We start from the raw sequence: 461373 nt of genomic DNA on the forward strand, positions 1-461373 counted from the left end.
ACTGGCGTATACTGCTTCAAATAATTCTGGGTACTTGCCTTTCTCTGCGGCAACAAGACTTTGTGTTTTATTCCCCTGTTCATCGATTAATGTCAGTTTCCCAGCCTTATTTCTATCTTCCAGTGCATAAGATGGGTCAGTCGGTTTCATGCCTTTTAATAGCTGGGCTTCCTGTACGTCAGTACGATCTTTTATGAAACTCCCATTGGTGCCATGCAGTACAAAAGCGGGTTGCGCATCTGTAACCAGCATGTTTGCATGCACAAACACGTTTACACTGTCGGCATAACTTAAATGGATGCTAAAGTAATCGTCTACCTGTGTACCTACACGGTTCTTTCCTAAAATCTTGTGGAAACTTAAAGGCTTGCCAAAAATGCTGATCGCCTGGTCTAACAGGTGTGGCCCCAGGTCGTATAATAAACCACTTGCTGGAATTGGTTCTTCTTTAAAGGTTTTAGGTCCAATTTCATTGCGGTAACGGTCGTACCTAAAATGCACTTCGTTTAATTTCCCTAAACTTTGCTGTTCAATCACCTTTTTAACGGAATTAAAATCACTATCCCAGCGGCGGTTTTGAAACACAAATACCTGTTTTCCCACTTTTTTAGCCAGATCAAATACTTCCAGTGCTTCAGCTACTGTTGCAGCAAAAGGTTTTTCGACCAAAATATGTTTCCCCTTTAACAAGGCACGTTTGGAATAATCCACATGGCTGAAATTGGGCGTATTAATGACCACCAGTTGTATGGCCGGATCATCCAGTAACTCATCTACACTGTTATAGCTGATCAGCGAAGGGTAATCCTGTTGCGCCTTTTTTTGATTCCTTTCGGTAATGGCATGCAATTTAAAGCCCGGATGAGCTTCTAAGAAGGGGGCATGAAATACTTTTCCTGACATGCCATAGGCCAGAAGGCCAGTTATAATTACGCTATCCATGTGCTAAAAATACGAAATACAAATTCGATAACTGTATCTTTGGGCCATGAAGCCAGCAGAAATTCATGCCAAATGGAAAGTTCTTCAGCAAAAAATAGCTAAGGAATTTGATTCGGATGTACCGGACCTGAAAGTCATTTTATTTTTAATCGGCGTTCAGGAATTAGGTAAGGGTCCCGGAAAATACAGTAAACGCCAAAAGGAAGAGCTGATGCATATCGCTACCTGTCGTTTATTAAGTGAAATGGGTTTTTATGAACTGGAAGGCCTGGATCAGGATGGTTGGCCGCACTGGAAACTGGTAAAACCGGTTCCCTCTTTTGCCATGATGCAACAGGAACTCCTGCTAATGTCATTAGCGATCGACTATTTTGAAGACATCTACGGTACAGCATAGCCTAAACGAAAACAATAAAAACCCGGTGTACCAAGGTACAACGGGTTTCGTTTTTATAGGTAGATGGTAATGTGTTAATCTTATCCTTGTTGTTTAGCTTCAGTTTTAAGCTCATCATTCGCTACAATAACAATTTCTACACGACGGTTAGCCGCACGGCCAGTCTCAGTAGTATTATCAGCAATCGGCTCATTAAATCCTTTTCCTAAAGTTGTTAATCTTGCACTTGGTACACCTTGTGCAACAGCATATGCTTTAACTGCAGCTGCTCTTCTTTCAGAAAGGCTCATGTTGTAACTTGCTGCTCCTTTATTATCTGTATGTCCAACAATTTTAATGTCAGTACCAGGGTATTCGTTTAACGATGCTGCTAAAGTTTTAACATTGTCTTTTGCAGCCGTTTTTAAGTTCGAACTATCAAAGTCGAACAAAATACCACTATCAAATTTTACAATGATACCTTCACCTTCACGAATTACTTCTGCACTAGGAATGGCATTTTGAATTTCTGCAGCTTGTTTATCCATTCTTTTACCAATGAATCCACCTGCTGTACCACCAACGGCACCACCAATAATGGCACCTACTGCTGTATTACCAGCTTTTTTACCAATGATAGCACCTAAAACACCACCAGCTGCTGCACCAATACCAGCACCTTTTTGGGTTTTTGTTAAACTATCACATCCTGTTAGTCCCATAGCACCTATAGCTAAAGCAATGCTAAATGTTGCTATTTTAAATTTTGAAGTAATCATATTCTATGTTGTTTGTTTCACTCGATTATACTACACCGTAGTCAAACGGGATGCCAACTCTAATTCTGGAGCAATATCCATGCTTTAGCATTAAAGAAGTGGAATTCGGTGATTAAAGTGGGGGTATCGAAACAGTTATTATGACCAGTATTCTGTACAATTTTAGTCTGCAAAATACGCTTCCAGCTCCTTTAACGTGTTTTCGGTCCTTTGTATATCTTTAATCACTACCCCTTTTTCCATCAGAATAATACGGTTGCAAACGTCTGTAACATGGTTTAAATCGTGACTTGAAATTAATGTGGTGAGGTGTTGATCTTTTTTAAGATTCCTTAGCAAGGTTTTCAACCTGATTTGCGTGGTCGGATCCAGGTTAGCAAAAGGTTCGTCCAGAATCAGCAGTTCAGGATTTTGCATTAATGCGGCAGCAATACCCACCTTATTCTGGTTCCCTTTAGAAAAGTCGCGAATGTACTTGCCACTTTTCATGATTTCACCATTAAAGAATTCCTCATATTGTTGCAAGTTATTGACTACATGTGCCACACTTTGTCCATGCAGACTGCCGGTAAACACAAAATATTCCTCGGGGGTGAGGTAATCAATCAAGAATCCTTCATCCAGGAAAGAAGCAGTATAATTTTTCCATTGATCATCTTTCGCTACGTTTTGCCCTTTAGAAGTAATTTCACCCTCATTTGGTCTGATTAAGTCAAGCAGCATGCGGAACAGGGTTGTTTTCCCGGCGCCATTATTTCCAATAACACCAATGGTATCACCAGCATTGATGTGCAGGTGCTCAATATCAACCACTGTACGGTTGCCATAGGTTTTCTTTAAGTTCTTAATTTCAATCATGCTTAGCGTTCTCTAAAGCCTTGGGCTATGTTATATTTTCTTTTTTTCAATGCTTTCACCAGGAAGTCTACCCAAAAGCTTCGTGTAAATATACCGGCCAGGCCTAATGCGGCTACGCCGGCAATGCCAAGGTAGGGGTTCCCAATATGCGACAGCGGTATGTAAATCAAGTAGGGCAATAGCAAAACGGGCAAAGACATTAACATGGATGTGGTGCCTACACCCTGCCAATTGAAACTTGACCCACTGCTCAAATCAATGTATTTATAGTTCCTAGTGGCCATATAAAGCACCAGCACGGAGGCCACACCAATACTATAGAGGTAGCCTGCCAGTTGTATCATTACAATTTTCCAGCTGATGAGGCCGTATAAACTCACTACAATGGTAAGCACGGTAGAGGATAAGGTAAACAGCAAAAATTTACTTTGAATAAAAGTTTTTAGGTTAATTCTGTTGGCCATCAATCCGTCGAATTCCGAACTTTGCCAGCCAAACATAAATTGGCCATATAACAGAATCATGTTGCCCGTCATAAAGATGCCTGCAAAAAGCATCATGCCAAAATCATCATTCTCCAACCGCTTGCCATTGTAAAACAAAAAGCCATAAAACACAAATAGCAATCCTTTTGACACCGTGGATTTTGACCGTTTGTTTCTTAGAATCAACTTAATTTCCATGGCGGCCAGCGTGCCTACATCTCCAAAACGATCTAAAAAGGGATAATCGGTAGCTGTTTTTCTTTTCTCGCCAGTGCTTAATTCCTGCACATACAGGTGATTTTTAAGGTAACTGGCGTTCCAGCTAAACATGGCAATAGCCAGGATGGGGAAAATGATGCCGATTGCGGGTTGGGCTGTTATGAACTGGAAAATGAGGTTTGATACCGCTGCAATAGAAAATACCTGATAATATTCAAGAGCGGCTAAACTAAACAGCAGAATCAACAGACCAAATACAAAGGGCATGTTTACCATCGACAGTCGTTTGATGTATAAAGCCAGGTAGTTGTTAAAAAGGGCCAGGGAAAATATGGCCAGGGCATACATGCCTCCAGTTAATGTGCCATAGTCTTCGCTGATGTTGACGAGGCAAAAAGGAAAAAATAGTACTATTGGAATGAGGTTAAAGGCGTTGAATAAAGCCCGGATATTTAAAAAGCTGACCAGTTTGTTTTTACGAATGTTAAGGTGCAGGTAAGGCACAATGGATAAAGTAGGTAATTCCTGCAATTGTAAACGCATTAAAAAGTCAACAGCAAAATAATAAAGTATCAGTCCGTTAAAAGTAACGATAGGATCTACTGCCGGAACCAGGCGTGGCAATAAGTCTTCTAAAGCCATGCCGATAAATGTGGCACTGGCTAATATCCAGAGAACCAACAGGCCGAGGAAGATTTGTATTGCAATGCTACTGCCTTTGCCGCTGGAGCGTAAAAAGCTAGTCCATTGGTGACTTAAAAATGTGAAGAGCATATGGTTTAGTAGTTATATTTTGATTTCCAGTTTTGTCGCAGTTTCTCTCTCAATTTATCCTCAGCCGGGTTTTTGCCGGGATCGTATAGCTTGGTGCCGCTCAATTGTTCCGGAAGGTATTCCTGTGGAGAGAAATTACCCTCATAACCATGTGAATATTGGTAGTCTTTTCCATAGCCAATATTTTTCATCAGTTTAGTAGGTGCGTTACGCAGGTGCAAGGGCACGGGTAAATTGCCTGTTTGTTTAACCAGCGACTGTGCTTTGCTGATGGCTTCGTAAGAAGCATTGCTTTTTGCAGAGGAAGCCAGGTAGGTAACTGCCTGAGAGAGGATGATCCTCGATTCGGGAAACCCAATGACATTAACAGCCTGGAAACAGTTATTGGCTAACAGCAAAGCGTTTGGATTGGCATTGCCTATATCTTCGGAGGCCAGGATCAATAGCCTGCGGGCAATAAATAGTGGGTCTTCACCACCTTCAATCATGCGGGCCAGCCAGTAAACGGCGCCATTAGGGTCGCTGCCACGGATAGATTTGATAAAGGCAGAAATGATGTCATAATGCTGTTCGCCAGCCTTATCATACAGAGCAAGGTTTTGCTGCGCATGAACCATCACATTTTCGTTGGTCAGCACCAAAGTGTCGCCGCCAATGCCGTTCACAGCAATCTCCAAAACGTTCAACAGTTTACGTGCATCGCCACCAGAAAGGCGCACTAAGGCTTCGTGTTCCTTAATGGTAATGTTTTTTTCTTTCAACAGCACGTCCTGTTGCAGGGCAGTATGTAAAAGACCTACAAGCTCATCTTCTTCTAGCGATTTCAAAATATATACCTGAGCGCGGGAGAGTAAGGCCGAGATGACTTCGAAAGAGGGGTTTTCGGTTGTGGCACCAATTAAGGTGACTAAACCTCGCTCAACGGCACTCAACAGGCTATCCTGCTGTGATTTGCTGAACCGGTGGATCTCATCAATAAACAAGATGGGTAATCCCAGGAAACTGTCTTTGAGTTGAGCTGCTTTATCGATGACCTCCCTAATGTCTTTAACGCCTGAATTAATAGCACTCAGGTTAAAAAAGGGTCGGTCGAGGGTTTGGGAAATGATATACGCCAGGGTAGTTTTGCCTACACCCGGCGGGCCCCAGAAAATCATGGAAGGCAGTTGTCCGCTATGGATTGCCTTCCTTAATACGGCATCAGCACCTACCAGGTGCTTTTGGCCAACGTACTCGTCCAGGTTTTGGGGACGCATACGTTCAGCTAAAGGTGGTAAGTTTTGCATGACGTAAATATATTAAAAAGGATTACATCGCTTTCTTTTTATGCCAAACTTTCTTTTGTTGCGGTCTGCGGTTTTTAGCTGCCTCCGGGCGGTGTACCGCTTCAATGGCCGCTATTTTTTCGGGTAATTCCTGAGGAACAATTTTACGTTCAATCAGTTTCTCGATGCTTTCCAATTTACGTTTGTCACGTGAATTCACCAGGGTAATCGCTGTGCCTTTAGTTGCTGCCCTTGCGGTACGGCCAATGCGGTGAACATAATCTTCCGCATCATGAGGAACATCAAAATTAACCACCAGGTCAATACCCTCCACATCAATACCCCTGCTTAACACATCGGTACCAATTAAAATTGGCAGTTGTTTGTTTTTAAAAGTCTGTAGGATACTCTCTCTTTCTTTTTGATCAAGATCAGAGTGAAAAGCTTCGGCTTTCAAGCCTAAACCCCTGAACACCTTGCCCAGGTTTTTTACTTTTTCCTTAGTTGATGCAAAAACGATAATGCTTTTGTAACCACCGTTTCTAAGCAAGTCGGTTAATAGTGGCACCTTCTGGTCATCATGCACCATGTATATCTGCTGGTCAATACCTTCTGCAGGTTTAGAAATAGCTAAACTGATTTGCAAAGGGTTTTTAAGCAATTTAGCCGCCATGGTTCTGATTTTTGGGGGCATGGTTGCTGAAAACATCACCGTTTGCCTAACTTCCGGAAGGAAAGAAATGATTTTCATGATGTCATCGTAAAAACCCATGTCGAGCATACGATCCGCTTCATCAAGCACCAGGTGCTTCAATTGATCGAGCTTTAACAAGCCAGATGAAAGGTGAGAGATCAGCCGCCCGGGGGTAGCAATAATCAAATCTACACCATCCCGCATGGAACGTTTTTGTTGCTCATAAGCAATACCGTCACCTCCACCGTAAACGGTGAGGGAACTGATGTTGGTGAAATACGAGAGTGCTTCTACCTGTAAGTCTATTTGTTGGGCCAGCTCCCTGGTAGGAGCTAAAATCAGGGTATTGTTATGTCTGTCTGGCGTTTCACTAATCATATTCATGATTGGTAAAAGGTAGGCGCCGGTTTTACCCGTACCTGTTTGCGCACAGGCTATTAAATCTTTTTTATCTAATATTATTGGGATCGCCTGTTCCTGTATGGGGGTGGCGCTGCGAAATCCCATGGCCAGTAAGCCCTCTAATAATTGAGGGTTAAAATTAAAATCTTTGAAATCCAATGTACTTGTTATTGTTACTGTATTCTATAAAAGTAACTTAAATATTTATTTATTCCTATCAGCATAGCCAAACACTTTCTGCAAAAGTGTGGTTGAACGGGCATTTATATTGTTTCTGATCTGCAATTCTTCTTGTGCAATCTGAATAAACATTCCCTCCAGGGCTTTCTGTGCTACATATTCCGACAAATCAGGATTCACAGATTTAACCAGGGGCAAGGTGTTGTATTTTGTTGCCGCATCGGTCCAATATTTTGTAGCACCTACTTTATTTAAGCTGTTGGCTACAACCGGTTTAAACTTTTCCATCAGCTGTGCAGTAGTCACTCTTTTGAAATAATTGGTTGCTGCATCTGAGTTTCCCAGCAAGATATTGGTAGCATCCGTTAAAGTCATTTGTTTAATGGCGGCAGTAAAAATTGGCTTTGCTTCTTTAGCGGCATCTTCTGCTGCACGGTTTAAGCTGGTCACCACATTATCAGCTAAAGAACCTAAACCCAGGGTTCTTAAGGTTTTCTCTACTTTCTGTGCTTCCTCGGGGAAAGCTATCCTGATGGCCATGTTCCCTAAAAAACCATCTTTAGCAGCAAGTTTGTCGGCACCAGCTGCCGTTCCCAGCTCTAAAGCTTGTTTTATGCCCAGGGCAATTTCTGTTGTACTTGGATTAGCGGTAGAAGGAAATTGTTTTAAAATGTTACCTAGTTGTGCCTGACTTTGAACGTCGCATCCGGTAGATAACAACAGACAGCCGCCAAGGAGGCAAATGTAGACTTTGTTCATGTTGTGTTTTTGCGGTGGAGTTAGCAAATCTCTGGCCAAGCGCTAAATCTTTCAGAAAATATAATTATACTTGATCAATTAACTCCGCGATATCAATGTTTATTAAAACAGACAAACGTCATCCCGTACCAGAAGATTCCTGGTTGCTTGCTCAATATAAAGCAAGTGGCGACCTCGAGTACCTGGGCGAACTGTACAACCGTTACATGCACCTGGTGTATGGGGTTTGTTTAAATTATTTCAAAGATGAAGAGCAGAGCAAAGATGCAGTAATGCAAATTTTTGAAGAACTGGTGATCAAATTGCAGAAACATGAGGTGCAAAACTTCAAAAGCTGGCTGCATGTTTTGGCCAGGAACCATTGTTTAATGGCCATTCGTAAATCGTCAAGAAATCCAACGGTATCATTGGAAGATACTTTTGTGGAAAACGGCAATTTTGTGCATCTTGATCTTGACGATGCAAAGGAGCAGCAGCTCAGCGTAATGGAAAAATGCATGGAAGCCTTGCCAGAAGAACAACGCAAAAGTGTGGATCTGTTTTACCTGCAGGAGAAATGTTATAAAGAAATCGCTGAACTGACCGGGTACGACTTAATTAAAGTAAAGAGTTATATCCAGAATGGGAAGCGGAATTTGAAAAATTGTATCGAAAAAAATAGCAGTGAATAAAGATTGGTCTACAACAGCAATTTTAGAAGATTACCTGAATGGTAATCTTGCGCCACAGGACATGTACCAGGTGGAACGCCAGGCAATGGAAGATCCTTTTGTGGCTGAGGCGCTTGCGGGCTTAACTGCCAATCCCGATGGCCTGCAGTCAATATCTCTGCTGCAAAAACAATTGCGGGTTAGGGTGGCGCAGCAAAAGACCCATCAGAAGGAAAGTGTAGTTACCTGGCAGCGTTTAAGTATTGCGGCTGCAGCTGCGGTATTGTTCATTACTGTAGGTATTGTGTTCTGGATGAAAAATAATGTAAACCGGGATGAACTGGCAAAACAACAAGCGGCTACAGTAACTGAAACTACTTACGTGACTACGGCACAGCCTGTAGGGGGCTATCCGGCTTATCAAAAATATATAGAAGCTAACAATAGGTTGAAAGCTAACAAAGCAAATGCACAGGTGAGCCTGACATTCCTGGTGGTTAATGGAAAGGCTACAGGAATTGAAGTGCTGAAATCACCCGGACAGGCCTATACAGATGAAGCGATCAGGCTGGTAAAGGATGGTCCGAATTGGGAACTAACCACCAATAGCAATAAAGTAAGCCTGAGTATCGGCTTTTAAAACCTGAACATATTATACAAAAAAACCGCAGACCAAATAGGCTGCGGTTTTTTGTATAATATGGAAACGATATTCGTTAAACAAAGAATACGTGAACAATGGTAAAGATGATGCCTGCTAAAGCAGCCGATACAGGAATGGTTAATACCCATGCCCAAAGTAAACTTACCGTAACACCCCAACGTACTGCAGATACCCTTTTTAATAAACCAACCCCAACAATGGAACCGGTAATGGTATGTGTTGTAGAAACCGGAATACCAAAGTGCTCTGTAATACCCAGGGTTACCGCACCTGCAGTTTCTGCAGCTACCCCTTCAAAGGCGTTCACTTTCGTAATTTTAGAACCCATGGTTTTAACAATCTTCCAGCCACCACTCATGGTGCCCAGGGCAATAGCCGCATAACAGGAAATTGGGATCCACTCCGGCATGGCATCGCCGTTGTTTAACACATTTCCTGCAACCAGGGAAACATAAATAATACCCATTACTTTTTGTGCATCGTTACCACCATGAGTAAAACTCAAAGCTGCAGATGATACCAGTTGCAATCTTTTGAACCACTTTTCTGCCACGGAAGGCCGCGCATTTTTGGAGATATGCAAGATGATGATGGAAATGACGACCGAAATGATCATACCTATAACAGGTGCAAGCACAATAAAAGCGACGACCTTAAAAATAGGGGCAAAATCAATTGCCAATAGCGCATTGTCACCCATAGAAAGGGCTTTCGACATGCCCGCACCAGCGAAACCGCCAATTAAGGTATGTGATGAACTGGATGGAATACCAAACCACCAGGTAAATAAATTCCAGATGATGGCGGCCAGCAGGCCTGACAAAATCACCTCCAGGGTGATGTAGTTTTCGACCACCGTTTTTGCGATGGTATTGGCTACTTTGTGATCTGTAAAATAAAAATAAGCGGCAAAGTTGAAAACTGCAGCCCAAAGTACCGCTTGAAAAGGGGTAAGTACTTTAGTGGAAACAACTGTTGCAATAGAATTTGCTGCATCATGGAAGCCATTGATATAATCGAATGCAATAGCCAGAATAATTACAACGACCAATAAGGTAGTTATCATTTGTTTGAAGTTTAAGCGTTCTTAACCAAGATAGATTCCAACACGTTCGCTGCATCTTCACATTTATCTGTTGCAAGCTCTAAGGTTTGCAAAACTTCTTTTTGTTTGATCAACTCAATGGCATTGGTCTCAAATTCAAACAAACGTGCAATAGCCAAATTGCAGATGTAATCTGCCTGGTTTTCGCCACTGTTAATCCTTACACAGGCATCAGCAATGACACGGATGTTTTTGAAACTTCTCAGCTCTTTAATAGCTTTCTCTAAATCGGTACACATTTCAACCAGCAATTCTGCCAGTTTAATCATGCTATCGCCAATTTTAACAATGTTATATAATTCTATGTTCGTTGCAGATGCGTGAATATAATCAGCAATATCATCAACGGCACTCGCTAAGGAGTGGATATCTTCGCGGTCGAAGGGAGTAATAAAGTTTTTGCTTAACTCCAGGAAGATCGAATGGGTAATTTCGTCGCCTACATGTTCCAGGCGCTCTATTTCTTTAATGTGTTCTTTTCTTTTTTCCAGATCTGACGTGTTTAACGCAATCAATAACGCTTCTGAAATCTTAACTGCGTTATTGGCAGCTTGCTCAAATAGGGGCTGGAATTTTTTGTCTTTAGGTGTAAAGAACTTAAAAATATTGTTCATCTGTATGTTTTTGTCTCTTTAATGAGTTTACCTATCAGGGCTTTCTTACCGGTAAACACAAAAAATATTTTACAAAAGTAGGATTGCAATGTTAAGTTAATGTTAAGTATTCGTGTATCTGAAATTATTGTTAATTTAACTTGCCTTAGCTAGCGTAAAAGCAAAGGTGGTCCCGATTTGTTGTGTGCTTCTCACCGAAATGATCTGCTGGTGTGCTTCCAGAATATGTTTAACAATGGCTAAACCCAATCCGGTTCCGCCAATTTCTCTGGAACGGTGCGAATCAATGCGATAAAATCGCTCAAACAACCTGGGTAGGTATTTTTCGTCAATACCAATCCCATCATCAGTCACTTCAATCAGGTACTGGTCGTGCAATTCAAAAATTTTAACGGCAGTAGAACCATTATCCTTCCCATATTTTAATGAGTTTTGGATCAGGTTAACCAATACCTGCCTTATTTTTTCTCTATCTGCACTCACCATGGCCGGATGGGTGTATTTTTCTTTAAAAAAGAGTTTTACATTTTTGATTTTGGCTTTATCTTCCATTGATTCCATCACTTCTTTAGCCAACAGCACAAAATCAAATTTTTCATAGTTAATAGGTATCTCGCCGGTTTCTAATTTTGAAATAGAATCCAGGTCGGTAACCAGGAAACTCAAACGGTCTACATTTTTTTGTGCTTTTTTTAGAAATTTCTCTGCACGTTCGGGATCATCATACATGCAATCTTCCAGCGCTTCAATATAACCTTGTATGGCAAATAGCGGGGTTTTAAATTCATGAGAAACGTTAGATAAAAATTCCCTTCTAAACTGTTCCTGGTTTTTTAATACGTCTATTTCTAGTTTCTTAGCGCCTGCCCATTCTTTTACTTCCTGCTCTACGTCGTTAATAGGGTCGTTGCTAACGTATTCTCCAAGGGCATCTTTTAAATCCTTACCTAGTTTAAGGTTGTGGATTAACTTGTAAATCAGTTTGACTTTGGAGTAGATGTATTTTTCTAAAAGGTAGTAGAATACAATAAAGCTGGTGACGAAAGAAATTCCAAAAGAGATCATCATGTAATACCAACTGTTTTGAAAATGGTAATTGACCAACCCAATGGATAGCGCTACAGCTAGCGCTGTAATGGTTACTAAAACACTTAACTTCATACTAGCAATTTACAAGATTATTTGATACTGGCCTAAGTAAAGCAAATTAATTAGCTAAGAGAATAATTGTGAAGTGGTTAATTGTGTAATGTTGTATACTTTTATGTAAATTTAGGCATGAATTCTTTCCTGACGCTCGTTAAAAAACCTCTGCAAAAAACGCTTGCAAAGGTTAATAATCCCATTCAACATGCACAAATTACGGTATTCTATTATGTGTTCTTGATGAACGTTGTTAAAGTTGGGGTATTAATTCCGAGTTATCTTGCTGAACAGGCTTACCAGCAATTAGGTTTTAGTGTCATTGGTTTAGCATTCATCTTATTTATCATCAGCTTTTTACTGAAAAAACCCGAATACCTGAATGAACTTATTCATCTGGTATTAATATTAAAGATCGCCATGCTTATTGGAGGCACTATTTTTTATGGTGGTAACCTGACCTTATTAACTATACAGGATATTTTCATGGTATGTATGTGGAGCTTTTATGCATTAAAAGATAAGTGGGGCTTTCATTATGCCTGGATCGCCACCATTCCCTTATTTTACCCGATTATCGTGCAAGGGGCGGTTTATATGCCGCTTGGGATGTCAGAATTCTCTTCCATCCCCTTCATCATTGTCCTCCTTATCAACTTTTTTATCATCTTTTTTGCGCATTATTTTTACAGTAACTTTTTATATGATACCATTGAAAGTAAGGAAAAACTATATGTAGCACTAGAGGATGCGAACAAAAAGCAAACCTTGTTTTTTTCTAATATGTCGCATGAATTAAGGACCCCCTTGAATGTGGTTATTGGTATGGCCAACCTGTTAATTGATGGGAACAAGAATAAAGAACAGAAAGAAAACCTGGATATCCTTAAATTCTCGGCGGAGAACTTGTTATCACTGATCAATGATATATTGGATTTAAATAAATTGGGTACAGGACATGTAAAGTTGGAAGCCATCCCTTTTCAATTGAAAGAACTATTGGATAACGCTTGTGCGGGTTTAAGAATAAAAGCGATGGAAAAGGACTTGTACTGCAGGTTGGTGCTGTCGCCAGATTTAGCGGGTGTTAATGTATTGGGAGATCCTACGCGCCTGCTGCAAATTGTATTTAACCTGGTAGGAAATGGCATTAAGTTTACTAAAAAAGGTGGTGTTGAAATTAACGTGCGCAAAGGAGTTGCAGAGGAGGGTAAGGTATTATTGCACTTTAGTATTAAAGATACGGGCATAGGAATGAGCGCCACTCAACAGCAACATGTGTTTGATCCTTTTACCCAGGCAGACGGGGATACTACCAGAAAGTTTGGTGGTACAGGTTTAGGACTTTCCATTGTTAAACAGTTGCTAGGCATGCACCAGAGTGAGGTGGTGCTGATGAGTGAGCTGAACGCCGGTGCAACCTTTGCTTTTGACCTTGAATATCCTTTAGCTGGAGAGGCAATACAACCGGTTATGGGGCCACGTTCAGAAAAGCCGGATATCAATGTCTCGGATTTAAAGATCCTGCTGGCAGAAGATAACATGATGAACATTTTGTTCATGAAAAAATTATTAGTGCGTTGGGGCATCACGCTTGATGTGGCTGCAAATGGATTTGAAGTGCTGGAGATGATGGAGCGTAATGATTACGACCTGATTTTGATGGACATCCAGATGCCAGAAATGAATGGTTATGAAACCACGATGAAAATCCGGGAGCTGCCCGACTTGCAAAAGGCTGGTATTTACATTATAGCTTTAACGGCCTCCGTAGCTGACGATGTATATGCCAAAGTAGTGGAAGCGGGGATGAATGATGCGCTAAGTAAACCCTTTAAGCCAGAACAACTATACGAAAAGCTGCAGCATGTGCAAGCGGTAGAAGCTTAATGTTTTTCGGTCAGGTATTTCCAATAGCGTTTCGGAACATGCTGTACGTGAAGTTTAGTATTTTTTCTGGCCACAATATTCGTGCTCTTAAAATAGGTACGCCAGAGCTCACCATACATCGCTTCAGGTTCTGATAGCAGGTTGTCGGCTGGTTTTTTTAACCGGTGCCTGTCCTCCGGAGGGATGTGGATTTCCGTCACATCCTGTAGGTCGTAATGTAATCCGTAATTCCTTTTTAAATCATAAATAATCCATTGCTGGTCGGCATAGCGTGCTTTAAAGTGTCCCATGATCAATGGTAAGACATTAAAATCCGGGTCGATCCCACAATAGTAATAACCGTCTGCGGTTTGCTGAAAGCGAATAAAGGCTTCCATGCGGTGTTTCTCCCGTTCTACTTTTTTAGCGAGTTGGGTTACCGCCAATACATGGGCGTTGCCATAGTTATTTTCGGCGCCGGGAGGGTTTTGGAATATGGTACAACTAAATTCAAACAGGTGTGTGAGCGCCTCTGGTTGTTCAGATAGGTAACAACAGTAAAAACGCCTTAACCAACCCTTACCTAATTTCTTTTGCAAGGCTTTCCATACACGGTCGGCTTTTTTAGCATCATTTTCCACTTGAAAGGAAATGTTAAAGGCATCTGGCTGGTACAGCTTTTCTGTGGTGAGCGTAATTTGACCAGGCTTACGCTCAAACCATTCAAAAACGGCACAAAGTAAACCTTCCAGACTACCATCAAATACATAAATCATCTTAAAATAAGATCAGTTGTTGTGTGTCGTTTTTCAGATATTTGCTGCTGCTTTCGGCTAAAATAAAAGATTTAATCTGTGTGCTTTGAAAGTCTTTAAGTTGATAAGGCGTATCGGCGCATTTGATAAAGTGTTTTGCACGGTTATAGGCGATGCCAATCTTCTGTAGCTGGTCGATACGCAGTTTGCCAAATTTACGGGCCTGCACAATTTTCTTGGCAGATCCAACCCCGATACCGGGTACACGGAGAATCGTTTTGTAATTGGCTACATTAATGTCTACGGGGAAGTGTTGCAGGTTGCGCAAGGCCCAGCTTAGTTTAGGATCGATGTCAATATCTAAATGGGGGTTTGCGTCATTCAGGAGCTCATTGACATTAAAGCCGTAAAAGCGCATAAGCCAGTCGGTTTGGTAAAGTCTGTTTTCGCGGATCAATGGGGGTTGGGTGCCTAACAGCGGTAAACGATTATCATTGCTAATGGGCACATACCCGGAATAGTAAACCCTGCGCAGCGAGAAGTTTTTGTAAAAGGCCGCTGCCGTATGCATAATGTCTTTGTCGGTTTCCGGTGTAGCACCAATTACCATTTGTGTACTTTGCCCCGCAGGCACAAAAAGAGGGACACTTTTAATCAGCTTTTTCTCGTCCTTGAACTGCACAATCTGGTTTTGTACAAAACCCAGGGGTTTAATCACGTCGTCATGGCTTTTCTCTGGCGCAAGCAATTTTAAGCCAATTTCTGTAGGCATTTCCAGGTTAATGCTCATCCGGTCAACATAGAGGCCAGCCTCCCTGATCAAATCTTCACTTGCACCTGGTATCGTTTTTAAGTGGATATAACCATTGTAACGTTCTTCGAGGCGCAGTTTTTTAACCACGCGCAGCAGGCGCTCCATGGTAAAGTCGGCATTTTTAAAAATGCCAGAACTCAGGAACAAGCCTTCAATATAATTGCGACGGTAAAAGTTCATGGTCAATTGCACCACTTCGTCAACAGTAAATGCTGCCCTTTCTATATCGTTGCTTTTGCGCGATACACAGTAGGCACAATCGAAAATACAATGGTTGGTGAGTAGGATTTTGAGTAACGATACACAGCGACCGTCTTCTGTATAGGTATGGCAAATGCCAGAATTATGACCATTTCCCACGCCACCGTTATCATTTTTTCTTTTACTGCCACTGGATGAGCAGGAGACGTCGTATTTAGCGGCGTCTGCAAGAATGGTTAACTTTTCCCTTACCCGTTCAGACATAATTGTTAAATTTACTAACAAAGGTAGTAATTTAACTAATTAAATTAGTAGTATTTATACGGGATCTTATTTAATGCCTTCCCATTCTGCATAAAATTGCGACAGGTAGGTTTCCATAAATTGGTGTCTTTCTATAGCCATTTGTTTGCCTGCAGAGGTTTTCATCAGGTCCTTAAGCAGGAGTAATTTTTCGTAGAAATGATTGATGGTTGGGGCCACCGTATTTTTGTAAGCTTCTTTACTTTGGTTAACCACCGGTTTGATTTCCGGGTCATACAATACACGGTTTTTAAAACCGCCATAGGTAAACGCCCTAGCAATACCGATGGCGCCAATGGCATCCAGACGGTCTGCATCCTGTACAATGTCCAATTCCTTAGAAGAAAAAGTAATTTCGCCCAGGCTGGCTTTGAAGCTTAGGTTTTTAATAATTTGCTGTACATGTTCAATAACAGCAGTATCAAGATCAAGACGCTGAAGAAATTCGCCTGCGATGCGCGGGCCAATTTCTTCGTCGCCTCCATTGAATTTGCTATCAGCAATATCATGTAATAGGGCAGCCAATGACACCACCAGCGAGTCGCCTTGTTCTATTGAATTGATGTGTTTCGCTGTTTTGAAAACACGTTCAATGTGAAACCAGTCGTGACCGGCTTCGGCGCCTTCCAAAGTTTCTTTGACGAATGCAATGGTTTTACTGATGATGGCCTGCTCCATAAATTAATCTTGTGGGGTTTTAGCTAAAGGTCTTTCGCCTTCCGGACGGCGAGTACCATCGTATAATTCATATTCCATCATACGGCAATCCAATTTACCGTTATAGAATTCAATTTTACGGGAAGCTTTCAGGCCTATTTTTTTGGCTAATTCAGGATTACCGGTAAAAATATATCCTGTATAACCTTTACAACTTTGTTTTAAGAAATCGCCAATACGTTTGTAGGTTAATTCTAACTTAGAGTGTTCACCTAAACGTTCACCGTATTCAGGGTTAAAAACCACTACGCCACGGCCACCTTCAGGTACCGGGGTATCAGCAAAGTCGCATACTTCAAAAGTAATTAAAGTGTCTACGCCTGCAGTTTTAGCATTACGTCTGCTCACTTCTACCGCATCTTCAGAAATATCAGTGGCGATAATGGTTAAGTCTACATTTTTTATGACCTGTTCTTTTAAAATTCGGCGTTCAGCGAAAAATGCTTCTTCATCGTAACCTAAAATATGCATAAAGCCATAGTTCATGCGGTATAAACCGGGGCGGCGGTTAGTAGCTAATAAGGCAGCTTCAATAGCCAGGGTTCCTGATCCACACATCGGGTTAACAAATGGCGATTTCTGGTCCCAGGTGGTACTCATAATCGTACTGGTGGCAAGAGCTTCCAGCATGGGTGCTTTTCCAGGAATTTTACGGTAACCATGTTTGGCTAATGTTTCGCCAGAAGTATCAATGAAGATGTCCGCTTCACTGTCTTTCCAGTATAAATGGACAACTGTTTTGTTGTTGTCGGAACCCGAATTTGGGCGGATATCTTTCTTTGCCCTGAAACGGTCAACAATAGCATCCTTTACTTTTAGATTGGAAAATAAAGGCGTAGTGATGGTAGGGTTATCAACGTTGGAAGTTACCGAAAAGTAACCCGCAAAGTCAATCAGCTCTTCCCATTCCAGATCGACCACCTCGCGGTATAATTCTTCTGGATTATTAGCTTTAAAGCTGCTGATGCAGTATAAAATCTGACTGGCGCAACGCAGGTTCAGGTTAAGTTTTATACACTCTGTTAAGGTAATATTTAACTCTACACCTGTTGGGAAATCCCTAACAATGGTATAGCCCAATGATTTAACTTCCTCTACCAGGTAAGGCGAAAGTCTTTTGTTACAGGTTATGATAACCTTACTCTTTGTGTGGAAAACTTGCATCATATATTGTGCGAAGTTATCAATAAAAATATAGAGATTTGAACTTGAAAGTAGAATATAAGAGTATTTGTTATGGAATTAAAAGGAAAAGTGCATGAAATCGGTGCATTACAGCAGGTGAGTGAGACTTTTAAAAAACGCGATCTAATTATAGAGTACGCTGAAAACCCTACTTATCCAGAATATATCAGGTTTGAAGCTTTGCAAGATAAAACTGGCTTATTTGATAGTTTGAAGGTTGGTGATCAGGTAGAAGTTGCTTTTAACTTACGTGGTCGTCCATGGACGGATAAAACCGGTAAGGTTTCTTATTTTAATAGTTTAGTAGTATGGCGTATCAATGCATTAAATAATGCAGCTGGCGCAACACCAGAATATGCTCCGCCTGTAGACTTAAACAGTGCACCTGGCGATGAAGATGATTTGCCATTCTAAGACCTTTTTTTAAGGAAGCAATTTTAAAATTAGTGCCGGGCGTAGCTCCCGGCACTTTTTTTTGCGCAATAATTTTTACAGCGGCTTTCTTTTTCCGCCTGCGGAACATACCTATTTGCTGAAGTAAAAGCAATCATAAACGCTCGTTTGTCTAATAGTCACTAGGCCGTCTCTAGGGGGTTGCTTCGCCCTCTCGTCGCCCTCTCTTCGCCCATGGTTCGCCTACAGCCGAAGCAACCCCCTAAAGACGGCGAGACAACGGCAACTCGCTGATATGGCTATTGATGGCTACTTTCTATATGTACTTTAGAATATCCTGGAGGATCTTTTCGTTAAAAAGTGTTAAATAAAGGCTTTTCTAATTAGGCTTCATTAATTTTGAATACATTCTATGGAAGAAAACCGCCTTAAGCTTAAGGAAGTTTCTACGCCGTTAATAAACAAATTTTCATTAATGAAAAAGACTAGCTTTTGGTTAATTACGGCTTTAATGACAATTGCACTTGTAGGTGTGGTGGTCATGCAGCTGTATTATATCCGCCAGGCTTATCATTTAAATTCCCAGCTTTTTGAGCAAAATGTTAATCAGGCCCTAAACGCTGTGGTCAACAAAGTGCAACGCAGAAATGCTGCCAGTCACATTACCCGCAAAGATTTCGAACGCCGCCTAAACCTGCAAAAGGAACGCCGGGATAAGGAAGACGCCATCCTTCAACTAGCCGAACGTTATAAAGAAGGAGAAAGAAAACGTAAAATTGCACAACAGAAGATTATCATAGATGACCTGAATTTTCAGGACAGCATGATCAGGGTTAATTTCCGTAATCCGGAGATTATTTCTGAAGAAACCTATGTGGCACTGGGAAATCAATCGACCACACCGCTTGACGTTGATGTCAACGTACGGCTGGATGCCGATATGCACCTGGTAGATGGCAACGTCAGAAAAACCTTCAGGCTGGAGTCTAAAAAAACCTTTAGTTTAAAACCTGAACAACTGCCCGACAGCATCAGGTACCTTGCTTATAGCTACCTGGATGGTCAGCCGCTTAAAGTGTCATTGGCTACATTAGATGGTGTTTTGAAAGATAAATTCAAGCGGGAAGATGCTTTAGCGGCCAGGCGCTACCAACAAGAGCTCAAACAATTGAAAACAGACACCCTAAGCGTGTTTGATGCGGATAATTTTAACCTGGTTGAAGAAGCGGCCAAGGAGATGCAGCAGGAGAATGTGCCCATCACCCAAAGGGTAAATAAAAACGTGCTGGATACCTTAATCAAGCGTGAGTTGCTCAATAAAAACATTTCACTTGATTATAATTTCTGGGTAAAACTGGCTAACCAGGATTCCCTCTTGTTTGAGAAAGTTACTTTAGCAGATGTGGAAACTTCTGAAGAGAATACCTACCAGACCACCTTGTTTAGTAACGATATTAAAAGAGATCCAGGAATGCTCTATGTGCATTTTCCTGATAAAAATGCGTCGATTTTCAGCAACATGGGCGCAACACTCGCTTCCTCGGGCGGATTAGTGATCGTGCTGATTTTTATCTTTTCATACACCCTGTATGCCATTTTAAGGCAGAAGAAGATATCGGAGATGAAAACAGATTTCATCAATAACATGACCCACGAGTTTAAAACTCCGGTAGCAACCATTATGATTGCCAGTGAGGCCCTAAAAGACCCTGAACTCACCGAAGACCGGAGCCGGGTTAAAAAACTGGCGGGGATTATTTATGATGAAAATATGCGCCTGGGCAACCATATTGAGCGTGTGTTGAGTATTGCCCGGTTAGATAAAAAAGAATTACACCTGGAGTGGGAAGAGGTGGATGTAAACGAACTGATTGTTGTGGTGGCAGACAGCATGAGTTTGCAATTGCAAAAACGAGCCGCAACCCTCACTTTAAACCTGGATGCAGAAAATGCCCTGGTATTGGGCGATGAGTTACACCTCTCCAATATCATTTATAACCTGATTGATAATGCCAATAAATACAGTGCTGATGCACCGGACATTACTATAATTACCCGCAATTTAAATAAATCGCTGGTTATTGAAATTGCCGATCAGGGTATCGGGATCGATAAAGACCAGACTAAACGTATCTTTGATCAGTTCTATCGGGTACCAACGGGTAATTTGCATGATGTAAAAGGTTTTGGACTAGGTTTGAACTATGTTCAGGACATTGTAGCACAAATGAAAGGCACCATTAAAGTGCGCAGTGAAAAAGATAAAGGGACTGTATTTGAAATTACCTTACCGTTGAAATAAGATGAAAAGAATTCTATTGGTTGAAGATGATCCTAACCTGGGTACATTATTACAAGACTACCTGCAATTAAAAGGGAAATTTGAAGTGGTTTTATGCGTTGATGGCGAAGAAGGCATTCGTGCATTTAATAAACAAACATTTGACCTTTGCATCCTGGATGTGATGATGCCAAAAAAGGATGGTTTCACCCTGGGAAAGGAAATCAGGAAAATCAACGAACAAGTGCCGATTATTTTTGCCACAGCGAAATCAATGATGGAAGACAAAGCTTCTGCTTATGATTTAGGGGGCGACGATTATATTACCAAACCCTTCAGAATTGAAGAATTGCTGCTCCGCATCAATGCCTTGCTTAAACGTGTTTCGGCCAGCAAAGAACAGGAAGAAAAAGAAGTGATACCGACACAATTCCAGATCGGCGATTATACGTTCGATTTTACCACCCAACTCATCTGGTTTAATGGGCAGCAACAGAAGTTATCGACAAAGGAAGCTGAGTTGTTGCAATTGTTGTGTTTGAAAAAGAATTCTGTACTCACCAGGGAAGAAGCCTTAGTGCGAATCTGGCATGATGATAATTATTTTAACGGGCGTAGTATGGATGTGTTTTTAAGCAAGTTGCGTAAATACCTGCGTGAGGACCCAAAAGTGGAAATCATCAATGTGCATGGTAAGGGATATAAACTATTAGTCAACTAATCTACTATTTGTTTACATTTAGCGCAAAACAAACCTCTGCCTTATGCGCATATTGTCATTAGATTCGATTTTCCAAAGCACCAAATCTACGGTCATCAGGTTTCCTTTAGCGGTGGCAGCAGTTTTACTGGCCATGGTGGCCTGTTTCTACACCATACACCTTGATGGGCAAACGCCCTTGTCAGATCATTACTGGAAGTTAGCCTTCATTTCTAATATCGCATTTGTAGCTTTACTGTCGGCCGACCTATACGCCGAGTCAAACCAATGGAAGCCCAATAAACAATGGGCATTAAGAATGTTGGTGCTGGTCTTTTGCGTGGCTATTTATTTTTCCCTGCAACCGCGGTTATTTGCCGCTGATTGGTTCAGGATTGTGTTTTTTATAGTAGCTTTTCACCTGTCTGTTTCCTATAGTGCTTTTCTCCACGAGGGCAACCTGAACGGATTTTGGGAATTTAATAAAATCTTGCTCCTACGTATTCTGACAGCTGCTTTTTATGCAGCGGTATTATTTGGTGGGCTTTCTGTTGCCTTGCTGGCCATCGACCAGTTGTTTAATGTGGAAGTTAAAACAGAGGTTTATCTGTACATGCTTACGGTGATTGGAATCGGCTTTACCACCTTCTTTTTCATGGGGGGCTTGCCTGCAAATTTTAAAGCGCTAAATGCTGCGGAGCCTGCTTATCCAAAAGGCTTAAAAATATTTACGCAATACGTGCTGACTCCGTTAATGGTGGTTTACCTGGGCATTTTATTGATTTATGAAGTGACCATTTTAATGGCATGGGAGCTGCCAAAAGGCACCGTGTCTATGCTGATTTTAAGTTACGCTGTGGCAGGCCTGCTTGCCGTACTCTTAATTTACCCCGTTAAAGAACACGAAGAAAACCGCTGGTTCAGGCATTTTTCTAAGTTTATCTTTATCATGATGATCCCGCTGCTGGTCTTGTTGATGCTGGCCATCTGGGAGCGGATCAGGAATTACGGAATTACAGAGCCCCGTTACATTTTGATTGTACTGGCGATTTGGCTCGCCATCATTACCGCATACTTTTTAAGCAGTTCGAAACAGAATATACGCATCATCCCCATAAGCCTGAGTGTTTTAGCGTTCCTGGCTACATTTGGCCCACAAAGTGCTGCTTCCGTTTCCAGGTATTCGCAAATCCAGCGGTTTGAACATTTTAATGCTGCTAAAGACAATAAGGGTATGCTCGAGAAAAGGCGTATTATTCACTACCTGGTTACTCATCATGGAATAAGTTCTTTACAGCCCTTTGCTCAGGTAGACCTGTCGGCAATTGAAAAGTCTTTACACCGCAAGTCAGTTAGTCCTGAATCCCGCTATGCGATGGAGGCAAAACTAGTAGATACCGCCTACCATATTTTCAAGGTAGATAACCCATTGCTGGAAAGAACGGCTAAACCCAGCTTCCTGGCCTTTGGCACAGATAAAAATTCACCACTTTCTGTAAAAGGATTTGATTACCTGATCCCGATTAATGATACCCAGCTTATAGCGCTCCAGGTTAACGGTAAACAGGTGTCTATCACTCAACAGCAAAAAGGCAAGGTGGTGGTCACCATCGGCCATCAGGCTCCCCTGACGATCGATATTAGTGGAATTGTTAAAAAAACGGATGCAGCTTACCAGCAGGGTAAACTACAAGTGAAACCTGGTAGAGAATATTATATGGTGCAGGAAGAGGACATGAGAAAAAACCTGAATACCGACCAGTATACACTGGAACTGGTGCTAACAGACCTGTTTTTTAATAATCCTTCCAAGCGTAAGGATGACTTTAGCTATCGGGGTTATTTAATGATTAAGATAAAATAAAAGTGGCAACCGCCAGTTCAATTAAGTTGTTTAGCTTTGCAATATGTCTGAGACTAACCCCGCAGAACTGGCTGCAAAATTCATCAATTATACTTCGCGACATATTTTCCTGACCGGTAAAGCAGGCACAGGGAAGACTACCTTTCTGCGGAATTTAATAGCCTTAACGCACAAAAAAGCGGTTATTGTGGCGCCTACAGGTATTGCTGCCATTAATGCGGCAGGGGTTACCATCCATTCCTTATTTCAGCTGCCTTTTGGTACTTATTTACCTAAACAACCGGCATCGGGCGACAGCCATTTCAACCAGCAATACAATACCCCAAAATCTATTGTCAGGCATCTGCAAATGAACATGACCAAACGCAGGATCTTTATAGACCTGGAGTTGCTGATTATTGATGAGGTTAGTATGTTGCGGGCTGATCTTTTGGATGCGATTGACATGGTACTGCGTTACGTACGTAAAAACAATAGTAATTTTGGTGGTGTGCAGGTGCTTTTTATTGGCGATTTACACCAGCTTCCTCCGGTGGTGCGTAACAATGAATGGGGCTTGCTAAGTGAGTTTTACCAAAGTGCTTACTTCTTCGATGCGCATGCACTGCAACATAATCCTCCGGTATACATTGAGCTGGAAAAAGTATACCGCCAGTCTGACGATGTATTTATCAGCCTGCTGAATAACCTGAGGAATAACACCGTTACAGAGCAGGATGTTGCCTTGTTAAAAACGTATTACCGGGAAGACTTTAAACCCGGTTCAAAAGATAAATACATTACGCTAACTACCCATAACCAACGTGCTGATGCGATGAACAAACAAAGTTTATCGGCTTTAAAGGCCCCGTCGCGTTTTTATACTGCACAGGTAGATGATGAGTTCAGTGAGTCAGCTTACCCTGCCGAACACAGCCTGGAGCTGAAGATTGGTGCCCAGGTAATGTTTATCAAAAACGATCCCACGCCCGAAAAGCGTTACTTTAATGGTAAAATTGCTACGGTGGTCAAGTTATCTGCGGAGGAGATTGAGGTGGAAACGGAAGGCTTGAAAGAAAGAATTGTTTTAGAGAAATACACCTGGAAAAACATCAGGTATACCACCGACCAGGTGACCCATGAAATTAAGGAAGAAGTAATTGGTAAATTTATCCAGTACCCCATTAAACTGGCCTGGGCCATTACCGTACATAAAAGTCAGGGTTTAACCTTTGATAAAGCCATTATTGATATAGGGAATGCATTTGCGCCTGGACAAATTTATGTGGCCTTGTCGCGACTGCGTTCTTTGGACGGGCTGATCCTGACCTCTCAAATTTCTGGTAGCGGAATTATGCAGGATCCTAATGTTTCTATGTTCTCCAGAAATAAGGTAGCCAGTGAAATCCTGACGGAGCAGATTAAATCGGAAAGTGACGTCTTTTTAAAAAATTACCTGCTGAAGTGTTTCGACCTGACCAACCTGGATAACTATGTTTATGAACATGTGCATTCCTATACTAAAGATTTAAATAAATCGGCAAAGCAGAAACACCATAAATGGGCACAGGCTTTATTGAAATCGCTTAGTGAACAAAAGGCAAATGCCAATAAGTTTCTAACTCAAATTCAACGCTTGTGTGTAGATAAATCTGAGGCAGGTTTTCAAACACTCCTGGAACGCACCGTGGCAGCAGAGCGCTATTTTAATCCGCTATTGAAGGCCATGTCAAAAAATATCTTTGACCGGATGGAGCTGGTGAAGCAGGAAAAGCAAATTACGGCATTCCTGACTGAACTGATGGAAATGGAGTCCTTGTTTTATGAACAATATAAAAACATCCGTAAAGCAACGGCTTTATTAAAAGCAACCATGGAAGGGAAAGAGTTTACGCGTAACGACGTAATGGCTTTACTAGATGAGGCACAGCGAGAGCTGGACATGAAGAAGGTAATTGGTTTATCGAACACACTGGATTTTACCGCTAAAAAGAAGGCCCCTGCACGCATTAAAAAAGCGACAGACAAAGCGCCGAAAGAAGATACCAAGACGCTGACCCTGGCGCTATTGAACCAGGGGATGACCCCACAGGAGATTGCTATGGAAAGGAAGATGGTGATTGGCACGATTGAAGGGCACTTGGCGCATTATATTGCACTTCAGGAGATACCAGCGCATAAAGCCATAAGTAAAGGCAAGCTAAATGCCATTCTGAAAGCCATTAAAGAATTAAAAACCTTACAGATGAATGCCATCCGTACCCATTTGGGCCGAGACTATACTTTTGGTGAAATAAAGATAGGCGTTGCTGCACACATCGCCGAAGGCGATTAAAGGGAGATTTCTCCTTTGAACACCTGTATGGCAGGTCCGCACAGAAAGATATCACGAAATTTCTCGCCATCATAGCTGAAATTAATGCGGAGGTCGCCACCCAGCACCTTTATTGCTGTGCTTTGGGTCCCGATCTGGTTTTTGTATTTTGCCATGGATAAGGCAACAGCGGTAACCCCCGTGCCACAGGCAAAGGTTTCTTCCTCCACACCACGCTCGTAAGTGCGTACAAACAGGTGGTCGCCCTGGTCTTCAATAAAATTGACATTAATACCATTCGTTTTATAGGTATCATTATAGCGAATGGCTTTACCCTGGTCATAAACATTAAGGTGTTCCAGGTTGCTAATCTGTTTAACATAATGAGGTGAACCCGTGTTTAACACAAAAGCGTCTTCATCGTTTTCAATATGATCTACATCAATCATCTGGAGATCAACCTGGGTGCCATCGGCTGAAATTCTGGCGAAATGTACGCCGTCAACTGCCAAAAATTCAGTTTGTTGAGTGATGATGTTTAAATGTTTAGCAAAAGCAACAATACAGCGGCCTCCATTGCCACACATGCTTCCTGGTCGGCCATCGGCGTTATAATACAACATCTCAAAGTCGTAGTCCGGGTGAGCTTTCAATTGCATTAATCCATCGGCCCCAATGCCAAAACGCCTGTCACATAACTTTTTAATCACTTCTTCGCTGAGCTGGTCGAGGTTTTCATGACGGCTGTCTAGCAGTATAAAGTCGTTACCAGCACCTTGATATTTGAAGAATTGGAGGGGCAATACGTGGTTTTCAGGGCTATTTAACATTTTTTAACTAAATAATGAGTTTGAGAAGATGCAAATATCGGTGATGTGGTATTAAATTTGAATTATTCGCAATAATTAATTGTAAAACATTTAAACAAAACCTTTTGTCAACATTTATGTCTTAGCATAAGTGCTGTTGAAGGATAAATAAATATATGCAAATGAAAAGAGTAGGATTAATAGTTTTGGCTGCCTTTGTGGGTGGTGCATCTTCAATTGGCGCCTATAAGTTTTTAGAGCGTAACGATAACGATATGACAATTGCGGAAACGCAAAAAGTGCTGTTTGCCAATAATCCGGCAAAAATATCTTCAGCAGGTTCTATCGACTTTGTTCAGGCTGCTTCGGCGGTGTCTCCTGCTGTGGTACACATACGGACAGTCTTTGCCGGTACTGGAAGCAGGTCATCTGGAAGCCCAATGGATATGATGGAAGAGTTTTTTGGTGGCGGTGGAAGAAGAAGTGCGCCAAGAGCAGCATCAGGTTCTGGTGTAATTTTAACCCCTGATGGATATATTGTGACCAACAACCATGTGGTAGAAAATGCAGAAAAGGTAGAAGTGGTGTTATCAGACAGGCGTAAAGTAATTGCCAAAGTGGTGGGAAATGACCCAAACACGGATCTTGCCTTGCTAAAAGTGGAGGAAACCAATTTACCGGTGGTAAAAATGGGTAATTCAGATAATGTTCAGATTGGCGAATGGGTGTTAGCCGTTGGTTTCCCATTAGATTTGCAAACCACTGTTACGGCAGGTATCATTAGTGCTAAAGCCAGATCAATTGGAATTTTAGCCAGACAACAACAACAGCCTACACAGGAAGAATACGAAGAATACCAGAGAACAGGGAAATATCCTACAAAGACCAATAACGCAATTGAATCATATATTCAAACAGATGCGGCGATTAACCCTGGAAACAGTGGTGGTGCCTTGGTTAATGCAAATGGAGAGTTGATCGGTATCAATGCGGCCATTGCCTCAAGAACAGGTACCAATGAAGGTTATGGTTTTGCCATTCCGATTAATTTGGCAAAGAAAATCCTGGAAGACTTCAAAAAATATGGTGAGGTAAAACGTGGTTATATTGGGGTAACGTTTGTTCCGCTTGATGCTGATTATGCAGAGCAAATGAAGGTGAAAGACATTAATGGATTATATGTAAATGAAGTATTGCCAAATAGTGGTGGTGCAGCAGCTGGAATTCAAAAAGGTGATATTATTAAAAAAGTGGAAGGTGTAGAGATTTTTGATTCCCCTGATTTGCAGGAAAGAATTGGCCGTTTGAGTCCTGGCGACAAGGTTAATTTGGCTGTATTGAGAGATGGGTCACTTAAGAACCTTACTGTTACCCTAAAAGGCGATGAAAGTGTAAAAGCCGACAAGCCAGCAGTTGCAGCCAAATCAACTGGTGCATCGATCAGTAAACTAGGGGCAACCTTTGCGCCGGCACCAGAAGCGCTTAAAGCTAAATATGGTGTAAAAAGTGGTGTAGTAGTTACTGGTGTTGAATCAGGTAAAATATTCGATTCATTGGATGTGCCTAAAGGCATGTTAATTACGACCGTAAACGGTAAAGCGGTGAATAGTGTGAAAGATATAGAGGCTGCGTTGCCGACTTCTAAAAACGGCATGACGACCATCTCAGGCGTAAGTGGTAATGGAAACTTTACGTTTACTTTTTAAAAATCCGAATAATTAATTGGAAAACGGGCGGCCTTCATTGGTCGCCCGTTTTTTTTATCATGCTTTTGTCATGTAGAATGTTTCTAAATAACTATTAGCTCCTTTGATTTAGCTAATTATTTTATTAATTGGATACTTTTGCAGTAACAGAATATATAAAAAACAATCAAATGGCTAGTTTCGGAAACGCTTTTTCCTCTTCTATTGGAAAAAAATTAATTATGGGCATTACCGGCCTGTTTTTAGTTTTATTTTTAATAGTGCATTGCTTTCTCAATGCGCTGATCTTTTTTAATGACGGCGGTCTTACTTTTAATCAAGGTGCAGACTTTATGGCGCACAACTGGCTAATCAGGGCTGGTGAAATTGTATTGTTTGTAGGCTTGCTTGCACACATTTTTCAAGGTGCCCGTTTAACCTTTCAAAACCAGGCTTCCCGCCCGGTAAAATATGCAGTTCATGATGGCAAGTCTAACAGTAAATGGTATTCCCGTTCTATGGGGTTATTAGGTACTTTATTGCTCATCTTCCTTATTGTGCATTTGTCTAACTTCTGGTTTGTATCCAGGTTCACAGGTATCCCTAGCCATGACGCTAACGGTTTTGAAGACCTTTTCGCCGTAATGAAAGTAACCTTCAGCAATGTTTGGTTGGTTATTTTGTATGTATTAGCGATGGTTTCACTTTGTTACCACTTGTTACACGGTTTTGCATCTGCATTCCAAACCCTGGGATGGAATCACCCAAAATACAACGGACTGATTAGTGGTTTCGGTGTATGGTATTCCATTATCATTTCTGTACTGTTCGCGGCCATGCCGATTGCCATGTACACAGGGTTAATTAAATAATAATTGAACGTATAAGCTTAAAATAACATGGCAGAATTAAATGCTCATATACCAGAAGGTGATTTAACCGAAAAATGGACTAAGTTACGTTCTTCTATGCCGTTGGTCAATCCATCAAATAAAAGAAGCATAGAAATCATTGTTGTAGGTTCAGGTTTGGCAGGTGCTTCGGCAGCCGCTACACTTGCAGAAATGGGATACAAAGTAAAATGCTTTTGTTTCCAGGATTCTCCACGACGTGCACACTCTATTGCAGCACAAGGTGGTATCAATGCAGCAAAAAACTATCAAAATGACGGTGACAGTACCTACCGTTTATTTTACGACACGATAAAAGGTGGCGATTACCGTGCCCGCGAAGCTAACGTACACCGTTTAGCAGAAGTGAGTGTAAATATTATTGACCAGGCAGTGGCACAAGGTGTGCCTTTGGCCAGAGAATACGGTGGTCTGTTAGATAACCGTTCATTTGGTGGAACCCAGGTTCAAAGAACTTTTTATGCTGCCGGTCAAACGGGTCAGCAATTGCTTTTAGGTGCTTATAGTGCCCTTGAGCGCCAAATTGGAATGGGTAAAGTAGAAATGTTTACCCGCCATGAAATGTTAGAAGTGGTTAAAATTGACGGTAAAGCACGTGGTATTATTGCACGTAACTTAATTACCGGCGAGTTGGAACGCCATTTCGGTCATGCGGTATTGATTTGCAGTGGTGGTTACGGTAACGTATTCTACTTATCAACCAATGCCATGGGTAGTAACGCTACCGCAGCCTGGAAAGCACACAAACAAGGCGCTTACTTTGGTAACCCTTGCTTTACGCAAATCCACCCTACTTGTATCCCGGTTTCCGGAGATCACCAAAGTAAACTTACGCTGATGTCAGAGTCCTTAAGGAACGACGGAAGAATTTGGGTTCCAAAGAAAAAAGACGATACCCGTAAGCCTACAGATATTCCTGAAGACGAAAGAGATTATTACCTGGAGCGTCGTTACCCTGCTTTTGGTAACCTTGTTCCACGTGATGTTGCTTCACGTGCAGCGAAAGAACGTTGTGATGCTGGTTACGGAGTAGGTAAGTCTAAACTAGCTGTTTACCTTGACTTCGCTGCCAATACAGAGCGTTATGGCCGTATTGAAGCTACAAAGCATAATAATTTTAACCCTGATCATGAAACTTGCATGAAATTGGGTAAAGAAGTGATTAAAGAGAAATACGGTAACTTGTTTGACATGTACAAACAAATTACCGGAGAAGATCCTTATGAGTTTCCGATGCGTATATATCCAGCGGTTCACTATACCATGGGTGGCCTTTGGGTTGATTATAACCTGATGACAACTGTACCTGGTTTATATGCTTTAGGTGAGGCTAACTTCTCTGACCATGGTGCTAACCGTTTAGGTGCTTCGGCCTTAATGCAAGGATTGGCAGATGGTTACTTTGTGATCCCTGCTACCATTGGTGCTTACCTGTCAAAAGATTTAGCTACAAAAGCCATTTCTACTGACCATCCGGCCTTTGTTGAAGCGGAAAACAATGTGAAGTCAATTATTGATAAGTTCTTCGCCATTAAAGGCACCAAGTCTGTTGATTATTTCCACAAGAAGTTAGGGAAAATCATGTGGGATAAATGTGGTATGGCCCGTAATGCTCAAGATTTGCAACAAGGTATATTGGAAATTCAGCAACTACGCAAGGATTTCTGGTCTGACGTTCGTGTTCCGGGAGAAGCAAATGAGTTTAACCCAGAATTGGAGAAAGCAGGCCGTGTGGCAGATTTCATTGAATTGGGTGAATTAATGTGCATGGATGCCCTGAATAGAAATGAATCTTGTGGTGGTCACTTCCGTGAAGAATACCAAACACCAGAAGGGGAAGCCTTAAGGGACGATGAGAATTACGCTTATGTTTCGGCCTGGGAATATTCAGGTGATGTTCAATTCACTTTGCATAAAGAAGAATTGAAATTCGAAAACATTAAGATTGCACAAAGAAGTTATAAATAGTAAAATCTCAAAATCATGAGTACAGGAAATATGAATTTAACGCTAAAAATTTGGCGTCAAAAAAATAACAAAGCCAAAGGTAATTTGGTGGATTATAAAATAGCTGATATTTCTCCTGATATGTCATTCTTGGAGATGTTTGATGTATTAAATGAGGATTTAATTAATAAAGGAGAAGAGCCGGTTGTATTTGATCACGATTGTCGCGAAGGTATTTGCGGTGCTTGTTCGATGTTCATTAACGGAAGACCTCACGGTCCGAAAGAAGGAATTACTACTTGTCAGTTACATATGCGTTCTTTCGATGATGGAGATACCATTGTTGTAGAACCATGGAGAGCGGCTGCATTTCCGGTCATCAAAGATTTAACTGTAGATCGTACTGCATTTGATAGAATTGTAGCCTCAGGAGGCTTTATTTCGGTAAACACAGGAAATGCACAAGATGCAAACAATCTTCCAATTCCAAAGAGTCAGGCAGATGCGGCTTTCGAAGCAGCAGCTTGTATTGGTTGTGGAGCTTGTGTGGCTACTTGTAAAAATGCTTCGGCGATGTTGTTTACTTCGGCTAAGATTGCGCAGTTGGCGCAATTACCTCAGGGACAGCCAGAACGTTACCGTCGTGCACAAAGTATGGTGGCGCAAATGGATGCTGAAGGTTTTGGTAACTGTACCAATACTGGCGCCTGTGAAGTGGAATGTCCTAAAGGAATCTCCCTGCAAAATATTGCATTAATGAACAGAGATTTTTATTCCGCAAAATTTGTTTCTAAGGAAGAAGTTTAATAAATTTATATCTCGAGACAAGGATATAAGCGAAACCCCGACCAATATGGCTGGGGTTTCGTCTTTTAAAGCTATTTTTTGCCTTCTTTTTTAGTTATTTTAATTTCTGCTGTTTTATCTCTTTCCTTTGTTTCATTATCTGTTTTTGTACCACTATTCGCCTTAGTGGTAATAAGAATAACACCTCCTTTAGCTTCTGCTCCATACTGAGTTACTGCATTTTCATCTTTAAGAACGGTTACCGATGCGATATTTTTTGAATCCAGTGATTTGATTTTCTCATCGTCCAACTTAATACCATCGACAATATAGAGCGGTTTTATGGCGTTAGCGGGCCCCTTAGCCCCTAAGTTTGCCACCTTAATGGACACGCTGTCCGTATTTTTTTTACTCAAAGCGAAACTAATAGGAATGTTGTATTTAACCCTAACCGGTTTTCCAGCAATTTTACCTGGAATCCAGCGTGGACTAGCCTCTAATACCCTGACGGCTTCTTCATCAGTGCCGGCGCCTAGTTTACGATCCACATTAATGTTTGTTAGCTCGCCATTTTTTTCCACAATAAATGATAGAAACACTTTTCCCTGCACATTTTTCGCCACAGCTTCTTTGGGGTACTTTACTGATTTACTTAAATATTCGTAGAACTTATCCATACCACCCTGAAAAGTTGGTTGCTGATCTATGCTAGTAAAAGCAAAGACCGTATCTTGAGAAAATCTTATTCCGCTGCTGTAGGAATGTGCTGCAGCTATGTTTTGGGCCAGCCCTAAAGGCTGCTCCAAAGGGATACTTTCCGTTAATTCTTTAACTTGCTCATTGTTCCTTAAAGTAGCAGAAGAAAACAATAAGGTAAGGCCAAATACCGGCAGGTACAAGCCGTATTTTAGCAATGCTTTTTTAGGTGATTTTTCTTGGTTTAACATTTTGATTCGGTTTTTAAGAAGTGATTGATTGAAAAAACTATTGGTAAGGCTGCTTACTGGTACCCCAAAGGATTTACTAAGCAGGAGTAAGGCATATTTTTGCTTGTCGCCGATATACTGCGCTGCTTCTTCGTCGGCAAGGTATTCGTGGATACTTTTTAAGCTATTTTTATATAAGTAGATGATGGGATTGAACCAGCAAATGATGCTTAGTATTTCTATTAACACCACGTCCAGGCTATGCCATTGGCGGGTGTGTACTTGCTCATGCTGTTCAATGGTTTTCAGTTCGGGAAGCGTTGGGTCAATTATCTTTCGCTTAAAAAACGAAAATGCTTTACCATCATACCTGTTTATCAGGTGGTTGTCTGCCTTTAAAAATCGATTGATCTTCCATAATTGGTATAACAAACGGCTGGTAAAAAATAACAAACCCAGAAAATATAACATGGCCAATAAATTGCCTGTAGAAAAGGCATCGGGGCGTTCAGCTGCAACAGCAACCTCTGTGACCAGGTCATTCAACGCATTCATTCCATTAACCAGGTTATTGCTTTGATCAGTATATAACCAGTCTACCCTTAAATAGGGGATCAGCAGGGCCAATAAGGCCGCCGTAAGCAAGTAAATACGGTTAAGTTTGAAATAGGTTTCCTTGGCTAATAAAAGCTTGTAAAAGGCGTAAAATACCACCAGGTAAATATTGGCCTGTAAAAGATAATGTGCCCAGCTCATCTTGGTCGGTTTTTCATGTCCTTAATCATTTTCAGAATCTCGTCAACATCACTCAGGTCAAGCTTTTCTTCCTTAACAAAAAAAGAAAACATGCTTTCCACAGAGTTTTCGAAATAATTATCCAATAATTTGGATGTTGCATACCGCCGGTAATCTTCACGACTGATTAAGGGGTAATATTGATGCGCTTTTCCAAAAGCTTCATGTGCTACAAAACCTTTTGTTTCCAGAATACGTATAATTGTCGACACCGTATTGTATGCAGGTTTTGGTATCGGCAAGTGATCCATCACATCTTTTACAAATCCCTTTTCGATCTGCCAGATGATTTGCATCAACTGTTCCTCCGCTTTTGTTAAGTCCTTGATCTCCATGTTTTATTGTGTTTTTAGTTTGCTTATCTAAAGCTATAACTAATTATTTAGTTTTACAACTATTCTATAACTAATTTTTTAGTAGGAGCGATTTTTATCAATAAAGCGTATCTTCCTTCAACCAAACCTATCTCTACTATGAAATACACCGCTACTGCTATACTCTTGTTTTTTTTTCTTCCCACTTTTGCCCAACAAACCATTCATCGTGATCCTTTAATCACCGGGATGATGGAACAGATAGCTGTTGCAAACCTTGAAAATTCAGTGCGTAAGCTGGTTTCATTTGGCACCCGACATACGCTAAGCGATACCCTAAGTAAAACCACTGGTATTGGTGCCGCAAGGACATGGCTTAAGTCGGAATTTGAACGTTATAACAAAGAGAATGGCGGAAAGCTTCAGGTGACTTATGATAGCTTTGTGCAACCTGCCGACGGCCGGAGGGTGCCAGAGGCCACGGTACTTAAAAACGTGATGGCAGTATTGCCAGGAACAGATGCTGCAGACAAAAGGATGTTGTTGGTTTGTGGGCACTATGATTCACGCGTTACTGACGTGATGAACAATAAAAGCAATGCGCCGGGGGCCAACGATGATGCTTCTGGTGTGGCCGGTGTATTAGAATTAGCCAGGATAATGAGTAAACAGGCATTTGCTGCCACCATAGTTTTTGTAGCGATGGTGGGTGAGGAACAAGGACTTTATGGCGCCACCAATTTAGCTAAACGCGCAAAAGCAGAAGGCTGGGATGTTCATTTAGTATTAAACAACGACATGATCGGTAATACCTTTGGTATGGAAACCGACTTGAAGAATAATAACCAGGTTCGAATTTTCTCTGAAGGGGTGCCTGCCGGCGAAACCAAGGAGCAAACTGCCCAGCGTTTATCTACTGGAAGTGAAAACGAAGGACATGCGCGACAAGCAGCACGTTACATTAAAGAAATAGGGGAAAGATATGTAGACCAGCTGGAGGTTAAACTGATTTATAGAAGAGACCGCTTTTTGAGGGGTGGAGATCATACACCGTTTTCTGCTCAGGGTTTTACCGCAGTAAGGATTACCGAGATGAACGAAGATTTTAATCGCCAGCATCAGGATCTACGTACAGAGAATGGCTTTAAGTTTGGCGATTTGCCGGAATATGTAGATTTTCCTTATTTGCAGAAAATAACCCGATTAAACCTGGCAGTATTAGCTAACGTGGGACTTGCCCCGCAGCAACCGACAGCGGTGAAGCTGGTTACTTCTCAATTGACTAATAACACGACCATCAACTGGGCCGCACCTGTAGGGAAAGCACCAGCGGGCTATTATGTGTTATGGAGGGAGACCACAAGTCCGCATTGGGAGAAGAAGATTTTTGTGAAGGGAACATCCGCTACGCTGCCCTATTCAAAAGACAACTTCTTCTTTGGATTACAGGCCGTGGACGACAAAGGACATGAGAGTCTCGTGTCGTCACCTTACCTCAGGTAAGAAGCGCTTACCTTTGTCATCGACTGGCTGGTGTTCGCTTTTTTAGCAGCCATGTTCTCTTGCTCCTGGTCGCTGTTTATGCTGGTAGTGAAGGTTAATAACATCATTACAAAAACAGGTACTAATAATAGTATAAATGGCGAAACGTTGGTTAACTTTTTCATGATTGTTCGTTTTGATAGAACAAATAGAATCATAAAATATTTCCTGCTAAAATGTTTTAGACCAAGTACCAGTAATCCTAGATAAACGGATTCTAAGCTCAAATACGCAGATTTTTAGCAATTTTGGCTGTTTGTAGAACAAAAATGCCTGTTCGTCGAATCTTCCGCTTATAAAGGTTAAGTTTTTATATTTTAGAACCTGTTAATTTTGTTTAGAAAATGAAAAACAAGGGATCAGTAGTTATCCATCTTATCTTCTGGCTTTTCTTAATCATGATCTGTGTTTTTGCGGTGATCAATAATGAGGAAAAGCCTTCCTGGCATCATATCCTTGTTTCCTTTGGTTACTACGGATTGATCAATGTCTCTATTTTTTACATTAACTATTTTCTGCTCATGCCACAGTTGGTCAAAGAGCGGAAAAGATATGGCCTTTATGTTTTGTCGCTAATTGCGCTCATTGTATTTATGGGGGTATTAAAATCTATGATTGCCTTGTTGTACAGTGATGTGATCCTCACCTACGTAAATTCCCGCACTGGGGCAAAAATATATACAGAAGTTACTCAATACTTTTTCCGATCCATTTTCATTAGTGGGTTCTTTATCGTGATCAGTTCGCTCATTAAGTTCTCTGTAGATTGGTTTGGTAACGAAAGGGTACAGCGACAGCTGGAAAGTGAGAAAAAGGACATGGAACTTCAGTTTCTTAAATCACAATTAAACCCCCATTTCCTGTTTAATTCCTTAAATAATATCTATTCACTTGCTTACCAGAAATCAGATAAAACAGCCGATGCGGTGTTAAAGTTGTCGGAGATTATGCGGTATATGATCTACGAAAGTAATGACAGCTGGGTAGCCTTAAGTAAGGAGATTGAATATGTTAAAAGTTATATTGAGCTGCAGAAACTTAGGTTTCGCGATGGAGCTGCCGTAGAACTAATCATCAAGGGGGATATAGACGACCAGCCGATTGTGCCGCTCATCCTGATCTCTTTTGTGGAAAATGCCTTTAAACATGGGGTAGCCAACGACCCGAAAGATCCGATAAAGATCAACCTGATTGCAAACCAAAAGATACTTCATTTTAGTATCACCAATAAAAAAAGTAACGCCAATAAAGATGAAATGGGTGGGGTGGGATTAAGTAATGTGGAGCGCAGGTTACAGTTATTATATCCTGAACGATATAAGTTAAATATCGTAAATTCGGCTACCCATTACACCAGTGAACTAATGCTTGATATATGACAAAATTGAAGTGTATAGCTGTGGATGATGAGCCATTAGCGCTAGATATTATAGAGGATTATATTTCTAAAGTCCCATTCCTCGAACTGGTTAAGCGGACCGAGAATGCCATTGAGGCGCTGCAAATTGTGCAGGCAGGGGGAATTGACCTGGTCTTCCTCGACATCCAGATGCCTGATTTAACTGGGATTCAGTTTTTAAAAATAGCTACGGGTAAATCCAACTATATCCTGACCACCGCTTATTCGCAATATGCTTTAGAAAGTTATGACTTGAATGTATCAGATTACTTATTAAAACCAATCGCATTTGACCGTTTTTATAAGGCGGTAGAAAAGGTGTATAATCAGGTGCAAAAAGCGCCTGTTGTTGCTGCTCCCGTTCCTGTGGCGGCGCCCGTAGCACCTGCAGCTTTAAATCCCGTACAGGATTTTATCTTTGTGAAGACCGAACATAAAATTCAGAAAATCGAGCTGGATAACATCCTTTATATTGAAGGATTGAAAGATTATATCTCCATCTTTACCAAGAACGAAAGGGTGATTACCTTACAGAACATGAAAAAGATGGAGGAAACTTTACCACATACACAGTTTATCCGTGTACATAAATCCTATATCATATCCCTAGATAAAATAGAAAGTATCGAAAGAAGCCGCATCACGATTTGTGGTAAAATTATACCTATTGGCGATACCTATAGGGAAGAATTTTTCAAGCGCATTGACAATAAGAATATTTAAGCTGGCAGGGGCTGCAGGAGTTTATGGCGTATCGCTTTTTCTGCAGCCATAGTAATCTCTTCCAGGCTCTGCCCTTCTGTAGCTACAGGCGATAATACTGTCCATTTTAGGCTTTCTCCTGCGCTTAAAGGGTACATGCCATACCGAACAACCTTCCAGGAGTTTTCAATGGCTATAGGCACAACAAGGGCGTTAGGATTTAGCTTTAATAAGGTGGCTACGCCGCCAACCTGAAATCTTTTCATATTCCCGTCTTTCGCACGTGTACCTTCCGCAAAAATCATGGCCGACCAGTTATGTGCCTGCATTTTCCTACCCAGTTTAATAATCTCACCAATGGCCTGTTTGCTGTCTTTTCTGTCGATATTAGCCCCACCACCATATTTCAGGTTAAAGGAAATGGAAGGGATACCCTTGGTGAGTTCTATTTTAGAGATAAACTTGACATGGTATTTTCGCATAAACCAAATGATGCCGGGTATATCATACATGCTCTGGTGATTGGCAATAAAAATAATCGGACGGTTTTCTGGTAATTCCTGCTCATTGATAAAGGTGATGCTGTTTCCTAAAAACACTTGACAATAGGTAAGGAAAAAGTTCAGTGCATCTACCGATTTTTTGTGGGCAGCATAACCAAACTTATAACTCAGCCATTGAATAGGTTGGAAAATGATGAGGGTTAATAGAAAGAAAAAATAAAAAATAGGAGTGAGGACATAGCCTACTAGTTTTTTCATGTGGGAATTCGCTAAATCTGTCCTTGGTGTAATAAGAAATGTGTTTTTAAAATGGCGGCAACACTCATGCTGTCGGTAATTTCGCCACGGATAACCATGTCGAAGGCCTGCGCAAAGGGGAGCTTGCGAATGGCTAATTGTTCTGTATCCTCAGGTTCGGCTTCACCCTGAGTGAGGTTGCGGGCAATATAGATGATGGCCAGTTCATTACTTACGGAGTTGGATAAATGCATACGTTGAATCTCCTGCCAGGAACCTGCGGTTAAGCCAGTTTCTTCCAATAACTCGCGTTTGGCACTATCAAGCGGGTCTGTGCCTAAGGGCCCACCACCTTCGGGAATTTCCCAGCTGTAGGCTTGCAGTGGATAACGGTATTGGCCAACCAGCCAGGTATTGTGGTGCTCATCTAAGGGCAAAATGCCAATGGCCAGGTTTTTAAAATGAACTTCACCATAAATACCGGCACCTCCGGCAGGGTTAATTACCTGGTGTTCGGTAAGGCCGATCCAGTTGTTTTCATAGATCTTGCGGCTGTCTAAAGTAACCCATGGGTTCGTTTCGTCCATGCCGCAAGATACAAAATTAACGTTTAAAATGATCCTTCATCAGGTCCTTGCTGATCCTGTTGGGACTCCGCTTTTTTTGGTTTTTTTGAGAAGGTCGTCTGACCAAAACGGTAAGAATAGGTTAAGCTTGCCATAGGTCCTTGCATATACCTTTCAAAATCAACAACTGTGCTGTTGGTGTTGGTGGTCATGCTCCAGTTACGGGTATTTAATACGTTACGTACATTTAAACTTAACGATGATTTTTTGTTTGGCAGGTCGTATTTAACACCGGCATCCATGCCATACATGGCATTTCTTTTTCCTTGTGCCATTACCTGTGGCGCCCTGTAATCAGCTTTAATTTGTAAAGTAATGCTGTATGGCAGGGTAATGTTATTGGTAATGTTGGCATCCCAGCTAAAACCAGAGTTTTCTAAAATACCAAACTCCGGTACTCCCTTAATGTTGCTTTGGAAAAAGTTGGCATTAGCAGTAAAATTCCAGGCTTTAAGCACATCAAATTTACCTATCAGTTCTAAACCAGTATTACGTTCGCGCGTTAAATTCTGTGGCGTTGTAATGGTAATTCCTTCTTCATCTGGCAATGACCTCACGCGTTGAATTACATCATTTGTTTGGCGGTAATAGATACTGGAAATAAAGGTAATGCTTGGCCAGTACTTGTTATAGCTGAATTCGTAGGCATTTACGTCTTCTGGTTTCAGATTTACGTTACCCTGACGGTAATTTAAGGGTTCAGACGTATCCAGGAAAGGGTTAGTATCCCATCCTCTTGGGCGGTTTACTCTTCTGCTGTAACTTAATTGAACTTGTTGTTCGCCTTTTAATTTTTGCGTTAGAAATACACTTGGGTATAAACGGGTGTAAGCCACTTTTCCAGGGGTATAAGTTACCCCATTTATGGCGCTGTAAGCACCTGAATTGGTGTTTAGCAAGGCATCTTCAGCCCTTAAGCCTACCTGATAGCCAAAGTTTTTAATCTGGTTCTGGAAATTAGCGTACAAAGCATGCACCTGGTCTTTGCTGTTAAAATCATTTGAAACCAGGTAATCCATATCAAATTCGTTGGTGGTCGTATTTAGAATCTGTGCAAGTGTGGTATTGTCAGAATAACGGATCTGGCTGCGGTAACCTGTTTCAAACATTCCTGTTTTACCAATAGGCAGGGTATAATCAGCCTGGATATTGTAGTTTTTACTGTCGCCAATACCATCATTGATATTTACTCCAGTAGGCAGATCTACAGCTTCACCATCAATATTGTAGATATTAGTGTTGTAACGTTGGTAGTTGTCGTCATTGCCCTTTGAATATCCGAAATTAAAAGTGATTTCTTCTTTTGGTTTTTTAAACTTCTGACTAAAATCAACGTTAATGTCATAACTTTTACCACCACGTTGGTTGTTATTGGTTCGGTTACTTAATTCCACGGCACCAAGATTAGCATTTAGTTTATTGATGTTCAGGAATTCGAATTGGTCATTATCCCTCACGTTAAAACCCCCGGATAAGCTGACCACACTTTTCTCTGCTAGGTTATAGTCAATACCAGCTTTCACATTATGGCCGTTATTGGAGCCTTCAGAATCAGAAATCTGGTTTGCAAATACCGTAGGAAAAGTGCTGTCAAGGTAGGTAATGTTGTTAAACCCATTGCTTAAACGGTTACCGGTACGGAAACTATAATTACCGTAAAGGTTAACTTTATTGTTTTGATAACTTAAGCTGGTGTTGGCGTTATAGTTTTCCTGGTTTCCGGCAGTTAAAGCCACATTACCATTTAAACCTAATTTTTTATTCTTTTTAAGTACGATGTTAATAATACCCGATTGACCTTCGGCATCATATTTTGCTGAAGGATTGGTAATGACCTCTACGCTTTCAATAGAGCTGGCTGGAATAGATTGCAGAATTTGTGCTACATTTCCACCGGCAATAAGCGATGGTTTACCATCGATCAGTACCTTCACTCCTGATGATCCTCTTAAACTTACATTACCTTCCATATCTGTTTGTACAGTGGGAACGTTTTGCAATAAATCTGTGGCCGATCCCCCTTCACTCACTAAACTCTGGTCTACAGAGAATACTTTTTTATCAATACCCAGCTGCATGGTGCTTTTAGGTGCCGAAATTTCTACTTCTTTTAAGGCAAGTCCTTTAGAAGGATTCATCTTTATTGTACCCAGGTTAATTTGTCCGCCTTTAAAAGTAATGGAATCCCTTACCATGGTTTGGTAACCCATATAGCTTATTTTAAACGTAACCACACCTGCTGGCAGGTCCGAAACTTTTAAATTTCCGTTTACATCCGTTTGTGCTACTTTTATGATAGCTTTAGTTTTTCTGTCAAGTATACTTGCAGTTGCGTATGGAATGGTTTCGTCGTTTTGTCCGTCAACTACTTTTGCTACAAGAACTGTTTGCGCCGGAGCTTGGGCATAAAGGTTTAAAGTGCTTGTACATATGGCAGCGATTAAAAATAAGGCTTTGTAAAAATGCGTCTTCATCAATTCTATCTTCATTTATGGGGTGTCTGTTATAAAGAGGGACAAAGAAACGGAGGCGAAGTTTAATATTCAGGGCGTAACTATTTTATTACAACGAAAACATGATGAATTACAGTAATATTTTTGTGAAGAATGGGTTAACGTATCAAACCTACCGGGATTTGATCGATGAAAAGTTAAAAGCCGGTAAAACAACGGGTGAAGATGATTCGGAAGACATGCTTCACTACTCCAAAATGAATGTTCACCGCATGACGCGGGTTGATAAAACCGTCCAGCTCACGGAAGAATTTCTAGGTGTACTGGCTAATGTTAATAAAAAATATCACCTCTTGGTGATTAGCGAAGGCTGGTGTGGTGATGCTGCGCAAATTGTACCTCTGTTTGACAAAATTGTACAAGCCGCTCCGGCGCATTTTCAGTTACGCTTTGTGCTTCGCGACCAGTATCCCGACTTAATTGACCAGCACCTAACCAATGGCGGAAGGGCAATACCTGTATTGTTGATTCTTGATGAGAATGGGATGGTATTAAACAAATGGGGGCCAAGGCCAGCCTTGTTAAGCCCGTTACTTACTGACTGGAAAAAGGAAGACGAGGACATGATGGTGGTTGCCGAGAAACTTCATGGTTGGTATGCTAAAGATAAAACTTTAAGCACCCAGCAGGAACTTATCGAATTGTTTAGGGGTTTAAATTAATCTACAGATACGGTGAGGCCTTCTTGTTTAAGAATCTTACGGTAAATTTCCATTTCTGTATAAGAGCCTTCCAGCACGGCGCATTTCCCTTTGCTATGAACTTCCCAGGCAATTTTTTCTGCCTGCGACTCCGTATAATCCAGGTATTTCATCATACAATGGATCACATGGTCAAAAGTATTTACATCGTCGTTCCATAAAATCAACCGGTTGGTGGTTTTTAGAGAGGAGAGGATTTCTTCCAATGTAAATGTTTCTTCTTTTGTTTCTGTAGACATGTTGCAAAAATACGCAATTTCAAAATATGCTGACAGCTAAATATTATTTTGTTTAGAAATGGATACAGCTCAATTATACGACCTCCAAAATAATATGATCAATTGCTCATGCCCCGCTGATTTACATATTTAAATGTGAACGTTCCTGCTAATAAAGCAATTAAAGTATAAATAGCGACCACCAACGCGCCTTTATCTTTAAATAGATTATAATCAGTCATGTGATTTTTGAGGACGGTAATGTGGTATGAAAAGGGATAGTACATATACCAGGATTTCTGTGTGAGAAACAATCCTAGAAATATAAAGAATAAAAATATTCCTAACGCTGTGATTGCACTCTCTATGTAAATGAAAATTGGGATGACTAAAACACCATATAGTATAAATGCCATTAACATTCTTGAATGAAAAATGATAAGTAAATAATTGTCATGCAGATTCAGCGCGATATGGTCTGGATAAAAAGTGATACAGATGAATATAATTGCCACATAGGATAAATAGGAAATTAAACAATATGCAAATATGAAAACCACACTAATAAATACTTTTCCAAGATAAATCCTCACTTTGCTAATAGGTAACAACAGGCTAGACTCCCACATTTGGTTTTTATTCTCTACCTGAATTAAGGAGTAAAGAATTAAAGCAATAATGATAGGGGAGAACATGATATAAGACTGAAAATAAAAGGTGGAGAATAAAGGGACAACTTGATTCGTAGTTGCCAGGCCCAGTCGTTTAAATAGCTCCATCATGGCAATCGTACTCATTAATAAAGGAAATAGATAGACCAGGTGAAGTCCTCTAATCCTTTTATTTTTTATCAGTTCATATTTAATTAAACTCATAGACTGTTAGTTTTCATGTAAGTATCTTCGAGACCAATTTCTGATGTTTTAATGTCTAAAATGTTTGCTCCGGTGGCCAGAAGATTAGTCATAAAATCATTTAGATTGGCCTGATCTTCAATAATAAATTCCAGGCAGTTTCCTTGTGCCCCTTTTAGCGTAATTCCAGGAGTATCATTTAGTGAAGCAATTTTTTCAATGGATGCTAAGACAATAAATAGTTGCTTTGTTTTCGTCTTTTTTAAGAACTGATCAATAGGCCCCTCGAACTCCAGTTGGCCATTTTTCAACATCCCTATATGGGTAACAACCTTTTCTAATTCGCTTAGTATATGACTGGATAAAAAGATTGTGGTTCCAAAATTATAATGAAGGTCTTTTATGATCATGCGGGTTTCCACAATCCATTCGGGATCCAAACCATTTAATGGTTCATCTAAGATGAGTAATTCAGGGTGATATAAAAAGCTCTTTGCAATCCCTAAACGTTGTTTCATTCCTGTAGAACACTTTCCATACAAACGATCTTTGAATTCCCATAGGCCTACCTTTTTTAAAACTACCTCAATTCGGTTACCGTCTATGGGATAATAGTATTTTAGCAGTTTCAAATTTTCTGAGCAGCTGAGGTTCGAATAAAAGTGCGGCCCTTCAAGTAAATACCCGGTTCTTTTAATGATGTCTTGACGATGCGTAGGCTGATCCAATCCTAACACTTGAACACTTCCACTTTTTGGCGATAACAGACCCAAAATGCACCTTATCGCTGTACTTTTTCCAGCTCCATTTGAGCCTATGAAGCCATATATTGAACCTGGTAGTACGTGTAAGGATAAGTTTTTTAATATGGGAGCAGCTTTGTGATAAGAAAAACTCAGGTTTTCAATTTTTATCATAAATGAAAAGAAGTTTATTATCTAAATATATATTTTATTATAAATATTCTGATGATAATAAATCTTAAGTTGATTAACTATGCGAATTAATCCTACAAGTGCATCATATTATGCACCAATAAAATACATAAATTGACCGATTGCATAACCTGAATGATAGGCGAAAAATACAATCAAGATAGCCAGGTATAAATGTTTTATGGTTAAGCCAGATTTTTTAATCATTTTGATTATTGTTAAGCGCTATGTTGCGTAAACATAATCATAATTTAAAATTAACCGCGTTAAGCTAACTTCTATTTTCCAGTGACTACACTCCTTTCCAAAGTTCAATATCAACGAAACGAAAAAGGCGAGTTTCATGAAATCGCAACACGTAACCTCCACGACACCATGGAAATTTTGCTAAACTATCCATGGGATACAGAGCGACTACGAAGGTTCAGGAGGTTCTATATTAGGATTGTTTATTGTCTTGGTGTTCATGATGCTCCTCATGACAAGTCCACTATTATTCTTCTTTTTCAATTACCTATCAGCCGATAAGAATGATTATCTTCAAATCTCCAAAGGCCACGATGAGTTCGTTTACAGGAAATCCAGCAATATGAAAATTTACAACAAGCAGAATGTCAAGGAGATAATAGCATACGGTGTGCAGTCATCCAAATCTCTCTGGAGTAACTGTGAAGTGTATGAAATAACCTTTAATAACGGTGAGCAAATAAAGTTTACAAGTTTGTTAATTAGCGGTAGTAAACTAAAGCAGAAATTTCCCGATCAGCGAATACAAGATGTTTTTAAATTCTTTCCAACATTCTGATACCTCTTCCATGCTTTGCATGTAACCTACTTGAGGTTCATCGTGAGGATGTCCCCGACACACAACTGAGATAGACTTTGAACACACCTGGTCCCAGGACGCTCACTGGTCTGGCGTTGCGACGAAGCCTGGTCGAAGCCAGGATGGGGTGCAATAAAGCTATCCAAAATTTCTACAGCCTCATGTAAATTTAGCCTTTCTGGCCTAAAATCATAACCTATGGTTAATATTGTCATAATACCATGGCAATAACTTCGGGTTTTAAAATCTGATGCTAAACAATAGAATATGAAGAAAATAATATTGATGATGCTGGCGATGCTTTCCATAGGCATGCTGCAAGCCCAGGATGCCCATGTGATTTTGATTAGTGTAGATGGTTTAAGACCTGAATTTTATAAAGACGCTAGCTGGTCGATGGTTAATTTACGCCAGGCCATGCAAACCGGCGCCTATGCTGACGGTGTGGAGGGGGTATTTCCATCGGTTACCTACCCTTCGCATACCACTATGATTACGGGTGTAAAACCATTGAAACATGGGGTGTATTATAATACGCCGCCTGAACCTTTAGGAGTAACCGGCAAATGGAACTGGACTTACGATAACATTAAAGTGCCCACTATTTTTAGTTTAGCCAAAGCGAAAGGATTATCAACAGCATCGATGTTCTGGCCCGTATCTGTAGGCAACCCGGCAACCTACAACCTTCCGGAATATTGGTATTTGCCCGCTGCTAAAGGCGAAAAACGCAATATGATCAAGGCTTTGTCAGAACATGCCTTTCCGAAAGGATTTTATGAAGAACTGCAGGAAAATGCCACAGGCAAATTGGAGGATGTTGATTTTGACGGAGAATACCTGAGCATTGATGATAACCTTGCCCGGATGAGCAGTTATGTGATTCGCAAGTATAAACCTTCATTTTTAGCCCTACACCTGGTTGCCGTAGATCATTTTGAGCATGAGCAGGGTAGAGATGGTGATAAGGTTCGGGCATCGGTCGCTGGAGCTGATCGGGCGATTAAATCGATTCTTGAAGCAATAGAAAAAGCTGGAATTAAAGATAAAACAACCGTTATCATTACAGGTGATCACGGTTTTGTAAATATCCATGCTTCTCTGGCGCCTAACGTTTTGCTTGCACAAGCAGGTTTATATGATTCGGAAAACAAAGAAAACTGGAAAGCCTATTTCCATAGTGCTGGTGGTTCGAGCTTCTTGCAGTTAAAGGATAAAAATGATAAACAGACCCTGGCAAAAGTAATGGCGGCCTTGAAAAAACTGCCCCTATCACAGCAAGCCATGTTTGAGGTGAAAGACCGGGTTGCTTTAGATGTGGTAGGTGCTGACCCTAATGTGGCACTGGCCTTAGCGCCTGTCCATGGTTTCACTTTTAACAACAGTGCTACTGGTGATTTTATTCGCCCTGCAAAAGGTGGTACCCATGGTTTCTTTCCCGATTCTAAAGAAATCCAAACCGGTTTTGTGGCTTTTGGAAAAGGCATTAACCAAGGTGTTGTCATCCCTCAGATGGGCCTGGTCGATATTGCACCTTTAATAGCAAAGCTTTTAAACCTTGACTTGCCAGCTGGCGATGGCCTTTTGTATCCTGGGCTATTGGCTAAATAGGTGCTCTCATTTATTTTTTTTTAATCGGATTTTTGCCGGAATACTTTGTATAATCATATTGTCGAAAATTACAGTCTTTTGATTCTGTGTATTATGATAACAATTTTATTTTTTTTTTACTCACTTCTGATGAGCCCATAATGGTAGTTATGTGTTTAGAAAGCCTATTCAGCCGTGTTAAGGGCAACGTTAGCAATTTTCTTTATTGTGAAATCTCCTAAACAATTCCACATGCTCACCATATTTTCAGCTGCAAATCTCCTAACTTAATTGCCAGATTATCCCCTATATATAGTTAATATGGTCACTAATTCAGCGAAGATGTCCACAAACAAGTATTTGCCTCACATTGACGGATTGAGAGCAATCGCCGTCCTGTCTGTATTTATGTTTCACTTAAATTTCACAATTTTCTCTGGAGGGTTTGTTGGTGTAGATGTATTCTTCGTAATCTCTGGTTACCTCATTACCGGGGGGATCTACAAAGAGCTATTGGCTGGTGGTTTTTCTCTCCAGGCTTTTTATCAACGAAGGATTAAAAGAATTTTGCCGGCTTATTTTACCATGGTGATTTTGGTGCTCATTCTTTCTGCTGTATTATATCCATTCTTACAGCTTAAAATTGTTGCGGTTACCGCTGCTATGAGTTCCGTGTTCCTTGCTAATATTCGCTTTGCGGTAAAAGAGTCGAATTATTTTGCTGCCGATGTTCATGAAGATCCGCTATTAAACTTATGGTCATTGGGCGTGGAAGAGCAGTTTTATCTGGTTATTCCGGTCATGTTACTCCTCATTTGGAAATTTATGCCCAACTGGTTTAAACCGGCATTATGGCTTATGTTTATCCTGTCTTTTGTAAGCTGTTTACTGGTCATGTATTTTGGGCAGCATAAGATTGCTTTTTATTATCCACACTTGAGGGCATGGGAATTTCTCGCCGGGTCAATCCTGGCTGTTGCAGGCATTACCGCTGCAAAACAAAGCTTAAAAGGCAACTTGCTTAGTGTTTTGGGGTTAGTGCTGGTGGCTGTACCTACATTTACTTATACTCAGGATACTGCATTTCCTGGTATCGCTTCACTTCCTGTGGTTCTAGGGACCGTATTGGTGTTGCATTTTGGCGTCAATGGAGGGCTGGCAGGCCAGTTATTACGAAGCGCCCCAGTTACTTTTATTGGACGCATTTCCTATTCCTTGTACCTGTGGCATTGGCCAGTCATTGTTTTCTGGCGTTATGTCAGGTTTAATGAAACAACAGTGATGGATAATGTGGCCATTATCGTCGTTTCTTTTGCGTTGGCTATACTGTCATGGCATTTTGTAGAAATGAAGTTTAGGTTTCGCATGGCCAACGCCAATTATAAATATTACCTCTATACAGCTCTAGGCTCTGTAATGGTGGGCGCTTTCGCTTCCTTCATCGTTTACACGAATGGTGCTAAACATTATTTTAATACAGAAGCCAACAGCCTTATTAGAGACTCGGGTACCATCTCCAGGTTTGCAGACACCCAACTGTGGGTAGTCAATAATGATACAGAGTTTACCTATTCCCAATTATTGGCTTTAGACAAAAATCTATTGATACCCATAGGAGATTCCACGGCCGAGAAATCATTTTTAATATGGGGCGACAGCCATGCCGTTTCTTTGTTGCCCGGGATGGATAGCCTGGCCCGCGTAAATAAAAAAGGGGGATACCTGTTAAACAGGCAAACGGGTATTTCTAATGAACGGATTAAATACTATAAGTACGTAACCCAATGGCTGCAAGATCAACAAACCATTGAACAGGTATTTTTAGTCCAACGCTGGAGTGTGCGGCTGGAAAGTGAGTTTCAAAGAGATTTTATGGTCAACTTTTGCAATAACCTAAAAAACCTTGGACTGAAAACGACCATCTTCCAGAATGTGCCTGAATTTACGGTCGACCCAATTATATTCCAGGCGCGGGTAAAGATTCTCAATTCCTTTGGTGAGTTTCGCAATAGTCCAATGGTTGATACAACCAGTTACAAAAAACTAACCCAACCTTATGGGCTTCTTTTTCAGAAGCTGGCACAAGATCATGCGTTTAAGATATTACCAACCGACCATATCTTTTTAAGAAATGGAATGTACCATGCAATGAATAATGATGGCGAATTACTCTATTATGATAACCACCACTTGTCGCCGGAGGGTTCCAGGTTGTTGATGAAATCATTAAGCCATGAGGTGTTTTAAGGTGGTTCTTGTTAAGCACAAATATATATTTGCATTTGAAATCAATTATCTACAACTTACATCAGGCTAAGGCTAAATTAAGGTTATCCCTGCATGGTATGTGGAGGTAAACTTTCTTTTGAAACCAATATAAACTAACCAAATGCAGAGTTCTAAAATAGCTGGAATCGGTTATTATGTTCCTAAGAACGTATATACCAACGATGATTTGTCCAGGTTCATGGATACAAACGATGCCTGGATTCAGGAGCGCACCGGGATAAAAGAGCGGCGCTTTGCCGACCGGCTGGAAGAAACGACTACCACCATGGGAATTGAAGCGGCAAAGATTGCGATCGAAAGAGCCGGTACAACAGCCCAGGATATAGACTTTGTCATCTTTGCCACCTTGTCTCCGGATTATTATTTCCCTGGCTGCGGGGTGTTGTTACAACGCGAAATGAAGATGAAAGAAGTTGGGGCACTTGATGTGCGTAACCAGTGTTCAGGCTTTGTTTATGCACTTTCTATTGCAGATCAGTATATTAAAACCGGTATGTATAAAAACATATTGGTGGTGGGGAGTGAAAAACACTCCTTTGCGATGGACTTCGATACCCGCAGCAGAAATATATCAGTCATCTTTGGTGATGGTGCAGGTGCTGTAGTTTTACAGCCGGCAACACGCGAAAAACAAGGGATTTTGAGTACACACCTTCACAGCGATGGCGCAGATGCAGAAATATTGGCTATGTTTTACCCAGGTTCGGCAGCTAATAAATGGTTGAAGGATAAACCTGGTTACCCCGATCAGGAGCTTGGCGGTTTATTTATGACCACTGAACAATTGGAAAGCGGTGCTGCCCTGCCTTATATGGATGGTCCGGCAGTATTTAAAAAAGCAATTGTGAAGTTTCCGGAAGTGATTAAGGAAGCACTGCAAGCCAATCACTTAACCCCTGAAGATATTGATTTGCTGGTGCCACATCAGGCTAATTTAAGGATTAGTCAGTATGTGCAGCAATTGATGAAACTTCCAGATGAAAAGGTGTTTAATAATATTCAGAAATATGGAAATACCACTGCAGCCTCGATCCCTATCGCTTTATGCGAAGCCTGGGAAGCGGGGAAGATTAAAGAGGGTGATTTGATATGTCTAGCCGCATTTGGTTCAGGATTTACCTGGGCCAGTGCTTTAATCAGGTGGTAATAAGTCAAAAATTCTGCCGGAGAATTAATCAAGAGGCATCTAGGTAGCTCGCGAAGCTACCTAGTGCATTAAAGTGGTATAAACTGTGCCTAATTCAAGTGTAATCAGCGATCAGCAAAAGGAATTAACTTCCTTTTGCTGATCTTGTCATTTGCTCAAAAGCATCCCACATTTCGTTAGGGATGGCTTCGAATCCATTAAACTGTCCGGCGCCTTGTAACCATTCTCCACCATCAATGGTAATCACTTCGCCATTGATATAACCAGCAAAGTCGCTGATTAGGAATGCAGCAAGGTTAGCCAATTCCTGGTGTTCACCAACTCTTTTAAGTGGCACCCGGTTTTTAAAGTCAAACTTTTCGGCCAGGTCGCCCGGTAACAAACGTTCCCATGCGCCTTTTGTTGGAAAAGGTCCTGGCGCGATTGCATTTGTTCTGATGCCATATTTCCCCCATTCTACCGCCAATGAGCGGGTCATGGCTAAAACACCTCCTTTGGCACATGCAGAAGGTACTACATAGGCAGATCCTGTAAATGCATAGGTGGTTACAATATTGAGGATGCTCGCCGGTTGTTTTTCTTTAATCCAATGTTTGCCGAAAGCCAGCGTACAATTTACAGAGCCTTTTAACACAATGTCAATCACAGAAGAAAAGGCATTGGCCGATAAACGTTCTGTAGGTGATACAAAGTTGCCCGCAGCATTATTTAGCAGGGCATGCACTTCACCGAAAGTTTTTAGGGTTTCCGCCAGTACATGTTCCACCTGCTCATATTCTCTCACATCACAAGCCACCGCCAGCACTTTGCCACCGGTTTCTGCGGCTAACTCATCGGCTGTTTTTTGGAGCACATCCAGCTTGCGGCTGGTGATTACCAGGTTGGCGCCCAATTTTAGGAAATAAGTGCCCATAGCTTTACCCAAGCCTGTGCCGCCCCCTGTAATTACGATTGTCTTTCCTTTTAAAGCATCATCTCTGAGCATTGGTTCATTATACATGGCTTATTTCTTTTGTAAGTTATCAATAATTGTTTTTAGGATATTTCTAGTGTTTGGTGACCACCATTGTTTAAGCATGAGTGCTAACACCTCCGTTTGGTCTGCTGTTGTAGCCTGGATCAGTTCTTTCCTGATGTTAAATTTGCTTTGCTGCCAGGTATTGGATTCAAAGGCCATGTATTTTCTGATTCTTCGCTCTGTAGCGGTTAAAATAGTGTCGGCACTAACCACTTCGTCTACCAGGCCAATAGCCAGGGCTTCCTGCGGACTAAACAATTTCCCTTCCAGTAAACTGCGGCTTGCACTTGCTTTTCCGAGCCAGAACGAATAAACCTGGAAAATACTGTCTGGAACGATGATACCCACAGGTACTTCATTTAAACCAATGATGTATTTACCTTCGGCCATCACCCTGGTGTCGCAGGCTAATGCAATCACGCAGCCACCAGCAGGACTATGCCCGTTAATAGCTGCAGCTAAAGGTTTTTTAAAGCTCACGATGGTTGCTGCAAATTTAAAAAACAACTCCCAGAAGGACTTTACCTCTTCTTCATTGAAATGATAGAGTTCCATTAAGTCCAGTCCTGCCGAAAAGAAGTGCTCCTGTCCGGTAATCATGACGCCGCCAATGTTCTCATCGTTTTCGATGTTTTTAAAAAGGTCGGTTAATTCGGTAATCATTTCCCGGTTCATGGCATTAGACTTCCCCCGGTTGAGGGTAACTATAGCTAATCGGTCTTTTATACTCACTTTAATGGTGTTCATGTTTGTTATTTTACTTGATAAGTGTAAATGGATCTTGCCAGTTGTCCGGCGGCATTAACCCCTTCCAGGTGTACGCGGTAGGTGCCAGGAACATCGGTGTTAAAATAGTCGATTTTAGTTTTTCCGTTTGTATCTGTTACCACCTGGGGATTCCAGTAAACGGTAGTGCGTAGATCTGGTGCAGCATTGGGTTTTTCGGAATCGTATTCGGGAGAATAGAATTCTCGGGAATAAGAATAGCCTTTTGGTGTATAGGTAATCAATCCAGGAGTGTATGTCGAGTATGTGCTTTGCCCTCCTCTTTTTGTGGTTATCACTAAAACGCCACCGCTGGCACGCATACCGTAAATGGATAATAAGTGAGCACTTTTTAAGACCTCAATGGTTTCTACATCCATAGGCGAAATATTATCCAGAAATCTGGTGTCTTGTAGGTGTACCCCATCCAGAACGATCGTCATGGCTTGTCGGCCACTATTTCGGGTTAACCAGGCCTGACCATCCATAATGACTAGGCCGGCCACCCTGCCCTGAAGACATTGACTAAGCATGGTGCAGGTTTGCAAGTCTTTGGCAGTAATCAATGCGTCGTAAGCACCGGCATTAGTACCATTAATATTTGCAGAATTCTTTGTCAAACTTACCGTCTTACCGATGTTTACTTCTTGCAGTTGAATGGTGCGTTGCAGCGAGCCTCGTTTAGTTAATTCATCAAAATAACTTTCACTTTGTTTAACATAACTGGCAATGGCTTCGTTTACATTGATGGCTATATCACCAGTGTTTTTATTAGGTGTAACAACCAAGCCAGGTATGGCGTCGATCTTGAGTTCAGTATATTTCTTACCTTTTGCATTTCTACCCTGCACCACAAATTTAGTGCTGTCGCCGAAAATCAGGTCGTCGAACACAAACTTTCCGTTGGCATCAGATAAAGTATCAAGTGTTAAGAGACCGCCTGAAGAGGAAAACAGCGTAACCTGGCCACCGGAGATGGGTTTGCCACCCTCAGTAGTTAAAGTTCCGCTAATAGACAGTGATTTTTCTGGCTGATACGTCATTTCGGGTGATACATCATTAATCACGTTTTTCCAGAGAAATCTACGCCAACCTTGGGTGAGTAATAAGTTGTCCAGACGTTGTAAGGTGATGCTGGAGTTATCCAGAAAATAGAGGTTGGGTTTCTCGATATAACCTGGTAAATCTGAACTGAGCAATAAAGTACTGAAAATATGGCTTTCATTTTCTAGGTCAGGATCAACAACAGAAGTATTGGTTACTGAAACTGAGAAGCTGCCTTGCAGGGGTTTGCCGTTGGCTTCGGCAAGTACATCCAAGCTTACTTTCTCCCGGGGTTTATAATCTTGTTTGCTTTTTACCTGGAGGTTGATTTCATCGGCTATATTTTTATGGAAAGCCAGGCGCTCGGCAACCGGTTGGTTGGCCTGATCGAACAGGGTAAACTGAATAACTCCAGATGGTAAATCTTTCCTTGGAATATCCAGCATAGCGATCTGTTTGTCAGTTTTTATGCGTGCTATGGCATGGGCCTGTCCCTGGTGCTGCACCACCAACTTCAGTTCTCCTTTTTTCAGGAGCTCTGGACTCAGTAAAACTTTGATGTTAAATTTATCAGGATTACTGGAATTAACTGCTAACAGATAGCCCTGTGCTTGTATAGCAGGCAGGGGAATGCGTTTTTCAGAACCGTCCTCCATGTTGACTATAGCCGTATAACTTTGGCCCGGCTGCGGGTTTAACACAAAAAAACCCATGCCCAGGTAGGTTGATTTAAAATTGGTAACCACTTGCCCGGTCTGGTCGATGATGTTTCCCGACACGTCTTTACCAAGGCCGTTTTTAGCGGTGGCTTTGATGCCCACTTTACCCGGTAAACCTACAACCAGATTGCCGCCTTCAGGAAAAAACTGTACATCGATAGCCTTCGAAGTTTCCGTCACCGGGATAATCTTGGTTACTTTCCGTTTGTCGGGAAGGGTTAAGGTGGCTGTTATTTGTCCGGCTTTTTGCAGCTGGTTACCTTTGTTTAAGAAGGCGAAATTTACCTCGCCATTTTCATCGGTCTTTGCTTTACCTTTTTCTACTGTTTTATCCTCTAGTTGCACTTGGTAACTGACTTCCTGATCAACATAAGGCTTGCCTTCCTTGTCAGAAAACTTTAACCTGGTGTCTACCTTTTGAACGTTGTTTTCTATACTGAAACCATAAGTTGCCTTTGTGAAAACCTTGTTCGCCCAGGCATTTCCCACTTTAATGGTTTTATCAAACATAAACTCAGGACCTGCATTCCGCATCCATTGCGTATAGGCCCTGATGCGGTAGTTCCCCTCTGCTAAGGTGTCTGGCAGTTTAAAGTCGCCCCAGGTTACTCCACTAGATAAGGGCAGTTTAAGCTGATGTTTAATGGAGTCAGACTCGTTTAGGAGCTCTACGTAGAGGCTTGCGCTGAGGCGTGACGGTGCGCCGTCCTGCGTGTTGATGACATAGGCCTTAAACCAAATGTCGTCGCCAATGGCGTAATAAGGCTTGTCTAAATGGAGGTGGACTTTCTCTTGTGGATGGGTCTGTATATAGGCTTCCATTTTCTTCAAGATTAAAGAAAATGGATCCTCGTTTATTTTAAATGCAGTAATTAAGCTGGCGCCTAATAGGAGCATTACCGTTATGTGGTATCTGGTTTTCATGGAAAGCGATTAACATGTCAGATCAATATAACAATAATTGTGACGGATTAGAATTTATTCTTCCACATCATGCTTTCCACAGGCTTTGTCGTTTTGTTATTATACTTTGCGTAATCTTTAAGTTGTAAGCGTGCTCATCCTTGTTAATTTACTTGATAAGTATAAATGGATCTTGCCAGTTGTCCGGCGGAATTCACACCTTCCACGTGTACGCGGTAGGTACCCGGAACATCGGTGTTAAAATACTCGATGGTTGCTTTTCCGTTTGTGTCTGTTACCACTTGCGGATTCCAGTATACGGTAGTGCGTAAATCTGGTGCAGCATTGGGTTTTTCAGTATCGTATGGCGGAGAATAGAAATCTCTGGAATAAGCTAGCCTTTAGCTGTATAGGTAACCAGTCCCGGCGTATAAGTAGAATAAGTGGATTGCACCCCTCTTTTTGAGGTAATTATTAAAATGCCATTACCTCCATTGCTACGCAACCCGTAAATGGATTGCAAGTGTGGACTTTTTAGCACCTCTATGCTTTCCACATTTATAGGGGAAATGTTATCCATGGATTTGAAATCCTGGTGTACACCATCCAGAATGATTGCCATAGGGTCGCGCGCGTCCTTTCGGGTCAAATATGCCTGACCATTCTTAATGATTATACCAGACACCTTTCCTGAAAGACATTGACTTAGTAAATGGCAGGTTTGCAGGTCTTTTCCGGTAATTAGGGCGTCGTATGCTGTAGGACCAGTGCCATTATAGTTTGCAGTATTCTTTGTCAGACTTACCGTTTTATCAATATTTACTTCCTGCAGCTGAATGGTGCGTTGCAGCGAACCTCGTTTAGTTAATTCATCAAAATAACTTTCACTTTGTTTAACATAACTGGCAATGGCTTCATTTACATTGATAGCGATATCGCCAGTGTTTTTATTAGGTGTAACAACCAAGCCTGGAATGGGATCCATCTTGAGTTGAGTATGTTTCTTGCCTTTTTCATTTCTACCCTGCACCACAAATTTAGTGCTGTCTCTGAAAATCAGGTCGTCGAACACAAACTTTCCGTTGGCATCAGATAAAGTATCAAGAGATAAGAAAACGCCTATAGAAGAGACCAGCGTAACCTTTCCGCCGGAAATGGGTTTGCCGCCTTCAGTAAGTAAAGTTCCGCTAACGGATAGTGATTTTTCTGGCTGATACTTTATTGAGGGTATTACCTCATCAATCACGTTTTTCCAGAGAAACCTACGCCAACCTTGGGTGAGTAATAAGTTATCCAGGCGTTGTAAGGTGATGCTGGAGTTATCCAGAGAATAGTGGTTGGGTTTCTCGATATAACCTGGTAAATCTGAACTGAGCAATAACGTACTAAAAATATGGCTTTCATTCTCAAGGTCAGGATTAACTATGGAGGTATTGGTTACTGAAACCGAGAAGCTGCCTTGCAGGGCTTTGAAGTTGGCTTCGGCAAGTACATCCAGGCTCACCTTCTCCCGGGGTTTATAATCTTGTTTGCTTTTTATCTGGAGGTTTATTTCATCGCCAATGTGCTTTTGAAAAGCCAGGCGTTCGGCAACCGGTTGGTTAGCCTGATCGAACAAGGTAAACTGAATGATTCCAGAAGGTAAATCTTCTCTTGGAATATCCAGCAAAGCAATTTGTTTATCTGTTTTTATACGTGCAACTACATGGGCTTTTCCCTGGTGTTGAACAACGAGTTTCAGCTCTCCGAGCCTGAGGAGTTCAGGGCTAAGCAATACTTTGATGTTGAATTTAGTGGGGTCACTAGACTGAACGGCTAACTGATAGCCCTGTGCTTGTGCAGCTGGAAGCGGAATGCGTTTTTCAGAGCCGTCCACCATTTCAACCACCGCCGTATAACTTTGGCCCGGTTGCGGGTTTAATACAAAAAAGCCCATGCCCAAGTAGGTTGATTTAAAATTGGTAACCACTTGCCCGGTCTGGTCGATGATGTTTCCCGACACATCTTTTCCAAGGCCGTTTTTAGCAGTGGCTTTGATGCCCACTTTACCCGGTAAACCGAAGACCATGTTGCCGCCTTCAGGAAAGAACTGTACGTCAATTTCCTTGGAGGTTTCTGTAACCGGGATGATCTTGGTTACTTTTCGTTTGTCGGGAAGGGTTAGGTTGGCTGTTATTTTTCCTGGTTTTTTTAGCTGGTTGTCTTTGTTGAGGAAGGCAAAGTTTACTTCTCCATTTACATCAGTCTTTGTTTTGCCTTTTTCTACTGTTTTATCTTCTAGCTGCACCTGATAGCTGACTTCCTGATCAACATAAGGCTTGCCTTCTTTATCGGAAAATTTTAACCGGGTGTCAACCTTTTGCACTTCGTTTTCTATACTAAAAACATACGTGGCCCTTGTGAAAACCTTGTTCGCCCAGCCATTTCCTACTTTTATGGTTTTATCAAATATAAACTCAGGACCTACATTCTTCATCCATTGCGTATAAGCCCTGATGCGGTAGTTTCCTTCGGTTAAGGTGTCTGGCAGTTTAAAGTCGCCCCAGGTCACGCCACCCCATAAAGGCAGTTTAAGCTGATATTTAATAGCGTCCGACTCATTGAGGAGCTCAACATAAAGGCTTTTGCTCAGAAGTGATGGTGCGCCTTCCTGTGTGTTGATCACATAGGCTTTAAACCAAATATCGTCGCCAATGGCATAATAGGGTTTGTCTAAATGCAGGTGGACTTTCTCTTGCGGATGGGTCTGTACATAGGCTTCCATTTTCTTCAAGATTAAAGAAAATGGATCGTCGTTTATTTTAAATGCCGTAAATAAGATGGCCCCTGATAGGAGCAATGCTGTGAAGGGAGATCTGAATTTCATGGAGAGCAATTAACATGTCAGATCAAGATAACAATAATTGTGGCAGATTAAAATTTATTCTTCCACATCATGCTTTCCACAGGCTTAGTAGTCTTATTGTTATACTTTGCGTCGCCTTTGGCATTGTACATCACATTGATATCACCTTCTACCATAAAATAAATGAGCTGACCAATAGGCATGCCGGCATAAATTCTAACAGGCTGTGAACAGGAGATTTCCAGTGTCCAGGTATTGCAGAAACCAACGTCGCCTTTACCGGCAGTAGCGTGAATATCTATACCTAAACGTCCAGTGCTCGACTTGCCTTCTAAAAATGGAATATGGGCATGGGTTTCAGTATATTCAAGGGTAACGCCTAAATATAAAGTACCTGGCTGCAGTACAAAACCATCTTTAGGAATTTCAAAGTGGGAAATGGTATTGTGCTTTTTGGCATCAAGCACCCGGTCTTTATAGGTAGCCAGGTATTTGCCTAAATGCACATCATAAGAGTTAGTCCCCAGGCATTCGGCCGTAAAAGGCTCTATAATAATTGTACCTTTTTCTATTTCTTCAAGGATGCGTTTGTCGGAAAGTATCATTTATTAAGTTATTTGGGCTAAATTATGATTATTTTAAGATACTTTTACCATTGATTTCCCAAAATAGAAATGCCAATCGTTTTTAACAAAAATATTGATGATCATACCATACTGGCTGTATGGAAGATACAAGAAAGTGAAGCTGAACTAACCGCCGGATTACAGCTTAAACAACATGAACTTGATTTTATCTCTTCGCTGAATAATGGTAAGCGTTTACTGCATTGGTTAAGCACGCGCTTATTGCTGCGGACTATGCTTAATACCAATGAATATATCGACTGCCGGATGGACGATCATGGTAAACCGTACCTGGTTAATATTGATTATGAGATTTCTTTAAGCCATTCTTACGATTACGCTGCGGTGATGATTAGTAAGGATAAAAAGGTTGGTGTGGACATTGAAAAAATGAAGGATAAGATCCAGCTGATTAAGCAAAAATTTCTTTCTACAGAAGAACTGCAACAGGTGCAACTAGATGAGTCTGTTGAGGGCTTATACGTGTGCTGGTGCGTTAAGGAGGCCATTTATAAATGGAATGGCAGGAGAGGGCTAGAGCTTAAAAAAGACATGTATGTAAAGGCTTTTCCGTTGGCAGAAGCGGGCGATGTGGAAGCTGTAGTGAGCTTGCCCGACCGCAAGCAACCCTTGTCGGCGAGTTATTTTAAAACCAGCGATGGTTATATGCTTGCTTACGTGATGACTTAAGAAAAACGATCATGAATAAAGAGGTGAAGTTTACAGATTGGGGCTTGATGGATTATCAGGAAGCCTGGGCAAAACAAGAAACCGTATTTAATACTACAGTGGCCATTAAGACCGCTAATAGAACCAATAATACAACTTTGATTACCCCAAATACCCTGGTTTTTTGTGAGCATCCGCATGTATATACTTTAGGGAAGAGTGGAGTGCCAGAAAACCTGCTGCTTGATGAAAAAGGCCTCGAAGAAAAACAAGCTACATATTATAAAATTAACCGTGGAGGCGATATCACTTACCACGGGCCGGGGCAAATTGTAGGTTACCCTATACTGGACCTGGATAATTTCTTTACTGATATTCATTTGTACCTGCGGACGCTGGAAGAAGCAGTTATTCTGACTTTAAAAGATTATGGGATTGTAGCTGGTCGTTACCCCGGATATACAGGGGTATGGCTTGATCCGGATAATGATAAAGCACGTAAAATTTGCGCCATGGGTGTTCGCTGCAGCCGTTGGGTAACCATGCATGGTTTTGCTTTCAATGTGAATACCAATCTCGACTATTTTAAAAATATCATCCCTTGTGGTATAGATGATAAAGCCGTAGCTTCTATGCAACAGGAATTAGGCTACGAACTGCCTATGGAAGAGGTGAAGCTTAAACTGAGAACGCATATCGCGGCTCTTTTTGGAATGACCCTGATTTAATAGCCTAACATTCCGGTAAACTGATGGGTATGTTAGTGGCCAGTCCACCATCGGAGGTTTCTTTGTACTTCGAGTTCATGTCCATCGCAGTTTCCCACATGGTATTCACTACCGCATCTAAACTTACTTTAGCCTTATCGGGATTGCTCTGCAGGGCAAGCTGACTTGCCGTAATGGCTTTGATGGCACCCATAGTATTGCGTTCAATACAAGGAACCTGCACCAGCCCGCCAATAGGGTCGCAGGTCATGCCCAAATGATGTTCCATAGCTATCTCTGCCGCCATCAAGACTTGTCGCTGTGATCCGCCCATCACTTCAGTTAACGCTGCCGCCGCCATGGCAGAGGAAACCCCTATTTCGGCCTGACAGCCACCCATTGCTGCGGATATGGTAGCGCCTTTTTTAAAGATGCTGCCTATTTCTGATGCACAGGCTATAAATTGTATAATTTTATCGTCGTGATAACCGTCACAAAAAGCAATGTAGTATTGCAATACTGCAGGGATAACGCCTGCTGCGCCATTAGTTGGCGCAGTGACTACCCGACCAAAGGAAGCATTTTCTTCATTAACCGCCAGTGCAAAACAACTTACCCAATCCAGGATGTAGTTGAAGTGCTGTCCGCCATTTCTGATGGCCATCATCCATGTTTTGTAATCATGATAGGGCTGATCGCCGATTAATCTTTTATTTAAAGCAGCAGCCCGGCGTCCAACATTTAAACCACCCGGCAAGAAACCTGTGGTGTGGCAACCCCGGAATGTGCAGTCTTTCATCACGTGGAAGTGCTGCAAAATACCCTCTCTAGTATCTTCTTCTTCCCGCCATGCCGTTTCGTTTTCCATCACTACTTCCGACACCTTTAAGCCGGTGGTTTTACACCAATGCAATAAATCGTCGGCCCTTTCTATAGGGAAAGGCAATTCTACCTGTTCTTTTTCCGTTCCATCTTCTCCTTCTTTAACCACGAAGCCCCCACCAATGGAGTAATAGGTTTCAGATACCGCTTTACCGGTATTTAAAAAAGCTTGAAAGGTAACTGCATTCGGGTGAAAAGGAAGGCTTTCCTGAAAAAGAAAAATCAGGTCGTCATCAAAGTTGAAATGTATTTTATGACGGCCGTTCAGTCGCAATTGCTGTTGTTGTTTAATGCTTTCGATGGTAGAATCTATGGCATTGACGTCAAACGTTACGGGATCTGCACCTGTCATGCCCAACAGAATCGCAATATCAGTACCATGTCCTCTGCCGGTTTTGGCCAGAGAGCCATAGAGTAATATTTTTACCTGCTCCACCTGCGTTAACTGTTCGCTTTGTACCAGGGTGGCCATAAATTGTTGTGCTGCACGCCATGGGCCTAGGGTGTGTGAGCTTGAGGGACCAACACCTATCTTAAAAATATCAAATACCGAGATCTGTTCTCTATGCATGTTACAAAGCTACACCGTTAAAAATCAAAAGCAAGTATCTTGTCATCGGCCAGCATGCGGTCTACAAATTTCTTGTGGTTCTCTGGGCGCCCTACAGCAATCCAGGTGCCGCTGATTTTATTATCACGCAATTGTTGCCTGCCCCTGATAAATCTCAACCTTGAAGTTTGGATATAATCTTCATATTTATCGAGATTCTCGTTCTCAAAAGCTTTTACTACCCTATACGTTCGGGTGACTACACGACGCTCTACACGGTGTTCCACCAATGGGAAAACCAGCAGGGAAAATAAAACAATACCCGTAACGCCAATGGCTTGTTCAAAGTAACCGGCGCCTACCGCCATACCAATGGCCGCAACAATCCAGATCACACTGGCCGTAGTGAGGCCTTTGACCTGGTTGTCATCTTTAAAGATAACACCGGCGCCTAAAAAGCCAATACCAGTAACGATATTAGAGGCAATACGATCAGCACTGCCCATGCCTATATTGATAGAGAGGATAGTGAACAGGGTGGAACCCAGACCCATCATAATTAAGGTCTTTAAACCTGCTTGTTTACTTCTAAACTCTCTTTCTACCCCTATTAACCCGCATAGCAGTATGGTCAGCAAGAATTTGTTAACCTCTCCTGAGGTGATAAAATGATTGTTCTCTAAAATTTCCGGGACGTCCATAAATTAAAAGTAGTTAAATTAAACACAAAAAAGGGTGTCTGGAATTTCCAGACACCCTTTAGAATTTATGAGGAAATGGGGAATTACATCATTCCGCCCATACCGCCACCGCCCATAGGAGGCATGCCAGCACCAGCTGATTTATCTTCCGGCTCATCAGCCAATACACATTCTGTAGTTAACAACATCGCTGCGATTGACGCTGCGTTTTCTAATGCTACACGACCTACTTTAGTTGGATCAATAACACCAGCTGCAATTAAGTTTTCGTAAACATCAGTACGTGCGTTGTAACCGAAGTCTGCAGTACCTTCTTTAACTTTTTGAACTACGATAGAACCTTCAATACCTGCGTTTTCACAGATTTGACGTAATGGCTCTTCGATAGCACGTTTAACAATGGCAATACCAGTTGTCTCGTCTTCGTTAGCACCTTTCATGCCTTCTAAAGCTTCAATTGCACGAATGAAAGCAACACCACCACCTGCAACGATACCTTCTTCAACCGCTGCGCGGGTTGCATGTAAAGCATCATCAACACGGTCTTTTTTCTCTTTCATTTCTACTTCAGAAGCAGCACCAACATAAAGAATAGCAACACCGCCAGCTAATTTAGCCAAACGCTCTTGTAATTTCTCTTTGTCGTAATCAGATGTAGTCGTCTCAATTTGAGCTTTGATCTGGTTAACACGAGCTTTGATGTCTTCAGACTGACCAGCACCATTAATAACAGTTGTATTGTCTTTATCAACAACAACTTTATCAGCAGTACCTAAGTAAGTTAAGTCAGCATTTTCTAATTTATAACCTCTTTCTTCAGAAATTACCGTTCCACCAGTTAAGATAGCGATATCTTCTAACATGGCTTTTCTACGGTCACCAAATCCTGGTGCTTTAACAGCAACCACTTTCAGTGAACCACGGATTTTATTTACCACTAAAGTAGCTAAAGCTTCTCCGTCTAAATCTTCCGCAATAATTAATAAAGGTTTACCTGTTTGAACTTGTTTCTCAAGGATCGGCAACAATTCTTTCATGTTGCTGATTTTTTTGTCGTAGATCAAGATGTAAGGGTTTTCTAATTCCGCTTCCATTTTGTCTGCATTAGTTACAAAGTATGGAGATAAGTAACCACGGTCAAATTGCATACCTTCAACTGTTTTTACTTCAGTTTCAGTACCTTTTGCTTCTTCAACAGTAATTACACCATCTTTACCTACTTTAGCCATCGCTTCAGCGATCAATGAACCGATAACTTCATCATTGTTTGCTGAAATTGAAGCAACTTGTTTGATTTTGTTATTGTCTTCACCAACAGTTTGAGACTGTGCTTTTAAGTTTTCTACAATTGCAATAACCGCTTTATCGATACCACGTTTCAAATCCATTGGATTTGCACCAGCAGCAACGTTTTTAATACCAGCAGTAACAATAGCTTGCGCTAATACAGTTGCAGTTGTTGTTCCGTCACCTGCAATATCAGCAGTTTTAGAAGCAACTTCTTTAACCATTTGAGCACCCATATTTTCGATAGGATCTTTTAACTCAATTTCTTTCGCAACCGTTACACCATCTTTAGTGATCGATGGTGAACCAAATTTTTTATCGATAATTACGTTACGTCCTTTTGGACCTAAAGTTACTTTTACAGCATTAGCCAAAGTATCAACACCTCTTTTCAGGGCGTCACGAGCTTCTACATTATATTTTACTTGTTTTGACATTTTCGTATATTATTTTGTAAGGTTGAAAAAAGAAGATAATCTAATATTCAAACAATTATTTATTAAAGTGTACCTAAGATATCAGAATCTCTCATGATTAAGTATTCTTTGCCTTCAATGGTTACTTCTGTACCACCGTATTTGCTGTATAATACTTGATCGCCAACGTTAACACTTACAGGAATTAAGTTTCCAGTTTGATCTGCATATTTGCCTGGTCCAACAGCTATAACGAATCCTTGCTGAGGTTTTTCTTTTGCGGTGTCTGGAATATAAATACCAGAAGCTGTTTTTTCTTCGGCAGCAGCAGCTTCAACAACTACTCTATCTGCATTAGGTTTAAAGTTTAAAGCCATAATTTATTCTTATTTTATTTAAGGTTAATATATAGTAATTATAAATAACGATTCCAATACAACAGTTTTTATGCCAAGGGTACACCCTTGCCAAAATTACACCGCCTTGTCAGCTAATCGTTTTATGAACGTAATTTTCGTGTCAGTCTGGCAGCATTACGTGTGGCGTTATCGCATAAAAAAAGGCTGCATCATTTTATCAATGATGCAGCCTTAAGTAATTATTTGAGTCTTTTATTGTACTGGCTTTTGTTGGTTAACCGGTGGCGTTGTGTTTGCTGGTGCCGGTTGGTTAAGCGGCGATGGTGTAGGCGTTCTATCCAGTTGCTCCTGAATTTTTGAACCTCCGCTAGTACCTGCTCCATTTTTAGAAATGGTAGAGATTGATAGCGTAATAACCACGATTAAGGTTAAAAGCACCCAGGTTCCTTTTTCTAAAACATCACCTGTACGTTGAACACCAAACATATTGCTTCCCGAACCGCCAGTCATTAAACCACCACCTTTAGGGTTTTGGATCAATACAAATATGCCCAAGGCAACGCAAATGATGATTAATAAAATAATTAAAAAAATCATAGTCTGTTATATAGTTAAATTTTCTTTTCTAAAGATTGGATAAGGTCGGCAAAGTAACGGCTTTTTTCTGGAAACTTCAAACTTAATTTTTGATAAGTATCTATTGCCTTGTGATAAAGCATCTGCTCGATATAAATCTTAGCCAGCGTTTCTGATACCAGGTCATTATGGTCTTCAGCACTTTTTTTAGCTTTGTTCTCGTTGTCGATTTGTTCAGGCTTTGGTGGACTGATCTGAGGGTCCTTTTTTAGGAAATTATCAATGATATTGGTTTCCCATGGATCAACGCTTTTGCTATTTGGTGTATTGTTAATCACCTCTTCTGCGTTGAACGGACTTTGAATATGAAAGATGTGTTCTACATACTGCTGCTGAAGTTCACCTGGATTGCTTTTCTTAGGTGTTGCATAGGGCTGAAATACTGCCTGATGCTCTTTGCGGGTTTTTGCCAGCCACCATAAAAAAGTATAGGGTAAGGTGTCGTCATCATAATTACTAACACTTACCGGTTCATCAATTGGTGTAATAACCTCAGGATGTGTTGCCGCGATTGCAGCTACTGGCTCCTGAATCTCTTCCTTGACTTCTTCGGGATTAAAGTTTTCCTGGAAGACAAAAAAGTCTGAAGAGGAGATGCTTTCCAATACAAAGGCATCTTCAATAGCGTCTGGTTCCCTTAATGTTTCTACAATGGGCTCTTGAACTGGTAATGTAATTGTATGAGCATCTACTTTACTTAAAGTTGCATTACGCTGCATAACCTTGTGCAACAAATCTCCGTTAGTGTGTAAAGCTGCGCTAGTGAGTGCCTTGGCATTCGTTGGTTCAGCTTTCGCCAATAACAGCTGAATGGCTTCAAAATAAGGGAATTGCCGGGCCAGGTCCTTTAATAAAGAAATATCCTGCTGATCCACCAAATGGGGTTCAGCAAGGCACATTGATAATCTTTCCTGTTTAATTTTCTCCAGCTCCACGGTGCTAAGTTAAGGATTGCTTTTTGGTTTGGCTACCATTGCGCAAAAGCCCGGTTAAATATATCCTCCGTGAGCTCCACGTTAATCTCTTTAATCAATTGGGGCTCAATAGACTGCAAACTTCTGCCTGCCACTGAAAAATTCCTAAAGCGGGTGAAGCTTTCTTCAAAGCTTTGTTTGGGCTCCAGATTATTGGTGTACTTCGCCGTTACCGTAATGGTTAACCTGCTGGATCCTTCGGTAAGCACATCATTATCCGATAAGGTTAACTGCCTGATGTCGTATCCGGTAATCCGGCCTTCCAGTTTGGCATCGGCGTCACCCTGGGTCATGCTTAAGCGGGTTTGTGTACGGATCCTGTTTTTAAGCTCTTCAGTAAATTGCTGACTTAAATTAGCAACCACAAGCTGGGCATTGTTCTCAAAGAACTCAACGTTAATGGTTTTCATTTCCAATGGGATCGAAGCACCGTTAAACTTGATGGTACAAGAATTAAAAGTTCCGATGATCACCAATAGCAATAATATGCGTGTTCTTTTCATCTCTAATTTAAGCTTAGTTCTTTAATTTTTCTGTAAAGCGTACGCTCAGATATGCCCAGTTCTTGTGCAGCAAATTTACGCTTGCCCTTATGTTTTTTCAGTGCCTTTTTAATCAGGTCCGATTCCTTGTCGATAAGGGATAAAGACTCTTCCACTTCCTCTGCGTCGTTAGCATAGTTGTATTCTATCGGATTGTTATTATTGGACGTTGGTTTTTTAATGGTCAACGTTGGCTCCATGCCCGATCCTAACTCTGCTTCCTGATAAAGCTGGTTGATGTAGTGGGGGTTGTCAGCGATAATATGCGACGTATTCCCACCGCTTTGTATAATCTCTGCTACCAACTTCTTCAGGTCCATCATGTCCTTTTTCATATCAAAAAGAACCTTGTACAAAATATCCCGCTCTGTATAGTCTTCCTTATTATGCTGTCCGCTTACCATGGGCAGGTTGGTCGCACTTTCATTCGGAATATAATTCAGTAAGGCCTGAGCCGTTACGTTTCTTTCTTTTTCCAATACGCAGATCTGCTCCGCAATGTTCTTCAGCTGTCTCACGTTACCAGGCCAGCTGTAATTACTTAGCATTTGTATGGCATCCGGTTCTAGTTGTATGCCCGGACTACGGTATTTATCACTGAAATCTGCAGAAAACTTTCTAAACAACAAGTAAATATCTTCCTTCCGTTCATGAAGCGCAGGTATTCTTAACGGTACCGTGTTTAAACGGTAGTAAAGATCTTCCCTGAATTTACCAGATTTAACGCGGTTATACACATCAACATTGGTTGCGGCTATAATACGAACGTCTGTTTTCTGAACTTTTGAAGATCCTACACGCAGGTATTCGCCACTTTCCAATACCCTTAATAAACGGGCTTGTGTGCCCAATGGCAATTCTGCTACTTCATCTAAAAAAATGGTACCACCATTGGCTACTTCAAAATAACCTTTACGAGCCTCATGTGCACCGGTAAAAGATCCTTTCTCATGGCCAAAAAGTTCAGAGTCTATGGTTCCTTCTGGTATAGCACCGCAGTTTACGGCAATAAAAGCACCATGTTTCCTGGCGCTCATCTGGTGTATAATGTGTGAAAACACCTCTTTACCACTACCACTTTCTCCGGTAATTAAAACTGACATATCAGTAGGGGCAACCTGACGTGCGGTATCGATCGCCCGGTTTAGAAGCGGAGAGCCCCCTATAATACCAAAGCGGTTTTTAATGTCTTGTATATCCATAATTATTCTGCTAGGCTGCCCAATAAAGTGGCTGAAGTACAACGCTCTATATAAACATTAACATATTGACCCGGACTGATGTTCTTCGTGGCAGGAAATACAACCATAGCATTCTGGTCATTTCTACCACAGTAATCCTGATCTGATTTTTTAGAAAAGCCTTCTACTAAAATTCTAACGGTTTTGCCAACTTGTTGTTGTAACCTGCGTAATGACCATTCCTGTTGTTTAACTAAAATCTCACTTAAGCGGCGTTTTTTTACGTCCTCTGGTATATCATCTGTCAGCTTTCTGGCCGCCATGGTACCTGGTCTTTCTGAGTAGCTAAAGGTAAAGGCAAAGTCGTAACCTACATAATCCATCATGCTCAGGGTTTCCTGGTGCTCTTCTTCTGTTTCTGTACAGAAACCGGCAATAATATCCGAGGAGATAGCACAGCCAGGAATAATTCTTTTCACCGCATCAATACGGTTAATATACCATTCGCGGGTATAGGTCCTGTTCATCAATTCCAGCACCCTGCTGCTTCCTGATTGTACAGGCAAGTGGATATAATTACAAATATTATCGTGTTTAGCGATGGTATACAATACTTCGTCAGTAATGTCTTTAGGGTGAGAAGTGGAAAAGCGTATTCTTAACTCCGGACTCACCAAGGCTACTTTTTCCAACAATTGTGCGAAGTTCACTTCGATAGCAGCACCTTCTGCAGCATCAGCACCTTTCCATTTGTAAGAGTCAACATTCTGGCCTAACAAGGTTACTTCCTTATAACCGCGTTCATATAAATCCTGTGCTTCCGCCAGAATAGAGTAAGGATCCCTGCTGCGTTCACGGCCCCTGGTAAATGGAACTACACAAAATGAACACATGTTATCGCAACCACGCATGATGGAGATAAATGCGGTAATGCCGTTTCCATTTAAACGGACCGGACTGATATCAGCATAAGTTTCTTCTCTTGATAACAAAACATTGATCGCTTTTGAACCATCTTCTACCTGTGACAGCAATTGAGGAAGGTCGCGGTAAGCATCTGGTCCAACAACCACATCAACCAGTTTCTCTTCCTCCATGAATTTTGCTTTCAACCTTTCAGCCATACAACCTAAAACGCCAACAATTAATTTAGGATTACGTCGTTTTTCAGCACCAAATTGCGACAATCGGTTTCTTACCCGTTGCTCTGCATTTTCTCTGATTGAACAGGTATTAATAAATACCACGTCGGCTTCTTTATAGTCGCCAGTTGTGGTAAAACCATCGTCCTTCAAAATTGAAGCAACAATTTCACTGTCAGCAAAATTCATTTGACAACCATAACTTTCAATATATAGCTTTTTGCCGTTTCGCTGTTCAGGAGCGTCTAATACTAGCGCTTCACCCTGCCGAGCTTCATCATGTGTCTTTTCTGTTAGCTGTAAATCAATCATATATAGTTGCTATTTATTGGGATTCAAAAATACGTAATTATATCTATAAATGACAAAGTGGCAGAGATATTGTGTTGTAATATTTAAATCATATTATTTTATGACGGAAAGCAAACTTAAGTTAAGTAAGGTATGGAAGTGGGTTATTGGCGTTTTCCTGGCGCTAATCATTGTTATTGGCGCAGCAGCCATCTACCTCAGCGCAAAATGGAAACCCATACTCACTGAAAAAATTAAGGAAGGTGTTTACAATGCATCTAATCAGCTATACCGGATTGACTTTAAAGATATCCACTTGAATCTGCTACTCGGTACGGCTACTTTAGATAGCGTGGTGCTCATGCCCGATTCTGCGGGTTATGAAGCATTAAAGAAAAATAAGCTGGCACCAACCCATGTTTTTCACGTCAAACTAGAGAGGTTAGCCTTAAACAGAGCCGGCTTATGGAACGCGTATTTCAAAAAAAGGCTTGACATTAAATCGATCGTCCTAAATAAGCCTTCTATTAATATGATTTACCGCAAAGTGCCAATTCAGCCCGACACTGTGGAGCAGAAAACACTTTACGAAATGATTTCTGCTACCTTAAAGTCTATCCGGATTAGGGAGGTTAAAGTGATCGATGCTGATTTTGATTACATCAGTGGTACTGGGGGCCGTAAGCTTAATACGGTTAAAAACCTGAATATTAATGTAGACGACTTTTTTTTAGATTCATTATCACACCGGGACACCACACGTTTTTACAACACTAAGGATGTCTCTTTCCAGTTACTGGGGTATAATTCTTTAACCAAAGACAAAATGTATACGTTAAAAGTTGATACCTTAACAGGTTCGGCCACTGGTAAATCAATACAGGTTAAGGGTTTTCGCATGGTGCCCATGTTGAGTGACTTGGCTTTTAGCCGGAAATATAAAGTGCAAAAAGATCGTTATGACTTGAATTTTAAGTCGCTTAGTTTTACAGGTGTAGATTTTGTTAAACTTAACCAAAAAGGTGATTTTCATGCGAAGTCCATGACGGTGGGCCCTGCTGATGTAGCCATTTTTATGAATAGGGAACTACCGCCTCCAGGCTTTAATAAAGGTCGTAATTATCCACATGTGGCCCTCAGAAGATTATCACAGCCGATTCACATCGACACGCTGATCCTTAAAAAAGTGAATGTTGCTTATACCGAATATAACCCTGCCACTCAAAAAAGAGGGACGGTAAATCTTGATAATTTACATGGAACAGTACGTAATGTGACGAACGACTCATTGCAACTGACCAAAAATAGCCATGCGATTGCAAACTTGAGCACCCGAATTATTAAGGCGGCTAATATTGACATTTACATTGATTTTAACCTATTATCAACCAATGGCGCCTTTCGTTACTCGGGTAAAATTGGTGGCATGAACATGACGGCATTAAACCCGCTTTCACGGAACCTGGGTTTAGTAAAGATTGATCAGGGAACGGTGCAAAAGGCCGATTTTGATATTTCTGCAAACTTGCAGGGCAGTAAAGGAACCATGCGCTTTTACTATCGCGACTTAAAAGTCACCATGCTCAAAGCCGGTGAAGACGGTGGGCCGGCAAAAGAAAAGGGTTTGTTGTCGTTCCTGGCCAATACCATTATCATTAAAGATGCTAACCCGACACAAGGTGAGGCTGTGCGCACAGCAAATATTACCCTGGAGCGTACGCCAGCTGCTTCATTTTTCAACCTGTTATGGAAAAGTGTATTTGTAGGGATCCGTGAAACGGTGGGTATTGGGGCACTACCAGTGAAAAGTCCGGAAGAGGCCTACAAAAAGATTGCTGATGATCAAGATGATCGGGAGAAAAAACAAGCCGATCGAAAAGAAAAACGCGAACAACGAAAGCAAGAACGACGTGAGAAAAGGGCACAATAGCCTCTGCAATGTACTAATTGACATTATAACTGGAAAAATGTATATTAGAGCTGGTTATGCGCTCCGCCTATGCTAGGAAAACTACTTAAGAGTCATCAAATTATAAAATGGCTGGTCATCAGCGCTGCAGGATTTTTAGTTGTGTTCGGTTCGGTTTCACTTTACATGAACATTTGGGTGAAGCCTATTTTGGCAAAGCAGGTCAAACAGTTGGTTGCCAGTACCACAGAAAACCTCTATCACATTGAATTTTCCGGGATTACTGTTAATTGCTTAACTGGCGATGCCAGCTTGAGCCAGGTAAGGTTTGTTCCTGATACACTGGTGTTGAAGAAACTAATTGCTGCCCAACGCGCACCAAATAACATCTATCATATTGAATTGGAAAAGCTGAGCATTCGGAATGTGCATCCTTTCCGCGTGTATTTCAAGCGTCGGTTAACGATAGATCGGATTATCATTAACCATCCTAAAATTACGATGGTCAACAAACAATACGAATATAACGAGAACCGTCCTCCGCGACCTTTGCAATCCCCTTTTGACTTTGTCTCCAAATACCTCAAAGAAGTGAGGGTAACCAGTATTGATTTTAACGAAGTCAGCTTTAAGTATATTGATAATAACCACGAAGTTCCGGTGATTGATTCCCTGCAGCATTTAAATGTATCGCTGAAGGATTGGTTAATTGATGCAAACTCTGCGCAGGATACGACCCGCCTGTACCTGCTTAAAGATATTAGACTGCAGCTGAGTGATTATTCTTTTGCTACAGCAGATAGTATGTATCACGTGAAGGCTCATGAAATCAATTTCAGTTCGGCAACTGGAAATTTAAAGATTAACAACCTGGCTCTGGTGCCACGTTATGCGGAAATGGCATTTTCTAAAGTGGTTGGTTACTCGAAAGACCGATTTAATATACACCTGAATGATGTGGAGCTTAAGGGCCTCGATTTGCCCCTGTTTGTGAAAAAGCAAGAGTTGCTTGCCAGGGAAATGAATATTCGGAATGGCCATGTGGCAGTGTTTAACAACAATGAAATTCCAGGAAAGGATACTATAAAAACGGGGCAGGATCCTCACCAGTTATTACAAAAGCTGCCGGGTAAACTGACGCTACGGAAAGTTAGCCTGCATAATCTTGATGTTAGCTATGCTGAATACGACCGCAACAGCAAACAAAAAGGGCGCATCAGTTTTGAGCAGACCTCCGGTACCATCACCAATATTACCAACGTTGATAAAGAAAAAAAGAAAAACCAGTTCATGGAAATCAGGTTGAATACCTTATTAATGGGCCAGGGGCGTATGCAAACACATTTTAAGTTCGATCTCCTAGCCAAGGATGGGGCGTTTAGCTATTCAGGTCGCCTTAACGGTTTAAACGGCGGCGTATTAAACGGAGTAACGAAACCTTTAGGTATGATGCATATTAAAAGTGGTGCGGTACAAGAGCTTAAGTTTAATATTAAAGCCAATTCCAGCCGTGCGCAGGGAAATATGGCATTTAAATATGATGACCTTGCCATAGCCGTCTTAAAGCGCGAAGAAGGCAGTGGCGGATTTAGCCGCCAGGGTTTATTGTCATTGCTGGCCAACACCGTTGTGATTAACCCTGCTAACCCCAATGCCAGCGGTGTATTTAAGCCGGCGAAAATAGATTATGAAAGAAAACCCAATCGATCATTTTTCAACTTTATATGGAAAACCCTGTTTCAGGGAATCCGCCATAGCGTAGGGGTTACCCCACAAAAGGAAGCCTATATCAAAGCCCAGCTGGCAAAATTTGAAAAAATGAAGGCAGATCGAGAAAAACGAAAACAGGCCCGCGAAAAACGCAAGCAAAACAAAAGAATCTAGGGAAAGACATTAAAATCTCTTCCCTATAGTAACGCCTACTCTTGGATAATACCCCGAGCTGCTATTGCCCAACAGTCTACCTGCACCTAGGTATGCCTCTCCAAGTAGTCCGTTTCTAGTTAAAAATTTTGCGCCTGCAGCAGCTCCTAAACCAAAATAGGCCTTGGTGCTTTTCGTTAATTCATAATATCCGTTATTTTCAGGCATAAAATAATAAGTACCATGTTCCTCCGCCACGACACCCATGTTACCTTCTATAAAAAAACCATTTGCTTTTTTGTTGCCAAAATACAAGCGGTAATTAGCAAGTAAAGCGTACCTAACGTCCTGTTCATCTAAAAGCGACAACATTGCGGATACGCCAACACCCATATTATCTGCAATCAGCCTTTCGTAACTAATTTCTGGTAAACCTAGAACCAGGTAAAAGAGGTTCACTTTAATTTCATTGTTGCCAGCATGTCCAATGGCTGCTGAACGCATCTGAATAGCATTGGCTAAACTATCCTTTTGTGCATAGGAACAAGTAGTAACTGTAAATAAAATAATTAGGAGTAAAAGTTTTTTCATGTACCAAGATTAAACAAAAATCCGCTGATTTTAAGTATTGGCATAATTATTATCTTCAATTTAATTGTGTGCATTTCATCGCCAAAATACACGAAAAGCATGCTAAACATATGGAGGACTGATGATGTTACTATTCATGATTATTACTTTATAGAAGCAAAACACATTATTCTAATTATTATATGGAAAGCGCTCAGACACTAGTCACCCGGATAGCTGCCTTGGAACAAGAAAATATAGAATTAAGGGCGGCTGCCGCAAACGCGGAGAGGGAGGCTAAAGCAGCAGCTTATCAGGAAAGCCGAACTATTTTTGAAACTATCTTCGAATCATCAAGGCTAGGCAATAAAATTATTAACAGCGACCTCACTATCATCGAGGCAAACATGGCCATGATCACCTTATTAGGTTATGCTGCCAAAAGTGACCTTATTGGTAAGAAAATCACGGATTATGCACCCGAGAATCGGCGCGAGGATTGGGTGGTTCTACAAGAGAAATTGTGGCAGAATAGGACACCATACTTTAGCCTCGAGACCTGCCTTACTAAAGCAGATGGCACAATTGTCTGGTGCCATGTAACATCAATCCTCTTTTCAGACCATGGCGAAACCCTAGGTTATACGATCATTGAAGATGTTACTGAACAGCATAACTTGCGTGTACAGAAAGAGCAGTTTATCAGCGTGGCGAGTCACGAACTTAAAACACCGATCACGAGTGTAAAGGCAATTAGCCAGTTATTGAGCAGGCAGCTTACCGTTGGAACTCCGGTGAGCGAAGTACTTTTTAAATTGCTACAGGATTCAGATCGCCAGGTGACGAAATTGGTGCGCCTTGTTGATGACCTGCTAAGTACTACAAAGTTAGAGCAGGGGCAGCTTTCGTTAAATAAGTCAGTTTTTGTTTTGTCAGATATTACAGATGCCATTTTTAATCATCTTCAAATAGATGACAAGCACCGCCTGGTTTTTCGGGGTGAACAGAATATATCATTGTTTGGCGATGTACATAAGATTGAACAAGTACTGGTAAATTTGGTTAACAATGCAGTCAAGTATGCGCCTTTATCTCAAGAGATCGTTATTCAGGTAGAACAAGTAAAAGGGTTTGCAAAAATTTCTGTAATTGATGGTGGACCAGGAATACCTTTAGAGAGTGTTCCAAAGCTGTTTGACCGGTACTATAGATTGGAGCAAAACCGCTACACGGCCGGATTGGGATTGGGTTTATATATCTCAGCAGAAATTATTGCGCGTCATGGAGGTGACATCAGCGTGGAAAGCATCCCGGGTAGGGGTTCTAATTTTTGGTTTACATTACCTGTCCGGGATGCTTAAACCCTTTAACTACTTTTAGTTTATTTGACTACTGTGGCTTCCAATTCTACCTTCAGGGTTTCATAAAGTGATTTTACTTCAAAAAATGTAGCTGCTTGTTTGATCTGATTCCTATTGATCCAGTTACCAAAGGTATCGAAGCAAGGAAAAAATTCTTCATGTGATGTGGTGTAAACATTGAGCCTGACGATGTTCTTGAATTCATATCCCGCGTCAATAATGACCTTTTCTAAATTTTGGATGGCCAGCTGCAACTGTGTTTCCATGTCGGCTGAACTCGATGTTCCATCTGCATGTACAGCTGCCTGTCCTGCACAGTACAATGTACCTTGAACTTGTGTTACTTCAACAGCTTGCGCATAATGCCGTTCGTCTTGCCATTTCCAGGGATTAATAATGCGTTTTTCCATTTCTACTTTGCTTAATTAATTATTTCCAAATTGATCATTGTTGATCAACTTTACAAAGGTGCTTATCACTGTAGAAATATGACCGTGACTTTTCTCACGATTATGATGTGTGCTAGGTCACACTAACTGCTAAGACGGCTTAATGTTTCGCGGGAAACACCAAGATATGCAGCCAGTTGGGTCTTCGGTACCCGTTGTATTAGGGAGGGGTGCTGTTTAATTAGCTGCTCATAACGAGCTGCGGCATTGCTGGTCAATAAAGTTAAAATGCGACGTTGGGCAGCAAGAAAACCTAGGGTTACTTTTTCGAGGAAGAAGTGTTCAATTTTAGGCAACCCAGCACACAGTGCATGGTAATTGTCGAGTGACAGGCAAAGGACTGTTGTGTCTTCTAAGCACTCTAGAGACAGTGTGGCTTTTGTTTTGGTATAATAGGCCTGGAAATCATTGTCCCACCAGTCTTCCATTGCAAAAGCCAGGATGTGTTGTTTCGCGGAATCATCTGTGTAAACCAGTTTAGTAAGCCCTGATACCACGTAATAATTAAAGGGTACTATTTCTCCTTTTTGGACAAGGAACTGGTGCTTTTTGTAATGCTTTACTAAAAAATGTGTGCTTACAAATTCAAAATCCTCATCACTTAGTGGGACAATCTTTTCAATATGTTTTCTCAGCTGTTGGTACATTGCTTACAAACATACGAACGTTTCTATTAGTCTATGATCCTGCCTAAAGTTTTATATTCAAATTTAGCAATTTCATCATTTGTCAGTGCTAATTCCAGACCACTCAATTCGGCACCTTGATAACCAACCCCTTTTGTCTCTTTTACTCCCTCTAATTTGTTCCACTGTTTGACTAAAATCGGCATTTCTACATTGGTGCTGTCCCCAAAAGCATGTACTTTGATATACACCTTATTGCCGGCTTGTTCGTAACCTTTAAACACATAGGTTAATTCATTTGCATCAACGGTGGTAATGGCATCAACTAGTTGCCTGCTGTAATCATCTGGCCTGGAAGGTGATTCCAAGGGTAAGTTTTTGCCTGGAGCATTCGTGTTGCACCCTAAACTTAAGGTTGACAACAGCGTTAAGGTAATGGCTAAAATCTTCATGCGTTGAATTTGGAGATACTAATATACGCTTAAATAAGCATGATGCGCGGTTCAAAAGCAGTTACAAACTCTTGTGTTCCTATTTATAGACGCGTGTAAATGAATTGATTCACTGGAACATTGCCATGTATTTTGCATATTGCGTAATGCTTCTAAAAGCTAAGTTGCTGATGAAAAAATAAAATTTAGATCTTTAAACAAAGATCTTTTGTCACAATAGGACTGTGCAGTATCCAGTTTAAACTCGACTACGAACTTGAACTTTATATCATTTTGGAAAAATGTTTTGTCTTGTATGTATAGGACAGGTTCACATAGGTCACTGCTGAATGTCGAGCACCCGTAGGTTTATCATGTTTAAAAATCCCAGATAAGTTTTAACCTTGGATGTTTTGGCTGTGGATCCTGGATATTTGTTAGCATGACGTGTAGTAATAAAATCAAATTTAGGAGGTGGATCATAGCTAAGCATACATATCTACAAAAATCAAAAGAATAATCGCAAAGGGTAAAATGACGAAAATGAAAGAAATTAGACCAATATAAGTGTTCCTAACCCATTTTGGTAGCGACGTAAATTTCAAAAACGCAAGTTCATATTTACTTTCGCTTTCTCTGCCAATAAAGAAAAAGTAATAAATAAAAGGAGTTAAGGCTATGATAGAAGATATATACATAGGAATAGATAATTTCAATGGAATTATCCACAATATTATTGCGAGAAAACTGAGTAGCGTCCGTAGTACTCTGTCTCCCCAAACACTATCGCCATATCCCCAAATACGCCTTTGAATAATCTCAGAGGCGCAAATGATATTGTAAAATATATTATCTATTATCTTCATGGATATTATGCAACCATCATGGTTAATCGATCTGTAGCTTGCATAAGCCGAAAATCTAGAAAAAATATCGCATTTTGAAATTTAACCACATCTTAGGTTAGAACTTGTTATTGATTCCCCTCGGCAGACTTTGATAGAAGATTCATCATGTTTTATATTGGGAAATTATTGGAGGATTTCTTTGATCATTTCCTTGTGGTTGTTTAGAAAATATTTAGTAACCATATAATGCTCCGTCTCCTCATATTTAATTCGTTTTATACCGAATTCATCAAGCTGATAGATGGTAGCATGTGGATACGCTAACAAGATTGGTGAATGGGTAGCTATTATAAATTGAGAATGCGCTGTTACGAGTTTGTCAATCACCGCTAATGCCTCCAATTGTTTAGTGGGGGAAAGCGCCGCTTCCGGCTCATCGAAAATATAAAGACCTCTTCCTTTAAGTTTTAGCCCTAGTGTTGCCATAAAAGATTCTCCGTGAGATCGTTGATGTAGTGATTTACCACCATAATCGTGCAGGTAATTCAGCTCTTCCATATAAGTTGCGACGTTATAAAAACTCTCTGCTCGCAGAAAATAGTAGTCATTGGGCTTTTTGAAGCTTTTGACGTTATTCAGGTAGTTGAATAAACCCGATTCATTGTGATGAGTTTTAAATTGTACATTTTTAGTGCCTCCTTCAATGCCAAAGCCAAGACTTAAAGCTATTGCCTCGATAAGTGTAGATTTTCCAGCACCGTTTTCGCCTACAATAAATGTTACATCGGGATGGAATTCTAGTGATGATAAATTTGAAATTGCAGGAATGTTAAAAGGGTAGATATCAAATGATGGAATTAAATCTCTTTTAAGATGTACTTCCTTTAAATAAGGTTTTGCTTCCATATTGATGCTTGAGGTATTTTATGGTGTAATAAGGTGGGAAAGAATTAAGCCATTACATAAATGTAACCTTAAAACGTAGTAAATTAGATACATGGTGAAACATAACCACTCCTCATGCTAGAACTCGTCATAGATTCCCGTGCGGCATCGCTAACTCCTGGAATGGAGGTGAAGCGCATCCTGCCCTTCCGGCAACGCCGAATGGTTGGGCCTTTCATTTTTATGGATCATGCGGGTCCTGTGGAAAGCCTGGTCTCGCCACCATCAAATATGGATGTGCTTCCTCATCCGCATATAGGCCTGTCTACCGTGAGCTATTTATTTGGAGGAGAGGTCACGCACCGAGATAGCCTGGGCGTTGAACAAATCATTCGTCCGGGAGAGGTGAACTGGATGACGGCCGGTAGCGGGATAGCGCATTCAGAACGATTTGAAAGTCCTTCCGCACTAGCAGGGGGGCTGGAAATGATACAAACCTGGGTGGCCTTACCTGAAAAAGATGAAGAGGCAGCGCCTTCCTTTGCCAATTATACACCTGATCAGTTGCCCGTTTATACCGACAAAGGGATCTGGATGCGCCTCATTGCCGGTGATGCCTATGGTTTAAAAAGTAAGGTTAACACAAATTCTCCACTATTTTACCTCCATGTGGTCTTGCAGAAAGGCGCCCCCTTTGCGCTACCTAAAGAACATGAAGAACGTGGTTTCTATATCGTTAAGGGTATTGTCGAAATAGCCGGACATACTTATACCGAAGGAAAGATGCTTGTATTTACGAAGGGTGTTGATCCCCTGGTCGTGGCACAAGTAGAAACGACGCTCATGCTGTTGGGCGGCGAGCCTCTTGGTCAACGCTTTATCTGGTGGAATTTCGTTTCCTCACGTAAGGAACGTATCGAACAAGCTAAAGACGACTGGAAACATGGCCGGTTTATCCTGCCTCCTAACGACCATGAGGAGTTTATTCCTTTACCCGACGACAAATCAAAACCCGCGGGTTCGGCGCCAAGTCCTGAACCACTTTCCTAATCACTAACAAACCGCTAATAAAACAAAAGGCCCGCATCGGTTAAGATACGAGCCTTTCAATATAAAACTAATTAAACTTATTTCAACAATGCTGCAGGAGCAGGTTTATTTAATAAATTCTCATAGTAAAACCTGATTCTTTGCGCCCTGTCATGTGCGCTTTTTACGCCACCCCAGCCATGTCTACCACCAGGGTAAATCATTAGCTCAAAGTGTTTATTCAAGTTCTGCAACCTGTCTACCAGTTGAATGGTATTTTGCATATGTACATTATCATCCATGTCGCCATGCATAATGCGCAACAAACCTTTATAATTGCCTGCATGGGTTAACACCGAAGCATTTTTGTAACCTTCAGGGTTTTCCTGTGGCGTATCCATAAAACGCTCGGTATAGTGACTGTCATACAATTCCCAACTCGTTACCGGGGCGCCAGCATAACCGAAGTCAAACACATCGGCACCATAGGTTAAAGCTAAACATGACATGTAACCACCATAGCTGTGGCCTGTGATCAGCAGTTTCCCCGGATCAACGTAAGGCAATGCTTTTAACCATCGGCCTGCAGTCATGTAATCCTGCATTTCCCATTTACCCAGGTTGCGGTGCATTAAAGCCACACCTTCTTTACCAAACTGGCCCGACGCACGGTGGTCAACAGCTACCTGAATGATACCCTCATTCGCCCACCATTGGTTGGCCGTGCCTTTCCAGGTATTCGTTACCGTTCCTGCATCTGGTCCACCATAAATGCTAAAAACTACCGGATATTTTTTTGTTTTATCAAAATCCGTAGGGTAGGTAAGCGAGGCTGGTAAATCATAACCATCACCAGAAGGGATCGTGATCATTTCCGTTTTTCCAAAAGCATAATTGTTGAAATCTGCAGATTTACTATCCCCTAATTCTTTCAGCACCTTGCCATTGGCATCCATTAATGCACGTTTATGTGGCGTATTTACATTAGAATAGGTAGTAATAAAATGTTTACCTGAAGGCGACATGGCCACCTGGTGTGTGTAATCACCAAAGGTTAACCTTTTCAGGTTTTTACCATTGAAACCTACACTGTAAAGGTCAGTACGCGTAGACGCTTCTTTGCGGGCACCAAAATAAATTACTTTCTTTTTCTCATCCACATGCAGCAAGTCCGTTACCTGCCATTTTCCGGTGGTAATCGGGTTAATCAGCTTTCCACCTAATGTATACAGGTAGAAATGTGCCCAACCAGTTTTATCACTTTTCAGGATATAGTGTTTGTTATCTTTCAAATATTCAATGCGACCATCAAAAGCAAGGTCGATCCATGAACTTTGCTTCTCGTCGTAAATTTCTTTTTTAGCACCGCTTACCGGGCTCACAGCATAGAACTTCAGGTTTTCCTGTCCGCGATCCATCCATTGCACCATCATGCTGCTGCTATCGAAACTCCAGTAAGGGGTACCAAAGTATTGGTCTGCTTTTTGGTCAAAATCAGCCCATATTACTTCTCCGCCTTCCGCAGCAACAAAACCTACCTTTACCTCCGGATTAGGGTCTCCCGCCTTAGGGTAACGCGTTTTTTCTGTGTAACCATGTTGACCTGTAGATCCATTAATCGGAAACATCGGAACTTTAGTGTCGTCGAAACGCATAAATGCGAGTTTCTTGCTATCTGGCGACCACCAGAAAGCTTTATACCGCGTTGCACGGCCCAAAATCTCTTCAAAGTAAACCCATGATGCATAACCATTGTAAATGACATCAGTGGCATCGGTAGTATACCTGATCTCTTTTCCTGTTGCTACTTCAACTGCATAAAGATCATTGTCGCGTGTAAAAGCTACATATTTGCCATCAGGCGATGGCGTCGCATTCTTATCGTTTTCTTTTACTTTAATGCCCAGGTCACGTTCTGCAGGCGGAGTAAAGGCTGTTTTTGCACCAGTCTTAATATTTACCGCCTGTACCGAACGGGTGTTCATGTCTCTTTCCAGGTAATGCTCATCGTCGCTCCAACCTGTAACAGGGTTCAGCGGATTGGTAATTGATAGTTCTTTGCCAAAGGTCTGCTCCTGGCTCAGTTTTTTCAGTTGTGCAGCTGCCGGTGTGGCAAAGCAAAGTGCTGAAGCTAAACTCAATAGTAAAATTTTTTTCATGTGTTCGTGTGTAATGCAAGCCCATTTAATGGAGTGTCATCAGTATAGCGCTGTAGGGAATGTAATGCCATAAGCTGATGATCGTCTCCTAACCCTTCAAAAATAATATTTAAAAAGGAGAAAGGCGCTTTATTTAAAGCGCCTTTCTCGGGTAATATGTAACGTTATCGTGGGTTAAAGCACCCAGTTCCAGCCGAATTCATCTTCTGCCAGTCCATAACGGATATCATTTAACGTCTTCGCTATGGCTTTTGAAACCGTGCGGGTTTCAGGGTCTGCCAGCGTATATAAAGTGCCTTCGTAGCTGATTTGGCCAATAGGGGTTACCGTTGCGGCAGTTCCTGCAGCAAAAGCATCCGTTAAGGTGCCATTCTCAATTCCTTCAATTACTTCTTTAATGCTCACCCGGCGTTCTTCCACTTCAATACCAGCTTTTTTAGCCAGTTGGATCAGCGTATCGCGGGTTACCCCATCTAACACAGTGCTTCTAATGCTTGGGGTAACCATTTTACCATCCAATACAAATATCAGGTTTGCTGTTCCTGCTTCTTCGATAAATTCGTGAGTAGCAGAGTCCGTCCAGATCAACTGATCAAAACCTTCTTTGCTGGCTTCCGCAAAAGGATAAAGTGAACGGCCGTAGTTTCCAGCGGTTTTAGCAAAACCAACACCACCTTCATCGGCACGTGTATATTCTGTTTCAATTTTTACTTTTAAAGCTTTGCTATAATAAGGGCCTGTTGGCGTAGTTAAAATAGCGAAAGTATATTTGTCTGAGGCCCTCACGCCTAAATATGGATCTGTAGCAAACATTACCGGACGCAGGTATAACGAATATCCATCTACATGGGGTACCCATTGCTCATCAATCTCGATCAATGCTGCAATACCCTGCATAAATACCTCTCTTGGTATTGCTGGCATGGCCATGCGGAAAGCCGATTTATTAAATCGCTCAAAGTTTTTATCGGCCCTGAACACGCTAATCCTGTTATCGGCCTGGCGGTATGCCTTCATGCCTTCAAAAATAGCCTGGCCGTAATGTAGCGCAGAAATAGCAGGGCTCATTGAAATCGGTCCGTAGGGTAAAACCTGCAGGTTAGACCATTCACCATTTTCGTATTCTGCGATGAACATGTGGTCTGAAAAAACTTTACCAAAGGGCAAGCTTGCAAAGTCTGTATCAGCTAACCTCGACTCGGCAGCTTTATTGATGTTAATTGTTAACGTATCGGTCACGGTATTTGTACTTAATGTGTTTAATTCCCTACAAAACTACGTAAAATTCAAATGGCAGTCTTTCTTTTTTTCATAATAACTGGTGTGTAAAATACACTAACATCAAGAAAACCGGTAGGTTAGCTTTTAGTATAACACCCTGAACTTGATGGTCTGTTCAATCTTTTTCAGCGATTTAAAAACGTCTTTATCATAAGCTGCATTGATGTCGGTAATGGCATATCCAATGGTGGCATTGGTCATCAAAAACTGGCCTACAATGTTAATGTCATGTTTGGCAAATATGGTATTTATTTGTGCCATAATACCTGGAACGTTATGGTGGATGTGTATCAAGCGGTGCGACTTTTCGATCCTTGGTAATTGCAGGTTAGGGAAATTCATACTCATGTAAGTTGTTCCGGTATTCATAAAGTCCATCATTCTTTTCGGAATGAAGTTCAGGTTACGCGGATTACGTTTTACATCGTCAAAAACCACGATGCCCATTCTGGTACAGGTTTCTAAATCCAGCTTTTTAGCGTTTCCTAAATAACCGATAGTTTTCAGCTTGCTGGCCATCTTTAACTTTTCCTTGTCAATGGTCTCGCCTTCTGGCAATAACAACATGTGAACGTCGGCTACATACTTGTCTTCAAAAGTAGTTTTGTGGCGTACGGAGTAGCCATCTTTTTTTAGCAAGGCGATGCTTTCTGCAGGCACATCACCAATAACCAGGCATAGGATGCGGTGTTTAGGGTAGGAGATTGCCCTAGGCAGGTTGTTAACATATAAAAACTCATCAAAGCTTGGCGTCACGTGATCAGCTTTCTCTACAATGCTTTCCCTGGCTATGTTCTCTGTAAAAGCGTAAAACTTTTTTATCAAGCCACTTTCTCTCAGCTGGAAGTCAGAATAACCATCGCCAATGCCATACAAATCGCCTTCCAAGTTAAGTTGTTGCATCAATTTTACCTTACCGCCTTCTTCACTTAAAGGGTTGGCGTGGTCGTAATCGATAATCTTTCCGTCGCCTGTGGTAACGAAAGTGTTGGCGTAAATATTCTCTTTTTTAATGTGGTATTGGCTCACAACAGGTGTAATAAACTCTTTAAAACCACCAGAAACAATCAGTATTTCATCGGCATGCTGCTTAAAAAACTCCGCATTACGGGCAAACGAGCTTGACACTTTTTTCTTCAACCTTTTGATCAGTTGTTTTAAATGGTCTTCCGTTGCTTCCAGTAATTTCACACGCTGGGCAAGACTTTCACCAAAAGATAGTTTCCCTTCCATGGCCAGGTTGGTGTAATCTTCAATCTTTTTGTAAATTAACTCTCTGTCCGGGTGTTTTTTTAGAGAAATTCTTGCCAGTTCGTCCAAAGCCTCTACCTGAGTAAACGTGCTATCGAAATCAATGATGTAAATGTTTTTTGGGGTCATGTTTTCTTGTGTTTTTAAACCGTTCTGCTTAAAGCGGCGCAGGTTTCTGCAATGCTGACACTTAGAGGTTTAAATTCCATACCGATTGTGTTTTTTATTTTGTCGTTACTGTATAAGTTGATGTTACTGCTGCTGTTGGCAGTATCGCGGGTAAGTGCGCTGGTTTTTCCCGTAAATAAGTTAACTATTTTCGCTACTTTCCAGGCCATGCCCATCATCCAGGGGCTGGCCAGTTTAGCTGGTGGTAATAAGTTAAATTCCTTTGCAATAGCGGTAAGCAGATCTCGATAAGTCCAGTTTTCTGCCGATATGATAAAACGTTCACCGTCTTCGCCATCTGCAGAAGGCACCCTGCGGGCCATTAATTGTATCATCAACTTGGCCACATCTTCTACATCCACAAAACCAGTACTGCCCTGGGTATAAAAGGATAACCCCTGTTTGACCTGCTTAAAGATGGCGCCACTGCCGGTAAAACCTGCATGGCCGCCAATAATAACCGAGGGGTTAATGATCACCGCACTGAGGCCTTCGGTCATGCCACGCCAAACCTCCATTTCGCCTTCATACTTTGAAATAGCATAGGTGTTTGCCTTCGCATCGTATTCCCAATAATCGTTTTCGGTAATCAATTTGCCCTTTTTGGCGATACCTAAAGCAGCAACTGAGCTTACATGAACCAGGCGTGCGCCATAATCCAAACAAAGGTTAACCATATTGCTGGTGCCGTGAATGTTAACCCGTAACAAGTCGGCTTTATCTTTTGAATCAAAAGAAACCAATGCTGCACAATGATAAACCTCGGTAATACCTTCGAATAGTTCATCCAAAGTAGCCGTATCATTAATATCGGCAATTACCCAGTCAATCAGGGGATTTCCCCTTAGCCGTTCCGGAATAACAGAAGTTTCTCTTTTCAGCGCAACAAGCTTTGTGCCCTGCAGGGTGAGTTGATGGATTAACTCCCCTCCTAAAAAACCAGTAGCACCGGTTACCAATATCATTTCATTATTTTTAGGATGTTCATTAATATATGGCCTCAAAAATAGATATTTGGGGCCATAGATTATATTACTTTATGTCCTTATCAGATTTTTTTTCGCCTTTAAGCCTCGATGGGATTACCCCAAAACAGGGGTTCTATGCCAGTCAGCTGGGATTAAAGACCGATTTTTATACGGATCAATTTCCGGTATTGGAAAAAAATAGTTATGATATTGCCATATTTGGGGTGTTAGACGACCGCGCTTCGGTTAATAATAATGGTTGTGCCCTGGGGCCCGACTACTTTCGTGCGCAATTCTATACCCTTCATGAAGGCGCTTTTAACAGCCGCATCATCGATTTAGGAAATATCAAAGCCGGCGCTGCGGTCTCCGATACTTATGTAGCCCTAAAAATGGTCGTTGCTGAATTGATCAGACTGGAAATTGTACCTGTAATTATGGGCGGGGGACAAGACCTTACCTATGCGCAGTATATGGCTTATGAAGCGCTGGAACAAAAAGTAGACCTGGTGGTGGTAGATCATAAATTTGATATCGACGAAGATGATCATGAAGGTATCGAAGCGCAATCAGATACCTACCTCAATAAAATATTCCTGCATCAGCCCAACTACCTGTTCAACTTCAGTAATATCGGTTACCAAACTTATTATGTGAATCAGGATAGCCTGAAAGTAATGAATAAGCTGTACTTCGATGTTCACCGGTTGGGGGAATTTGCTACAGATATATCCGTGGCCGAACCAATTATCCGTAATGCAAACATGCTTAGTTTTGACCTCTCGGCCATTCGTTCTTCTGATGCGGTGGCCAATGCCAATGCCGGGCCGAATGGCTTTTACGGCGAGCAAGCCTGTAGCATTGCACGTTATGCAGGTATGAACGATAAACTGACCTCCATTGGTTTTTATGAGTTTAATCCGGCATACGACCGAAGCAGCCAAACCGCCATGTTGCTTGCACAAATGGTATGGTACTTTATAGAAGGGTTTTATAACCGTAAGAATGATGTTCCTCTCCAGCCTAAATCGCAATACCTCACTTACCGCACCAGCCTGAAAGAAGGAACTGGTGAAATAAACTTTGTGAAAAGCAAGAAATCTGACCGTTGGTGGATGCAGGTTCCTTACCCAACAGGATTGTCGAAAAATGAACGTTTCCACCTGGTGCCTTGCAGATATGAAGATTATAATACGGCCGTTAATGGCGAAATACCTGATTTATGGTGGCGTACCTATCAAAAATTACTGTAAAATTATAATTAGCACAATTAAAGTATAATAGGTATCGTTAGATTTGAATACATGAAAAAACTCATATTGTCCGCAACCCTGTTGTTGCCACTTGCAACTTTTGCACAAGACGGATATACCCTAAAAGGAAAAATTGGTGCTTTAAATGCACCAGCAAAGATATACCTGCAATACAGAACTGAAAAAGCGGTGATTATTGATAGTGCGGAACTTAAAAACGGTGCTTTTGAATTTAAAGGCCAGGTAGCTGGACCTGCAAATGCGCAACTGGTGTTAAAACACCCAGTGGCACCCGTTCAGCCCGAAAAACGTGCTGCGATAGACGGCATTTCGTTTTACCTGGAAAATAAATCCATGGCCATTACCGCGCCTGACTCTGTTAAAAACGCTACCATAAAAGGATCGCCATTAAATGATGATAATGCGAAACTGAAAGCAATGTTAAAGCCGGTAACCAATAAAATGGAAGCTTTAAGACAAGAAGTTTACAGCAAAACGGAAGCGCAAAAGCAGGATACTGCTTTCCGCAATTCAGTAGAGCAGCGTTTTGAAGCTATTGAAAAGGAATTGGAACCAATTAACAAAAAGTTTATTGAACAAAACCGCAACTCATTTGTGGCTTTGGTTGCTTTCAGGTCTGGCCTGGGTTATGATATTGATCCTTTAGCTGCAGAACCGGAGTTTAATAAATTCTCTGCTGCACTACAGCAAACGTCATTAGGTAAAAGCATTGGTGATGCCATCAACGGGGCCAAAAAAACAGCAATAGGTTCAATGGCTACCGATTTTACACAGAATGACCCGAATGGTAAACCGGTAAAATTATCAGACTTTAAAGGTAAATATGTGCTGGTAGATTTCTGGGCTTCCTGGTGTGGCCCATGTCGCCGAGAAAATCCAAACGTAGTTACTGCTTTCAATAATTATAAAGACAAGAACTTTACGGTATTAGGCGTATCGTTGGATCGCCCGGATGGTAAAGAAGCCTGGTTAAAAGCGATTGAAAAAGATGGTCTTGCCTGGACACAGGTGTCAGACTTAAAATATTTCGATAATGAAGTAGCTAAATTATATGGCATTCAAGCAATTCCTTCTAATATCCTGGTAGATCCTACAGGGAAAATCGTTGCCAAAAATGTACGTGAAGAAGGCTTACAAGCAGTGCTTGAAGAATTGCTTGGGCCGCCGGCATCAAAATAATAATTTTTAAAATTAAGTAAATAGGCAGTGCTATCGATGGATGGCACTGCTTTTTTTTGTGCACCGGGCATGGCGATCAACAATAGGGTGTCGTGGGCGACTGCAAATTTGAAGGAAGTACACGCTCCTTTCGATGTGCTTACCATGGGTTTCTTAATAAGAGGCGTATAGTTGTAATAACGAAATATATATTATTATATATTAAAAAATTAGTAATGATTTTCATTCAGAATCCCATGGTTTTGACCCCAGTCAAGCTCCTAATAAAAGCGAGATGAATACGACATGAATCCGTGTTGAATATATGTTTTTCTAGAGAAACACGTATACATCATACATACATTACGTTTCCAACTAATATTCATGGAGAATCACTGTCGAATTTCTTTAAACTAAAAAGAGGCTGATCATTTTGCATATGATACAGCCCCTCCATTGTTTTTTAGATAGCTGAGTTTAATGCCTACTGATTTTCTTTTCTACCTCTTCACGGTAATTCCTTCCAATCGGTATTTGATAGCTTCCAAAAATAATCCTGTTACGTTCGATTCTCTTAATGATTGGCGTGGATACCAGGAAACTTTTATGTACCCTGATAAATAAGGAGGCCGGAAACATCTCCTGAACCAACTTGATTGAACCTTTGACCACGATCCTTTCTTGTAGGGTGTGAATGATGGCATAATCTTTCAATCCCTGTATATGGGTAACCTGATTAAAATAGAGCTTTATTCGTTTTACACCGCTTTTTACAAAAACAAACTCCGGAGCCAGTGCCACAGGATCAAGTTGTGTATCATGAGACTTTAAAAACAGAAAGTCTCTAACCTTATCCATAGCAGCTGAAAACCTAAGAAAGGAGATCGGTTTGAGCAGAAAATCAATAACCCCAAGCTCAAAGCCCTCGAAGGCGTAGTTTCGGTAAGCCGTTGTGAAGATGGTGAGCGGTGGATCTGACAGCCGTGTTAAAAACTCAATACCGTTTATATAGGGCATTTCTATGTCCAGCAATAATACATCAGTCTGTTGACTTTCCAGGTAATTTAACGCTTTTATGGCATCAGTGAACACTGAAATGGAATGCAAATTATCTAACTTTTTTATATAGCCTTCTAAAACTTCAAGTGCAAGCGGCTCATCATCTACAATTACAAATTTCAGCATGCTTTTCAATTGTATTTAAAGTTCAAGGACTAATTTAACATAAAAGGAGCTTTTCTTATCTTCTAACTCAAGGTGATGCCTGTTTGGATAGAGCAACTCCAAACGCTTCCTTAAATTATCAAGGCCAATCCCACCTTTCACAGAAGTGTTAACGGAACAGGTTTTTCCATTAGCTACAATGAATGTTAGTGTTGCCTCTTCGAGTTCAACTTCTACATTTAACCACTTATTGTCAGTTTGCTTACTTAGGCCATGTTTAAAGGCATTCTCTACAAGAGGTAACAATAATAATGGTGCAATTTCATGATGATTAAGGTCAGATTTGACATTTAAAGCAATCTTAGCACCCGTGTTAAAACGTAATTGCTCCAGTTCAATGTAATTAATTAAGTATACTATTTCTTTCTCCAATAACACCTTTTCATCCGCACTGTCATACAACATGTATTCCATCATTGCTGAAAGCTTTAGCACAACGTCGGGTGCTAGTTCCGACTTTTTAAGCGTCAATGCGTAAAGGTTGTTTAAGATGTTAAAAAGAAAATGCGGATTTACCTGGGCTCGTAGAAAATTTACTTCAGCATTTAGCTTTTCCACGGTAATCCTTTGAATCGTCAGCTGCTGTCCATACCAGTCTAAACTCAATTTTAGCGCTAACATTAAAGCCAAATACCACAATGTGCTAAAAAAATTATAGGATAAGGCCTCCATTAATCTGCTGCCCCGCATGGGGCCAATCACATACCCATATAAATAAAAGTCATATAAACTTTGTATGGCCAAATATGCCGTTACAGAAATGAAAACAGCAGTAAAATAAGCCAGGTATCTTTTTTTTAAAAGGAATTGCGGCAAAAAGTATTGAAGATTCAGGTAAGCGATCACCATGAGTAATGCAATCCTTACAGTGACACAGGATATAAAATAAGGCATGCTGGCTTTTTGTATCAGGTACTTTTTCTCAAAGATGAAAAATCCCGTAACCAGTAGCCAGTATAAGCTGTGAATGATGGCATATTTGATGGTGACCTTACTTTTTAAGTAGGGAAGCTTTAGCGGTTTATCAAGAACGTGCATCTTCTGTTAGCTAAAATTAATAACGTCAATTAAAAGAACGGATTTTGGATAAGCCTGCAAAATTAAATCGACCAACAGCACAATAAGTAGATGAATGTAAGCATAAATAGTGACGTCTACAATTATGGTAGTTGGTCTACTATTTTTCTGAATATCATGTGCTTAACTTAATATTGTGCTGTACTAACTAATGTTTTATTTAAAACTTAATGATATGAAAAGAAGTAAAATTTATCAGGCGTTTACGAAGATGTTTACGCTGATTATACTGTGCATTACGGCATCTGGTTTTACCACAAAGTTAGGATTGGACAGTTTTGAAATCTTTCTAAACAACAAACTTATATTAAAACAAACGGTGAATCAACCCTTGAGTTTGAGAAAGCTGGAGCTAGCTAAGGCAAAGGAATCCGACCAGTTGCTTATTAAATATACGCATTGTATGATCAAGGGTGCCGGAACCAATCGAAGTATGGTTTTGAGAGATGAAAATGGGCATACCTTGAAGAAATGGACTTTTGCTAATACCACAGGTTCAGATTTGAGGATGACAATTTCAGTAAAAGAACTGATGCAATTAAAAAATATCCATAGTGATCATCAGCTTAGCTTGTATTATGTAGCCCGTGAACTCCCTAAAGGAGAAGTTCTTGCCTTCCTTTAGTCTTTTCTTCTCTATAAATGCGTAGAAACCAATTTGGACCCTGAGTGGAACCCAGGGTCTAATTGTATGATTATTACATCAAATCGAAACCGATATCTTCTCTGAAATATTTACCATCAAAGTAAATTCTTGCGGCATCTGCCGTTGCAGATTGCAAAGCCTCAAACTGGCTGTCTTGTAAACTGGTGATGGCGATAACGCGGCCACCATTGGTTTTGGTAACACCACCATCGGTTGTTGTGCCGGCATGGAAAGCCATAGACTGACGCAAGTTATCTAAACCGGTGATGGTTTTTCCTTTTTCATAATCACCTGGGTATCCACCAGCTACGATCATCACTGTAGCGGCGTTTTTAGGGCTAATTTGAAGGTCTACCTCGTTTAATCTTTTTTGTGCGGTGGCTATAAAAAGCTCCACCAAGTCGTTTTCAATACGCGGAACTACACTTTCTGTTTCCGGATCGCCCATGCGGCAGTTGTATTCAATGACGTAAGGTTTTTCGCCTACTTTAATCAATCCGAAGAAAATGAAACCAGTATAATCGATTTGATCTTTCTTTAAACCTTCTATGGTGGGGATAATAATATCTTGTTCTACTTCTTTCAGGAAAGCTTCTGTAGCGAAAGGAACGGGTGAAACCGAGCCCATGCCACCTGTATTTAAACCGGTATCTGCCTGGCCAATACGTTTGTAGTCTTTGGCTTCTGGCAGGATCACATAGTTTTCGCCGTCGGATAATACAAATACGGAAAGCTCAATTCCGGTCAGGAATTCTTCGACTACGACAGTGGTGCCGGCAGCGCCAAATTTGCCACTCAGCATCAGTTTTAATTCTTCCTGTGCTTCGCGGGTGTTATCCAGGATCAATACGCCTTTACCTGCAGCCAGTCCATCGGCTTTTAACACGATCGGGGTGATGTGGTTTTCCAGGTAGACCAGTCCTTTTTCCAGTGTTTCGCTGGTGAACGACCGTGAGCCTGCCGTAGGGATGCCATGGCGTGCCATAAACTGCTTAGAGAAATCTTTACTACCTTCCAGAATGGCACCTTCTTTTTTAGGACCAATCACCGGGATGTTTGCCAGGCTCTCGTCTTTTAAAAAGAAATCATGGATACCGTTTACTAAAGGTTCTTCTGGGCCAACTACCACAAGGCCAATGTTTTCTTTTAAAACAAGGGCTTTCACGGCATCAAAATTATTGGGGTCTAGTTTAACATTTTTGCCGTAGGCAGCTGTTCCACCATTACCCGGTGCAATAATAAGTTTTGTGCAAAGCGGAGACTGGCTCATCTTCCAGGCGAAAGCACTTTCTCTTCCGCCAGAACCTAATAGTAAAATATTCATAGGGCAAATATAAAATAAAACGCCAGTGACCGGGCAATGTACCGGATATTTTGTAATTTTAGCGCCCGACAACTGCCAAAGTGACTTGTATATCGCAATGGCTTAATTGTTGTATTTCATGATTTTTAATATATAAACACAAGCATAAAAAGATGTTAGGATTTTTAACCAAAGTATTTGGCAGCAAATCAGAAAGAGATATAAAGACAATACAACCTATTGTTATCAAGATAAATGAAGAGTATGCAAAGCTTTCCGCTTTAACAAATGACGAACTTCGTGGTAAAACCGTTTATTTTAAGGATGTCATTGCTAAAGCTTTAGCAGAAATTGACGGTAAAATAAGTGCGTTAAAAACGGATGGTGAAAGTCAGAGTTTATCATTAACGGAGAAAACTGCATTATACGACCAAATTGATGTTTTGATCAAAGATCGCGACAAGGAATTGGAAGTGGTACTTTCAGATATTCTGCCACAGGCTTTTGCCGTCATCAAGGAAACTTCAAGACGTTTCTCTGAGAACCAGTTTCTGGAAGTGACCGCTACTGATTTTGACAGGGATTATGCTGCGCGTAAAGCCAATGTAGAGATTAAAGGCGACAAGGCCATTTGGGCTAACCATTGGGATGCTGCAGGCAGTGAGGTAAAATGGAACATGGTACATTACGATGTGCAGTTAATTGGAGGTGCAGTATTGCATGGCGGTAAAATTGCCGAGATGGCTACTGGGGAGGGTAAAACCCTGGTAAGTACATTACCTGCCTACCTGAATGCATTAGCCGGTCAGGGTGTCCACATCGTTACGGTGAATGATTACCTTGCCCGTCGTGACTCGGAGTGGAATGGTCCTTTATTTGAATTTCATGGTTTAGCGGTTGATTGTATCGATAAACATGAGCCAAATTCGCCACAACGTAGAAAAGCTTATTTAGCTGATATTACTTACGGAACAAACAATGAGTTTGGTTTCGATTACCTGCGTGACAATATGACGCAGGCACCTGATCAACTGGTTCAACGCAAGTTGCATTTTGCCATGGTTGATGAGGTCGATTCCGTATTAATTGATGATGCCCGTACACCATTGATTATTTCTGGTCCGGTTCCTTTTGGCGATCAACATGAGTTTCATGAATTGAAACCAAGAATTGAGCGTCTAGTGAATGCACAACGTGAAATGGTAACCAAAGCCTTAAATGAAGCCAAGAAATTGATTCATGATGGTAAAACTGGTCCGGAAGAAGGTGAAGGTGGTTTAGCTTTATTAAGAGCACACCGTGCCTTACCAAAAAACAAAGCACTGATTAAGTTTTTAAGTGAAGGAAGTGTAAAGCAGACTTTATTAAAAACAGAGAATTATTATATGGCTGATCAGAGCAAGAACATGCCAAAGGTTGATGCTGAATTGTTTTTCCATATCGATGAGAAAAACAACCAGGTTGAATTAACCGAGAAAGGTATTGAGCTGATCACAAAGTCTGGTGAAGACACTAGTTTCTTCGTTTTACCCGATGTAGGTTCTGAAATTGCAGAGATCGAAAAATCAACATTAAGCAGTGAAGACAAAATTGCCCGTAAAGATGAGCTGATGCGCGATTATTCGATCAAAGCAGAACGTATCCACTCGGTAAATCAATTGTTAAAAGCCTATACTTTATTTGAAATTGATGTAGAATACATCATTGACGAAGGTAAAATTAAAATTGTTGATGAGCAGACTGGTCGTATTATGGACGGTCGCCGTTACTCTGATGGTTTACATCAGGCCATTGAAGCTAAAGAAAACGTTAAAGTAGAAGACGCATCACAAACCTATGCTACGGTAACCTTGCAAAATTACTTCAGGATGTACCACAAATTATGTGGTATGACTGGTACAGCAACTACGGAAGCAGGGGAGTTCTGGTCTATTTATAAACTGGATGTGGTTGAAATTCCAACCAACAGGGTCATTTCAAGACAAGATCATCAGGATTATGTTTATCGCACCATCCGTGAGAAATACAATGCTGTAGCCGAAGAAATTGTGAAATTAACAGAAGCTGGCCGCCCGGTATTGGTGGGTACCACTTCCGTGGAGATTTCGGAGTTATTAAGCCGCATGCTGAAATTACGTGGTATTAAACACAACGTATTGAACGCGAAGATGCACCAGAGAGAGGCTGATATTGTTGCTGAAGCCGGACAAGCCGGACAGGTAACCATCGCAACCAACATGGCTGGTCGTGGTACGGATATTAAATTAGGTGCCGGTGTTAAAGAATCAGGTGGTTTAGCCATCGTAGGTACAGAAAGACATGAGTCCAGACGTGTAGACAGGCAGTTGCGTGGTCGTGCGGGTCGTCAGGGTGATCCAGGATCATCTCAGTTTTTCGTGTCCTTAGAAGATAACCTGATGCGTTTATTCGGATCAGAGCGTATCTCTAACATCATGGTCAAAATGGGTATTGAAGAAGGAGAAGTGATTCAACACTCCATGATTACCAAATCCATTGAGCGTGCACAGAAAAAAGTAGAAGAAAACAACTTTGGTATTCGTAAGCGTTTGCTTGAATATGATGATGTGATGAACTCACAACGTACCGTGATTTACTCGAAGCGTAAAAATGCTTTGTTTGGCGAGCGTTTGGATGTAGACATGAACAACATGGTATTTGATGTTGCTGAAGATGTTGTAACTGAATATAAAGAAGCAGGAAATTATGAAGGCTTTAAATTGGAAGTCATTAAAAATTTCTCATTAGATAGTGCGATTACCGAACAAGAATTTAATGCTAAAAATGTACACTTGTTAACCGATAAGTTATTCGAAGAGGCAGAGACATTTTATGCTAGAAAATGTGAGGCAATTGTTAGTCAGGCCATGCCAGTATTACACCAGGTATTTGAAGAGCGTGGTGAACACATTGAGCAGATCGTCATTCCATTTACCGATGGGATGCGCAGTATCCAGGTTCCGGTAGGCTTAAAACAAGCCATTGCGAACGAAGGACGTGAAGTGACTAAATCTTTCGAAAAAACGATTGTATTAGGTTTAATCGACGAGTCGTGGAAAGAGCATTTACGCGAAATGGATGAGTTGAAACAATCGGTGCAGAACGCAGTATATGAGCAAAAAGATCCATTGGTTATTTATAAAATGGAAGCTTTTAATTTGTTCAAAAACATGTTGACGGCAGTGAACAAAGAAGTGGTAAGTTTCTTGTATAAAGGCGGTATTCCGGTACACCAGGAAGCCGAGACTTTGAAAGAAGCAGAAGCGCCTAAAGCACCTGCAGCCAAGTTGAAGCTGTCTAAACCAGAGTTTCAGCAGGTAGGTGAAGCGGTACCTGTAGAGGATACCCGGGAAGCGGTGCCACAACAGCCGGTTAGAAAAGAAGTAACAACAAGTAGAAATGAGCCCTGCCCTTGTGGAAGTGGCAAAAAGTTCAAGAACTGCCATGGTGCAGGATTGTAATTTGTAATAAACAGATAGAATGCCGAGTTTTGTAAGAAATTCGGCATTCTTTTTTTATACCCTTTCATGAAGATCATCATTACCTGTTTCATCTATATGTGTGGTTTCTCTGCCCTGGCGCAAACCAGAGGACAGGTAACCGTTATCAAGAATCCACTGATTGATAGTCTCATCAATAAACGGCTGGAGCTTAGTAAAAAGGTGGTTACGCCTACCATTAAGCGCAATGGACCTATAGTAGCGCAGGTAGGCTATAGGGTACAGATTTTTTATGGATCTGACAGAAGGGAAACCTTCCAGGAGCAGGCTCGTTTTAAAGGCATGTACCAAAAATTAAATACCTATATCACTTATCGGGAACCAAACTATTACCTGCGCGTTGGGGATTTTAGAACGCGTTTGGAGGCACAGCGCTTAATGAATGAATTAAAGCCTATGTTTCCTACACTTTTTATTTTCAGAGAGAAAATCAACGCACCTGTATTAGAGGAAAACTATGATTAAAGATCAAATTCAACAATTAGCGGCCGACATCTTCGGAGAAGTGGTGGCCTTACGTCAACATCTGCATGCTAACCCTGAACTTTCCTTTAAGGAGTTTGAAACATCTGCTTTTATCCAGAAAAAACTAAGTACCTGGGGTATTCCTTTTACGGTGATGGCCAATACAGGGGTAGTAGGATTGTTAAAAGGCGATTTGCCTTCTGACCAGGTGATAGCCTTGCGCGCTGATATGGATGCACTACCAATTGTGGAAGCCAATGATAAACCTTATAAATCTAAAAATGAGGGGGTGATGCATGCCTGCGGGCATGATGTGCATAGCGCCTCGCTATTGGGTACGGCTTATATCTTATCAAAGCTGAAAGCACAATTTGCAGGTACCATCAAATTCATCTTTCAACCAGGTGAAGAACTTCTTCCTGGAGGGGCCAGCATCCTGATTAAAGAAGGTGTGTTGGAAAATCCTAAACCTGCACATATCCTGGGGCAGCATGTAATGCCTTTAATTGAAGCTGGCAAGGTTGGTTTCCGCTCTGGAATTTACATGGCATCTACTGATGAATTATATGTTACCGTAACCGGAAAAGGTGGCCATGGAGCACAGCCTCACCAGAATATTGATCCGGTTGTTATTACCTCGCATATTATTATTGCTTTACAACAAATCGTTAGTCGCAATGCCGACCCCCGTATACCAACGGTATTGTCTTTTGGTAAGGTAACGGCTAATGGTGCGACGAACATCATACCTAATGAAGTGAAGCTGGAAGGCACGTTAAGGACCCTTGATGAGGACTGGCGACTGGAAGCCAAACGACTGATGAAAAAGATGGCTGAAGGCATTGCCGAAAGTATGGGTGGAAGTTGCGAATTTCGTATCGAAAAAGGTTATCCTTTCCTGATCAACGAACCGGTGTTAACGGGTCAGGCGCGTGCAGGTGCGGAAGATTATTTAGGAAAAGACAATGTGGTAGACCTGGATATCTGGATGGCTGCAGAAGATTTCGCCTATTATTCTCAAGTAACTGATGCTTGTTTTTACAGGTTAGGAACCGGTAATGCAGCTAAAGGAATTACCCATTCAGTACATACACCTAAATTTGACATTGATGAGGACGCCCTTAAAATCTCTACAGGTTTAATGGCTTATCTCGCTGTAAAACAATTAGGAAACTAAATAAACGTTCTTTCTGCTATATGACCATGAAGAAAACACTTCTGCTAGCCTTGTTATTGCCTTTTTTCTTTAGTGGTTTTACCCAGGAAATTAACCGGTACAACCCGGATACCATCAAAACGATCACGCTCGATACCACGGTAAATATTACCGCGAAGAGATTGAGTGTGGAGACTTTTATTGATGCCGTAATATCCGATACCAGTTTTTACCGCGCTTTCCAGCAAATGAAACGTTTTGGTTTTATAGCTGAAAACCGAATTTATACTTACGATAAGAAAAATAAGGTGAATGGAAGGATTTACCGCAAGATTAAACATAACCAGAAAGCCCCAAAGATGGAGTACCTGGCTAAAGAAGACGAGGGAAAGATCTATAAAAAAAATGGAAAGTACCAGCTGTACACGCTGGAGATGTTCGACTATATTTTTATGAATGCCTACAAGTCTGAATTTTCAGATGCCGCTTTTGCCGGTAAAGCAAGTGATAAAGGTTCCATTGGCAGTTATAAAGACAAATTGAAAACCTTAATTTTTTCGCCGGGCAGGCCTGTTAAAGGACTGCCATTTATTGGCAACAAAACGGAGATCTTTACACCGAACATGCGCCAATATTATGATTATAGTTTTTATAGTTCCACCTATCTCGATTCTATACCCGTGTATAAGTTTAGGGTGCTGGTAAAACCTGATTTAAGCAGCTGGACCAAAGATGGCCTGATGATTAAAGAACTGACCACTATTTTTGATAAGCGAAACTTCGAAATTCTAGGTCGTTATGTAGACATGAAATACAGCAACCTGTTATTCAATTTTGATGTGCAGATGAATATTGAAATGAGTTATTTTGGCGAAGAAAAATTACCGTCCAAAATCTCTTACCAAGGCGACTGGAATGTGCCGCTTAAAAAGGAAGAAAGGGCCAGTGTGCTCATCTTGCATAAGAATTATAGATAGCGAAGCGCTTCATAAATTTGTTTAACTTTAGTGGTAATAGCAGTTATCACTAGAATTTAAACAATATTATCAACCTGACCCATGAAATCTTACGCTAAATTATTACCCGTTATTTTATTTGTATTATTATTTACCTCTATGGTGCCTAAACCTAAAAAAATAGTGTTTTTCGGAGATTCCATTACTGAGATGGGCGTTCAAGCCGGCGGGTATGTCTCTATTGTTAAAAAGACCCTCGACTCCACTAAGTATACTTTAGTTGGTGCAGGAATAGGTGGAAATAAGGTTTATGATTTGTATTTACGCCTGGAAGATGATGTATTGAGTAAAAACCCCGATGTAGTAGTCATTTATGTTGGCGTAAACGATGTATGGCATAAACAATCGTCGGGAACGGGTACCGACCAGAATAAGTTTGTTAAGTTTTATCAGGCCTTGATTAAAAAAATCAGTGCCACAGGTGCTAAAATAATTTTGTGTACCCCAGCGGTAATTGGTGAAAAGAAAAATGGCGCAAACGAACTGGATCAGGAGCTTGATAAATATGCAGGGGAGATTAGAAAACTTGCGGAGGAACACAAGCTTCCCCTGGTTGATTTAAGAAGTGTGTTTACGGCTTACGACTTGGCTAATAATCCGCAGGATGTGGCAAAAGGTGTTTTAACCACAGATGGTGTTCACCTGAATGATAAAGGCAATCAACTGGTGGCAGCACAGCTGTTACCCTTAATTAAATAAGATAATAATATACACAGATGATTAACCACGATACGATTAACAAAATTATGGATACTGCCCGCATTGAGGAGGTAGTAGGTGATTTTGTGGCGTTGAAAAAGCGTGGAACCAGTTTAATTGGTAATTGTCCCTTTCACAATGAAAAAACACCTTCCTTTCATGTTTCAGTAACTAAAGGCATTTACAAATGTTTTGGTTGCGGAAAAGGAGGCGATGCGGTCCACTTTATCATGGACCATGAAAAATATTCCTACCCGGAGGCCTTAAAGTTTCTGGCGCAGAAGTACCATATTGAAGTAGAAGAAACAGCACAGAGTTCACAACAAATTGATGCGCAAAATGCAAGGGAGACTTTATACATTGTTTCGCAGTTTGCTTCTGCTTTTTTTGCAAATGAATTGTGGACTGGCGCCGACGGCAGGGCCATTGGACTAAGTTATTTTAAAGAACGGGGTTTTAGGGAAGACATCATTAAGAAGTTTGACCTGGGTTATTCGCCCGATGTCTGGGATGCCTTAACGACTAAGGCCGTTAACAGCGGCTATAAAGAAGAAAATCTGGAGCGGACGGGGCTTTCCATCCGAAATGATAAAGGCAAGCTTTACGACCGGTTCAGGGGTCGGGTGATGTTCCCGATTCATAACTTTACCGGACGGGTCATTGGTTTTGGCGGTAGAACGTTAAAGACGGATAAAAACGTTCCTAAATATGTAAACTCTCCCGAAAGTGAGATTTACCATAAATCGAACGTACTTTATGGCTTATTTCATGCCAAGAAAGCGATACGGGAAACGGATAACTGTTACCTGGTGGAAGGTTATGCAGATGTATTATCTGTACACCAGGCTGGGGTTGAAAATGTGGTGGCCTCTTCGGGTACCTCCTTAACCACAGAACAGATTAGGCTTATCGGCCGTTTTACACAAAATGTGACCATTCTTTATGATGGGGATGCCGCCGGAATAAAAGCTTCCTTAAGAGGGCTGGACATGATTCTGGAAGAAGGACTGAATGTGAAAGTGGTTAACTTTCCTGATGGCCATGATCCTGATTCATACATGCATAAAGTGGGGGCTGGTGCCTTCAAAATTTATATAGAAAACAACCGTAAGGATTTTATTCTTTACAAAGCCACCACGCTGTTAAAGGAAGCTGGTAAGGATCCGATTAAAAGGGCCGCCATTATCAGGGACATCGTGGAGAGTATTGCCAAGATTCCAGATAACATTAAGGCTTCGGTATTTATCAGAGAATGTAGCCACTTATTGGAAGTGGAAGAGCGTATCCTAATCTCTGAACTCAATAAAATACATGCTGCGAAGCTGAAGAAAATGGCACCACCATCTTCATCATTTTCTTCACAACAACCGGATGGGCCACCTGATAATTTATTTGACGACCAGGCCACACCAGGTGATACCATTGGGCGCACGGCGGTTTCTGATGAATTGCAGGAACGTGAGATTGTGCGTTTGCTATTAACATTTGGTCATGAATTGGTGAGCTGGGATAAAATAGATAACATGTATATTGGTTCTTTTATCATGCAGAACCTGGCAGATGTGACTTTTGAAGATGTGGTATGTGATAAGATCATTTCTTATTATAAGCAGGAAATAGATAGTGGTAAGTTGCCCACCGCCAATCAGTTTATAAAAAATCAGGACCGGGAAATTGCCGACCTGGCCATTACGCTGTCAACCTCGCCCTATGCGCTAAGTGAAAACTGGTATAATAAACACCAGATTTACGTTCGTGATGAAACCATGAACCTCAAGGCGACCATTTTGGGTGGAATCTTTCACCTTAAAAAAAGGAAAGTTGACCGTATTTTACTAAACTTGTTAAACGAAATTAAAGAAGAAGAAGATGCGGTTAATCAGGAAATCCTGATGCAGCGTTATAGTTTTATCAAAAATGTGGAAAAGGAAATTTCTAAGTTTCTGGGTTCAGTAATTGTAAAATAAATGGCTGCGCATAATGAATTGGGCCGCTATGGCGAAGATCTTGCCCGCCATTATCTGGAGGAAAAGGGATACCGCATATTGAACCAGAACTGGGTGTATGGAAGGGCGGAGATAGACCTTATTGCGTTTTATGAGGCGAAGCTTATCTTTGTGGAAGTTAAAACCCGGAGTTCGGTTACGCACGGAAACCCTGAGGAGTTCGTAAACCATAAGAAGGAACGTCAATTAGAATTTGCCTCCCTGGAATACATCGAGCGCGCGCAACACCAGGGAGAGATTCGTTTCGACGTCATTGCGGTAACCATGAATAATAATAAACAGTTTAAAATTAATCATATTGAAGATGCATTTTGGCCAGGCTAGTACCCCTAAAACATTAATTACCCTATGTTCATTATTGCTCGTGTTGAGCGTGTCTATAATCTCTTGTAAGGATAAAGATCAAAGTCCGACTATAGGCTTTAAATCACCAAGCCAGGGCCAGGAGCTGAAGCTTGGCGAGGCAGTTAACCTGGAGCTTGATGTACCAGCAGGCAGCACCGTAAATAAAATTACTTACCTGGTTGATGGTAAGGAGGTAGGCAGTACTAAAGAGGCATCGCCCTTTAATTTAAAAACAGATAGTCTTAATTTGGGTTTTCGCTTAATTACCGCCGTAGTGGAGCATGGTGACGTTAAGGATTCACTTACCGTTAATATTGTTCTTAAATCGGCCATAAAACCTAGCTCATACAGTTATAAAGTGGTGAAAACCTTTCCACACGATACGGCAGCCTACACACAGGGATTAGAATACCATAATGGCCGCTTTTTAGAGAGCACCGGGCAGAATGGCGAATCGACCTTACGGTGGGTCGATCCGGCAACTGGTAAAGTGATTCAGAAAGTAGACCTTGATGCTAAATATTTCGGGGAAGGGGCAACGCTGGTAGGAAATAAAGTGGTTATGCTGACCTGGGAGCACTATGAAGGACTTATTTTTGACGCCAAGACGTTTAAACAGCTGGGTACATTCCCTTACCAGAACAGCCGGGAGGGTTGGGGACTGGCATTTGACGGTAAACAACTGATTAAATCTGATGGTACTAACAGAATTTGGTTTTTAAATAAGGATACCTATAAAGAAGAAAGTGTGATTGAGGTTTACGATGATCAGGGACAGGTGGTACAGCTTAATGAACTGGAATATGTAGACGGAAAAATATACGCTAATATCTACCAGTCGGATAATATTGCGATCATAGATCCGAAATCTGGCGCTGTGCTGAGTTATATTGACCTGAGTGGAATCTTAGCCGCACAGGATCGTTATCCAAATACAGACGTGTTAAATGGTATTGCCTGGGATGCAAAAGGCAAGCGCCTATTTGTTACGGGTAAAAAGTTCAGTAAGCTTTTTGAAATTACGCTGGTGCCGCAATAAATTTATTTTTTGGCTTTAGGTTCGCTGATAAATCCATTAAAACTAATGGACTGTCTGTTGTTGTTTAATACATTCAGTGTTCCGTATCCATTTTCTGACACATATAAGGTTAATCGCTGGTTATCCTTTACATCTTTAGGTTCAATGGTAATGCTCCATCCCCCTTTTTTACGGTCTTTTTTCACGTATTTAAAGTCTTTTGATTTAAATTTAATACCGGCATCATCTGGATTCATGGAGGCCTGATAGGCTCGTCCATAATAAGGAAGAAAGGCGACCACACTATCTTTGTTGATCCTGAGGTCATATTGCGCACCTGTTAAGGTAATGGAACCGGAGGCGTTCGGGTGATTCATGCTACTCATTACAGCAAATACATCCTGACTGGATAAGGGCAGTGCCCTGGTGGCCACAAATACGAAGTCCTGTGCCTTAACTATTCTTTCGGTAGTCGCTTTATCTGTTTGCGCAAGCACTGGAAGGGTGGCGCAGATTAACAGGGTGGCGAATAGGCTTTTAAATGTTTTCATGTCCTGATTTTTTATATGAATATAGACAATTGTGCAGGCAAAAGGTTTAAAAAAAAGGGGTTGTTCCAATAAGTGGAACAACCCCCGAAAAGTTAAAATGGTGAAGATTTAATTAAAATCAGCGGTTTTCACCTCTGCATTGACTTTAACATCTTTAACCGTTATTGAAAAGTCCTGGTTGCCCATTGGGGTAACCACTGATTGATTAATTTTATAAGGTATCATCACACTGCCTGCTTTGCGGTAATCGCTGTATTCGGCAATCTGGGTAATGTCCGTGCCATTGACTTTGGCAGTTTTTTCTTCTTTTAACAAGAGACCTGATTTCACATCGTAGTACTCAGTTCCTTTTTTGCCATTGTCTCCCGTTACAATTAACTTATAAGCATCTGCTGGGCCTACTTTAGTTACACCAGCTACTTCCAGTTTTTTGCCATTGTAGTACAATTGTTCAAAAATTCCCTTTTTAGCTTTTTTCTCCGCTAATTCATCGCCGGTAACATCTTTTTTCTGACCCATCTGGCTTTGGAAACCAGTAGTGCCATTAAACACCTGTTTCATCACTGATGTACCATTCATCAAAATCTCGGTGCTTTCCAGGTTGGGGTGCATGTACTTGATGGTTGCGTTTAACTTTTGGCCTTGAACTTCGAAATCGCCCGTTTGCAATAAAGACGTAACTTTTTTAAGTTCGGTTTCACCTCCAATGGCGGTCAGGTAACCTGCAATAATTTCCTGTCCCGACTTCGTTACGGCTACTTTTTTTGCTGAATTATCTGCTACGGGAACGGCGTAGTTATCAAAACTTTTGACCGTATAGCCTAGTTTCTTTAAGCCAGGCAGGAATACTTCCTGTTTTCCAACAATCACAATTCGGGTATCGTTATAGCCGAAGTACTTTTTGCTCACGCGCAAGATATCATCTGGTGTTACCGCATTGATTTTTTGCAGGTAAGTACGGTAAAAATCTTTTGGCAGGTTATTGATCAGGATGTTGCTGGCAAAAGAAGCCATGCGTGCTGGGTTTTCTAAGCCTAGCGCAAAAGATCCATTATAAAGGTTTTTGGTGTTTTGTAGTTCTTCGTTACTCACTTTAACCGTACGCATGTTGTTAATCTCCTTGAGGAACTCCACCACAGCACTATCTACCTTTTCATTTCTAACTGCGGCATTAGCCTCAAACTTCGTTTGAAAACGACCTGCACCTGTAGAAGAATAAGCACCATAGGTGAAGCCATGTTTTTCGCGCAGGTTTCTAAACAGTTTTGAATCAGAACCACCTCCTAATATCTGGTTGGCCAGTAATACCGCATGGTAATCCGGACTGCTCATTGGCAAGTCGACCAGGTTAGTTACTGTAATTTCCGATTGTACAGCTGTAGGGAGGTCGATGACATTAATTTCTGTTTTTGCTGGGTTAGTAACCTTTGTAAGTACCGGAAGACTTAAATTATTTCCTTTCCAGTCGCCAAATGCTTTAATCGCTAAAGCTTTTGCTGCCTCAGGTTTAATGTCGCCCACAAATGTCAGGTAACCTCTTGATGGGGTTGCATATGTTTTGTAGGCACTTTTAACATCGTCAAGGGTAATCCCATTCACGCTTTTTTCTGTAATAAACTCTCCGTTAGGGTGGCTTGTGCCGTAAGATAAGGCATTGACTACACGTTGAGAGATTGCTTTAGCGCTACGTTCATTAGATTTTAATCCGGTGATGGTTTGCGACTTCAACTTCTCAAAAGAAGCAGGTGGAAAAGCTGGGTTTTTCATGGCATCGGCCATTAAGATAAAGGCTTTGTCGAAATAACGTGTGAGTGAAGAAACACTTCCTCCAGTAGCACTCAGGCCAACGTCGGCACCCATCTGATCAACGGCTTCGTCAAACTGCACTTTAGTTTTTGTCGTGGTACCTTCATTTAACATACCACCCATCAACTGGATGACACCGGCTTTTTCGCCTTCCGTAATCGGACCAGCATCAATGCTGTAAGTTGCGGTAACCTTAGGTAATTTGTGGTTTTCTACCACAAGTATGGTGATGCCATTGGGAAGTTTATAGGTTACCGGGTCGGCAAAGGTTATGGTGGGTGGCGGACCAGGAGTTGGCTTAACGCTTCTATCTAATTTTTGAGCCGAAGCAACTTGTATGCATACGGTAGCCAGGGCAAATAGGAATATCTTTTTCATTTTTCAGTTCTTTTTGATGAGGAAATCAGCTTATTTCTTTGGTAAATAATATAGAACCACACGCTGGTTTTTATTAAGGTATTTGCGTGCTACATCTCTGATTTCTTCCCTGGTGATGGTTTTAATCTGCTTCAGTTGCTCATTAATTTCATTTGTATTTTTTTCGTGAAAACTATACCCATTAGCAAGGTTTTCGGCCACGCCAATCATCCTGCTATTGGCGCTGATGTAACTATTCTCAAACTGATTTTGGAGTTTTGTGTATTCTGCTTCGCTGATCAGGTCAGTTTGCAAACGAACTACCTCTTCGTCAATATCTTTCAACAGATCGTTAAGTGGGGTATTGTTGTTGGGTAGGGCTAAAGTGATGTAAGCGCCATAATCTTCTAGCGTATAGTTAAAGGCTGCTACCTGTAAGGCGGTTTTTTTATCATCTACCATTTTTGTGCTTAACCTGGAACTTCCACCTGCAGACAGCAGGTTGCTGATTAGACCCAATACCTGGCTATCGCGACTTTTCATTCCTGGGACACGGTAAGCGGCAAAGATGGCAGGAATTTGAATGTTGGCATCGTAAGCGGTATCGATAATTTCCTTCTCGATAGGTTTTAACGTATATTTCTGTCTAACGACTGGTTCACCTTTTGGTACCTCATCGAAATACTTTTTTACTTGAAGTTTGGTTTTTGCAACATCAATATCTCCGGCTATGGTAAGTACAGCATTATTAGGCGCATAGTACTTTTTAAAGAAAGCCAGGAACTCACTTAGTTTAGCGGCATCCAAGTGCTCCATGGAGCCAATTGGCTGCCAACGGTAAGGGTGCCCATCAAATAAGTGTTTGAAAATGTTCTCTGTAAATTTTCCATATGGAGAATTGTCTATTCGTAGTCTTTTCTCTTCTTTGACCACCTCGTTTTGTGTTTTAACACCCACTTCATCGATTTTGGGATGAAGCATACGTTCGCTTTCCAGCCATAAGCCTAGCTCTAGTTGATTAGAGGGGAAAATGTTGTAATAAAACGTCCTGTCATGTGAGGTGTTGGCATTGTTCTGACCACCATTACTACTCACAATTTTCATAAACTCACCTCGTTTCATGTTTTCACTACCTTCAAACAAAAGGTGTTCAAAAAAATGTGCGAAACCGGTTCTTTCTGTTTCTTCATCTTTAGAACCTACATGGTACATTACGGAGACAGCTACCACAGGGGCGGTTTTATCCTGGTGCAGGATAACATGCAGGCCATTATCCAAGTCGAACTCGGAAAATTTAACCTGCTGGGCGAATGTATTCAGGAATATCCCTGAAATGGCCATTGTCAAAAAGAGCGTTTTTTTCATAAATAATTAATTGTTAAGGTTGTAAAGCTACCCAAAGCTTCTGCCAAGCTTTTAAGCGAGAAGGTTAGGTAGCTTTTATTTATTATTGGTTATTAATAGTCAGATCTAAGTTTATTTTCTCCAGTCTTTATATTGATTAATCAAGCCATTGGTAGAAGCGTCATGGCTATTTACCGGCTGGTCGTCATTGAGTTCGGGTAATATGCTTTTTGCCAGTTGTTTACCCAGCTCAACACCCCATTGGTCGAAACTGAAGATGTTCCAGATGATACCCTGTACAAATATTTTATGTTCATAAATTGCTATTAGACTACCTAGACTGTGTGGTGTTACACGTTTTAATAAGATGGAGTTGGTTGGACGATTTCCTTCGAAGACTTTGAAGGGCGCAATTTGGGCCATTTCGGCAGCTGACTTTCCATCTTTCTGAAGTTCTTCATTTACCTGTTCCAGTGTTTTTCCATTCATCAAGGCTTCAGTTTGTGCAAAGAAATTAGACAACAGAATGGGATGGTGATTGCCTAATGGGTTTAAACTTTGTGCAGGAGCGATGAAATCGCAGGGAACAAGGCGTGTACCCTGGTGTATCAGCTGGTAAAAAGCATGCTGTCCATTGGTGCCTGGTTCACCCCAGATGATAGGGCCGGTTTCATAAGAGATTTCTTCTCCATTACGGTCTACATGTTTACCATTGCTCTCCATATCGCCTTGTTGAAAGTACGCGGCAAAACGGTGCATGTATTGGTCGTAAGGTAAAATGGCTTGTGTTTCTGCATCAAAGAAATTAATATACCAAATACCTACCAGGGCCATGATTACTGGAACATTGTTTTCGAAAGGGGTAGTTTCGAAATGGTTGTCGGCAGCATGTGCACCGGCTAACAATTGTTTAAAGTTTTCAAAACCGATGCTTAAGGCAATAGGTAAACCTATAGCACTCCAAAGCGAATAACGGCCGCCAACCCAGTCCCAGAATTCAAACATATTTTCGGTATCAATTCCGAAAGCAGAAACATCTTTTGCATTGGTAGACAAGGCTGCAAAATGTTTGGCTATAGCTGACGTGTCTGCTCCGCTGTTCAGGAACCATTCTCTTGCCGAATTGGCGTTAGTCATGGTTTCCTGGGTGGTAAAAGTTTTAGAGGCAACTAAAAATAAAGTGGTTTCAGGATCTAGAGTTTTTAAGGTCTCTACCAGGTGAGTACCGTCAATATTGGAAACAAAGTGAAGGTTTAAGTGGTTTTTGTAAGCTTTAAGTGCTTCTGTTACCATGACCGGACCCAGGTCAGAACCGCCGATGCCAATGTTGACTACATCAGTAATAGATTTACCTGTATGGCCTTTCCATGCGCCGGAAATGATGGCTTCGCTAAACTTTTCCATTTTCGATAATACCGCATTCACATCGTCCATGACGTTTTTACCTTCAACGATGATGCTTTTTGAACTTTGGTTTCGCAGTGCGATGTGCAGCACCGGGCGGCCTTCGGTTTGGTTGATCACGTCGCCACTGAACATGGCTTTAATGGCCTCATCAAGTTTGCACTCTTTGGCTAATTGCACCAATAGCGCTATGGTGGTGTCATCGATTCTGTTTTTCGAATAATCTAACAGCATATCATCGAAAAGGACAGAGAACTTTTCAAATCGTTGGGGATCTTCGTTAAAAAGATCTTTAAGACTTTTCTCGTTGATGTTTATAAAATGATCGGCCAGGTATTTATAAGCCTTAGTTTCCGTGAAATTTATTGATGGTAGCATAATGATAGTGTTTATGTAAATGTAATGGTTTATTTTATTTGTGAAAACCAAAACAGGTATTTATGCGTATAAAAGGGAGCATTTGGCTTGCAGATTTGGCCGCTAATTTGTTGCACGTCATTAAATAGGGATTAATTTTAAATAAAATATAAAATCATGGTAGAGAAATTGAATCAATTAGTTAAAGAAAATGCACAGGATGCAATAGTGAATAACCCTGACATCCCTAATGAACGGAATGAGGAAGCAGTATCTGCGGCATCTATGTCTATTTTCGATGCCTTAAAACAGCAGGTATCTTCAGGTAACGTCTCAGAACTTGTTAATATGTTTAAGGGTGGGGGTGATGCATCAGGAAATGCCGTGGTTCAACAGGCGTCTAGTGGTTTTGCAGCGAAATTGGGTGGTATGGGTGTTAATATAGACAGTGCCAAATCAATTGCAGCTTCGCTGATACCGATGCTCATGGCTAAGTTTGCAAACAAAACGAAGGACCCTAATGACAAGTCATTTGATCTACAGGACATTATGCGTCAGATTGCTGGACCAGATGGGAAATTTCAACTATCAGACCTCACCAATATGTTTGGGGGCCAGGACCAGGCGAAGGGCACAACGGATGATAAAAGCGGTGGCATGATGGATAAATTAAAGGGCTTATTTTAAGAGACACTTAGTAATTATTATATATTTGTAGCTATGACTAAAGAAGACATACAGGATTTAAGGGACAGAGTAGCGTCGCTGAGGAGGCATCTTTGACGTCGAAACACGACTAGAGGATATTTATGTAGCACAGCAAATGACCATGCAACCAGATTTTTGGGATGATCCCAAAAAGGCGGAGAAACATTTGGCTGCATTGAACTCAAAAAAAGTTTGGACGGATGCCTGGCAGGTGGCAAAAAGTGAGCTCGATGATACCGAGGTGCTCTTTGAATTTATGCAGGCCGGTGATGCCACTGGAGAAGAAATGCAGGAGCAGTATGAGCAATGTTTGGCGACAGTAGAGAATCTGGAGTTGAAGAATATGCTGAGCAGCAAGGAAGATCAGCTGAATGCGGTGATGCAGATTACTGCAGGTGCAGGTGGTACTGAAAGTTGCGACTGGGCGGCTATGTTGATGCGGATGTATATTATGTGGGGCGAGAAAAATGGCTATAAAGTAACTGAGCAGGATTTCCAGGAAGGGGAGGTAACGGGTGTAAAATCTGTAACACTACAATTTATGGGCGACTTCTCTTATGGCTACCTGAAAGGAGAAAATGGGGTACATCGCCTGGTGCGGATTTCTCCATTTGATTCAAATGCGCGTCGTCATACTTCTTTTGCTTCAGTTTATGTGTACCCCTTGGTAGACGATACCATCGAAATTGAAGTGAAGGATTCGGAGATTGAATTTGAGACTTTCCGTTCTGGCGGTGCTGGTGGACAAAATGTTAACAAAGTGGAAACCGCTGTGCGTTTATATCACAAGCCATCGGGTATCGTGATTAAAAACCAGGAGTCACGCTCGCAATTGCAAAACAAAGAGAATGCTTTGCGTTTATTGAAGTCGCAGTTATATGAGGCAGAAATGCGTAAACGTATGGAAGCTTCGGCAGCGGTGGAAGGTTCTAAAATGAAAATAGAGTGGGGGTCGCAGATTCGCAATTACGTATTGCATCCTTACAAACTGGTGAAAGACCTGAGAACAAACTATGAAACGTCTAATGCCCAGGGGGTATTGGATGGTGAATTGAATGATTTTTTGAAAGCTTATTTAATGGAGTTTTAATGAAGAAATTTAACCTTACCCTGATCTTGTTAGCCATATTAACCGGGCCGGTTGTTGCCCAGGAAGTTGTTCCGATTTATAATGGTCCGATTCCGGGTGCTAAACCTGTGCCTGAAAGTTATAAAGAGCTTTCTGTTGCCGGCGACGATGGCGTGATCAGGGTAAGTAAAGTTTCAATACCTACGTTAACAGTATACCTTCCAGAGAAAGGGAGTGCCACTGGAACGGCCGTATTGATTTGTCCAGGCGGTGGTTATGGCATCCTTGCCATCAATCATGAAGGAGATAAAGTGGCAAAGGAATTTAATAAAATTGGCGTTGCAGCTTTTGTGTTAAAATATAGGCTGCCTGATGACCAGATCATGGACGATAAGACGACTGGCCCATTACAGGACGCACAACAAGCAATGGCACTATTACACAAAAATGCTAAACAGTGGGGCATTAATCCAGATAAAATTGGTGTAATGGGTTTTTCTGCCGGCGGTCACCTGGCTTCGACCTTGTCTGTACGGTATAATGTTCCAAAAATTACTGATAAAACGGCTAAGGTAAAACCAGCTTTTTCCTTACTTATTTATCCTGTAATTTCTTTGGCAGCATTTCCGCATATGGGCACCTCAAATAACCTGTTGGGGAAGGAAGCTTCAGCTGAGCAAAAGGCTTACTTTTCTAATGAAAAACATATAGATGCCCAAACACCTCCGGCTTTTATTGTGCATGCTGCTGATGATGGCGGTGTACCCGTACAAAACAGTCTGTTATATGCGCAGGGACTTGTGGAACATAAAGTGCCGGTAGAATTACATGTTTACCAAAATGGGGGACATGGATTTGGCTTAAACAATAAGTCGACGACCGACCCATGGTTTGAAAGGCTACGTAATTGGTTGCTGATGAATAAATTGCTTTAATGGTCGTTTAACACCTCTTGCAGTTCTTGTAATTCCTCCACTTTTTCGAGAGCCCCTTGGTTGGTATAAGCTGAAATGAGGTTGCGGATCACTCTTCCAATGATTTCCTTGTTGCTACAAGGGGTATAATAACCCGGCTGCGGTTCGAGGTTAAGCTGGCGAAGAAATTGATCTACATCGTGTTTTCCAAATATTGCCCCTTTATTAAACGCATTAATGTAGAATAAGACACTATAATCCTGTTCCTGTTTCCCCTCATCAAGATAACCAAGGATAAAGTGTTGTGGCAGGTTTACTCCATATACTGGAATATCGAGTTTCTGTGCAACAGTAGCGTAAATAATGGCTAAAGAAATTTGGTTCCCTTTTTTACTTTCTAATACCTGGTTAATATAGGAGTTTTGCGGGTCCTGGTGGTTTTTTACGTTCCCGGTAAAGCCATGCTGGGTATAAAAGATGTGGTTGATTAATTTGACCTTTTCGATAGAACTCATCTCGTCTTGCAGGCCTGTCCACACATCGCGCTTGATTTCATCGATCTGGTTAAGGAGTTTTTGTTCATCAAGGTCTGGATACTGATGGCGGTTAATAATCATGGCGCCCTGTAATAAATCGAAAGCTCCACTAAGCTGCCACAACCTGAGGTCTTCTTTGACCGTGTTAAACTGTATACGGTGAACCACATTTTCTATGCGTTCTTGTAACAACACGTCCAGCGATTGCTCCCATGCAGTTTCCAGATACACAATAGCTGTTGGTCCGTAGTCCAGTAAACGCTGTTCTACGTGTTGAAATACTTCCTGATCCGTATCATCGAGGAGTTTAACTAAAGCACTTATTTCTGTACTATTTTCCATAATATGCAATTACAATTGTGCGTTTGTCTATTTTTGCCGATATGGATATTAATTTCTTTATTGATTTTCTAAAGCATCGTTTTACGGCTAAAACCAGACATGGTACACACTCTCCATTTGTTTATAAGCTTGCTGACGAGGTAATTTACGATTTTAACTTAAGACCTGATTATAATGCGATCGAAGAACAGCGAAAAAAACTTTATCGTGACGATGCATTGATACAAGTAACCGATTTGGGTGCAGGATCTCACTTAAATAAAAACAGAAGCAAAAAGGTTAAAGAAATAGCAAAGAATGCACTTAAAAGTCCGCGTTTAGCCCAGCTGATCTATCGATTGGCTAAAGCTAATGAACCAGCGCAAGTCATTGAATTGGGTACTTGTCTGGGATTAACCACGGCTTACCTGGCCAAAGCTTGTCCGCAGGCTAACATCCTGACCATTGAGGGCTGTCCGCAAACGGCTGCGGTTGCTGCAAAGAACTTTAAGGACCTGCAATTAGACCATGTGGAATTACAGGTAGGGAATTTTGATACCCTGTTGCCCGAAGTATTGGCAAAACAAGAAAAAGTAGATTTCGTTTATATTGATGGAAACCATCGCAAGGATGCTACATTGAATTACTTTAAGTGGTGTTTGCCGAAAGTGCATGAAAACTCCCTGTTGATTTTTGACGATATTTATTGGAGCAAAGGCATGAAGGAAGCTTGGGAAGAAATTAAGGCACACCCTGAGGTAACGGTGACCATTGATTTATTTTGGATTGGCCTCGTATATTTTAAAAAGGGTCAGGCCAAAGAACATTTTAAGTTGAAATATAAACAGTTTTAGAATGCTTCGGCCAGACTGATGTAAAAGCCACTCTGGCGTTTCTCGTTTGGCGCCATGCCGCCAACCCCATAATCCAGTCTGATACTTAATCCTTTAGCGGGATCATAGAAATACCTTCCACCGGCGCCGTAATTCGGTTTCAATCCCTGTAAGGAGAAGTTTCCATTTTCAAAGACCCGGCCTGCGCCTGCGAAACCAACCAGTCCGAAGCGATTACTAAAGCGATAACGGAGTTCGGTTTGGGCAGTAAGTAAGTTTTGATCACGGTAACGACCTTTATAATAACCCCGCATCATCTCGTCATTACCCAGTTGTGGTAATAAGTAGAAGGGGGTGTTTTTGCCTTGTACCGTATAGTATATTCCATTTAAGCCAAGTACCAGTCGGTTAGCCAGCGGGAAGAAGTTGCTTAATTTTACACGGATCTGGCTAGCACTGTAATTGCTTTTTGAAAACAGGTTAGGCGCATATTGATAAGTTACTCTTCCAAAAAAGCCTTTTGTCGGGTAGTTATTAGAGTTTCGGGTGTCGTAACTTTGAGAAAGACCTAAAAATAACACCGGTCCACCTTGCCTGTCTACCAGATGAGGGTCAGTAGAAAACAGGCCTCCTTCGCCTCGATCTGTATATTGATAGTTTTCAAAGGCTACCGATAGGCCTGTATAGGTATTAGGGAGCAGCGCTTTTTCTGCTTCAAGCTGTATTTTGAATAATTCCTCTAGCACCTTATTCTCATTACGTTCCAGGGTTTCATTACCAATACCGTAAAAATTAAAAGGAGTTCTTTTAAACTTCAGTTCACCTAATAAATGGTATTTGTTTTCCTTGGTATAGATATCACTTTTTAGTGAAACGTTATATTGCTTTTTAGTGGTGATGGAGCCTAAGGCTGAGAAGTTGGAGCTGCGGTTTTGGGGATCCGCAGCATCCATATAGGTGGAGTACAACGTTCCTACACCAAATTCAAAGCCGTTCTCCTGGCTATAGCCTACTACGGGTATTGGCATAAAACTAGGCCGGCGGGTGGTATCTACATCATTTGATAAAAGACGTTGGATTAATTTCTTTTGCCCAAGAGCGTGGAGGCTGCAGAATAGAAGCAGGAAAAATGCCGGAAAATATTTCATCGCCCCAAATGTAAAGGAAGTATATAAATAAATGCAATGGTTTCTTTGGCGAGTTTATCAGGATTATGTCTGATTTGAGAAATATTGACTATTTTTGGACTTTTATACATAAACAGATGAGCACAAGAGGACCTATTTCGCAATTCATGGAGGGTAATTACCTTCACTTCAATTCTGCAGCCATGATGGATGCTGCAAAAGGATATGAAACCCATTTAGACGAGGGTGGAAAAATGATGATTACCCTTGCTGGAGCGATGAGTACAGCAGAATTGGGTATTTCTTTGGCAGAAATGATTCGTCAGGATAAAGTATCTATTATTTCTTGTACAGGGGCAAACCTGGAAGAAGATATTATGAATCTTGTAGCCCATTCACATTATAAAAGGGTTCCGAATTACAGAGATTTAAGTCCGCAGGACGAGTGGGACCTTTTAGAAAACCATTACAACAGGGTTACCGATACTTGTATACCAGAAGAAGAAGCCTTCCGCAGGTTACAAAAACATATTCATAAACTTTGGAAAGATGCTGATACAGCAGGTGAGCGTTATTTTCCACATGAGTTTATGTACAAAATGTTACTAAGTGGCGTGTTAGAGCAATATTATGAGATCGATCCAAAGAACTCCTGGATGTTGGCTGCTGCAGAAAAGAATTTGCCAATTGTTGTTCCTGGATGGGAAGATTCGACAATGGGTAACATCTTCGCTTCGTATGTAATGAAGGGCGAGTTAATTGCAACCACAATGAAAAGTGGTATTGAGTATATGGGCTATTTAGCTGATTGGTACATTAAAAACAGCGAAGGTAAGGGGATAGGCTTTTTTCAAATTGGCGGCGGTATAGCTGGGGATTTCCCAATTTGTGTGGTACCAATGCTTTACCAGGATATGGAAATGCCTAACATTCCTTTCTGGAGTTACTTTTGCCAAATTTCTGATTCGACCACTTCTTATGGTTCATATTCAGGAGCAGTGCCAAATGAGAAAATTACCTGGGGTAAATTAGATATTAATACGCCTAAATTTATTGTGGAATCTGATGCTACAATTGTTGCGCCATTGATTTTTGCCTGGATATTAAAAATGTAAATTAAATATCCAAACGACGGCTCATTTTAGTTAAGGATGAGATCAGTAAAAATTTAGAAAAAAAGCTGATATATGGTCGTTTAGGGCATGTAAGGGGATTGTTTAGAATGGTTATAAATTGTATTTGGTGTCATTAATTTGTCATTGATAACTTAATAAACTTTACTTTTGTTCACGTTTTTGATGTATAGCTAAGTCGTTAAACATTGATTATAATTTTAAGTTATTTAAAAAATTGTATAAAATACTCATTATGAGGGATATCTCATTGATCATTAGAAGAGTTTGGAAGTCGGCATTTATGATAACGGCTCTATCTGTTTTAATCGTTTCTGCTACACAGGCACAGGATGTTGTCGAAGGAAGGAAAATTTTTAGGGAAAAGTGTACTTCATGTCATGCTTTAGACCGTGACATGACTGGTCCTGCACTGCAACCAATAGTGGCTTCAAAAAGTGAAGAGTTTTTGCTGAAATGGATTCACAATGCGCCAGCAATGATTGCATCTGGTGATGCGGAAGCGGTTGAAGCTTCAAAGTGGAGCGCGAATGCAGAAATGACTGCTTTTCCAACGCTTACACCAGAGCAAATTAAAAGCATTATCGCTTATGTAAAAGAAGGTGAACCTAAAAAAGAAGGTGACGCTGCTGCAGTAGGTGGTGGTGCTTCTGATGAGGTTTCTAACTTCTCTTTAGCTGGTGTTTTAGCCATCATCTTAATTTCAATAGTAGTCCTTGTGGTATTGGCTAAGGCCATTAAAATGTTGGAGCGTTTGATCCTTCAAAAACAAGGTGTTGAGGTTGTAGAGCCTGCAAAGGTGTCTGTTGTTACAGGTGTAGCAGGTTTATTCAAAAACAAAAAATTTGTATTATTCTTTATTCTATGTCTTGTGATCACATTAGGGTCATATGGCTGGATGGGTATGTGGAATACAGGTATTCACACGGGTTATCAACCGGTGCAGCCGATCAAGTTTTCTCACGAATTACACGCCGGTATCAATCAAATTGATTGTCAATATTGTCACTCTGGCGCTTTCAAATCGAAAAATGCTTCTATACCATCACTTAACGTGTGTATGAACTGCCATAAGCAGGTTCAGGGCAGAGATAATTACGATGGAAACATTTCTCCTGAGATTCAAAAAATCTACAATGCTTTAGGGTATGATGCCGATCACATGACTTACGATAAGTCTAAAGAAAAGCCGGTAGAATGGGTTCGTGTACACAACTTGCCTGATTTCGCTTACTTCAATCACTCACAACACGTTGTGGTAGGTGAGGAAGCGATCCGTAAAGAAAAAGGATTACAGCCAAACGAACCAGTTTGTTTCGCTTGTCACGGTCCTGTTGATACTATGGAAGAGCTTTACCAGTATTCGCCATTGACAATGAAGTGGTGTGTGGATTGCCACAAGTCTACGGAGCTTAATGTAAAGGATAATGCATTTTATACCAAAATCATTGAGGCTCACGAGAAAATCAAGAAAGGCGAGAAAATTACGCCTGCTGCCCTTGGTGGTCTTGAGTGTGGTAAATGTCACTATTAATAAGAGTTAGTAAAGAAAAGAACGTTCGATAAACAGTAATAAAGCTTAAATGGAAAGCAATAAAAAATACTGGAAAGGCTTAGAAGAGTATAAAAAGACTCCGGATTTTGTTGAAAACAACAAGAACGAATTTGCTGAGCCCCTTCCAATAGAAGATGTTTTAAATGAAGCAGGATTAAGTACCGTAACTCCTCGCCGCGACTTTTTAAAAGCGCTTGGCTTTGGTTTAGGTGCGGTAACATTGGCTGCTTGTCAGCCTGCTCCTGTTCATAAATCAATCCCTTATTTAGTTAAACCGGAAGAGGTTGTTCCAGGTATACCTAATTACTATGTGTCTACCTATAACGGCCAAAGTGTTTTAGTTAAAACCAGAGAAGGAAGACCAATCAAGATTGAACCAAATCCAAATGGCGGACAGTTCAAGCTTGGAACTGATGCACAGGCTCAAGCCTCTGTATTAGATTTATACGATGTGTCGAAACTTAAGGCTCCTATCGTTAAAAACGAAGAAACAACCTGGACTAAAGTTGACGAGTTTGTAAAAGGAGAGTTAAATAAAGCACAAGCATCGGGTAAAAAAATACGTATCGTTTCTTCATCTGTAGATAGTCCTTCAACCAAAAGTGTTGTTGCTGACTTTATTACAGCCTACCCAACGACTAAACATGTACAATATGATGCCGTTTCTTATACTGGTATCATAAAAGCAAATGAAAATAGCTTTGGTAAAGCAGTATTGCCTAAATATAATTTTGATAAGGCAGACCTTATTGTAAGTTTTGGCGCTGATTTCCTTGGAACATGGATTAGTGGAGAAGAGTTTACTTCACAATATGTTTCTAACAGAAATGCGAAGTCCTTAGCTAGCGGAAAAATGTCAAGACATTTTCAGTTTGAAACAGGAATGAGCATTACTGGTTCAAATGCTGATACACGTTTGCCTATTAAACTGTCGGAAGAAGGTCCAGCTTTAATTACACTTTACAATGCAGTTACAGGTTCTTCTTTAGCAGGTGGTGTATTGCCAAATAATACGACTGTAGAGAAAGCTTTAAAACTAATTGCTAAAGAACTCCTACTGAATGCAGGTAAATCATTAGTGGTTTCTGGCTCTAACGATGTTTCTACACAGATTTTAGTAAATGCCATTAACTCCAGCATTGGTAGTTATGGTACAACAATAGATTTAGATAATCCAAATACACGTTACGCAGGTAACGATGCTGAATTTGCAGAGTTGGTTAAAGAAATGGACAGAGGCGAAGTAGCTGCTGTTTTCTTCTTAAACTCTAACCCAGCTTACGATGCAATTAATACTAAAGCATTCGAAGCTGCATTAGCTAAAGTTGCTTTAAAAGTTTCCTTCTCTGATCGTAAAGATGAGACGTCTACACTATGTGATGTTATTGCCACTAACCTAAACTATTTAGAGTCATGGGGTGATGCCAATATTTACCAAGGAACTTATTCAATTGTACAGCCGACCATTAACCCGGTATTTAATGCCCGTCAGGCAGAGCAGAGCTTGTTAGTATGGGCTAATGCACCTGTTCAGGATTACTACCAATATGTTCGTAACAACTGGGAGAAAAATATTCTGCCAGTTACAGGAAAAACCTGGAACGATTTGTTGCAATTAGGTGTGCTAACGGCAGCTCCGAAAGCAGCTGGTACTTACACCTTCAGCTTATCCTTAGCTTCAGTTTCGCAATCTGTATTAAACAGTAGCAAAGCATTAGCAAAAGATGTGGAGTTACAGGTTTACGAAAGTGTACCTATGCGTGATGGTAGATATGCCAACAACGCATTCTTACAGGAGTTACCTGATCCAGTGAGTAAAGTAACCTGGGATAATTACATTGCTTTGGCTCCAAAGTTTGCAGAACAATTAGGCTTCAAAGAGTTTGATGTAGTTTCTGTAAAAGCAGCTAATGGTTATACGATTGAATTGCCTGTATTGATTCAACCTGGTCAGGCACAAGGAACCGCTTCTATTGCCTTAGGGTATGGACGTACGAAAGCTGGGAAAGCAGGAGATAACGTTGGTAAAAACGCTTATCCTTTTGTAACCTTTGTTAATGGTACGCAACAATATGCTACTACGGTAAGTTTGTCTAAAACAGGCGCTACCTATGAATTAGCACAAACACAAACTCACCACTCTTTCGAAGGAAGAAACATTATTCGTGAAGCAACCTTCACTGAATATGTTAAAGATCCTGCAGCTGGTTCTGGTAACCACGGTGCAAAACATAAAACGTACGATTTATGGGATAAATTCGAAACCCCGGCAAACAACTGGGTAATGGCGATTGATTTAAACGCTTGTACAGGTTGTGGTTCTTGTATTGTAGCCTGTAACGTAGAAAACAACATTCCTGTTGTTGGTCGTGATGAGGTTCGCAAGAGAAGAGAAATGCACTGGATCCGTATCGATCGTTATTACAGTTTTGATGATGGTGGTAACAGCGTTTCTGAAGAGAAAGAAATTGCAAGCCTTGAAAATCTTGACCGCGTATCTGTTGTTAATCAACCGATGCTTTGTCAACATTGTGATCATGCACCTTGTGAAACGGTTTGTCCGGTTTTAGCAACGGTACACTCATCAGATGGTTTAAACCATATGGCTTATAACCGTTGTGTAGGTACACGTTACTGTGCAAACAACTGTCCATATAAAGTGCGTCGTTTTAACTGGTTTAACTACTGGAATGACTCTCGTTTTGACAACTACTTGAATAACGAATTTACACAACTTGTTCTTAATCCTGAAGTTACTACTCGTTCAAGAGGTGTAATGGAGAAATGTTCAATGTGTATTCAACGTATACAAGGTGGTAAATTAGCAGCCAAAATGGAAAAACGTCCATTGAAAGATGGTGATATCCAAATGGCTTGTCAACAGGCATGTCCGGCTAATGCAATTGTATTTGGTGACGGTAACGATCCGGAATCGGAAGTTTCTAAAGCTTTACGCAGTCAACGTACATATTACGTGTTGGAAGAGATTAATGTACAACCGGGTATCGGTTATATGACAAAAATTAGAAATACAGGTACAATACCAGCGTAAGCTGATATTAAATAATAGATACTATGTCAGGACATAACGAATCAATATTAAGAGAACCATTAATTACCGGTAACGATATCACGTATGCAAAAATTACGAATGATATTTTGGACCCGGTAGAGAATAAGCCAAACAAGGCCTGGTGGATAGGATTTATCGTGGCTTCACTGGGCGCCTTACTATGGATGGTAGCAGTGGGTTACACTTTCTGGACCGGGATTGGCGCATGGGGATTAAATAAAACAGTAGGCTGGGCCTGGGATATCACCGGTTTCGTGTGGTGGGTAGGTATTGGTCACGCTGGAACACTAATCTCAGCTGTATTATTACTGTTCCGTCAAAACTGGCGGAATTCCATCAACAGATCTGCAGAGGCAATGACTATTTTTGCCGTTATCTGCGCCGCTACTTATGTAGTATCTCACATGGGTAGACCATGGTTAGCTTACTGGGTACTTCCATTACCAAACCAATTCGGATCTTTATGGGTTAACTTTAACTCACCACTGGTTTGGGATATGTTTGCCATCTCCACTTACTTTTCTGTATCCTTGTTATTCTGGTATACAGGTTTGTTACCGGATATTGCAACCATCCGTGACCGTGCTTCAGGTGTAAAACGCCGTGTATATACCATTTTGTCTTTCGGCTGGAATGGTAACGTAAAAACATGGCAACGTTTCGAAGCTGTTTCCTTAATTCTTGCAGGTATTTCAACGCCGCTGGTACTGTCGGTACACACAATTGTATCTATGGACTTTGCAACGTCTGTTATTCCAGGATGGCACACGACAATTTTCCCTCCATACTTCGTAGCTGGAGCGATTTTCTCTGGTTTTGCGATGGTACTAACCTTATTATTAGTGGTACGTAAAGTAATGGGACTAGAGAACTATATTACCATGTTCCACATTGAGTCGATGAATAAAATCATTATTCTAACGGGATCTATTGTTGGTGTGGCTTATATCACTGAATTTTTCATCGCCTGGTATTCAGGTTCTGAATATGAGCAATACGCATTTATCAATCGTTCAACCGGACCTTACTGGTGGGCATACTGGATGATGATGACTTGTAACGTGATCTCACCCCAGTTATTATGGTTCAAGAAGATCCGTACAAGTATTCCTGCAACCTGGATTTTGTCAATCGTTGTAAATATTGGTATGTGGTTCGAGCGTTTCGTAATTATCGTTACTTCCTTACACCGTGATTACCTGCCATCAAGTTGGGCAATGTTTTACCCAACATGGGTTGATGTGGCAGTATTCGTAGGATCAATTGGTTTATTCTTTACGTTGTTCTTATTGTTCTTAAGGGTATTACCATCTATTGCCATTGCTGAGGTGAAGTTGTTGTTAAAAACAGCAAGTGAGCAAAGTAAAATGAAGTTGATAAAAGAAGGACATCTTGACAAGGTACATGTTGATGAATATGTAGAGTCATTAGAGAAATTCGATAGTGTTAAACAAGAAGATTACGCAAAAATATAACAATGAGTAATATCAAATATATCTTAGGCAGTTTTGGCGATCCTGACGAAATGATGCACGGCATTGATAAGCTACAGGAAAATAACATTAAGATACACGATGTATATACACCTATGCCTATACACGGTATCGAAGCCAAATTAGGGGTAAAGCGTTCCCGGTTAGACATTGCGGCATTCTGCTTTGGTATAACAGGTACAATCACCATGTTATCATTTGTTTATTGGGCAACTGTAATTGACTGGCCGGTTAATATTGGTGGTAAGCCACATTTTCCATTGGCAGATTTTATTCCAATTACATTTGAGTTAACCATCTTGTTTTGTGCGTTTGGATTGGTAGGGTCTTATTATGCTTCTACACACTTGTTTCCAGGCCGTGCACCAAGAGTAATGGATTTACGCGCAACAGATGATCGTTTTATCATCGCTATTGATGCTAAAGACAACGCAGAGCACGTAAAAATTGATAATTTATTAAAAGAGGCAGGTGCTTTAGAGGTAAAATATAATGAAAGGAAGTATGTTAGCTATGAATAAGACAAGAATAGTATCTATAGCATTTTTTGCTTTGACTGCAGCTGTGTCTCTTTCGTCATGCAGCGATAAACAAAGCACAGGTCTGGAATTTGCAAGAAATATGTATGATCCATTGGCCTACAATCCGGATCAGCCAAATAAGAACTTTGCAAACGGACAAACTGCGCAGACGCCACCTCCGAATACTGATCCAATTGGATTTGTTAAATACGAGTATGCGAATACAAAAGAAGGTTACGAAGCTGCTGGTGCGGAATTAGTTAATCCATTAGCATTAAATTCTGAGAACCTGTTAAGCGGTAAAAAATACTACACTGTATTTTGCGGTCCATGTCATGGTGACGCAGGTGATGGTAAAGGCCACCTGGTACAAATAGAGAAATATTCTGGCGTACCTTCTTATCATGGTGACGCTGCATCTTCACGTGGTGGAATGATGAAAGATTTATCGGCCGGAAAGATTTACCATACGATCATGTACGGTTTAAATAACATGGGTTCACATGCTTCTCAGTTAACTCCGGAGGAGAGATGGAAAGTGACGATGTACGTTCAACAATTACAAAAAATACAATAGAAAAGCAGAATAAATGGGAACTCATAATTATAATTTTACTGAGCAGTTTGAGTTTGCGGGTAAAGCAAAGACCTTAAGTATAATCGCTATCGTTATTGGTATAGCGTCTATCGCTTATGGCTTTTCTGATCATGCAATGCATGAGAGGACTTTCGCTAACCTGTTACTAATGGGATATTACTTTGCATGCGTATGTATGTCGGGAACATTCTTTTTAGCGATTCAATTTGTAGCACAGGCAGGATGGTCTGCCTCTATTTTACGTGTGCCAGAAGCAATGGCGAAAACGTTGCCAATTGCGGTAGCAATATTACTTGTTATTGTTGGTCTAGGTTTATACACACACAATTTATATCACCACTGGAATGCACCTGGTTTAACCGATCCTTCCAGTCCTGATTATGATAAACTAATCGACGGAAAATCAGCATTCTTAAATGTGCCTTTTTTCATGGCGCGTCAAGTAATCTTTTTAGGTCTTTATTGTTTTTTCTCCATATTACTAGCCAGGTTATCAGCTAACCAGGATCTTGAAGGGGGACTAAACTCTTACAGAAAGAGCTTTAAGTATTCATGTATATTCCTTGTTATTTACGGATTTACACAACCGATCTTTGCGTTCGATACCGTGATGTCATTAGAAGCACACTGGTTCTCTACAATGTTTGGTTGGTATAACTTTGCTGCCATGTGGGTAAGTAGTTTAGCCATCATTGCCATCATCCTGATCTGCTTAAGAAAAGCAGGTTACATGCCATGGATAAACAATAGTCACTTACACAACTTAGGTCAGTTTATATTTGGTTTCTCTATTTTCTGGACTTATGTATGGTTTGCTCAGTTCCTACTGATCTACTATGCTAACATGCCGGAAGAAACCGTGTATTTTTACAAACGATTCGAGTTTTATAAGTTCTGGTTCTGGCTTAGTTTAGTATTAAACTTCTTAGCACCGGTACTTTTATTAATGGACCGCGACAATAAAAGAAAAGAAAACGTATTACTTGGTGTCTCAATTATTGTGTTATTAGGCCATTGGGTTGATTATTACCAAATGATTATGCCAGGCACAGTAGCTGAACATAATGGATTTGGAATAATTGAGCTTGGAACAGCAATAGGTTTTGTAGGTTTGTTTACCTTTACGGTATTAACGTCTTTAAGTAAAAAGCCATTAATAGCAAAGAACCATCCGTTTTTACAGGAGAGTTTGAATCACCACTTGTAGAATTGGTGATTAGATAGAGTATATAAATTAATTGTGTAGAAGTACAGCGTACTACCTTTAAGAAAATGAGTTTAAGAAAATTTATAACTAATAAAACAATGGCGGTTTTAGCCGTAATGGTAACTGCTTTTGCAAGTACCAGTGCATTTGCTCAAGCTGCCGCAGGGGCTGCCGCTACGGCTGCAGCACCTATCGACATGACCGCGGTTTACAAAACGGTAATATTTTACACAATGCTCTTTTTGCTGTTGTGTTTATTTATTGCTATTGTAGGTAAAGCGATTCGGGTTTATGAATTGACCCGTCAGGCTCAGGACAAACCAGAAGGAATCAACTGGAATAAGCTTAACGCTGTTTTGTTTATGTTATTCCTTATCGTAGGACTGTATGGCGTGTACTGGGAATATACTGTTCACGGTAACATGATCTTACCAGAAGCAGCTTCAGAACATGGTGTGCGTATCGATCAGATGTTTAACATCACGTTGATCATCACAACGATCGTTTTTATTGCTACACATATTCTTCTATTCACTTTCTCTTATTTTTACAGACATCAAGGAAATAGGAAAGCTTATTACTACCCACATAATAACACTATTGAGCGTATCTGGACAATTGCTCCTGCTTTAGTGTTAACTGTATTGGTATTAATGGGATTCTTAACCTGGAGATCAATCTTTTATAAAGTTGAAGATCCAAATAACAAACCTTTAAGTATTGAAGTAACTGGTTCTCAATTTTCATGGGCTATTCGTTATGCCGGACCAGATGGTATTGTTGGCCGTAAAAACTTTAAATTGATCAATGCGACCAATGGTTTAGGGATGGATTTAAAAGATAAAGCCAACTTTGATGATCAAATGGCTGATGAAATTGTACTTCCTGTTAATAAACCTGTACGTTTTACGTTAACAAGTAAGGATGTGTTACACAGTTTTTATTTACCTCACTTCAGGGTACAGTTAAATACGGTACCAGGTATGGCAACATACATGGAGTTTACGCCAACCATTACTACTGCAGAGATGCAGGCGAAAACAAACGATCCTGCTTTCAAATACATCCTGTTATGTGCTAAAATATGTGGACAAGGTCACTATAACATGCAAAAGACAGTTAGAGTTGTATCTCAGGAAGAGTATAATGCATGGATTAAGGAACAACCTGTATATATCAACAATGATTTAAGAAAACAGTTTAACTTGCCTATCGAGGCTGAGCCTATAGACGCCACTGCTGATACAACAGCAAAGGATACGGCAGCTGTAAAAACAAATCAATTGGCTTTAAAAAATTAAAAATACTGGAATAAAGCATTATGTCAACTATAACATTACACAATACGCATAACACTGATGACCATGATCATGGCCATCACGAGCAATCATTTCTAACGAAATATGTTTTCAGCCAGGATCACAAAATGATCGCGAAACAGTTTTTAATAACTGGTATCATCATGGCGGTGATTGCAATGGGCTTGTCTATTTTATTTCGTCTGCAATTGGCATGGCCGGATAGAAGCTTTCCCATATTAGAAACATTTTTAGGTAAATGGGCAGAAGGTGGTCGAATCAGACCGGACTTTTACCTGGCACTGGTAACGATACATGGTACCATCATGGTATTCTTTGTGTTAACAGCCGGGTTAAGCGGTACCTTTAGTAATTTATTGATCCCTCTTCAATTAGGGGCAAGAGATATGGCATCGCCATTCTTAAACATGCTTTCATATTGGTTCTTCCTCATTGCTTGTATTATCATGATGGGGTCGTTCTTTATACAAACCGGACCGGCGAGTGCGGGATGGACTATTTATCCTCCATTATCAGCATTGCCAACTGCGATCTCCGGATCGGCTCTTGGTATGACCTTATGGTTAATCAGTATGGTGCTTTTTGTTGCTTCTCAATTAATGGGTGGTATCAACTACGTGAGTACTGTATTAAACATGCGTACTAAAGGTATGGACATGTGGAAAATGCCACTAACCATCTGGGCTTTCTTTTTAACAGCAATCCTTGGTGTACTATCTTTCCCTGTATTAGTTGCAGGTGTAGTATTGTTAATTTTCGATAGAAGTTTTGGAACAAGTTTCTATTTATCTGATATCGTTATGGGTACGCAAGTTTTACCTAACGAAGGTGGATCACCAATTTTATGGCAACACTTATTCTGGTTCCTGGGTCACCCTGAGGTATACATCGTAATTATGCCTGCATTAGGTATTTCATCTGAAGTAATCTCAGTAAACTCTAGAAAACCAATTTTTGGTTACCATGCGATGGTTTACTCGCTAATTGGTATTACTGTATTATCATTTATCGTTTGGGGTCACCATATGTTTGTGACGGGGATGAACCCACTATTGGGTGGTGTCTTCATGATCACTACATTAATCATTGCGGTACCTTCAGCAGTAAAAACCTTTAATTACCTGGCTACTTTATGGAGAGGTAACATCAGGTTCACTACAGCCATGTTATTTGCTATTGGTTTAGTGTCTTTCTTTATCTCAGGTGGTTTAACTGGTATATTCTTAGGTAATGCATCTCTTGACATCAACTTACACGATACTTACTTCGTTGTTGCTCACTTTCACTTGGTAATGGGTTCTGCTGCCATCTTTGGTATGCTTGCAGGTGTTTATCACTGGTTCCCTAGAATGTTTGGAAGAATGATGAACGAAAAATTAGGATACTTACACTTCTGGGTTACTTTCATTTGTGCTTACCTGGTTTTCTTCCCGCTTCACTTCTTAGGTTTAGATGGTGTTCCGCGTCGTTACTACGCTTTCACAGAGTTTGAATTTATGCAGAAATGGGTTACCGTTAACGTATTTGTAACCTGGGCAGCAATCGTTGCATCATTAGCACAGGTAGCTTTCTTATGGAACTTCTTTTATTCTATCTTCAGAGGTAAAAAAGCAATACAAAATCCTTGGCAAGCTAATACTTTAGAGTGGACTGCTCCGGTAGAACATATTCACGGAAACTGGCCAGGAGAGATTCCTACAGTATACCGTTGGCCATATGATTACAGCAAGCCAGGTGCAGAAGAAGATTTTATTCCTCAAACTGTTCCTTTCTCTCAAACCATGAACTCTAATATGCCTCATGATTTCGAAGGAAACGAAGAAGCTGAACGCATCCAAAGAGACTGGGTTTTGAAACAAGAAGCCGCAGCAAAAACAACACAAGACTAGTCTAGTTTTCTAATATGTATGGGGTATCTGCAGTGAGTAAATACTTACAACAGATGCCCCATTTTTTTAACACCTAACAATGATTCCCAAAGCGCAAGCTAGATTCATCAGGCTTAACCTGATTACCATAGGAGTGACCCTTCTCGTTATCCTGGCTGGTGGAATTGTGCGCAGTACAGGCTCAGGAATGGGCTGTCCAGACTGGCCTAAATGTTTCGATCAATACATTCCACCAACGTCGGTATCGCAGCTGCCTGCCGACTATAAGGTGAAGTATGTGGAGGAACGCGTTGCTAAAAATGAACGTTTTGCAAAGACCCTTGATCACTTAGGGAAACAACATCTTGCTGATCAAATCAGACACGATCAGTCGATATCACAACCCGAAGTTTTCAATGCCGCTAAAACATGGACGGAATACATTAACCGTTTGGTTGGTGCTACTACCGGGTTATTCATGCTTGCACTGGCTTATCGTTCTTTTATCTACCGTAAAATTGCTAAACGTATCCTGTGGTTAAGTTTAATCAACCTGGTGATGGTTGTATTTCAAGCCTGGTTAGGTTCTATAGTGGTGTCTACAAACTTACTGCAATGGGTTATTACGGTGCACATGTTACTAGCCATGGTCATTTTAGCCATTATGACCTATACCTATCATTATGCGCAACAGTTGCATAAAGAGCCGGTAGTTATCATTTCAAAAATGGTAGGGCTTAAAATATTACTTTTTGTATCATTGGTGCTTAGTATCGTACAGATTGTTGTAGGCACTGAGGTTCGTGAGGCTATCGATACCATTTCAAAAGGATTGTTATATCAGGCTCGTGAAACCTGGGTTGGAAAAGTAGGTGATCTGTTTGTTTACCATAGAGACCTGGCTATTGCAGTAGCTATAGTAAATGCAGTAACCTATAAATTATTGATGGAAAAATTTAGTGGTAAAGCAACTGAGCTTCTTGTAGGTAATGCGATTGTAATTGTTTTAATTGTGCAGGTTCTAACTGGCCTTTTATTATCTAACTTTGCGCTACCTCCATATGCCCAAGCTACCCACATGTTATTTTCAACCATTTTATTCACTTTGCAATTTTATTTGTACTTGTTGGTTTCCAGGGCGAGTACCTATAATCAGTAATTAATTATAAACGATTTGAAACAAATATTAGGAGATTTTTCAAAGCTTATTAAATTCAGGCTTACCTTTTTAGTGGTATTTTCTGCATCAATAACCTTTTTAATGGGATCTAAAATGCAAGTTTCCAGGGGCGATTTGCCAGGAATTGATTGGGGTAATTGGATCATTCTAATTGTGGGTGGTTTCTTTGTAACCGCTGCAGCCAACTGCTTCAATGAGATTATTGAAAAGGACCTGGATAAATTAATGACGCGCACAAAAGACAGGCCTATGCCGGCAGGTCGCATGACCACAGGACAAGGTTTGGTGATGGGTTTAGTCATGGGAATATTAGGTACCTGGCTTTTAGGTAAATTAAACCTCGAAACCGGACTCCTTTCTGTATTTTCTATCTTATTATATGCCTTTGCATATACCCCAATGAAACGTAAATCGCCAATTGCTGTTTTCATCGGTGCCATTCCAGGTGCCTTGCCTCCACTCATTGGTTACCTTGCCGCACTAGGGCATTCTTCTACCTTCTATGCTTTAGATTACGAAATTGCAACCATCTTATTTTTGGTTCAGTTTGTGTGGCAATTTCCACACTTCTGGTCCATTGCCTGGGTGTTAGAAGAAGATTACAGTAAGGCAGGTTTTCACTTGCTACCAACACGTAAACAAGATAAAGTAAGTGCCTTAATTATTGTGATCAGTGCTATGGTGATGATTCCCGTAAGTTTATTGCCTACAATATATGGCTTTGGCGGTTTTTATATTGCCGGGGTATCTGTGATCGCCGGACTAGTATGGCTTTGGTATACCGTTAAACTCTACCAGAACATGGATTTGCCAAGTGCTAGAAAAGTGATGTTTACTTCGTTCTTCTATTTGCCGTTAGTTCAACTGGTTTTATTATTCGATTTTATTACTAAATAAGTATCAACATGGTTCATACATTAAAAGAAGAGGATGTTAAATTCAATCCTAAGCCATTTGACCCTAAACCTAAGAAGTTTGTTCTGTGGTTGTTTGTGGTCTCTTCCACCATCATGTTTGGAGGCTGGACAAGCTTTTACATCGTTTTCGCTGCCTCAAAAGGTAAAGGGCACGGCCTGGTATTACCAGACCTGTTTTTATACAGCACCATCATTCTGTTGCTGAGTAGTGTTTGTTTGTTTTTGGCCTCAAAATCACTTAGAAATCAACAATTACAAAAGCAAAAGTTATTCCTTTGGTTAACCGTAGCCTTCGGCCTGGCATTCGCCTTTTTACAGGTACAGGCCTGGTCAAGCTTATACCAAACCGGAGCAGCATTAGTTAACAATAACGCAGCCATATCCCTGATCTATATCGTTTCAGGATTTCACTTGTTGCATATTTTTGGCGGACTTTGCTTCGTTGGAAACGCTTTATACGGCGCATATAAGAATGTGGCTTTAGAAAAAGCCCAGTATAAGATGGAAATTGCCGCAATATTTTGGCATTTTATCGATATCTTATGGATATATCTGTATGTTTTTTTACTTTTGAACAGTTAGACTTTTTAACAAACTATTACAATTTATAAAATGGATTCATTATCACAATTAGATCAGGTTAAAACTACTGCATGGAGCGGCGGCCGTTCACCATGGTCCGTAGAATATGGCAAATTAATGATGTGGTTTTTCTTGCTATCTGATGCATTTACATTCTCGTCATTACTTGTGTATTATGGTGCACAACGTTTTACTAAATTTACATGGCCTGATCCTGATTTGGTGTTTCAATCCATTCCAGGTATTACTGATACGGGTGCGCCACTAGTATTCGTAGGTATCATGACCTTTATCTTAATCATGAGTTCGGTAACTATGGTACTTGCGGTTGAAGCAGGACACCGTAGAGCCAAAAAAGAAGTTATCTGGTGGATGGTAGCAACCATTATTGGTGGTTTCATGTTCCTTGGCTGTCAGGCTTTAGAATGGTCTCACTTACACCACTCTGGCTTCTGGTTTGCCAGTTTCCCTCCGGTTGATCAATTACAACAATACTTTGTAGGTCCGGTTTCTACCGTTGCTGCGCTACAGTTCTCTAACCTGTTCTTTACCATCACTGGATTCCACGGTTTTCACGTATTTACAGGGGTTCTTATTAATATTATCATTCTGTGCATGACCATCAATGGGGTTTTCGAAAAACGCGGATCTTATTTAATGGTAGAAAAAGTTGGTTTATACTGGCACTTTGTTGATTTAGTTTGGGTATTCGTTTTTACCTTCTTTTATTTAGTTTAATCCTTTAAAAATAGTATAATGTCAGAACATAACATACACCCAGCAACAGATCATGCACATGATGAGCATGGAGGTTTGAGTAAGAAAAAAATATGGCAGGTATTTGGTATCTTGTTATTAATAACCGTTATCGAGTTTTTCATTGCACTTTGGGTAATTCCTCATGGTTACATGTCACATAGCGTTGGTAACTTTATCTACATCGCATTAACCTTGCTTAAAGCTTATTACATTGTTGCTTACTTCATGCACTTAAAGTATGAGAAATTAGGCTTGCAATTAGCATTAACAGTCACCTTTATTTTTATTATTTACTTTATCGTATTGATGTTAATAGAAGGTGATTTTTTACACTTGCATATGCATGTATAATTCATGAAATTATTTCCTTTAAAAAAAATATTAATCCTGGTCACCATTTTAGCGGTACCAGGATTTTTATATTATTTACTGCAGGACAAAGGCAAGAACAGGTACAAACCTTTGCCTTTTTTTGGACCTAAATCAGTAGCGGCAACATTCCGTTCTGTTAGGGGTACCAAAATACCTGACACCAATTACCACCAGGTGAGCGACTTTACGTTGTTAAATCAGGCGGGTGATTCGCTGAGCTGGAAGAACTTTGAACATAAAATAATTATCTTAAACTTATTTTATACCAACGACAATCCAGCCACTAAAACGGCCAACAATGCACATAGCGTCTTGCAAAAAACCTATAGCAAAAATCAGGTTGTCAACTACCTTAGTTTAAGCGTAGATCCTACAAGAGACACCCCTGAAGCATTGGCTGCCTATGCGGCTAAGGTAAAGGCTGTGCCGGGTAAATGGGACTTGCTGACTGGCGATAGTACACAAATCTATAACTTCATTAATAAACAGCTGTTTATTGATGCCTACCAGAAGACAGAGAACGGCCAGCCGCGTTTTGTATATAATAACTTATTTATACTCCTCGATACCAAACACCGGATCAGGGGTTATTACGATATCACTAACCAGGAAGCTTATACCAAGTTAGATGATGAAATCAAGGTGCTGATTGTGGAAGAACTTCGCAACAATACCGATGGAAGATAATTGAGAACCATGAATTTGAATGATAAAATATTTTCCAGGCTAATCTGGATCGTCAGTGCAGTTGTACTTGTTGTTGTCGTGATCTTAAAATTAGTTCCTCCCCCTCAAACCAAGCCAGACTTTATCTATATGCTGCCTCACATCATTGGCGGTATTAATGCTACTTGTTCTGCACTACTGGTCCTTTCCCTTATTTTTATCAAACAGAAGAACATTAAAGCGCATAAAACTACTAATGTGATCACTTTTATGTTGTCTGCAGTGTTCCTTATTTTTTACATCTTGTTTCACCTGTATGAAAAAGATACTAAATATGGCGATGTAGATCATAATGGAATCATTTCTGCCGCGGAGCTAGCCGCTGTGGGTGTTAATCGCTATATCTACTTCTTTATCCTCATTACACATATTCTTTTAGCCATTGTGGTATTACCGTTGATTCTGATCAGTTTTCTGCGTGGCTTTAACATGCAGGTAGAAAAGCACAAGAGAATTGTTCGTTGGGCATACCCGGTTTGGTTATATGTAGCCGTTACCGGTGTCATTGTGTACCTGATGATTTCACCTTACTATAACTTCTAGGTCATAAGTACAATTTAGTGCCTTAGAACTTAAGCAGGTTTCCGTATATTTGGCTATGAAAAAGATGGTATTTATCTTCTTGTTTATACTTGGCTGTACTTTTACTGTAAGTATTCCTGCCAGTGCACAATGTGCCATGTGTAGCATTAATGCCGAACAAGGCACAAAAAACGGTAACACACAAGGTAAAGGATTAAACAGTGGGGTGCTTTACCTCCTGGCGCTTCCATACCTTGCACTTGCTGGTGTAGGCGTATTATGGTATAAAAAGTATCGCAATAAAAGTGTAAGCCATGATTAGTCCGTCCACCCTTAAATTTTTAGCAGACGTATCCGTAAATAATAACCGCGAGTGGTTTGCAGAACACAAGGGTGAGTACGAACAAGCCAGAGAACAAGTGCTGGCACTGGTTAAAGAACTGCTGCCCTATGTGGCCAAAGCAGATCCTTTGGTGTCCGGTGATACCGACCCAAAGAAAAATCTGATGCGCATTTATCGTGATGTCAGGTTCAGCAAAAATAAAGACCCCTACAAAACAAACTTTGGTATCTGGTTTTCTGCAAATGGTAAAGGCGGTAACGAACCCGGCTATTACCTGCATATCCAACCTGGAAACTGCTTCCTTGCCGGAGGCTACTGGATGCCCGATGCTAACCACCTGAAACTTATCCGCCAGGAAATTGATTATAACAGTACCGAATTCATCGACTTATTGCAAAAAAAGGAATTTGCCTCACACTTTGAATTAAGTAAGGAGAATACCCTTAAAAAAGCACCTAAAGGTTACGATACTGACGATCCCAATATTGAGTTGTTAAAGCTAAAGAGCTTTGAAGTCCTCAAAAAGATCGATGATAAATTTCTCTTCCAAAAAGATGTGGTAAAACAGCTGGGTAGCTATTTTAATCTGATCTTCCCCCTGATAGCCTTCCTTCGGAACGCTATCGCTAAATAATTACTGTAATAAACCTTAAACCGATATGAAACACACATTTCTAGGCTTAGCCGTACTACTTTTATTATCTTCCCTGACCTCCTGCGTGGTATTATCACCCAAAAAATACAAAGCCTTGCTGGCTCGTCAGGATTCCCTGAATATGGGCCTGTCTGAATCTCAATTAAAAGGAGGCAATCTGGAATCTACCATTAAGAAATTAAGAAAAGATACAGCTGATTTAAACAAGGAGCTTAGTAAACTTCAAGCGAAGTACACAGAAATTGATGGAAATTATGCCAAATTACGCAGTAACAGCTCTACGGAGATCAATAAGCTGTCTGGCGATTTGAAAGCCCGTGAGCAACGCTTAAAAGAAGTAGAGGAGGTATTGCGCAAACGTGATGCAGCCACTAACCAGTTAAAAGAAAAATTACAATCTGCTTTGCTTGGTTTTACCCAAAGCGGCTTAAGTGTTGATATTAAAAACGGCAAAGTATACGTGTCCTTAATGGATAAGCTATTGTTTCCTTCTGGAAGTATTGTGATTGATGACAAAGGTAAACAGGCCTTGAAAGAATTAGCCAAAGTATTAAAACAACAACCTGAGATTAACATTGCGGTAGAAGGGCATACCGATTCGCAAAAGATCAAAAACCTGGGCCAGATTAAAGATAACTGGGACTTAAGTGTATTGCGTTCTACTTCAGTTGTACGTTACCTGACCGAAGTGGAAAACGTAGAAAGCGTAAGGATGACGGCAACAGGTAAAGGAGAGTTTCAACCACTTGCCGATAACAGCAATGCCGATAGCAGAAGCAAAAACCGCAGGATTGAAATTGTACTCTCTCCAAAATTGGATGAATTATACGACCTGATCAAACAGTAGTCGACAAGTACCGCATAAAAAAAGCACCGTAAGATTAGATTCTTACGGTGCTTTTTTTATTTATAAATAACAAATTCCAGCTTCTTAAAACGGACTTACAAAGTCTTTGAAGGAAGTTAAAACCAGGTCTTTTTCAGATAACAGAAAATCTGCCGGATCCATCGTGTTACTCCAGTTTATACCCAGGTCCGCATCATTATAAATTACGCCAACTTCTGAGTCCTTATCGTAAAAATTACTTACTTTATAAGTGAAAATAGTGTTGTCTTCAAGGGTCAGAAAGCCATGTAGAAAGCCTGGTGGTACCCATAGCTGTTTGTGGTTTTCACCACTCAGTTCCACACTGTAATGCTGTCCGAAGGTGGCAGAGTCTTTACGCACATCTACCGCAACATCAAGCACACTACCCTGTATTACACGTACCAGTTTTCCCTGTGCAAAGGGCGCTTTTTGTGCATGTAAACCACGTAACGTTCCTCTTTGAGAAAAACTTTGGTTATCCTGAACAAAATCAACTTTCACACCAGCATTGGCAAAAGCCTTGGTGCTAAAACTTTCATAAAAATAACCACGGTTATCTTTCCAAACCTTGGGTTCGATCAAGAGCAGATCGGCTAATGGAGTATTTGTTATAGTCATCTTAAAGTTCGTCTTGCATGGTGGAGGCAAAAGAAACAACTTTTTCGCCATACTTTTCGTAAAGCTCAGCTTCTACTTGCGGAGCATGTTCCTGTAAATAATCAACAAAATCTTCCAGGTTTTCAAAAAAATACTGACTGGAATACGTTACGCCTTCATTTGGTGAATCAATGATGCGCCATACTTTATGACTGGTAAATTTACCGGAAGCCATAATCTTTGGGATATGTGTGCTTACCAGCCACGATGCCCATTCGGCAGCTACAGCATCGTCAGCAATGAAGGTGATGTTATATAAATACATGGCGTAAAGATAAAATTATAATTTTAGCTTAATAGTGGTATCTATTTTAAATGTTACTTGCAAGTGGGTGGTTCTCTTTTAAAAATTATTATTTTGATCAATATAAGCTACCTCAAGTAACAATATTAGTGTACTGTGTTCTAGGCTTACTGGTGTTGTGTACTTTTGTAGGCTAAATCATGATATGACGGCAATTTTAAGATTTATTTGTCTTGTTTTTATTTCTGTTTCTGTTGCCTGTACTGGGCAGAAGAAGGAAATTGCTATAACCGATTTTTTTAAAAGCCCTGATAAATCAGGCTTTGCACTATCACCTGATGGAAAATACCTGTCGTACTTTAAATTGGAAGGCGACAAACAAAATATTGTGATGGAAGACCTTGCCACAGGCAAATCTGTGCAGGTAACTAACCTCACCGATAAAAACGTAAACTATTACTTTTGGGTAAGTAACAACGAGGTTATTTATTACAAAAAGAGCCCTACAGGCAAAAACGCTACTTTGTTCATTATCAACAAAGATGGGAGTAAAGAGCGCCAGTTAAACGACAATGAGAAAAGCAGGATGCGGGTGCTTAAAGACCAGCTGATTGACGATAAGTATTTGCTGGTTTCTTCCAACCGGCGTGACTCTACAGTTTTCGATGTGTACCGTTTAAACGTGCGCGATGGGGATATGGAGATGGCTGTGAAAAACCCGGGTAATATTGTAAACTGGTACACAGACGCCAAGGCAAAACTCCGCCTGGCTACCTCTAGCGATGGGGTAAATGAAACCTTGTTATACCGCGAAAACGAAAGCCAACCCTTCCGTCCGGTCATCACCAATAATTTTACCACCACCATTACACCTATTGCGTTTGCTGACGGCAGGCCCAATATCATTTATGCCATATCTAATGCTAACCGCGATAAAAATGCCCTGGTTGAAATAAATTGCAGTACAGGAAAAGAAATTAAGGTGTTATTCGGCAACGACTCCCTCAATGTCGTCGAAGCACAATATTCTGTTAGCCGCAAGAACATGACCTTTGTGGTTTGTGAAACCTGGAAAAAAGATAAATATTACCTGGATACTTTCTCCAGGAGCTTCTATGAACGCCTGGATAAACTGATGCCACAAACAGAATCCAGGATTGTTGATCGCGATAAAGACGAAAACCTCTTCCTTTTGCGTACCTACACGGATAAAAACCCTGGGTCATACTATTTGTATAATGCAAAGAAAGCGCAGTTGCGCAAGCTGAGCGATGTAAACTCCTCCATCCGGGTGGAGGAAATGAGCGATGTGAAGCCCATTAGTTATGTTTCCCGCGACGGACTTACCATCAACGGCTACCTGACCCTGCCAAGAGATAAAAATCCGAAAAACCTTCCTTTGGTGGTTTTAGCGCATAATGGACTTGGTAATAGGAGCAGCTGGAGTTACAATGCCGAAGTGCAGTTTTTTGCCAACCGGGGTTATGCTGTTTTTCAGTCCAATCACCGTGGCTCTTCGGGTTACGGCAAAGAGTTTTCGGCAGCAGGTTTTAAACAATGGGGAGCCAAAATTAACAACGATATCGAAGATGGCGTGCGCTGGCTGGTCAAACAAGAGCTGGTTAATCCTAAAAAGGTAGCCATTTACGGTTCCGGTTTTGGTGGTTATATCGCTTTAAATAGCCTTTATGCCAATCCGGGTACTTATGCCTGTGCGGCTTCCAACTCAGGCGTGGTTAATCTTTTTAGCTACCTCAAGGCCATACCGCCATATTTAAAATCCAATCTTCAAATGTTCTATGATATTATAGGCAATCCCGTAACGGATGTAGATTATTTGCGCCAGGCCTCACCGGTATTTCACGCCGATAAGATCAACTCCCCCGTGTTTGTTGCGGTGAGCCCCAGAGATAAATGGATCAATCCGGCGGAGGTGGTACAGTTTGTGAAAGAACTCAAGAAAAAAAATGTGAAAGTTACTTATCTTGAAAAGACTTATGTCGATAACATGCTCAATACCACAGAAGACAGGCAGAATTATTATCTTGCATTAGAACAATTTCTGGAAAGTAACTTAAAAGGGAAATAGCCGGGCAGGTAATGACTTCAGAAAAAAAAAGCGGGTACCGTAAGAATTTTTATTTGATTGTTACCTTTATCGTACTGATTTCGGTCTTATTCGTCCTGTCTTTAGTTTTCGCCTATAATTTCAGTAAAAAGTTTATCGAAAACGACTTCGCTTCCGAAAAAGTAAAGGTGCTGGAGCAGAGCATCAAACCCTACAACGATTTCTTTCAGAATAAACTGCCCGAAGTATCCTTTTATAACGGCTACTTAGATTCTGCTACGACCGCTAAATTTGTAGATACCCTGCTGTTAACCTATCCCTTTGTTTCTAAAGTGGTTTTTTATGATTCTGAGGTCAAAAACGCAGCCGTTAAAGATGGTATTAATACGGGGCATTTTTCATTCGGCCCTAAAGCCATCTACCAGTTTGGGAGTTTAATCCCCGCCGATTCCGTAAAATTGTTCTCCGCTGCAGGCGAAAAGTCTTTTAAAAGGGGCGATGAATTCAATACCCTGGGTATTAAACTCATCTCCTTCATCGAGAATTTAGACACCACCAAAGTGCCAACACAAGATCAGTTGTTCAGCAATTTATCCATTGTACGGTCAAATCGCATTACCTACCTCAACTTTCCCAGGTTCGAAGACCTCAAGGTGTATAAACAGATGTTACGCAGAAAATTGGACCCCGCACCGGTTTACCAACAGGATATGCTGTCCTTTTACCTCGATCCTTTTAAAATAAAAATCATTAATAACTATAGTCACCTTTACCAAAACATCCGGATAGAACCCTTAACCTACGATCCACTAGAAACTTCCTGGGAACTGCAATCGACAGAAATTACTTTGCCAGGCCCTTTCTCTGACTATAAACTTTATTTTGTTTCGGCAAAGTCCTTTCTCGACAAAGAAATTTTAAGGTATTTCTGGCCTATTGCCCTGGTGGTATCGCTCTTTTATAGCATACTGGTGTTGGTGGCCTTTTTAATTTACCGCAACCTGAACATTAATCACCGCATGTTTAAGCTGCAATATGATTTTGTAAATAACCTGACCCACGAGTTTAAAACGCCCGTCAGTGTGATTAAAATTGCCGGAAATAACATTAGGAGTGCCACTTCTTTAAGCGATAAAGAACTAAAGCTTTATGGGCGTATCCTTGATGAAGAGGCCGATAAGCTCAATGGTCTGATGAATAAACTCCTGGCTTTTACCCAAATTGAAAATAAAGCTATACAGCTTAACCACGAAAGGGTCAATATCCGCGATTTTATCGAAAGTACCATCAGCTCACACCAGCTGAAACATCCCGATTTTGAGTTTACCTATGAAGTGTCTGGTTTTAAAACCTTAACCACAGATCCTGTATTATTAGGGAGCTTATTTGACAACCTGGTTGATAATGCTTACAAATATTCGCCTACAGCGCGTAAAAAGTTGCATATTACCGCTAGATTGATCAAAGGTAGGGTGGTATTCAGGTTTACTGACCAAGGGATCGGTATCCCATCGCCTCAGATTAATGATGTGTTTAAAAAGTTTTACCGCATCCAGAACCAATATAACCAAAATGGTAGCGTGGGACTGGGTTTGGCTTTCTGTAAGGAACTTGTTAACTTTATGAAAGGCGAAATAACCGTCAAAAGCAAAGTGGACCAGGGAACAGAGTTTAAAATTGTACTACCATTTAACGATTAAAATAAATGTCTAAAGGAATAAAAATATTAATAGTTGAGGACGACGAAAACTTACGCTTTTTAGTAGCCCACCGTTTAAAAACGGAAGGTTATGACGTATTGGAAGAAGGGAATGGCGATGCCGCTATACCTACTATTTTAACCGAAAAGCCTGAAATTGTTTTGATGGACTGGATGTTACCTGGTAAACAGGGTGCAGAAGTATGTGAAGAGGTGCGTAAAGCTGGTTTTGATAACCTCATCATCATGATGACGGCTAAAGCACAGGATGTTGATAAAATTGATGCTTATAACTTCGGAGCCTCAGATTATGTAACTAAACCTTTCAATATGGATGTTTTGGTGGCCATGCTGGATAGCAAAGTGAAGTTTTTGCTAAACAACGATAAATCAGAAATTCATCGTTTCGGTAACATGGAACATCACCCTAATATTCATACGTTGTTTAGCGAAGGCAAGAAAATTGAATTAACCATTCTGGAAAACCGCATTTTATTGTACTTCCTTCGCAATCCAAATAAAGTCATTAACCGCGATGAGTTGATGCTTGTGGTATGGGGTTACAACTCTGATGTAAACACCCGCACCCTTGATATGCACATTGTGCGTTTACGTAAAAAGATAGAATTAAACCCGGATAACCCACAACTGTTACAAACCGTAAGAGGTGTAGGCTACCGTTTTAATGCGGGCTAGTTAAGCCCGCTTCAGTTCAAAAATCGTAATCTCGGGTAACATGCCCACACGGCCAGGGTAACCCAGAAAACCGTAACCAACATTAACATACAACTGTTGCTGCTGTTGCTGGTATAGCCCTGCCCATTCTTCATAAATATACTGTACCGGGCTCCATTGCATGTCTTTAAGGCGTACGCCAAACTGCATACCATGGGTGTGCCCGCTAAACATGGCATCAATTTGAGGGTATTTCTGCAATACCTCACCACGCCAATGCGATGGGTCGTGTGAAAGCAACAGTTTTACAGGTAGATCCTCGGTATTTTTAATCGCTTCTTCCATTTTTCCAAACTTCGGAAAACGACCCATGCCCCAGTTTTCGATACCTAATACACCTATTTCTTCGCCGTCAACTTTAATCCTCCGGTTTTCGTTCATCAGCAGGTCCCAACCCATATTTTTATGAGTAGCAATCACATCGGCCAGGTTTTTTGCCTTCTCGGCTGAGGGCCCCTTGCCATAAAAGTATTCCCCGTAATCATGGTTTCCCAGGGTTGAATAAACGCCTAATGGTGCTTTTACCCTCGAAAATATATCCTGGTAATTGCGCATCTCCGAAGCTTTATCGTTCACCAGATCGCCGGTAAAGAATACCATATCCGGTTTCTCCCCCAGTAACATATCGATACCCCCATTCACTGCTTTCTGGTTGTAAAAACTACCTGAATGCACATCAGAAATCTGTGCCATGGTCATGCCGTCAAATGCTTTAGGCAAATTGGGTAACACCAGTTTCACTCTTTTAATCCTGTAATCGTAAGCACCAGAGATAATACCCCAGGAGAGTGAAGTAAGCGGTATGGCCGCTACAATCATACCTGTCTTCACCAAAAAGGAGGAGCGGCTGATCGGTTCACCGGGCACCTGTGCTGGTGATACTACCGGCGTTTCTTTTTTAATAAATCTACGGTACAGCAGTGTTGCCAGTCGGCGAATATCATCTGCCACCAAAAACACCAAAAACACCATTTTACAGGTCACCGTCAAAAAATATGCGACTAGAATAACAGCCCTTAACGATAGGAACAGGTTTAAATAAATGCCGGTAAACACCCCAATGGTGAGCAGGATAGTATAACTCCACCACAAGGTGCTAAAGAGTCTACGGGTATTGTTGGTCCACTTTTTAAAAACAGAAAGAACAGCTTTATAACAATAATAATCTAAAGCCAACATCATAAATGTTAGCAGCACTAATAAAGGTAAACGTCCCATTTGTTATCTAAAGTCTATATCATCTTCGTCATCTGCATCATTGCTGAACAGGCTGTCGAACATATCGGAAAAACCAAAACCACCTTCGTGGAATTTTTTATTCAGCTGTGAATATTCTGCCAATCCGTGTAATACGAATTCCATTAACAACAGCGTTTGGTTTGCACTTAATTTAGGGTGGAACTTTTTAACCATTTCCTGTAAGCCACTCACCTTGGTCAGTTCTTTCTTGTATTGTTGGTCAGTTAAACCGTCCAATAAATCAATGGTATTTCCTTCGGTAAACCATTCGGTAATGACCAGGTAGGGGTTTGCTGTTTTGCTCTTCTTAGCTTTCTCCGGATCGGGGAAATAACGGGAAAACATGGTTTTAATGGCTTTACCAATTAAAATATTGGCCACTTTTGCAGGGCCTTCCAATTCACCTTCATACACCAGTTCTATTTTTCCGGTAATGGCTGGAATAATGCCCGTCAAGTCCGACAAGCGTACTGCGGTTTTGGCTTCGCCATTAATTAGCATCCGGCGTTCGGCAGTACTGATCAGGTTTTCATAGGCCGAAATGGTTAATCGGGCTGAAACTCCTGATTTTTGGTCAATAAACTCACTGTTACGTGCTTCAAAAGCCACTTGTTCTACCAAGTCTTTCACTAAGCCGTCTGCTTCAATGAGCTTGCGCTGTGATTCAGTTAGTTTGGCTTCCTGGAAAGTAATTTTTCTGGAAATGCTAATGCTTTTCGGATAATGGGTCAAGATCTGACTTTCGATCCTGTCTTTCAAAGGCGTGACAATCGAACCCCTGTTGGTATAATCCTCCGGGTTGGCGGTAAATACAAATTGCACATCCAGTGGCAAACGCAGTTTAAAACCACGAATCTGGATATCTTTTTCCTGCAGCATGTTAAACAAGGCTACTTGTATACGAGCCTGCAAATCGGGCAATTCGTTAATCACGAAAATACTACGGTGTGCACGCGGGATAAGGCCAAAGTGGATCACTCGTTCGTCGTTGTAGGTTAACTTCAGTGTAGCGGCTTTAATCGGGTCTACATCGCCAATTAAATCGGCCACCGTCACATCTGGCGTAGCTAATTTTTCCGTATAACGATCAGAACGGTGCTGCCAGCTTACCGGCGTATTGTCGCCATGAATCAGCACTTCATGTTTACCAAACCAGGAAATCGGGTTCAGTGGATCATCAAATATCTCACTTCCGGTTACATAGGGGATGTATTCATCCAGCAAGTTCACCATTAAACGGGCAATACGGGTTTTCGCTTGTCCGCGTAAACCCAGTAAAAGCACGTTATGGCGCGAAAGAATGGCGGTTTGCAGTTCAGGGATTACGGTTTCATCGTACCCTAAAATGCCTTCAAAGCCTTGTTCTTTTTGTTGTAATTGAGTGATGAGGTTTTTTCGCAATTCATCCTTAACGGTTAAGGATGTATATCCTGCGGCTTTTAAATCTCCGAGCGTCTTAATTTTTTTATAATCCATAGGGTTAAAGTCCTTATCGAACTGTTTTTCTTCTGTTTTTAATATAGTCCTCAAAAATGTATTCTCCCAATCCGGTTAACGAACTGTAGAATGCCCTGCCACCATTTACCTGTGTAAAATCTCTCACAAACTGTTGCAGGTAAGGGTCTTTGGCAATCATAAAGGTGGTAATCGGAATATTCAGCCTTTTACATTGTGCGGCCATGTTTAACGTTTTGGTAATCACCTTGCGGTCTAGGCCCATGCTATTTTTATAATAACGGCCATTTTCCTTTAAACAGGTGGGTTTACCGTCGGTAATCATAAAAATCTGCTTGTTATGGGTTTTCCTCCGGCGAAGCAAATCCACCGCCAGTTCTAACCCGGCAAAAGTATTGGTGTGGTATGGTCCCACTTGCAGGTAAGGTAAATCCTTCACCGTAATGGTCCAGGCATCGTTACCAAACACCACAATATCCAGTGTATCTTTCGGATAGCGGGTTTTGATCAGTTCGGCCAAAGCCATGGCTACTTTTTTGGCCGGAGTAATACGATCCTCACCATACAAAATCATGGAGTGCGAAATATCGATCATGAGCACCGTAGAGGTCAGGGTTTTAAAGTCCTTTTCTTCCACTTCCAGGTCACGTTCGGTTAACGTAAAGTTGTTAATCCCGTGGTTGATCTGTGCATTCTGTATCGAGGTGGTCATGTCAATCTGGTCCAGGCTGTCGCCAAAGCTAAAAGCCCTGCGGTCGGCATTTTTCTCCTCGCCAATACCAGAAATATTGCTGTTATGGTTACCGCGGCCTGCTTTTTTAAGCTTGCCAAAGATTTCTTCCAACGCCGACTGGCGGATGGTCTGTTCTGTTTTTGCGGTAATCTCTATTCGGCCATCCTGGTTGTCTTCGGTAATGTAACCTTTATCCTTCAGGTCGTCAATAAAATTACCCATACCATAATCACCATTGGTAAACTTGTATTGTTTATCCAATTCATTCATCCAGGCCAGCGTTTCGCCAGCATCACCTGCGGTATAATTGAGTAACTGCGTAAAAAGTTTAAGCAGTTCATCAAAGCCCCCTTTAGGTAAATCATCCGGAATATAGTTTGAAAAATGGAATCCCCTCATATCATCTGCAATAACGAATTAACGAAGGTAAAAGTTTGAAACTGAACTAATTTAAGGAGGATGTCATTTTTGCTGTTTCGAGGGGCAGATCAGGCGATAATGATTGAGCCTTCGTGTTGCCGTTGCCTCGCCGTCTCCAGGGGGTTGTGTCGGCTGTGGCCGAAGAGAGGGCGAGGCAAGGGCGACGAGAGGGCGAAGCAACCCCCTAGAGACACCCAAACAACGATGGGTTCGTGGTTAATTGGGCGTAGCGTCTGCCTATGACTAATAAGGCGAACAACGTGGGAAGATTTATTTGTAAGGAAGTTATACAGGCAAATTGGTTAATTGTAAATGCGCCATACAGGTTGTTTCAGCGATATGGGTACCCTTTGTAAAAACAATAAATTTCTGAAGGCGAATTACACATTGTACTTTAGGTAACTAGGTGTTCAGTAGGGGTTCGTTAGGTTTCAGGCCTAATGCCCCCCTGTTAACCCGCAATCAACGGCAAGTTTAAGGGAGCCTATTTCAAAAACTCCTGTAATATCCAGGTAGCGCCATGGATGAACAATGTGGTAGCCTAGCCCCGTTTTAATAAAGGGGCTTTCTTAGACAAGAAGGTTGGGAAGGTTTTGCTTGAGTTATCTTTCGTGATTTTCCAATAAAAACAGTTCTGATGCAATATGATCTGCAAATAACTTGCCTTCGGGGGTTAACTTCACGCTGTTCTGTTCTACCTGCAGCCAGTTTCTTTCCTCAAAAGGCTTTAAGTTAAAGCGCATTTCTTCTTCAAAAGTTTTGCCGTAACGTTGTTTGATCTGGTGGAGGTCCATGCCCCACATGGTGCGCAGCGAGGTCATGGTGTATTCGTTCAGGCGGTCTAGTTGGGTCAGTTCTTCTACTGTTTCGACCAATTTACCCTGCTGTAGTTTTTCCATGTATTCAGCATTGTTGGCCACATTCAGTTGCCTGTTGGTGCCATCGAAGCCGTGTGCAGAGGGGCCAATGCCCAAATATGACACACCACGCCAGTAATTGGTGTTGTGTACGGCGTATTGGCCAGGTAAGCTGTAGTTGGAGATTTCGTAATGTTCGAAACCTGCAGCAAGCAGCTTTTCTATTAATAGTTGAAACTGCTCAGCACTCTGGTCGTCGTTCAAAGGGATTTGTTTTCCTTTTTTAATCAGGCTGGCCAGGGCAGTTTTAGGTTCTACGGTTAAGGAATAGCCGGATAAATGCGGAATCTGAAGATCTACCGCTTTATTGATGTTTTCTAAGAACTTGACATTGGTGAGCAGGGGGTAGCCATAGATTAAATCGATGCTGAGGTTTTCGAAACCGGCATCCTGGCTGCGCTTAATGGAGTTCTCTGCTTCTGCAGAATTATGTGCGCGGTTCATCCAGCGGAGGTCTTCATCAAAAAAGGATTGTGTACCAATGCTGAAGCGGTTAACCGGCATGTGTCTTAATTCAGCGATCTTTTTTGCATCAAGGTCATCAGGATTGGTTTCCATGGTGATTTCTGCATCCGCAGCGATAGAGAAATGCTGGGTCAGGGTATCAAATATCCTGTTTAAAAGTGGGCTGGGTAAAACTGATGGGGTACCACCGCCGAAATAAATACTGCCTACCTGTTCGGTGATCCGGTCTTTTTTTAAGAGGAGTTCTTTACAGATGGCGTCGGTCATTTCTTCGGCATACTTTAAGGAAGTCGTGAAATGAAAGTCGCAATAAGTACATGCTTTTTTACAAAATGGAATGTGGATATAGATGCCCGCCATGTTGCAAAGTTAAGCGCAAATTATTGTAAACCTATGATTGACCTAATTTTCAGGAATAGTTCCGCATCCTTATCTTCATATTGCACGATCATCGCTTTAAGCTTTATCTATAATTCTGCAGTAATTCATTACAGCCCTTTTTACCATAAACATTTGCAATGATGATATGATCGTCTGTTAACGAGTGGATGCAGATTTTACACACCTGAATCCAGTATTTTGGAGGCCGGTATCAGGAGATGATTTCATTCTGGCGGCTACCCTATAGCCCATACAATAAGCGCTGTTACACATAAATGAACCCCCTCTTGTTACTTTTTTGGGAACAGTGGGCTCATCTGGATCAAAACTTTTATCAGGACCTTGCGGGTTGGTTGCAATTTTGCTTTTCTGCGTTACATAATAGTCAATAGCATACCAGTCCGATACCCATTCCCAAACATTGCCTGCCATATCATATAAACCGTACCCATTTGCAGGGAATGATCCGGTAGGGGCTACACCATGAAAGCCATCCCAGTCTGTGTTTTTGTTTGGAAAGCTACCTTGCCATGTATTCGCTTTTGGTTTCCCGCCTTCAATTTGTTCATTTCCCCAGGGATATATCGTGTTTTTCTGTCCACCACGTGCGGCGTATTCCCACTCCGCTTCTGTCGGTAAACGTTTGCCAGCCCATTTAGCATAGGCATTGGCATCTTCCCAGCAAACCTGGGTAACAGGATAATTGTCTTTGCCTTTTAAATTGCTTTGAGGTCCCTCGGGATGTTTCCAGTCGGCTCCGGGTGTCCAGGCCCACCATTGTGAGGCATCGTGTAAAGGAACAGGCCTGGAGGGAGGATTAAATGTAAGTGAGGCGGCTACCAGTATATCGTCTGCTGGTTTTGGGGTGCCTGCAGGCAACTGTTTTTTGATTTCTTCCCAATCCGGCTTTCGCTCTGCAACGGTTATATAACCGGTTTTTTTAACGAATTCTGCAAATTGTGCATTGGTCACTTCTCTTTCATCCATCCAATAGCCATCCAGTTTCACTTCATGTGAAGGATATTCGTCAGCACGTCCCTGCTGATCAGTTGCGCCCATTAAAAATTTTCCTGCCGGAATCCATTTCATGCCTTTGGTGGATGCGGATGAACTCGAAGAAATTGAGGAGTCTGGGTCGTTTTTTACCAATACACCATACCTGCTTGGTAAATTATCTGAGCATGATGCGGCATCGGCAGTTTTAACCCCTTCAGATTTATTGGCCTGACTGCAGGAAATGGCCACTAAAAGTGGCCATAGCAAATAGATTCCTTTATTTATTTTTAACGTCATAACAGCTTATTCCTTTTGTTTTATCGTTGTCAATAGCTTTTCTAGCTCATTAACTAAATTAGGGTGTTTGGCGGCAAGATTATTTTTTTCACTTTTATCTTCTTTAAGATTATACAGCTGCGGCTGTTTAGAATTGCCTGTTTCAATGCCAACCAATTTATTATAAGCTATTCCATCGGATGGTGAAATGTATTTCCAGCCATCTTTGATAATAGCAAGCGTACTGGCATGTTCAACAAATACAGATCTCCCCTTAGTTGATTTGCCAAGAAAAGCTTCCAGCAGGTTTTCGCTATCCGGGGCATCTCCATTTGGAATAGGTTGTTTTATCAGTTTAGAGAAGCTGGCCAGTAAATCCATCTGACTTACCATGGCTTCTGAAACCTGTGGTTTAACCGTTCCAGGCCAGCTTAAAATAAAAGGAACTCTTGTACCACCTTCTAAAATACTGTATTTTCCTCCGCGAAACTGACCGGCAGGAATATGGCCATTGATTTTTAATACGGCCTCGTCCTCATAGCCATCATTTAGCACAGGACCATTGTCACTGCTGAATACAATGATGGTATTTTTGTCAATCTTAAGGTCTTTTAACTGCTTAATGATTTGTCCAACGGTATAATCAAGTTGTAAGATCGCATCACCACGCAAACCTAAACCGCTTTTTCCCCTAAACATTGTAGCAGGCATTCTAGGAACATGAGGCTCAGTTAAAGCAAAATATAGGAAGAAGGAGCTTTGATGGTTGGTCTCGATGAATTGTTGTGCTTTGGCTAAGAATGTAGTGGTGATTTCTTCGTCTACCCAACGGGCCATTTTGCCGCCGCTCATATATCCAATTCGTCCAATCCCGTTGACAATGGTTTGATTGTGGCCATGATTAGGAGAGGACTGTTGTTTTAACAGCTCCGGGTGCTCTTTTCCAGTTGGATCAGTTCCAACCTTATTGACATAATCTACTGTAATGGGATCATTTGCATCAAGCGCAACAACCCTGTGGTTCTCCATAAACACAGTAGGCACACGATCTGCTGTTGCCGGAAAAATAAAAGAATAATCAAAACCCACCTCATTAGGCCCTGGTTTAATATCCTCATTCCAATTCTTTTCTACCTGCTCACCCAGGCCAAGGTGCCACTTTCCTATGATGGCGGTTTTATATCCTGCTTTTTTAAACAGGTTAGGCAAAGTAGTTTTATCTGTTGGAATAATCAATGCAGCGTCACCTGGTAAAATCCCGGTGCCATCTTTACGCCATGGATACCTGCCAGTCATTAAAGCATAGCGGGATGGGGTACAGGTGGCAGATGTGGCATGGCCATCAGTAAAGCGGACTCCAGAAGCAGCGAGTTTATCTAAATTGGGTGTTTGTATTTTGGTTGCACCATAACAACTCAGGTCTCCATAGCCAAGATCATCAGCATAAATAAAAATAACATTTGGGTGTTCTACTTTTTGTGCAAAACTTGAATGGGTCAAAAGAGAGAGTATGATAAATAGTATTTTTTTCATTTTATTTGGTTTAATTTTCGTGGTAGAACGTTTGATATTCGTTGATGGTGGAGAACATTTACATGGCTTTCTTTCGCATTTTGCTTTCCAGAAACTCCCATTCATTAATATGGGAGACTTGGTGTTCCTTTTTAACAATTTCATCAAACCGCCTGACAAGTTCGGGATGTTGTGACGAGAGGTCTTCAGTTTCGTTTCGGTCAGTTTTGAGGTTAAATATCATCCACGGGTTTTTCAAATTTTTGCGCAGATTCAATTTCACCCCTTTCCAGTCGCCCATCCTTATGGCCAGTTGACCACCCTTTTCTGGATATTCCCAGTAAATATATTCCCGTTGTTGCTGTTCTTTACTTTTTCCGAGCAAGGTTGGAAGTAAAGAAATTCCGTCAGTATTATTGGTTTCTGTTCCCGCTATTGCAGCAAAGGTAGCCATCATATCAAATTGTACAGAAATGAAATTACTGGTTGTATTCGCGGGGATTTTTCCAGGCCACCTGGCGATAAATGGTTCCCTGATCCCTCCTTCGAATACATCCATCTTTAAGCCTCTTAATCCATCAACACTATTAAAGAACTTTGTATCTACTCCACCACTAAAAGACGGTCCATTGTCGCTCGAAAACATAATAATAGTATCGTCATCCAGACCAAGCCTCTTAATTTCTGACATCACTATCCCAATCTGATCATCAAGGTAAGTAATCATTGCGGCATAGGTAGAATAGGGGTGCTTAGCCGCGGCATAGCCCTGCTGGCCATAGTAAGGTTTTTCAGTAAACTGCCCAATGTACCTATCAATATACTTTTGTGGTACTTGCAAAGAGACATGTGGAATAGTATAAGGCATGTATAAGAAAAAGGGCTTATGACCTTGGTTATTGATAAACTGAACAGCCTTTTTCGTAATCAAATCCTGAGAATAGGTTTTGCCACGGTAATATTCAAAGTCCTTATCGGTAGCCTTAGCGGAATCCAGACGCTTATGGACATTCATGTAAGGATTATCGAGGCTAACTATATTGTCATTTTCCCACAAGTGGGACGGATAAAAATTATGGGCCTGTTTCTGATCAAGATAGCCATAATAATAATCGAAGCCCTGTTTTAAAGGGGAACCTGTTGAATTATTCATGCCAAGACCCCATTTTCCAGTCAGGGCAGTGGTATAACCAGCTTTTTTTAGCATGAGAGGAATGGTGAAAGTACCTTCAGGTAATGGCATTTGGCCTCCCTCCAAACTATCAGGGAAACCGCCCATTTCATAATTCCCCCGAATATAGGCGTGTCCACCATGTTTACCGGTCATGAGCATACAACGCGCTGGAGCGCATACGGGCGCAGAAGTGTAATGTTGGGTTAACGTCATTCCTTCTTTAGCTAACAGGTCAAGGTTTGGCGTCTTTATTTTTTTTTGCCCGTATGGTCCAGTTTCAGCGTAGCCCAAATCGTCCGCATAGATATAGATGATATTAGGTAGTCGTTTAGAAAGCTGTTTTTGCGTAAATCCACTTAATGGAAAAAGGAGCAAATACAGAATTATGTTTAAGCTAATTTTTATCATACTAATTCAATTGTCCGTTCAGGATAGGGTGGTCTTTTTATCTTAAATTCGGATTGATATTTAGTTCCGATTGCGGGATTGGCCAAAGCTCATCCTGACCGGTTCTAAAGGCTTTAGTGGTCACATACCATCTGTTATAAGGGTCTACTGTTGATCCCTTTCTACGCAGGTTTGCTACACCAGGAAACGGTGCCCCATAAAAATCTCCTTTCAACACCTGGCCTATGGTTTTCCATCTCAAAAGATCCCAGTACCTTATTCCTTCTAAAGCCAGTTCATTACGTCTTTCCCTTCTTAAGATCACCCTTAAGGCGGCAGGATTTGTTTCCGTCACACGCGGCATATTTACACCAGCTCTTCCCCTTACCTTATTAATCGTCTCCTCTAACAGGGCCCCGTCAACCGGGCTTCCGCTTTCCAACTTAGCTTCCAGGTAGCTTAAAAGAACCTCTGCATACCTAATAATTGGCAGGTCAACACCTGAATTCTGAAGATCTCCGCCACTAAAAGCTTCGCTATTGAATTTCTTCAACGCAAATCCTGTTCGTGTTGCCTGCTTGGTTGTAGTAAGCTGATCTGGCGAAGAGGCATCTGATGGATTGCTGATGTAGGCGATATTCTTAAAAGTCTGCCCATTGTATAATACGGTGTACTTTAAACGGGGATCTCTATTTTGTCCAAGATCAGCGGGGTTATACCTAGGGTCAGTAAAAGAGAATGGAGTTCCATCATTAAATTCATACGATTCAACCAAACTTCCAAGGGGACAATGAAGCACATAACCACCAAGTTTAGCCGGGTAATTGTGCTGCATCATTGAATTTGGCGCTAAATCCTGCTGGTATTGTGTGGCGAATATAATTTCCTTGCTGGTTTCATTTGTGCCGTTAAATAAACTTTCAAAACTAGGATCGATAATGTTATCGTTGAAATCAATGATTTGCTTGTAAGTCGACGCAGCGTCATTCCATTTTTCCTCCGCCAAGTATAAGCGACCAAGAAAAGCCAATGCAGCTTGTGAAGTAGCTCTTCCTCTATCTGCTGCGGACATTTGGCCATATCGTGGCAATATTGCTGCGATCTCTTTAAACTCTGCTTCAGCAAAATCCTGTACTGCTATTTTGGTCGCTTTTTCTACTGTATTCGCCTCCGTTAAGCTTAGTGTTTTCTGTACCAACGGTACTGCCCCAAAAAACTGTGAAAGGTAGAAATACTGACAAGCCCTAATGAACCTTACTTCTGCACTCATTCTGGTTATTAAAGCCGGACTGATGGAAGCTTTTCCAATGTTTTCAAGAAAATAATTACATCTGGCTATTCTGTTATAACTGGCTGTCCAGTAATTGCTCAGGTAAGCATTAGTTGCTGTTAAGGTACCGTTGGTCAAGGTATTAAAGCCTGAGTTTTCACCCCTCCTGTCGTACGCATTGTCTGTAGCGAATTCTGTAAATAACAACCCATGGTACGACCACCAGTCTGTAGCAGAAAACTCTGCACTCGTTGGATTCGCCGCCATTTGTATGCCGCCTCTGTATACACCTGTGAGTGCCTGCATTACATTTTGTTCAGTGGTCCAGAAAGTTTCGTTTGAAAATGCATCCAATGGAGCTTTATCCAACTCCTTTCTGCAAGATGCAAAGAGCCCAGTTAACATAAGAACAGGCAGGAACAATTTTATATATAAATTTTTCATTTTTTATCTGATTAGAAGGTTACATTAAGCCCTAGGGTGTAGTTTGCGAGTATCGGATAATAATTTCCTGAGGTATTGATCTCCGGGTCCCATCCTGTAGGGTATTTTGTAAAAGCGAGCGGATTCTGTGCGGTCGCATAAATCCTGATGCTTTGCAGTCCTGTTTTCTTCAAGGCTGTGTTTGCTAATTTATAGCCCAGCTGGATATTTCTGACTTTAAGATAATTTCCGTTTAACATCCAGAAAGAAGAAGTAAGTGTATTTGGCGTTCCCTGATTGGAAATGACCTCCAGACGTGGGTATTTTGCGTTCGGATTTGGGTTTTCGGTAGTCCAGTGGTCCTCCATCTGCCATTTTTGAATATTACCATTTTGATAAAAGGCTAACCCTGCATAACCATTTAAATAACCTTTTACATCTGCTACCCCCTGTAGTAAAATGGATATATCAAAGTTCTTGTAATTAGCGCCAAGATTTACGCCATAAGTATATTTTGGAATCTGACTGCCCAATACTTTTCTATCATAAGTAGCATCCACTTTTCCATCTGGCACACCACCTGGGCCACTGATATCCTTGTAGCGAATATCACCTGGTTTTGGTGCTGCGTTGACACTTTTTTGGTCAGGGTAGCCCTCAATATCAGCAACATCAATAAAGAGCCCGTCAGCTTCATAACCGTAGTAGATATTCATTGGAGACCCTATAAATAAAGTGCTTCCATTTCCAGTCAGACCATTGGGTTGAATAATATTTCCAACACCCAGATCCAATACCTGGTTATTAACAATTGAAAAATTGGTGTTGATATTATAGGAGAAGTCGCCAATATTATTGCGGTAATCCAGGGTAAACTCCCAGCCCTTATTGCTCAACTTACCTGAGTTCTGAACGCCCACACCAAATCCTAACACACCGGATACACTTGCAGAAGGACTCACTAAAATATCGTAAGTGTACCTGTCGAAATAAGTAGCACTCACACGCAGTTTACCTGCAAAAAATCCTGCATCCATACCAATGTCTTTCGTTCTAGTAGACTCCCAATGAATGGTAGGGTCTCTTAATATAACATTAGCCAAACCACTTGAAAGCGAGCCGCCAAAAGGATAATTATATCCGCTACTCAATACATTTTGATAAGCATAATTTCCAATATTTTGGTTTCCTAATGTTCCATAAGAAGCCTTAAGTTTCAATTCATTTAACCAGCTGATTTTATCTTTAAGGAATTTTTCTTCAGAAATTCTCCAACCTACAGCTGCTGCGGTGAAATCTGCATACTTACTATCTGAAGGAAACCGTGATGAACCATCATACCTGAATGTTCCTTCTGCCAGGTACCGGTTATCAAAATTGTAGTTCAATCTTGCAAAATAGGAGTCCAAAGTATATTCAGCTGCGGTACCGCTGTTCTGCTGCGTGTTCGCGTTCCCCGCATTTAATTCAGTTAACGTATTGCTGTTATAACCGCTTCGATTACCTGTCATCAAAGCACTTTTATTGTATTCATAAGAGTGCCCCAATAACAATCCAAGTTCATGTTTGCCGAAACCTCTTTTGTATTCTGCCAATTGTTGCAAGGTTTTGTAGGTATCAAGACCATTGGACTGAATCAAAATACCAGGACCTAAAGTCACGGTAGCATTCAACCTTTGATTGGCTAGGAATCGCTGAGAATTGATGTTTAATTGCGTATATCCTCCTATTACTGATAATTTCAGATTCTTGATCACATCCCAGTCCAGCCTCATATTGGCTAGGAGGTCAGTTTGATTGTTTTTAAAGAAAGATTCATTGTTTGAATAGGAAACAGGGGTGCCTTTTGCTACTACGCCCAAACCATAATCACCATTACTCAGCTGATTTACATATATGGCAGGTACTCTGATTACCTGGCCAATATTGGTTAGCATATCTGTCCAGTCCAAACTTGCAGGGGGTGCAGGCTGGTTGTCAATATACTGAGCCCCAGACAAGCGGGTGGTGAGTTTTAAGTTGTTAGCAAAGGTATTCACCATATTAAACCTCAAGTTATACCTGCTATAATCATTTTTTGCTACTATTCCATTCTGATACAAATATCCCGTAGACAATAAATATTGGGTATTACCCGTATTGTTAGAAAACGAGAGATTATGTCCGGTTTGGAAAGTTGATTTTTTTAAAACCTGGTCTATATAATTTTCATTTGGGTAATTGTCCTTGTCAGAACCATCTCTAAACTTCTGGATCTCCTCTGCAGTGTAAGCGCCCGGTTGAGCCTCGTTCAATAAAGCGGCATACTCCCATGAATTTACGAACTCTGGATAAGCTGTAGCCTTCTGTGTTCCGGCATAACCATTGTAATCGATTTTTATCTTTCCATCTAGACTTTTACCAGTCTTGGTGGTGACCAAAATAACTCCATTTGCTGCCCTTGAGCCATAAATTGCGGCCGTTGATGCATCTTTAAGTACAGAAATATTTTCCACGTCATTAGGATCAATATCATTGAAGGAATTTACTGGAATTCCATCGACTAAAATGAATGCTGCAGCGTTTGCACCAAATGAACCTACACCCCTGATCTGGATGTTGCCACCACTTGATCCTGGCTGTCCACTTCTTTGAATAATAGTCACGCCTGGCAATTGTCCGGTCATTGCATTCGATAGGGAAGAAACAGGTCGGTCATTTATCTCCTTTGCGGTGAGTTGCGCAACAGATCCAATGAGGTTGGCTTTTTTCTGACTGCCATAACCCACTACAACCACCTCGTCCATGGATACATTTTCTAAGCTTAAAGAAATATTAATGTTCGATTCTCCGGTATAGCTTACTTCTCTAGGCGTATACCCGATATAACTAAACATCAATATATCGCCTATTTTGGCGGTTATTTGAAACTTTCCATCGTTATCAGTTACTGCACCTCCTGTGCTGTTTTTAATTTTCACACTTACACCAGGTATTGGCATACCCTGTTCATCGGTCACCTTTCCTGTTACTCGGTCGTTAGTTATTCTGCTAAAAGATTCTTCGTGATGTTTCAGGACCACTGTATGATCCACGATAGAAAAGCTAAGAGACTTGCCTTTCAGTATTCGTGAGAGCGCTTGTTCAAGCGTTACGTTTTTAAGGGAAATGGTTACTTTGCCCGCAGGCTTTACCAGTTTGTTGTCATAAAAAAAATGATATCCGCTTTGCTTTTCAATGGATTTAATTACTGATGAAAGTGACGCATTCTTTTCATTAAGATTTATCCGCTGCGAGAATACTTTAGCAGATAAATGTAAACAGCCAATGGTTAGTAACAAAATGGTCAGTTTCATAACCTTGATAGTTTTGTTCCATGGCAAATCCTTCATACGAGGAATTTTACCACATAGGTTTAATTTCATACTTTTGTATAGTTAGGTTAAAGGTTGAATTTCTGTCAATAAGAATTTTATGTTAGCCCTAACACTTTCAAACCCCGACGCCCATCGGGGTTTGTTTTTATCATATAGATTTGCCAGTCGGCAAAGAAAGGGTAACAGGAGGAGTTTAAATAGCTATTTTTTCATATTTACGTTCGGTTTAAGTTATATATTTGGTTTATTTTTAATTTATTTTACAATCAACGTTCTGTCCTTTAATTCGAACTCAATATCACTAAGCTCCAGGATTTTTAAAACTTTTACCAGGCTATAACTTCTGCTGATTTCGCCAACAAATTCATAATGCTTTCCTTTGTTTTTAAAAACCACATCGATATCGTACCAGCGGGATAGCTGTCGCATTATTTCAGGAAGGTCAGCGTTGTTGAACTGAAAATATCCGTTCTTCCATGCTACCGCTGACTCCAGGTCTGCTTTGCTAACATCAAATGACCCCGTTAGGGTAGTGATGCCTTGCTGGCCAGGTATCAACAAAGTTGTTGACTTTCCGCTAATTAATTTCACTGCACCTTCAAGCAATGTTGTCTTTACACCACCACCATCAGCATATGCCATGACATTAAAATGTGTTCCTAAGACAGTGACCTTAGTGCCATTAGCCACTACATGAAAGGGCATGTTTTTTCGAGGACTGATTTCGAAATAAGCCTCTCCACTAAGCTCGACCTTACGTTCCTTTCCAGTAAATTGAGCTGGAAATTTAAGTGAGGATGCAGCATTCAGCCAAACTTTTGATCCGTCTTCCAACAAGACCTGATACTGACCACCTTTGGGTGTTGCAATGGTATTATCATCGGCAATAAATTGTTTGTCTGATTTTCCGTTTACTTTATAAACCAGTTGACCGTCTGCAATTTTTGTTATTGCTATTCCAGATTGATTTAGCAGTACGCCATTTGCAGCGTCGGTAAGAGATAGCTGAGTTCCATTAGCAAGTGTTAAAGTAGCCTTATTACCTCCAGCTGGAATATCCTTAACTGCACTTAGTGAGCTTTTATAATGAAAAGGTATCGATTGTTTTTTAATGTTAAAAAAGTAAATAGCCACGGTGATTGCTAATACTGCGACTGCAGCAGCAACGTATTTTGTTAAATTATAGAATTTAATTCTTTTCACCGGCTCAGCAATAGCTTTTGAGATGTGCTCGTACATGAGTTTTCCAACCTCTTGTTGTTCACCCATTTCAACCGTATTCCAATGGTTATCCGTTTGGAACTGTTGGTAAAATTGATTGTATACCGATATTTCTTCCCATGTAGCGGTGCCAGATTCAATTTTTGCCAATAATTCAAGAAATGATTCCTTATTCATAGTAGAGTGCCTATCTAAAGGTAAGGCGTTTAAAGGAGGGGTAGCCCCCAAAGGAATTGCAAATATTTTTAAAGCGATGCGTTTTTTGTAATAACATCGTTTCTTCTACTTAGAAGGCATACTTAACGTCAAAGTGGTTTCACAAGAGTAGGAATATATAGTAGCTCCTATTTCCTAAAGCGCTCCTGATTTTTTTTAATGCAATTGTAATTTGGTTTTCAACAGTTTTTTCAGAAAGCCCCAATCTTTCAGCGATCACTTTATTGCTCAAATGCTCATTTCTGCTCATTCTAAAAATTTCCCTGCACTTTATTGGCAATTGATCTGTTATTTGCCCAATGATTTGTTGCAATTCTTTTACTTCCAGGTTTTCTTCAATGGTATAACTATCAGGAAGATCCTTAATTTTTGTAAAGAAGTCTTGTTTAACTTTTCCCTTTCTGATGTAGCTAATGAGCTTGTATTTGGCGGCAGCACATAAATAACCCTTTAGGGAACTGATCATATGAACAGAATTTCGGTGTTCCCAGAGCCAAATGAAAACTTCCTGGCATACGTCCATGCTGATTTCCCTGTCCCGGCATACATTAAATGAACTTTGGTAGAGCTTGGGCCAATGTCTATCATAAATTTCATCAAATGCTATGCGATTATCCATCTTAAGCATATCCAAAAGTTGATGATCTGAATGTAATTTATAATCCGACATAGTTGAAATTCTCTGCAAATTACATTTTTTTGCTACAATTTTCTATCCTTTATCTCTAAGGTTTATTACTAATGAAAATAAAAACTATAGCATGAGCATTTGTTATCATAGGACGTGTATTTGTGCATTTAAATGTGGATTCAATCACTTCATTGTCATTAATGAAAGCACCGTTGCTCAAAATCTTTGAGAACTTAAATATTCATTATATTGTGATTTTCAAATATTTAGAAGTTAAATGTAATTGTAAATGTCCTTGTAGTCAAATGTGAGCACATTTTAATATATTAAAAAGGAGCACCAGATGAAAAAATCATATTTTACAATAATTATAGCGCTGTTATTTTTAGCGGTAGGATGTTCAAACGAGCAAACAGCTGAGGAAAACGTTAAAGGATACCTATCAGAACAAGTGGAAGGCTTGAAAGAACACATTCCTTCTGAATACCGGGACTTAGATTCTGTGTTAAAAGGTAAGTATGAATCACTTAGTAATATCGAAAAGGTGCTACTTGATAGTGCAGCTATTCAAAAGAAAATTGATGCTTACACATCCAAAAATATCGATTCTTTAGAGAAGTATAAATTGTTGATGCTGGAAGCGAAGAACATGTTGAAAGAGGATATTTCAGGTTCAAATCAGGATTCAGCTGATTCAGAATAAGTCTATAACAAGCCATTTCATGAAAATATATTTAACTGTTTTAGTTCTCTTAACAGCAGTATCCTTTAGCTATTCACAAGGCAAATTAGAGCGGGAATATAGAATAAAACCTTCACAGGTTCCTGTGAAAGCGTTGGGTTTTGTGGAGAAGAGTATGCCGGATGTGAAAGTGAAATGGTATTGGGAGGAAAATTTACAAAAAAAATCCATAGAAGCAAAAGGAACAAGAAACGGCAAGCTTTATAGTGTTGAGTTTGATACGCTTGGTGTTTTACAGGATGTGGAAGTGCTGGTGAAATATCAATCCCTACCAGAAAACACAAAAATTGCGATTGAAAAAAGTATAGAAAACCGTTTTGCTAAATTCAATATCGAAAAGACACAAATACAGTGGGTAGGGGATCAAAATGTTTTAATGTCATTAATAAAAGGCGAAGATATAGGACAGACTGCCTATATAACGAATTATGAGATCATGATAAAAGGCTCCATGGATGGACGTACTGACTTTTATGAAGTTCTTTTAAACGAAAAAGGGGAAATAAAGAGGGTATCAAAAGTTCTCCAAAGAAACGACTATCATTTAATTTATTAATTCGAATAGCCAGGCCAGATCCATGAAACGTTATATTTTATTTATACTATTAATAAGTTTGTTTTCGGGTGTTTATGCACAGAATCAATTCGGGTTACTGCCACAGATAAATACTAACTTTAAGGTTAACGATAGCTGGAAAATGAATACGAAGTTAGAAGGCAGGCAGCTTTTCTTGCAAAATCCATTTCCTGACGGAAAGCCTGAAGTAGAATTTGAACGCTTAGATTTGGAACTTGTCGCCACCAAACGCATGGGACCCATGTTATCTCTTGGTGGTGGTTACTTGCTAAGGCGAGAAAGTGGTGAATTTATCCATCGGTTTATTCAACAACTGTCGATTACACAAAAATTATCAACTTCTAGGATTGCACATCGCATTAGAACAGATCAAACATTAGAAAAAGAAGAAGCTGTTCAATTACGCTTGCGTTATCGCTTGAGTTGGGAAAAGGCCTTAAATGGTTTAGAAATTGATCCCGAAGAGTTTTATTTGAAGATTAACAATGAATATCTGGGTATTTTACAGCAAGGCGAAGGTAATTTAGAAGTGAGGGGGCTGGCGGCTATAGGGTATGTTATTTCCGACAAGAATCAAATTGAAACGGGCGTGGATTACCGGCTTGAAGACTTGGTGGGGCCAATACCAGTACATAAATTATTCATAACGATTGGGTATTATCACAGCTTTTAAGGGATGATTTTTAGTTTAACTAATTTCTGCGGGTCAAAAAAATGATTCAACGGCCCCTGTCCGTCACCAGTCTTTACATCCTTACCCTGTGCTATGGCTTTCTGGATATACACTTCGCTATTCGAAATGGCCGTTTGCAGCTCATCACCCAAGGCGATATAAGAAGCAATTGCAGAAGACAAGCTGCATCCAGTTCCATGTGTATTCCCGCTGTTAATAGCCGCAGACCTAAAGACACGCTCCTGACCATTCTTATCCAGGTAAACATCATACAGATCCGGCCCTTTTAAGTGGCCTCCTTTAACCAATACGGCATTACAACCATATTGCATGATCCGCAAGGCGGCTACTTTCATATCGCTGAGGTTTTTAATCTCCATTCCGGCAAGGATAGCCGCTTCATCCAGGTTGGGTGTTAACAATTCTGCCATAGGAAAGAGGTGTGTTTTTAAAGTCTCCACCGTATTCATTGCAATCAGGTTGTGGCCACTGGTGGATACCATTACCGGGTCAAAAACCACCGGCACCTTTGGGTAATGACTTAAAGCTTCGGCAATGCCCATGGCCAGTTCCGCGCTATGCACCATCCCTATTTTAATAGCAGATGGTTTGAGATCATCCATGACCGCTTTGATTTGTGCCTTCACTACTGCAACAGGAATAGGGTGGATACCGCTGACGCCAAGGGTATTTTGCACCGTAACTGCCGTAATGGCTGTGGTACCATAACAGCCCAGGGCACTGACGGTTTTCAGGTCGGCTTGAATACCTGCTCCGCCACCACTGTCTGATCCCGCAATACTGAGCACAACCGGGTATTTATAGTTACGCAACCCATTTAATTCTTTTTCCTTAAACATGGTTATTGTGCTAAGCTGTTATCCCAGTCTTTCCACACAGGCTCATAGCCCTGGGCACGGATGACCTGGGCGATCTGTTCCGGACTGCGTTCATCGCTGATCTCAAACTGTTCAAGCGACTCCGGTTCTACAGCATAACCGCCTGGATTCGTTTTTGATCCAGCGCTGATATGGGTGATCCCTAATTTAATGATGTTATTGCGGAAGTTCTCAGATTCACGGGTGGACATGGAGAGTTCCACTTCTTCATTAAATAAGCGGTAAGCACAGATCAGTTGCACCAGTTCACGGTCGCTCATCTCTACTTTGGGTTCCAGGCCTCCACTAAAAGGCCTTAAACGAGGGAAGGAAATGCTATATTTAGTCTGCCAGTACTGTTTTTCCAGATAATCGAGATGTAAAGCCGTAAAAAAACAATCCGTACGCCAGTCTTCCAGTCCGATCAATACCCCCAGGCCCATTTTATGAATACCAGCCTGCCCCAGCCGGTCGGGCGTTTCCAGCCGGTATTGAAAGTTCGATTTTTTCCCCTTCGGGTGGTGTTTTTTATAATCTTCCTGGTGGTAGGTTTCCTGGTACACCAGAACGGTGTTTAAGCCGTAAGGAGTTAATTGCTGGTAATCTTCAAGGTCCAGCGGCTGCACTTCCATGGAAATATGGGCAAAGTGAGGGCGGATCAGTTCGAGTACTTTTTTAAAGTAATCGACATGGACGTTTTCATTGTCTTCCCCTGTAACCAATAGTACATGGTCGTAACCCATTTCTTTAATTGCACTTAGCTCCTGCATAATCTCCATGGGCGAAAGCGTTTTGCGCCGCACCTTATTGTCGTAACTAAAACCACAATAGGTGCAAATGTTTTTACACTCATTGCTGAGGTAAAGCGGAACATACATTTGTATCACCTTACCAAATCTTTTCAGTGTGATTTGCTGACTTAAAACAGCCATTTGCTCCAGGTAGGGAGCCGCAGCAGGGGATACCAGGGCTTTGAAATCTTCCAGGTTCCGTTTTTCTGCAGCCATTGCACGTTCCACATCAGCGCTGGTTTTGGCATAAATGCTGGCTTTGGTGTCGTCCCAGTTGTAGTTTGCGAAGGTGTCTTTAAAGCTATTCATCTAAAAAAGAGGTTAAAGGGCTGCTTGCCACAGCGTGGGTTACAGGTGAAGCCAGTTTGGCTTCATAAGCCATGCGTCCGGCTTGTACAGCCAGTTTAAAGGCTGCGGCCATTTTTACCGGGTTGCCCGAGACAGCAATGGCGGTATTTACTAGCACGGCATCTGCCCCAATTTCCATGGCCCAGGCGGCATCAGAAGGAGCACCTATTCCGGCATCTACAATCACGGGTACCTTGCTTTGGCTAATGATAATTTCTAAAAAGTCGATCGTTTTGAGTCCTTTATTACTCCCTATTGGCGATCCTAAAGGCATTACGGCTGCGGTGCCCGCATCTTCCAGGCGTTTGCATAATACCGGATCGGCATGGATATAGGGCAATACGATGAAACCTAATCTGGCTAGCTCCTCCGTTGCTTTTAAGGTTTCAATCGGGTCGGGCATGAGGTATTTTGGATCTGGATGGATCTCTAATTTTATCCAGTTGGTTTCCAGCGCCTCCCTGGCCAGTTGAGCCGCAAAAACAGCTTCTTTGGCGTTGCGGACACCCGAGGTATTGGGCAAAAGATTGATGTGAGGGTATTTAAGGCGGATAAGCAGGTCGTCCTGGTCATTGTGTTTTAAATCGACGCGTTTCAAGGCTACGGTGACCAGTTCTGATCCCGAGGCTAGAAGGGCCTCTTCCATTAAAGTGGCGGAGCTGAACTTACCGGTTCCGGTAAATAAACGTGAATTAAAGGTTTTATCGGCTATGGTTAACATATTTCTTGGTTTAAAGCTTAAATAACCTGCTGTAAAGAGGGGTCATTTAAATGCTGATAAATTTGTTTGACAACATCTTCACGGTGATCGGCAAAAGTGATGGCGCCAGAGAGGGCGACCCCATAAATTCCGGCTTGCCTGATGGGGAGCACATCTTCAGTTAAAATGCCGCCAATGGCAATAACAGGGATGCGGATATTAGCGGCGTCCATTAGGTCCACCAGCGTTTGGTAACCACTTAAACCGAGAATCGGACTTAGCTTTTCTTTGGTGGTGGTAAAGCGGTAAGGACCGCAGCCAATATAGTCGACTCCGGCTGCTGCTCTTTGCTGGATATGTGCAAAAGTATTTGCCGTGCCGCCAATAATCATGTTATCACCCAGCATTCGTCTTGCCTCGGCTACAGACATATCCTGCAACCCCAGGTGTACACCATGTGCCCCACATTGCAAGGCGATGTCGGGATGATCATCGATAATCAGTTTGGCACCGTATGGTTTACACAATTCGCTGGCCGCTATGGCATGATCAAGGATCACCTCCCTGGGTTGATTTTTAACCCGGAGTTGTATCCATTTGCAACCAGCAGCCAGTGCTTGGCGAATGGCAGTGAGCTGTGATCCGTCCTCCCCCTGTTGTGATATATAATGTAGTTTATCAATCATTTTTATTATTGTCTGTTGATGATGCAGGCAGGTTTTTCATGAGGTCCTTAAATGTGGTTACCGCTTGTTGTGGTTGTTTCCAAAGGGCACCTAAAACTGTTGCTCCATCAAAATTCATGGTTTTAACTGTTTTTAAGTTGACTGGTGTAATGCCACCTATGGCCATTACCTTAAGGGAGATGCCGGTTTTATTCAGTTTAAAGTTTTCCGGTACAACACTTTGATAACCTGGTTTGGACAAGCTGTTAAAAACCGGCCCATAGAAAGTATAGTCGAAATCTGATAAAGAAGGAAGTAAGGTCAGGTCATGTATCGAGGTGCTTAACACGTATGCTGCGGCTTTTAGTACAGCCCTGCTTTTGCGGCTCGTGTTTTCCCTGTCGCTTTCCGTATAGTGCAGTCTTTTGATCCCATAATCGGGAGCCAGCTCATGGCACTGGTGCAGCGCAATGCGGTTGTAAAATCGTGGCGCTATTCCATTAATCAATTCCCTAAGCGATTTAGCGTCAGCTCCGGGTTTACGGATATGCAAACAGGTTAGCCCTGCGATGAACAAGTTGTTGATGAGGATCGTCTCATCAACAACGGATATCGGGTTAGAAATGACAATTAATTCCATGGCTGTTACAAATAAAGCTCACTTCCTTTTTGTAAAAATTCCTTTGATTTTTCTTCCATCCCTTTAGATAAGGCATCATCTTCCATCATGCCGTTTTCTTTGGCATAGTCACGTACATCCTGTGTAATTTTCATGGAGCAGAAATTAGGGCCACACATGGAACAGAAATGAGCGATCTTGGCACCATCGGCAGGAAGAGTTTCATCGTGAAATTCCCTGGCCGTATCCGGATCAAGCGATAGGTTAAACTGATCCTGCCAGCGAAACTCAAAACGTGCTTTGCTTAATGCGTTGTCGCGATATTGTGCGCCGGGGTGTCCTTTGGCCAGATCTGCGGCATGTGCAGCAATTTTATAGGTGATCACACCATCTTTCACATCCTTTTTGTTAGGAAGTCCGAGGTGTTCTTTAGGGGTAACATAACAAAGCATAGCCGTACCGAACCAGCCGATCATGGCTGCACCGATGGCAGAAGTAATGTGGTCATAACCAGGGGCGATGTCTGTGGTGAGCGGGCCTAAGGTGTAAAAAGGTGCTTCGCCACAGTGTGCAAGCTGCTTGTCCATGTTCTCTTTGATCATGTGCATAGGGATATGACCAGGGCCTTCGATGATCGTTTGAACATCATGTTTCCAGGCAATTTTGGTCAGTTCGCCCAGGGTTTCCAGCTCGCCAAATTGTGCAGCGTCGTTGGCATCGGCAATGCAACCTGGTCTTAGTCCATCACCTAGAGAAAAGGCCACGTCATAAGCTTTCATGATCTCACAGATTTCCTCGAAATGTGTATAGAGGAAGTTTTCTTTGTGATGTGCCAGACACCACTTGGCCATAATGGAGCCGCCGCGTGATACGATACCGGTAATGCGCTTAGCGGTAAGCGGCACATAACGTAACAGAACGCCTGCATGGATGGTAAAATAATCTACCCCCTGTTCGGCTTGCTCAATCAGGGTATCTTTGAAAATCTCCCAGGTAAGGTCTTCGGCTTTGCCATTTACTTTTTCTAAAGCCTGGTAAATAGGTACGGTGCCGATGGGTACCGGGGAGTTACGAATGATCCATTCACGGGTTTCGTGGATGTTTTTACCAGTAGAGAGGTCCATGATCGTATCTGCACCCCAGCGGCATGCCCAAACAGTTTTTTCTACTTCCTCTTCGATACTGGAAGTCACCGCGGAGTTGCCAATATTGGCATTGATTTTCACCAGGAAATTACGCCCGATAATCATGGGCTCACTTTCAGGATGGTTAATATTGGATGGAATAACGGCGCGGCCACAGGCTACTTCCTGGCGAACAAATTCGGGGATAATATATTCCTTGGGTGTGTTTGCCCCAAAACTCTGACCGGGATGTTGATGGCTCAATGCGTCATTTTCGCCGTTCCATAAGTCTATACGCTGGTTTTCACGTATGGCGATGTACTCCATTTCGGGCGTGATGATCCCTTTTCGGGCATAGTGCATTTGTGAAACATTCATGCCCGGTTTTGCTTTATAAGGTTTGTTGATGTGTGCAAACCTTAACGCATCAAGTTTCTGATCTTTGGCGCGCAGGTTACCATAATCGGAGGAAATGACATCCAGCTGTTCTACATCGCCACGGTTAACGATCCATTGCTCACGCAGGCGTGGCAAGCCCTGTTTTACATCAATGTTTATGTTGGGATCTGTAAATGGTCCACTGGTATCATAAATGGTTACTGGCGCATTGGGTTCCGTTTCGCCAAATCTTCCATGCAGCTTGGTATCATCGAGTACCACCTCACGCATGGCTACTTCGATAGGATGCAGCTGTCCTTTAACATAGACTTTGCGGGAGCCTGGAAAGGGTGCCCGGCTGATTACTTGTTCGGTTGGGGTTGTTTGTGTTTTCATCGTTGATTGTTTTATCCGCCTTGGGTGGCTTTAATGATGGTCAGTTGGTCACCGGCTTTCAGGACGTAGCTTGGCCAGTCGCTCTTCACGATAATCTCCTGGTTAACCGCGATGGCAATGCCATTAACGGGCACTACAAGGACATGATCGATCATGTGCTGCAAGGAGCAATTTTCAGAAACAGAATAGCTTTGTTGATTTACGGTGACTTCCATCTGGTTTAAATTAAATTTTAAACGATAGGAGTAGACCCGTTGGAGGATTGGTAAACAACAATAGATGGATGTTGTTCTACTTTTCCCTTCGGCAGTACTAACTGCATCAGGTTCAAAGGGTATATCTCAGCACAAGGCACCCCTAAAGTTTTTTGTAAATGTATAAAATTATTTTTAAGCATTCCATTCATTAAAAAATTGATGTTGCCCTTATACAAAAGACATTTATCTTTGATTAATGCCTGACCACGAAATTGTAATTGAAGACTTTAATGCCGCGCAGCTTGACCCTGCATTTATCGCCAGGCATTCCGGGCAGCCTGTAGACACTGAACTTACTGATCTGTTTGACGTAAGGGCGTTGGATCCCGAAATCGGTTACTGCATGTTCGTATGCCGCCCGGGTAGCGCAAGATCGGCTTATGTAACGGTTTCTTTATTGGCAAGCACCTTACGTCTGGGGTGCGATTGCCAGGAAACGAGTGCATTGTTGTGTGTTCACCAGGCACAGGTTTTATACAACGTGATGCGGCGACCAGAGTTACGTTTGTTTTTTGATGTTTCCCTTAGGCAGGAGCGGATGCAGGAAGCCGCTTTGGACTACGGTTTGGAAAAAGAACCGCATTTAGATGACTATTTTAAGGTAGAATATAACAACCGGAGTATTACGATTAGTCCGAAAGACAAAGCCCTGATCAAAGTAAATCAAGAATCCAGGCGTTACCTCACGGGGCAGTTATTGCCATCGGACAAAGTGCCTGTTTTTAAAAACAACCCGGCCCTACGGCAGCGGATCGTGGTGTTTAAAAAGCATAAATATTACGGCCATTTTTTGGTGGAGTTATATGAGGGAGAAGCAACGCCACAAGGGAAACTAAAAAATCCTCTGGTGTTACTCAACCCCCTGGATTTTATCTGGAAAACTACTGATCCAGAAGAACTGAAGTTCTATACCGCGGTAGCCAAGTTTCAACATCAATATGATGCAGAAAACCCCGATATGGATATGGAAGCGTTAAAGGCATTGGTGAAAAACCCCTTTGGCCTAGCCTTTTATGAATTGAAGGAAACTGCTAAATCAGTGGTCACCACAGCATTGCTGCCCGTTTACATTACCGCTCTGCAGCTGGATATCAGGATGGCAGTAAACCAGCGTGATGCATTTTATGAAGTAACCGGACAACTGTTTCTTGGTGAAAGGAGTTACGACCTGGAGAAGTTGCAAGTGAAGTTTCAATACTTCCTGCATGACCAGCATACGATGTACCTCATCGATAATCCTGACTTTTTAAGGATGATTGCGTTCTTTAAGAAACATGACCATAAAATATTAATTTACCAAAGTAAGTTTGAAGAGTTTCAGCGCACTATCCTGTCGAAATTAGAGAACAACATACAGATTACCTATGCTTATTTAAAGTCGGCCACTAAAAAGCAATTACTGGAAAACAGTTTTGACCTGCCCAATGAAAAGATCATTTACTTATCGGACGAAGGCGATCATATTTTGATTACGCCAGTGGTAAGATACGGCAATGTTGAGGTGCCAGTGTTGTCTAAAAGAACGATATACACTTTAGATAGTCGCGGTAAGCCTTTTACTGTAGCCCGTGATGAGGCTATGGAGCTACAGATGACCAGCATCCTCATGCGGCAACATCCACATTTTGAAGAACAGCTGCAACAACATCATTTTTACCTGCACCGGAGCCGATTTTTAGACAATGGCTGGTTTTTGGATGCGTTTGAGGACTGGCACAAGCAGGGCATCACCATTTTAGGTTTTAAGGAACTATCGAATAATAAGCTGAGTCCGCACCGGGCCAAGATTGACATTAAAGTATTAAGTGGCTTAGACTGGTTTGAAACAGGCGTGGAGTTGACTTATGGCAAAGAAAAAATCAGTTTAAAGTACCTGCATCAATCGATTAGGAACAAAAGTAAGTTTGTGCAGCTGGGTGACGGCACCCTGGGGATACTGCCTGATGAATGGATCGATCGTTTTACGAAGTATTTCCATGCCGGGGAAGTGGTTGAAGAAACGATCCGTACGCCAAAGGTGAACTTTAGCGGCGTGGAGGAATTATATGAAGCGGAATTTCTGGCCACAGCGGTGAAACAGGAACTGGCTACGTTTAAAGAACGGTTGTCGGGCTTTAAACAAGTAGAGGAGGTTTGTGTTCCACTGGGATTAAAAACTGTTTTACGGGGCTATCAGCAACAAGGTTTAAACTGGTTAAATTTTCTGGATGAGTTTGGTTTTGGCGGTTGCCTGGCTGATGACATGGGACTAGGGAAAACGATACAAATTATTGCGTTCCTGTTAGTGAAAAAGGAACGGGGAGTAAAAGGACCGCCTAGTTTAATTGTAGTGCCAACCACCTTGTTATTCAACTGGCAGCAGGAACTGGCTAAATTTGCGCCCTCCCTAAAAGTACACACCATTTATGGGGTAGAACGCATTAAGGATACGAAGGAACTGGATGCTTTTGATGTGGTGATTACTTCGTATGGAACCATGCTTTATGATGTCAAATACTTAAAGAAATATGTGTTTAGTACCATATTTCTGGATGAGTCGCAGCAGGTGAAAAATCCATCCTCGCTACGTTACCAAGCCGCGGCTTTATTAAAATCACGTAACAAAATTATGGTGACCGGTACGCCGCTAGAGAACAGCACCTTTGATTTGTATGGGCAGTTATCCTTGGCTAACCCGGGGCTGTTAGGTTCACGACAGTATTTTAAAGACGTTTATTCGACGCCGATTGATAAGTTTAAGGACATGAAACGGGCGGCCGACTTACAGAAAAAAGTACGCCCCTTTATTTTAAGGCGGACAAAAAAGCAGGTAGCTACCGAACTTCCCGATAAGACCGAAATGGTTATTTACTGTGAAATGGGTGATACACAAAGGAAGGTCTACGATGCCTATAAGGCAGCGTATAAAAGCTTCCTGTTGTCTCAAAAAGAAGAAGACCTGGCACGAAATAGCATGCATGTATTGAAAGGCCTTACGGTTTTACGGCAGATCTGTAATTCACCGGCATTGCTTAAAGATGATCAGTATTATGGTGATGCTTCATCAAAAATTACGGTGTTGCTAGAGGAAATTGAGGGTAAACAGGCAGAGCATAAGATTCTAGTATTTTCGCAGTTTGTGTCTATGCTCGACTTAATTAAGAAGGAACTAATAGAAAGGAATATTGGCTTTGAATACCTGACGGGACAAACAAAGAACAGGGAAGCAAAGGTGGAGGCATTTCAACAAAAGCCGGAAGTACGGGTGTTTTTAATCAGTTTAAAAGCAGGAGGAACGGGGTTGAACTTAACCGAAGCGGATTATGTTTACCTGGTAGACCCCTGGTGGAACCCGGCTGTAGAGAACCAGGCAATAGACCGCAGTTACCGCATAGGACAAAAGAAAAATGTGATTGCAGTACGACTGATTTGCCCGGAAACCATAGAAGATAAGATCAGACAGTTGCAGGAAACAAAAATCGATCTGGTGAACGACCTGATTAAAATAGACAAGGATCTGAAGAAACTTTCGAGGAAGGACCTGATAGAGTTGTTTAATTAGTTTATAATAACTTAGTTTTGCAATATTGAAAACGCTCCTGACATTTATTTGCTGTTTACTCGTTGCCGGAACGCTAAGTGTTCCCGCGCAAGAAATTGCTGCGCCAATTTTGCAAGATACCGTAGTTGCAAAAGCGAGACCAACTAGGGTTTTTAAAGATTCTGCATACTTCGCACGTCAAAAGTTTGTTACAGACTCCATCATCAGGCATAGCTGGATTCTACCGGATTCGTTGCTAAGCTCGTCGATCATCATCGATAGTATTATGCAGGCAAAATTGTATAACCGCCCTGCCGGAACGCCCTGGTTCACCATATATGAGAAAGCAAAAAAAGATAGTTTATACAAAAAAGGGAAGCCACTGGTACGAGGAGAAACCTGGGTGTTGGGGTTCATCGCTTTTTTGCTGTTTGTGTTTGCCATCCTGAAAAGATATTTTTCTCGGCAGCTCTCCACCATCATTGAAGCTTTTTTTAGTAACCGGGTGCTTAACAACCTGAATAAAGAGGATAACTTGTTCACTTCCTGGCCTTTCCTGTTGTTGTTTATCCAATTTGGATTCGTCATTGGGATGTTTTTTTACCAGGTTACCCAGTTCTATCAGCTTAGCTATGGGACTGGAGGTTTTCAGTTTTACCTCACCATTTCCATCTTAATTATTGTTCTTTATACTTTAAAAATTGTTCTTTTAAAATTACTTGCGCACTTATTTAACATCCAAAAGCCAGTTCACGAATATATTATTATATTATATTTAAGTTATTTTAATACCTCATTATTGTTTATCCCATTGGTTATTGCTTTTGCATTAACTTCACTTAGTTATGGTTTAAATTACATTATTATATCATTAATCCTGGTTGGATTAATTTTTACATTCCAGTTTATTAGGGCGGGGGTGAATTTATTATCTCACTATCGGTTTTCAAAGGTCTATTTATTTTTGTACTTTTGTGCCCTCGAAATCTGTCCTATTTTGATACTAATCAAGGCAGTAGGTTTATAACGCTATTTTAGATAATGCAAGAAAACAAAGAAGATCGGTTACGCAAGGTTAAAAGTATTTTAATTACTTTACCTAAGCCTGAAACAGAGAAGTCGCCTTATTTTGACTTGGCTAAAAAGTACAATTTGAAAATCGATTTTAGGTCGTTCATCCATGTCGAAGGAGTACCTGCAAGGGACTTTAGAAAGGACAAAATCAACCTGGCTGATTTTACTGCTGTGGTGTTTACGAGCAGAAATTCAGTTGATCATTTCTTTAGGATTTGTGAAGAGATGCGTTACGAGGTGCCAAGTGACCTTAAATATTTTTGTATCTCTGAATCTACTGCATTGTATTTGCAGAAGTACATTCAGTATAGAAAGAGAAAGATTTTCTTTGGAAAACAAACCGCTTCGGACCTGGCAGAGGTGTTGAAAAAACATGCTGCAGAAAAATTCCTTTACCCATGTTCCGATATGGCTACAGAGGATACGATGAAATTTCTTCAGAAAAACGGTTATGATTTTACACCTGCTGTTTTGTTTAAAACGGTGGTGAGTGACCTTTCTGATTTAGCAGAGGTATTTTATGATGTCATTGCTTTTTTCAGTCCATCGAGTATACAGTCTTTGTTTACGAATTTCCCAAATTTTTCACAAAATAAAACAAGAATTGCCGCTTTCGGTTTAAACACCCATAAGGCAGTGACCGATGCCGAATTAATCGTTGATATTGCAGCTCCATCACCTGAAGCGCCATCTATGATTATGGCTATTGAGAATTACTTAAAGAAATCTAATAAATAAGAAAAACTGAGTTCTTTTAATGTTAATTTTAAAGAATCATTGTTTATCTCGATGATTTTTGATACAATTGCTGGTAATTATATCAGCATATATGAGAAAAATTTTCCTATCAGGACTTGTCATTGCCTTTTGCTTATCATCTGTTACTTTTAAAAGTTTGGCACAGGGATGGGTAAACGTTAAAAAAAACGATAAATTTTTATCTCCTATAGCCCGTAATATGGCTACTATACCTGCTGGACAGACTTATGTAGGTGTGCCTGTAGATATTATGGATACGGTTAGCACTGCTGGCAGGATGGTTTCCATCAGTGGTTTTTTTATGGACCGTACAGAAGTATCCAATAAACAGTACCGTGAGTTTGTGAACTGGGTAAGAGACTCGGTGGCCACAACCATGCTTGGGCCTACAGCAGCGCCTAACTTATATAAACCAGTAGCCACAACTAAAGGTGGTGCCACACTGACATCACAAAGAGCAATAGACTGGAACAATGTAAAAAAATACTTGTGGCATGATGGGAATGGTGGTTATGCCAGTAAGTTGGAAGCCATGTATTACAGTGGCGATGACGCTTTATTAGGCAGACGTGAAATTGATATTCGTAAGTTAAAATATTCTTTTAGTATCCTGAATATGGACCTGGCCGCTGCGGGCAGAAATAATCCTTCGATGAACAGAAAGGATTTTATCCAGAGTTATGTGGATGATCCGGATCCGGCTAAAGCCAATGAATTTCCTTCTATTGCCGTTTATCCTGACACTTTAGTGTGGATGGTGGATTATGGCTATTCTCAAAATAAGCCAATGGCCAAAGATTACTTCAGCAATCCTGCTTACGACGATTATCCGGTAGTAGGTGTAACCTGGGAACAGGCCAACGCTTATTGCATCTGGCTAACCAAAAAATATGAGGGTGCAAAGGTGTCTAAGAAACATCCAAAACTGGAGTTCAGGTTGCCAACGGCTGCCGAATTTGAATATGCTGCTAAAGCAGGGCACGAACAATCAAAATTTCCATGGACTGGTGAATTGATTACCGACGATAAGGAACGCTTACAAGCAAATTTTAAAAATGATCCTGGCAATTACACACCTGATAACGGCCTTTACCCGGTACATGTACGTTCGTATCTGCCGAATGATTACGAGTTATATAACCTTGCAGGGAACGTAGCGGAATGGACGGCAACGGCCTATAATCCATCTGCGGCGGCGCTATTGCATGATGTTAATCCAAATTATACGTTTGTTGCTAAAGCTACAGATAGTAAATACCTGAAGCGTAAAGTAGTGAAAGGTGGTTCCTGGAAAGACATCGCTTATTTTCTTCAAAATTCAGTGGCTACCTATGAATACCAGGATCAGCCAAGGTCTTATATAGGCTTCCGCTGTGTCGCTTCTTATCCTGGTTCAAATATCAAGTAATTCTAAATCTAAGCTATCATGGCAACAAAACCTAAATTTGATTGGTTACATACCGCAGTTTCCTGGGGGGCCAGTATTGTTATTATCGGTGTTCTGTTTAAAATTCTACATATCGGCGGTATCATGGGAAATTACCTCATTGGTTTCGGTCTGGCGGTAGAGGCTATTTTATTTTTCGTTACTGGATTTTTTCCGCCGAAGCCTGAGCCGGAATGGGATAAGGTGTATCCGGAGTTGACAGATGATTTTAACGGACTGGCAAGGCCTAAAACTGTGCTGCAGCCCGCTGCTGTAGTGCCTGCTTATTCCAATACGGCCGCTTTAGATAAAATGATGACGGATGCGAAAATCGGTCCGGAATTGATTGAAAGTCTAGGGGCAGGTTTGCGTACTTTTGGTGATAAGGTGGCTTCTATATCCCGTGTAGCTGATGCAGCACAGGTTACAGATGAATTTACAACGAAGCTAAAGGCGGCAACAGCAGGTTTTGACGGGCTGAACCAAGCCTTTGGAAAAGCTACAGCTCAGTTGGTTCAAATGGGCGAAAGTAGCGGAAATGCAGAAGCCTATCATGAACAGGTTAATGCCCTGGCGAAAAATCTTTCTGCTTTAAATGCAGTTTATGAATTAGAGTTACAAGATTCAACGGCTCATTTGAAGTCTATGAATAAATTCTATCAGAATCTCTCTTTAACAATGCACAACTTTAATGAATCCATGGAGGATTCGAAACAGTTTAAGGAAGAAGTGGCCAAGCTGGCTAAAAATTTAGCTTCGCTGAATGCTATTTATGGAAATATGCTGACTGCAATGAACCAACCGCGTGTATAATTACCTAACTGTTCTATAATGGCCGGAGCGAGAGAAACCACCAGGCAGAAGATGGTCAATATCATGTATTTGGTGTTGTTAGCTATGCTTGCCTTAAACGTGTCTGATACGATTTTAGATGCCTTCAAAAATATTAACGACAGTCTGCAAACCTCAAAAAACAATGTAAATAGCAGTGTCGATCAGCTTTTCTCTTCTTTTCAAAGTACCAAGTTAAAAGACGAGCCAGCAAGGGCACAGCCCATCTGGGAGAAGGCAAATAAAGCGAAGGCTTATACAGCTTCACTGCACAATTATATCGACAGTCTTCAACAGCTGTTTGTTAAAGCTGGCCGCGGCATTGACCCGGAGACCGGTGATCTGGTGGAACGTGCAAATCAGGATATTGCGCAAAATATCCTCATCAATCAACGGGAAGGATTTAAACTGCAAAATAGAATTAATGATACCAGGAAAAATTTGCTGGAGTTATTGAGTCCGGAGGACCGTAAGACAGTGACTTTTACCCTGGAGGCCAAAGATGCAACGACAAGGGTTAACGGAAAAAAGAAATGGACGGACATTAACTTCGGTGAAGGCACACCATTAACTGCAGCAAATACGATTTTAACGAAAATACAAACCGACGTAAAAAATGCAGAGGCGGAAGTGGTAAAAAAACTTTTCGGCAACATGGACAAGTCCTTGGTCAATCTGGATCAGTTTGCCGCAGTTGCTGTTGCTCCAACTTCGTATGTAATTCAGGGTCAGCCTTATCGGGCACAGGTATTTTTAACCGCCAGTGATTCTAAGTCCAGTCCGGAAATTATGGTAGGTGGAAACAAGCTGTCGGTAAATGAAGGAAAAGGAGTTTATACGGGCAATACCAGCAGTGTAGGGGTATTTAAATGGGCAGGAACGATTCGGGTGAAACAAACCGATGGGCAGATTAAGGAATACAGAACTCCTGAACAGAGTTATCAGGTCGCTAAACCTTCGGCAACGGTATCACCGGATAAAATGAATGTTATATATGCTGGTATACCGAATCCTTTCTCGGTTTCGGCAGCTGGTTTCCCCCTGCAAAGTGTTAGGGCGAGCATTAGCGGTGGAACCATGACTGGCGGGAATGGAAAGTACACGGTAAATATTGGCGGTGGACAAATAGGTAAGGAAGTAAACATTAATGTTACGGCGACTAACGACGGCAAAACGGTTTCACTGGGTTCACAAAAGTTTCGGGTAAAAGCGTTACCTACGCCAAAAGGATTGGTGAGGGGGAAATCGGGTGGTAGTGTGGAAGTGGAGTGGCTGGAAGCGGCCAACGTAATGGATACCCAGCTTGATGATTTTGTATTCGATGTAAAATACAGGGTAATACGTTTCTCGGCCACGTTTATTAATCCAAGGGCGGATGCGGTGACAATTGCCTGTGGCGGTGCTAACTTTAACAGCCAGATTAAAGGGGCTTTAAATTCCATTAAGCCAGGAGCCACGGTCATTTTTAAAGATATTGTATGTGAAGGCCCTGATGGCCGACAAAAAGTTTTAGATAATATCACGTTTATTACAAGATAATTCATGATGAATGATCATCGCTTATGATCGATTCATTACCATAAAAAATAAAAATAATCACCAATGAAAAAGGTTTTATATACATTCATGCTGTTGTTTATAGGTACAGCGTCCTTCGCACAGGAAATGCCAAGGACAACGATATTGCCAGAAAAAAAGCTGAGAATTAGGGCAATTCCCCGAGATGGCTTTTCGGCCAGGACAGATGTGGATAGTAATGTGGTGATACCATATGCCAACGTCAGGGAAGAGGATGTTTATTACTCCAAACGCATATGGCGCGAAGTTGATTTAACCGATACAGTTAATTCAGTGCTTAATAATGACCGGTATAAATTGATTCAGATTTTTCTGGATGCCATTGCGCTGGAAGAGCTGACGGCCTATTCCCCAAAAGATACCGCTCAGGGAAGGGTGCTTGAAGATGATGATTCCTTTAAAATTGCATTAACCCCAAACGAAGCGATGAATTTAGCCAGGGGAACCACCGAAGGGGTGATTGACGAGAACACAGGGAAGCTATCTGAACCTACTTTGAGGCGTTTAAGACCTGATGAATTTTCGAAATACAGAATTAAGGAAGACTGGATTTTAGATGTTAAACGTGCGGTTTTTGAGCCTAGAATTATTGGTATTGCACCGATGAAAATGGTAGAAGGAAACTGGCAACCGGTATTCTGGATCTATTTTGATGATGCCAGGGAAATATTGAGTACTAAGCGCCTGCAAAATCCTAACAATGATGCTTCCGTGATGACTTATGATGACTTTTTCGTCAGGCGTTTATTTACCAGTACGATTGTGAAAGAAACGAATCCAGGTAATAAATCAATCATGGAAATAATAGGGGCAACAGATGCGAATGATCCAAGGGTAATTGTAGAGTCAGACCGTATTAATCAAAGTTTGAAAGATTTTGAACAAAGGATATGGAAATACTAAGGTTCAACCTTAGTATTGAAATATTCTAACAGGGTTTTTACCTGTGTTTTATTTAAAACCGTTGCCAGTTCCTGCTCTTCCGCATCTTTAATTCTTTTTACAGATTTAAAGTGGCGTAAAAGTTTATCGGCAGTGGTTTTACCAATACCTGGAATACCCTCGAGTTCCGTTTTCAGGGTTCCCTGGTCTCTTTTTTTACGGTGGAAGGTGATGCCGAATCGGTGCGCTTCATCACGTAATTGCTGTATGACTTTCAGGGTTTCCGATTTTTTATCCAGGTATAGTGGAAAACTGTCGCCTGGATAATACAATTCTTCCAGTCTCTTGGCAATGCCAATTACGGTAACTTGTTTTTCTATACCTAGTTTCTTTAAGCTGGTCATGGCAGATGATAACTGACCTTTACCGCCATCAATGATGATCAGTTGAGGCAAAGGCTGCTCTTCCTCCAGCATGCGCTTATATCGCCTGTAAACTGCTTCTTCCATCGTAGCGAAATCATTAGGGCCTTCCACAGTTTTTACATTGAAATGCCTATAGTCTTTTTTTGAAGGTTTTGCATCTCTGAATACCACGATCGCGGATACCGGATATTTCCCCTGGAAGTTGGAGTTATCAAAACATTCGATATGATGAGGCAGCTTGGTTAGCCTTAAATCTTTCTGCATCTGGCTGAGAATGCGGTCTGACCTTAGATCTGGATTCAGCTTTTCATATTGGTTCAATTTCTCTTTCTTAAAAAACAATACATTTTTCTGCGACAGCTCCAGCAGGCTTTTTTTCTCGCCGAGTTTTGGAACGGTAAAGCGGAGTTCTGGATCCTCCAGCGTGATTTCAAAAGGAATGATCACTTCTTTTGAAGTGCTGTTGAATTTTGTGCGGAATTCAGAAATGGCCAGGGTAAGCAACTCCTCATCTGTTTCATCCAGTTTCTTTTTTATTTCAATGGTTTGTGCCTGGATAATGCTTCCGTTCATAATTTTGAGGAAGTTGACGAAAGCATAACGCTCGTCGGAGGCAATGCTGACCACATCAACATTGGTAATGGAACTGCTGACTACGGTTGATTTACTTTGGTATTTTTCAAGCACCAGCGCTTTACGTTGGTATTGATGGGCAAGTTCAAAGTTAAGGTCGGCTACTGCATTTTTAATGACCTGTTTCACCTCCCGGATAACGTTCCCAATCTTTCCGTTGAGGATTTCCTTAATCTCTTCAATATTTCTGTTATACTCATCTTCGTTCTGGTAGGCCTGACATGGCCCTTTGCAATTGCCGATCTGGTACTCCAGACACACCTTAAATTTTCCAGCCTGAATATTGGGCTGGGTTAAGGGTAATGTACAGGTGCGAAGGGGATAGGTTTCCTTAATTAAATCCAGAATGGTATGCATCATACCTACGGATGCATAGGGGCCGAAATAGGTAGAGCCATCTTTTATCCGGTTCCTGGTCCAGTATACCCTGGGGAAAGGTTCTTTTTTGATAATAATCCAGGGATAGGTCTTATCGTCCTTCAACATAATGTTGTAACGAGGCTGATGTTTCTTGATCAGGCTGTTCTCCAGCAGCCAGGCATCAATCTCGGTATCGACGATGGTAAAGGAAATTTTCCTGATTTTGGACACCAGTACCCTGGTTTTACCATTCATCTGGTTGTCTTGGTTGAAGTAAGAACCTACACGGTTGCGCAGGTCTTTGGCTTTCCCAATATAAACAAGCGTACCTTCGACATCCCAAAACTGGTAAACACCAGGTCGGTGCGGAATATCGGCCAGCGCCGTTTTATAATCAAAAACACTCATCCTTATCAACTATTGTCTGAATATTAAAAACCTAATTTCTCATCCAACTCGGTAGTTACGGTATCTTGAGGTTGGTATTGATTACAGTCGTAAACAATGGAGACACCATTTTTGGGTGCTTCAAAGTCTTTTTGTGTAATCCCTAATTTAGGATCCGCGTAAACACGTTTCATAAACCCAGCATAGATTGGCAATGCGGTATTGGCTCCCTCACCTTCACGGGTGCTGGCAAAATGGAAAGCCCGGTCTTCACAGCCGGTCCAAACTCCTGCAACCAATTGTGGGGTAATGGCCATAAACCAACCATCTGAGTTGTTTTGTGTAGTACCAGTTTTGCCACCTATGGCGCCTTTTATGCCATATTTCCAGCTTAATCTGGATGCTGTACCGTTTTGAACCACACCTTTAAGCATGCGGGTCATCACATAAGCGACCTCTTCATTTAGTGCCGGATGCACACTTGGTCTTTTATCATATAACACGATGCCATTTTTGTCTTCAATACGAAGTATATAAGTAGGTTCTGTCCACACACCCTTATTGGCAAAAACGCTATATGCACCCACCATGTCGTATACAGAGGCATCAAAAGACCCTAGTGCTATGGACGGGTAGGCAGGAACATCTGAAGTGATGCCCATCTTTTGTGCAAGGGTGGAAACCGCAGTAGGACCAACCTGTTTCATTAAAAAGGCGGTGATGTAATTCTGAGAGAAAGCAAGGGCTTTTTGCAAGGTAATGGGCCCAGCGATGGTACCTGATGAACGTGGAATCCAGGGTTCACTGCCTGGAACTTCAATGGTTACCGGTTCGTTCATCACGCTGTAACACGGTGAATAACCATTATCTATAGCCACTGCATAAGTGAAAGGTTTAGCGGTTGAGCCTACCTGACGGGTACCCATTTTTACCTGATCATATTTAAAATGATCATAGTTAATGCCGCCAACCCATGCTTTAATGTAACCTGATTGAGGGTCCATAACCATCATGGCATTACGCAACAACATTTTATAATATTTTACCGAATCTATCGGTTTCATTAAGGTATCAATGTCGCCTTTCCAAGTGAAAATGCTTAGCTCTGTTGGCGTATTAAAGTCTTTTTCAATTTCTTCATCCGTTTTACCTTCGGCTTTCAATGCTTTATAACGGTCAGATCTTCTTACGCCCTGATCGATTTGCAGTTCCTTGCCTTTGAAAGGGTTTTTACCTTTCCAGCTTTTGGAGAATTGTGCCTGCAGCACTTTCATGTATTCTATTTGAGCTTCTTCGGCGTACACTTGCATGTCGTAATTAATGGTGGTGATGATACGCAGTCCATCACGGTCCAGGTCATATGGTGTACCATCAGCTTTTAAGATAGAACGTTCTTTAAATATTTTTTTAACCTCGTTTTTTAAAACCGAGCGGAAGTATGGGGCAATACCATCACTAACTTTTCCGGCATTAAACTTCAGACCTAATGGTTTTTGTTTTTCGATGTTATATTGTTCTGGCGACAGGAGGTTAGCTTTCACCATCATGGACATCACCGTATTACGGCGCGCTAAAGAGCGGTCAGGGTTACGGGTTGGAGAATAACGGGTAATTCCTTTTTGCAATCCAACAAGCGTAGCAGCTTGCGTAACATTTAATTTATCGGGTGTGGTGTTAAAATAGACACGAGCGGCAGACTTGATTCCGTAGGCCTGGTTACCGAAATCTACCGTGTTCAGGTACATGGTAATAATCTCTTCCTTAGTGTAATTTCGCTCTAGTTTTACGGCAATTACCCATTCTTGAAATTTTTGCATTAACCTTTTAAAGGTATTTTTCTGGCGGCCCTCTTCAGAGAAAAGGTTTAAAGCCAACTGTTGGGTAATGGTACTTGCGCCTTGTTTTTTGCCAATAATATTATAAAAGATAATGGTGAATGTACGCTTAAAGTCTATACCCGAGTGTTCCATAAAACGGGTGTCTTCTGTAGAAATTAAAGCGTTAATGACCTCTTTAGAGATTTCAGGGTAGGTAACATTGGAACGGTTCTGGACAAAATAAGTACCCATCACTTTTCCGCCTTCTGCCACAATTTCTGTAGCCTGGTTACTCTTAGGATGCTCAATATCCCTGAAAGAAGGCAAAGTGCCAAAGACACCGAAGCCGATAGAAACGATAAATAAGGCGAATATGACAATGGCACCAATAAATATTTTCCAAATAGTGAGGTTATATTTCTTTATATCGGCCGTAGTAAGGTCTTTGCTCATTTCAATAATTATTTTTATAGAATTCTAAGTACTTTTTTAAAAGGTCTTCGCTGGTGATTTTATCAAAGTTTTCCTGACTAATGATAAAACTGGTATAGTCGCTTTCTTTTACTTTCATAATCTTTTTCAGTTGCGGACGTATACCTTCAGCGTAAGTTTTTACGTCGGCAAAATTAGTAAAGTTCCCGATGTAAATCAGTTGTTCATTGTCAATTTCTGTCAATTGGTGCTTTAAGCCATAGTCAGCATAGTTTCCGCGGTTAAATTGACCAATTCCAAAACGAGAAGAACTTAAGGGGAGACTGGCATTAGATACCTGCACCACAAAATAAAAGGTTCCAGCAATGGTGCTACTAAAAATACCCTGTGGAACGATTGGGGTTGATATGATGGTTTCCGACTTTACCTCTTCGGCTACCGCCACGCTGGTTTTGGTATCGACGATGCGTACATTTATTAACGGCGGTTCATCCGGATCGGTATTTACCAATGCAGTTTTTCTTTTTTGAAAGGCAGGGAGGTGTTGTTTAACAAAGTTTTGATGTGCCAGCACTAGCGGACTAATTAAAGCGTCCTGTGGATTTTTCTGGCTAATGGCTTTTAGCGCTTCGCTAAACTCGGCTACTGTGGAGGTTCTGCCAATTGCCAATGCACGCAGGTATAAAAACTGGACAGCCAGGGTGTGGTTGGTCTCTGAGGATAGGGAAAGCTGGTTTACCATGTCAATAACCAGCTTGTAATTTTTGCTTTCATAAGCCAGGTAGACTTCATTATATTTTTGAAGTTGTTGTCTTTCCGTCTCCATTTTATTGCTGCGCCATGCAGGGTTCAATTGAGTTTGGACATACACACTATTAGGAAATCTGCTGCCAAGGATTTGAAAAATGTGCTTGGCTTCCTCCTGATCACCTATTTCCTGGGCATAAAAACTTCCCAATTGCTGATAAGCCTCTCTTATTTTGTGGTTGCTGGCTGCCAGAAGTGTTGGTGTTAATGGTAGTGAAGCCTCGCCATCCTGAATTTGGTTTTTTGCCAGGGTGTCAGTAGCATCTGGATCAAGGAGTTTGGCATTTGGCGCTGGCATAACTGCTTTTTGACTTTTGGGATTGCGTTTACGTTCTTCGGCAGGCAAGCTGGCCAGGTGTTGTAAGCTGTCTTGTAGCGCAATGATTTCGTAACGGCTAGACAGGTATACCATATTTTTATGTTCCTGAGCCACCTGCTCATACTCGGCATATGTTTTTGGTAATGCTATTAAAGCGCTATCGTAATATAACCTGGCTTGTGTGTGCCTTTTGAGATGCTTAGCGTTTAGCAAAGCCAATTGCCGGTATATTTGTCCTTTTTGGTAGCTATTCGTCGTATTAGCCTTTAACGCAAGCTGGTAATTTTCATGCGCCAGGTTAAAGTTATGCTCTTCGGCATGGGTTTGTGCAAGTTCGTAATAGAGTTGGTCGGCATAGCCTGCGTTTTTGTCATCATTAATTAACGACTTGATTTCTTGTTTTTTATCCGTTCCTTGCTGCTGTAGGCTGCTGATTTTTATCCGATTAAGGATGGAATTAAAATATAAGTCAAAAGGGGCATTGCTTTTTTGGACTTTCAGGTAATGGTGCAACGCTTTAGGGTAATTTTTTTGGCGTTCTTCCAGTTGCGCCAACAGGTAAGTGCGACGCAAGCGATCATATTTTGTGCCGCCTTCTTTCAGTGAAGCCTCAAGATACTGGATCGCTGCTGTGTACTCCTGGCTGATGATGTTCGCTTGTGCTAAAGTAGCCAGGGGCTCAGCCTTGATTTTTTTAACCCCGGGCAAGGCTGAGCCCAGTTTGATCAATATTGGCTTAGCCAACGTATATTTACCTAGCTGCAAGAGGCTGCGGGCTTGTCCGTCTAAAGCTATTACCTGAACAGTAGGGTTTTCAGGAAAGGCTTGTACCACATATTCATAATAGGCATGCGACAGGAAATAGTTGCCCTTTATAAAATTAGCTTTTGCTAACAACAGGTAGGCCTCAGCCATATATTTGGAGTTGCTTTTCTCTGCGATAACCGTTTTGGCTTTCTCAATCACTTTATCCGGTTCACTTGTTATGTTTTGTAAATGATCGGTGGTTATATAGGCAGGAAGAATTTCCTGGAAGTTAGTTGCATAACTATCGCGCTGTTGCGATTCATAGTCGTCTAGAATTAAATTAGCCTGATATAAATAATTATATCTTGCAGTCAGGTTATGCATGCCCTTGCCTAAAACAGTCTCCTTTTGAGTACTGCAAGAAATGATAGGGAACAAGCAGGCACAAATTAGTGTTATCTTTATATAAGCAGTATTCTGGTGTCTCAAAGATGGGTGTATCGTAAATGTTTAGGAAAAAGTAAACAAAAATATCCCATTCAAACCAATTTTTAGCGTAATTGAAGGTTTTAATTGATAAACAAATGAAAGAGTTGAGGAAGGATAAAGAAGAAAGTCAGGCAAACAGTTTTGTGAAATATTCCAGTATAGGATTTCAAATGTTAGCTACAATTGGTTTATTTGCATTTATAGGGTATAAAATTGACGACTACCAGCAAAATGATAAGCCAATTGTAACAGCGATCTTAAGTTTGATCGGGGTGTTGATTTCACTTTACCAGGTGGTTAAACAGCTCAATAAAAAATAACTAAGGTGAAGCCCATGTTATTTTTTATAGTTTTGTAAAAAACATACGAATTGAGTTTAAGCAAGTTTACCCTGAGTTACCTTTTATTTTGTGTTGTACTAGGCACCATAGCCTGGTTTTTACCTTCTATTTTTCCGGGTGAAACCATCCTCGTTCCCAAATTCTGGTTAATATTCGGATTCCTCGGAGGCATCACCTACATCGCCTACATCATGGTCTATTTAGGTACAAAACGAAACCCTGAAACAGGAATTATGGCCATTATGGGGTCGATAGCGGTGAAAATGATTTTCTCTATGGCTTTCGTGCTGATTTACAGCGTAAAACATACCGGAAGCGGCTTCGTATTCGTGCTGAACTTTTTTTCTTTATATTTATTGTTTAGCTTCTTTGAAATCTACTGTTTGTTACGTAACTTGCGCCACCAAAATAATAAGTAAAAATCTGCGAGTAAATGGATTGTAGCCACGTTTTTGATTTTAAAGTGAAAAGGTTAATTGTTGTTTTTACGCTTTTCTTAGCGTTTTTCTCGGTTACTTCGCCTGCGTTCTCGCAAGTGGATACCGTAGTGACAGCAACTGATGCACACGCCGAGCCTAAGGGCAAGGAAAAGTTTGATATAGGTAAATTTGCCTTACACCACATTGCCGATTCTCATCAGTGGCATGTGATTGGTGATGTCTATATTCACCTTCCAATAATTTTATATACCAGTAACGGTATTGTTAATTTTAGTTCTGAAGCTTTTCAGTACAATGATGACGCACAGGTAGTAGTTGAAGAAGGTGGTCAGCGCTTTGTTAAGTTCCATGAAAAAATTTACTATGCTTCTGCAGTGTCTAATGCACATGGTCAATATGTGGATTTAGACGAAAAACACCATGCAACGAATTCACGTCCTTTAGATATATCGGTGACTAAAAACGTAGTGACGCTATTGTTCTCTATCGTTATTTTGTTAGTTGTATTTTTAAGTGTAGCCAAAGGATATAAAACAAATCATGGTAAGTCGCCTAAAGGAATTCAAGCCTGGATGGAGCCAATCATTATTTTTGTTCGTGATGACATCGCTAAGCCTAACTTAGGTCATAAATACGAGCGTTTCATGCCTTACTTGTTAACCGTGTTTTTCTTTATCTGGTTTAACAATATGTTAGGTCAAATTCCATTCCTTCCGGGAGGGGCCAACTTAACGGGTAATATTGCGGTAACCATGATTTTAGCAATTGCTACCTTCTTGCTTACCATCTTTAACGGTAACAAATACTACTGGAAACACATTTTTGCGCCTGACGTTCCTAAATTGATGTGGATTGTAATGATCCCTGTGGAGATCGTAGGTATCTTCACTAAGCCTATCGCTTTAATGATACGTTTGTTTGCAAACATTACTGCAGGACACATTTTAATGTTATCACTTATCTGTTTAATCTTTGTATTTAACAGTTTATACATCGCACCTATTTCTATTGCTTTTGCAGTATTCATTGGCGCCATTGAATTGCTTGTTGCTTTCATTCAAGCATTCATATTTACAATCTTGTCTGCCTTGTTTATAGGTATGGCTATTGAAGAACACCATTAATAGAATTTTTTAACAACAATTAATATATAAAATCATGATTACAGGAAGTATTGCTGCAATTGGTGCAGGATTAGCTGCGATTGGCGCTGGTCTAGGTATCGGTAAAATTGGTGGTTCTGCAATGGACGGTATTGCTCGTCAACCAGAAGCTGCCTCTAAAATCCAAACTGCGATGTTAATCGCTGCTGCCTTCGTTGAGGCTGTTGCGCTTTTCGCAGTAGTAGTTGCCCTAATGGGTAATGGCTAGTTAAACTTGTACCCGGTTGGAAGACCGGGTACAAATTTTTAAAAAGAGAACACTAGATATAAAAATATAAGATGGAATTATTAGTACCAGAATTTGGTTTAGTTATTTTTCAAACAATAGCGTTTCTATTGTTAATGTTTATTTTAAGCAAGTTTGCTTGGAAGCCTGTTTTAGCAGCGATCAAAGAGCGTGAGCAATCTATTGATGAAGCATTAAGCAAAGCAGAATTAGCTAAACAAGAAATGGCTCGTTTAACTTCTCAAAATGAAGAGTTAATGAAAACTGCACGTGCAGAGCGCGACCAAATGTTGAAAGAAGCTAAAACATTAAAAGACAATATCGTTAATGAGGCGAAAACTCAAGCGCAAGCTGAAGGTGCTAAATTAATTGAGAAAGCAAGGATTGAGATCGAGAATCAAAAGAAAACTGCTTTGTTTGAATTGAAAAGTCAGGTATCAAGTTTATCTATCGAAATTGCTGAACGTGTTTTACGTGAGCAACTAAAAGATAAATCAACGCAGGAAGATTTGGTCGCAAATCTTTTGAAAGATGTTGAATTAAACTAATTGTTTCAATTAGCTAAATAAGATTAGAATGTCAGAAAATAAAGCAGCATCAAGATACGCCAAATCGATCATTGACCTTTCCAAAGAAAATAATGCTTTGGAAGTTGTAAAAGGGGATATGGTTTTAATATCAGGTGTTATTCAAAATAACCCGGAGCTAGAAGCGATTCTTAAAAATCCAATCGTTCCTGTAGATAAAAAAGCTGGTATTTTAGCCGATTTATTTAAAAGCAAGGTACATGTGATCACCAGTTCATTTATGAACCTGATGGTAAACAAAGGTCGTTCTGCCATTTTGTTTTCTGCTGCGAAACAAGTTGTAACACAATACAATGAATTTAAAGGTATTGTGACTGCTGAAGTAACGTCTGCTATTGCGCTAACCCCAGAAAACCGAACTGAAATTACTGCCATTGTTAAAAAAGAAATTGGTGCAAATGAGGTGGTCATCAAAGAAAAAGTAAATGCTGATTTGATCGGTGGTTTCATTTTGAAGGTTGGCGACAAACAATTTGATGCAAGTATTGCCAGCGGGTTGAATAAGTTAAAAAAAGAGTTTGCCCAGGGCGTGGCGTAATTCACAAGATAAAAGTTAAAAAAATTACTGATTTACAATAGAAAATATAAATTATGGTAGAGGTAAGACCAGACGAAGTATCGGCAATTATCAGGCAACAATTGTCGGGCTTTAAATCAGAAGCCGAACTGGAAGAAGTTGGTACCGTATTACAAGTGGGTGATGGTATTGCTCGTGTATATGGTTTAACTAAAGTTCAATCAGGTGAGCTTGTTGAATTCGAAAGCGGTTTACAAGGTATCGTTTTGAACCTTGAAGAAGATAATGTGGGGGTGGTATTGTTGGGTTCTTCAGGTGAAATCAAAGAAGGCGACACCATTAAAAGAACTAAAAAAATTGCCTCTATTAGAGTAGGTGAAGGTATGCTTGGCCGTGTGGTAAACACAATGGGTGAGCCTATCGATGGTAAGGGACCGATCTTAGGTGAAACTTACGAAATGCCTATCGAACGTAAAGCACCAGGTGTAATTTACCGTCAACCAGTTAACGAGCCTCTTCAAACAGGTATCAAAGCGATTGATGCGATGATTCCAATTGGACGTGGACAACGTGAGTTGGTTATTGGTGACCGTCAAACTGGTAAATCTGCCGTTTGTATCGATACCATTATCAATCAAAAAGAATTTTACGAAGCAGGCAACCCTGTTTATTGTATATATGTTGCTTGTGGTCAAAAAGCAAGTACAGTAGCTAACGTTGTACGTACCTTAGAAGAAAATGGTGCAATGGCTTATACCATTGTAGTTTCAGCATCTGCTGCAGATCCTGCTCCATTACAATTCTACGCGCCTTTCGCAGGTGCAGCTATCGGGGAGTTTTTCCGTGATACAGGTCGTCCGGCATTAATTGTTTATGATGATTTGTCTAAACAAGCTGTAGCTTACCGTGAGGTTTCTTTATTACTTCGTCGCCCACCGGGTCGTGAGGCTTATCCTGGAGACGTTTTCTACCTTCACAGTCGTTTATTAGAACGTGCTGCAAAAATTAACCAGAATGATAACATCGCTCAAGCAATGAATGATTTGCCGGAGTCGTTGAAAGGTATCGTAAAAGGTGGTGGTTCATTAACTGCATTGCCAATTATCGAAACTCAAGCTGGTGACGTTTCTGCTTATATTCCTACCAACGTAATTTCCATTACTGATGGTCAGATCTTCTTAGAATCTAACTTGTTTAACGCAGGTGTTCGTCCGGCTATTAACGTAGGTATTTCGGTATCTCGTGTAGGTGGTAATGCACAGATTAAATCGATGAAGAAAGTTGCAGGAACATTAAAATTAGATCAGGCACAATACCGTGAGCTAGAGGCTTTCTCTAAATTCGGTTCTGACCTTGATGCAGCAACTAAATCTGTATTAGATAAAGGTGCACGTAACGTGGAGATCCTTAAACAAGGTCAATTCTCTCCACTAACTGTAGAGAAACAAGTTGCGATCGTTTATATCGGTACTAAAAACTTAATGCGTTCAGTTCCTGTAAACAAAATCAGAGAATTTGAAGCAGAATACTTACAACAGTTAGAATTGCGTCACCCTGAAACGTTACAAGCTTTAAAAGCAGGTAAATTGGATGATACCGTAACTGGTGTATTAGAAACAGTAGCTAAAGAACTAGCAGGTAAATACTAATTTGCTCTGGCAGAAGATAAAAAAGAATGGCTAATTTAAAAGAAGTAAGAATACGTATAGCGTCGGTACAATCTACCCAGCAGATTACCAAAGCCATGAAAATGGTTTCGGCTGCTAAGTTAAAGCGTGCTACCAATGCTATTATTCAATTACGTCCCTACGCTACAAAACTTAAAGATATCCTTGGAAATCTTTCTGCAAGTCTGGAAGGATCTTCCTCTCCATACCTACAAGAGCGTGAGCCTAACAAGGTTTTAATTGTAGTTGTATCTTCTAACCGCGGTTTAGCAGGTGCCTTTAACATGAACGTGATTAAAGCTGCCAACAACCTGATTGCGGAGAAATACAGTGATCAATTTGCAAAAGGGAACGTAAGCATTGCTGCAATTGGTAAGAAATCTCAGGATTTCTTCGAAAAACGCAGCTATAATATGCTTGGAAACAACAATGAGGTTTATGCAGCACTTACCTTTGAAAATGTAACTAAAATTACCGAAGCCATTATGGCGGGATTTGCCAAAGGAGAGTTTGATAAAGTGGAAGTGATTTATAACCGCTTTAAAAATGCAGCCGTTCAATTTGTGACCACCGAGCAGTTGTTGCCACTTCCAAAACCAGAGCCGACAACGGTAAAAACTTCCAATACTGATTATATCTTGGAACCTTCTCAGGAACAAATTGTAGAACAATTAATTCCAAAGTCGATTAAAATCCAATTATATAAAGCATTGTTAGATTCACATGCCTCGGAACATGGTGCAAGGATGACCTCTATGGATAAGGCCACCGAAAATGCAGGTGACTTGTTGAAAGCTTTAAAATTAGCTTACAACCAGGCACGTCAGGCTGCCATCACGACCGAGTTATCGGAAATTGTGAGTGGTGCTGCTGCACTAAACGGATAATTCTTAAACACATACTAAAGCCTTTACCCTCAACGGTAAAGGCTTTTTTAATTTAATCTATTGATGAAACGACTATTCACACTGGCTGCACTTTGTTTTCTTTTTCAGACCAGTTTACTGGCCCAAAAGAAGAATGACCAGGGTTTCCGCGATTACACAAACGCTGTATTATGGCAGCAGCATTCCGGAGAGTTACGTGCCCTTACTTTCCAAGCCTATAACTTCGCCAGGCTATCGTTATTAGAGCAGCTTAAAACTGCTGATACCACCAAAAGAAACGCTGTTGTCGTAGATATTGATGAAACTGTTTTAGATAACTCACCGTTTCAAGGTAAAGAGCTTCAAAAAGGACGGAGTTATTCGCAAACTGATTGGGAAGACTGGACCAGTAAAGGTTTGGCCGATACCATTCCGGGGGCTTTAGGATTCTTGAAATTTGCTGCCCGCTTTAATGTGGAGGTTTTCTATGTGAGCAATCGGCTGACTTCAGAAGCTGCAGGAACGTTAATGAACCTACAACGCTTTGATTTCCCTAATGCTGATGCAGAACACCTGCTATTGAATAGTGGTACTTCCGATAAAGAACCTCGCCGGCAAAAAATACGGGAGCACTATAATATCCTGTTGTTATGTGGTGATAACTTAAGCGACCTGTCGAACGTATTTTACCGGGAAAACAAGAACACTAAGGAAGAGGTAGACCGTGCCTGGCAAATGTTTGGAACCAAGTTTATTGTGTTCCCTAACCCGATGTATGGCGATTGGGAAAAGCAGTTCTACCAGGGAAAAGACTTAAAGGAAAAAGAGAAAGCAGGCCAAAGGCTAAAAGCCTTAAAAACTTATTAGGTGTTTATGCTTTTTTTAGGAATTAATAATTAATTTTGTAGGATTAAAATATAAACTTTATCATGGATCAGAAACCAAAATACCACACCGAAAGCATGCAAAGAGCTAATCAACCGTCAATTTACCAATTAATGGTGGTTGGTATCGTGGTCAGTATGATAGGTGTATTCCTTCGTTTTGCTGGTGATTCAATGATTTTATCTATTGTATCCTGGGTTATATTATTCGTTGGTGCTTTCATCTGCTGTAAAGCGGTATTTAAAATATTAGGATCTTAGTTCCTCCGAGGAATTAGACACGAAACAAAACAGTCCCGGATCCTCATCCGGGACTGTTTTGTTATAGGCCGATACTGGCTAATTAAAGCGGTTGTCTGTTTCGATACCGTCTGTTAAAATATTTTATTGAAAACAAATGACCATAGAAGAAAAAATTAAGTCTGCAGAAACCCGTATTTTTAAAGCTGTATTTCCCAACACCACCAATCATTATGACACCCTATTTGGTGGCACAGCCATGCACCTGATGGATGAAGTCGCTTTTATCACCGCAACACGTTTTAGTCGGCAAAAGATGGTTACCGTAAGCAGTGACCGGATTGATTTTAAAAGACCAATTCCAGCAGGAACCATTATTGAGCTTATTGGCACCATTAGCCATCTCGGTAACACCAGTTTAAAAGTTAAAGTAGAGATTTATATTGAGGAGATGTATTCAGATGTGAGGGAGAAAGCAGTAACTGGTGAGTTTTCATTTGTAGCCATGGACGAAAATCGTAAGCCTACACCCATTATCAAGTAGATTGGACTACAGCACCCTTTTTTTATTGTCTTTTACAAAAGATTCCCATCCGGAATACGATTTGCCTTTGCCGCTGGTACTGACCCTTTGAAAGGAATGGCAAACCGCCACTGCCAGTCCATCCGTTGCATCTAGAAATTCTGGTGTTTCCTTAAAGTTGAGCAGGCGCTGCAACATGGCGGCTACCTGTTCTTTACCGGCACTTCCGCTTCCTGTAATTGACTGTTTAATTTTTCTTGGTGCATACTCCGTAACCGGAATATTTCTGGAAAGTGCCGCTGCCATGGCAATGCCCTGAGCCCGGCCTAACTTCAACATCACTTGAATGTTCTTTCCATAAAAAGGTGCTTCAATAGCCAGCACATCTGGTTTGTACTCATCTAACAGCACAATGGTTTTTTCAAATATCCGCTGTAATTTCAAGAAATGGTCATCCAGATGATCCATCCGAACAATACCCATGGTGATTAATTCGATTTTATTTCCCTTTTCCAAGATTACCCCATAGCCCATTACGGCTGTGCCTGGGTCGATACCCATGATAACCCTTTCCTTTTTTTCCACCAACATAGAACAATATTAAGCATATTTGCAGATAGTAAAAGTAAAAATTTGACAGCCACCCATAAAAAGCTCATATCCTACAGTCTAAAAATTGCCATCGTTGTATTTGCATTTTGGTTTATTTACCATAAACTAAGTACAAATCATGATTTAAAGGAGTTTGTACTGCTCATGCGGGCTACTCCAGAAAGGCAAATTTGGCTGGTATTATCGCTGGTGGGCTTGCTCATGCTGGTAAATTGGGGGCTGGAGGCTATTAAGTGGCAAAGGCTTATTAAAACCATCGAAGTACTTAGTCTGTGGCGGGCCATAGAGTCTGTTTTTTGCGGCTTAACACTTGCTATTTTTACACCAAACCGTTTAGGGGAGTATGGAGGCCGGGTGTTCTTCCTATCGCCGAAACGCCGGATCATTGGTGTCATTGCCATGGCAGTAGGCAATATCGGTCAGCTGGTGTTAACCAATATCTTCGGTTCTATTGCTGTCTGTCTATTCGTTTACCGTTTCAATTTATTAAATCAGGGGTTGTTTTTGGCACTTTGTGCTTTTGCATCAGCGTTCTGCCTGTTCTTTTTCCTGTTTTTTTTTAACATCAAATGGCTAAACAGCATTTTACTGTCTATCCGGTGGACCAGGCAATACCAGCGTTTTTATAGAGTACTGGCCCGCTACAAAAAAATTGAGCTTACTAAAATCCTATTCTTCTGCTTAGCACGTTATGTGGTTTTCAGTACACAATATTTTATTATGTTCTTTTGGTTAATTCCAGAATTGCAGGCTATGGATATCATCATGATGGTTTGTATCTTGTTTTTTGTGCAATCCTCACTGCCCTCGCTCGACCTGTTTGATATTGGAATCCGTAGCGTAACCGCCTTATTTTTCTTTAATTATGTGACCGATAAAAATGCTGCAGTAGTGGCCTGCACCGCCAGTATATGGCTCATCAATATTATTATTCCTGCTATATTAGGTTCTTACTTTGTTTTTAAACTTAACTTCTTTGGAAATATTCAGCGCAGCTAATTTCATCAGTCTTTTTTTAACCCTGCTTTATGTGGTGGTGGTCATCAGTTTTATTACAGGGTGGAAAAAACTGCGTAACTATTCGCCGGTTAAAAGGCAAGGCCAAACCCCAGTAAGCATAATTGTTGCTGCAAGAGATGAGGAAGAAAATATTTCAAAAACGATTGAAGATTTATTAGCTCAGACGTACAATCAGGAACTCACGGAAATCATCTTCATTGACGACCATTCCACCGATAGGACTGCAGCAATTATTTCCCAATACAAGCGCGTAAAGCTGATCAGCCTGCAGGAAAAGACCTTGAATTCTTACAAGAAAAAAGCTATTGAAACCGCCATTGGTGGTGCAAGTGGTAAGTTAATTATAACTACAGATGCAGATTGCAGGATGGGGCCGGAGTGGCTACAAACCATTGTGCAGTATTATGAAGAAAACGACTATAAAATGATCTCCTCGCCTGTGGCCTATGCAGAAGAAAAAAACTTCTTTGAACGTGCGCAAGCCTTAGAGTTTCTATACCTGATTGGTTTAGGCGCTTCTACTATTGGAAACAACAAACCTTCTACCTGTAATGGCGCAAACCTGGCTTACGAAAGGGAAGCCTTTTATGAAGTGGGTGGATTTAAAGGAATTGACGACCTGGCCTCTGGCGATGATGAGCTACTGCTTCATAAAATGGCGGCACGATATGGACAGAAAATCGGCTTTTTGAAAAACAGGAATGCCATTGTATATACGCAAGCTAAACCTACATTAGCAGAATTTATACAGCAGCGTAAACGTTGGGCCTCAAAAAGCACGCGTTATAAAAACAAGAGTATTATTGTTTTGGGCGTATTGGTCTGGTTGTTTAACCTAAGCATCGTTTGCAATATCACTGCTGGCTTATTTAACCCCCTATTTTTATATGTTGCCCTATTACAACTGCTTTTCAAAATAAGTTTAGAATTTATATTTTTATGGGCAGTCACCAGGTTTGCCCAGCGCAGGGAGCTCATGGTGTTGTCACCCATACTCAGTATCATGCACATCGTCTACATTTTATTTATCGGCGTTGCCGGAAATTCTGGAAAATACAAGTGGAAGGGAAGAATGGTGAAATGAGCAAACATCAACATAGTCCTTCGCAAAAGATATGGATTAAATTCAAGAAGAATAAGCTGGCTTTTGGCGGCATGATCTTTATTGGGCTCCTGATGCTGATGGGGGTGCTGGGCTATTTAATCACGCCAGACCAGTCGCCCATGGCCAACACCATGCACCTGCAGTTAAGCAATAAAAAGCCAGGACGCAGTTTTCAATTTCTGGTTACCTCGCGCAATGCTAAAATTGAGCAGGTAAACTTGTTTACCAAAATGCTAAACGGTCAGGAGCCAAATTATAAAAGTATTCCCATCACCTCCTACCGGGTGCAAGGCGATGTAATTTACGCCAGAGAATACATTGGCGATGAGGAACAAGCTGAAGAAATAAGTTTCCAGCGTTTAGGTGGGGAGCAAGTGTATAAACAAACCTTTTGGCTAGGGACAGATATGTATGGCCGCGACCTGCTGAGTCGCCTCATCATTGGCATTCGCGTATCGCTATCTGTTGGTTTAATGGCCGTCCTCATCTCCTTATCTATTGGAATCACCTTAGGTGCCCTTTCCGGCTTTTATGGCGGTAAAGTGGATGCTGCCATCAGCTGGTTCATGAATGTGGTATGGTCATTGCCATCGCTGTTACTCGTTATTGCTATTTCCTTTGCCCTGGGTAAGGGGTTCTGGCAGATATTTATTGCCGTAGGTTTATCAACCTGGGTTGATGTGGCCCGTCTGGTGCGAGGGCAAGTCATGGCTTTAAAAGAAGTGGAATTTGTAGAGGCCAGCAGGGCATTAGGTTTCTCTACCAATAGAATTATCATCAAACACATCCTTCCCAATATTGCCGGACCAATTTTAGTGGTGGCATCCGCTAATTTTGCATCAGCCATTATATTAGAATCCGGACTCAGCTTTCTCGGTTTTGGTGCGCAGCCACCCATGCCTAGCTGGGGCAGCATGATTAAGGAACACTATGGTTATATCATCATGGATGCTGCTTACCTGGCTGTATTACCTGGCCTGGCTATTATGTTTACCGTGTATGCATTCAACCTGCTTGCCATCGGTTTGCGCGATGCCTTCGATGTAAAATCTCAAAACGTAACGGTTTAAGTTAAATCGTTATTCCCTATCTTTGTTAAATGTTGTTGAATTGCTATCAGGAGGATTTTTTAGAGGCGGGCTGTGATGAAGCCGGAAGAGGGTGTTTAGCCGGACCAGTATTTGCAGCTGCCGTGATTCTGCCTAAAGATTTTGTTGCCGGTGAACTGACCGATTCGAAGATGCTTAAACATAAACAACGTGACGAGTTGCGCATCATCATCGAGAAGGAAGCGATTTGCTGGGCTGTTGCCGCCGTAGATAATGAAGAAATTGATAGGATCAATATCTTAAATGCCTCTTTTTTAGCCATGCACCGCGCTATCGAAAAATTAAGCATCAGACCACAATATTTAAGTATTGATGGCAACCGATTTAAAACCTATCCCGAAATTCCCCATTCCTGCATTGTAAAAGGCGACGGTAAATACCTTAATATCGCTGCTGCATCTATACTGGCGAAAACACATCGCGATGAGTACATGGTGAAGCTGGCCCAGGAATACCCTTTGTATGACTGGCATCAAAACAAAGGTTATCCCACCATTATGCATCGAAATGCTTCTTTAAATTACGGTTTAACACCCTATCACCGTAAAACTTTTAACATAAGCAGTCCCCAGTTGATTCTATTCGAAAACACTGAAAGATAATTTGTAATTTAACATCGGTGAAAGTTCTGATGTTAACATATAAGGTCCCATTTCCACCTAACAGTGGTTACCCTATCGTGGTTTATAACACGATAAAGGGATTATTGCGCCATGATGTAGAAGTCACCCTGTTTAGCCTTAACACCAGTGCCTACCATGTAGATCTCGATGATATTTACGATCCGGTGTATGAGGCCATAAACTTCTACTCACATGATATCGAAACCGATGCCAACCTCTGGGCCATGTTTCTCAATATATTTTCTAATGAGTCCTACAACGTTTCCCGTTATTTCAGCGATGATGCAGCGAAATTACTGGAAAACATTTTACGAGAACATGAGTTCGATATCGTCCAGTTTGAAGGCCTGTTCGTCGTTCCTTACCTTGATGTGGTAAAAGCCAATACCAATGCTAAATTGATATATCGTGCACATAACATTGTTTTCGATGTATGGGAACGCCTGGCTTTTACAGAAAGGTTTCCCCCTAGACGAAAGTACCTCGAGTTTTTATCCCGTCGGTTAAAATCATACGAAACCGATCAGATCAACCGTTTTCATCAAATCTTTGCCATCAGCGAGCAGGATCGCCAAAGCATCCTGCGCTTTGGCTGTGAAACCAGTCTGGAAGTGCTTCCGGTAGCCCTGGACCTGGATAAATACATCACCACCACACCAAGTAACAGTTTCCCAACCTTATTTCATTTAGGGGCCATGGATTTCCGTCCTAATAAGGAAGGCCTGGAGTGGTTTCTTTATGAAATATGGCCCGATATCGAAAAACTGAATAGTGAGCTGCGTTTTTATATTGCCGGCAAACACATGCAGCAGGAGTTTTTTGAATACGATTCTGATAACGTGGTTGTTGAAGGCGAAATTCTGGATGCCGTAGAGTTTATCAACTCCAAGGCCATTATGATTGTGCCACTATTAAGTGGAAGCGGCATGCGTGTAAAAATCATTGAGGGTATGGCCATGCGCAAATGCATCATTGCCACCACCATGGCAGCCGAAGGGATCTTTTGCCACCACGGTAAGGATATTCTAATTGCAGATACACCCGATGAGTTTTACCGTTCCATTTTACAATGTATTACCAACCCCGGTAAGCTGGTTGAAATTGGCGAACAGGCACGTAAAACCGCCGATAAATATTACAACATTTCTTCTATATCCGAGCGCATGCTCAAAATCTACGAACGTTTACTTAATGCATAAAATTGTGTACTTTTGGGCTAGATTAAGCACATAAAGAAAGCATGAATAATACCGCGTTAACAGAGAAACACATATCATTAGGCGCTAAAATGGTGCCGTTTGCAGGTTACAATATGCCTGTACAATACGAAGGCATCAATGCAGAACATAGTACCGTTAGAAACGGGGTAGGGGTTTTCGACGTAAGTCATATGGGCGAGTTTATTCTTAAAGGAGAAAAAGCACTTGACCTGATCCAACGCGTATCCAGTAATGATGCTTCTAAATTATATGATGGTAAAATTCAATACGCTTATTTGCCTAACGAAGAAGGTGGTATTGTTGACGATTTGTTGGTATACCGCATAGACGAAAAAAGCTATATGTTAGTGGTTAATGCATCAAACATAGAGAAAGACTGGAACTGGATCCAGAAGTACAATACTGAAGGGGTGGAAATGCACAATATTTCTGATAAAACCTCTTTATTAGCCGTACAAGGACCAAAAGCCGCAGAAGCTTTACAAAGTTTAACAGACATTGACCTGGCTTCTATGGAATATTATAATTTCAAAAAAGGAACTTTTGCTGGTGTAGAAAATGTATTGGTATCGGCAACCGGTTACACTGGGGCTGGTGGCTTTGAAATCTATTTTGAAAACCAACATGCCAATACCATTTGGGATGCCATATTCGCAGCGGGTGCCGATTTAAACATCAAACCTATTGGTTTGGGTGCACGTGATACCTTGCGTCTAGAAATGGGTTTCTGTTTATATGGAAATGACATTGACGATACTACCTCGCCTTTAGAAGCCGGCTTAGGCTGGGTAACTAAATTCACTAAAGACTTTACCAATGCTGAAGCCTTGAAAGCTCAAAAAGAAGCAGGCGTTAGCAAAAAACTAATGGGTATCGAAATGATAGACCGTGGTATTCCTCGTCATGATTACCAGATCGTAGATGCAGAAGGCCAGGTCATTGGTAAAGTAACCTCTGGTACTCAGTCGCCATCTTTACAAAAAGCCATCGGTATGGGTTATGTAGACAAAGCTCTGGCAAAAGAAGGCGCTGAGGTTTATATCCTTATTCGCGACAAAAAAGTAAAAGCAAAACTGGTTAAGTTTCCGTTTAAATAGTCTGCAAGCATAGATGCATAGAAAAATTGAAGTGTGTTTAACACCAGCCTTGCTGGATTTATATACTATTGAGGACAGTATTGTTGTAGTGATTGATGTGCTTAGGGCAACGTCATCCATGGTTTATGGTTTGGACAATGGTGCATTAGCCATCATTCCTGTAGCGCAGGTTGAGGATTGTCTACTTTACAAAGACATGGGCCACCTGCTTGCGGCAGAAAGAAATGGTGAAGTGGTGGAAGGCTATGACTTTGGCAATTCCCCATTTTCTTATACAAAAGAAAAAGTAGCCGGTAAAACGGTAGTGCTCACCACCACCAACGGCACCAAAGCCTTACATATGGCCAGGACCCGCGCTCATCAGGTGGTGATTGGCTCTTTCTTAAACCTGGAGTTTTTATGTAAATGGCTTAAACAACAAGATAAAGATGTGTTGTTGCTTTGTGCCGGATGGAAAGATCAGTTTAACCTGGAAGATACCCTGTTTGCAGGCGCTGTAGTCAGCGAGTTGAGGAGTAGCTTCTCTCACTTTGATGATTCCAGTGTAGCTGCTGAAGACCTTTATATTTTAGCCAAAAAGGACTTGCGTAATTACATGATGAAATCATCACATAGCCACCGCCTCGCGGCATTAAATATTGAAGAAGACGTAAAGTTTTGTTTGCAACTGAATATATGCCAGACCATCCCTGTATTACAGGGTGATGAGCTGGTGGCATTAGACTTTAATTAAGCGTTTGCCCAACAAGCGTTTTGATCAGTGGATTCCCTTTAATGGTTTTTAAGGCTTCTTCATAAGCCAGCCAATAAATGGTTTCCGCTTTTTTTGTGTCAAAAGCGCTAATCATTCCCATGTCTTTCGGTTCAATAAGGATGTTGCAAAAGGCTGATTTCTGTTCCATATCGCGGTTAATCAGCATCATCCCTGCCCGGCCAACTAATGACCTAAACGTTGTCAGTTTTTCTATAGGTTTTAAATGGTTGCATGACGATCCGATAATGAAATCACAATCCGTTAACAGCGGTTCTACCGGGAAATTATTTAATACTCCGCCGTCTACATACATTTTATTGTCGATCATCATGGGTTTAAAGATTCCCGGAATACAACTGGAAGCCAGTATGGTCTGAATGACCGGACCTTTGGTAAAGTATTCCAATTTACCTTCCGAAAAGTTGGTTACCGCCACGGTAAGTGGAATCTTTAGTTTTTCTATCAGGTTTTCTGGAAAATACGGTTTTAATAAAGAAGCGGTATTTTGAATATCCACCAATCCGAGTGAGCCAATGGCTGGGCGAATAAAACGTAGTAATTTTGTTCTATTAATAATATTTAGACATTCCTCCGGGTCTAAACCCGAAGCAAATAAGGCACCGGCAATGGAACCTGCACTGGTGCCACTAATGTGGCTAAATGTAATGCCTTGGTTAACTAATGCTTTTAAAACGCCAAGATGGGCAATGCCTCTGATTCCTCCTCCTGATAAAACGATACCAACTTTTGCCATAGAATAATAATTAGGGTACTGTAAGTTGGCGAATTTTTTTGTGAATACTGGTTTGGGTCTAACTTAGTAACAGTTTTTCGATGTGCTTTTTTATTTGCAATTGATCAGCATCGGACCTGGAGAGGTGGAGTGCCCGCTCAAAATGTCTGAGTGCCTGGTGGTCATCCAGGCCGGTATAAAGCTCACCAAGTAAGGAATAATAAAAGTGGTTATCCAAAAGTTTAAGCTTTTCCGCTTCGATAATGGCAACCTTCTTTCCCTTAACCTTACTCAGGGCATACGTCCTATTTAAAGCCACAATGGGAGAATTTTCCAGCATGAATAGGTCGTTATAATAATTTAGGATATTATTCCACTTTTCTATCGTATCCTCTTTTTGTGTGTGCCAATACGCAATACCTGCCTCCAGGTGGTATTTGCTCATCACAGTTCCCTCAGCGGAATGGGCAAGAAAATAAGTGCCTTTTATGATCAACTCCTGGTTCCACAAAGTTTCATCCTGATCCCCGTAAAGTACAACTTCCCCTTCATTATTTTGCCTGGCATCAAAACGCGAGGCATGAAAACACATCAAAGACATCAATGCATTTACCGCTGGCTGATTGGTTAATTCTTGCTCCGTCAACAGGTGACATAGCCTCATGGCTTCTGTACACAGGTCCTTTCGCAGGTTGGCGTTTTCCAAAGTGGAATAGTATCCTTCAGAGAAAAGCAAGTATATGGTCGTCAGTACGTTTTCTAGCCTTGGCGTAATATCTCCAGGGGCTGGTTGCTCAATTTTAATATTTTCTTCCCTAAGTTTTTGTTTAGCTCGGCTAACCCTTTTATAGATAACATCCTTGTTAGTGAGGTAGGCTTCTGCAATTTCCGCTATGCTAAAGCCACATAATAAATGGAGTGCAAGCGCAACTTGCGATGCTCTGGGATTACAAGGATTACATACGGTGAAAATCATGGCAAGCTGACTGTCGGTTATGTTTTTTTCTGATAGATCAATCTCGCGTTCAGCTGCCTGTGCCGATTCCAAATACCTGATCTGAGGTGTAAGTTTTTGTTCAAAGAGCGATTCACGTTTCAAGTAGTTTTTTGTTTTATTGCTGGCAACCGTGTAAAGCCAGGCGCTCGGGTTATCTGGAAGCCCCTTTTGGCGCCATATTTCGGTGGCGGATAAAAATGTGTCACTTACAATATCTTGCGCAACTTCAATATGATGTATGCCGAACCGATAACATAACACGGAAACGATTTTCTGGTATTCTTTTCTAAAAAGCTCTGGTAACAATATTCTTTCTTCCATGATTAAAGAATTTATTTTTCTTCTAATTTGTCCAATAATGAAACTATGGTTGTCATTTGGTTATAAACATTCAAAAATATAATATTATGGAAAAGAGAATCAACATTTTCGCAAAAGGACAAAACGCTTTAAAACCGTTATTTGATATGGTCGGTTATTTGAAAAATTCCTCCATTGATGCAAATCTTATTGCGTTAGTAGATTTTAGGGTCTCGCAGATTAATCAATGTGCCTACTGTTTAGATATGCATTCAAAGGAGGCAAGAGCGCAGGGAGAAACTGAGCAGCGTCTGTATGGGTTGAGCGCATGGAGAGAGACTCCATACTATACTGATCGGGAAAGAGCAGCGCTTTCCTGGGCCGAAGCGGTAACTGCAGCACACGTGCCAGACGAAGTATATAACCAGGTAAAAGATCATTTCACGGAAATTGAACTCATAGACCTGACCATGGCAATTACCGGCATCAACACCTGGAATCGTATTAATTTATCGTTCCCAAATGCAGTGGGTACTTATAGAGTTGGCATGTTTGGATAACACAACCAATTTTGCCGATATTGTATAACTCCATGAACGTATTAATTTTAACCAATGAACGACTTCTTATTAATTTTTCGCCGTGATTTTCAAACTGCTGATGCCCAACCTTCTGCAGCGCAATTGAAAGAACATTTTCAACAATGGCAAGACTGGTATCAAGACCTTGCTGCGCAGGATAGACTTTCAAGACCTCTTCAACGCTGGGATACAGACGGAAGAGTATTAAAATCCGATAAAAGTGTGACGAACGGTCCTTTTGCCGAGATCAAAGAAAATATTGGTGGCTTAATTATTATCAAGGCGGAAAGTTATGAAGACGCAGTCGCAGTTGGCCAAGGTTGTCCGATCCTGAATTTGGGCGGTACCGTGGAGATAAGAAAAGGGTTTCCTTAAATTAAAATAAACACATTAATTAATAGGTAATTAACTTAACGCTTGTATGCCAGCTGTAAATAGGGTTATAGTAATTGGGGCTATTATAGCGTTGATATGGACAGGGAATGAATCCGAGATGAATACGACATGAATCCGTGTTGAATCCGTGTTTTTCTAGTAAAAGACGGTTTCAACATATATTTATGTCGTATTTAACTTAAAGTTATTGTAAGGTAGTAACATATCATCATGCGGATAAGAAAGAAAGGGTAAAAAAACTATCCGCCAGAAAAATTAGATAAATTTGCCGTATTACACGTTATACCTATATTAAAATGATGGATATGAAAAAAGCGATTATTGCAGTGCTCTTTTTGTTGGCAACCGTTCCGGCTTTTGCTCAAAATTATGCAGCACGTGACTATGGATTTAGATTAGGCCTTACTGCACACCCTACTTTTGGTTGGTTAAAACCAGAAGAAGGAGGAAAAGGCAATGGTTTGAGTTTAGGCTTCTCTTATGGCTTGTTAGCAGATTTTGATTTTGCTGAAAACTATAGTTTCGCCACTGGATTAACCATCACCACCATTAACGGAAAAAGTACAGAGTTTAACCCAAGGCTTTATCACGATCCTAATATCTCGGCATTGACCGCCTACGACCTTAAATATAAATTGCAATACCTGGAAATACCTTTCACTGTTAAACTGCGTACTGATAAAGTTGGCAATGTGAGCTGGTATGGGCAATTCGGCCTTTCTAACGACTTTAATATTGGCGCCAGACAGGATGTTGAACTGGACGGCCGCGAATTAGAAAACAATAAGAACATTAAGGATTACACCAAATTTTACCGTGCCGGTCTAATATTAGGTGCAGGTGGTGAATTTGATATGAATAACCGTTCGTCCATAACTGTTGGGTTAACTTATAACAATGGTTTCACTAATATCGTGAAAAAACAAGACAGAAGTGTGCGTAGCCACTACGTTGGCCTTAACTTAGGAGTATTCTTTTAAAGACTATGAAAATCGCCTTAGCCCAGCTTAATTACCATATTGGTAATTTCGACTATAATACCAAAAAAATAATGGAGAACATCCAATTGGCTAAAGCCAAAGGTGCCGACCTGGTTGTTTTTGCTGAACTTGCGGTGTGCGGTTATCCGCCGCGCGACTTTCTGGAGTTTGAAGAATTTATTAGCCTTTGTGAACAAGCTGCGCAAGAAATTGCCCGTCATTGTCAGGATATTGCCTGTATAATCGGCCTGCCTGTAAAAAACGAGGCTATAGCTGGTAAGGATTTATATAACGCAGCTTATTTTATTGAACAAGGCAAGGTAAAAGCAGTTACACGGAAAGCACTTTTGCCTAACTACGATGTGTTTGATGAGTACCGTTATTTTGAGCCTGCGACACAATTTGAGTGTATCGAGTTTAAAGGACAGAAAATTGCCCTAACCATTTGCGAGGATTTGTGGAACATCAACAATAATCCGCTATATGTGTCAAACCCAATGGATGAGCTGATTAAGGAGCAGCCAGATCTGATGATCAACATTGCTGCTTCTCCATTTTCATATACCCATGATGAGGCCAGGGCTGTTGTTTTAGCTGATAACGCCCGGAAATATAATTTGCCTTTATTATATGTAAACCAGGTAGGTGCACAGACAGAGATCGTTTTTGATGGCGGTTCTCTTGTTTTTGATGCCGAGGGTAATGTTTTAGACGAGATGCCTTATTTTAAGGAAGAGCTGCGGGTATATGAATTTGCCAACAAACGTCTTCAAGGTCTAACACCCATCAAACAAGAGGCGGCATCTGACATTGCACAAATCCATGATGCCTTGGTATTGGGTATACAAGATTACTTTCAAAAATCTGGGTTTAAACAAGCTGTTTTGGGTTTGTCTGGCGGAATTGATTCAGCTGTGGTCTGTGCATTGGCTTGCAGAGCCCTGGGACCCGAAAATGTGATGGCGGTATTAATGCCATCTAAATATTCAAGCGATCATTCCATCAAGGATGCGCTTGATCTGGTGCATAACATCGGCTGTAAACATGAAGTGATTGCCATTAAAGAAGCCGCTGATGCATTTGATGATATGATGGCACCTGCCTTTGAAGGCATGCCTTTTAACCTGACTGAAGAAAATATTCAAGCCCGTTGCCGTGGTATTGTAGTGATGGCCATGTCGAATAAGTTTGGCTATATTTTGCTTAATACTTCTAATAAAAGCGAATGTGCGGTAGGTTATGGTACCTTATATGGCGATATGTGTGGTGCCATAGGTGTGATTGGGGATGTGTACAAAACACAGGTCTATGCGCTAACAGACTATATTAATAAAGATGGGGAAGTAATTCCTAAGAATACGGTAGTTAAACCGCCATCTGCAGAGCTTAGACCCGGACAGAAAGATTCTGATTCCTTGCCCGACTATGATACGCTGGATAAGATATTATTCGAGTATATAGAGCTGCGTAAGAGTTCTAAAGCTATTATTGAACAGGGTTATGACGAGCAACTAGTTCGGCGGATTATCAAAATGGTGAACACCGCAGAATTTAAACGTTATCAAACGCCCCCAATTTTAAGGGTATCTCCCAAAGCATTCGGCATGGGACGCCGCATGCCAATTGTTGGGAAATACCTATCCTAAGTGCTAAGCCGGTTTTGCCTTTTTTATCCAGTGTTTATAGGGGATAATTAAGGCAAACAATAAGGCGGTGATACACAAAAGTTTCGCAATCAGGTCGCCACTTTTGCTGTAAAAAGTTAACTCATCATTTAAATTTACATTTTCTTGTAAGGCTGTTTTGGTCCACCAGTTGCTGCGTTTCACTACATCGCCCCGTTGGTTGATAAATCCGGATATTCCTGTATTGGCTGATCTTGCTACCCAGCGTCGGTTTTCTATAGCCCTTAATTTAGCGTATAAGAAGTGCTGGTCTTTTCCGGAGGTGTTACCCCACCATGCATCATTGGTGATGATAGCGATGAACTGAGCGCCATCTTTAACCGATTGGCCGATCCAGTCGCCCCACAATGACTCATAACAAATTACAGGAGCCACACCAATGCCACTATAGGCATAAAAAACCCCAGGTTTTTCTTGCCAGCCCCAGCCACCTATGGTACCCCCCAGTTGGGCAAACACCGGTTTTAAAAAAGCCATTACCGTAGGGAAAGGCAACTTTTCAACGCCTGGAACCAATTTAGATTTATGGTAGAACTGCACATTTGCTGAATTCTCGATCTGCATGGCGGTATTGAAATTATCGAAGTACAGTCCGGAGTTTGCATCGTGTTTCGCACTGATCGTACGCTGGTCGTTATACACCCTGATGGTTTCCATGCCTGTAACCAGCGATGCGTTAGGGTATTTTTTAATGAACTGTTGCAACTGTGTAAACTCTGTGCTGCTGCGGATCTGTTCTTCATCGAGGTAACTCGGTATTGCAGTTTCCGGCCAGAAAAAATATTCAGTATCTACTTTTCCCAGGGAATCTGATAGCTGCATTAAAAGGTTCAGCTGGTCGGCCGTACTGATGCCGCCAAACTTTTTATAAGGATCAATGTTAGGTTGTACCACCACTACGGAGGCTGGTCTGGCTCTTTCCTGGTAATTATAGTATTTTACTAATGACAGTGTTGCCGGAAGGATGACTACTAAAGCCCAGGCTAAGGCTGGCCGGTATTGCAGGTAGCCCTTTTGTGACTTATAGGCTTTGTAAGCTTCGAAAGCGAAGATATTGCTTAAAATAATCCACACAGACCCCCCGTAAACGCCGGTGTATTCATACCATTGTGCCAGCTGGTGCATGCCTGCCAAACCGTTACCTAAGGTCATCCATGGAAAAGAAAGCTCCCAGGTTTGATGCAGGTACTCCATCGCAATATAAAAGCTGAGTAAACCTGCATAGGCCACTTTTATAGAAGCATAGCGACTTAAACGGTAATATAACCAAAAAGCGAAAGTCATAAGCAAGGCGCCTAAACCAAAAGGAATTAGTGACACCAGAAAAGCAACAATGGCATTGTTATCTGCACTGATGGCATTATACACCCAGTAAATGCAAGCCGTATTCCACACCAGGAAGGTTAGACCAGCGGTAAGAAACACTTTTTTTCCTTTTTTAAGGCTGTTTCCATTCCTGGTCTGGTCAATTGCGATCAGCAGGGGTACTAAACCAATTAATAATAAAGGGCTGGTGTAAGGGATAGGGGGCCAGGCCAGCCACAAGATAAAAGCACTTAATAAAGCAAGTAAAACCGTGTTTTTTGAATTCATCTAGATGCTGTCTAAAATACTTGCTTTTTTAGCTTCGTATTCCTCTTGGTTGATCAGTTGTTTGTCGAATAAAGTTTTCAATTTCCGTAGTTTTAACGTCGCTTCATCTTCTGGTTCTTCCGCTAGCTCAGGGGCAGCTTCGATCAGGACAGGTTGAATGTCCAGTTCCTCGGCTTCTTCTATCACCTCTATAGGCGTAAAACGAATTTCTTCTACTGTTTTCTTTGACTCTTCCAGGTTAGTTTGTAACTCTTCCCGGTAAACATCCAGTTGTTCTTGTACGGCCTGGTAAAGTTTACGGGCCTGCACTTTAGGAATATATTCGGTGACAATGTTTTCGCCATGCTGCGGAACGCAAATAAATTTAGAACCAAAAAGTTCTTCTTTAAAGGATACCTCTTTTATACTTTTCCAGGAGATGTCTTTAAAGTTCATGGTGATGCCGAAATTGGCCGGCTCACAGTAAAATAGGCGTTTGTTGCTTAAGGCAATACAATTAGGTAATATGTTTACTGCCGGGCGTTTTTGCACAGCTATATATAACAGCTCTTCATTGCTGCTTAACAAATCCTTTAGTTTTCCTACAACTTTATCAACCGTTTTAGGGTCTTGCTCTTCTGTTAAAAATTGATCTATTAACATGGGTTGTTTTTTATTTATTGTATTATTTTTTGTAATCCGGCCTGTCGGCTTTAGTCTTTTTAGTCTCTGGCGCTCCGGCAACACAAATTACAAATTCTCCTTTTAATATGTTGTTTTCAAAATGTGATTTAATCTCCATTAAGGTGCCCCTCACCGTTTCTTCATACATTTTGGTGAGCTCTCTGCTTACGGAGGCCTGGCGGTCTTCACCGAAATGTTCGGCAAATTCTTCCAGGGTTTTGAGTAGTCGATGCGGACTTTCATACAGCACAATGGTGCGTTCTTCTTCCGCCAGTTTTTTCATGCGGGTTTGTCGGCCTTTTTTAACGGGCAGAAATCCTTCGAATACAAAGGCATCCGTAGGTAAACCCGAATTTACCAGGGCTGGTACAAAAGCGGTGGCGCCTGGCAGGCATTCTATTTCCAGGCCGTTTTTGATCACTTCGCGTGTGAGGAAAAAGCCAGGATCAGATATCGCAGGTGTACCTGCATCAGAAATCAGGGCTACATTTTTACCTTCCTTCAAAAACTTAATGATCTCCGAAGTGGCTTTATGTTCGTTATGCTGGTGGTGGGAATATGCTTTTTTATCAATGCCAAAATGCTTGAGCATGGGCGCACTGGTCCGCGTATCTTCTGCAAGAATGATGTCGGCCTCTTTAAGTATCCTGATGGCCCTGAAAGTCATATCTTCAAGGTTACCTATGGGCGTAGGGACAAGAAATAGTTTACCATCCATGTTCAGTGTCTCCAAACTCTTGTTATCTTTGTTCAAAATATATAAATAATGCTGCAAGTTAACTATATCCGCGAAAATAGAGAGAAAGTTTTAGAACGCTTAACCATCCGTAACTTTAAACAGCCAGAATTGGTTGATGAAATTATCCAGGTTGATGATGAACGTAAACAAACACAAACTTCCTTAGACAATCTTTCCGCTATAGCTAATTCGAGTGCAAAGCAGATTGGTGAATTGATGCGCAACGGCAAAAAAGAAGAAGCGGATGCCATTAAATTAGAAACCACGGCTAATAAAGATAAAATCAAACAATTGGGTGAGCAGCTGACTACCGCTGAACTGAAGTTACACAACCTGTTGGTGCAACTTCCAAACTTGCCCAACGAACAAGTTAAACCTGGTATAACACCTGAAGATAATGAAATTGTACTGACCCATGGCCAGCCCGAACAACTGAACGATCAGGCCCTACCACACTGGGAACTTTGTGCGAAATATGATATCATCGACTTTGAGTTGGGAACTAAAATTACAGGTGCTGGTTTTCCGGTTTATAAAGGAAAAGGTGCCCGCTTACAAAGAGCCCTGATCAATTTCTTTCTTGATCGTGCAACAGAGCAGGGTTACCGTGAATTGCAGGTGCCACATTTAGTGAATGAAGCTTCTGGTTTTGGTACCGGTCAGCTGCCTGATAAAGAAGGCCAGATGTACCACTCCACTGTTGATAATTTATACCTGATACCAACTGCCGAAGTGCCGGTAACCAATATCTATCGCGATGTGATTGTGAAAGAAGAAGAGTTTCCGATTAAAAACTGTGCTTATACACCATGTTTCCGCAGGGAAGCAGGTTCATACGGGGCTCATGTGCGTGGTTTAAACCGCCTGCACCAGTTTGATAAAGTAGAACTGGTACAAATTGTTCATCCAGACCAGTCATATAACGTATTGGAGGAAATGAGCGCATACGTGCAGTCCTTATTACAGGAACTGGGTTTACATTACCGCGTGCTACGTTTATGTGGCGGTGATATGGGTTTTACTTCTGCCATGACTTACGACATGGAAGTATGGAGTGCTGCGCAACAACGCTGGTTAGAAGTATCATCGGTATCAAACTTTGAAAATTACCAAAGTAACCGTTTGAAGTTAAGGTTTAAAGGAGCTACGGGTAAAACTCAATTGGCACATACCTTAAATGGAAGTGCATTGGCTTTGCCGAGGATTGTAGCGGCAATTCTAGAAAATTACCAAACTCCAGCTGGTATCCGCGTTCCGGAAGCCCTGGTTAAATATACTGGCTTTTCAATTATTGATTAACTTCAATATAAACCATAAAAAAAGGCTTTCTGCGTGATGCAGAAAGCCTTTTTTTATGGTTATAAAATGCTAATTACAAAATTAGGATTAATAATAAAATGATGATAATAATGGCACCAACTGAAAGGTAAACACCACCATTCATTGCACGAGCTTGGTTTTTTAATTCTTTTAACTCTTTACGCAATTCTTTTTTATCAGCTCTTGATAAATCAGATTTATCCATGTCTCTGATTTGCTCAACACGGTTGGTAATTCTGTTAAATTGTGCCTGTTGTTCGGCAGTCATTTCAACTTTATTTTTGTCTTTAACGCCAGCAGCTGAAACAGTGTTTGCGCTAATACCTAACATGAAAATTAGGGTCAGGGAGTAAATTAATTTTTTCATATTTATTGTTTTAAAGGGTGTACCCCTGAATAACAAAAAACCTACCAAAAATGTTGGTAGGTTTTTTTAAAGTTTTATAAAGTCTTTTGTGTTAACTAATTAGCTGTGGTTGCTTTGCTATAGGTAAAGCTCATCAACTAGTTTACGCTAAAGAAAACTGTATAGTCTTTCGTGCAATTATTTAATTTCGAATACAGTATTCACTACAGAGGTTAGCTTAATGGTTTTGAAGTCAATCTCAGCTGCTACACTTTCCATATCTGCTGAAGCACTTGCCTTCATCATCATGGTGTTGTTGCGGTAATTCTGTTGAGGAAAAGATTCATTACTGATATCCTGAATGTCAAGAACAGAACCTAAATCATTTCCAAGCGCAGTTACCATATATAATGCTTTGGCTTTAGCAGCCTGCAGGGCTTTAACTTTAAGTTCTTTCTTCAACTCTTCCATTTTAGAATAGTCGTAACTTTCAATATTGGTATAAGCAATTCCTTTAGGGTCAATGGCGTCCATGATGTCATTAAACTTATTAAGATCGCTTACTTTTAAACGGTATTGTTTGCTGGCCAGGAAATCAGGATCTTTCTTTTTCTTGGTGGCGTAATTGTAACTAGACAAGTTATTAATCGTCAGGTTCTCTTTTGGAATGCCAGCAGCTTGTACAGCAGCAACCAATTGATTCTCTATGGTAGTCATCTCTACCTTTTTCTTGCTGTTTCCATCTTTAAGGTACTCCTTTAAAGAGATACTGATGTAAATAATATCCGGAGTAACTTCTCTTTCTGCACTACCACTAACGGTTATTTTTTTACGTAAATCTACTTGTTGTGCCATTGCCGCGGTAGTAAAAAGGGCAACAAAGGCTAGGGCTAATAAGTTCTTCATAATCTGATTTCTTTATATGTTATTAGGTAGATGAAAATATCATACCAAATCCATACAAATTAGTCTACAAGGGTTTTGTTATTCTTCAACGACCTCATTATTAGGTCCTATTTCTTCAACAACTTCTTCTTTAAAGTAAGTTTTCTGGTATATAAGGATTAAGATCACGCCAACAGAAATTGCCGCATCTGCCACATTAAATACAGGTCTGAAGAAGATATAGTCTTCACCTCCCCAGATAGGTACCCAGGTAGGGAAAATACCCTGAAGTATCGGGAAATAAAACATGTCAACTACACGACCATGAAATAAAGTGGCATAGTCATATACTCTTCCATAAAATACAGAGTCGATTATATTACCCAGGGCACCTGCAAAAATCATCGCTACTTTAATAATTAAGCCGCGATGGTATTTATGCTGAATCAGGTAATGCATGCCATAGCCTATCCCGGCTACGGCAGCTATTCTAAATAAAGAAAGGAAAAGTTTTCCAAACTCTCCGCCAAACTCCAGGCCAAAGGCCATACCGTTGTTTTCAGTAAAATGGATAATGAACCAATCGCCAAGAATTTTAAATTCCTGGCCGAGGTACATGTTGGTTTTAACCCAGGTTTTAGAGGCCTGGTCGACTAATAAGATGATGAAAATAAGTAGTAAAGGTTTTGTATAGCCCTTCATTATGCTTGCTTCAGTTTTGCTTCCATACTTAAAGTTGCATGCGGTACTGCACGTAAACGTTCTTTTTGGATCAATTTACCAGTCTCTCTGCAAACACCGTAAGTTTTATTCTCAATACGCACAAGCGCAGCTTCCAGATTTTCAATGAACTTCTTTTGACGTGCAGCTAACTGGTTGATTTGCTCTTTTTCTAAAGTAGCAGATCCATCTTCCAATGTTTTGTAAGTTCCGGACGTATCTTCTGTGCCATTTGAATTAGGACTGCTTAAGGAATTGGTCAAAGACAGGAATTCTTCCTTTGCCATTCTTAATTTGTCTTGGATCAGCTCTTTGAATTCTTTTAACTCACTATCAGAATACCTTGTTTTTGTGGGTTTTTCCATAATATTATTGTTTTTCTATCGAAATATGTAACTCAACATCATCAATGGTGATTTTGTTTCCTATCACCGGTGAATCAGTTAAATTGAGGTCGTCGGCTAATATTTCCGAGCAAATGTATAACTTATTTTGCAATGCGGCTGTCGCGATCAGGTTATGATTTTGTAAAGTCACCTTAATGCGGTCCGTCACTTCAAAGTTCAGTTCCTTTCTTAAATTCTGTATCCGGTTAATCAGCTCCCGCGATAAACCTTCTTGTTTTAATTCGTCGGTCAGGGTAATATCCAGGGCAACGGTAAGGTTGCCAAGGTTAGTTACTTGCCAGCCCGGAATGTCTTCTGCAATAATCTCTACATCAGTTAGTTGTACTAGGTAATCCGTATCTGGAATGGCCAGTTCACCGGTGCTTTCAAAGACAGCTAATTGCTCTGCACTTAATCCATTTATGTATGCAGCAACAGTTTTCATGTCTTTGCCTACTTTAGGTCCAAGTGTTTTAAAATTAGGTTTAATTTTTTTCTTTATAAACCCTGCCGTGTCTCTAATGTACTCAATATTTTTAATGTTAGTTTCAGATAGAATTAATTCTTTAACCAATTCTACTTTATCAGCGAATTTTTCGTCTAACACAGGTAACAATATTTTCGCTAAAGGCTGACGAACATTGATCGAACTTTTCTTGCGCAGGGATAAGGCCAATGATGAAATCTGTTGTGCCAACTCCATACGTTCGTTCAATTCCTGATCAATAAGTGTTTGGTCTGCATCCTTCCATAAAGTAAGGTGTACAGATTCAGTGTGATTTTCTTTCGTACCAACGCTAAGGTTTTGGTACAACCAATCGGCAAAAAATGGCGCTACCGGCGACATCAACTGTGATATGGTTGTTAAGCAAGTATACAATGTTTCGTAGGCTGCTTTTTTATCGGCCGTCATTTCGCCTTTCCAGAAACGTCTGCGCGACAAACGGATATACCAGTTACTTAAGTGCTCATCAACAAAAGTTTGAATAGCCCTTGTTGCTTTAGTAGGTTCATAAGTGTTAAAATTCTCATCAACCTCATTAATCAGGTTTTGTAATAACGATAAAATCCACCGGTCTAACTCACTGCGGTCTGCAACCGGGGTTTCATTATCTTTATCAATACTAAACTGGTCAATGTTAGCATACAAGGCAAAGAAAGCATAAGTATTGTATAACGTGCCGAAGAATTTTCTACGTACTTCATCAAGCCCATCCATGTTAAATTTGAGGTTATCCCATGGTGATGCGTTGCTGATCATATACCAGCGGGTGGCATCGGCACTATAGGTTTCTATGGTACTAAAAGGGTCAACGCCATTGCCTAAACGTTTAGACATTTTGTTGCCGTTTTTATCAAGCACCAAACCATTGGAAACCACATTTTTAAAAGCTACACCAGGGTTTCCTACTTTCTCATTTACCGCTTTGATCTCGTCGCTGCTTTCACTTAACATCACCGCAATGGCATGTAGGGTAAAAAACCAGCCACGTGTCTGGTCAACACCCTCCGCAATAAAATCTGCTGGGTAGGCGCTTTCAAAAGCATCTTTGTTTTCAAAAGGGAAATGCCATTGTGCATACGGCATGGCACCGCTATCAAACCAAACGTCAATTAAATCCAGTTCCCTGAACATTTTCTCACCAGTAGGGGAGGTTAAGATCACGTCATCCACGTATGGGCGGTGCATATCTTTTAATTCAAAGGAAGCTTCCATAAAACCAGCTTCCACAGATTTCTGAATCTCTTCGTTTAGTTCTGCCAGGGAGCCAATACATTTTTCCTGCTCGCCATCTTTGGTTCTCCAGATTGGTAAAGGTGTACCCCAATAGCGGGAACGTGATAAGTTCCAGTCAACCAGGTTTTCCAGCCAGTTGCCAAAACGTCCGGTTCCGGTTGCCTCTGGTTTCCAGTTGATGGTTTTATTCAAAGCCACCATTTTTTCTTTCACTGCAGTAGTTTTGATAAACCAGCTGTCTAAAGGATAGTAAAGGATTGGCTTGTCTGTTCTCCAGCAATGCGGATAACTGTGTTCGTATTTTTTAACGTCAAACGCCTTATTGTCTTCTTTTAATTTAATGGCGATAAGTACATCGGTTGGCTTGAAATCAGCTGCCTGACGTTCTTCATCACTGTAGTATTCTTCTTTAACATAACGACCGGCAAAATCAGTCACTTCCTGAACAAACTTACCTTGTTTGTCAACCAGTGGACTTTCATTTCCTTTTTCATCTTTCACCATTACCGATGGAACATTGTTTTCCCTGGCAACCCTGAAATCGTCGGCACCAAAGATCGATGCGGTGTGAACAATCCCTGTTCCATCTTCTGTGGTGACAAAGTCGCCCGGAATTACACGGAAAGCATTTTTCTCCAGGTCTTCATTGGTCACATATTCCATTAACTGGTGATAACGTAAACCTACCAGGTCTTTACCGGTAAATTCAGCGGCCACCGTCCATGGGATTAATTTATCGCCACCTGTATAGGCTGCAAAATCCAGGTCTTTAGCGTCGTTTTTTAAGTGTTTACCCAGTAAATCTTTTGCTAAAACCACACTCACTGGTAAGAAGGTGTAAGGGTTAAAGGTTTTTACTTTAACATAGGTTATTTTCTCTCCAACGGCAAGGGCGCAGTTTGAAGGCAAAGTCCATGGTGTAGTGGTCCAGGCTATAATGGCGGTTTCTTCCTGATCGTTATCAAAAAGTAAGGGCATCAAAGGATGTTCCTGATCATTCTTCAAAAAGAATTGCGCAGTAATCGATGTGTCCTTCAACATTTTGTAGGTGCCTGGCTGGTTAAGTTCGTGAGAGCTTAAACCTGTACCTGCAGCAGGAGAATATGGTTGTACGGTGTATCCTTTGTATAAGAGACCTTTATTGTAAAATGACTTCAGGATCCACCAAAGGCTTTCCATGTATTCATTTTCATAGGTGATGTATGGTTTTTCCAGATCTACCCAATATCCCATCTTCTCTGTCAGGTCATTCCATACATCTGTGTATTTCATTACTTCCTCACGGCAGGCAGAATTATATTCTTCCACGGTAATTTTCTTACCGATATCTTCTTTGGTAATGCCTAGTTTTTTTTCAACAGCCAGTTCTATGGGTAAACCATGCGTATCCCAGCCACCTTTACGTTTAACCTGAAAACCTTTAAGGGTTTTGTAACGGCAAAAGATGTCTTTAATGGCACGGCCCATCACATGGTGAATCCCCGGCATGCCATTGGCCGACGGTGGTCCTTCGTAAAAAGTAAATGTTTTCGCTTCGGAACGTGTAGAAATACTCTTTTCAAAGATGTTTTCCGATTTCCAAAAGTCAAGTATTTCTTTACCTATTTTCGCTAATTCCAGTTGTTTGAATTCCCTATACATCTATCCAGTATCCTTAAAAATTAAGGTTGCAAAGTTAACGTATTAGAATGGAAAAAGGTAGCTTTGTGGCTAATTTGTTTTATGACTAAACACCTGAAAATTGGGATGATATGCATGGTTGCTGCGGTAATTTTCATGCCCATTGCCTTCCTTCTTAAAAATACCAATGTGTCGACTGCAATTGGCCTTATTATCGCCAGCATGATCCTTGAAGCAATTGGATTGATATTTGTTATCACCAGCCTGATAAAAAAACGAAAACTAAATAAACACAAGCCATGATAAAAATACTCAAACTACAAAAAGCCGTCATCATTTTGATTTTAGGCGTAATAGCATTTGTTGTTTATATCGTCATGTATAACAGAGAAGTAGAAAACAGTATCTATGCCCTGGAAGTGGCCGGCTTGCTTTTTATGGTTGGTGCTTTAATGATGCTTTATCCTATTCTATTTTCAAAAAAAGATGGACAGGGCACAGTGCAGCTGAATCCAGAAAAGCATGGGGAGGAAGATACAGAAGGAACGGAAGAAATTGTAGAAACCAAAAACCCTTAAATAGAAAAAACCGCCCTTTTGGGGCGGTTTTTACAATATATGTAATAAGGAACTTTAGATTACTTGAACATTTACTGCATTTAATCCTTTACGACCTTGTTCTTCATTGTAAGAAACTTTATCGTTTTCACGGATTTCGCCTAATAGGCCACTTGAGTGAACAAAGATTTCTGCACCACCATTCGACGGTACGATAAAACCAAAACCTTTAGACTCATTAAAAAATTTTACTATTCCTTCTTGCATTGTATTGTAATTAAAAAATTGAATGACAAACGTACGGATAATTATTTGAAAATCAGCATAATTTTAATTAATTAAAATTATGCTGATTGTTTTTTAGTCTTGTAAGCCTGGTGTTTCGACAATTTCGTTAACATCAGCGTCGTAATCTACCCCTTCTACTTCAAATCCAAACAGGTTAAAGAAATCTTTGTGGTAACCTGCCAGATCTCCAGTACCAGGAAGTGTTTCCGTTGTGGCATCTGCCCAAAGTTCAGCAACGCGTTGTTGTACATCCGGACGCATCTCTAAGTCGTCTATACGGATTCTTCCTTTTTCATCTACAGGTGTTTCGCCGTTGATGTATAGGCGTTCCTGGAATAAACGGGCAATTTGCTCAATACAGCCTTCATGTATACCTTCTTCTTTCATCACTTTGTAAAGCAAGGAAACGTATAGTGGAATAACTGGGATGGCAGAACTGGCTTGTGTAACCAATGCTTTGTTTACTGATATATAAGCGCGGCCTTGTAAATCTTTCAATTTATCACCAATGGTAAAAGCTGTAGCTTCAATGTGGTCTTTAGCACGTCCGATGGTCCCTTTACGGTAAACTGCTTCAGTTAAAGCCGGACCGATATAAGAATAAGCAACCGTAGTTACCCCCGGGGCCAACAAATCTGCTGCTTTTAAAGCGTCAATCCACATTTCCCAATCTTCACCACCCATCACCATTACCGTATTTTCAATTTCTTCTTCAGTTGCCGAATTGATCGTAATCTCCGATACAATGCCGGTATGAAAATCAACCGTTTTGTTAGTGAAAGACTGGCCAATTGGTTTTAATACAGAATTGTAAACCACGCCGGTTTCAGGGTGTGTTCTTCTGGGCGAAGCCAGACTATAAATAATTAGATCCACCTGTCCAAGATCTGCTTTAATCAAGGCAAGTGTTTTTTCTTTAATTTCTTTAGAAAAAGCATCTCCATTTACACTTTTTGCATACAAACCAGCTTCCTGTGCCTGTTGCTCAAAAGCTGCGTTGTTGTACCAACCTGCCGAACCTGGTTTGCCTGGTGCTGCCGGTTTTTCAAAAAATACGCCAATTGTAGCCGCATTTGATCCAAAAGCACTGGTAATTCTGGACGACAAACCGAATCCGGTCGAAGCTCCAATCACCAATACTTTTTTAGGCCCTTCAATAGGTCCTTTTGATTTTACATAGCTAATCTGATTTTTAACATTTTCTTCACATCCTTTAGGGTGAGAGGTAAGACAGATAAAACCACGTGTTTTAGGAACAATAATCATATAACGTTTTTTATATTTCTACAGTAAATAAAATACCGAATTGCAAAATTAACGTAAACCTAATGTTTTTTGTTAATTCTGTTAGATAAAATGCAAAAGAGTTCTTTTTAGGCGCTTTTATATACAAGGATAATTTGTTAAGATAATGAATAACAGCCTTATTCGGAAAGATTTTTTCATACAATTTTAAAATTTATTAAACAATATCTTACGATGTAGGTTGTAATAGGCAAACAAAAACCTATAAAAAAAATATATATTATGGCAACTACATCAAAAACAAGCGACACTAAATCACCGGCAACAAAAAAAGCAAAGACCACCAGCAAACCAACGGGTAAAACAGGGAAAATGGAAAATTCTGAATTCCATAAATTCTTTGTTGACGGATTGAAAGATCTGTATTGGGCCGAAAAACATTTGGTAAAAGCTTTGCCAAAAATGAAGAAAGCCTCAACTAGTCCGGAGCTTGCAGCGGCATTTGAAAAACATACCGTAGAAACCCAAGAGCATATTGACAGACTGGAAAAAGTATTTGAACTTTTAGGAGAAAAAGCCAGTGCTAAAAAATGCGATGCAATGGAAGGTTTATTAGAAGAGGCCGACGGAATTATTGAGGATACCGACTCAGGTACTTTAGTTAGAGATGCAGGTTTAATCCTTGCTGCTCAAAAAGTGGAGCATTATGAAATTGCATCCTACGGAACGTTGAGAACATTTGCTGGTAATATGGGCCATACCGAAGTAATGGACCTTTTACAGCAAACGTTAGATAATGAAAAAGAAACGGATGTTGCCCTGACCGAAGTTGCAGAAACTTTCGTAAATGAGCAAGCGGCAGAAGAATAAGGAAACACGTAAATGATTAAAGGGCCTTTGCACAATGCACAGGCCCTTTTTTGTTTTACCTAAATTGTATACAGGTAATACCCGCAGTCATAACCACTTTTCTCTAAAATAGGTTTAGCCACGTTAAAAACTTTAACCCCTCCAGGGGCTTCCCCTTCTAATGTGCCAGAATGAGCATGCCCGTGGAAAGCCGCCACCACATTTCTCCGGGTTAAAGGTTCTGCCAATCGTGAAGATCCCAAAAAAGGAAATATTGCTTCCGGTTCCCCAATAACTGTTTCCGCAATAGGTGCATAATGCATAATGGCAATCTTTTTAATGTTGTCATGGTCCTGATCAAGCCGGGCGAGTGCACGATCCAGGTGTAAGGCTTCATCTACAGCCTCCTGCACAAAGGATTTCATGGCCCCTTCGCCAAACATGGATAACATATATTTGTCAAAACCACCACCAAATCCTTTGACACCAGCAAATCCAATCCCCTTAATGACAACGGCTTCACCGTCAAGCATCTGGATGTTATTCGATTGTAGCATCTGTCTAATCAGTTTCTGTCGTCCCTTCTCATAATCGTGGTTGCCCAAAACGCCCACAATAGGAATTTTACACTGTTTCAGTTCTTCTATCAAAATAGCTGCTTCGCCTTCATCACCGGTATCGGTTAAGTCGCCGGCAATAATCATGATATCTGCTTTTGCCGCAATGTCATTAAAACAGTCTACCCATTTTCCCCGGTCCGTTTCCCTGATGTGGATATCGGCAAGGGCGGCGATGCGTACAGGTTGTCTTTCCGCTTCTTCCATCTTTACGTTGTTTTTATGGTACTTACTTTATAATTCCAGTTTTTAATATCTACCTCATATTGTGTTTGATCAATAACAGGACCACGACACACTTTTTCTAAGGAAGCAGGAATATCATATTGTTCGGTTGCTTTTTCAACCAATTCATCAAAAAGCCATTTAGGAATAATCTGGTGGTAATCCGCGGGATACACAAACTGGAAAATTAGCAGTTGTGCCAATAACAGGTGCCAGTGTTGGTCCATTCTAAATAAAACGCGTTTCCAGTCTAGTGTTTCCCCTTTTTTTAATAAAAGGTGGTTAATGTCGGCACCGTCATAGCGCTCCCGGTTTTGTACATAAAGTTTACACCACACTAATTCTTCGGCGGGCATAAACTTAACCGCTACACCATTGTACTCCCCATCTGTAGCATGATCATACCAGGTTTGGTCTACTTTGCAAATGTTATTGACGGTATCAAAAATGATGTCGATATAATGTTCACCATTAAATATTTTAGCCAGCCACCTGATGTCAGTCAATTCCGTCTGAAAGCCTTTATCTGCCATCAGTTTTAATATTTTCGGATATTCAGCAGCCTTGCAAAAGATATCAAGATCTTTGGTGTCACGATCAATACCCGTATAATGATACATGGCGAAACCTCCGCCGAGCATATAGTTTAAACCGTGCTCATTTAATATGTTTAATACCTGCGTGTAAAAATGTTTAGCGTCGTCAAATGCAGTGTCTGTGGCTATCATACGTTTCTTATTAATTACGTACTAACAACGGTAAAGCACTACATTCTGTTTTAGCTTTTCCTTATCGCCCCTTCATAACCACCTGGAACAGATTGATAGTTCTGCGCTTTATACCCGATTTCTGATGTGAAATAGCCTAATAAAGTAAGTTGTCTGATCATGGAATAATATGGTGTCTTTGCCGGATCCAGGCTCACCAAAAATTCCTGCCGCTCTGTGGCATTACATGCTATAAAAGATTTGCCCTTCAATTGCTCACAGGCCTCATCCAGGCTGCCAAGCCCCGAAGTAAATGCCTTTTGTTCTTCCAGCGAATAACAATCGCGTACCATCAGCTGTGCAAAGGAACCCACCTGAGCCGCTTTGGCACCGCCCGACTTTGCCGTTTCCGGCAGAATGCTTTCTGCGACCTCTTCAAATAGGGACATTTCTTTGGCCGTTAAAACAAATCCATCTGCAGTAGTGCTTTTGCAGCCTGTTAAAAATAAATTACCGCCAATAACGGTTCCGCCAATTAAAATGGCTACCCTCGACAATGCTTCTCTTCTGTTCATCGTATACTATTAAAGGTTACCTTTTTTTAATTCATTGACTGCAAAGTCGCAAGCTCTCGCGGTTAAAGCCATATAAGTCAGACTAGGGTTAACGCATGACGAAGACGTCATACAAGCTCCATCGGTTACGAAAACATTTAGTGCATCCCATACCTGGTTATTGGCATTTAATACCGATGTTTTAGGATCTCTACCCATTCTGGCAGTCCCCATTTCATGGATACCATGCCCCATGGCATGGCCGCTGTCCCAGGTTTGTACATTTTTAACCCCCGCTGCTTCCAGCATGTTGGCGCCTTCGTCTATAATGTCTTTCCGCATTTTTAGTTCATTATCCTTCAGCTCAGCATCCATGGATAGAACCGGCAAGCCCCATTTGTCTTTTTTAGTTTTATCGAGTGAAATCTTATTTTCATGGTGTGGCAAAATTTCGCCAAAGCCAGTCATGCCTATTTTCCATCCTCCGGGTTCATTCAGTGTATCCTTAAACTCGCCGCCAACATTAAGTTCCGCAATTTCACGGCCCCAGTTTTCCAAACTGGCACTGCCCTGATAGCCAAATCCGCGCTGGTAAGCACGTTTGTCGCCATATAAATTGGTGAACCTTGGAATATAAAAGCCTGTGGGGCGTCGACCAGAGACGGTCATGTCATCGAATCCTTCCACCGTGCCTGAAGCACCTAAATTGTAATGGTGATCCATTACATTATGGCCCAATTCGCCACTGCTGCTGCCTAATCCGCCTTCCCAAACATCGGTGGCTGAATTCATGAGCACCCATGCAGAGTTTAAGGCTGAAGCATTCAGAAAAATAATCTTCGCGTTAAAAGTATAGGTCTCTTGTGTTTCCGCATCAAGTACTTCCACGCCAGTCGCTTTTTTTGTGTTTTTATCGTAAAGTATTCGAGTAACAATGCTAAAAGGACGCACGGTGAGGTTTCCAGTAGCTACTGCAGCAGGTAGTGTTGACGATTGTGTGCTAAAATAGCCGCCAAAAGGACAACCTTCCCAGCAGCGATCTCTGAACTGGCACTTTGTGCGACCAGGAATGGCGGCGGTTAAATTGGCTGTCCGACCTATAATCAGGTGACGCTGGTCGTTATAATGTTTTTTAAGCCTGGCGGCTACATCTTTTTCTACAACATTTAAAGGTACCGGCGGTAAAAAGTGTCCGTCTGGTAAATGCGCCAATCCTTCTGTCGACCCACTAATGCCTGCAAACTTTTCTACATAATCATACCAGGGGGCAATGTCTTTATAACGGATCGGCCAGTCTACTGCCCATTGTTCGGCAGCATTGGCGTTAAAATCAAAATCACTGAAACGGTAACTTTGGCGGCCCCACAGTGTAGAGCGCCCACCCAGCTGGTAACTGCGCCACCAGGTAAAGGGCTTTTCTTCCGTATAAGGGCTATCCTGTTCATTTGCCCAGCAGTCCATTACCCCTTCACTAGCTGCCCAACCCCGGTGTATCACCGGATATTTTTCCTGCTGTTCTTTGGTGGTTTTGCCTCGGTGTTCAAATTCCCAGGGTAGTTTAGTGCCGTATTTATAATCTTTTATGTGTTCGTAGTTTCTTCCGCGCTCCAGCATTAATGTTTTTAACCCCTTTTGAGTTAATTCTTTTGCTGCCCAGCCGCCGCTGATGCCTGATCCGATTACAATTGCATCATACGTATTTTCTAGCATGTTCCCTGTGTTATTATGGTTTATGATTGGTTACAGCCAATTTAGGGTTTTCACTACAGCGCTACAAATTTACTTTGTATCGATTTCGTGGTCTAAAACCATTTCTTTTAAGAATATTTCTTCTATCTGCTGAAGTTCTGCTGTATACATAGATTTTTTTCGCTTTCCAAAGTATAAGGTATTCTCAATCACCTGGTCGCCGGCCCATAACAGCTTGATTTTTCCGGCAATAATCTCCTTCCTGCATAAAAAGTCGGGTACTACCGCAATACCCTGCCCGTGGCTTAAACAACGTATAATCGAGCTTAAGTTTGGCACAATGTAATTAGGTTTAAAATCTGGCCTTCTGGCAAAGTTATTATGCCAAAACCTACGCAGGTGTTCCATATCTCCTGTGGTGCCATACCAAGTTTGCTGTTTTAGCCAGTGCTGTATGCCTTCGGTGTCTTGGGCATGAAGAAGCACATCTAAATCGGCTGTTGGGGTTTGTATCCCTCCAACCACTACAATCTGTTCTTTAAAAAAAGGGGTGTAAACCAGGTTTTTGTAATCACCTTTCTGAGGGGTAATAATGAGATCCAGTAAGCCATTATCCAGGTCTTTAAGCATCTCCGGATAGTCGCCAAATTTAATGATCACATTAAACTGCAAACTGGGTAAGTAAGATTCCAGCGTAAATTGAAAGGTTTCAAAGCACATGCCTATGCTGATGGTCGCTTTTTCCTTGTTCGTGCTCTTATGAAAATGTTGCTCTGCTTCTTCCAGTTTACACACTGCTTCCTGCACATAGTTATACAATATTTTACCACGTTCTGTGGAGACCATTTTTCTCGTGCTGCGGTCAAACAATTTGTAACCTACATGCGCCTCCAGTGAGTTTAAATGCAAACTCACCCCCGGTTGCGAAATGTATAACAAATCGGCAGCTGCCGTTAGGCTGCCGGTCTCGTAAATTGCCTTAAACGTTCTGAACCATTCTAAATTTACCATAGTCATCAGTATTATGATACTAATATATGAATTATACTATTTTAATTATCTATACCCAGCAGGTAATTTTGTGTCATTAAATAGATATCATGAATACAGAAAAAATATTTATCATCAATGCAGGCCAGGTGTTTGGACATTCCGGTGGCCGTTTCAATAAAACAATGAGTACAGCTACTTACGACTTTTTCAACAAGCCGGGTTACGAGGTCAGAACCACAAACGTCAATGAAGATTATGAACCTGAGCAAGAAGTGAAAAACTTTGTATGGGCAGATGTGATCATCTACCACACGCCAATCTGGTGGTTCCAGGTGCCTCACGCTTTCAAAAAATATATCGATGTGGTTTTTACCGAAGGTCATCAAAAAGGCATTTACCGAAGTGACGGTCGTTCATCAGCCAACCCTGCGGTTAATTATGGCACCGGAGGTAATTTAAATGGGAAAAAATATATGGTCACCACATCGTGGAATGCCCCGGCAACTGCTTTCACCCTGCCTGGTGAGTTTTTCAACGAACGCAGTGTAGATGATGGCGTGTTATTCGGTTTTCATCGCATGAATGCTTTTGCCGGACTTACGCAAATGGAAGGCATCCACTTTCACGATGTGGAAAAAAATGCAGATATCCCAACAGACCTGGCGCATTACCAGCAACACCTGCAGCTGCTTTTTGAACCTGTGGAAATTGCTTAAGTGCTATCCCGGGCTCATAAAACAAACTCTTGTCCCTGATTGTTGACTAACCGAAGCTGAAAAACAGCCTTGGAAACGCAAAATGATCCCTGAAAATAAACAGACAGACCCTATAACAAATAAGGAATTAACCTATATACAAAAAGTCTGGCAAACCGTAGCCATTGTTGCCTTACTGGTGGTTATGATTTTAATTGCCAGAGTGGCTTTTAATGTGTTACTCATGGTGCTTGCAGGATCACTTATTGCTGTTTATTTTCATGGCATGGGCGATCTTGTTCAAAAGAACACCCGGCTAAGCCGGCGTTGGAGCATGCTGATTGCTGTATTGGGGTCATTTATTATACTAGGTCTGTTGCTTTGGTTTATGGGCACAAAAATTCAAACCCAGGCCGCTATTTTAAGTGAAACCTTGCCTACCACCATAAATAACGTGAAGCTAAAGCTTTCTGAAACACCTATCGGACTTAAAATATTGGAGCACTTGTCCGGACCAAATTCAGAAAAGTTGATGAATACCGCCCAGGCCTTTTTCCATACCAGTTTTGGGGTTTTGGGTAACTTGTACATCATCATTCTGCTGGGCATCTTTTTTACCGCGAGTCCTAAATTATATAAGGAAGGCTTTTTAAAGCTTATCCCCACAAGTAACAAAATTCTTGCCCGTACCGTGGTAGAACGCATCAGTCAGGTGCTTAAAGGCTGGTTAAAAGGCACCATGTTATCCATGGTATTAATTACCATTTTAATTACACTTGGCCTCTCCGTAATGGCCATACCCGTAGCACTTGCGCTTGGATTGATTACAGGACTGCTTAAAATTGTACCTAACTTTGGTTCACTTGCGGCCATGATTCCCGGCGTGTTACTGGCGTTAACCATCAGTACAGAAACCGCCATTATTACGGCTTGTATTTATGTGGTATCACAAGCCATTGTGAGTAATATTGTTACCCCATTGATACAGAAACGGATGATTAACCTGCCACCGGCATTAACCATCATTAGTCAGGTCATTATGGGTACACTTTCTGGTGTTTTGGGTATAATTCTCGCCGTGCCACTATTGGCTATTGTAATTATTCTGGTTGATGAGCTGTACGTTAAGAAAATGCAAGTTGCTACGCTGGAACAACCTGGTTCCTGTTCATAAGATAGCGAGTAAGTTGTACGTTAAGAAAATGCAGGTTGTTAGGCTGGAACAAGCTGATTCCAGTTTATAAAAAGGTGAGCAGGGAATGCTGACTGGCGGTATGCAGGTCGCGCCAAACCCTGTTTATTTCTGTTTCTTTTTTCGCTGCTTCCAGTCCGCAATAAGGGAATAGTTCATCGGCAACCTGTCGGGAGACATGCGCCAGTTTCCGGCTGCTCGTGCTAACAGCTTGTAATGCCGCTTCACTAATTCCTCCCTCAGCGATTAGTTGCGACCAGGAAAGGTCAAATGCCTGGTAAAAGTCTTCCCTTACTTTCGTTAATGCCTGTGTGCAGCGCCTTAATTCTGATTCAAAAAACGTCACTTGTTCTGGGCTATAGCGTTTTTGGCCAGTCCGCTGTTTAAAGCTGGCATCAGCCAGCGCCAGGAAATGTTTAGCCATACCGGCACTATTGACAGCTAATGTCGTTTCTGCAAGCTGTAAAAATGGGTAATCAAAACCCGGGGTATCCACTTGTATGGCTTTGTTGATCTCAAAGGTTCTGTTCAAAGGAACTTTTCTATCGGTTACGGTAAAAGCATGACTACCTGTGGCCACCAGTCCGAAATACGACCAGCCCGACAGAATCTCCACTTCTTCCTTTTTTAGGATGAATGATTTTACCTGCTGTTCTCCATTTAAGTCTAAAAGCGGTTGTCCCTGGTCATCACAGATCACACAATTTGCAGTAAAAATGGTGGCATGCAGTGCTCCGCTGGCGTAGTTCCAGGTGCCATTAATCACGTAACCATCTTTATTCTTGGTTGCTGTTCCACCGATTGCGCCGCTCCCAGCAAAACAAACCTTTGGATCGGCAAAAACTTCTTTCGCTAGCTCTGTATCCAGAAAACCGGCAAACCAGCCCGCTCCACTACATAGGGTAACCGTCCAGCCCAGGCTGCCATCAGCCGCTGCTATTTCTTCTTCTAAACGCAGAATTTCTGGCAGGAGTAATGCAGGTCCGCCATAAATGTCGGGTACAAACAACTTAAACCATTGCTGCTGGTAGGCTAAGTTTAAAAGTTCAGGATGCAGTACACCCATTTCTTCTGAAAAAGCGGCAAATCTCTTGATGGTTTCACAAGCTGAAGGCTGGAGCATATGTTGCATGTTAATTAGCTAGCTGTTTGTTTTGGATGATGCGTTTCCAGTCGATATAGCCAAAAATGGCGACGATAAACAATACCGTGGTGAGCAGGGCAAACATGGGCAGTTGTTTATGGATCAGTAAAGGGATGGCAAAAAAGTTGGAAATATTTAGAAAGATCCAGTTTTCTATTTTGCGGCGGGTGAGCAGCCACATGCCTGCCCAGGCTGTAGAGGAAACCGCTGCATCCCAAATGGGTACATCGGAATCGGTAAAGTGTTTTAGGAATAAATGTAGGATGACAAAGCCACCTGTAGCGATGGCTACAGCAATGGTTAGCTCTTTCCGGCTACTCCAGCTCACCTGAATCAGGGGCTGGCCGACCCGCTTTTTCCAGACCATCCAGCCATAAACACTCATCGCCAGGTAATACATGTTCAACAGCATCTCGGCATAAAGGCCAACGCTGAGTAAAATGTACATGGAAAGCAGGATGGAGATGATGCCAGTAGGATAGAGCCAGATTTTGTTTCGCTTAGCCAGCAATACTTCTGTAACGCCAAATCCTACGGCTAACCACTCGATGATGCTGGTTTGTGCAAGCTGCTGATTAAATAATTGGAACCAATCTTTTATATCCATTTTTCTGTACCTTAACTAGGAGGCCCCAATGGGGGGCCGCTTTATAAAAACTTTCTCATCGGCTTTTAAACCGGCAAGATTGAATTAAGGTAAGGTGGATAACCAGCTGCTTACCTTTCCTAACCGGCATTATCCGGTCCAGGTTCTACGGGTGTGTTCTCAGCCTTTTATAGTATGGCACCCCGAGGTATTGTTTAGAGAATTTATTTTTTATCTAAGTTGTCTAGATAGACTTTTAACACGTTCTTTAAATAGATTTCTGGCTTAGGCATGTTAATGATAGCACCAGGTTCTTTGTCCTGCGATTGTTTGATGTAATTTGCTTTAATCTTTCCCCAATCCATGGAGTAAAGTTGTATAAAGGTCTCCACAAACTGCTGGTCGGTATAATCTTTTGGAAGTTTACTCAACACGACTTCAATTTTCTCTTCTTTTCTATGTAAAACTGCCATGATAACGCTTGTAATTTTCACAAAGTTACTAAAAAATTGGGTATGGGGAAATGAGCAAAAATCAAGGGTGGTGCTTTATACAAGTTGTCAATTGCTATAAAAAACAGTAAATTGAAATTGGTCAGGCAATGTGTGACCAATTAGATCAATGCTAATGTTGGGCAAATATGACATGGCCAGGGCTTATAGGTAACGTATTCTGCTAGATTGCCGGCTGTATATCTGCTGTATATCCGGTCTACGTTTAGTCCAACGTGATATAGAGCAGATATAGAGGAGATATGCTTTCGATAAACACAGATCATCAGTTACAGTTAAGTTCTGCTTCAGTCAAAAATGTGCTTGATCGGCTTTGGTTTGGGCGTTGAAGATTTGTATGCTTAGCGTGACCCTGGTTGCACTCAGGCTCTGGGTCGGACTTGGTCGCAAGTCATGTCGAATCATTGGTCTAGGCTTCGTAATACCATCAAATAACCAGTAAACGCAAAAAAGCCTCTCAGTTTATACTGAAAGGCTTTTTTTTGGTGGGAGATACTGGGTTCGAACCAGTGACCCCCTGCTTGTAAGGCAGGTGCTCTGAACCAGCTGAGCTAATCTCCCTTGGGTTCTGCCCTTAAATAAACAATAGTTGGGCTAGCTATTGAGTTTATTAAACTTTCGATCCTGAAAGTTTGGTGGGAGATACTGGGTTCGAACCAGTGACCCCCTGCTTGTAAGGCAGGTGCTCTGAACCAGCTGAGCTAATCTCCCTTGAGGTTCTTTAAGCTTTAACCGAAGTCAGCGGCTTAAGCGCTTCCCTTGTTGAGGGAGTGCAAATATACACCTCTAAGTCAAAACTCCAAAACTTTTTGAATAAATTACGACAATACATCCTCTAAAATTTGATGAGATTTAATTTCTCCAAATGATGCAGTGTGTAACGTGTAGAAAATCAATATTTTATCCAAGATCAACCTTCTGGTGGCATTATTGAATTTTATTTCGCCTAGCTGCTCAAAAGGAGTGGAGTAGAGCGAAATGAAGAAGGCCGCCTCTGTTTTTGCGATATAGTTAGGATGTAAAGGAGGCTGCGATTTAAATTCCCCCTCTTGTAAATCAAAAAAACTAAGGTCGCTTTTGCTTTCCAAACTGGGTGCAAAACCTAAAAATCTGGATAACTTTAATAAAAAGGCCAGGTGAAAGTTGGGTTGCGCCGTTGTGGTTTCGTCAAACCAGCTGATGGCATTGTAGATAAAGCTGAACAGGTTTTCGTCGGTATGTTGTTGTCTTATGCTCTTATAGAGCACTTCGTTTAAAAAGATGACAATGGAGCTTTTTACAATGTCGTAGGGGATGCTACGGAATACCGGTGAGGGCTTTAATTCCGACACCCTTTGTAAGCCCGAATTTACTTTATGGTAAACCACCATATCTGCCAGGTGTAATGGCTGCAACATGTTCATCCTGATCTTTGCCTTCGGTTTTTTAACGCCATTAATCAGGTACGATTGGATGCCGAATTTCTCTGTAAAAACCTGTACCACTACACTGCTTTCGCTGTATAAGGTGGTTTTTAAAATAATTCCCCTGGTTTTATGGAGCATAGCGGAGGTTTGAGATTTTAGGCCTACTTTTGTGAAGTAAAGATAAGCACACCAATTACACAATCCATGGCTACACCGGCAAAAGAAGAAAAGAAACTTTTACATCCCCGCAATAAACACCGTTCAAGGTATGATTTTGCGCTTTTAGTAAAAAGCACGCCTGCCTTACGCGATTTTATTATTGTGACGCCTTATGGCGAAGAATCTATCGATTTTGCCGACCCTGCTGCGGTTAAAATGCTTAATAAAGCCCTGTTGAAGCAACATTACGACATCGAACACTGGGATATTCCGGAGAATTATCTTTGTCCGCCGATTCCAGGCCGTGCCGACTATATTCATTACCTGGCCGATCTGTTGGCAGAAGGCAATGAGGGTAAAGTGCCAACCGGTAAAGGGGTGAAGGTTTTGGATGTTGGTGTAGGAGCAAACTGTGTATATCCGCTGATTGGGCATCAGGAATATGGCTGGACCTTTGTGGGTTCTGAAGTGGATAAACGTGCAGTAGAGGCTGTAAAGAATATTGTTGCAGCTAATTCCAGTTTAACTAATGCGGTTAGTGTGCGTTTACAACCTGATCCGGAAAAGGTATTGGCGGGCATCATCAAACCAGGTGAAAAATTTGACCTTACTTTATGTAATCCTCCATTTCATTCTTCTGCCGCAGCGGCAGCAATTGGTTCGCAACGAAAACTACATAACCTTGGTAAAAATAGTAAGGTGCTAAATTTTGGTGGCCAGCCTGTAGAATTGTGGTGTAAAGGTGGCGAGATTACTTTTATACAAACGATGGTTCAGGAAAGTGTAGCTTTTGGCGACCAAGTGCAATGGTTTACTACACTGGTATCAAAAAGCGCCAACGTTCCCGATGTCTATTACATGACGGATAAAGTTGGCGCTGTACGGGTTAAAACGGTAGAAATGGCACAGGGGCAGAAAACAAGTCGTTTTGTGGCTTGGTCATTTCAGCACTAAGCTTAGCCTAACAACAAAGGCTCATCATCATCGTCGTCGGTTAAGTTAAAACGGATACTTTCTGTACCTGATATTCCTTCTATGGAGCCACGGATGTGCGCCGCATTGAGCATTACTTTTTCCAGTTGTTTTTCGCGCGATTTCCATAACCGTTCCATGGCATCCCGTTCTTTTTGGATAGAAAGTTTCATGCTCATAAAGCCTTCACGGATAGCTTTCCATTGTTCAGAAAACTCGCTGCTGGTCAGATAGTCGTATAACATGTGCATTTTATCACCACGGTTTTCCTGTGATTTTGATGCGCTGAACAATTTCACAATACCATCTCTCAAGATATAGGAAACGGCTTTGACCTCGTCAAAAGAACAGATCCATACACCATCTTTCTCGCCGAAACAATCCATGCCTTTAGGGTAACATTGTGTTACAATAACCGCAACATCAACCCCCATGCCCCGCATGTCTTTTTTAAGCTTCTCAATCCATTCTGGTGAGAATTCTTTAGTTCTTTTACTTTCGTAAATGATACGCCCGCATTCCTGTCCAAATTGATTGCGCACATGGTGAACACAATCGGCGCCACGCACCCCTTTACCCACTTCGGTAACCATATCGAAAGGGAAAGCATTACGTAACAGTTCTTCCAAAATTAATTCCTGTGCTTCACCCTGCAGCTGCATAGAGCCCTGTTCAGCTTTACGTTTCATCTCTTCTGCCAATTTCTTCTGGTCTTCGAGCTGTTTTTCCAGTTCCTTTACCCGCAGCAGGTGCTCCGTGTCTCTGATATTGCTTTTTTCATGTTCCTGTTTTCTGATCTGTTCCACCAGTTCTGCCCGCTGTTCCTGCAACATGCGCTGCATTTTCAGTTCCAGCTCGGCTTCTTTTTCCACGATTTCTTTTTCCTTGATTAAAAAGGACATTTCTTTAGCCCGGGCCAGTTTTAATTTCTCTTCCTGCTCCTTATTGGCCTGGTCGAGCAGGCTAAGCTTGTTCTCGAAATCTGTGGCAATGCTTTTTCGCAGATTTTCCTCCATGCTTTGCTGGATCTGCTTTTTTTCAGTAGCCAGTTTTTGTTCAAAAAGTGTTGCCTGCTCTTGTTGTTTCTGTGCAAAAGACTGCTCCAGCTGCTGCTGTTGTCTTATAAAATCCTTTTGCTTCTGTTCCATAGCCAGGGTCAGCTGCTGCTGCTGCTGGGAAAACTCCTGTTGTTTGATTTTAAATTCTTCTTCCTTTTGCTTGGTGAAAGACACCATTTTTTCGCGGAGGTCTTTTTTATATTCTTCGGCCATCACTTCCTCAATGGGAAAGCTATGGGCACAATTAGGACACTTTATCTCTGTTGACATAATAATGGTCTTTTTCTATTTATTTACGCACATACAGGCTATCTGCAAATTGTACAGATACGCTGCGTGGTTCCTGATCTTCAATGGAAATTACCATAGAGCCATCAAAAGGAACCGTTTCTAACACTTTTATTGGGGTACCAATGTTGATGCCCAGCTTTTTCAAATATTGTAAAAACACAATAGATGTATCTCTAACGGCTACCACCAAGGCTTTTTGCCCCGGTTTTAACTCTGAAAGTACATTTCTATCCATCAGAAGAATTTCGCCGTTAGCTTTTGGTATAGGGTCACCATGTGGATCAAAAGCTGGATACTCCAGAAATTCGTCAAGTTTGTTGATGAGCTTTTCTGAATGGATGTGCTCCAGTTGTTCGGCTACATCATGCACTTCATCCCAGCTGAAATCGAGTTTCTGATATAAAAACGTTTCCCAGAGGCGGTGTTTACGCACAATATTAAGCGCAAGCTTAAGTCCAGTATCAGTCAGCGAGATTTTCCCGTATTTTTTGTAATCTACTAATTTTTTTTCTTTAAGTTTTTTGAACATGTCGGTTGCCGTAGCAGGTTTAACGCCTACCTGTGCGGCAAGTTCATTGGTGCCTGCTTCAGCTTTGCCCTCATTTTGGTTTCCTATCCTGAGTAAGGCTTTCAGGTAATTCTCTTCCGTATACGATAACATCGAACAAATATAAGGCAATTCTATGGTATTGGCACCGGCTTCGATCGCCATAGAGACGCCATAAAAAAGGTATGTTACCATAAATATATTGGAAATATGCTAACTTTATTCCATGATTTACCAGTCCACCTATCAGGCAGCTAAGATTGTTGCTCCACAATTGGAAACGATTTTTGCACAACATTTACAGGCTGCAAAAGAAAGTGGTGAAGAAGACCTGGCCCCCCTTCCTGAAGCCCGATTTGTGGAGCAGATTCTCGATGCTGCGTTTTGGGCCAGTCTGCGTAAAGAGGAAGGTCATCATACAAAAATATCCATTGCTTTTGTTCCGCCAGAACAAGCGGGTAGTCCCTTATTGTTAAAACATACCTTGCCTTTAAACCCGACCATGCTCACCAAGTTTGCCCCGGGTGTGGAGCGTGCCGGTGTTCACATTGGGGTATGGCATAAAGATGGACAATTGTATGTATGGGGCACCACGATTATCATTCCCAATTTTTGCTTTATACTGGATGTTTCTGAGCCTGGTTTACTGGTGATCAAACACCGCCGCATTTATGGTTTTGGTAAATACACAAACCTTGCAGTACTCAAAGGCGAACAGATTAAGTTTGTTGATACCACGTCGCCGCGTTCGCACGACTGGCCTACCATGTTATTAACGCTATTAGACCTCACCGCACCTTCTTATTGGAACGATTCGGTTAATGTATTGATACAGCTGGCCGTGTCTATGCGTGCACACCAGCGTGGAGGTACTTTACTGGTAGTTCCATCGTCAAATAACAGCTGGCTACAGTCTATTGTAAAACCAATACTCTACGGTGTACAACCTGCCTTTGGCAGTTTGTCTAAATTACTGTCGCAGGAAAGGAAAGAAGCGAGCCAGATTTTTTGGCAAACGGCCTTGAAACGTGAGGTAGACCACCTGGCGGGGCTTACTGCCATTGATGGCGCCACCGTTGTCAATGATCAATACGAATTGCTTTCTTTTGGTGTTAAAATAGGCAGGGCTAAAGGGAAAGAGATTCTGGAAGAATTGTCCTATAGTGAACCTGTGGTGGGTGGAGGTGCTAAAATCATTCCGGCCACAAAAGTCGGTGGTACCCGGCACTTATCGGCAGCACAGTTTGTGTTTGATCAGAAAGATGCCCTGGCATTGGTGGCTTCCCAGGATGGTCATTTCACCATTTTCTCCTGGTCGGTAAAAAATAATTGCCTGCAGGCACACCGTATCGATTCGCTGTTACTGTAATTCTTATACATGTGCTGCTGAAGTTGTCAACGGGATGGTTGGCAACCTTTTTTCTTTTTATATAGAAAATAAGATAGCGGCAATGATCGCAAAAGTAAACAACATAGTTACAACAATACGATCAATAACTATCCAGTCCTGATGAGTGAGTTTTCTTGTGACTTTAACATTTTTTTCTACACTATGCCTGGCAAAAATCGTAAAAATAGGGTGGGTTTTAATGATCATAGGTATTTGTATTGATGTTATTCATTTTAGTACAAACTGCACGCCAATTCTATTAATTAATACTAAATGCTATAAAAATGCCTTCTGTGAAGCACATGTGTAACTTCCTGTTTCTTAAGGGATGTATAATTTAGCCCACACTGAGGTATTGACCTGTACAAATTACCGTAAAAGAAAAAATAAGGTGTAATCTCTCCAAAATTCCTCGCCATTCCGTAGGCTAAATCATGATTATTAAAAATAATTTGCTGTAAATCAATAAGATAAACAATAATTAATAATTTATACAGTACTATGTATTGCATATTACTATATAAAACATATATCTTTGTTATATGATAGCAGAAAATACGCAAACACAAATGCGCAAGGGCATACTCGAGTACTGTGTGCTGCTGATAATCTCTCGGGGAGAGATTTACGCATCGGATATAATCGCTGAGCTAAAATCGGCGAAGTTGCTGGTGGTAGAGGGTACACTTTATCCTTTATTAACCCGCTTAAAAAATAATGGCTTGTTGAGTTATAATTGGGTAGAATCTACCTCTGGGCCGCCAAGAAAATACTACGAACTGACCGACGTAGGTAGGGGCATAGTGAAACAATTAGACACCACCTGGCAAGAATTAGCCTACGCAATTGAAACTTCTAAACAGACAAAGAAATGAAAAGAACGCTAAACATAAATATTGGTAATTCCATCATCCATATTGAGGAAGATGCCTACGAGCTGTTAAAGGCTTACCTGAATGAAATCAAGTCGCATTTTGCAAAAGGCGCTGACGATTTTGAAATTGTAACCGATATAGAAAACCGGATTGCTGAGATGTTTCGGGAGATCTTATTTACGCAACAGAAGCAAGCCATCAGTATAGAAGATGTGCAGTTGATTATTGCACAAATGGGAACGGTTCGTGATTTCGAAAACATGGAAGCCGAAGAAGAAGGGTCATCTGCACCATTAGAGGCTCCTGTTATCAAAAGGTTATACCGTGATACCGAGAACGGCATGGTGGCCGGGGTATGTGCTGGTTTGGGTCATTTTTTGAACATCGAAGACCGCTGGATCAGGTTAGCATTTCTGATTTTAATATTCTTTGGGGGTGCAGGCTTTCTGGCTTACCTGGTGATGTGGATCATTGTTCCCCGTGCGGCTACCCGTTCTGAAAAGATGTACATGAAAGGTGAACCGGTTAATTTACAAGGGTTTATCCGTAATTTTCAGGAAGAGGTTGAAAACAACGAGCTTATAAAACGTTCTGGAGGCTTCGTTAAAGAAATGGTGGATTTGCTGGGAAAGTTTTTAACGGGATCCGGAAGAGTTATTTTTAAACTGTTTGCTGGGTTCATCATCTTTTGTGCGGCCATGATGTTGCTGAGCGTAGTCGTGATGTTAGCTACCTTTTTAGGTTTTTTTGATGGAAGTGCCAATGACTACTTTCCATTCAGTATGGTAGCTGCGCATCACCTTCCTTTTCTCCTGTTTGCTGCGTTTGTTACCATTGCCGTTCCATTATTGGCTTTAATCCTGTTTACATTCAGGGCAGCATTTAACGGTCGTCCCATTCACCGTTCTGTGTCTTTCGGCTTATTGATCATCTGGTTGTTTGGTGTATGTACTGCGATTTTTTATGTTGCCAAAGTAAGCGCCGAGTTTAAAGAAGAGGCAGAGTTTACACAGGAAACGACTTTGACGCCATACCCGGTATATACGCTGGAGATGGATAATTCCCGCTTTTTTTCTAAAGAAGATAGTGTGAAATACCAGATTCAGGCAGACCGTAATAAGGGCAGGGTGATTTTACAGGACTACGATGGGGCTTTTGATGAACCGAAAAATGTGCGTATTCATATTGAGAAGAGCCTTGGTGATAAAGTTTCGATCACTCAAAACTACAGTGCGCAAGGCCGGAACTTTGAAATGGCCTTAAGGAATGCACAGAATATTGCTTACGACTTTGTGCAACAGGATTCGTTGCTTCGCTTCAATCCTAAATTGCACCTGAATAAAGCAGCCAACTGGCGTAACCAGGAAGTGGAAGTAACGGTAAAAGTGCCGGTTGGTACTAAGTTGATGTTGAATGAGGATCTGGATCGTTATTTATCACAGTACGGCTCATGGGCATGCAATCGGGAAGATGGTGTAGACCATGAGTACACCACTTGGGAAATGACAACAGAGGGTTTAAAATGTACACATGAAATAAACACCGGGGAACCACATTAATTTGGTTGCTCCCCGGTGTTCCGGGATTTATTTTACCGTATAGCGGAAGACAAAACGGCCGGGGTTGCCGTTTTTGTCCAAGCCTTCTAATACAGCTTTATAGGTTCCTTTACCCTCCGCATTATAAAATTCAAAGGTTACCACTCCGGTTTCATCCGTTACTATCCTTGGATTCCAGTATATGGTGGTCCTTAAATCTTTTGCCGTACTATTTGGAGTCGTATATCTAGGTGAGTAAAATTCTCTTTGTTTACTGAAGCCTTTAGGTTCCAGAGTCACCATGTTTTCCTTAGGTAATAATTTCCTTAGTTCTTCCATGCTCATCTTTTTACCCACAGGTGCTTTCTTCATGTTGATGGAGATGACCCCATTTGTTCCGTAAGTACGGTTTACTGTACCAAGTTCGTCTCTTAAAAAGATTTCAATAGATTCTATTTCATTGATGTTAACACTGCTAATAGAAAACGCATCAACCGGGCTGCCTGCCAAAAAGATTTGCACAGGTACTCTTTTGCCGGCTAAAAAATCACGACTGATATAAAAGTTATTTTCTTCAAATGTTAAGCCTGTAGCCATGGTTCTTAAACAGCTAAGCAGATCATTGCAGCCTGAAAAGCGCTCTGGACCTAGTTCATGATCTGCCATCATAGGTAGCGATGATAGTGCAGAATAATCAGCATGGCTCACCTTTTTAATCGGCGCACCGGTAATTTTAACTTCTTTCAACTGTCGTAAATGACTGTATTGCTTTCTGCTATTGCTCAGGTAATTATTTAAAGTACTGTCAATGTTCATCACTTCCTCCACCTTATTGATGTTATGAGTCATTTCTGGAAAGGGGGCAGGATCCACCATAATCATCAAGTTGCTGCCGTTAGTGCCGTATTTTGCACTGATGACTACTTGCGAGGAGTCTGGGATACTTAAGTTTTGGAAGTTAAATACACCTGATGGGCTTGTAAGTGCTTCTGCGGAGTAAGTTCTTCCTGGAATGGTTAAGCGTAAACCTGCTTTTTTAACCGGCATTCCGGTGCGGTCGCGTAACGTTCCGCTAATGTTCATGCCCTGCTCTGGAAGCATGGTCACCTTCGGATAACGCCCGGCCAGAATATCACTGTACGTAAATCGGCGGTAACCCTGGGTCAACATCAGCAGATCGAGATCCGCCAGTTTTTTATCATCCGTTTTATTGAAATAATAGTTCGGCTTTTCCAAGTAACCTTTAAGGTCTGAACCTAAAAGCATCTCGCTTAAAATGGTGGTTTGTGCATCTTCGTTAGCCGGAACTTTTTGCTCATCAGTAACCGCTACGGAGAAGTGACCAGCCAGTTGTTCTGTTGCATTTTTAGCCGATACCGTCATCTTTACCTTCTGACGTGGCTTATAGCTAGGCAAATCCGTTTTAACATTTAATGTCATGGCATCCTGGCGTAAAATAAAGACCAACCTTTCACTTGCCGGCTGTCCGGCGGCAGAAAATAAGGTGATTTGTATAATTCCAGAAGGGAATTTGTTTTTAGGGATTTTAGCGGCGGTTACCTGGCTCATTAAAGCGGTTTGTGCAGCATAATAAATCACGCCGGCATTTTGAGCGACGATATACACCCCTTTTTCTTTATTTTGTTCGAAGAAGGTATTATTGGCAACAATTTTTAAGTTAATATTTTCTGGATTGCTATTGTTCACCTGCAGGGCAATTCCGCTGGCCACCGGTTTAGGTAAATCAACAGTTTTAGTTGTTCCATCTTTAAAGTTGATGTTCGCCTTATAGGTTTTCCCTTCTTCCATATTTACATAAAATGCACCCATACCTAGATGAGCTGATTTGAAAGAGGTAATGATGTTGCCATCCTGATCTGTAATGGTTCCTGATAAATCTACACCTAATCCTTTAGCATTAACTGCTTTAAAAGCAACCTGTGTAGGTACGCCCAGAATCAGTTCACCGCCTTCGGGGAAAAATTGGATATCATTAACAGCATCAATGGCTTCAAACTTAAAGCTAGAATTCAGAGTCTCCTTGTCGGCAACAGTAATGTCTGTCACAAGCTGGCCTGTTTTAATCACCTGGTTTTTACGTGGTGTAATACTCACATTCAAAAAGCCGTTTTGGTCTGTAGTTCCTTTGCCCTTACTTACCTCTTCAAATGACGAAATCACTTTCCAGTTGACGGCTCTATTAGCTAAAGGTTGTTTTTCTCCATTCTTATATTGAATACGGGCATTAATCAACTGCCCTTTATCAGCATTGCTGGTTTCGTAACTAAAATGGGTGAGCAATTCTTTATCTACAGCCGCACCAATTGGAATGGTTTTGCTGAAGAAATAATCAGGATCGAAATTCAGCATCCACACGGTGTAGGCCCTTACATAGTAGTTGCCTTGTTTAAAGGTAAGTGGGTCTAGGGGAAGATTACCATAAGCCATGCTGTTGGTGACCGGATATTTAAGTGTGCTGACCAGGGAATCCTGACTGTTCATGATATCGACATACACGATTTTACTCAGTGGCGATGGCATATTCTGGTCTGTGGTTAAATATGCCTTAAACCAGATGGTGTCAGAAACGCTATAATATGGTTTATCGAAATGCAAGTACACTTTCTCAACAGGGTATAACTCAGGTATTTTACTGGTTTTGTTGATAATGTTCTTTAAAGTTGTCGTGTCTTGCTGTGAAAAGGCCGTAAGGTGTAAACCACTTAGGACTAAGATCAGAGCAGATACAAATTTTAAATACTTCATGAATGTAAATTAACGATTGATTTTGCTAATATATTCATTTAAGGCCTTAGCTTCTTCATTTTAGCCAGGCTTTAACATATTTTGACATTTATACCTGGCGCCACACCTTACGGCCAAATAAAAGAATTAATAGGGATTAGTATGCTACAACGAAATCAGTTAATGGACTGCGAACTTTCTTTAGGTTCACTAACCAATCGCCATTTTCATCGCGGTAGCCCAAAGTAAGCATCGTGGTGCTACGTAAATTCAAGGCTTTTAAGTCTAGTAATTCATCAAGTTTACCGGCATCAAATCCTTCCATTGGCGTTGCGTCAACTTCTAATAATGCTGCTTCTGCAATGGCCATTGCAAAACTGATATAAGATTGTTTTGCTGCATGGTGGTAATTTTCTTCTGCAGTTTTTGAAGTTAAAGTAGTAATCAGCGTGTTTTCATAGTCGGCAGTTGCAGTTGCTGGCAACCCACGTTCTGCATTGGCATGGGCAAATACAGCCCTGATGTTTTCTTCAGTATACTGATCCCATGCAGCAAAAACCAACAGGTGGGAACAGTCTATAATTTGTTGCTGACCGTAGGCAAGTTCAGCTATTTTAGCTTTTAATTCAGGATTGGTGATGACGATTACTTTAAAAGGTTGCAAACCTGAAGAGGTAGGGGCAAGGTGTGCGGCTTCTATAATTTGGTCAACTTTGTCTTGAGGAACAGCATTGCCATTCATTTTTTTAGTTGCATAACGCCAGTTTAAGGCTTGGATCAAACTCATATTAATATTCTAATTGTGTTATTATTGTTACGTTAAGCCCATGATCAGGCTTTTCTGCTTAGCAGCGCGCTGTAAAGTTATCACGGCTGCATGCTTAAAAGATGCGCCATAACTCTTTTGACTTTTAAATGAAAAATTGTTTCTTTGTTATGCATGCATAAGTTATCTTTAAACTATGTTAGCATAACATTTAACAAACAACCAGATATCATGAAAAAGATTTTACTCAGTTTTTTAATGGTTATACCTGTATGGGGATTCTCTCAATCTTTCCAGGTGAACCTTCAAGGACAAAAACAAATTGGAATGGCGGGTGCCGGTACAGGTGTTGCCATGGACGAGGCGGCCGTATTTTTTAACCCAGGTGCAGTTTCTTTCTTAAAGAAAAATGGCGTTCAAGGTGGCGTTAGTCCGATTTTCTTAAAAACAGTTTTTAATGAAGCGGGATCCGACCGTTTAGAACATAATAAAAGCAAAGTGCCTACGCCTTTTCAGGCTTATGCTGTTTTCGGCAAGCCTGATGGTCGTATAAGATTTGGTTTAGGTGCTTATACCCCTTTTGGTGGCGCCATGCATTGGGATGAGAACTGGAGTGGTAAGTATACGGTGACTTCTCTTGATTTACATGCGATCTATATTCAACCAACGGTAAGTATAAAACTATCTGATCATGTTGGTATTGGTGGTGGATTGGTTTATTCTATGGGTAAAGTTGATTTAAGGCGCGCAGTGCCGTTAACGTTAAACAATGGACAATCGGCCACGGCAAAACTACAGGGTGATTCGCATAACTTCGGATGGAACGCCGGTATTTATGTGGAAACGGTTTCAGGTGTTTCCATTGGTGTAACACACCGCTCGCAGGTTACGGCTACAGTTGAAGAGGGTGATGCAATATTTGACGTTCCTGCAGCATTGGCAGGCGGTTTCCCAACAAAGTTTAATGCTGATTTGCCATTGCCAGCAACTACTTCCTTAGGTCTAGGATTTTATCCTTCAGCAAAAACAACCATTGCGGTTGATGTGAACTGGGTACACTGGAATAAATACAAAGAGCTTGCTTTTGAATATAACAACAATGACCGTGTTGAAAACACCAGGTCTCCACGTAATTACCATGATTCTGCAACCTTACGTTTAGGTGTTGAAAACCAAACAACAGAGGCCATTGCCTTAAGAGCAGGTATTGGTTATGCTTTTACACCAGTAGGTAAAGGTTATGTAACTCCGGAAGTTCCAGATGCTAATAGACTATTGTTAAGTGCAGGTGTTGGATTTAAGCCGACTGAGCGTTTAGGCATAGACTTTTCATTTTTATATGAAAACATTGTGGCCAGAACTGAAACCAATATCGAAACGGGCTTAAGTGGCACCTTCAAAACGGTAGCTTACATCCCTGGCATCGGTTTATCTTATAAATTCTAATTATCAATCCAGAACATCATGAAATCACAATATTTATATAAAAGCTTGCTGGCTGTCGCCATTCTGGGATTAGCCGCTTGTAAACCATCAGTTGATACGATTGTTCCAACAAAAGGGACAGCAGATTTTACCAGGTATATTGCCATTGGTAACTCATTGACCTCAGGTTATGCCGACGGCGGATTGTACCTGGATGGCCAGAAAAACTCCTTTCCAGAAATGATTGCACAGCAGTTAAAAAGCGTAGGTGGTGGTAATTTTACCAGTCCGTTTTTTAATGAAGCACAGTCTAACGGCTCTGGTTATTTAAAATTAAGCGGATTTAATCCTAATGGTACGCCTATTACGGCTACAGAAACGGCCAACCTGGCTGTTCGTGGGCAGCAAGCAATTCCAGGTTTCGGAAACGTAGTACTATACACCAAATATACAGGTGAAGTAGAAAACTACGGCGTTCCGGGCATTAAGTTGATGCATGTTAATTATGCACCATACGGCAATTTGAATGGTTTCTTTGAGCGTCTGCTTCCTGGAAATGCAGGTGCTAATAATACAACCTACCTTGATTTTGTTACCGCTAAACCTTTTACTTTCTTTAGCATGTGGTTAGGCAACAACGACATTTTAGGTTATGCCACCAGTGGTGGTGCCGGCGATGTGCCAACCCCTAAAGGCGACTTTAATGCCTTATACAATGCAGCTGTTGCCAAGTTAACAGCTAGTGGTGCAAAGGGTGTTGTAGCCACAATTCCTGATGTAACTAAAGTGCCATATTTTACTACAGTTACCTTAAATAGTTTATTGGCGGCTGTAAAGGCTACACCTGCAGGCGCGTCGGTTACTGCTTTATATATTAAAACCGGTGCAAGTGCAACCAGAGCAGCTACAGCAGCTGATTTGTTTACCCTAACACTGAGTTCAGCCAACGTAATTGGTGTTCCAAGTGCAGCAGGTATTCCTTACGGCCTACACCCGCTTAACCCAATTGAAAGTAAATGGGTGTTAGATAAGGATGAAGTGGCCGTAGTTAATGACTACGTCAATTCTTATAACAATACCATTAAAAGTGTAGCTGCTTCAAAAGGCCTAGCCTTAGTAGATGCTTTTGACATGTTAAGGGAATATAGTGCTACAGATGCCAGCGGTCATTTGATTGGTAAAATGGTGAATGGTGCTGAGGTAAGTTCTGCTTTCATCACCGGTAACTTGTTTTCATTAGATGGGATCCACCTGACACCAATGGGTTATGCAATTACTGCAAATGCTTTTATTAAAGCGATCAATGGGAAATATGGTTCAAGCATACCAACTGTTGATGTGACTAAATACAGAGGCGTGAAATTTCCTTAAGGATTGAAGTCTTTTGCATAAAAAACCCCCGGTTACTTTTAGTTGCCGGGGGTTTTTATTTATACCGAAGTGCCCGCTTCATTATGCAAATCCACATGTTGATGATCAGACTACAGATTTAAATGTACCTTTAATTCGGTTTGCGGAGGTGGTTTTAATTAAAGCTTACTCAGCTAACCAGTTGGATAGCGCCTGAGCAGGTGATGCGGAATGGCTGTGCCGCAAAGAGAAATTGACAACAGTAATGGAGTGATCAAACAAAATATCGGATGGTAAAAAAAACGCTAATACTATTTACCCTGAGCCTTTGCCTGCTTTTTAGCAAGGTGGAGGCCCAAACAGGGGTATCTTTTCATAACGGTCATAGTCATAACGACTATCATCAGCCTATTCCATTATTAAGCTCCTACCAGGCCCGCATGGGTTCTATAGAAGCTGATGTTTTTCTAAAAAATGGTCAGCTGTATGTAGCACACGATAGCACAGAGATTAGTCAGGATGCTACCTTAAGAAAGCTTTACCTACAGCCGCTGGCGGAATTTTATGTGAAGAATGGAAATACACCTTACCCGGATCCTGCACAGAAACTACAGTTGGTGATTGATGTCAAGGAAGATTACCAGCATGTTTTACCAGTACTGATCAAAGAGCTTCAATCGTTTAACACTGTTTTTGATCAGACCAAAAATGCGAAAGCCATAACGATTGCCATTAGTGGTGATATGCCACTGCCTGCAGCATTTCAAAATTATCCTGAGTACATCTTTTTTGATGGGAGACCGAACATTGAATATACACCAGCACAGTTGAAACGGGTGGTGATGATTAGCGATGATATCAAAAATCATACAGCCTGGAATGGCAAAGGAACACCAACAAATGCGGATAAACAGAAGTTGAAAAGCATTGTTGAAAAAGCACACCAGCAACAAAAGCCATTCAGGTTTTGGGGCACGGCAGATGGTCCGAATACCTGGTTAGAACTGAAACGTCTTGGGGTAGACTGGATCAATACCGACCAACCCAAACGTCTGCATGATTTCTATCAGCATAAAGATAAACTCAGTTATACCAATCCAGTGACTTATCCTGTATACCAGCCTACTTACAAATCGGATGGTACGAAGAAGAAAGTTAAAAATGTGATCTTGCTTATTGGCGATGGGATGGGCTTAGCACAGGTCCATGCTGGCTGGATAGCCAACCACGGAAATCTGAACATGACGATGATACGTCACCATGGTTTCTCGGAAACATCTGCTTCAAATTCTGGAAATACGGATTCCGCAGCAGGAGCTACAGCTATGGCTGTGGGTGAGAAAACCAACAATCGCTATATCGGTATGGGGCCTGATGACAAAAATAGAACTAACCTGCCTGATACGTTAGCACATTATGGTTTGAAAAGTGGCATTATCAGCTCTGCTGATGTTACAGACGCCACGCCTGCCGCATTTTATGCGCATCAAACAGACAGGTCTTTTAACCAGGCCATTGCCAAGGATTTACTCCATAGCCGTGTAGAGATATTGGTAGGTTCTGGTGGGAAAAATTTCATCGCCAATGCGGATACATCCTTAATGTCTTCACTTAATGGTAAAGGTTATACCTGGAGCAGATCCATGGATCAGTTTAAGCAACAAACCAAGGGAAAACAATTGGTGTTATTGGCTGATAGTGCGACCAGGCCCATAAAGGATGGTAGAGGGGATATGCTTGTGCAGTCTTTAAATAAAACCATTTCGCTTCTGGCTCAGGGTAAAAAAGGTTTTTTTATTATGGCAGAAGGCGCACAGATAGATTACGGGGGGCATGCGAATGATTTACCTTATGTGGTGACTGAATTGCATGATTTTGATAAAGCAGTCGCTGCAGCTTTGCAATTTGCAGATGAAGATGGGGAGACCCTGGTGCTGGTTACAGCGGATCATGAAACCGGGGGACTGACGTTATTGGAAGCATCTGCGGAACAAGGAAGTGTGCTTGGTGAATTCAGTACAAACGATCATACTAATATCATGGTACCAGTGTATGCCTATGGCCCGCAATCTTTTGAATTTATTGGTGCTTATTCCAATACCGCTATTTTTCATAAGATACTTAAGGTGTTGGCGCTTGGTAAAGGTAAAAATTAGGTTTCTTTTTTATAGACGTAATATTCAGTTAGATTGGAGTCATTCATGTTCCGGATCTACACAGACAGGAGTTCTTTAACGAAAAAGACCATGTTCTACTCCTAAAGAATGCCCCAAATAGTGTTTAACTTTTTGGGGCATTCTAATTATTCGGCCTCGCTTGCTATTGTGTTACCTGATTATTATACGCTAGCCAGCGCATAAACTGGATATTCGCATCATCTCATTTGTTTTTACGAATATTCCGACAGTGTTTTATGGTTTCGGCTTTAGTTTTCCTTTAAAAACCTTTTCTAGCTTTTCTAGTTTTGGCTGGATCACCAAACGGCAGTAGGGCTGGTTTTTATTGTTGTTAAAGTAATCCTGGTGATATTTTTCGGCAACATAAAAAGTTTTCGCTTTATCGATTGCAGTCACCACCGGTTTACCGAAAGCATTGATTTTGTTTAGTTCGTTTTTGTATTTCTGTGCTAATGCTTTCTGAGTGTCGTTATGGTAAAAGATTACGGAACGGTATTGTGTACCCACATCAGCTCCCTGGCGGTTTAAGGTTGTCGGATCATGCGTTTTCCAGAATACATTCAGTAGCTCTTCATAAGTTAATACTTTTGGATCGTAAGTGACTTCAATCACCTCTGCATGGCCGGTGATGCCACTTGATACCTCGTCATAAGAAGGGTTAGCAATGGCACCTCCTTCATATCCTGACCTTACTGCTGTAACGCCGGCTAGACGTTCAAAAACTGCTTCTGTGCACCAGAAGCAACCATTCCCAAAAGTTGCTTTCTCGAGTTTCCTTTGTTGAGCACTTGCGTCGTTAAAAGAAAAAAGGATTATAGCCATCATTATTAAATATCTCATCTCGTGTTTGTTTTATTAAAGTTACGTATATGACGACGGTTTAGTTTTTAAGGTGTTGAATTATCCGCATTAATTACACTTAACTGATATTTAATTGCTAAACTGGGAAGAAGTTCGTGACATATTTGTGGATAACTTAATCGCTTTTGGATGAGTTTATTAGAATTAGATTTCTTTTAAATCCGTTATTTATTAACAATTGTTTCCTAATTTTGAATCCATCACAAGAAAAGAAATTATGACGTCCACACCTTACATACCTTGTTTAGATTTAGGTTCATATATCAATGGAACAGAACAGGAACGCAAGCAATTTTCAGATGAGCTAGGTAGAGCTTTTAATGATTCTGGTTTTGTAACCATTACCAACCATGGCGTAAGTCAGGAATTGATTGATAAACTCTATGAAAACATCCAGGCTGCTTTTGCCTTGCCAAAAGAAACCAAATTTAAGTATGAGAAACCAGAATTAGCTGGTCAGCGAGGGTATACAAGTCCGGGAAAGGAAACGGCTAAAGGTGCTAAGACGGCCGACTTAAAAGAATTCTGGCAGATCGGTCAGGAAGTAACGGATGGTGATCCGGTGAAGGACAAATATCCGGCAAATGAAGTTCTGGAGGAATTACCTGAGTTTAACGCCATCACCATGGAGGTTTACAAGAAATTAGAGGATAATGGTAAACATTTATTGCGTGCCATCTCTACTTACCTGGGTTTGCCGATTGACTATTTCGATCAGCATGTACACAACGGGAACTCCATCCTTAGGGGTATACATTATTTCCCTATCGAAAATCCAGCGCTTATTGCTGATGATGCGGTTCGTGCCGGTGCACACGAGGATATTAACCTGATTACTTTATTGATTGGCGCTAGTGCAGACGGATTGGAAGTGTTAACCCGCAGTAACGAATGGTTGCCAATAAAAGCGCATCATTCTGATGTTGTGGTAAATGTTGGCGATATGTTGCAACGGTTAACCAATAACAAGTTACGCTCTACAACCCACAGGGTGGTAAATCCACCACGGGAGCTGATGAAAACATCACGTTTTTCTGTACCCTTCTTTTTACATCCCAGAGCGGATATGGACCTGACGAGTTTGGAGTCTTGTATTGATGCGGAACATCCGAAAGTTTATGAAGACATGACCGCAGGGGAGTATTTGGACGAAAGGTTGAGGGAGATTGGGTTGAAAAAGTAAAAATTCTTTTCGATTCAAAGGCTGAAAAGTTTTGCGAAGCGCAAAACCCTTCTAGGCCTTTTCATCGAATAAGTATTTTTATCCGAGGGAAGGGTTGAAAAAGTAAAAATTCTTTTCGATTCAAAGGCTGAAAAGTTTTGCGAAGCGCAAAACCCTTCTAGGCCTTTTTATCGAATAAGTATTTTTATCCGAAAATGCAGGAAGAGATGGTTTACGCAGAGCCGAAGGTGATACTTAATTTGAGTGCTCTTTCAAAAAAGTTTTAGACGTGTTATTTGAATAAAAAAGAAAAGACCAGTTGAAAAAATCAACTGGTCTTTTCTTTTAATTTACCGCTGTATTTTTGATATTAAACACCGTGTGTCATTAGCCACTGCGGAAACTTCTTTCCCACTCTTCCGGAAAAAATTCAATGTCTATGAAAAGGCCTAGAAGGGTTTTGCTCTTCGCAAAACTTTTCAGCCTTCGAATAGATCATTGAATTTTTAAATCAATGGCTTTATTTATCACATCCTGTATCCGTCCCCTCACCTTCAACTTTCCTAACATCTCCGATACCCCTGGGTGTACCCTGTTAGACAAAAACACATAAACCAGTCCTCGGCTTGGATCCACCCATACACAGGTGCCTGTATATCCGGTATGACCGTAAGTTTGCGGCGATGCTAATTTAGAAGGGTATTCTTTAGACGTATCTGGATCCCATCTGTCAAAACCTAATCCGCGTCTGCTGATGTTGCTGTTTTTAACGGTAAACATATCTACTGTTTCCGGGGTCAGGTATTGCTCACCACCATAAGTTCCTTTATTTAATAACATCTGGTACATGATGGCTAAGTCGTTCGCACTGGCAAACAAACCAGCATGGCCAGATACGCCGCCAACTAAGGCAGCACCCTGATCGTGCACATAACCCGTTAACAAAGTATCTCTAAAATAAGTGTCCTTTTCTGTTGGTACAATCTGGCTGGGTGAAAAGCGATTGCGTGGTAAGAAACCTGCAGTTTGCATACCTAAAGGTGTATAAAAGTTGTCGGCCACATATTGGTTTAGTGGTTTCATGCTTATGCGTTCCACAATATCCTTCATTACATACATGCTGATATCACTATACACATATTTCCCCCTGGTTTTAATAGGTGAATTTAACATCTTAGGCCACATCATGTCGTTGAAATAACCTTTTCTAATGTAGTAACCGTCGGCTACCTTGGTAGGGAAAGCGGCAGTAGAATCACTACTGTGGTCTGTTGGTTTAACAAAGTTTTGAAAAGGAATAAAGGGGATAAAGCCTGCCTGGTGTAACATCACTTCCCGCACGTTGATGCTATTCATTGGCGAAAGACGTGCTTTAGGGATATAGGCACCCACATTGGTGTCCAGTTGTAATTTTCCCTGTTCCACTAAGCGCATCACAGTAGGGGTGGTTGCCATGACCTTGGTAATCGAGGCAAGGTCAAATATATCAGTAACTTTCTCGGGTAAGCCATTACTGTCGTAAGTGTGGTTACCATAAGCTTTATTAAAAATCACCTTTCCGTCTTTTGCTACGAGAACCACCATGCCTGGGGCAGCCTTAGCCCTGATGGCTTCGGCAACTATCTGGTCAATTTCTTTAAGGTTGTCACTATTTACTCCAGCATCTTCTGGTAAGGTATATTTTAAACGACTGACGCTGGTATTGAAACCTGAGCCTGCAATGTATTTGCCTGAAAAATTGTTACGCAATTTTTGGTTAGCAGCGATGCCACCAAAGATGATTTGCGGAACAACTGCTGCTGCTGCTATGGTATTGGAGGATGCCCAGATGATTGGCGACTGCAAATTGTCGAAGGAAGTCAATGCACTTCCCTGGCCATATAAAGAGACGATCACCTTTTTTGATTTTGCAATGGAGCTGATAAAATTCAGGTAGCGGCCGTTTTTGGCGTCCTGATCAGCGATGGTGACAATAATCGTGTTGAAGTATTTCAGGTCATCTTCCAGTTCATTCAACGTGGCGCCGGCCACATAATTACTTGCAGAAAAAGGAGTTACTTTAGCATACTTGTTCAGTAAGCTGTCAACTGTAGACTGGTTATGGTAGCCCAGGCTCACCGAGGCGATCTGATGATCGCTTAAGTTACGTAAGGGTATCAGGTTCTCCTGGTTGTTTAATAAAACGGTGTTACTTATGATGGCATTCGTTTGTGCAAGACGTTGTGTATTTGTTCGATGCTCCTGTGCGCAGGCGCTGAAGGTTGACAAAGCAACCATACTGATGCCCAGCAAGCGGTACAGGTTATTTCTTTTCATAGACTTTTTCTCCATTAATATAGGTTTTTAATACTTGTGTGTTCAACATGTTGGCTGGTGCAACGGTCATCAGGTCGTTATCCAGTATCACAAAGTCGGCGAACTTCCCTTTTTCCAGACTTCCTTTTTCATGTTCCTCAAAGTTAGCTTTAGCTGCCCAAATGGTCATGCCTCTTAATGTCTGCTCTTTGGTTAAGGCGTTTTCCATCTGGAAGCCACCTTCGGGGTAGTTCTTAGCATCCTTTCTAACGCTCGCTGCATAAAAAGTGTACATGGGGTTAATATCTTCTACCGGGAAGTCTGTTCCAAGTGGTAGCCAGCCGTTTTGATCCATTAACTGTTTTAGGGCATAAGCACCTTTCAAACGCTCTTTACCTAAGCGATCGCCCGCCCAGTACATGTCGGAAGTTGCATGTGTAGGTTGTACTGAGGGGATGACACTTGCTGACGCAAACAAGGGGAAATCTTCGGGCGCTACAACCTGTGCATGTTCAATACGCCAGCGTTTATCATTTTTTCCGGCCAATACTTTGTTGTAAATCTTGAGGATGCTGCGGTTGGCAGAATCGCCAATGGCATGAGTACACATCTGGAAGTTATGTTTGGCAATTTTTCCGGCTACTTCCTCAAAATGTTTAAGGTCGCTCAGCAGGAAACCTGATTTGTTAGGCATGTCTTGGTAGGGGTGTAACAAACATGCGCCGCGTGATCCCAGGGCACCATCAGCATATACTTTAAAAGAGCGTACATTTAACCGTGGAGTTTTGATGGCACCGCGTTTAAATAAATAGTCGTAATTGGCTTTTTTGTCCGATAACATCACGTACAAACGCATTTTTAATTTATTCGATTCCTGTAAAGAAGCAATGAGGTCAACTTGTGGTGCATCGAGGCCACAATCATCGATAGTGGTTAATCCTGCTGCAAAACACTTTTCCTGTGCATCAAGTAATATTTTTTCTGCCTGGGCAGCGGTAGCTGGAGGTATCTTTCCTGCCACTAAATCTACAGCATTGTCAATGAGCAGCCCTGTGGGTTTGCCATCCTTCTCTACAATTTCTCCCCCGGTTAGGGTAAAACTCTTAGTAATTCCAGCTGCCTGAAGCGCTTGCTGGTTTGCAATTGCCGCATGCCCATCAATCCTTCTCAACAATACCGGGCGATTTGGAAACAATTTGTCCAATTGCGTTTTATCGGGAAACGCTTTCGACTTCCAATCGTTCTGGTCCCATCCTTCACCGATCAGCCATCCATCAGGATGCGATTTAGCAAATTCTGTCAGTCGCTCACAAACCTCTTCCCAACTTTGAGTCCCTCTTAAACTTGCTGTTTGTAAACTTTCGCCATAACCATAAAAATGGGCATGTGCATCTATAAACCCAGGATAAACAGGTTTTCCCTGTGCATTAAGCTCTTCCTTAGCAGAATAGGTTTTTTTTATTTCTTCGTCGGTACCCAGGGCAATAATTTTACCATCTGCAACGGCAAAGGCTTGTACGGTATCAAAGCCTTCGTTAACCGTGTATACTTTAGCGTTGTAAACAATGAGGTCTGCTTTTTGACTAAAGCAGCTGCTCAATAGCAGCGTCCCAAGGGCGAGACTGGATAGAAGTTTGTTCATGGGTTTAAAGGTATAAATTGAAGCGGCGACTTCCCAATTTACATTCAAATTAAAGAAAACACCTTAGTATAAGGCTTATTTTAGCTAAATTAGCAACCTTTACCGAAGATAATAAATGTCAGATATTATACAACTTTTACCCGATAGCGTTGCCAATCAAATTGCAGCAGGAGAGGTGGTCCAAAGACCCGCATCGGCCGTAAAAGAACTATTAGAGAACGCGATAGACGCAGGGGCGAATAAAATAAAACTTATTTTGAAAGATGCGGGCAAAGCGCTGATCCAGGTCATAGATAATGGCTGTGGGATGAGTGTAACCGATGCGCGCATGTGTTTTGAAAGGCATGCGACTTCAAAGGTGCGAAAGGCGGAAGATCTTTTTGCCATCCGTACCATGGGTTTCCGTGGCGAAGCCATGGCTTCTATTGCTGCCATTGCACAGGTAGAGATGAAAACCCGCCGCTATGAAGATGAGATTGGTACACTGATCGAAATTGAAGGGGCCAACTTTGTGAAACAAGAGCCGGTAGCTACACCGGAAGGAACCAGTATATGCGTTAAAAACCTGTTTTTTAACACCCCAGCGCGCCGTAACTTCCTAAAAAGTAACCCGGCAGAGATGCGCCATATTATTGAAGAATTTCAGCGGATATCCATGGCCAATCCGGCAATCACTTTTAGTCTGCATCACGATGGCGTCGAAATTTACCGTTTGCCGGCTGCAGTACTCAAACAAAGGATTATCCACCTGTTTGGAAATACTTACAATCAACGATTAATCCCTGTAGAGGAAGAAACATCCATCATTAATATTAAAGGATACATTGGTAAACCCGAATTTGCGAAGAAAACACGCGGGGAGCAGTTCTTTTTTGTGAACAACAGGTTTATCAGAGATGCTTACCTAAACCATGCTGTCAATAAAGCTTACCAGGAGTTGTTACCAGAGGAGAACTTCCCACTTTATGTATTGTTTATTGATATTGATCCTGCAAAGATTGATGTAAACGTGCATCCGACGAAAACAGAGATCAAATACCTGGAAGAGAAGTCAATATATGCCATTATCCATTCTGCTGTTAAACGCTCTTTGGGTAAATTCAACATCAGCCCTACCATAGATTTTGACGTGGAAACTGGTTTCAGTGGCATGATTACCCCTAAAGCACCGGAAGATATTGTTCCGCCAACCATAAGTTTCAATCCGAATTTCAATCCTTTTGCCGGCGAAAAAAGCACAGCGCGGACCCAATCTTATGGAGGTGGCTTTGATGTGAAGAGTGCGGGTAACAAAAATTGGGGCTCGTTATACGATATTGTGAAACACGATACAGTGGAACAGGCAACCATGGGGCTGGATGGTGCCGCTAACCAAGACGATAATTTTAAACCCCTGCAAAAGCAATTGATGCAGGTGCATAACCGATATATCGTGTCGCAGATCAAATCGGGATTGATGGTCATCGATCAGCAGGCCGCGCATGAACGCATTTTGTATGAACGATTCCTGGTTCACCTGGAAGATCGCAAAGGTGCATCTCAGCAGAGTTTGTTTCCACAAACCGTAACCTTGAGCCCTAACGACTACGAACTTGCCAAAAGTTTGTTGGAAGATATTAAAAGCCTTGGGTTTGAAGTACGCGAGTTTGGGAAGAACACCTTAGTGATTGAAGGTATACCTGTAGACCTGGGTAGCGGAAATATTAATGAAACACAATTGTTTGAACATTTAATAGAAGGCTTTAAAAATTCACAGCAAGAACTTAAATTAGACAAACGTGATGCATTAGCGCGTAGCATGGCGAGAAATAGTGCGATAAAAAATGGGGTAAGTTTGGGACAGGAAGAAATGAACACTTTAATTGAGCAGTTATTTGCTTGTAAAACACCTAACTTTAGCATCAGCGGCAGGCCTGTGATCCAAACCCTTACGTTAACAGAAATAGATAAAAAATTCGAAAAATAACAATGAATAACATTCATATACCGCCTATCGTCAAAAATCTGCTCATCATCAATGTTCTTTTTTTCGCGGCTACCTATGTTTTGCAAAGTAAAGGGATCAATCTGGCCAGTTATTTAGGCGCGCATTATTTCGATGCGCCAGACTTTAAAATATGGCAACCTATTACCTATATGTTTATGCATGGGGGCTTTACACATATACTATTTAATATGTTTGCGTTATACATGTTTGGAGGGGTGTTGGAAAGCCGTTGGGGATCTAAGCGGTTTATTAATTTTTACTTGATTACCGGCTTGGGTGCATTGGCGTTACAATGGGCAGTACAGGCGTTTGAAGTCTACCAAATTACAGGTAGTCCCATTAACCAGGGGGCTATTCCACTGGAGTCGCTGGCGCAAGGCATGTTTAATCCTGCCATGTTTACTGAATCACAGGCAGGCATCCTTCATGGTATATATTTTGCTCCAATGGTAGGGGCCTCCGGGGCGATCTTTGGCTTACTGGTTGCATTTGGAATGTTGTTTCCCAATACGGAAATGTATATTATGTTTATACCTGTTCCAGTGAAAGCTAAGTATATTATACCCGTATATATTGTTATAGAATTATCTCTTGGAGTGGCCAGTCTTCCGGGAGATTCCATAGCCCATTACGCACATCTCGGTGGTGCGCTTTTAGGCTTTATTCTGGTAAAACTATGGAAAGATAAAAACACATTTTACGATTATTATGAATAAGACGCTATTTGAAGATCTAAAGTTTAAGGTACTGCGCTCTGGGAATCCAGTATTCTTATACATCGGCGTAAATACTTTAATATTTGTGGTGATGTCACTCATTGGGGTGGCCATTTTCTTGTCTGGAAACAGTGCAACTGGCTTCAACGCGCTCATTCATGAGTACGTTGCTTTTCCAGTTTCGCTCTCGAAATTACCATTGCGGTTTTATACCGTACTTACCTATCAGTTTTTCCACGATGGGTTATTTCACCTGCTCTTTAACATGCTCTGGTTATACTGGCTGGGGCAAATATTCTTAGACTTCCTTAAGCCTCGGCAATTTCACTTTGTCTACTTAGCGGGTGGACTGGCAGGGGCTCTGTTTTTCACCCTTGCCTATCATACCTTTCCTGTATTTGCAGATAGTGTAGCCCAGGCTACCGTCATTGGCTCATCGGCTGCGGTGATGGCTATTGTTGTGGCTACCGCCACGTTGGTGCCCGATTTTTCCATCAGAATGTTATTCCTTGGTGATGTGAAATTGAAATACCTTGCCGTCGCCTACGTAGTTCTGGATGTGATTGGTTTGGCTTCTGCCAATGCAGGCGGCAGTTTTGCCCATTTAGGTGGTGCTTTTCTGGGCTTTATTTATATCAAAGCCCTTGGAAAAGGCAGCGATTGGAGCAATATCTTCAAAAGAACGCCCAAAGCGCCTAAAATGAAAGTCAACAAAAATGAGAATTATAAACGTAATGCTTCATCAAAAGCATCTACTGTAGCGCAGGCTGAAGTTGATGCTATCCTTGATAAAATCTCTAAATCCGGATATGATAAGTTAAGCAGGGAAGAGAAAGAAACGTTATTCAAGGCAAGTAAACATTAATGAAAAGAGCAAAACCTACATTTGCGGATCAGTTGCTGCGTCTGATTGCCCTCATGCTGGTGGTTTTCCTGATTTTAGGTTACCTGGCCGGGAATGTTGATCCACGTGATAACAGGCTGATTCCTTTTTTTGGTCTTGCTTATCCTTATCTACTGCTGCTAAATGTTTTTATGATTGCCTGGTGGTGCATCAGGAGGCGATGGATTTTCGCCCTGGTTACTGTTGTCGTCATCTTATTTGGCTGGTCGACCTTTCAGGCGACCTTCAGTTTTACTGGTGCGCATGGTGCCGGCCCCAAGGCCAATGATACCCTGCTTCGGATGATGACTTACAACGTCCATAGTTTCAAACCCTACGATGAGGACGGCGATGATTCTGTAAAGTCGAAAATACTGCAACTGATAAAAGATGAAAACCCGGATATCATTTGTTTGCAGGAATATTACACCCGTAAAAAAGGTAGTTACGCACTTACAGATAGCCTGAAAGCCTTAATGAATACCAAAAGCTATTATTACCTGCCGCATTCAGAAAATGAGTACGAAAGCACAGGATTGGCTATATTCTCCAAATATCCTATAAAGAACAAAGGCAATATCGCTTTTGAGACAGGCAGGGGAGGGAATCAAAGTATCTATGTTGATGTGGAAGTAAATAAAAAACGCATCAGGGTTTATAATGTGCATTTACAGTCTATTTCTTTCAACAAACAGGATTATCAATACCTGGATAAGGTAACCAAGAAGATGGATCCGGAGTTGGTGCCATCCAAAAGAATCCTAAGCATGCTGAATAGTGCCTTTCTTAAACGTAGCCATCAGGTGGATATCATGAAAGCACACATGAATACCTGTGAACTTCCTTACCTGATTGCCGGCGATTTTAATGATACGCCTGCATCATATGCGGTTACCCAATTAACGGCTTCTCTTAACAATGCCTTTGTGGAGAAAGGAAGGGGCTTCGGAACAACGTACAACGGCAGGTTTCCTAATTTCCAGATCGACTATATTGCGGCTAGTAAAGATTTAAAAATCATTAATCATCGCATCATACAAGCCCGTTTGTCAGATCATTTCCCCGTAAGAAGTGATTTGAGTTTAAACCCTTAATTATTTTACCTTTGTAAAAAAGACAGGAGTTGTAATGCTCAATTTCCAATATATATGAAAACAGGCTTAAAGTTATACAATACGCTTACCCGAAAAAAAGAATTATTTACGCCCATAAACCCACCGAATGTGGGTATGTATGTATGTGGTCCAACAGTATATAGTGATGTGCACCTTGGCAATTGCCGTACGTTCATCTCCTTCGACCTCATCTTTCGTTACCTTAAATATAGTGGTTATAAAGTTCGTTACGTACGCAACATCACCGATGCCGGCCACCTGGAAGGCGACCGCGATGAAGGTGATGATAAATTTGCCAAGCGGGCCAAGCTGGAACAGCTGGAGCCTATGGAAATTGTACAAAAGTATACTCTTGGTTTTCACGAGGTGCTGCAGTTGTTTAACACCTTGCCGCCAAGCATAGAGCCAACGGCAACCGGTCACATCATTGAGCAGATTGAAATGATCAAGGAAATCATGGACAATGGTTACGCCTATGAAGCTGATGGTAACGTCTATTTTGATGTGGAAAAATATAGTAAAACCTATAATTATACCATATTAACCAACCGCAACCTGGAAGATATGCTGGCTAATACCCGCGAATTGGGTGGTCAGGACCAGAAACGTGGTCGCCTGGATTTCGCCTTGTGGATAAAAGCAAAACCTGAGACTTTGATGAAATGGGTTTCGCCATGGGGATTAGGTTTCCCAGGCTGGCACATTGAGTGTTCGGCCATGAGTGCCAAATATTTAGGTCAGGAGTTTGATATCCATGGCGGTGGCATGGACTTAGCCGCAACACACCATACCAACGAAATTGCGCAATCCGAAGCTTGCAGTCACGTGCAGCCTGCCCGCTACTGGATGCATACCAATATGCTTACCGTAAATGGTGTACGGATGTCTAAAAGTGCAGGGAATGGTTTCCTTCCGCACGAATTATTCACTGGTAACCATGCTTTATTAGCAAAAGGCTTTAGCCCGATGACCGTTAAGTTTTTCATGCTTCAGGCACATTACCGCAGTACGCTTGATTTTTCTAACGAAGCCTTAGATGCTTCCGAAAAAGGTTTTAAGCGTTTAATGAATGCAGTAAATTTATTGGATAAACTTGTGCCTAACGGTACTGGAAGTATTGCTATTGATGCCATCAAGGAGAATTGTGTTAAAGCAATGGATGATGATTTCAATAGTCCGGTGGTGATTGCCGAACTGTTTGAAGCCGCCAGGATCATCAATAGTGTCTATGATGGAAAAACTACCGTAGACCAGGAGGAGCTGGATAAATTAAAGCAGTTGATGCAGGACTTCGTGTTCGATATCTTTGGATTAAAAGATGAAGATAGTTCCAATATCGAGTTAAACGCCGTGTTGGAAATGGTGATCGACATCCGTAAATCAGCCAAAGAAAATAAAGATTACGCAACATCCGATAAAATAAGGGTGGGTTTACAACAGATGGGTATTCAGCTAAAAGATAGTAAAGAAGGCACTAATTGGAGTAAAATATAAATCATATATTAGCATACATTTTATCATGATGACCAACAAATTTCTATATACCGTTATCGCGGCTTCCATTTCCCTTGGAGCCTATGCGCAAAAATCCGATGGCACCACTAAATCGTTGGTGAATGCTGAAAAAGAATTCGCAGCCAGTGCCTTAAAAAATGGCGAGAAATCTGCCTTTTTGGATTTCGCCGCATCGGATGCTTTGGTCTTCAGGCCAAATCCTGAAAATGTAAAGACGTATTATGCTAATCAGGAAAACATCAAAACCTTAAGCTGGACACCAACTTATGCCAAGGTATCAAAAAGTGGCGATTGGGGTATTACATCAGGTCCTTTTGTATTAGATGGACCGGAAAAAGCATACGGCCAATACCTTTCCGTATGGAAAGCAGTAAATGGTAAATGGGAGTTAACTTTAGACATTGGCGCTACGCATAACAAACCGCTAAATAAAGTTGAAAACCAATATATTGAACCTGCTAGTTTCTTTAAACCCAAGTTTAATACAGAAAAGCAAATAGCGGCGGGTAAAGACATTATTAACACAACGGAAAAGACGTTGAATGCTATGCTTAAGTCATATGGCGGTCCTGCTTTTGCAGGTTTCGTTAATCCTGATGCACACTTGATTTTTCCAGGTCATGAGCCAATTATTGGAAAAGATAAAATTGTAGCCTTCTACAACAGTATGGTGAGTAAAATGAATTTGAAAACCAACAAGATTGAAAAAGCTTTAGGCGGTGACCTTGCTTATACATCTGGTGTAGCTACAGTCGATTATAAAGCAGACTTAAGAGAAAGTTTTAATTATGTGTTTGTTTACGAGCGTCAGGCTGACCATAACTGGAACCTGATCTTTCAAATCTATACTCCGGCTGAGCGTTAATACAGTAATAGTAATTTAAACTGGGACTACTATTGTCCTACCTCATTTAATAATAAAGGCTTCTTAACGAAATTAAGAGGCCTTTGTTATAACATGCCGATCTAACTATCGTTTAACTTATAAAAATGGCATCAATGAAGCCAATATAAATTTATGATGAAGTACAGCTTACTAATGAAACAGATTTTACTTATTTCACTTCTCTTCCTGGGTTTGCAGGTGCAGGCGCAAAAAGACTTTATGTTGTTAGGTCACCAGGGTGCAAGGGGCATTATGCCCGAGAACACCATTGCAGGCATGATTAAAGCGCTGGACCTTGGCGTTAACGTATTGGATATGGATGTAGTGGTATCACAAGACAGCCAGGTGGTTTTATCGCACGAGCCTTATTTTAATCACGAAATCAGCACACGCCCTGACGGAAAAGCCATCACTTTCAAGGATGAAAAAAAATATAACATCTTTAAAATGGATTATGCGGAAATCAGGAAGTTTGATGTCGGTAGAAAAGTACACAGGCGGTTTCCAGGGCAAATGAAAATGGAAGCCTATAAACCCTTGCTTGCCGACCTGATAGACGCTGTGGAAGCACATGTGAAGCAAAACCGACTGAAAAAACCAGTCTATAATATAGAAACAGCTTTTATCAGAAAAGGCGATGGTACCTTCCAACCCGAAGCTGCAGTAATCATTGAGCTCATCATGGAGATTGTTGAAGAAAAGAAACTGAGCAAAAGGGTAATTATCCAGTCCTTGGATATGCGTCCACTACAATACCTGCATGAGAAATACCCTAAAGTTAAAACGTCATTGCTGGTAGATGAGAAGCAGGACTTTGAGGAAAGCCTGAACCTTTTAGGATTTACGCCAACCTATTATAGTCCGTACCACGTATTGGTGGGAAAAGGACTGGTAGACCGTGCACACGAAGCAGGGGTGAAAGTGATACCCTGGACGGTAAACTCGGTGAAAGAGCTTAAATACCTCTTGGGTCTTGGCGTTGATGGTGTAGTCACCGATTATCCTAACCTGCTCATGCATTTAGATTAAGCTTCAGCACCTCTAAAGCGTATAAAAAAAAATGGCCGTACCACTTCAAGTGATACGGCCATTTTCTTTGATGCCAATATATCTTATTCTGCTTTTTCAGGCTTAGTCCAGATTTTTAACTCTTCACAAGTATTGTAATCAGGATCAATCTTGATGTACGTGCTTTCGCGTCGTTTCTCAAACCATTCGCTAAGAATTTTATCCATTTTCTGCTCTAAAGCTTTCTCTTTGAACTTTGCATAATCCTGATCCAGGTTACCTTTGTGAGGCGGGATCTTTGATTTAAGCATCAGGATTTTATATACTTCTTTTCCATCTGCTTCTGTTAACAATACTGGTTTAGAAGTGGCACCTACCTGCATAGTATCAACTACCATAAATATTTTCGGATCTACTTTATCAGCCGGAATAAAGGTTGTACGCGCCGTTACATTATCTGCAAACAACATCATTCCGCCATTATACTTTGTTTCTTTGTTGCTGGAATACTTAGAAGCAGCAGCAGAGAAAGAAATCTTTTTGTTTAAAATGTTAGTGTAAATACTATCGGCATGAAGTTTTGCACGCTCAATGCTTTGTGGTGTAGTCAAAGGTCTTACCAGAATGTGGCGTGCATGCACCTGCTCTCCACGGCGTTCAATTACCTGTAGAACGTGGTAGCCAAATTCAGTTTCAAATACTGGAGAAACATCACCTGCTTTTAATTTAAAAGCCCAGGCTGTAAATTCTTTTGCCATTTGTGTACGGTCAAAAAAGCCTAAATCACCACCGTCAGGAGACGATCCCGGATCTTCAGAATATGTTTTAGCTAAAAAGCCAAAATCTTCACCACTCTTTACCCTTAGGCGAATGGCATCCAGTTTATCATAGTATTTCTGTTTCTCTTCTTTCGTTAATTCCGGTTGCAATACGATCTCACCAATTTCTAATTCTGTGGTAATATCCGGCAAGCTGTCTTTAGGGTACGTTTCGAAGTACTTTTTTACCTCTAATGGCGTGATGGTAACATTACCCGTAATTTCGCCCTGCATTTTATTGGCAATTAAAGCATCTTTAATATCCGGTCTGATTTCGTCTTTATATTGCAAAACCGACTTGTTTAAAAATTGCTCCAGGCGGTCCTGGCCACCTGCACGTTGTATACTGGTGCGCATTCTTCTGTCTACTTCATCATCAATCTGGTTGTCGTCAACGATGACAGAGTCAATCTCCGCTTGTTGCTTCAGGAGTTTCTGTACCAACATTTGCTGTAAGATGTAACATTTTACAGTTTCGTTGTTAGGGTTTCCTGAATTCAAATATTGAGCGTACTGTTGGTTTAATTCAGATAACAGGATAACATTGTTTCCCAATACGGCTACAACTTTATCAATGTTTGTCTTTTGCGCCTGTACGTTCATAAACAAGCAGAGTAAACTGCCTGCCAACAATAACATTTTCTTCATTCTATTTCGTTCCATTTATTAGCGTTGCAAATCTAATCATATTTAATAGATTTAAAGGCCTTTGCTTTAAACCAGGCATGTGCCTTTTTATGCTTTTAAGGTATAAAAGTAATAAATAACGGCGCTTTAATAAGATATTTAACTAATTTTAACAGAATATTCATGCCCAAAAAACGAAAGGAATGGCCGAGCAAATTACCAGGGATACAGAAGCGTTAAAGTTGTTTTTTACTGAAGATATCTTCCTGGTTCCCAATGAGGTGTTTACAGCGCCTGCTGAAACTCCTGACAACGGAAATTCGAGACCCCTAGAACCCGCTGAAGCCACACCTAAAGGAGCAGAAAAAATTAACTACACTTTTCTTGGTCAGAACGCCAGGCGTATCCTGATTATAGTTAGCGGAGCGGAGTATCCAGAAAGTACCACCACTGGTGCGGCCTTACTATGGAATATTGTGAAAGCCATTAAACTTGATCCCAATGATGTGGCTGTATTCAACCACGCTGCTTACCCTAACCTTTCATTCGAAGAACTACAAACCTATTTCCAGCCACAGCTTCTGATTTCTTTCGGTATAGCATCCACCGCCCTAAAGCTGGAGCCTCAACCGTTACACGTGCTTGTTAGCCTGGAAAAAATGAATGCCATCTTCTCTCTAACCCTGCAAGGGCTGGACGAAGACCTAAACAGTAAAAAACTGCTGTGGAAAAGTCTGCAGCAATTAAGCCTATCATGAGAGAACTCGTATTTGCAACAAATAATACCCATAAAACAGAAGAAGTAAAGCAGCTTTTAGCTGGCCAGTATCAGGTGTTAAACCTTAAAGATATTGGTTGTGATACCGACATCCCCGAAACGGGAAATACCTTTGCTGAAAATGCAAGATTGAAGACCAGCTTTGTGGAAACGCATTATCAAATGGACTGCTTTGCCGACGACAGTGGTTTGGAAGTTGAAGCACTAAATAACGCTCCCGGAATATATTCCGCGCGTTATGCCGGACAGCGTGGCGACCGCGAAAACCTGGAGCTGGTGTTAAAAAACATGGAAGGGATCACTAATCGTAAAGCCCGTTTTAAAACTGTGGTTTCTCTGGTGCAGCAAAACCAACATTATTTCTTTGAAGGCGTCATTAATGGAACTTTGCGTGAAAAAGCCTCCGGAGCCGAAGGGTTTGGATATGATCCTATTTTTGTGCCCGATGGTTACGACATTACTTTTGCCGAGATGTCAATGGCACAGAAAAATGAAATCAGCCACCGTGCACAAGCCATGAGAAAGCTTATTTCTTTTTTAAAGTCGGCAACACTGTAGGTTTAGCTACCGGCTTTTTTACCGGTGGCGTACCACCTGCTTTAGTCACCGTTTTAGCCACCACTTTTGCCTTAGGTTTAGCCGGCGACTTAGGGTTGGTCACGTCAGCCTTAGATCTTGGTCTCAATTCAGGCTTCCAGATAAAACCCGTCAGCAATACTTCTTCCGTTACAGCCTTGATAGGAGTGGTAGTGCCCTCCACATCTTTGATAGGCACAATCTCACTAATCTCATCATTCTTAAAGATGATCTTTATCCGGCTGCTAATGGTGCGGTTCATTTCTTTGTAATCACCAGCATCAGTTTTAGTAAAATAAACACTTTCCGCATTTCCATCAACATACAAACGGTTAAGCTTGCCTTCCGTGAAAAAGCCGGTCATCAGTTTACCCTTAATCTGGTTAAACCTGGTAGAATCCTTATAAACATTTGCGGTAAAAGAATTTTGTATCACCTGCACCGAATTAATCTGTTTATTACGCAATTGCAGGTAAATGGTATCGCCGGTTTGCTGTGATCCTTCGGCCCATAATATTGGGTTTTTATACCAGCGCAAAGTAGAATCTGCACTGGTATAAAACAGGCTGTCGGCCCGGGCCTGTAAATTAGATTTAAACACCTTCACATTGTGGTAGGCTTTAATGACCCTGGCTTTCACTGTATCAGCGGTATTAATCACGGTATCCTTTAACTTGGCGGTCTTTTTTGCCGTGGTTTTTACAAATGCTGAATCCTTGGCTTTCACAGGTTTTTTTGCGGTCACCTTTTTCTGTAGGCTGTCGCCCTTAATGCCAACTTCCGCTTGCACCAACTTCTTCAGGGTGTCAGCGCTGAGGCTGTCTTTTTTTACCAGGGCAGGTACCTTAACCACTACCTCTTTTTTGAGGCTATCCGAGTTTAAACTATCTTTATTTAATACATTCTTCTTGAGCGAATCCTGGTTCAGGCTATCTGTTGCTTTTATCACAGGAGGACCAGCCGAGGTTTTCTTCTTCGCAGCAGCTTTAGGATCTTTCTGTAATTCCTCAGCGGCAGCGTTCGATGCCCTTACACTGGCACCACGCTCAGCAGCATCTTCCGAATCCACCTCATTATCTTTACTAATGATGGGCAAGGGTAATAGCTTCAGGCTCTTTTCCAGCACAATCCTGGTTTCTAATGTATCAGCACCCAGCCATAAACTGTCAGGTTGTTTAGTTCCGTTCACCAGCAGGGAGTCATTGGTTCCTAAACCTACATAAGCATTTTTGGTGACTACCGTTCGCTGGTCGGCTTTATAATAATAGCCAAGCTGTCCATACATGGATGTTTTATCGGTGGTATCGCGGAAAACGATATTTCTAACCGCTTTTCCATATCCAGCAACACCATCATAGTAAAGGCTGTCGCCTTTTAAAGTTTTACTGCCAGAGGTGTACAGGTTTTTCTTACCGAAATAGGCATATTCTGTCTTCGTATTGTAGGCGCCATTTTCTGTATACAGGTTATCTTCTTTACCCTTAATATTGGTAGGGCCGTAAAAGTAGGTCCAGTTAGTTAAGGTATTGTAACGTAATGTATCTGATTTAATGGTAGTCTGCGGGGTAACCACCACCACGTTATACCTAAAAAAGGCATCGCGGGTATTCGCGAAATAGTAGCCATTTTTACTGGTTAGGGTAACATCTTTATTCACAATTTTTCCACCGCTCACATAGGTGCCAATTCTAGTGCCCAGGTTATAATCCAACACATTGGTGGTTAACACTGATTCCTGGTCCACCATTCTCACATTGCTGGTTAAATGGGCCATTTTAGTATTGCCATTATAATTTAGTCGGTCAGAATAGATATTTAAGGTATCGGCCTGATTAATGTGAACATTGTTATACGCTTCGAACACATTCTTGTCTTCATAAAACACTGCGCTGTCGCAAGTAAGAATGGCATTATCATGGCGGAAAACAGGTTTCCGCAGGTAAGAAATTTTTAATTTATTGTCTATCGTACCCCGTTCAGAGCGATCTAAATAGATCTTGGTTCTTTCCTGTGCAAGGGTAGTAAGCGGGATTAGGAAGAGCAAAAAGACGAATAGATGTAATTTCTTCACATTACAAAGTTAGTTCTTTGCTTACCATTTTAAATTAAATATTTTTGAAAGATGTTTCCTCTACAAAAATTTCAGGAATTTATCATCCAGAATTCCTTGCTTGACACAGACGACCGGGTGTTGCTAGCCGTAAGTGGAGGAAGGGATTCTGTTTTACTGGTTCACCTCTTTAAACAAGCGGGCATAAAGTTCGGTATTGCCCATTGCAATTTTAACTTGCGTGAAGGAGAGGCACAACGGGATGAAGATTTTGTGAAGGAGCTGGCGGCGGCCATGCACGTTACTTTTCATGTAACTCATTTTGATACCCGGGCCTTTGCAGCACAGCAACAGGTTTCTACACAAATGGCAGCAAGAACCTTGCGTTATACCTGGTTTGAAAAGATCAGACAAGAGGCGAAATATGATTTCATCGCTGTTGCACACCACCAGAATGATGGCATAGAAACCGTACTGCTTAATTTGGTGCGTGGCACAGGCATTGCAGGTTTGCATGGCATATTACCAAAAAGAGATCGGCTCATCAGGCCGTTGTTATTCCTGTCGCGTGCTGAAATAGATGATATTATTGAAAAGGAGCAGCTTGACTATGTGGAGGATGGTTCCAACGCCTCAGCTAAGTACGCCAGGAATAAAATCAGATTGCAAGTGATGCCTGCGCTTCAGGCCATTAACCCCAACCTGGAGCAAACTTTTGCGCATAATATGCAGCGTTTCCGGGAAACTGAAATGGTGCTCAACCAGGTAGTGGAAAGCTGGCGGAAAAAAATATGTCATACGCAAGGTGCCATAACGACCATAGCATTAGCCGATATCAAAAGTTTGCAGCCCCAACAGTTGCTGTTGTTTGAGCTGCTGAAGTCTTTTCAATTTCAAGAACCTGTAGTTAAAGATATACTGCTGTCGCTCGACAAACAAAGTGGCGTTTCGTTTTATAGTGCGAGCCACCGGGCTACTTTAAACCGCGAACAGTTACTGATCACAGCACTGGATACTAAAAATCTGCCCAGACAGCAATTGATCATGGATGGCGATAAGCTTATCAACCTGGGCCAGCAGCAGCTTAGTCTCCGCCATAGCACTACTTTAGCTTACGATGCAGATCCTCAAAAAGCTTATATTGATGCAGAGAAGCTGGTGTATCCGCTGCTACTGCGTTTCAGACAGAATGGCGACCGTTTTATCCCTCTGGGCATGTCTAGCTTTAAAAAATTAAGCGACTTTCTGATCGATGCGAAGGTGCCACTTCCACTTAAAGGTTTGGTACCTGTGCTGGAAAACGGCAACGGCGAGATTGTGTGGATTGTGGGTATGCGTACAGACAATAGGTACAAAGTAACCCGCACTACAAAAAAAGTAGCTATATTCGAATTAAAATCAGCGCAAGCTTTACCTTTTTGAGCCTGACGACAGTTTTATGGCTTCTATCTTGAATTAAACAATGGGAAACAATTACGCTTTTCTGGAAAAACAATACATTGGCCGTGATTACATCCGAATATGTATCCGGCTGGTGATGGCGGCTTTTTGCTTTGCCGCCTATGTGTATGAGCGTGATCGCGACAATACGCAGGATTTATTCCTTATTGTAGGTTTCGGCATCATTGGCATCTCCATTGCCTTGTTGTTCCTTATCCAATACCAAATTAAGGTTCAGGATAAGTGTGTTATACTCGAAGGGCTATGGACAGCTAAAAAAGTTACCATTGACCTGAACAGTATTGTTAACGTGCGTAAAGATGTATACAGCAATTTTATTCTTAATAATCCTGTTTATAACCTGCACCGCAAGGGCAGTGTCCGTTTTTATTCCTCGGGGAAGGATGCCGTTGTGCTAACCGACCGCGACGGTTTAGAGTATTTTATTGGTACCCAACGTCCCAACGAGCTGTACCTTGTAATTCAGGAAGAAATGCGAAAAAAGTAATTGACTGAAATAATTGCATTGGTTTAACACAAAGGTCAATTCAAGTGCTGTAATTTGCATCACATAAAAAACGTTTATCATCTAATGAAAATAGGTATAGTTTGTTACCCAACTTTTGGCGGTAGCGGTGTGGTGGCTACTGAATTGGGGAAAGCCCTTGCAGATCAGGGTCACCAGGTTCATTTTATAACCTATAGTCAGCCCGCACGTTTAGACTTTTTCTCAGCTAATTTATTTTACCACGAGGTATCAGTCAGAGATTATCCGTTGTTTGATTACGCCCCTTACGAATCGGCATTGGCCAGTAAGCTGGTTGATGTGATCAGGTTTGAGCAGCTGGACATCCTTCATGTGCATTATGCGATACCACATGCCTCAGCTGCCTATATGGCGAAACAAATACTGGCTACTTATGGTATCAATATTCCATTTGTAACCACCCTTCATGGTACCGATATCACCCTGGTGGGTAAAGATCCCACCTATAAACCGGTAGTTACTTTTTCAATTAACAAATCGGATGGAATTACCACCGTTTCGCAAAGCCTGAAAGACGATACCCTGAATCATTTCGATATTACGGGTGAGATTAAGGTGATTCCTAACTTCATCGATTTTGAAAGGTTTAGCCTGAAAGCTAAAGATCACTTCAAAAAAGCCATTGCGCCTAATAATGAACGTATATTAATACATACGTCTAACTTCAGGAAAGTAAAACGCACGGAAGATGTGATTAAAATGTTTCACAAGATTCTGCAAAAAGTACCCTCAAAATTGCTAATGGTAGGCGACGGACCCGAACGCGCCTATGACGAACAGTTGTGTAGAGACCTGGGTATAGTAGAACATGTAAGGTTTTTAGGAAAACAAGATGCCGTAGAAGAGATTTTATCGGTTTCTGATCTCTTTTTAATGCCCTCAGAGTCTGAAAGTTTTGGTCTTGCTGCCTTAGAGGCGATGGCCTGCAAGGTGCCTGCGATTACATCTAATGCAGGTGGTTTGCCAGAACTAAACATTGATGGTTACTGCGGTTATATGAGTAATGTAGGCGATGTAGATGACATGGCGGCGAAAGCCATCCTGATTCTGGAAAACGACGAAGTACTGGCGCAGTTCAAAGAAAATGCCTTTAAAAGGGCTCAAGAATTTGACCTCAAGAAAATACTGCCTCTTTATATAGATTATTACAATGAAATTATTGAGAAGCAAAAAGTGCTGATCGATTAACAATCAAAAGGTAATAACATGGTATAGGGTATTCATTGATTTGGATACCCTTTTTTGTCGACCGAAACAGGTTACTCCCGGTTTATACAAAATACACTTTCCCAATGTAGTTTTAGGAATCGCTTTGGCGAAACTCCGGTGTAATATTTAAAATCCTTGATTAAATGACTCTGATCGTGATAACCATACTTGGTGATCAGGGCAAACCAGCTTTTCTTTTCAGTTTTTTTCCACCCGGTTACTTCCTGCAATACTTGTTTAAAACGAAGAAAGCGTAAAAGCGCTTTAGGCGAATAACCAGTGTATTTCTTGAAGCGTTGCTGAACGCTGCGTTCCGTTATCGCTGCTTTGACAGCGATAGATTTAACCGGATTTATGGTGGTATGGTGCAGATCTGGAATCCCTTGCAGCAGGGGAAGGCTTGCTGCATCGGTGTCAGTTATGGTGGAAACCAAATGTTCAGTTAATACCTGAAGTCGCCCTTCTGTTGTGGGTAATGCTGCAAGTAAATGCCATAGATCAGCTAAGCAGCTGTTAATCGATACGCGGTAATAACCGTCTAAAATAAAGGGAAGGATAAGCAGGTCAGTCCCAGGTATAAGTTCATAATTCATCATTTGCTGCAAAGGCCCTACTACGCTGGTCTGGAAGATTTGCTGTGGTCCCATTTCTTTGTCGGCAAATGAAAAGCGAACAGGCGGACCGAAATTAAAGACCACCATCATTTCCAGGCTTGGAGCCAGATGCTGAATAGTGGTTTCAGTATGTTCCGGAACCCGGATCACGTAAAAATGACCCAGCGCATTTTCAAGCCTGGGGTCTACCGCATATTTCATCCCGAATGTATCCATGCTTCAGCGCTTCGTTTTCTTACAATTTTGGAAGTAAATACCGATGTAGATTTGTAATCTAAAGTCGTTAAAATTTACCTTAAAACAAATAAAAATGGCATTACATACTTTATTGGGGGCTAACGGCACCATTGCCAATGCCCTGGTGCAGACACTTCAAAAACGTCAGGAAAACATACGTCTGGTATCAAGAAAGCCCAGACAGTTGGAAGGTGTTGAAACAGTTAAGGCCGATTTGTTAGACCGGGATGCGGTTTTTCTAGCTGTTGCAGGTTCTGATATCGTTTATTTGCTAGTTGGCCTTCGCTACCATGCGGAGGTGTGGCGAATAGAATGGCCGGTAATTATTCAAAACGTCATTGACGCTTGTAAGGAGGCTGATGCAAAATTGGTGTTTTTTGATAATGCCTACATGTATGGTAAAGTAGATGGCGAAATAACGGAGACCACACCATACTATGCAAACAGTAAGAAGGGCTGCGTGAGGGCGGAAGTGGCTAGGCTGCTGCAGAAAGAAATGGAAAGTGGGTTTATAAAGGCTGTTATTGCGCGTGCGGTCGATTTTTACGGACCAGAAGTAACCGATAAGAGTGCCCCGGGGGTTTATGTGTTTTCAAAAATGAAAGCTGGTAAAAAGGCACAATGGCCCATCAATGCTGATGTACCCCGTTCTTTCACTTACGTGCCCGATGCGGTAGAAGCCCTTTACCTGCTCGCCACCAGGGATGAGGCATATGGGCAGATATGGCATCTTCCTTCTGCACGGCCAATAACAGGAAGGGAGTTCATACAGGTGGCGGCCAGATATATGAATTCGTCCGATAAGGCTTTTGTTCTTCCTAAATGGTTACTTAAAGTGGTTGGCTTGTTCAACCCATTTATGAAAGAAGCCTATGAGATTAACTATCAGGATGAATATCTTTTTATCTTTAACACATCAAAGTTTGAAAAGGCATTTCATTTCAGGCCAACTCCATATGTCGAAAGTGTTAAAATTACTGCGAAATGGTTTATCGAAAACTGACACCATTTATCCCCCTGTTTGTTTTACCCGTTTAACGAAACTATATTTGCCTCAAGCTTCCTGCAAACATGTAACCTCAACTTATGATAGACGAAAACTTATTGATACAACTTGGTAAGATCGTAAAGTTTACTAAAGGCGAGATATTATTTGAAAAAGGTGCAACACCAAAATATTTCTACCAGGTGCGCACAGGCGTGATTAAGATGAATAATTTTAACGACGATGGTAAGGAATTTGTTCAGGGCCTTTTCACTGAAGGCGACAGCTTTGGTGAACCTCCGCTTTTTATCAATGAAAACTATCCCTCCAATGCCGAAGCCATTACCCCAGCCGAAGTATACCTCCTCACCAAAGAAAAGTTCCTGACGCTGATGATGGCAAATCCCGACATGCAACTCCATATTACAACTGTGCTTGCAAAAAGGCTGTATTTTAAGTCCATTATGGCTTCTGAAATATCATCGCAAGAGCCAGAACACCGGGTGTTAAAGTTAATGGACTACTTTAAATATAAAGTACATAAATTACCGTTAGCGACTAAATACAAGGTGGATATCACCCGGCAGCAAATTGCAGATTTTACTGGTTTAAGGGTGGAAACAGTGATCCGCGCCATTAAATCATTAGAAAAAAAAGGTGAACTTACCATAGACTCCAGAAAAGTATACCGGTAATTATGATCTGAGTCATAAAGCAGCCAGAGAACTGACCCTACCTTTGGTTTAGTTATGAAAGCTGCCCATCTAATCCCTATTCATTCAGGTACGCGCATTAAGATTTTACTTGATGCCAATAAACATGGAGTGATCGAAGCACTCGTTAAACTGAACAGTAACTTCGCTAAACTGAAAAACCCTGTTCTGCGCAGCTTATTTGCCAGCCGTGTAACGATAGCAGATGCCTGCAGAATCGCACGTTGCAAGGAGGAAGATTTTCTACATAGCATGCGCCAGCTAGGCTTCCAGACTACCCTAACGCCACCTGAACCATCACTATCTTCAGGGAAAAAAACCTTTGATTTTAATAGGCCAGTTCCAGTATTCGAATTGGATGCGCGTTCTTATTTGGCACAAGATCAGGATCCGCTAAAAGCAATCCTGGCCATTGTTAATAAAATGGCTCCTGGTGAACGTTTTAAATTAACCAACAGCTTTGAACCTATACCACTCATCAGCCTGCTCACCGAAAAGGGCTTCAGCTATGATGTGGAATACATTAAAGAAGATTTGGTGGTTACCTGGTTTGAGAAACATGATACAACCCGTGTAGTGGCAGCGGCAAGCCTAGTGCCAGCAGATGAAGCTGATCAGCAGGTGTTTAATCGTGTTTTGGCAAAGTTTATACCAGCGCAGATTATCTATATCGATGTGCGCGACTTAGAAATGCCGCAACCAATGCTGCTTATCCTCTCAAACATAGATAAACTCCCCTCCGGTGGATTGCTTTACGTCTATCATAAAAAAGTGCCCGTGTTTTTACTTCCCGAACTGGAAAAACGGGGAATGGGCTTTTCGCTTTACCATCGGTCTGCAACAGCGGTCGACATGTTAATTTACAGGTCATGAGCGCCCTAAAATACCAGTCCGCTTTATATAAGGTTGTCATCAGCCATTATTTACTGGCCGCCTTGTTTTTTCTTGCGCTGACCATCATGTTTATCTTCTCGCTAAAAGAACTTTCAGGTCATTACTTCCAACCTAAACTATTGGCTTTAACCCATACCGCGGCTTTAGGCTGGGGCACCATGATCATTTTCGGCGCCTTATACCAGCTTTTGCCAGTCATACTGGAAACTTCCTTGTACAGTATACGCCTTTGCTGGTGTTGCCTTATTTTTCTTATCCCCGGAATCATCATGTTAATCGCTTCTTTCTGGTTTTTCGACCCGGGTTTATTCATGCAAGGTGGCGGATCGTTGATCCTTATAGCCATCGTGTTATTCAATGTGAACGTTTTTCTGACCATGAAGCATAAACAACAAGCGACCATCTTTCAGGAGTTTGTTGTTACTTCCTGCATGTGGCTTAGTTTAACGGCCATGTTAGGACTGGTTTTAGTGTTCAATTTAAGCTTTGCTTTTATACCGGCAGATCACCTGGTGTTTTTAAGGTTACATGCACATATGGGTATAGCTGGTTGGTTTCTGATGCTGATTATAGGCGTAAGCGGCAAGCTAATTCCCATGTTCCTCGTTGCTAAATACCAGCACACGTCGCTTTTATCTTACAGCTATTACCTGATCAACGCTGCTTTATTGTTGTTTTTAGTAGACGGCTTTTTTAATGGCATCAATGTGAAGACTAACCTCATCCTGTTGATAGGTGTGATGGGAATTTGCGCCTACCTTTTATATGTATACCGCTGTTTCATATCGCGTATCCGTAAAGATGTAGACCTAGCCATGGTTCAAACCTTGTTCTCTGTGGTGCTGCTCGCTGCCAGCCTGTTGGTATTGCCTTTCCTATTTCATTACCACATAAAAAATAATCCCATGGCCGCTAATCTTTCTGTATTGTATGGCATTTTAATATTTATAGGCTGGATCAGTGCTTTAATCTTAGGGCAAACTTTTAAAACCCTGCCTTTCATCATATGGTTGAAACATTATGAGCACCTCACCGGAAAGGTGAAAACGCCATTGCCGGCAGATTTAAATAGCCATGTACTTCACGTGATTCAATTCACTGCTTTTCTGGCCTTTTTGCTCAGCTTCATTTCAGGATTTATGCTCTCTTCCTGGACACTTCAGTATATGGGTGCCTGTTTCTTGCTGGCTACTGCAGCCTGCTACTGCCTACAGGTAGGCCAGTTACTCTTACACAAAACTAAAACACTGCCTTATGATCAAATATGATATTCCCGGTAGCCTGTCTGGTATGGATACCGAACTTGAAAATGCATTAAAAATGGTGATCGATCCGGAGTTGCACGTCAACGTAGTGGATCTGGGACTGATTTACGCCGTAAAAATTAAGGAAAAAGAACTGCTCATTGCCGTAGAAATGACCCTTTCGTCGAGGTACTGCCCCATGGCAGAAAGCATCGTATCGGCAGTAGTGAATTGCCTGGAGCGGGTATTTGATCACTTCCAGGCGAAGGTGTCATTGGTCTGGGATCCCATTTGGGGTTTTGATTCCATAACACCCGCCGGGCGGCAGGCACTTTGGGGAAAAGATAAATAATTAATAGTAATAATAGTGGTGAAAATCACATAAAAACAGTGATATGGAAACGATAAACATCTTAAACGTAACAGCAATTGAGCCTCGTTTAAAACATCCCAGAATTTTTGAAGAATTCGATGGCTTAACGCCAGGAGCAGCATTTATTATCAATAACGACCATGATCCAAAACCTTTGTATTACCAGATGCTGGCAGAACGTGGCCAGACTTTTATCTGGGAATACCTTGAAAACGGGCCTGAAGTATGGCAGGTTAAAATTACAAAACACCTTGGTGGACAGGTAGAGGAAACGATAGGTGAAATGGTGACTAAAGACTACAGACGGGCACAAGTTTTTAAAAACTTTGGTATAGACTTCTGCTGTGGAGGAAAGAAAACCATTACGGAAGTGTGTAATACTAAGGGAATAGATCCGGAGCAAGTTAATGAGGCATTAGGTGCCATTAGCGATGATGCCCCTGCTTCTGAAAACGATTACCTGAAATGGGACATGAGTTTTCTGGCAGACTTTATTGTGAATACTCACCATCAATATATCAAAGACGATACGGGATTCATTACTGAACTGGCCATTAAAGTAGCAAAAGTGCATGGCGATAAACACCTTGAACTTATTCAGGTAGCAGAGATCTTTACTGGTGTAGCCGATGACTTGATGTTACACATTATGAAAGAAGAACGTGTTCTTTTCCCTTTCATTAAAGAGCTGGCTAACGTGCAGAAAAACGGAGGAAAGATTGCTGAAAATTCATTGGGAGATGTAACTGCGCCTATTCAAATGATGGAGGCTGAACATGAGCAAGCGGGAGAAGCCTTAGCACACATCAGGGAGTTAACAGATAACTTCAGGTTGCCCGAGGGTGCATGTGCATCGTACACCATACTTTTCAAAAAACTTGCAGAATATGAAGATGATTTGCACAGACATGTACATCTTGAAAATAACGTGTTATTCCCTAAAGCCATTTTAGCAGAAAAAAATTACCGTCTTTTAGTGAGTTAATACCTTTGATTTGATTACTTAATCCACTGGCATCCCCGTTAGTGGATTATTTTTTTTCCAAGGCTTCTATTGATGATGGCAAGGCTAAGACCAATAATGATGGCCACACCGAATAAAATTAGACCTGCATGGGGTAATATATGAACCTGAAAAGCTGACAATCCTTGAATCATTAATACGGTCTCTTGTAACAACACTCCAAAGATGAAAAGAAAAACACCTGTGGAGTTTAGTTTTCTTCCATGTTTTTCCAGCACCTGGTTAAAGAAACCGATAATAAAAAAGGAGATGATACATAGAAAACACAGGTGCAGGTAGCCCACCACAATAGGCCGGAAACTAAAGGCGTATTGACCCAGGTAAGGAACGATGGACAGGGTTTGTAAAACTAATTTTAAGACAAAGGAAAGCCATGCCAGTATTAACAAATAAGTAGTGCTTGCTGCTAAGGGGGTGGTTAAATGCTGTTTAGCGAATTGATAAAGTTTAATCAGGTAAAAGATAGCCGCGAGCTGTACGATTCCGGATACCACGCCAATCCAATACAGGTAGTCGGGAATTTTTAACCAAAGAACAGATAATATATAGGTTGGAACAACGGTGATCAACAAAATAAGGAACAATTTTTTGTTGGTTGCTACACTTAGTGGGTTGCTGTTTACAGGCAACAGTGAAAAAAGCAACCCAAAACAGGCGAATAAAAACCAGCCATTGTATTGAAAGTGAAGGAAGAAATAAATGGAAGCAAAATACCATTCCTGAACAACGTTTCCGGAAGCCATGAGGTAAGCTAAGGTAAAAACGCCAATTGATGACAGGAACCATTGAATTAAAGCTGCTTTAAACCACAAAACGGTGCTGGGCTCTCCCTTGATTTGACGGAGGTCGAGCCAATAACAATAAATAAAAAGATAAGATATCAGTATGGAAAGGGTAGAAAAGGTGATTGATAAAAAGGCATAACCCTGGTAGATGAAGGTAAATAACATGCCGTAAGCAACAATGTTTGTTGCAAGCAGGAGCCAGTTATACTTCTTGAAGTCAATATCCACATGCTGCCTGTCGAGGTATTTAATCATCAGCGCCATCAGGGCCAAAGTAACCCATCCGGTAAAGGCAAAATGGGAGTGGCCATGCAGCAGGTATTTCTGATCAACCAGCGGGAAAGAAAAGTTAATCTTATACCTCAGCGCAATGCCGAGCAAAGCGACTACGAATAAGTTGAGGAGTGACCACCTTATCCATTTGAGTTGATTGAAACGTTGAGCATCCATAATTATAATTAATAGTTAATGCGAATTAATATAATATAAGTCATAAAAATGATGATGCTTATCACTTAAGAAACTATGAATTTATGATTTGAATCATATTATAAGGTTGAATATTACCCTAACATTACACTAATAAATTAATGATGACTATTATGAAAAAACTATTTGTTTTTTGCTGTATAGGGCTGTTTTTAGCAGCTTGTACAGGGGGTGATTCACCCAAATCCACTAGCGATGGCGATCAATCTTCGGAAGAAGTTGCATCTGCGCCAGCAGTGGCCGACTATGACCCAAACCGGGGAGAAGGTAAGTTTACTGAGGTTAAAATAGACCCCAAGCTTGATGAGGCCATGGCTTTAAAAGGAAAAAATCTTTCTGATTTAAAGTGTTTGTCTTGCCACAAATTAACCGATGAAAAATTGGTTGGACCAGGCTGGAAAGATGTCACTAAACGTAATACTCCTGAATGGATCATGAATTTTATGACGAATACAGACGCGATGATTGATAAGGATCCTAAAGTTCAGGCCATGTTAGAAATTTGTATGGTACGTATGCCTAACCAAAACCTGAGTGATGAAGATACCAGAGCAATATTAGAATTCATGCGTCAGAACGACGGTGTAAAATAATTAAATCATGAAAAAGTATATATATATAGTACCAGTTTTCGCAGCTTTTCTGCTGTTGAGTTTCTCAGGTTGTAAACCAAAAAACACAGGTGATGCCATTTCAGGTGATGCAGCATCAAAGGTATACGTTGCTCCAGGAAAGTATGATGAACTTTATAATTTTGTTTCTGGTGGTTTCAGTGGCCAGGTGAGTGTATATGGTATTCCTTCAGGAAGACTGTTACGTGTAATTCCTGTGTTTTCTGTTGACCCGGAGAAAGGTTGGGGTTACAGTGAAGAAACAAAACCTATGTTGAATACGTCACATGGAGAGATTCCATGGGATGACCAGCATCACCTTGATTTGTCGCAAACCAACGGGGAGACAGATGGCCGCTGGTTGTTTGCAAATGCTAATAATACCCCACGTATTGCACGTATCGATTTAAAAACGTTCAGGACTGCAGAGATTATTGAGATCCCAAACAGTGCGGGAAATCACTCTTCTCCGTTTATTACAGAGAACACGGAGTATGTAGTTGCTGGTACACGTTTCAGTGTGCCTATGGACGACAAGAATGGTGATGTTCCTATTAAGACCTACAAAGAAAATTTTAAGGGAACCATTAGTTTCGTCAGCGTAGCTCCAAAAGATGGTGAAATGAAAATTGCTTTCCAACTGGTGCTTCCAGGGATGAACTTTGACCTCAGCCATAGTGGTAAAGGACCTAGTTCAGGATGGTTTTTCTTCAGCACCTATAATTCAGAACAAGCACATACTTTATTGGAAGTAAATGCTTCTAAACGCGACAAGGATTATATTCTTGCTGTAAACTGGAAAAAAGCAGAAGAGTATGTAAAACAAGGGAAAGGTAGAAAACAAGCGGTAAAGTATGCTCATAATAAATATAATGAAGGTACACATACAGCTACATCAAAAATAGAGACAGAAGTAACTGTGATTGATGTGAAAGATTTCCCTGATATCGTTTACATGATTCCTTGCCCTAAGTCGCCACATGGTGTTGATATCGATCCTTCAGGTGAGTATATTGTTGGTAGCGGAAAATTAGCTGCATTGATTCCGGTTTTCTCTTTCTCTAAAATCAAGAAAGCTATTGCAGATAAAAACTATGATGGAAAATATGGTGGTATCCCTGTAATTAAATATGAAGCCGCATTATATGGTGAAGTTAAAAAACCAGGATTAGGTCCATTACATACTGAATTTGATGGAAGAGGAAATGCATATACAACATTCTTCATCTCTTCTGAAATTGTAAAATGGTCAATCAAAGATCTTAAAGTACTTGATAGACATCCAACATATTATTCACCAGGCCATTTAAGTATTCCAGGTGGTGACACTAAAAAACCATATGGAAAGTACATGACTGCCTATAACAAGATCACTAAAGACAGGTATCTTCCAACAGGACCAGAATTATCGCAATCAGCACAGTTGTTTGACATCAGTGGTGATAAGATGAAACTGCTTTTGGATTATCCAACAATTGGTGAACCCCATTATGCACAATCTATTCCTGCAGATAAAATTGTGAAAAACTCGGTGAAATTCTTCAAAATAGAGGAGAATAAACACCCATACGTGACTATGGGAGAGAAGAACTCGAAAGTGGTGCGTGAAGGAAATAAAGTTCATATCTACATGACCGCTATGCGTTCCCACTTTTCACCAGATAATATTGAAGGTGTAAGGGTAGGTGATGAAGTTTTCTTCCATGTAACTAACTTAGAACAGGATTGGGATGTTCCACATGGATTTGCTGTTAAAGGCGCCAAAAATGCGGAATTATTAATTATGCCAGGGGAAACCAGTACTTTGAAATGGACACCAACCAAAGCTGGAATGTATCCGATTTATTGCACCGATTTCTGTAGTGCTTTGCACCAGGAAATGTCAGGTTACGTAAGGGTATCTCCAAAAGGGTCTAATGTGCCAATATCTTTTAGTCTCGGTAAAAACTCCGATGTTCCGGATTCTTTATTGAACCAATAACATTCACAATTGAACGGAGCTAGTTGCTCCGTTCAATTTTTATACAACCATCATGAAAGAAAATAACCTCACTCGAAGATTGAGCTTTTCTACACGTGTTACCACACTGATCTGCGGCCTGTTACTTATTGTTGTTTTATTCGTTCCCTTATGGCGCATCGAATTAAGTGCACCGCAATATCCGGAAGGGCTGGTGATGAAGATGCACCCTAACAAATTAGCGGGTAACGTCGATATTATCAATGGACTAAATCACTATATCGGGATGAAGACCCTTCATACAGAAGATTTTATAGAGTTTACTGTACTTCCTTATATTATTGTGGCCTTTGCCTTAATGAGTGTTTTGGTGGCAACTGTACTATATAAATCACAAAAATGGCTGCGTGTGCTGCTCATTTCCTTTATCATATTTGGCATAATTGCCATGGTTGATTTCTGGAGGTGGGAATACAATTATGGTCATAACCTGGATCCAAACGCGGCGATAGTTGTTCCAGGGATGGCTTACCAGCCTCCATTAATTGGTTACAAAGTACTGTTGAATTTTGGTGCTTATTCAATTCCCGATACGGGAGGATGGATTTTTATTGGCGTAGGATTGCTATTGGTAAGTGGTGTAATCGTTGAATACAAAAAAAATAAACATGAAAAAATTAGCTAGTATCTACTTCACAGTTTTCCTGTTAGCCATGCTTGGATTATCCTCTTGTACTACAGGACCGCAAAAGATTAAAGTTGGTGAAGATGCCTGTAGCTTTTGCAAAATGAGCATTGCTGATAACAGGTTTGGGGCGGAGATTATTACTAAAAAAGGTAAAGTATACAAGTTTGATGATACGCATTGCCTAACCGGCTTTCACGAATCCAATACCATTAATAACGAGGATATTAAAAACGTCTATCTGGTAGATTTTAATGCACCTCATGATTTAATCCCATCTGAACAGATTTTCTTGCTTAAAAGTAGTCAGCTTCGTTCTCCTATGGGAGGTAATGTAGCAGCTTTTAGCAGCGAGCCTCAATTAAAGGCCGCTACCGCTAAGTTCGCAGGTGAACAGCTGACGATGGAAGGAATTTTAAAATGAGTAATCACTACGCCTTTGTTACTTTCCTCCTGCTCTTCCTTTGTTTTTCTGCTGTTCAGGCAAAAACTATCCAAGTAGGTAAATCCAGAACCTACAAAACCATACAAAGTGCCATCAATGCTGCCAAAGCAGGTGATACGGTATTGGTAGATCCAGGTATTTATAAAGAAGGAAATATCAAAATGCATAAATCTATTGTACTTAAGGGGATCGGTTATCCGGTAATGGATGGCCAGAATAAGTATGAGATTATTACTATATCCGCCCAAAACGCATCGATAGAAGGATTTAGGTTGCAGCATGGTGGAAGATCAGACCTCCGTGATTTAGCGGCAATTTCCATTGTAAATAGTTATAAAGTAACAGCCATAAACAATGTTATAGATGACTCCAATTTTGGGGTCTATGTGCAAAACAGTAAAAGCTGTACGGTTAAAGATAATAAAATTACGGCCTATGGCAAAAATGAGGTGCAGAGCGGCAATGGCATCAGTTGCTGGAAAAGTGATAGTTTGCTGGTGATTGGCAACAAGATTAAAGGTCACCGGGATGGCATCTACTTTGAATTTGTAACCAATTCATTGGTGTGGAGGAATATCAGCAGTAAAAATGTACGGTATGGTATTCACTTCATGTTCTCGCATAATGATACTTACATCGGTAATATCTTCGAAGAAAATGAGTCTGGTGTTGCTGTGATGTACACCAAACATATCCGGATGTTTAACAATGTATTTATTAACAACTGGGGGGCTGCTGCTTATGGCATTTTATTAAAGGATATTACTGATAGTGAAATTTCAGGAAATCATTTTATAAAAAACACGGTGGCCTTGCACATGGAGGGATGCAGCCGTATTAATCTGCTGAATAACAGCTTTTCTAATAACGGATGGGGCGTAAAAATTCAGGCAAGTTGTGACGATAACGCCTTCTACAGGAACAATTTTATAGGTAATACCTTTGATGTTGGCACCAATGGGTCATTGGTGTTAAACACTTTTGATGAAAACTACTGGGACAAATATGAAGGTTATGATATTAACCGGGATCGTACAGGCGACATTCCTTATCGTCCGGTAAGTTTGTACTCCATGATTATTGATAGCAACCCCGCCGCACTTATGCTTTTTAGAAGCTTGATTGTTACCCTACTTGATAAAAGTGAAAAAGTTTTACCAGGAATAACACCTGAAAGTTTAAAAGATAATAAACCGTTGATGAGGGCGATTGAACTATGATTATTGCAGAAAATATTGTTAAAAATTTCGGGAGTTTAAAGGCGCTTTCGAATGTATCTCTTACCTTTTTAAAAGGGGAATGTATAGCCTTACTTGGGCCAAACGGAAGTGGTAAAACAACGTTGATTAAATCTATTTTAGGCATGGTGGTGCCTGATAGCGGCGCCTTGCATTTTAATGGGGAGCATACGCAGGGGAAATGGCTGTACCGCAACCAGATTGGCTATATGCCTCAAATTGGACGTTACCCGGAGAACATGACTATTGCCAATGTGATTGACATGATGAAAGACCTGCGTAAAAACCCTAATGAACACTTGGATGAGCAGCTTATTGAAAGTTTTGGCTTAGCCAATATGATGAATAAAAAGATGCGCACCCTTTCTGGCGGTACCACCCAAAAGGTAAGCGCAAGTCTGGCTTTTTTATTTAACCCTGCGGTTTTAATATTAGATGAACCCACAGCAGGACTTGATCCACTGTCGTCAGAAATTCTAAAGCAAAAAATATTAAAGGAAAAAAGAAATGGTAAACTGGTAATCATCACCTCTCATGTATTAAGTGAGCTTGATGACCTGGTCACCCAGGTAGCCTATATGCAGGACGGATCTTTGGTGTTTCATCAAACACTTGCTGCATTGAAGGAAGAGACCGGAGAGGTAAAATTATCGGCAGCGATTTCTAACATCATGAACAGGAGAAACCATGAATAAAATATTAAAATATGTAATTGTTGATATTGTTCAGAACAAAATAGTATTAATCTATACCTTTCTACTGCTCCTGATTTCCATGAGTGTGTTTAACCTGGAAAATAATTCTGCGAAAGGCTTGCTAAGCCTGTTAAATATCATCCTGATCATTGTGCCTTTAATTTGTATTATATTCTCCACCATTTACATCTACAATAGTGCGGAGTTTATTGAATTGCTGGTCAGTCAGCCGGTAAAAAGAAAGACCATCTGGATGAGCCTTTTTGCAGGCCTGTCGGCATCACTGGCATTGGCCTTTTTTATTGGTGCCGGCATACCCATTTTACTTTATCATGCAGATGGTACCGGTATGATGATGATTGCCACTGGGCTTTGTCTGACGGTGGTGTTTGTGAGTATTGCCATGTTTGCTGCGGGTATGACACGCGATAAAGCAAAAGGCATAGGATTGTCTATTTTATTATGGTTATTCTTCTCCTTAATTTTTGATGCCATTGTACTGTTCCTTTTATTTCAATTTCAGGATTATCCCCTGGAAAGGATTATGGTATTCCTCAGCTTCTTAAACCCTATTGACCTTAGCCGTATACAAATATTACTTCAAATGGATATTTCAGCGCTTATGGGTTATACAGGCGCTGTATTCCGTGAGTTTTTTGACAACGGAACAGGGATTACACTTTCATTTGTTGGCTTACTAATCTGGACCGTCTGGCCAGTTTATTTATCGCTGCGTAGATTTAAAAAGAAAGATCTTTAATTTTCATAATAATTTCTGGTTTAAACAAAAAGGGCAGTCGTTGATTTGACTGCCCTTTTACGTAAATGTTTTTTTGCTTATTTGATGCTGGTAAACACCAGGCAAACTGGTGCACCCACTTTAATTCTTTGACCAGCGTCACTTAGCGCCCCTGTAACGTCGTTTCTGTTAAAGATCACTACTTCATCAGTCCTTTGATTCGCCACCAGTAAAAACTTACCGCTAGGATCAATGGCGAAGTTTCTCGGACCTATACCCAGGGTACTGGTTGTAGAGGCTACAGAAAGTCTGCCTGTTGGCATAATGTTAAACACCGATATGGCGTTAATATCGCCGCGGTTACTTTGGTAAAGGAATTTGCCATCCGGTGATACGTGAATATCAGCGGCGTCAATTCTTCCTTTAAAATCGCTTGCTACGGTTCCAACCTCCTGAATGCGGTTAAGTTGACCATTTGCATAAACAAAGGCCGTAATCTTACCCATAAATTCATGAGCCAGGTAGGCAAACTTGCCATTCGGTGAAAACGTTAAGTGTCTTGGTCCACTAGCTGCAGGTACTTTAATCACGTTTTTAAGGGTGAGCACCTGTTTTTCTGCCAAAGGGGAGTAATTATAGATATAAATATGATCTTCACCCAGGTCGTTAACGATGAGGTGTTTTTTATCCGGACTAAAGATTACCTGGTGCACATGTGCACTTTCCTGTCTTTTCTCCGGGTCAATACTTTTACCCGTATGTTGTATTACCTGTTTAGCTTCTTTTATTGAGCCGTCGTCCAGACGTCCGTAAACAGCAAGGCTGCCGCCAGAATAATTCCCGATAATCACATGGTGTTTGTCGGCAGTCACGTAACAAGGATCTGCACCCTGACTTCCCTGTTTGTTCAGCACATTCAGTTTTCCAGTCGCAGCGTCAAATGCAAAAGCCGTTACGGCACTTGAAGCGCCCGCTTCGCTAACGGCGTAAACGTTCTTTTTATCCGGACTTACGGCCAGGTAACTAGGGTTTATGATGTCCTTAGCTACACTTTTTAGCGCAGTAGTGCCATCGGTACTATTGAACTGGTACGTATAGATCCCCTCGCTTTTACCAGTATTGGTATAAGTTCCGATCAGTAAATTGTAATTTGCTGTTTGTGCTTGCATCGATAAACTTAATAACATAACGGGTAAGAGGGAGAGGAGCCTTTTCATACGTGATTATTTTAATGAATCAAATGTTTGATTTGTATCAATTCATGTTCTTCCAGGTAACGCCATCTGCCACGAGGTAAATCTTTCTTGGTCAGGTTACCATAAACTACACGATCCAGTTTTACCACTTCGTAACCCAGGTGTTCGAATATACGACGAACAATTCTATTTTTGCCACTATGAATCTGAATACCAACTTCTTTCTTACTACCACCTGCAACGTATGATACGCTGTCTGGTTTAATCAATCCATCTTCCAGTTCTAAACCATATTGGATCTTGTTCAAATCTCCCTGGCTTAAACTCTTATCTAATTCTACATGGTAAATTTTAGTAATCCCGTTTTTTGGATGCGATAATTTATCAGCAAGGTCACCATCGTTTGTCATCAATAACAAACCAGTGGTATTTCTATCCAAACGTCCTACCGGGTAAATACGTTCGCGGCTGGCTTTTTCAACCAATTGCATCACGGTACGTCTTTCCTGTGGATCGTCTGTAGTGGTAATATAATCTTTAGGTTTATTTAAGAGCACATAAATTCTCTTTTCGCGTTTTAACAATTCGCCGTTATAGCGGATGTTATCTTTTGCAGGATCTACTTTATGACCCAGTTCAGAAATAACGATGTTGTTTACACTCACCACACCTGCAGCGATTAACTCATCAGCTTTACGGCGGGAACAAATTCCTGAATTGGCAATGTAACGGTTTAAGCGAATCAGTCCATCATCCTCTTTTGGAGGTGCTGGTTTTCTGCTACGAATAACAGTGTTTTTATCGCCACGTGCGCTAAATGTAGGTCTGTCGCCGTCCTCTTCTCTTTTTCTGAAAGGTCTGCTGTCCGTACTTCTCGAGCTGGTGCTTTTTTTATCATCAAACTTTCTGAAAGGTCTTTCTGCACCTGCAGCAGTACTGTCTTTTTTGATGTAACCTCTTGATTTAGGCGCTTCGCCATCACCAGTTCTTGGTGTTCTCGGTTTAAAATCCCTGGCTTCGCTGCTTTTACCCTGGTAACCTCTAGAGGCACCACCTTCTCTGCTTTCTCTTGGTTTGAAGTCTCTTGGTCCAGAACTTTTACCCTGGTAACCTCTAGATTCTCCTTCTTCTCTGGGTTTAAAATCTCTTGATCCAGTGCTTTTGCCCTGGTAGCCTCTTGAAGCACCTTCTTCTCTAGGCTTGAAGTCTCTTGAACCAGTGCTTTTGCCTTGGTAACCTCTTGAAGCACCTTCTTCTCTTGGTTTGAAGTCTCTTGATCCAGTACTTTTACCCTGGTAGCCTTTTGAGCCGTCTTTCTCGTCCTTCTCGCCAAATTTGCTCTTTCCTTTGAAAGTGCTATCTGTTCCACTTCTGCTTCTGTTGCCCGGTTTGGACTTGTCATCCCGACTGTTCCTGTTGTTATTTTTAATCATGATTCACTATTAACCGCATTAATATGCGGGCCGCAAATTTAGCAAAAATTTCACGTATTCTTAAATGGATAATTTAGCGGCTTTAGCGTCAATTAAAATCGCGGCTGAGGTATGCTTAAACGTCGATTTTGGAGCCATATTTTGTAATAGGTTGATAATTAGATAAATATAACGTATCTTTGCAGCCGTTTTATATTATTAACCAAAAAAAGGAGGAAAATGATAAAGAAACACGTAATAACATGTACGATAATTTTAACATTATTGGTTATGGCAAAAGTGTTTGCTTACCATCTGCCCCAAGCAGAAAAAGTTCTTGTCAGACAAGAGAAAATAGTACCCGTTACAATTACCCCACCGAAAGAAAAAGAGCCGGTTTCGTTAATGGCTCAGTTGACTTTTGCAGATGAAACCTTACCGCAGGACGATCGCCGGGTAGAGAAGAAAATGAAGAAATCGCTACGCAATTTCTCCTATGCAAAACAACAAACAAATCGCTTACATAGAAAAGCGGCAGAATGGTTCCCTGTTATCGAACCTATTCTTAAACAATACGGAATCCCTGAAGATTTTAAGTACATGCCCCTGGTTGAATCAGGTGTACGTGGCGGCGTTTCTCCTAAAGGCGCAGCTGGCTATTGGCAGTTTATGCCAGGTACCGCGCGTAGTTATGGCTTAAAAGTAAATGCTAAAGTTGATGAACGTAACAACTTGCGCAAGTCTACCATTGCCGCCAGCAAATACATTAAAGAGTTGTATAGCATTTTTGGTAACTGGACTTTAGTAGCAGCAGCGTATAATGTGGGCGATAACCACATGCGCAAGCAAATAAGGAAACAAAAAGAAGACGATTATTTCAAAATGAAGCTTAACCGCGAAACTGCTGGTTACGTTTACAAATTGATTTCCATGAAACAAATTATGGAAAACCCTGGCCGTTATGGTTATACAGCACCTAGAGAGCTGATTGCCATGAACGCAGAGTAAGTATTTTAAACGCTATAGAATTAAGGATAAAGGCTTTATTTTTGATAAAATTTTTAGCAATTTTGTGGCTGAAAATTTGCTGTCTTTTATTTGAGATACTATAGCGTTTTTATATAAAATATGAGTAAAAATACCGTTGACCTGGGCGAGCAAAAAGATGTAGAAGTATATGGTGCCCGAGTACATAACCTTAAAAATATAGATGTTTCTTTTCCACGAAACAAACTGGTTGTTGTAACCGGATTAAGTGGAAGCGGGAAATCATCACTTGCTTTTGACACCATCTATGCCGAAGGGCAGCGTCGTTACATGGAAACCTTTACCGCATACTCCCGCCAGTTTATGGGAGGCATGGAAAGACCAGATGTGGATAAAGTATCTGGTTTAAGTCCGGTCATTGCCATCGAACAAAAAACCACCAGCAAAAACCCCCGATCTACTGTAGGTACCATTACCGAAATCTACGATTTCATGCGTTTACTATATGCCCGTGTATCGGAAGCCTTCTCATATAACACCGGAGAGAAGATGCAGCGCATGACTGAAGACCAAATCCTGAATACCATATTTAATAAATACGACATGATGCCGGTTAACATTCTTGCTCCGGTAGTCAAAGGGCGTAAAGGTCATTACCGCGAACTTTTTGAGCAGATCCGTAAACAAGGTTATGTTAAAGTGCGTATTGATGGGGTCATCCAGGACCTGTCGCCAAAAATGCAGGTAGACCGTTACAAAATTCACGATATTGAAATCGTGGTCGACCGTCTCATCATTGAGCAAGACGACCGCAAGCGTCTGCTGGATTCCTTACAAACTGCCATGCGTTTAGGGAAGGGGATCATCAAAATCAGCGATAAAGATAATAACGTATCCCATTTTAGTCGCTTCCTCATGTGCCCTACAACGGGTATCTCTTATGATGAACCGCAACCCAATAGCTTTTCCTTTAATTCCCCATATGGCGCCTGTGAAGGTTGCGATGGTCTCGGCTATATTTTCGTAGTCGATAAGGAATCGGTGATGCCGAACACAAAACTAAGCATCTTGAATGGTGGCCTTGCGCCATTGGGCGAATACCGCGACATCTGGATGTTCCAGGTGTTGAAAGCTTTGGCTAAAAAACACAGTTTCTCTCTTTCTACACCTATTGAAAAATTAGGCGACGACATCATTAGCTTACTGCTTAATGGTAGTCCGGATCTGCTTTCTGTTGCCGTAGAATACAATAAATGGAACGTTCAGAACTACCAGGTCACTTTTGATGGCATCATTAAATTGCTGGAAGAGCAACAGGAACGCAAGGGCGAAGGTGCAACAGAAGATATGGATAACTTCCGTAAATTGAAAACTTGTCCGGTATGTAATGGTGCCCGTTTGAAGAAAGAAAGTCTGCATTTTCAAATTGATGGAAAGAACATCTTTGACTTAGCGGAGATGGACATCAAGAGCATCAGGGACTGGTATGAAGATTTAGAAAGCAGGTTAAACGAAAGGCAAAATACCATTGCTAAAGAAATATTAAAAGAAATCAGGGCCCGTTTAGGCTTTTTAAGTGATGTAGGCTTGAACTACCTATCTCTGGACCGTACGGCACGTACCTTGTCGGGTGGTGAAGCACAGCGTATACGTTTAGCTACACAAATCGGTTCACAGTTGATGAATGTCATGTACATTCTGGATGAGCCGAGTATTGGTTTACACCAGCGTGATAACGAACGCCTGATTAAGGCCTTAAAAAACCTGCGCGATCTCGGTAATACCGTGTTGGTGGTAGAGCATGATAAAGAAATGATTCTGGAAGCCGACCACGTGATCGATGTTGGGCCGGCAGCAGGGGTTAAGGGTGGATACATTGTGGCACAAGGCACGCCTGCACAAATTCTAAAGTCAAAAACATTAACCGCTGCCTACCTTAACGGTAAAAAAGGGATTGAGATTCCTAAAAAACGTCGTTTAGGAAATGGGCATAAACTGTCGATCATCAAGGCAAGCGGTCATAATCTAAAAGATGTTTCTGTAGATTTCCCTTTGGGTAAGTTTATAGCCATAACCGGGGTATCTGGAAGTGGGAAATCGAGTTTAATCACAGAAACCTTATATCCCATTTTAAACCATCACTTTTTCAGGGCAAAAAAACATCCTTTGCCCTACGAAAAAATCAATGGCATCAAGGAAATAGACAAGGTGATTGAAATTGACCAGGCACCAATTGGTCGCACGCCACGTTCAAACCCTTCTACGTATACCGGTGTGTTTTCAGACATCCGTAACTTGTATGTACAGTTACCAGAAGCAAAAATCCGTGGTTATAAACCCGGACGGTTCTCCTTTAATGTCAAAGGCGGAAGGTGTGAAACCTGTCAGGGTGCCGGACTGAAAGTTATTGAAATGAACTTCCTGCCCGATGTGCAGGTGCCATGTGAAGAATGTGGTGGCAGAAGGTACAACAGGGAAACGCTGGAAGTTCGTTACCGTGGTAAATCCATCAGTGATGTACTAGACATGAGTATTGAAGATGCCTGTGTTTTCTTTGAAAACATGCCCGTGATTTACCGTAAAATAAAAACCTTGAATGAAGTCGGTCTGGGGTACATTAAGTTGGGCCAGTCGTCAACTACCTTATCAGGTGGTGAGGCACAGCGTGTAAAACTGGCTACGGAGCTAAGTAAGAAAGATACGGGTAAAACTTTTTACATCCTTGATGAACCTACTACGGGACTTCACTTTGAAGACATCAACGTATTGTTGGGCGTATTGAATGAATTGGTGGAGAAAGGTAACACCGTATTGGTGATTGAGCATAACCTGGATGTGGTTAAGGTGGCCGACTGGGTGATTGACCTGGGTGAAGAAGGTGGCGCTGGTGGCGGAAGGATCTTATTTGAAGGTACGCCTGAAGGATTGGTCCAGAACCCGATCAGCTTAACCGGGAAGTTCCTGAAAAAAGAAATGGGCTTATAGCCCATTTCTGAATATTTTATTTAGCTAACCTCCTGGATGGCGTGGTTTCTCTGATAAAAAGAATCCCGTTGAAATCTAAACCTGGCCTGATGGGTAATGTTCTTGCTTCGGTCCAGTTCGAATTAATGTGTGTAATCGGCTGTTGCATGCTGGTAAAGGGATTTAAAGCTTTGTCAAAGTCGACATAAAACCTCTCCTCATCTGCTCCGGCAAAGATAGCGGAGAAGCTTTCTTTCGGGGTTTCAAAAGCATGTGCCTCAAACTGGCCATCGGCCAATACATTCACCGAGCCTTTATACGTATCTAAACCCAGGGCATAATATTGCTGGCCAAAGGCTTGTTTCAGGTAGGAGCCTACTGCTTTAACCTGCGCCATGGTGGTATCTTTAGCAATATGGATGTTATGTGCCCAGATCATGGTTTTATGGGGACTGGATTTCTGGTAATTTACAATGTTTTCGGCCATCAACCTTTCTCTGGCCAGTACATCATGCCATGAATCTTCTCGGTCAAAGCCAAATAAAACCACTTTATTTTCCTGCTGCTGTGTTTTGTTATAATCTGCAATCCATTGAAAAAGCTCATAGATTTCCTCCGTTCCGTAAAGCACCATGGAATTCGTCAGGTCTTTTAAATTACCCTCACCGTTGGCTAAATATTGGTTTATCGGATCGGTCAAAGAATTGCTCATTTCAAAACCCAGGTTTTTATACTGTAGCCTTGTGACCAGAAATTGAATGACACGTTTTTTCTGGAGGTAAAATTCCCTTGTTCCATGAGATGCCTCTCCCAAGCCGATCACCAAATTATGATGTAGTACTTCGGGTAAAAAACTGAGGTCATCATGGTGGGTAGCCGTATCGGCTGCAATTGGATGTACATTTTTATTCAACCAGCTGGTGTACGTTGGCTGAGAAAAAGCTACAGGGCCTAAAAATAAGAGATAGAGCAAGATGGTATTTTTCATGAGAAACAAGGTTCTAGTATATGAGGTTTAATTTCATCTATGATGCATTTAACTGCTGGATTCCACCTTACAAATTAATTTTATTTCATCGCTGCTTATCCTTATTAATATCTTCCCAATTTCGTTAAATTAGCTGGATGCAAACCTTGCTTAGCTCCGAACAAATGCGCAATGCCGATGATTATACCATCGCACAGCAACAGATCAGCTCCATCGACTTGATGGAAAGGGCCGCTGCGGCTTTTGTGCGTGCTTTTATACTACATGTCCCTAACCTGCAGACCCGCATTTCCATTTTCTGTGGCAAGGGTAATAATGGTGGCGACGGACTGGTCATTACCCGCTTGCTGTATCAGCAAGGGTATCCTGACTTGCAAGTTTTTATTGCCAACTTTTCGGACAAAGCATCCCCAGATTTTATTCAAAATGAAAGGCGCCTGCAAGAAACAGGCCTGGTGGCTAAAACCCTGGTGGAGCCTGGGCAGTTCCAAAACCTGCAAACAGAGGTCATCATCGATGCCTTATTGGGCTCTGGCCTTAATCAGCCACTCAGCGGCAAGTTCCTTTCCCTGGTACAGCAGATCAATGCTTTAAATAAGAAAATCTACGCGGTAGATGTGCCCACCGGCTTTTTTGCAGATGGTGCCATGCCCCTCACTTATGAGGGCATCCAAGCCTACCTGACCATTTGTTTCCAGCGGCCAAAACCTAACTTCTTTTTTCCAGAATCTGCCAAGGCGACCGATAGGTTTGAGGTGGTGGATATTGGACTTGAGGAAACTTTTATTGAAGAGCAACAAGGGGAGTTCCTTTTAGTTGGGGTGGATGACATCAAAGCACTGCATCAACCGCGAAAATCTTTTAGTCACAAAGGTAGCTTTGGCCATGCCTTATTAATTGCCGGCGATACGAATACCATGGGGGCGGCTATACTGAACGCTAAAGGCTGTTTGTATGCTGGTGCAGGTTTAACCACCTTATCGATCCCTGCATCTGGCTTGAGCACTTTAAATACGGCCATACCTGAAGTGATGTACCTCGACCGCGCCGACATTAGGGAAAAGAACATGGCGAAATACCATGCCATTGGCATGGGCAGCGGTTTAGGTACTTCTACGGCAGCTAAAGCCCTGCTGGAACTGGTTCTTGACCTGCATCGTCCTTTGGTATTAGATGCAGATGCGCTAAACCTGATGGCCAATTATCCGGCGTTGCGCCATAATCTTGCTCCTGGATGTATTTTAACGCCGCATGTCAAAGAATTTGACCGTTTGTTTGGCGAACACCTTTCCTGGTACGATCGGCTGGCCACGGCCCGCGTACAGGCACAAAGGTTAAAGTGTGTTATCGTACTTAAAAATCGTTATACGTTTATTGTTGATGGAGGAAAACAGGTGTATATTAATCCTACTGGAAATCCAGGTATGGCACAGGGGGGAATGGGCGATGTGTTAACTGGTGTGCTGACAGCTTTTATGGCCCAGGGAAAAACGGCACTGGAATCGGCCTTGCTTGCCTGTTACTTTCATGGCAAAGCAGGCGACGACCTCGCTGATGATCATTATAATGTGACGGCTTCACAGGTGGCGGAAAACATTCCCCTGATCACCCGTCATTTAATCTGTTCCTAGAATTCAAATAAGTGTTTTTCTGCGTGGTAAGAAGAACGCACCAATGGTCCGCTTTCTACATACCTGAATCCTTTTGCCATACCCACTTCTTTGTATTTTGCAAACTGATCCGGGTGGATCCAATCTAATACGGGGTGGTGGTTACGTGTAGGTTGCAGGTATTGACCCAAGGTTAAAATATGCACACCATTTGCGACTAAATCATCCATGGCCTCATAGATATCCTCTTCGGTTTCGCCAAGGCCAAGCATAATGCCGGTTTTGGTTCTGACACCGAATTCAGAGATGCGTTTTAAGGCTTCCAGACTTCTGTCGTATTTAGCTTGTATTCTTACTTGTTTGGTCAGTCTTTTAACGGTTTCCATGTTGTGAGAAACCACTTCAGGTCTTTCTTCCAATACCCGGTACAGGTTGTCCCAGATACCCCTGAAATCAGGGATTAAGGTTTCCAGGGTGGTTTGCGGACTTTCGCGGCGGATGGCCTGCAAAGTTTCTGCCCAGATTATCGAGCCACCATCTTTCAGGTCGTCACGATCTACCGAGGTGATCACGCAATGTTTCACCTGCATTAATTTCACAGAGTTGGCTACGCGGTTAGGCTCGTCCACATCTACAGCAAGGGGTCTGCCGGTGGCTACTGCACAAAACGAGCAAGAGCGGGTACAGATGTTACCCAAAATCATGAAGGTTGCTGTGCCTGCGCCCCAGCATTCGCCCATATTTGGGCAGTTACCACTTTCGCAAATGGTGTGAAGTTTATGCGTATCCACTAAACTGCGTACTTGCGCATATTCTTTACCAACCGGAAGCTTAACCCTAAGCCAGTTTGGTTTGCGTTGTTTTTGGTCTGCTGAAACAACCGGAAGTTCGATCATGCGCCAAAGTTAAGCAATAGGATTGAATTGTTTAATCGCCTGGTTGCTATCCATTAAAATTAATGGTAATCTTGTGGTCAAAAAAAGAGGATATGGCTACTTCAAAAATAACTTATAACGGAGGTTTGCGAACCAGTTCCGTTCACGAACGTTCTGGAAACGAAATCATTACTGATGCACCTGTGGATAACAAAGGGCAGGGACAGGCTTTTTCGCCTACCGACTTAATGGCTACATCTTTAGGAAACTGCATGCTTACCATTATCGGCATTGCAGCCCAGGAACATGGTTTTAACATTGATGGTGCCACCTGTGAGATTACCAAAGTGATGGCAGAAAACCCTCGCCGGGTTTCAGAAATTGTTGTGAACTTCCAATTTCCGGCAAATGACTATACGGACAAGGTAAAAACGATCATTGAACGCTCGGCACATACCTGTCCGGTTGCGCATAGCATTCACCCGGATATTGTAAAGAACGTAACGTTTAACTATTAATCGCTTCAGCTACTTCATCGGCAGAAATATCGCCATGTGAGGCATCAAGAACGCATTCGCCGTCTTTTATTAATAAGACCTGCGGCGATTCATGATGAACCTGAAAAGTTTCAGCTACCTGTGCAGAGATGTCCCGGTAGCTGATTAAATCTAAAAAGTACAGGTTAGTTCCCGCAGGAATGGCGTCCCAGTCCATTTCAAAACGTCTTTTAGCCATGCCGCTCACAGAGCAACGGGTACTGTGTTTAAATATCAGGCTGTAACCTGTTTGATTTTTTATTTCCGCAACCTGTGCGATATCGGTAATGAATGTCCACTGCATCTTTAATCTTTCTTTTTTTGGTTATATTAACTATTACAGGGTCGCTGCCAGGTGAGCCATTTTAATCGCTGTAATCGCGGCTTCGTCGCCTTTATTGCCATGTTTACCGCCTGCACGGTCTAAAGCCTGCTGCTGGTCGTTAGTGGTAAGTACACCGAAAATCACCGGTTTACTGTGTTTGATGCCAACATTGGTAATGCCATGAGCAACAGCATCACAGATAAAGTCGAAATGTTTGGTATCTCCCTGAATCACGCAACCCAGACAGATAACAGCATCAAGCTCCGGATGTTTGTTTAAAATGATTTCTGCTGCGCCGGTCAATTCAAAACTTCCCGGTACGGCTACTGAGATAATGTTTTCTGCTAATACGCCATGCTGGTTAAGCGTCTTCATGGCGCCGTTAAATAATGCACCGGTAACATCAGCATTCCATTCCGCTACAGCTATTGCGAAACGATAAGGACTAGCATCAGGAACAGTAGTATGAGAAAAGTCGGATAAGTTTTTTAGTTGTGTAGCCATGGCGGTAAAGATAAGGATTGCGGGTGGTTTTGCAATGGTTTGTCGAGGATTCGAGGTTCTGGGATTTAGGGACTAGGTCTCCTCTATATCTCCTGTATATCCTGTGTACGTTTTACCGAACGCCATATACAGGAGACATACAAGAGATATAAAGCAGACATAGCCGGAAGACATGCGGTAATCGAGCCGTACCAAACCCAAAAATAAGCTTATACAAAAAAAGGGATTGACCATTTTACAATGACAATCCCTTTTAGTTAGGCTATAAATAGCGCTTATTTTTTCATGGCTGCAGCACGTGCAATGTACTCGTCAATTAAAGCAGCTTCCTGGCTTGCAGGGAATTCTGTTTTGATTTTGGTGTACGCATCTTCTGCGGCTTTAAAGTCTTTTAATTGTTCCTGAACCAGGCCTAATTTTTTTAAGAACATTGGCGAAGTAAACTTGTTACTCGCTTTCTCAGCAGCTTTTTTGTAATAGGTAGCCGCTTGTTTGTAGTCTTTCAACTCACTATAAGCATCGCCTAATAAACCAAGGGCCAATGGATCAGCAACAGGGCTTCCTGTTTCTGTGTAATTTCCTAAGGCTTCCGTTGCTTTTTTGTATTCCCCTTTACGTAAATAAATACCACCTAAATAAAGGTTTGCCAGGTTTGCAGATTTTGTATTTGCATATTCATCAGCAATTTGCTCAAAACCAGGGTAGCCACCGTCGCCGGTTAAAGCTTTTGCCGCTAAAGAGTCAACACCTAAGTATTGTTCTGCTTTGTACATTTTTGCCGAGGCTTCCTGCGCCCGATCTTTCAAATAGACATTTTGATACCAGATATAAATACCGATCAATACCACGACTGCACCTATTATAAATAATAGGCTTTTTGAGTTCTCTTCGATAAAAGAACCTTTTTTCACAGGGTTGTTTATTTCTTTTTCTGTTACGGACATTTTATTTTTTAAAAAAATTAAGGATTGCAAAAATACATTTTTCGATCAAAGTATCAACACTTAAGTATACTATTTAATTAAACTTTAATGATTTAACCACGGTAAACGGTAACTTTGAGGCTATATACTATGTGGTTAAAAAACATTACCCTCTTAAACTTCAAGAATTACGCTGATGCTGATGTTCGCTTTTCAAAAACCGTTAATGCTTTTGTAGGTCTTAATGGCGGTGGAAAGACCAATTTGCTCGATGCTATCCATTACCTCTGTTTGTGTAAAGGTTATTTTAACCCCATCGATAGTCAGCAAATTAAAACCGGTGAAGATATTTTTCTGATTCAAGGTGATTTTGACCGGCAGGAGAAGAATGAGAAGATAACCTGTGGTGTAAAACGCAACCAGAAGAAACAGTTTAAACGGAATAAAAAGGAGTACGATAAACTGGCCGACCATATTGGTTTGTTTCCGGTGGTCATGATTTCTCCCTATGATGTGAATATCATTATGGATGGGAGCGAAGAGCGTCGGCGGTTTATGGATAATGTAATCTCACAAACTGATGCGCGTTACCTCGATGAGCTGATGGTGTATAACCGCCATTTGCTAAATCGCAATGCCCTGCTCAAACAAATTGCCATCACGCGTAAATATGATCCTGCATTGCTGCAGATTTTTGACGAACAGCTGGTGGCTTCGGGTAACCGTTTGTTTGAAAAACGCCAGGATTTTATGAAGGAATTTATCCCTTTGTTTGATCAGTATTACTCGTTTTTAACAGACGATAATGAACTGGTAAGCCTGATTTATGCATCGCAGTTAAATGACCAGCCTTTCGACAAGTTATTGAGCCAGTCTTCTGAAAAGGATAAAGCATTAGAAAGGACTACAACAGGCATTCATAAAGATGATTTGATTTTCAGCATTGCTGATATGCCCTTAAAGAAATTCGGGTCGCAAGGGCAGCAGAAGTCTTTCCTGATTGCCTTAAAGCTGGCGCAATATGCTTACCTACAGAAGTATAAGGGTTTTAAGCCTTTATTATTGCTTGATGATATCTTTGATAAGTTAGACGACCGCCGGATGCACAAGCTGATGGAGATGGTATCGCACCATGACTTTGGACAGATCTTTATTACGGACACCGGAAGAGAAAGAGTGTTAAATGTTTTTAATAGCATTAAAGTTCCCGTAACTTTGTTCGAAGTAAATAATGGAGCGGTAAATCATGCGTAAACCTAATGACATTACCCTGAAAGAGGGAATCAGTAAAATGCTTAATGTATATAAGCTGAAAGGGAGATTTGACCAGACCTCGGTAGTGGCCCTATGGCCTGAAATTATGGGCGTTGCCATTGCCAACCGCACGACACAGATTTATGTTTCGAACCAGAAACTTTTTGTGCGTATTGAATCATCCGTGATAAAAAATGAGCTTTTAATGGTAAGAACCGGTATCATTCAAAAGATTAATGAACGTACCGGTTCTGAAGTCATTACAGATCTTATATTTTTATAAAAGTCTAGCCTCTGCCACCAAAGATTTTGCTGATCACCCAAATGATCAGGGCAAGGACAATGACCACTAAAATTACACCAGACCAAACGCCGGCTTTAAATATTCCTTCTATAGCAGAACAACTGGTTAAAGTGGTCATCAATAAAACCACAAGGCTGAGTGGAAGATACTTTTTCATATTCATAATTTTTGTTTGTATGGTAAATAACAATAGATGATGAAAATGGTTTGTTTCCCCTATTATTTAGCCTCTATTGAGATTAATTCTATTTCAAAAATCAGGTCGCTATAAGCAGGGATCTGCGGTCCGGCAGCGCGTTCGCCATAGGCTAAAGCATAAGGAACGAAGAATTTATACTTAGCACCAGTTGGCATCAGTTGTAAACCTTCCGTCCAACCTGGTATCACATTATTTACGGATAAAGGTGTGGCTTCACCGCGGTCATAAGAGCTGTCGAATTGTGTACCATCTAACAAAGTACCTTTGTAATGCACCTTTACCGATGCCGTAGGACCAGGTTTTGCACCTGTTCCGGGCGTTATGACCTGGTATTGTAAACCACTGGCGGTGGTCACCACACCTGCAACTTGTTTATTCTTTTCGAAAAATGCTTTGCCTGCCGCGATACTTGCTGCATGCTGTTTCTTACTGCTTTCCTGGAAAAAGTTGCTGATGGCTTTTTGTGCCTCATCGGTGCTTAATACTGCTTTCTCATTTTTAAAAGCTTCTGTTAGTGCTTTATTTAATAAGCTATAGTTTAAACTGGTAATGCCAGCACCCTTAAGGTTATTACCCATCATGATGCCAAAGGAATAACTGGCAGAATCAAGGCTGTTTTTTAAAACCGGGGCCATGCTTACCGAAGGTGGAGCAACTGCTTTTTTAACAGGGGCCTTTTTTGTTTGTGCCATCGCCGTAGCGGCAAACAAAGAAACCACAAGGGTTAATGTAACTTTATTCATGTTGTGCGTTGTAGTGGTTCGATGATTAGACAAAAAAATAAGCACCTGTTAGGGGTGCTTATCTTTTTTAAAGGGTATTAAAACTAGAAACGTTCGTCGGCAGAAAAGAAGAAATCTCCCTCAATTTGCGCGTTTTCGTCAGAATCTGATCCATGAACAGCGTTAGCGTCAATAGATTTCGCATATTTTTGACGGATTGTACCTTGATCTGCTTTAGATGGATCAGTAGCACCGATTAATTTTCTGAAATCTTCTATAGCGTTATCTTTTTCTAAAATAGCAGCAACGATAGGTCCTGAAGACATGAAGCTTACTAAATCATTGTAGAAAGGACGTTCACTGTGGATTTCATAAAACTTTCCTGCAGTTTCTGCAGTCAGTTTAGTGTATTTTAATGCAACGATTTTGAAACCTGCAGCAGTAATGTCATTGATAATTGCACCGATGTGGCCATTCGCAACTGCGTCTGGTTTGATCATCGTAAAAGTTCTATTTGTAGCCATTTTATTTAAATTTTTTTGCAAAATTACATTTATTACGCTTAATATTAAAGCTTGAAATATTATCACCATCAATTCATCATTAAATTGTTAGCTTTGTAGCGGAATATATGCTATCACTTTCACAACTAAAAACTTTGCTGGCTACGCCGCAAAAAATTGTAATTACCACCCATCACAAACCTGATGGCGATGCTATGGGCTCCTCTCTAGGGCTATACGCCTATTTGATCCAGAAAGGTCACCACGTAAAGGTCATTACCCCAACAGACTATCCCTACTTTTTGCACTGGCTACCTAACAATTCTGATGTGATTATTTACACAGATGAGCAGGAAAAATCAGCAGCACTTGTAGCGGAAGCAGCCATCATCTTTTGTTTGGATTTCAATACCTTAACCAGGATTAATGAATTAGGAGAACTGATTCGTCAGGCACCTGGCTATAAGGCTATGATCGACCATCACCTGGATCCTGAAGATTTTGATGATTACCGGCACTGGAACATTAATGCCTGTGCAGCAGCACAACTGGTATACGATTTTATTGTCAACGAGATGGAAGACGGTGCTTTTTTAACCAAGGATATTGCAACTTGTTTATACACCGGGATCATGACCGATTCAGGTTCTTTCCGTTTCCCATCGGCTACGTCAACGGTTTATCGCATTGGTGCCGACTTAATTGATGCAGGTGCAGAACATTGGAGAATTCACCAGCTGGTATACGATAACGCTACAGAAAACCGTTTACGTTTCTTAGGTAATTGTTTATCCAACAAACTGGAGGTTATAAAAGAACATAATACTGCTATTATTACCGTGACGGCAGAAGAACTTGCGCATTATAATATTGTTACGGGCGATACGGAAGGGATTGTAAATTATGCCTTATCGGTAAACGGTATCCGTTTAGCGGCTTTTATTATTGAAAGAAAAGATAAAGTAAAAATATCACTGCGTTCAACGGGCGACTTCCCGGCTAACGAAATTTGCAGGAAATATTTTAATGGAGGCGGGCACAGGAATGCTGCGGGTGGAGTTTCGGAATTGGGATTAACAGAAACAGTAGCTTATTTTAAATCTATTTTACCGGAATATAAAACACAATTACTACTCTGATAGGAAGTAGTAATTGCAACGATAAACAAACAAACAACTTATTTAAGGCCATTGGTCTTGACTTACAAATTAATAACGACAAAAAACGCGATGAAAAAAAGTTTAGTAATTCTTTTTGCGGCTACACTTGGTTTAGCTGCTTGTAACAACTACGAAAAAGGACCAGGTGGATTAATGTACAAAGTACATCATTCTGCAGGTAACGAAAAGATTAAAGAAGGTGATATTATTAAATTGAACTTTATTCAGAAAAATGAAAAAGATTCAATTATGGCTAATACCTATGACCTGGAGCAACCACAAGTATTTCCTGTAGGAAAGAAAATGTATGCAGGTGATATGAATGATGTATTATACCTTTTTGGTGAAGGTGATAGTGCAACGTTTAAATTAGACCTGGACACAATGGCTAAATACTCAGGTACACCGAAACCAGAAGCACTTAAAAATGATAAATTTTTAGTGTTCACCGTTAAAGTGGAAAAAGTATTGAAAAAAGGCGCAAATGAAGCTGATTCTGCTTTCCAGGAAAAAGCAAAAGATTTCTTTATGAAAGATTACCAGGCAGCAATTGATAAACACAAATCAACTGAAGCAGGTAAAATCAAAAAATATATTGCTGATAACAACCTTAAAGTTCAAACTACAGCTTCTGGTTTACAATATATAATTTCTACACCAGGTTCTGCTGAGAAACCAGTAGTTGGTGACACCATTATGGTAAACTATACTGGTAAATTAACCACGAAAAAAACAGATGGTAAAGACAATATTTTCGATACCAGCGATGCCAAAATTGCTAAGGAATCAGGTAAATTTAACGCTGCGGCACAATATGGCCCACGTGAATTTGCTTTAGGCAGAGCAATTCCTGGATTTGACGAAGGTTTGCAAATGTTAGGTAAAGGTGGTAAAGCCACTTTCATCATCCCTTCTAAATTAGCTTATGGTGAGAATGGTATGCCTCAGGGTGGTATCAATCCTTACACACCATTGGTTTTTGAAGTGGAACTAACAGACATCAAAAAACCTACAGGTGCTCCGGCAGCTGGTGGTGGTTCAGTAACTGCTACTCCTGTTCAATAAAACATAAGCTTTCGAGCATTCTGAAAACCCTGTCCAACGCCTTGGACAGGGTTTTTTTATGCCATTAATTCTTTTTCAATACCTTTGTTTTTATGCAATTAACCGATACACATACCCACCAGTACTACGAAAGGGACGAACAGAAACAAAAGGAATTGATGCAGCGCTGTTTTGATGCGCAGGTAACGCGTTTATTTTTACCTAATGTAGATGTGGCATCAATCGCGATGATTGATGAGCTGGTGGAACGTTACCCGGAACATTGTTTCGCAATGGCAGGTCTGCATCCTTGTGATGTGAAGGAAGGTTATGAAGCGGTATTGGCAACCATCAAACAGTCGGTAACCGGCAGGAAGATCGTCGCCATTGGCGAGATTGGCATTGACCTCTACTGGGATAAAACGACACTGGATATTCAGGTTGCCGCTTTTAAGGAACAGATTGCCTGGGCCAAACAGCTTGACCTGCCCATTGTGATCCACTGTAGGGAAGCCTTTGATGAAGTATTTGCGGTGCTGGAAGCCGAAAAGGAGGAGCAACTGCGGGGCATTCTGCATTGTTTTACCGGCAATTTCGATCAGGCATTACAGGCTATAGACTTAGGTTTTTACCTGGGTATTGGTGGTGTGGTCACCTATAAAAAAGCGGGCTTAGATGAAGTATTAAGAAATGTGCCGCTTGAGCACCTTGTGCTGGAAACAGATTCGCCTTACCTGTCACCAGTTCCCTTTCGTGGAAAGCCAAATGAAAGCAGTTACCTGCTGCATGTAGCGAATAAAGTAGCAGAAATTTACAACCTTTCGGTAGAAGAGGTGGCAGCCGTGACGACCGAGAATTCAAAAAAGATCTTTTTAGTTTAATAGCGCATGACAAAAATATTAATCATCTATACCGGTGGTACCATCGGGATGGTCAACAACCCACTCACGGGAACCTTGATGCCTTTTGATTTTGAGCAGATCAAAAACAATGTACCTGAAATGGCACGCCTGAATTACCACTTTGAAGTTTATTCCTTTGATCCCATTCTGGATTCCTCTAATATGCATCCCGATACCTGGGTAAAGCTTGCCAGGATCATTGAAAGTAACTATGATCATTTTGATGGTTTTGTTATTCTGCATGGCTCCGATACCATGGCTTATACCGCATCGGCCTTGAGTTTTATGTTAGAAAACCTGGGTAAGCCGGTGGTGCTCACAGGTTCACAATTACCCATCGGGGAGATCAGAACAGATGCTAAAGAGAATTTTATTACGGCACTCGAAATTGCGGCAACAAAAAAACACGGGAAGGCCATGGTGCCCGAAGTATGCATTTATTTCGACTATCAGCTGTTTCGCGGTAACCGCGCCATTAAATATAATGCTGAGAATTTCGAAGCCTTCCGCACACCCAATTACCATAAACTGGCCGTAGCGGGTGTACACCTTACTTTTTTTAAAAATTACATTAGCCAGGTGCCTGCTGGGCCATTAAAAGTGCATGCCGATTTTAATGCCAATATTGGTGTGTTAAAGATGTACCCGGGAATCAGTATTTCTGCTGTGCAGGCGGTTACACGCTCATCGGTAGATGCCATTATTCTGGAGACCTTTGGTGCTGGTAATACCAATACAGAACCCTGGTTTATCGAAACACTGCAGGAAGCCATCAATGCCGGCAAAATTCTTGTTGACATTTCTCAATGCCAGGTAGGCTCGGTAGAACTGGGTAAATATGAAACCAGTAAAATGCTGCAGCAAATGGGCGTGGTGAGCGGTTATGACATGACTTTCGAAGCTGCAGTAACCAAACTGATGTATGTAATGGGACTTGGCATGAGTGTTGAAGAAACTTCCAAGTTAATGTCACAATCTCTTCGGGGCGAACTCAGTGCTTAAGTTTACGGGATAATAGCTTATTTTTGTGCCTTTAAACTAATTGTTGATGAAAATAGAACAGATCTATACCGGCTGTCTGGCCGAAGCCGCCTATTATATAGAAAGTAATGGTGAAGCCGCCATTATAGATCCATTAAGAGAAGTTGATGCTTACCTGAAAAAGGCAGAACGCAACAATGCCACAATCAAGTATATTTTTGAAACACATTTCCATGCCGACTTTGTGTCGGGACATATTGACCTGTCAAGGAAATCGGGTGCAAAGATTGTCTATGGCCCTACGGCCGACACGTCTTTCGAATCTGTAGTGGCAGCTGACGGGCAGGTATTTGAAATAGGTGATATTACACTTACGGTATTACATACGCCTGGACATACCCCAGAATCGACTTCTTACTTGTTGAAAGATGCCGGGGGTAAACCCTTTTGTGTTTTTACAGGAGACACCTTATTCATAGGTGATGTTGGTCGCCCTGATTTAGCACAGCAAGGGGAGCTGACCATGGAAGATATGGCTGCTACGTTATATGATTCGCTGCACAATAAAATATTAAACCTGCCGGATGAGGTGTTAATTTACCCTGCCCATGGCGCCGGTTCTGCCTGTGGAAAACACATGAGCAAGGAAACTTTTGATACCCTGGGGCACCAGAAAGAAGTGAACTATGCGTTGAAAGCGACCACCAAAGAACAGTTTGTTAAAGAAGTAACGGAAGGTATTTTACCTCCTCCTCAATATTTTGCTAAAAATGCTGCTTTAAACAGGCTCGGTTATGAAAATGTAGACGAGGTCTATGAGAAGGGCCTTAACCCTTTAGATGCGGAAGCTTTTGAGCTTTTAGCTAACCGTACCGGTGCCTTATTGCTCGATACGAGGGATCCGGAAGTGTTTGCCCAGGGATTTATCCCCTCAGCAGTTAATATTGGCTTAAACGGGCAGTTTGCCCCATGGGTGGGTTCCTTAATTACTGACCTTGAACATCCTATTTTGTTAATTGTGGAAGTGGGTAAAGAACAGGAAGCCTTGACCCGCTTGTCAAGGGTAGGTTACGACAGCACCATAGGTTACCTGGAAGGTGGCATGGATGCCTGGATTGCTGCTGGCAAAGATGTGGAATCCATTGAATCGATGTCGGCCGCCGACTTTGTACACTTAAGTAATGCAGCTGAAAACGTCAATGTTCTCGATGTGCGTAAACCTGGAGAGTACGAGGCGGGGCACCTGGAGGAGGCGGCATTGATGCCATTGGATTATATTAACGACTGGACTACAGAACTTAAACCCACCGAAAAATACTATATACATTGTGCCGGAGGATACCGTTCCATGATTGCGGCCTCTATTCTGAAAGCACGTGGCATAGACCAGGTGGTGAATGTAGCAGGCGGTTATGCAGCCATAAAGGCGCAACAAGTCTAACCTTTATGGGCGCATTTTTATGTGCCTTATTAAAGGAAATTAATTTATGTTTGTGAATAACATTATAACCTGAATGCCGGGAATAAATCAGATTAAACTACCCATAGCTGCCGATATTTCGGTTTTCGAAGCGAAGTTCAAAGCATCTATGCATAGCGATGCGCCCTTGCTAGACCGCATTACACATTATATTGTGAAGCGCAAAGGCAAGCAGATACGCCCCATGTTTGTGTTCTTTGCGGCTAAACTTTGCGGTGGAATCTTAGAATCTACCCATCGAGGTGCTGCACTGGTAGAACTGCTTCATACTGCCACCCTGGTGCATGACGATGTGGTGGATAATGCCTATGAACGTCGCGGCTTTTTCTCTATCAATGCCTTATGGAAAAATAAAGTAGCCGTATTGGTTGGAGATTACCTCCTGGCCAAAGGGTTATTGTTGTCTGTAAATAACCAGGAGTTTAAACTGTTGCAAATTGTATCGGAAGCGGTGAAACAAATGAGTGAAGGTGAATTGCTGCAAATTGAAAAGGTACGCCGGATGGACATTAGTGAAAGTCTGTATTTCGATGTGATCCGCCAGAAAACCGCTTCTTTAATTGCTTCCTGCTGTGCCTGTGGCGCGGCATCGGCTGGTGCCAGTGATGAAGTTGTTGAGAAAATGCGGCTCTTTGGGGAGAAAGTAGGCATTGCTTTTCAGATCAAAGATGATACATTTGATTTTGGTACCGATAACGTTGGTAAACCATTAGGAATCGATATTAAAGAAAAGAAAGTGACTTTACCTTTGATTTATGCGCTGAACCAGGCGGATAAGGCGGAGAAAAAAAGAATCATTAACCTGGTAAAAAACCATAAGGATGATCCTTTGAAAATACAGGAAATTATTAATTTCGTTAACGAAAAAGAAGGGGTTCGTTATGCCCATGATAAGATGCTTGAATACCAGGAAGAAGCTTTTGCCATTTTGCAAACCTTTGAGCCTGGTGATGCACGTACAGGGTTGGAACAACTGGTGCGTTACACCACTGAAAGAAAGAAATAAATAGAAGATACATATGATGAAGGCGCTAATTGGTCTGTCCTTGCTTTGCTGCAGTTTATCCCTTACTGCACAAGATGATTTTAATAAAGAATTCTCTGCCATCAATAGCGATATACAAGCGCATTCCAAAGCCTACTCCAATTTAAAGGCGGCCTCAGAACAGATCGGTCACCGCTTAACAGGTTCAGCAAACGGCGCAAAAGCAGAGGCTTATGCTTACAACCTATTGAAATCTTACGGCTACCAGGTCAATTACCAGCCTTTTGAAGTAGAAAGCTGGAGCAGGTTAACCAATAACACTAAAATTGGTGGATCGGTAAACACCCTGCAGGACGTTCCATCTGTGGCCCTTGCCCATTCGCCTGTTCAGGCGCAGGTAACTGCTGAAGTGGTGGACCTGGGTAATGGATTAGCCGAAGATTACGTTAAAGACCAGGGAAAAGTGAAAGGTAAAATTGCCCTGGTTTACCTGGGTGTGTTACCCGGATCTCCGGAAGGCACGCCACGTTTGCACCGTTCAGAAAAAGCCGCACTGGCCATTGAAAATGGCGCCGTGGGCGTGATCATCATCAATACCGTAAAAAATAATGTGCTATTAACGGGTACCGCATCCGTTACGGGGAAGCTAATTGCCATCCCTGCCGTTTGTGTGGGTTTGGAAGACGGCACTAAAATTAAGGAATCACTTAAAACCGCAGCGGCATTTGCCAGCCTGCAGATGACTAACTTTTCTGGTCTAATAAAGGCCCGCAATGTGGTGGCCACCCTTAAAGGTGGTAAACTGGCGCAGGAGAAAATTGTAGTGGGTGGACATTTAGACAGCTGGGACCTGGCAACAGGCGCCATTGATAATGGCATCGGCTCTTTTGCCATCATCGATCAAGCCAGGGCTTTTAAGAAGCTCAAATTAAAGAACGATCGTACTATTGAGTTCGTGCTGTTTATGGGGGAGGAGCAAGGGTTATTAGGCTCTAAGGCCTATGTGGCTGCGGCTGATGCAGCGGGCAAGCTGGATGAGGTGAAATACATGTTAAACTATGATATGACCAACGATCCTAAGGGTTTTGCGACCAGCAGGGCAGAAATGAAAGGTTTGTTTACTTCATGGGGTGCCTCGATTACTCAACTGGATACCGGTTTCAAGAATATGTTTCATGCTGCGGCAGGTTTGCACAGCGATCACCAGCCTTTCCTGATGCAGGGAATTCCTGTAGGTGGTGGTTATGGCGGAAAACTGCCAAATAATGCGGGTTCTTTTTATCACTCCAACGGCGATTCATTTGCATTGGTAGATGAGCAAGGATTAAAAAATACGGTCCGGTACAGCACCATGCTGACTTATGCTTTGGCAAATACACCCACACTGCCTGTAAAAAGACAGACAGACCCGGAATTGCAAAAATTCTTAACGGATAGCGGACTCGAACTTCCTTTAAAAATTGCAGGTGAATGGAGATGGAAAGAAGAGGCTGATGCAAAACATTAACATTAAACAACTGGCTAAAGCCCTTAATTTATCGACGTCTACGGTATCCAGGGCTTTTCGTGATAACAGTGATATTAATAAGGAGACCAAGGAACGTATTCTGGCAAAGGCCAAAGAATTCCACTACCAGCCTAATCATTACGCCAGTAACTTGCGGGAGCAGCGCAGTAAAACCATTGCCGTCATTGTTCCTGAACTGGCTAACAACTTCTTTTCACAGGCCATACATGGCATTGAAAGGGTTGCCCGTGAAAAGGGTTACCACATCCTCATCTATGCCACAGGGGATGATTTTGAGAAAGAAGTTTCTTTTATACAACATTTACACAATGGCAGGGCCGATGGCATCATCATGTCGGTGTCAGGCGAAGCCAATGACCATACTTACCTGAATGAGTTGGCGCAAAAACGTTTGCCGCTGGTGTTCTTTGACCGGGTATACGAAGACATCATTACCCCAAGGGTAATTACCAACGATTATCAAAGTAGTTTCTCGGCCACACAGCACCTGATTAAACAAGGGTGTAAAAGAATTGCTTACCTGGTGATTAATAAAACCCTGTCCATCGGACACACCCGGATGCAGGGTTACCTGGATGCGCTCGAAAAGTATAAGATTCCTTTTGACGACCAGCTTGTGGTCGACTGCAGCAACAGCTATAAGGAAAATAATACCATCTTAAAAAAGATGCTGAAACAGCTGAAACCTGACGGCGTTTTTACTTCCGTAGAACGTTTAGCCTTTGCGACTTACTATGCTTGTTACGACCTGGATATTTCTATTCCTAATGAGGTGAAGGTGATTGGTTTTTCCAGTTTGGAAATAGCGCCTTTGCTCAATCCTTCCTTAACAACCATCACCCAACCGGCAACCTGTATCGGCATTGAAGCGGCCTCGCTTTTATTCAAAATGCTAGAAAATCCGGACGCCGTAAACAACAACCAAATGGTGGTTTTAGACTCCAAATTGGTGAAGCGGAAATCAACCGAAAAACAAGCTTAAAAACCTTCAAAAACACTCCTTTTTTCAGGCTTAAAAACACGCCAATTTTGCTAAAAACTTTTGGGATTTTTGGCAAAACGCGCGGAATTCCGCCGTCATCACGACGGTTAGGCAAGAAAAAGTTGCTCCATTTTCGGGAACGTTCCCGGTATCGTTCCCGAAAATAGGCAACGAAAAGACTTAGTGTATTTTTCACACCTTTTTGACGAAAAAAGCTTTATAAAATATTGATGATCAAAAGGAAGAGGAAAGAACTGTGCGTTTTTGAAAATATTAACTGAGCAATAAATCACCTATTTTTTTGCTTTTCGTAATATTAAATATGGCTATTAAAATTAAATTAATATTAAATTTTGAATTATAGTTTACTGGTGTAAATTTAGACTTAGTGTAATACACTAAGAAAGTTTATCAAATATTTATCCCAAAACACGAGTTCAAATATGAAAGTATTTTACCTTCTTAAGCCTTGTTTACTGTTGCTAATTGTCTTATCGACATTTGTAGCAAAGGCACAAACCAGCTCTTTAGCTGGAACCATTTTCGATGAGACCGGAACATCACTTCCAGGAGCATCGATTCAGATTAAAAGCCTGAACAGAAGTACAACCACTGATGTGAGTGGAAAGTACCGTTTGACAGGTTTACCTGCTGGGTCACATGTAGTGACTGTAAGTTATGTAGGTTACAGTCCGACAGAAGAAACCGTTAAAGTTTCAGGTCAGACGCAATTAGACTTCACCGTGAAGCCAGATGCGCAAAACCTGAATGAAGTAGTAGTCATTGGTTATGGTACCGTTCAGAAAAAGAACTTAACCGGATCGGTGAGTACAGTATCTTCTAAAGATTTCCAAACAGGTAACATCACTACACCAGAGCAATTGATTTCTGGTAAAGTAGCCGGTGTGCAAATTACCTCTAACAGTGGACAGCCAGGTGCCGGAAGTGTGATCCGTATCCGTGGTGGTGCATCCTTAAATGCAAGTAACGATCCTTTGATCGTTGTTGACGGGATTCCATTGAGTGGTTCGGCCATTGGCGGTGCTGCAAATCCATTAGCTTTAATCAACCCGAATGATATTGAAACGTTCACCGTATTGAAGGATGCTAATGCAACCGCAATTTATGGTTCAAGAGCATCAAATGGCGTAATCTTAATTACCACCAAAAAAGGGAAGTCAGGTGCGCCAGATATTAATTTCAGCACGGTAGCTTCTTACGGTACCATCGCTAAACAAGTAGATATGTTATCTGCCGAGCAGATCCGTGCCTATGTTGCGGCTAACGACAGGGCTTATGATGATGATCCTACCCATACGTTTTCATCACTTTTAGGTGATGCAAATACCAACTGGCAGGATGAAATTTTCCAGAATACTTTTACGACGGATAATAATTTAAGCATCTCTGGTTCCTTCAAGGATGTTCCTTACCGTGTTTCTTTTGGTTACCTGGATCAGCAAGGTTCGCTAATTACAGATCGTTTAAAACGTGCTTCAGGTGGATTCCGTATTTCTCCAAGTTTGTTTGATAACCATTTGAAGATTGATTTAAACCTGAAAGGTACTTTAAGTAATTCTCATTTCGCAAACACAGGCGCAGTAGGTGCGGCTTTACAGTTTGACCCTACACAACCTGTACACGCTGAAAATCAGTTTGGAAACTATTACGAATGGATTGCTGGTGATGTACCAAATCCAAACGCACCAAGAAACCCGGTTGGTTTGGTAAGGTTACAAAACAACGATGCCAAAGCTGATCGTTCATTCGGTAATGCGCAGGTTGACTATTCCTTCCATTTCCTGCCAGAATTACATGCAAATGTGAACGTAGGTTATGATATTTCAAAAGGTCAGGGCTGGACAAGAACCCCAGCTTTCGCTGCACAAAGTGCTGCAACCAGAGGATCAATGACTCATTTTCTGGCTAACCAGACAAACACTTTTGTAGAAGCTTACTTAAACTATACGAAAGATTTAACCGGTATCAACAGTAACATTAATGCCACTGCGGGTTATGGTTATTATGATAACAACAACAGAGATTACAAATTTGAAGAATACGATGCCGCTGGTAACGTACGTATAACCCCTAAATTCCCATTTGGTATTGAGCAAAATAAATTGCTTTCTTACTATGGTCGTTTAAACTACACCTTAGCAGATAAATATATTCTTTCGGCGACGATGAGAGCAGATGCTTCCTCTAAATTCTCTGAAGAAAATCGTTGGGGTTATTTCCCATCTGCAGGTTTTACCTGGAGAGCGATCGGTGAAGACTTCCTGAAAGACAGTGAAGTGATCTCTGACTTAAAAGTTCGTTTAAGTTACGGTTCAACAGGAAATAAGGATGGTATCGGAAATTACGATTACCTGTCTAAATACTACTTAAACTCAAATACTGGTCAATACCAGGTTGGTGATACCTTTTACGATTATTATTCTCCAGCTGCTTACGATCCTGACTTGAAATGGGAAACTACCCAAACTTATAACGCAGGTATCGATTACGGTTTTTTCAATGGTCGCCTTTACGGTAGTGTAGATGTGTACTACAAAAAAACCAAAGACTTGTTAAGTACTATTGATATTCCGGTAGGAACAAACTTTAGCAACAGGTTAACTACCAATGTGGGTAACATGGAAAATAAAGGTATAGAAGCCAGCTTGAACTTCAGCGCCATTAAAAGTGAAAACCTAAACTGGGATTTCGGCTTCAATGGAGCATATAACAAGAGGTTAGTGACTAACCTGACCCTTAACCCTGATGAAAACTTCAAGATTGATGCAGGTACAATTACAGGTGGAACAGGTATCAACGTTAAATACAATACCCCTAACCAGATTCCTGGAACTTTCTTCGTATACCAACAAGTATACAATGAAGCAGGTGTTCCTTTGGAAGGTGTATATGCCGACTTAAACGAAGATGGTGTGATCAATACCAGCGATCAGTACTACTACAAATCACCAGAGCCTCAGTTCTTGTTTGGTTTTACGACTTCGCTTAACTACAAAAAATGGACAGCAAGTACGGTGTTGAGAGCTAGTTTAGGTAATTACGTATACGATAACATCTCGTCAAACCTGGGTGTAAGGTCTAATATTTTAAGTCCTAGTGCTTTGGTTAACAATGCTAGTCCAGATGTTTTATTTACCAATTTCACGACCAATCAATACCTGAGCGATTACTATATCAAAAATGCTTCTTTCTTAAAAATGGACAATGTAAGTCTTGGATTTAATGCAGGAAACATTTCAAGAAATGGTACCGCTAACCTTAGGATCTCTGCTAACGTACAAAACGTTTTCGTGATCACTAATTATAATGGTATCGATCCGGAAGTTTCAAACGGTATTGATTACAGTATGTACCCTAGACCTAGAACGTTCTCTTTAGGTTTAAACCTTGGGTTTTAATTTTTAAAAAAAAGAAGAATGAAAAATTTACATAAAATATTAACCTTATCCCTGGTTTTATTGGTGTCAGTTGTTTCTTGTAAAAAAGAAGACCTGAACCTAACTCCGGTTAACGATAAAATAGCTTCCGATGTGTATAACTCACCGGCAGGTTACAAACAATCATTAGCTAAAATATACGCAAGTTTTGGTTTAACAGGTGCAGCTGGTGCTGGTGCAAGTGACCTTGGCGGTTTAGATCCAGGCTTCTCTGACTTCTTGAGGTTGTTCTGGACAGCGCAGGAATTGCCTACTGATGAGGCTCTTTGTTCATGGGGTGACGTAGGTTTGCCTGAATTGAATACTTCACTATGGTCTACAGATAACATCTTTTTGAGAGGTTTATACTCGAGAAGTATGTACCAGATTACGATAGCTAACGAATTCCTTCGGGAGAGCACGCCAGAAAAACTGGCTGAACGTAACATCACAGGTGCTGATGCAACAGACATACAGAAGTACAGAGCGGAAGCCCGTTTTTTACGTGCATTCCAGTACTGGGTATTGATGGATAACTTTGGTAATCCACCTTTCGTTACAGAAGCTGATTTAATTGGTAAAGTTTCTCCGAAACAAATTAGCCGTGCAGACTTGTTTAAATACGTAGAGTCAGAATTGTTGGCTATTGAGTCAGAAATGCCAGCTTCACGTTCAAATGAATACGGTCGTGCAGATCAAGGTGCAACCTGGGCTTTATTAGCCAGACTTTACCTGAACGCAGAGGTTTACACAGGTACAGCAAAGTACACAGAGGCGATCACTTACTCAAGTAAAGTAATCAATGCGGGTTATTCTTTAACCAAAGATTACAAAAACCTGTTTAGAACAGATAGTAAAGAAACGAGTAGTAACGAAATGATTCTGACCATCAATTACGATGGTGTTAAGAGCGAGAACTTCGGGGGTACCACTTACCTGATCAACGCGGCAGTTAATGCAGAAATGGATCCTAAATCATTTGGTATTCCTAACGGTGGCTGGGGTGGTAACAGAAGCAGAAGTAACCTGCCATTATTGTTTACTGATTACAGTGGTGCAACAGATAAACGCGCCATGTTCTTCGGTACAAAAGTAGCCAACGATGATGTTGCTGTTTTCTCTGATGGTTTAAGAATTACTAAATTCAAAAATACCACTTCTGCAGGTATTCCAGCGCCTTCAAATGGTGGAACTTTTGCCTCTTTAGATTTCCCATTGTTCAGGTTAGCAGAGCAATATTTAATCTATGGTGAGGCAGTTGCCCGTGGTGGTAACGGTGGTAGCCAGGCAGCAGCCTTAACCTATTTTAATGCATTACGTGAACGTGCTTATGGCAACTCCAATGGAAACGTTGCCGTGTTAAACGTGAATATGTTTATTGACGAGCGTGGACGTGAATTGTATTGGGAAGGTTTCAGACGCACAGATTTAGTACGTTACAAAAGATTCACAGAATCATCTTACGTATGGCCTTTCAAAGGTGGTGTTAAAGCAGGAACGGGTGTTGCTCAAACGAGAAACATTTTCCCTATCCCTACGGCAGATTTAATTGCCAACACCAACTTAGTTCAAAACCCAGGTTATTAATAAATATTTGAAAACAGCTATGAAATCATTCATCATAAAAACTGTAGCCCTCGGTTTAATGACCGTGGGACTATGGTCCTGTAAGAAGGACGAAACCCAACTCATCGCCACCAGCGGAAACGGAGGAACATTAAGCGCTTCGGCAGCTACTGTTGCCTTAGATAAATCCATGCTGGATGCAGAAGTGATCACCCTGAACTGGACTGCTGCCGATTTCGGTTACCAGGCTGCCATAAGCAACACTTTACAAGTGGCTGTAAAAGGCGATAACTTTACCACAACAAAAGAGTTTTTGTTGGAGACCAATGCCCTTACAAAAACCTTCAATGGTTTAGAATTGAATAACCTTTTACTATCCTTAAACCTGCCTTTTACTGCAGGTACGGATATTGAAATGCGTGTAAAATCGTCTATTTCAAATGCAGTTACGCCGGTATACAGTAATGTGGTAGGCCTGAATGCAAAACCTTTCCCTTTAACCGCATGGGTATACGTACCGGGCGCTTACCAGGGTTGGGCACCAGAAACGGCGGATAGCCTGGTTTCTGAAACTGGAAATAGCATTTACAGTGGTATCATTGGTTTTACCCCAGGTAACCTGGCTTTTAAAATTACAACTGGTAAAAACTGGAACGTAGGTTACGGCTCTGCAGGTGCAGGTAAAATCAGCACCACTGGTGGCGATATCATGGCTCCTGCTGCAGGTGCTTACGAAATCGTTGCTGACCTTAACGTAAATACCATCACTTTCACCCCGATCGTTTACGGATTGATTGGTGATGCTACTGCAAAAGGATGGGATGGCGATACGGAAATGACTTATGCCAAGGGTCAATGGTCCGTAACCACTACCTTAAGTGCAGGGGAGTTTAAATTCAGAAAAAACCGCGCATGGGATGTAGACTACGGTGGTACTGCTGGCGACGCTGTAAAAGGTGGTTCAAACATCAAAGTGGCAACCGCTGGTACGTATACGGTTACTTTAAATACCACAACGCTGAAATACACCCTAGTAAAAATCTAATCAATTTCTATACACCCTGCAAGAACATTGTTCTTGCAGGGTTTTTTAATGTAAATTTTTCACATTACCCATGGCTTCATTCATGAACGTCATAAAACAAATTAAATGCTGATGAAAAAGTTATCCGTTATCTTGTTTTTCCTGCTGGCCACTCAAATGGTACAAGCACAAAAGTTAGAACGTATCGAACCCATGTTCTGGTGGGTAGGCATGCACAACCCTCAGGTGCAGCTATTGGTTCACGGTGAAAACATCGCATCTCTGGAAACACAACTTAACTACCCGGGTGTAACCTTAGTGAAAGTACACAAAGTAGAAAATCCAAATTACCTGTTCCTTGACCTAAACATCTCTGCTGATGCAAAGGCCGGAAAATTCCCAATTGTATTTACACAACAGGGTAAAAAGAAATTACAGTACGTTTACGAACTGAAGAATAGAGATCAGTCGGCTTCACGCATACAGGGCGTAACCAACAAAGACTTGATTTACCTGCTCATGCCGGACCGTTTTGCTAACGGCGACCCTAAAAATGATGTGGTTAAAGGTATGCAGGAAACAAAATTAAACCGCGATTCTATGTATTACCGTCATGGTGGTGATATACAAGGCGTAATTAACCACCTGGATTACATTAAGGATTTAGGCGTAACCGCCATCTGGATGACTCCGGAAATAGAAAATAACATGCCATTGGCTTCTTACCATGGTTATGCGGCAACTGACCATTATAAAATCGATGCCCGTTACGGTACCAATACGTTGTTCAAAAGTTATGTAGAACAGGTTCATGCCAAAGGGATGAAAGTAGTTAAAGACGTAGTGCATAACCACATCGGAACTGGACATTACCTGTTTACCGATATGCCTATGAAAGACTGGGTAAATCAATGGCCAGCTTACACACAAACCAGCTACCGCGATCAACCGGTAATGGATATTCATGGTGCTCAAGCCGACAAAAAAAGAATGTTAGACGGATGGTTCGTGCCTTCTATGCCCGATTTAAACCAACGTAACCCTTTTGTGCAAAATTACCTGACCCAAAACCACATCTGGTGGGTGGAGTATTCAGGTATTGACGGGCTGAGGTTAGATACTTATCCTTATAGCGATCCGGTTTACCTTGCCGACTGGGCAGAAAAAATGCGTGCAGAGTTCCCAACATTAGGCATCTTTGGTGAAACTTTAGTGAACTCCGTAGCCAGTCAGGCTTTCTTTACCGGTGGCAACACTGTTAACGGTGGTTTTGATACGAAACTCCCTGGGATTACTGATGCCGTTTTAAAAGATGCCATCTATGAAGCCCTTAACGGCAAATCAGGATGGACCGATGGTATTTACCGTTTATATGCAACCCTTGCGCAGGATTTCTTATACCAGGATGCCAGCAGAAACGTGATCTTCCTGGATAACCACGACATGAGTCGTTTTTATTCGATGGTGAACGAAGACATCAAGAAATACAAAGCAGGCATGACTTTATTGTTAACCATGAGAGGCATTCCACAGGTATACTATGGTACAGAAATCTTAATGAAAAACTATTCCAACCCTGATGGTTTGGTTCGTTCTGACTTCCCTGGTGGATGGAAAGGTGATACCACCAATAAATTCAAGGCTGAAGGCCGTACTGCAGCAGAAAATGATGCATTTAATCATTTCCGCAGCCTGGCAAACTTCCGTAAAAACAGCGATGCGCTGCAAACAGGAAAGCTGATGCAATATGTGCCACAAGATGGTATTTATGTGTACTTTAGGTATACCGATACCAGCACTGTTATGGTTATTATTAACACCGAAGATAAAGAACTTTCCCTAGCTACTTCCAGGTTTGATGAGCGCATAGGTACGGCTACTACGGCTACCAATGTCATCACTGGCGAAACCATTAATCAAATTAAAACCATCACTGTTCCTGCAAAAGGATCATTGGTTTTATCTTTAAAATAATATGCAAGAACAACATTCAAATTTAGCCTGCATCTTCGATTTAGACGGCGTGCTGGTCGATACAGCAGTATATCATTACAAGGCCTGGAAACAACTGGCCAACGATCTGGGCTTTGATTTTACTGAAGCACAGAATGAACACCTGAAAGGGGTAAACCGCATGCGCTCCCTAGATATGATCCTGGCCTGGGGTGGGGTAGAGAAAACAGCGGAGGAGAAAGAAGTACTGGCAACCAGCAAAAACACCCAGTATGTGGGCATGATCAATAAGATGACTGCTGCCGAAGTTTTACCTGGTACCATCGACTTATTAACTGCTTTACAACAAGCCGGATTTAAAATTGCCCTCGGATCGGCCAGTAAAAATGCGGGTGTTATTTTAGAAAGAACACAGCTTACCCATTTTTTTGACGCCATTGTGGATGGTAACCTGGTATCGGCTTCCAAGCCAGATCCTGAAGTTTTTGTTAAAGGCGCCACTATGGTAGGGGTAACACCTGCACAGAGTGTAGTCTTTGAAGATGCACAGGCTGGGATAGATGCTGCACTTGCTGCAAACATGAAGGTGGTTGGCGTAGGCCTTCCAGAGAATTTAATAGGTGCTCACGTTTACGTAAAAGACCTTTCAGAAATTACCGTTGAAGACATAAAAGCCCTAATCGGGGGATAACGATAGAACAATGAAAAACTACATACAAGCAGAGGAATGGAATATTATAGAAGAGGGTTTCGATCCGCATCTTAATAAGATATCTGAAAGTATATTTAGTATAGGTAACGGCCGCATGGGCCAGCGTGCCAATTTTGAGGAGCAATACCAGGGCGAAACCTTGCAGGGAAATTATGTAGCCGGTGTTTACTACCCGGATAAAACCCGTGTAGGCTGGTGGAAAAACGGTTACCCTGATTATTTTGCCAAAGTATTAAATGCTGCCAACTGGATCGGTTTACACCTGAGCATTGACGGTGAGGTGATCGACCTGAGTCAGGCTAAGGTTTCTGCTTTCCAGCGCCTGCTTAATATGAAAGAAGGTTACTTACAACGTTCTTTTACAGCCGAATTATCAAGTGGTAAACAGATTGCCGTGGTAGCCAAACGCTTTTGCTCCCTGGCTGATGATGAAGTGGCCGCTTTACACTACCAACTTACCGCCCTTAATTTTGATGGCCAGCTTACAGTTACTTCTTTTACCGATGGTGACGTAAAAAACCAGGATTCCAATTACGAAGAGAAGTTTTGGGATGAGGTGAGTCGCCAGGAAGATGGTGATACCACTTACCTGACCTTGAGAACCAAGAAAACGGAATTTGAAGTATGTACAGCAACCAAGACCAGCTTGTTGCTTCATGGGCAGGCTGTAGCATTCACAGCCGCCAAAGAAAATAAAGACAAGTTTGTCAGTGTATCGGCTACGGTAAACCTTAAACAAGGTGAACATGCCGACATCTACAAAATTGCCACCAACATTTCGTCGATGAACTATGCGAAGAACGAACTGCAACAAGTAAGCAGCCAGGTTTTAGTACGTGCATCAGCGACTGGCTTTGACCAGCTGCTAGCCGATCAGGCGGCTGCATGGGCAACGAAATGGGAGGAAAGTGATATCCTGATTGAAGGTGATGTCGCTGCACAGCAGGCTATCCGTTTCAACATCTTCCAGATGAACCAAACCTATACCGGTAAAGATGCCCGTTTAAACATCGGCCCGAAAGGATTTACAGGAGAAAAATACGGAGGTTCTACCTACTGGGATACTGAAGCATATTGCATTCCTTTCTACCTGGCAACCGCACCGGCAGAAGTGTCTAAAAACCTGTTGATCTATCGTTATAAACACCTGCAAAAAGCAATTGAAAATGCTCAGAAATTAGGCTTTAACAATGGCGCTGCACTTTACCCGATGGTGACCATGAATGGTGAAGAATGCCATAACGAATGGGAAATCACCTTTGAAGAGATTCACCGTAACGGTGCCATCGCTTTTGCTATTTACAACTACATCCGCTATACAGGTGATGAAAGTTACCTGCAGGAATATGGTTTGGAAGTCCTAATCGGCATTGCCCGTTTCTGGAAACAACGGGTAAACTGGAGTGGCGATAAAAACAAATTCGTGATGTTGGGCGTAACCGGTCCGAATGAATACGAGAATAACATCAACAACAACTGGTACACCAATACCCTTGCCGCCTGGTGTTTAAATTATGCAGTTGAGGCAGCAGCTATTGTCGAAAAAAATGCACCTGAATTATACAGCCAGATCGTGGCCAAGACCAATTTACAGGAAGCCGCAGAGTTTGGCGACTGGAAAAATGTGGCCGACAACATGTACTATCCTTACGACGAAAAAGCCGACGTGTTTTTACAACAGGATGGTTTCCTAGATAAAGAGCAAATGCTGGTTGCCGATTTACCAGCTGCCGATCGCCCTTTAAACCAGAAATGGAGCTGGGACAGGATCTTACGTTCAGTATTTATTAAACAAGCGGATGTGTTACAAGGATTTTATTTCTTTGAAGACAATTACGATCTGGAAACCTTGCGCCGTAACTTTAACTTCTATGAAGCCCGTACGGTTCATGAAAGTTCTTTATCGCCATGTGTGCACAGCATCCTGGCATCAAGGTTAAATGACGGCGAAAAAGCTTACGAGTTTTACCTGCGTACAGCACGTTTAGATCTTGACGATTATAACAATGATACCGAGGACGGCCTGCACATTACCTCGATGGCTGGAACCTGGATGAGTATTGTGGAAGGTTTCGCTGGTATGCGTGTTCGTGATCACCAGTTAAAATTTAGTCCTTTTGTGCCTTCACAATGGAAATCGTTCTCCTTTAACATTACCTTCAGGGGCACTACACTAAAAATCAAAATCACTTCCACCGAGATCAGCATTACAAACGATGCCCCCGAAACCCTAACGGTACAGGTATTTGATCAGGCTTATGAAATTCCACAGGGACAAAAAACAATTACTTATTAAACATGTACAGGAGTAGATTTCTTAAGTTCATGGTGGTTTTTATGTTGCTGGCAGGCCTTGCCCAAGCAACATATGCGCAAAAAAAGCGTAAAAAGCTACGCCCAACACTTATAAATATGGATGCGAATAAATTAATGATTTACCAGTTATTGCCTCGCATTTTTGGCAATAAACAGACCGCTAACGTGGTCTATGGTACCATCGAACAAAATGGTAGTGGTAAGTTTAACGACATCAACGATAAGGCGCTTGACGGTATCCGTGAACTGGGTACCACTCATGTTTGGTACACCGGTGTGATTGCCCATGCCAGCCTGACCGACTACAGCAGCTACGGCATTAAACCCGATGATGCTGACGTCGTAAAAGGCCGTGCAGGTTCGCCATACGCCATTCGCGATTACTATGATGTAGATCCGGATCTGGCAGTAGATGTTAAAAACAGGATGAGCGAATTTGAAGCCCTGTTAAAACGTACCCATAAAAAAGACATGAAAGTGATTATCGACTTCGTGCCTAACCATGTTGCCCGCAGTTACCATTCTGTAACTCGCCCAAAGGGTGTGGTAGATTTCGGTGAGCATGACGACCGCAGCAAAGCCTTTTCGCCAACAAACGATTATTATTATGTACCCGGCCAAAAGCTGGTTCCCCCTGTAAATCCTGATACCTCGCATAACCTGCTATCGGCGATGCAGGATCACAAATTTGAGGAATATCCAGCCAAAGCAACTGGAAACGACGTGTTTTCGGCTACGCCTAGTATTAACGATTGGTACGAAACCATTAAGTTAAACTATGGTGTGGATTATGCTGATGGCCAAAAGAAATATTTTGACCCCATGCCACCCGTTTGGCTTAAAACAAGAGACATCCTGTTGTATTGGGCCGAAAAAGGTGTAGACGGTTTCCGTTGCGATATGGCAGAGATGGTTCCGGTAGAATTCTGGAACTGGGTGATCCCTGAAGTTAAAAAAGCATACCCGGATATGGTGTTCATTGGTGAGGCGTATAACCCTCAAGCCTATGAAACCTATTTTAACGAAGGTAAATTCGATTACCTGTATGATAAAGTAGGTTTGTATGATGGACTGAAAAAACTGATCCGCAACGAACACGATGCCGATGTTCATGAAATCAGAAAAGCATGGCAGGTAGAAAAACAATCCTTTAACCATAAAATGCTGCGTTTCCTGGAAAACCACGATGAAGAGCGTATTGCCTCCGCCGGTTTTGCTGGTCAGGCAGAACTGGCCATGCCAGCCATGGTGGTTTCAGCTACCTTATCTGGCGGTCCGGTCATGCTGTATTTCGGTCAGGAAGTGGGCGAACCTGCCAAAGGCAGCGAAGGTTTTGGTGGCGACGATAACCGCAGTACCATATTTGATTACTGGGGAATTCCTGAGCACCAGAAATGGATGAATAACGGCGCTTTTGATGGCGGACAATTAAGTGATGATCAAAAAGCGTTGCGCGAGCAATACAAGAAAATCATGCACATCGCAGGTATTTCACCAGCCATCAAAAAAGGTGACATTATGGAAGTGGCGCTTAACGGCGAAACCAACAGCCGGATGTATGCCTATGTTCGATATACCGCAACCGAACGTTTGCTGATTGTGGTTAACTTTAACCGTGAACTTCATGTGAACAGCGAAGTGCACATTCCAGAACAGGTGTTAGGTGGCAGGCCTATAGAGAAAGCACAGGACATGTTAAGCAATGCGATTTTACCACATACCACAACGAGCATTAAAGTAAACTTAGGCGCCGTAGGCGCTCAAATTATAGCATTTTAATTCATCCCCATATGGAACAAGTAAAGGAAAAAGTTTTATTAACTAAACCAAGGTTAAGCACTGCGCAGATCTTTAACCTGAGTGTCGGCTTTTTCGGTATTCAGTTCGGCTTTGCCCTTCAAAACGGTAATGCTTCCAGGATTCTGCAAACCTTCGGTTCAGATGTAGAACACCTTTCTCTTTTTTGGTTAGCAGCGCCTTTGACCGGGATGATTGTACAGCCGATTATTGGTTATTACAGCGATAAAACCTGGAACCGTTTTGGCAGGAGAAGACCATTTTTCCTTGTTGGTGCCATCCTTACTGCCATTGCGCTAATGATTATGCCCAATGCAGGTACCATGGCCAGCTTTATGCCTCCTATTATTATTGGTGCAGGGATGTTGATGATTATGGATGCCTCGATCAACGTGGCCATGGAACCTTTCCGTGCGCTGGTTGCCGACAAGCTTCCCGAAAGTCAGCGAAGCTTTGGTTTCTCCATGCAAACCTTTTTAATTGGTGCCGGAGCCATCGCTGGTTCCTGGTTGCCTTACGTGTTTTCGGAGTATTTAGGTGCTTCAAAAGTGGCTGCGGCAGGGCAGGTGCCCGATAATGTGGTGTTTTCCTTTTATGCTGGTGCGGCCATCCTGATTTTTACTATTCTGTGGACTGTAGTGACTACTAAAGAATATCCGCCAGAGGAAATGGAACTTTACCATAACGAGCCTGCGGAGGTAGATAAAGGGTTAATGTCCATTTTCAAAGATTTCTCTACCATGCCAGTGGCCATGAAGCAACTGGGGGTAGTTCAGTTTTTCTCCTGGTTTGCTTTGTTCTCCATGTGGGTATTTACCACGCCAGCAATTGCACAACATATTTATAAGGTAGTTCCTGGTGATACCTCTTCTGTGGCTTTCGCCGATGCCGGAAACTGGGTGAGCTTCTTGTTTGGTATCTATAACGGTATATCTGCAATCTATGCCTTGTTGTTGCCATCTATTGCCAGGGCAACGAGCAAGAAAATTGCACATGCTTTCTCCTTAGTGGCCGGAGGTATCGGTTTGTTATCGATCTATTTCATTACCGATCCTGACTACTTAATTTTCTCCATGATTGGAATAGGTTTAGCCTGGGGAAGTATTTTATCTATGCCTTATGCCATCTTGTCGAGTTCTATCCCGGCTAGGAAAATGGGTGTTTACATGGGTATATTTAACTTTTTCATCACCATGCCGCAAATCATCAATGGATTTTTAGGTGGAATGATCGTCAAGGAATTTTACAGCGGTCAGGCCATTTATGCTATTGTGATGGCAGGGGTATTTATGATCCTTGGTGCGGTATCGGTGTTGTATATCCGCGATAATAAAGCTTAAATGTTATCTTTAACATCATTGGATGAGAGACATACGCCACCTACTTATAATATCAGCACTGTTGTTTGCTTTTTTTGGTTGTAACCGACCCAATGAAGTGGACAACAGCGCTTTAAAAACCTCCTATATAGCTATTAATGGCGCTGATACTGCCCGGCTTAATCTGGTGGTGAAGGGTACTACCTTTAAAGGCAAGTGTGCAATTAGCTTTAATAACAAGTATACAGACTCCGGTGAGGTGCGTGGTCGGATAAACGGAGATACCTTATTAGGTGATTTTCACTATTTACACTATGGGTCAGAATGGAAAAGAATTGCTATAGCCTTTTTAAAAAAGGATGATAAACTAGTGATGGGTGAAGGTAAACAAAGTGTATACCTTAATATCCCTTTTTTTAGAGCAGGTCAGCCTATTCGATATGACAGCGTAAAATTCGTATTTATAAAGACACCGAATATCTTGTAATGCCGCTGCATTTACAAGATATTCGGTGTCTTTTAGAATTACCGGGTTGTAAAGAACCTATTGCCCTAAACGTTTCTGCTCGTCATCAAGACCTGTCTTACGACTACGCTCTGACTTTACTGTCGACTTTCCAAACCTGTAGGTAAAAGTTAGTCGTACCGCCCTTGTTGTGCCCCATTGTTTCAGATCGTACTCATTTCCTTCCAGCGTACTGGTGATCCTTGGTTTCTGTGAATGAAACACATCACTTACACCCAATTTTAAGTTTCCGTTCTTATTCGGGAAGTTATAGCGCAACCCGGCATCACTGGTGAAAAAAGTATTTAGGTTATATGCGCCATCAATTTGCGGCGTGCTGTAAAAGATACCCGCATCGGCACTAAATAATGGCGATAGCGTAAAGTTATGCTGCATGTAAATGTTACCGGTAAACTGACTTGAATTTAAATCATAGCCATTTAAGTTTGGCGCTTTTAATTGTTTATGGTAAGCCAATATGTTGTTGTTTACGTTCCACCATTTGGTGAAAGTAATTGGGAAGTTTAAGGTTAATGAAAACACCTCGTCTGTGGCCAGGTTTAAGGTGGTCTGGTACATGGAATTCAATGCAGCATTTTGCAATAAAATCTGTGTAATGATATCCGAAGTATGGCTGTATGCTAATGCGATGCTGTATTTCTGCTTAAATAAGTACGTCGCTTCAAAGTTATTCGCAAATTCTGGTCTCAAGTTGGGATTGCCCTGATTATACGTATACTGATCCAGGTAAAAGATAAAAGGATTTAAATTCTGGTAGTTAGGACGGTTAATTTTTCTGGAATAGGAGAAGTTCAGGATGTTATCGGCATTGAAATTACGACTCACAAATAAGGAAGGAAACAGGTTAGTGTAATTGCGGTCCACTACTTCATTTAACGTAACCGATGTGCCAATAGAATGCGTGTTTTCAGCCCTTAAGCCTGCCTGGAAGGAGAACTTTCCCAGTGTGGCACTTAATGTAGTATAGGCAGCACCAACTTCTTCACTGTATTTAAAGCGGTTGCTGCGGTTTGCATCAATTAGCCAGCCATCGCCAACCTGGTTTTCAAAAATAAAGTTGTTGTCACTTTCTACCGATGCAAATTTGATACCCGCCTCCAGTTTAAATGCTTTTGAAAGGGGCAACACATAATCTGCTTTGATGGCTTTTATGTTAATGCTCGAAGGGGCAAAGTTGCGGTAGATTTGACCATCTTTGAAAAAGCTACCATCAGGAAGGAAGAAGCGATTTTGGTAAAATGCATCGTTTTCGCCATCATAACTGGAATAATCTGCGTCTATGGTTATTTCCTGACCAGCGGTATCCAGTACGCCTTTATAGTTGATGTTATAGGAGAAGTTTTTGCGGTCCCGGCCAGAGTTACTTGGCGTTTTCAACACCGAGTCTGCACGCTCAAAGCTACTTCCAATATTGGTTACGCTATAGCCCCTTTGCTTCCAATCGCCGATATTTCCTTTCACCAATAAGCCTACCGTGTGGTTTTTAGATAGAAAAAAATCAGTTCCGATCTTAAAATTCTGCGAATGATTTTTTGAGCTGTCATTGTTTCTCTGACTAAAAAACAAGCGGTTTGCGCTGCCCGGTGTAATGCGGTCTATTTCTAAATGTTCCTCGTATTCACTGGTGTAATAGCCGTAAGAGCCAAATACGTTAACCGCTTTTTTGCGTAAATTGAGGTTGATGGAATTATTGCTGGATGGGCGTTTATTGTATCCGCCACCTAGAGCCACACTACCGTTAAAGCCATCAGCCTTGCTCTTCTTCGTTTTAATGTTAATCACTCCACCGGTGGCGTTTGCTTCATAACGGGCACCCGGGTTGTTCATGATCTCTATGCTTTCTATTTCGCTGCTCTGCATTGATTTCAGCAGGTTGACTACTTCTTCCTGACTCAAATAAGTTTGTTTACCATCAAGGGTAACCAAAACATTGCTCTTTCCGGAAAGTGAGATATTTTCGTTATGATCAACTACTACTCCAGGTGCTTTTTTAAGTACCTCTAGTGCATTTAAGCCAGCAGCAGAAGGGGTGGCATCAATGTTAAACACCAGCTTGTCGGCACGTCGTTCCAGTACTGGTTTTGTAGAGGTCACCACCACCTCATTCAGGCTTCTTGTGGTTTCAGCTAAGGTAATCGTTGGAACAGTATGAGTTTTTTCCCCATTCAAGGAAATTACTTTGGTGCTAATTTTATTATAACCAATGGAGGTGGCTACGATATAGTAATTACCGGTTTTCGCATGGATCAGGTATTTCCCGTCTCCATTGGTGATGGCAGTAGATACTAATGAAGAATCTTTTGCGGCATAAAGCAACACCGTAGCCGATGGCAGGGTTTGCTTGTCGTCTTTGATAAGTCCGTTAAGTTCTACTGACTCCTGTGCAAAAAGGGAACTGGGAACGAGATAAAAAATAACTAAAAATAGGGTTGTGTATAAAGTTTTCATGTAAGGGTCTTTGTATTAAGACGACAGATTGATGCCGATAGTTACAAGAAAATATGTTAAAGTAAGTGAAATGAGGTTTTGGAGCGGTGAGTTCCTGTTCTGTTCCGGTGAGTAGCGTCTATTTCGGGCAACAAGAATTTACCAGCTAGAATAACATAATTATCTCCCCTGGTGAATATCACACCTTTAGTAAAACTGGCTTGACAAATTCAGGAAATTTTGCCTACTTTTACCGCCCACTTATGGAACAGATAAAAACATCATTTGATTTTGAAAAACCTATTGCTGAATTAATCCAGCAAATTGAAAAGGTTAAACAGGTTGCTGATAAAACCAAAGTAGATATGTCTGCTACCCTAACGGAGTTGGAGCTAAGGCTGGTGGAGACCAGAAATCACATATATGCCAACTTAAGCGGCTGGCAGGAAGTTCAGTTATCACGCCATGCAGAAAGACCACAAACACTGGACTACATCAGCATGATTTGCGATGATTTCATTGAACTCCATGGCGACAGAACCGTTAAAGACGATAAAGCTATCATTGGCGGCTTTGCCACCATTAGTGGCCAAACGGTCATGATTATTGGTCACCAGAAAGGTAAAAATACAAAAGAACGCCAGTTTCGTAACTTCGGAATGGCTAACCCGGAAGGGTATAGAAAAGCACTTCGTTTAATGAAGCTTGCCGAAAAATTCAACAAACCAGTAATTTCTTTTATTGATACCATGGGTGCATACCCTGGCCTGGAAGCAGAAGAACGCGGACAAGGAGAAGCCATTGCCAGAAACTTACTGGAGATGTCGGTGCTTCGTGTGCCAATTTTATGTTTCGTAGTGGGTGAAGGTGCTTCTGGCGGAGCCTTAGGTATCGGTATTGGCGATAAGGTGTATATGTTAGAGCATACCTGGTACTCGGTGATCTCTCCTGAATCTTGTTCCTCTATCTTATGGAGAAGCTGGGATTACAAAGAAAGAGCCGCAGAATGCCTTAAACTGACTTCGAGCGACATGTACAACAACAAGTTGATTGATGGTATTGTAAAGGAACCGCTGGGTGGTGCACACCAGGATCCGGAACAAATGGCTGTTACTTTAAAAGAACAAATTATTAAAGATTTATTTACCCTTGGTAATAAAGATACGGACCAGCTTGTTGCAGAAAGAATTGATAAATTCTGTGCAATGGGTAGGGTTACTGAAGATTAATTTCTGCTATTCTCTATAGCATACAAATGGTTGTTTCTTGCGAAGCAACCTTTTTTTGTTTACAACCTTTTTTTCGGCCTAGGTTATATGATCATTTCTGCAAAAAAAAATCCGTCATCAATTCTTAGTTATAAGGGCCTTAGAAGGGGGTTAGAAGGGCCTTTGAAGGGCCTTTGAACGGCTACAGCCGTCTAAACACCCTTCCGACCCCCTCTTAACGGCTATATAAGGGTCACTTACCTATTGGGCAAAGTTCAATGACATTTTGCTGCCTGAATCGTTTATACGGGATTGCGCAATTTTTTGTTACAAAAAAAGCGGTTGTCTCTGTGAAGAGACAACCGCTTTATGTTATTATTTGTAATTGTTATTCCTGTGGGAAATACATCGCAAACCTTGCTTCCAACGCGTTAAATTGGTTTTGCAATTTCGTGCTCAGTTTAGTTTGTTTATGCAGCGCTGCAGTTTGCGCCATCTGGTTTAAAAACGACATGCCTAACTGTACATTCTGACCGCCAACAAAACGGTTTTTACTTTTCGAAACATCAGCCAGGTAAGTCAGTTCTTTTTGAATAAAGTCGGCAGAACTTTCTATGATCGCATTGGCTTTCGTGATATCGTTAAGCAGGTATAGGTTTTCGGCCATAAAATACCTCCCCATCATGGAGCGCATGCCATAGAATCTTTCTGGCATCACTTCAAAATAACGAGCTGCCACTTTTTTAGCTTCTGCTGTTTTACCTTCTTTAATCAAACTTGAGATCGAAGTGTTGAATAAATTGGTGAAAATAGAGATGTCATCCTGTGACTGTGTATCTAAGTAAGAAGCATTTTTCACATTTCCCCATTTGAATTTATTCATCAGGTTATTGTACAATACCGGGGTATTCACCAGGTCGCTTCTGTCGCTGGCTGCGCTGTCCACTTGCAGGGGCAATAAGCGCAAGGCCATGCCTTCGCTGTACAAATAGTTATCCAGGCCATTAAATTGCTCTGAAGGCACTGTGCTTGCGAAATAAATGGGTCTTTCCCAGTTGTTATGCGCAAGAATATCCAGCATAGCTAAAGTACCCTTGGTTACATAACCTTTGTTAAAGGTCCATTCTACAGCCGGGGCTATTTTACCTGCATTTTCGGCAGATACTACTCCTGCTTTTAAAACATCTGCCGGGTTAACGGTGATTTTAAAGTTTTTGGTTGGAATAAAGTTTTCTTTGGTTCCGTTTTGCAATGGCACCTTATCAGCATCGTTTTCTGATAACAACAGGTCAACGATGGTTTTAAGTTCTACAGACCCATCAATTTTATAATCCTGGTAATACATCACATCACGTACCCCTTGTACATATTGCGATGGTTTCATAGAGATTGGCAGTGGCGCAGACTCATTTTGCTTGCGTTTCATGCCATCAATGTACCAGTCGGTATCAAATAAGCTCAGGTTAACTAAACGGATGTCTGGACGGATGTTTTCCACCTCTTGGGCATACCATAGGGGGTAAGTATCATTATCACCATAGGTGAAGAGGATAGCGTTAGGTGCGCAGGACTCCAGGTAATCAATGGCAATATCATGCGCCACCATTTTATCAGAACGGTCATGGTCATCCCAGCCTTGTGCTGCCATAATAATGGGTGCAACAAATAAACCAACCACTGTTGCGCCTACAGCGGCATTAGTAGGGTTTACCACTTTAGCGAGCCACTCCCGAATGGCGAGCACCCCAAAACCTATCCAGATGGCAAAGGCATAGAAGGACCCTGCATAGGCATAATCCCTTTCCCTTGGTTCCAGTGGTTTTTGGTTTAAGTATAATACAATGGCAATACCTGTAAAGAAGAATAACAATCCGATGATACCGGCATCTTTCTGGTTACGTTTAAAGTGCCAGATGGCACCGAGGATACCAATAATTAAAGGCAAGAAGAAAAAGCGATTATAAGCATTACTGTCTACAATGGTAGGTGGCAGGTTTTCCTGGTTACCCAGCATCAGGGCATCGATAGGTTTAACTCCACTTAACCACTGGCCTTCGTAGAGGCTGCCTTGTCCCTGGTCGTCATTCTGGCGACCAACAAAGTTCCACATGAAATAACGCATGTACATGTTGCCGATCTGGTATTTGAACAGGAAACTGACGTTATCAACCAGGTTAGGAAACTTGGTCTCATCAAGACCCACCATTTCTTTGTAAAAATTAATATGCCTTTCGTCATCACTGTACATCCTTGGAAATGGCGTCAGTCTATCGTATTCATAGTCTGTTTTTTTACCAGATACTTCGTAATTGGTATCTCCTTTTCTGTAAAGTGTTTTACCTTCTTTCAGACCAATTTTCTCAGAGTTATAATTTGGGCCAAACAACAAGGGGCGGTCGCCATATTGTTCGCGGTTTAAATAACCCAGGAAAGAGAAAGCATTATCAGGGTTACTGTTGTTCAGGTTGGTTTTGGCCTTAGCGCGGATGATGATCATCGCGAAAGATCCGTAACCAAAAATGATGAGTACTGTAGATAATAATGCCAGGTTTAATACTTTGCGCTGGTGTTTAATTGAATATTTGATGCCATAGACCAATGCGCCGATGACTATAATAGCAAAGGCAATGACACCAGTGCCGAAGCCAAGTCCTAAGGTGTTCACAAAGAACAGATCGAAATAAGCACCAATAGAAACCAGGTATTGAATAATACCATATTGTATCACGGCAAGAATAAGGATACCGATAAAGAAAGTTTTAATGATACCGCCAGTGGTGGCTTTGTTTGTTTTCTTAAAGTAGTAAACAAAAGCCAGGGCAGGGATGGTTAATAAGTTTAACAAGTGGATACCGATGGATAAACCCATGATATAAGCAATAAACAGCAACCATTTGTCGGCACGTGGCTCGTCAGCATGAGCTTCCCATTTCAGGATGGCCCAGAATACGATGGCCGTAAACAAGGACGACAAGGCGTAAACTTCGGACTCTACTGCCGAGAACCAGAAGCTGTCAGAGAAAGTATAAGCTAAGGCACCAACAGCACCGGCACCCATAATGGTGACCAATTTAGAAGTACTGATTACTTCGCCTGCAGCAATAATTGATTTTTTAGCTAAGGCAGTGATGGTCCAGAACAAGAACAGAATGGTGGCAGCACTGGCTACAGCCGAACCCAGGTTCATGAAATAAGCGATCTTGGTCACGTCGCCACCTGCTAACAGGGAAAAGAAACGTTGAATCATTAAGAATAGCGGTGCTCCGGGTTGGTGAACCACCTGCATTTTGTAGGCAGATGCTATAAACTCACCGGCATCCCAAAAACTTACAGAAGGCTCTAAAGTTAAAATATAGGTCGCCAGGGCTACAATAAAGCAGGCCCAGCCTGTAAGGTTATTAATTTTTGAATAATTCATTTTAATTTAAATAGGATAAAGTTAGGCTATAAAAATGCAGCCGAAAATAAAGAAATAGATCGAGAATAAGTTAAAGATATATCCCGTTTAACAATTTTTAACGAAGTTGTATAAATAATGCCCCTGAAAAATAGGGTGTTAAATAAAAATGTGAAAATATTTTCATTTACTATTTGCAGATGTAAAAAATGTGCTTAGATTTGCATTCCGTTTCAAAGCAACCCTTTTAAACAGGAAAGATTGCCCGATAGTATAAAGGTAGTACAACGGTTTTTGGTACCGTTTGTCTAGGTTCGAATCCTGGTCGGGCAACAATTGTAACATTCGGATTGCGTAACCCGCAATCCGATTTTTTTTAACCCAGCATTGATACCGAATCATCATGCCTTTGCAATTTAACCCAGTTAAACTTTTTGCCGGAACGGGCACAAAAGCATTAGCACTAAAAATTGCCGAAAACTACGGCAAACCACTAGGTCAATCTACCTTAAGTCGGTTTAGCGATGGTGAATTTCAGCCTTCTTATGACGAAACTGTAAGGGGTTGTGATGTGTTCATTATCCAGTCTACCTGTCAGCCCAACGATAATTTAATGGAACTGTTGTTAATGATTGATGCCGCAAAACGAGCTTCTGCGCATTACATTACGGCTGTAGTTCCTTATTATGGTTTAGCCAGACAAGACCGGAAAGACAAACCACGTGTAGCTATTGGTGCTAAATTAGTGGCTAACCTGTTAAAATCGGCAGGCATCCACCGCATCATGACCATGGATTTACATGCTGCGCAGATTCAGGGCTTTTTCGATATTCCGGTTGATCACTTAGACGCATCGGTTATTTTCGTTCCTTACATTAAAAGTTTAGGACTGGAGAATTTAACCATTGCATCGCCAGATATGGGTGGATCGTACCGTGCACGTACATTTGCAAAGTTCTTTAATGCAGAGGTAGTGATTTGCGATAAACGTAGAAAAAGGGCAAATGAAATTGAGTCGATGTCCATCATTGGTGATGTGACTGGTCAGGATATTGTGTTAATTGACGATATTATTGATACGGCGGGTACCTTAAGTAAAGCTGCGGCTTTAATTATGGAAAAAGGAGCAAAGAGTGTTCGTGCGGTTTGTACACATCCGGTATTATCTGGAAAAGCGTATGAAACCATTGAAAACTCGATGTTATCAGAACTGATTGTTACCGATACCATACCATTGAAACGTCAAAGCGACAAAATCAGGGTATTAAGTACGGCCGAATTGTTTGCAAAGGCTATTGCCAATGTCAATGAGCACGGGTCGATCAGTGAACTGTTTAAAGTTTAATACATTAGCTTACAAATAAATAAATTAAAATGAAAACAATCGCAATTAGCGGTTCTCTGAGAGAGAACGTAGGGAAACGCGATGCTAAAGGACTTCGCTACGAAGGTAAAGCTCCTGCAGTATTGTATGGTGGTACAGAACAAACACACTTTGCTGTGTTAATTACTGACCTTAAGGATGTGATTTACACACCTGAAGCAAACTTTGTAGAGATTGATATTGATGGAGCGAAAACTAAAGCCATCGTTAAAGAACTACAATTTCACCCGGTTACTGATGTTTTATTACACGTAGATTTTCTACAGTTAGATGAAGCAAAAGAAATCCTGATGGAAATCCCTGTTAAATTAACTGGTGTATCTCCAGGTGTTAAAATGGGTGGTAAATTGGTTCAGAAATTACGTAAACTTCGTGTTAAAGCTTTACCAAAAGACATGCCTCAGGCAGTTGAAGTAAGTATAGCTAAATTAGAAGTTGGTGGTTTATTCCGTGTACGTGACATCGCAAAAGGTGATTACGCTATCACAAACACAGCTGAAGATACAATCGTATCTGTAGGTATGTCTAGAGCATTGAAACAAGCAGAACAAGAAAACAGTAAAAAATAAGCTCGTTCTGATGTAAAAGAAAAGCAGTGCTGATTTGATCAGTGCTGCTTTTCTTTTTTTAAAGCATTACCTTCGCTTTTTTAAAGCATTACAAAAACGTAAATTTTAACAGAGAATAAGCAAGATGAAATACCTGATTGTAGGTTTAGGGAATATTGGTCCTGACTATGCACACACCCGACATAACATTGGTTTTGATATTGCAGATGAGCTGGTCACACAACTCGGTGGAAGTTTTTCAAACATCCGTTTAGCTTATTATGCCGAAGTGAGTTACAAAGGCCGTAAACTGCATGTGATTAAACCTACCACATTTATGAATTTAAGTGGCCGTGCCGTAAATTACTATATGCAGGAGCTGAAAATACCCATTGAAAATGTGCTGGTATTGGTTGACGACCTTGCTTTGCCTTTTGGAAAATTGCGTTTGAAATTAAAGGGCAGTAGTGCCGGGCATAATGGTCTTAAAAGTATTGAAGACACGTGTGGTGGACAAGGTTATCCACGTCTGAGGTTTGGTATCGATGATAATTTTAGCAAAGGACGCCAGGTAGATTATGTATTAGCCCCTTTTGATAAGGAAGAGCAGCTGGAGCTGCCCGCCCTGATTGATAAAAGTGTATCTCTGATTCAAAGTATGGTCACCATAGGGCCACAGCAAACCATGACCTTATTTAACAAGTAACTTCATTTTGTTGTATAACACTTCCATTTCAAATGGTTTGCTAACCACATCATTGGCACCTGCATCTATGGCTGTTTTTTTGTCGTCGTCCAGTACTGCGGCAGAAAAGGTGATGATGGGGATATTTTCTTTCCCCTGTATGGCACCGCCACGAATGAGCCTGATGGCTTCCAGTCCGCTCATCACCGGCATAAAGGTGTCCATTAAAATTAAGTTATAATCGTTATTTTCCAGTTTTTCGATAGCCAGTTGGCCATTCTCTACCATGTCAAAGCTGATGTTCCAGTCGCCTAAAATCTTTTTGATCACGAACTGGTTAATCAAATTGTCTTCGGCCACTAATACTTTGGTGTTCTCAAAAGGCGCAAAAGATGCGGCATTCAAGGATTTGTCTACATTCGTGCCTTTCACCAGCTCATACCAGTTGGTGAAACTAAATACGCTGCCCACATTTAGCTCACTGCTTACTTCCAATTCTCCACCTTTGAGTTCGGCCAGGTTTTTAACAATGGAAAGACCAAGGCCCGTACCTCCAAACTGCAAGGTAGTCTGGTCTTCTGCCTGTTCAAAGGTTTCAAAAATCTTCGCAATGTTCTTTTTTGCAATGCCAATCCCGGTATCTGTTACAGAGAATTTAATTTGAGCACTGTTTCCTTTACGGTTTAATACTTCTACTTTTAAAGTTACCCCCCCTTGATCCGTAAACTTGATAGCATTACCAATCAGGTTCATTAAAATCTGGTTTAGGCGCAGGGAATCGGCATTAATAAAGTCAGGCAGGTCATTGTCAAACTCATAGTTTAAGCTGATGTCCTTTTCTTTTGCCCTTATGGTTAACAGGTTGATCACCGACAGGCAGTTTTTGGCCAGGTTGGTTTCATTACGGGTAATTTTAAACTTACCAGCTTCTATTTTTGAAAGGTCAAGAATATCGTTAATCACGCCCAGGAGAGACTCGGAAGATATTTGCAGCAAACTGATCATTTCCAGCTGTTCGGTGCTCAGGGTGGTCTTGTGTAGCAGCGTGGCAATACCAATGATGCCATTAATAGGCGTACGAATTTCATGGCTCATGTTGGCCAGGAAGTTCTCTTTTATTTTCTTGCCTTGTTCGGCATGTTCCTTAGCTTCGATCAACAGTTTTTGGAAGGCTTCCAGCTCCCTGTTCTTTTTCTTAATGTCATTTTGGTAACGAACCAGCTGAAGAAAAGAATTTACTTTGGCAGCTACCAGGTAAGGGTTTAAAGGTTTATACAGATAGTCAACAGCCCCGGTATGTAGGCCTTTAATGGCATATTTGGTTTCTGTTGAAATAGCGGTGACAAAAATAACCAGGATGTCTTTGGTGCGGGGGTTGCTTTTCAGGATTTCGACCAGCTCAAAACCATCCATGCCAGGCATTTGCACATCGATCATGGCAATCGAAATATCCATTTCCCAACAGATTCTAAGGGCTTCATTAGGAAGTGTGGTGCTGATTAGGTTCAGTTCATCCTGTTGTAATAAGGCTTCAAGCGCTATAATATTCTCTGGGCGATCATCTACAATCAGTAGATTGATTTTTTCCAAGTCTGGCTTCTTCATGTATTAGTGTTCTACTAAGCTATTTTTTGGTATATTCTATTATGTTTGTCAATTACTTTAAACCGTTTGAGGTCTTCACTTCGCAATGCTTCTTTAGCACCAAGGCATAAAAAGCCAAAGTTAGCTAAGCTATGGTAGAAAAGATCAATAACTTTCAGTTGAAGTTCCAGATTAAAATAAATCAGTACGTTTCGGCAGGATATAAGCTGAAATTCATTGAATACACCATCAGTAACCAGGTTATGAGTCGAGAATAATACATTCTTTTTTAAGGAATGGTGAATGGATGCTGCCTCATATTTAGCGGTATAATAATCAGACAGGGTTTTTGGTGCTCCGGTTTGCCTATAGTTCTCCGCATTAGTTTTCATTTTATGCAGGTCGTAAATGCCATCTTTTGCATGGTCCAGCACTTCGGTATTAATGTCTGTTCCGTAAAAAAAAGTACGTTCATAAAGGTTTCCTTCTTTAAACAGAATGGCAAAGGAATAGAGCTCTTCGCCTGATGAGCAGCCTGCATGCCATACATTGATTTTTGGAAAGGACTCCATATAAGGGAGCACTTCCGCTTTAAGGGCCTTGTAGAAATTCGGGTCACGAAACATCTCGGTTACGTTTACGGTTACTTCCTTTAAAAACTGCTGAAAAAAGGCTTGATTATTGGTTAACCGGTTTCGCAGCTCAAATAAACTCAGTTTTTGCAGGTCCATGATCCGTGTTACCCTTCTTTTTAAAGATGCAGGAGAGTAACCACTGAAGTGAAACCCATAGATGTTATCGATCAAGGTGTTTAAACGGGCCAGTTCTTCGTAACTGATGGTTTCAGGATGTTTCTCTAAAGGCATTTTCATCAGTTTAGCTTAACCATACCCTCATCATGGACAACAATTTATCCAGGTCTACAGGTTTAGAGATATAATCATTGGCACCAGCTTCAATACATTTTTCCCGGTCTTGTTTCATGGCTTTTGCCGTTAGCGCTATGATGGGTAAATTTTTAAAAGCGGGCTGCTGCCTAATGGCCTGCATGGCTTCATAGCCGTTCATCCCTGGCATCATGATGTCCATTAAAACCAGGTCTATATGCGTTTCCTTCAGTTTATCAAGGGCTTGCTGGCCATTGTTGGCCATGACTATGTTGAGGTTATAATCCTGCAAGGCGCTCGACAGGGCAAATACATTACGCATATCATCGTCGGTAATCAGTATTGTTTTACCTTGGAACACCTTTTCCAGGGCTATATCTTGCTTACCATTTTCTTCTTTTTTAAGTTTGTTGATAAACAAACTAACTTCATCGATCAGACGGTTGTTGGACTTCATGGATTTTAACACCATGGCTTCGGTGTATTGCATGATATGCGCCAGTTTATCCTGATCAAGTTCCATAGCGGTGTTAATCACCACAGGGATATGGCTAAACCTGGGGATGGCTTTTATCTGGTCCAGCAGGTCAATGCCATAAATATCAGGTAGGTTTATGTCGAGGATAATACAGTCAAAATTCTCTGTTTCTAATAAATCTAAAGCCTGCTGTCCGCTGAAAGCCTGTGCTACAGCCACTCCTTTGCTTAGCAGTTCCTCTTTGACCACCATGCTCTGCAGCTCCTGGTCTTCAATAAGCAGCACTTTTTTAAAGTCATAATCAATTTGCTGTTGCTGATTTAAGTTTGCAAAAGCCTGATCAAGCTGGTCTTTAGCTATCGGTTTTTTAAGGAAGCCGATGGCTCCTTCCTTATAAGCCTGGTTACTGCTTTGGTCGCCGGCCGACATGAGGTGTACAGGAATACTTGCCGTGCGTTCATCTGCTTTTAGTTTCTTGAGTACGGTCCATCCGTTCATGTCAGGCAACATGATGTCTAATATGATGGCATCGGGCAGGTGTTCAGAAGCCATGTTTAGTGCGGTATCGCCCCTGAAGGCCAGTATAGGGTTAAAACCTTTTGCGATGGCGTGATCTTTTAAGAAGTCAGCAAATACTTCATCGTCTTCTACGATAAGCAGGACCGGGTTATCTTTTAGGGGAAGGGCCACAACTTCTGTTGCACGTTCAGGTTGCTTCTCTACTGGTGTTTCTAAACCTTCCCTAGATTGTGGTAAAAAGAGGGTAAAGGTGCTGCCTATGCCAGGCTGGCTCTCCAATTGTATTTCGCCACCCAGTATATATGCCAGCTCCTTGCTGATAGATAGTCCCAATCCGGTGCCACCATACGTTCTGCTGGTGGAACCATCGGCCTGCTGAAAGGCTTCAAAAATTAGTTTCTGCTTGTCTGCGGCGATGCCAATGCCAGAATCAGTTACCATAAAGGCAATGACCTGTTTAGATTCTGTTAAGGAGCTATTAAAATAGTTTTGATCAGCATTGGCAAGTCTGATGTCAAGACTGATCTTACCAAATGCAGGCGTGAATTTAAAAGCATTTGACAGCAGGTTTTTAATAATCTGTTCGGTCCGGATGCTGTCGGTTACTAGTTGTGCGGGTGTATTTGCTGCGATGGTAGTTTGGAACTCAATATTTTTGCTTTTCGCCACTTCCGAAAACAGGGCTTCGGTATGTTGTTTAATTTCTTCGATACTAACCAACTGGTTGTCAAGGTCTATTTTTCCTGATTCAATTTTTGAAAGGTCAAGGATGTCGTTAATTAAGTTCAGTAAATCGGTACCGGCGTTTTGTATCACTCCGGCATATTTAACCTGGTCTTCATTAAGATTAAGGGGTTTATTTTCCTTTAAGATCCTGGCGAGGATAAGGATACTATTTAAGGGGGTGCGGAGTTCGTGGCTCATATTGGCCAGGAATTCGGATTTATATTGGTTAGAGAGCGCTAGTTCTTTCGCTTTAACGCGCATGGCTTCGCGTGCCTGGGTAATGTATTCATTACGCTCAGCAAGTTGCTCTGCTTTTTCCTCAATCTCGGCATTGGTTTGCCTTAATTCTTCCTGCTGCACACGAAGTTCCTCTTCTGAAGCTTCCAATTGCTCAGATTTATAGGTAAGCTCTTCATTGATGGTACGCAATTCTTCCTGCTGGGTTTGCAACTCGGCCGTCTGGACTTGCAGCTGGTCAAATAAATGCAGTTGTTTTAACCGGCCTTCTGTGCTGTTCAGTGCAATGGCAATGATTTCGCTTATGGTGGTTAAATAAAGCCTGGTGGCATTATCAGGTGCCCGGTTAAAGCCAATTTCAAGCACTGCAATGGTTGCCTTATTAAATACAATTGGGTAAAGACCAATACATTGTGGTGTTGAGCTGCCTAATCCTGACTTTAAGGTCAAATAGTCGGCGGGTACATCATTAAATATTTTCTCTTCTTTTTCTAGGGCCGTCTGGCCTACTAAACCTTCCCCAATGCGATAGCTTTTTTGATCATCCGTTAATCCGTCATAGGCATAGTTGGCAGCAAGGTTTAGTTGCTCTTTTTGCCTATCGTAAAGGAACAGCAGCCCTACTGGTGCTTGTATAAAATTGCATATTTCTGTAATGATACGTGCGGAAAGAACATCCATGCTTTCGTCGCCGCGCATCACTTCATTGATTTTTGCCACACCAGAGAGCAGCAAGTTTTTCTCTTTGTTTTCTTCCGATAGCTGAGAAAGTCGCCTGTTATTTTTGCGGATCTGATTTTCAATATTTTTCTGTTCGTTAAATGTTCGTTTGATGTAGGAGAAAAGAAACAGGATGAGTCCAAAGATGATTACACAGCTCCCTACGATGATGGTAATGGTTCGGTCGCTGGCTTTGTTAGTCGTTTCAGTTCTTTCAATCAACAATATTTTCTCAGTACGCACCAGGTCATTAATTAAACCTTGAATTTGATCCATTATCGCTTTACCTTCGCCAGCCGACACTTTTTGGTGGGCAGCAGCTGTGCCGGAACTGGTTTTTAGAAGTAAAGTTTCTCTCATGATGCTCAGCTTCTGCAGCAGTAGCACTTCCATGGAATCCACTTTTTGGCTTTGCACCGGGTTGTCTGCAACCAGGTCACTAAGTTCCTTCATGGTCAATAACACTGAACTGGAATTGTTTTGATAAGGATCAAGGTATCTTGGGATATTGGTTAATAAATATCCCCTTAAGCTGCTTTCTGCGTTAGCAAGTTCCAGGTTAATACGCTCCGTGGTGTTAATTACCTCATAAGTGTGGTTTTGCCAGGTCGCATCTTGTCGAAGACTTTTTACACTTAAATAGGAAGTGACTGCCGTAAATAACACGAATAATAAGGAGATCGCAAAGCCAGTAAAGACTTGCTGTTTAAAGGAAAATTTAACCATATGGTATATAAATGGAAACGACTTGCTAAAATAAACGAATTGTTTGAAGAAAAGCCTAGATTTAAATTATTAATTAATAAGCATTAAAATATTATTCTATGATGATAGTTTTTGGTATCCCAAATTGTGGAACAGTTAAAAAGGCGTTAATCTGGTTAACGGATCATGATATGACGTATGAGTTTCATGATTTCAAGAAAAAGGGGATTACTACAGAGAAGTTAAATGAGTGGTGTACGGCTTTCGGCTGGGAAAACGTATTGAATAAAAAGGGCACAACCTGGCGTAAGTTGACTGCCGAACAGCAGCAGGCGGTTACAAACCAGGCTTCGGCGGTGTCCTTGCTAGCACAACACACTAGTGCCATTAAAAGGCCCCTAGTAGAACAGGATGGCAAAGCAATATTATTAAGTTTTAATGAGTCCCAATATGAAGAGGTGTTAAAATAATTCTTTAGGGATGGCCTCTTCCAGCTCCAGTAGCCATTTCTTCCTCCAGAGTCCGCCACCAAAACCAGTTAAGGTACCATCTGTGCCAATGACCCGGTGACAAGGAATGAGTATACTGATTCGGTTCATGCCATTGGCATTGGCAACCGCCCTTACTGCGCTCGGTTTATTAATAGATAGGGCCTGCTGTAAATAACTTCTTGTTTTACCGTAAGGAATGGTTTTCAGGGCATCCCAGACTTCCTGTTGAAAAACAGTGCCTGGAGAGAATAAAGGGACAGAGAATTCCTTTCTATTACCCTGAAAATATTCCTGCAGTTGGGTTTTTAAGGTATGGAAATGGGGGTTGTCTCCCTGCAGCATATGCGCGTTCAACAGTTTAGCTAGTGTTTTAAGCTCAGTTTCCAGCATTTTACGGTCCGTAAATTCCAGAAGGCAAAGCCCTTGATCCGTGGCGCAAGCCAACATGGTGCCCAGAGGTGTTTCCAAGCGGCAAAGATCGATAATCTGCTGGTTTTTGCTTTGGTTAGGAGAGATGCCAAAAACAGATTTAAAGGAGTCGCTAAAACCACTTAAGGATTCAAACCCCGTGCTAAACGCTGTGTCAGTGATGGTTTCACCTTTTTTAATTTTTTTAAAGGCGGAATTGATGCGGTAAATGCGCTGGTAGGCCTGGAATGTAATACCATGATTTTTTAAAAACCAGCGGCGGAGCATGGTGGGGTCAATACCTTGTTGCTTTAAATCCCAATCCTTGTATTTAAGGGAAGGGTCAGCGTTTAATTCATCCAGCACCTTCTTAATCACATCGGGTGTGCTGCCAGCAGGTGTTAAAGGTTTACATACTTTACAAGCCCGATAGCCTTTGAGCATCGCCTCTTTGGTGGTTTTGAAAAATTCTACATTTTCCCTCTTTGGCTTTCTGGCTGTGCAGGTTGGTCGACACATAATACCCGTTGTTTTTACGCCAACAATGAAAGTGCCTTCGTAAGCGCTGTCTTTTTCCAATAATGCCTGGTAATACCTATTATCGTTCATTGTTCAATCCTTTTGTACAAAAATAACCAGATCCTAACCGCCTTCACAACCGAAAAATGAACGACTATTTTTTTTTATGCATTGTCGGCCATTTTGCTTTTAGTAAACCATTTCCGTTAAATATTGTTAAATAAGGCAGTGTAAGGCTTAACTATATTAAATTTGACCATGGTTAAAACGTTGTTTCTATTGCTGATCCTAGTCCTGCCTGTAAGTCTTGTTGCACAAACGGTGTTAAACGGTACAGTTTACGACTACGAAAATAAGGATTTTCCACTACAGCAGGTAGCGGTAAGAAACCTGAGCAATAACCAGGTGGCGGTTACCAAAGCCGCGGGGCAATTTACCATTCCTGCAAAGAAAGGTGACCTCATAACTTTTACATTGGTGGGCTACCACGTTGATACTTTATTTCTAGTCGACTTAAAACCTAAAACCATCTATCTTCCCGGAAATTCAAGGGACCTGAAAGAAGTGGAGATTGTAAGCACCAAAATATCACCTTATTTAGACCTGAGTAATCCGAATGCACAACCTAGCAGAAGAGTGGCAACTGATGGTTTAGCCGGTAAAGAAAATACAGACCGTGCGGGTGGGCTGAAATTTGCCTTGGGTTATGGAAAATACAGACGTGAGCAGGAGAAGGTGCAGCGATTGGAAGCCCGCGATGAGTTTGAGACAGAGATTAACGCTAATTTTAATGCGCAAACCGTTCATGAACTGATTAAATTGGAGGGAGAAGAGCTTAAAGAGTTTATGGCCATTTACCGCCCAACTGTTGCCCAGGTATCAAGTGAGCGTCCTTTTAACTATTCCTACTATATAGCACAGGCTCACCAGACCTGGTTAAAGCTAAGCCCAGCTCAAAGAAAACTGCCTCCTATGCAGCGCCTGAAGCGAGATTAACCCCAAAAATTGCCGGCAATACTATTAATCATGTTACAATGATGTCAGGATCAAACTGGAATTGATACATTTACGGTATAACCAACAATTTCAAAATTGATTTATAACATGAATAGAACCACCATTAAACCCTATTTGGTTTTAATTTTAGTCGTATTTTTTAGCCTGAGCGGCCAAACCTATGCACAAACACCAGCTGCAGCCAGTAATTATGACCCTCACGCAGCTTTCAGTCCCTTGTTTTATACACATAACGGAAACGAATACCGCTCGGCCAGTGGTTATCCTGGTCCGAAATACTGGCAGAACCGTGCAGATTACAATATTGTGTCTGTATTGGACGAAACCAATCATACCTTGAGCGGTACTGTAACGATTAGCTATAAAAACAATAGTCCTGACCATTTACCTTTCCTATGGTTACAATTAGACCAGAACCTATTTGCTCCGGATTCCCGTGGCGCCTCGTTAATTGCCAGTGGCAGCCGTTATGGCGCCAGAGGCGAGAAGCTGGACGGTGGTTATTCGATCAAAGGTTTAAATGTAACGCAGAAGAACAAGTCGGTTAAATTTACCTCGATCATTGAAGATACCCGGATGCAGATCCGTTTGGCAGAGCCATTGGCTGCCGGAGCAGAAATTACGTTAAAAATGGATTTTTCCTTCTTGATTCCCATCAATGGATCAGATCGTATGGGTCACCTGACTACCCAAAACGGGGAGATATACACCATGGCACAATGGTTTCCACGGATGAGTGTTTACGATGATGTTATTGGCTGGAACACCCTTCCTTACTGGGGAGCAGGTGAGTTCTACTGTGAATTTGGTAATGTAGACTACACTGTAAATGCTCCTGCAAGTCACCTGGTGATGGGTTCAGGGGCATTATTAAACCCTGAAGATGTATTTACCTCAACACAACTTAAACGTTGGAATGCAGCGAAAAACAGTGATACTAAAGTAGCTATCCGTTCAGAAGCTGAAGTTACAGATCCGGCCTCCCGTCCGTCAAAAGACAGAATCACCTGGAAGTTTAGGATGGAAAACACCAGGGATGTAGCCTGGTCGTCGTCAAAAGCATTTGTATTAGACGCCGCAAGGATCAACTTGCCAAGCGGTAAAAAAGCATTGGCAGTATCGGCACAACCTGTAGAAAGTAATGGTGATGATGCTTATGGTCGTGGTGTAGAATATGTGAAAGCATCTATAGAGCATTACTCCAACAAGTGGACAGAATATCCTTATCCTATGGCAGTAAACATTGCGGCTAACGTAAGCGGAATGGAGTATCCAGGTATTGTGTTTTGCGGTTGGAAAGCTAAAAAAGGCAGTGTATGGGGCGTAATAGATCATGAATTTGGTCATACCTGGTTTCCAATGATTGTTGGGAGTAACGAACGTAAGTTTGGCTGGATGGACGAAGGATTTAATACCTTTATCAATGGTTTATCTACTGCCGAATTTAATAATGGGGAGTACAAAAAAGGAAATGTTAACATGCACGCGGTGGCCAAGGCTTTCGCTAATCCTGAATTGGAGCATGTGATGCTGGCACCAGATGCGATGCGAGAGAAAAACATTGGCATTAACTTATACTACAAACCTGGAATGGGCTTAGACCTGTTACGCAACCAGGTGTTAGGCGCAGATCGTTTCGATTATGCCTTCAAAAAATACATAGAAGAATGGTCATTTAAGCACCCTACTCCAACCGATTTCTTCCGTTCCATGGAAAATGCAGCAGGAGAGGACCTATCGTGGTTTTGGAAAGGCTGGATCATTGAAAACTGGAAAATGGACCAGGCAATTACCGCAGTTACCGTGGCTAAAAAAGATAATGTTGCCGATGGATATAACATAGAAATTGCCAACCTGGAAAAAATGCCTATGCCTGTGCACTTAACTATTACCTTAAAAAGCGGTAAAAAAGAAGTGGTGAAGTTGCCTGTTGACGTTTGGATGCGCAATACAAAATGGACAGTGCACTTCCCAACTACAGAAGAAGTGGTATCGGTGGTACTGGATGTTGATAAAACCTTACCGGATGTTAATCCGGATAACAACAGCTGGTTTAAATAAACCACAACCCAGACTTTTACCTCATCAACGCCTTCATGCCTTACTTTATTGGTGTGAAGGCGTTGTTTTAAGTTACGTAATGAACCACATCACAAATACGTTGCGACTTTCAAGCCTTGCCCTATTCCTTTTCCTGTCCTTAACGGCATATAGCTTTGCCAATCCGCCTGTTAAATATTTAGGCATTGAGCAAGGCCTGTCTAATAATGCCGTCAATTGTATTTTTCAAGACCGGGAAGGTTTTATGTGGATGGGTACTTATAACGGCTTAAATCGTTACGATGGTTCTAAATTTGTGCATTATAACAGCATCTGGGGAGATCATAGTTCGCTACCCAGTAACCACATTACGGACATTGCTGAAGATCGTAAACATCAACTTTGGATAGGCACACAAAAGGGTGTGGTTATTCACCAGACAGATGAGGCAAAGTTTGTTCCTGTAAATTACCAAAATGCAGCAGGCAAGACGCAGAAGATCGGTTTTAACATCAACAATTTGCTTGCCGGTGCTGGTGGTGATATGTACATCGCTACCGCAGATGCTGGATTACTTGTTTATCAGGCGAAAGCCAAAAGAGCAATACAGGTTTTTTTTAACAATAACCGAATTAACTATCATGTGCAAGCGTTGTTGTTAGACCGCCAGGAAAGGTTATGGTTGTTTATTAAAGATATTGGTTTATGCCGCTACGACGTGGTTAAACAAAAGATCACCCTGATTGATGGCAGCCTGAAAACGGCTACGAGTCTGAAAGAGGATAATCACCGCAGGCTATATATTGGTACACCTGGGGGCTTATATTCATACAATCCTGTTGGGCAAGGCAACTCGCGGCTCATTAAGTTAGAGATTCCATTAAGCAATAATAATATCAGTGACCTTCAGCTCAGTGCTAATAAATTGTGGATTGCAACCGATGGTGGCGGTATTAACATCATGGACCTGGATACGCGGAAGCTGGAATACCTCCGGGCTGGCGAAGCGGAAGGCTTATTAAAAAGCAATGCGGTCTCTTCTATATATGAGGATAGGGACTCCAGAAAATGGATTGCCACGCTGCGGGGTGGGGTTAATATCATGGAGCCTAAACCAAAGAGTTTTCAGTGGATTAAAAGAGACCCCCTTCTAAAGAACAGCCTGGTAGATAACTTTGTGCTTTCTTTTGCGGAAGATGAAAAACATAACCTTTGGATTGGCACCGATGGCGGCGGACTTAGTTTCTACCAGACCAACACACAAACTTACGTAAACTATAAAGCTGGTGGGAATCAATCTGGTTCCCTGAGCAGTAATTTCATCGTCAATATCCTTAAAGACCATAAAAACCAAATATGGGTGGCCGCTTTTGCCGGAGGCATTGACCTGTTCCAACCAAACACAGGCAAGTTTAAACACTATAACCTCTACCACCCGGGAAAGAAAGTGTTGGAAAACAATTTGTGGAAATTATATGAAGATGCTTCCCATCGACTATGGGCAGGGACCACACGCGACGGGGGATTATACCTTTTTAACCCGCAAACTGATCAGTTCGACTTGTTTGATCAACGTTTAATGAATATTCATGCCTTGCTGGAGGATCGCAGGGGTACCTTATGGGCAGGCGATTACAACCATCTGATCAAGATTGATATACGCACTAAAAAACACGAATATATTCAGGTTGATGGGGCCATCCGATCGATGCTGGAAGATCAACAAGGAAACTTCTGGCTGGGTACCGAGGGCGGTGGTTTGCTGCTGTTTAACCGGCAGCAGAAAACATTCAAGCGCTTTACGATGGCCGAGGGACTCCCTGACAATTCCATCCTGAATATTTTAGAAGATGATCTGGGGCGCTTATGGGTCAGCACCTATCACGGCCTTTCTACTTTTGATCCATCCACCGGTAAGTTTAAAAACTATGTAGTATCTGATGGTTTGCAAAGTAACCAGTTCAGTTACCATGCGGCGTTAAAACTGGCATCGGGTGAAATGCTTTTTGGTGGCATTAAGGGTTTTAACCGTTTCGACCCCCTAAAGGTTACACGCCAGCATCATGTGCCGGAACTTAAGCTCTCCGGATTAAGGGTAAATCATGTGGCTGTGCACAACAGCTTGACTTTAAAACACCTGGATGTACCTTATGACCGGGCCAACCTGGCCATCGACTATGTGGCATTAGAATATTCCTTCCCAGAAAAAATAAGTTATGCCTATTACCTGGAAGGATGGGATTTAAACTGGAACCAGGTAGGTAAAGCCACGACTGCCTATTACAGCAGTCTTCGCCCGGGAAGTTATACCTTAATGGTCAAATCTACCGATACCGAGGGCAACTGGCTGCCCCCAGTTAAGCTTACCATCAGGATCCTTAGTCCATGGTACCTCAGCTGGTGGGCTATCATGAGTTATGTGATAATTACGGTAACAACCATATACCTGATCCGCTTAAACTGGCTTCGCCATCGAAATTTGGAGCGCAGTGTGGAAAGTGCACACCTGGATATGGAGCGGGAGAAAGACCTCAACGAAAAGAAACTCTCCTTTTTTACCAATATCTCCCATGAGTTCAGAACCCCATTGACCTTAATTATCAACCCGATTAAAGACTTGCTGAAACGCGAAGACCAGGCCGACCGCTCTGAGTTGAATGTCATTTACAGGAATGCCAAACGTTTGCTTGGCCTGGTAGATCAGCTTCTTTTATTTAGAAAGGCAGAAAGTGAGAGTGCCCAGCTCCATATAGTAGCACACAATTTTGTGTCGCTCTGTAAAGAGGTATTTATCTGTTTCAGTCAGCAGGCCAAACTGAAGAAGATCACTTATACTTTTAACAGCACTGCCGATGACATCACTATTTATTCCGACCGCGATAAAATTGAAATCGCCTTATTTAATCTGCTCTCCAATGCCTTTAATTTTACGCCAAAGGGGGGTAAAATTGATGTTAAGCTCTGGGAGGAGGCTGAAGTGGTTTATTTGCAGGTTGCCGACAATGGGCAAGGCATAGCAGAAGATATGGATGGAAAGATTTTTGATAAGTTCTATCAAGGTAATAACAACACCACGCTTAATAAAGGATTTGGCATTGGACTGTATCTGGTAAAAACTTTTGTAGAGCAACATGCAGGGCAGGTACGTTATGAAGCTACAGTGGGTGGGGGCATGACCTTTTCCATCCGGTTGCCTAAGGGCCAGCAACATTTTGCCACGCAGCAATTGGAGATGGTGCAGGCTGACACGGAGAAATTTAGCAGTAGGGAACAACGTGAGGAGGCAACGGAAGAAATACAGCCGGAAGAAAACATTAACCTTGACCGCCTGATCAACAGCAAACAAACCCTAATGATCATTGACGATAATGTGGAGATCAGGACTTACATGAAACAGATCTTTAAACCACAATACCACATCATCCAGGCCGCTAATGGAGAAGAGGGGCTGTTGCTGGTTAAAAAATCACAGCCCGATATTATCATCTGCGATGTCACCATGCCAGGTATGGACGGGATAACGTTTTGCCGGTTAATCAAACAAGACACTTCAGTAAGTCATATCCCTGTGGTTTTGCTTACTGGAGATTACACAGCCGAACTGAAGTTACAAGGAATTGAGGTGGGGGCTGTCGACTTCATCAGCAAACCATTTGATAAAGAGCTTTTAATAGCCCGGGTTAATGGTATCCTTAAAATTAAGGAAGAATTGCAACATTACTTTTTTAAAGAAGTGACATTAAACCCTGATCATCGTACGGTGTCGGTGGCCCATCGCGACTTTCTGAACCAGTGTATTTCCATCATTGAAGTGTCGCTGCTGGATCCGGATTTTGATGTCAAAAAAATCTCTGTAGAAATGGGCATGAGTTATTCTACCCTGTTGAAAAAGATCAAGGCCATTACCGGCCACTCTGTTAATCGTTTCATAAGGTTTGTGCGATTACGCAAAGCCGCCGAATTATTAATCCACTCCAACTGCAATGTCAATGAGGCTGCTTATCAGGTGGGCATTAATGATGTGAAGTATTTCCGCATGCAGTTCTTCGAATTATTTAAAATGAATCCTTCCGACTTTATTAAAAAGCACAGAAGAGCTTTTCAGAAGTCCTATTACCTCAATAAGGATTAAAATGGTAAGTTTTATGCCCTTTAAATAAAATATACCCCCTCAAAATCCTCTTTTACCCCCTATACAGTTCAATGAATTGTCCTTAATTCGTAAACTGTACTCCTAGAAACGTTAAGTTGACATTTCTAATCGTACAACTCATCACGCTAACCAAATAACACCACACGTATGAATGTAAATTTTACTAAACTCATCTGTATTCTACTTTTTATACAGATCCTGGCAGCCGGCTTTAACACCGTTTATGCGCAGGGAACTTATTCCGTTAAAGGAAAAGTAAGTGATCAAACAGGGGCCGGCATTCCAGGAGCCAACATCAAAGTAGCTGGAACCAGTCAGGGAACGGTGACCGATAACAACGGTGCCTTTATCATTTCGTTAAGTGCACCTGCAACCCTTCAAATTTCTTACATCGGATACACCCAACAAGCTGTACCGGTTACTTCGAGCACGCAAACGCTAGACATTAAGTTGTCGGAGAATGAGGCAGATAAGAACCTGAATGAAGTAGTTGTAGTAGGTTACGGAACGCAAAAGAAATCGGATATTACCGGTGCAGTAACCTCTATTCCTAAATCAAGGTTGTCACAATTGCCGGTAACCAACGTGTTGCAAGCCATACAAGGTGCAGCAGCAGGGGTGAATGTTTCGCAGACTTCTTCTGTTCCTGGTGCACAGCCTTCCGCTTTGGTAAGGGGACAAAATTCAATTAATGCCACTACAGGGCCTTACGTTGTTGTTGATGGTATTCCATTGAGCAAGACAGGTGGATCACTTAATGACATTAACCCAAATGATATTGCCTCTGTAGAGATCTTAAAAGATGCTTCTGCCGTAGCCATTTATGGTACCAATGGTTCTAATGGGGTTATTTTGATTACTACTAAAAGAGGAACAACCGGAAAACCAGTAATTCGTTACAACGCCTATGCAGGGGTAGAGAACATGGCCCACATCTTAAAGCCAAGAAATGGAGCAGAATACGTTCAGAAATATGCGGACTGGAGTGCTCAAACTGGCCAAACACAGATAAACCCTGTACCTAACTTTGGTGAGTTGGCTAATTACAATGCGGGTATTACTACCGACTGGATCGATGAAGCCACACAAACCGGCGTGATGCAGGATCATAATGTGAGCATTTCCGGCGGCACAGAGGATGTAAAGTACTTTATATCTGGCGATTACCTGGATCAAAAAGGGGTAGTAAAAGGTTATAATTTCAAGAGAACTACGATCAGGTCTAACCTGGATGTTGATGTGACTGATTTTTTAACCATAGGTACATCCTTGTTTGTGACCAACAATAACACAGATGGCGGTCGTGTGAATTTTCTGTTTGCCGGTGCAATGAGTCCATACGGTGAAATGTTCAATCCGAATGGAACTTATAAAATTCATCCCATGCAACCTGAACAATTGTTCACTAATCCGATGCTTGGTTTATTGACCGACCGCATTAACCGCAGTACAAATTTAAATGGGAATGCATTTGCGGAAGTAAAGTTTTCAGGTGTTTTAGAGGGCTTAAAGTATCGTCTAAATGCGGGTTATACTTACTTGCCTGCAAGAAGGGCCAGTTATGTGGGCCGTCTGGCAAATGACTTCCTAGGAACAGCAGAGAACTTTAACGCGGAAACGAATAGTTATACCGTAGAGAACCTGTTAACCTATAACAAAGATTTTGGAAAACACCATATCGATTTCACGGGCCTATACAGCAACCAGCAACGTAAGTATATTGAAACTACAGCGCGTGCCGTAGGTTTTGTAAACGACGAATTGTCCTTTAATAACTTAGGTGCCGGTGCCGCACAATCCAGTGCTTCTTATGCAGACCGTTATGCTTTGGTATCACAGATGGGAAGGATCAACTACTCCTACGACAGCCGTTATTTGTTTACCTTAACTGCGAGACGTGATGGCTCCTCTGTTTTTGGGTCGAACACGACTAAATATGGTGTTTTCCCTTCAGCCGCCATTGGCTGGAACGTGAGCAATGAGGCTTTTATGGAAGACGTGAAATTTGTGAATAACCTTAAATTGAGGCTGTCACATGGTAAGTCGGGTAACGAAGCCATATCCGTTTACCGTACCATTACCACCAACGGTATCGTTCGTCAGCCTTTCAATGGGGTAAGTACCATTGGTGCGGTAGCCAGTAATTTAGGTAACGTAAACCTTTTGTGGGAAACAACGCTTTCTACCAATTTAGGTGTTGATTTCAGTTTGTTTAATAACCGTGTTTCGGGATCGGTAGATGCCTATAAAACGAAGACCACCGACATTCTATTGTTGAGAAGTTTACCAATTATCACCGGATATAATAACGTTTTTGACAACCTTGGAGAAGTAGATAACAAGGGTATAGAGATAAATTTAACCACAAAAAACCTGGATAAGGGCGAATTTAAATGGGAAAGCACCTTCAACTTCGCGACCAATAGAAATAAATTAATTGACTTATATGGCGACAAGAAAAGTGACCTTGGAAACCGTTGGTTTATTGGTCAGCCGATTAGTGTAATTTATGATTACCGTTTGCAAGGTGTATGGCAAACTGGTGAAGACCCATCAAAACAAGATCCGGGTGCAAAGCCAGGAGATTTGAAATTTGCAGACTTAAATGATGATGGCGTAATCACTGCTGATGATCGTGAAGTTCTTGGGCAACAAGCACCTAAATGGACAGGTGGTCTAACCAATACTTTCCATTACAAAAACCTGCACCTGAATATTTTTATTCAAACGGCACAAGGCATGACCAGAAATAACAATGATTTAAATTATGGTGATGAAACTGGTAAAAGAAATACACCAGCTGAAGTAGGTTACTGGACCCCAACAAACGGTAATAACAGCCGTCCGGCCTTATCTTACAACAATACCAGAGGTTATGGATATGCCTCGGATGCCGGTTATACCAGGATTAAAGATGTGACCTTAAGTTATGTGTTCGGCGCGAAAACATTAGAGAAACTTCGTTTAGGCAGTTTAACCATCTATGGAAGTGGCCGTAACCTGCACACGTTTACCAACTGGATTGGATGGGATCCTGAAGGCAATTACGCGCCAAGGGGATCAGGGGATTGGGTAGATAACTACCCTGTAACGCGCACCTTTGTTTTTGGCGTCAATGTCACGCTACGTTAATTATCAATATTAAACATCAGAAAAATGAAAAAGTACATCAGCATATATATCACTTTAGCAGTGGTTCTGCTTTCAGTGGCCTGTAAAAAAAGTTACCTTGACGAAAAACCACCTTCGTCCTATACTCCGGTTACCCTTAGTGATTCTTTGGGCTTCGAAGCATCTCTGGTGGGTTTATATAACCATGTGTCTACCATTTATTCCAACAGCAGCCGGCAGGGGATGCTGAGCGTATGGCAAGTAGGAACAGATGTGGCCAATGCCACCAATAACCAGCAGGGGGTTGAGATTCCTTATTATAATTACAACCTGTTAACACCTACAGATGAGGGGTCTGAGATCACGTGGCGCAGTAACTACGTATTAATTAACCTGACTAACATTATCATGGACGGCGTTGCAGATCCTGCAATGACAGCTTTGAGCCCTAAAGGTAAAGCAAGTGTAGATGCCGAAGCAAGATTTTTCCGTGCCTGGGCTTACAATACTTTGGCTACTTTATATGGCGGAGTTCCTTTGGTAGAACATGCTTTAACTGGTCCGAAAACTGATTTTGTACGTGCTCCAATAACAGATGTCAACAATTTAATTGTTGCCGATTTATTGACTTCAATTGCTGGTTTACCAGAAATTGATCAGGTGAAAAGCAACTCAAAAGGACAAATGCATGGTCGTGCGAACAAAGCGATGGCCATGCAATTGTTAGCCGAAGTTTATTTACGGATTGGGAAGCCTGAACTTGCTGAGCAGCAGGCACAAGCCATTATCAACAGTGGTAAATTCAGCCTGATCACTAAACGTTATGGCGTGAAAGCATCCTTACCGGGCGATCATTATTCAGACATGTTCAAGCAAGGAAACATCAGAAGATCACAGGGGAATACAGAAGCCATCTGGATTTTAGAACAGGAAGACCCAGCTATAGTTATAGGAGGTAGAACAGGTGATCCACAACAAAGAAGGGTTTGGGGTGCTGCTTACCACAATGTTAACGGTATGGCCTTGGCTGATTCCTTAGGCGGGCGTGCTTTAGGTCGTTTGCGCTTAAGCAACTGGGTAATTTATGGCTTGTACAAAGGCGACGACGTACGTAACTCTAAGCATAACTTAAAAAGAAGGTTCTATTATAACGATCCTACCAAACCAGTAACATTCGGCAAGATCGTCCCTTATGCTGGTCCGGATACCTTGTTCAACATCGCACCACACATTACCAAATGGTATCAATTCGATCCAAATGATACTTTCGGTTATGCGATGATCAAAGATTTCACCCTGATGCGTTTAGGCGAGACTTACCTGCTGTTAGCAGAGGCGCAATTTAAACAAGGGAAATTACAGGAAGCTGCAAATACCTTAAATGTATTGCGTAAACGTGCTTTTGCTGATTACCCGGCAAGTGGACAGATTACTGCAGGCGAGGTGACCCTCAACCTGATCCTTGATGAGCGTACAAGAGAGCTCATTGGCGAAGAGAACAGAAGAACCACCTTGATGCGTACCGGAACTTTAGTGGAGCGTGCTTTAAGGTTAAACCCTACAGATCAGCAAAAACCAACGGTTGGATTAACGGCGAAAAACTTGTTATTACCTATTCCCTTGCGTGAAATTCAATTGAATAAAGATGCTGTTTTAGAACAAAATCCTGGTTATTAATTAGATGTAACGACACCGATACGCTACCAGCACCTGGTATGAACAGAATAATGTTTAACATGCAATAGATTAAACGACGATTAATGAAATTTATAACTTTTATATTTTTGATGATAGGGGTTCCCTGTTTTGCACAAGCCCAAACCCTTGGTTCGGACCATCAACAAGTGGCACAAGCAGAAAGGGCCTATCTGGTTAATGCGTTGGTTAAAATCGCAGACCCGGTTCTGGTAGCGTTAAGTAAAAATGAATTAAAAAAAACCATGCCCGTTGAATGTGTAGCAGGGGCATTGGAAGGAAGGAAACAAGTGACTTACCTGGAAGCTTTCGGTCGGTTGCTGTCGGGCATGGCGCCCTGGCTGGAACTGGGTGCCGACGAGACGCCTGAAGGTAAATTGCGACAAAAGTATAGCCGATTGGCTTTAAAAGGTTTACACAATGCCACCAACCCACAGGCGGCAGATTATATGAATTTTAATAAAGGCGGTCAGCCACTGGTTGACGCTGCCTTTTTAGCACAAGCCCTTTTGCGCGCGCCTACACAACTGTGGGAACCATTGGACCAGCAAACCAAAACCAATATCATCCGCGAACTGAAGTCGTCACGGGTCATCAGGCCGTACACCAGCAACTGGTTGCTGTTTAGTGCCATGGTGGAGGCGGCTTTATTGAAGTTTGACGGTGCTGCCGATCAAATGCGCATTGACTATGCCGTAAAACAGCATATGCAATGGTACAAAGGGGACGGCGCTTATGGTGATGGCGAAAATTTCCATTGGGACTATTATAACAGCTTCGTGATACAACCGATGCTGATTGAGATTTTAGAGACCACAGGTAACGAGAAAAAACTGTATGCTGAGGTCTTAAAACGTGCCACCAGGTATGCGGGGGTACAAGAGCGATTGATCTCTCCCGAAGGCACCTATCCGCCCATCGGACGTTCACTGGCTTATCGATTCGGGGCATTTCAGTCCTTGTCGCAAATGGCCTTATTAAAGAAATTACCTGCGGAGGTTAAACCCCAGCAAGTGCGTGCGGCACTGTATACCATGATTAAAAAACAGCTGGAAGCACCAGGTACTTTTGATAAAAAAGGTTGGTTGCAAATCGGCTTTTATGGCCACCAGCCAAGTATTGGAGAATCCTACATTTCTACAGGCAGTCTTTACCTATGTAGCCAGGGATTTCTTATTTTAGGACTTAAACCAACAGATGAATTGTGGACCGGCGCTGATGAAGACTGGACACAACGTAAAATCTGGAACGGGCAAGCCATACCAATTGATCACAGTATAGATAATTAAACATGAAGTATTTTTTGTGCCGCATCTGGCTTTTATTGCTTATTGGCTATGCTATGCCCTCTTATAGTCAGCTGACCACCGTTGGCGAAGGTTGGGCGGGCAATTCGGTTAATGCGGTTATTTTTAGAAAGAATTCCATTGCCAGCTGGGCTGGTAAACAATATATTGCCTACTATGATCAACAAAAACAAGTCGTATTAGGTACCCGTAAACTTGGTCAGCAACGCTGGACCGTTAAAAAAACACCTTACTATGGGCATGCCGAAGATGCACACCGCTCCATCAGCCTGATTGTTGATGGCGATGGTTACCTGCACCTATCCTGGGATCACCATGGTAACGCTTTAACCTATGCTAAATCTCTGAAACCTGGAAGTCTGGATTTGGGACCAAAAATCAGCATGACCGGCTTAAAAGAAACCAACGTAACTTATCCGGAATTTTATACCCTGGCCGATGGCAACCTGCTGTTCCTTTACCGCGATGGTGCCTCTGGAAATGGGAACCTGATGATGAACCATTACGACGTAAAGACTAAAACCTGGAAACAGGTACAAGATGGATTAATCAGCGGTGAAGGTAAGAGAAATGCCTACTGGCAGATGGCAGTTGATGCACGTGGAACGATACACCTGAGCTGGGTTTGGCGTGAAAGTGCCGATGTGGCCAGCAACCATGATATGGCTTATGCCCGATCGAAGGATGGCGGCCAAACCTGGGAAAAATCTACCGGTGAGAAATATGCCTTGCCCATAACGCTGGCTACAGCAGAATGTGTTCGAAAAATACCACAACAAAGTGAGCTGATTAATCAGACGTCGATGTTTGCGGATGCGCAGGGCAGACCTTTTATTGCTACTTACTGGCGCGAGCCGGGAGAAACCGTACCACAGTACCAGGTTATTTACCATGATGGCACGAGTTGGCAAACCGCCAACCTGGGTTTCCGTAAAACGCCATTTAGTTTGAGTGGTGTAGGCACCAAGAGCATCCCGGTAAGCAGGCCTCAAATTCTGGCCTGGGAGAAAAAAGGGAAATTAGCCATGGCGTTAATTTTCAGGGACCAGGAGCGAGGCGAAAAGGTTTCTGTAGCCATTAATACCGACCTGAAACAGGCGAAATGGGAAGTGAGAGACCTGACCACAGAAAGTGTGGGCTCCTGGGAACCAAGTTATGATACGGAATTATGGAAAAATAAAGGGATCTTGAATCTCTATATACAAAAGGTAGTACAGGTTGATGGAGAAGGTAAGGCAGAAGTGGGGCCAACGCCAGTACAAGTATTATCTTATCAATTTAATTAGTCGTAAAAGCAAAGTTATGAAGAAAATCAAATGGTTAGCGGCAATGGGGCTGCTGTTTTTTAGTTTATCGGGTCAGGCACAGGAATTTAAAACCAGTGCCTCGTTGTTAAAAACGATTAAAACTAATTATGTAAAAGCAGCAGATCAATATAAGATCATGATGAAGGAGCTGGAAGGCGATCGTTTTCCGAAAACCTTTAGCAACAAAACTCGAAAACTGGAAACCAGTGGTTCGGGGTGGTGGTGCAGTGGTTTCTACCCGGGTACCCTGTTATACCTTCATGAAAAAACTAATGACCAGGCCTTGTTAACCGAAGCGAATCGCATGTTGGGACACCTGGAAAAAGAACAGTTTAACACCACGACCCACGATTTGGGTTTTATGATGTTTTGCAGTTTCGGCAATGCCTTAGCGGCAGATCCAAAACCTGAATATAAAAAGATTCTGTTGAACAGTGCCAAGTCTTTAGCTTCGAGGTTTGATCCGAAAATAGGCTGTATCAAATCTTGGGATAGTAAGGAAGGCGACTTCCTGGTGATTATTGATAACATGATGAACCTGGAACTTTTATTCTGGGCTACCCGTGAAACCGGAGACTCGAGTTATTACAAGATTGCCGTAACGCACGCCAATACGACGATGAAAAATCACTTCCGCCCGGATCATAGCTCTTACCATGTAGTTAACTATAACCCGAAAACTGGTGCTGTGCAAAAGAAACATACTGCACAGGGTTATGCTGATGAATCGGCATGGGCACGCGGACAAGCATGGGGTCTGTATGGTTATATCGTGATGTACCGGGAAACAAAAGAGAAGGTTTATTTAGACATGGCGAATGAAATTGCATCGTTTGTGTTGAAACACCCGAACATGCCTAAAGATAAAGTGGCTTATTGGGATTTTAATGCCCCAAATATTCCAGATGCCTTACGTGATGTGTCTGCTGCGGCCATCATGTCGTCAGGGTTATTTGAACTTGCAAAATATACAGATCGCAAAACCGGTCAATTTTACTTCAACAATGCGGAGCAAATGCTGAAAAGCTTGTCGGCAGCCCCATACCAATCCCTTCCAGGCACCAATGCAGGTTTTATTTTACAACATAGCGTAGGCCACATTCCAGAAAATACGGAAGTAGATCAGCCGCTTACTTACGCAGACTATTATTATGTAGAGGCAATGAAAAGATATGAAGCTTTTAACGCAAAGAAAAAGTAAGATGAAGAAAATTTCAATGAGGTACTCCATTCTTTTAGTTGCCGGGCTGTTTAGTTCTGTGCTTTCTCCATTAAGCGCTAATGCGCAAACTGCCGATAAACCTGCTTACCTGTTCGCCTATTTTACAGGTAACGGACCTGCCAGGGAAGCCATTCGTTTTGCACTGAGTGATGACGGTTATTCGTATAAGGCATTAAACAACAATGAACCGGTGTTAAATACAGCGGCCATTAGTGTGACTGGTGGCGTGCGCGACCCGCATATTTTGCGTGGTGAGGATGGTAAAACCGTTTATATGGTAGCCACTGATATGCAGGTAGCCAAATATGGCTGGGGTCCAAACCATGGTTTGGTGATGATGAAGTCGACAGACTTGATTAACTGGGAAGCTCACCAGGTAAATGTGCCTAAGACCTTCGCGAAATTTAAAGACGCCAACCGCGTATGGGCACCACAAACCATTTACGACCCAAAGGTAAAAAAGTACATGTTGTACTGGTCCATGCGTTTTGGTGAAGGCGCAGACATTATCTATTACGCCTATGCTAATAAAGATTTTAGCGGACTAGAAACAGAACCCAAACAGTTGTTTTTTAGTCCGGATAAACAAGCTTGCATTGACGGCGACATTATTTTCAAGGATGGAAAGTACCACCTTTTTTACAAAACCGAAGGTTCGGGCAAGGGCATCAAGAAAGCCGTATCCTCAAAACTGACTTCAGGATATGTGGCGCAGGACAAATACTTGCAGCAAACCACCGACCCGGTAGAGGGTGCCGGAATTTTTAAACACCACAATGGCAAATACATTTTAATGTATGATGTGTATACCAAGGGACGTTACCAGTTTACGGAAAGCGACGACCTGGAGAATTTCAAGGTCATTGATCAAAAGGTAAACATGGATTTTCAGCCTCGTCACGGGACAGTGATGGTGGTGAGTAAGGATGAAGCAACACGCTTAACCAAATACTGGGATACCTTGGGCAGTTTTAAAACGCCGGTTCAGCCCCTGGCGAAAGCCAGTGAGCACAATCCGGTGCTGAATGGTTTTTATGCAGATCCGGAGATTATTTATGCCAAGAAAACAGGTTTGTATTATTTGTACCCTACCAGTGATGGTTTTACAGGCTGGGCCGGCACCTATTTTAAAACCTTTTCCTCACCAGATTTAAAGAATTGGAAAGATGAGGGGCTGATCCTAAATTTACCGGAGCAAGTAAGCTGGGCAAATAGAAATGCTTGGGCACCTACCATCACCGAAAAGAAGGTGAAAGGAAAATACAAGTATTATTACTACTATACGGCGGCACAGAAAATAGGGGTGGCCGTAGCTGAACATCCGACAGGGCCTTTTGTAGATAGCGGTAAACCGCTGATTGCAGAGAAACCAAGGGGTATTAAAGGCGGACAGGAAATAGACCCTGATGTGTTTACTGACCCGGTTTCGGGGAAGAGTTACCTGTATTGGGGTAACGGATACCTGGCAGCGGCTTTGTTAAAGCCCGACATGATTTCGATTGACCAGTCGACATTAAAGATTATTACCCCCGATAAGACCTTCAGAGAAGGCGCAGAGGTTTTTTACCGCAAGGGTAAGTATTACTTTTTATGGTCTGAAAACGATACGCGGAGCGAAGATTACCGCGTAAGGTATGGTACTTCGGATTCGCCTTTAGGAAAGATCAGGGTAGCGGATAACAACTTAATTTTAAGCAAGGACCCGGAAAAAGGCATTTATGGAACTGGACATAACAGTGTGATTCAGGTGCCGGGTACCGACGAATGGTATATCGTATACCACCGCTTTACCGTGCCTCATGGCATAAAAATGGGAAGCGCAGCGGGTTACCACAGAGAAGTATGTATTGATAAATTGGATTTTGGTGCAGACGGACAAATTACGAAAGTAACGCCGACGCTGGAAGGGATTAAATAACCGACCGCCTATGGGTTGACTACGGCTTGTGACTCATTCTTTTCAGGGAAGCTCAACCCTATACAACTTACATTCGAGCAAATAGCAACCACTGCTGCGGTAGGATATGCCCGAATGCTAAGTTATTTTTACTTAAAAAAGCTCTCTTTTAATTTTTGAGCATCCAATACAGGTGCAGGTGTATCCAGACGGATTAACCAGCCCTTTTGCTTTAATAAAGCAATATCAGTTTTTGCTACGGAGAGGTCTTTACCTTTTAGCTGTTCTTTATAAACAAGTGGATCCTTTGGTGCTACATTACCTGGTGTGAAATATAAAGCTTCCAGGATAAACTTTGGCCATAACTGGATATCGCCCATATTGGCGGACCATATTTTAACGGCTGAATGTGGAGGCACGATACCGGCAAATTCACCTTTAAAACGATCACCCTTTTCGGTGGTTAAACTCACCAGAAACTGGTAAGAAGTATCGTTGACCAGGTGGAAATGAGCAATCACCTGGCTATGCTGGTCGCTAACCAGGCCAAGGTAAACCCCTTCGGTAATAAATTCGGCAGCAGGCACTATGGCCTGGCTGCGGTTGTGCACCATTTCGCTGGCTTCGGGCATATCGCCATGCACTAGGGTAACCTTAGTGGCCATGACAGGAATTTCGAAGTCGTTGGTATCGGTTACGCCAATCATATCTTTATCAATGATGCGGGTAACATAACCTTCTATATTTTCGTCTACGAAACGAACAAAATCGCCTAATTTTACTTGCATAGCTCAAATTTAACGATATCTTTCTAATTTTACACTATGGAAAAGGCCGCGGAACAGCTGAACAACCCCTTGCACGGGAAAACACTGGAGTTTATAGTTAAACAATTGGTGTGGCATTATGGCTGGGAAGAAATGGGGAAATTGGTGCGTATTGATTGTTTTAATAACAACCCGACGATGAATTCCAGCTTAAAATTTTTACGTAAAACCGACTGGGCGCGTAAAAAAGTAGAAAAGTTATATTTAGATACCTTCCATTAAAACCCTTAATCAGGGGTATAAATGCCATCAAGGCAAAGGGATACTGGCGTGCAACAACATTTTATTGTTAAGTGCTTGATTTATACAATGTATTCTCCTACCTTTGCAGTCCCTTTAATAGGGGTAAAGTTTTTAAACATTAATAGAAAAACAAAAAACAATGCCAACCATTCAACAATTAGTTAGAAAAGGTAGAGTAGCACTGGAGTTCAAGAGTAAGTCTCCGGCGTTGGACAGTTGTCCACAGCGAAGAGGTGTATGTACACGTGTATATACCACTACCCCTAAAAAACCAAACTCAGCAATGCGTAAAGTTGCTCGTGTACGTTTAACCAATGGAAAAGAGGTGAATGCCTATATCCCTGGTGAAGGTCACAATTTACAAGAGCACTCGATTGTATTGATTCGTGGTGGTCGTGTTAAAGATTTACCGGGAGTACGTTACCACATCATCCGTGGAGCATTAGATACTTCAGGCGTAGCAGGTCGTAACCAACGTCGTTCAAAATATGGTACTAAACGTCCTAAACCAGGACAAGTAGCAGCGGCACCAACAAAAGGTAAAAAGAAATAATTAGGAGGAACAAAAATGAGAAAGTCGAAACCAAAAAAGAGAATTATCCTTCCTGATCCAAAATTTAACGATGTTCAGGTGACCCGTTTTGTAAACAACATGATGTTTGACGGAAAAAAATCTATTGCTTATTCTATTTTTTACGATGCAGTTGAATTAGCAGAGAAAAAAGTAGGTGAAAATGGATTAGAAATATGGAAACGTGCATTAACTAACGTTATGCCTGCAGTAGAGGTTAAATCTCGTCGTGTAGGTGGTGCAAACTTCCAGGTGCCAACAGAAGTAAGACCAGACCGTAAAATTGCTTTAGGCATGAAATGGTTAATTTCTTACGCTCGCAGACGTGGTGAAAAAACCATGAAAGAAAAATTAGCAGGTGAAATTGTTTCAGCAGCTAAAGGTGAAGGTGCAGCGGTTAAGAAAAAAGAAGATACACATAAAATGGCTGAGGCTAATAAAGCCTTCTCGCATTTCCGTTTCTAAAATAGAATCATAATATAATGTCAAGAGATTTAAAATACACAAGAAACATAGGTATTGCGGCTCACATTGATGCGGGTAAAACCACAACAACGGAGCGTATTCTATATTATGCTGGTGTTAGTCACAAAATTGGTGAAGTGCACGAAGGTGCAGCAACCATGGACTGGATGGCACAAGAGCAGGAGCGTGGTATTACCATTACTTCGGCTGCTACTACAGTAGACTGGAATTACAGAGGTCAGAAATATCATGTAAACGTTATTGATACACCAGGACACGTTGATTTTACCGTAGAGGTAAATCGTTCATTACGTGTATTGGATGGATTAGTATTTTTGTTTTCAGCAGTTGATGGTGTTGAGCCTCAATCTGAAACCAACTGGCGTTTAGCAAATAACTACAATGTTCCACGTATTGGATTCGTTAACAAAATGGACCGTTCAGGTGCTGACTTCTTAAAAGTTGTTGGACAGGTAAAAAGCATGTTGGGTAGTAATGCCGTTCCATTGCAATTGCCAATCGGTGCTGAAGACGGATTCAAAGGTGTTGTTGATTTAATTAACAACCGTGGTATCGTTTGGAATGAGCATGATAAAGGGATGACCTTTACTGAAGTTCCAATTCCAGAAGATATGATTGATGAGGTTGCTGAATGGAGAGAGAAATTACTTGAATCTGTGGCTGATTACGATGAGTCATTGATGGAGAAATTCTTCGATGCACCAGAAACAATCACTGAACGTGAAGTTTTAGACGCTTTACGTAAAGCTGTATTAGATGCTAAAATTGTACCTATGGTTTGTGGTTCATCTTTCAAAAACAAAGGTGTTCAAACCATGCTTGATTATGTGATGGAATTATTGCCATCGCCTATGGATGTAGAAGGTATTACAGGTACTAACCCAGATACAGGTGAAGAAATAACACGTCAACCAAGTGAAAAAGAGCCTTTTGCAGCTTTAGCTTTTAAAATTGCAACAGATCCTTTCGTAGGTCGTTTGTGCTTTATCCGTGTTTATTCAGGTAACCTAGAAGCAGGTTCATACGTTTACAATGCGCGTTCTGAAAACAAGGAACGTATTTCACGTATTTTCCAAATGCATGCTAACAAGCAAAACCCAATTCCTAATGTAGGTGCTGGTGATATTGCTGCGGTAGTAGGTTTCAAAGACATCAAAACAGGTGATACACTTTGTGATGAGAAAAACCCAATCGTTCTTGAATCTATGAACTTCCCTGAGCCAGTTATTGGTTTAGCGATTGAGCCTAAAACTCAGGCTGACGTTGATAAATTAGGAATGGGCTTAGCTAAATTAGCTGAAGAAGATCCTACGTTCAGGGTACAATCTGATCAGGAAACTGGTCAAACTGTAATTTCTGGTATGGGTGAGCTTCACTTAGATATCTTGATTGACCGTTTGAGACGTGAGTTTAAAGTGGAAGTTAACCAGGGTGCTCCTCAGGTTGCTTATAAAGAGGCGATCACTGGATCAACTCAACACCGTGAAACTTACAAAAAACAAACAGGTGGTCGTGGTAAATTTGCTGATATTCAGGTGATCATTTCACCAATTGATGCAGATTTCGAAAAAGGTGGATTGCAATTCGTAAACGAAATTGTTGGTGGTTCAATTCCTCGTGAATTTATCCCTTCAGTAGAGAAAGGTTTTGCTTCTGCGATGTCAAATGGTGTTGTTGCTGGATTCCCGCTTCCTGATATGAAAGTTCGTTTAATTGACGGATCATTTCACGCAGTCGATTCAGATGCTTTATCATTCGAAATTGCAGCACGTTCTGCTTTCCGTGAAGCATTGCCAAAATGTAAACCGGTATTAATGGAGCCAATCATGAAAATTGAAGTGCTTACACCGGAAGAAAACATGGGTGATGTTATGGGTGACTTAAACCGTCGTCGTGGCCAACTGCAAGGTATGGACACACGTAATGGTTCACAAGTTATTAAAGCATTAGTACCACTTTCAGAGATGTTTGGTTATGTAACGCAGTTACGTACCATTACTTCTGGCCGTGCAACATCTACTATGGAATTTGATCACTATGATCCAGCTCCAAAGAATGTTCAGGAAGAAGTGATTGCAAAATCAAAAGGAAAAGTTAAATCGGGAGATTAACTAATAAAATAAATCAGCTGCCTGTTATTAATAGCTCTAACAGGCAGCTTTAAAACAACTATCATGAGCCAAAGAATCAGAATCAAATTAAAATCTTACGATTATAACTTGGTAGATAAATCTGCTGAGAAAATTGTAAAAACTGTTAAACCTACGGGTGCAGTGGTAAGCGGACCAATCCCTTTGCCAACAGAAAAGAAAATCTTTACTGTTTTGCGTTCACCACACGTGAACAAAAAAGCAAGAGAGCAATTTCAATTGTGTGCATACAAACGTTTGTTAGATATTTATAGCTCTAACTCTAAAACAGTTGATGCTTTGATGAAACTTGAATTACCTAGCGGTGTTGAAGTAGAAATCAAAGTTTAATGATTTTACGTACGTTATAAAAAAGGGCCTTTGCATTTGCAAAGGCCCTTTTTTATGTTAGGCGGTTTGGTTATTTACGCCCAGTGCTTCTAAACTCTTCGAACTTATTGCGTTCGTCCTGCAGTTCGCGGGCCAGTTTCTTTTCTTTATCGTTAGACTTTACCTTATAGTTTTGGTATTCGCCGGCAATTTCATTGTATAGGTCTGAGCGATATTTTGCTTCGTGCGCTAATTTGATTGCCCGGAAAATAAGGATGGCCAGGGCTAATGCCAATATGATGATCAAAGTCCACACGATAGTATTATAGGTACCTTTGGAAAAGGCCATGCCTAAAAAAGTGATCTCATCTAACCTTGCATTAGACGAACTAAGGGCGGTATCCTTACCTTGAATTTGTGCTTGCAGGTCTGTAATGCTTTTTTGTTGTGCTGTTATTTTTGATTTGGCAGCGATTAAGTCTTTACGCTCGGTGGTAATGGTGTCGCGTACATTTTTCCAAAAACTTGCCAGGCGGGTTGGATTGACCAGCTTATAGCCGTCGAGTGTTCTGGATTTACTCAGCATCAGCTGGTACTGTCCTTTTAGGGAGGGGTCTGCTTTCGCGGTGTCCTGGGCCATACTGGTGTTAGCCATTAAGGCGAAGCACAACAGTGCCATCGTTTGGAGTACAAGTTTTTTCATTGACATAAAATTTGTTTTTAACGGTGGTGGAGCGATCAGGCTTGAAGGTTCCACCATGTGTTGTAATGCTGTTAATTTAACATTAAAAACTTAATTTTATTGTGTTCTGCTCGCAGATGGTATATTTGTACCAATGTCTGTACTCTTATTCACAGTAATTGTTTTGGCTGGCGCATTTCTGGCAGGGCTCGTGGGGTCCTTAACTGGTTTGGGTGGCGGGGTGATTATTATACCCCTACTGACGCTGGTTTTAGGCGTTGACATCCATTATGCCATTGGTGCTTCCATAGTATCGGTCATTGCCACCTCCTCGGGCTCAGCGGCTGCTTATGTTAAAGAAGGAATTACTAATATTCGCATTGGTATGTTCTTGGAGATTGCCACCACGGTGAGTGCCATTTTTGGTGCGGTGGTTACCATATTTATTAACCCAAGTTATATTGCCGTAGTTTTTGGATTGATCTTGCTATTTTCTGCTGCAATGATGGTGAAGAAAAAAGTAGATCGCTCTGATGACGATACCAGCGGTAAACTGGCTGTTTTTTTTAAGTTGAATGGAAGTTATCCGACAGCCGAAGGTGTTAAATACTATGCCGTACATAATATAGTGGGTGGTTTTGTAATGATGTTTTTTGCAGGCATCATTTCGGGTTTGCTTGGAATAGGGTCAGGGGCCTTAAAGGTTTTGGCGATGGATAACATTATGCGTTTACCTTTTAAAGTATCAACCACGACAAGTAACTTCATGATGGGGGTAACTGCGGCGGCCAGTGCGGTGGTTTACCTGCACAGGGGGCAAATTGATCCTGGCATTGCAATGCCGGTGACCCTGGGCGTGCTGTGTGGTGCTACGATTGGTTCGAAAATTCTGGTTAAGACCAATACAGATAAATTAAAAGTAATATTTGCAGTAGTGATTGTTTTCTTGGCTTTGCAGATGATTTATAACGGCTTATCGGGTAAGTTATGAGGAAAATAATTGAAAATAATCCAGCTCCGCAAGACATACAATTCATTTTAGGCACCTTGCTTCGCGTGGGTGTAATCTTGTCCATGTCGGTGGTTTTAATTGGGGGTTTGATATATTTAATTGGTTACCAGGAGCTTAAAGTAGATTACAGTAAATTTGTGCCAGACGCACATTATGCCACTTTAGAGGCTATTGTAGTGGGTTTAAAAGTAATGGATGGCAAGGCGATCATTCAGTTTGGTACGATTTTATTAATATTTACACCCATTACACGCGTTGTATTTTCGGTGTTTAGTTTTTTGATTGAGCGGGATTATCTGTATGTAATTATTGGATTATTTGTGCTTGGTGTAATCCTATTCAGTTTAAGTAATAAATTAGTTGGTTAAATATTTATGCCACTCTGGCATTCCCGCCTTAGCAATGAACATTTAGGTTTATTTGAAAAATAAATTCGCTAACTGTTTGAAAATTAAGATTTCTTTCTTATTTTTGCCCTCCCTTAACGGGAAAGTATATCCACCTTGAACGAAGCCCTACTGCTTCGATGGGTGTTAAATTTAAAATAGAAAATGTCAGGTATTATTGGAAAAAAAGTAGGAATGACCAGCATATTCGACGCTGATGGTAAAAACATACCATGTACGGTGATCGAAGCTGGGCCTTGTGTAGTAACACAGGTAAAGACCGAAGAGAAAGACGGTTACGTTTCAGTTCAGTTAGGTTTCAGTGAAGCCAAAGAAAAGAACACAACCAAGCCTTTACAAGGCCACTTTGCGAAAGCAAACACGACCCCAAAACGTAAATTAGTTGAATTTGAGCCGTTTGAAGAATCGTTAACCTTAGGTGACACGATTACGGTAAGTATTTTCAATGAAGGCGATTTTGTTGACGTAGTTGGTACATCAAAAGGTAAAGGTTTTCAAGGTGTTGTTAAGCGTCACGGATTTAGTGGTGTTGGTGGTCAAACCCACGGTCAACACAACAGAGGTCGTGCACCAGGTTCATTAGGTGCTGCTTCTTATCCAGCTCGTGTATTTAAAGGTATGCGTATGGCGGGTAGAATGGGCGGTGACAGAGTAAAAGTTCAGAATTTACAAATTTTGAAAGTTTATGCTGATCAAAACCTTTTGGTAGTTAGTGGTTCCGTACCGGGAGCTAAAGGTTCTTACGTAATCTTAGATAAGTAAGCAGATGGAAGTTAAAGTATTAAACATTTCAGGAAAAGAGACAGGTGCAACAGTGCAACTTCCTGAGTCGGTATTCGGTATTACGCCTGTTGATCATGCAATTTATTTAGATGTTAAGCAGTATTTAGCTAACCAACGTCAAGGAACGCATAAATCAAAGCAACGTAATGAAATTGCAGGTTCAACCCGCAAATTATACAAGCAAAAAGGTACTGGTGGCGCTCGTGCTGGTAGTATTAAATCACCTTTGTTCAATGGTGGTGGTCGTGTGTTTGGTCCTCAACCACGTGATTATAGTTTTAAATTGAATAAAAAATTAAAATCATTAGCCCGTAAATCGGCGTTAAGCTACAAAGCACAAGATAACAATGTTGTGGTTTTAGAAGATTTTACTTTTGATTCGATCAAAACAACAAACTATTTGAGCTTAGTTAGTGCATTGAATTTGACTGACACAAAAACATTGTTGGTTTTACCTTCGCAAAATAACAATATCTATTTATCTAGCAGAAACCTAAAGAAAGCAAAAGTAATTACGGCTGATCAGTTGAATACATATGATGTATTGAATTGCGGTACGATTTTGTTAACTGCAGATTCTGTTAAAACTATTGAGGAGGCGTTTGCCAAATAATATGGAATTATTAAAAAAACCAGTATTAACAGAAAAAGCTTCTGCCTTAACAGAAAAGTCTAACCGCTTTACTTTTAAAGTAGATAACAAAGCAAATAAGCTACAGATCAAAGCTGCCATTGAAAAAATGTATGGTGTGAGTATTTTAGCAATTAACACCATGGTGGTAGTTGGTAAATTGAAATCAAGAAATACAAAAGGTGGTTTAGTTTCAGGACGTAGCCCGAAATACAAAAAAGCGATTGTAACACTTAAAGCAGGTGAGACAATTGATTATTACGCGAATCTTTAATAAGAATTGAATTATTTATAACTATGGGCTTAAGAAAATTTAAACCAGTCACTCCGGGTACCCGCTTTAGAGTAGGAGCCAGTTTCACGGAGATTACAGCAACCAAGCCCGAAAAATCATTGGTTGTATCTTCTAAAAAGTCGGGAGGACGTAACAATACAGGAAAGATGACTATGCGCTACATGGGTGGTGGTCACAAAAAATCTTACCGTTTAATTGATTTTAAACGTGATAAGTTTGATATCCCTGCAACAGTAGCAACTGTTGAATACGATCCAAACCGTACTGCACGTATCGCATTATTACATTATGTGGACGGAGAGAAGCGCTACATTATTGCACCTGAAGGGTTGCAAGTAGGACAAACAGTAGTTTCGGGAGAAACAGCTACTCCAGAGGTAGGAAATTCATTGAAATTATCCAACATACCTTTAGGATCAATTGTACACAACGTGGAGATTCATCCAGGTCGTGGTGCACAGTTAGCACGTAGCGCAGGTGCATATGCACAATTAGCAGCACGTGATGGTAAATATGCTACCTTGAAAATGCCTTCGGGAGAGACCAGATTAATTTTGGTTACCTGTTTAGCAACTATTGGAGCTGTTTCTAACTCGGATCATGCAAATGAAGTATTAGGTAAGGCCGGCCGCAAACGTTGGTTAGGTCGTCGTCCGAGAACTCGTCCGGTAGCGATGAATCCTGTCGATCACCCTATGGGTGGTGGTGAGGGTCGCTCATCAGGAGGTCAGCCTCGTTCAAGAAACGGTGTTTATTCGAAAGGATTTAAAACTCGTACGCTTAAAAAATACTCAAATCGTTTCATCATAGAGAAAAGGAAGAAATAATGGCTCGTTCAATTAAAAAAGGACCTTATATTGACCATAACGTAGAGAAAAAAGTAGTCTCTATGAATGATTCAGGCAAAAAGTCTGTCATTAAAACTTGGTCACGCAGATCGATGATTTCACCAGATTTCGTGAATCATACATTTGCAGTACATAACGGTAATAAATTTATACCGGTATACGTAACAGAAAACATGGTTGGTCACAAGCTGGGAGAGTTTGCTCCAACCAGAACATTTAGGGGTCACTCTGAAAAGAAAAAATAATTAAGAGATGGAAGCAGTAGCGAAATTAAACAATTGTCCAACCTCACCACGTAAGATGCGTCTGGTTGTAGATCTTATCAGAGGTGAGCGTGTAGAGAAAGCATTACATATTTTGAAATTTACCAACAAAGAAGCAGCAATTAGAGTTGAAAAACTTTTATTGTCAGCGATCAAAAACTGGGAAAACAAAAATGAAGGTTCTCGCCCTGAAGAAAGCCAATTATTTGTGAAAACAATTATGGTTGGTGGTGGCCGCCAGTTAAAGAGATTGAGACCGGCACCTCAAGGACGTGGTTACAGAATACGTAAACGTTCGAACCACGTAACTTTGGTAGTAGATAGTAAAAACGTTGAAACTCAAAACTAATTAACAGAAATGGGACAAAAAGCACATCCAATAGGAAACAGGTTAGGAATCATCAAAGGTTGGGATTCTAACTGGTTCGGAGGCAACAACTATGCTGATAAATTAGTTGAGGACGATAAAATAAGAAAATACCTTGCTGCCCGTATTGCAAAAGGCGGAGTAGCAAAAGTTGTTATCGAACGTACATTGAAACGCATTACTGTAACAATTCACACGGCTCGTCCGGGTATTGTAATTGGTAAAGCGGGAGCGGAAGTTGACAAGATCAAAGAAGAGTTGAAGAAATTGACTAAAAAGGAAATTCAAATCAACATTTTTGAGATCAAACGTCCAGAACTAGATGCACAATTAGTAGCAGAAGGCGTTGCAAAACAGTTAGAGGCGAGAATCTCTTTCCGTAGAGCAATGAAATCTACTATCGCATCTACTATGCGTATGGGCGCTGAAGGAATCAAAATCATGACATCAGGTCGTTTAGGCGGTGCAGAGATGGCACGTAGCGAGCAGTATAAAGAAGGAAGAATTCCTTTGCATACTTTCCGTGCGGACATTGACTACGCATTAGCTGAAGCTTTAACTACTTATGGTAAAATAGGTGTTAAAGTATGGATCTGTAAAGGAGAAGTTTACGGTAAACGTGATTTATCTCCTAACATTGGTGCAACCAACAATGCTCCTGGTAAAGGTGGCAGACCTGAAGGTGCATTCGGTGGTGGCAGAGACAGAGATAACCGTGGTGGCGGTGGCGACAGAAGAAACGACAATAAAAGTCGTGGCGGAAGAGGTCCAGGTCAAGGCGGCGGTGCTCCAGGTCAGGGTAGAGACAACAGAGGCGGAAACACTCCTAACAGAGGACCCCGTAAATAATTAGTTAACAGATCGTTTTACGATAATATTAAAATACAATGTTACAGCCAAAAAGAACGAAGTTCAGAAAGATGCAAAAAGGCAGAATGAAAGGTTTAGCAACACGTGGTGCTGAATTGTCATTCGGGTCTTTCGGGATTAAATCTTTAGAGTCGACCTGGATTACCAGTCGTCAGATAGAGGCAGCCCGTATCGCGGTAACTCGTTTCATGAAACGTGAAGGCCAAGTGTGGATTAGAATCTTCCCGGACAAACCGGTAACTAAGAAACCAGCTGAAGTACGTATGGGTAAAGGTAAGGGTGCTCCAGAATACTGGGTAGCCGTAGTTAGACCCGGAAGAATTATTTTTGAAGCTGAAGGTGTGCCTTTGGAAGTTGCCAAAGAAGCAATGCGTTTAGCCGCTCAAAAATTACCAATACAAACAAAATTTGTGGTACGTAGAGATTACGTAGAAGCATAATAAGAGTTACTTATAATAAAAAATTAAAAGATGAAGAACTCAGAAATTACAGGGCTTTCACAAGAAGAACTAGTAGCCAGGATTGCAGAAGAGACAGAAAACTTAGTTAAGTTAAGATTTGCGCATACTATTTCGGCTATTGAGAATCCTACCCGTATTACTAAGGTAAGGAAGGATATCGCCCGATTAAATACTGAATTGACTAAGCGCAAAGCGGAGTCTGCTACTGAAACTAAATAACTTTAGAGTCGAAATGGAAAGACAATTAAGAAAAACAAGAACCGGGTTAGTGGTAAGCAACAAGATGGATAAATCTGTCGTAGTTGCAGTAGAACGAAAAGTGAAACACCCGATCTATGGTAAGTTTGTTAAGAAAACTACCAAATTTATGGCTCATGACGAGAAAAACGATTGCGGTATTGGTGATACAGTACTGATCATGGAGACTCGTCCGCTGAGTAAGAACAAGAACTGGAGATTAGTGGAAATTTTAGAGAGGGCTAAATAACATGGTACAACAGGAATCGAGATTAAATGTAGCCGATAATAGCGGCGCAAAAGAAGTATTGGTTATCCGTGTACTTGGTGGTACCGGAAAAAGATATGCTTCTATTGGTGACAAGATCGTTGTTACCGTTAAAAGTGCCTTACCTTCAGGAAACATTAAGAAAGGAACAGTTTCTAAAGCAGTTGTAGTAAGAACAAAGAAAGAGATCAGACGTAAGGATGGTTCTTACATCCGTTTTGACGACAATGCAGCAGTATTATTAAATGCACAAGATGAGCCACGTGGTACACGTATCTTTGGCCCGGTAGCAAGAGAACTGCGTGAGAAACAATTCATGAAAATTGTATCATTAGCACCGGAGGTATTATAAAATGAAAGATAAAGTAACTACACAACCAAAAATTAAAATCCGTAAAGGAGATTTAGTAAAGGTTATTGCTGGCGATTCAAAAGGCCAACAAGGAAAAGTACAAGAAGTTGTTATTGCTAAAAATAGAGTAATAATTGAAGGTGTTAACCTTGTATCAAAACATACGAAACCAAATGCTGCTACCCCAAACGGTGGTATCATAAAAAAAGAAGCTGCTCTTCATATTTCTAATGTACAATTAGTTGATCCAAAAACTGGTGAAACTACCCGCGTTGGCAGAAAGCTAAACGCTGATGGGAAATTAGTTAGGGTTGCTAAAAAATCAGGAGAGGAGATCAAATAATGGCTTACGTACCAAGATTAAAGAGTAAATATAAAGAGGAAATTGTAACTGCACTTAAAGATAAGTTTGCTTACAAAAGCGTTATGCAGGTTCCTAAGTTAGTTAAGATATCGATCAACCAAGGTGTTGGACGTTTTTCGGTAACTGACAAAAAAATCATTGACAGTTCAATTCTGGAAATGAGTACCATTGCAGGACAACTTGCAGTAAGTGCGAAATCTAAAAAAGATATTTCAAACTTTAAATTACGTAAAGGTATGCCGGTTGGTGTACGTGTAACTTTACGTGATAACAACATGTTTGAATTTTTAGATCGTTTAATTTCCGTAGCTTTGCCACGTATCCGCGATTTCAAAGGTATCAATGATAAAGGTTTTGATGGTAAAGGTAACTACACATTAGGTGTTACTGAGCAAATCATTTTTCCTGAGATCAACATTGACAAGATTAGTAAGATTTTAGGTATGGACATTACGTTTGTAACTACAGCTTCTAACGATGTTGAAGCATTGGAACTTTTAAAACAATTTGGATTACCATTTAAAAATCAAAATACAAATCAATAATGGCAAAAGAAGGAGTAAAAGCTCGCGAAGTAAAGCGCCAAAAGTTGGTAGCTAAGTATGCGGATAAACGTGCAGAACTTAAAGCTGCAGGCGATTATGAAGGACTTGATAAGTTACCAAAAAACTCATCAGCTGTACGTTTGCACAACCGTTGCAAAATTACTGGTCGTCCACGTGGTTACATGCGTACTTTTGGAATTTCCAGGGTAATGTTCCGCGATATGGCATTAGCAGGAAAAATTCCTGGAGTAACTAAAGCCAGTTGGTAAATTCGTTATTACGTTGAGGTTGTACGCTATGCGTAGAACCTCTAACGTTATTACGTTTAAAATTAAATATTAACCGATGGAAGGTCGTTCCGAATGGTTCGGAAAGGAAACCACTATCACAATTTCATAAAATGAATACAGATCCAATAGCAGATTATCTTACAAGAGTAAGAAATGCCATTAAGGCAAATCACAGAATTGTAGAAATTCCTGCATCAAACCTTAAAAAGGAAATTACAAAAGTACTTTTTGACAAAGGTTACATCGCTAACTACAAGTTTGAAGAAACAGCTACTAACCAAGGCCTTATTAAAGTGGCATTGAAGTACAATCCGATTACTAAAATTCCTGCAATCCGTACATTAACACGTATCAGCAAACCAGGTTTAAGACAGTACGCAGGTGTTGAAAACATGCCAAGAGTATTAAATGGTTTAGGTATCGCAATCTTATCTACCTCTAAAGGTGTAATGACCGATAAAGAGGCTGCCAAGTTAAAAATTGGTGGTGAAGTTTTGTGTCACGTTTATTAATTAAAGGAGGATAGCAAAATGTCAAGAGTAGGAAAAGCCCCGATCAGTATCCCTTCAGGCGTAACAATTACTGTATCTAACGATAACGTAGTAACTGTTGCTGGTCCAAAAGGAGAATTAACACAAGCAGTAGATACAGATATCACTGTAGCTGTAGAAGATAATGTACTAACTGTACAACGTCCAACAGAGCAAAAAAGACACAAAGCATTACATGGTTTATACCGTGCTTTGATAAATAATATGGTTATTGGTGTAACAGAAGGTTATAAGTTACAACAAGAATTAGTTGGTGTGGGTTACCGCGCAACTAACGTAGGAAATACGCTTGATCTTGTTTTAGGTTATTCTCACCATTATGTTTTTCAATTACCAGAAGAGATTAAAGTAACAACAACCTCTGAGAAAGGTCAAACGCCTAAAATTATTTTAGAAAGTATTGACAAACAACTTATCGGTCAGGTAGCTGCTAAAATACGTTCGTTACGTGCACCAGAGCCATATAAAGGTAAAGGTATCAAGTTTGTAGGCGAAGTGTTAAGAAGAAAAGCAGGTAAATCAGCTTCTAAAAAATAATCATCATGGCAGGGAAAAAATTATCTCGTAGAGATCGTATAAAAAAAGGAATCAGAAAAAGACTTACCGGTTCTGACAACCGTCCACGTTTATCAGTATTTAGAAGCAATAAAGGAATTTATGCTCAAATCATTAACGACGTAACTGGTAGCACAATAGTTTCAGCTTCATCTTTATCAAAAGATTTTGCTGGTAACGGTAACAAATCAGCACAGTCTGTAGCTGTAGGTAAAATGGTTGCTGAGAAAGCAATTGCAGCAGGTATTAAAGAAGTTGTTTTCGATAGAAACGGTTACTTATACCACGGACGTGTTAAGTCGTTGGCAGAAGGTGCACGCGAAGCTGGTTTAGTATTTTAATCTGAAAATAGAGAAGAATGTCAACTAACAATATAAAAAGAGTTAAGACTAGCGAGATCGAATTAAAAGATCGTTTAGTTAGCATACAACGTGTTGCCAAAGTAACCAAAGGTGGACGTACTTTCAGCTTTTCTGCCATTGTGGTAGTAGGAGATGAAAACGGAATCGTAGGTTACGGATTAGGTAAAGCGAAAGAGGTAACGGAAGCAATTGCTAAAGGTATCGATGATGCTAAAAAGAATTTAGTAAAAATTCCGCTTTTACATGGTACTGTTCCTCATGAGCAAATTGGTAAATTTTCAGGTGGTTTTGTTTTAATCAAACCAGCTGCAGTAGGTACCGGAGTAATTGCTGGTGGTGCAATGCGTGCCGTATTAGAAAGTGCTGGTGTACATAACGTATTAGCGAAATCAAAAGGTTCATCTAACCCACACAACGTGGTTAAAGCAACTGTTGATGCGTTAACAAAAATGCGTGATGCATACACAGTAGCTCAACACCGTGGTGTAGATTTAAACAAAGTTTTTAACGGATAATATTATGGCTAAGATCAAAGTAACCCAAATTAAAAGCATCATCGACAGAAGCGAGCGTCAAAAAAGAACGATGCAAGCTTTAGGTTTAACAAAATTAAACCAGAGTGTAGAAGTTGAAGCTACGGGTGCCATTATAGGTATGGTTAGAAAAGTTAACCACCTGGTAGCAATAGAGAATTTATAATAATAAAGGTTGTTAAATGTATATATTTACATTTGCAACCTTTATATATGTTTAACCGTTGCCCTGATTAGTGAAAGCGAAGGGCAGCACAATAAGTTTCAAAATGAACTTAAGTAATTTAAAACCTGCAGTAGGTTCTACAAAGAATAACAAGAGAATTGGTCGTGGTACTGGTTCTGGTCGCGGTGGAACTTCCACTCGTGGTCACAAAGGAGCTGGATCCCGTTCAGGACACAAAACCAAAATTGGTTTTGAAGGTGGTCAAATGCCTTTACAACGTCGTGTACCTAAAGTAGGTTTCAAGCCAATTAACCGTGTAGAATATGTAGGCGTTAATTTAGACGTTTTACAGGACTTAGCAGAAAAGTTTAGTTTAACCAGTATTGATTTCGCTACTTTGCAATCGCATGGTTTAGCGTCTAAAAATGACTTGGTAAAAATTCTGGGTCGTGGTGAAGTTAAATCTAAAATAGAAGTTAAAGCACACGCTTTTTCTGCTACTGCACAAAAAGCTATTGAGGCTGTTGGAGGCTCAATCGAAAAATTGTAATTAATGAAGAAGCTGTTTACTACTTTAAGTAATATTTGGAAAATTCAAGAATTGAGAGAGCGTATATTATTTACGCTCATCATTCTTTTGGTTTATAGATTTGTATCTCACGTGGTTTTACCAGGTGTTGATCCAACTGCTTTAGGCGATAATGAAAAATCAGGTCTTTTAGGTCTATTGGATATGTTTGCCGGCGGATCTTTCTCTCGGGTTTCAATTTTAGCCTTAGGGGTTATGCCTTATATTTCTGCGTCTATTGTAGTTCAGTTACTCGGTATAGCGGTGCCTTCGTTCCAAAAAATGCAAAAAGAGGGCGAAAGTGGTCGTACTAAACTTAATCAGATTACAAGATATTTAACGGTAGCTATTACTGCGGTACAGGCTATTGGTTATGTAAAAACACAAGTTCCACCTGAAGCCATTATGATCAACCACACTTTGTTTTTTGTGGTTGCTACTTTTGTTCTTTCGGCTGGTACTTTGTTTGTCATGTGGTTAGGAGAGAAGATCACCGATAAAGGTATTGGTAATGGTATATCACTAATTATTATGGTGGGTATTATTGCTCGTTTGCCTATCGCTTTGCAACAGGAAATCAGTTCTAGATTTGTTGGTGAAGGTGGATTAGTTGCTTTAGTGTTAGAATTAGTTGCATTAGTAGGTGTGGTTATCTTTACCATTCTTATTGTACAGGGTATACGTAAAGTGCCTGTTCAATATGCAAAACGTATTGTTGGTAACAGACAATTCGGTGGGGTAAGACAATACATTCCATTAAAAGTTAATGCTGCAGGTGTTATGCCTATCATCTTTGCTCAGGCTTTGATGTTTATTCCAGCTACTTTAACAGGTTTTTTCCCTTCTATGCAAAATACCTGGTTAATCCAGTTCAGTGATTATACCTCTCTAGCTTATAGTTTAACGTTTGCATTTTTAATTATTGCTTTTACGTTTTTCTACACAGCGATAACTGTTAACCCGACTCAAATGTCTGACGACATGAAGAAAAATGGTGGTTTTATTCCAGGTGTTAAACCAGGTCTAGCTACTTCTTCATTCATTGATGATGTGATTTCCAAGATTACTTTTCCAGGTGCGATTTGTTTGGCTTTGATTGCGATCATGCCATCAGTTGCGGTTAAGTTTGGTATCAAATCTGAATTTGCCCAGTTTTATGGTGGTACTTCCCTGCTGATTTTAGTAGGTGTTGTATTGGATACCCTGCAGCAAATTGAGAGTTATCTATTGATGCGTCATTATGATGGCTTGATGAAAACAGGGCGTGTAACTGGACGCTCAGGTATACCTGCAGCAAATAGCAGCAACGCGGTTATTTAAGATTTGGAATGTCGAAGATTTATTACAAGTCTACAGAAGAAATCGAATTGATAAGAGAAAGCGCGGTGGTTTTATCCGGTGCTTTAGCAGAGATAGCCTCTGTCATTGCTCCAGGTATGACAACCATGAGTTTAAATAACTTAGGAGAAACCTTTATAAGAGACAATGGGGGCGTGCCTGCATTCTTGAATTATAATGGTTTCCCTTATGCTTTATGTATATCGCCTAATGAGCAAATTGTTCATGGGTTTCCAAGTGATCATGTGATTCAGGAAGGTGATTTAATTTCTGTTGACTGTGGTGTGATCAAGAACAATTATTATAGTGACTCTGCATACACCTTCGCTATTGGTGAGATTGATGAGGAAAGGCAGAGGCTAGTTGACACAACCATGAAGTGTTTACATGTAGGAATAGAAAAAGCAGTAGCTGGCAACCGCGTAGGTGATGTAGGTTACGCTATTCAAAAGCTTGCAGAAGACAATGGCTTTGGTGTGGTTAGAGAACTTGTAGGTCATGGTGTAGGTATTAAACTTCATGAAAAACCAGAGGTTCCAAATTACGGTAAACGTGGTGCAGGAATTAAACTGGAAGAAGGAATGGTACTTGCTATTGAGCCTATGATTAATGCAGGAAGTGCGGGTGTGAAATTTTGGTCAGACGGTTGGACCGTGACCACAAAAGATAACCGGCCTTCAGCACATTATGAACATATGGTTGCTATCAAAAAGGGGAAAGCAGACGTATTATCGTCCTTTTCTCAGATTGAAGAAGTTTTAAAGAAAAAAAGAGAATAATTAATTTTTTTTATTTAATTTTGCAACCCTGTTTAGTAGCAGCTAATTCAGTAAAAATCAATATTATATGGCTAAACAAGCCTCAATTGAACAAGACGGTGTAATAAGAGAAGCATTATCGAATGCAATGTTCCGGGTAGAACTGGAAAATGGACACGAGATAATTGCACATATTTCGGGAAAAATGAGGATGCACTACATCAAAATTCTACCGGGAGACAAAGTTAAATTAGAGATGTCGCCTTACGATTTATCAAAGGGCAGGATTACTTATAGATATAAATAAAATGAAAGTTAGGTCATCAATTAAAAAACGTAGCGTTGATTGCAAGGTTATTCGTCGTAAAGGTAAACTTTACGTAATAAACAAAAAGAACCCGAAATACAAACAACGTCAAGGATAAGGAATTATTGAAGTATGATTGGATTGAATGTACAGGTTACTCAATCTGTCATTTAATCAAATAATCAACATTAGTATAAAATATGGCAAGGATATCAGGTATTGATTTACCAAGAAACAAGAGAGGCGAAATTGGATTAACTTACATCTTTGGTGTAGGTAGATCTACTGCTCAACGTATATTAACGGAAGCAGGTATCGATTTAAGCAAAAAAGTACAAGATTGGTCAGATGACGAGTTGTCTGCTATCCGTACAATTATCAACGACCAGGTTAAAGTAGAAGGTGCTTTACGTTCTGAGGTTCAGTTGAATATTAAGCGTTTAATGGATATCGGCTGTTACCGCGGTTTACGTCATAGAAAAGGATTGCCAGTGCGTGGTCAACGTACTAAGAACAATTCTCGTACTCGTAAAGGCAAGAGAAAAACAGTTGCTAACAAGAAAAAAGCTACTAAATAATATTAGTATCGAAGTATAATTATGGCTAAAAGTAAAAAAGTAACCAAAAAGCGTATTGTTATTGTTGAGTCTGTAGGTCAGGCACACATCAATGCTACTTTTAACAATATCATTGTTACCTTAACAAATAACAACGGTCAAACCATATCATGGTCTTCAGCAGGTAAAATGGGTTTTAAGGGTTCTAAAAAGAACACTCCATATGCTGCAGGTCAAGCTGCATCTGATTGCGGTAAGGTAGCGTTTGATTTAGGTCTACGTAAAGTAGAAGTTTTTGTAAAAGGTCCGGGTTCAGGCCGCGAATCTGCAATTAGAACATTGCAAGTTGCTGGTATTGAAGTAACCTCTATCAAAGATATCACCCCGCTTCCTCACAATGGATGTCGCCCTCCTAAGAAGAGAAGAGTTTAATTATTAATTTTTAAAGCTAAGAGTCTGCAGCTTAAGGTTGCACGATACTTTAAAACAAAAAGAAATGGCAAGATATACAGGACCGAAGTCCAAAATCGCGCGTAAATTCAGAGAGCCAATTTTCGGCCCTGATAAAGTATTAGACAGAAAAAACTACCCTCCTGGACAGCACGGTGCTTCCAAAAGAAGAGGTAAACAATCTGAATACGCTGTACAGTTAATGGAGAAACAAAAAGTTAAATACACTTATGGTGTATTAGAACGTCAGTTCCGTAACTTGTTTACAAAAGCGTCAGCCCGAGAAGGTATTACAGGTGATAATTTATTACAATTATTAGAAGCCCGTTTAGATAATACAGTATATAGATTGGGTATTGCAACTACACGTTCAGCTGCACGTCAGTTAGTTAGCCATAAACACGTAACAGTGAATGGTGAAGTGGTAAATATTCCTTCATATCAATTAAAAGCCGGAGATGTTGTTGCAGTTCGTGAGAAATCAAAAACATTAGAAGCAATAACGAATTCTGTTGCTGGTAGAACAATCAATAAATTCAATTGGTTGGATTGGAATGCAAACGAACTTACTGGTAAGTTCCTAGCTTATCCTAACCGTGATGAGATTCCGGAAAACATTAAAGAAAACCTGATAATAGAGTTATACTCTAAGTAATCTAATTGAATTAACTGCCTTATTAATAGGGCAGTTAATTTTTTGCGTTACAAAAAATTAATAACGATCTAAAAACATTATAAATGGCAATTTTAGCATTTCAGAAACCCGATAAGGTCATCATGCAGAAATCAACTGATTTCGATGGTACATTTGAATTTCGTCCTTTAGAGCCCGGCTTCGGTGTAACAATTGGTAATGCCTTAAGAAGGATTTTACTTTCTTCACTTGAGGGTTTTGCCATTACAAGTATTCGTTTTTCTGGAGTATCCCATGAGTTTTCTACAATGAAAGGTGTTGTAGAAGATTTAACCGAAATCATTCTAAGTTTAAAACAAGTTCGTTTTAAAAAAGTAGGTGATGTTGGTGACTCTGAGAAGATTTTTATCATCGTAAATGGTCAGGATCAATTTAAAGCAGGTGACATCACTAAATTCTCAAGTAACTTTGAGGTTTTAAACCCAGATTTAGTGATTTGTAACATGGAAAAAACAGTTACTTTAGAGGTAGAATTAACTATCAATAAAGGACGTGGTTATGTTCCTGCTGAAGAAAATAAAGTTAATGACGCTGTTGTTGGTGTGATCGCTATCGATTCGATCTATACGCCAATGAAAAATGTTAAATACACGATTGAAAACTATCGTGTAGAGCAGAAGACAGATTACGAAAAGTTAATTTTAGATATCTCGACTGATGGTTCAATTCATCCAGAAGAAGCATTAAAAGAAGCTGCAAAAATCTTGATTCAACACTTTATGTTATTCTCTGATGAGAATCTTGTATTGGAGTCTCAAGCTAAAGAAGAAACTAAAGAAGTTGACGAGGAAATTCTGCACATGCGTAAAATTCTTAAAACTGAATTAGTTGATTTAGATCTTTCAGTTCGTGCATTAAACTGCTTAAAAGCAGCTGACATTCGCACACTAGCTGATTTAGTATCTTATGATGTAGCTGACATGTTAAAATTCAGAAACTTCGGTAAGAAATCATTGACTGAAATTCAAGAATTGGTTAAATCTAAAAGTTTATCTTTTGGAATGAACCTTTCTAAATTTAAGTTAGACGAAGAATAATACAACAAATTATATATTGTTAATCGTGTGTAATTCCCTCTGTTAAATCAAGAGACGGTACACACTGAATAAAATCAAAAATGAGACACGGTAAAAAAGGAAACCACTTAGGCAGAACAGATTCACATCGTAAAGCGATGTTAGCTAACATGGCTTCATCACTTATTAAACACAAAAGAATCTCTACTACATTAGCAAAAGCTAAAGCTTTACGTATGTATGTTGAGCCTTTAATTACAAAATCTAAAACTGATACTACACACTCTCGTCGTATTGTTTTTAGCTATTTGCAAGACAAAGATACGGTTACTGAATTGTTCCGTGATGTTGCAGCTAAAGTTGCTACACGTCCAGGTGGTTACACAAGGATCATTAAATTAAACAATCGTTTAGGTGATAACGCGGAAATGGCATTAATTGAGTTGGTAGATTACAACGAGGTTTATGGTAAAGAAGCTGAAGCTGCTGAAAAGAAAACTACACGTCGTGGTAGAAGTAAAACCAAAAAAGGTGATGCTCCTGCTGCTGAAGCGACTACTGAAACTGCAGTTGAAGAAACTCCAGCTACAGAAGCTCCTGCTGAAGGCGAAACGACTAAAGAAGCTTAATTATAATAAGCTCTTTTCATATTACATTAAAAGCCCTGCTCTAATCCAGCAGGGCTTTTTGCGTATACAATTTTACTTACTTTTGCGCTTAAATATTTGCAGTATGTCTACAACAACTTCTTTGCAACAATTTGAAATTGGAATTAATTCTTCCCTTGCTGATGGATCTTTTATCAAGATTTCACTTGGTAATTATAAAGGTTCAGAAACGGATCTTAAAAATATTTATGTAAGAGTCATTCAAATTAAGCGTGTTAACAAGCTTTCATTTACTTTCCGGTATAAAACCAGGGATGTGGTAAAAAATTACAGTTACGATGAAGGAGTAGCCCTCGTTTTAGAATACGTATCGGCTGGTTTTGCCATGTCTACTTTATTTACTTCAAGCACTGATCTTTCTCTTGTTCAAAAAAAGGAGGGTGTGGATTTCGATTTAATCAAAAAAACTGCCTCTTTAAACATACCACCTTTAGCTACTCATAATAAAGAAAAAGTTAGGCTTGTTCCTGCTGGAGTTCATAAGAAATATCTTCATGAATTAAACATCACTGATGCCAGGGGAGAGGTATTCAAAAATGCCCAGGATAAATACAAACAAATAAACCAATATATTTCTTTGTTAAGTCCATTACTTCAAGATTTAAAGAATAACGAGTTACAGCATGTCGTGGATATGGGGTCCGGAAAAGGGTACCTTACTTTCGCCTTATACGATTATCTGCACAATGTATTGAACCTTGACACTAAAGTGACTGGGGTAGAATATCGGCCGGACTTGGTGGACCTGTGTAATCGTATTGCTGTAAATGCCGAGTTCAAATCTTTAAATTTTAAGGAAGGCACCATACAGGATTTCACTACAGAACGGATTGATTTACTTATTGCCTTGCATGCCTGCGATACTGCCACTGATGACGCCATATTTAAAGGAATCATGGCTGGTGCCAGGTTAATCGTTGTGGCACCCTGCTGTCATAAGCAAATCCGCAAGGAGATGACTTCATCCAAGACTAAAAATGAGTTGAGCTTTGTCACAAAACACGGCATCTTTTTAGAGCGTCAGGGTGAAATGGTTACTGATGGGATTCGTGCCTTAATTTTAGAATACTTTGGCTACAAAACCAAGGTTATGGAGTTTATTTCTGGTGTACATACACCAAAAAACGTGTTAGTGATTGGTATTAAGCACAAGCAAGACGAGGCCAAAAAGCGGGAAGTACTGGAAAAAATTAAAGTAGCCAAAGCCTATTTTGGAATTGGTCAGCATTACCTGGAAAGTTTATGTAATTTACCCAGGTAAACTGTCAAGGTGTCAGCTGTTTGAAATCTCAAATTGTTAATTTTAGCAGATCAATCTAAATATCGGCACAATATTCTGCCAAATCAATATTGGCACAACCCTTGATTAACTCGTGCTATCGAATAAGTAAAACATTAAAGATATAATAAAATGGGAAAAATAATTGGTATAGACTTAGGAACAACGAATTCTTGCGTTTCAGTAATGGAAGGTAACGAACCTGTAGTTATAGCCAACAGTGAAGGTAAACGTACAACGCCATCTATTGTTGCATTTGCAGAAAACGGTGAGCGTAAAGTAGGTGAGCCGGCTAAACGTCAGGCAATCACCAATCCTACAAAGACGATTTATTCAATTAAACGCTTTATGGGAAGTAGCTTCGCGGAAGTTGCTAAAGAAGTAGGACGCGTTCCTTATAAAGTTATCAAAGGTGATAACAATACACCACGTGTAGAAATCGACGATCGTAAATATACTCCACAAGAGATATCTGCAATGATTTTGCAGAAAATGAAAAAAACTGCGGAAGACTTTTTAGGTCATGAAGTAACAGAAGCGGTTATTACTGTTCCTGCTTATTTCAATGATGCACAACGTCAGGCAACTAAAGAAGCTGGTGAAATTGCTGGTTTAACGGTAAAACGTATCATCAACGAGCCTACTGCAGCTGCTTTAGCTTACGGATTAGATAAAGCTCACCGCGACATGAAAATTGTTGTTTTTGATTGTGGTGGTGGTACTCATGATGTTTCCGTATTAGAATTAGGTGACGGTGTTTTTGAAGTAAAATCTACTGACGGTGATACACACTTAGGTGGTGATGACTTTGACCATATCATTATCGAATGGTTAGCAGAAGAGTTTAAAACTGAAAATGGCATGGACCTTAACAAAGATCCAATGGCATTGCAACGTTTAAAAGAAGCTGCTGAGAAAGCTAAAATTGAATTATCAAGCACAACTTCTACAGAAATCAACTTACCATACATTACTGCTGACGCTACAGGACCTAAACACTTGGTTAGAACCCTTAGCCGTGCAAAATTTGAGCAATTAGCAAGTGATTTAATTAAACGTACTATTGATCCATGTAGATCAGCATTGAAAAATGCAGGTTTAAAAACATCTGATATTGACGAAATTATCTTAGTTGGTGGTTCAACCCGTATGCCTGCAATCCAGGAAGCGGTTAAAGCTTTCTTTGGTAAAGAACCTTCTAAAGGTGTTAATCCTGATGAGGTTGTGGCAATCGGTGCTGCTATCCAAGGTGGTGTATTAACTGGTGAAGTTAAAGATGTATTGTTATTAGATGTTACCCCACTTTCTTTAGGTATCGAAACCATGGGTGGTGTAATGACTAAATTGATTGAAGCCAATACAACTATTCCTTCTAAAAAAGCAGAGACTTTCTCTACTGCTGCTGATAACCAGCCATCTGTTGAGATTCATATATTACAAGGTGAGCGCCCAATGGCTGCACAAAACCGTACCATCGGACGTTTTATTCTTGATGGTATTCCACCAGCTCCACGTGGAGTTCCTCAGGTTGAAGTTGCGTTTGACATTGATGCAAATGGTATCTTACACGTAAGTGCGAAAGATAAAGCCACAGGTAAGGAACAAAAAATCCGTATCGAAGCTTCATCTGGCTTAACTGACGAAGAGATCAAGAAAATGAAAGAAGAAGCAGAACAAAATGCTGAAGCTGACAAAATTCAAAAAGAAGAAGCAGATAAAATCAACAGTGCTGATGCCTTGATCTTCTCTACCGAAAAGCAATTAAAAGAATTTGGAGAGAAAATCTCTGCTGATAAAAAAGCGCCAATCGAAGACAACTTGAAAAAGTTGAAAGATGCGCATGCAACGAGAAACTTTGCTGATATTGATGCTGCTCAGGATGCACTTCAAGCCGCTTGGAATGAAGCGTCTGAAGAAATGTACAAAGCAGGTCAGGACGGTGCTGCACCAGCTGATGGTGCTGCCGGACAACCAGCAGGTGATCAAGCTGCCAACGGTGGTGACAATGTTACTGATGTAGACTTCGAAGAAGTAAAAGACGACAAAAAATAAGCTGTCGTTACTCCATAAAAAAAGAGCCTTGATTAATTTCAAGGCTCTTTTTTATGTTCAAAAATTAATCTTATTATGTTTAAAAATTAATTAGCTCCACAAGTTATCAGGATAGGTGCCATCTTTCACTAACTGATCGATGCTTGCCTGTACAATAGGTTTATCTTCTTTATAAGTTACGCCAAACCATTTACTGTCTGTCGGAATTACTTTGAATGCCGCCGTATCTGATTTTACTAAATGCTCGGCTACTAAAGGAATGAAAAACTCCGCTTTAGGATTTTCCTTATTATCCATTGCAAAAGTTCTGAATAAATCTTCTGTTGTTTTAAAAACCTCTGGTGTAAAACCCCAAAAATTCATGGAAACACGGGTGTCCAGATCAAGTGGATAAGTTTTCTCGTCCTCTTCATAAACAATATGCTCCCCTTCTTTAAACACTTTTGTGCGTTCTACAATTTCTTCCAGGTTACCGGTGCTGTCAACTTTACAAACACCACGAGATACAGCACCATATTCAGATAAGGTTTTGCCAATCTCATAACCAATCATAGAATAATTGCTGCCATTAACTTCGTTAGTTAAAAAGTCAACCATCTTCTGGTAAGCATCCAATCCGTAAAAATCATCTGCATTAATAACACAAAAAGGTTCTTTGATGGTGTTTCTTGCCGAAAGGATGGCATGAGCAGTACCCCAAGGTTTAGCTCTTTCTATTTCTTCGTCAATGCCAAATTGTTTAAGGTCAAAATTCTGGAAAACATAGTCAGTCTCGATTTTGCCCTGTAACTTAGGTTCGAATATCGCTTTAAAGTTTTCTACAAACTCTTCTTTGATGATAAAAACTACTTTACCGAAGCCTGCTTTTATTGCATCATAAATAGAATAATCAATTATTGTCTCACCATTTGGCCCAAAGCCATCAATTTGTTTCATGCTGCCATAGCGACTTGCCATGCCTGCGGCTAATATTAGTAAGGTAGGTTTCATTAAAAAAATTTAAATAATAATTATGATCGTTCGTAAAAGTAAAAAAAATAAAGGTGCTTATAAAGGTATTTTCCATTTATAGAAGAATTAATGCCCTTAAAAACCGAAAAAACCCTTATTCTTCGTACTACGTGTTTTTTTGCCAATTAACATGCCAAAAAGACCACGTACAATTTCTTTCCCAATTTGTCGGGTAATAGTCGCACCCATTACCTGCTCAACTACACTTTTCTCGCCTTTTTTCTGTCCTGTCCCTGTTGCTGCTGGTTTTACAGCCTCTTCCTCTACCATTAACTTGTCGTTAATCCTTTTGGTCAATAATTCATAAGCACTCTCCGGATCAATGGTCTCCGCATATTTAGCGGTCAATGTACTATCCTCCATCACTTTTTGGTAATCAGCATTGTTTAAGGGGCCCATCACTGAACGTGGTGAGGTGAGCATGGTGGCTACCACTTCTGTAGGGATACCTTTTTCATTTAATACCGTCACTAATGCCTGTCCGGTTCCCAGCGAGGTTAATATCTTGTCTATTTCGTAAAAATCAGAACGCGGGTAGGTGTTCACCGTTTTCTTCAAGGCATCTGCGTCGTTTGGGGTAAACACCCTAATGGCATGTTGTACCCGATTACCCAATTGTGAGAGAATACTGGCAGGCACGTCCGTTGGCGACTGTGTACAAAAGAATACGCCTACGCCCTTTGATCTGATCAGGCGGATAATCATTTCAATCTGATCCATAAATGCCTTAGATGAGTTCTTAAACAGTAAATGCGCTTCGTCAAAAAAGAATACCAGTTTTGGTTTATCCAGGTCGCCGGCTTCCGGGAGTTCCGAGAATAACTCAGCCAGTAAACTTAGCAAGAAAGTAGAGTAGAGTACGGGCTGGTTTTGAACATCCGATATGTTTAACAAGCTAATCACTCCTTTGCCATCTGTACGTTCAAAAAGATCTTCAATATCAAAAGAACGCTCACCAAACATTGAACCCAGGCCCTGCTGTTCTACCGTCACAATCTTACGTAGTAAGGTGCCAGAGGTTGAAGTAGAAATTTTACCATAGTCAGCTTTAATTTCCTCGACGCCGGCACCTTCAGACAAATAAGAAACCAGCTTTTTAAGGTCGTTAAAATCAATGATGGGTAGTTTATGGTCGTCAGCGTATTTAAAGATTACGGCTAAAACACCAGTCTGCGTCTCATTTAAATCTAACACCTTGGCCAGTAGCGTAGGGCCAAATTCCAGTACCGTCGCCCGCATCTGGGCTCCTAGTTTCCCCGAAAGGGAATACACCTCAATCGGGAAACCCGTAGCTTCAAATCCTTTACCAAGGCCTGCCATGCGTTCTTCAATCTTGGTATTGGCAACACCAGCCTGGTTTAAACCCGATAAATCACCCTTCACATCCAGCATAAACACCGGAACCCCGGCGTCCGACAGCTGTTCGGCTAATAACTGCAGGGTCCTTGTCTTTCCGGTGCCAGTAGCACCGGCTACCAGTCCGTGGCGGTTCATCATACGCAGGGGAAGATTTACCTCCGCTTCGCCCAATACATGACCTTCCAGAAGGCCGGCGCCCAAATAAATAAAAGATCCGCTAGGCTGATAAGATGCCTTTACTTTTGAGATGAAATTAGTCGGTTGATCACTCATGATAAGCTGTTTATATAAATGTAATAAAAGTACAGCAGATATAATAGCCACAAAAAAAGCGCGCCTGCATCAGCTGGCGCGCTATTCCTAAATCAAATAATAGTTGTGGAAATCATATGGTTAATCCCCCCAACAAATGAATTACTTCATTTTATAAACCTGGTAACGAATATAGTAATTTGTCCCAAACAATGGAATTATTTCGTATAAATAAAATTATGGTCTTTTTTGATGTTCAATAGGGAATGATAAATCAGGCTGATTACATTATCCACGTCCTCTTTGTGAATCATCTCCACTGTGGTGTGCATGTAACGCAGGGGCAATGAAATCAATGCCGATGGTACACCACCGTTCGAATAGGCAAAAGCATCCGTATCCGTACCCGTAGAACGGCTTGAAGCCTGACGCTGGAAAGGAATGTTATTTTGTTTTGCCGTTTCAATTAACAGCTTGTTTAAGTTCGTTTGTACCGCTGGTGCATAAGAAACCACAGGCCCTTTACCACAGGCCAGGTCGCCTTGTGTAATCTTACTAATCATCGGGGTAGAAGTATCATGAGTTACATCAGTAATGATGGCCACATGCGGTTTAATGCGATGAGCAATCATTTCTGCTCCACGTAAACCAATCTCTTCCTGCACAGAGTTCACAATGTATAAAGCAAAAGGAAGTTCTTTTTTATTTTCTTTTAATAACCTCGCTACTTCGGCAATCATAAAACCACCTGCACGGTTATCTAAAGCGCGACCAACATAATAACGGTCGTTTAATACCATAAACTCATCCTCATAGGTAATTACACAACCTACATGTATACCTAAGTTCTCCACTTCTTCTTTAGTGGTACAGCCGCAATCTAAAAAGATGTTTTTAATCGCTGGTGCTTCTTCTTTTTCACCACTGCGGGTGTGTATAGCTGGCCAGCCGAAAACCGCCTTAACCAAACCATTTTCCGTATGGATATTTACCCTTTTGGAAGGAGCAATCTGGTGGTCAGAACCACCATTACGGATCACGTAAATTAAACCTTCCGGGGTAATGTAGTTCACAAACCAGGAGATCTCATCAGCATGTGCCTCAATGACCACCCTAAACTCCGCTGTCGGGTTAATTACACCTACGGCAGTGCCATAGTTGTCGATAAAACTCTCATCGATATAAGGCTTCAGGTAATCCAGCCATAATTGCTGACCAGGAAATTCAAATCCGGTAGGGGAAGGGTTATTAATATATTTTTCAAAAAACTGTACTGAGTTCTCGTTGACTACAGCTACATGTGGCTGTTTTTCGTCTTTCTTTTTAGTCATGTTCAATTCTTAATGATTAACAAATATATAAACAATCGAAGTTTAATACCATAATAGCAAAGTCAACAAACCAGCCTAAAAACTATTAGGCAGGATATTTAAACTTTACGCGGTAAAACTGGTAAATGCAAATATTCAATAAAATAACTACAGCAGCACCAAAGCAATAGACTGGCCATTGCCCTTTATCCCATAGCCACAGGCCCATGGCCGAACCCGAAGCTGCACCCACAAAACTAACCGACATAAAAATGGTGTTTAAACGGTTGCGTGCTTCTGGCACTAATGCATAAATACGAGTTTGATTGGTTACATGTATAGCCTGCTGGCCAATGTCAATTAAAATAATGCCTGCCACAAAAAGGTAGAGCGTGCTACCTGTAAAATAAAAAGCAGCAATGCTGATTAACTGCAGCACCAGGCCAATCATCAGGTTTTTGCGCGTATCCTTACCATCGCTCCATTTACCAACTAGCGGCGCAGCCAATGCACCTGCGGCACCAGCAATGCCAAATAAGCCAATTTGAAGCGATTGAAATTCAAAAGGAGGATTAGCCAAAAACAAGACCATGGTGGTCCAGAAAGAACTTAAAATAGCAAAGGCCAGGAAATTAATGATGGATGCTTCCCTTAACACAGGCTGCGATTTGATGTAACCCCACATGCTATACATTAATTGCCTATATGTACCCGTAAATGATGGTAGGCTTTTGGGAAAACGCTTCGCCATCAGAAATAACAAGAGAAAACATAAACCCGCTGCTATAAAAAACATGGCCCGCCAGCCCCATAAATAACCAATGCTTCCGCTTATGGCGCGCGAGCCTAAAATACCAACAAGCAAACCGCTCATGATAATACCAATGGTATGGCCGCGATTCTCGTCGCTGCTTAAATTGGCGGCCATTGGTAAAATCAGCTGGGGCACAATAGAGGAAGCGCCAATCAGTACACTCGCAAATTGGAGCAGCAGAAAAGAACGCGAAAAGCCAGCCATTAACAAGGCTACAATAGCTACCCCGGTGATGACAAGAATCTGTTTTTTGCGTTCAAACATATCGCCAAGGGGCACCAGTAATAGCAAACCCAAAGCATAGCCGCCCTGGGTAAGGTAGGTGATCCTTCCGGCAAAACTTTCCGTCAGCTGGAATTCCCTGGCAATCAAAATAATTAAAGGTTGGCAATAATAAATATTGGCTACAATCAGTCCAGTACAGAAGGACATGAGTAACACATCAGCGCGACTAAGTTTCATTTACAAAGGGATATTACCGTGTTTTTTACGCGGATTTTTCACCGCTTTATTTTCCAGCATTTTAAAAGCTTTTATGAGTTTGATCCGGGTATCGGCAGGGGTAATCACTTCATCCACAAAGCCACGTTCGGCAGCACGGTAAGGGTTAGCAAAAATCTCTGAATACATTTTTTCTTTCTCCAGCCATTTTTCTTCCGGATTTTCGGCAGCGGTAATTTCCCGTTTAAATATAATCTCTGCAGCTCCTTTAGCACCCATTACTGCAATTTCGGCACTTGGCCAGGCGTAGTTTAAGTCGGCACCAATATGTTTAGAGTTCATCACATCATAAGCACCCCCATAGGCCTTACGCGTAATAACCGTAATACGGGGCACAGTAGCCTCGCTAAAAGCATATAATAATTTGGCGCCATTGGCAATAATGCCGTTCCATTCCTGGTCGGTACCCGGTAAAAATCCCGGTACATCTTCAAATACCAACAGGGGAATATTAAAGCAATCACAGAAACGTACAAAACGAGCCGCTTTAACAGAAGCATGGTTATCTAACACCCCAGCAAGATAAGCCGGTTGATTGGCTACAATACCAATACTTCTGCCTGCAAGTCGTGCAAAACCAACCACCATATTCTCCGCATAATCTTTATGGACCTCCAAAAAGCTGTCTGCATCGGCAACGGCCGTAATCACTTCCCTAATGTCGTAAGGCTGGTTAGCATTCTGCGGCATTAGCTTATTCAACATTGGCCTGCTTTCTTCGCCAGGGGTATAGGGTAATACAGGTGCCACTTCTTCACAGTTCTGAGGCATATAACTCAATAGCTGTTTAATGTGGTTGATGGCATCAATTTCATTCGGACAAGCGAAATGGGTAACACCTGATTTGGTGGCATGGGTAGTAGCACCACCAAGTTCTTCTGAAGTTACGACTTCATGGGTAACGGTTTTTACCACATTAGGGCCAGTTACAAACATGTAAGAAGTGTTTTCTACCATCAGGATAAAATCTGTGATAGCCGGTGAATACACTGCACCGCCAGCACAAGGGCCCATAATGGCCGAAAGCTGAGGCACCACACCTGAAGCTTGTACATTTTTGTAGAAAATATCGGCATAACCACCCAGAGAAACCACACCTTCCTGTATACGGGCACCACCACTGTCATTTAGACCAATAACAGGTGCACCGTTTTGCATGGCCAGGTCCATAATTTTACAGATTTTCTCTGCATGTGTTTCTGAAAGCGAGCCGCCAAAAACAGTAAAGTCTTGCGAGAAAACGTATACAAGGCGGCCATTAATTTGTCCGTAACCTGTTACCACCCCATCACCTGGATAAATCTCTTTCTCCATGCCAAAATCAGTGCTCCGGTGGGTAACCAGCATACCTATTTCTTCAAACGTTCCCTCATCCATTAAAAAATGAAGACGTTCTCTTGCAGTTAATTTTCCTTTTTTATGTTGACTGGCAATACGGGTTTCACCGCCGCCGGCATGTGCTTGTTTTATTTTATCCTGAAGTAAGGCTAATTTATTCTCCATTCGTCTGCGCTATTTTTATAAATCTAGAAAATTACCAGCGATATTGCAGTCTGGCCGTAAATACATTGTCTTTTAAGTCTGCCGTATAATCTGGCAACTGTGTATCATCATTAAACACATGCTCATTGTATAAGGTCAGTTTCACGCGGTCACTGGCCAGGAAAGTTAGGCCATAACCCAGGGTGCTAAACTTTATATCGCCGGCAGTCGTATTGTTGTTCATGCCAATCTGGCTTTCGGCAAGCTTTGTATTGGGGTCATAAACATCATAAGCTGCAATGGCAGTAAATTTAGTTTTTGCAATTTGCTGTGTTAACCACAGGTAATAGCCATTAAATTCGCGCAGGTAAAGGTCTGTCGGTGGTTGTTCGTCAAAACTTTTACTGGCTTCCGGCCCCGTGAAATCCTCAGAAGAACCTACACCCGGCTGTTTTCCACCTACATATTCCACTTTAAAAATGGTTTTGCCAAAAGTATTATCGTATTCCAGCTGCAGGTCGGCACCATGGTATTCCCGGCGGGCATGATAACCCACATGGCTAGCATTGGTGTTGCTGGTAAAACCATTACCATTGTTGGTAAAATAGCTTTCCGTTCCGTTGCGTACAGAACCACGGTAATAAGAGCCACCGAAGCCTATTTTTAACTTATCATTGGCCAGGCTGTCAAATTCAAACTTCACATTACCCATTACGTCCTTCCGCGAATCGTAGTCGCGCGAATTATAGCCACTGCCATTCACCACACCAAATTCGGCCCTTATAAAGTCAAACTTGCCATTTGGCTGATAGGCGAGCATTACACCAATATCACGTTCCCGGGGCATAATGGTCTGGAAAACCCTCGCACGCTCCGGAAAATCACGGTAGCCTGAGGAAAAGGCAATGGAGTGACCAAAAGGACGGTTAAATAAACCTGCTGTTAAAATCAAGGATTTTGAACCTGGTTGATACAATTGGATAAAAGCATCCATCAACTGTACACCGTCTTGCGTAAAATCGAGCTGAAATACCAAACTAGAATATTTGTCTACCCGGTCTACTTTTAAGCGGCCTCTTCTAAGCATAAACCGATCCTGAGAATTTTCGTCAAAATCACCTCCAGAAAACGAAGAGATGCCTGCAGATTGTGCATGTTGGAACTGCGTTTGCAGGTAACCTGTAAATTTCAGGTCGTGAATGTCGTAAGTTGAGGGCTGGTTGTTGCTTTGTGCCAGTGCAATCAGCGGAAAAGTAGACAATAATAATAAAAGTAATTTTTTCATTGTAATGTAAGGCAAATTGAATCTGCTAAATTACAGTTAATCAATTGTTATATAATATTTACGTTACTTTTTTGCAATTTTTTTGTTCATCACTAGTAATTTTCATTCTGTGGAACTACTTTTGTTAATAACAATTCACAAGATTGATAGAATGGAATTGAAGAAGAGATTTAAATTTAGTATAGTCGTTGCCTTTTTGGGCATCTTCCTGGTGAAGATGGTCATTTGTGTTGCGCCTGTATTTATAAATCAATTCGACAAACAAACCATCAACGATGTGATCATGCAAGTAGAATTGGAACATGGTACCGATAGCGATTCCGGCAAACATTCAAAAATTGCTGATATCAAGTTAATTGATCACCATACTTCCCACCATTATCTACCTTTGCGTTACCATTTACAGGTCGACAACAGTTATATAGAGCATATAAAGCGCTATGTGAACCCTTATCACCCTATGGTGCCAACACCGCCGCCCAACTCCCTATCTTAAGTAAACCACGGTATACAATCATTTTGGTACCGTTGTAATTATTTATTACTTAAATACATTAAATTTATTTTTATGCAAGATAGGAATTCAATCTTTTCAAGGTTGGAAGTGAAAAAGTATATCTTAACAAAGAACCTTAAGCATGACTTGCCAGCGAGTATTGTGGTGTTTTTGGTTGCGCTTCCCTTATGTCTGGGTATCGCTTTAGCCTCCGGGGCACCGTTGTTTGCGGGCCTTCTTACTGGTGTTATTGGTGGCGTTGTTGTAGCCTCATTTAGTGGCTCACAACTTAGTGTTAGTGGTCCAGCCGCAGGTCTAACCGTTATCGTGTTGGGTGCAATTACATCACTTGGCAGTTACCAGACTTTTTTAATGGCCTTGCTTTTGGCAGGTGCTATGCAGTTGATTTTAGGCTTACTTAAAGCAGGTTCCGTAAGCAGTTATTTCCCTTCCAGTGTTATCGAAGGCATGTTGGCTGCTATTGGGCTTACGCTAATCATTAATCAAATACCTTATATCATGGGTATCGATCCCTCACAATACTCTATTTCTGCTATAACCAGTGGAAATACCAATTTCGGCATTGCCGCTATTGTGATCGGTCTGCTGTCACTGGCCATATTAATTTATTGGCCCAGGTTTAAAAAACTGAGCGTGGTGCCAGCCCCATTAGTGGTGGTAGTGGTGGGTGTAGCCTTGGCTTATGCTTTTAAAAACACGGCTTATGCCATTGATGCCAAACAAATGGTGGCTATTCCAGAAGTTAGTGGCTGGGGAGATTTCACTGGTTTATTTATGATGCCAGACTTCTCTACCATTACAAATCCACAAGTATGGGTGGTTGCGGGTACGCTAGCTATTGTAGCCAGTTTGGAAACGCTATTGGGTATTGAGGCGGTAGATAAACTCGACAAGAAGAAACGTACGTCGCCTTCTAACAGAGAGCTCGTAGCGCAAGGTATTGGTAACATGACCAGTGGTATGCTGGGTGGTTTACCCATGACTTCCGTAATTGTAAGAAGTTCGGCCAATGCCAATTCGGGTGCTAAAACAAAAATGTCGGCCATTTTCCATGGTTGCTGGTTGTTGTTATCCCTATTGTTTATTCCAGGGGTAATTAACATGATACCTCTGGCTGGCTTAGCTGCAGTACTTATTTTCACAGGTTACAAGTTAACCCGTATCGATTTGTATAAACATCAATACCATAAAGGCTGGAACCAGTTTGTTCCTTTTGTTGTTACCGTAATAGCGGTATTATTAACCGATTTACTTAAAGGTGTTGCCATTGGTATGGTGGTATCTGTATTTTATTTATTACGTACCAATATGCGGAATCCTTATTTCTACCAGCTACAGCAGGATGGAAGTAAAAAAGACCTTCGCATCAACCTGGCAGAAGAAGTGTCGTTTTTAAACAAAGCGGCAATCCAGACTATTTTAAGCAAAATTCCTAAGGAAACTAATGTCACCATTGATGGGACAAACTCGAAATATATTGATCCAGATGTATTAGAGACAATATTTAACTACAAGCATAATGCTTATTCCAAAGGGATTATTGTGACCTTGAAAAACGTTCAAAAACACTATACTATCCCTAAATTAACAGACAATCTGGTTCAAGAAATAAACAACTAAAATTTTATGTGCGCACAATTAGAAAAACAAAATACTAACGAGATAACATACGAGGGCCTTTTAAAAGGTAATAGAGACTGGGTGGCTGCTACGCTGGCAGAAGATCCTACATTTTTCGATCGCCTGTCGGCCGGTCAAAAACCACCGATTTTATGGATTGGCTGTTCCGATAGCCGGGTACCAGCCAATCAAATTACCAATACCAACCCTGGTGATATTTTTGTTCACCGTAACATCGCCAATGTGGTTGTGCATACGGACATGAACATGTTAAGTGTATTAGATTATGCGGTAAACGTGCTTGAGGTAGAACATGTGATTGTTTGTGGCCATTATGGCTGCGGAGGTGTAGCTGCTGCCATTGGCAATAAACAACATGGTATTATCGACAATTGGTTGAGAAATATCAAAGATACTTACCGTTTACATTACCATGAACTGGATGTAATTTCTGATCCGGTTAAAAGACGCGATCGTTTGGTAGAGCTTAATGTTATCGAAGGCGTATTTAACTTGAGTAAAACATCTATTGTACAGAACCGTTGGGCCAATGGTAAAAAACTTACCGTTAACGGATGGGTTTATTCATTGGAGACTGGGTTAATTAAAGACCTGAGTGTGAGTTGCGAATCTAATGACCACCTGGGCTCTGTATTCAAAATGGAAGGTATTACCACACCATCATAATTCTCGAAAAATCAATAATAATCAGCCGGATCATCGCAAGAGGATCCGGCTTTTTTGTGACATAGATTTTGGAGTAAATGAGCCGTAAGGGGGTGTTAAATAGGCATTAAGAGGGCCTTAGAAGGGCCGTAGCCGTTTAGAGGCCCTTCAAAGGCCCTTCTAACCCCCTTCTAAGGCCCTTATATCTCGGGCAGAAACGGGAATTTTTGCTTAAAAAATACCCCACAAAAAAGCCTGCCACCATCATGAAGATGGGGCAGGCTATTATTCGTTTATTATTAATAATCTTATCCTTTATCTTCAGCTAAAAACGGGTAACGGTAGTCTTTAGCGGGCTCAAAAGTTTCTTTAATGGTACGAGGAGATACCCAACGTAGCAAATTGATCATTGATCCTGCTTTGTCGTTAGTACCAGAACCTCTGGCGCCACCAAATGGCTGCTGACCAACTACGGCACCAGTACATTTATCGTTGATGTAGAAGTTGCCTGCTGCATTGCGTAAACGCTGCGATGCCAGTTCAATGGCATAACGATCTTGTGAAATGATGGAACCAGTTAAAGCGTAGATAGATGTTTTATCAACAATATCTAACACCTGCTCAAATTCTTCGTCGTTATACACATAAATGGTTAATACCGGACCGAATAATTCTTCACACATGGTGGTATACATCGGGTCGCTAGCAACCAATACAGTTGGTTCAATGAAATAACCTTTAGACTTGTCGTAGTTACCACCTGCAATAATTTCTACAGCCGGATCATTTTTAGCCGCATCAATATATTTAGCCAATTTATCGAATGAATTTTCATCGATAACGGCATTAACGAAATTACTGAAATCTTCTGTAGGACCCATTTTGAAGGTCGCTAAATCGCGTACCATCAGTTCTTTGATTTGCGGCCACAAGCTTTTCGCGATGTACACACGTGAAGCAGCAGAACATTTTTGTCCCTGGTATTCAAAAGCACCTCTGATGATGGCTGTGCTCGATACTTCGGCATTTGCCGAACCATGGATCACGATAAAATCTTTACCACCGGTTTCACCAACAATACGTGGGTAGGTTTTAAATTTATGAATGTTGTTACCTATGGTTTTCCAGATGTTCTGAAAAACACCAGTAGAACCGGTAAAGTGTATACCTGCGAAATCAGGATGGTTAAAGATTACTTCACCTGCATCCGGACCAGAAACATAAACCAGGTTGATTACCCCATCAGGTAAACCTGCTTCTTTTAAAATTTCCATGATCACGTTGGCGGCATAGATCTGCGTATTAGCAGGTTTCCAAACGACAACATTACCCATCATGGCCGCAGAAGTTGGTAAGTTACCAGCAATAGCAGTGAAGTTAAATGGCGTTAATGCAAATACAAAACCTTCTAATGGGCGTTGCTCAACACGGTTCCATGCACCTCTGGAAGAGATAGGCTGTTGTTTGTAAATCTCAGACATGTAGCTCACGTTGAAACGCAAAAAGTCGATAAACTCACAGGCAGCGTCAATTTCAGCCTGGTAAGCGTTTTTACTTTGGCCCAGCATGGTTGCCGCATTTAATTTATAACGGTAAGAACCGGCAACAAGGTCGGCAGCTTTTAAAAAGATGGCTGCACGGTGTTCCCAACCCAGGTTTTCCCAATCTGCCTTAGCCGCTAATGCAGCATCAATGGCACGGGTTACATGGCTTTGGTCACCTTTACTGTAAGTTCCTAAAATATGTTGATGATCGTGGGGAGGGGTGGTATTTACTTTGTCCTCTGTATAGACTTCCTCTCCGCCAATATACATAGGTATATCAATTTGTTTGGAGCGGGCATCAGCTAATGCCGCTTTTAAAAGTTCACGTTCTTTACTTCCTGGCTCATACCCGAAAATGGGTTCGTTGATTGGTACGGGTACGTTAAAAAATCCTTTTAGCATGATATCAATTGTTGTTTGCACAAATATAGCTTTATTTTTCCAGCCATTAACAGCATTGGTGGCTCCTAAGGCTGTTTTATGATGGAGAATGCGTATTTTTGAAACAGAGATGATAAACTACCTGCGCCTGCTGCTCTTTCCGTTTTCGATTGTTTATGGCTTAATCATCCTGATCAGAAATAAATGTTATGATTGGGGCTGGTTTAAATCGCAATCCTTTGATATGCCGGTCATTTGCGTGGGCAACCTGGTAGTGGGTGGATCGGGTAAAACCCCGGTTACAGAATACCTGGTCGATTTATTGGCTGACTATAAAATTGCCATCCTGAGCAGGGGCTATGGGCGTAAAACCAATGGTTTTATCCTGGCCGATCCAAGCGCCACTGCCCTGACCATTGGCGATGAACCCATGCAATACTACCGTAAGTTTCCGCAGGTAACGGTAGCGGTATGTGAAGATCGGGTAAAAGGCATTACACAACTGCAAGGCAATCACGATTTGATTCTGCTCGACGATGCTTTCCAGCACCGACGTGTAAGACCAGGGTTCAACATTTTGCTTTTTGAATACCATAAATTGTTAAAAACGCAGTTTTTGTTGCCAGCCGGTAATTTGCGCGAACATTTTAGCGGTTATAAACGGGCGCAGGCCATTTTGGTAACCAAAACACCCGCTTCAGCCGGCGATGCCCAACGGCAGGCGTTAAGCAAGCGTTTTGATCAGGGCTGGGTACCTGCTTTCTCTGCACTGCAATACCAGGATCTGATACACCTATATACATCACAAAGCATGGCCATGGCCAAATTGCCGGTTAACACCGTGGTGTATTTACTCACCGGTATTGCCAATCCAGCACCACTAGTGGGCTACCTTAAATCGGGGGGAACGAGGGTGATTCACCACGATTATGCAGATCACCATGCTTTTACGAGCACCGAAATCAGTCGCCTGGCAGCGGCTTTCCGGCAGGATAAATCAACAGAAAAAATAATAATCACAACAGAAAAGGACGCACAGCGTTTATCTGCTGCCGGACTGCAAGAATTACTCGTAGATTTACCGGTCTATTTTTTGCCTATAAAAATTAATATACTGGCAAAAGATAAGCTTACCTTTGATCAAAACGTTATAAACTATGTTTCAAGCTATACACGAAACCGTACAACATATTAAAGCTAGAACTGCACAATTTGAGCCTGAAATAGGTATTATATTAGGTACAGGCCTGGGAGGCCTGGTTAGCGAAATGGAAGTGGAATACAGCTTAATGTATCCTAATATACCCAACTTTCCCATCTCTACCTTAGAATTCCACTCAGGTAAATTAATTTTTGGAACCTTAAACGGTAAAAAAGTAGTGGCCATGCAAGGTAGACTGCACTATTACGAAGGTTACAGCATGCAGCAGATTACTTTTCCGGTACGTGTAATGAAAGCCCTGGGTATTAAACACCTGTTTGTATCTAATGCTGCGGGTTCCTTGAATCCTGATTTCAAAAAAGGCGACCTGATGATCATCAACGACCATATTAACCTACAGCCTGAGAGTCCGCTAAGGGGCAGGAATGATGCAGAAATGGGTCCACGTTTTCCAGATATGAGTGAGCCTTACAGCCAGAAGCTGATTGAAAAAGCATTAAGCATTGCCGAAACCGAAGGGATTTCTTGCAAACAAGGGGTGTATGTATCGGTAACGGGGCCAAACCTGGAAACCCGAGCAGAATATAAATACCTGCGTGTTATTGGCGGCGACGCTGTTGGCATGAGCACTGTGCCAGAGGTAATTGTGGCCAACCACATGGCACTGCCGGTTTTTGCTATATCGGTATTAACCGACGAAGGTTTTCCTGAGGTGCTGAAACCTGTAAGCATTGAAGATATCCTGCAAACTGCCCATGAAGCAGAACCTAAAATGACTAAAATTTTAAGCCAGTTAATTGCTACACTGTAATGTATAAAGCCCTTGTTCTTTCTGTTCTGTTTAGTTTCCTGTTTACCGGGCAACAACTTATTGCGCAGGATTTAAAGACCAACGTAAGAGATAATAAAGAGCTCGATTCCCTAAGAAAACAGCTGGATAGTGGCGAAGATTCGGTAGTGTATACTTCCAAATACGTTCGTTTTACCACACTGCGCTTAACAAAAGACAGCATCCAGACTTTCCCCTTAGATACCAGCTTACGCAACTTTCAGAATTATAGTCCGATTGTACAACCCCGCCGGCCAATGATTGGTACCGGTAATATGGGTTTGGCGGTAAAACCTTTGTTGTTTGAACCTAACCGGACCATCGGGTTCGATTTAGGCTTCCACTCCCTTGATGCCTATGCCATGGACCACGACGATATTATGTATTACCAGGCCCGTACGCCATTTAGCAACCTGTATTATATGGGCGCTGGCCGTACCGAGCAAATGTTTAAAGTTACCGTTGGGCAAAATATTAAGAAAAACTGGAGTATAGGCGCTAATTATACGCGGATGGACGCCAATGGGATTTATGATAACCAGCGTGGCGATCACCTGAATGCCGCCATTTTTAATTGGTACCAGTCGCCCAACAAACGCTATAACCTATTTGCCAATGCGGTATTTAACACTTTAAAAGCAGAAGAAAATGGTTCCTTGTTTGGTAACCTGGATTCGCTGGACAATAATGTAACTACCGAAGCACTTCCTGTAAACCTGACTTCGGGCAAGCAGATTTCCAGGCGTAACTCGGTGTTAATTAAACAAAGTTATTTCATTGGGCGCATTGATACCGTGGCTCAGGAAGTTTCAAAAAAAGTGTTACCCACCAATAAGATCAGTTACCTGTTTCATTACACCAACGAGACCTTTAGTTTCTTTAAAAATGAAGATGACGCCGGCGACCTGGTGGTCTTGCCACGAGGGTTAATTGATACCCGCACAACCAACGATTCGACCAATGTGAAACACCTGCGCAACGAATTTATATACAGTTTCTTTTTAAGAGGTAAATCGCAATCCTTTATTAAAAACGAGCTGAAGGTGGATCTGGGGATTAGGCATGACTATTATACCTATAGGCAACAGGCACGGTATGCTGACCTGACCGATTATTACCTTTACAATTCTACCTTTCAGAATGCCAGTTTATTAGGTGCATTGGGTTACCGATTTAGTAACCGGATGGACTTGAATGTAGATGTGCAGCAGATTTTTCAAGGCAGGCAGGCTGGCGATTACCTCTATGAGGCGAAAAGTAATGTGCTGTTGAGCAATGCTGTGGGCCGTATTGTATTAGGGGCCTATATGCAGAATAAATCGCCGGAGGAATTGTATAACCGTTATTTTGGTAACCATTATAACTGGATAAACGATTTTGACCGCACCAACACGATTAATTTTAACTTCACTTACCTGAATGATAAGTATAAGTTTGAGGCCGGTGCGGAGTATTTCCTGATTGACAATTACATGTATTTTGGCCAGGATGGCGAGGTAGGAATTAAACCCCTGCAAAATGACGGTAGTTTAAACCTGTTGAAAGTGACGTTGGGTAAAAAGTTTAAGTTTGGCAAGTTTAACCTGGATAGTTATGTGGTGTACCAGAAAACAGATCAGGAAAATATTTTGCGCACACCCGAGGTGTATACCTTTAATAGCTTCTATGTGAATCAGACTTTCTTCAAGTTCCTGAACACGGATCTTGGTTTCGATTTGCGGTATAATACCGAATATTTAAGTTATGCTTATTCACCTGCTGCCAGTCAGTTTTATATTCCCACACGAGATAACCGCCTTAAAGCAGAACCCGTTTTGGATGTGTGGATTCGTGCCAGTTTAAGAAAAGCCAACCTTTTTGTGAAATATGATTATGTAAACAGGGGCTTGTTTGCCCAGGACTACCAAACCATAGAGAACTATTTAATGCCGCAAAGCATGCTGAAGTTTGGCGTGAGTTGGAACTTTTACGATTAAAATATTTACTTTTATCTTTTCCAGCACTATTTAAGTCTGCTGGAACTCAAGATAAATTATTACGAATACAGGTTTTACATAAATAAACGACTATGAGCAAAGCAATAATAAAAACAGAAAAAGGAGACATGACCGTTGAGTTTTACGATAATGATGCACCTAATACCGTTGCAAACTTCAAAAAACTAGCTAGTGAAGGTTTTTATAACGGCGTTACTTTTCACCGTGTAATCCCTAATTTTGTGATTCAGGGAGGATGCCCGAATTCTAAAGATTCAAATACTGCTCATTTAGCAGGTACTGGTGGTCCGGGTTACAAAATTGATTGTGAGTTAACAGGCGAAAACCAATACCATGACCGTGGCGTATTGTCAATGGCACATGCAGGTAGAAATACAGGTGGGTCACAATTTTTTGTTTGTCACAGCAGAGAAAACACCGCGCATTTAGACAGAAACCATACTTGTTTTGGTAAGGTTGTTGAAAATGTTGACTTGGTTGACGACATTAAAGCAGGTGATAAGATTTTAAGCATTGATTTGATAGAAGATTAATTATGAATTTAAGAGGAATAGTAGCCGTATCTGGTAGACCAGGGCTATTTAAACTGGTTGGACAAAATAAGGCAGGATATGTATTGGAGAGCCTTGATGCTCAAAAAGTAAAAATCGTTGCCAACATTGCAAATACAAAATTAGCTTCACTAGAAGATATTACCGTTTATGGTAATGAAGGCGATTTGAAATTGGTTGATGTATTGGCAAACATGGCTGCTGCAACTGGAGAAATTCCAGAAGCAAAAGCTGATGCAGCTACTTTAAAAACGTTTTTTAAGGAAGTAGCACCGGATCATGATGAAGAGAAAGTATATGCTTCTGACATGAAAAAAATCCTTTCTTGGTACCATTTATTAAAGGAATTGCCGTTGTTTACAGAAGAGGCGCCAGGTAATGCAGAGCATGATAGCGTATTAGCTGAAGAAAAAGCAGCTGCTAAAATTAAAGCTACGCCTAAGCCTTCGAATGCAAAAGCACCAAGCAAAACAAATCAGCCTGCTAAAAAAGCAAGCATGACAAGTAAAAAAGGCGTATAATTAGCCTGATGACAAGCTGCGGTATAGGCAGTTTGTACTTATAAAAATAGCCTGTCTCCGTTAAGGACGACAGGCTATTTTGCGTTTAGGGTTTTGATTATAAATACGTCCACAGTAGCCAGAAGGCAATCACTGAAATGGCAATGGCGATCCAGTAACTGTATTTTGAACTGCTGGTGTCACTTTTATACCTGTATTTTCTCTTAAAATCATGTAGTGCCATAAGATGTCCTCCTTAATTTAATGCTGTTATTCGTGGTGGTAGGGCTCGCCTTTTAAAATGCTGAATGCCCGGTAAAGTTGTTCGACAAAAAATAACCGAACCATCTGGTGCGAGAATGTCATGTCTGACAAAGATATGCTGGAATTGGAACGTTTATAAATACTTTCATCAAAACCATAGGGCCCACCAATAATGAATACTAAATGCTGAACACTTCCGATCATTTGTTTGTTTAGATAATTTGCAAATGATACAGAGCTGTGCTTCTTGCCCTTTTCGTCAAGCAATACCACTACATCGGGGTTGCTCAACTGTTTGGAAATGAGCGCCGCTTCCATGGTTTTTTGCTGTGCTTCGGTCAGGTTTTTAGTGTTCTTCAATTCCGGAATCACCACCAGGTTAAAGCCAATATAGTGTTTTAACCGGTTCAGGTATTTTTCTATGCCTTCTATCAGGTATTTATCTTCCGTTTTACCTACCACCAGTAAGGTTATCTTCATGTGCTAATGTGCTAAAAAGTCAAAGTTAAAATATTAAGCACGAAACAGGGGTTAATGTGCCTGTATTTTTGAATTTCGAGGCTCCACTATTAAGAGATTTTGATTACGTTTACGAGGAAAGCATATGCCTTTTTAGATTTATGAGCCAGACAAAAGAAAATATAATCCAAACCTATAGAAGTCACATTAACACCGAACAGGCACACCTTGATGCCTTAGCCAAACAGCTGAACCAGATTTCTTTATCCCGCCTGGGTTTGTTTCTTGCAGAAATCATATTTGTAGCTTGTATCATTGCCTGGGGTTTTCATTGGCTTTATGTGGTTTTAATGCTGGCCGTAGTAGCCTTTTTTATTGTGCTGATTAAAAAACAGGGGAAGGTACAAGCAGAATTGGATTACGCCAAAAAGTTATTGTGGGTGTACCAGAACGAGGAAAACATGATGCTGAACCGGAATAACGGCTACGATGATGGCGAAAGTTATGAAAGTGAGCAACACCCTTATACGTCGGACCTGGATATTTTTGGGCCCTTGTCGTTATATGATTTTATTAATCGCTGTAAAACCTCCAAAGGGAGGGATTTGCTTGCCGAACACTTGAACAGTGCGGGTGAGCGAGAGGTTATTATAGCTAGGCAGGAGGCCATCAAAGAATTAAGCAGCCATATGGAGGATACTTTCCATTTCCGTGCCCGCTTACAAAACCACCGGCCAGCACAGCTTGCCTTGGTGGAAGAGAAGTTAAGTCATGAATTGCCCCTGCAATTGAAGTTTACATCATCCCGTTTTATTCGTGGTTATGTACCTGTGGCACCATTTATAATTTTTGCGCTGCTTGCTGCTGGGGCCATTTGGGGAGGTGCCTGGTGGAATGTATTCGGCCTGACGGCTTTGTTTAATGCCGCCTTTATCTTTTTTAACCTTAAACATATTAACCCTATTTATTATGGGTTTACGGGTAGCGCAGAACTATTAAAATCTTATGCGGGTTCTATAGAATGGACGGAAAAGATTACTTGGAAATCGGCCTATATTAAGGCTTTCTTTTCCACAGACAAGAATAGTAAACCGGTGAGCGAAGAGATCAGTGAGCTGGCAGCCATTATTCAGTCTTTTGATGCCCGATTAAATATGATTGTGGGGATGTTTTTAAACTTGTTTTTGCTGTGGGACCTCAGGTGTTCTATTCGCCTGGACAAATGGTATAAAGGATCATCAGCGCATATCCTTAAAGGACTGGAGCGAATTAGCCAGTTTGAGGAACTGATTTCCTTTGCTACGCTCCATTATAATGAACCTGAATGGAACTTCCCGCTAATTACCAATCGCTATCATTTTAAAGCGCAGCATCTGGGTCATCCGCTGATTGAAGAAAACAAAAGAATTGCGAATGATTATGCCTTAAATATTGCACCTACGGTAGATATTGTAACGGGTTCAAATATGGCCGGCAAGAGCACATTTTTACGTACAGTGGGGGTAAATATGGTGTTAGCCTTTTCAGGTGCTCCGGTATGCGCTAAAAGCCTGGAGCTTTCTATATTTCAAGTGCTTTCGTATATGAGGATTAAAGATTCGCTAAACGATCAGACCTCGACCTTTAAAGCAGAGCTGAACAGGCTGAAGATGATTCTGGAAGTAACCAGCACAGCGCCGAATGCTTTTGTGTTAATTGACGAGATGCTGCGGGGCACCAATAGTAAGGACAAGTACCTGGGATCGCAAGTGTTTATAGAGAAGATGATTGGTCAGCAGACCACGGCGCTGTTTGCCACGCACGATCTGGCCTTATCCGAAATGGAGGCAGACTATCCGCAACAGGTGCGTAACTATCATTTTGATATACAAATCACAGAAAGCGAGATGCAGTTTGACTACCAACTGAAACATGGGGCCTGTAAAACATTTAATGCGGCCATCCTCTTGAAACAAATAGGGTTAAGTACTGAAAAAATAAGCTAAAAAAAAGCTCCCCTGAAATCAGGGGAGCTTTTTACTTTATAAGGGGAAAGCTATTATTGTGCTACCTGGCTACGGATGATGTTTAACGCACCACCAGCTTTAAACCAGTCAATTTGTTGTGCATTGTAACTATGGTTAACTTTAATTTCATCAGTTGTACCGTCGCTGTGGTTAAATACTACAGTTAATGGAACATCAGGAGTGAAAGTAGTTAAACCTACGATATCGATCACGTCATCTTCACGGATCAGGTCGTAATCTTCCTTGTTACAGAAAGTTAAACCTAACATTCCTTGTTTCTTTAGGTTAGTTTCGTGAATACGGGCAAAAGATTTCACCAATACCGCACGAACACCTAAGTGACGAGGCTCCATGGCTGCATGCTCACGGCTAGATCCTTCACCATAGTTCTCATCACCAACAACGATAGAACCTATTCCGGCAGCTTTGTAAGCACGTTGTGTTGCAGGTACCGGACCATGCTCGCCAGTTAATGCATTTTTAACGTTGTCTGTTTTGTCATTGAAGTAGTTTACGGCTCCAATTAGCATGTTATTGGAAATGTTATCCAGGTGACCACGGAACTTTAACCATGGACCAGCCATAGAAATATGATCCGTTGTACATTTACCTTTTGCTTTGATCAGCAACCTTAAACCTTTAAGGTCTGTGCCTTCCCATGGGGTAAATGGATCCAATAACTGAAGGCGGTGTGAAGTAGGTGATACTAAAATCTGTACACCTGTACCATCTTCAGCAGGAGCCTGGTAGCCTGCATCAGCCACGTCGAAACCTCTTGGTGGCAATTCATCACCTACTGGTGCATCTAACATCACCTGCTCACCTTGTTGGTTGGTTAAGGTATCTGTTAATGGGTTAAAGCTTAAATCGCCAGCAATGGCTAAAGCAGTAACCAGTTCCGGAGAACCAACAAAGGCAAAAGTATTAGGATTACCATCAGCACGTTTAGCAAAGTTTCTGTTAAATGAGTGAACGATGGTATTTCTTTCTTGTTTTTCGGCACCTACACGGTCCCACATGCCGATACATGGTCCACAAGCGTTGGTAAAAACCGTTGCACCGATGTTTTTGAATACATCAAGGAAACCGTCGCGCTCAATGGTGTAACGAATTTGCTCAGAACCCGGGTTAATGCAATACTGAGCATTGGTTTTTAAGTTCTTTTCAGAAACCTGTTTAGCCACACTCACTGCACGGGAAATATCTTCGTATGAAGAGTTGGTACAAGAACCGATCAAACCTACTTCAATTTTCATAGGCCAGCCGTTTTCTATTGCAACTTCCTTCATTTTAGAAATAGGCGTAGCTAAATCTGGTGTAAAAGGACCGTTTAAATAAGGCTCTAAAGTAGACAAGTCGATTTCGATCAACTGGTCGAAATATTGTTCAGGATTAGCATAAACTTCTGCATCACCTGTTAAGTGTTCTTTAATTCCATTGGCGGCATCAGCAATATCAGCTCTGTCGGTAGCACGTAAATAACGTTCCATGCTCTCATCGTAACCAAAAGTAGAAGTGGTTGCACCAACTTCTGCACCCATATTACAGATGGTACCTTTACCAGTACAGCTTAAGTTTTCTGCACCATCGCCAAAGTATTCAACAATTGCACCTGTACCACCTTTTACAGTTAAAATACCGGCAACTTTTAAGATGATGTCTTTTGGTGAAGCCCAGCCATTTAATTTACCGGTTAATTTAACACCGATTAATTTAGGGAATTTAAGCTCCCAGGCTAATCCTGCCATCACGTCGCAGGCATCAGCACCACCAACACCAATAGCAATCATACCTAAACCACCGGCGTTAACCGTGTGAGAATCGGTACCAATCATCATTCCACCTGGGAAAGCATAGTTTTCTAAAACAACCTGGTGAATGATACCTGCACCTGGTTTCCAGAAACCAATGCCATATTTATTAGAAACAGAAGCAAGGAAATCAAATACTTCTTTACTTTCTGTATTTGCAGCAGGTAAATCCTGTTCTGCACCGAATTTTGCGGTAATTAAGTGATCGCAATGTACTGTTGAAGGAACAGCTACTTGCGGACGACCAGCCTGCATGAATTGCAATAAGGCCATTTGTGCAGTTGCATCCTGCATGGCTACGCGGTCAGGAGCAAAATCTACATAATCTACTCCCCTGGTGAAAGAGGTGTTTGCTTTCTCATCCCAAAGGTGAGTGTATAAAATTTTCTCCGAAAGTGTTAAAGGTCTGCCTACTAATTTACGGGCCGCCTCTACACGGGGTCCGAAGTTTGCATAAACCTTTTTAATCATATCTATATCAAAAGCCATTGATAATCTGTATTTAAAAGGTAAAATATTTATTATTTGAGCGAATTTACAAAAAAAACAAAGGGTGTCCCATCATACGAGAATCATTATATTATTTATACATAATCTAAATAATGAATTCATTTACTCAGTTTGCTACACCGCCTGTTAAACACGCTAACTGTCGTAATGTTTTATATTTAACCGATTGTCGTTTAGTTGATTAAGGAAGTGGTTTTAGTGTTTGGCACGACTTGCGTATTAAGAAAATTACAGTGTGCTAAATGTATATCCCTGGTCTTGAAGGTGTTTTAATGTCCGCGGCAGGGCATATTGGAGCCTGTCGAAAGCTTTCAGGCTGTCGTGAAAAACAATAATGGAACCATTCTCGGTGTGTTTTATCACATTTTGCAAACAATTTTCTCGCGAAAGTTTGGTGTCGAAGTCGCCACTCAATACATCCCACATAATTATTTGTATATTCGGGTGCAGTGTTTTGATGCGGTTGATTTGTGCCTTTTTAATGCGGCCGTAAGGTGGGCGAAACAGGGTGGTGCCGGTAATTTCCTGGCATTTGCTAAAGTTTTGTACGTAAGTATCGGTGTCGGTTTTCCAGCCTTTAAGGTGGTTAAACGTATGGTTGCCTATACGGTGGCCAGCAGCACATAGCCTTTCATATACCTGCGGATGTTTGACGATATTATCGCCTATGCAAAAGAATGTTGCCTTTGCCTTAAAGCTGTTTAAAGTTTTTAGCACAAAGTCTGTAACATCGGGTATAGGCCCGTCGTCAAAGGTTAAATAGATGACTTTGTCAGTACGGCTTTTGTTCCATACCAAAGATGGGTAATACCATTTTAAGAGTGATGGTGATTTAATCAGGTACATAGCCAAAGGTAAACGAAAAAGTTATTTACTATAATATTGTGAAATCAGATTTATGAAGAAGTTGACCAATAATAGATTTTTACCAAACTTAACGCGCTTATGTTTTCTCGGATTGTTTGTTGCTGGTTTTAGTACCGACAGCGTGGCGCAGGAAACCATTACACTCCCTCAGGCCATCGACAGGATGTTGCAAAACAACCTGAATATTAAACAAGGGGCTTTAAGTGTGGCCACATCGGATGTTAACCTGCGTCAATCGAGAGCAGCGCTCCTTCCAAATTTAAACGCGACAAACAGTAATAACCTGAGTTTTGGCCGCGGACTCGATCAAACCTCCTTCCAGATTGTTAACCAGAAATTGTACCAGGGTAGTGGTAGTGTAGGTACGTCCATTGATTTATTTGGTGGTTTTGCTAAGATCAACCAGATCAAACAAAATAAGATTCTGCTGGAAGCTGACCAAAGCAATGTAGAAAAGATTAAAAATGACCTGACTTTAGATGTAGTAGTGGCCTACATGCAGGTGGTTTATAACGAAGATTTATTAAAGGCTTCCAGACAACAGTTAGCCGTGTCGGAACAAACCATGAAAAGGGAAGATGCCTTGATGGAAGTAGGTAACAAAACCATGGCAGATATTTCACAGGCCAGGGCACAGGTGTCTACAGCAGAATTAAATGTAACCAATGCGCAGAACGATTTATCGATCTCCTACCTGACGCTGGCACAGCTTATGGAAATGGGTACCGATTCTGCAACTTTTAAAGTGGTTGCACCAACGGTAAGTGAAATTGCCGTTGCCCAGACAGATTATGAGGTCAATGAAGTTTATAACCAGGCACTCGATAACTTCCCTGACATTAAATTAGCTAATTTAAATACCCTGGCTGCAGAAAAGGGGATTGCCATTGCGAAAGGTTCTTTATACCCGAGTATTTCTTTAAATGCCGGACTGGGCTCTTCATATTCTTATATCTTTAAAACGTTAGCGCCACAGGATGATTTTTCTACCCAAATTGATGACCGTTTTAACCAGTACATCGGGTTGAGTTTACAAATACCGATTTTTAATGGTTTAAGTGCAAAGTCTAACGTGAAACGTGCAAAGATTACTTACCAGAATTATAAAATTCAGGAACAGCTGGCAAAAAACAACCTAAATAAAGTAATTGCACAGGCAGTAATGGATTTGAAGGCTGCAGAAAGTCGCTACCGTTCTACTCAAAACACCTTTAATGCACAAAGGGATGCCTTCAATGTTAATGAGCAGCGCTACAATGTAGGTTTAGTGAATTCGCTGGATTACAACACTGCCATTACCAATCGTAACCAGGCAGAGATCGACTTTATACAAGCGAAGTACGACCTGGTTTTCCGGTCTAAAGTCATCGATTATTACCTGGGCAAACAAATTACATTTTAATATACCTCACCGAAATAATAAACAATAAAAGAAGATCAAATGAAACTTAAACACATTATTATAACCGTAGGCGTACTGATTGCCTTAGTGGTCATCCTTGCCCTTACCGGTGTTATCGGCGGCGAAAAAATGGAGAAGGTAACGGTAGAAAAAGCAGAATCAAGAAAAGTGATTGAAACCGTTACAGCAAGTGGAAAAGTACAACCGGAAACAGAAGTTAAACTAAGCTCTGAAGTTTCTGGTGAGGTGGTAGAACTGTTGGTTAAAGAAGGTGATGTGGTTAAAAAAGGCCAGCTCCTTTGTCGCGTACGCCCTGATGTATTGCTTTCGGGATTTGAAAGAGCTGTAGCTTCGAACAATACCCAAAAAGCAGTTTTACAGGCTTCTGAGCAACAGTTGAACCAGGCAATTGCTATGTTCAAAAATACGGAGAGCACCTACAAAAGAAACCAGGAGTTGTTTAAACAAAAAGTGATCTCAGCAGCTGAATTTGATGCTGCAAAAGCAGATTATTTTTCTGCACAGGCTGATATTGCCCGTTTAAAAGCAAATGTTACCGGATCGCGCTATAGCCTGGAACAAAGTGGTGCAAACGTGAGAGAGGCGAGTGCTAATTTGGCTAAAACAACCATCACTGCTCCGGTAGATGGGGTAATTTCGAAATTATCGATTGAGCTGGGCGACCGTATTTTAGGTACCACGCAAATGGCAGGTACAGAAATCATGCGTATCTCCAACCTGACCACCATGGAAGTTAATGTTGATGTTAATGAGAATGATATTAACCGCGTAAACGTGGGTGACAGTGCAACAATTGAAGTGGATGCTTTCGCTGATAAAAAATTCAAAGGTATTGTTACAGAAATTGGAAGCTCCTCAAAGGATGTAGGTACTGCGGCAGCATCGTCTGTTGACCAGGTAACCAACTTCGTGGTTAAAGTGCGCATTATCGCTGATTCTTATACTGACATTAAAGGTGGCGCTAAAGATTTACCATCGCCTTTCAGACCAGGTTTATCGGCAAGTGTGGACATTGAAAGCGAATCGCTTAATGGGATGTCTATACCAATTCAGGCTGTATTTACAGGCGATAAAAGTAAGACGGAAGAGCCTAAAGAGCCAACAGCAAACGACGCTGATCAGGCTAAACAAAAAGAGAAGTTAGTGGATAAAACTGTTAAACAATATGTATACACTTATGCCAATGGTGTAGTGAAAAAACAGGAAGTAACCACAGGCATACAAAACGACCGTTACATCATCGTGAAGTCTGGCCTTAAAGGAGGGACCGAAGTTGTTACAGGACCTTATTCTGCTATCCAGAACCGTTTAAAGGATGGAATGAAGGTAGAGAAAACCGCTAAAGATCAGCTCTTTGCTGATCCGGCTAAAAAGTAAGCCTCGCTGTAAGATATAAATTCAGTAAATTGTCCCGGTTTAAGAGATTAAACCGGGATTTTTATTTATAGATATGGTGCCAAAAGTTGCAATGATAGGTGGGGGTAGTTGGGCTACCGCCATAGTAAAGATGTTATCAGATAACCGTACTGCCAAAGAGCTTTATTGGTGGATGCGCAATACGGAAGCCATTACACATATTCAGACGTACAAGCATAACCCCAACTACTTAAGTGCAGTGGAAGTAAAGCTGCCTGATGCCAATATTTCTGACGATATTAAAATGATTGTCCGCGCTGCGGATTATATTATTCTGAATGTACCCGCTGCCTTTTTAAAAGAAAGTCTGCAGGAACTCACTGCTGAAGACCTGGCGGGCAAAGTGATTGTATCTGCTATAAAAGGCATTGTACCCGATGAAAATCAGATCATCGGTGAGTTTATGCAAGAAAAATACCAGGTACCTGCAGAAAATATCCTGGTGATCAGTGGCCCTTGCCATGCAGAAGAAGTGGCGCTAGAAAAGCTTTCTTACCTGACCATTGCTTCGCTTGACATGGAAAAAGCAACCGCTTTCTCTTCTTTGCTCAATACCCGTTATATTAAAACCAATGTCTCCGACGATATCTTCGGAACTGAATATGCTGCAGTACTCAAAAATATTTATGCTGTAGCCAGTGGCATATGCCATGGGCTTGGCTATGGCGATAACTTCCAGGCGGTATTAATTTCTAACGCCATTCGCGAGATTAACCGCTTTGTGAACGCTGTTCATCCCATTTCCAGAGACATTATGGAGTCGGCTTACCTGGGCGATTTATTGGTTACTGCTTACTCACAATTTAGTCGTAACCGTACCTTCGGTAATATGATTGGCAAGGGTTATACTGTAAAATCGGCACAGCTGGAGATGAATATGGTCGCCGAAGGTTATTATGCCGCAAGCTGTATGCATGTGATAAATAAAAAATATAAAGTGGATATGCCAATCAGCCGTGCGGTGTATGCTGTGCTGTATGAGAAACATTCGCCACAAATTGAGATGCGCCTGCTTACCGAGCAACTGAATTAAGCAAACATTTCATCGGTCTGTCTGTTCTTAGGAAAACATTACACCATGAAAAGGAATATATTTACCGCTGCAGTTGCTTTAGGCTTGTTAACAGCCTTTACCGCACCCTCAGTTATAGCACAAGAAAAAAAAGAAACCGTTGGTCAGAAGTTAGATAAAACCACCAATAAAGTTGGTAAAACCGCTACCAAAGTGGGGAATAAAACTGCTGAGGTTGCTGTAAAAGGCACTTCTAAAATAGCCGATAAAACCTGGAAGGGCAAAATGGCACCCAATGGTTCTGATGTTTACATCAATAATAAAAATCAAAAGTATTATATCAATGAAAAAGGTGCAAGGATCTATTTAAAACCTTCGCAAATTAGAACAAAGGTAGATTAAACATAAAAAGGCGGTCCTTTTGGGGGCCGCCTTTTCTATATAGAAAGCTTTAGGGATTAAGACCTGCGTCTTCTATCGCCACCAGCACTACTTCCGCCTTCACGTCTGCCAGCACCACCGCTTCTTTCTTCACGGCTTCTGCCAGAGAAATCTTTGAATCCGCCACCAGCGTTTCCGCCTTCGCGTCTTCCAGCACCGCCTTCACGACGACCGCCTCCGCCACCACCGTAGCTTTTTCTTTCGCCGCCACCGCCGCCGAAGCTGCGTTTTCTTTCGCCACCGCCGCCGCTTCTACTTTCCGCTGCGTCACCAGATTTTTCAATCCTTACACCACGGTTGTTGAATTGTACGTCGTTGAAATTGCTGAATAACGAGTCAACACTTGCATCTTCCACTTCGAAGAACGAATAAACACCTTTAAGATCAATCTTACCTATGCTTTTTCCGCTGATTTTACCGTTATTACATACAAAAGATAATAAATCACCTCTAGTAAAGTCATCTACCGAACCTAAGTTGATAAACAAACGGGTATAACCTGCACTGTTTCTTGAACCACGTTCTCCACGCTCGCCACGTTCACCACGATCATCTGCAGATGCATTTAAATCAGGTGCGTTTTTGTAGTAATCTAAAAAGCGGTTAAACTCTAAAGATGCAAAACGTTTGATCACTTCTTCTTTGCTTAATTCAGCAAATTGTTCCATGATACGTGGAATGTATTGATCGATTTGTGCTTCGTTTACTTCAACAGTGTTTACTTTATGAACTAAAGAGAACAATTGTTTTTCGCAAACGTCGAAACCTGTAGGTAATTCTGCCTTGGTAAATTGTTTACCAATGATTCTTTCAATCTGACGGATTTTACCAGTTTCTTTAGCGTTGATGATACAGATCGAAATACCAGTTTTACCAGCACGACCAGTACGGCCAGAACGGTGGGTATAACTTTCAATCTCATCAGGTAAAGAATAGTTAATTACGTGAGTCACGTTGTTTACATCGATACCACGGGCAGCTACATCAGTTGCAATTAATAATTGCATGTGTCTGTCGCGGAAACGTTGCATTACCTTATCACGTTGTTGTTGAGATAAATCTCCGTGTAATGCATCAGCATTGTAACCATCTTTGATTAAGTGCTCTGCAACATCTTGCGTGTCCATTTTGGTTTTACAAAATACAACAGCAAAAATTTCCGGGTTAAAATCTACAATACGTTTAAGTGCAGCATATTTATCTCTAGCACGTACTACATAGTACTCATGTTCGATATTTACGTTACCTGCATTTTTAGTACCCATAGTCAACTCAATAGGGTTGTCCATGTAGTTCTTAGCTATTCTTCTTACCTCAGGAGGCATTGTAGCGGAGAATAACCATGTTTTTTTATCATCTGGTGTAGTCGACAAAATATCATTAATGTCTTCCTGGAAGCCCATGTTTAACATTTCGTCAGCCTCGTCTAAAACTACAAATTTCACATTCGAGAAATCGATAGCCTTACGGCCAATAATGTCTAACATACGGCCCGGTGTAGCCACAACTATTTGTACACCGATTCTGATCTCACGTAATTGCTGCATGATGTTTGCACCACCGTAAACGGCAACAACATTAGCACCTGAGATGTTTTTTGAGAAATTCTTGATGTCACTGGTAATCTGTAGGCAAAGCTCTCTCGTAGGGCATAAAATCAACGCCTGAGGCTTATTGCTTTTAAAGTCTATCAATTCTAACAGCGGCAAGCCGAATGCGGCTGTTTTTCCTGTACCAGTTTGGGCCAAACCAACAAAATCATTAACGCCCTCTAACAGTACAGGAATACTTTGTTCCTGAATAGGTGTTGGATTTTCGAAACCTAAATCCGTTACAGCATTAACAACGTCATCACTTATCCCCAATAATTTAAATGGGTTTGTCATGTATTATTTAATTAAGCCGCAAAGGTAACGATTTTAATTAGTTTTTCTTTTATGCTTAATAAAATAATAGCTGCCAGTCATTCAACGACTTAGCGTAGCCTGTCGGCAGATTTTATCAATTGTTCATCATTTTTAATGCCCCTTAGCGCTAAAATGTTGAAAATAATGGCCAGGATTGGCATAAATGCCCCTGCATTGTAAGCCACACCTTCCAGTCCGCCAGGCAGGTGTTGTGCCATCTGGCTAATCCAGAAACTTAAAGCAACAATTAATATGATAACCACATTACAAATTCTTTTCTGTAATGTCCTGTTTCTAAAGCTGAAAATATTGGCAAACGTTAATAAAGCTAAGGCAATGGTGCTAATGAACAAGGCCATAAAGCCTTCCATTTTAACTGTTCCGGTGGCAGCTTTCTGATACATACCGCTTACTAAAATCCAATATTCTGTGTCATTGCTAATTTTTGTAACCACTGGTAAAATGATTAATAGGAATAAAGTGAAACTGGCTAAGAAAAACCATATGGATTGTACTCTTTGTATCATATCAGTTTAATATTTCAGCAAATATATTAAAAGGCATAGACTAAGCAATTACAATTATAAGAAGTGTAATCAGAAAGATTAACTTTGTGAAATTGGATACGCAGCGATATTTTATAGAATTAGCCTACAATGGTACACCCTATCATGGATGGCAGATACAGCCCAATGCCATGACGGTGCAGGAATGCCTTGATAAGGCGTTATCGGTATTTTTCAGGCAACCTGTAATTACCCTGGGTTGTGGCAGAACAGATACTGGCGTTCATGCCACACAGTTTTTTGCGCACTTTGACCTGCTTACGGAATCTGCATTTGCAATAGAACAAAAAGTGAACAGCATCAACTCACTTTTACCTTATACCATTGCCATTAAAAGGATATTTAGGGTAGAAAACGATGCACATGCCCGCTTTCATGCCTTATCGCGCGCTTACCAATACCACCTGCATTTTCATAAAGACCCCTTTAAGTTAGATCGCTCCTGGTTGTATAAAGGAAACCTGGATGTGGAGGCCATGAACGAGGCGGCAAAGTTAATTGCCTCCTATACCGATTTCTCCTGTTTCAGTAAATCCAATACACAAACTTTTACCAACAATTGCAAAATTACAGAAGCGCATTTCGATAGGGTAGACGATGCCTTGGTGTTTACCATCCGTGCCGACCGCTTTTTACGTAACATGGTGCGTGCAGTTGTAGGTACCTTAATCAGGGTGGGGAAAAAAGAAATTGATTTAGTAGAATTGGCACAAATAATGGAAAGTAAGGACAGGCGTAATGCCGGTCAGTCGGTGCCTGCCTGTGGTTTATATTTAGTCCGCGTAGATTATCCTTTTGTAACAGCCGATGTCTAAAGTTAGTGGAGATGCTTTTAATGTAAGTTTACTGAAAAGAGTTTTTCAGTATGTAAAACCCTACCGCAAAATATTTGTCTGGTCGGTCATCCTTACCTTGTTGTTAGCCGTCATGGCGCCGATGCGCCCATACCTAATCAAGTATACCGTCGATAATTACATCATGACCGGCGATTATAATAACCTGGTCAACTTTACCCTCATCATGCTGTTGTTGCTGGTGTTACAAAGTGGTATACAATATAGTCACACTTTATTAACAAATATACTCGGGCAATCCGCAATTAAAGATTTGCGTGTCGATGTGTTTAACCACATCACCAAGCTGCGGTTGAAGTATTTTGATAAAACACCCATTGGTCAGTTAATTACCCGTACGGTATCTGACCTGGAAACCATATCCGATATTTTCTCCGAAGGTTTAATTGTCATCATCGGCGATATCCTGCAGGTGGCTGCCATCATTGCGGTCATGTTTTATTCAGATTGGGAACTGAGCATTGTGGTGTTGTTACCAATGCCGCTACTCATCGTAGCGACCTCTAAATTCCAAAAGGCCATTAAGTCAGCCTTCCAGGAAATCCGCACCGAGGTATCCAACCTGAATACCTATTTACAGGAGCATATTTCTGGTATTGCCATTATCCAGTATTTTGCAAGGGAAGAGCAGGAGTTCAAAAAATTTAAAAAGATTAATTCACGCTACCGCGATGCCAACATCCGGTCCAACTGGTACTATTCGATATTCTTTCCTGTGGTAGAAATTATATCGGCTTTATCCATGGGGCTATTGGTGTGGTGGGGCGCAAAAAGCATATTATCCAGTCCGCTGGATGTTACCCCGGGTACCATTCCCGAATTTCTGTTGTACATCAGCATGCTGTTTCGCCCTATCCGCGAGCTCGCCGATAAGTTTAATACCCTCCAAATGGGTATGGTAGGTGCAGAACGGGTATTTAAAGTATTAGATAATACCGAGATCACCCTCAATAACGGTACCCATGCCCCGGCTAAAATGAACGGCGCCATCAGGTTTGAAAACGTATGGTTTGCGTATAACGACGAAAATTTTGTGTTGAAAAACATATCCTTTGACGTGCAGGCCGGACAAACTGTTGCACTGGTTGGGGCTACTGGGGCAGGCAAATCGTCGACCATCAATATCCTGAACCGCTTTTATGAAATTCAGAAAGGGACGGTGAAAGTGGATGGTGTCAATATCTCCGAATATGAGCTGTCCTACCTTCGGGGTAAAATAGCCACGGTATTGCAGGATGTATTTCTGTTTTCCGATACCATCTTTAATAACATTACCCTGAACGACCCCGACATTACCATGAAAGAGGTGGTGGATGCCGCAAAAAAAGTAGGTGCCCATGATTTTATTGAGCGTTTACCTGGCAGTTACCAGTATAACGTGATGGAACGCGGGTCTACCTTGTCGGCCGGACAAGCACAATTGATCTCTTTTATCCGTGCCCTGGTGTTTAATCCTTCTATTTTGGTGTTAGATGAAGCCACTTCATCGGTAGATACGGAGACCGAAATGATGATCCAGCGGGCTATTGATAACCTGATGTATGGTCGTACAGCAATTGTGATAGCACACCGGCTGTCGACCATCCAGAAAGCTGACCTGATTATCGTGTTGGACAAAGGCGAAATAAAGGAAAAAGGCACGCATCAGGAACTGTTGAAATTAAATGGGTTTTACAAAAAGTTATATGACCTGCAGTTTAATTCGGTAGGAATCACCGGATAAATTTGGCATTCCATATCAATTAACTTAGATTTGCAAACAAAAAATTATAGATACATGAGTGTTTTAGTAAATAAAGATTCAAAAGTTATTGTTCAGGGTTTTACAGGAAATGAAGGCACATATCATGCTTCTCAAATGATAGAATACGGAACTGACGTTGTAGGTGGTGTAACGCCCGGTAAAGGCGGACAAACACATTTAGATAAGCCGGTATTCAACACCGTAAAAGATGCTGTTGATCAGGCTGGTGCCAATGTATCTATTATTTTTGTTCCACCTGCTTTTGCTGCTGACGCCATTATGGAAGCTGCTGAAGCTGGAATTAAAGTAATTGTTTGTATTACTGAAGGTATCCCGACAAAGGATATGATTCAGGTAAAAGAATATATTTCTGGTAGAGACTGCCGTTTAATCGGTCCTAACTGTCCAGGTATCATTACTGCTGATGAAGCTAAAATTGGTATCATGCCAGGTTTTATCTTCAAAAAAGGTACTGTAGGTGTGGTTTCTAAATCAGGAACCTTAACGTATGAAGCCGTTGACCAGGTTGTTAAAGCTGGAATGGGTATCACTACGGCTATCGGTATTGGTGGAGATCCAATTATTGGTACAACTACTAAAGAAGCAGTTGAGTTGTTAATGAACGATCCTGAAACTGAAGGTATCATCATGATTGGTGAAATTGGTGGTGGTATGGAAGCTGAAGCTGCCCTTTGGATCAAAGAACATGGTACTAAGCCAGTAGTTGGCTTTATCGCTGGTCAGACTGCGCCTCCGGGACGTAGAATGGGACATGCAGGTGCTATTGTTGGTGGTGCTGATGATACTGCTGCTGCAAAAATGAAAATTATGGCAGAATGTGGCATTACCGTAGTAGAAAGTCCTGCTGAAATTGGTGCTGCCATGGCTGCATTATTAAAAAAATAAGGTTAATTATTTCCTAACCATTTGTGAAAAGGACGTCTGATAAGACGTCCTTTTCACGTTTAAAATAACCTGTAAAAGAAGGGTAATTGAGGTCGACTCTGGGGGGCACATGAAATACTATGGCTACACTTTAATTTTACATTTCCCTGCAAACTTTATCTTTGCATATCTCGTATATTAGTATAAATCATAAAAAATGAGTAAAGTAAGCAATAGCCTATGGGTGATGTTGAGTATTTTCTTTTTAACAAGTTTCACCGCTTGCGCACAGAAGGAAAAAAAAGAAACGCCCGTTAAAAAAGCAAATCATATGGAGTGGAATAAATTAAGTAAAGCAGAAGAAGACGTTATTGTACGTAAGGGAACAGAATATCCGGGTACCGGAAGCTTATTAAATAATAAGGATAAAGGCACCTATGTGTGTAAAAGGTGTAATGCACCATTATACACTTCTGACTCTAAATTTGAATCAAACTGTGGCTGGCCAAGTTTTGATGATGAAATAAAAGGTGCCGTGATAAAAGTAGAAGATGCAGATGGCATGCGTACAGAAATCATATGTGCCAAATGTGAAGGTCACCTTGGGCACGTGTTCGTAGGTGAAGGTTTTACCGCTAAAAACACACGTCATTGTGTGAATTCTGTTTCCATGAATTTCGTGCCTGCAGCGCAATAAGACGTTGATTTTGAACAGGCCATGCAGCCCGGTGATGAACTCGCCGGGCTGTTTTTTTTGTTAAAAGTTTAGTTTTCTTATCTTTGGCGTTTCACCAACTTAAGTTTATATGAAGTATTGTTTGATTTTAATGAGTATGTTCTTGTTTTTAAAAGTACATGCGCAAGAAGAAAAAACAGATCAGGATACACCCAAAGTTCGCACAAAGACAGGTTTAGCCACCTATTACCACAGGAAATTTGAAGGCCGTAAAACCTCCAGTGGCAAAAGATACCGGGGCGAGCACTTAACCGCTGCCCACCGCACCTTACCCTTCGGTACCATCGTTACCGTAACAAACCTAAGCAATGGTAAAACCATTAATGTAGAGGTTAATGACAGGGGCCCCTTTACCAAAAGATATATAATTGATGTTTCTGAAAGCGCCGCAAAATATTTGGGCATCTTCGGAAAAGGTCATTCGAAGGTCGAAATCAGTTACGACCTGTCAGGCGTGTAATTTTATTTTACAACTCCGTTGCTATCAGAAAATTAAAATTATTACCCACACTTTTCTAAAATCAGCCGTTACCATTTAGCTTAAACGCCAAGTTTGGCAGGTAATTTATATGTCACTTTTGACTGGGATTGTGGATAAAATCAAAGGGTTGTTAACAACTTTGATGGCTAAACAGCAGGTGGTAATTTTATCTTTGTTATACAGACAACGGCAGAGATTTCACAGTTGTGCCACAGTACTAAAATTAACATTTTATCATCAATCTACTCTTTAAAATAAAATTATGCAGGAAGAAGAATTGCTATTAAGAGAAAATAAAGACCGTTTTGTTCTTTTACCAATTAAGTACCCGGAAATCTGGGAAATGTATAAGAAGAGTGAAGCTAGTTTTTGGACAGCTGAAGAGATTGATCTATCTGACGACCAGAAGCACTGGGATAATTTAAATGATGGTGAACGCCATTTTATCTCCCATATCTTAGCCTTTTTTGCTGCCAGCGATGGTATTGTCAACGAAAACCTTGCGGTTAACTTTATGAGTGAGGTGCAGCTGCCTGAAGCACGCTGTTTTTATGGTTTCCAAATCATGATGGAAAACATCCACTCTGAAACTTATGCCTTGTTAATCGATACCTATATAAAAGATCCGGATGAAAAAGACCGTTTGTTCCATGCCGTAGAAACCGTGCCTTGCGTAAAACGTAAAGCAGAATGGGCTTTGCGCTGGATCGATGGTGGTAGTTTTGCTGAACGCCTGGTTGCTTTTGCTGCCGTAGAAGGAATCTTCTTTAGTGGTAGTTTTTGCTCCATCTTTTGGTTGAAAAAACGTGGTTTAATGCCAGGACTAACCTTTAGTAATGAATTAATTTCCAGAGATGAAGGCATGCACTGCGAGTTTGCTTGTCTGCTATACAAAATGCTGGAGAATAAATTAAGCGAAGAAGCTGTACACGGAATTATCAGGGATGCTGTCGAGATTGAGAAAGAATTTGTTACCGATGCACTTCCCGTTGCTTTAATCGGCATGAATGCTAAATTAATGTCGCAATACATTGAGTTTGTTGCCGACAGGTGGTTACAGGAATTGGGTTACACCAAAATCTACAATGCAACCAACCCATTTGATTTTATGGAAATGATTTCCTTACAAGGTAAAACCAATTTCTTTGAGAAACGTGTGGGTGATTACCAAAAAAGTGGGGTGTTAACCTCATCAGAAGATAAGGCTTCGGCTTTCTCTTTGGATGACGACTTTTAGTCAACCCGCACACTATTATAACTAATTAAAAAACATAAAATATACTGATCCTATGTTTGTATTAAAAAGAGACGGCCGCAAGGAAGCGGTAAGATTCGATAAAATCACAGCCCGCATTGAGAAATTGTGCTATGGCTTTAACCCAGAGTTGGTTGATCCAATTGATGTGGCTAAAAAAGTAATTGAAGGTTTATATGATGGGGTAACTACATCAGAGCTGGATAACCTTGCTGCAGAAACTGCCGCCTCTTTAACCACCAAACATCCAGATTACGCATTACTAGCCTCGCGTATTGCGGTTTCTAACCTGCATAAAAATACGACCAAATCGTTTTCTAAAACGATGGAAAGTTTATACAACTACATCGATTCTAAAACAGGTAAATCTGCTTCTTTAATTGCTGATGATGTATGGGAAGTCATTAAGGCAAATGCTGATATTTTAGACAGCACGATTATTTACGACAGGGATTTTGGCTTTGATTACTTCGGTTTCAAAACTTTAGAAAAATCATACCTGTTAAAAATTGAAGGACAAATTGTAGAACGTCCACAGCACCTGTTTATGCGTGTGTCTGTAGGTATTCACAAAGAAGATATTGAAAGTGCTATTGCTACCTATAACCTGATGAGTGAGCGTTGGTTTACACACGCTACACCAACCTTGTTTAATGCGGCAACACCGAAACCTCAAATGTCATCTTGCTTTTTGTTAACCATGCAAGACGATAGTATTGAAGGGATCTATGATACCTTAAAACAAACGGCTAAAATTTCACAAAGTGCTGGTGGTATCGGTTTAAGTATCCACAACATCAGGGCCACAGGTTCTTATATTGGTGGAACAAACGGTACCAGCAATGGTATTGTACCCATGCTTAAAGTGTTTAACGACACGGCACGTTATGTAGATCAGGGTGGAGGTAAACGTAAAGGTGCTTTCGCCATTTACCTGGAGCCTTGGCATGCTGATGTGTTTGCGTTTTTAGACTTGCGTAAAAACCATGGTAAAGAAGAAATGCGAGCACGTGACTTGTTCTACGCCCTATGGATTTGTGATTTATTCATGAAACGTGTAGAAGAAAATGGCGAATGGAGTTTATTCTGTCCGCATGAAGCACCTGGTCTAGCTGATTGTTTCGGCGCTGAATTCGATGAGTTATACACCCGTTACGAGCGTGAAGGCCGTGCCAGAAAAACCATTAAAGCACAGGAACTTTGGTTTGCTATCCTTGATTCACAAATTGAAACCGGTACACCTTATTTGTTGTATAAAGATGCTGCCAACAGCAAATCTAACCAACAGAACTTAGGAACGATTAAAAGTTCCAACCTGTGTACTGAGATCATTGAATATACCGCTAAAGATGAAGTTGCCGTATGTAACCTGGCTTCATTAGCTTTACCAAGGTATGTAATCAATGGTGTGTTTGATCACCAGAAATTATACGATGTCACTTACCAGGTAACCATTAACCTGAACAAGATCATTGATCATAACTATTACCCGGTAGAGGAAGCTAAAAACTCTAACATGCGCCACAGACCAGTAGGTTTAGGGGTACAGGGTTTAGCAGATGCCTTTATTTTACTGCGCCTTCCATTTGAAAGTGAAGAAGCTAAAAAATTAAATACAGAGATTTTCGAAACCATTTACTTTGCGGCCATGACGGCATCGCATGACCTGGCTGTAAAACATGGTCCATACCAAACTTTCGCTGGCTCGCCTTTATCCAAAGGTCAGTTTCAGTTTGACCTTTGGAATGTAACTCCAGACAGCAACCGTTGGGATTGGGAAACGTTACGTGAGCAAGTAGTGAAAGATGGTGTATACAACTCTTTATTGGTTGCACCTATGCCTACGGCTTCTACTTCACAAATTTTAGGTAATAACGAATGTTTTGAGCCATACACTTCTAATATTTATACCAGAAGAGTATTGAGTGGAGAGTTTGTAGTGGTTAACAAACACTTGTTAAAAGACCTTGTGGCCTTAGGTTTATGGAACACTGCCATGAAAGACAGGATTATTTTAGCCAATGGTTCGATCCAGCACATTGACGAGATTCCTGATTACATCAAAGAACTGTATAAAACAGTTTGGGAGATTAAAATGCGTAGCATTATTGACATGGCAGCGGATCGCGGTGCCTATATCTGTCAGTCTCAATCCCTAAACTTGTTTATCAATGCGCCAAATACGTCTAAACTGACTTCTATGCACTTCTATGCCTGGAAGAAAGGATTAAAAACGGGTATGTATTACCTGCGTACACAAGCGGCTTCACAGGCTGTGAAGTTTACTGTAGAAAATCAGGCAGGTAAAAACATGGAGCCAATCATTCCGGAACATATTGAAGAAAGTGCAGAAGAGATTGTAGACGGACCTGTTTGTTCGATGGAAGAAGGCTGTATCAGCTGCTCTGGATAAACAAAACTTTTTAGAAAATACACAGGAGTAAGATTCGTTTCTTACTCCTTTTTTTATGCCTTATCTTTGCCTTAATGGTAAAACATGAAATCATTTCCTGCGAACGTTGCCACACCCGGGTGGAGTGTAAAGCCAATGCCTCGTTAAAGTGCCAGTGTAACGCCGTACAGTTAGACCTGAACGAAGTGCAATACATCAGCGAGCTTTATGAAGGTTGTCTTTGTGCCGCTTGTTTACGCGCTTTACAGCTGGAATATCAGGAAAGTATCTGATCTGCGGAGCAATCGGCTACAAACAAAAATTTTCTGTTAACTTTGCGTTTCAAATATTCTGAACATGGCAAAAGTACAAGTTGGATTGGTGCAGATGAGCTGTACCGCTGATAAACAAGAAAATTTAGATAAGGCGATTGTTAAGATTCGCGAGATTGCTGCTCAAGGTGCTCAAATTGTTTGCCTGCAGGAATTATTTACCTCCCTTTATTTTTGTGATGAAGAAGATTATACCAATTTTCAATTAGCAGAAGCCATTCCTGGTCCTTCTACCGACGTGCTTTCTAAAGTAGCTGCAGAACTTAATGTGGTGATCGTTGCTTCTTTATTCGAGAAACGTGCCGAAGGTTTATATCACAATACCACCGCTGTTTTAGACGCTGATGGTACTTATTTAGGGAAATACCGTAAAATGCACATCCCCGATGATCCGGGTTTCTATGAGAAATTCTATTTCACTCCTGGCGATTTAGGTTATAAAGTTTTCAAAACAAAGTTTGCCAAAATAGGCGTATTGATATGCTGGGACCAATGGTATCCTGAAGCGGCACGTATTACCGCATTGATGGGTGCCGACTTCCTTTTTTACCCTACCGCTATTGGCTGGGCCACAACACAAGATGAAGGAACCAATACCGAGCAGTACAATGCCTGGCAGACCATACAGCGTTCACATGCTATTGCGAACGGTGTTCCGGTAGTGAGTGTAAACCGGGTAGGCGATGAGGCCGGTGTTACCTTCTGGGGCGGATCTTTTGTGTCCAATCCTTTTGGAACTATTTTATACCAGGCACCACACCTGGAAGAAACATTAAAGGTAGTGGAACTCGACCTGTCCAAATCTGACAGCTACCGTACACACTGGCCTTTTTTACGCGACAGACGTATTGACAGTTATTCACAGATTACAAAAAGATATATTGATGACGAATCTATTTAAGGATACGCCAAAGCAGTTAGGTTACACTTTTCCGGCAGAGTGGGCAAAACATGAAGCCACCTGGTTAAGCTGGCCACATAAGGAAGCTTCCTGGCCAGGTAAACTGGAAACCATTTATAAACCTTACTGCGAGTTTATTAAGGTAGTTGCCGAAGGCGAAAAGGTGCGGATCAATGTGAATGATGAGGCGACAAAGGATTTTGCTACTGCAGAACTGCAAAAGGTGGGTGCCGACCTGAATAACATTGAGTTTTATTTTAACCCCAGCAATGATGCCTGGTGCCGGGATCACGGTCCGGCTTTCCTGCTTAGCGCAGATCAAAGCAAAAAAGCAGTTATCGATTGGGGTTACAATGCTTGGGGCGACAAATACCCTCCATATGACCTGGATGATGTGATACCCACTAAAATTGCAGAGCACTTTGAGTTACCTTTATACAATCCCGGCATTGTGATGGAAGGTGGTTCTGTTGAATTTAATGGCGCAGGAACTATATTAACGACTACCGCATGTTTGCTAAACGAAAACCGTAATCCTCATTTAAATAAGGCACAAATTGAGCAGTACCTGATGGATTATTATGGTGCAGAACAGGTATTGTGGTTAGGTGATGGCATTGTTGGTGACGATACCGATGGCCATATTGATGACATTACCCGTTTCGTCAACAAAAACACCGTGCTTACCGTAGTGGAAAGCAATCCGGAGGATGAGAATTACCACCTGTTGCAGGAAAACCTGGAAACGCTTAAAACCATGCGTTTACCCGATGGCGAAGCTTTAAACATCATTACTTTACCCATGCCTTCGCCGGTAATCCATGAAGATACGCGATTGCCAGCATCTTACGCTAACTTTTACATCACAAACCATGCCGTAGTGGTCCCTACATTTAGGGATGCCAACGACAGCCTGGCACTCGATATTATCCAACAGGCTTTTCCAGACCGCAAGGTAGTGGGCATTGATTCTACTGATATTATCTGGGGCCTAGGTAGCTTCCATTGTTTAAGTCAGCAGGAACCCGCAACTCAACCTATATTAACACCAGCTATATAAAATACCCTCATACATGAAATTACTAGAAGGAAAAACCGCACTGATCACGGGTGCATCTAAAGGAATAGGCCGCAAAATAGCGGAGAAATTTGCAGAGCAAGGCGCTAACGTAGCTTTTACTTATTTATCATCGGTAGAAAAGGGAGAAGCCCTTGAACAAGAGTTACAAGTTTATGGTACCCAAGTGAAAGGTTATCGTTCTGATGCTTCTAAATTTGACCAGGCAGAGCAGTTAATCACGGCTATCGTAGCAGATTTTGGTACACTTGATATCGTGGTAAACAATGCCGGTATTACCAAAGATGGTTTATTGATGCGCATGAGTGAAGAAAACTTTGATGATGTAATCAATGTGAACCTGAAATCTGTGTTTAATGTAACCAAAGCGGCGTCTAAAATCATGATGAAAAACCGCAAAGGCGTGTTTATCAACATGAGTTCCGTTGTAGGGGTGCAGGGTAATGCAGGTCAGGCCAACTATGCCGCTTCTAAGGCAGGTATTATTGGTTTTTCTAAGTCGGTAGCTAAAGAATTAGGTTCCCGCAACATCCGCTCAAACGTAGTGGCTCCAGGTTTTATCCGTACAGAAATGACCGAAGTATTGGATCCTAAAGTGGTTCAGGGCTGGGAGCAGGGTATACCTCTAAAAAGAGCAGGGGAGCCGGATGATGTGGCTAATGTATGCGTTTTCCTGGCTTCAGACATGAGTGCTTATGTAACCGGACAGGTATTATCAGTTTGTGGCGGAATGTTATAACCACAAACGTCTTGTTGTAGATAGTTTATCCTTATTTAATTTTTAATCTTATATTAAGCCACTGTTTAAACAATTAGCAGTGGCTTAGTACGTTATTGCCAAGCATTGTAAATTTCATTACATGTAAAATGGATAAGGGGAATCAGATCATTAAAAGAAATAACGTTCGGGTCATCGGGCAGGGTAGGCAAACTATAATGTTTGCTCATGGCTTCGGCAACGACCAGAACAGCTTTAATGCTATCGTTCCTGCATTCGAAAATGATTATAAAATTGTATTGTTTGACTATGTAGGCTCCGGACAGTCAGATCTTGCCGCTTATGATGAACAGCGGTATAAAACCCTTAGTGGTTTTGCCATGGATATTGTAGAAATCAGTCATGCGCTAGACCTTCGTGATGTTATATTTATTGGCCATTCGGTAAGCAGTATGATTGGTGTGCTTGCTGCAGAGCAAGAACCTGCCTTATTCCAAAAGCTTATTTTTATTGGTCCTTCGCCTCGTTATATTAATGAGGAAGGTTACCATGGTGGTATAGACCTTAACGATTTAGAAGACCTGATGGCGGTAATGGACAGCAATTACCTGGGCTGGTCAAGTACCATGGCACCAGCTATTGTTGGAAATCCAGACCGGCCGGAACTTGGGCAGGGAGTTACCGCATCATTCCAGGCTGCAGATCCCACTATCGCCAGAAACTTTGCCAAGGTTACTTTTTATTCAGATTACAGGGAAAAATTGCCTTTTTTAAAGGTCCCAAGCCTAACCATACAAGGACAAGATGATGTCATCACTTCGGTGAGGGTTGCGCAGTATGTACACCAGCATACGCCAGATAATCAAATGGCCATCCTGAATTCTTCAGGTCATTGTCCGCATTTAAGCGATCCGGACGCTGTCATCTCCGCCATTAAAAACTTCATATAGTACGAATCAATATGCATAACCAGGACCCTTCGGCTACACCCTTAGATGAATTCATTAATACGGAGTTCCTCTACCAGCATGCGCCATGCGGTTATGTATCTTTCGATGCACATGGTGAAATTATCCGCATCAACGAAACATTTTGCCAGTGGTTAGGTATGGATAGGGCGGCTATAAGCGAAAAAAACTTTACTTCCTTATTAAACACTGCTGGGGCTATGTATTTTCAGATGGTTGTTAACCCGATGTTACACCAGCATGAAATGGCCAGTGAGGTTAATTTTAAATTTGGCAAAGATGAGTTGCAATTTGATGGCTTGTTCAATGCGGTGGTGCACAAAAATGAGCATGGTGAGGTTGTGGTGATCAATGCTACAGTGCATAAAATAACGAATCGCAAGAAGTATGAGCAAGATCTGCTCCTAGCAAAACACGAGGCAGATCAGGGCAAAAAAAGGTTTGAGTTTCTATCTAACAGTATTCCGAATTTAATATGGACCGTGATGCCATCGGGGGAAGTAGACTTTATTAACCAGCGGCTTAAAGATTATTTTCAGCAAGATGATCTTAGCTGGTATAGTAATTTTGGTGGCTTTCCGGAAGATGAAAGAGCGAGGGTGATGAAAGCCTTTGACCAATCATTGAAAAAGGGTACAACCCTGGATCTGGAGGTGACAATGATTAATCCCGAAGGCAAGCATGAGTGGTTTCTATTCCGGATGGAACCATTTGTTAACGACGAGGGTGCAATTGAATTATGGATTGGATCAGCAACAACCATACATAAAAGCAAAGTGGAGCAATTGGCTAAACAATCACAATTAACATTAAACCTTTCTACAGCAGAGAAAACCATTAGCGAGAATAAAGGATTGTTCACTAAGATTGCTTTTAACCAGTCGCACATGATTAGGAAACCGTTGGCTAATATCATGGGGCTTATACCTTTACTTCAGGGGGAGAAGCTTTCAGAAGAAGGTCATTACGTGCTTAAATGTATGGTAGATAGTGTAGAGGAATTAGATTATCTGGTTAAAGAGGTAGTGAAACAAACCGAAATAACTTAATCTTTTGGAGCTTCTTTAATGATCACGAAAACGTCCTCATTCGGTTTCTTCATGTAATATTTTTCCCTGGCAAACTTCTCGGCAGTTTTAAGGTTGGTGTTCAGTTCGTTTAAATCTTTCTTTACCTTGGCCGTTTCCTCCGTATAAAAGTCCTTTTCTTCTTGTAATTTATTTACTTCCGTCCGGAATTCATATTGCGATAGCATGTCATTTTTGTCAAAAAACAGCATCCACACCACAAAAGCTGCGGTGGCGATAAAGTATTTGTTGCGACAAATTTCAAGTAATCGTTTCATGATAGACAAATATAAATAAAAGCAGCAAAAAAAATCCCTGCCTGGTTAAAGGTAGGGATTAATTTAATTAAAATCTATGGCTGGTAAAAGCCACAAGAAACAATTGTTTATTTCTTTAAAAACTTGAAGTCTTTACCGATGAAACGGCCAGCGCTTCCAAGTTCTTCTTCAATACGTAACAACTGGTTGTATTTTGCAATCCTGTCTGAACGTGAAGCTGATCCTGTTTTGATCTGACCACAGTTTAACGCTACCGCTAAATCTGCTATCGTTGTATCTTCAGTTTCACCACTTCTATGACTCATTACAGAAGTATAGCCACTGTTTTGTGCTAAACTTACTGCATTGATGGTTTCAGTTAATGAACCAATTTGGTTAACTTTTACTAAGATAGAGTTTGCAATGCTTTTATCAATACCTTGTTGAAGGCGTTTAACATTGGTTACAAACAAATCATCACCTACAAGCTGTACTTTATCGCCAATGGCTAAAGTTAATGCTTCCCAGGCAGCCCAATCGTCTTCATCTAAACCATCTTCTATGGAAATAATAGGGTATTTACTAGCCCAATCCACCCAGTAGTTCACCATTTCGTCCGAGGTTAATTTCTCGCCAGATGATTTATGGAAGTTATATGTTTTTGTTTTTGAATCGTACATTTCTGAAGCAGCAGCATCCATGGCAATCCAGATGTCTTTTCCTGGTGTAAAACCAGAAGCTTCAATAGCGGTTAATACCGTTTCAATAGCTTCAACATTAGAACCAATGTTTGGTGCAAAACCACCTTCATCACCTACGTTAGTAGAATATCCTTTTTTCTTTAAAACTGTTTTCAGGTTATGGAAAACTTCAGTACCCATTTGCAAAGCTTCAGAGAAACTTTTAGCACCTAAAGGCATGATCATGAATTCCTGGAAATCAATTTTGTTATCCGCATGTGCACCACCGTTTAAGATGTTCATCATGGGAACTGGTAAAGTGTTAGCGTTAACACCACCAATATAACGGTATAAAGGTTGTCTGCTTTCTTGAGCTGCAGCTTTAGCCACCGCAAGAGAAACACCTAAAATAGCATTAGCACCTAAATTTCCTTTATTTTCAGACCCATCAAGGTCGATCATTAGTTTGTCGATCAGGTTTTGTTCAAAAACATCAACACCCTGAAGTTCTTTGGCAATTTTACTATTTACATTGTCAACGGCTTTTAATACACCTTTGCCCATGTAGACTTTATTGTCTCCATCTCTTAATTCCACTGCTTCATGTTTACCAGTGCTGGCTCCAGATGGAACGGCTGCACGGCCCATGTTGCCGTTTTCTGTTACTACCTCTACTTCAATTGTAGGATTTCCTCTGGAATCAAGGATTTGCCTTGCATGAACATCAATAATTAAACTCATTTCTATTAGTTTTATGGTTAAATATGTCTTAGTGTAGATAATACAATTACTAAGTACATACCCAAAGTTAAAATAATTTTTAAACTATCGTTGAAAATCCAAAAATTACTCCCATTTAAATACCTTAACAGCTACTGCATAAACCACAATTCCCCATATTAACAGGATGAACAGCTGAAACTTAACATCCCAGAGGCCTGCACCTTCAAAGGCTATTTGTCGCATGGCATCGTTGAGGTAAGTGAGGGGTAGGGCCTTGCTGATCGGCTGCAGCCATTCAGGAAAAGCTTCTATAGGAAAAAACGTTCCGGAGAGCAAAAATTGGGGTAAGGTAACAATGTTGGAAATCGGAGGAATGGTGCTTTCGCTTTTTGCAATTCCCGACACTACAAAGCCGAAACCCATAAATACAATAATGCCAATAATGGCCAGCAAAAGCATATTGGTTACCGTGACCACGCCATGGATCAGCGTGAAATCAAAAAACACACGACCCACAATAATGATAAATAAGGCACCCAACAAGGAAAACCCTATCCTGGCCAAAGCTTCACCCAAAACAATGCTGGAGCGTTTTACTGGTGTGGCGAAAAAGCGTTTGATCACCAGGGTTTGGCGAAGGTTGAAAAATACAAAAGCAGTACCAAACACGCCAGTGCTTAACAAAGCAAAGCCTAACTGGCCTGGCAATATAAAATCAATGGTGCGGTATATTCTACCGCTAACAGTAGTTTCGTGTAATTCGGCAACGGTTGGTACTACGTCGCGGGTATTTAAGGTTAACAACAAGTTGTTAAGTAAAGATTTTAAGATGCTCGCCTCATCAATGGAAGCTGCGGTATAGGTAACATGGGTGCGGTAGGCAGGTTTGCCAGTAGGATTCTTTTCCACCGCAATGGAAGCGTCAATACTCCCTTTTTCCAGAGCTGTCTGAATCTCCGCAGGCGTTTTGTCGGTGCTCAGGCGTACCACCTGCATGTGCTGTAATTCTGCAATTACGGGGTTATTGACATCTGATCCCGGAACTACAGCCAGGTCTATTTTTACACCACCGCTGCTCATAAACCCGAAAACAAGGATAAAGATCAGGGGAAAAGCAAGGGTAAAAATAACCGCCGAAGGACTACGCATAATCGACCGGAAACTTGCTTTTGCCAAAGCTAAAGTAGCTTTGGTGTTATTATAAGGTTTACTCATGGTTTGGGGGTTATCCTTCGCGCCATTCCTGGCCGGTCAGGTTAATAAATACATCTTCCAGGTTGGCTTTTTTCACTTCTTTTTTGCGCTCGAAACCACTGGCCACCAGGTTGTCAATTAAATTGTCGGGGGTGTCCACTGCAATGATTCGTCCGTTTTCGACAAAAGCTACACGGTCGCAAAGCTGCTCCGCCTCATCCATATAATGGGTGGTGAGCACCACGGTAGTTCCCTGGTCACGAATGCCTTTAATCAAATCCCATAAATTCCGGCGCGCCTGCGGATCCAGTCCGGTAGTTGGCTCATCCAGGAAAACAATTTTTGGCGAATTAATAAGGGTTGTGGCAATGGAAAAACGTTGTTTTTGTCCGCCAGACAATGCTTTATACTTGGCTTTAGCCTTGTCTTGTAAGTTTACCTTGGCCAGCATGTCCATGGGTTTTACATCCAGGCCATACAGGCCTGAAAACAGCTCCAGCAACTCTACCAGGTTCAGGTTAGGGTAATAACCCGCGGCCTGCAGCTGCACGCCTATAATTTGTTTAATCTGCTGCGCATCTTTATCCACTGAAAAGCCATCTACGATAATCTCACCAGAAGTCTTTTGCCTTAAGGTTTCAATAATCTCCAGGGTAGTGGTTTTTCCCGCACCATTTGGACCCAGAAGCCCAAAAATCTCGTTCTCATAAACATCAAAGCTAATGCCCTGTACGGCGGTAATGTCATCATACTTCTTTACCAGGTTCCTGACACTAATGATGGTACTTCTTTTATCCATGTTGTAAAAATAAAAGGTTTTAAGGGAAAGCAAATATACTTCTCCTTAAAACCTTAAGCTATTGTTAGACGGTTATTGTTTTTATTACCAGGCTAAGTCGCCTTTGATCATTTCAATAAAATCGTCAAATAAGTAACGTGAATCATGTGGGCCAGGCGAAGATTCAGGGTGGTATTGTACCGAGAATGCTTTTTTACCTTTAACGCGGATACCTTCGATAGATTGGTCGTTTAAATTGATGTGGGTAATCTCTACTTTATCTGAGCTTTTCACCTCATCTGGTATCACACCAAAACCATGGTTTTGTGAAGTTACTTCACAATGATCTTTGATGATGTTTTTTACCGGGTGGTTTAATCCCCTGTGGCCGTTAAACATTTTCATGGTACCAATGCCATTGGCTTGTGCCAGTAACTGGTGACCTAAACAAATACCAAACATCGGTTTGTCAGCACCTAATATTTCTTTTACCGTATCAATGGCATAAGGCATAGCTGCTGGATCGCCGGGGCCGTTAGAAATGAAATAACCATCAGCACCCCATTTGTCCATCTCTTCAAAAGAAGTTTTAGCCGGGAAAACCTGCACATAAATATCCCTATCGTCGAAATTACGAAGAATGTTTTTCTTGATCCCTAAATCTAAAGCGGCAATTTTATATGTCGCATCAGGTGATCCATGGAAATAGGCTTTTTCAGTAGATACCTGTGAAGATAATTCTAAGCCATCCATAGAAGGCACGGCTTCCAGTTTCTTTTTCAGTTCTTCCACATCCGTAATTTCCGAAGAAATGATGGCATTCATGGCACCTTTATGTCTGATGTGACGAACCAATGCACGGGTGTCAATATCAGATATGCCCACAATGTTTTCTTCCTGAAAGTAGTCCTGGATAGATCCAGAGGCTTCTTTACGGCTGTAACCAATGTTGTAGTTTTTGCAAACTAAACCGGCTATTTTAATCGATTCAGATTCACCTTCCTCCTTATGTATACCATAATTCCCAATATGGGCATTGGTGGTTACCATGATCTGTCCAAAATAAGAAGGGTCAGTGAAAATCTCCTGATAACCTGTCATACCTGTATTGAAACAAATTTCGCCGGTGGTAGTGCCGATTTTTCCAGCCGCTTTTCCGTTAAATACGGTGCCATCAGCCAATAACAAGATCGCTGGTAACTTGATGTAGTTAGTCATGATAATATAAATCAGAAATTAGATTGAAAAAAGAGAAGAAATAAGGGAATGTAGTAGCGGAACTACTGCTTTTTGTGTTAACAAATGTGTTGTTATGTAACCCCTGCATTTCGGGATACAAAGATAGGAGTTTAAGAGGTAAATTCAATATTTTTTTTAATACAGGTAATAACCCCTATTTTCCAATTGTAAAACTTAATTTTGTTACCTTAAAACTAATAGAAATGTCCATAAATAAAGAAGTTAAACGCATTACTACTCATACACTTCAGGCCATGAAAGACAATGGGGAGAAGATTGCCATGCTTACTGCTTACGACTATTCGATGGCAACCATCCTTGGCGATGCTGGACTTGATGTATTACTGGTAGGTGACTCGGCATCGAATGTGATGGCCGGTCACGAAACGACTTTACCCATTACCCTCGATCAAATGATCTATCATGCACAAAGTGTGGTAAGAGGGGCAGGACGGGCCTTTGTGGTCGTTGATCTTCCTTTTGGAACTTACCAGGGTAACTCTAAAGAAGCATTAAACTCTGCCATCCGCATCATGAAAGAGTCGGGTGCGCATGGTGTAAAACTAGAAGGCGGACAAGAAATTGCTGAATCTGTGCAACGTATTATCACAGCAGGTATTCCGGTGATGGGCCATTTGGGCTTAACACCACAATCAATTTATAAATTCGGTACGTATACCGTAAGGGCTAAGGACGAGTTGGAAGCGGAGAAATTAAAAAGTGATGCTTTGGTTTTACAGGAAGCAGGTTGCTTTTCGGTAGTCTTAGAAAAGATCCCAGCAAAACTGGCTAAAGAAGTGTCCGAAAGCCTTCATATTCCCACCATTGGTATTGGTGCTGGTCCGCATTGCGACGGACAAGTATTAGTGGTAAACGATATGATTGGTTTAACAAAAGGTTTTAAACCTCGTTTCCTACGCCAGTACATGGACCTTTACGAGGGCATCAAGGGTGCTGCAGAAAGCTATATTAAGGATGTAAAGGGAAATGATTTTCCAAATGAAAAAGAACAGTACTAATGCCGGTTAGCGATAAAGACATACTTTTTGAAGACAATCATTTAATTGCCGTAAATAAACGTGCGGGTGATATTGTGCAGGTGGATGAAACTGGTGATGAATCGCTGGATGAAATGGTTAAAAAATATATCGCCATCAAATACAATAAACCCAGCGACGTTTTTCTGGGGGTGATGCACCGTTTAGACCGACCAGTAAGTGGGGTTATTTTATTTGCCCGTACCAGTAAAGCCCTGGCGCGGATGAATGATGTGTTCAAGAACCGGGAGGTTAAAAAAACTTACTGGGCCGTGGTACGTAACAAACCTGCAGCCCTATCGGGAACACTGGTGCATTGGTTATTAAAAAATACACAGAAAAACGTGGTTACGGCACACGCTAAAGAGGTAGCTGGTAGCCAGCGTGCAGAACTGAGTTACAAGCTGATTGGCGAACTGGGAGGTTTTTACCTGTTGGAAGTAGATCCCCTCACGGGTCGTTCGCACCAGATCAGGGTTCAGCTGGCCTCTATGGGCTGCCCCATTGTAGGCGATAACAAATATGGATATCCCCGCGGTAGCCGCAAAGGCAGTATCTGTTTACATGCCCGGCGACTACAGTTTACCCACCCGGTTAAAAAAGAACCGGTCACTATTTTTGCCAAACTTCCTGTAGATGGTTTCTGGGAACGTTTTGAAGAATTTTAACCTTACTGACAAGCAATTTTTTCAAGTACGATGCCATTGGTGTCGTACTTTCTTGTTTCTGCCGGACCGAAACCTTCAATTAACTGGTCATCTTGTTTTAAAAAGGCTACTGGTCTTTGAGAAGTGGTACCTTCTGAAGCAAATGTATAATCAAGCAACAATGTGTCACCCTTGATTTTTCCTACTACACGGCCTTCATTTTTGTCCTTCTCAAAAAGTTTATAGGTCAATCGACCGGTAATGGCCGTACCCACCTGGCTCATCGTTAAGGCTACCGTATCTCTGTTTTTTATATAGGTATAACATTCTTCCACATTGCCTGTTAACTTCTTTTCTTCTGCTACACTATCAATTTCTACTGGATTGTTGGGCTTTTGCTGACAGGCAGTCAGCACTGCGCTTAATGCGATAAAAGCTAGGGCATGGTTTTTCATGTTTCTGTTGTTATAGGGGTGATAACAATTAAAAGGGCAAAAGGTTGTTATGTAAAATAGCTTAGCATCTGTAACGGTTAAAACGAATTCGTGAATTTGGCCAAAACTATTCTATACCCAATCGTTAATATTCATTTTTTGTTAAAGGCTTTTAGTTAAGTACGGGGGTAAGAAAGGAAAAATAGAGTAGCAGATAGCAGCAAAGGAAATTAAACCTCGTGTCGATCAGGCATTAGAACAAATCTTCCCTAGAGTTAGGGAAATTTATAAGCTAAGCCGAGAAGACGAGTTGAGCACCTCAGAAATCACTATTTAATCTAAACATCTCCGAGCAAACTGTCAAAAACCAGCTCACTGCCGCATTGAAACATCTGTGTAAGGCTTGCCAGTTTTTTTATTTTGTTAGAGTACTAAGTGGCGATACTATTCTAACCAAACCTGTTGCGTAAAGGCACCGTTCGCCGCAATGTCCCATAGTTCAAGCCTTACCCATGTACGGTTCTTTAGATTAACAGTAAATTCAAACTGCTCTTTTCCGAATGCAAGGGTATTATTCAGGTTTATTCGCTCCCGGTAAACTTCTTTTCCGTCGCCGGACACTATCTCCGCGAAATTTAAAGGAAAGGTCCAATTAGCGGAGAGAACAATTTTTGTCTTGCCTGAGGAGGAGATTTTAGCTGTATTACCGGACTGTTTGCCATTTACGGTAAACACCGGAATTAGTACCTCTCCGGTAGAAACAAAGAACTTTCCTTGTCGCATCGCATCTAGTACCGACTGCCAGCCGTCTTTAAAATCAGGGAGCTTATCGAGCTGCAGGTAGTTAACATTTAAATGTGCGTACATCTCGTTTTGCTCCGTAATTGTGAAAATATCACTCTCCGCTATCACATGCTTTTTTAATCCCCAATTGGCCATATCGTCATACAGGTTGAGCACGCGCTTGCTTAAGGTCGGCAAAGAGAGGTCAGCCGGAATAGCTTTCCACGCTGCTCCAAAAAAGGTTTCAGACTTAAAAAAGGGTTCTTCTTTATAAGCATCAGGATATCCGGTTGAAGCCTTTGTCCGGGCATGCGCGGTCCAGGCAAGTCCATTCTCCACTTCAAGCAATTTCAGCATTTCGTCTTTATTCCCTATACGGTATACCTTCCCGTATTTGGGATGAACCGAAACAAAAGGCATGTTGGGCTTTCTCGACATAATCCAGTTAATCGGTTTCGGGAAAAAACTTAGCCAATGACCGCCATAAAAGTTGTTAGGCTCTTCACCGGGCAGCAAAAGAAAATTGCTATCAGAAAGCCTGGCGCACTGTTCATGAAGCGCATGCAGCTCTTTCAAACGTTCTTCATCTGGCCCCTTAGGATGGCCCGGTCCGTGAAATTCACCCAGATGAACAATATTTACTCCGGCCTTTTTAAGGACTTCTTTAAATTCAGGCTTTTCTGGTACAGGCAACCCCTTTAGCACCACATCCATAATAAACTCATTGTGGAAGTGGCTGGCCATGGTTTTATATCCCGGAAGCGGCACGTAAGAATCGCTGTGAGTAAATTTTTTTACTTCCTCTAAAACTTCTGCGGAAGTTCCAGTATCCAGCAAACAGAAAAAGTTTAAACGCTGGCTGGTTTTAGGAGGTGCATTAAACCATGGAACGTAACGTCTGTCTCCTAAAGGATCCTGGCGAATACCCATGCCGTAGCCGGGCATTAGATTTCCGTAATTCCGTCCCCACCAGGTAAACTTTAAATTAAAAGCTTCATCTAGGGGATAAAAATACTGGTGAGGAGGAGGAAACAGCGCGAGGCTTCCCACCGTACTTTGCCCAATGATGGTGCGGTACTTTACTTCCTGATCTTTTGCAGCTGTTTCGTGTACCACCTTTGTAGTTTGGAGCACATTTTTCACGTCCGACCAGGATATATTTTGCCAAACCTGTGTTTTACTTACTAAACCGGCGTCATAAAGAATCGCTGTAGAATCAGCTTCTGTAGCCATAACTGCTGCTACATTAAATAATGGGCTGCCATTATATAATGTTATTTCAAGCGCCCCCCTGAATGAGGCCGCCTGCATATCAGAAATACGAATAATGGTATGTGCGCCAGAACTGCTTACGCTTGCAGAACGTTTATCAAAGTTTACCAAGTAAGACTTATATGGCTTTTTGGGAACTCGGTCAAAAAACACATCCCATCCTCCACTTTTTGGGTCTAAGGTTCTTTTGCCGATGGTAAGAATGAAAGCAGGATCCAGTCCTGCGGCAATTTCTTTGAACTCCGCTTTTGATTCCACGCCCACACTTTTAAACAAGGGCATGCCCTTTTCAAGATCAAGTACGAGCCTTCCGTGTCCATTCCTACCTGCGGGCCATTTAACATCTATCAGCTTACCCTCTACACGTACCTTAACCCCGTTTCGTTTGTTCAACTGGGAGACATCTACGAGTTGCTGTGCTTGTAAACTAATAGCACAAATAAAAAATAACAGCAATAAGATAAATCGTTTTACTACAATAAAAGCAGGTTTATTTTGGTAAGAATTCATAGTATATTTGGTCGTAGATGGTAAATGATATGCGGGAGTTGCTATCTGTAATTCCTTGTGCATTTCCAAGTTAACAGAAATAGATGACACTTCAAAATGCTGATATAAATCTACAACCACTTGCCATGTTCAATTAGCCAGCTTGGTGTTGTTTCCCAAAACCATATCCACGGCCATACGTCTATAGAATTTGCAGGCACTTTTAGCACGACATTTTGAGAATCAAAAACAGGGATTGCCCGGTAAAAGCAACCCCTGTATAAGTATAAAATAAATAAAATGGTTTACCAGACCAGTGTCGCTACAGCACCTGCGGCTAAACTGATGCGCTGGTATTTACCGGCACTCTTCATTTGAAAATGTTGTTCAGCATCACTGTTATTGGCCACAATCAGTACTTTTTTACCATCAGGAGTTTTAAAGGCCACATTGGGTAAAGTGTTTAGGTTAGTGGAGGCAATGCGGTGTGATCCTGTCGGCACAAATTTAGACGCATGACCAATCACATAATAAGCCACATTTCTGCTTACACCCGGTGTAATGGTTAATGCACCCAAACAGTTTACACAACCACCATCGGTATGCGGACCATAATTAGCATCGGCTGCTACGTTCCATTCCAAAACATTTCTGCTCCAGTTACGTGTGGCACCAATAATCAGGGTAGAAACATGCCATTTCAGGTCTTCAGCAAACTTACTTGGTCCGCCAACCCACTGCTCCGTAAAGTAAATATGTTTGTCGGGGTGTGCCTCATGAACTTTCGACAAGGCGTCTATTGTGCCACCATATAAATGGAAAGCCGAACCATCCACATATTGTTTGGCCTCGGGGTCATCTAATATAGAGATTGGGTATTCTGGTTTATCAGCATTGTGATCATATAAAATAATTTTTGTTTTGATTCCTTCTTTTTTAAACAATGGGCCTAAGGCTGTTTTAATAAAGATGGCCTGATCTTTTGCTTCCATGTACATGCTAGGCACGTTACCCGGATGTAAAGGTTCATTCTGTATGGTAATGGCATCTATGGTAATGCCTTGCTCTTGCATAGCCCTGATGTATTTTACAAAATAAGTAGCATAACTCTGGTAAAATTCAGGTTTTAAACTACCGCCTTTAAAGCTGTTGTTGTCTTTCATCCAGACCGGCGCAGACCATGGCGAACCCAGAATCAGGAGCTTCGGATTAATGGCCACAATTTTTTTCAATACCGGAATCAAGTCGGCCATTTCCTTCGATAACGAGAATTTCTCCTGGTTAATGTCCGTTTGCCCCGCTGGCAGATCGTTATAGGTAAAAGTGTTGGCACTTAAATCTGATGCACCAATGCTTACCCGCAGGTAGTTTACACCAATACCATTGCCCTTTGGCGAGAAAAGTTCCTGCAATAAGGCATTTTTTTCTGCTTCTCCTAAATTATTAATCAGGGTGGCACTACCTCCGGTTAAGGTATAACCGAAACCATCTATGCTTTGAAATTGCTGCGTATCGTCAATATCAATCGTTTGGCGTTGGTCACTGGCATCGTTAAAGGTCAGGGAAACATTTTGCCTGGCTAATAAAGCGCGCTGATCGCCGGTGGTTAACCAAAGTCCAGTCGTACTGCTGGTATCTTGTAGTGTTTTTTTAGTGTCTGTGTCTTTTCGGGTGCTGCAAGCGCTTAAGACTACTGCGGCAAACAAGCCTACCCAGGTCATGGGTTTTATCAGGTTTTTATGATGCATTATTGAAAATGGGTTTTAATAAGGTAATGTATCAATAACACCAAAGGCTGCGTATACAGCCTTTGGTGAATGTTATTTATTTTACGTTGGGATTGGTATCTAACTCGCCCTGTGGAATCGGGAAGTAGAGTTTAGCGGCAGTTACCCCATAGTTCAGGGAAACGCCATTACCGTCTTTCTGTGCGTTCATCACCGTAATGGCTCTGTTGGTTCGCAATAAATCGAACCAGCGATGTCCTTCAAAAGCCAGTTCTAAACGACGTTCGTTTTCTATCGCTAAACGCATAGCGGCCTGGTCGGCAGCCGGTGTGCCAGCCAGTTTTACCCGTGCCCTCACCCGGTCTACAATTGTTTTTGCCTGGGCCCAGCCTCCTGCACTTTGCTCATTTAAAGCTTCAGCTTTTAATAACAGGATATCTGCTAACCTTAAAATGTAACTGTTAGATTTATCGTCTACCCGGTATTTATTCACATATGGGTAGTTAGTTTTTGACCAGTAATCATCAGTCCAGCCTTCTGAGGCTACATTTCTGAAATAAATGCTGGAGTTTTTACGCACCACATCTTTTTCTGCATCAAAAGCAGCCACAAGATCATTAGAAGGGGTGTTAAACCTTTTCCAGCCTGTACCCACAATCACACTTGGCATCCAGTTGCCATGGGCACCGCCCCAACCGTCATATTGCATCTCCCAAATAGATTCTACGTTGTTTTCATGGTTAGCATCAAATAAAGCATCGTAATCGCTTAGTAAGGCATAACCGCCACCAATTACGGCATCAGCATGTTCCACTACTTTCGCCCAATTTGGTGTGCTTTGCGAGGCATATACTTTCGCCAGCAACGCATTGGCCACACCTTTGGTTACAATACCTTTGGTTGCTCCTGTAGTTGGCGCGTTGGCGGCACCAAACTCCAGGTCTTTAATAATCTGTGTATAAATGGCTTCTACACTCGCTTTTGCCGGATAAAATTCCTCATCCTTGGTGGGCAAGGCTAATACCAATGGAACAGAACCCCATAAGCGTACCAGGTTAAAATACATGTAAGCGCGCATAATACTAGCTTCGCCCAGCATTTCATTCCTTCTATTGTTGGCATCTAATACTGGATCTGCGATGTTACCTACATTGTTTAATACAATGTTACAATCTTTAATGTTGCTGTATAAACCGTTCCAGTCTCTGGCCACGTTTCCGTTTGTAGAAATGGCAGTAAACTTGTCTATGGCAATGTTAGCAGCATTATCGCCACCAGCATAGGCATTATCTGCCGTAACATCACCGTTGGTCATAAAGTCCCAAATGTGGTAATCGTTATACATGCCTGCATAAGCGCCACGTATTAATTTTTCTGCAGCTGCGGCATCCGCAAAAGCTACATCCGGACCCACCTGGGTGATCGGCGACTTATCTAAAAAGTCTTTTTTGCAACTTCCTAGTGTCAACACAAGGGAGCCAGCTGCAATAATGGAATATATCTTTAAATTCATGTGATTAATCTTTTAAAAGCCTACGTTAACACCAAACAAGAAGGTTCTCGATTGTGGATAAGTACCATAATCTACACCCATAGAAGGTCCGTTTGCATCATATTGATTTACTTCCGGATCAAATCCTTTGTAATTGGTAAAAGTTAACAGGTTGTAACCTGTTGCGTAAATCATAAACCTGCTCATTTTTAGCTTGCCTAAGGTTGTCTGACCGAAGTTGTAAGATAAAGTAGCTGTTTTTAAGCGCAGGTATGATCCATCTTCAATAAACCGGCTGGAGGTGTACGTGTTGAAGGTGTTGTCTTTTGCTGCACGTGGCATATCAGTAACCTGGCCAGGTGTAGTCCACCTGTTCAATACGGTTGCCGATTGATTTTTTGAATCATTCATGCCTTCCAGTTCCATGCGCGAGGCATTAAACATATCGTTTCCTTGTACACCCTGAAACAGGAAGTTTAAGCCGAAATTGCCATACGTAAAACTGTTATTTAAACCGTAAGTAAAATCAGGTTGTGCCGAACCTAAAAAGGTGCGGTCGGCTGCGGTAATCTCGTTATCATTATTTAAATCTGAATAGATAATATCACCTGTTGCCGGGTCTACGCCTTCAGATACATAACCGTAAAAGCTTCCTAATGGCCTACCGGTTTCTACCCTGATGGCGGCATCGCGTTCGTAAATGCTGCCAAAGTTAATGGAGCTTACTTTATCGCCCAAACTGGTCACTTCGTTTTTGTTGATCGAGAAGTTAAGGTCTGTACTCCAGGTAAAATTGTCTTTAGCCACATTTTTTGTCGATAACACAAATTCTAAACCTTTGTTTTCCATGGAACCCACATTACTCACAATGCGGTCGAAACCAACACTGGCTGGCAGGGGCTGATAAATCAACAGGTCATCTGTGTTTTTGATGTAAGCATCAGCAGTAAAGGTTAAACGGCTGTTAAACATGGTTAAGTCTAAACCAATATTGGTTTGTGTAGTCGTTTCCCATTGCAATTTGTCGTTACGTAATTGCGACAGGTTGTATGCACCCTGCGCATTCGGCTGGTAAAGCTCCAGGTAAGCATAATCGCCAATATTCTCGTCGTTACCTACTTTACCCCAACTTGCCCTAACTTTTAAATCGTTTACCGATTTGCTGTCTTTCATAAAGTTTTCGCCAGATATACGCCATCCTACGGAAGCAGAAGGGAAATAACCATAACGGTTATCCGGACCAAAACGTGATGATCCATCAGCACGGAAGTTCGAGCTAAACAAGTATTTGCCATCATAAGCATAAGTTACGCGCGCCAGGTAGGAGCGTTTAGACCATTGTGATGCACTTGGTACCTGTGGCGGAATGTTGTTTGCACGAGGTAACAATTCGTTGTTCGGACCTAAATAATTGCTTTCAGAATATGGGGTATATTTATATTCCGATTCTTGTAAAGTCATACCCGCGGTAGCCGTAAAGGCATTTTTGCCAGTGTTTTTTACATAATTAACAATGTTTTCATTCAACCAAACGTGGTCGGCAGTTTTATTATTATTGTAAATTCCTTTTTGATCCCTACCATAAGTGGTCATAAATGGATCAAGGAAATAGCTATAAAATGCATCGCGGTTATTGGCACTGATGCTAGATTTAAAAGATAGCTCTTCGGTAAACTTAACTTCTGCAGCAAATGCACCCAGGAACCTGGTCTCTCTGTTGCTATTTTGTGCAGCAAATGCATTGGCAACCGGGTTTTCAGAACCTCCTTTGTAAGGGTTAAAGGCATAGGTGCCATCAGCAGCATACACCCCAATGGTTGGTGGTGTGGTTAAAGCCGATAGAATGGTTCCACCTCTGGCGCCATTGGCATTGTCGCTCACATTATTAGAGATATTCGACGTTAGTGCCGCCGTACCGGTTAATTTTAACCAGTTGGTGATATTTTGTGAACCGTTAAAATGGAAGGTGTATTTATCCAGTTTTGCGGGTGCAACTACACCTTTATCTTGTTGGTAACCTGAGGAAATGGAATACTGACCACCTTTAACACCACCAGATAGTGATAACTGGTAGTTGTTCTGTATACCAGTACCAAATGTTTTTTCCTGCCAGTCGGTATTTTCGTTGCCTAATCCGGCTACGTCATAACCCATACTTTGCATCAGGTCCGTGTATTGTGCTTTGTTTAACACGTCTTGTTTCTGCCACAGGTTAGAGAATCCCGTAAAGGCATTGAATGCTACACCTAGCTTTTGTGAGCCTCTTTTGGTGGTAATTAATACTACACCGTTGGCACCACTGGAACCATAAATAGCAGCACCAGACGCATCTTTCAAAATGGTCATGCTCTCAATATCACTTGGGTTAATGAAACTTGCATCTCTGGAAGTTACGCCATCAATAACGTACAGCGGACTGTTCGATGCATTGATTGACGTGTTACCACGGATGGTAATAGATACGCCAGCACCTGGTTTACCAGATTGCGAATTAATCTGTACCCCTGCAGCCTTACCCTGTATGGCTTGTAGTGGGTTAGTTACCGGCTGGTTTTCCAGGTCTTTTGCAGAAATGGATACCACAGCTGTGGTCAGGTCTTTCTTGGTTTGTGTACCGTAACCTACAACGACTACTTCATTCAGTTGATTGTTATCATCAGACAACGTAATGTTTAACGTGTTGCTGCCACCAATATTCTGTTCAATGGTTTTGTAGCCAATGAATGAAAAAGTAAGGGTCGCATTTGCAGGTGCGCTTAAGGCAAACGATCCAGTGTTATTGGTCATCGTTCCCTGGTTAGAACCTTTTACCTTTACCGACACACCAGGTAAGGGAAGTCCTTGTTCGTCTTTTACCTCACCTTTAACAGTGATGTCCTGTGCCAAAGTAACAGATAGGCCATACAGGAAACAAACAATAAAAAGAGTAAACTTTTTTCTCATCATTTTTTGGTTAGTTATTTTATTTGATGGGTTAAAGTTACGTCTACTGTATCGGTATTTGCAAGTGTTTGGTCTAAATAATTACATCTAATTACTTGATAATAAGTGTGTTGTGTTGAATTCGATACGCTTTAATACCCTGAATTAAACAGCAGGTTAGGTGCTGGTAATCAGGTGATAAAGTGCCATTGCTTGATGGCCATGAACCGGCCTATGATACGCTATAGTACCCTGTTAAAAAAATATACAGCTATTGGTAAATTAATCTAATACCAGTGCCGACCAGCCGTTTTTATTGGCTTTTTTGAGTTTAGATTTCCTTTCTTCCATCACTAATTTGATGCGGGAACCATAGGTCCAACAGGTGCTTTGCCTGATGTTTAGCAGTTCTGATAATTTGTGTGAAGAGATTTTTCCTTTAGTGGTATACAAGAGGAACACCATATAAAAGGCCTTGTTAATGGGTATCCTGGTGTTGTGAAAAATGGTGTAGGTAGTTACCGATTCTTCGTAAGCGCATTTGCTGCATCGGCGACTAAGCGGAATATGACCAGGGTAATAATGTGTGTTTTTACACTTGCGGCAGGCATAGCCATCACGCCATTTGAGTTCAGCTAAAAACTGGTTACATATTTCTTTGTCAGGATAAATCCTGCTGAATTCTTCGAAGTCTACATCGGCAGACATGACGCGGTCCCGGCTAACTTTCTCCACATTGGTTTGCAGTTCCTGGTTGTCTTGTTCCAGTAATACATTCATGCGCGATATTTCTTCTGCCTGTTGTTTAAGCAGGTCAATGGCTTCCTGCAGCTCCGTGTTTTTGGCTTCAATGATCACCGATTTGTGGAAGACTTCTCTGGTCCTCGCATCCACCTGTTTTTCCAGTTCCTGGTTCAAGGTGTCTTTCAGTTTAGCATTTACAGCCATCTGTTGGATCATTAATCTTTGCACCTTTTCCTTCTTTTTTTTCAGTAGACCTACTTTATCGCCGATGGCAAAAGAGAGAAAGATCATTTCCATGACAAAACAAAAGCTGAGCATATAATAACTCAATACGCCAAAGTTTAACCAGGCTACACCCAGCATGATGAGCAGTTTAAAAATAAATCCGATGAACAGGAAACTGTAACCCAATACAAAAAAGCGTGCAGGCTGGTAACCTTTATTATAGATGTAAATACCCGTAAAAAAAGCTACCGAAAGCGGAATAAATTCTATAAATTTATAGTTGAACAAACTTTGCTGGAACAACAGGCAATAACAGAAAAATGCCAGTCGCAAAGCAATGACCCCTAATATAAACTGGTTTAATTTTGGTGCTTTAGCTTCTACAAATAATAGCGAGCGGGTAAACAGCAATGCGAATATGCTGGTAGCGCATAAGAAAAAGGCATAGGCAATCTGGTTCCATTCAGGCGAAGCCGGCCACAGGTATTGGTAGGCGATACCATCGTTACTCATTTCGAACAGACCTACACTTAAATTATACAATACATAATAAAGGTATTGCCGTTGCCTCATGGCGATAAACATGATCAGGTTGTAGAAACTGAACACCAGGATCATCCCGTAAAAGATGCCGAAAAAGAAGTACTCGTTAAGCGCATAACCAATAAACCAGTCGACCGAACGGAGTACAATAATCACATCGGCAATTTGAGACGACCGGACCTGGAAATAATAGGTTTGCACCTCCGTACTGTGATTAACCAGTGGTATTTCAAAGTTTTTATGCCGGAGTTCGCGTTTGCTGAACAGCTGGCTGTCGCCAAATTGTTTAACCTGGTAGCGGCCATTTCCTTGCGGAACGTAAGCGGTAATGTGGTCGATGGTTTGGTCGAAAAATTCTAAGAGGAAATTTTTTTCTACCGCCGGGTTGGTTTTAATGCGAATTTTATACCAATAAGTAGATTCCATTCTCGCCGTTTGCGGAGTACTGAGGCTGCTGGGGTTAAATTGTTGATCAAAAGCACCACTGCGAATTTGCTGAAAACTAAGTTTGCCACTGCGGTCCTCCAACATTTGCACCTGACCAAACGAAAAGATATGCTGGTCCAGTTGTTCATGAATGGCTACAGGTTCCTGCGCAGCGGAATTCCAGCTGGAAAATATTCCTATGCAGAAAGAAATTAGAATTACCGACCAGGTTTTTAGGGGTAGTGTAGCCATCGAAAACACGAAGATAAGATTTTAGTTTTAGCATTTTTCTATCTTCAGCAGCAGGCCATTGCTTTTTGCACCTGAGCATGTTCACTTTAGATTTCCGTGGTCTGACTATCATTACGTTCTTACTTTGAAATGAAATGTTCTTTTAAAGATACTTTCAGGATGATGCTGATCCTGGTATTGGCGGCTTTTTAGGTTAGGACCCGAAGTTTCTGCTAAAATTAGCTCGACATGAGGTACACCTGCATCCGGGTTCAGTCCAAGTTCAGTCCAAGTTGAAACCAAGTTATTCTAGAAATACATAGGCTTGATAGGGAGTTAAGCTAGAAATTTATTGGATTCTTTCTGAGTCAATGTCAAGTTGGTCTAAATTCTCTTTAAACTAAAAAGGAGCGAAACTGTTCGGTCCGCTCCTTTAAGCCTTAAAATAAGGGTGTCTTTGCAGATGGCCTGCACATTGAACTTATTTAATACTCACTGGTTGTAAAACAAGTGCTGTCCTTTTGTTTCTGTTGACAAGCATCCAGGCGAATGCCGCACCGCATAGCGCCATTAGTGTACCTACAAACACAGGTGAAGTATAATCATAACCTGCGGCCAAAGGCAAGCCACCTAAAAAGGCACCCAGGGCATTACCAATGTTAAAGCTGGCCTGGCTCACTGAAGCGGCTAGCATTTCTGATCCTTTGGCGGTATTGATCATCAGCATTTGAATAGGCGAGGCCAGGGCAAAAGCCACGGCACCGGTAACGAAGGTCATGATAAGTGATAATACTTGATTTTCAGAGGTAAAATGAACGATAGTGAGTGTAGCGGCCATGGCCAGTAATAAATAGATACAGGCTTTTGCAGGAGAAAAACGATCGGCCAATTTGCCACCAAGTAAGTTGCCTACAAACATACCTAATCCGGCCAATATTAATATATAGGTAATGGATGCCGGAGAAAAGCCGGAAACGTCAGTCAATAAGGGTGCTATATAGCTATACCAGGTAAATAAACCACCGGTACCAATTGAGGTCATTAAAATAATGATCCAGGCTTCGGGAAGTTTAAAAAAGCTTAACTCCTTTTTAAGATTACGGTTTTTAGTAGCTGGTAAAGCTGGCATCCAGTATTTTAAGCTAAGTAAGGTAACCAGACCAACCAGAACAACAATGACAAAAGTATAACGCCATAGAAAATGGTGACCTATATAAGTGCCTAAAGGAACGCCGGCGATGTTGGCGACGGTTAAACCAGCAAACATCAGCGATACAGCCTGCGCTTCTTTTCCTTTCTCTGCAAGTTTACTGGCCACAACAGAGCCTACACCAAAGAAAGCCCCATGTGGTAAACCAGCCAAAAGGCGGGCGATAAACAAGGTAGGATAATCGGGCGCAAAAGCAGATAAGGCGTTAAATGCGGTGAACATCATCATCAGCGCAATTAATATCTTTTTAGGTGGAAAACTGCCGGCAATGGCAATTAACAAAGGCGCACCAATCACCACGCCCAGGGCATAGGCAGCAATCAGGTGACCTGCCTGCGGAATGGTGATGGCCAGGTCTTTAGCAATGTCGGGTAACAGACCCATCATCACAAATTCAGTAATGCCGATCCCCAGGCCACCCAGGGTTAGCGTATATAAACTTCTTTTCATTTCAACTGTTAGTTAGTGTACAATTTACACTTTGCAAAAGTAAGCTAAAAAAAATTGACCCGCTAAATTTTGCTAAAAAAAACCGGGCTGCTTTTAGGATAAAATTATATTATAAAAAATCATATTAAAATTTGGTTTTGCTGTTTTCGTTTAGTTATCTTTAATTGTAATCATAATGTTGCAATTCAGTTCATTAGTCACCTTAAATTTCAATTTATGTAAAATCCATTACTAGCAATTCTTTTTTTTAACCAACCTAACCAAATATCTTATGTTTAAAAAACTACTTAGTCTCAAAAGGAAGATTTTCCTTTTGCTGGCCTGCCTGCTCCTGTCTTTAGGAGCCAGTGCTCAAGTCACCGTCAGCGGTAAAGTTACTGGCAGTGACGACAAATTGCCCATTATCGGGGCCTCCGTAAAAATCCGGAATTCAAACCAGGGAACCTTAACCGATGCAAACGGTGCTTTTGCCATAATGGCCAAGCCGACGGATGTGCTGGTTATCTCTTTTCTAGGTTATGGATCGCGGGAAGTTACTGTAGGTACACAAACCTCCCTCACTGTTTCTCTGGATCCGGATGTTAGCAATTTAAGTGAAATTGTAGTGACCGGTTATACCACCCAGCGTAAAAAGGATTTAACAGGATCCGTAGCCATTGTGGATGTAGCTGCTTTAAAAGCACAACCTGCGGCTAGTGCGGTAGAAGCTTTACAAGGTAAAGCCCCGGGTGTGCAGATCGTTAATGACGGTGCACCAGGATCTACACCACAAATCAGGGTGAGGGGTATTACAACCATTAATAACAATGATCCGCTTTATGTGGTGGATGGGGTGCCTTATGAGGGCAAACTTAGCTGGTTAAACCAGAACGACATTGAAAGCATGCAAGTGTTGAAAGATGCATCATCGGCCTCTATATATGGTGCCCGTGCCAATAATGGTGTTGTGATTATCACCACGCGTAAAGGAACATTAGGTCCACCAAAAATTACCTTTGATTCTTATTATGGAACACAAACTCCACGGAAAAACACTTTTCCGAAAATGATGAACCCTCAGCAGTACGCAGAATATCTTTTCTCTGCATACCGAAATGCTGGCGAAGAGCCGCAAACAGGCGATAATTATGGCAGTGGCGCAACACCGACCTTACCAGAATACCTGGTTGCTGGTGGTGCCTCAGGGCAAAATGTAACGGCTGCAGATGCCGACCCATCCCGTTATTTATACAGCAGGGATCCGGGAACGTTCTATCAAATTACCAGGGCCAATCAAACAGGAACAAACTGGTTTGAAGAAATTACAGAAAGTGCACCGATTCAGAATTACCAGATTAGTGCTGCTGGTGGTGGTGAAAACTCTACCTATAGCTTTTCTTCGGGATACCTGAATCAACAAGGTACCATTAAGTACACAGGCTTTAAGCGTTATAATGTACGTGCAAACACCAGTGTATCTGCTCTAGGAAACCGCCTTCGTTTTGGCGAAAACATGCAGTATAGTTATACAGAGGGTGTTGGTCTTGGTGTAAATCCAAACGTATCTGGAGAGTACCAGGATGAGGGAAGTGTGATTGGATGGGCCTATAGGATTCCAACCATTATACCCGTGTATGACATTAATGGAAATTTTGCAGGTAGCCGGGGTAGCCAGTTGGGTAACTCTGAAAACCCTTTAGCCTTTGCCTATCGTGGTAAAGATAACGTGAACAAAAGCAATTTCTTTTTCGGAAATGCCTATGCTGAACTGGATTTAGTGAAAGGATTAACGGCCAAAACCAGTTTCGGTTTACGTTATGAAAACTATAACGGCATCAGCATGCGTTACCCTAACTTGGAGTTCTCTGAAGGTAACAACTCCAATAACCTTGCAGAGTTTCAAGGATATACTACCGAGTGGACCTGGACGAATACCTTGACTTACAACACGGTGATTAATGAAAAACACCGTTTAAATTTATTGGCAGGTACGGAAGGTATTCGCTCCCGTAACCGTCAGTTAAATGGTGGACGTAATGATTTCTTCATTTTAGGTGATATGGATTATTATTACCTGGGTGTGGGCTCTTCTAACATCAATAACAACAGTACAGGAAGCGTAGGTGCCTTATTCTCTGTGTTTGGTCGTGCAGATTACTCCTTTAACGATCGTTACCTGGCTAGTGTGACGTTTAGAAGGGATGGATCTTCTAACTTCGGACCAGAGAATAAATATGGTAATTTCCCAGCGGCAAGTTTAGCTTGGAGGCTTTCTGAAGAAAGCTTTATTAAAGACAACATGGGCTGGATCAATGACTTAAAAATTCGTGCAGGTTACGGAGAAACTGGTAACCAACGTATTCCAGGTTTTCAATATGCAAGCAGGTTCCAGACCTCTTTAACGAGTTCAGCCTATAGCTTTGATGGTAATAACAATGTGATTACCGGGGTATGGCAAAACAACTATTCAAATCCAGGCATTAAATGGGAATCTTTAAGTTCCATTAACGTTGGTTTAGATTTTACCTTGTTTGACTCGGTAATTGATGGATCTTTTGACTGGTATAACAAGAAAACAAGCGACATGCTTTACCCGGTTCCTTTGCCGTCAACAGCGGTAGGTATGGGTAACTCGCCTTTTGTTAACGTTGGTGATATGAGTAACAAAGGGGTGGAACTAACCCTGGGTTACCACTATGGCAGAAAAGATGACCGCCCTTTCAAATTTGATTTTGTGGTTAACTTAAGCAGAAACGTCAACAAGATTGTTGCACTTGCCCCAGGTATTGAGCAACAGGCTTATGGTAACTTCAGAAGTTTAACAACCAGTATTCTTAAAGTGGGTGAACCATTCGGTTCATTCTATGGCTATGATGTGGCTGGAATATATCAGAATGCGGCAGAAGTTACCCAAGGCCCGTCTTATACCGGCGCACGTGTGGGTGGTTTCAAATTCAGGGATGTTAATGGCGATGGCGTGGTAAATCCTAGTGATCGTACGATTATAGGAAACCCAAATCCAGATTTCTTGTATTCCTTTAGTCTTAATGCCAACTGGAAGAACTTTGATATCTCCATGTTCTTTAATGGGGTGCAGGGTAATGATTTGTATGATGCTAACCGTTATTTTACAGATTTCTCCACTTTCGCAGGTGCCCGTAGCACCAGACTTTTGGATGCCTGGAGTACAACAAATACCGGAAGTATGATTCCTTCGCCAAATATCAGGGCTTCTGATTTTGAGTATGCTTCTTCAAGTTATTATGTTCAGGATGGCAGCTTTTTCCGCATGAAAAACTTACAGATTGGCTATTCCATTCCAACAGAGAAACTGTTTGGAACAAAATTAGGCGTCAACAGACTTCGTATTTATGCAAGTACCACAAACCTGTTTACCATTACTGATTATACAGGTTTAGACCCTGAGGTAAGTCAGGAAACAGAAACGTTCTCGGCATTGGGTGTCGACCGTGGTATTTACCCTAATCCGCGTCAGTTCTTATTAGGTATTAGTGTAGGGTTTTAACGATTAAAAATAGAAATCATGAAAAGATTCAATTATATATTATTTGCGATGCTGCTATTTACGGCAGTGAGCTGCCGTAAGGAATTCCTGGAGAAAAATCCGCAGGGAGAGCTAAGTGGTGAGCAATTACAGACACAGGATGGGGTAGAAGGTGCGCTAACAGGAGCCTATTCTTTATTGAACGGGAATACCAATGGTACCTGGGGTAATTATGCTTCCGGACCAAGTCAATGGCTTTTGGGTGAGGTTACCTCAGACAACGCCCATAAAGGTAGTGATAACGGTGATCAGCCTAATATGAACTTACTGGAAAGGCATTCACCTACCAGTACAAACGACAACCTTTCGGTGATGTGGACCCGTTGTTACGAAGGGATACAACGTTGTAACAATACGTTGAGGTTACTTGCAGCCGTTCAGGCATTGCCTGCAGGTAAGTTTTCTGATGCAAGAGCAACGGAGATTCAAGCAGAAGCTAGGCTTTTACGTGGCCATTACTATTTCTTCTTAGCCAGGGCTTTTAAAAATATCCCGTTGGTTACAGAAGCAACTACAGAAGCGGCGGTTGATAACACAGCGGATATTTACCCTCAAATTGTATCAGACTTACAATTTGCTGTAGATAACTTAACGGCCACCAGTCCAAAAGGACAAGTAGGACGCGTGAATAAAATTGCTGCACAGGCATATTTAGGTAAAGTATTGTTGTACCAAAAGAAATATGCCGAAGCATTGCCTTTATTTAACGCAGTAATTGCCTCCAAACCAAGTATCACGACTTTATCCTTTACAGATAACTTTGATATTTTAAAAGAAAACGGTCCGGAATCCATCTTCGCTGTACAACATTCTGTAGGAACGGATGGTAGTGGTGGTGATAATGGAAACGTGGGCGACATGTTGAATTTCCCTTATGGTAACGGTTTGCCGATTACCTGCTGCGGATTCTTTCAGCCTACGTTAGATTTGGCAAATTCATATAAAGTAAATGCACAGGGCCTGCCATATCTCGATAATAGCTACCGCACAAATCCTTACATCTCAGATTTAGGATTAAGTCAGGCTGCAAAAGCAACTTATCAGGTAGACCGCACCTTAAGGATAGATCCGCGTATGGATTATACTTTGGGCAGACGTGGCGTTCCTTATCGCGATTGGGGTTTAATGGGTGGTGATTCCTGGATTAGGGAGTCGTCTAATGGTGGCCCTTTTGTATCTATGAAAAACTCCATTGAAGCTTCGCAAATTGCAAGTGGAACTGGTCCGGGAAATGCAAACATTACCGGTCTGAATGTAAATTTGATTCGTTTGGGTGATGTTTACCTGATGGCAGCTGAATGTGAAGTAGAGTTAGGAAACCTAACCAGGGCATTAACTTTGGTTAACAACATCCGCACCAGAGCGGGTATGTTGCCAGCTAAAGTGGTTGGGGCGGCACCGATCGCCAATTATGTGGTGAGTTTGTATACGGCATTTCCGAATGCAGAATTTGCAAGGAATGCTGTTCGTTTTGAACGCCGGCTGGAGCTTGCACTGGAAGGTCACCGTTATTACGATTTAGTTCGATGGGGTGTGCTTAAACCAACGTTGGAAAGTTATTTCGCTTTTGAAGGCGGTTACTTCTCCTACTTAAGGGGCATCGTCATCGACCCTGCTGACGAGTACTACCCAATACCGCAAGAACAAATTGATAGAAGTAACCAGGTGCTTAAACAAAATCCGGGTTATTAGTTAAAACATTTTTTGACTACATAAAAACCTGCTTACTGTTGTTATTCAAACAGTAAGCAGGTTTTTTTTATAGGTAAAGATTTATTTTTTTTGAGGTTTGGGTATCCCCCATATTACTGTGGGCGGAACTTTAGATGTAGACCGAACTGTGGTATTAAGCCAACGCAAGTAGGATTGCTTAATTAAGCAGGTAGGGTTGGCGTTTAAAATCAGGTTCAATTTTCTTGAAGTATAATAATCTGATATTTTGCTTTAAACATTCCAGGTCGGCAGCCGATATGGATAACGTACTTCGGTAAATTTCTTCTGGCAATTGTTGTGCATTATAAGATTCAAATATCAATTGATAATGGGGTTGCCCTGAATGTTCAGGAACTGGAATTAAGGAAATGTTTAGGGCCCGGTGAACAGGTTTGCTTTCCAGTTTAGTTTTATGAAACCCGTAATGTTGTTGATAGGTTAAAGCATTTTTGGTAATTGTAATGGTTTCCTTTCCAAATAAGTTCCACAACGTTAAAGTTCCAATACCCACAGACCAGAGGATACCCATGATCAGTAGGCCTAGCAACCATTCGTATAGTGATATGACGATGATAATGAGGCCCATCAGATCGAAAAACAACAGGGTAACTTTCACTTTTGCAGATGTTTCCGCTTTGATGGAAAGTTGTACCTGCCCTCCAATATAAACAATGTTTACCTTCATAAACCATTGGATTAACACATAAATTTACTTGTTTTGTATGGAAGTTTAATCATATAAATTGAAGCCATGAAAATTAAATACATGTTGGTTATTGCCTTAATGTTTGTTGCTCCATCTGTAATGCTAGCCCAGCAGCTTACTGTAGGAAGTTTTAATGTACGGAACGACAATCCGGGTGACCTGGGTAACTTATGGTCGCAAAGAAAAGAAGTAGCGGCCAACCTGCTGCGGTTCCACCAATTTGATATTTTTGGTACCCAGGAGGGTAAAAAAAATCAGATCGACGACCTGAGTCACTTGCTTCCTGAATTTGCGCAATATGGTCGTGGCCGTGATGACGGGAAGTCTGGCGGAGAACATGCCAGCATATTTTACAAGAAAGATAAATTTAAATTACTGGCTAAAGGCGACTTCTGGTTGTCGGAAAAGCCTGATCAGCCAGGCCTGGGTTGGGATGCTACCTGCTGCAACCGCATATGCACCTGGGTTTATCTGCAGGACATTAAAAGTGGAAGGAAATTCTATTTCTTTAATGCGCATTATGATCATGAAGGCAAAATTGCACGCGTGGAAAGCAGCAAGCTGATGCTGAAAAAAATTAAAGAAATTGCCGGGCAGCAACCTGTGATTTTTACCGGTGATTTAAACGGTAATCACCAGAGCGAATGGTACCTGCAATTAAAAAATGGAGCATTGCTGTCCGATAGTTATGACCAGGTAAAATATCCATATGTAAACAATTCTTCTTTTAATGGCTGGGGAAAACAACTGGACAGTGATGATATTATTGATCATGTTTTTGTATCGAAACATTTCAGCGCGAAAAGATGGGGTTTGTTAACGGATACCTACCGTGGTAAGTTTGTTTCAGATCACTTTCCGGTATTAGTTGATCTGGAACTGAAATAGATAGCTGCTTTTCGTTGATTTTTTATATCCAGACATAAAGGCTATCTTTGTGCAATGGAATCACTACATCACGCAGTGTTTATAGACTACCCTATCTTTTATCTGGCTTACAGATACAGGGATTCCTTTCTTAAAAGTAGCAAGGACTTTATTAATTAAGCCCCACCTGATTATTCAGGATTGGGGTTTGATGCGTTAGGTGCGCACTCCTTACTTTTCTCCATTTTTTTTATTGTCATTTCACCGGTAACCCTGTTGCCGGAGGCCTGCGATTATACTTTAAAATTATCTTTTCATGAAAATAAACCGCCCTGGGCACCTGGATTTTGAAAATCCAGCTCCAGCAAGGATTCTTGTTGGAGCCAGCCCCCTGCAATTTATTATTTAACATTTATTTATAAATATCATGACAAATACAGCTGTTTTAAAACTAGACAATACCCCCATCATATTATCACGAGGAATTTTTGATTTGCTTAGAGCACATATCCGTTCCAAAAAATTAAGCAAATACAATGAAGCTAAGTTAGAACTGGAGCTTAAATCGGCCAACCAGGTATTACGCTCAGCACTACCGGCAAACATTGTTGATGTGGACACAAGGGTGCGTGTAAAAGAAGTGACTACTGGAAATGAATTCACTTATGATTTGGTGGCACCCGCTAAAGCCAGAAATAAACACAATACAATTTCCATCCTTTCGCCAATTTCCGTAGCTATTTTAGGTTATGCAGAAGGAGCAGAGGTACAATGGGAGATGCCTGATGGCGTAAAAGTTTATAAAATTGAAGAAGTTACAAAATTAAAATAGCCAGGTAGTATAACAAAAAGGGCAGTTCGTCGAAGTTTTGTTGAACCTGGTATAATAGCCAGGTTTACGATGAAACGTTTTTGAGAAGATGTCGTCTTATAGACAAAGGTTTAAAAAATAAAACTTAAAACATAAAGACATGAAAACTTCAATCAAAACCCTATTCGCAACTGCACTTAGTGCATTATTCTTAAGTGCAACCGCATTTACCACTTTCGCCAATGATAGCGTGAGAACCACTAAGGTTCCTGCAACAAATATGAATGTAAATATGGTTGTGGTGAGCGGCCCGGTGGATGTTTACCTGATTCAGTCTGATCATGAAAACATCAAAATCGTATCAACCCATGATGCTGAGCCAGCAATATCTATCAAAAAGAAAGGGGCTAAGTTGATGATCGAAGGTGCTGAAAACGAACGTGTAACCATGTATGTATATTTGAAAGATTTGAAACGAATTGACGCATCAGAACAATCAACAGTTAGAACACAAGGTGATTTCAACCTGGATGCCTTGCAGATTTTACTGAAAGATGATGCCAAGGCAAATGTGAATGTAACCACAAAAAGTTTATATACAGAGCTTAAAGATCAATCCGCTTTAAAACTAAGTGGAAGTACTGCAAGTCACCAATTAAAAAAAGGTGACCTGGCGAAAATTAAAATGCACGAATTTAATGCTGATAAAACCGATGCTACTTCATTAACAAGTGTTTATGCTTCCAGCAGAAAAATTAATTAAATCATTTTTTCCACCAGTTAATCAAAAGCCCGTCCAATTGGACGGGCTTTTTTTGTGCTTCATATTTTACACGCTTCGGCGTAATGTAATAGAAATGTTACTTCAGCAGGTTGTTTTAAATTGAAACCTATGGTTATAATTTTTACTTTCGACTTTACTAAAACGTTTTATAAGAAAGAATACAACATCTAACTCTTTAAGAAGGCTAGAATGCAGAATAATTAGTAAAACGTTTTATTAATTTTAATAGTTCAACCCATTTCCATTGTAACCAAGTAAAATCCATCGTATGAAAAAAAACTTTATCCAACTTATTAAACCAGGTCCTACTTTTTTTGCGGGAAGCGTCCTTCTTGGACTTGGTTTAAATGCGCTTAACGCACAGGCCACTAACATTACCATTACGAGTAGTCGTGTGGAAAGTGTAAGTACTTTTCAAACTGCAGACATTATCGTAAAAGGGCTTGTTAGCGATGAGACTGGTCAGCCAATACCTGGCGTTAGTGTGAAAGTTAAAGGCACGAATACAGTTGTTTCGACAGACGCAAATGGTGTTTTTACCATCGGCGTTCCATCTGCAACTGCAGTATTAGTGTTTAGTTATGTAGGTTATGCGCCTAAAGAGGTTGTTGTAGGCGAACAGAAAACGATCTCTGTGAAACTGGCCCCTAACAGCACCACCCTTGAAAATGTTGAGGTTGTATCTGTTGGCTATGGAACGCAGACTCAAAAAGAAATTACTTCAGCAGTTACACATGTTTCTGCAGAGAAATTCAGAAAGGGAGGCTCCAGAAGTCCATTGGATTTAATTCAGGGTAAAGTTCCCGGATTAGTAGTAACCAGAGGTTCCGGTTCCAATCCAAACAGCAGTGCTTCTGTACAATTGAGGGGCGCAGTTTCCTTAACCGGAAGTTCGAGCCCGTTATTTGTTATTGATGGTATTCCTGACGCCAACCCTGATTTATTACAGCAGGACGATATTGCATCGATCGATGTGTTAAAAGATGGATCAGGTGCAGCTATTTATGGTACCCGGGCGAATGCCGGGGTAATTATTATTACCACTAAAAAGGGTAAGGCAGGACCGCCGGAATTCAACTATACAACTTATTTCAGAAAAGAATATCTCCAGAACAGACAGGATTTTTTAAGTGCTGATGAATTCCGTCAGAAAATTGCTGCAGGAGAAATCAAACAACAAGATTTCGGCAGCAGTACTGATTTTTATGATCAACTGATTAATCACGATAACTTGTCACAAAACCATAACTTATCCTTATTAGGAGGATCCGATAAGTCGAGTTACCGTGCCAGTGTAAATTACAGAGATCTTCAGGGTATTAGTTTGGAAAACGGAAGAAAAGAATATACATTACGCTTAAATGTTAACCAAAAAGGATTTAATGACCGTTTAACTGCCCAATTTAATATAGCTGCCAATTTTAATAATGCAAATATGCTTGGCGGCGGAGGCTGGGAAAGTGAGATGGCCAAAAACCCAACACTTTCTAACTATAACGCTGATGGAAGTTATCGCTATGATCTGACCAGCACCAACGAATATGCCAGGTTATTTAACGAAACAAACTACAGAAAACAACAAACGACTTCTGCCGATGCGAAATTCGATTTGGATATTGTTGACGGGTTAAAAGCATCCGTGTTTGGGTCGGTAACCAGGAACAATAATACAGATGGCTCGTACAGAATTAAGGCCAGTGAAGATTCCAAAGAAAACACCGATTTCCCAAATGGTGGTTATGCCGGTAAGGCAAATAGCTTAACACAGGATTTTGCAGTAGAACCTACCTTAAACTATTCAAAGATCTTTTTGGATAAACACAGTGTTACCGCCATAGCCGGATACAGTTACCGGTATCATATTGAGGAAGGTTCTTCAGCCTCTAACCGCGGATTTATCAATGACCTATTTGACGATAACAATTTATCAGAAGGTACGGCCTTAGGCTTGGGTAAAGGATCAATGGACAGTTATAAAAATGACAATACATTAATTGCATTTTTTGGAAGGGTTAATTATGCCTTCAATAACAAATATCTTGCACAATTTATTTTACGTAGGGAAGGGTCTTCCAGATTCGGTGCTAATAACAAATGGGGAAATTTCCCGGCTGTTTCTGCAGGCTGGAATATTTCGGAAGAAGATTTTCTTAAAGATGTGAAATTCGTAAACTACCTGAAATTGAGGGTAGGTTATGGTGTGACCGGAAATAGTGGTTTTAGTAACAATGCCTCCCGTGTTACACTTGGCGGCGGTGGTAAATATTTGTTCCCTGATGGAGTTTACTACGAAACTTATGGACCCAATCGGAACCCTAATCCAGACTTGAAATGGGAAACTAAAAGAGAGTTAAACATTGGTTTGGATTACAAGTTATTTGATAATAAATTAACCGGTGCTATAGATGTATTCCAACGTACGACGAAAGATTTGCTGGATACTTATGTAACCCCACAACCTCCATATGTGCAGTCGAGTATTTATGCTAACGTTGGAACGATTTCTTCGAAAGGTATTGAGTTGGCATTAAGTTATGCAGCGGTCAATAACGATGACTTTTCATGGAACATTGATGCTACAGCCAGTACTTTGAAAAACACATTAGATTCTTATTCCAACGACCAGTTTAAAGTTTTATATAAAACATTCGGTGGAATTGGCGGTGCTGGAGATCTTGGTGATGCCATCACCACTTATCAAGGTAATGCAATTGGTGAATTCTGGGGCAAAAAGTTCGCTGGATTTAACGACGAAGGTAAATGGTTGTTTTATAACAGAAACGGTGAAGCGGTAAGAAATGACCAGATTAACAACTCAAAAGATTTAAACACTACAGACTTGCAGAACTTAGGTAATGCCATTCCAAAATACTATGCTTCCATGACGCATAATTTTACCTATAAAAACTTCGATTTAAGTATCTTCCTTCGTGGAAAGTTCGACTACAGCATCTTAAATGCAACGGCTTTGACCTATGGTAACAAAACTTGGTCAGGTAACCTGTTAAGAGAGACGTTCACCAAACACAATCAAATCAATGATACCTATATGTATTCAGACTATTACCTGGAGAGTGGTACCAACATTAAGCTTGACGAAGTTACCCTGGGTTATAACTTCAACTTAAATACTAAATGGGCAAGAAGTATCAGGATTTATGCAACAGGTCAGAATCTTGCTACCATTACCGGATACAGTGGTAATGATCCTGACTTCATCTCAGATACAGGTTTTGGTGCAGGAATTGATAGCAGAGGCGCTTACCCAAGTACCCGATCTTTCCTTGTTGGATTAAATGTTGGATTTTAAAAATAAATGAAATTTCTATGAAACCATCATAAGCTTACTGCTTACAAAAGCAATTAAAAATAGCTGTAGATAGGTTCATGACTTTAAATAAATAATCATACTGATGAAACCATCGATAGATAGCTTCATTACCGTTAAAAATAAATGATATTTCAATGAAAAATAAATCAATTTTATATATAGGTCTGGTTGCTGCGCTATCTTTTTCAAGCGCCTGTACAAAACTGGATGAGAATGCATACGATGAATTGTTAACTGATGACTTCTATAACAATAAAACCGAAGTGTTGTCGGCTGTTTTAAGACCTTATACACATGCAGGTGCATGGGTAACGCCATCTGGTCAGGATGGTCATTGGCGTGCAGCAGAACTTTCAGGCGACCAGCTGGCCTGGCCAACTAAAGGTCGTCATGGTGAAGATGGTGGGAAGTGGAAAAGGTTACATTACCATACCTGGACGGTTGATGAAAGCAATTTAAACAATGCCTGGTCATTGATGTATTGGGGAATGGGTTTATGTAATGACCCAATTCAGAATATTGAGAAGAGAGAAGTGGCTAGTATGGGCATTACTGAACAGGAAAAAGTTGAATACCTGGCTGAGCTTAAACTATTACGAGCATTTCACTATCTTAAATTAATGGATATGTATGGTAACATTCCGGTGGTAACCAAAGTTGGGGAGCCTGCACAACCAGAAACTTTGCCAAGACAGGAAGTTTTCAATTTCATTGAAAAAGAAATTAAAGAAAACATTGATGCTGCACCTAAGCTTTCCAGAGCAATGATGGGCCGTATGACACAAGCTGGTGCTTATGCCATGTTGGTTGAATTGTATTTGAATGCAGAAGTTTGGACAGGAACACCTCGTTGGGACGACTGTATTGCAGCAGCAGATAAATTAATAACCAGCCAGGCTGGCGGACAAAACGGAGCGATGAAGCTAGATGCTAACATCAAAGATCAGTTTAAGCCAAATAACGATCTTTCTAATGAGGTGATTTTCTCTTTGGTAACAGATTACAAACTTGCCAATACCCAACCTAGCTGGCCTTCGGAATTCTACCATTTCAAACAGCAAGAAATATATGGTGGTGGTAGGAATGGTAATGATGGTATTGTAGTGATTCCAGGTGTTTATACCACCTTTGAAGATGCTGATTTACGTAAATCTGATTGGTTATTAATTGGTCCGATGGTGAAATTCTCAGACGGTGTAACCCCTGTGTTGGCTTCTGAAGAATATAATGGTCAGCAATTAACCTTTGTAGATAACATTCGTAAAAACAAATCAGGATCTACTGTTTCTAACATGAGTGAAGGTGAAGAAAACAGTGGTGTGCGTTTTAATAAGTATAAATTAGGCAACCAGGTAGCCGGACCAAAAGGTATACCTGAACCTAACCTTAGCTATAACAGCAACGACTGGAACATCTACAGGTTAACCTGGGTTTATTTTGCAAAAGCAGAAGCATTAATGCGTAAAAATGGTGGTACAGCCAATGCTGAGGCAGTAAGCCTGATCAATGACACTAAAAAACGTGCTTATACTGCAGAAGACTGGGCATTGAAAGCTTATACCCCTGCATCGCTGACCATGGAAGAATTACTTGCAGAACGTGGACGTGAATTTATCTTTGAAGGATTCCGTAGATCAGATTTAATCAGGTTTGGGAAATTTACGACTGCTAGCTGGTGGGATCACCAGCCTACGAACGCTAGTCGTGAATTGTATCCAATACCACAGCGACAAATCGATCTGAACAATAAACTGGTGCAAAATCCAGGGTATTAAATAATAATTGAAAGAGAAGAAGAGCTAATATGCTCTTCTTCTTGATTATAAGGCATTATTTTATAGATTTGTGCTAAGTCTATATTATATGTCAACTAAAGCGCCCTCCATAAAAGACATTGCAAAAATAGCTAACGTTTCCATTACCACTGTTTCCTTTATTATTAATGGAAAAGCTGTCGAAAAAAACATTAGTACTGCAGTTATAAAAAGAGTAGAAGAAATTATCCTTGCTCAAGGATATCAACCTAATCAAATTGCCAGGAGCCTTCGAACAGGAAACTCCAAGATTATTGCCTTAATGGTGGAGGATATTTCCAATCCATTTTTTGCAGGCATAGCCAGGCTTATTGAAGAGAAAGCTTATAAAAAAGGCTATAAAATCATCTATTCCAGTACCGAGAGTGATGCGGTACGTACGAACGAACTTATACAGCTATTCAGATCCAGACAGGTTGATGCCTATATCATTTCTCCTGTGCAAGGCACGGAAAAGATTATCAAGGAATTAATTGACGAAGGAAAACCAGTTGTGCTTTTTGATAGGCACTTGCCTACCATTTCTGCGAATTATGTTGGTGTAGACCATTTTAAGGCTTCCTATGATGCCATAGCGGGTTTCATAGCCATGAACCTTCAAAATATTGCCTTGGTAACTGTTGACCTTGATGTGGAGCAAATTACTGATCGCCATGCAGGTTATCAACAAGCACTTGCCGATCACCATATCACCTATAATGAATCATTGGTGTTGAAAGTACCCTTTAAACAGCCTAGAAATGAAACCATTAACCAGTTGGTTGAGCTGTTTAAAGTAAATGAAACCATTGATGCCGTTTTATTTGCCACGAATTACCTGGCCATTAGTGGCCTATCTGCCTTAAGAAGCATGAATAAACTGGTGAATGATAGCTTTAAAGTTATTGCTTATGATGACGGGGATGTATTCAAATTACATAGTCCTCAAATCTCTGCGGTAGAACAACCCTTGGAAGAAATTGCTGACAACATTATCAAATTGATATTTCAACAACTTGCTTCGACAACGGAAATAACACCCGAAAAAATAATACTTCCAGCTAAGTTGATCATCCGCTAAGCTGTAGATTAATGATGTATCTTTAAAATTACATGAATAACCGCCATTTGGGTTGTAATTCGCAAATTATATTTATAATATTGGTAAACTAAATCGTTTTACTAACCAAATACATTTAAACTTGAGCATGATGAAAAGAAGAATATTTTTAAGGAATACGGGGCTTTTGGGTGCCGGTTTGCTAGCTTCAGAATTGTCTTTCGCCGCAGCACCGCAATACCCTGTTGTAAGGGTTGCTCCATCTAAACGCCATTTTAAAAGCAAATCTGTTGATGCAGCTATTAAAACCTTCCAATCGAAAGTAAAAAACCCGGAATTGCAATGGTTATTTGAAAACTGTTTTCCGAATACCTTAGATACCACGGTGTATTACACAGAACAAAATAGTAAGCCAGATACCTATGTGATTACAGGTGATATTGATGCCATGTGGCTTCGCGATAGTTCTGCACAGGTTTGGCCATATCTTCAATTTGTAAATGAAGACAAGCCATTAAAAAACTTAATTGCAGGGGTGATCAATCATCAAACTAAATCAATCTTAAAAGATCCTTATGCCAACGCTTTCTATAATGATCCCGCAAAAACAGGGGAGTGGCAAACCGACCAAACCACCATGTCGCCGGGCATTCATGAACGTAAATGGGAAATTGATTCGTTATGCTACCCCATAAGACTGGCTTATCACTACTGGAAAAAAACAGGTGACACCAAACCTTTTGATGCCAGTTGGAAAAAAGCAATAACCAGTACTTTACAAGTTTTCAAAGAGCAGCAACGCAAAGAAAATAAAGGCCCTTATCATTTCCAGCGTCGGGCTACTACTGCAACTGACACCCAGCCAATGGCAGGATATGGCTTTCCAGTGAATCCGGTAGGATTAATTTGCTCTGCTTTCCGCCCTAGTGATGATGCCACCATATTTCCTTTCCTCATTCCGTCCAATTTCTTTGCTGTTGTTTCGCTACAACAAGCGGCAGAAATGATCAAAGCATTACATAAGGAAGACGGTGCTTTGGTTACTGAATTGTTAGCCCTGGCGAAAGAAGTAAGTGATGCCATTCAAAAGTATGGAACGGCAAACCACCCGAAATATGGTAAAATATACGCCTTTGAGGTTGATGGTTTTGGAAGTTCTTACCTGATGGACGATTCAAATGTGCCAAGTTTACTATCCCTTCCGTATTTAGGGGCAGTAGCTGAAGACGACGAGGTCTATAAAAACACCAGAAAATTTGTATTGTCGACCGACAACCCTTATTATTTTAAAGGAACAGCTGCTGAAGGTATAGGTGGACCGCATGCCGGACAAGACATGATCTGGCCAATGAGTTTGACCATCCGGGCATTGACCTCTAAGGATACAGAAGAAATTAAGTGGTGTATCCAGACCCTGCAAAAAACGCATGCAGGTACGGGTTTTATGCATGAATCCTTTCATAAAGACGATCCGGCGAAGTTTACAAGAGCCTGGTTTGCCTGGTCGAATACTTTATTTGGCGAGTTATTATGGAGAACTTACAACACCACACCCGAACTATTAAAAGCATAATAAAAATATATAAATTAATGAGAGATAGTGTATTAGGTATTGATATTGGTGGTTCGCATATGACGGCAGCTTTAGTAAACCTGGAAACGAGGAGCATCGTTCAGGGTACTTTGCAACGTGAAGCAGTAGACTCAAATGATACAGCTGACAACATATTAACATGCTGGTGTAAAGTAATTAACCAGGTGTTTGATGAGGCGGAGGTTGCTGAAAAATATATAGGAATTGCCATGCCAGGGCCCTTTGACTATCAAAACGGAATATCCTTAATTCAGGATCAGGAAAAGTTCAGGTCGCTTTACCAGTTAAATTTAAAGCAGGAACTTGCCTTACGTTTACACATCAAGCCTGATCAGGTTCGTTTTTTAAATGATGCAGCAGGATTTTTACAGGGTGAAGTATTTGGCGGTGCTGCCCGCGAAGGAAAGCGGGTGATTGGACTTACTTTGGGCACAGGTTTAGGCTCTGCTTTTTTAGAAAATAGTGTTGCAGTAGATGCGGCCTTATGGCAGTCGCCCTTTAAAAATGGCATTGCCGAAGATTATCTGTCCACCCGGTGGTTCATCCATCGTTATTTTCAATGTACCGGCCAGGTGGTTGAAGATGTGAAAGCCTTAGCGGCCTTAAATAGTAAGTCGCCTGTGGTAGCCCAGGTATTTGAAGAATTTGGTCAGCACCTGGCCGAATTCCTTAGCCCTTTTATCATAGCGCGCCAGGCAGATGTGGTAGTGCTTGGGGGTAATATTGCCAATGCACATCCTTATTTTTTGCCGGCACTATTGGCTAAACTTCAAGAGCATAAAATAAAAACTACTATTAAAATAGCAGAACTCAAGGAGGTTGCGTCATTAATTGGTGCAGCCAGCTGTTGGGAACTATTACATCAATCATCATTATAAATTTTACAATACGCTATGCGCAAATTAAAATTATTGCCTGTTGCCTTAATGTTATGCCTTTTTTCGGTATTTCAGGTTAGTGCACAGGATGTTATTACAAAGAAAGGTTACACCTTAACGTTTAAAAGCAATCATTCATCCTTAGATCCGGCACTAAAAGAGCGGATGATAAACACTTTTTTTGTGGTTTATCCTAAACTGGCTAAAGAATACAATAAAAACACCTTAAAGCACGTCAGTTTTCTGGTTGATACGGCCTATAAAGGGGTGGCGTTTGCCCATGATGGACAGGTAACCTTTAGCGCTATCTGGATGGATAAACACCCGGAAGATATCGATGTGGTTACACATGAGGTGATGCATATTGTCCAAAATTATGGCAATAGCGTTGGTCCAGGTTGGTTAACGGAAGGCATTGCAGATTATGCACGTTATAAATTTGGGGTAGACAATGCTGGCGCTAAATGGGTATTACCAGTTATGAAACCAGATCATCATTATAAAAGCAGCTACCGCATTACTGCTAAATTTTTTGATTGGATGGAGAAAAATGTAAAATCAGGAACCATTAAAGCAGTGGATCAAAGTCTAAGAGACCATAGTTATACCCCAGAAATCTGGACACAATTAACCAAAGATGACCTTGATGGTCTTTGGTCAGCATATTTAACACAACAATAACACCTTAACAAAGAAACCATGATTAAGAGAACCTTTTTCGCCTTACTGGTGCTTGCTACCACAAGCGTTTCTGCTCAAACATCGGGCAAAATAGCCAGTCCGGTTGATTTTGTCAACCCTTTAATGGGCACATTATCAAAGCCATCACTTTCTAACGGAAATACTTACCCCGCTATTGGCGTACCCTGGGGAATGAACATGTGGACACCACAAACCGGTAAAATGGGAGATGGTTGGGCATACACTTACGATGCCGATAAAATAAGAGGTTTCAAACAAACCCACCAGCCTTCGCCATGGATGAATGATTATGGCCAGTTCGCCATTATGCCCGTAACTGGAAAAATGAAGTTCAACGAAGATGACCGCGCCAGCTGGTTTAGCCATAAAGCAGAGGTTTCTACACCTTATTATTATAGCGTATATCTGGCTGATGCCAATGTAACGACCGAAATTACGCCAACAGCACGTGCAGCGCAATTCCGTTTTACTTTTCCAAAATCCGACAGCTCTTATGTTGTTGTTGATGCATTGGATAAAGGTTCCTATATTAAAATTCTTCCAAAAGAAAGAAAGATCATCGGCTACACCACTAAACATGCACGTGGTCCACTTCCTAAAAATTTCAAGAATTATTTTGTCATCTATTTTGATAAAGACTTTTCTGTGGCTAAAACTTGGAGCGGTAAATCATTAAAAGATGGATTAGAACTGGAAAGTGACCATACTGGTGCCATTATCGGTTTTAAAACCACTAAAGGCGAAAAAGTAGTGGCTAAAGTGGCATCCTCTTTTATAAGCTTTGAACAAGCAGATATCAGTTTAAAACGCGAGTTAGCTAACGATGCTTTTGAAGCTACGAAACAAAAAGCTAAAGATGAGTGGAATGAAAAATTAGGTCGTATTAACGTAGAGGGTGGTACCATTGATCAGACCCGTACGTTCTATTCTTCTCTATACAGGACCTTATTTTTCCCTAATAAGTTGTACGAAATCGATGCAGACAATAAGATTGTGCATTGGAGTCCGTACAATGGAAAAATTCTTCCAGGTTATATGTTTGCCGGTACAGGTTTCTGGGATACCTTCCGTGCCTTATATCCTTTCTTAAACCTGGTTTTCCCTTCTATTAATAAAGAAATGCAGGAAGGTTTAATCAACGATTTTAAAGAAGGTGGCTGGTTACCAGAATGGAGCAGCCCTGGTTATGCCAATATCATGGTGGGTAACAACTCTGCATCGGTTGTAAGTGATGCTTATATTAAAGGTTTACGTGGTTATGAAATCAACACCTTATGGGATGCCGTTGTTCACGGCGCTAACAATGAAGGTCCGATGGAAGCGGTTGGCCGCGATGGCGTAGAATACTATAACAAGTTAGGATATGTGCCTTATGATGTTAAAGTAAATGAGAATGCTGCGAAAACATTGGAATACGCTTATGATGATTTCGCCATTTACCAGTTAGGCCGTGCCTTAGGTAAGCCAGAAAGTGAAATTGGCATCTTTGCTAAACGCAGCATGAACTATAAAAATCTTTTTGATCCGGCATCAGGTTTAATGCGTGGTAAAAATAAGGATGGTACTTTCCAAACGCCGTTTAGTCCCTTCAAATGGGGTGGTGCATTTACCGAAGGTAACAGCTGGCATTATACCTGGTCGGTATTCCATGATATTGATGGTTTATCACAACTGATGGGTGGAAAGGCAAAATTTGTAGAAAAACTGGACTCTGTATTTTCTATGCCTCCTGTATTTGACGAAAGTGCTTACGGTGGTGTGATCCATGAAATTAGAGAAATGCAAATTGCCAACATGGGCCAATATGCGCATGGAAATCAGCCGATACAACACATGATCTACCTATATAATTATGGTGGGGCGCCATGGAAAACCCAGTACTGGGTGAGAGAAACCATGAATAGGATGTACAGTGCAACCCCTGATGGTTACTGTGGTGATGAAGATAACGGTCAGACATCTGCCTGGTATATTTTCTCTGCCATGGGCTTCTATCCGGTTACGCCGGCAGTAGACCAGTATGTATTGGGTGCTCCATTATTCAAAAAGGTAACACTTAACCTGGAAAATGGTAAAAAAGTAGTGATCAATGCTGCGAAAAATAGTGCTGAGAATAAATACGTTCAATCGTTCCAGTTAAATGGTAAAACGTATGATAAAAATTGGATCAGTCACTCTGGATTACAAAAAGGTGCCGTGTTAAACTTTAACATGACAGCTACCCCTAATAAACAAAGAGGAACGGCAGAAGCCAGTTTCCCTTACTCTTTCTCGACAGAGAAGAAATAATAACTTAGTCAGCCTTACCCAAGTAAGGCTGACTATTCCCAAATGCCTAACAAACGTCGCAGAATGATGATTTGACCTATATGATAGGCATTATGATCTCCAATTAATAAAGCTTCCCTTAAAATGTTTTGCCCCGTACCATGGGTAATGGGTTGATAAAGTTCTGTATCTGGAGCATGTAATACTTGTAAAAAACTTTCCCTATCCGCTTTAATTTGCCATAAACTATTATGCCATTGTTGTTCGTCTGGTCGGTCTGATGCGGCTACCCAATAACCTGATGGCCATTCTGGTGATTTATGTAAGGGGTTTGTGCAAAATTCAAGAATATCCCATTGAGCAATTCGTAAGTGCTCCACCAGCTGCCAGGTGTTATAAGGCAAATCTGCTGAAGTAAGCACGATCTGTTCGAGGGTCATTCCCGCAACTGCTTCTTCTAAAGAAACATGTGCATGGCCTTTCCTGATCAGGTCAGTAAGTTCTCGAATCAGGATTGACGTCGGGTGCGCTGTATTCATGAGCAGATAACAACGCAATAATTTTTATGTTTTAATTAACATTTTCAATTATCTTGCTGCTTTTCAGATTTTAACCAAATTAAGCCGTTAAGGCTAATCACCTGTATGAATTTTAAAAGGAATGCTTTTCTTCTTGTCATCCTGTTATGTCCATTTTTTTCCATCGGACAAAGCCCATTAGCCCTACCACAAATAGAAAATTACAGTTACAATGATTATAAAGGTGGTATCCAAAACTGGGATGTAGCACAGGACAAAAATGGCATTCTTTATTTTGGCAATAACGATGGGCTGTTAACTTTCAATGGCAGCTTTTGGAACCTCCATCATTTGCCAAACTTTACAGTGGTCCGATCCGTGGAAATTGATGCCCAGAACCGAATATTTATTGGTGGGCAAGATGAAATAGGTTACTTTTTTCCTAATAAACAGGGGCTACTAACCTACCACTCGCTCATGCACCTGATTCCTGAAAACGAACGCAAGTTTGCTGATGTGTGGAATGTAGAAGTTTTTGGCGAAGAGGTGTTTTTTAGGTCGATCAATAAATTGCTGCATTATAAAGACGACCGTATCATTATTTACCAGCCTAAATTACAATGGGCTTACCTGGGAAAAGCCAATAACAACATTTATGCACAAGGTAGCTATGGTGGTTTATTGGTTTATGAGCAAGGTAGTTGGAAACCTGTAAATGGTAGCAATGCCCTGCATCAAACTACCGTAACCAGCATATTGCCATTTGGGAAAGATAGCCTGTTGATTTCTACCCTAAAAAACGGACTCTTTCTGATGCACCAACAGAAAATTACACCATTCAAAACCACTCAGGACCAGACGTTTTTTAACGACCGTATTTATTGTGCTACACAAGTTAACAAAGACTGGTACGCACTAGGCACCACATCTGCTGGGATCTTGATTATAAATAAAACTGGTCAGCTGGTACAGCGTTATTCTTTTGAAGAAGGTTTACAGAAAAATAACATCCGCGGCATGCTGATCGACCATAACCGCAGCCTATGGGTAGCTCTTGACGATGGAATTGATCAGTTGTCTATCAATAGCGCCATAAAAACCATTTTTCCTGATAAGAATAAACAAGCCACAGGTTATGCGGTAAACCTATTTAAAGACAGGCTATATATTGGCACCTCCAACGGACTGTATGCTTCGCCCGTGGTAGCTGGGGAGATGGATATCAGTTTTTATAACAAGGCTTTTACAGAAGTCAGGAATGCAAAGGGGCAAGTGTGGAGCTTGGAAGAAATAAACGGACAGTTGTTAATGGGGCACGAAGATGGGAATTTTGTTGTTTCAGGAAATGAGGCTGAGCGCATATCGAGTTCTGGAACATGGCTCTTCCGTCCGGGATCCAGGGTCTACCCCATCACCGATGTGTTGGCAGGCACCTATTTTGGGCTTCAGCACCTTCGCTTCCAGCAAGGGAAGTTTGTAGATCAGGGCGCCTTGTATGGCTTCAACGATTCCTTTAGGTTTTTAGATTATGATGCCGCTGAGCATACCGCGTGGGCATCGCATCCCAACCGCGGGATCTACAAGCTGCAAATTGCTGCTGATTTTAACAAGATAGAAAAGACCACCATTTACGGAAAACAGCACGGCCTGCCATCCAACTTACATAATTATTTATTCCATATTAAAAACAGAAGGGTAGTAGCTACGGAGAAAGGTATTTATGAATTCGATGTGAAAACAAACTCCTTTAAACCTTCTGCTTTATTTAAAAACATACTAGAAGATGTGCCACTTCAATACTTGAAGGAGGATCGGGATGGAAAAGTATGGTTTGTTTCTAATAAAAGGGTAGGGGTGTTAGCGCCATTGAAAACCACTGAAGCTAAATATTCACTGTCCTACCTGTCTGAATTAAACGAAAAAGTAGTAGGTGGTTTCGAATCTATCTACGTATATAATGAAGAAAACGTATTCTTTGGCGGCAGTAAAGGCATCTTTCACCTCAATTACAAAAAATATAAAGCAAGTCAGTCCACTCCAACGGTATTACTTGGGCAAGTGAAATCCCTTGGCGAAACAGACAGCGTTATCTTCGGTGGTTATTTTTTGCAAGACGGCAAGGTGGTGAAAAGTCAGGATAAAAACTCGGTGGTTAAACTGCCTTACGACCAGAATTCCATGCATTTCGAGTATTCCTCTACCCTGTATGATCAAAAAAGCAATGTGCAGTACAGTTATCAGTTGGAAGGATTTGACCCTGCCTGGTCGCAATGGACAGCGAAAAGTGAAAAGGATTATACCAACCTGCCAGCAGGTAAGTATACTTTTAAAGTGAGGTCCAGAAATAACCTGGGTAACGAATCAGCGGTGGTCGCCTATGAATTTAGGATAGCACCAGCCTGGTACCGCAGTATGGTAGCCTATGTCATTTACTTCTTGATTGGTGCATTAACCATATACCTGGTGTTGCGCTGGCAGAAATTAAAACACCTGAAAGAACAAGAACACCTCAGTTACCTGCACCAGCTGGAGGTAGATCGTAATGAAAAAGAAATAACCAATCTGCAAAATGAGAAACTGGAAGCTGACATGGATTTTAAGAACCGTGAGCTTGCCACCATGACCATGAACCTGGTGCAGCGAGGTGAAGTGCTTACCCGCATTAAGGAGGTGATATCTACGCTGGTCAAAAAACACGATGTTGCCGATAGCTCCCAAAGTTTCAGGCACCTGCTGCGGTTAATTCGTGATGTGGAAAAAGGTGATGATAACAAGACACAGTTTAATATGCATTTCAATAATGTTAATGAAGAATTTTTTAATACACTAAAAGACTTATTTCCAGAAATCACGCCTAATGAATTGAAGTTATGTGCTTACTTAAAGTTAAACCTCAGCACTAAAGAGATTGCTCAAATGATGAACATTACCATCAAAGCGGTAGAGGTGGCGCGGTACCGCTTAAGAAAGAAGTTAAACATCAGGCCTGATATCAATTTATACGACTTTCTCATGCAGGTATCCAGGGGTTTAGTGCTTAAAGAATAGTACTATGAGTTTATTGTCAATGAATATCAACGTGCTATTGATTATCAGTTAGTTATTGGTAAATGTAGTGTCTATGTAGGGCATAAAAACTCAAATACACCTTTAAATTAAGCCTGTTGTAGGGTTGGTGTAGTAGCCTGTTAACTTGTAATTGTTCTTCCCTGGTTTAGATTTGAAGTTATAGTTCTCCACACGAACTGTAAACTAACCAAATATTTAAACCAAATTTTATTGTATGAGAGGAACAATTACACTCTTTTTTTTCCTGGTGTATTTACTTGTATTTCCGCTGGCTGTAGCCGCACAGGAAATTTCAGTATCAGGTAAAGTTACTGATCAGGCCAATGGGCAACCATTACCTGGCGTCACTATCAAAGTACAGGGTACCAACAGGGGGGGCGTTACCGATGCCAACGGTGCATTCACCCTGCAGGTTTCCACAGGTGCTTCCCTAATCTTTTCCCAATTGGGAATGGTATCTAAAACCGTTACCGTGGCCAATGGCACACCAATTAATGTTAGTTTGGCCAGTGAGGCGCAAGACCTTGGTGAAGTAGTCGTAGTAGGTTACGGTACCCAGAAAAAATTGGTTACTACCGCAGCAATTTCTACGGTAAAAGCCAGCGACCTGGAAAACATGCCCGTTACACGTGTAGAACAGTCTTTACAAGGCCGTGTTGCCGGTGTAACCGTAGCGGCAACATCTGGTCAGCCAGGTGAAGGAGCAACCTTACGCATCAGGGGTACTACCTCTATTAACTCCAGTGATCCTTTGTACATTGTTGATGGAGTACAAATCGGTGGAGGAATCGAATTCCTGAACCAAAGCGACATTGAATCTATCAACGTGCTTAAAGATGCCGCTTCAGCGGCCATTTATGGTGCTAAAGCCGCTAGTGGTGTTATCTTAATTACCACTAAAAAAGGTTCGAACAATGGCAAAATCAATGTTAACTACAATGGTTATTTAGGAACGCAACAAGCCGTTAGAAAACTTAACCTGCTTAATGCTACGCAGTATGCAACGTTGTATAATGAAGCACAACTTGCATCTAATGCCAATGCAGTGGTACGTTTTCCTGATCCATCACAATATGGCGTAGGAACGGATTGGCAGGCAGAGGTTTTTAACGACAATGCCATTATGCATAACCACGAATTAAGCTTAAGTGGTGGAAATGAAAAGTCTACTTATTACAGTTCCTTTGGTTATTTTGATCAGGATGGAATTGTGGCTACTTCAAACTCCCAGTTTAAAAGGTTCACCGCACGTTTTAACTCCGATCACCAGATTACAAAAGCCATTAAAATTGGTAATACCATCGGGTATACCCGCATCAATTCCATCGGTGTAGGTACCAATTCTGAATACGGAACGCCATTAACCCGTGCCATTAATATGGATCCCATTACGCCTTTATTGGAAACAGATCCGGCAAAATACAATGCACCGCCTTATTCAAACAATCCGGTAGTAAGAAACCATGAAGGTTTTCCTTATGCCATTTCTCCTTATGCACAATCAGAGGTGTTAAACCCGGTAGCAGCACTTGCGGTTGCTCAAGGAAATAACTGGTCTGATAAAGTGGTAGCCAACCTTTACGTAGAAGTAAAACCTATAAAAGGATTAACTTTACGTTCAGCAGGTGGGGTGGATTTAGCGTTCTGGGGCGGACAAAGTTTCAGTCCTATTTATTACCTGACCAATACTTTCCAAACCACCACCACTTCTTATTCAAGAAACATTAACCGGGGATTATTCTGGATCCTGGATCATACCGCCAGTTATGCAGCAACCATCCAAAAACACAGCTTTAATGCTTTAGTGGGTTATTCTGCACAAAGAAATAGTGGAGAAACACAAGGCGGAACCAAGGA

Annotated in this window: 409 protein-coding genes, 3 tRNA genes and 2 riboswitches (2 of these 414 cut by a window edge); of the genes, 251 read left to right on the forward strand and 161 right to left on the reverse strand. The window is 41.2% G+C overall.

What is annotated here, in order from left to right:
* Positions 1-942 carry the 5' portion of a Gfo/Idh/MocA family oxidoreductase gene (locus tag IWX76_RS08345; protein WP_196859446.1) on the reverse strand. 75 nt of this gene lie to the left of the window's left edge, so the window shows 942 of its 1017 coding nt (coding positions 1-942); it begins with the start codon at positions 940-942; its stop codon lies beyond the left edge, outside the window.
* Positions 943-988: 46 nt separating this feature from the next.
* On the opposite strand from IWX76_RS08345, the gene IWX76_RS08350 reads away from it, so the two are divergent.
* Positions 989-1339: a hypothetical protein gene (locus IWX76_RS08350; RefSeq protein WP_196859447.1), complete on the forward strand. Its 351-nt coding sequence runs from the start codon at positions 989-991 to the stop codon at positions 1337-1339.
* Positions 1340-1419: 80 nt separating this feature from the next.
* On the opposite strand, the gene IWX76_RS08355 is transcribed toward IWX76_RS08350, so the two are convergent.
* The 6 genes from IWX76_RS08355 to IWX76_RS08380 form a co-directional block, all read right to left on the reverse strand.
* Entirely contained in the window at positions 1420-2097 is a 678-nt protein-coding gene (locus IWX76_RS08355) for an OmpA family protein (protein ID WP_196859448.1), read from the reverse strand.
* A gap of 162 nt (positions 2098-2259) precedes the next feature.
* On the reverse strand, positions 2260-2955 hold the full coding sequence (locus IWX76_RS08360; RefSeq protein WP_196859449.1) for an ABC transporter ATP-binding protein: 696 nt from the start codon (positions 2953-2955) through the stop codon (positions 2260-2262).
* Positions 2956-2957: 2 nt separating this feature from the next.
* Positions 2958-4433: a DUF5687 family protein gene (locus IWX76_RS08365; protein ID WP_196859450.1), complete on the reverse strand. Its 1476-nt coding sequence runs from the start codon at positions 4431-4433 to the stop codon at positions 2958-2960.
* A gap of 5 nt (positions 4434-4438) precedes the next feature.
* On the reverse strand, positions 4439-5719 hold the full coding sequence (locus IWX76_RS08370; protein WP_196859451.1) for a replication-associated recombination protein A: 1281 nt from the start codon (positions 5717-5719) through the stop codon (positions 4439-4441).
* A gap of 22 nt (positions 5720-5741) precedes the next feature.
* Complete coding sequence (locus IWX76_RS08375) at positions 5742-6953, reverse strand: DEAD/DEAH box helicase (protein WP_196859452.1); 1212 nt, start codon at positions 6951-6953, stop codon at positions 5742-5744.
* A gap of 45 nt (positions 6954-6998) precedes the next feature.
* Positions 6999-7733: a DUF4197 domain-containing protein gene (locus IWX76_RS08380; protein ID WP_196859453.1), complete on the reverse strand. Its 735-nt coding sequence runs from the start codon at positions 7731-7733 to the stop codon at positions 6999-7001.
* A 95-nt stretch (positions 7734-7828) separates the two neighbouring features.
* On the opposite strand from IWX76_RS08380, the gene IWX76_RS08385 reads away from it, so the two are divergent.
* Both IWX76_RS08385 and IWX76_RS08390 read left to right on the forward strand, forming a co-directional pair.
* Positions 7829-8404: an RNA polymerase sigma factor gene (locus IWX76_RS08385; RefSeq protein WP_196859454.1), complete on the forward strand. Its 576-nt coding sequence runs from the start codon at positions 7829-7831 to the stop codon at positions 8402-8404.
* Positions 8397-9023 carry a hypothetical protein gene (locus tag IWX76_RS08390; RefSeq protein ID WP_196859455.1) on the forward strand — a complete coding sequence of 209 codons (627 nt, stop codon included), beginning with the start codon at positions 8397-8399 and terminating at the stop codon, positions 9021-9023. The genes IWX76_RS08385 and IWX76_RS08390 overlap by 8 nt, the downstream gene beginning before the upstream one ends.
* Positions 9024-9099: 76 nt before the next feature.
* On the opposite strand, the gene IWX76_RS08395 is transcribed toward IWX76_RS08390, so the two are convergent.
* The 3 genes from IWX76_RS08395 to IWX76_RS08405 form a co-directional block, all read right to left on the reverse strand.
* The gene (locus IWX76_RS08395; protein WP_196859456.1) at positions 9100-10113 is read right to left on the reverse strand and encodes an inorganic phosphate transporter; all 1014 of its coding nucleotides are present in this window, start codon (positions 10111-10113) and stop codon (positions 9100-9102) included.
* A gap of 11 nt (positions 10114-10124) precedes the next feature.
* Positions 10125-10766, reverse strand: a complete 642-nt coding sequence (locus tag IWX76_RS08400; protein WP_196859457.1) for a DUF47 domain-containing protein — start codon at positions 10764-10766, stop codon at positions 10125-10127.
* 135 nt (positions 10767-10901) lie between these two features.
* Positions 10902-11927, reverse strand: a complete 1026-nt coding sequence (locus IWX76_RS08405) for a sensor histidine kinase (RefSeq protein ID WP_196859458.1) — start codon at positions 11925-11927, stop codon at positions 10902-10904.
* 117 nt (positions 11928-12044) lie between these two features.
* On the opposite strand from IWX76_RS08405, the gene IWX76_RS08410 reads away from it, so the two are divergent.
* Positions 12045-13799: a response regulator gene (locus IWX76_RS08410; RefSeq protein ID WP_196859459.1), complete on the forward strand. Its 1755-nt coding sequence runs from the start codon at positions 12045-12047 to the stop codon at positions 13797-13799.
* Here the strand turns inward: IWX76_RS08410 and IWX76_RS08415 are convergent.
* The 4 genes from IWX76_RS08415 to IWX76_RS08430 form a co-directional block, all read right to left on the reverse strand.
* Positions 13796-14554, reverse strand: a complete 759-nt coding sequence (locus IWX76_RS08415) for a TIGR03915 family putative DNA repair protein (RefSeq protein ID WP_196859460.1) — start codon at positions 14552-14554, stop codon at positions 13796-13798. The two genes, IWX76_RS08410 and IWX76_RS08415, sit on opposite strands and share 4 nt — an antisense overlap.
* A gap of 1 nt (position 14555) precedes the next feature.
* Positions 14556-15812 carry a putative DNA modification/repair radical SAM protein gene (locus tag IWX76_RS08420; protein WP_196859461.1) on the reverse strand — a complete coding sequence of 419 codons (1257 nt, stop codon included), beginning with the start codon at positions 15810-15812 and terminating at the stop codon, positions 14556-14558.
* A 66-nt stretch (positions 15813-15878) separates the two neighbouring features.
* Positions 15879-16529, reverse strand: coding sequence for an HD domain-containing protein (locus IWX76_RS08425; RefSeq protein WP_196859462.1), 651 nt, complete (start codon positions 16527-16529; stop codon positions 15879-15881).
* Between the two features lie 3 nt (positions 16530-16532).
* Positions 16533-17732 (reverse strand): THUMP domain-containing class I SAM-dependent RNA methyltransferase, encoded by a 1200-nt coding sequence (locus IWX76_RS08430; RefSeq protein WP_196860037.1) that lies wholly within the window; start codon positions 17730-17732, stop codon positions 16533-16535.
* Between the two features lie 72 nt (positions 17733-17804).
* Here IWX76_RS08430 and IWX76_RS08435 point away from each other — a divergent pair, with 72 nt between their 5' ends.
* From IWX76_RS08435 to IWX76_RS08455, 5 genes are all read left to right on the forward strand, one after another.
* The gene (locus IWX76_RS08435) at positions 17805-18167 is read left to right on the forward strand and encodes a DUF3127 domain-containing protein (protein WP_196859463.1); all 363 of its coding nucleotides are present in this window, start codon (positions 17805-17807) and stop codon (positions 18165-18167) included.
* Positions 18168-18621: 454 nt separating this feature from the next.
* On the forward strand, positions 18622-20448 hold the full coding sequence (locus IWX76_RS08440; protein ID WP_196859464.1) for a sensor histidine kinase: 1827 nt from the start codon (positions 18622-18624) through the stop codon (positions 20446-20448).
* A 1-nt stretch (position 20449) separates the two neighbouring features.
* The gene (locus tag IWX76_RS08445) at positions 20450-21148 is read left to right on the forward strand and encodes a response regulator transcription factor (RefSeq protein WP_196859465.1); all 699 of its coding nucleotides are present in this window, start codon (positions 20450-20452) and stop codon (positions 21146-21148) included.
* Positions 21149-21191: 43 nt separating this feature from the next.
* The gene (locus IWX76_RS08450; protein ID WP_196859466.1) at positions 21192-22991 is read left to right on the forward strand and encodes a DUF4153 domain-containing protein; all 1800 of its coding nucleotides are present in this window, start codon (positions 21192-21194) and stop codon (positions 22989-22991) included.
* Between the two features lie 43 nt (positions 22992-23034).
* A complete protein-coding gene (locus IWX76_RS08455; RefSeq protein ID WP_196859467.1) occupies positions 23035-25305 on the forward strand; it encodes a helix-turn-helix domain-containing protein in 2271 nt (756 codons plus the stop codon).
* Here the strand turns inward: IWX76_RS08455 and dapF are convergent.
* Complete coding sequence (gene dapF, locus IWX76_RS08460; RefSeq protein ID WP_196859468.1) at positions 25302-26114, reverse strand: diaminopimelate epimerase; 813 nt, start codon at positions 26112-26114, stop codon at positions 25302-25304. The genes IWX76_RS08455 and dapF overlap by 4 nt on opposite strands.
* Before the next feature lie 161 nt (positions 26115-26275).
* On the opposite strand from dapF, the gene IWX76_RS08465 reads away from it, so the two are divergent.
* The 4 genes from IWX76_RS08465 (at position 26276) to IWX76_RS08480 (ending at position 31443) form a co-directional block, all read left to right on the forward strand.
* Positions 26276-27799, forward strand: a complete 1524-nt coding sequence (locus IWX76_RS08465) for a trypsin-like peptidase domain-containing protein (RefSeq protein WP_196859469.1) — start codon at positions 26276-26278, stop codon at positions 27797-27799.
* Between the two features lie 170 nt (positions 27800-27969).
* On the forward strand, positions 27970-28650 hold the full coding sequence (locus IWX76_RS08470) for a succinate dehydrogenase cytochrome b subunit (protein WP_196859470.1): 681 nt from the start codon (positions 27970-27972) through the stop codon (positions 28648-28650).
* A gap of 27 nt (positions 28651-28677) precedes the next feature.
* A complete protein-coding gene (locus IWX76_RS08475) occupies positions 28678-30657 on the forward strand; it encodes a fumarate reductase/succinate dehydrogenase flavoprotein subunit (protein ID WP_196859471.1) in 1980 nt (659 codons plus the stop codon).
* A 15-nt stretch (positions 30658-30672) separates the two neighbouring features.
* Complete coding sequence (locus IWX76_RS08480; protein WP_196859472.1) at positions 30673-31443, forward strand: succinate dehydrogenase/fumarate reductase iron-sulfur subunit; 771 nt, start codon at positions 30673-30675, stop codon at positions 31441-31443.
* A gap of 71 nt (positions 31444-31514) precedes the next feature.
* Here IWX76_RS08480 and IWX76_RS08485 read toward each other — a convergent pair whose 3' ends face one another.
* Together IWX76_RS08485 and IWX76_RS08490 are read right to left on the reverse strand one after the other, a co-directional pair.
* On the reverse strand, positions 31515-33104 hold the full coding sequence (locus tag IWX76_RS08485) for a M56 family metallopeptidase (protein ID WP_196859473.1): 1590 nt from the start codon (positions 33102-33104) through the stop codon (positions 31515-31517).
* Positions 33101-33478 carry a BlaI/MecI/CopY family transcriptional regulator gene (locus tag IWX76_RS08490; protein WP_196859474.1) on the reverse strand — a complete coding sequence of 126 codons (378 nt, stop codon included), beginning with the start codon at positions 33476-33478 and terminating at the stop codon, positions 33101-33103. The genes IWX76_RS08485 and IWX76_RS08490 overlap by 4 nt, the downstream gene beginning before the upstream one ends.
* Before the next feature lie 138 nt (positions 33479-33616).
* Here IWX76_RS08490 and IWX76_RS08495 point away from each other — a divergent pair, with 138 nt between their 5' ends.
* On the forward strand, positions 33617-34960 hold the full coding sequence (locus tag IWX76_RS08495; RefSeq protein ID WP_196859475.1) for a M20/M25/M40 family metallo-hydrolase: 1344 nt from the start codon (positions 33617-33619) through the stop codon (positions 34958-34960).
* On the opposite strand, the gene IWX76_RS08500 is transcribed toward IWX76_RS08495, so the two are convergent.
* On the reverse strand, positions 34948-35124 hold the full coding sequence (locus tag IWX76_RS08500; RefSeq protein WP_196859476.1) for a hypothetical protein: 177 nt from the start codon (positions 35122-35124) through the stop codon (positions 34948-34950). The two genes, IWX76_RS08495 and IWX76_RS08500, sit on opposite strands and share 13 nt — an antisense overlap.
* A 219-nt stretch (positions 35125-35343) precedes the next feature.
* On the opposite strand from IWX76_RS08500, the gene IWX76_RS08505 reads away from it, so the two are divergent.
* Both IWX76_RS08505 and IWX76_RS08510 read left to right on the forward strand, forming a co-directional pair.
* Positions 35344-36378 (forward strand): sensor histidine kinase, encoded by a 1035-nt coding sequence (locus tag IWX76_RS08505; protein WP_196859477.1) that lies wholly within the window; start codon positions 35344-35346, stop codon positions 36376-36378.
* Complete coding sequence (locus IWX76_RS08510) at positions 36375-37121, forward strand: LytR/AlgR family response regulator transcription factor (protein ID WP_196859478.1); 747 nt, start codon at positions 36375-36377, stop codon at positions 37119-37121. Before IWX76_RS08505 ends, IWX76_RS08510 begins: the two co-directional genes overlap by 4 nt.
* Here IWX76_RS08510 and IWX76_RS08515 read toward each other — a convergent pair.
* The 3 genes from IWX76_RS08515 to IWX76_RS08525 are packed head-to-tail and all read right to left on the reverse strand — an operon-like array spanning position 37118 to position 40955.
* Positions 37118-37861, reverse strand: a complete 744-nt coding sequence (locus IWX76_RS08515; RefSeq protein ID WP_196859479.1) for a lysophospholipid acyltransferase family protein — start codon at positions 37859-37861, stop codon at positions 37118-37120. The genes IWX76_RS08510 and IWX76_RS08515 overlap by 4 nt on opposite strands.
* A gap of 11 nt (positions 37862-37872) precedes the next feature.
* Positions 37873-38427 carry an NUDIX domain-containing protein gene (locus IWX76_RS08520; protein ID WP_196859480.1) on the reverse strand — a complete coding sequence of 185 codons (555 nt, stop codon included), beginning with the start codon at positions 38425-38427 and terminating at the stop codon, positions 37873-37875.
* Positions 38428-38450: 23 nt separating this feature from the next.
* On the reverse strand, positions 38451-40955 hold the full coding sequence (locus tag IWX76_RS08525) for an outer membrane beta-barrel family protein (protein WP_334641532.1): 2505 nt from the start codon (positions 40953-40955) through the stop codon (positions 38451-38453).
* An 86-nt stretch (positions 40956-41041) separates the two neighbouring features.
* On the opposite strand from IWX76_RS08525, the gene IWX76_RS08530 reads away from it, so the two are divergent.
* Positions 41042-41641 carry a thioredoxin family protein gene (locus IWX76_RS08530; protein ID WP_334641533.1) on the forward strand — a complete coding sequence of 200 codons (600 nt, stop codon included), beginning with the start codon at positions 41042-41044 and terminating at the stop codon, positions 41639-41641.
* Here IWX76_RS08530 and IWX76_RS08535 read toward each other — a convergent pair.
* The 4 genes from IWX76_RS08535 to IWX76_RS08550 form a co-directional block, all read right to left on the reverse strand.
* Positions 41638-41919 (reverse strand): ATP-dependent Clp protease adaptor ClpS, encoded by a 282-nt coding sequence (locus tag IWX76_RS08535; RefSeq protein ID WP_196859481.1) that lies wholly within the window; start codon positions 41917-41919, stop codon positions 41638-41640. The two genes, IWX76_RS08530 and IWX76_RS08535, sit on opposite strands and share 4 nt — an antisense overlap.
* A 98-nt stretch (positions 41920-42017) precedes the next feature.
* Entirely contained in the window at positions 42018-42773 is a 756-nt protein-coding gene (locus IWX76_RS08540; RefSeq protein WP_196859482.1) for an ABC transporter permease, read from the reverse strand.
* Positions 42770-43669 carry an ABC transporter ATP-binding protein gene (locus IWX76_RS08545; protein ID WP_196859483.1) on the reverse strand — a complete coding sequence of 300 codons (900 nt, stop codon included), beginning with the start codon at positions 43667-43669 and terminating at the stop codon, positions 42770-42772. The genes IWX76_RS08540 and IWX76_RS08545 overlap by 4 nt, the downstream gene beginning before the upstream one ends.
* 849 nt (positions 43670-44518) lie before the next feature.
* Complete coding sequence (locus IWX76_RS08550) at positions 44519-44728, reverse strand: hypothetical protein (protein ID WP_196859484.1); 210 nt, start codon at positions 44726-44728, stop codon at positions 44519-44521.
* 52 nt (positions 44729-44780) lie between these two features.
* Here IWX76_RS08550 and IWX76_RS08555 point away from each other — a divergent pair, with 52 nt between their 5' ends.
* The 3 genes from IWX76_RS08555 (at position 44781) to IWX76_RS08565 (ending at position 49539) form a co-directional block, all read left to right on the forward strand.
* A complete protein-coding gene (locus IWX76_RS08555; RefSeq protein WP_196859485.1) occupies positions 44781-46124 on the forward strand; it encodes an alkaline phosphatase family protein in 1344 nt (447 codons plus the stop codon).
* Positions 46125-46445: 321 nt separating this feature from the next.
* Positions 46446-48350, forward strand: coding sequence for an acyltransferase family protein (locus tag IWX76_RS08560; protein WP_196859486.1), 1905 nt, complete (start codon positions 46446-46448; stop codon positions 48348-48350).
* A gap of 142 nt (positions 48351-48492) precedes the next feature.
* Positions 48493-49539: a 3-oxoacyl-ACP synthase III family protein gene (locus IWX76_RS08565; protein WP_196859487.1), complete on the forward strand. Its 1047-nt coding sequence runs from the start codon at positions 48493-48495 to the stop codon at positions 49537-49539.
* A gap of 124 nt (positions 49540-49663) precedes the next feature.
* Here the strand turns inward: IWX76_RS08565 and IWX76_RS08570 are convergent, their stop codons facing one another.
* The 6 genes from IWX76_RS08570 to dcd all read right to left on the reverse strand — a co-directional run bounded on the left by IWX76_RS08570 (position 49664) and on the right by dcd (position 57438).
* Positions 49664-50539, reverse strand: coding sequence for an SDR family oxidoreductase (locus tag IWX76_RS08570; RefSeq protein WP_196859488.1), 876 nt, complete (start codon positions 50537-50539; stop codon positions 49664-49666).
* 3 nt (positions 50540-50542) lie between these two features.
* Positions 50543-51304: an enoyl-CoA hydratase/isomerase family protein gene (locus IWX76_RS08575; protein ID WP_196859489.1), complete on the reverse strand. Its 762-nt coding sequence runs from the start codon at positions 51302-51304 to the stop codon at positions 50543-50545.
* 5 nt (positions 51305-51309) lie between these two features.
* Complete coding sequence (locus IWX76_RS08580; RefSeq protein WP_196859490.1) at positions 51310-54009, reverse strand: carboxypeptidase-like regulatory domain-containing protein; 2700 nt, start codon at positions 54007-54009, stop codon at positions 51310-51312.
* A gap of 143 nt (positions 54010-54152) precedes the next feature.
* The gene (locus IWX76_RS18075) at positions 54153-54290 is read right to left on the reverse strand and encodes a hypothetical protein (RefSeq protein ID WP_334641539.1); all 138 of its coding nucleotides are present in this window, start codon (positions 54288-54290) and stop codon (positions 54153-54155) included.
* A 92-nt stretch (positions 54291-54382) separates the two neighbouring features.
* The gene (locus IWX76_RS08585; protein WP_334641541.1) at positions 54383-56854 is read right to left on the reverse strand and encodes a carboxypeptidase-like regulatory domain-containing protein; all 2472 of its coding nucleotides are present in this window, start codon (positions 56852-56854) and stop codon (positions 54383-54385) included.
* Positions 56855-56901: 47 nt separating this feature from the next.
* Positions 56902-57438 carry a dCTP deaminase gene (dcd, locus tag IWX76_RS08590; RefSeq protein WP_196859491.1) on the reverse strand — a complete coding sequence of 179 codons (537 nt, stop codon included), beginning with the start codon at positions 57436-57438 and terminating at the stop codon, positions 56902-56904.
* 69 nt (positions 57439-57507) lie between these two features.
* On the opposite strand from dcd, the gene IWX76_RS08595 reads away from it, so the two are divergent.
* Positions 57508-58149 (forward strand): 4'-phosphopantetheinyl transferase family protein, encoded by a 642-nt coding sequence (locus IWX76_RS08595; RefSeq protein ID WP_196859492.1) that lies wholly within the window; start codon positions 57508-57510, stop codon positions 58147-58149.
* An 11-nt stretch (positions 58150-58160) separates the two neighbouring features.
* Positions 58161-58856 (forward strand): lipoyl(octanoyl) transferase LipB, encoded by a 696-nt coding sequence (gene lipB / locus IWX76_RS08600; protein ID WP_196859493.1) that lies wholly within the window; start codon positions 58161-58163, stop codon positions 58854-58856.
* Positions 58857-58860: 4 nt separating this feature from the next.
* On the opposite strand, the gene IWX76_RS08605 is transcribed toward lipB, so the two are convergent.
* The 9 genes from IWX76_RS08605 to miaB form a co-directional block, all read right to left on the reverse strand.
* Complete coding sequence (locus IWX76_RS08605; protein WP_196859494.1) at positions 58861-60288, reverse strand: L-serine ammonia-lyase; 1428 nt, start codon at positions 60286-60288, stop codon at positions 58861-58863.
* A gap of 17 nt (positions 60289-60305) precedes the next feature.
* Positions 60306-60968, reverse strand: coding sequence for an MgtC/SapB family protein (locus tag IWX76_RS08610; RefSeq protein ID WP_196859495.1), 663 nt, complete (start codon positions 60966-60968; stop codon positions 60306-60308).
* An 83-nt stretch (positions 60969-61051) separates the two neighbouring features.
* Complete coding sequence (gene groL, locus IWX76_RS08615; RefSeq protein ID WP_196859496.1) at positions 61052-62692, reverse strand: chaperonin GroEL; 1641 nt, start codon at positions 62690-62692, stop codon at positions 61052-61054.
* A 62-nt stretch (positions 62693-62754) separates the two neighbouring features.
* Positions 62755-63048, reverse strand: coding sequence for a co-chaperone GroES (locus IWX76_RS08620; RefSeq protein WP_196859497.1), 294 nt, complete (start codon positions 63046-63048; stop codon positions 62755-62757).
* Between the two features lie 234 nt (positions 63049-63282).
* On the reverse strand, positions 63283-63627 hold the full coding sequence (gene secG, locus IWX76_RS08625; protein ID WP_196859498.1) for a preprotein translocase subunit SecG: 345 nt from the start codon (positions 63625-63627) through the stop codon (positions 63283-63285).
* A 14-nt stretch (positions 63628-63641) separates the two neighbouring features.
* Positions 63642-64565: a hypothetical protein gene (locus IWX76_RS08630; RefSeq protein WP_196859499.1), complete on the reverse strand. Its 924-nt coding sequence runs from the start codon at positions 64563-64565 to the stop codon at positions 63642-63644.
* A gap of 68 nt (positions 64566-64633) precedes the next feature.
* The gene (gene lptE / locus IWX76_RS08635) at positions 64634-65143 is read right to left on the reverse strand and encodes an LPS assembly lipoprotein LptE (RefSeq protein ID WP_196859500.1); all 510 of its coding nucleotides are present in this window, start codon (positions 65141-65143) and stop codon (positions 64634-64636) included.
* A 2-nt stretch (positions 65144-65145) separates the two neighbouring features.
* Complete coding sequence (locus tag IWX76_RS08640) at positions 65146-66384, reverse strand: sigma 54-interacting transcriptional regulator (RefSeq protein ID WP_196859501.1); 1239 nt, start codon at positions 66382-66384, stop codon at positions 65146-65148.
* 2 nt (positions 66385-66386) lie between these two features.
* Positions 66387-67817 carry a tRNA (N6-isopentenyl adenosine(37)-C2)-methylthiotransferase MiaB gene (gene miaB / locus IWX76_RS08645; RefSeq protein ID WP_196859502.1) on the reverse strand — a complete coding sequence of 477 codons (1431 nt, stop codon included), beginning with the start codon at positions 67815-67817 and terminating at the stop codon, positions 66387-66389.
* Positions 67818-67917: 100 nt separating this feature from the next.
* On the opposite strand from miaB, the gene IWX76_RS08650 reads away from it, so the two are divergent.
* Both IWX76_RS08650 and IWX76_RS08655 read left to right on the forward strand, forming a co-directional pair.
* Positions 67918-69726 carry a hypothetical protein gene (locus IWX76_RS08650; RefSeq protein ID WP_196859503.1) on the forward strand — a complete coding sequence of 603 codons (1809 nt, stop codon included), beginning with the start codon at positions 67918-67920 and terminating at the stop codon, positions 69724-69726.
* Between the two features lie 69 nt (positions 69727-69795).
* On the forward strand, positions 69796-71589 hold the full coding sequence (locus IWX76_RS08655; RefSeq protein ID WP_196859504.1) for a hypothetical protein: 1794 nt from the start codon (positions 69796-69798) through the stop codon (positions 71587-71589).
* Between the two features lie 9 nt (positions 71590-71598).
* On the opposite strand, the gene IWX76_RS08660 is transcribed toward IWX76_RS08655, so the two are convergent.
* The gene (locus IWX76_RS08660; protein ID WP_196859505.1) at positions 71599-72159 is read right to left on the reverse strand and encodes a hypothetical protein; all 561 of its coding nucleotides are present in this window, start codon (positions 72157-72159) and stop codon (positions 71599-71601) included.
* A 182-nt stretch (positions 72160-72341) separates the two neighbouring features.
* On the opposite strand from IWX76_RS08660, the gene IWX76_RS08665 reads away from it, so the two are divergent.
* Positions 72342-73499, forward strand: a complete 1158-nt coding sequence (locus IWX76_RS08665) for a PAS domain-containing sensor histidine kinase (protein WP_196859506.1) — start codon at positions 72342-72344, stop codon at positions 73497-73499.
* A gap of 20 nt (positions 73500-73519) precedes the next feature.
* On the opposite strand, the gene IWX76_RS08670 is transcribed toward IWX76_RS08665, so the two are convergent.
* The 4 genes from IWX76_RS08670 to IWX76_RS08685 form a co-directional block, all read right to left on the reverse strand.
* Positions 73520-73909, reverse strand: a complete 390-nt coding sequence (locus IWX76_RS08670) for a RidA family protein (RefSeq protein WP_196859507.1) — start codon at positions 73907-73909, stop codon at positions 73520-73522.
* A gap of 122 nt (positions 73910-74031) precedes the next feature.
* Positions 74032-74595 (reverse strand): Crp/Fnr family transcriptional regulator, encoded by a 564-nt coding sequence (locus IWX76_RS08675; protein WP_196859508.1) that lies wholly within the window; start codon positions 74593-74595, stop codon positions 74032-74034.
* A 26-nt stretch (positions 74596-74621) separates the two neighbouring features.
* The gene (locus tag IWX76_RS08680) at positions 74622-75026 is read right to left on the reverse strand and encodes a hypothetical protein (RefSeq protein WP_196859509.1); all 405 of its coding nucleotides are present in this window, start codon (positions 75024-75026) and stop codon (positions 74622-74624) included.
* Positions 75027-76036: 1010 nt separating this feature from the next.
* Complete coding sequence (locus tag IWX76_RS08685; protein WP_196859510.1) at positions 76037-76759, reverse strand: AAA family ATPase; 723 nt, start codon at positions 76757-76759, stop codon at positions 76037-76039.
* Between the two features lie 114 nt (positions 76760-76873).
* Here IWX76_RS08685 and IWX76_RS08690 point away from each other — a divergent pair, with 114 nt between their 5' ends.
* Positions 76874-77788, forward strand: coding sequence for a pirin family protein (locus tag IWX76_RS08690; RefSeq protein WP_196859511.1), 915 nt, complete (start codon positions 76874-76876; stop codon positions 77786-77788).
* A gap of 77 nt (positions 77789-77865) precedes the next feature.
* On the opposite strand, the gene IWX76_RS08695 is transcribed toward IWX76_RS08690, so the two are convergent.
* From IWX76_RS08695 to IWX76_RS08710, 4 genes are all read right to left on the reverse strand, one after another.
* Positions 77866-79926 (reverse strand): S9 family peptidase, encoded by a 2061-nt coding sequence (locus tag IWX76_RS08695; protein ID WP_196859512.1) that lies wholly within the window; start codon positions 79924-79926, stop codon positions 77866-77868.
* 174 nt (positions 79927-80100) lie between these two features.
* The gene (locus IWX76_RS08700; RefSeq protein WP_196859513.1) at positions 80101-81165 is read right to left on the reverse strand and encodes a branched-chain amino acid aminotransferase; all 1065 of its coding nucleotides are present in this window, start codon (positions 81163-81165) and stop codon (positions 80101-80103) included.
* Positions 81166-81291: 126 nt separating this feature from the next.
* Complete coding sequence (locus tag IWX76_RS08705; RefSeq protein WP_196859514.1) at positions 81292-82587, reverse strand: HAD-IB family phosphatase; 1296 nt, start codon at positions 82585-82587, stop codon at positions 81292-81294.
* 14 nt (positions 82588-82601) lie between these two features.
* On the reverse strand, positions 82602-83591 hold the full coding sequence (locus IWX76_RS08710) for an NAD-dependent epimerase/dehydratase family protein (protein WP_196859515.1): 990 nt from the start codon (positions 83589-83591) through the stop codon (positions 82602-82604).
* A gap of 74 nt (positions 83592-83665) precedes the next feature.
* Here IWX76_RS08710 and IWX76_RS08715 point away from each other — a divergent pair, with 74 nt between their 5' ends.
* Together IWX76_RS08715 and IWX76_RS08720 are read left to right on the forward strand one after the other, a co-directional pair.
* Entirely contained in the window at positions 83666-84847 is a 1182-nt protein-coding gene (locus IWX76_RS08715; RefSeq protein WP_196859516.1) for a formimidoylglutamase, read from the forward strand.
* 51 nt (positions 84848-84898) lie between these two features.
* Entirely contained in the window at positions 84899-86047 is a 1149-nt protein-coding gene (locus IWX76_RS08720) for a redoxin domain-containing protein (protein WP_196859517.1), read from the forward strand.
* Positions 86048-86503: 456 nt separating this feature from the next.
* Here IWX76_RS08720 and IWX76_RS08725 read toward each other — a convergent pair whose 3' ends face one another.
* Both IWX76_RS08725 and IWX76_RS08730 read right to left on the reverse strand, forming a co-directional pair.
* Positions 86504-87211 (reverse strand): LytR/AlgR family response regulator transcription factor, encoded by a 708-nt coding sequence (locus IWX76_RS08725; protein WP_196859518.1) that lies wholly within the window; start codon positions 87209-87211, stop codon positions 86504-86506.
* Positions 87212-87226: 15 nt separating this feature from the next.
* Entirely contained in the window at positions 87227-88288 is a 1062-nt protein-coding gene (locus IWX76_RS08730; protein WP_196859519.1) for a sensor histidine kinase, read from the reverse strand.
* Positions 88289-88502: 214 nt separating this feature from the next.
* On the opposite strand from IWX76_RS08730, the gene IWX76_RS08735 reads away from it, so the two are divergent.
* A complete protein-coding gene (locus tag IWX76_RS08735) occupies positions 88503-88952 on the forward strand; it encodes a hypothetical protein (RefSeq protein ID WP_196859520.1) in 450 nt (149 codons plus the stop codon).
* A gap of 73 nt (positions 88953-89025) precedes the next feature.
* Here IWX76_RS08735 and purD read toward each other — a convergent pair whose 3' ends face one another.
* On the reverse strand, positions 89026-90297 hold the full coding sequence (gene purD, locus IWX76_RS08740) for a phosphoribosylamine--glycine ligase (protein WP_196859521.1): 1272 nt from the start codon (positions 90295-90297) through the stop codon (positions 89026-89028).
* Between the two features lie 152 nt (positions 90298-90449).
* Between purD and secA the strand changes: the two genes are divergently transcribed.
* From secA to IWX76_RS08780, 8 genes are all read left to right on the forward strand, one after another.
* Positions 90450-93755 carry a preprotein translocase subunit SecA gene (gene secA, locus IWX76_RS08745; RefSeq protein ID WP_196859522.1) on the forward strand — a complete coding sequence of 1102 codons (3306 nt, stop codon included), beginning with the start codon at positions 90450-90452 and terminating at the stop codon, positions 93753-93755.
* A gap of 66 nt (positions 93756-93821) precedes the next feature.
* The gene (locus IWX76_RS08750) at positions 93822-94259 is read left to right on the forward strand and encodes an SPOR domain-containing protein (RefSeq protein ID WP_196859523.1); all 438 of its coding nucleotides are present in this window, start codon (positions 93822-93824) and stop codon (positions 94257-94259) included.
* The gene (locus tag IWX76_RS08755; RefSeq protein ID WP_196859524.1) at positions 94252-95436 is read left to right on the forward strand and encodes a M20 metallopeptidase family protein; all 1185 of its coding nucleotides are present in this window, start codon (positions 94252-94254) and stop codon (positions 95434-95436) included. Before IWX76_RS08750 ends, IWX76_RS08755 begins: the two co-directional genes overlap by 8 nt.
* A gap of 26 nt (positions 95437-95462) precedes the next feature.
* Positions 95463-96392 (forward strand): hypothetical protein, encoded by a 930-nt coding sequence (locus IWX76_RS08760; RefSeq protein ID WP_196859525.1) that lies wholly within the window; start codon positions 95463-95465, stop codon positions 96390-96392.
* A gap of 81 nt (positions 96393-96473) precedes the next feature.
* Entirely contained in the window at positions 96474-97130 is a 657-nt protein-coding gene (locus IWX76_RS08765) for an SGNH/GDSL hydrolase family protein (protein ID WP_196859526.1), read from the forward strand.
* A 17-nt stretch (positions 97131-97147) separates the two neighbouring features.
* Positions 97148-99097 (forward strand): DNA primase, encoded by a 1950-nt coding sequence (dnaG, locus tag IWX76_RS08770; RefSeq protein ID WP_196859527.1) that lies wholly within the window; start codon positions 97148-97150, stop codon positions 99095-99097.
* Positions 99098-99460, forward strand: coding sequence for a YraN family protein (locus IWX76_RS08775; RefSeq protein WP_196859528.1), 363 nt, complete (start codon positions 99098-99100; stop codon positions 99458-99460). It begins immediately after the preceding gene.
* Positions 99441-100520 (forward strand): glutaminyl-peptide cyclotransferase, encoded by a 1080-nt coding sequence (locus IWX76_RS08780; protein ID WP_196859529.1) that lies wholly within the window; start codon positions 99441-99443, stop codon positions 100518-100520. Before IWX76_RS08775 ends, IWX76_RS08780 begins: the two co-directional genes overlap by 20 nt.
* A gap of 2 nt (positions 100521-100522) precedes the next feature.
* Here the strand turns inward: IWX76_RS08780 and IWX76_RS08785 are convergent, their stop codons facing one another.
* From IWX76_RS08785 to pgi, 4 genes are all read right to left on the reverse strand, one after another.
* Positions 100523-101050 (reverse strand): DUF4251 domain-containing protein, encoded by a 528-nt coding sequence (locus IWX76_RS08785; RefSeq protein WP_196859530.1) that lies wholly within the window; start codon positions 101048-101050, stop codon positions 100523-100525.
* 108 nt (positions 101051-101158) lie between these two features.
* Complete coding sequence (locus tag IWX76_RS08790; RefSeq protein ID WP_196859531.1) at positions 101159-103234, reverse strand: M16 family metallopeptidase; 2076 nt, start codon at positions 103232-103234, stop codon at positions 101159-101161.
* 30 nt (positions 103235-103264) lie between these two features.
* The gene (locus tag IWX76_RS08795; RefSeq protein ID WP_196859532.1) at positions 103265-104578 is read right to left on the reverse strand and encodes a M16 family metallopeptidase; all 1314 of its coding nucleotides are present in this window, start codon (positions 104576-104578) and stop codon (positions 103265-103267) included.
* Positions 104579-104689: 111 nt separating this feature from the next.
* Positions 104690-106339: a glucose-6-phosphate isomerase gene (pgi, locus tag IWX76_RS08800; protein WP_196859533.1), complete on the reverse strand. Its 1650-nt coding sequence runs from the start codon at positions 106337-106339 to the stop codon at positions 104690-104692.
* Between the two features lie 156 nt (positions 106340-106495).
* Here pgi and IWX76_RS08805 point away from each other — a divergent pair, with 156 nt between their 5' ends.
* From IWX76_RS08805 to IWX76_RS08815, 3 genes are all read left to right on the forward strand, one after another.
* Entirely contained in the window at positions 106496-107005 is a 510-nt protein-coding gene (locus IWX76_RS08805) for a DUF937 domain-containing protein (RefSeq protein ID WP_196859534.1), read from the forward strand.
* A gap of 33 nt (positions 107006-107038) precedes the next feature.
* Positions 107039-108116 (forward strand): peptide chain release factor 2 gene (gene prfB / locus IWX76_RS08810; RefSeq protein ID WP_196859535.1). Its coding sequence is split into 2 segments (ribosomal slippage): positions 107039-107098 and positions 107100-108116, totalling 1077 coding nucleotides; the frame shifts between segments, so codons are not numbered across the junction.
* A complete protein-coding gene (locus tag IWX76_RS08815; RefSeq protein ID WP_196859536.1) occupies positions 108116-109030 on the forward strand; it encodes an alpha/beta hydrolase in 915 nt (304 codons plus the stop codon). Before prfB ends, IWX76_RS08815 begins: the two co-directional genes overlap by 1 nt.
* Here the strand turns inward: IWX76_RS08815 and IWX76_RS08820 are convergent.
* Positions 109027-109887, reverse strand: coding sequence for a transglutaminase-like domain-containing protein (locus tag IWX76_RS08820; protein WP_196859537.1), 861 nt, complete (start codon positions 109885-109887; stop codon positions 109027-109029). The genes IWX76_RS08815 and IWX76_RS08820 overlap by 4 nt on opposite strands.
* Before the next feature lie 41 nt (positions 109888-109928).
* Here IWX76_RS08820 and IWX76_RS08825 point away from each other — a divergent pair, with 41 nt between their 5' ends.
* Complete coding sequence (locus IWX76_RS08825; RefSeq protein WP_196859538.1) at positions 109929-110720, forward strand: O-methyltransferase; 792 nt, start codon at positions 109929-109931, stop codon at positions 110718-110720.
* Here IWX76_RS08825 and IWX76_RS08830 read toward each other — a convergent pair.
* Positions 110717-111847 carry a BamA/TamA family outer membrane protein gene (locus IWX76_RS08830; RefSeq protein WP_196859539.1) on the reverse strand — a complete coding sequence of 377 codons (1131 nt, stop codon included), beginning with the start codon at positions 111845-111847 and terminating at the stop codon, positions 110717-110719. The two genes, IWX76_RS08825 and IWX76_RS08830, sit on opposite strands and share 4 nt — an antisense overlap.
* Before the next feature lie 116 nt (positions 111848-111963).
* Between IWX76_RS08830 and IWX76_RS08835 the strand changes: the two genes are divergently transcribed.
* From IWX76_RS08835 to IWX76_RS08925, 19 genes are all read left to right on the forward strand, one after another.
* Positions 111964-112941 carry a deoxyhypusine synthase family protein gene (locus IWX76_RS08835; RefSeq protein ID WP_196859540.1) on the forward strand — a complete coding sequence of 326 codons (978 nt, stop codon included), beginning with the start codon at positions 111964-111966 and terminating at the stop codon, positions 112939-112941.
* A gap of 253 nt (positions 112942-113194) precedes the next feature.
* Positions 113195-114493 carry a cytochrome c3 family protein gene (locus IWX76_RS08840; protein WP_196859541.1) on the forward strand — a complete coding sequence of 433 codons (1299 nt, stop codon included), beginning with the start codon at positions 113195-113197 and terminating at the stop codon, positions 114491-114493.
* A gap of 49 nt (positions 114494-114542) precedes the next feature.
* The gene (locus tag IWX76_RS08845) at positions 114543-117566 is read left to right on the forward strand and encodes a TAT-variant-translocated molybdopterin oxidoreductase (RefSeq protein WP_196859542.1); all 3024 of its coding nucleotides are present in this window, start codon (positions 114543-114545) and stop codon (positions 117564-117566) included.
* A gap of 23 nt (positions 117567-117589) precedes the next feature.
* Positions 117590-119062 (forward strand): NrfD/PsrC family molybdoenzyme membrane anchor subunit, encoded by a 1473-nt coding sequence (nrfD, locus tag IWX76_RS08850; RefSeq protein ID WP_196859543.1) that lies wholly within the window; start codon positions 117590-117592, stop codon positions 119060-119062.
* Positions 119063-119064: 2 nt separating this feature from the next.
* Positions 119065-119601 (forward strand): DUF3341 domain-containing protein, encoded by a 537-nt coding sequence (locus tag IWX76_RS08855; protein WP_196859544.1) that lies wholly within the window; start codon positions 119065-119067, stop codon positions 119599-119601.
* Positions 119594-120178: a c-type cytochrome gene (locus IWX76_RS08860; protein ID WP_334641557.1), complete on the forward strand. Its 585-nt coding sequence runs from the start codon at positions 119594-119596 to the stop codon at positions 120176-120178. The genes IWX76_RS08855 and IWX76_RS08860 overlap by 8 nt, the downstream gene beginning before the upstream one ends.
* Positions 120179-120191: 13 nt before the next feature.
* Complete coding sequence (locus IWX76_RS08865; protein ID WP_196859546.1) at positions 120192-121406, forward strand: quinol:cytochrome C oxidoreductase; 1215 nt, start codon at positions 120192-120194, stop codon at positions 121404-121406.
* Between the two features lie 65 nt (positions 121407-121471).
* Positions 121472-122707 (forward strand): cytochrome c oxidase subunit II, encoded by a 1236-nt coding sequence (locus tag IWX76_RS08870; RefSeq protein WP_196859547.1) that lies wholly within the window; start codon positions 121472-121474, stop codon positions 122705-122707.
* 20 nt (positions 122708-122727) lie between these two features.
* Positions 122728-124614, forward strand: a complete 1887-nt coding sequence (locus IWX76_RS08875) for a cytochrome c oxidase subunit I (protein WP_196859548.1) — start codon at positions 122728-122730, stop codon at positions 124612-124614.
* Between the two features lie 79 nt (positions 124615-124693).
* Positions 124694-125752: a COX15/CtaA family protein gene (locus IWX76_RS08880; protein WP_196859549.1), complete on the forward strand. Its 1059-nt coding sequence runs from the start codon at positions 124694-124696 to the stop codon at positions 125750-125752.
* A gap of 15 nt (positions 125753-125767) precedes the next feature.
* Positions 125768-126670 (forward strand): heme o synthase, encoded by a 903-nt coding sequence (cyoE, locus tag IWX76_RS08885; RefSeq protein WP_196859550.1) that lies wholly within the window; start codon positions 125768-125770, stop codon positions 126668-126670.
* Between the two features lie 8 nt (positions 126671-126678).
* Positions 126679-127272: a cytochrome c oxidase subunit 3 gene (locus IWX76_RS08890; protein WP_196859551.1), complete on the forward strand. Its 594-nt coding sequence runs from the start codon at positions 126679-126681 to the stop codon at positions 127270-127272.
* 30 nt (positions 127273-127302) lie between these two features.
* Positions 127303-128010 (forward strand): cytochrome c oxidase subunit 3, encoded by a 708-nt coding sequence (locus tag IWX76_RS08895; RefSeq protein WP_196859552.1) that lies wholly within the window; start codon positions 127303-127305, stop codon positions 128008-128010.
* An 18-nt stretch (positions 128011-128028) separates the two neighbouring features.
* Positions 128029-128382 carry a cytochrome C oxidase subunit IV family protein gene (locus IWX76_RS08900; RefSeq protein ID WP_196859553.1) on the forward strand — a complete coding sequence of 118 codons (354 nt, stop codon included), beginning with the start codon at positions 128029-128031 and terminating at the stop codon, positions 128380-128382.
* A 3-nt stretch (positions 128383-128385) separates the two neighbouring features.
* The gene (locus IWX76_RS08905) at positions 128386-129090 is read left to right on the forward strand and encodes an SCO family protein (protein WP_196859554.1); all 705 of its coding nucleotides are present in this window, start codon (positions 128386-128388) and stop codon (positions 129088-129090) included.
* Positions 129091-129099: 9 nt separating this feature from the next.
* The gene (locus IWX76_RS08910) at positions 129100-129672 is read left to right on the forward strand and encodes a DUF420 domain-containing protein (RefSeq protein WP_334641558.1); all 573 of its coding nucleotides are present in this window, start codon (positions 129100-129102) and stop codon (positions 129670-129672) included.
* 55 nt (positions 129673-129727) lie between these two features.
* Entirely contained in the window at positions 129728-129973 is a 246-nt protein-coding gene (locus tag IWX76_RS08915) for a hypothetical protein (protein WP_196859555.1), read from the forward strand.
* The gene (locus tag IWX76_RS08920; RefSeq protein WP_196859556.1) at positions 129966-130628 is read left to right on the forward strand and encodes a DUF2461 domain-containing protein; all 663 of its coding nucleotides are present in this window, start codon (positions 129966-129968) and stop codon (positions 130626-130628) included. Before IWX76_RS08915 ends, IWX76_RS08920 begins: the two co-directional genes overlap by 8 nt.
* A gap of 25 nt (positions 130629-130653) precedes the next feature.
* The gene (locus tag IWX76_RS08925) at positions 130654-131496 is read left to right on the forward strand and encodes an OmpA/MotB family protein (protein ID WP_196859557.1); all 843 of its coding nucleotides are present in this window, start codon (positions 130654-130656) and stop codon (positions 131494-131496) included.
* 84 nt (positions 131497-131580) lie between these two features.
* Here IWX76_RS08925 and rfbC read toward each other — a convergent pair whose 3' ends face one another.
* Both rfbC and IWX76_RS08935 read right to left on the reverse strand, forming a co-directional pair.
* Positions 131581-132135, reverse strand: a complete 555-nt coding sequence (gene rfbC, locus IWX76_RS08930) for a dTDP-4-dehydrorhamnose 3,5-epimerase (protein WP_196859558.1) — start codon at positions 132133-132135, stop codon at positions 131581-131583.
* Position 132136: 1 nt separating this feature from the next.
* Positions 132137-132439, reverse strand: a complete 303-nt coding sequence (locus IWX76_RS08935) for a DUF4286 family protein (protein ID WP_196859559.1) — start codon at positions 132437-132439, stop codon at positions 132137-132139.
* A 184-nt stretch (positions 132440-132623) separates the two neighbouring features.
* Here IWX76_RS08935 and IWX76_RS08940 point away from each other — a divergent pair, with 184 nt between their 5' ends.
* From IWX76_RS08940 to IWX76_RS08950, 3 genes are read left to right on the forward strand one after another with little or no spacing between them, the layout of a single operon-like run.
* On the forward strand, positions 132624-134507 hold the full coding sequence (locus IWX76_RS08940; RefSeq protein ID WP_196859560.1) for a S9 family peptidase: 1884 nt from the start codon (positions 132624-132626) through the stop codon (positions 134505-134507).
* Positions 134508-134518: 11 nt separating this feature from the next.
* On the forward strand, positions 134519-136186 hold the full coding sequence (locus IWX76_RS08945; protein WP_196859561.1) for a sensor histidine kinase: 1668 nt from the start codon (positions 134519-134521) through the stop codon (positions 136184-136186).
* Between the two features lie 5 nt (positions 136187-136191).
* A complete protein-coding gene (locus IWX76_RS08950) occupies positions 136192-136881 on the forward strand; it encodes a response regulator transcription factor (protein WP_196859562.1) in 690 nt (229 codons plus the stop codon).
* On the opposite strand, the gene IWX76_RS08955 is transcribed toward IWX76_RS08950, so the two are convergent.
* From IWX76_RS08955 to IWX76_RS09005, 11 genes are all read right to left on the reverse strand, one after another.
* Positions 136882-138138 (reverse strand): metallophosphoesterase, encoded by a 1257-nt coding sequence (locus IWX76_RS08955; RefSeq protein WP_196859563.1) that lies wholly within the window; start codon positions 138136-138138, stop codon positions 136882-136884.
* Positions 138139-138141: 3 nt separating this feature from the next.
* Positions 138142-139635 carry a sigma 54-interacting transcriptional regulator gene (locus tag IWX76_RS08960; protein WP_196859564.1) on the reverse strand — a complete coding sequence of 498 codons (1494 nt, stop codon included), beginning with the start codon at positions 139633-139635 and terminating at the stop codon, positions 138142-138144.
* A 13-nt stretch (positions 139636-139648) separates the two neighbouring features.
* On the reverse strand, positions 139649-140746 hold the full coding sequence (locus IWX76_RS08965; RefSeq protein ID WP_196859565.1) for a vWA domain-containing protein: 1098 nt from the start codon (positions 140744-140746) through the stop codon (positions 139649-139651).
* A 623-nt stretch (positions 140747-141369) separates the two neighbouring features.
* Positions 141370-142509 (reverse strand): radical SAM family heme chaperone HemW, encoded by a 1140-nt coding sequence (hemW, locus tag IWX76_RS08970; RefSeq protein ID WP_196859566.1) that lies wholly within the window; start codon positions 142507-142509, stop codon positions 141370-141372.
* Between the two features lie 177 nt (positions 142510-142686).
* Positions 142687-143823, reverse strand: coding sequence for a formylglycine-generating enzyme family protein (locus IWX76_RS08975; RefSeq protein WP_196859567.1), 1137 nt, complete (start codon positions 143821-143823; stop codon positions 142687-142689).
* 6 nt (positions 143824-143829) lie between these two features.
* Complete coding sequence (locus tag IWX76_RS08980) at positions 143830-145335, reverse strand: sulfatase family protein (protein WP_196859568.1); 1506 nt, start codon at positions 145333-145335, stop codon at positions 143830-143832.
* Between the two features lie 58 nt (positions 145336-145393).
* A complete protein-coding gene (locus tag IWX76_RS08985; RefSeq protein WP_334641562.1) occupies positions 145394-146863 on the reverse strand; it encodes an arylsulfatase in 1470 nt (489 codons plus the stop codon).
* Positions 146864-146933: 70 nt separating this feature from the next.
* Complete coding sequence (locus IWX76_RS08990; protein WP_196859570.1) at positions 146934-148589, reverse strand: RagB/SusD family nutrient uptake outer membrane protein; 1656 nt, start codon at positions 148587-148589, stop codon at positions 146934-146936.
* 11 nt (positions 148590-148600) lie between these two features.
* Positions 148601-151903: a TonB-dependent receptor gene (locus IWX76_RS08995; RefSeq protein ID WP_196859571.1), complete on the reverse strand. Its 3303-nt coding sequence runs from the start codon at positions 151901-151903 to the stop codon at positions 148601-148603.
* A gap of 276 nt (positions 151904-152179) precedes the next feature.
* Positions 152180-153322, reverse strand: a complete 1143-nt coding sequence (locus IWX76_RS09000) for a FecR family protein (RefSeq protein WP_196859572.1) — start codon at positions 153320-153322, stop codon at positions 152180-152182.
* Between the two features lie 139 nt (positions 153323-153461).
* Positions 153462-153980, reverse strand: coding sequence for an RNA polymerase sigma-70 factor (locus tag IWX76_RS09005; RefSeq protein ID WP_334641563.1), 519 nt, complete (start codon positions 153978-153980; stop codon positions 153462-153464).
* A gap of 355 nt (positions 153981-154335) precedes the next feature.
* Here IWX76_RS09005 and IWX76_RS09010 point away from each other — a divergent pair, with 355 nt between their 5' ends.
* From IWX76_RS09010 to IWX76_RS09020, 3 genes are read left to right on the forward strand one after another with little or no spacing between them, the layout of a single operon-like run.
* Positions 154336-154695, forward strand: a complete 360-nt coding sequence (locus tag IWX76_RS09010; RefSeq protein ID WP_196859574.1) for a hypothetical protein — start codon at positions 154336-154338, stop codon at positions 154693-154695.
* Between the two features lie 19 nt (positions 154696-154714).
* Positions 154715-155290, forward strand: a complete 576-nt coding sequence (locus tag IWX76_RS09015) for a hypothetical protein (RefSeq protein ID WP_196859575.1) — start codon at positions 154715-154717, stop codon at positions 155288-155290.
* 22 nt (positions 155291-155312) lie between these two features.
* The gene (locus IWX76_RS09020) at positions 155313-155984 is read left to right on the forward strand and encodes a DUF2490 domain-containing protein (protein WP_196859576.1); all 672 of its coding nucleotides are present in this window, start codon (positions 155313-155315) and stop codon (positions 155982-155984) included.
* On the opposite strand, the gene thiD is transcribed toward IWX76_RS09020, so the two are convergent.
* Genes thiD through thiS form a run of 7 tightly spaced genes read right to left on the reverse strand, consistent with a single transcriptional unit; the run spans position 155981 to position 162164 of the window.
* Entirely contained in the window at positions 155981-156844 is an 864-nt protein-coding gene (gene thiD / locus IWX76_RS09025) for a bifunctional hydroxymethylpyrimidine kinase/phosphomethylpyrimidine kinase (RefSeq protein ID WP_196859577.1), read from the reverse strand. The genes IWX76_RS09020 and thiD overlap by 4 nt on opposite strands.
* 2 nt (positions 156845-156846) lie before the next feature.
* Positions 156847-157962, reverse strand: a complete 1116-nt coding sequence (gene thiH, locus IWX76_RS09030; protein WP_196859578.1) for a 2-iminoacetate synthase ThiH — start codon at positions 157960-157962, stop codon at positions 156847-156849.
* Positions 157955-158722, reverse strand: a complete 768-nt coding sequence (locus tag IWX76_RS09035) for a thiazole synthase (RefSeq protein ID WP_196859579.1) — start codon at positions 158720-158722, stop codon at positions 157955-157957. The genes thiH and IWX76_RS09035 overlap by 8 nt, the downstream gene beginning before the upstream one ends.
* A gap of 17 nt (positions 158723-158739) precedes the next feature.
* Complete coding sequence (locus IWX76_RS09040; RefSeq protein WP_196859580.1) at positions 158740-159387, reverse strand: thiamine phosphate synthase; 648 nt, start codon at positions 159385-159387, stop codon at positions 158740-158742.
* Positions 159380-160006 carry a thiamine phosphate synthase gene (locus IWX76_RS09045; protein WP_196859581.1) on the reverse strand — a complete coding sequence of 209 codons (627 nt, stop codon included), beginning with the start codon at positions 160004-160006 and terminating at the stop codon, positions 159380-159382. Before IWX76_RS09045 ends, IWX76_RS09040 begins: the two co-directional genes overlap by 8 nt.
* Positions 160007-160011: 5 nt before the next feature.
* The gene (gene thiC / locus IWX76_RS09050; RefSeq protein WP_196859582.1) at positions 160012-161883 is read right to left on the reverse strand and encodes a phosphomethylpyrimidine synthase ThiC; all 1872 of its coding nucleotides are present in this window, start codon (positions 161881-161883) and stop codon (positions 160012-160014) included.
* An 11-nt stretch (positions 161884-161894) separates the two neighbouring features.
* Positions 161895-162164, reverse strand: a complete 270-nt coding sequence (gene thiS / locus IWX76_RS09055; protein ID WP_334641770.1) for a sulfur carrier protein ThiS — start codon at positions 162162-162164, stop codon at positions 161895-161897.
* Positions 162165-162252: riboswitch (TPP riboswitch) on the reverse strand.
* A gap of 84 nt (positions 162253-162336) precedes the next feature.
* Here thiS and IWX76_RS09060 point away from each other — a divergent pair.
* The 7 genes from IWX76_RS09060 to gldN all read left to right on the forward strand — a co-directional run bounded on the left by IWX76_RS09060 (position 162337) and on the right by gldN (position 172231).
* Positions 162337-165681, forward strand: coding sequence for a DEAD/DEAH box helicase (locus tag IWX76_RS09060; RefSeq protein WP_196859584.1), 3345 nt, complete (start codon positions 162337-162339; stop codon positions 165679-165681).
* A gap of 25 nt (positions 165682-165706) precedes the next feature.
* Positions 165707-166687 (forward strand): DUF4271 domain-containing protein, encoded by a 981-nt coding sequence (locus tag IWX76_RS09065; RefSeq protein WP_334641564.1) that lies wholly within the window; start codon positions 165707-165709, stop codon positions 166685-166687.
* Positions 166688-166701: 14 nt separating this feature from the next.
* Positions 166702-167472: a uroporphyrinogen-III synthase gene (locus IWX76_RS09070; RefSeq protein WP_196859585.1), complete on the forward strand. Its 771-nt coding sequence runs from the start codon at positions 166702-166704 to the stop codon at positions 167470-167472.
* Between the two features lie 91 nt (positions 167473-167563).
* On the forward strand, positions 167564-168901 hold the full coding sequence (locus IWX76_RS09075; RefSeq protein WP_196859586.1) for a type IX secretion system lipoprotein PorK/GldK: 1338 nt from the start codon (positions 167564-167566) through the stop codon (positions 168899-168901).
* Between the two features lie 18 nt (positions 168902-168919).
* Positions 168920-169732, forward strand: coding sequence for a type IX secretion system motor protein PorL/GldL (gldL, locus tag IWX76_RS09080; protein ID WP_196859587.1), 813 nt, complete (start codon positions 168920-168922; stop codon positions 169730-169732).
* 18 nt (positions 169733-169750) lie between these two features.
* Positions 169751-171289 carry a type IX secretion system motor protein PorM/GldM gene (gene gldM / locus IWX76_RS09085; protein ID WP_196859588.1) on the forward strand — a complete coding sequence of 513 codons (1539 nt, stop codon included), beginning with the start codon at positions 169751-169753 and terminating at the stop codon, positions 171287-171289.
* A gap of 63 nt (positions 171290-171352) precedes the next feature.
* A complete protein-coding gene (gene gldN / locus IWX76_RS09090) occupies positions 171353-172231 on the forward strand; it encodes a type IX secretion system ring protein PorN/GldN (protein WP_196859589.1) in 879 nt (292 codons plus the stop codon).
* Here gldN and uvrC read toward each other — a convergent pair.
* Genes uvrC through porW form a run of 3 tightly spaced genes read right to left on the reverse strand, consistent with a single transcriptional unit; the run spans position 172228 to position 178575 of the window.
* On the reverse strand, positions 172228-174036 hold the full coding sequence (gene uvrC, locus IWX76_RS09095; RefSeq protein ID WP_196859590.1) for an excinuclease ABC subunit UvrC: 1809 nt from the start codon (positions 174034-174036) through the stop codon (positions 172228-172230). The genes gldN and uvrC overlap by 4 nt on opposite strands.
* Positions 174037-174059: 23 nt before the next feature.
* Complete coding sequence (locus tag IWX76_RS09100; protein WP_196859591.1) at positions 174060-176285, reverse strand: transglycosylase domain-containing protein; 2226 nt, start codon at positions 176283-176285, stop codon at positions 174060-174062.
* Between the two features lies 1 nt (position 176286).
* Positions 176287-178575, reverse strand: coding sequence for a type IX secretion system periplasmic lipoprotein PorW/SprE (porW, locus tag IWX76_RS09105; RefSeq protein WP_196859592.1), 2289 nt, complete (start codon positions 178573-178575; stop codon positions 176287-176289).
* Between the two features lie 146 nt (positions 178576-178721).
* On the opposite strand from porW, the gene IWX76_RS09110 reads away from it, so the two are divergent.
* The 11 genes from IWX76_RS09110 to IWX76_RS09160 all read left to right on the forward strand — a co-directional run bounded on the left by IWX76_RS09110 (position 178722) and on the right by IWX76_RS09160 (position 186101).
* Positions 178722-178946, forward strand: a complete 225-nt coding sequence (locus tag IWX76_RS09110) for an AtpZ/AtpI family protein (protein ID WP_196859593.1) — start codon at positions 178722-178724, stop codon at positions 178944-178946.
* A gap of 50 nt (positions 178947-178996) precedes the next feature.
* Positions 178997-179386 carry a hypothetical protein gene (locus IWX76_RS09115; protein ID WP_334641565.1) on the forward strand — a complete coding sequence of 130 codons (390 nt, stop codon included), beginning with the start codon at positions 178997-178999 and terminating at the stop codon, positions 179384-179386.
* Between the two features lie 14 nt (positions 179387-179400).
* Positions 179401-180531, forward strand: a complete 1131-nt coding sequence (atpB, locus tag IWX76_RS09120; protein ID WP_196859594.1) for a F0F1 ATP synthase subunit A — start codon at positions 179401-179403, stop codon at positions 180529-180531.
* A 37-nt stretch (positions 180532-180568) separates the two neighbouring features.
* Positions 180569-180778 carry an ATP synthase F0 subunit C gene (gene atpE, locus IWX76_RS09125; RefSeq protein WP_108553637.1) on the forward strand — a complete coding sequence of 70 codons (210 nt, stop codon included), beginning with the start codon at positions 180569-180571 and terminating at the stop codon, positions 180776-180778.
* 71 nt (positions 180779-180849) lie between these two features.
* Positions 180850-181344 carry a F0F1 ATP synthase subunit B gene (locus IWX76_RS09130; protein ID WP_196859595.1) on the forward strand — a complete coding sequence of 165 codons (495 nt, stop codon included), beginning with the start codon at positions 180850-180852 and terminating at the stop codon, positions 181342-181344.
* 28 nt (positions 181345-181372) lie between these two features.
* On the forward strand, positions 181373-181921 hold the full coding sequence (atpH, locus tag IWX76_RS09135) for an ATP synthase F1 subunit delta (protein WP_196859596.1): 549 nt from the start codon (positions 181373-181375) through the stop codon (positions 181919-181921).
* Positions 181922-181974: 53 nt separating this feature from the next.
* Complete coding sequence (gene atpA, locus IWX76_RS09140) at positions 181975-183549, forward strand: F0F1 ATP synthase subunit alpha (protein WP_196859597.1); 1575 nt, start codon at positions 181975-181977, stop codon at positions 183547-183549.
* A gap of 26 nt (positions 183550-183575) precedes the next feature.
* Positions 183576-184454: an ATP synthase F1 subunit gamma gene (gene atpG, locus IWX76_RS09145; RefSeq protein WP_196859598.1), complete on the forward strand. Its 879-nt coding sequence runs from the start codon at positions 183576-183578 to the stop codon at positions 184452-184454.
* A 63-nt stretch (positions 184455-184517) separates the two neighbouring features.
* Positions 184518-185300, forward strand: coding sequence for a 5'-nucleotidase, lipoprotein e(P4) family (locus IWX76_RS09150; protein WP_196859599.1), 783 nt, complete (start codon positions 184518-184520; stop codon positions 185298-185300).
* Between the two features lie 62 nt (positions 185301-185362).
* Complete coding sequence (locus IWX76_RS09155; RefSeq protein ID WP_196859600.1) at positions 185363-185578, forward strand: hypothetical protein; 216 nt, start codon at positions 185363-185365, stop codon at positions 185576-185578.
* Positions 185579-185714: 136 nt separating this feature from the next.
* Positions 185715-186101: an acyl-CoA thioesterase gene (locus IWX76_RS09160; RefSeq protein ID WP_196859601.1), complete on the forward strand. Its 387-nt coding sequence runs from the start codon at positions 185715-185717 to the stop codon at positions 186099-186101.
* A 6-nt stretch (positions 186102-186107) separates the two neighbouring features.
* Here the strand turns inward: IWX76_RS09160 and ruvC are convergent, their stop codons facing one another.
* Positions 186108-186671: a crossover junction endodeoxyribonuclease RuvC gene (gene ruvC, locus IWX76_RS09165; protein ID WP_196859602.1), complete on the reverse strand. Its 564-nt coding sequence runs from the start codon at positions 186669-186671 to the stop codon at positions 186108-186110.
* A 42-nt stretch (positions 186672-186713) separates the two neighbouring features.
* Between ruvC and IWX76_RS09170 the strand changes: the two genes are divergently transcribed.
* From IWX76_RS09170 to IWX76_RS09200, 7 genes are read left to right on the forward strand one after another with little or no spacing between them, the layout of a single operon-like run.
* Complete coding sequence (locus tag IWX76_RS09170) at positions 186714-187691, forward strand: hypothetical protein (RefSeq protein WP_196859603.1); 978 nt, start codon at positions 186714-186716, stop codon at positions 187689-187691.
* Positions 187669-188796 (forward strand): glycosyltransferase family 2 protein, encoded by a 1128-nt coding sequence (locus tag IWX76_RS09175; RefSeq protein ID WP_334641567.1) that lies wholly within the window; start codon positions 187669-187671, stop codon positions 188794-188796. The genes IWX76_RS09170 and IWX76_RS09175 overlap by 23 nt, the downstream gene beginning before the upstream one ends.
* Positions 188793-189887 carry an ABC transporter permease gene (locus IWX76_RS09180; RefSeq protein WP_196859604.1) on the forward strand — a complete coding sequence of 365 codons (1095 nt, stop codon included), beginning with the start codon at positions 188793-188795 and terminating at the stop codon, positions 189885-189887. The genes IWX76_RS09175 and IWX76_RS09180 overlap by 4 nt, the downstream gene beginning before the upstream one ends.
* 29 nt (positions 189888-189916) lie before the next feature.
* Complete coding sequence (locus IWX76_RS09185) at positions 189917-190528, forward strand: ribonuclease HII (RefSeq protein ID WP_196859605.1); 612 nt, start codon at positions 189917-189919, stop codon at positions 190526-190528.
* A 29-nt stretch (positions 190529-190557) separates the two neighbouring features.
* Positions 190558-191748, forward strand: a complete 1191-nt coding sequence (locus IWX76_RS09190) for a glycosyltransferase family 4 protein (protein WP_334641568.1) — start codon at positions 190558-190560, stop codon at positions 191746-191748.
* A 41-nt stretch (positions 191749-191789) separates the two neighbouring features.
* Positions 191790-192866, forward strand: a complete 1077-nt coding sequence (gene gcvT, locus IWX76_RS09195; protein WP_196859607.1) for a glycine cleavage system aminomethyltransferase GcvT — start codon at positions 191790-191792, stop codon at positions 192864-192866.
* 13 nt (positions 192867-192879) lie between these two features.
* Positions 192880-193599 carry a 2-phosphosulfolactate phosphatase gene (locus tag IWX76_RS09200; protein WP_196859608.1) on the forward strand — a complete coding sequence of 240 codons (720 nt, stop codon included), beginning with the start codon at positions 192880-192882 and terminating at the stop codon, positions 193597-193599.
* On the opposite strand, the gene IWX76_RS09205 is transcribed toward IWX76_RS09200, so the two are convergent.
* Positions 193592-194374 carry a patatin-like phospholipase family protein gene (locus IWX76_RS09205; protein ID WP_196859609.1) on the reverse strand — a complete coding sequence of 261 codons (783 nt, stop codon included), beginning with the start codon at positions 194372-194374 and terminating at the stop codon, positions 193592-193594. The genes IWX76_RS09200 and IWX76_RS09205 overlap by 8 nt on opposite strands.
* A gap of 58 nt (positions 194375-194432) precedes the next feature.
* Positions 194433-195671 carry an RNA polymerase sigma factor gene (locus IWX76_RS09210; RefSeq protein WP_196859610.1) on the reverse strand — a complete coding sequence of 413 codons (1239 nt, stop codon included), beginning with the start codon at positions 195669-195671 and terminating at the stop codon, positions 194433-194435.
* Between the two features lie 86 nt (positions 195672-195757).
* Here IWX76_RS09210 and IWX76_RS09215 point away from each other — a divergent pair, with 86 nt between their 5' ends.
* The 4 genes from IWX76_RS09215 (at position 195758) to IWX76_RS09230 (ending at position 199253) form a co-directional block, all read left to right on the forward strand.
* Positions 195758-196210: a carboxymuconolactone decarboxylase family protein gene (locus IWX76_RS09215; RefSeq protein ID WP_196859611.1), complete on the forward strand. Its 453-nt coding sequence runs from the start codon at positions 195758-195760 to the stop codon at positions 196208-196210.
* A 54-nt stretch (positions 196211-196264) separates the two neighbouring features.
* Positions 196265-196606, forward strand: a complete 342-nt coding sequence (locus IWX76_RS09220) for a YciI family protein (protein ID WP_196859612.1) — start codon at positions 196265-196267, stop codon at positions 196604-196606.
* A gap of 326 nt (positions 196607-196932) precedes the next feature.
* Entirely contained in the window at positions 196933-197607 is a 675-nt protein-coding gene (locus IWX76_RS09225; protein WP_196859613.1) for a porin family protein, read from the forward strand.
* A gap of 5 nt (positions 197608-197612) precedes the next feature.
* Positions 197613-199253 (forward strand): NAD+ synthase, encoded by a 1641-nt coding sequence (locus IWX76_RS09230; RefSeq protein ID WP_196859614.1) that lies wholly within the window; start codon positions 197613-197615, stop codon positions 199251-199253.
* Between the two features lie 3 nt (positions 199254-199256).
* Here the strand turns inward: IWX76_RS09230 and lnt are convergent, their stop codons facing one another.
* Genes lnt through rsmI form a run of 3 tightly spaced genes read right to left on the reverse strand, consistent with a single transcriptional unit; the run spans position 199257 to position 202266 of the window.
* The gene (gene lnt / locus IWX76_RS09235) at positions 199257-200885 is read right to left on the reverse strand and encodes an apolipoprotein N-acyltransferase (RefSeq protein WP_196859615.1); all 1629 of its coding nucleotides are present in this window, start codon (positions 200883-200885) and stop codon (positions 199257-199259) included.
* On the reverse strand, positions 200886-201527 hold the full coding sequence (locus IWX76_RS09240; protein ID WP_196859616.1) for a PH domain-containing protein: 642 nt from the start codon (positions 201525-201527) through the stop codon (positions 200886-200888). It lies immediately after the preceding gene.
* Positions 201528-201549: 22 nt separating this feature from the next.
* Positions 201550-202266: a 16S rRNA (cytidine(1402)-2'-O)-methyltransferase gene (gene rsmI / locus IWX76_RS09245; RefSeq protein ID WP_196860044.1), complete on the reverse strand. Its 717-nt coding sequence runs from the start codon at positions 202264-202266 to the stop codon at positions 201550-201552.
* A gap of 48 nt (positions 202267-202314) precedes the next feature.
* Between rsmI and serS the strand changes: the two genes are divergently transcribed.
* Positions 202315-203586 carry a serine--tRNA ligase gene (gene serS / locus IWX76_RS09250; RefSeq protein WP_196859617.1) on the forward strand — a complete coding sequence of 424 codons (1272 nt, stop codon included), beginning with the start codon at positions 202315-202317 and terminating at the stop codon, positions 203584-203586.
* 73 nt (positions 203587-203659) lie between these two features.
* Here serS and IWX76_RS09255 read toward each other — a convergent pair whose 3' ends face one another.
* From IWX76_RS09255 to ileS, 5 genes are all read right to left on the reverse strand, one after another.
* Positions 203660-203974 carry a hypothetical protein gene (locus IWX76_RS09255; RefSeq protein ID WP_196859618.1) on the reverse strand — a complete coding sequence of 105 codons (315 nt, stop codon included), beginning with the start codon at positions 203972-203974 and terminating at the stop codon, positions 203660-203662.
* Positions 203975-204151: 177 nt separating this feature from the next.
* A complete protein-coding gene (locus IWX76_RS09260; RefSeq protein WP_196859619.1) occupies positions 204152-204859 on the reverse strand; it encodes an SIMPL domain-containing protein in 708 nt (235 codons plus the stop codon).
* Between the two features lie 78 nt (positions 204860-204937).
* The gene (locus IWX76_RS09265) at positions 204938-205540 is read right to left on the reverse strand and encodes a lipoprotein signal peptidase (RefSeq protein WP_196859620.1); all 603 of its coding nucleotides are present in this window, start codon (positions 205538-205540) and stop codon (positions 204938-204940) included.
* The gene (locus IWX76_RS09270; RefSeq protein ID WP_196859621.1) at positions 205540-205923 is read right to left on the reverse strand and encodes a TraR/DksA family transcriptional regulator; all 384 of its coding nucleotides are present in this window, start codon (positions 205921-205923) and stop codon (positions 205540-205542) included. Before IWX76_RS09270 ends, IWX76_RS09265 begins: the two co-directional genes overlap by 1 nt.
* Before the next feature lie 4 nt (positions 205924-205927).
* Positions 205928-209323 carry an isoleucine--tRNA ligase gene (gene ileS / locus IWX76_RS09275; RefSeq protein WP_196859622.1) on the reverse strand — a complete coding sequence of 1132 codons (3396 nt, stop codon included), beginning with the start codon at positions 209321-209323 and terminating at the stop codon, positions 205928-205930.
* A gap of 278 nt (positions 209324-209601) precedes the next feature.
* Here ileS and IWX76_RS09280 point away from each other — a divergent pair, with 278 nt between their 5' ends.
* Positions 209602-209880, forward strand: coding sequence for an isoleucyl-tRNA synthetase (locus IWX76_RS09280; RefSeq protein ID WP_196859623.1), 279 nt, complete (start codon positions 209602-209604; stop codon positions 209878-209880).
* A 54-nt stretch (positions 209881-209934) separates the two neighbouring features.
* Here the strand turns inward: IWX76_RS09280 and IWX76_RS09285 are convergent, their stop codons facing one another.
* Together IWX76_RS09285 and fabV are read right to left on the reverse strand one after the other, a co-directional pair.
* Positions 209935-210126: a cold-shock protein gene (locus tag IWX76_RS09285; RefSeq protein ID WP_196859624.1), complete on the reverse strand. Its 192-nt coding sequence runs from the start codon at positions 210124-210126 to the stop codon at positions 209935-209937.
* Between the two features lie 93 nt (positions 210127-210219).
* Positions 210220-211413 (reverse strand): enoyl-ACP reductase FabV, encoded by a 1194-nt coding sequence (gene fabV / locus IWX76_RS09290; RefSeq protein ID WP_196859625.1) that lies wholly within the window; start codon positions 211411-211413, stop codon positions 210220-210222.
* 261 nt (positions 211414-211674) lie between these two features.
* Here fabV and IWX76_RS09295 point away from each other — a divergent pair, with 261 nt between their 5' ends.
* A complete protein-coding gene (locus tag IWX76_RS09295) occupies positions 211675-212262 on the forward strand; it encodes a YciE/YciF ferroxidase family protein (protein WP_196859626.1) in 588 nt (195 codons plus the stop codon).
* Positions 212263-212321: 59 nt separating this feature from the next.
* On the opposite strand, the gene IWX76_RS09300 is transcribed toward IWX76_RS09295, so the two are convergent.
* The 5 genes from IWX76_RS09300 to IWX76_RS09320 form a co-directional block, all read right to left on the reverse strand.
* Complete coding sequence (locus tag IWX76_RS09300) at positions 212322-213065, reverse strand: metallophosphoesterase family protein (protein WP_196859627.1); 744 nt, start codon at positions 213063-213065, stop codon at positions 212322-212324.
* A 2-nt stretch (positions 213066-213067) separates the two neighbouring features.
* Positions 213068-213811, reverse strand: coding sequence for a nucleotidyltransferase (locus IWX76_RS09305; RefSeq protein WP_196859628.1), 744 nt, complete (start codon positions 213809-213811; stop codon positions 213068-213070).
* A 50-nt stretch (positions 213812-213861) separates the two neighbouring features.
* Positions 213862-214365: a gluconate 2-dehydrogenase subunit 3 family protein gene (locus IWX76_RS09310; RefSeq protein WP_196859629.1), complete on the reverse strand. Its 504-nt coding sequence runs from the start codon at positions 214363-214365 to the stop codon at positions 213862-213864.
* Between the two features lie 9 nt (positions 214366-214374).
* The gene (locus IWX76_RS09315) at positions 214375-216054 is read right to left on the reverse strand and encodes a GMC oxidoreductase (RefSeq protein WP_196859630.1); all 1680 of its coding nucleotides are present in this window, start codon (positions 216052-216054) and stop codon (positions 214375-214377) included.
* Positions 216055-216123: 69 nt separating this feature from the next.
* On the reverse strand, positions 216124-217044 hold the full coding sequence (locus IWX76_RS09320) for a LysR family transcriptional regulator (RefSeq protein WP_196859631.1): 921 nt from the start codon (positions 217042-217044) through the stop codon (positions 216124-216126).
* Positions 217045-217133: 89 nt separating this feature from the next.
* Between IWX76_RS09320 and IWX76_RS09325 the strand changes: the two genes are divergently transcribed.
* Both IWX76_RS09325 and IWX76_RS09330 read left to right on the forward strand, forming a co-directional pair.
* Positions 217134-217742: an NAD(P)H-dependent oxidoreductase gene (locus tag IWX76_RS09325; protein ID WP_196859632.1), complete on the forward strand. Its 609-nt coding sequence runs from the start codon at positions 217134-217136 to the stop codon at positions 217740-217742.
* Positions 217743-217824: 82 nt separating this feature from the next.
* Positions 217825-218895, forward strand: coding sequence for an AI-2E family transporter (locus tag IWX76_RS09330; protein ID WP_196859633.1), 1071 nt, complete (start codon positions 217825-217827; stop codon positions 218893-218895).
* A 64-nt stretch (positions 218896-218959) separates the two neighbouring features.
* Here the strand turns inward: IWX76_RS09330 and IWX76_RS09335 are convergent, their stop codons facing one another.
* The 6 genes from IWX76_RS09335 to recO form a co-directional block, all read right to left on the reverse strand.
* Entirely contained in the window at positions 218960-220036 is a 1077-nt protein-coding gene (locus IWX76_RS09335; protein ID WP_334641579.1) for an acyl-CoA dehydrogenase, read from the reverse strand.
* Between the two features lie 10 nt (positions 220037-220046).
* The gene (gene pnuC / locus IWX76_RS09340; RefSeq protein ID WP_196859635.1) at positions 220047-220664 is read right to left on the reverse strand and encodes a nicotinamide riboside transporter PnuC; all 618 of its coding nucleotides are present in this window, start codon (positions 220662-220664) and stop codon (positions 220047-220049) included.
* A 99-nt stretch (positions 220665-220763) separates the two neighbouring features.
* Positions 220764-220859: riboswitch (TPP riboswitch) on the reverse strand.
* An 8-nt stretch (positions 220860-220867) separates the two neighbouring features.
* Complete coding sequence (locus IWX76_RS09345) at positions 220868-221116, reverse strand: hypothetical protein (RefSeq protein WP_196859636.1); 249 nt, start codon at positions 221114-221116, stop codon at positions 220868-220870.
* A gap of 522 nt (positions 221117-221638) precedes the next feature.
* Positions 221639-221716: transfer RNA gene (locus tag IWX76_RS09350), tRNA-Val, on the reverse strand.
* 72 nt (positions 221717-221788) lie between these two features.
* Positions 221789-221866 (reverse strand) — tRNA-Val (locus IWX76_RS09355).
* A 107-nt stretch (positions 221867-221973) separates the two neighbouring features.
* The gene (recO, locus tag IWX76_RS09360) at positions 221974-222699 is read right to left on the reverse strand and encodes a DNA repair protein RecO (RefSeq protein ID WP_196859637.1); all 726 of its coding nucleotides are present in this window, start codon (positions 222697-222699) and stop codon (positions 221974-221976) included.
* A gap of 66 nt (positions 222700-222765) precedes the next feature.
* Between recO and rlmF the strand changes: the two genes are divergently transcribed.
* Entirely contained in the window at positions 222766-223674 is a 909-nt protein-coding gene (gene rlmF / locus IWX76_RS09365) for a 23S rRNA (adenine(1618)-N(6))-methyltransferase RlmF (RefSeq protein WP_196859638.1), read from the forward strand.
* 2 nt (positions 223675-223676) lie between these two features.
* Here the strand turns inward: rlmF and IWX76_RS09370 are convergent, their stop codons facing one another.
* The gene (locus IWX76_RS09370) at positions 223677-225020 is read right to left on the reverse strand and encodes a DUF2130 domain-containing protein (protein WP_334641581.1); all 1344 of its coding nucleotides are present in this window, start codon (positions 225018-225020) and stop codon (positions 223677-223679) included.
* A 19-nt stretch (positions 225021-225039) separates the two neighbouring features.
* Positions 225040-225783, reverse strand: a complete 744-nt coding sequence (locus IWX76_RS09375) for a metal-dependent transcriptional regulator (RefSeq protein ID WP_334641583.1) — start codon at positions 225781-225783, stop codon at positions 225040-225042.
* Between the two features lie 31 nt (positions 225784-225814).
* On the opposite strand from IWX76_RS09375, the gene IWX76_RS09380 reads away from it, so the two are divergent.
* From IWX76_RS09380 to IWX76_RS09390, 3 genes are all read left to right on the forward strand, one after another.
* Positions 225815-226957 (forward strand): putative sensor domain DACNV-containing protein, encoded by a 1143-nt coding sequence (locus tag IWX76_RS09380; protein WP_196859639.1) that lies wholly within the window; start codon positions 225815-225817, stop codon positions 226955-226957.
* Positions 226958-227520: 563 nt separating this feature from the next.
* Complete coding sequence (locus IWX76_RS09385; RefSeq protein ID WP_196859640.1) at positions 227521-227853, forward strand: PadR family transcriptional regulator; 333 nt, start codon at positions 227521-227523, stop codon at positions 227851-227853.
* Complete coding sequence (locus IWX76_RS09390) at positions 227850-229412, forward strand: PspC domain-containing protein (protein WP_196859641.1); 1563 nt, start codon at positions 227850-227852, stop codon at positions 229410-229412. The genes IWX76_RS09385 and IWX76_RS09390 overlap by 4 nt, the downstream gene beginning before the upstream one ends.
* A 27-nt stretch (positions 229413-229439) precedes the next feature.
* Here the strand turns inward: IWX76_RS09390 and IWX76_RS09395 are convergent, their stop codons facing one another.
* Both IWX76_RS09395 and IWX76_RS09400 read right to left on the reverse strand, forming a co-directional pair.
* Positions 229440-232157, reverse strand: a complete 2718-nt coding sequence (locus IWX76_RS09395; protein ID WP_196859642.1) for a carboxypeptidase-like regulatory domain-containing protein — start codon at positions 232155-232157, stop codon at positions 229440-229442.
* Between the two features lie 136 nt (positions 232158-232293).
* Entirely contained in the window at positions 232294-232923 is a 630-nt protein-coding gene (locus IWX76_RS09400) for an NAD(P)H-dependent oxidoreductase (RefSeq protein ID WP_196859643.1), read from the reverse strand.
* Between the two features lie 210 nt (positions 232924-233133).
* Between IWX76_RS09400 and IWX76_RS09405 the strand changes: the two genes are divergently transcribed.
* The 3 genes from IWX76_RS09405 to IWX76_RS09415 all read left to right on the forward strand — a co-directional run bounded on the left by IWX76_RS09405 (position 233134) and on the right by IWX76_RS09415 (position 237833).
* Positions 233134-234348 (forward strand): OmpP1/FadL family transporter, encoded by a 1215-nt coding sequence (locus tag IWX76_RS09405; RefSeq protein ID WP_196859644.1) that lies wholly within the window; start codon positions 233134-233136, stop codon positions 234346-234348.
* A gap of 18 nt (positions 234349-234366) precedes the next feature.
* Positions 234367-235698: an SGNH/GDSL hydrolase family protein gene (locus IWX76_RS09410; protein ID WP_196859645.1), complete on the forward strand. Its 1332-nt coding sequence runs from the start codon at positions 234367-234369 to the stop codon at positions 235696-235698.
* 269 nt (positions 235699-235967) lie between these two features.
* Complete coding sequence (locus IWX76_RS09415; protein WP_334641587.1) at positions 235968-237833, forward strand: alkaline phosphatase; 1866 nt, start codon at positions 235968-235970, stop codon at positions 237831-237833.
* Positions 237834-238088: 255 nt separating this feature from the next.
* Here the strand turns inward: IWX76_RS09415 and msrA are convergent, their stop codons facing one another.
* Positions 238089-238694, reverse strand: coding sequence for a peptide-methionine (S)-S-oxide reductase MsrA (msrA, locus tag IWX76_RS09420; protein WP_196859646.1), 606 nt, complete (start codon positions 238692-238694; stop codon positions 238089-238091).
* A gap of 238 nt (positions 238695-238932) precedes the next feature.
* On the opposite strand from msrA, the gene IWX76_RS09425 reads away from it, so the two are divergent.
* Positions 238933-239898, forward strand: a complete 966-nt coding sequence (locus tag IWX76_RS09425) for an isopenicillin N synthase family dioxygenase (RefSeq protein WP_196859647.1) — start codon at positions 238933-238935, stop codon at positions 239896-239898.
* A 474-nt stretch (positions 239899-240372) separates the two neighbouring features.
* Here IWX76_RS09425 and IWX76_RS09430 read toward each other — a convergent pair whose 3' ends face one another.
* Together IWX76_RS09430 and IWX76_RS09435 are read right to left on the reverse strand one after the other, a co-directional pair.
* Positions 240373-242208, reverse strand: a complete 1836-nt coding sequence (locus IWX76_RS09430; RefSeq protein WP_334641588.1) for a serine hydrolase domain-containing protein — start codon at positions 242206-242208, stop codon at positions 240373-240375.
* The gene (locus IWX76_RS09435) at positions 242180-243814 is read right to left on the reverse strand and encodes an amidohydrolase (RefSeq protein WP_196859648.1); all 1635 of its coding nucleotides are present in this window, start codon (positions 243812-243814) and stop codon (positions 242180-242182) included. Before IWX76_RS09435 ends, IWX76_RS09430 begins: the two co-directional genes overlap by 29 nt.
* Positions 243815-243929: 115 nt before the next feature.
* Between IWX76_RS09435 and mutL the strand changes: the two genes are divergently transcribed.
* From mutL to IWX76_RS09470, 7 genes are all read left to right on the forward strand, one after another.
* The gene (gene mutL, locus IWX76_RS09440; protein ID WP_196859649.1) at positions 243930-245780 is read left to right on the forward strand and encodes a DNA mismatch repair endonuclease MutL; all 1851 of its coding nucleotides are present in this window, start codon (positions 243930-243932) and stop codon (positions 245778-245780) included.
* Positions 245781-245782: 2 nt separating this feature from the next.
* Positions 245783-246517 carry a rhomboid family intramembrane serine protease gene (locus tag IWX76_RS09445; protein WP_196859650.1) on the forward strand — a complete coding sequence of 245 codons (735 nt, stop codon included), beginning with the start codon at positions 245783-245785 and terminating at the stop codon, positions 246515-246517.
* The gene (locus IWX76_RS09450) at positions 246510-247382 is read left to right on the forward strand and encodes a rhomboid family intramembrane serine protease (RefSeq protein ID WP_196859651.1); all 873 of its coding nucleotides are present in this window, start codon (positions 246510-246512) and stop codon (positions 247380-247382) included. Before IWX76_RS09445 ends, IWX76_RS09450 begins: the two co-directional genes overlap by 8 nt.
* Positions 247382-248494: an endonuclease/exonuclease/phosphatase family protein gene (locus IWX76_RS09455; protein WP_196859652.1), complete on the forward strand. Its 1113-nt coding sequence runs from the start codon at positions 247382-247384 to the stop codon at positions 248492-248494. Before IWX76_RS09450 ends, IWX76_RS09455 begins: the two co-directional genes overlap by 1 nt.
* 54 nt (positions 248495-248548) lie before the next feature.
* Entirely contained in the window at positions 248549-250009 is a 1461-nt protein-coding gene (cysS, locus tag IWX76_RS09460; RefSeq protein WP_196859653.1) for a cysteine--tRNA ligase, read from the forward strand.
* A 25-nt stretch (positions 250010-250034) separates the two neighbouring features.
* A complete protein-coding gene (locus IWX76_RS09465) occupies positions 250035-250895 on the forward strand; it encodes a YybH family protein (protein ID WP_334641590.1) in 861 nt (286 codons plus the stop codon).
* A gap of 174 nt (positions 250896-251069) precedes the next feature.
* Positions 251070-251945: a glycerophosphodiester phosphodiesterase family protein gene (locus IWX76_RS09470; RefSeq protein WP_196859654.1), complete on the forward strand. Its 876-nt coding sequence runs from the start codon at positions 251070-251072 to the stop codon at positions 251943-251945.
* An 83-nt stretch (positions 251946-252028) separates the two neighbouring features.
* Here IWX76_RS09470 and IWX76_RS09475 read toward each other — a convergent pair whose 3' ends face one another.
* Positions 252029-253390 (reverse strand): peptidylprolyl isomerase, encoded by a 1362-nt coding sequence (locus IWX76_RS09475; RefSeq protein ID WP_196859655.1) that lies wholly within the window; start codon positions 253388-253390, stop codon positions 252029-252031.
* Between the two features lie 182 nt (positions 253391-253572).
* Between IWX76_RS09475 and IWX76_RS09480 the strand changes: the two genes are divergently transcribed.
* Positions 253573-254127 carry a hypothetical protein gene (locus IWX76_RS09480; protein ID WP_196859656.1) on the forward strand — a complete coding sequence of 185 codons (555 nt, stop codon included), beginning with the start codon at positions 253573-253575 and terminating at the stop codon, positions 254125-254127.
* Positions 254124-254705: an RdgB/HAM1 family non-canonical purine NTP pyrophosphatase gene (gene rdgB / locus IWX76_RS09485; RefSeq protein WP_196859657.1), complete on the forward strand. Its 582-nt coding sequence runs from the start codon at positions 254124-254126 to the stop codon at positions 254703-254705. The genes IWX76_RS09480 and rdgB overlap by 4 nt, the downstream gene beginning before the upstream one ends.
* On the opposite strand, the gene IWX76_RS09490 is transcribed toward rdgB, so the two are convergent.
* Positions 254674-256794: an OstA-like protein gene (locus IWX76_RS09490; RefSeq protein WP_196859658.1), complete on the reverse strand. Its 2121-nt coding sequence runs from the start codon at positions 256792-256794 to the stop codon at positions 254674-254676. The genes rdgB and IWX76_RS09490 overlap by 32 nt on opposite strands.
* A 51-nt stretch (positions 256795-256845) precedes the next feature.
* Here IWX76_RS09490 and tilS point away from each other — a divergent pair, with 51 nt between their 5' ends.
* The 3 genes from tilS (at position 256846) to bshA (ending at position 259948) form a co-directional block, all read left to right on the forward strand.
* Positions 256846-258195 (forward strand): tRNA lysidine(34) synthetase TilS, encoded by a 1350-nt coding sequence (gene tilS / locus IWX76_RS09495; RefSeq protein ID WP_196859659.1) that lies wholly within the window; start codon positions 256846-256848, stop codon positions 258193-258195.
* A 40-nt stretch (positions 258196-258235) separates the two neighbouring features.
* A complete protein-coding gene (locus tag IWX76_RS09500) occupies positions 258236-258721 on the forward strand; it encodes a hypothetical protein (RefSeq protein ID WP_196859660.1) in 486 nt (161 codons plus the stop codon).
* Between the two features lie 84 nt (positions 258722-258805).
* Positions 258806-259948, forward strand: a complete 1143-nt coding sequence (gene bshA / locus IWX76_RS09505; RefSeq protein WP_196859661.1) for an N-acetyl-alpha-D-glucosaminyl L-malate synthase BshA — start codon at positions 258806-258808, stop codon at positions 259946-259948.
* Positions 259949-260019: 71 nt separating this feature from the next.
* On the opposite strand, the gene IWX76_RS09510 is transcribed toward bshA, so the two are convergent.
* Positions 260020-260799, reverse strand: a complete 780-nt coding sequence (locus tag IWX76_RS09510; protein ID WP_196859662.1) for a helix-turn-helix domain-containing protein — start codon at positions 260797-260799, stop codon at positions 260020-260022.
* A 94-nt stretch (positions 260800-260893) separates the two neighbouring features.
* Here IWX76_RS09510 and IWX76_RS09515 point away from each other — a divergent pair, with 94 nt between their 5' ends.
* The 6 genes from IWX76_RS09515 (at position 260894) to ric (ending at position 266014) form a co-directional block, all read left to right on the forward strand.
* Entirely contained in the window at positions 260894-261823 is a 930-nt protein-coding gene (locus tag IWX76_RS09515) for an NAD-dependent epimerase/dehydratase family protein (protein WP_196859663.1), read from the forward strand.
* A gap of 83 nt (positions 261824-261906) precedes the next feature.
* Positions 261907-262500: a Crp/Fnr family transcriptional regulator gene (locus tag IWX76_RS09520; protein ID WP_196859664.1), complete on the forward strand. Its 594-nt coding sequence runs from the start codon at positions 261907-261909 to the stop codon at positions 262498-262500.
* Between the two features lie 54 nt (positions 262501-262554).
* Positions 262555-263391, forward strand: a complete 837-nt coding sequence (locus tag IWX76_RS09525; protein WP_196859665.1) for a DUF2249 domain-containing protein — start codon at positions 262555-262557, stop codon at positions 263389-263391.
* Positions 263388-264680, forward strand: a complete 1293-nt coding sequence (locus tag IWX76_RS09530) for a hypothetical protein (protein WP_196859666.1) — start codon at positions 263388-263390, stop codon at positions 264678-264680. Before IWX76_RS09525 ends, IWX76_RS09530 begins: the two co-directional genes overlap by 4 nt.
* Positions 264667-265008 carry a metal-sulfur cluster assembly factor gene (locus IWX76_RS09535; protein WP_334641595.1) on the forward strand — a complete coding sequence of 114 codons (342 nt, stop codon included), beginning with the start codon at positions 264667-264669 and terminating at the stop codon, positions 265006-265008. Before IWX76_RS09530 ends, IWX76_RS09535 begins: the two co-directional genes overlap by 14 nt.
* 43 nt (positions 265009-265051) lie before the next feature.
* On the forward strand, positions 265052-266014 hold the full coding sequence (gene ric, locus IWX76_RS09540) for an iron-sulfur cluster repair di-iron protein (RefSeq protein ID WP_196859667.1): 963 nt from the start codon (positions 265052-265054) through the stop codon (positions 266012-266014).
* Positions 266015-266052: 38 nt separating this feature from the next.
* On the opposite strand, the gene IWX76_RS09545 is transcribed toward ric, so the two are convergent.
* On the reverse strand, positions 266053-267288 hold the full coding sequence (locus IWX76_RS09545; protein ID WP_196859668.1) for a hypothetical protein: 1236 nt from the start codon (positions 267286-267288) through the stop codon (positions 266053-266055).
* 152 nt (positions 267289-267440) lie between these two features.
* On the opposite strand from IWX76_RS09545, the gene IWX76_RS09550 reads away from it, so the two are divergent.
* From IWX76_RS09550 to IWX76_RS09580, 7 genes are read left to right on the forward strand one after another with little or no spacing between them, the layout of a single operon-like run.
* Positions 267441-267920: a c-type cytochrome gene (locus IWX76_RS09550; RefSeq protein WP_196859669.1), complete on the forward strand. Its 480-nt coding sequence runs from the start codon at positions 267441-267443 to the stop codon at positions 267918-267920.
* A 7-nt stretch (positions 267921-267927) separates the two neighbouring features.
* Positions 267928-269919 (forward strand): Sec-dependent nitrous-oxide reductase, encoded by a 1992-nt coding sequence (gene nosZ / locus IWX76_RS09555; RefSeq protein WP_196859670.1) that lies wholly within the window; start codon positions 267928-267930, stop codon positions 269917-269919.
* A gap of 52 nt (positions 269920-269971) precedes the next feature.
* Complete coding sequence (locus IWX76_RS09560) at positions 269972-270583, forward strand: hypothetical protein (RefSeq protein ID WP_196859671.1); 612 nt, start codon at positions 269972-269974, stop codon at positions 270581-270583.
* Positions 270567-271007, forward strand: coding sequence for a nitrous oxide reductase accessory protein NosL (locus IWX76_RS09565; RefSeq protein ID WP_196859672.1), 441 nt, complete (start codon positions 270567-270569; stop codon positions 271005-271007). The genes IWX76_RS09560 and IWX76_RS09565 overlap by 17 nt, the downstream gene beginning before the upstream one ends.
* Positions 271004-272248, forward strand: coding sequence for a nitrous oxide reductase family maturation protein NosD (nosD, locus tag IWX76_RS09570; protein WP_196859673.1), 1245 nt, complete (start codon positions 271004-271006; stop codon positions 272246-272248). The genes IWX76_RS09565 and nosD overlap by 4 nt, the downstream gene beginning before the upstream one ends.
* Complete coding sequence (locus tag IWX76_RS09575; RefSeq protein ID WP_196859674.1) at positions 272245-272961, forward strand: ABC transporter ATP-binding protein; 717 nt, start codon at positions 272245-272247, stop codon at positions 272959-272961. The genes nosD and IWX76_RS09575 overlap by 4 nt, the downstream gene beginning before the upstream one ends.
* Positions 272954-273721: an ABC transporter permease subunit gene (locus tag IWX76_RS09580; RefSeq protein ID WP_196859675.1), complete on the forward strand. Its 768-nt coding sequence runs from the start codon at positions 272954-272956 to the stop codon at positions 273719-273721. The genes IWX76_RS09575 and IWX76_RS09580 overlap by 8 nt, the downstream gene beginning before the upstream one ends.
* A gap of 77 nt (positions 273722-273798) precedes the next feature.
* On the opposite strand, the gene IWX76_RS09585 is transcribed toward IWX76_RS09580, so the two are convergent.
* A complete protein-coding gene (locus IWX76_RS09585; RefSeq protein ID WP_196859676.1) occupies positions 273799-274917 on the reverse strand; it encodes a lactonase family protein in 1119 nt (372 codons plus the stop codon).
* Between the two features lie 11 nt (positions 274918-274928).
* Positions 274929-276329, reverse strand: coding sequence for a pseudouridine synthase (locus tag IWX76_RS09590; RefSeq protein ID WP_196859677.1), 1401 nt, complete (start codon positions 276327-276329; stop codon positions 274929-274931).
* A gap of 270 nt (positions 276330-276599) precedes the next feature.
* Between IWX76_RS09590 and IWX76_RS09595 the strand changes: the two genes are divergently transcribed.
* On the forward strand, positions 276600-277316 hold the full coding sequence (locus IWX76_RS09595; protein ID WP_442952252.1) for a lytic transglycosylase domain-containing protein: 717 nt from the start codon (positions 276600-276602) through the stop codon (positions 277314-277316).
* A gap of 120 nt (positions 277317-277436) precedes the next feature.
* Positions 277437-280280 (forward strand): excinuclease ABC subunit UvrA, encoded by a 2844-nt coding sequence (uvrA, locus tag IWX76_RS09600; protein WP_196859679.1) that lies wholly within the window; start codon positions 277437-277439, stop codon positions 280278-280280.
* A 16-nt stretch (positions 280281-280296) separates the two neighbouring features.
* On the opposite strand, the gene IWX76_RS09605 is transcribed toward uvrA, so the two are convergent.
* Entirely contained in the window at positions 280297-281247 is a 951-nt protein-coding gene (locus IWX76_RS09605; RefSeq protein WP_196859680.1) for an erythromycin esterase family protein, read from the reverse strand.
* A 137-nt stretch (positions 281248-281384) separates the two neighbouring features.
* Between IWX76_RS09605 and IWX76_RS09610 the strand changes: the two genes are divergently transcribed.
* Complete coding sequence (locus tag IWX76_RS09610; protein ID WP_334641599.1) at positions 281385-282878, forward strand: NAD(P)H-hydrate dehydratase; 1494 nt, start codon at positions 281385-281387, stop codon at positions 282876-282878.
* Here IWX76_RS09610 and lipA read toward each other — a convergent pair.
* Complete coding sequence (lipA, locus tag IWX76_RS09615) at positions 282875-283753, reverse strand: lipoyl synthase (RefSeq protein WP_196859681.1); 879 nt, start codon at positions 283751-283753, stop codon at positions 282875-282877. The genes IWX76_RS09610 and lipA overlap by 4 nt on opposite strands.
* Positions 283754-283845: 92 nt before the next feature.
* On the opposite strand from lipA, the gene IWX76_RS09620 reads away from it, so the two are divergent.
* Positions 283846-284250: an OsmC family protein gene (locus tag IWX76_RS09620; protein WP_196859682.1), complete on the forward strand. Its 405-nt coding sequence runs from the start codon at positions 283846-283848 to the stop codon at positions 284248-284250.
* Here IWX76_RS09620 and ytxJ read toward each other — a convergent pair.
* The 3 genes from ytxJ to IWX76_RS09635 all read right to left on the reverse strand — a co-directional run bounded on the left by ytxJ (position 284240) and on the right by IWX76_RS09635 (position 286041).
* Positions 284240-284572 (reverse strand): bacillithiol system redox-active protein YtxJ, encoded by a 333-nt coding sequence (ytxJ, locus tag IWX76_RS09625; protein ID WP_196859683.1) that lies wholly within the window; start codon positions 284570-284572, stop codon positions 284240-284242. The genes IWX76_RS09620 and ytxJ overlap by 11 nt on opposite strands.
* A 33-nt stretch (positions 284573-284605) precedes the next feature.
* Positions 284606-285097 carry a 6,7-dimethyl-8-ribityllumazine synthase gene (ribH, locus tag IWX76_RS09630; protein WP_196859684.1) on the reverse strand — a complete coding sequence of 164 codons (492 nt, stop codon included), beginning with the start codon at positions 285095-285097 and terminating at the stop codon, positions 284606-284608.
* A gap of 275 nt (positions 285098-285372) precedes the next feature.
* Positions 285373-286041 (reverse strand): tetratricopeptide repeat protein, encoded by a 669-nt coding sequence (locus IWX76_RS09635; protein ID WP_196859685.1) that lies wholly within the window; start codon positions 286039-286041, stop codon positions 285373-285375.
* A 129-nt stretch (positions 286042-286170) separates the two neighbouring features.
* On the opposite strand from IWX76_RS09635, the gene recF reads away from it, so the two are divergent.
* On the forward strand, positions 286171-287274 hold the full coding sequence (recF, locus tag IWX76_RS09640; RefSeq protein ID WP_196859686.1) for a DNA replication/repair protein RecF: 1104 nt from the start codon (positions 286171-286173) through the stop codon (positions 287272-287274).
* Positions 287267-287557, forward strand: a complete 291-nt coding sequence (locus IWX76_RS09645) for a DUF721 domain-containing protein (protein ID WP_196859687.1) — start codon at positions 287267-287269, stop codon at positions 287555-287557. Before recF ends, IWX76_RS09645 begins: the two co-directional genes overlap by 8 nt.
* Before the next feature lie 4 nt (positions 287558-287561).
* Here the strand turns inward: IWX76_RS09645 and IWX76_RS09650 are convergent, their stop codons facing one another.
* From IWX76_RS09650 to IWX76_RS09660, 3 genes are all read right to left on the reverse strand, one after another.
* A complete protein-coding gene (locus IWX76_RS09650; RefSeq protein ID WP_334641604.1) occupies positions 287562-287735 on the reverse strand; it encodes a hypothetical protein in 174 nt (57 codons plus the stop codon).
* A gap of 62 nt (positions 287736-287797) precedes the next feature.
* Positions 287798-288520: an FKBP-type peptidyl-prolyl cis-trans isomerase gene (locus IWX76_RS09655; RefSeq protein WP_196859689.1), complete on the reverse strand. Its 723-nt coding sequence runs from the start codon at positions 288518-288520 to the stop codon at positions 287798-287800.
* An 83-nt stretch (positions 288521-288603) separates the two neighbouring features.
* The gene (locus tag IWX76_RS09660) at positions 288604-289023 is read right to left on the reverse strand and encodes a nucleoside-diphosphate kinase (protein WP_196859690.1); all 420 of its coding nucleotides are present in this window, start codon (positions 289021-289023) and stop codon (positions 288604-288606) included.
* 107 nt (positions 289024-289130) lie between these two features.
* Here IWX76_RS09660 and IWX76_RS09665 point away from each other — a divergent pair, with 107 nt between their 5' ends.
* From IWX76_RS09665 to IWX76_RS09745, 17 genes are all read left to right on the forward strand, one after another.
* A complete protein-coding gene (locus IWX76_RS09665) occupies positions 289131-290141 on the forward strand; it encodes a DHH family phosphoesterase (RefSeq protein WP_196859691.1) in 1011 nt (336 codons plus the stop codon).
* Positions 290142-290231: 90 nt separating this feature from the next.
* Positions 290232-291227, forward strand: coding sequence for an FKBP-type peptidyl-prolyl cis-trans isomerase (locus tag IWX76_RS09670; protein ID WP_196859692.1), 996 nt, complete (start codon positions 290232-290234; stop codon positions 291225-291227).
* Positions 291228-291319: 92 nt separating this feature from the next.
* Positions 291320-292087: a TatD family hydrolase gene (locus IWX76_RS09675; RefSeq protein WP_196859693.1), complete on the forward strand. Its 768-nt coding sequence runs from the start codon at positions 291320-291322 to the stop codon at positions 292085-292087.
* Positions 292088-292093: 6 nt separating this feature from the next.
* Entirely contained in the window at positions 292094-293110 is a 1017-nt protein-coding gene (locus tag IWX76_RS09680) for an asparaginase (RefSeq protein WP_196859694.1), read from the forward strand.
* Positions 293111-293156: 46 nt separating this feature from the next.
* Positions 293157-294530, forward strand: a complete 1374-nt coding sequence (locus tag IWX76_RS09685; RefSeq protein ID WP_196859695.1) for an MBL fold metallo-hydrolase — start codon at positions 293157-293159, stop codon at positions 294528-294530.
* A gap of 73 nt (positions 294531-294603) precedes the next feature.
* Positions 294604-295575 carry a polyprenyl synthetase family protein gene (locus IWX76_RS09690; RefSeq protein WP_196859696.1) on the forward strand — a complete coding sequence of 324 codons (972 nt, stop codon included), beginning with the start codon at positions 294604-294606 and terminating at the stop codon, positions 295573-295575.
* 13 nt (positions 295576-295588) lie between these two features.
* Positions 295589-297061 (forward strand): M28 family peptidase, encoded by a 1473-nt coding sequence (locus IWX76_RS09695; protein WP_334641610.1) that lies wholly within the window; start codon positions 295589-295591, stop codon positions 297059-297061.
* Positions 297048-298064: a LacI family DNA-binding transcriptional regulator gene (locus IWX76_RS09700; RefSeq protein WP_196859697.1), complete on the forward strand. Its 1017-nt coding sequence runs from the start codon at positions 297048-297050 to the stop codon at positions 298062-298064. Before IWX76_RS09695 ends, IWX76_RS09700 begins: the two co-directional genes overlap by 14 nt.
* Positions 298065-298507: 443 nt before the next feature.
* The gene (locus tag IWX76_RS09705) at positions 298508-301483 is read left to right on the forward strand and encodes a SusC/RagA family TonB-linked outer membrane protein (RefSeq protein ID WP_196859698.1); all 2976 of its coding nucleotides are present in this window, start codon (positions 298508-298510) and stop codon (positions 301481-301483) included.
* A gap of 18 nt (positions 301484-301501) precedes the next feature.
* Entirely contained in the window at positions 301502-303088 is a 1587-nt protein-coding gene (locus IWX76_RS09710; protein ID WP_196859699.1) for a RagB/SusD family nutrient uptake outer membrane protein, read from the forward strand.
* A 19-nt stretch (positions 303089-303107) separates the two neighbouring features.
* Positions 303108-304112: a SusE domain-containing protein gene (locus tag IWX76_RS09715; RefSeq protein WP_196859700.1), complete on the forward strand. Its 1005-nt coding sequence runs from the start codon at positions 303108-303110 to the stop codon at positions 304110-304112.
* Positions 304113-304223: 111 nt separating this feature from the next.
* Positions 304224-306065, forward strand: a complete 1842-nt coding sequence (locus IWX76_RS09720) for a glycoside hydrolase family 13 protein (protein ID WP_334641614.1) — start codon at positions 304224-304226, stop codon at positions 306063-306065.
* A 1-nt stretch (position 306066) separates the two neighbouring features.
* Complete coding sequence (gene pgmB / locus IWX76_RS09725; RefSeq protein WP_196859702.1) at positions 306067-306735, forward strand: beta-phosphoglucomutase; 669 nt, start codon at positions 306067-306069, stop codon at positions 306733-306735.
* Positions 306736-306745: 10 nt separating this feature from the next.
* A complete protein-coding gene (locus tag IWX76_RS09730; RefSeq protein ID WP_196859703.1) occupies positions 306746-309052 on the forward strand; it encodes a glycoside hydrolase family 65 protein in 2307 nt (768 codons plus the stop codon).
* A gap of 2 nt (positions 309053-309054) precedes the next feature.
* A complete protein-coding gene (locus IWX76_RS09735; RefSeq protein WP_334641615.1) occupies positions 309055-310851 on the forward strand; it encodes an alpha-amylase family protein in 1797 nt (598 codons plus the stop codon).
* Between the two features lie 11 nt (positions 310852-310862).
* A complete protein-coding gene (locus tag IWX76_RS09740) occupies positions 310863-312209 on the forward strand; it encodes an MFS transporter (protein ID WP_196859704.1) in 1347 nt (448 codons plus the stop codon).
* A 22-nt stretch (positions 312210-312231) separates the two neighbouring features.
* A complete protein-coding gene (locus tag IWX76_RS09745; RefSeq protein ID WP_196859705.1) occupies positions 312232-312675 on the forward strand; it encodes a hypothetical protein in 444 nt (147 codons plus the stop codon).
* A 57-nt stretch (positions 312676-312732) separates the two neighbouring features.
* Here IWX76_RS09745 and IWX76_RS09750 read toward each other — a convergent pair whose 3' ends face one another.
* Positions 312733-315162, reverse strand: coding sequence for a TonB-dependent receptor domain-containing protein (locus IWX76_RS09750; RefSeq protein ID WP_196859706.1), 2430 nt, complete (start codon positions 315160-315162; stop codon positions 312733-312735).
* Positions 315163-315404: 242 nt separating this feature from the next.
* On the opposite strand from IWX76_RS09750, the gene IWX76_RS09755 reads away from it, so the two are divergent.
* Positions 315405-316370 carry an acetyl-CoA carboxylase carboxyltransferase subunit alpha gene (locus tag IWX76_RS09755; protein WP_196859707.1) on the forward strand — a complete coding sequence of 322 codons (966 nt, stop codon included), beginning with the start codon at positions 315405-315407 and terminating at the stop codon, positions 316368-316370.
* A 367-nt stretch (positions 316371-316737) separates the two neighbouring features.
* Here IWX76_RS09755 and IWX76_RS09760 read toward each other — a convergent pair whose 3' ends face one another.
* The gene (locus IWX76_RS09760; protein ID WP_196859708.1) at positions 316738-319767 is read right to left on the reverse strand and encodes a glycosyltransferase family 117 protein; all 3030 of its coding nucleotides are present in this window, start codon (positions 319765-319767) and stop codon (positions 316738-316740) included.
* Positions 319768-320008: 241 nt separating this feature from the next.
* Between IWX76_RS09760 and IWX76_RS09765 the strand changes: the two genes are divergently transcribed.
* The 4 genes from IWX76_RS09765 (at position 320009) to pth (ending at position 322384) form a co-directional block, all read left to right on the forward strand.
* Positions 320009-320079 (forward strand) — tRNA-Gln (locus tag IWX76_RS09765).
* Between the two features lie 70 nt (positions 320080-320149).
* Entirely contained in the window at positions 320150-321091 is a 942-nt protein-coding gene (locus IWX76_RS09770) for a ribose-phosphate pyrophosphokinase (RefSeq protein ID WP_196859709.1), read from the forward strand.
* 29 nt (positions 321092-321120) lie between these two features.
* Positions 321121-321699, forward strand: a complete 579-nt coding sequence (locus IWX76_RS09775; RefSeq protein WP_196859710.1) for a 50S ribosomal protein L25/general stress protein Ctc — start codon at positions 321121-321123, stop codon at positions 321697-321699.
* A gap of 124 nt (positions 321700-321823) precedes the next feature.
* Entirely contained in the window at positions 321824-322384 is a 561-nt protein-coding gene (pth, locus tag IWX76_RS09780; protein WP_196859711.1) for an aminoacyl-tRNA hydrolase, read from the forward strand.
* On the opposite strand, the gene IWX76_RS09785 is transcribed toward pth, so the two are convergent.
* From IWX76_RS09785 to IWX76_RS09795, 3 genes are read right to left on the reverse strand one after another with little or no spacing between them, the layout of a single operon-like run.
* Positions 322370-323968 carry a response regulator gene (locus IWX76_RS09785; RefSeq protein WP_334641616.1) on the reverse strand — a complete coding sequence of 533 codons (1599 nt, stop codon included), beginning with the start codon at positions 323966-323968 and terminating at the stop codon, positions 322370-322372. The two genes, pth and IWX76_RS09785, sit on opposite strands and share 15 nt — an antisense overlap.
* 14 nt (positions 323969-323982) lie before the next feature.
* The gene (locus IWX76_RS09790; protein ID WP_334641617.1) at positions 323983-324819 is read right to left on the reverse strand and encodes a CheR family methyltransferase; all 837 of its coding nucleotides are present in this window, start codon (positions 324817-324819) and stop codon (positions 323983-323985) included.
* A gap of 4 nt (positions 324820-324823) precedes the next feature.
* A complete protein-coding gene (locus IWX76_RS09795; protein WP_196859712.1) occupies positions 324824-328240 on the reverse strand; it encodes a response regulator in 3417 nt (1138 codons plus the stop codon).
* Between the two features lie 98 nt (positions 328241-328338).
* Here IWX76_RS09795 and IWX76_RS09800 point away from each other — a divergent pair, with 98 nt between their 5' ends.
* Entirely contained in the window at positions 328339-328689 is a 351-nt protein-coding gene (locus tag IWX76_RS09800; protein WP_334641618.1) for an ArsC family reductase, read from the forward strand.
* Here the strand turns inward: IWX76_RS09800 and IWX76_RS09805 are convergent.
* Positions 328681-329727: a bifunctional transcriptional activator/DNA repair enzyme AdaA gene (locus tag IWX76_RS09805; protein ID WP_196859713.1), complete on the reverse strand. Its 1047-nt coding sequence runs from the start codon at positions 329725-329727 to the stop codon at positions 328681-328683. The genes IWX76_RS09800 and IWX76_RS09805 overlap by 9 nt on opposite strands.
* Positions 329728-329895: 168 nt before the next feature.
* Here IWX76_RS09805 and IWX76_RS09810 point away from each other — a divergent pair, with 168 nt between their 5' ends.
* From IWX76_RS09810 to IWX76_RS09850, 9 genes are all read left to right on the forward strand, one after another.
* A complete protein-coding gene (locus IWX76_RS09810; RefSeq protein ID WP_196859714.1) occupies positions 329896-330633 on the forward strand; it encodes a hypothetical protein in 738 nt (245 codons plus the stop codon).
* A 108-nt stretch (positions 330634-330741) separates the two neighbouring features.
* Positions 330742-332715 carry a M1 family metallopeptidase gene (locus IWX76_RS09815; protein ID WP_196859715.1) on the forward strand — a complete coding sequence of 658 codons (1974 nt, stop codon included), beginning with the start codon at positions 330742-330744 and terminating at the stop codon, positions 332713-332715.
* Positions 332681-336826 carry a hybrid sensor histidine kinase/response regulator transcription factor gene (locus IWX76_RS09820; protein WP_196859716.1) on the forward strand — a complete coding sequence of 1382 codons (4146 nt, stop codon included), beginning with the start codon at positions 332681-332683 and terminating at the stop codon, positions 336824-336826. Before IWX76_RS09815 ends, IWX76_RS09820 begins: the two co-directional genes overlap by 35 nt.
* A gap of 168 nt (positions 336827-336994) precedes the next feature.
* Entirely contained in the window at positions 336995-339979 is a 2985-nt protein-coding gene (locus tag IWX76_RS09825) for a SusC/RagA family TonB-linked outer membrane protein (RefSeq protein ID WP_196859717.1), read from the forward strand.
* Positions 339980-340003: 24 nt separating this feature from the next.
* Positions 340004-341635 (forward strand): RagB/SusD family nutrient uptake outer membrane protein, encoded by a 1632-nt coding sequence (locus IWX76_RS09830; RefSeq protein WP_196859718.1) that lies wholly within the window; start codon positions 340004-340006, stop codon positions 341633-341635.
* A gap of 83 nt (positions 341636-341718) precedes the next feature.
* Positions 341719-342942 carry a DUF2264 domain-containing protein gene (locus tag IWX76_RS09835; RefSeq protein WP_334641621.1) on the forward strand — a complete coding sequence of 408 codons (1224 nt, stop codon included), beginning with the start codon at positions 341719-341721 and terminating at the stop codon, positions 342940-342942.
* A 2-nt stretch (positions 342943-342944) separates the two neighbouring features.
* A complete protein-coding gene (locus IWX76_RS09840; RefSeq protein WP_334641622.1) occupies positions 342945-344246 on the forward strand; it encodes a BNR repeat-containing protein in 1302 nt (433 codons plus the stop codon).
* 16 nt (positions 344247-344262) lie between these two features.
* Positions 344263-345468 (forward strand): glycoside hydrolase family 88 protein, encoded by a 1206-nt coding sequence (locus tag IWX76_RS09845; protein WP_196859719.1) that lies wholly within the window; start codon positions 344263-344265, stop codon positions 345466-345468.
* Position 345469: 1 nt separating this feature from the next.
* Positions 345470-347407 carry a family 43 glycosylhydrolase gene (locus IWX76_RS09850; protein WP_196859720.1) on the forward strand — a complete coding sequence of 646 codons (1938 nt, stop codon included), beginning with the start codon at positions 345470-345472 and terminating at the stop codon, positions 347405-347407.
* Positions 347408-347535: 128 nt separating this feature from the next.
* Here the strand turns inward: IWX76_RS09850 and IWX76_RS09855 are convergent, their stop codons facing one another.
* Positions 347536-348174, reverse strand: a complete 639-nt coding sequence (locus IWX76_RS09855; protein WP_196859721.1) for a hypothetical protein — start codon at positions 348172-348174, stop codon at positions 347536-347538.
* 36 nt (positions 348175-348210) lie between these two features.
* On the opposite strand from IWX76_RS09855, the gene IWX76_RS09860 reads away from it, so the two are divergent.
* From IWX76_RS09860 to rpsJ, 5 genes are all read left to right on the forward strand, one after another.
* The gene (locus IWX76_RS09860; RefSeq protein WP_196859722.1) at positions 348211-348435 is read left to right on the forward strand and encodes a VF530 family DNA-binding protein; all 225 of its coding nucleotides are present in this window, start codon (positions 348211-348213) and stop codon (positions 348433-348435) included.
* A 160-nt stretch (positions 348436-348595) separates the two neighbouring features.
* Positions 348596-349009 carry a 30S ribosomal protein S12 gene (rpsL, locus tag IWX76_RS09865; RefSeq protein ID WP_008244597.1) on the forward strand — a complete coding sequence of 138 codons (414 nt, stop codon included), beginning with the start codon at positions 348596-348598 and terminating at the stop codon, positions 349007-349009.
* A gap of 15 nt (positions 349010-349024) precedes the next feature.
* Positions 349025-349492, forward strand: coding sequence for a 30S ribosomal protein S7 (gene rpsG, locus IWX76_RS09870; RefSeq protein ID WP_196859723.1), 468 nt, complete (start codon positions 349025-349027; stop codon positions 349490-349492).
* Positions 349493-349509: 17 nt separating this feature from the next.
* Complete coding sequence (gene fusA / locus IWX76_RS09875) at positions 349510-351624, forward strand: elongation factor G (RefSeq protein ID WP_196859724.1); 2115 nt, start codon at positions 349510-349512, stop codon at positions 351622-351624.
* 63 nt (positions 351625-351687) lie between these two features.
* Positions 351688-351993: a 30S ribosomal protein S10 gene (gene rpsJ / locus IWX76_RS09880; protein WP_008244591.1), complete on the forward strand. Its 306-nt coding sequence runs from the start codon at positions 351688-351690 to the stop codon at positions 351991-351993.
* A 70-nt stretch (positions 351994-352063) separates the two neighbouring features.
* Here the strand turns inward: rpsJ and IWX76_RS09885 are convergent, their stop codons facing one another.
* Positions 352064-352675, reverse strand: coding sequence for a hypothetical protein (locus IWX76_RS09885; RefSeq protein ID WP_196859725.1), 612 nt, complete (start codon positions 352673-352675; stop codon positions 352064-352066).
* Between the two features lie 133 nt (positions 352676-352808).
* On the opposite strand from IWX76_RS09885, the gene IWX76_RS09890 reads away from it, so the two are divergent.
* The 33 genes from IWX76_RS09890 to dnaK all read left to right on the forward strand — a co-directional run bounded on the left by IWX76_RS09890 (position 352809) and on the right by dnaK (position 372501).
* On the forward strand, positions 352809-353645 hold the full coding sequence (locus IWX76_RS09890; RefSeq protein WP_196859726.1) for a sulfite exporter TauE/SafE family protein: 837 nt from the start codon (positions 352809-352811) through the stop codon (positions 353643-353645).
* Positions 353642-354034, forward strand: a complete 393-nt coding sequence (locus IWX76_RS09895) for a DUF1634 domain-containing protein (RefSeq protein ID WP_196859727.1) — start codon at positions 353642-353644, stop codon at positions 354032-354034. Before IWX76_RS09890 ends, IWX76_RS09895 begins: the two co-directional genes overlap by 4 nt.
* Positions 354035-354217: 183 nt before the next feature.
* Entirely contained in the window at positions 354218-354835 is a 618-nt protein-coding gene (gene rplC / locus IWX76_RS09900) for a 50S ribosomal protein L3 (RefSeq protein WP_196859728.1), read from the forward strand.
* A gap of 4 nt (positions 354836-354839) precedes the next feature.
* Entirely contained in the window at positions 354840-355469 is a 630-nt protein-coding gene (rplD, locus tag IWX76_RS09905; RefSeq protein ID WP_196859729.1) for a 50S ribosomal protein L4, read from the forward strand.
* A gap of 1 nt (position 355470) precedes the next feature.
* On the forward strand, positions 355471-355761 hold the full coding sequence (rplW, locus tag IWX76_RS09910; protein ID WP_196859730.1) for a 50S ribosomal protein L23: 291 nt from the start codon (positions 355471-355473) through the stop codon (positions 355759-355761).
* Positions 355762-355784: 23 nt separating this feature from the next.
* Positions 355785-356609, forward strand: coding sequence for a 50S ribosomal protein L2 (rplB, locus tag IWX76_RS09915; RefSeq protein WP_196859731.1), 825 nt, complete (start codon positions 355785-355787; stop codon positions 356607-356609).
* A complete protein-coding gene (gene rpsS / locus IWX76_RS09920) occupies positions 356609-356875 on the forward strand; it encodes a 30S ribosomal protein S19 (RefSeq protein WP_196859732.1) in 267 nt (88 codons plus the stop codon). The genes rplB and rpsS overlap by 1 nt, the downstream gene beginning before the upstream one ends.
* Before the next feature lie 7 nt (positions 356876-356882).
* Positions 356883-357242, forward strand: coding sequence for a 50S ribosomal protein L22 (gene rplV / locus IWX76_RS09925; RefSeq protein WP_196859733.1), 360 nt, complete (start codon positions 356883-356885; stop codon positions 357240-357242).
* 9 nt (positions 357243-357251) lie between these two features.
* Positions 357252-358109 (forward strand): 30S ribosomal protein S3, encoded by an 858-nt coding sequence (gene rpsC, locus IWX76_RS09930; protein WP_196859734.1) that lies wholly within the window; start codon positions 357252-357254, stop codon positions 358107-358109.
* 38 nt (positions 358110-358147) lie between these two features.
* Entirely contained in the window at positions 358148-358570 is a 423-nt protein-coding gene (rplP, locus tag IWX76_RS09935) for a 50S ribosomal protein L16 (RefSeq protein WP_048907441.1), read from the forward strand.
* 30 nt (positions 358571-358600) lie between these two features.
* Positions 358601-358810, forward strand: coding sequence for a 50S ribosomal protein L29 (rpmC, locus tag IWX76_RS09940; RefSeq protein WP_196859735.1), 210 nt, complete (start codon positions 358601-358603; stop codon positions 358808-358810).
* Between the two features lie 13 nt (positions 358811-358823).
* Positions 358824-359078, forward strand: a complete 255-nt coding sequence (gene rpsQ, locus IWX76_RS09945) for a 30S ribosomal protein S17 (RefSeq protein WP_037442595.1) — start codon at positions 358824-358826, stop codon at positions 359076-359078.
* 1 nt (position 359079) lies between these two features.
* On the forward strand, positions 359080-359448 hold the full coding sequence (rplN, locus tag IWX76_RS09950; protein ID WP_008244575.1) for a 50S ribosomal protein L14: 369 nt from the start codon (positions 359080-359082) through the stop codon (positions 359446-359448).
* Position 359449: 1 nt separating this feature from the next.
* Entirely contained in the window at positions 359450-359791 is a 342-nt protein-coding gene (gene rplX / locus IWX76_RS09955) for a 50S ribosomal protein L24 (protein ID WP_432709498.1), read from the forward strand.
* Positions 359791-360357, forward strand: a complete 567-nt coding sequence (gene rplE, locus IWX76_RS09960; RefSeq protein ID WP_196859736.1) for a 50S ribosomal protein L5 — start codon at positions 359791-359793, stop codon at positions 360355-360357. Before rplX ends, rplE begins: the two co-directional genes overlap by 1 nt.
* Positions 360357-360626 (forward strand): 30S ribosomal protein S14, encoded by a 270-nt coding sequence (rpsN, locus tag IWX76_RS09965; protein WP_196859737.1) that lies wholly within the window; start codon positions 360357-360359, stop codon positions 360624-360626. Before rplE ends, rpsN begins: the two co-directional genes overlap by 1 nt.
* Before the next feature lie 131 nt (positions 360627-360757).
* Entirely contained in the window at positions 360758-361159 is a 402-nt protein-coding gene (rpsH, locus tag IWX76_RS09970) for a 30S ribosomal protein S8 (protein WP_196859738.1), read from the forward strand.
* 18 nt (positions 361160-361177) lie between these two features.
* Entirely contained in the window at positions 361178-361735 is a 558-nt protein-coding gene (rplF, locus tag IWX76_RS09975) for a 50S ribosomal protein L6 (protein ID WP_196859739.1), read from the forward strand.
* 5 nt (positions 361736-361740) lie between these two features.
* Positions 361741-362094, forward strand: a complete 354-nt coding sequence (rplR, locus tag IWX76_RS09980; RefSeq protein ID WP_196859740.1) for a 50S ribosomal protein L18 — start codon at positions 361741-361743, stop codon at positions 362092-362094.
* A gap of 17 nt (positions 362095-362111) precedes the next feature.
* Positions 362112-362630, forward strand: coding sequence for a 30S ribosomal protein S5 (gene rpsE / locus IWX76_RS09985; RefSeq protein ID WP_196859741.1), 519 nt, complete (start codon positions 362112-362114; stop codon positions 362628-362630).
* Between the two features lie 4 nt (positions 362631-362634).
* Positions 362635-362814: a 50S ribosomal protein L30 gene (gene rpmD / locus IWX76_RS09990; RefSeq protein ID WP_196859742.1), complete on the forward strand. Its 180-nt coding sequence runs from the start codon at positions 362635-362637 to the stop codon at positions 362812-362814.
* Positions 362815-362917: 103 nt separating this feature from the next.
* Complete coding sequence (gene rplO, locus IWX76_RS09995; RefSeq protein ID WP_196859743.1) at positions 362918-363364, forward strand: 50S ribosomal protein L15; 447 nt, start codon at positions 362918-362920, stop codon at positions 363362-363364.
* Positions 363365-363367: 3 nt separating this feature from the next.
* A complete protein-coding gene (gene secY / locus IWX76_RS10000) occupies positions 363368-364702 on the forward strand; it encodes a preprotein translocase subunit SecY (protein ID WP_196859744.1) in 1335 nt (444 codons plus the stop codon).
* An 8-nt stretch (positions 364703-364710) separates the two neighbouring features.
* Entirely contained in the window at positions 364711-365499 is a 789-nt protein-coding gene (gene map / locus IWX76_RS10005) for a type I methionyl aminopeptidase (RefSeq protein WP_196859745.1), read from the forward strand.
* 67 nt (positions 365500-365566) lie between these two features.
* Complete coding sequence (infA, locus tag IWX76_RS10010; RefSeq protein WP_008244555.1) at positions 365567-365785, forward strand: translation initiation factor IF-1; 219 nt, start codon at positions 365567-365569, stop codon at positions 365783-365785.
* Position 365786: 1 nt separating this feature from the next.
* Positions 365787-365903 carry a 50S ribosomal protein L36 gene (rpmJ, locus tag IWX76_RS10015; protein WP_196859746.1) on the forward strand — a complete coding sequence of 39 codons (117 nt, stop codon included), beginning with the start codon at positions 365787-365789 and terminating at the stop codon, positions 365901-365903.
* Positions 365904-365985: 82 nt separating this feature from the next.
* Positions 365986-366363 (forward strand): 30S ribosomal protein S13, encoded by a 378-nt coding sequence (gene rpsM / locus IWX76_RS10020; protein WP_196859747.1) that lies wholly within the window; start codon positions 365986-365988, stop codon positions 366361-366363.
* A 21-nt stretch (positions 366364-366384) separates the two neighbouring features.
* Positions 366385-366774: a 30S ribosomal protein S11 gene (rpsK, locus tag IWX76_RS10025; RefSeq protein ID WP_196859748.1), complete on the forward strand. Its 390-nt coding sequence runs from the start codon at positions 366385-366387 to the stop codon at positions 366772-366774.
* A gap of 64 nt (positions 366775-366838) precedes the next feature.
* On the forward strand, positions 366839-367447 hold the full coding sequence (gene rpsD / locus IWX76_RS10030) for a 30S ribosomal protein S4 (RefSeq protein ID WP_196859749.1): 609 nt from the start codon (positions 366839-366841) through the stop codon (positions 367445-367447).
* An 83-nt stretch (positions 367448-367530) separates the two neighbouring features.
* Complete coding sequence (locus IWX76_RS10035; RefSeq protein ID WP_196859750.1) at positions 367531-368523, forward strand: DNA-directed RNA polymerase subunit alpha; 993 nt, start codon at positions 367531-367533, stop codon at positions 368521-368523.
* A gap of 80 nt (positions 368524-368603) precedes the next feature.
* The gene (gene rplQ / locus IWX76_RS10040) at positions 368604-369131 is read left to right on the forward strand and encodes a 50S ribosomal protein L17 (RefSeq protein ID WP_196859751.1); all 528 of its coding nucleotides are present in this window, start codon (positions 368604-368606) and stop codon (positions 369129-369131) included.
* A 103-nt stretch (positions 369132-369234) separates the two neighbouring features.
* On the forward strand, positions 369235-370431 hold the full coding sequence (locus IWX76_RS10045) for a class I SAM-dependent methyltransferase (RefSeq protein ID WP_196859752.1): 1197 nt from the start codon (positions 369235-369237) through the stop codon (positions 370429-370431).
* Positions 370432-370581: 150 nt separating this feature from the next.
* On the forward strand, positions 370582-372501 hold the full coding sequence (gene dnaK, locus IWX76_RS10050) for a molecular chaperone DnaK (protein ID WP_196859753.1): 1920 nt from the start codon (positions 370582-370584) through the stop codon (positions 372499-372501).
* 90 nt (positions 372502-372591) lie between these two features.
* On the opposite strand, the gene IWX76_RS10055 is transcribed toward dnaK, so the two are convergent.
* The 6 genes from IWX76_RS10055 to IWX76_RS10080 form a co-directional block, all read right to left on the reverse strand.
* Positions 372592-373491, reverse strand: a complete 900-nt coding sequence (locus IWX76_RS10055; RefSeq protein ID WP_196859754.1) for a nucleotidyltransferase family protein — start codon at positions 373489-373491, stop codon at positions 372592-372594.
* A gap of 96 nt (positions 373492-373587) precedes the next feature.
* Positions 373588-375144, reverse strand: coding sequence for a helicase HerA-like domain-containing protein (locus IWX76_RS10060; protein ID WP_196859755.1), 1557 nt, complete (start codon positions 375142-375144; stop codon positions 373588-373590).
* Between the two features lie 197 nt (positions 375145-375341).
* Positions 375342-376454 (reverse strand): M42 family metallopeptidase, encoded by a 1113-nt coding sequence (locus IWX76_RS10065; protein ID WP_196859756.1) that lies wholly within the window; start codon positions 376452-376454, stop codon positions 375342-375344.
* Positions 376455-376539: 85 nt separating this feature from the next.
* Positions 376540-377709 (reverse strand): MFS transporter, encoded by a 1170-nt coding sequence (locus tag IWX76_RS10070; protein WP_196859757.1) that lies wholly within the window; start codon positions 377707-377709, stop codon positions 376540-376542.
* Entirely contained in the window at positions 377710-379251 is a 1542-nt protein-coding gene (locus IWX76_RS10075; RefSeq protein ID WP_196859758.1) for an acyl-CoA carboxylase subunit beta, read from the reverse strand.
* Positions 379252-379282: 31 nt separating this feature from the next.
* Positions 379283-380515, reverse strand: coding sequence for a porin (locus IWX76_RS10080; RefSeq protein ID WP_196859759.1), 1233 nt, complete (start codon positions 380513-380515; stop codon positions 379283-379285).
* A 151-nt stretch (positions 380516-380666) separates the two neighbouring features.
* Between IWX76_RS10080 and IWX76_RS10085 the strand changes: the two genes are divergently transcribed.
* From IWX76_RS10085 to can, 3 genes are all read left to right on the forward strand, one after another.
* Positions 380667-381011 (forward strand): hypothetical protein, encoded by a 345-nt coding sequence (locus IWX76_RS10085; protein ID WP_196859760.1) that lies wholly within the window; start codon positions 380667-380669, stop codon positions 381009-381011.
* Positions 381012-381083: 72 nt separating this feature from the next.
* Positions 381084-382652 (forward strand): SulP family inorganic anion transporter, encoded by a 1569-nt coding sequence (locus IWX76_RS10090; protein ID WP_196859761.1) that lies wholly within the window; start codon positions 381084-381086, stop codon positions 382650-382652.
* Between the two features lie 6 nt (positions 382653-382658).
* Positions 382659-383339, forward strand: coding sequence for a carbonate dehydratase (gene can, locus IWX76_RS10095; protein WP_196859762.1), 681 nt, complete (start codon positions 382659-382661; stop codon positions 383337-383339).
* Between the two features lie 287 nt (positions 383340-383626).
* Here the strand turns inward: can and pruA are convergent, their stop codons facing one another.
* Positions 383627-385264, reverse strand: a complete 1638-nt coding sequence (gene pruA / locus IWX76_RS10100) for an L-glutamate gamma-semialdehyde dehydrogenase (protein WP_196859763.1) — start codon at positions 385262-385264, stop codon at positions 383627-383629.
* Between the two features lie 88 nt (positions 385265-385352).
* Here pruA and lpxK point away from each other — a divergent pair, with 88 nt between their 5' ends.
* The 5 genes from lpxK to IWX76_RS10125 all read left to right on the forward strand — a co-directional run bounded on the left by lpxK (position 385353) and on the right by IWX76_RS10125 (position 390303).
* A complete protein-coding gene (lpxK, locus tag IWX76_RS10105; protein ID WP_334641669.1) occupies positions 385353-386438 on the forward strand; it encodes a tetraacyldisaccharide 4'-kinase in 1086 nt (361 codons plus the stop codon).
* Positions 386401-387216, forward strand: coding sequence for a purine-nucleoside phosphorylase (locus IWX76_RS10110; protein ID WP_196859764.1), 816 nt, complete (start codon positions 386401-386403; stop codon positions 387214-387216). Before lpxK ends, IWX76_RS10110 begins: the two co-directional genes overlap by 38 nt.
* Positions 387216-389210 (forward strand): putative porin, encoded by a 1995-nt coding sequence (locus IWX76_RS10115; RefSeq protein ID WP_196859765.1) that lies wholly within the window; start codon positions 387216-387218, stop codon positions 389208-389210. Before IWX76_RS10110 ends, IWX76_RS10115 begins: the two co-directional genes overlap by 1 nt.
* A gap of 92 nt (positions 389211-389302) precedes the next feature.
* Entirely contained in the window at positions 389303-389764 is a 462-nt protein-coding gene (locus IWX76_RS10120) for a peptidylprolyl isomerase (RefSeq protein WP_196859766.1), read from the forward strand.
* Positions 389765-389766: 2 nt separating this feature from the next.
* Entirely contained in the window at positions 389767-390303 is a 537-nt protein-coding gene (locus tag IWX76_RS10125) for a DUF5606 family protein (protein ID WP_196859767.1), read from the forward strand.
* 97 nt (positions 390304-390400) lie between these two features.
* On the opposite strand, the gene IWX76_RS18080 is transcribed toward IWX76_RS10125, so the two are convergent.
* Both IWX76_RS18080 and rlmH read right to left on the reverse strand, forming a co-directional pair.
* Positions 390401-390526, reverse strand: coding sequence for a hypothetical protein (locus IWX76_RS18080; protein WP_334641672.1), 126 nt, complete (start codon positions 390524-390526; stop codon positions 390401-390403).
* Positions 390527-390552: 26 nt separating this feature from the next.
* A complete protein-coding gene (rlmH, locus tag IWX76_RS10130; protein ID WP_196859768.1) occupies positions 390553-391026 on the reverse strand; it encodes a 23S rRNA (pseudouridine(1915)-N(3))-methyltransferase RlmH in 474 nt (157 codons plus the stop codon).
* Positions 391027-391166: 140 nt separating this feature from the next.
* Between rlmH and IWX76_RS10135 the strand changes: the two genes are divergently transcribed.
* Positions 391167-392990, forward strand: coding sequence for a MutS-related protein (locus IWX76_RS10135; RefSeq protein WP_196859769.1), 1824 nt, complete (start codon positions 391167-391169; stop codon positions 392988-392990).
* A gap of 53 nt (positions 392991-393043) precedes the next feature.
* Here IWX76_RS10135 and IWX76_RS10140 read toward each other — a convergent pair whose 3' ends face one another.
* Positions 393044-395311: an aconitate hydratase gene (locus IWX76_RS10140; RefSeq protein WP_196859770.1), complete on the reverse strand. Its 2268-nt coding sequence runs from the start codon at positions 395309-395311 to the stop codon at positions 393044-393046.
* A gap of 249 nt (positions 395312-395560) precedes the next feature.
* Complete coding sequence (locus IWX76_RS10145; RefSeq protein WP_196859771.1) at positions 395561-396178, reverse strand: polysaccharide deacetylase family protein; 618 nt, start codon at positions 396176-396178, stop codon at positions 395561-395563.
* 52 nt (positions 396179-396230) lie between these two features.
* Between IWX76_RS10145 and IWX76_RS10150 the strand changes: the two genes are divergently transcribed.
* The 4 genes from IWX76_RS10150 to IWX76_RS10165 all read left to right on the forward strand — a co-directional run bounded on the left by IWX76_RS10150 (position 396231) and on the right by IWX76_RS10165 (position 400452).
* A complete protein-coding gene (locus IWX76_RS10150; RefSeq protein ID WP_196859772.1) occupies positions 396231-397601 on the forward strand; it encodes a TolC family protein in 1371 nt (456 codons plus the stop codon).
* A gap of 39 nt (positions 397602-397640) precedes the next feature.
* The gene (locus IWX76_RS10155; RefSeq protein WP_196859773.1) at positions 397641-398999 is read left to right on the forward strand and encodes an efflux RND transporter periplasmic adaptor subunit; all 1359 of its coding nucleotides are present in this window, start codon (positions 397641-397643) and stop codon (positions 398997-398999) included.
* A 73-nt stretch (positions 399000-399072) separates the two neighbouring features.
* Complete coding sequence (locus IWX76_RS10160; protein WP_196859774.1) at positions 399073-400071, forward strand: NAD(P)H-dependent glycerol-3-phosphate dehydrogenase; 999 nt, start codon at positions 399073-399075, stop codon at positions 400069-400071.
* A 45-nt stretch (positions 400072-400116) separates the two neighbouring features.
* The gene (locus tag IWX76_RS10165) at positions 400117-400452 is read left to right on the forward strand and encodes a hypothetical protein (RefSeq protein ID WP_334641674.1); all 336 of its coding nucleotides are present in this window, start codon (positions 400117-400119) and stop codon (positions 400450-400452) included.
* A gap of 56 nt (positions 400453-400508) precedes the next feature.
* On the opposite strand, the gene IWX76_RS10170 is transcribed toward IWX76_RS10165, so the two are convergent.
* Together IWX76_RS10170 and IWX76_RS10175 are read right to left on the reverse strand one after the other, a co-directional pair.
* Complete coding sequence (locus IWX76_RS10170) at positions 400509-402377, reverse strand: DEAD/DEAH box helicase (protein WP_196859775.1); 1869 nt, start codon at positions 402375-402377, stop codon at positions 400509-400511.
* 89 nt (positions 402378-402466) lie between these two features.
* Positions 402467-402925: a DUF4293 domain-containing protein gene (locus IWX76_RS10175; RefSeq protein WP_196859776.1), complete on the reverse strand. Its 459-nt coding sequence runs from the start codon at positions 402923-402925 to the stop codon at positions 402467-402469.
* A gap of 86 nt (positions 402926-403011) precedes the next feature.
* Here IWX76_RS10175 and truA point away from each other — a divergent pair, with 86 nt between their 5' ends.
* The 13 genes from truA (at position 403012) to IWX76_RS10240 (ending at position 416357) form a co-directional block, all read left to right on the forward strand.
* On the forward strand, positions 403012-403779 hold the full coding sequence (gene truA, locus IWX76_RS10180) for a tRNA pseudouridine(38-40) synthase TruA (protein ID WP_196859777.1): 768 nt from the start codon (positions 403012-403014) through the stop codon (positions 403777-403779).
* Positions 403772-405541, forward strand: a complete 1770-nt coding sequence (locus IWX76_RS10185) for an ABC transporter ATP-binding protein (protein ID WP_196859778.1) — start codon at positions 403772-403774, stop codon at positions 405539-405541. The genes truA and IWX76_RS10185 overlap by 8 nt, the downstream gene beginning before the upstream one ends.
* Before the next feature lie 54 nt (positions 405542-405595).
* Positions 405596-406468, forward strand: coding sequence for a succinate--CoA ligase subunit alpha (gene sucD / locus IWX76_RS10190; RefSeq protein WP_196859779.1), 873 nt, complete (start codon positions 405596-405598; stop codon positions 406466-406468).
* A gap of 196 nt (positions 406469-406664) precedes the next feature.
* Positions 406665-407144 carry a methionine-R-sulfoxide reductase gene (locus IWX76_RS10195; protein WP_196859780.1) on the forward strand — a complete coding sequence of 160 codons (480 nt, stop codon included), beginning with the start codon at positions 406665-406667 and terminating at the stop codon, positions 407142-407144.
* Between the two features lie 109 nt (positions 407145-407253).
* On the forward strand, positions 407254-407643 hold the full coding sequence (locus IWX76_RS10200) for a septal ring lytic transglycosylase RlpA family protein (protein WP_196859781.1): 390 nt from the start codon (positions 407254-407256) through the stop codon (positions 407641-407643).
* A gap of 283 nt (positions 407644-407926) precedes the next feature.
* On the forward strand, positions 407927-408901 hold the full coding sequence (locus IWX76_RS10205) for a ribonucleoside-diphosphate reductase small subunit (RefSeq protein WP_196859782.1): 975 nt from the start codon (positions 407927-407929) through the stop codon (positions 408899-408901).
* A gap of 52 nt (positions 408902-408953) precedes the next feature.
* Positions 408954-411332, forward strand: coding sequence for a ribonucleoside-diphosphate reductase subunit alpha (locus tag IWX76_RS10210; RefSeq protein ID WP_196859783.1), 2379 nt, complete (start codon positions 408954-408956; stop codon positions 411330-411332).
* A gap of 74 nt (positions 411333-411406) precedes the next feature.
* Positions 411407-411604, forward strand: a complete 198-nt coding sequence (locus IWX76_RS10215; protein WP_196859784.1) for a cysteine-rich CWC family protein — start codon at positions 411407-411409, stop codon at positions 411602-411604.
* A gap of 64 nt (positions 411605-411668) precedes the next feature.
* Positions 411669-412544, forward strand: coding sequence for a carbon-nitrogen hydrolase (locus tag IWX76_RS10220; RefSeq protein ID WP_196859785.1), 876 nt, complete (start codon positions 411669-411671; stop codon positions 412542-412544).
* Positions 412528-413604 (forward strand): agmatine deiminase family protein, encoded by a 1077-nt coding sequence (locus IWX76_RS10225; protein ID WP_196859786.1) that lies wholly within the window; start codon positions 412528-412530, stop codon positions 413602-413604. The genes IWX76_RS10220 and IWX76_RS10225 overlap by 17 nt, the downstream gene beginning before the upstream one ends.
* A 13-nt stretch (positions 413605-413617) precedes the next feature.
* Entirely contained in the window at positions 413618-414361 is a 744-nt protein-coding gene (gene fabG, locus IWX76_RS10230; protein WP_196859787.1) for a 3-oxoacyl-[acyl-carrier-protein] reductase, read from the forward strand.
* Between the two features lie 128 nt (positions 414362-414489).
* Positions 414490-415290, forward strand: coding sequence for an alpha/beta fold hydrolase (locus IWX76_RS10235; RefSeq protein ID WP_196859788.1), 801 nt, complete (start codon positions 414490-414492; stop codon positions 415288-415290).
* Between the two features lie 11 nt (positions 415291-415301).
* A complete protein-coding gene (locus IWX76_RS10240; RefSeq protein WP_196859789.1) occupies positions 415302-416357 on the forward strand; it encodes a PAS domain-containing protein in 1056 nt (351 codons plus the stop codon).
* Here the strand turns inward: IWX76_RS10240 and IWX76_RS10245 are convergent.
* The 5 genes from IWX76_RS10245 to carA all read right to left on the reverse strand — a co-directional run bounded on the left by IWX76_RS10245 (position 416354) and on the right by carA (position 421225).
* Complete coding sequence (locus IWX76_RS10245; protein WP_196859790.1) at positions 416354-416653, reverse strand: FtsB family cell division protein; 300 nt, start codon at positions 416651-416653, stop codon at positions 416354-416356. The genes IWX76_RS10240 and IWX76_RS10245 overlap by 4 nt on opposite strands.
* Before the next feature lie 107 nt (positions 416654-416760).
* Positions 416761-418053 (reverse strand): phosphopyruvate hydratase, encoded by a 1293-nt coding sequence (eno, locus tag IWX76_RS10250; RefSeq protein WP_196859791.1) that lies wholly within the window; start codon positions 418051-418053, stop codon positions 416761-416763.
* A 105-nt stretch (positions 418054-418158) separates the two neighbouring features.
* Positions 418159-419250, reverse strand: a complete 1092-nt coding sequence (locus tag IWX76_RS10255; RefSeq protein ID WP_196859792.1) for an ABC transporter permease — start codon at positions 419248-419250, stop codon at positions 418159-418161.
* A gap of 10 nt (positions 419251-419260) precedes the next feature.
* Complete coding sequence (locus tag IWX76_RS10260; protein ID WP_196859793.1) at positions 419261-420028, reverse strand: ABC transporter ATP-binding protein; 768 nt, start codon at positions 420026-420028, stop codon at positions 419261-419263.
* An 84-nt stretch (positions 420029-420112) separates the two neighbouring features.
* Positions 420113-421225, reverse strand: a complete 1113-nt coding sequence (gene carA, locus IWX76_RS10265) for a glutamine-hydrolyzing carbamoyl-phosphate synthase small subunit (protein WP_196859794.1) — start codon at positions 421223-421225, stop codon at positions 420113-420115.
* Positions 421226-421449: 224 nt separating this feature from the next.
* Between carA and panB the strand changes: the two genes are divergently transcribed.
* Together panB and IWX76_RS10275 are read left to right on the forward strand one after the other, a co-directional pair.
* On the forward strand, positions 421450-422265 hold the full coding sequence (panB, locus tag IWX76_RS10270; protein ID WP_196859795.1) for a 3-methyl-2-oxobutanoate hydroxymethyltransferase: 816 nt from the start codon (positions 421450-421452) through the stop codon (positions 422263-422265).
* On the forward strand, positions 422265-422951 hold the full coding sequence (locus IWX76_RS10275) for an RluA family pseudouridine synthase (RefSeq protein WP_196859796.1): 687 nt from the start codon (positions 422265-422267) through the stop codon (positions 422949-422951). Before panB ends, IWX76_RS10275 begins: the two co-directional genes overlap by 1 nt.
* A gap of 2 nt (positions 422952-422953) precedes the next feature.
* Here IWX76_RS10275 and IWX76_RS10280 read toward each other — a convergent pair whose 3' ends face one another.
* From IWX76_RS10280 to IWX76_RS10310, 7 genes are all read right to left on the reverse strand, one after another.
* Positions 422954-423385: a hypothetical protein gene (locus tag IWX76_RS10280; RefSeq protein WP_196859797.1), complete on the reverse strand. Its 432-nt coding sequence runs from the start codon at positions 423383-423385 to the stop codon at positions 422954-422956.
* A gap of 423 nt (positions 423386-423808) precedes the next feature.
* Positions 423809-425929, reverse strand: coding sequence for a hypothetical protein (locus IWX76_RS10285; RefSeq protein ID WP_196859798.1), 2121 nt, complete (start codon positions 425927-425929; stop codon positions 423809-423811).
* A 284-nt stretch (positions 425930-426213) separates the two neighbouring features.
* The gene (locus IWX76_RS10290; protein WP_334641680.1) at positions 426214-427656 is read right to left on the reverse strand and encodes a glycoside hydrolase family 30 protein; all 1443 of its coding nucleotides are present in this window, start codon (positions 427654-427656) and stop codon (positions 426214-426216) included.
* A 76-nt stretch (positions 427657-427732) separates the two neighbouring features.
* On the reverse strand, positions 427733-429148 hold the full coding sequence (locus IWX76_RS10295; protein WP_196859799.1) for a RagB/SusD family nutrient uptake outer membrane protein: 1416 nt from the start codon (positions 429146-429148) through the stop codon (positions 427733-427735).
* Positions 429149-429160: 12 nt separating this feature from the next.
* Entirely contained in the window at positions 429161-432073 is a 2913-nt protein-coding gene (locus tag IWX76_RS10300) for a SusC/RagA family TonB-linked outer membrane protein (RefSeq protein WP_334641681.1), read from the reverse strand.
* A 258-nt stretch (positions 432074-432331) separates the two neighbouring features.
* Complete coding sequence (locus tag IWX76_RS10305; protein ID WP_196859800.1) at positions 432332-434239, reverse strand: 7TM diverse intracellular signaling domain-containing protein; 1908 nt, start codon at positions 434237-434239, stop codon at positions 432332-432334.
* A gap of 460 nt (positions 434240-434699) precedes the next feature.
* Positions 434700-435878, reverse strand: a complete 1179-nt coding sequence (locus IWX76_RS10310; RefSeq protein ID WP_196859801.1) for an MFS transporter — start codon at positions 435876-435878, stop codon at positions 434700-434702.
* A gap of 271 nt (positions 435879-436149) precedes the next feature.
* On the opposite strand from IWX76_RS10310, the gene IWX76_RS10315 reads away from it, so the two are divergent.
* Together IWX76_RS10315 and IWX76_RS10320 are read left to right on the forward strand one after the other, a co-directional pair.
* Positions 436150-439383, forward strand: coding sequence for a SusC/RagA family TonB-linked outer membrane protein (locus IWX76_RS10315; protein WP_196859802.1), 3234 nt, complete (start codon positions 436150-436152; stop codon positions 439381-439383).
* Between the two features lie 18 nt (positions 439384-439401).
* Positions 439402-441114 (forward strand): RagB/SusD family nutrient uptake outer membrane protein, encoded by a 1713-nt coding sequence (locus IWX76_RS10320; protein WP_196859803.1) that lies wholly within the window; start codon positions 439402-439404, stop codon positions 441112-441114.
* 178 nt (positions 441115-441292) lie between these two features.
* Here IWX76_RS10320 and IWX76_RS10325 read toward each other — a convergent pair whose 3' ends face one another.
* A complete protein-coding gene (locus IWX76_RS10325; RefSeq protein WP_196859804.1) occupies positions 441293-441820 on the reverse strand; it encodes a hypothetical protein in 528 nt (175 codons plus the stop codon).
* A gap of 66 nt (positions 441821-441886) precedes the next feature.
* Here IWX76_RS10325 and IWX76_RS10330 point away from each other — a divergent pair, with 66 nt between their 5' ends.
* The 10 genes from IWX76_RS10330 to IWX76_RS10375 all read left to right on the forward strand — a co-directional run bounded on the left by IWX76_RS10330 (position 441887) and on the right by IWX76_RS10375 (position 455950).
* Complete coding sequence (locus IWX76_RS10330) at positions 441887-442729, forward strand: endonuclease/exonuclease/phosphatase family protein (protein ID WP_196859805.1); 843 nt, start codon at positions 441887-441889, stop codon at positions 442727-442729.
* Between the two features lie 406 nt (positions 442730-443135).
* Positions 443136-443540 carry a GreA/GreB family elongation factor gene (locus IWX76_RS10335; RefSeq protein ID WP_196859806.1) on the forward strand — a complete coding sequence of 135 codons (405 nt, stop codon included), beginning with the start codon at positions 443136-443138 and terminating at the stop codon, positions 443538-443540.
* 139 nt (positions 443541-443679) lie between these two features.
* Positions 443680-444282, forward strand: a complete 603-nt coding sequence (locus IWX76_RS10340) for a GIN domain-containing protein (RefSeq protein WP_196859807.1) — start codon at positions 443680-443682, stop codon at positions 444280-444282.
* A gap of 289 nt (positions 444283-444571) precedes the next feature.
* Positions 444572-447613: a SusC/RagA family TonB-linked outer membrane protein gene (locus IWX76_RS10345; RefSeq protein ID WP_196859808.1), complete on the forward strand. Its 3042-nt coding sequence runs from the start codon at positions 444572-444574 to the stop codon at positions 447611-447613.
* A gap of 155 nt (positions 447614-447768) precedes the next feature.
* A complete protein-coding gene (locus IWX76_RS10350) occupies positions 447769-449409 on the forward strand; it encodes a RagB/SusD family nutrient uptake outer membrane protein (protein ID WP_196859809.1) in 1641 nt (546 codons plus the stop codon).
* Positions 449410-449497: 88 nt separating this feature from the next.
* Complete coding sequence (locus IWX76_RS10355; RefSeq protein WP_196859810.1) at positions 449498-450508, forward strand: LacI family DNA-binding transcriptional regulator; 1011 nt, start codon at positions 449498-449500, stop codon at positions 450506-450508.
* A 130-nt stretch (positions 450509-450638) separates the two neighbouring features.
* Positions 450639-452060 (forward strand): glycoside hydrolase family 125 protein, encoded by a 1422-nt coding sequence (locus tag IWX76_RS10360; protein ID WP_196860063.1) that lies wholly within the window; start codon positions 450639-450641, stop codon positions 452058-452060.
* 17 nt (positions 452061-452077) lie between these two features.
* Entirely contained in the window at positions 452078-452959 is an 882-nt protein-coding gene (locus tag IWX76_RS10365) for an ROK family protein (protein ID WP_196859811.1), read from the forward strand.
* Positions 452960-452974: 15 nt separating this feature from the next.
* On the forward strand, positions 452975-453640 hold the full coding sequence (locus IWX76_RS10370) for a basic secretory protein-like protein (RefSeq protein ID WP_196859812.1): 666 nt from the start codon (positions 452975-452977) through the stop codon (positions 453638-453640).
* Positions 453641-453658: 18 nt separating this feature from the next.
* Positions 453659-455950, forward strand: a complete 2292-nt coding sequence (locus IWX76_RS10375) for a GH92 family glycosyl hydrolase (protein WP_196859813.1) — start codon at positions 453659-453661, stop codon at positions 455948-455950.
* A 32-nt stretch (positions 455951-455982) separates the two neighbouring features.
* Here IWX76_RS10375 and IWX76_RS10380 read toward each other — a convergent pair whose 3' ends face one another.
* On the reverse strand, positions 455983-456468 hold the full coding sequence (locus IWX76_RS10380; RefSeq protein WP_196859814.1) for a DinB family protein: 486 nt from the start codon (positions 456466-456468) through the stop codon (positions 455983-455985).
* Positions 456469-456573: 105 nt separating this feature from the next.
* Here IWX76_RS10380 and IWX76_RS10385 point away from each other — a divergent pair, with 105 nt between their 5' ends.
* The gene (locus IWX76_RS10385; RefSeq protein ID WP_196859815.1) at positions 456574-459495 is read left to right on the forward strand and encodes a triple tyrosine motif-containing protein; all 2922 of its coding nucleotides are present in this window, start codon (positions 456574-456576) and stop codon (positions 459493-459495) included.
* 235 nt (positions 459496-459730) lie between these two features.
* Positions 459731-461373, forward strand: the 5' portion of a protein-coding gene (locus IWX76_RS10390) for a SusC/RagA family TonB-linked outer membrane protein (RefSeq protein ID WP_196859816.1). Its footprint extends 1459 nt past the window's final position; only the first 1643 of its 3102 coding nucleotides appear in the window; it begins with the start codon at positions 459731-459733; the stop codon falls past the right edge of the window.

Origin of the sequence: Pedobacter sp. CAN_A7, from assembly GCF_015752175.1 — a bacterium.
GTDB lineage: Bacteria > Bacteroidota > Bacteroidia > Sphingobacteriales > Sphingobacteriaceae > Pedobacter.

What these genes read in the sequence shown, in the direction of transcription:
- IWX76_RS09800 (WP_334641618.1), top strand. Translation starts at nt 328,339, where the DNA reads ATGATGATAGTTTTTGGTATCCCAAATTGTGGAACAGTTAAAAAGGCG.
- lptE (WP_196859500.1), bottom strand. Translation starts at nt 65,143, where the DNA reads ATGAAAAGAACACGCATATTATTGCTATTGGTGATCATCGGAACTTTT.
- IWX76_RS09720 (WP_334641614.1), top strand. Translation starts at nt 304,224, where the DNA reads ATGAAAAAGTTATCCGTTATCTTGTTTTTCCTGCTGGCCACTCAAATG.
- thiC (WP_196859582.1), bottom strand. Translation starts at nt 161,883, where the DNA reads ATGAAAACACAAACAACCCCAACCGAACAAGTAATCAGCCGGGCACCC.
- IWX76_RS09100 (WP_196859591.1), bottom strand. Translation starts at nt 176,285, where the DNA reads ATGAGCAAAGACCTTACTACGGCCGATATAAAGAAATATAACCTCACT.
- pgmB (WP_196859702.1), top strand. Translation starts at nt 306,067, where the DNA reads ATGCAAGAACAACATTCAAATTTAGCCTGCATCTTCGATTTAGACGGC.
- ruvC (WP_196859602.1), bottom strand. Translation starts at nt 186,671, where the DNA reads ATGTTGGTGGAAAAAAAGGAAAGGGTTATCATGGGTATCGACCCAGGC.
- IWX76_RS09730 (WP_196859703.1), top strand. Translation starts at nt 306,746, where the DNA reads ATGAAAAACTACATACAAGCAGAGGAATGGAATATTATAGAAGAGGGT.
- IWX76_RS09545 (WP_196859668.1), bottom strand. Translation starts at nt 267,288, where the DNA reads ATGGATGCTCAACGTTTCAATCAACTCAAATGGATAAGGTGGTCACTC.
- IWX76_RS09445 (WP_196859650.1), top strand. Translation starts at nt 245,783, where the DNA reads ATGAATAACATTCATATACCGCCTATCGTCAAAAATCTGCTCATCATC.
- IWX76_RS09635 (WP_196859685.1), bottom strand. Translation starts at nt 286,041, where the DNA reads ATGTCCGTAACAGAAAAAGAAATAAACAACCCTGTGAAAAAAGGTTCT.
- rlmH (WP_196859768.1), bottom strand. Translation starts at nt 391,026, where the DNA reads ATGAAGATAACCTTACTGGTGGTAGGTAAAACGGAAGATAAATACCTG.
- rpsK (WP_196859748.1), top strand. Translation starts at nt 366,385, where the DNA reads ATGGCTAAAAGTAAAAAAGTAACCAAAAAGCGTATTGTTATTGTTGAG.
- IWX76_RS09585 (WP_196859676.1), bottom strand. Translation starts at nt 274,917, where the DNA reads ATGAAAAGGCTCCTCTCCCTCTTACCCGTTATGTTATTAAGTTTATCG.
- IWX76_RS18080 (WP_334641672.1), bottom strand. Translation starts at nt 390,526, where the DNA reads ATGGCACTACATGATTTTAAGAGAAAATACAGGTATAAAAGTGACACC.
- IWX76_RS08710 (WP_196859515.1), bottom strand. Translation starts at nt 83,591, where the DNA reads ATGATATTGGTAACCGGTGCTACTGGTTTTTTAGGAGGGGAGTTAATC.
- IWX76_RS09690 (WP_196859696.1), top strand. Translation starts at nt 294,604, where the DNA reads ATGCCGGGAATAAATCAGATTAAACTACCCATAGCTGCCGATATTTCG.
- IWX76_RS09395 (WP_196859642.1), bottom strand. Translation starts at nt 232,157, where the DNA reads ATGAAGTATTTAAAATTTGTATCTGCTCTGATCTTAGTCCTAAGTGGT.
- IWX76_RS09060 (WP_196859584.1), top strand. Translation starts at nt 162,337, where the DNA reads ATGCCTGACCACGAAATTGTAATTGAAGACTTTAATGCCGCGCAGCTT.
- secG (WP_196859498.1), bottom strand. Translation starts at nt 63,627, where the DNA reads ATGATTTTTTTAATTATTTTATTAATCATCATTTGCGTTGCCTTGGGC.
- rsmI (WP_196860044.1), bottom strand. Translation starts at nt 202,266, where the DNA reads ATGGATGGTAAACTATTTCTTGTCCCTACGCCCATAGGTAACCTTGAA.
- IWX76_RS08725 (WP_196859518.1), bottom strand. Translation starts at nt 87,211, where the DNA reads ATGCTGAAATTTGTAATTGTAGATGATGAGCCGCTTGCACTTGAAGTT.
- IWX76_RS09310 (WP_196859629.1), bottom strand. Translation starts at nt 214,365, where the DNA reads ATGAACAGAAGAGAAGCATTGTCGAGGGTAGCCATTTTAATTGGCGGA.
- IWX76_RS08900 (WP_196859553.1), top strand. Translation starts at nt 128,029, where the DNA reads ATGTCAGAACATAACATACACCCAGCAACAGATCATGCACATGATGAG.
- IWX76_RS10110 (WP_196859764.1), top strand. Translation starts at nt 386,401, where the DNA reads ATGTTTCAAGCTATACACGAAACCGTACAACATATTAAAGCTAGAACT.
- IWX76_RS08365 (WP_196859450.1), bottom strand. Translation starts at nt 4,433, where the DNA reads ATGCTCTTCACATTTTTAAGTCACCAATGGACTAGCTTTTTACGCTCC.
- IWX76_RS10280 (WP_196859797.1), bottom strand. Translation starts at nt 423,385, where the DNA reads ATGAAAAACCATGCCCTAGCTTTTATCGCATTAAGCGCAGTGCTGACT.
- IWX76_RS09840 (WP_334641622.1), top strand. Translation starts at nt 342,945, where the DNA reads ATGAAGTATTTTTTGTGCCGCATCTGGCTTTTATTGCTTATTGGCTAT.
- IWX76_RS09500 (WP_196859660.1), top strand. Translation starts at nt 258,236, where the DNA reads ATGGGAAACAATTACGCTTTTCTGGAAAAACAATACATTGGCCGTGAT.
- IWX76_RS09455 (WP_196859652.1), top strand. Translation starts at nt 247,382, where the DNA reads ATGAAAAGAGCAAAACCTACATTTGCGGATCAGTTGCTGCGTCTGATT.
- atpH (WP_196859596.1), top strand. Translation starts at nt 181,373, where the DNA reads ATGTCAGAAAATAAAGCAGCATCAAGATACGCCAAATCGATCATTGAC.
- IWX76_RS09265 (WP_196859620.1), bottom strand. Translation starts at nt 205,540, where the DNA reads ATGAAGGGCTATACAAAACCTTTACTACTTATTTTCATCATCTTATTA.
- IWX76_RS08485 (WP_196859473.1), bottom strand. Translation starts at nt 33,104, where the DNA reads ATGAGCTGGGCACATTATCTTTTACAGGCCAATATTTACCTGGTGGTA.
- IWX76_RS08640 (WP_196859501.1), bottom strand. Translation starts at nt 66,384, where the DNA reads ATGGATATACAAGACATTAAAAACCGCTTTGGTATTATAGGGGGCTCT.
- IWX76_RS10175 (WP_196859776.1), bottom strand. Translation starts at nt 402,925, where the DNA reads ATGATACAAAGAGTACAATCCATATGGTTTTTCTTAGCCAGTTTCACT.
- rpsQ (WP_037442595.1), top strand. Translation starts at nt 358,824, where the DNA reads ATGGAAAGACAATTAAGAAAAACAAGAACCGGGTTAGTGGTAAGCAAC.
- IWX76_RS09850 (WP_196859720.1), top strand. Translation starts at nt 345,470, where the DNA reads ATGAAGAAAATTTCAATGAGGTACTCCATTCTTTTAGTTGCCGGGCTG.
- IWX76_RS09270 (WP_196859621.1), bottom strand. Translation starts at nt 205,923, where the DNA reads ATGGAAAAACCCACAAAAACAAGGTATTCTGATAGTGAGTTAAAAGAA.
- IWX76_RS10385 (WP_196859815.1), top strand. Translation starts at nt 456,574, where the DNA reads ATGAATTTTAAAAGGAATGCTTTTCTTCTTGTCATCCTGTTATGTCCA.
- rpsM (WP_196859747.1), top strand. Translation starts at nt 365,986, where the DNA reads ATGGCAAGGATATCAGGTATTGATTTACCAAGAAACAAGAGAGGCGAA.
- IWX76_RS09010 (WP_196859574.1), top strand. Translation starts at nt 154,336, where the DNA reads ATGAAAAAATCATATTTTACAATAATTATAGCGCTGTTATTTTTAGCG.
- IWX76_RS09185 (WP_196859605.1), top strand. Translation starts at nt 189,917, where the DNA reads ATGTTGTTGAATTGCTATCAGGAGGATTTTTTAGAGGCGGGCTGTGAT.
- IWX76_RS08410 (WP_196859459.1), top strand. Translation starts at nt 12,045, where the DNA reads ATGAATTCTTTCCTGACGCTCGTTAAAAAACCTCTGCAAAAAACGCTT.
- IWX76_RS10115 (WP_196859765.1), top strand. Translation starts at nt 387,216, where the DNA reads ATGTATAAAGCCCTTGTTCTTTCTGTTCTGTTTAGTTTCCTGTTTACC.
- IWX76_RS08610 (WP_196859495.1), bottom strand. Translation starts at nt 60,968, where the DNA reads ATGGACGTCCCGGAAATTTTAGAGAACAATCATTTTATCACCTCAGGA.
- rplN (WP_008244575.1), top strand. Translation starts at nt 359,080, where the DNA reads ATGGTACAACAGGAATCGAGATTAAATGTAGCCGATAATAGCGGCGCA.
- IWX76_RS08940 (WP_196859560.1), top strand. Translation starts at nt 132,624, where the DNA reads ATGACGGCAATTTTAAGATTTATTTGTCTTGTTTTTATTTCTGTTTCT.
- groL (WP_196859496.1), bottom strand. Translation starts at nt 62,692, where the DNA reads ATGTCAAAACAAGTAAAATATAATGTAGAAGCTCGTGACGCCCTGAAA.
- IWX76_RS08475 (WP_196859471.1), top strand. Translation starts at nt 28,678, where the DNA reads ATGGCAGAATTAAATGCTCATATACCAGAAGGTGATTTAACCGAAAAA.
- IWX76_RS09705 (WP_196859698.1), top strand. Translation starts at nt 298,508, where the DNA reads ATGAAAGTATTTTACCTTCTTAAGCCTTGTTTACTGTTGCTAATTGTC.
- IWX76_RS09330 (WP_196859633.1), top strand. Translation starts at nt 217,825, where the DNA reads ATGATCCCTGAAAATAAACAGACAGACCCTATAACAAATAAGGAATTA.
- recO (WP_196859637.1), bottom strand. Translation starts at nt 222,699, where the DNA reads ATGCTCCATAAAACCAGGGGAATTATTTTAAAAACCACCTTATACAGC.
- IWX76_RS08585 (WP_334641541.1), bottom strand. Translation starts at nt 56,854, where the DNA reads ATGAAATTCAGATCTCCCTTCACAGCATTGCTCCTATCAGGGGCCATC.
- IWX76_RS10240 (WP_196859789.1), top strand. Translation starts at nt 415,302, where the DNA reads ATGCATAACCAGGACCCTTCGGCTACACCCTTAGATGAATTCATTAAT.
- IWX76_RS08990 (WP_196859570.1), bottom strand. Translation starts at nt 148,589, where the DNA reads ATGAAAAATTTATATATAAAATTGTTCCTGCCTGTTCTTATGTTAACT.
- miaB (WP_196859502.1), bottom strand. Translation starts at nt 67,817, where the DNA reads ATGATTGATTTACAGCTAACAGAAAAGACACATGATGAAGCTCGGCAG.
- IWX76_RS09680 (WP_196859694.1), top strand. Translation starts at nt 292,094, where the DNA reads ATGACAAAAATATTAATCATCTATACCGGTGGTACCATCGGGATGGTC.
- IWX76_RS08465 (WP_196859469.1), top strand. Translation starts at nt 26,276, where the DNA reads ATGAAAAGAGTAGGATTAATAGTTTTGGCTGCCTTTGTGGGTGGTGCA.
- IWX76_RS08825 (WP_196859538.1), top strand. Translation starts at nt 109,929, where the DNA reads ATGGATATTAATTTCTTTATTGATTTTCTAAAGCATCGTTTTACGGCT.
- purD (WP_196859521.1), bottom strand. Translation starts at nt 90,297, where the DNA reads ATGAATATTTTACTATTAGGTTCTGGCGGAAGAGAAAGTGCTTTCGCC.
- IWX76_RS09665 (WP_196859691.1), top strand. Translation starts at nt 289,131, where the DNA reads ATGCTATCACTTTCACAACTAAAAACTTTGCTGGCTACGCCGCAAAAA.
- tilS (WP_196859659.1), top strand. Translation starts at nt 256,846, where the DNA reads ATGTTTCCTCTACAAAAATTTCAGGAATTTATCATCCAGAATTCCTTG.
- IWX76_RS08540 (WP_196859482.1), bottom strand. Translation starts at nt 42,773, where the DNA reads ATGAGTTTAATTAAATATGAACTGATAAAAAATAAAAGGATTAGAGGA.
- IWX76_RS09675 (WP_196859693.1), top strand. Translation starts at nt 291,320, where the DNA reads ATGCAATTAACCGATACACATACCCACCAGTACTACGAAAGGGACGAA.
- IWX76_RS08795 (WP_196859532.1), bottom strand. Translation starts at nt 104,578, where the DNA reads ATGAAAAAAACGCTCTTTTTGACAATGGCCATTTCAGGGATATTCCTG.
- IWX76_RS09650 (WP_334641604.1), bottom strand. Translation starts at nt 287,735, where the DNA reads ATGAAAAAGTATCTTCCACTCAGCCTTGTGGTTTTATTGATGACCACT.
- uvrC (WP_196859590.1), bottom strand. Translation starts at nt 174,036, where the DNA reads ATGAGTGTTTTTGATTATAAAACGGCGCTGGCCGATATTCCGCACCGA.
- IWX76_RS09035 (WP_196859579.1), bottom strand. Translation starts at nt 158,722, where the DNA reads ATGTTAACCATAGCCGATAAAACCTTTAATTCACGTTTATTTACCGGA.
- IWX76_RS09430 (WP_334641588.1), bottom strand. Translation starts at nt 242,208, where the DNA reads ATGGAGAAAAAGTCTATGAAAAGAAATAACCTGTACCGCTTGCTGGGC.
- IWX76_RS10075 (WP_196859758.1), bottom strand. Translation starts at nt 379,251, where the DNA reads ATGGAGAATAAATTAGCCTTACTTCAGGATAAAATAAAACAAGCACAT.
- ric (WP_196859667.1), top strand. Translation starts at nt 265,052, where the DNA reads ATGGAAACGATAAACATCTTAAACGTAACAGCAATTGAGCCTCGTTTA.
- gldL (WP_196859587.1), top strand. Translation starts at nt 168,920, where the DNA reads ATGGCAACAAAACCTAAATTTGATTGGTTACATACCGCAGTTTCCTGG.
- IWX76_RS09805 (WP_196859713.1), bottom strand. Translation starts at nt 329,727, where the DNA reads ATGAACGATAATAGGTATTACCAGGCATTATTGGAAAAAGACAGCGCT.
- dcd (WP_196859491.1), bottom strand. Translation starts at nt 57,438, where the DNA reads ATGATACTTTCCGACAAACGCATCCTTGAAGAAATAGAAAAAGGTACA.
- rplE (WP_196859736.1), top strand. Translation starts at nt 359,791, where the DNA reads ATGGCTTACGTACCAAGATTAAAGAGTAAATATAAAGAGGAAATTGTA.
- IWX76_RS09070 (WP_196859585.1), top strand. Translation starts at nt 166,702, where the DNA reads ATGCAAGAAAACAAAGAAGATCGGTTACGCAAGGTTAAAAGTATTTTA.
- IWX76_RS09240 (WP_196859616.1), bottom strand. Translation starts at nt 201,527, where the DNA reads ATGTTAATAGATCAATTTTTAACAGAAGAGCAAGACCCTAAAACGGTT.
- IWX76_RS09295 (WP_196859626.1), top strand. Translation starts at nt 211,675, where the DNA reads ATGGCAACTACATCAAAAACAAGCGACACTAAATCACCGGCAACAAAA.
- IWX76_RS10160 (WP_196859774.1), top strand. Translation starts at nt 399,073, where the DNA reads ATGGTGCCAAAAGTTGCAATGATAGGTGGGGGTAGTTGGGCTACCGCC.
- IWX76_RS08510 (WP_196859478.1), top strand. Translation starts at nt 36,375, where the DNA reads ATGACAAAATTGAAGTGTATAGCTGTGGATGATGAGCCATTAGCGCTA.
- pnuC (WP_196859635.1), bottom strand. Translation starts at nt 220,664, where the DNA reads ATGGATATAAAAGATTGGTTCCAATTATTTAATCAGCAGCTTGCACAA.
- IWX76_RS08880 (WP_196859549.1), top strand. Translation starts at nt 124,694, where the DNA reads ATGATTCCCAAAGCGCAAGCTAGATTCATCAGGCTTAACCTGATTACC.
- IWX76_RS08830 (WP_196859539.1), bottom strand. Translation starts at nt 111,847, where the DNA reads ATGAAATATTTTCCGGCATTTTTCCTGCTTCTATTCTGCAGCCTCCAC.
- IWX76_RS09180 (WP_196859604.1), top strand. Translation starts at nt 188,793, where the DNA reads ATGAGCAAACATCAACATAGTCCTTCGCAAAAGATATGGATTAAATTC.
- IWX76_RS08415 (WP_196859460.1), bottom strand. Translation starts at nt 14,554, where the DNA reads ATGATTTATGTATTTGATGGTAGTCTGGAAGGTTTACTTTGTGCCGTT.
- rplX (WP_432709498.1), top strand. Translation starts at nt 359,450, where the DNA reads ATGAAAGATAAAGTAACTACACAACCAAAAATTAAAATCCGTAAAGGA.
- IWX76_RS09470 (WP_196859654.1), top strand. Translation starts at nt 251,070, where the DNA reads ATGAAACAGATTTTACTTATTTCACTTCTCTTCCTGGGTTTGCAGGTG.
- cysS (WP_196859653.1), top strand. Translation starts at nt 248,549, where the DNA reads ATGAAAACAGGCTTAAAGTTATACAATACGCTTACCCGAAAAAAAGAA.
- IWX76_RS10080 (WP_196859759.1), bottom strand. Translation starts at nt 380,515, where the DNA reads ATGAAAAAATTACTTTTATTATTATTGTCTACTTTTCCGCTGATTGCA.
- IWX76_RS08455 (WP_196859467.1), top strand. Translation starts at nt 23,035, where the DNA reads ATGTCTGAGACTAACCCCGCAGAACTGGCTGCAAAATTCATCAATTAT.
- IWX76_RS10325 (WP_196859804.1), bottom strand. Translation starts at nt 441,820, where the DNA reads ATGAAGGTAAACATTGTTTATATTGGAGGGCAGGTACAACTTTCCATC.
- IWX76_RS09620 (WP_196859682.1), top strand. Translation starts at nt 283,846, where the DNA reads ATGGCTACTTCAAAAATAACTTATAACGGAGGTTTGCGAACCAGTTCC.
- IWX76_RS09795 (WP_196859712.1), bottom strand. Translation starts at nt 328,240, where the DNA reads ATGGTTAAATTTTCCTTTAAACAGCAAGTCTTTACTGGCTTTGCGATC.
- IWX76_RS10365 (WP_196859811.1), top strand. Translation starts at nt 452,078, where the DNA reads ATGAGAGATAGTGTATTAGGTATTGATATTGGTGGTTCGCATATGACG.
- lipB (WP_196859493.1), top strand. Translation starts at nt 58,161, where the DNA reads ATGAATAAAGAGGTGAAGTTTACAGATTGGGGCTTGATGGATTATCAG.
- IWX76_RS09400 (WP_196859643.1), bottom strand. Translation starts at nt 232,923, where the DNA reads ATGAGTTTGATCCAAGCCTTAAACTGGCGTTATGCAACTAAAAAAATG.
- IWX76_RS08655 (WP_196859504.1), top strand. Translation starts at nt 69,796, where the DNA reads ATGCTAGGAAAACTACTTAAGAGTCATCAAATTATAAAATGGCTGGTC.
- IWX76_RS09755 (WP_196859707.1), top strand. Translation starts at nt 315,405, where the DNA reads ATGGAACAGATAAAAACATCATTTGATTTTGAAAAACCTATTGCTGAA.
- IWX76_RS09595 (WP_442952252.1), top strand. Translation starts at nt 276,600, where the DNA reads ATGGCAAAAGTGTTTGCTTACCATCTGCCCCAAGCAGAAAAAGTTCTT.
- IWX76_RS09425 (WP_196859647.1), top strand. Translation starts at nt 238,933, where the DNA reads ATGACGTCCACACCTTACATACCTTGTTTAGATTTAGGTTCATATATC.
- IWX76_RS09845 (WP_196859719.1), top strand. Translation starts at nt 344,263, where the DNA reads ATGAAGAAAATCAAATGGTTAGCGGCAATGGGGCTGCTGTTTTTTAGT.
- IWX76_RS08370 (WP_196859451.1), bottom strand. Translation starts at nt 5,719, where the DNA reads ATGCAAAACTTACCACCTTTAGCTGAACGTATGCGTCCCCAAAACCTG.
- IWX76_RS09130 (WP_196859595.1), top strand. Translation starts at nt 180,850, where the DNA reads ATGGAATTATTAGTACCAGAATTTGGTTTAGTTATTTTTCAAACAATA.
- IWX76_RS08720 (WP_196859517.1), top strand. Translation starts at nt 84,899, where the DNA reads ATGAAAAAACTCATATTGTCCGCAACCCTGTTGTTGCCACTTGCAACT.
- IWX76_RS09380 (WP_196859639.1), top strand. Translation starts at nt 225,815, where the DNA reads ATGATTTACCAGTCCACCTATCAGGCAGCTAAGATTGTTGCTCCACAA.
- IWX76_RS08805 (WP_196859534.1), top strand. Translation starts at nt 106,496, where the DNA reads ATGGTAGAGAAATTGAATCAATTAGTTAAAGAAAATGCACAGGATGCA.
- IWX76_RS09820 (WP_196859716.1), top strand. Translation starts at nt 332,681, where the DNA reads ATGTTAATCCGGATAACAACAGCTGGTTTAAATAAACCACAACCCAGA.
- rpsE (WP_196859741.1), top strand. Translation starts at nt 362,112, where the DNA reads ATGTCAACTAACAATATAAAAAGAGTTAAGACTAGCGAGATCGAATTA.
- IWX76_RS08500 (WP_196859476.1), bottom strand. Translation starts at nt 35,124, where the DNA reads ATGAAAAAGTTAACCAACGTTTCGCCATTTATACTATTATTAGTACCT.
- IWX76_RS08705 (WP_196859514.1), bottom strand. Translation starts at nt 82,587, where the DNA reads ATGACCCCAAAAAACATTTACATCATTGATTTCGATAGCACGTTTACT.
- IWX76_RS08950 (WP_196859562.1), top strand. Translation starts at nt 136,192, where the DNA reads ATGTCTAAAGGAATAAAAATATTAATAGTTGAGGACGACGAAAACTTA.
- IWX76_RS08905 (WP_196859554.1), top strand. Translation starts at nt 128,386, where the DNA reads ATGAAATTATTTCCTTTAAAAAAAATATTAATCCTGGTCACCATTTTA.
- IWX76_RS09325 (WP_196859632.1), top strand. Translation starts at nt 217,134, where the DNA reads ATGAATACAGAAAAAATATTTATCATCAATGCAGGCCAGGTGTTTGGA.
- IWX76_RS08555 (WP_196859485.1), top strand. Translation starts at nt 44,781, where the DNA reads ATGAAGAAAATAATATTGATGATGCTGGCGATGCTTTCCATAGGCATG.
- rplD (WP_196859729.1), top strand. Translation starts at nt 354,840, where the DNA reads ATGGAAGTTAAAGTATTAAACATTTCAGGAAAAGAGACAGGTGCAACA.
- IWX76_RS09855 (WP_196859721.1), bottom strand. Translation starts at nt 348,174, where the DNA reads ATGCAAGTAAAATTAGGCGATTTTGTTCGTTTCGTAGACGAAAATATA.
- IWX76_RS08560 (WP_196859486.1), top strand. Translation starts at nt 46,446, where the DNA reads ATGTCCACAAACAAGTATTTGCCTCACATTGACGGATTGAGAGCAATC.
- IWX76_RS10220 (WP_196859785.1), top strand. Translation starts at nt 411,669, where the DNA reads ATGGCAAAAGTACAAGTTGGATTGGTGCAGATGAGCTGTACCGCTGAT.
- nosD (WP_196859673.1), top strand. Translation starts at nt 271,004, where the DNA reads ATGAGTAATCACTACGCCTTTGTTACTTTCCTCCTGCTCTTCCTTTGT.
- IWX76_RS10135 (WP_196859769.1), top strand. Translation starts at nt 391,167, where the DNA reads ATGAGCCAGACAAAAGAAAATATAATCCAAACCTATAGAAGTCACATT.
- IWX76_RS08690 (WP_196859511.1), top strand. Translation starts at nt 76,874, where the DNA reads ATGCTAGAACTCGTCATAGATTCCCGTGCGGCATCGCTAACTCCTGGA.
- IWX76_RS09200 (WP_196859608.1), top strand. Translation starts at nt 192,880, where the DNA reads ATGCATAGAAAAATTGAAGTGTGTTTAACACCAGCCTTGCTGGATTTA.
- IWX76_RS09410 (WP_196859645.1), top strand. Translation starts at nt 234,367, where the DNA reads ATGAAATCACAATATTTATATAAAAGCTTGCTGGCTGTCGCCATTCTG.
- rpmJ (WP_196859746.1), top strand. Translation starts at nt 365,787, where the DNA reads ATGAAAGTTAGGTCATCAATTAAAAAACGTAGCGTTGATTGCAAGGTT.
- rpmD (WP_196859742.1), top strand. Translation starts at nt 362,635, where the DNA reads ATGGCTAAGATCAAAGTAACCCAAATTAAAAGCATCATCGACAGAAGC.
- IWX76_RS09005 (WP_334641563.1), bottom strand. Translation starts at nt 153,980, where the DNA reads ATGGATAATCGCATAGCATTTGATGAAATTTATGATAGACATTGGCCC.
- gldN (WP_196859589.1), top strand. Translation starts at nt 171,353, where the DNA reads ATGAAAAAGGTTTTATATACATTCATGCTGTTGTTTATAGGTACAGCG.
- rplF (WP_196859739.1), top strand. Translation starts at nt 361,178, where the DNA reads ATGTCAAGAGTAGGAAAAGCCCCGATCAGTATCCCTTCAGGCGTAACA.
- IWX76_RS08975 (WP_196859567.1), bottom strand. Translation starts at nt 143,823, where the DNA reads ATGACGTTAAAAATAAATAAAGGAATCTATTTGCTATGGCCACTTTTA.
- rpsN (WP_196859737.1), top strand. Translation starts at nt 360,357, where the DNA reads ATGGCAAAAGAAGGAGTAAAAGCTCGCGAAGTAAAGCGCCAAAAGTTG.
- IWX76_RS10260 (WP_196859793.1), bottom strand. Translation starts at nt 420,028, where the DNA reads ATGGATAAAAGAAGTACCATCATTAGTGTCAGGAACCTGGTAAAGAAG.
- ileS (WP_196859622.1), bottom strand. Translation starts at nt 209,323, where the DNA reads ATGTATAGGGAATTCAAACAACTGGAATTAGCGAAAATAGGTAAAGAA.
- IWX76_RS08890 (WP_196859551.1), top strand. Translation starts at nt 126,679, where the DNA reads ATGGTTCATACATTAAAAGAAGAGGATGTTAAATTCAATCCTAAGCCA.
- IWX76_RS09815 (WP_196859715.1), top strand. Translation starts at nt 330,742, where the DNA reads ATGAATAGAACCACCATTAAACCCTATTTGGTTTTAATTTTAGTCGTA.
- IWX76_RS08835 (WP_196859540.1), top strand. Translation starts at nt 111,964, where the DNA reads ATGAGCACAAGAGGACCTATTTCGCAATTCATGGAGGGTAATTACCTT.
- IWX76_RS08920 (WP_196859556.1), top strand. Translation starts at nt 129,966, where the DNA reads ATGATTAGTCCGTCCACCCTTAAATTTTTAGCAGACGTATCCGTAAAT.
- IWX76_RS09435 (WP_196859648.1), bottom strand. Translation starts at nt 243,814, where the DNA reads ATGAACAAACTTCTATCCAGTCTCGCCCTTGGGACGCTGCTATTGAGC.
- secY (WP_196859744.1), top strand. Translation starts at nt 363,368, where the DNA reads ATGAAGAAGCTGTTTACTACTTTAAGTAATATTTGGAAAATTCAAGAA.
- IWX76_RS08670 (WP_196859507.1), bottom strand. Translation starts at nt 73,909, where the DNA reads ATGGAAAAACGCATTATTAATCCCTGGAAATGGCAAGACGAACGGCAT.
- fabV (WP_196859625.1), bottom strand. Translation starts at nt 211,413, where the DNA reads ATGATTATTGTTCCTAAAACACGTGGTTTTATCTGTCTTACCTCTCAC.
- IWX76_RS09565 (WP_196859672.1), top strand. Translation starts at nt 270,567, where the DNA reads ATGAAAAAATTAGCTAGTATCTACTTCACAGTTTTCCTGTTAGCCATG.
- IWX76_RS10275 (WP_196859796.1), top strand. Translation starts at nt 422,265, where the DNA reads ATGCCGGTTAGCGATAAAGACATACTTTTTGAAGACAATCATTTAATT.
- gldM (WP_196859588.1), top strand. Translation starts at nt 169,751, where the DNA reads ATGGCCGGAGCGAGAGAAACCACCAGGCAGAAGATGGTCAATATCATG.
- IWX76_RS10145 (WP_196859771.1), bottom strand. Translation starts at nt 396,178, where the DNA reads ATGTACCTGATTAAATCACCATCACTCTTAAAATGGTATTACCCATCT.
- IWX76_RS09075 (WP_196859586.1), top strand. Translation starts at nt 167,564, where the DNA reads ATGAGAAAAATTTTCCTATCAGGACTTGTCATTGCCTTTTGCTTATCA.
- IWX76_RS09535 (WP_334641595.1), top strand. Translation starts at nt 264,667, where the DNA reads ATGATCAAATATGATATTCCCGGTAGCCTGTCTGGTATGGATACCGAA.
- IWX76_RS08960 (WP_196859564.1), bottom strand. Translation starts at nt 139,635, where the DNA reads ATGGATTATAAAAAAATTAAGACGCTCGGAGATTTAAAAGCCGCAGGA.
- rplO (WP_196859743.1), top strand. Translation starts at nt 362,918, where the DNA reads ATGAACTTAAGTAATTTAAAACCTGCAGTAGGTTCTACAAAGAATAAC.
- IWX76_RS10090 (WP_196859761.1), top strand. Translation starts at nt 381,084, where the DNA reads ATGCAAGATAGGAATTCAATCTTTTCAAGGTTGGAAGTGAAAAAGTAT.
- IWX76_RS08400 (WP_196859457.1), bottom strand. Translation starts at nt 10,766, where the DNA reads ATGAACAATATTTTTAAGTTCTTTACACCTAAAGACAAAAAATTCCAG.
- IWX76_RS08895 (WP_196859552.1), top strand. Translation starts at nt 127,303, where the DNA reads ATGGATTCATTATCACAATTAGATCAGGTTAAAACTACTGCATGGAGC.
- IWX76_RS08980 (WP_196859568.1), bottom strand. Translation starts at nt 145,335, where the DNA reads ATGAAAAAAATACTATTTATCATACTCTCTCTTTTGACCCATTCAAGT.
- IWX76_RS08595 (WP_196859492.1), top strand. Translation starts at nt 57,508, where the DNA reads ATGCCAATCGTTTTTAACAAAAATATTGATGATCATACCATACTGGCT.
- IWX76_RS09775 (WP_196859710.1), top strand. Translation starts at nt 321,121, where the DNA reads ATGAAAACAATCGCAATTAGCGGTTCTCTGAGAGAGAACGTAGGGAAA.
- IWX76_RS10245 (WP_196859790.1), bottom strand. Translation starts at nt 416,653, where the DNA reads ATGAAACGATTACTTGAAATTTGTCGCAACAAATACTTTATCGCCACC.
- IWX76_RS08790 (WP_196859531.1), bottom strand. Translation starts at nt 103,234, where the DNA reads ATGAAAAAGATATTCCTATTTGCCCTGGCTACCGTATGCATACAAGTT.
- IWX76_RS09745 (WP_196859705.1), top strand. Translation starts at nt 312,232, where the DNA reads ATGAGAGACATACGCCACCTACTTATAATATCAGCACTGTTGTTTGCT.
- rplV (WP_196859733.1), top strand. Translation starts at nt 356,883, where the DNA reads ATGGAAGCAGTAGCGAAATTAAACAATTGTCCAACCTCACCACGTAAG.
- IWX76_RS09695 (WP_334641610.1), top strand. Translation starts at nt 295,589, where the DNA reads ATGATGAAGGCGCTAATTGGTCTGTCCTTGCTTTGCTGCAGTTTATCC.
- eno (WP_196859791.1), bottom strand. Translation starts at nt 418,053, where the DNA reads ATGAGTTTAATTATTGATGTTCATGCAAGGCAAATCCTTGATTCCAGA.
- nosZ (WP_196859670.1), top strand. Translation starts at nt 267,928, where the DNA reads ATGAAAAAGTATATATATATAGTACCAGTTTTCGCAGCTTTTCTGCTG.
- IWX76_RS10170 (WP_196859775.1), bottom strand. Translation starts at nt 402,377, where the DNA reads ATGACAAACCCATTTAAATTATTGGGGATAAGTGATGACGTTGTTAAT.
- IWX76_RS08525 (WP_334641532.1), bottom strand. Translation starts at nt 40,955, where the DNA reads ATGAAGATAGAATTGATGAAGACGCATTTTTACAAAGCCTTATTTTTA.
- IWX76_RS09215 (WP_196859611.1), top strand. Translation starts at nt 195,758, where the DNA reads ATGGAAAAGAGAATCAACATTTTCGCAAAAGGACAAAACGCTTTAAAA.
- IWX76_RS10305 (WP_196859800.1), bottom strand. Translation starts at nt 434,239, where the DNA reads ATGGCTACACTACCCCTAAAAACCTGGTCGGTAATTCTAATTTCTTTC.
- IWX76_RS08620 (WP_196859497.1), bottom strand. Translation starts at nt 63,048, where the DNA reads ATGGCTTTAAACTTTAAACCTAATGCAGATAGAGTAGTTGTTGAAGCT.
- dnaG (WP_196859527.1), top strand. Translation starts at nt 97,148, where the DNA reads ATGATTAACCACGATACGATTAACAAAATTATGGATACTGCCCGCATT.
- IWX76_RS09210 (WP_196859610.1), bottom strand. Translation starts at nt 195,671, where the DNA reads ATGGAAGAAAGAATATTGTTACCAGAGCTTTTTAGAAAAGAATACCAG.
- IWX76_RS09230 (WP_196859614.1), top strand. Translation starts at nt 197,613, where the DNA reads ATGAAAATCGCCTTAGCCCAGCTTAATTACCATATTGGTAATTTCGAC.
- IWX76_RS09735 (WP_334641615.1), top strand. Translation starts at nt 309,055, where the DNA reads ATGTACAGGAGTAGATTTCTTAAGTTCATGGTGGTTTTTATGTTGCTG.
- IWX76_RS09390 (WP_196859641.1), top strand. Translation starts at nt 227,850, where the DNA reads ATGAAAAGAACGCTAAACATAAATATTGGTAATTCCATCATCCATATT.
- IWX76_RS09530 (WP_196859666.1), top strand. Translation starts at nt 263,388, where the DNA reads ATGAGCGCCCTAAAATACCAGTCCGCTTTATATAAGGTTGTCATCAGC.
- IWX76_RS09335 (WP_334641579.1), bottom strand. Translation starts at nt 220,036, where the DNA reads ATGCTCCAGCCTTCAGCTTGTGAAACCATCAAGAGATTTGCCGCTTTT.
- IWX76_RS08420 (WP_196859461.1), bottom strand. Translation starts at nt 15,812, where the DNA reads ATGTCTGAACGGGTAAGGGAAAAGTTAACCATTCTTGCAGACGCCGCT.
- IWX76_RS09560 (WP_196859671.1), top strand. Translation starts at nt 269,972, where the DNA reads ATGAAAGAAAATAACCTCACTCGAAGATTGAGCTTTTCTACACGTGTT.
- IWX76_RS08735 (WP_196859520.1), top strand. Translation starts at nt 88,503, where the DNA reads ATGAAAAGAAGTAAAATTTATCAGGCGTTTACGAAGATGTTTACGCTG.
- IWX76_RS10290 (WP_334641680.1), bottom strand. Translation starts at nt 427,656, where the DNA reads ATGCATCATAAAAACCTGATAAAACCCATGACCTGGGTAGGCTTGTTT.
- infA (WP_008244555.1), top strand. Translation starts at nt 365,567, where the DNA reads ATGGCTAAACAAGCCTCAATTGAACAAGACGGTGTAATAAGAGAAGCA.
- IWX76_RS09205 (WP_196859609.1), bottom strand. Translation starts at nt 194,374, where the DNA reads ATGGCAAAAGTTGGTATCGTTTTATCAGGAGGAGGAATCAGAGGCATT.
- IWX76_RS09835 (WP_334641621.1), top strand. Translation starts at nt 341,719, where the DNA reads ATGAAATTTATAACTTTTATATTTTTGATGATAGGGGTTCCCTGTTTT.
- IWX76_RS09255 (WP_196859618.1), bottom strand. Translation starts at nt 203,974, where the DNA reads ATGAAAAAATTAATTTACTCCCTGACCCTAATTTTCATGTTAGGTATT.
- IWX76_RS08490 (WP_196859474.1), bottom strand. Translation starts at nt 33,478, where the DNA reads ATGGAGATCAAGGACTTAACAAAAGCGGAGGAACAGTTGATGCAAATC.
- IWX76_RS08935 (WP_196859559.1), bottom strand. Translation starts at nt 132,439, where the DNA reads ATGTATTTATATAACATCACCTTCATTGCTGACGATGCTGTAGCTGCC.
- IWX76_RS09475 (WP_196859655.1), bottom strand. Translation starts at nt 253,390, where the DNA reads ATGAAGAAAATGTTATTGTTGGCAGGCAGTTTACTCTGCTTGTTTATG.
- IWX76_RS08845 (WP_196859542.1), top strand. Translation starts at nt 114,543, where the DNA reads ATGGAAAGCAATAAAAAATACTGGAAAGGCTTAGAAGAGTATAAAAAG.
- IWX76_RS08685 (WP_196859510.1), bottom strand. Translation starts at nt 76,759, where the DNA reads ATGGAAGCAAAACCTTATTTAAAGGAAGTACATCTTAAAAGAGATTTA.
- IWX76_RS08775 (WP_196859528.1), top strand. Translation starts at nt 99,098, where the DNA reads ATGGCTGCGCATAATGAATTGGGCCGCTATGGCGAAGATCTTGCCCGC.
- IWX76_RS09700 (WP_196859697.1), top strand. Translation starts at nt 297,048, where the DNA reads ATGCAAAACATTAACATTAAACAACTGGCTAAAGCCCTTAATTTATCG.
- IWX76_RS10150 (WP_196859772.1), top strand. Translation starts at nt 396,231, where the DNA reads ATGAAGAAGTTGACCAATAATAGATTTTTACCAAACTTAACGCGCTTA.
- IWX76_RS10060 (WP_196859755.1), bottom strand. Translation starts at nt 375,144, where the DNA reads ATGAGTGATCAACCGACTAATTTCATCTCAAAAGTAAAGGCATCTTAT.
- IWX76_RS09320 (WP_196859631.1), bottom strand. Translation starts at nt 217,044, where the DNA reads ATGGTAAATTTAGAATGGTTCAGAACGTTTAAGGCAATTTACGAGACC.
- IWX76_RS10340 (WP_196859807.1), top strand. Translation starts at nt 443,680, where the DNA reads ATGAAAACTTCAATCAAAACCCTATTCGCAACTGCACTTAGTGCATTA.
- IWX76_RS09670 (WP_196859692.1), top strand. Translation starts at nt 290,232, where the DNA reads ATGAAAAAAAGTTTAGTAATTCTTTTTGCGGCTACACTTGGTTTAGCT.
- IWX76_RS09450 (WP_196859651.1), top strand. Translation starts at nt 246,510, where the DNA reads ATGAATAAGACGCTATTTGAAGATCTAAAGTTTAAGGTACTGCGCTCT.
- IWX76_RS08425 (WP_196859462.1), bottom strand. Translation starts at nt 16,529, where the DNA reads ATGGAGCAGGCCATCATCAGTAAAACCATTGCATTCGTCAAAGAAACT.
- lnt (WP_196859615.1), bottom strand. Translation starts at nt 200,885, where the DNA reads ATGAATTCAAAAAACACGGTTTTACTTGCTTTATTAAGTGCTTTTATC.
- IWX76_RS08675 (WP_196859508.1), bottom strand. Translation starts at nt 74,595, where the DNA reads ATGTACCAACAGCTGAGAAAACATATTGAAAAGATTGTCCCACTAAGT.
- IWX76_RS08535 (WP_196859481.1), bottom strand. Translation starts at nt 41,919, where the DNA reads ATGTCTACAGAAACAAAAGAAGAAACATTTACATTGGAAGAAATCCTC.
- IWX76_RS10200 (WP_196859781.1), top strand. Translation starts at nt 407,254, where the DNA reads ATGAAGTATTGTTTGATTTTAATGAGTATGTTCTTGTTTTTAAAAGTA.
- IWX76_RS08355 (WP_196859448.1), bottom strand. Translation starts at nt 2,097, where the DNA reads ATGATTACTTCAAAATTTAAAATAGCAACATTTAGCATTGCTTTAGCT.
- IWX76_RS09830 (WP_196859718.1), top strand. Translation starts at nt 340,004, where the DNA reads ATGAAAAAGTACATCAGCATATATATCACTTTAGCAGTGGTTCTGCTT.
- IWX76_RS08545 (WP_196859483.1), bottom strand. Translation starts at nt 43,669, where the DNA reads ATGATAAAAATTGAAAACCTGAGTTTTTCTTATCACAAAGCTGCTCCC.
- IWX76_RS09040 (WP_196859580.1), bottom strand. Translation starts at nt 159,387, where the DNA reads ATGATTGATAAACTACATTATATATCACAACAGGGGGAGGACGGATCA.
- IWX76_RS08395 (WP_196859456.1), bottom strand. Translation starts at nt 10,113, where the DNA reads ATGATAACTACCTTATTGGTCGTTGTAATTATTCTGGCTATTGCATTC.
- IWX76_RS09020 (WP_196859576.1), top strand. Translation starts at nt 155,313, where the DNA reads ATGAAACGTTATATTTTATTTATACTATTAATAAGTTTGTTTTCGGGT.
- IWX76_RS09760 (WP_196859708.1), bottom strand. Translation starts at nt 319,767, where the DNA reads ATGAATTATTCAAAAATTAATAACCTTACAGGCTGGGCCTGCTTTATT.
- IWX76_RS09610 (WP_334641599.1), top strand. Translation starts at nt 281,385, where the DNA reads ATGCAAACCTTGCTTAGCTCCGAACAAATGCGCAATGCCGATGATTAT.
- IWX76_RS09220 (WP_196859612.1), top strand. Translation starts at nt 196,265, where the DNA reads ATGAACGACTTCTTATTAATTTTTCGCCGTGATTTTCAAACTGCTGAT.
- IWX76_RS10035 (WP_196859750.1), top strand. Translation starts at nt 367,531, where the DNA reads ATGGCAATTTTAGCATTTCAGAAACCCGATAAGGTCATCATGCAGAAA.
- IWX76_RS09525 (WP_196859665.1), top strand. Translation starts at nt 262,555, where the DNA reads ATGAAAGCTGCCCATCTAATCCCTATTCATTCAGGTACGCGCATTAAG.
- IWX76_RS09655 (WP_196859689.1), bottom strand. Translation starts at nt 288,520, where the DNA reads ATGAATAAAGTTACATTAACCCTTGTGGTTTCTTTGTTTGCCGCTACG.
- IWX76_RS08780 (WP_196859529.1), top strand. Translation starts at nt 99,441, where the DNA reads ATGCATTTTGGCCAGGCTAGTACCCCTAAAACATTAATTACCCTATGT.
- IWX76_RS09415 (WP_334641587.1), top strand. Translation starts at nt 235,968, where the DNA reads ATGGTAAAAAAAACGCTAATACTATTTACCCTGAGCCTTTGCCTGCTT.
- msrA (WP_196859646.1), bottom strand. Translation starts at nt 238,694, where the DNA reads ATGAGATATTTAATAATGATGGCTATAATCCTTTTTTCTTTTAACGAC.
- pth (WP_196859711.1), top strand. Translation starts at nt 321,824, where the DNA reads ATGAAATACCTGATTGTAGGTTTAGGGAATATTGGTCCTGACTATGCA.
- IWX76_RS10055 (WP_196859754.1), bottom strand. Translation starts at nt 373,491, where the DNA reads ATGAAACCTACCTTACTAATATTAGCCGCAGGCATGGCAAGTCGCTAT.
- IWX76_RS09885 (WP_196859725.1), bottom strand. Translation starts at nt 352,675, where the DNA reads ATGAAAAAACTTGTACTCCAAACGATGGCACTGTTGTGCTTCGCCTTA.
- IWX76_RS08945 (WP_196859561.1), top strand. Translation starts at nt 134,519, where the DNA reads ATGACTTCAGAAAAAAAAAGCGGGTACCGTAAGAATTTTTATTTGATT.
- IWX76_RS10165 (WP_334641674.1), top strand. Translation starts at nt 400,117, where the DNA reads ATGAAAAGGAATATATTTACCGCTGCAGTTGCTTTAGGCTTGTTAACA.
- pgi (WP_196859533.1), bottom strand. Translation starts at nt 106,339, where the DNA reads ATGCTACCATCAATAAATTTCACGGAAACTAAGGCTTATAAATACCTG.
- IWX76_RS09810 (WP_196859714.1), top strand. Translation starts at nt 329,896, where the DNA reads ATGGTTAAAACGTTGTTTCTATTGCTGATCCTAGTCCTGCCTGTAAGT.
- IWX76_RS10315 (WP_196859802.1), top strand. Translation starts at nt 436,150, where the DNA reads ATGTTTAAAAAACTACTTAGTCTCAAAAGGAAGATTTTCCTTTTGCTG.
- IWX76_RS09260 (WP_196859619.1), bottom strand. Translation starts at nt 204,859, where the DNA reads ATGAAGAACTTATTAGCCCTAGCCTTTGTTGCCCTTTTTACTACCGCG.
- IWX76_RS08470 (WP_196859470.1), top strand. Translation starts at nt 27,970, where the DNA reads ATGGCTAGTTTCGGAAACGCTTTTTCCTCTTCTATTGGAAAAAAATTA.
- IWX76_RS09605 (WP_196859680.1), bottom strand. Translation starts at nt 281,247, where the DNA reads ATGAAAAATACCATCTTGCTCTATCTCTTATTTTTAGGCCCTGTAGCT.
- fabG (WP_196859787.1), top strand. Translation starts at nt 413,618, where the DNA reads ATGAAATTACTAGAAGGAAAAACCGCACTGATCACGGGTGCATCTAAA.
- rplQ (WP_196859751.1), top strand. Translation starts at nt 368,604, where the DNA reads ATGAGACACGGTAAAAAAGGAAACCACTTAGGCAGAACAGATTCACAT.
- IWX76_RS09190 (WP_334641568.1), top strand. Translation starts at nt 190,558, where the DNA reads ATGTTAACATATAAGGTCCCATTTCCACCTAACAGTGGTTACCCTATC.
- rplR (WP_196859740.1), top strand. Translation starts at nt 361,741, where the DNA reads ATGGCAGGGAAAAAATTATCTCGTAGAGATCGTATAAAAAAAGGAATC.
- thiD (WP_196859577.1), bottom strand. Translation starts at nt 156,844, where the DNA reads ATGTTTAAGGAAAAAGAATTAAATGGGTTGCGTAACTATAAATACCCG.
- IWX76_RS08665 (WP_196859506.1), top strand. Translation starts at nt 72,342, where the DNA reads ATGGAAAGCGCTCAGACACTAGTCACCCGGATAGCTGCCTTGGAACAA.
- IWX76_RS09465 (WP_334641590.1), top strand. Translation starts at nt 250,035, where the DNA reads ATGATGACCAACAAATTTCTATATACCGTTATCGCGGCTTCCATTTCC.
- IWX76_RS10370 (WP_196859812.1), top strand. Translation starts at nt 452,975, where the DNA reads ATGCGCAAATTAAAATTATTGCCTGTTGCCTTAATGTTATGCCTTTTT.
- IWX76_RS09580 (WP_196859675.1), top strand. Translation starts at nt 272,954, where the DNA reads ATGAATAAAATATTAAAATATGTAATTGTTGATATTGTTCAGAACAAA.
- rpsH (WP_196859738.1), top strand. Translation starts at nt 360,758, where the DNA reads ATGAATACAGATCCAATAGCAGATTATCTTACAAGAGTAAGAAATGCC.
- rpsC (WP_196859734.1), top strand. Translation starts at nt 357,252, where the DNA reads ATGGGACAAAAAGCACATCCAATAGGAAACAGGTTAGGAATCATCAAA.
- IWX76_RS10320 (WP_196859803.1), top strand. Translation starts at nt 439,402, where the DNA reads ATGAAAAGATTCAATTATATATTATTTGCGATGCTGCTATTTACGGCA.
- IWX76_RS09685 (WP_196859695.1), top strand. Translation starts at nt 293,157, where the DNA reads ATGAAAATAGAACAGATCTATACCGGCTGTCTGGCCGAAGCCGCCTAT.
- atpB (WP_196859594.1), top strand. Translation starts at nt 179,401, where the DNA reads ATGGATTGTAGCCACGTTTTTGATTTTAAAGTGAAAAGGTTAATTGTT.
- IWX76_RS10120 (WP_196859766.1), top strand. Translation starts at nt 389,303, where the DNA reads ATGAGCAAAGCAATAATAAAAACAGAAAAAGGAGACATGACCGTTGAG.
- IWX76_RS08515 (WP_196859479.1), bottom strand. Translation starts at nt 37,861, where the DNA reads ATGAAAAAACTAGTAGGCTATGTCCTCACTCCTATTTTTTATTTTTTC.
- IWX76_RS09660 (WP_196859690.1), bottom strand. Translation starts at nt 289,023, where the DNA reads ATGGCTACAAATAGAACTTTTACGATGATCAAACCAGACGCAGTTGCG.
- IWX76_RS09345 (WP_196859636.1), bottom strand. Translation starts at nt 221,116, where the DNA reads ATGGCAGTTTTACATAGAAAAGAAGAGAAAATTGAAGTCGTGTTGAGT.
- IWX76_RS08565 (WP_196859487.1), top strand. Translation starts at nt 48,493, where the DNA reads ATGCAGAGTTCTAAAATAGCTGGAATCGGTTATTATGTTCCTAAGAAC.
- IWX76_RS09160 (WP_196859601.1), top strand. Translation starts at nt 185,715, where the DNA reads ATGACCATAGAAGAAAAAATTAAGTCTGCAGAAACCCGTATTTTTAAA.
- IWX76_RS09045 (WP_196859581.1), bottom strand. Translation starts at nt 160,006, where the DNA reads ATGGAATTAATTGTCATTTCTAACCCGATATCCGTTGTTGATGAGACG.
- can (WP_196859762.1), top strand. Translation starts at nt 382,659, where the DNA reads ATGTGCGCACAATTAGAAAAACAAAATACTAACGAGATAACATACGAG.
- IWX76_RS09515 (WP_196859663.1), top strand. Translation starts at nt 260,894, where the DNA reads ATGGCATTACATACTTTATTGGGGGCTAACGGCACCATTGCCAATGCC.
- IWX76_RS08360 (WP_196859449.1), bottom strand. Translation starts at nt 2,955, where the DNA reads ATGATTGAAATTAAGAACTTAAAGAAAACCTATGGCAACCGTACAGTG.
- bshA (WP_196859661.1), top strand. Translation starts at nt 258,806, where the DNA reads ATGAAAATAGGTATAGTTTGTTACCCAACTTTTGGCGGTAGCGGTGTG.
- secA (WP_196859522.1), top strand. Translation starts at nt 90,450, where the DNA reads ATGTTAGGATTTTTAACCAAAGTATTTGGCAGCAAATCAGAAAGAGAT.
- rpsJ (WP_008244591.1), top strand. Translation starts at nt 351,688, where the DNA reads ATGAGCCAAAGAATCAGAATCAAATTAAAATCTTACGATTATAACTTG.
- pruA (WP_196859763.1), bottom strand. Translation starts at nt 385,264, where the DNA reads ATGCTAAAAGGATTTTTTAACGTACCCGTACCAATCAACGAACCCATT.
- IWX76_RS08785 (WP_196859530.1), bottom strand. Translation starts at nt 101,050, where the DNA reads ATGAAAACATTTAAAAGCCTATTCGCCACCCTGTTAATCTGCGCCACC.
- IWX76_RS10185 (WP_196859778.1), top strand. Translation starts at nt 403,772, where the DNA reads ATGTCTAAAGTTAGTGGAGATGCTTTTAATGTAAGTTTACTGAAAAGA.
- IWX76_RS10300 (WP_334641681.1), bottom strand. Translation starts at nt 432,073, where the DNA reads ATGATGAGAAAAAAGTTTACTCTTTTTATTGTTTGTTTCCTGTATGGC.
- rplW (WP_196859730.1), top strand. Translation starts at nt 355,471, where the DNA reads ATGGAATTATTAAAAAAACCAGTATTAACAGAAAAAGCTTCTGCCTTA.
- IWX76_RS09225 (WP_196859613.1), top strand. Translation starts at nt 196,933, where the DNA reads ATGAAAAAAGCGATTATTGCAGTGCTCTTTTTGTTGGCAACCGTTCCG.
- IWX76_RS09305 (WP_196859628.1), bottom strand. Translation starts at nt 213,811, where the DNA reads ATGATAGCCACAGACACTGCATTTGACGACGCTAAACATTTTTACACG.
- IWX76_RS09285 (WP_196859624.1), bottom strand. Translation starts at nt 210,126, where the DNA reads ATGCAAGAAGGAATAGTAAAATTTTTTAATGAGTCTAAAGGTTTTGGT.
- IWX76_RS08385 (WP_196859454.1), top strand. Translation starts at nt 7,829, where the DNA reads ATGTTTATTAAAACAGACAAACGTCATCCCGTACCAGAAGATTCCTGG.
- rpmC (WP_196859735.1), top strand. Translation starts at nt 358,601, where the DNA reads ATGAAGAACTCAGAAATTACAGGGCTTTCACAAGAAGAACTAGTAGCC.
- IWX76_RS08530 (WP_334641533.1), top strand. Translation starts at nt 41,042, where the DNA reads ATGATGAATTACAGTAATATTTTTGTGAAGAATGGGTTAACGTATCAA.
- IWX76_RS09155 (WP_196859600.1), top strand. Translation starts at nt 185,363, where the DNA reads ATGGATCAGAAACCAAAATACCACACCGAAAGCATGCAAAGAGCTAAT.
- IWX76_RS08405 (WP_196859458.1), bottom strand. Translation starts at nt 11,927, where the DNA reads ATGAAGTTAAGTGTTTTAGTAACCATTACAGCGCTAGCTGTAGCGCTA.
- IWX76_RS08870 (WP_196859547.1), top strand. Translation starts at nt 121,472, where the DNA reads ATGAGTTTAAGAAAATTTATAACTAATAAAACAATGGCGGTTTTAGCC.
- IWX76_RS09280 (WP_196859623.1), top strand. Translation starts at nt 209,602, where the DNA reads ATGATAAAAATACTCAAACTACAAAAAGCCGTCATCATTTTGATTTTA.
- IWX76_RS09375 (WP_334641583.1), bottom strand. Translation starts at nt 225,783, where the DNA reads ATGGTAACATACCTTTTTTATGGCGTCTCTATGGCGATCGAAGCCGGT.
- IWX76_RS09890 (WP_196859726.1), top strand. Translation starts at nt 352,809, where the DNA reads ATGTCTGTACTCTTATTCACAGTAATTGTTTTGGCTGGCGCATTTCTG.
- IWX76_RS09385 (WP_196859640.1), top strand. Translation starts at nt 227,521, where the DNA reads ATGATAGCAGAAAATACGCAAACACAAATGCGCAAGGGCATACTCGAG.
- mutL (WP_196859649.1), top strand. Translation starts at nt 243,930, where the DNA reads ATGTCAGATATTATACAACTTTTACCCGATAGCGTTGCCAATCAAATT.
- IWX76_RS09825 (WP_196859717.1), top strand. Translation starts at nt 336,995, where the DNA reads ATGAATGTAAATTTTACTAAACTCATCTGTATTCTACTTTTTATACAG.
- IWX76_RS10045 (WP_196859752.1), top strand. Translation starts at nt 369,235, where the DNA reads ATGTCTACAACAACTTCTTTGCAACAATTTGAAATTGGAATTAATTCT.
- rpsS (WP_196859732.1), top strand. Translation starts at nt 356,609, where the DNA reads ATGGCTCGTTCAATTAAAAAAGGACCTTATATTGACCATAACGTAGAG.
- IWX76_RS08715 (WP_196859516.1), top strand. Translation starts at nt 83,666, where the DNA reads ATGTCCTTATCAGATTTTTTTTCGCCTTTAAGCCTCGATGGGATTACC.
- IWX76_RS08730 (WP_196859519.1), bottom strand. Translation starts at nt 88,288, where the DNA reads ATGCACGTTCTTGATAAACCGCTAAAGCTTCCCTACTTAAAAAGTAAG.
- IWX76_RS08660 (WP_196859505.1), bottom strand. Translation starts at nt 72,159, where the DNA reads ATGAAAAAACTTTTACTCCTAATTATTTTATTTACAGTTACTACTTGT.
- IWX76_RS08350 (WP_196859447.1), top strand. Translation starts at nt 989, where the DNA reads ATGAAGCCAGCAGAAATTCATGCCAAATGGAAAGTTCTTCAGCAAAAA.
- IWX76_RS09510 (WP_196859662.1), bottom strand. Translation starts at nt 260,799, where the DNA reads ATGGATACATTCGGGATGAAATATGCGGTAGACCCCAGGCTTGAAAAT.
- IWX76_RS09000 (WP_196859572.1), bottom strand. Translation starts at nt 153,322, where the DNA reads ATGAATAAGGAATCATTTCTTGAATTATTGGCAAAAATTGAATCTGGC.
- sucD (WP_196859779.1), top strand. Translation starts at nt 405,596, where the DNA reads ATGAGTGTTTTAGTAAATAAAGATTCAAAAGTTATTGTTCAGGGTTTT.
- ytxJ (WP_196859683.1), bottom strand. Translation starts at nt 284,572, where the DNA reads ATGCAGTGGACATTCATTACCGATATCGCACAGGTTGCGGAAATAAAA.
- IWX76_RS09590 (WP_196859677.1), bottom strand. Translation starts at nt 276,329, where the DNA reads ATGATTAAAAATAACAACAGGAACAGTCGGGATGACAAGTCCAAACCG.
- IWX76_RS10235 (WP_196859788.1), top strand. Translation starts at nt 414,490, where the DNA reads ATGGATAAGGGGAATCAGATCATTAAAAGAAATAACGTTCGGGTCATC.
- IWX76_RS09790 (WP_334641617.1), bottom strand. Translation starts at nt 324,819, where the DNA reads ATGAAAATGCCTTTAGAGAAACATCCTGAAACCATCAGTTACGAAGAA.
- IWX76_RS10140 (WP_196859770.1), bottom strand. Translation starts at nt 395,311, where the DNA reads ATGGCTTTTGATATAGATATGATTAAAAAGGTTTATGCAAACTTCGGA.
- IWX76_RS09770 (WP_196859709.1), top strand. Translation starts at nt 320,150, where the DNA reads ATGCCTTTGCAATTTAACCCAGTTAAACTTTTTGCCGGAACGGGCACA.
- IWX76_RS08520 (WP_196859480.1), bottom strand. Translation starts at nt 38,427, where the DNA reads ATGGACGAAACGAACCCATGGGTTACTTTAGACAGCCGCAAGATCTAT.
- rlmF (WP_196859638.1), top strand. Translation starts at nt 222,766, where the DNA reads ATGGCTACACCGGCAAAAGAAGAAAAGAAACTTTTACATCCCCGCAAT.
- rfbC (WP_196859558.1), bottom strand. Translation starts at nt 132,135, where the DNA reads ATGACTATAACAAATACTCCATTAGCCGATCTGCTCTTGATCGAACCC.
- IWX76_RS09750 (WP_196859706.1), bottom strand. Translation starts at nt 315,162, where the DNA reads ATGAAAACTTTATACACAACCCTATTTTTAGTTATTTTTTATCTCGTT.
- IWX76_RS09860 (WP_196859722.1), top strand. Translation starts at nt 348,211, where the DNA reads ATGGAAAAGGCCGCGGAACAGCTGAACAACCCCTTGCACGGGAAAACA.
- IWX76_RS10255 (WP_196859792.1), bottom strand. Translation starts at nt 419,250, where the DNA reads ATGAGTAAACCTTATAATAACACCAAAGCTACTTTAGCTTTGGCAAAA.
- IWX76_RS09480 (WP_196859656.1), top strand. Translation starts at nt 253,573, where the DNA reads ATGGCCGAGCAAATTACCAGGGATACAGAAGCGTTAAAGTTGTTTTTT.
- IWX76_RS10355 (WP_196859810.1), top strand. Translation starts at nt 449,498, where the DNA reads ATGTCAACTAAAGCGCCCTCCATAAAAGACATTGCAAAAATAGCTAAC.
- IWX76_RS08760 (WP_196859525.1), top strand. Translation starts at nt 95,463, where the DNA reads ATGAAGAAAACACTTCTGCTAGCCTTGTTATTGCCTTTTTTCTTTAGT.
- IWX76_RS08630 (WP_196859499.1), bottom strand. Translation starts at nt 64,565, where the DNA reads ATGTGCCTTGCTGAACCCCATTTGGTGGATCAGCAGGATATTTCTTTA.
- rpsL (WP_008244597.1), top strand. Translation starts at nt 348,596, where the DNA reads ATGCCAACCATTCAACAATTAGTTAGAAAAGGTAGAGTAGCACTGGAG.
- IWX76_RS08915 (WP_196859555.1), top strand. Translation starts at nt 129,728, where the DNA reads ATGAAAAAGATGGTATTTATCTTCTTGTTTATACTTGGCTGTACTTTT.
- IWX76_RS08695 (WP_196859512.1), bottom strand. Translation starts at nt 79,926, where the DNA reads ATGAAAAAAATTTTACTATTGAGTTTAGCTTCAGCACTTTGCTTTGCC.
- IWX76_RS08680 (WP_196859509.1), bottom strand. Translation starts at nt 75,026, where the DNA reads ATGAAGATTTTAGCCATTACCTTAACGCTGTTGTCAACCTTAAGTTTA.
- IWX76_RS10350 (WP_196859809.1), top strand. Translation starts at nt 447,769, where the DNA reads ATGAAAAATAAATCAATTTTATATATAGGTCTGGTTGCTGCGCTATCT.
- IWX76_RS09710 (WP_196859699.1), top strand. Translation starts at nt 301,502, where the DNA reads ATGAAAAATTTACATAAAATATTAACCTTATCCCTGGTTTTATTGGTG.
- IWX76_RS08840 (WP_196859541.1), top strand. Translation starts at nt 113,195, where the DNA reads ATGAGGGATATCTCATTGATCATTAGAAGAGTTTGGAAGTCGGCATTT.
- IWX76_RS08965 (WP_196859565.1), bottom strand. Translation starts at nt 140,746, where the DNA reads ATGAGGGGATTCCATTTTTCAAACTATATTCCGGATGATTTACCTAAA.
- IWX76_RS08855 (WP_196859544.1), top strand. Translation starts at nt 119,065, where the DNA reads ATGAGTAATATCAAATATATCTTAGGCAGTTTTGGCGATCCTGACGAA.
- IWX76_RS08875 (WP_196859548.1), top strand. Translation starts at nt 122,728, where the DNA reads ATGTCAACTATAACATTACACAATACGCATAACACTGATGACCATGAT.
- IWX76_RS08505 (WP_196859477.1), top strand. Translation starts at nt 35,344, where the DNA reads ATGAAAAACAAGGGATCAGTAGTTATCCATCTTATCTTCTGGCTTTTC.
- IWX76_RS10360 (WP_196860063.1), top strand. Translation starts at nt 450,639, where the DNA reads ATGAAAAGAAGAATATTTTTAAGGAATACGGGGCTTTTGGGTGCCGGT.
- IWX76_RS08575 (WP_196859489.1), bottom strand. Translation starts at nt 51,304, where the DNA reads ATGAACACCATTAAAGTGAGTATAAAAGACCGATTAGCTATAGTTACC.
- hemW (WP_196859566.1), bottom strand. Translation starts at nt 142,509, where the DNA reads ATGGCGGGCATCTATATCCACATTCCATTTTGTAAAAAAGCATGTACT.
- IWX76_RS08380 (WP_196859453.1), bottom strand. Translation starts at nt 7,733, where the DNA reads ATGAACAAAGTCTACATTTGCCTCCTTGGCGGCTGTCTGTTGTTATCT.
- IWX76_RS08450 (WP_196859466.1), top strand. Translation starts at nt 21,192, where the DNA reads ATGCGCATATTGTCATTAGATTCGATTTTCCAAAGCACCAAATCTACG.
- IWX76_RS08925 (WP_196859557.1), top strand. Translation starts at nt 130,654, where the DNA reads ATGAAACACACATTTCTAGGCTTAGCCGTACTACTTTTATTATCTTCC.
- IWX76_RS10345 (WP_196859808.1), top strand. Translation starts at nt 444,572, where the DNA reads ATGAAAAAAAACTTTATCCAACTTATTAAACCAGGTCCTACTTTTTTT.
- rpsG (WP_196859723.1), top strand. Translation starts at nt 349,025, where the DNA reads ATGAGAAAGTCGAAACCAAAAAAGAGAATTATCCTTCCTGATCCAAAA.
- map (WP_196859745.1), top strand. Translation starts at nt 364,711, where the DNA reads ATGTCGAAGATTTATTACAAGTCTACAGAAGAAATCGAATTGATAAGA.
- IWX76_RS08435 (WP_196859463.1), top strand. Translation starts at nt 17,805, where the DNA reads ATGGAATTAAAAGGAAAAGTGCATGAAATCGGTGCATTACAGCAGGTG.
- IWX76_RS09520 (WP_196859664.1), top strand. Translation starts at nt 261,907, where the DNA reads ATGATAGACGAAAACTTATTGATACAACTTGGTAAGATCGTAAAGTTT.
- IWX76_RS10065 (WP_196859756.1), bottom strand. Translation starts at nt 376,454, where the DNA reads ATGACTAAAAAGAAAGACGAAAAACAGCCACATGTAGCTGTAGTCAAC.
- IWX76_RS09015 (WP_196859575.1), top strand. Translation starts at nt 154,715, where the DNA reads ATGAAAATATATTTAACTGTTTTAGTTCTCTTAACAGCAGTATCCTTT.
- IWX76_RS08605 (WP_196859494.1), bottom strand. Translation starts at nt 60,288, where the DNA reads ATGCATAGAGAACAGATCTCGGTATTTGATATTTTTAAGATAGGTGTT.
- IWX76_RS08995 (WP_196859571.1), bottom strand. Translation starts at nt 151,903, where the DNA reads ATGAAACTGACCATTTTGTTACTAACCATTGGCTGTTTACATTTATCT.
- IWX76_RS08580 (WP_196859490.1), bottom strand. Translation starts at nt 54,009, where the DNA reads ATGAAAACCAGATACCACATAACGGTAATGCTCCTATTAGGCGCCAGC.
- IWX76_RS10310 (WP_196859801.1), bottom strand. Translation starts at nt 435,878, where the DNA reads ATGAAAAGAAGTTTATATACGCTAACCCTGGGTGGCCTGGGGATCGGC.
- IWX76_RS08755 (WP_196859524.1), top strand. Translation starts at nt 94,252, where the DNA reads ATGATTAAAGATCAAATTCAACAATTAGCGGCCGACATCTTCGGAGAA.
- IWX76_RS10215 (WP_196859784.1), top strand. Translation starts at nt 411,407, where the DNA reads ATGGTAAAACATGAAATCATTTCCTGCGAACGTTGCCACACCCGGGTG.
- IWX76_RS10205 (WP_196859782.1), top strand. Translation starts at nt 407,927, where the DNA reads ATGCAGGAAGAAGAATTGCTATTAAGAGAAAATAAAGACCGTTTTGTT.
- IWX76_RS08815 (WP_196859536.1), top strand. Translation starts at nt 108,116, where the DNA reads ATGAAGAAATTTAACCTTACCCTGATCTTGTTAGCCATATTAACCGGG.
- IWX76_RS09785 (WP_334641616.1), bottom strand. Translation starts at nt 323,968, where the DNA reads ATGAAGAAGCCAGACTTGGAAAAAATCAATCTACTGATTGTAGATGAT.
- panB (WP_196859795.1), top strand. Translation starts at nt 421,450, where the DNA reads ATGTCCATAAATAAAGAAGTTAAACGCATTACTACTCATACACTTCAG.
- IWX76_RS09370 (WP_334641581.1), bottom strand. Translation starts at nt 225,020, where the DNA reads ATGTCAACAGAGATAAAGTGTCCTAATTGTGCCCATAGCTTTCCCATT.
- IWX76_RS09645 (WP_196859687.1), top strand. Translation starts at nt 287,267, where the DNA reads ATGCGTAAACCTAATGACATTACCCTGAAAGAGGGAATCAGTAAAATG.
- IWX76_RS10070 (WP_196859757.1), bottom strand. Translation starts at nt 377,709, where the DNA reads ATGAAACTTAGTCGCGCTGATGTGTTACTCATGTCCTTCTGTACTGGA.
- IWX76_RS10210 (WP_196859783.1), top strand. Translation starts at nt 408,954, where the DNA reads ATGTTTGTATTAAAAAGAGACGGCCGCAAGGAAGCGGTAAGATTCGAT.
- fusA (WP_196859724.1), top strand. Translation starts at nt 349,510, where the DNA reads ATGTCAAGAGATTTAAAATACACAAGAAACATAGGTATTGCGGCTCAC.
- serS (WP_196859617.1), top strand. Translation starts at nt 202,315, where the DNA reads ATGCTGCAAGTTAACTATATCCGCGAAAATAGAGAGAAAGTTTTAGAA.
- IWX76_RS08820 (WP_196859537.1), bottom strand. Translation starts at nt 109,887, where the DNA reads ATGGAAAATAGTACAGAAATAAGTGCTTTAGTTAAACTCCTCGATGAT.
- IWX76_RS08955 (WP_196859563.1), bottom strand. Translation starts at nt 138,138, where the DNA reads ATGGGACGTTTACCTTTATTAGTGCTGCTAACATTTATGATGTTGGCT.
- IWX76_RS10335 (WP_196859806.1), top strand. Translation starts at nt 443,136, where the DNA reads ATGACAAATACAGCTGTTTTAAAACTAGACAATACCCCCATCATATTA.
- IWX76_RS10155 (WP_196859773.1), top strand. Translation starts at nt 397,641, where the DNA reads ATGAAACTTAAACACATTATTATAACCGTAGGCGTACTGATTGCCTTA.
- IWX76_RS09315 (WP_196859630.1), bottom strand. Translation starts at nt 216,054, where the DNA reads ATGCTAGAAAATACGTATGATGCAATTGTAATCGGATCAGGCATCAGC.
- IWX76_RS08865 (WP_196859546.1), top strand. Translation starts at nt 120,192, where the DNA reads ATGGGAACTCATAATTATAATTTTACTGAGCAGTTTGAGTTTGCGGGT.
- IWX76_RS08570 (WP_196859488.1), bottom strand. Translation starts at nt 50,539, where the DNA reads ATGTATAATGAACCAATGCTCAGAGATGATGCTTTAAAAGGAAAGACA.
- rplC (WP_196859728.1), top strand. Translation starts at nt 354,218, where the DNA reads ATGTCAGGTATTATTGGAAAAAAAGTAGGAATGACCAGCATATTCGAC.
- recF (WP_196859686.1), top strand. Translation starts at nt 286,171, where the DNA reads ATGTGGTTAAAAAACATTACCCTCTTAAACTTCAAGAATTACGCTGAT.
- lipA (WP_196859681.1), bottom strand. Translation starts at nt 283,753, where the DNA reads ATGATCGAACTTCCGGTTGTTTCAGCAGACCAAAAACAACGCAAACCA.
- dapF (WP_196859468.1), bottom strand. Translation starts at nt 26,114, where the DNA reads ATGTTAAATAGCCCTGAAAACCACGTATTGCCCCTCCAATTCTTCAAA.
- IWX76_RS09895 (WP_196859727.1), top strand. Translation starts at nt 353,642, where the DNA reads ATGAGGAAAATAATTGAAAATAATCCAGCTCCGCAAGACATACAATTC.
- IWX76_RS09740 (WP_196859704.1), top strand. Translation starts at nt 310,863, where the DNA reads ATGGAACAAGTAAAGGAAAAAGTTTTATTAACTAAACCAAGGTTAAGC.
- IWX76_RS08910 (WP_334641558.1), top strand. Translation starts at nt 129,100, where the DNA reads ATGAATTTGAATGATAAAATATTTTCCAGGCTAATCTGGATCGTCAGT.
- IWX76_RS10125 (WP_196859767.1), top strand. Translation starts at nt 389,767, where the DNA reads ATGAATTTAAGAGGAATAGTAGCCGTATCTGGTAGACCAGGGCTATTT.
- rpsD (WP_196859749.1), top strand. Translation starts at nt 366,839, where the DNA reads ATGGCAAGATATACAGGACCGAAGTCCAAAATCGCGCGTAAATTCAGA.
- atpA (WP_196859597.1), top strand. Translation starts at nt 181,975, where the DNA reads ATGGTAGAGGTAAGACCAGACGAAGTATCGGCAATTATCAGGCAACAA.
- ribH (WP_196859684.1), bottom strand. Translation starts at nt 285,097, where the DNA reads ATGGCTACACAACTAAAAAACTTATCCGACTTTTCTCATACTACTGTT.
- IWX76_RS09575 (WP_196859674.1), top strand. Translation starts at nt 272,245, where the DNA reads ATGATTATTGCAGAAAATATTGTTAAAAATTTCGGGAGTTTAAAGGCG.
- lpxK (WP_334641669.1), top strand. Translation starts at nt 385,353, where the DNA reads ATGCGTATTTTTGAAACAGAGATGATAAACTACCTGCGCCTGCTGCTC.
- IWX76_RS10330 (WP_196859805.1), top strand. Translation starts at nt 441,887, where the DNA reads ATGAAAATTAAATACATGTTGGTTATTGCCTTAATGTTTGTTGCTCCA.
- IWX76_RS08440 (WP_196859464.1), top strand. Translation starts at nt 18,622, where the DNA reads ATGAAAAAGACTAGCTTTTGGTTAATTACGGCTTTAATGACAATTGCA.
- IWX76_RS10295 (WP_196859799.1), bottom strand. Translation starts at nt 429,148, where the DNA reads ATGAATTTAAAGATATATTCCATTATTGCAGCTGGCTCCCTTGTGTTG.
- rplB (WP_196859731.1), top strand. Translation starts at nt 355,785, where the DNA reads ATGGGCTTAAGAAAATTTAAACCAGTCACTCCGGGTACCCGCTTTAGA.
- IWX76_RS09150 (WP_196859599.1), top strand. Translation starts at nt 184,518, where the DNA reads ATGAAACGACTATTCACACTGGCTGCACTTTGTTTTCTTTTTCAGACC.
- IWX76_RS08650 (WP_196859503.1), top strand. Translation starts at nt 67,918, where the DNA reads ATGACGGAAAGCAAACTTAAGTTAAGTAAGGTATGGAAGTGGGTTATT.
- IWX76_RS09300 (WP_196859627.1), bottom strand. Translation starts at nt 213,065, where the DNA reads ATGGAAGAAGCGGAAAGACAACCTGTACGCATCGCCGCCCTTGCCGAT.
- IWX76_RS09110 (WP_196859593.1), top strand. Translation starts at nt 178,722, where the DNA reads ATGAAAGAGTTGAGGAAGGATAAAGAAGAAAGTCAGGCAAACAGTTTT.
- IWX76_RS08550 (WP_196859484.1), bottom strand. Translation starts at nt 44,728, where the DNA reads ATGACAATATTAACCATAGGTTATGATTTTAGGCCAGAAAGGCTAAAT.
- IWX76_RS08480 (WP_196859472.1), top strand. Translation starts at nt 30,673, where the DNA reads ATGAGTACAGGAAATATGAATTTAACGCTAAAAATTTGGCGTCAAAAA.
- IWX76_RS10225 (WP_196859786.1), top strand. Translation starts at nt 412,528, where the DNA reads ATGACGAATCTATTTAAGGATACGCCAAAGCAGTTAGGTTACACTTTT.
- rplP (WP_048907441.1), top strand. Translation starts at nt 358,148, where the DNA reads ATGTTACAGCCAAAAAGAACGAAGTTCAGAAAGATGCAAAAAGGCAGA.
- IWX76_RS08860 (WP_334641557.1), top strand. Translation starts at nt 119,594, where the DNA reads ATGAATAAGACAAGAATAGTATCTATAGCATTTTTTGCTTTGACTGCA.
- IWX76_RS10380 (WP_196859814.1), bottom strand. Translation starts at nt 456,468, where the DNA reads ATGAATACAGCGCACCCGACGTCAATCCTGATTCGAGAACTTACTGAC.
- IWX76_RS08495 (WP_196859475.1), top strand. Translation starts at nt 33,617, where the DNA reads ATGAAATACACCGCTACTGCTATACTCTTGTTTTTTTTTCTTCCCACT.
- IWX76_RS10195 (WP_196859780.1), top strand. Translation starts at nt 406,665, where the DNA reads ATGAGTAAAGTAAGCAATAGCCTATGGGTGATGTTGAGTATTTTCTTT.
- uvrA (WP_196859679.1), top strand. Translation starts at nt 277,437, where the DNA reads ATGAGTAAAAATACCGTTGACCTGGGCGAGCAAAAAGATGTAGAAGTA.
- rdgB (WP_196859657.1), top strand. Translation starts at nt 254,124, where the DNA reads ATGAGAGAACTCGTATTTGCAACAAATAATACCCATAAAACAGAAGAA.
- IWX76_RS08765 (WP_196859526.1), top strand. Translation starts at nt 96,474, where the DNA reads ATGAAATCTTACGCTAAATTATTACCCGTTATTTTATTTGTATTATTA.
- IWX76_RS09550 (WP_196859669.1), top strand. Translation starts at nt 267,441, where the DNA reads ATGAAAAAACTATTTGTTTTTTGCTGTATAGGGCTGTTTTTAGCAGCT.
- IWX76_RS10375 (WP_196859813.1), top strand. Translation starts at nt 453,659, where the DNA reads ATGATTAAGAGAACCTTTTTCGCCTTACTGGTGCTTGCTACCACAAGC.
- IWX76_RS10285 (WP_196859798.1), bottom strand. Translation starts at nt 425,929, where the DNA reads ATGAATTCTTACCAAAATAAACCTGCTTTTATTGTAGTAAAACGATTT.
- IWX76_RS08445 (WP_196859465.1), top strand. Translation starts at nt 20,450, where the DNA reads ATGAAAAGAATTCTATTGGTTGAAGATGATCCTAACCTGGGTACATTA.
- carA (WP_196859794.1), bottom strand. Translation starts at nt 421,225, where the DNA reads ATGACTAACTACATCAAGTTACCAGCGATCTTGTTATTGGCTGATGGC.
- gcvT (WP_196859607.1), top strand. Translation starts at nt 191,790, where the DNA reads ATGAATAATACCGCGTTAACAGAGAAACACATATCATTAGGCGCTAAA.
- thiH (WP_196859578.1), bottom strand. Translation starts at nt 157,962, where the DNA reads ATGAATAGCTTTAAAGACACCTTCGCAAACTACAACTGGGACGACACC.
- IWX76_RS09405 (WP_196859644.1), top strand. Translation starts at nt 233,134, where the DNA reads ATGAAAAAGATTTTACTCAGTTTTTTAATGGTTATACCTGTATGGGGA.
- nrfD (WP_196859543.1), top strand. Translation starts at nt 117,590, where the DNA reads ATGTCAGGACATAACGAATCAATATTAAGAGAACCATTAATTACCGGT.
- dnaK (WP_196859753.1), top strand. Translation starts at nt 370,582, where the DNA reads ATGGGAAAAATAATTGGTATAGACTTAGGAACAACGAATTCTTGCGTT.
- atpG (WP_196859598.1), top strand. Translation starts at nt 183,576, where the DNA reads ATGGCTAATTTAAAAGAAGTAAGAATACGTATAGCGTCGGTACAATCT.
- IWX76_RS08750 (WP_196859523.1), top strand. Translation starts at nt 93,822, where the DNA reads ATGAAGATCATCATTACCTGTTTCATCTATATGTGTGGTTTCTCTGCC.
- IWX76_RS08430 (WP_196860037.1), bottom strand. Translation starts at nt 17,732, where the DNA reads ATGCAAGTTTTCCACACAAAGAGTAAGGTTATCATAACCTGTAACAAA.
- IWX76_RS09715 (WP_196859700.1), top strand. Translation starts at nt 303,108, where the DNA reads ATGAAATCATTCATCATAAAAACTGTAGCCCTCGGTTTAATGACCGTG.
- IWX76_RS10085 (WP_196859760.1), top strand. Translation starts at nt 380,667, where the DNA reads ATGGAATTGAAGAAGAGATTTAAATTTAGTATAGTCGTTGCCTTTTTG.